The sequence below is a fragment of the Streptococcus parasuis genome, from assembly GCF_021654455.1.
In the GTDB taxonomy this organism is placed as follows: Bacteria; Bacillota; Bacilli; order Lactobacillales; family Streptococcaceae; genus Streptococcus; species Streptococcus parasuis.
On the sequence record NZ_AP024276.1, the window covers coordinates 1268774 to 1730146 of the forward strand.

Annotated in this window: 454 protein-coding genes, 1 tRNA gene, 8 pseudogenes and 1 riboswitch (2 of these 464 only partly in view); of the genes and pseudogenes, 69 read left to right on the plus strand and 394 right to left on the minus strand. The window is 39.7% G+C overall.

The features are described 5' to 3' along the window. The 6 genes from L6410_RS06385 to acnA all read right to left on the minus strand — a co-directional run. Positions 1 to 530, minus strand: partial view of an NADP-dependent glyceraldehyde-3-phosphate dehydrogenase gene (locus L6410_RS06385; protein WP_172024893.1) — the 5' end (the start) only. The gene continues 895 nt to the left of window position 1, outside the view; the window shows 530 of its 1425 coding nt (coding positions 1–530); it begins with the start codon at positions 528 to 530; its stop codon lies beyond the left edge, outside the window. Between the two features lie 175 nt (positions 531 to 705). Further along, complete coding sequence (gene ptsP, locus L6410_RS06390) at positions 706 to 2439, minus strand: phosphoenolpyruvate--protein phosphotransferase (RefSeq protein ID WP_024397329.1); 1734 nt, start codon at positions 2437 to 2439, stop codon at positions 706 to 708. 3 nt (positions 2440 to 2442) lie between these two features. After that, a complete protein-coding gene (locus L6410_RS06395) occupies positions 2443 to 2706 on the minus strand; it encodes a phosphocarrier protein HPr (RefSeq protein WP_024378446.1) in 264 nt (87 codons plus the stop codon). Between the two features lie 156 nt (positions 2707 to 2862). Further along, complete coding sequence (icd, locus tag L6410_RS06400; protein ID WP_172006113.1) at positions 2863 to 4044, minus strand: NADP-dependent isocitrate dehydrogenase; 1182 nt, start codon at positions 4042 to 4044, stop codon at positions 2863 to 2865. Positions 4045 to 4046: 2 nt separating this feature from the next. Beyond that, the gene (locus L6410_RS06405; protein ID WP_024397331.1) at positions 4047 to 5165 is read right to left on the minus strand and encodes a citrate synthase; all 1119 of its coding nucleotides are present in this window, start codon (positions 5163 to 5165) and stop codon (positions 4047 to 4049) included. Then, positions 5162 to 7831, minus strand: a complete 2670-nt coding sequence (gene acnA / locus L6410_RS06410) for an aconitate hydratase AcnA (protein WP_237395130.1) — start codon at positions 7829 to 7831, stop codon at positions 5162 to 5164. Before acnA ends, L6410_RS06405 begins: the two co-directional genes overlap by 4 nt. 393 nt (positions 7832 to 8224) lie before the next feature. On the opposite strand from acnA, the gene nrdH reads away from it, so the two are divergent. From nrdH to nrdF, 3 genes are all read left to right on the plus strand, one after another. Continuing rightward, positions 8225 to 8443 (plus strand): glutaredoxin-like protein NrdH, encoded by a 219-nt coding sequence (gene nrdH, locus L6410_RS06415; RefSeq protein ID WP_237395131.1) that lies wholly within the window; start codon positions 8225 to 8227, stop codon positions 8441 to 8443. Positions 8444 to 8485: 42 nt separating this feature from the next. Next, positions 8486 to 10645 (plus strand): class 1b ribonucleoside-diphosphate reductase subunit alpha, encoded by a 2160-nt coding sequence (nrdE, locus tag L6410_RS06420; RefSeq protein ID WP_237395132.1) that lies wholly within the window; start codon positions 8486 to 8488, stop codon positions 10643 to 10645. Between the two features lie 719 nt (positions 10646 to 11364). After that, positions 11365 to 12324: a class 1b ribonucleoside-diphosphate reductase subunit beta gene (nrdF, locus tag L6410_RS06425; protein ID WP_024405195.1), complete on the plus strand. Its 960-nt coding sequence runs from the start codon at positions 11365 to 11367 to the stop codon at positions 12322 to 12324. A gap of 40 nt (positions 12325 to 12364) precedes the next feature. Here nrdF and L6410_RS06430 read toward each other — a convergent pair whose 3' ends face one another. The 23 genes from L6410_RS06430 to metG all read right to left on the minus strand — a co-directional run bounded on the left by L6410_RS06430 (position 12365) and on the right by metG (position 33891). Next, complete coding sequence (locus L6410_RS06430) at positions 12365 to 13039, minus strand: CPBP family intramembrane glutamic endopeptidase (protein WP_237395133.1); 675 nt, start codon at positions 13037 to 13039, stop codon at positions 12365 to 12367. A 187-nt stretch (positions 13040 to 13226) separates the two neighbouring features. After that, entirely contained in the window at positions 13227 to 13898 is a 672-nt protein-coding gene (locus L6410_RS06435; RefSeq protein ID WP_237395134.1) for a CPBP family intramembrane glutamic endopeptidase, read from the minus strand. A gap of 25 nt (positions 13899 to 13923) precedes the next feature. Beyond that, complete coding sequence (locus L6410_RS06440; protein ID WP_237395135.1) at positions 13924 to 14097, minus strand: hypothetical protein; 174 nt, start codon at positions 14095 to 14097, stop codon at positions 13924 to 13926. A gap of 31 nt (positions 14098 to 14128) precedes the next feature. After that, positions 14129 to 14638 (minus strand): DUF3278 domain-containing protein, encoded by a 510-nt coding sequence (locus L6410_RS06445; protein ID WP_237395136.1) that lies wholly within the window; start codon positions 14636 to 14638, stop codon positions 14129 to 14131. A gap of 31 nt (positions 14639 to 14669) precedes the next feature. Continuing rightward, on the minus strand, positions 14670 to 15428 hold the full coding sequence (locus tag L6410_RS06450; RefSeq protein WP_237395137.1) for a DUF3169 family protein: 759 nt from the start codon (positions 15426 to 15428) through the stop codon (positions 14670 to 14672). Further along, complete coding sequence (locus L6410_RS06455) at positions 15425 to 15640, minus strand: helix-turn-helix transcriptional regulator (protein WP_004299042.1); 216 nt, start codon at positions 15638 to 15640, stop codon at positions 15425 to 15427. Before L6410_RS06455 ends, L6410_RS06450 begins: the two co-directional genes overlap by 4 nt. A 12-nt stretch (positions 15641 to 15652) precedes the next feature. Next, entirely contained in the window at positions 15653 to 16219 is a 567-nt protein-coding gene (locus tag L6410_RS06460; RefSeq protein WP_237395138.1) for a DUF3267 domain-containing protein, read from the minus strand. Next, positions 16194 to 16421: a hypothetical protein gene (locus L6410_RS06465; RefSeq protein ID WP_237395139.1), complete on the minus strand. Its 228-nt coding sequence runs from the start codon at positions 16419 to 16421 to the stop codon at positions 16194 to 16196. Before L6410_RS06465 ends, L6410_RS06460 begins: the two co-directional genes overlap by 26 nt. A gap of 225 nt (positions 16422 to 16646) precedes the next feature. Next, positions 16647 to 16862, minus strand: a complete 216-nt coding sequence (locus L6410_RS06470; RefSeq protein ID WP_237395140.1) for a hypothetical protein — start codon at positions 16860 to 16862, stop codon at positions 16647 to 16649. Positions 16863 to 16885: 23 nt separating this feature from the next. Further along, complete coding sequence (locus tag L6410_RS06475) at positions 16886 to 17068, minus strand: hypothetical protein (protein ID WP_237395141.1); 183 nt, start codon at positions 17066 to 17068, stop codon at positions 16886 to 16888. A gap of 428 nt (positions 17069 to 17496) precedes the next feature. Next, positions 17497 to 18669, minus strand: coding sequence for an IS110 family RNA-guided transposase (locus tag L6410_RS06480; RefSeq protein ID WP_237395142.1), 1173 nt, complete (start codon positions 18667 to 18669; stop codon positions 17497 to 17499). Positions 18670 to 18896: 227 nt separating this feature from the next. After that, positions 18897 to 19826 (minus strand): carbohydrate kinase family protein, encoded by a 930-nt coding sequence (locus L6410_RS06485; RefSeq protein ID WP_237396728.1) that lies wholly within the window; start codon positions 19824 to 19826, stop codon positions 18897 to 18899. A 243-nt stretch (positions 19827 to 20069) separates the two neighbouring features. Next, a complete protein-coding gene (locus L6410_RS06490) occupies positions 20070 to 20900 on the minus strand; it encodes a glycosyltransferase family 8 protein (RefSeq protein WP_237395143.1) in 831 nt (276 codons plus the stop codon). Between the two features lie 87 nt (positions 20901 to 20987). Continuing rightward, positions 20988 to 23606 (minus strand): alanine--tRNA ligase, encoded by a 2619-nt coding sequence (alaS, locus tag L6410_RS06495; protein ID WP_172041041.1) that lies wholly within the window; start codon positions 23604 to 23606, stop codon positions 20988 to 20990. Between the two features lie 300 nt (positions 23607 to 23906). Further along, complete coding sequence (locus L6410_RS06500; RefSeq protein WP_105126200.1) at positions 23907 to 24395, minus strand: LURP-one-related/scramblase family protein; 489 nt, start codon at positions 24393 to 24395, stop codon at positions 23907 to 23909. A 265-nt stretch (positions 24396 to 24660) separates the two neighbouring features. Next, entirely contained in the window at positions 24661 to 25647 is a 987-nt protein-coding gene (gene prsA, locus L6410_RS06505; RefSeq protein ID WP_237395144.1) for a peptidylprolyl isomerase PrsA, read from the minus strand. A gap of 117 nt (positions 25648 to 25764) precedes the next feature. Beyond that, entirely contained in the window at positions 25765 to 27120 is a 1356-nt protein-coding gene (locus tag L6410_RS06510; protein ID WP_237395145.1) for an ISLre2 family transposase, read from the minus strand. A 98-nt stretch (positions 27121 to 27218) separates the two neighbouring features. Then, positions 27219 to 27935, minus strand: coding sequence for an O-methyltransferase (locus tag L6410_RS06515; protein ID WP_237395146.1), 717 nt, complete (start codon positions 27933 to 27935; stop codon positions 27219 to 27221). Positions 27936 to 28004: 69 nt separating this feature from the next. After that, positions 28005 to 28556, minus strand: coding sequence for a DUF6630 family protein (locus L6410_RS06520; protein ID WP_237395147.1), 552 nt, complete (start codon positions 28554 to 28556; stop codon positions 28005 to 28007). Positions 28557 to 28568: 12 nt separating this feature from the next. Further along, positions 28569 to 29012, minus strand: a complete 444-nt coding sequence (locus L6410_RS06525; protein ID WP_237395148.1) for a hypothetical protein — start codon at positions 29010 to 29012, stop codon at positions 28569 to 28571. 1 nt (position 29013) lies between these two features. Next, positions 29014 to 30816: an oligoendopeptidase F gene (gene pepF / locus L6410_RS06530; protein WP_237395149.1), complete on the minus strand. Its 1803-nt coding sequence runs from the start codon at positions 30814 to 30816 to the stop codon at positions 29014 to 29016. Between the two features lie 72 nt (positions 30817 to 30888). Beyond that, a complete protein-coding gene (locus L6410_RS06535; RefSeq protein ID WP_237395150.1) occupies positions 30889 to 31827 on the minus strand; it encodes a competence protein CoiA in 939 nt (312 codons plus the stop codon). A gap of 60 nt (positions 31828 to 31887) precedes the next feature. Further along, positions 31888 to 33891 (minus strand): methionine--tRNA ligase, encoded by a 2004-nt coding sequence (metG, locus tag L6410_RS06540; protein WP_237395151.1) that lies wholly within the window; start codon positions 33889 to 33891, stop codon positions 31888 to 31890. Positions 33892 to 34047: 156 nt separating this feature from the next. On the opposite strand from metG, the gene L6410_RS06545 reads away from it, so the two are divergent. Further along, on the plus strand, positions 34048 to 34641 hold the full coding sequence (locus tag L6410_RS06545) for a DUF1361 domain-containing protein (RefSeq protein ID WP_237395152.1): 594 nt from the start codon (positions 34048 to 34050) through the stop codon (positions 34639 to 34641). A gap of 43 nt (positions 34642 to 34684) precedes the next feature. Here the strand turns inward: L6410_RS06545 and L6410_RS06550 are convergent, their stop codons facing one another. The 7 genes from L6410_RS06550 to L6410_RS06575 all read right to left on the minus strand — a co-directional run bounded on the left by L6410_RS06550 (position 34685) and on the right by L6410_RS06575 (position 42969). Further along, positions 34685 to 35434: a hypothetical protein gene (locus L6410_RS06550; RefSeq protein WP_237395153.1), complete on the minus strand. Its 750-nt coding sequence runs from the start codon at positions 35432 to 35434 to the stop codon at positions 34685 to 34687. Positions 35435 to 35547: 113 nt separating this feature from the next. Further along, positions 35548 to 36759, minus strand: coding sequence for a hypothetical protein (locus L6410_RS06555; protein ID WP_172075235.1), 1212 nt, complete (start codon positions 36757 to 36759; stop codon positions 35548 to 35550). After that, entirely contained in the window at positions 36752 to 39856 is a 3105-nt protein-coding gene (locus L6410_RS06560) for a restriction endonuclease (protein ID WP_237395154.1), read from the minus strand. Before L6410_RS06560 ends, L6410_RS06555 begins: the two co-directional genes overlap by 8 nt. Beyond that, on the minus strand, positions 39853 to 40296 hold the full coding sequence (locus L6410_RS06565; RefSeq protein ID WP_237395155.1) for a hypothetical protein: 444 nt from the start codon (positions 40294 to 40296) through the stop codon (positions 39853 to 39855). The genes L6410_RS06560 and L6410_RS06565 overlap by 4 nt, the downstream gene beginning before the upstream one ends. A 3-nt stretch (positions 40297 to 40299) precedes the next feature. Further along, positions 40300 to 42276, minus strand: coding sequence for a site-specific DNA-methyltransferase (locus tag L6410_RS06570; RefSeq protein WP_237395156.1), 1977 nt, complete (start codon positions 42274 to 42276; stop codon positions 40300 to 40302). Positions 42277 to 42484: 208 nt separating this feature from the next. Further along, a complete protein-coding gene (locus L6410_RS11105; RefSeq protein WP_221622108.1) occupies positions 42485 to 42577 on the minus strand; it encodes a putative holin-like toxin in 93 nt (30 codons plus the stop codon). A 293-nt stretch (positions 42578 to 42870) separates the two neighbouring features. Continuing rightward, positions 42871 to 42969 (minus strand): putative holin-like toxin, encoded by a 99-nt coding sequence (locus tag L6410_RS06575; RefSeq protein ID WP_419579991.1) that lies wholly within the window; start codon positions 42967 to 42969, stop codon positions 42871 to 42873. A gap of 377 nt (positions 42970 to 43346) precedes the next feature. Between L6410_RS06575 and L6410_RS06580 the strand changes: the two genes are divergently transcribed. After that, the gene (locus tag L6410_RS06580) at positions 43347 to 44225 is read left to right on the plus strand and encodes a CPBP family intramembrane glutamic endopeptidase (RefSeq protein WP_237395157.1); all 879 of its coding nucleotides are present in this window, start codon (positions 43347 to 43349) and stop codon (positions 44223 to 44225) included. A 24-nt stretch (positions 44226 to 44249) separates the two neighbouring features. Here L6410_RS06580 and L6410_RS06585 read toward each other — a convergent pair whose 3' ends face one another. From L6410_RS06585 to L6410_RS06600, 4 genes are all read right to left on the minus strand, one after another. After that, positions 44250 to 45086: a DUF975 family protein gene (locus L6410_RS06585; protein WP_237395158.1), complete on the minus strand. Its 837-nt coding sequence runs from the start codon at positions 45084 to 45086 to the stop codon at positions 44250 to 44252. Between the two features lie 221 nt (positions 45087 to 45307). Beyond that, positions 45308 to 46177, minus strand: coding sequence for a DUF975 family protein (locus L6410_RS06590; RefSeq protein WP_172103641.1), 870 nt, complete (start codon positions 46175 to 46177; stop codon positions 45308 to 45310). Between the two features lie 127 nt (positions 46178 to 46304). Continuing rightward, positions 46305 to 47693: an amino acid permease gene (locus tag L6410_RS06595; RefSeq protein WP_160864630.1), complete on the minus strand. Its 1389-nt coding sequence runs from the start codon at positions 47691 to 47693 to the stop codon at positions 46305 to 46307. 180 nt (positions 47694 to 47873) lie between these two features. Next, positions 47874 to 49535: a hypothetical protein gene (locus L6410_RS06600; RefSeq protein ID WP_237395159.1), complete on the minus strand. Its 1662-nt coding sequence runs from the start codon at positions 49533 to 49535 to the stop codon at positions 47874 to 47876. Between the two features lie 154 nt (positions 49536 to 49689). Here L6410_RS06600 and L6410_RS06605 point away from each other — a divergent pair, with 154 nt between their 5' ends. Together L6410_RS06605 and L6410_RS06610 are read left to right on the plus strand one after the other, a co-directional pair. Then, on the plus strand, positions 49690 to 50517 hold the full coding sequence (locus L6410_RS06605) for an exodeoxyribonuclease III (protein WP_172006080.1): 828 nt from the start codon (positions 49690 to 49692) through the stop codon (positions 50515 to 50517). A gap of 103 nt (positions 50518 to 50620) precedes the next feature. Beyond that, entirely contained in the window at positions 50621 to 51520 is a 900-nt protein-coding gene (locus tag L6410_RS06610; protein ID WP_237395160.1) for a cation transporter, read from the plus strand. A 16-nt stretch (positions 51521 to 51536) separates the two neighbouring features. Here L6410_RS06610 and L6410_RS06615 read toward each other — a convergent pair whose 3' ends face one another. The 10 genes from L6410_RS06615 to L6410_RS06660 all read right to left on the minus strand — a co-directional run bounded on the left by L6410_RS06615 (position 51537) and on the right by L6410_RS06660 (position 59661). After that, positions 51537 to 51890: an arsenate reductase family protein gene (locus L6410_RS06615; protein ID WP_172006078.1), complete on the minus strand. Its 354-nt coding sequence runs from the start codon at positions 51888 to 51890 to the stop codon at positions 51537 to 51539. Beyond that, positions 51887 to 52384: a methylated-DNA--[protein]-cysteine S-methyltransferase gene (locus tag L6410_RS06620; protein ID WP_419580016.1), complete on the minus strand. Its 498-nt coding sequence runs from the start codon at positions 52382 to 52384 to the stop codon at positions 51887 to 51889. Before L6410_RS06620 ends, L6410_RS06615 begins: the two co-directional genes overlap by 4 nt. Continuing rightward, positions 52381 to 53559 carry a 3-phosphoglycerate dehydrogenase family protein gene (locus tag L6410_RS06625; RefSeq protein ID WP_024404903.1) on the minus strand — a complete coding sequence of 393 codons (1179 nt, stop codon included), beginning with the start codon at positions 53557 to 53559 and terminating at the stop codon, positions 52381 to 52383. Before L6410_RS06625 ends, L6410_RS06620 begins: the two co-directional genes overlap by 4 nt. A 53-nt stretch (positions 53560 to 53612) precedes the next feature. Continuing rightward, on the minus strand, positions 53613 to 54170 hold the full coding sequence (locus L6410_RS06630; RefSeq protein ID WP_237395162.1) for a GNAT family N-acetyltransferase: 558 nt from the start codon (positions 54168 to 54170) through the stop codon (positions 53613 to 53615). Continuing rightward, complete coding sequence (gene serC / locus L6410_RS06635; RefSeq protein WP_237395163.1) at positions 54170 to 55261, minus strand: 3-phosphoserine/phosphohydroxythreonine transaminase; 1092 nt, start codon at positions 55259 to 55261, stop codon at positions 54170 to 54172. The genes L6410_RS06630 and serC overlap by 1 nt, the downstream gene beginning before the upstream one ends. A gap of 262 nt (positions 55262 to 55523) precedes the next feature. Continuing rightward, positions 55524 to 56282 carry an amino acid ABC transporter ATP-binding protein gene (locus L6410_RS06640; protein ID WP_172024925.1) on the minus strand — a complete coding sequence of 253 codons (759 nt, stop codon included), beginning with the start codon at positions 56280 to 56282 and terminating at the stop codon, positions 55524 to 55526. A gap of 8 nt (positions 56283 to 56290) precedes the next feature. Then, positions 56291 to 56971 (minus strand): amino acid ABC transporter permease, encoded by a 681-nt coding sequence (locus L6410_RS06645; protein ID WP_237395164.1) that lies wholly within the window; start codon positions 56969 to 56971, stop codon positions 56291 to 56293. Between the two features lie 12 nt (positions 56972 to 56983). Next, complete coding sequence (locus L6410_RS06650) at positions 56984 to 57673, minus strand: amino acid ABC transporter permease (RefSeq protein WP_172103649.1); 690 nt, start codon at positions 57671 to 57673, stop codon at positions 56984 to 56986. 72 nt (positions 57674 to 57745) lie between these two features. Beyond that, positions 57746 to 58627, minus strand: a complete 882-nt coding sequence (locus L6410_RS06655) for a transporter substrate-binding domain-containing protein (RefSeq protein ID WP_237395165.1) — start codon at positions 58625 to 58627, stop codon at positions 57746 to 57748. Between the two features lie 26 nt (positions 58628 to 58653). After that, complete coding sequence (locus L6410_RS06660; protein ID WP_237395166.1) at positions 58654 to 59661, minus strand: uroporphyrinogen decarboxylase family protein; 1008 nt, start codon at positions 59659 to 59661, stop codon at positions 58654 to 58656. A 371-nt stretch (positions 59662 to 60032) separates the two neighbouring features. Between L6410_RS06660 and L6410_RS06665 the strand changes: the two genes are divergently transcribed. Next, positions 60033 to 60935 (plus strand): LysR family transcriptional regulator, encoded by a 903-nt coding sequence (locus L6410_RS06665; protein WP_172129801.1) that lies wholly within the window; start codon positions 60033 to 60035, stop codon positions 60933 to 60935. 197 nt (positions 60936 to 61132) lie between these two features. Here the strand turns inward: L6410_RS06665 and rsmI are convergent, their stop codons facing one another. The 4 genes from rsmI to tmk are packed head-to-tail and all read right to left on the minus strand — an operon-like array spanning position 61133 to position 63855. Continuing rightward, on the minus strand, positions 61133 to 61996 hold the full coding sequence (gene rsmI, locus L6410_RS06670; RefSeq protein WP_160863842.1) for a 16S rRNA (cytidine(1402)-2'-O)-methyltransferase: 864 nt from the start codon (positions 61994 to 61996) through the stop codon (positions 61133 to 61135). A gap of 1 nt (position 61997) precedes the next feature. Then, the gene (gene yabA / locus L6410_RS06675; RefSeq protein ID WP_024391897.1) at positions 61998 to 62315 is read right to left on the minus strand and encodes a DNA replication initiation control protein YabA; all 318 of its coding nucleotides are present in this window, start codon (positions 62313 to 62315) and stop codon (positions 61998 to 62000) included. A 23-nt stretch (positions 62316 to 62338) separates the two neighbouring features. Then, positions 62339 to 63220, minus strand: a complete 882-nt coding sequence (locus L6410_RS06680; protein ID WP_024404894.1) for a DNA polymerase III subunit delta' — start codon at positions 63218 to 63220, stop codon at positions 62339 to 62341. After that, the gene (gene tmk / locus L6410_RS06685) at positions 63217 to 63855 is read right to left on the minus strand and encodes a dTMP kinase (protein ID WP_160863841.1); all 639 of its coding nucleotides are present in this window, start codon (positions 63853 to 63855) and stop codon (positions 63217 to 63219) included. The genes L6410_RS06680 and tmk overlap by 4 nt, the downstream gene beginning before the upstream one ends. A gap of 142 nt (positions 63856 to 63997) precedes the next feature. Between tmk and L6410_RS06690 the strand changes: the two genes are divergently transcribed. Then, positions 63998 to 64864, plus strand: a complete 867-nt coding sequence (locus L6410_RS06690) for a YitT family protein (RefSeq protein WP_024391900.1) — start codon at positions 63998 to 64000, stop codon at positions 64862 to 64864. A 661-nt stretch (positions 64865 to 65525) separates the two neighbouring features. Here the strand turns inward: L6410_RS06690 and L6410_RS06695 are convergent. From L6410_RS06695 to L6410_RS06725, 7 genes are all read right to left on the minus strand, one after another. Next, on the minus strand, positions 65526 to 66797 hold the full coding sequence (locus L6410_RS06695; protein ID WP_237395167.1) for a toxic anion resistance protein: 1272 nt from the start codon (positions 66795 to 66797) through the stop codon (positions 65526 to 65528). A gap of 5 nt (positions 66798 to 66802) precedes the next feature. Then, the gene (locus L6410_RS06700; protein WP_237395168.1) at positions 66803 to 67630 is read right to left on the minus strand and encodes a hypothetical protein; all 828 of its coding nucleotides are present in this window, start codon (positions 67628 to 67630) and stop codon (positions 66803 to 66805) included. 220 nt (positions 67631 to 67850) lie between these two features. Then, complete coding sequence (locus L6410_RS06705) at positions 67851 to 70073, minus strand: glycoside hydrolase family 31 protein (RefSeq protein WP_237395169.1); 2223 nt, start codon at positions 70071 to 70073, stop codon at positions 67851 to 67853. 8 nt (positions 70074 to 70081) lie between these two features. Then, entirely contained in the window at positions 70082 to 70702 is a 621-nt protein-coding gene (locus L6410_RS06710) for a DUF624 domain-containing protein (protein ID WP_237395170.1), read from the minus strand. Positions 70703 to 70767: 65 nt separating this feature from the next. Continuing rightward, positions 70768 to 72330 carry a type 2 periplasmic-binding domain-containing protein gene (locus L6410_RS06715; protein ID WP_172025188.1) on the minus strand — a complete coding sequence of 521 codons (1563 nt, stop codon included), beginning with the start codon at positions 72328 to 72330 and terminating at the stop codon, positions 70768 to 70770. A 17-nt stretch (positions 72331 to 72347) separates the two neighbouring features. Continuing rightward, positions 72348 to 73232 carry a carbohydrate ABC transporter permease gene (locus L6410_RS06720; protein WP_172025189.1) on the minus strand — a complete coding sequence of 295 codons (885 nt, stop codon included), beginning with the start codon at positions 73230 to 73232 and terminating at the stop codon, positions 72348 to 72350. Positions 73233 to 73241: 9 nt separating this feature from the next. Then, positions 73242 to 74165 carry an ABC transporter permease gene (locus L6410_RS06725; protein WP_172025190.1) on the minus strand — a complete coding sequence of 308 codons (924 nt, stop codon included), beginning with the start codon at positions 74163 to 74165 and terminating at the stop codon, positions 73242 to 73244. Positions 74166 to 74487: 322 nt separating this feature from the next. On the opposite strand from L6410_RS06725, the gene L6410_RS06730 reads away from it, so the two are divergent. Both L6410_RS06730 and L6410_RS06735 read left to right on the plus strand, forming a co-directional pair. Further along, positions 74488 to 76050, plus strand: coding sequence for a sensor histidine kinase (locus L6410_RS06730; RefSeq protein ID WP_237395171.1), 1563 nt, complete (start codon positions 74488 to 74490; stop codon positions 76048 to 76050). Then, entirely contained in the window at positions 76031 to 77572 is a 1542-nt protein-coding gene (locus tag L6410_RS06735; RefSeq protein ID WP_172025192.1) for a response regulator transcription factor, read from the plus strand. Before L6410_RS06730 ends, L6410_RS06735 begins: the two co-directional genes overlap by 20 nt. A gap of 225 nt (positions 77573 to 77797) precedes the next feature. On the opposite strand, the gene L6410_RS06740 is transcribed toward L6410_RS06735, so the two are convergent. The 19 genes and pseudogenes from L6410_RS06740 to trpX form a co-directional block, all read right to left on the minus strand. Next, the gene (locus L6410_RS06740) at positions 77798 to 78454 is read right to left on the minus strand and encodes a CBS domain-containing protein (protein ID WP_024391904.1); all 657 of its coding nucleotides are present in this window, start codon (positions 78452 to 78454) and stop codon (positions 77798 to 77800) included. A 120-nt stretch (positions 78455 to 78574) separates the two neighbouring features. Then, complete coding sequence (locus L6410_RS06745) at positions 78575 to 79702, minus strand: acetylornithine transaminase (protein ID WP_237395172.1); 1128 nt, start codon at positions 79700 to 79702, stop codon at positions 78575 to 78577. An 8-nt stretch (positions 79703 to 79710) separates the two neighbouring features. Beyond that, entirely contained in the window at positions 79711 to 80445 is a 735-nt protein-coding gene (gene argB, locus L6410_RS06750; protein WP_024397390.1) for an acetylglutamate kinase, read from the minus strand. A gap of 15 nt (positions 80446 to 80460) precedes the next feature. Continuing rightward, positions 80461 to 81654, minus strand: a complete 1194-nt coding sequence (argJ, locus tag L6410_RS06755) for a bifunctional glutamate N-acetyltransferase/amino-acid acetyltransferase ArgJ (RefSeq protein ID WP_237396730.1) — start codon at positions 81652 to 81654, stop codon at positions 80461 to 80463. Positions 81655 to 81666: 12 nt separating this feature from the next. Beyond that, complete coding sequence (gene argC, locus L6410_RS06760; protein WP_237395173.1) at positions 81667 to 82689, minus strand: N-acetyl-gamma-glutamyl-phosphate reductase; 1023 nt, start codon at positions 82687 to 82689, stop codon at positions 81667 to 81669. A gap of 260 nt (positions 82690 to 82949) precedes the next feature. Next, on the minus strand, positions 82950 to 83315 hold the full coding sequence (locus tag L6410_RS06765) for a VOC family protein (RefSeq protein WP_172038554.1): 366 nt from the start codon (positions 83313 to 83315) through the stop codon (positions 82950 to 82952). 59 nt (positions 83316 to 83374) lie between these two features. Next, positions 83375 to 83662: a LapA family protein gene (locus L6410_RS06770; RefSeq protein WP_237395174.1), complete on the minus strand. Its 288-nt coding sequence runs from the start codon at positions 83660 to 83662 to the stop codon at positions 83375 to 83377. A 272-nt stretch (positions 83663 to 83934) separates the two neighbouring features. After that, entirely contained in the window at positions 83935 to 84690 is a 756-nt protein-coding gene (locus L6410_RS06775) for an epoxyqueuosine reductase QueH (RefSeq protein ID WP_172017702.1), read from the minus strand. A gap of 24 nt (positions 84691 to 84714) precedes the next feature. Beyond that, positions 84715 to 85542, minus strand: a complete 828-nt coding sequence (locus L6410_RS06780; protein ID WP_172025195.1) for a putative RNA methyltransferase — start codon at positions 85540 to 85542, stop codon at positions 84715 to 84717. Position 85543: 1 nt separating this feature from the next. Next, a pseudogene (locus L6410_RS06785) lies at positions 85544 to 86020 on the minus strand (DUF3955 domain-containing protein). Positions 86021 to 86216: 196 nt separating this feature from the next. Continuing rightward, entirely contained in the window at positions 86217 to 88115 is a 1899-nt protein-coding gene (locus L6410_RS06790) for an ABC-F family ATP-binding cassette domain-containing protein (RefSeq protein WP_237395175.1), read from the minus strand. Between the two features lie 107 nt (positions 88116 to 88222). Then, complete coding sequence (locus tag L6410_RS06795) at positions 88223 to 88579, minus strand: hypothetical protein (protein ID WP_024391915.1); 357 nt, start codon at positions 88577 to 88579, stop codon at positions 88223 to 88225. 43 nt (positions 88580 to 88622) lie between these two features. Beyond that, on the minus strand, positions 88623 to 89321 hold the full coding sequence (locus L6410_RS06800; RefSeq protein WP_237395176.1) for a M57 family metalloprotease: 699 nt from the start codon (positions 89319 to 89321) through the stop codon (positions 88623 to 88625). Between the two features lie 65 nt (positions 89322 to 89386). Beyond that, positions 89387 to 90163, minus strand: coding sequence for an alpha/beta hydrolase (locus L6410_RS06805; RefSeq protein ID WP_237395177.1), 777 nt, complete (start codon positions 90161 to 90163; stop codon positions 89387 to 89389). A 60-nt stretch (positions 90164 to 90223) separates the two neighbouring features. Continuing rightward, positions 90224 to 91885 (minus strand): ribonuclease J, encoded by a 1662-nt coding sequence (locus L6410_RS06810; protein WP_237395178.1) that lies wholly within the window; start codon positions 91883 to 91885, stop codon positions 90224 to 90226. A 350-nt stretch (positions 91886 to 92235) separates the two neighbouring features. After that, positions 92236 to 92718, minus strand: coding sequence for a prolyl-tRNA synthetase associated domain-containing protein (locus tag L6410_RS06815; RefSeq protein ID WP_237395179.1), 483 nt, complete (start codon positions 92716 to 92718; stop codon positions 92236 to 92238). Positions 92719 to 93067: 349 nt separating this feature from the next. After that, positions 93068 to 93826 (minus strand): ABC transporter ATP-binding protein, encoded by a 759-nt coding sequence (locus L6410_RS06820; RefSeq protein WP_237395180.1) that lies wholly within the window; start codon positions 93824 to 93826, stop codon positions 93068 to 93070. Continuing rightward, complete coding sequence (locus tag L6410_RS06825) at positions 93823 to 94689, minus strand: ABC transporter permease (protein WP_024391921.1); 867 nt, start codon at positions 94687 to 94689, stop codon at positions 93823 to 93825. Before L6410_RS06825 ends, L6410_RS06820 begins: the two co-directional genes overlap by 4 nt. A gap of 14 nt (positions 94690 to 94703) precedes the next feature. Continuing rightward, on the minus strand, positions 94704 to 95702 hold the full coding sequence (trpX, locus tag L6410_RS06830) for a tryptophan ABC transporter substrate-binding protein (RefSeq protein ID WP_272877468.1): 999 nt from the start codon (positions 95700 to 95702) through the stop codon (positions 94704 to 94706). Positions 95703 to 96460: 758 nt separating this feature from the next. Between trpX and L6410_RS06835 the strand changes: the two genes are divergently transcribed. Together L6410_RS06835 and L6410_RS06840 are read left to right on the plus strand one after the other, a co-directional pair. Next, positions 96461 to 98122, plus strand: a complete 1662-nt coding sequence (locus tag L6410_RS06835) for an Rqc2 family fibronectin-binding protein (RefSeq protein WP_237395182.1) — start codon at positions 96461 to 96463, stop codon at positions 98120 to 98122. Positions 98123 to 98266: 144 nt separating this feature from the next. Continuing rightward, positions 98267 to 99523, plus strand: a complete 1257-nt coding sequence (locus tag L6410_RS06840) for an ISL3 family transposase (protein ID WP_237395183.1) — start codon at positions 98267 to 98269, stop codon at positions 99521 to 99523. An 8-nt stretch (positions 99524 to 99531) separates the two neighbouring features. Here L6410_RS06840 and L6410_RS06845 read toward each other — a convergent pair whose 3' ends face one another. The 10 genes from L6410_RS06845 to L6410_RS06890 form a co-directional block, all read right to left on the minus strand. After that, on the minus strand, positions 99532 to 101223 hold the full coding sequence (locus L6410_RS06845) for a sensor histidine kinase (RefSeq protein WP_237395184.1): 1692 nt from the start codon (positions 101221 to 101223) through the stop codon (positions 99532 to 99534). Beyond that, positions 101216 to 101893, minus strand: a complete 678-nt coding sequence (locus L6410_RS06850) for a winged helix-turn-helix domain-containing protein (RefSeq protein WP_024391925.1) — start codon at positions 101891 to 101893, stop codon at positions 101216 to 101218. The genes L6410_RS06845 and L6410_RS06850 overlap by 8 nt, the downstream gene beginning before the upstream one ends. 5 nt (positions 101894 to 101898) lie before the next feature. Beyond that, the gene (gene phoU, locus L6410_RS06855; RefSeq protein WP_024397407.1) at positions 101899 to 102540 is read right to left on the minus strand and encodes a phosphate signaling complex protein PhoU; all 642 of its coding nucleotides are present in this window, start codon (positions 102538 to 102540) and stop codon (positions 101899 to 101901) included. Beyond that, on the minus strand, positions 102540 to 103289 hold the full coding sequence (gene pstB / locus L6410_RS06860) for a phosphate ABC transporter ATP-binding protein PstB (protein WP_023370886.1): 750 nt from the start codon (positions 103287 to 103289) through the stop codon (positions 102540 to 102542). Before pstB ends, phoU begins: the two co-directional genes overlap by 1 nt. Further along, positions 103282 to 104133, minus strand: coding sequence for a phosphate ABC transporter permease PstA (gene pstA, locus L6410_RS06865; protein ID WP_023370888.1), 852 nt, complete (start codon positions 104131 to 104133; stop codon positions 103282 to 103284). Before pstA ends, pstB begins: the two co-directional genes overlap by 8 nt. A 3-nt stretch (positions 104134 to 104136) precedes the next feature. Further along, the gene (gene pstC, locus L6410_RS06870) at positions 104137 to 104985 is read right to left on the minus strand and encodes a phosphate ABC transporter permease subunit PstC (protein ID WP_160863816.1); all 849 of its coding nucleotides are present in this window, start codon (positions 104983 to 104985) and stop codon (positions 104137 to 104139) included. Positions 104986 to 104995: 10 nt separating this feature from the next. After that, positions 104996 to 105877 carry a substrate-binding domain-containing protein gene (locus L6410_RS06875; protein WP_237395185.1) on the minus strand — a complete coding sequence of 294 codons (882 nt, stop codon included), beginning with the start codon at positions 105875 to 105877 and terminating at the stop codon, positions 104996 to 104998. Positions 105878 to 106030: 153 nt separating this feature from the next. Then, positions 106031 to 106747, minus strand: a complete 717-nt coding sequence (gene budA / locus L6410_RS06880) for an acetolactate decarboxylase (RefSeq protein ID WP_024391929.1) — start codon at positions 106745 to 106747, stop codon at positions 106031 to 106033. 3 nt (positions 106748 to 106750) lie between these two features. Further along, a complete protein-coding gene (locus tag L6410_RS06885) occupies positions 106751 to 107980 on the minus strand; it encodes a tetratricopeptide repeat protein (protein ID WP_024391930.1) in 1230 nt (409 codons plus the stop codon). Further along, positions 107970 to 109136, minus strand: coding sequence for an AI-2E family transporter (locus L6410_RS06890; protein WP_024397410.1), 1167 nt, complete (start codon positions 109134 to 109136; stop codon positions 107970 to 107972). The genes L6410_RS06885 and L6410_RS06890 overlap by 11 nt, the downstream gene beginning before the upstream one ends. 134 nt (positions 109137 to 109270) lie before the next feature. Here L6410_RS06890 and L6410_RS06895 point away from each other — a divergent pair, with 134 nt between their 5' ends. Together L6410_RS06895 and L6410_RS06900 are read left to right on the plus strand one after the other, a co-directional pair. Further along, on the plus strand, positions 109271 to 110272 hold the full coding sequence (locus tag L6410_RS06895; protein ID WP_237395186.1) for a lactonase family protein: 1002 nt from the start codon (positions 109271 to 109273) through the stop codon (positions 110270 to 110272). A gap of 66 nt (positions 110273 to 110338) precedes the next feature. Continuing rightward, entirely contained in the window at positions 110339 to 110524 is a 186-nt protein-coding gene (locus tag L6410_RS06900; RefSeq protein WP_237395187.1) for a hypothetical protein, read from the plus strand. 28 nt (positions 110525 to 110552) lie between these two features. On the opposite strand, the gene L6410_RS06905 is transcribed toward L6410_RS06900, so the two are convergent. From L6410_RS06905 to eno, 4 genes are all read right to left on the minus strand, one after another. Then, on the minus strand, positions 110553 to 111200 hold the full coding sequence (locus tag L6410_RS06905; RefSeq protein WP_237395188.1) for an HAD family hydrolase: 648 nt from the start codon (positions 111198 to 111200) through the stop codon (positions 110553 to 110555). A 166-nt stretch (positions 111201 to 111366) separates the two neighbouring features. Then, entirely contained in the window at positions 111367 to 111627 is a 261-nt protein-coding gene (locus L6410_RS06910) for a type II toxin-antitoxin system RelE family toxin (RefSeq protein ID WP_172016284.1), read from the minus strand. Between the two features lies 1 nt (position 111628). After that, on the minus strand, positions 111629 to 111850 hold the full coding sequence (relB, locus tag L6410_RS06915; protein WP_024404858.1) for a type II toxin-antitoxin system RelB family antitoxin: 222 nt from the start codon (positions 111848 to 111850) through the stop codon (positions 111629 to 111631). A gap of 519 nt (positions 111851 to 112369) precedes the next feature. Then, positions 112370 to 113677: a surface-displayed alpha-enolase gene (gene eno / locus L6410_RS06920; protein ID WP_024391935.1), complete on the minus strand. Its 1308-nt coding sequence runs from the start codon at positions 113675 to 113677 to the stop codon at positions 112370 to 112372. 149 nt (positions 113678 to 113826) lie between these two features. On the opposite strand from eno, the gene L6410_RS06925 reads away from it, so the two are divergent. Next, on the plus strand, positions 113827 to 114291 hold the full coding sequence (locus L6410_RS06925; RefSeq protein WP_237395189.1) for a DUF1694 domain-containing protein: 465 nt from the start codon (positions 113827 to 113829) through the stop codon (positions 114289 to 114291). A gap of 32 nt (positions 114292 to 114323) precedes the next feature. On the opposite strand, the gene L6410_RS06930 is transcribed toward L6410_RS06925, so the two are convergent. Then, entirely contained in the window at positions 114324 to 116075 is a 1752-nt protein-coding gene (locus L6410_RS06930) for an IS1634 family transposase (RefSeq protein ID WP_237395190.1), read from the minus strand. Between the two features lie 450 nt (positions 116076 to 116525). Next, a complete protein-coding gene (locus L6410_RS06935) occupies positions 116526 to 117656 on the minus strand; it encodes a glycerate kinase family protein (protein WP_237395191.1) in 1131 nt (376 codons plus the stop codon). Positions 117657 to 117765: 109 nt separating this feature from the next. Here L6410_RS06935 and L6410_RS06940 point away from each other — a divergent pair, with 109 nt between their 5' ends. From L6410_RS06940 to L6410_RS06950, 3 genes are all read left to right on the plus strand, one after another. Then, a complete protein-coding gene (locus L6410_RS06940; RefSeq protein WP_237395192.1) occupies positions 117766 to 118410 on the plus strand; it encodes an HAD family hydrolase in 645 nt (214 codons plus the stop codon). A gap of 417 nt (positions 118411 to 118827) precedes the next feature. Further along, positions 118828 to 120000, plus strand: a complete 1173-nt coding sequence (locus tag L6410_RS06945; protein ID WP_237395142.1) for an IS110 family RNA-guided transposase — start codon at positions 118828 to 118830, stop codon at positions 119998 to 120000. Between the two features lie 709 nt (positions 120001 to 120709). Then, entirely contained in the window at positions 120710 to 121966 is a 1257-nt protein-coding gene (locus L6410_RS06950; protein WP_237395183.1) for an ISL3 family transposase, read from the plus strand. Positions 121967 to 122162: 196 nt separating this feature from the next. Here L6410_RS06950 and L6410_RS06955 read toward each other — a convergent pair whose 3' ends face one another. From L6410_RS06955 to L6410_RS06985, 7 genes are all read right to left on the minus strand, one after another. Continuing rightward, on the minus strand, positions 122163 to 122873 hold the full coding sequence (locus L6410_RS06955; protein WP_024404853.1) for an ABC transporter ATP-binding protein: 711 nt from the start codon (positions 122871 to 122873) through the stop codon (positions 122163 to 122165). Beyond that, positions 122873 to 123637, minus strand: a complete 765-nt coding sequence (locus tag L6410_RS06960) for an ABC transporter ATP-binding protein (protein WP_237395193.1) — start codon at positions 123635 to 123637, stop codon at positions 122873 to 122875. Before L6410_RS06960 ends, L6410_RS06955 begins: the two co-directional genes overlap by 1 nt. Continuing rightward, positions 123637 to 124584, minus strand: a complete 948-nt coding sequence (locus tag L6410_RS06965) for a branched-chain amino acid ABC transporter permease (protein ID WP_237395194.1) — start codon at positions 124582 to 124584, stop codon at positions 123637 to 123639. Before L6410_RS06965 ends, L6410_RS06960 begins: the two co-directional genes overlap by 1 nt. 2 nt (positions 124585 to 124586) lie before the next feature. Continuing rightward, a complete protein-coding gene (locus tag L6410_RS06970; protein WP_024391943.1) occupies positions 124587 to 125474 on the minus strand; it encodes a branched-chain amino acid ABC transporter permease in 888 nt (295 codons plus the stop codon). Between the two features lie 389 nt (positions 125475 to 125863). Beyond that, the gene (locus L6410_RS06975; protein ID WP_237395195.1) at positions 125864 to 127033 is read right to left on the minus strand and encodes an ABC transporter substrate-binding protein; all 1170 of its coding nucleotides are present in this window, start codon (positions 127031 to 127033) and stop codon (positions 125864 to 125866) included. Positions 127034 to 127198: 165 nt separating this feature from the next. Next, the gene (locus tag L6410_RS06980) at positions 127199 to 127486 is read right to left on the minus strand and encodes a DUF2129 domain-containing protein (RefSeq protein ID WP_172040175.1); all 288 of its coding nucleotides are present in this window, start codon (positions 127484 to 127486) and stop codon (positions 127199 to 127201) included. Positions 127487 to 127602: 116 nt separating this feature from the next. Then, positions 127603 to 128214 (minus strand): ATP-dependent Clp protease proteolytic subunit, encoded by a 612-nt coding sequence (locus L6410_RS06985; RefSeq protein ID WP_228380341.1) that lies wholly within the window; start codon positions 128212 to 128214, stop codon positions 127603 to 127605. Between the two features lie 318 nt (positions 128215 to 128532). On the opposite strand from L6410_RS06985, the pseudogene L6410_RS06990 reads away from it, so the two are divergent. Continuing rightward, a pseudogene (locus tag L6410_RS06990) lies at positions 128533 to 129039 on the plus strand (IS110 family transposase); the annotation flags it as partial. On the opposite strand, the gene L6410_RS06995 reads toward L6410_RS06990, so the two are convergent. Then, positions 129038 to 129885, minus strand: a protein-coding gene (locus L6410_RS06995) for an IS630 family transposase (protein ID WP_172016537.1) whose coding sequence is annotated in 2 segments (ribosomal slippage) — positions 129038 to 129582 and positions 129582 to 129885 — 849 coding nt in all. Because the reading frame shifts where the segments join, the coding sequence is not laid out codon by codon here. The pseudogene L6410_RS06990 and the gene L6410_RS06995 overlap by 2 nt on opposite strands. A 46-nt stretch (positions 129886 to 129931) precedes the next feature. Between L6410_RS06995 and L6410_RS07000 the strand changes: the two are divergent. Further along, positions 129932 to 130595 (plus strand): annotated as a pseudogene (locus tag L6410_RS07000) (transposase); the annotation flags it as partial. A 244-nt stretch (positions 130596 to 130839) separates the two neighbouring features. On the opposite strand, the gene upp reads toward L6410_RS07000, so the two are convergent. The 7 genes from upp to L6410_RS07035 all read right to left on the minus strand — a co-directional run bounded on the left by upp (position 130840) and on the right by L6410_RS07035 (position 140130). Beyond that, positions 130840 to 131469, minus strand: a complete 630-nt coding sequence (gene upp, locus L6410_RS07005; protein WP_024391947.1) for a uracil phosphoribosyltransferase — start codon at positions 131467 to 131469, stop codon at positions 130840 to 130842. Between the two features lie 183 nt (positions 131470 to 131652). Continuing rightward, positions 131653 to 133269 carry a glycoside hydrolase family 13 protein gene (locus L6410_RS07010; RefSeq protein WP_237395196.1) on the minus strand — a complete coding sequence of 539 codons (1617 nt, stop codon included), beginning with the start codon at positions 133267 to 133269 and terminating at the stop codon, positions 131653 to 131655. A gap of 72 nt (positions 133270 to 133341) precedes the next feature. Continuing rightward, positions 133342 to 134790, minus strand: a complete 1449-nt coding sequence (gene gtfA / locus L6410_RS07015; protein ID WP_237395197.1) for a sucrose phosphorylase — start codon at positions 134788 to 134790, stop codon at positions 133342 to 133344. Positions 134791 to 134859: 69 nt separating this feature from the next. After that, positions 134860 to 135690: a carbohydrate ABC transporter permease gene (locus L6410_RS07020; RefSeq protein ID WP_002937312.1), complete on the minus strand. Its 831-nt coding sequence runs from the start codon at positions 135688 to 135690 to the stop codon at positions 134860 to 134862. A 10-nt stretch (positions 135691 to 135700) separates the two neighbouring features. Next, positions 135701 to 136573: a carbohydrate ABC transporter permease gene (locus L6410_RS07025; protein WP_237396740.1), complete on the minus strand. Its 873-nt coding sequence runs from the start codon at positions 136571 to 136573 to the stop codon at positions 135701 to 135703. 134 nt (positions 136574 to 136707) lie between these two features. After that, positions 136708 to 137943, minus strand: a complete 1236-nt coding sequence (locus tag L6410_RS07030; protein WP_172025221.1) for an extracellular solute-binding protein — start codon at positions 137941 to 137943, stop codon at positions 136708 to 136710. A 12-nt stretch (positions 137944 to 137955) separates the two neighbouring features. Continuing rightward, the gene (locus L6410_RS07035; protein WP_336512761.1) at positions 137956 to 140130 is read right to left on the minus strand and encodes an alpha-galactosidase; all 2175 of its coding nucleotides are present in this window, start codon (positions 140128 to 140130) and stop codon (positions 137956 to 137958) included. 105 nt (positions 140131 to 140235) lie between these two features. Between L6410_RS07035 and L6410_RS07040 the strand changes: the two genes are divergently transcribed. Then, positions 140236 to 141075 (plus strand): AraC family transcriptional regulator, encoded by an 840-nt coding sequence (locus L6410_RS07040; RefSeq protein ID WP_024397423.1) that lies wholly within the window; start codon positions 140236 to 140238, stop codon positions 141073 to 141075. A gap of 31 nt (positions 141076 to 141106) precedes the next feature. Here L6410_RS07040 and L6410_RS07045 read toward each other — a convergent pair whose 3' ends face one another. Both L6410_RS07045 and L6410_RS07050 read right to left on the minus strand, forming a co-directional pair. Then, positions 141107 to 142267, minus strand: coding sequence for a MalY/PatB family protein (locus L6410_RS07045; protein WP_237395199.1), 1161 nt, complete (start codon positions 142265 to 142267; stop codon positions 141107 to 141109). Position 142268: 1 nt separating this feature from the next. Then, positions 142269 to 143360: a cystathionine gamma-synthase gene (locus tag L6410_RS07050; RefSeq protein ID WP_237395200.1), complete on the minus strand. Its 1092-nt coding sequence runs from the start codon at positions 143358 to 143360 to the stop codon at positions 142269 to 142271. A 198-nt stretch (positions 143361 to 143558) separates the two neighbouring features. Between L6410_RS07050 and L6410_RS07055 the strand changes: the two genes are divergently transcribed. The 6 genes from L6410_RS07055 to L6410_RS07080 all read left to right on the plus strand — a co-directional run bounded on the left by L6410_RS07055 (position 143559) and on the right by L6410_RS07080 (position 149269). Then, positions 143559 to 143801: a hypothetical protein gene (locus tag L6410_RS07055; protein WP_024397426.1), complete on the plus strand. Its 243-nt coding sequence runs from the start codon at positions 143559 to 143561 to the stop codon at positions 143799 to 143801. A 106-nt stretch (positions 143802 to 143907) separates the two neighbouring features. Then, positions 143908 to 145338 carry a UDP-N-acetylmuramoyl-L-alanyl-D-glutamate--L-lysine ligase gene (locus tag L6410_RS07060; protein WP_237395201.1) on the plus strand — a complete coding sequence of 477 codons (1431 nt, stop codon included), beginning with the start codon at positions 143908 to 143910 and terminating at the stop codon, positions 145336 to 145338. Positions 145339 to 145493: 155 nt separating this feature from the next. Further along, positions 145494 to 146282, plus strand: a complete 789-nt coding sequence (locus tag L6410_RS07065) for an ABC transporter ATP-binding protein (protein WP_237395202.1) — start codon at positions 145494 to 145496, stop codon at positions 146280 to 146282. A gap of 12 nt (positions 146283 to 146294) precedes the next feature. Further along, the gene (locus L6410_RS07070; RefSeq protein WP_237395203.1) at positions 146295 to 147224 is read left to right on the plus strand and encodes an ABC transporter substrate-binding protein; all 930 of its coding nucleotides are present in this window, start codon (positions 146295 to 146297) and stop codon (positions 147222 to 147224) included. 12 nt (positions 147225 to 147236) lie between these two features. Beyond that, positions 147237 to 148271, plus strand: coding sequence for a FecCD family ABC transporter permease (locus tag L6410_RS07075; RefSeq protein WP_237395204.1), 1035 nt, complete (start codon positions 147237 to 147239; stop codon positions 148269 to 148271). After that, entirely contained in the window at positions 148268 to 149269 is a 1002-nt protein-coding gene (locus L6410_RS07080; RefSeq protein WP_172075281.1) for a FecCD family ABC transporter permease, read from the plus strand. Before L6410_RS07075 ends, L6410_RS07080 begins: the two co-directional genes overlap by 4 nt. A gap of 18 nt (positions 149270 to 149287) precedes the next feature. Here the strand turns inward: L6410_RS07080 and L6410_RS07085 are convergent, their stop codons facing one another. Next, entirely contained in the window at positions 149288 to 149767 is a 480-nt protein-coding gene (locus L6410_RS07085; protein ID WP_237395205.1) for a glutathione peroxidase, read from the minus strand. Positions 149768 to 149781: 14 nt separating this feature from the next. After that, the gene (locus L6410_RS07090; protein WP_237395206.1) at positions 149782 to 150498 is read right to left on the minus strand and encodes a pseudouridine synthase; all 717 of its coding nucleotides are present in this window, start codon (positions 150496 to 150498) and stop codon (positions 149782 to 149784) included. Positions 150499 to 150634: 136 nt separating this feature from the next. Between L6410_RS07090 and L6410_RS07095 the strand changes: the two genes are divergently transcribed. Next, positions 150635 to 151597, plus strand: coding sequence for a glutathione S-transferase family protein (locus L6410_RS07095; RefSeq protein WP_237395207.1), 963 nt, complete (start codon positions 150635 to 150637; stop codon positions 151595 to 151597). A gap of 372 nt (positions 151598 to 151969) precedes the next feature. On the opposite strand, the gene L6410_RS07100 is transcribed toward L6410_RS07095, so the two are convergent. Further along, positions 151970 to 152674, minus strand: coding sequence for a glucosamine-6-phosphate deaminase (locus L6410_RS07100; RefSeq protein ID WP_237395208.1), 705 nt, complete (start codon positions 152672 to 152674; stop codon positions 151970 to 151972). A gap of 124 nt (positions 152675 to 152798) precedes the next feature. On the opposite strand from L6410_RS07100, the gene L6410_RS07105 reads away from it, so the two are divergent. The 3 genes from L6410_RS07105 to L6410_RS07115 are packed head-to-tail and all read left to right on the plus strand — an operon-like array spanning position 152799 to position 154507. Continuing rightward, positions 152799 to 152966, plus strand: a complete 168-nt coding sequence (locus L6410_RS07105; protein WP_172040159.1) for a hypothetical protein — start codon at positions 152799 to 152801, stop codon at positions 152964 to 152966. 14 nt (positions 152967 to 152980) lie between these two features. Next, a complete protein-coding gene (gene queA / locus L6410_RS07110; protein ID WP_172040158.1) occupies positions 152981 to 154009 on the plus strand; it encodes a tRNA preQ1(34) S-adenosylmethionine ribosyltransferase-isomerase QueA in 1029 nt (342 codons plus the stop codon). Positions 154010 to 154033: 24 nt separating this feature from the next. Then, positions 154034 to 154507 (plus strand): arginine repressor, encoded by a 474-nt coding sequence (locus tag L6410_RS07115; protein WP_172040157.1) that lies wholly within the window; start codon positions 154034 to 154036, stop codon positions 154505 to 154507. Positions 154508 to 154549: 42 nt separating this feature from the next. Here the strand turns inward: L6410_RS07115 and L6410_RS07120 are convergent, their stop codons facing one another. The 11 genes from L6410_RS07120 to arcA all read right to left on the minus strand — a co-directional run bounded on the left by L6410_RS07120 (position 154550) and on the right by arcA (position 167234). Further along, positions 154550 to 155770, minus strand: a complete 1221-nt coding sequence (locus L6410_RS07120) for an MFS transporter (RefSeq protein ID WP_237395209.1) — start codon at positions 155768 to 155770, stop codon at positions 154550 to 154552. A gap of 312 nt (positions 155771 to 156082) precedes the next feature. Continuing rightward, entirely contained in the window at positions 156083 to 156916 is an 834-nt protein-coding gene (locus L6410_RS07125) for a MetQ/NlpA family ABC transporter substrate-binding protein (protein ID WP_172103783.1), read from the minus strand. A 12-nt stretch (positions 156917 to 156928) separates the two neighbouring features. Then, positions 156929 to 157576 (minus strand): methionine ABC transporter permease, encoded by a 648-nt coding sequence (locus L6410_RS07130; RefSeq protein WP_237395210.1) that lies wholly within the window; start codon positions 157574 to 157576, stop codon positions 156929 to 156931. Positions 157577 to 157588: 12 nt separating this feature from the next. After that, positions 157589 to 158605, minus strand: a complete 1017-nt coding sequence (locus L6410_RS07135) for a methionine ABC transporter ATP-binding protein (RefSeq protein ID WP_172103784.1) — start codon at positions 158603 to 158605, stop codon at positions 157589 to 157591. Further along, complete coding sequence (locus L6410_RS07140) at positions 158598 to 159746, minus strand: amidohydrolase (protein WP_237395211.1); 1149 nt, start codon at positions 159744 to 159746, stop codon at positions 158598 to 158600. Before L6410_RS07140 ends, L6410_RS07135 begins: the two co-directional genes overlap by 8 nt. Positions 159747 to 159983: 237 nt before the next feature. Then, on the minus strand, positions 159984 to 161333 hold the full coding sequence (locus L6410_RS07145; RefSeq protein WP_237395212.1) for a dipeptidase: 1350 nt from the start codon (positions 161331 to 161333) through the stop codon (positions 159984 to 159986). A 51-nt stretch (positions 161334 to 161384) separates the two neighbouring features. Further along, positions 161385 to 162887 (minus strand): YfcC family protein, encoded by a 1503-nt coding sequence (locus L6410_RS07150; RefSeq protein WP_237395213.1) that lies wholly within the window; start codon positions 162885 to 162887, stop codon positions 161385 to 161387. A 570-nt stretch (positions 162888 to 163457) separates the two neighbouring features. Next, positions 163458 to 164405: a carbamate kinase gene (gene arcC / locus L6410_RS07155; RefSeq protein ID WP_024391972.1), complete on the minus strand. Its 948-nt coding sequence runs from the start codon at positions 164403 to 164405 to the stop codon at positions 163458 to 163460. Between the two features lie 118 nt (positions 164406 to 164523). Further along, positions 164524 to 165537 (minus strand): ornithine carbamoyltransferase, encoded by a 1014-nt coding sequence (gene argF / locus L6410_RS07160; protein WP_024391973.1) that lies wholly within the window; start codon positions 165535 to 165537, stop codon positions 164524 to 164526. Between the two features lie 17 nt (positions 165538 to 165554). Then, positions 165555 to 166001 carry a GNAT family N-acetyltransferase gene (locus tag L6410_RS07165; protein ID WP_237395214.1) on the minus strand — a complete coding sequence of 149 codons (447 nt, stop codon included), beginning with the start codon at positions 165999 to 166001 and terminating at the stop codon, positions 165555 to 165557. After that, positions 166002 to 167234 carry an arginine deiminase gene (arcA, locus tag L6410_RS07170; protein ID WP_161942967.1) on the minus strand — a complete coding sequence of 411 codons (1233 nt, stop codon included), beginning with the start codon at positions 167232 to 167234 and terminating at the stop codon, positions 166002 to 166004. Between the two features lie 561 nt (positions 167235 to 167795). Here arcA and L6410_RS07175 point away from each other — a divergent pair. After that, the gene (locus L6410_RS07175; protein ID WP_419579995.1) at positions 167796 to 169274 is read left to right on the plus strand and encodes an IS1182 family transposase; all 1479 of its coding nucleotides are present in this window, start codon (positions 167796 to 167798) and stop codon (positions 169272 to 169274) included. Here the strand turns inward: L6410_RS07175 and L6410_RS07180 are convergent. The 13 genes from L6410_RS07180 to L6410_RS07240 all read right to left on the minus strand — a co-directional run bounded on the left by L6410_RS07180 (position 169248) and on the right by L6410_RS07240 (position 179391). After that, complete coding sequence (locus L6410_RS07180) at positions 169248 to 169943, minus strand: Crp/Fnr family transcriptional regulator (RefSeq protein WP_024391976.1); 696 nt, start codon at positions 169941 to 169943, stop codon at positions 169248 to 169250. The genes L6410_RS07175 and L6410_RS07180 overlap by 27 nt on opposite strands. A gap of 181 nt (positions 169944 to 170124) precedes the next feature. Next, a complete protein-coding gene (gene whiA, locus L6410_RS07185; RefSeq protein WP_237395215.1) occupies positions 170125 to 171036 on the minus strand; it encodes a DNA-binding protein WhiA in 912 nt (303 codons plus the stop codon). Continuing rightward, positions 171033 to 172007, minus strand: a complete 975-nt coding sequence (locus tag L6410_RS07190) for a gluconeogenesis factor YvcK family protein (RefSeq protein WP_105127521.1) — start codon at positions 172005 to 172007, stop codon at positions 171033 to 171035. The genes whiA and L6410_RS07190 overlap by 4 nt, the downstream gene beginning before the upstream one ends. Continuing rightward, the gene (rapZ, locus tag L6410_RS07195) at positions 172004 to 172891 is read right to left on the minus strand and encodes an RNase adapter RapZ (RefSeq protein ID WP_237395216.1); all 888 of its coding nucleotides are present in this window, start codon (positions 172889 to 172891) and stop codon (positions 172004 to 172006) included. Before rapZ ends, L6410_RS07190 begins: the two co-directional genes overlap by 4 nt. 20 nt (positions 172892 to 172911) lie before the next feature. Further along, positions 172912 to 173292, minus strand: a complete 381-nt coding sequence (locus L6410_RS07200; protein ID WP_160863787.1) for a RidA family protein — start codon at positions 173290 to 173292, stop codon at positions 172912 to 172914. Between the two features lie 50 nt (positions 173293 to 173342). After that, entirely contained in the window at positions 173343 to 174662 is a 1320-nt protein-coding gene (locus L6410_RS07205; protein ID WP_237395217.1) for an MATE family efflux transporter, read from the minus strand. A gap of 319 nt (positions 174663 to 174981) precedes the next feature. Next, positions 174982 to 175320, minus strand: a complete 339-nt coding sequence (locus L6410_RS07210; RefSeq protein ID WP_172075293.1) for a type II toxin-antitoxin system RelE/ParE family toxin — start codon at positions 175318 to 175320, stop codon at positions 174982 to 174984. Further along, positions 175320 to 175607, minus strand: coding sequence for a type II toxin-antitoxin system RelB/ParD family antitoxin (gene relB, locus L6410_RS07215; protein ID WP_024391983.1), 288 nt, complete (start codon positions 175605 to 175607; stop codon positions 175320 to 175322). Before relB (L6410_RS07215) ends, L6410_RS07210 begins: the two co-directional genes overlap by 1 nt. A gap of 146 nt (positions 175608 to 175753) precedes the next feature. Beyond that, positions 175754 to 176023, minus strand: a complete 270-nt coding sequence (locus tag L6410_RS07220; RefSeq protein ID WP_130554938.1) for a type II toxin-antitoxin system RelE family toxin — start codon at positions 176021 to 176023, stop codon at positions 175754 to 175756. Continuing rightward, positions 176013 to 176240 (minus strand): type II toxin-antitoxin system RelB family antitoxin, encoded by a 228-nt coding sequence (gene relB / locus L6410_RS07225; RefSeq protein WP_160863847.1) that lies wholly within the window; start codon positions 176238 to 176240, stop codon positions 176013 to 176015. Before relB (L6410_RS07225) ends, L6410_RS07220 begins: the two co-directional genes overlap by 11 nt. 113 nt (positions 176241 to 176353) lie before the next feature. Then, the gene (asnS, locus tag L6410_RS07230) at positions 176354 to 177700 is read right to left on the minus strand and encodes an asparagine--tRNA ligase (RefSeq protein WP_024391985.1); all 1347 of its coding nucleotides are present in this window, start codon (positions 177698 to 177700) and stop codon (positions 176354 to 176356) included. A 15-nt stretch (positions 177701 to 177715) separates the two neighbouring features. Beyond that, positions 177716 to 178897, minus strand: a complete 1182-nt coding sequence (locus L6410_RS07235) for a pyridoxal phosphate-dependent aminotransferase (RefSeq protein WP_172040148.1) — start codon at positions 178895 to 178897, stop codon at positions 177716 to 177718. After that, positions 178894 to 179391: a cell wall elongation regulator TseB-like domain-containing protein gene (locus L6410_RS07240; protein ID WP_237395218.1), complete on the minus strand. Its 498-nt coding sequence runs from the start codon at positions 179389 to 179391 to the stop codon at positions 178894 to 178896. Before L6410_RS07240 ends, L6410_RS07235 begins: the two co-directional genes overlap by 4 nt. A gap of 146 nt (positions 179392 to 179537) precedes the next feature. On the opposite strand from L6410_RS07240, the gene L6410_RS07245 reads away from it, so the two are divergent. Beyond that, entirely contained in the window at positions 179538 to 179978 is a 441-nt protein-coding gene (locus L6410_RS07245) for a MarR family winged helix-turn-helix transcriptional regulator (RefSeq protein ID WP_160863781.1), read from the plus strand. A gap of 77 nt (positions 179979 to 180055) precedes the next feature. Continuing rightward, positions 180056 to 180601 (plus strand): NADPH-dependent FMN reductase, encoded by a 546-nt coding sequence (locus L6410_RS07250; protein WP_160863780.1) that lies wholly within the window; start codon positions 180056 to 180058, stop codon positions 180599 to 180601. 163 nt (positions 180602 to 180764) lie between these two features. On the opposite strand, the gene L6410_RS07255 is transcribed toward L6410_RS07250, so the two are convergent. The 33 genes and pseudogenes from L6410_RS07255 to tehB form a co-directional block, all read right to left on the minus strand. Next, entirely contained in the window at positions 180765 to 181199 is a 435-nt protein-coding gene (locus tag L6410_RS07255) for a CoA-binding protein (RefSeq protein WP_237395219.1), read from the minus strand. Between the two features lie 47 nt (positions 181200 to 181246). Further along, complete coding sequence (locus tag L6410_RS07260; RefSeq protein WP_237395220.1) at positions 181247 to 182005, minus strand: glucose-6-phosphate isomerase; 759 nt, start codon at positions 182003 to 182005, stop codon at positions 181247 to 181249. An 18-nt stretch (positions 182006 to 182023) separates the two neighbouring features. Then, entirely contained in the window at positions 182024 to 184660 is a 2637-nt protein-coding gene (gene polA / locus L6410_RS07265; protein WP_237395221.1) for a DNA polymerase I, read from the minus strand. 207 nt (positions 184661 to 184867) lie between these two features. Further along, a pseudogene (locus tag L6410_RS07270) lies at positions 184868 to 186158 on the minus strand (IS4 family transposase). A 91-nt stretch (positions 186159 to 186249) separates the two neighbouring features. Beyond that, a complete protein-coding gene (locus L6410_RS07275) occupies positions 186250 to 187557 on the minus strand; it encodes a hypothetical protein (RefSeq protein WP_237395222.1) in 1308 nt (435 codons plus the stop codon). Between the two features lie 212 nt (positions 187558 to 187769). Further along, complete coding sequence (tnpB, locus tag L6410_RS07280) at positions 187770 to 188120, minus strand: IS66 family insertion sequence element accessory protein TnpB (protein ID WP_024407179.1); 351 nt, start codon at positions 188118 to 188120, stop codon at positions 187770 to 187772. Next, a complete protein-coding gene (locus L6410_RS07285) occupies positions 188101 to 188286 on the minus strand; it encodes a hypothetical protein (RefSeq protein ID WP_237396749.1) in 186 nt (61 codons plus the stop codon). The genes tnpB (L6410_RS07280) and L6410_RS07285 overlap by 20 nt, the downstream gene beginning before the upstream one ends. Positions 188287 to 188989: 703 nt before the next feature. After that, a complete protein-coding gene (locus L6410_RS07290) occupies positions 188990 to 190018 on the minus strand; it encodes an acyltransferase family protein (RefSeq protein WP_237395223.1) in 1029 nt (342 codons plus the stop codon). A 15-nt stretch (positions 190019 to 190033) separates the two neighbouring features. Further along, positions 190034 to 191575 (minus strand): lipopolysaccharide biosynthesis protein, encoded by a 1542-nt coding sequence (locus L6410_RS07295; protein ID WP_237395224.1) that lies wholly within the window; start codon positions 191573 to 191575, stop codon positions 190034 to 190036. Next, positions 191568 to 192422, minus strand: a complete 855-nt coding sequence (locus L6410_RS07300; protein ID WP_237395225.1) for a family 6 glucosyltransferase — start codon at positions 192420 to 192422, stop codon at positions 191568 to 191570. Before L6410_RS07300 ends, L6410_RS07295 begins: the two co-directional genes overlap by 8 nt. Before the next feature lie 18 nt (positions 192423 to 192440). After that, positions 192441 to 193364: an alpha-1,2-fucosyltransferase gene (locus L6410_RS07305; RefSeq protein WP_237395226.1), complete on the minus strand. Its 924-nt coding sequence runs from the start codon at positions 193362 to 193364 to the stop codon at positions 192441 to 192443. Further along, positions 193351 to 193983 carry an acyltransferase gene (locus L6410_RS07310; RefSeq protein ID WP_237395227.1) on the minus strand — a complete coding sequence of 211 codons (633 nt, stop codon included), beginning with the start codon at positions 193981 to 193983 and terminating at the stop codon, positions 193351 to 193353. The genes L6410_RS07305 and L6410_RS07310 overlap by 14 nt, the downstream gene beginning before the upstream one ends. An 11-nt stretch (positions 193984 to 193994) precedes the next feature. Continuing rightward, a complete protein-coding gene (locus tag L6410_RS07315; protein WP_237395228.1) occupies positions 193995 to 194834 on the minus strand; it encodes an NAD-dependent epimerase/dehydratase family protein in 840 nt (279 codons plus the stop codon). 46 nt (positions 194835 to 194880) lie between these two features. Continuing rightward, on the minus strand, positions 194881 to 195774 hold the full coding sequence (locus L6410_RS07320; protein ID WP_237395229.1) for a glycosyltransferase: 894 nt from the start codon (positions 195772 to 195774) through the stop codon (positions 194881 to 194883). Next, positions 195734 to 196900 (minus strand): hypothetical protein, encoded by a 1167-nt coding sequence (locus tag L6410_RS07325; protein ID WP_237395230.1) that lies wholly within the window; start codon positions 196898 to 196900, stop codon positions 195734 to 195736. Before L6410_RS07325 ends, L6410_RS07320 begins: the two co-directional genes overlap by 41 nt. Further along, complete coding sequence (locus L6410_RS07330) at positions 196897 to 197940, minus strand: glycosyltransferase family 2 protein (protein ID WP_237395231.1); 1044 nt, start codon at positions 197938 to 197940, stop codon at positions 196897 to 196899. The genes L6410_RS07325 and L6410_RS07330 overlap by 4 nt, the downstream gene beginning before the upstream one ends. 20 nt (positions 197941 to 197960) lie before the next feature. After that, on the minus strand, positions 197961 to 198932 hold the full coding sequence (locus L6410_RS07335) for an O-fucosyltransferase family protein (protein WP_237395232.1): 972 nt from the start codon (positions 198930 to 198932) through the stop codon (positions 197961 to 197963). Positions 198933 to 198976: 44 nt separating this feature from the next. After that, complete coding sequence (locus tag L6410_RS11015) at positions 198977 to 199558, minus strand: beta-1,6-N-acetylglucosaminyltransferase (protein WP_336512762.1); 582 nt, start codon at positions 199556 to 199558, stop codon at positions 198977 to 198979. Further along, complete coding sequence (locus L6410_RS11020; RefSeq protein WP_272877291.1) at positions 199495 to 199803, minus strand: beta-1,6-N-acetylglucosaminyltransferase; 309 nt, start codon at positions 199801 to 199803, stop codon at positions 199495 to 199497. Before L6410_RS11020 ends, L6410_RS11015 begins: the two co-directional genes overlap by 64 nt. Before the next feature lie 90 nt (positions 199804 to 199893). Next, positions 199894 to 200391 (minus strand): glycosyltransferase, encoded by a 498-nt coding sequence (locus tag L6410_RS07345; protein ID WP_237395233.1) that lies wholly within the window; start codon positions 200389 to 200391, stop codon positions 199894 to 199896. Positions 200392 to 200401: 10 nt separating this feature from the next. Further along, entirely contained in the window at positions 200402 to 200878 is a 477-nt protein-coding gene (gene pssD, locus L6410_RS07350) for a PssD/Cps14F family polysaccharide biosynthesis glycosyltransferase (protein WP_237395234.1), read from the minus strand. Positions 200879 to 201169: 291 nt separating this feature from the next. Further along, positions 201170 to 201595 (minus strand): annotated as a pseudogene (locus L6410_RS07355) (DUF1972 domain-containing protein); the annotation flags it as partial. Positions 201596 to 201633: 38 nt separating this feature from the next. Beyond that, complete coding sequence (locus L6410_RS07360; protein WP_237395235.1) at positions 201634 to 203010, minus strand: sugar transferase; 1377 nt, start codon at positions 203008 to 203010, stop codon at positions 201634 to 201636. A gap of 105 nt (positions 203011 to 203115) precedes the next feature. Further along, entirely contained in the window at positions 203116 to 203838 is a 723-nt protein-coding gene (locus L6410_RS07365) for a CpsB/CapC family capsule biosynthesis tyrosine phosphatase (protein ID WP_237395236.1), read from the minus strand. A 39-nt stretch (positions 203839 to 203877) separates the two neighbouring features. Next, positions 203878 to 204573, minus strand: a complete 696-nt coding sequence (locus L6410_RS07370; protein WP_237395237.1) for a tyrosine-protein kinase — start codon at positions 204571 to 204573, stop codon at positions 203878 to 203880. Between the two features lie 9 nt (positions 204574 to 204582). After that, positions 204583 to 205272, minus strand: a complete 690-nt coding sequence (locus tag L6410_RS07375; RefSeq protein WP_237396761.1) for a YveK family protein — start codon at positions 205270 to 205272, stop codon at positions 204583 to 204585. A 32-nt stretch (positions 205273 to 205304) separates the two neighbouring features. Next, positions 205305 to 206762, minus strand: a complete 1458-nt coding sequence (cpsA, locus tag L6410_RS07380; protein WP_237395238.1) for an LCP family glycopolymer transferase CpsA — start codon at positions 206760 to 206762, stop codon at positions 205305 to 205307. A 263-nt stretch (positions 206763 to 207025) separates the two neighbouring features. Continuing rightward, complete coding sequence (locus L6410_RS07385) at positions 207026 to 210391, minus strand: FtsX-like permease family protein (RefSeq protein WP_237395239.1); 3366 nt, start codon at positions 210389 to 210391, stop codon at positions 207026 to 207028. 8 nt (positions 210392 to 210399) lie between these two features. Continuing rightward, positions 210400 to 211101 carry an ABC transporter ATP-binding protein gene (locus tag L6410_RS07390; protein ID WP_237395240.1) on the minus strand — a complete coding sequence of 234 codons (702 nt, stop codon included), beginning with the start codon at positions 211099 to 211101 and terminating at the stop codon, positions 210400 to 210402. A gap of 94 nt (positions 211102 to 211195) precedes the next feature. Beyond that, positions 211196 to 211522 carry a helicase BlpT gene (locus L6410_RS07395; RefSeq protein ID WP_237395241.1) on the minus strand — a complete coding sequence of 109 codons (327 nt, stop codon included), beginning with the start codon at positions 211520 to 211522 and terminating at the stop codon, positions 211196 to 211198. Between the two features lie 271 nt (positions 211523 to 211793). Next, positions 211794 to 212288, minus strand: a complete 495-nt coding sequence (tpx, locus tag L6410_RS07400; protein ID WP_237395242.1) for a thiol peroxidase — start codon at positions 212286 to 212288, stop codon at positions 211794 to 211796. A 220-nt stretch (positions 212289 to 212508) separates the two neighbouring features. Further along, a complete protein-coding gene (locus L6410_RS07405) occupies positions 212509 to 214971 on the minus strand; it encodes a heavy metal translocating P-type ATPase (RefSeq protein ID WP_237395243.1) in 2463 nt (820 codons plus the stop codon). 94 nt (positions 214972 to 215065) lie between these two features. After that, positions 215066 to 215923 carry an SAM-dependent methyltransferase TehB gene (tehB, locus tag L6410_RS07410; protein ID WP_237395244.1) on the minus strand — a complete coding sequence of 286 codons (858 nt, stop codon included), beginning with the start codon at positions 215921 to 215923 and terminating at the stop codon, positions 215066 to 215068. 153 nt (positions 215924 to 216076) lie between these two features. On the opposite strand from tehB, the gene L6410_RS07415 reads away from it, so the two are divergent. Further along, positions 216077 to 217120 (plus strand): zinc-binding dehydrogenase, encoded by a 1044-nt coding sequence (locus tag L6410_RS07415; protein ID WP_172090247.1) that lies wholly within the window; start codon positions 216077 to 216079, stop codon positions 217118 to 217120. Positions 217121 to 217278: 158 nt separating this feature from the next. On the opposite strand, the gene L6410_RS07420 is transcribed toward L6410_RS07415, so the two are convergent. The 14 genes from L6410_RS07420 to ybeY all read right to left on the minus strand — a co-directional run bounded on the left by L6410_RS07420 (position 217279) and on the right by ybeY (position 228236). Continuing rightward, on the minus strand, positions 217279 to 217728 hold the full coding sequence (locus tag L6410_RS07420; protein WP_160863757.1) for a type II toxin-antitoxin system HicB family antitoxin: 450 nt from the start codon (positions 217726 to 217728) through the stop codon (positions 217279 to 217281). Between the two features lie 37 nt (positions 217729 to 217765). Continuing rightward, the gene (locus tag L6410_RS07425; RefSeq protein WP_014637653.1) at positions 217766 to 217948 is read right to left on the minus strand and encodes a type II toxin-antitoxin system HicA family toxin; all 183 of its coding nucleotides are present in this window, start codon (positions 217946 to 217948) and stop codon (positions 217766 to 217768) included. A gap of 375 nt (positions 217949 to 218323) precedes the next feature. Beyond that, on the minus strand, positions 218324 to 218791 hold the full coding sequence (gene smpB / locus L6410_RS07430; protein ID WP_237395245.1) for an SsrA-binding protein SmpB: 468 nt from the start codon (positions 218789 to 218791) through the stop codon (positions 218324 to 218326). Between the two features lie 2 nt (positions 218792 to 218793). After that, positions 218794 to 221163 (minus strand): ribonuclease R, encoded by a 2370-nt coding sequence (gene rnr / locus L6410_RS07435; RefSeq protein WP_237395246.1) that lies wholly within the window; start codon positions 221161 to 221163, stop codon positions 218794 to 218796. A gap of 49 nt (positions 221164 to 221212) precedes the next feature. Continuing rightward, positions 221213 to 221446: a preprotein translocase subunit SecG gene (gene secG, locus L6410_RS07440; RefSeq protein WP_024396799.1), complete on the minus strand. Its 234-nt coding sequence runs from the start codon at positions 221444 to 221446 to the stop codon at positions 221213 to 221215. 46 nt (positions 221447 to 221492) lie between these two features. Continuing rightward, positions 221493 to 221642 carry a 50S ribosomal protein L33 gene (gene rpmG, locus L6410_RS07445; RefSeq protein WP_012775228.1) on the minus strand — a complete coding sequence of 50 codons (150 nt, stop codon included), beginning with the start codon at positions 221640 to 221642 and terminating at the stop codon, positions 221493 to 221495. After that, positions 221642 to 222847: a multidrug efflux MFS transporter gene (locus tag L6410_RS07450; RefSeq protein ID WP_237395247.1), complete on the minus strand. Its 1206-nt coding sequence runs from the start codon at positions 222845 to 222847 to the stop codon at positions 221642 to 221644. The genes rpmG and L6410_RS07450 overlap by 1 nt, the downstream gene beginning before the upstream one ends. Then, positions 222834 to 223436 (minus strand): dephospho-CoA kinase, encoded by a 603-nt coding sequence (gene coaE, locus L6410_RS07455; RefSeq protein ID WP_024392022.1) that lies wholly within the window; start codon positions 223434 to 223436, stop codon positions 222834 to 222836. Before coaE ends, L6410_RS07450 begins: the two co-directional genes overlap by 14 nt. Then, entirely contained in the window at positions 223429 to 224256 is an 828-nt protein-coding gene (mutM, locus tag L6410_RS07460; protein WP_172055779.1) for a DNA-formamidopyrimidine glycosylase, read from the minus strand. The genes coaE and mutM overlap by 8 nt, the downstream gene beginning before the upstream one ends. Positions 224257 to 224479: 223 nt before the next feature. Next, the gene (locus tag L6410_RS07465) at positions 224480 to 224989 is read right to left on the minus strand and encodes a hypothetical protein (RefSeq protein WP_237395248.1); all 510 of its coding nucleotides are present in this window, start codon (positions 224987 to 224989) and stop codon (positions 224480 to 224482) included. Next, on the minus strand, positions 224979 to 226346 hold the full coding sequence (locus L6410_RS07470; RefSeq protein WP_237395249.1) for an AAA family ATPase: 1368 nt from the start codon (positions 226344 to 226346) through the stop codon (positions 224979 to 224981). The genes L6410_RS07465 and L6410_RS07470 overlap by 11 nt, the downstream gene beginning before the upstream one ends. A gap of 94 nt (positions 226347 to 226440) precedes the next feature. After that, positions 226441 to 227340 carry a GTPase Era gene (gene era, locus L6410_RS07475; protein WP_024396802.1) on the minus strand — a complete coding sequence of 300 codons (900 nt, stop codon included), beginning with the start codon at positions 227338 to 227340 and terminating at the stop codon, positions 226441 to 226443. 16 nt (positions 227341 to 227356) lie between these two features. Then, on the minus strand, positions 227357 to 227758 hold the full coding sequence (locus L6410_RS07480) for a diacylglycerol kinase family protein (RefSeq protein WP_024396803.1): 402 nt from the start codon (positions 227756 to 227758) through the stop codon (positions 227357 to 227359). Continuing rightward, positions 227739 to 228236 (minus strand): rRNA maturation RNase YbeY, encoded by a 498-nt coding sequence (gene ybeY, locus L6410_RS07485; RefSeq protein ID WP_024392026.1) that lies wholly within the window; start codon positions 228234 to 228236, stop codon positions 227739 to 227741. The genes L6410_RS07480 and ybeY overlap by 20 nt, the downstream gene beginning before the upstream one ends. Before the next feature lie 104 nt (positions 228237 to 228340). Here ybeY and L6410_RS07490 point away from each other — a divergent pair, with 104 nt between their 5' ends. Then, the gene (locus L6410_RS07490) at positions 228341 to 229150 is read left to right on the plus strand and encodes a MurR/RpiR family transcriptional regulator (RefSeq protein ID WP_160863748.1); all 810 of its coding nucleotides are present in this window, start codon (positions 228341 to 228343) and stop codon (positions 229148 to 229150) included. 144 nt (positions 229151 to 229294) lie between these two features. On the opposite strand, the gene L6410_RS07495 is transcribed toward L6410_RS07490, so the two are convergent. The 20 genes from L6410_RS07495 to L6410_RS07590 form a co-directional block, all read right to left on the minus strand. Further along, a complete protein-coding gene (locus L6410_RS07495) occupies positions 229295 to 230257 on the minus strand; it encodes an acetylxylan esterase (protein WP_237395250.1) in 963 nt (320 codons plus the stop codon). Further along, on the minus strand, positions 230250 to 231158 hold the full coding sequence (locus L6410_RS07500) for an ROK family protein (protein WP_024404718.1): 909 nt from the start codon (positions 231156 to 231158) through the stop codon (positions 230250 to 230252). Before L6410_RS07500 ends, L6410_RS07495 begins: the two co-directional genes overlap by 8 nt. Positions 231159 to 231170: 12 nt before the next feature. After that, positions 231171 to 232088, minus strand: a complete 918-nt coding sequence (locus L6410_RS07505; RefSeq protein WP_172040120.1) for a dihydrodipicolinate synthase family protein — start codon at positions 232086 to 232088, stop codon at positions 231171 to 231173. 103 nt (positions 232089 to 232191) lie between these two features. Beyond that, positions 232192 to 232818, minus strand: a complete 627-nt coding sequence (locus L6410_RS07510) for a DUF624 domain-containing protein (protein WP_237395251.1) — start codon at positions 232816 to 232818, stop codon at positions 232192 to 232194. A 14-nt stretch (positions 232819 to 232832) separates the two neighbouring features. Next, positions 232833 to 233285, minus strand: a complete 453-nt coding sequence (locus L6410_RS07515) for a NanQ anomerase/TabA/YiaL family protein (RefSeq protein ID WP_024392032.1) — start codon at positions 233283 to 233285, stop codon at positions 232833 to 232835. A gap of 46 nt (positions 233286 to 233331) precedes the next feature. Next, positions 233332 to 234162 carry a carbohydrate ABC transporter permease gene (locus L6410_RS07520; RefSeq protein ID WP_172007165.1) on the minus strand — a complete coding sequence of 277 codons (831 nt, stop codon included), beginning with the start codon at positions 234160 to 234162 and terminating at the stop codon, positions 233332 to 233334. Positions 234163 to 234175: 13 nt separating this feature from the next. Then, a complete protein-coding gene (locus L6410_RS07525; protein WP_032538172.1) occupies positions 234176 to 235042 on the minus strand; it encodes a carbohydrate ABC transporter permease in 867 nt (288 codons plus the stop codon). 142 nt (positions 235043 to 235184) lie between these two features. Beyond that, a complete protein-coding gene (locus tag L6410_RS07530; RefSeq protein WP_024396813.1) occupies positions 235185 to 236498 on the minus strand; it encodes an ABC transporter substrate-binding protein in 1314 nt (437 codons plus the stop codon). Positions 236499 to 236553: 55 nt separating this feature from the next. After that, complete coding sequence (locus L6410_RS07535; protein ID WP_172040117.1) at positions 236554 to 237255, minus strand: N-acetylmannosamine-6-phosphate 2-epimerase; 702 nt, start codon at positions 237253 to 237255, stop codon at positions 236554 to 236556. A gap of 205 nt (positions 237256 to 237460) precedes the next feature. Then, the gene (locus L6410_RS07540) at positions 237461 to 238165 is read right to left on the minus strand and encodes an HAD family hydrolase (protein WP_172090168.1); all 705 of its coding nucleotides are present in this window, start codon (positions 238163 to 238165) and stop codon (positions 237461 to 237463) included. Between the two features lie 15 nt (positions 238166 to 238180). Further along, positions 238181 to 238828: a GntR family transcriptional regulator gene (locus tag L6410_RS07545; RefSeq protein ID WP_237395252.1), complete on the minus strand. Its 648-nt coding sequence runs from the start codon at positions 238826 to 238828 to the stop codon at positions 238181 to 238183. Between the two features lie 141 nt (positions 238829 to 238969). Then, positions 238970 to 239482 (minus strand): Asp23/Gls24 family envelope stress response protein, encoded by a 513-nt coding sequence (locus L6410_RS07550; RefSeq protein ID WP_024396815.1) that lies wholly within the window; start codon positions 239480 to 239482, stop codon positions 238970 to 238972. Positions 239483 to 239529: 47 nt separating this feature from the next. Further along, positions 239530 to 239727: a CsbD family protein gene (locus L6410_RS07555; protein WP_237395253.1), complete on the minus strand. Its 198-nt coding sequence runs from the start codon at positions 239725 to 239727 to the stop codon at positions 239530 to 239532. 22 nt (positions 239728 to 239749) lie between these two features. Next, positions 239750 to 240253: an Asp23/Gls24 family envelope stress response protein gene (locus tag L6410_RS07560; RefSeq protein WP_160864605.1), complete on the minus strand. Its 504-nt coding sequence runs from the start codon at positions 240251 to 240253 to the stop codon at positions 239750 to 239752. Positions 240254 to 240274: 21 nt separating this feature from the next. Next, the gene (locus tag L6410_RS07565) at positions 240275 to 240460 is read right to left on the minus strand and encodes a DUF2273 domain-containing protein (RefSeq protein WP_024392042.1); all 186 of its coding nucleotides are present in this window, start codon (positions 240458 to 240460) and stop codon (positions 240275 to 240277) included. 8 nt (positions 240461 to 240468) lie between these two features. After that, a complete protein-coding gene (amaP, locus tag L6410_RS07570; RefSeq protein ID WP_172025239.1) occupies positions 240469 to 241044 on the minus strand; it encodes an alkaline shock response membrane anchor protein AmaP in 576 nt (191 codons plus the stop codon). 19 nt (positions 241045 to 241063) lie between these two features. Next, a complete protein-coding gene (locus tag L6410_RS07575) occupies positions 241064 to 241309 on the minus strand; it encodes a GlsB/YeaQ/YmgE family stress response membrane protein (protein ID WP_024392044.1) in 246 nt (81 codons plus the stop codon). 48 nt (positions 241310 to 241357) lie between these two features. Further along, entirely contained in the window at positions 241358 to 241603 is a 246-nt protein-coding gene (locus L6410_RS07580) for a GlsB/YeaQ/YmgE family stress response membrane protein (RefSeq protein WP_024392045.1), read from the minus strand. Positions 241604 to 242146: 543 nt separating this feature from the next. Then, on the minus strand, positions 242147 to 243886 hold the full coding sequence (locus L6410_RS07585) for an ABC transporter ATP-binding protein (RefSeq protein WP_172025238.1): 1740 nt from the start codon (positions 243884 to 243886) through the stop codon (positions 242147 to 242149). Continuing rightward, on the minus strand, positions 243886 to 245613 hold the full coding sequence (locus L6410_RS07590; RefSeq protein ID WP_237395254.1) for an ABC transporter ATP-binding protein: 1728 nt from the start codon (positions 245611 to 245613) through the stop codon (positions 243886 to 243888). Before L6410_RS07590 ends, L6410_RS07585 begins: the two co-directional genes overlap by 1 nt. A gap of 436 nt (positions 245614 to 246049) precedes the next feature. Here L6410_RS07590 and L6410_RS07595 point away from each other — a divergent pair. Together L6410_RS07595 and L6410_RS07600 are read left to right on the plus strand one after the other, a co-directional pair. Continuing rightward, positions 246050 to 246277: pseudogene (locus L6410_RS07595) on the plus strand (tyrosine-type recombinase/integrase); the annotation flags it as partial. 135 nt (positions 246278 to 246412) lie between these two features. Continuing rightward, positions 246413 to 247751: pseudogene (locus L6410_RS07600) on the plus strand (IS1182 family transposase); the annotation flags it as partial. 144 nt (positions 247752 to 247895) lie between these two features. Here the strand turns inward: L6410_RS07600 and L6410_RS07605 are convergent. Further along, a tRNA-Thr gene (locus L6410_RS07605) sits at positions 247896 to 247968 on the minus strand. Positions 247969 to 248164: 196 nt separating this feature from the next. Here L6410_RS07605 and L6410_RS07610 point away from each other — a divergent pair. Next, positions 248165 to 248626: a FeoA family protein gene (locus L6410_RS07610; protein ID WP_160864609.1), complete on the plus strand. Its 462-nt coding sequence runs from the start codon at positions 248165 to 248167 to the stop codon at positions 248624 to 248626. A gap of 8 nt (positions 248627 to 248634) precedes the next feature. Further along, on the plus strand, positions 248635 to 250785 hold the full coding sequence (gene feoB, locus L6410_RS07615) for a ferrous iron transport protein B (RefSeq protein WP_237395255.1): 2151 nt from the start codon (positions 248635 to 248637) through the stop codon (positions 250783 to 250785). A 241-nt stretch (positions 250786 to 251026) separates the two neighbouring features. Here the strand turns inward: feoB and L6410_RS07620 are convergent, their stop codons facing one another. From L6410_RS07620 to rplK, 13 genes are all read right to left on the minus strand, one after another. Next, a complete protein-coding gene (locus tag L6410_RS07620; RefSeq protein ID WP_237395256.1) occupies positions 251027 to 251464 on the minus strand; it encodes a GNAT family N-acetyltransferase in 438 nt (145 codons plus the stop codon). A 58-nt stretch (positions 251465 to 251522) separates the two neighbouring features. Next, positions 251523 to 252545 (minus strand): PhoH family protein, encoded by a 1023-nt coding sequence (locus L6410_RS07625; protein WP_237395257.1) that lies wholly within the window; start codon positions 252543 to 252545, stop codon positions 251523 to 251525. A gap of 78 nt (positions 252546 to 252623) precedes the next feature. Next, positions 252624 to 252839, minus strand: a complete 216-nt coding sequence (locus tag L6410_RS07630) for a YozE family protein (RefSeq protein ID WP_009910192.1) — start codon at positions 252837 to 252839, stop codon at positions 252624 to 252626. 5 nt (positions 252840 to 252844) lie between these two features. Beyond that, complete coding sequence (locus L6410_RS07635) at positions 252845 to 253300, minus strand: DUF1801 domain-containing protein (RefSeq protein ID WP_023369741.1); 456 nt, start codon at positions 253298 to 253300, stop codon at positions 252845 to 252847. Positions 253301 to 253309: 9 nt separating this feature from the next. Beyond that, positions 253310 to 254230 (minus strand): 2-dehydropantoate 2-reductase, encoded by a 921-nt coding sequence (locus tag L6410_RS07640; RefSeq protein ID WP_237395258.1) that lies wholly within the window; start codon positions 254228 to 254230, stop codon positions 253310 to 253312. 9 nt (positions 254231 to 254239) lie between these two features. Beyond that, positions 254240 to 255094, minus strand: coding sequence for an RNA-binding virulence regulatory protein CvfB (gene cvfB, locus L6410_RS07645; RefSeq protein WP_172040100.1), 855 nt, complete (start codon positions 255092 to 255094; stop codon positions 254240 to 254242). Positions 255095 to 255223: 129 nt separating this feature from the next. Continuing rightward, complete coding sequence (gene frr / locus L6410_RS07650; protein WP_024391695.1) at positions 255224 to 255781, minus strand: ribosome recycling factor; 558 nt, start codon at positions 255779 to 255781, stop codon at positions 255224 to 255226. A gap of 63 nt (positions 255782 to 255844) precedes the next feature. Beyond that, on the minus strand, positions 255845 to 256576 hold the full coding sequence (pyrH, locus tag L6410_RS07655) for a UMP kinase (RefSeq protein ID WP_172019247.1): 732 nt from the start codon (positions 256574 to 256576) through the stop codon (positions 255845 to 255847). A 189-nt stretch (positions 256577 to 256765) separates the two neighbouring features. Next, positions 256766 to 258406, minus strand: coding sequence for a putative polysaccharide biosynthesis protein (locus L6410_RS07660; RefSeq protein ID WP_237396763.1), 1641 nt, complete (start codon positions 258404 to 258406; stop codon positions 256766 to 256768). Positions 258407 to 258560: 154 nt separating this feature from the next. Next, positions 258561 to 259349: a glutathione-dependent disulfide-bond oxidoreductase gene (gene yghU, locus L6410_RS07665; protein ID WP_237395259.1), complete on the minus strand. Its 789-nt coding sequence runs from the start codon at positions 259347 to 259349 to the stop codon at positions 258561 to 258563. An 8-nt stretch (positions 259350 to 259357) separates the two neighbouring features. Beyond that, entirely contained in the window at positions 259358 to 259648 is a 291-nt protein-coding gene (locus L6410_RS07670; protein ID WP_237395260.1) for a hypothetical protein, read from the minus strand. A 105-nt stretch (positions 259649 to 259753) separates the two neighbouring features. Further along, a complete protein-coding gene (gene rplA / locus L6410_RS07675) occupies positions 259754 to 260443 on the minus strand; it encodes a 50S ribosomal protein L1 (RefSeq protein ID WP_004194879.1) in 690 nt (229 codons plus the stop codon). A gap of 40 nt (positions 260444 to 260483) precedes the next feature. After that, positions 260484 to 260909, minus strand: a complete 426-nt coding sequence (gene rplK / locus L6410_RS07680) for a 50S ribosomal protein L11 (RefSeq protein WP_024382554.1) — start codon at positions 260907 to 260909, stop codon at positions 260484 to 260486. Between the two features lie 154 nt (positions 260910 to 261063). Here rplK and L6410_RS07685 point away from each other — a divergent pair, with 154 nt between their 5' ends. Next, a complete protein-coding gene (locus L6410_RS07685) occupies positions 261064 to 261432 on the plus strand; it encodes a DUF3397 domain-containing protein (protein WP_024403648.1) in 369 nt (122 codons plus the stop codon). Between the two features lie 188 nt (positions 261433 to 261620). Beyond that, complete coding sequence (locus L6410_RS07690; protein ID WP_237395183.1) at positions 261621 to 262877, plus strand: ISL3 family transposase; 1257 nt, start codon at positions 261621 to 261623, stop codon at positions 262875 to 262877. Positions 262878 to 262915: 38 nt separating this feature from the next. Here L6410_RS07690 and L6410_RS07695 read toward each other — a convergent pair whose 3' ends face one another. The 14 genes from L6410_RS07695 to L6410_RS07760 all read right to left on the minus strand — a co-directional run bounded on the left by L6410_RS07695 (position 262916) and on the right by L6410_RS07760 (position 278947). Then, positions 262916 to 263851, minus strand: coding sequence for an ABC transporter ATP-binding protein (locus L6410_RS07695; RefSeq protein ID WP_237395261.1), 936 nt, complete (start codon positions 263849 to 263851; stop codon positions 262916 to 262918). Continuing rightward, complete coding sequence (locus tag L6410_RS07700) at positions 263848 to 264891, minus strand: ABC transporter ATP-binding protein (protein WP_160864617.1); 1044 nt, start codon at positions 264889 to 264891, stop codon at positions 263848 to 263850. Before L6410_RS07700 ends, L6410_RS07695 begins: the two co-directional genes overlap by 4 nt. Positions 264892 to 264905: 14 nt before the next feature. After that, positions 264906 to 265937 (minus strand): ABC transporter permease, encoded by a 1032-nt coding sequence (locus L6410_RS07705; RefSeq protein WP_237395262.1) that lies wholly within the window; start codon positions 265935 to 265937, stop codon positions 264906 to 264908. A 10-nt stretch (positions 265938 to 265947) separates the two neighbouring features. Further along, on the minus strand, positions 265948 to 266862 hold the full coding sequence (locus tag L6410_RS07710) for an ABC transporter permease (RefSeq protein ID WP_237395263.1): 915 nt from the start codon (positions 266860 to 266862) through the stop codon (positions 265948 to 265950). A gap of 63 nt (positions 266863 to 266925) precedes the next feature. Further along, the gene (locus L6410_RS07715; protein ID WP_237395264.1) at positions 266926 to 268572 is read right to left on the minus strand and encodes a peptide ABC transporter substrate-binding protein; all 1647 of its coding nucleotides are present in this window, start codon (positions 268570 to 268572) and stop codon (positions 266926 to 266928) included. 430 nt (positions 268573 to 269002) lie between these two features. Beyond that, positions 269003 to 269389 (minus strand): SMU1112c/YaeR family gloxylase I-like metalloprotein, encoded by a 387-nt coding sequence (gloA2, locus tag L6410_RS07720; protein ID WP_160863635.1) that lies wholly within the window; start codon positions 269387 to 269389, stop codon positions 269003 to 269005. Beyond that, a complete protein-coding gene (locus L6410_RS07725) occupies positions 269389 to 271764 on the minus strand; it encodes a DNA translocase FtsK (protein WP_237395265.1) in 2376 nt (791 codons plus the stop codon). Before L6410_RS07725 ends, gloA2 begins: the two co-directional genes overlap by 1 nt. A gap of 120 nt (positions 271765 to 271884) precedes the next feature. Continuing rightward, entirely contained in the window at positions 271885 to 273243 is a 1359-nt protein-coding gene (locus tag L6410_RS07730) for a glycoside hydrolase family 32 protein (protein ID WP_172055616.1), read from the minus strand. Between the two features lie 18 nt (positions 273244 to 273261). Next, positions 273262 to 274872: an ABC transporter substrate-binding protein gene (locus L6410_RS07735; protein WP_237395266.1), complete on the minus strand. Its 1611-nt coding sequence runs from the start codon at positions 274870 to 274872 to the stop codon at positions 273262 to 273264. 42 nt (positions 274873 to 274914) lie between these two features. Then, the gene (locus tag L6410_RS07740; RefSeq protein WP_160863638.1) at positions 274915 to 275802 is read right to left on the minus strand and encodes a carbohydrate ABC transporter permease; all 888 of its coding nucleotides are present in this window, start codon (positions 275800 to 275802) and stop codon (positions 274915 to 274917) included. 9 nt (positions 275803 to 275811) lie between these two features. Then, positions 275812 to 276732, minus strand: coding sequence for an ABC transporter permease (locus tag L6410_RS07745; RefSeq protein WP_024403655.1), 921 nt, complete (start codon positions 276730 to 276732; stop codon positions 275812 to 275814). Positions 276733 to 276841: 109 nt separating this feature from the next. Beyond that, positions 276842 to 277882, minus strand: coding sequence for a LacI family DNA-binding transcriptional regulator (locus L6410_RS07750; protein WP_160863639.1), 1041 nt, complete (start codon positions 277880 to 277882; stop codon positions 276842 to 276844). Positions 277883 to 277987: 105 nt separating this feature from the next. After that, positions 277988 to 278527, minus strand: coding sequence for a hypothetical protein (locus tag L6410_RS07755; RefSeq protein WP_024403657.1), 540 nt, complete (start codon positions 278525 to 278527; stop codon positions 277988 to 277990). A 63-nt stretch (positions 278528 to 278590) separates the two neighbouring features. Next, the gene (locus tag L6410_RS07760; protein ID WP_024391713.1) at positions 278591 to 278947 is read right to left on the minus strand and encodes a DUF2500 domain-containing protein; all 357 of its coding nucleotides are present in this window, start codon (positions 278945 to 278947) and stop codon (positions 278591 to 278593) included. Positions 278948 to 279094: 147 nt separating this feature from the next. Here L6410_RS07760 and L6410_RS07765 point away from each other — a divergent pair, with 147 nt between their 5' ends. After that, the gene (locus tag L6410_RS07765; protein ID WP_237395267.1) at positions 279095 to 279895 is read left to right on the plus strand and encodes a peptidylprolyl isomerase; all 801 of its coding nucleotides are present in this window, start codon (positions 279095 to 279097) and stop codon (positions 279893 to 279895) included. 53 nt (positions 279896 to 279948) lie between these two features. On the opposite strand, the gene L6410_RS07770 is transcribed toward L6410_RS07765, so the two are convergent. The 19 genes from L6410_RS07770 to L6410_RS07860 all read right to left on the minus strand — a co-directional run bounded on the left by L6410_RS07770 (position 279949) and on the right by L6410_RS07860 (position 294902). Then, complete coding sequence (locus L6410_RS07770) at positions 279949 to 280494, minus strand: ECF transporter S component (protein ID WP_172019261.1); 546 nt, start codon at positions 280492 to 280494, stop codon at positions 279949 to 279951. Further along, positions 280491 to 281336 carry a pyridoxamine kinase gene (locus L6410_RS07775; protein WP_172075875.1) on the minus strand — a complete coding sequence of 282 codons (846 nt, stop codon included), beginning with the start codon at positions 281334 to 281336 and terminating at the stop codon, positions 280491 to 280493. Before L6410_RS07775 ends, L6410_RS07770 begins: the two co-directional genes overlap by 4 nt. Before the next feature lie 198 nt (positions 281337 to 281534). After that, positions 281535 to 282224 (minus strand): 5'-methylthioadenosine/adenosylhomocysteine nucleosidase, encoded by a 690-nt coding sequence (locus L6410_RS07780; protein WP_172040089.1) that lies wholly within the window; start codon positions 282222 to 282224, stop codon positions 281535 to 281537. Positions 282225 to 282232: 8 nt separating this feature from the next. Beyond that, on the minus strand, positions 282233 to 282553 hold the full coding sequence (gene macP / locus L6410_RS07785; protein ID WP_024403663.1) for a cell wall synthase accessory phosphoprotein MacP: 321 nt from the start codon (positions 282551 to 282553) through the stop codon (positions 282233 to 282235). A gap of 8 nt (positions 282554 to 282561) precedes the next feature. Beyond that, complete coding sequence (locus tag L6410_RS07790; RefSeq protein ID WP_172071550.1) at positions 282562 to 283107, minus strand: NUDIX hydrolase; 546 nt, start codon at positions 283105 to 283107, stop codon at positions 282562 to 282564. 8 nt (positions 283108 to 283115) lie between these two features. Further along, complete coding sequence (gene glmU, locus L6410_RS07795) at positions 283116 to 284498, minus strand: bifunctional UDP-N-acetylglucosamine diphosphorylase/glucosamine-1-phosphate N-acetyltransferase GlmU (RefSeq protein WP_237395268.1); 1383 nt, start codon at positions 284496 to 284498, stop codon at positions 283116 to 283118. Positions 284499 to 284675: 177 nt separating this feature from the next. Continuing rightward, positions 284676 to 285146, minus strand: a complete 471-nt coding sequence (locus tag L6410_RS07800) for an ASCH domain-containing protein (RefSeq protein WP_024396844.1) — start codon at positions 285144 to 285146, stop codon at positions 284676 to 284678. Beyond that, on the minus strand, positions 285143 to 285694 hold the full coding sequence (locus L6410_RS07805) for a GNAT family N-acetyltransferase (RefSeq protein WP_024391722.1): 552 nt from the start codon (positions 285692 to 285694) through the stop codon (positions 285143 to 285145). The genes L6410_RS07800 and L6410_RS07805 overlap by 4 nt, the downstream gene beginning before the upstream one ends. Before the next feature lie 11 nt (positions 285695 to 285705). Then, complete coding sequence (locus L6410_RS07810; protein WP_160863645.1) at positions 285706 to 286404, minus strand: 3-oxoacyl-ACP reductase; 699 nt, start codon at positions 286402 to 286404, stop codon at positions 285706 to 285708. Further along, entirely contained in the window at positions 286397 to 286633 is a 237-nt protein-coding gene (locus L6410_RS07815; protein ID WP_004194840.1) for a DUF2829 domain-containing protein, read from the minus strand. The genes L6410_RS07810 and L6410_RS07815 overlap by 8 nt, the downstream gene beginning before the upstream one ends. A gap of 48 nt (positions 286634 to 286681) precedes the next feature. Then, positions 286682 to 287476 carry a DUF1129 domain-containing protein gene (locus L6410_RS07820; protein WP_237395269.1) on the minus strand — a complete coding sequence of 265 codons (795 nt, stop codon included), beginning with the start codon at positions 287474 to 287476 and terminating at the stop codon, positions 286682 to 286684. Position 287477: 1 nt separating this feature from the next. Then, positions 287478 to 287795 carry a PadR family transcriptional regulator gene (locus tag L6410_RS07825; RefSeq protein WP_024391725.1) on the minus strand — a complete coding sequence of 106 codons (318 nt, stop codon included), beginning with the start codon at positions 287793 to 287795 and terminating at the stop codon, positions 287478 to 287480. Then, a complete protein-coding gene (locus tag L6410_RS07830) occupies positions 287792 to 287956 on the minus strand; it encodes a hypothetical protein (RefSeq protein WP_024391726.1) in 165 nt (54 codons plus the stop codon). The genes L6410_RS07825 and L6410_RS07830 overlap by 4 nt, the downstream gene beginning before the upstream one ends. Before the next feature lie 595 nt (positions 287957 to 288551). Then, on the minus strand, positions 288552 to 288893 hold the full coding sequence (locus L6410_RS07835) for a P-II family nitrogen regulator (RefSeq protein ID WP_024391727.1): 342 nt from the start codon (positions 288891 to 288893) through the stop codon (positions 288552 to 288554). 14 nt (positions 288894 to 288907) lie between these two features. Further along, on the minus strand, positions 288908 to 290143 hold the full coding sequence (locus L6410_RS07840) for an ammonium transporter (RefSeq protein WP_024391728.1): 1236 nt from the start codon (positions 290141 to 290143) through the stop codon (positions 288908 to 288910). A gap of 234 nt (positions 290144 to 290377) precedes the next feature. Then, positions 290378 to 292378, minus strand: a complete 2001-nt coding sequence (locus tag L6410_RS07845) for an FtsX-like permease family protein (RefSeq protein WP_237395270.1) — start codon at positions 292376 to 292378, stop codon at positions 290378 to 290380. A 1-nt stretch (position 292379) separates the two neighbouring features. Further along, on the minus strand, positions 292380 to 293138 hold the full coding sequence (locus tag L6410_RS07850; protein ID WP_160863647.1) for an ABC transporter ATP-binding protein: 759 nt from the start codon (positions 293136 to 293138) through the stop codon (positions 292380 to 292382). A gap of 95 nt (positions 293139 to 293233) precedes the next feature. Then, complete coding sequence (locus L6410_RS07855) at positions 293234 to 294226, minus strand: sensor histidine kinase (RefSeq protein ID WP_237395271.1); 993 nt, start codon at positions 294224 to 294226, stop codon at positions 293234 to 293236. Next, positions 294219 to 294902, minus strand: coding sequence for a response regulator transcription factor (locus L6410_RS07860; protein WP_024392531.1), 684 nt, complete (start codon positions 294900 to 294902; stop codon positions 294219 to 294221). Before L6410_RS07860 ends, L6410_RS07855 begins: the two co-directional genes overlap by 8 nt. 181 nt (positions 294903 to 295083) lie before the next feature. Between L6410_RS07860 and L6410_RS07865 the strand changes: the two genes are divergently transcribed. Next, positions 295084 to 296265 carry a DUF2974 domain-containing protein gene (locus L6410_RS07865; RefSeq protein ID WP_237395272.1) on the plus strand — a complete coding sequence of 394 codons (1182 nt, stop codon included), beginning with the start codon at positions 295084 to 295086 and terminating at the stop codon, positions 296263 to 296265. A 334-nt stretch (positions 296266 to 296599) separates the two neighbouring features. Here the strand turns inward: L6410_RS07865 and L6410_RS07870 are convergent, their stop codons facing one another. The 16 genes from L6410_RS07870 to L6410_RS07945 form a co-directional block, all read right to left on the minus strand. Next, positions 296600 to 297724 (minus strand): aminotransferase, encoded by a 1125-nt coding sequence (locus L6410_RS07870; protein ID WP_172024710.1) that lies wholly within the window; start codon positions 297722 to 297724, stop codon positions 296600 to 296602. Positions 297725 to 297909: 185 nt separating this feature from the next. Continuing rightward, positions 297910 to 298446, minus strand: a complete 537-nt coding sequence (locus L6410_RS07875) for a YtxH domain-containing protein (RefSeq protein WP_172075901.1) — start codon at positions 298444 to 298446, stop codon at positions 297910 to 297912. Then, positions 298430 to 298840 carry a DUF948 domain-containing protein gene (locus tag L6410_RS07880; protein ID WP_024392527.1) on the minus strand — a complete coding sequence of 137 codons (411 nt, stop codon included), beginning with the start codon at positions 298838 to 298840 and terminating at the stop codon, positions 298430 to 298432. The genes L6410_RS07875 and L6410_RS07880 overlap by 17 nt, the downstream gene beginning before the upstream one ends. A 13-nt stretch (positions 298841 to 298853) precedes the next feature. After that, positions 298854 to 299630, minus strand: a complete 777-nt coding sequence (gene lgt / locus L6410_RS07885; protein ID WP_172024711.1) for a prolipoprotein diacylglyceryl transferase — start codon at positions 299628 to 299630, stop codon at positions 298854 to 298856. A 1-nt stretch (position 299631) separates the two neighbouring features. Continuing rightward, the gene (gene hprK / locus L6410_RS07890; RefSeq protein ID WP_024392525.1) at positions 299632 to 300564 is read right to left on the minus strand and encodes an HPr(Ser) kinase/phosphatase; all 933 of its coding nucleotides are present in this window, start codon (positions 300562 to 300564) and stop codon (positions 299632 to 299634) included. Between the two features lie 122 nt (positions 300565 to 300686). After that, complete coding sequence (locus L6410_RS07895) at positions 300687 to 303800, minus strand: glycosyl hydrolase (protein ID WP_237395273.1); 3114 nt, start codon at positions 303798 to 303800, stop codon at positions 300687 to 300689. A gap of 182 nt (positions 303801 to 303982) precedes the next feature. Next, positions 303983 to 305374 carry a glycoside hydrolase family 1 protein gene (locus tag L6410_RS07900; RefSeq protein ID WP_237396766.1) on the minus strand — a complete coding sequence of 464 codons (1392 nt, stop codon included), beginning with the start codon at positions 305372 to 305374 and terminating at the stop codon, positions 303983 to 303985. Beyond that, the gene (locus L6410_RS07905; RefSeq protein WP_024396860.1) at positions 305355 to 306338 is read right to left on the minus strand and encodes an acetylxylan esterase; all 984 of its coding nucleotides are present in this window, start codon (positions 306336 to 306338) and stop codon (positions 305355 to 305357) included. The genes L6410_RS07900 and L6410_RS07905 overlap by 20 nt, the downstream gene beginning before the upstream one ends. Before the next feature lies 1 nt (position 306339). Next, entirely contained in the window at positions 306340 to 306978 is a 639-nt protein-coding gene (locus L6410_RS07910) for an SGNH/GDSL hydrolase family protein (RefSeq protein WP_024396861.1), read from the minus strand. Beyond that, positions 306975 to 307853, minus strand: a complete 879-nt coding sequence (locus tag L6410_RS07915; RefSeq protein ID WP_024396862.1) for an ROK family protein — start codon at positions 307851 to 307853, stop codon at positions 306975 to 306977. Before L6410_RS07915 ends, L6410_RS07910 begins: the two co-directional genes overlap by 4 nt. Before the next feature lie 8 nt (positions 307854 to 307861). Continuing rightward, positions 307862 to 308575 (minus strand): GntR family transcriptional regulator, encoded by a 714-nt coding sequence (locus tag L6410_RS07920; protein ID WP_024396863.1) that lies wholly within the window; start codon positions 308573 to 308575, stop codon positions 307862 to 307864. Positions 308576 to 308704: 129 nt separating this feature from the next. Further along, positions 308705 to 310930 carry an alpha-galactosidase gene (locus L6410_RS07925; protein ID WP_024396864.1) on the minus strand — a complete coding sequence of 742 codons (2226 nt, stop codon included), beginning with the start codon at positions 310928 to 310930 and terminating at the stop codon, positions 308705 to 308707. Beyond that, on the minus strand, positions 310914 to 311507 hold the full coding sequence (locus L6410_RS07930) for a hypothetical protein (RefSeq protein ID WP_024396865.1): 594 nt from the start codon (positions 311505 to 311507) through the stop codon (positions 310914 to 310916). The genes L6410_RS07925 and L6410_RS07930 overlap by 17 nt, the downstream gene beginning before the upstream one ends. A 27-nt stretch (positions 311508 to 311534) precedes the next feature. Next, complete coding sequence (locus L6410_RS07935; protein ID WP_024392515.1) at positions 311535 to 312362, minus strand: carbohydrate ABC transporter permease; 828 nt, start codon at positions 312360 to 312362, stop codon at positions 311535 to 311537. 3 nt (positions 312363 to 312365) lie between these two features. After that, positions 312366 to 313244, minus strand: a complete 879-nt coding sequence (locus L6410_RS07940) for a carbohydrate ABC transporter permease (RefSeq protein WP_024392514.1) — start codon at positions 313242 to 313244, stop codon at positions 312366 to 312368. Between the two features lie 222 nt (positions 313245 to 313466). Then, the gene (locus tag L6410_RS07945; protein WP_237395274.1) at positions 313467 to 314774 is read right to left on the minus strand and encodes an ABC transporter substrate-binding protein; all 1308 of its coding nucleotides are present in this window, start codon (positions 314772 to 314774) and stop codon (positions 313467 to 313469) included. 174 nt (positions 314775 to 314948) lie between these two features. Here L6410_RS07945 and manA point away from each other — a divergent pair, with 174 nt between their 5' ends. Further along, positions 314949 to 315893, plus strand: coding sequence for a mannose-6-phosphate isomerase, class I (gene manA / locus L6410_RS07950; RefSeq protein ID WP_237396768.1), 945 nt, complete (start codon positions 314949 to 314951; stop codon positions 315891 to 315893). Between the two features lie 47 nt (positions 315894 to 315940). On the opposite strand, the gene L6410_RS07955 is transcribed toward manA, so the two are convergent. The 8 genes from L6410_RS07955 to L6410_RS07990 form a co-directional block, all read right to left on the minus strand. Further along, positions 315941 to 317332, minus strand: coding sequence for a glycoside hydrolase family 1 protein (locus L6410_RS07955; RefSeq protein WP_237395275.1), 1392 nt, complete (start codon positions 317330 to 317332; stop codon positions 315941 to 315943). 13 nt (positions 317333 to 317345) lie between these two features. After that, entirely contained in the window at positions 317346 to 318218 is an 873-nt protein-coding gene (locus L6410_RS07960; RefSeq protein WP_024392510.1) for an ROK family protein, read from the minus strand. A gap of 104 nt (positions 318219 to 318322) precedes the next feature. Then, positions 318323 to 319069 carry a helix-turn-helix domain-containing protein gene (locus L6410_RS07965; RefSeq protein ID WP_237395276.1) on the minus strand — a complete coding sequence of 249 codons (747 nt, stop codon included), beginning with the start codon at positions 319067 to 319069 and terminating at the stop codon, positions 318323 to 318325. Between the two features lie 96 nt (positions 319070 to 319165). After that, positions 319166 to 319831 (minus strand): beta-glucanase, encoded by a 666-nt coding sequence (bglS, locus tag L6410_RS07970; RefSeq protein WP_237395277.1) that lies wholly within the window; start codon positions 319829 to 319831, stop codon positions 319166 to 319168. 17 nt (positions 319832 to 319848) lie between these two features. Continuing rightward, positions 319849 to 321198 carry a beta-glucanase gene (gene bglS / locus L6410_RS11025; protein WP_272877306.1) on the minus strand — a complete coding sequence of 450 codons (1350 nt, stop codon included), beginning with the start codon at positions 321196 to 321198 and terminating at the stop codon, positions 319849 to 319851. Between the two features lie 22 nt (positions 321199 to 321220). Then, a complete protein-coding gene (locus L6410_RS07980; RefSeq protein ID WP_044668013.1) occupies positions 321221 to 322066 on the minus strand; it encodes a carbohydrate ABC transporter permease in 846 nt (281 codons plus the stop codon). Positions 322067 to 322077: 11 nt separating this feature from the next. Beyond that, entirely contained in the window at positions 322078 to 323019 is a 942-nt protein-coding gene (locus L6410_RS07985) for a carbohydrate ABC transporter permease (RefSeq protein ID WP_044668011.1), read from the minus strand. Between the two features lie 50 nt (positions 323020 to 323069). Beyond that, positions 323070 to 324443 (minus strand): ABC transporter substrate-binding protein, encoded by a 1374-nt coding sequence (locus L6410_RS07990; RefSeq protein WP_024392504.1) that lies wholly within the window; start codon positions 324441 to 324443, stop codon positions 323070 to 323072. A 317-nt stretch (positions 324444 to 324760) separates the two neighbouring features. On the opposite strand from L6410_RS07990, the gene L6410_RS07995 reads away from it, so the two are divergent. After that, positions 324761 to 327454: a GH36-type glycosyl hydrolase domain-containing protein gene (locus L6410_RS07995; RefSeq protein ID WP_237395278.1), complete on the plus strand. Its 2694-nt coding sequence runs from the start codon at positions 324761 to 324763 to the stop codon at positions 327452 to 327454. 19 nt (positions 327455 to 327473) lie between these two features. Beyond that, a complete protein-coding gene (locus L6410_RS08000) occupies positions 327474 to 329885 on the plus strand; it encodes a glycoside hydrolase family 94 protein (protein WP_237395279.1) in 2412 nt (803 codons plus the stop codon). 105 nt (positions 329886 to 329990) lie between these two features. On the opposite strand, the gene L6410_RS08005 is transcribed toward L6410_RS08000, so the two are convergent. From L6410_RS08005 to L6410_RS08020, 4 genes are all read right to left on the minus strand, one after another. Then, positions 329991 to 330251 carry a PspC domain-containing protein gene (locus L6410_RS08005; protein WP_024392501.1) on the minus strand — a complete coding sequence of 87 codons (261 nt, stop codon included), beginning with the start codon at positions 330249 to 330251 and terminating at the stop codon, positions 329991 to 329993. Next, positions 330241 to 331002: a hypothetical protein gene (locus tag L6410_RS08010; protein ID WP_024392500.1), complete on the minus strand. Its 762-nt coding sequence runs from the start codon at positions 331000 to 331002 to the stop codon at positions 330241 to 330243. Before L6410_RS08010 ends, L6410_RS08005 begins: the two co-directional genes overlap by 11 nt. Before the next feature lie 69 nt (positions 331003 to 331071). Then, entirely contained in the window at positions 331072 to 331506 is a 435-nt protein-coding gene (locus tag L6410_RS08015; protein ID WP_237395280.1) for a SprT family protein, read from the minus strand. Next, positions 331493 to 333622 carry a Tex family protein gene (locus tag L6410_RS08020; RefSeq protein WP_172039070.1) on the minus strand — a complete coding sequence of 710 codons (2130 nt, stop codon included), beginning with the start codon at positions 333620 to 333622 and terminating at the stop codon, positions 331493 to 331495. The genes L6410_RS08015 and L6410_RS08020 overlap by 14 nt, the downstream gene beginning before the upstream one ends. Before the next feature lie 194 nt (positions 333623 to 333816). Between L6410_RS08020 and L6410_RS08025 the strand changes: the two genes are divergently transcribed. Then, on the plus strand, positions 333817 to 334464 hold the full coding sequence (locus L6410_RS08025; protein WP_237395281.1) for a deoxynucleoside kinase: 648 nt from the start codon (positions 333817 to 333819) through the stop codon (positions 334462 to 334464). 50 nt (positions 334465 to 334514) lie between these two features. On the opposite strand, the gene L6410_RS08030 is transcribed toward L6410_RS08025, so the two are convergent. After that, the gene (locus L6410_RS08030; protein ID WP_024392496.1) at positions 334515 to 335036 is read right to left on the minus strand and encodes a QueT transporter family protein; all 522 of its coding nucleotides are present in this window, start codon (positions 335034 to 335036) and stop codon (positions 334515 to 334517) included. Continuing rightward, positions 335034 to 335140, minus strand: a riboswitch (PreQ1 riboswitch). Its footprint overlaps the gene before it by 3 nt. A 28-nt stretch (positions 335141 to 335168) precedes the next feature. On the opposite strand from L6410_RS08030, the gene L6410_RS08035 reads away from it, so the two are divergent. After that, positions 335169 to 335606 carry a GtrA family protein gene (locus L6410_RS08035; protein ID WP_237395282.1) on the plus strand — a complete coding sequence of 146 codons (438 nt, stop codon included), beginning with the start codon at positions 335169 to 335171 and terminating at the stop codon, positions 335604 to 335606. Positions 335607 to 335665: 59 nt separating this feature from the next. Here the strand turns inward: L6410_RS08035 and L6410_RS08040 are convergent, their stop codons facing one another. From L6410_RS08040 to L6410_RS08080, 9 genes are all read right to left on the minus strand, one after another. After that, positions 335666 to 336583 (minus strand): YihY/virulence factor BrkB family protein, encoded by a 918-nt coding sequence (locus tag L6410_RS08040; RefSeq protein ID WP_237395283.1) that lies wholly within the window; start codon positions 336581 to 336583, stop codon positions 335666 to 335668. 242 nt (positions 336584 to 336825) lie between these two features. Then, complete coding sequence (locus L6410_RS08045; protein WP_024392493.1) at positions 336826 to 337686, minus strand: methionyl aminopeptidase; 861 nt, start codon at positions 337684 to 337686, stop codon at positions 336826 to 336828. Then, a complete protein-coding gene (locus L6410_RS08050; RefSeq protein WP_172024723.1) occupies positions 337683 to 338255 on the minus strand; it encodes a GNAT family N-acetyltransferase in 573 nt (190 codons plus the stop codon). Before L6410_RS08050 ends, L6410_RS08045 begins: the two co-directional genes overlap by 4 nt. Before the next feature lie 94 nt (positions 338256 to 338349). After that, a complete protein-coding gene (locus L6410_RS08055; RefSeq protein ID WP_105126176.1) occupies positions 338350 to 339609 on the minus strand; it encodes a UDP-N-acetylglucosamine 1-carboxyvinyltransferase in 1260 nt (419 codons plus the stop codon). Between the two features lie 188 nt (positions 339610 to 339797). Continuing rightward, positions 339798 to 340409: an NAD(P)H-dependent oxidoreductase gene (locus L6410_RS08060; protein ID WP_237395284.1), complete on the minus strand. Its 612-nt coding sequence runs from the start codon at positions 340407 to 340409 to the stop codon at positions 339798 to 339800. Positions 340410 to 340440: 31 nt separating this feature from the next. Then, positions 340441 to 341631, minus strand: a complete 1191-nt coding sequence (metK, locus tag L6410_RS08065; protein ID WP_237395285.1) for a methionine adenosyltransferase — start codon at positions 341629 to 341631, stop codon at positions 340441 to 340443. A 524-nt stretch (positions 341632 to 342155) separates the two neighbouring features. After that, on the minus strand, positions 342156 to 342623 hold the full coding sequence (locus tag L6410_RS08070) for a deoxycytidylate deaminase (protein ID WP_024403694.1): 468 nt from the start codon (positions 342621 to 342623) through the stop codon (positions 342156 to 342158). An 8-nt stretch (positions 342624 to 342631) separates the two neighbouring features. Then, positions 342632 to 343369 carry a hypothetical protein gene (locus L6410_RS08075; RefSeq protein ID WP_172041185.1) on the minus strand — a complete coding sequence of 246 codons (738 nt, stop codon included), beginning with the start codon at positions 343367 to 343369 and terminating at the stop codon, positions 342632 to 342634. Between the two features lies 1 nt (position 343370). Then, on the minus strand, positions 343371 to 344405 hold the full coding sequence (locus L6410_RS08080; protein ID WP_024396888.1) for a M42 family metallopeptidase: 1035 nt from the start codon (positions 344403 to 344405) through the stop codon (positions 343371 to 343373). 65 nt (positions 344406 to 344470) lie between these two features. Here L6410_RS08080 and birA point away from each other — a divergent pair, with 65 nt between their 5' ends. Next, positions 344471 to 345427, plus strand: a complete 957-nt coding sequence (gene birA, locus L6410_RS08085; protein ID WP_172041186.1) for a bifunctional biotin--[acetyl-CoA-carboxylase] ligase/biotin operon repressor BirA — start codon at positions 344471 to 344473, stop codon at positions 345425 to 345427. On the opposite strand, the gene L6410_RS08090 is transcribed toward birA, so the two are convergent. The 6 genes from L6410_RS08090 to udk all read right to left on the minus strand — a co-directional run bounded on the left by L6410_RS08090 (position 345393) and on the right by udk (position 349559). Beyond that, positions 345393 to 345581, minus strand: a complete 189-nt coding sequence (locus L6410_RS08090; RefSeq protein WP_024392484.1) for a DUF3272 family protein — start codon at positions 345579 to 345581, stop codon at positions 345393 to 345395. The genes birA and L6410_RS08090 overlap by 35 nt on opposite strands. Before the next feature lie 217 nt (positions 345582 to 345798). Further along, positions 345799 to 347466, minus strand: a complete 1668-nt coding sequence (dnaX, locus tag L6410_RS08095; RefSeq protein WP_237395286.1) for a DNA polymerase III subunit gamma/tau — start codon at positions 347464 to 347466, stop codon at positions 345799 to 345801. After that, positions 347466 to 347963, minus strand: coding sequence for a GAF domain-containing protein (locus L6410_RS08100; RefSeq protein ID WP_024396891.1), 498 nt, complete (start codon positions 347961 to 347963; stop codon positions 347466 to 347468). The genes dnaX and L6410_RS08100 overlap by 1 nt, the downstream gene beginning before the upstream one ends. Before the next feature lie 64 nt (positions 347964 to 348027). After that, on the minus strand, positions 348028 to 348297 hold the full coding sequence (locus L6410_RS08105) for a DUF1294 domain-containing protein (protein WP_024403699.1): 270 nt from the start codon (positions 348295 to 348297) through the stop codon (positions 348028 to 348030). 91 nt (positions 348298 to 348388) lie between these two features. Further along, on the minus strand, positions 348389 to 348928 hold the full coding sequence (locus tag L6410_RS08110; RefSeq protein ID WP_024392480.1) for a PadR family transcriptional regulator: 540 nt from the start codon (positions 348926 to 348928) through the stop codon (positions 348389 to 348391). Between the two features lies 1 nt (position 348929). Next, complete coding sequence (gene udk / locus L6410_RS08115) at positions 348930 to 349559, minus strand: uridine kinase (RefSeq protein ID WP_024392479.1); 630 nt, start codon at positions 349557 to 349559, stop codon at positions 348930 to 348932. A gap of 101 nt (positions 349560 to 349660) precedes the next feature. Here udk and L6410_RS08120 point away from each other — a divergent pair, with 101 nt between their 5' ends. Next, the gene (locus tag L6410_RS08120) at positions 349661 to 350647 is read left to right on the plus strand and encodes a Gfo/Idh/MocA family protein (protein ID WP_172041187.1); all 987 of its coding nucleotides are present in this window, start codon (positions 349661 to 349663) and stop codon (positions 350645 to 350647) included. After that, a complete protein-coding gene (locus tag L6410_RS08125; protein ID WP_237395287.1) occupies positions 350637 to 351719 on the plus strand; it encodes a DEAD/DEAH box helicase in 1083 nt (360 codons plus the stop codon). The genes L6410_RS08120 and L6410_RS08125 overlap by 11 nt, the downstream gene beginning before the upstream one ends. A 330-nt stretch (positions 351720 to 352049) precedes the next feature. On the opposite strand, the gene L6410_RS08130 is transcribed toward L6410_RS08125, so the two are convergent. The 3 genes from L6410_RS08130 to L6410_RS08140 all read right to left on the minus strand — a co-directional run bounded on the left by L6410_RS08130 (position 352050) and on the right by L6410_RS08140 (position 354784). Beyond that, positions 352050 to 353453: a polysaccharide deacetylase family protein gene (locus L6410_RS08130; RefSeq protein WP_237395288.1), complete on the minus strand. Its 1404-nt coding sequence runs from the start codon at positions 353451 to 353453 to the stop codon at positions 352050 to 352052. A gap of 148 nt (positions 353454 to 353601) precedes the next feature. After that, positions 353602 to 353985 (minus strand): lactoylglutathione lyase, encoded by a 384-nt coding sequence (gene gloA, locus L6410_RS08135; protein ID WP_024382852.1) that lies wholly within the window; start codon positions 353983 to 353985, stop codon positions 353602 to 353604. Positions 353986 to 354091: 106 nt separating this feature from the next. After that, entirely contained in the window at positions 354092 to 354784 is a 693-nt protein-coding gene (locus tag L6410_RS08140; RefSeq protein ID WP_237395289.1) for a phosphoglycerate mutase, read from the minus strand. A gap of 223 nt (positions 354785 to 355007) precedes the next feature. Between L6410_RS08140 and L6410_RS08145 the strand changes: the two genes are divergently transcribed. From L6410_RS08145 to L6410_RS08155, 3 genes are all read left to right on the plus strand, one after another. Continuing rightward, positions 355008 to 356192 (plus strand): acetyl-CoA C-acetyltransferase, encoded by a 1185-nt coding sequence (locus L6410_RS08145; RefSeq protein WP_172041190.1) that lies wholly within the window; start codon positions 355008 to 355010, stop codon positions 356190 to 356192. Between the two features lie 25 nt (positions 356193 to 356217). Next, on the plus strand, positions 356218 to 357387 hold the full coding sequence (locus L6410_RS08150) for a hydroxymethylglutaryl-CoA synthase (protein WP_237395290.1): 1170 nt from the start codon (positions 356218 to 356220) through the stop codon (positions 357385 to 357387). 208 nt (positions 357388 to 357595) lie between these two features. Beyond that, complete coding sequence (locus L6410_RS08155; RefSeq protein WP_237395291.1) at positions 357596 to 358855, plus strand: hydroxymethylglutaryl-CoA reductase, degradative; 1260 nt, start codon at positions 357596 to 357598, stop codon at positions 358853 to 358855. 20 nt (positions 358856 to 358875) lie between these two features. On the opposite strand, the gene L6410_RS08160 is transcribed toward L6410_RS08155, so the two are convergent. The 45 genes from L6410_RS08160 to L6410_RS08380 form a co-directional block, all read right to left on the minus strand. After that, complete coding sequence (locus L6410_RS08160; protein ID WP_172024730.1) at positions 358876 to 359343, minus strand: GNAT family N-acetyltransferase; 468 nt, start codon at positions 359341 to 359343, stop codon at positions 358876 to 358878. A gap of 719 nt (positions 359344 to 360062) precedes the next feature. Then, positions 360063 to 360800, minus strand: coding sequence for a PlySs2 family phage lysin (locus L6410_RS08165; protein ID WP_237395292.1), 738 nt, complete (start codon positions 360798 to 360800; stop codon positions 360063 to 360065). Continuing rightward, a complete protein-coding gene (locus tag L6410_RS08170; protein ID WP_237395293.1) occupies positions 360784 to 361134 on the minus strand; it encodes a phage holin in 351 nt (116 codons plus the stop codon). The genes L6410_RS08165 and L6410_RS08170 overlap by 17 nt, the downstream gene beginning before the upstream one ends. A 2-nt stretch (positions 361135 to 361136) precedes the next feature. After that, positions 361137 to 361436: a hypothetical protein gene (locus tag L6410_RS08175; protein WP_029188584.1), complete on the minus strand. Its 300-nt coding sequence runs from the start codon at positions 361434 to 361436 to the stop codon at positions 361137 to 361139. A 3-nt stretch (positions 361437 to 361439) separates the two neighbouring features. After that, positions 361440 to 361595 (minus strand): CD1375 family protein, encoded by a 156-nt coding sequence (locus tag L6410_RS08180; protein WP_153308832.1) that lies wholly within the window; start codon positions 361593 to 361595, stop codon positions 361440 to 361442. A gap of 19 nt (positions 361596 to 361614) precedes the next feature. Next, positions 361615 to 362049, minus strand: coding sequence for a DUF1366 domain-containing protein (locus L6410_RS08185; RefSeq protein ID WP_208583946.1), 435 nt, complete (start codon positions 362047 to 362049; stop codon positions 361615 to 361617). A 12-nt stretch (positions 362050 to 362061) separates the two neighbouring features. Then, on the minus strand, positions 362062 to 364131 hold the full coding sequence (locus L6410_RS08190; protein ID WP_237395294.1) for a DUF859 family phage minor structural protein: 2070 nt from the start codon (positions 364129 to 364131) through the stop codon (positions 362062 to 362064). Between the two features lies 1 nt (position 364132). Then, complete coding sequence (locus tag L6410_RS08195) at positions 364133 to 367627, minus strand: phage tail spike protein (protein WP_237395295.1); 3495 nt, start codon at positions 367625 to 367627, stop codon at positions 364133 to 364135. Between the two features lie 3 nt (positions 367628 to 367630). Further along, entirely contained in the window at positions 367631 to 369115 is a 1485-nt protein-coding gene (locus L6410_RS08200; RefSeq protein ID WP_024395586.1) for a distal tail protein Dit, read from the minus strand. Continuing rightward, on the minus strand, positions 369115 to 372489 hold the full coding sequence (locus L6410_RS08205; RefSeq protein ID WP_237395296.1) for a tape measure protein: 3375 nt from the start codon (positions 372487 to 372489) through the stop codon (positions 369115 to 369117). The genes L6410_RS08200 and L6410_RS08205 overlap by 1 nt, the downstream gene beginning before the upstream one ends. A gap of 14 nt (positions 372490 to 372503) precedes the next feature. Then, a complete protein-coding gene (locus tag L6410_RS08210) occupies positions 372504 to 373094 on the minus strand; it encodes a bacteriophage Gp15 family protein (RefSeq protein WP_024395588.1) in 591 nt (196 codons plus the stop codon). A 9-nt stretch (positions 373095 to 373103) separates the two neighbouring features. Further along, positions 373104 to 373469, minus strand: coding sequence for a hypothetical protein (locus L6410_RS08215; RefSeq protein WP_024395589.1), 366 nt, complete (start codon positions 373467 to 373469; stop codon positions 373104 to 373106). A 57-nt stretch (positions 373470 to 373526) separates the two neighbouring features. Next, positions 373527 to 373982 (minus strand): phage tail tube protein, encoded by a 456-nt coding sequence (locus L6410_RS08220; RefSeq protein WP_237395297.1) that lies wholly within the window; start codon positions 373980 to 373982, stop codon positions 373527 to 373529. A 3-nt stretch (positions 373983 to 373985) separates the two neighbouring features. Further along, entirely contained in the window at positions 373986 to 374396 is a 411-nt protein-coding gene (locus L6410_RS08225; protein WP_237395298.1) for a minor capsid protein, read from the minus strand. Next, positions 374396 to 374737 (minus strand): minor capsid protein, encoded by a 342-nt coding sequence (locus L6410_RS08230; protein ID WP_237395299.1) that lies wholly within the window; start codon positions 374735 to 374737, stop codon positions 374396 to 374398. The genes L6410_RS08225 and L6410_RS08230 overlap by 1 nt, the downstream gene beginning before the upstream one ends. Beyond that, on the minus strand, positions 374737 to 375075 hold the full coding sequence (locus tag L6410_RS08235) for a putative minor capsid protein (RefSeq protein ID WP_161943510.1): 339 nt from the start codon (positions 375073 to 375075) through the stop codon (positions 374737 to 374739). Before L6410_RS08235 ends, L6410_RS08230 begins: the two co-directional genes overlap by 1 nt. Then, positions 375068 to 375448: a head-tail connector protein gene (locus L6410_RS08240; RefSeq protein ID WP_237395300.1), complete on the minus strand. Its 381-nt coding sequence runs from the start codon at positions 375446 to 375448 to the stop codon at positions 375068 to 375070. The genes L6410_RS08235 and L6410_RS08240 overlap by 8 nt, the downstream gene beginning before the upstream one ends. Before the next feature lie 27 nt (positions 375449 to 375475). Beyond that, on the minus strand, positions 375476 to 375694 hold the full coding sequence (locus tag L6410_RS08245; RefSeq protein ID WP_172010653.1) for a hypothetical protein: 219 nt from the start codon (positions 375692 to 375694) through the stop codon (positions 375476 to 375478). A gap of 9 nt (positions 375695 to 375703) precedes the next feature. Continuing rightward, positions 375704 to 376576 (minus strand): capsid protein, encoded by an 873-nt coding sequence (locus L6410_RS08250; protein ID WP_105140128.1) that lies wholly within the window; start codon positions 376574 to 376576, stop codon positions 375704 to 375706. A gap of 13 nt (positions 376577 to 376589) precedes the next feature. Continuing rightward, positions 376590 to 377141: a phage scaffolding protein gene (locus L6410_RS08255; RefSeq protein ID WP_237395301.1), complete on the minus strand. Its 552-nt coding sequence runs from the start codon at positions 377139 to 377141 to the stop codon at positions 376590 to 376592. 181 nt (positions 377142 to 377322) lie between these two features. After that, complete coding sequence (locus L6410_RS08260) at positions 377323 to 377523, minus strand: hypothetical protein (RefSeq protein WP_237395302.1); 201 nt, start codon at positions 377521 to 377523, stop codon at positions 377323 to 377325. A gap of 85 nt (positions 377524 to 377608) precedes the next feature. Continuing rightward, the gene (locus L6410_RS08265) at positions 377609 to 377896 is read right to left on the minus strand and encodes a hypothetical protein (RefSeq protein WP_237395303.1); all 288 of its coding nucleotides are present in this window, start codon (positions 377894 to 377896) and stop codon (positions 377609 to 377611) included. After that, positions 377883 to 379553 (minus strand): phage minor capsid protein, encoded by a 1671-nt coding sequence (locus L6410_RS08270; RefSeq protein WP_237395304.1) that lies wholly within the window; start codon positions 379551 to 379553, stop codon positions 377883 to 377885. The genes L6410_RS08265 and L6410_RS08270 overlap by 14 nt, the downstream gene beginning before the upstream one ends. Further along, on the minus strand, positions 379553 to 381043 hold the full coding sequence (locus L6410_RS08275) for a phage portal protein (protein WP_237396770.1): 1491 nt from the start codon (positions 381041 to 381043) through the stop codon (positions 379553 to 379555). Before L6410_RS08275 ends, L6410_RS08270 begins: the two co-directional genes overlap by 1 nt. Before the next feature lie 71 nt (positions 381044 to 381114). Beyond that, positions 381115 to 382455, minus strand: a complete 1341-nt coding sequence (locus L6410_RS08280) for a PBSX family phage terminase large subunit (protein ID WP_237395305.1) — start codon at positions 382453 to 382455, stop codon at positions 381115 to 381117. After that, complete coding sequence (gene terS, locus L6410_RS08285) at positions 382415 to 383065, minus strand: phage terminase small subunit (protein WP_237395306.1); 651 nt, start codon at positions 383063 to 383065, stop codon at positions 382415 to 382417. Before terS ends, L6410_RS08280 begins: the two co-directional genes overlap by 41 nt. Before the next feature lie 149 nt (positions 383066 to 383214). Next, positions 383215 to 383637: a DUF1492 domain-containing protein gene (locus L6410_RS08290; protein ID WP_105140119.1), complete on the minus strand. Its 423-nt coding sequence runs from the start codon at positions 383635 to 383637 to the stop codon at positions 383215 to 383217. Between the two features lie 75 nt (positions 383638 to 383712). After that, positions 383713 to 384561 carry a prohibitin family protein gene (locus tag L6410_RS08295; protein ID WP_105140118.1) on the minus strand — a complete coding sequence of 283 codons (849 nt, stop codon included), beginning with the start codon at positions 384559 to 384561 and terminating at the stop codon, positions 383713 to 383715. A 223-nt stretch (positions 384562 to 384784) separates the two neighbouring features. Continuing rightward, the gene (locus tag L6410_RS08300; RefSeq protein WP_237395307.1) at positions 384785 to 385093 is read right to left on the minus strand and encodes a DUF1372 family protein; all 309 of its coding nucleotides are present in this window, start codon (positions 385091 to 385093) and stop codon (positions 384785 to 384787) included. After that, a complete protein-coding gene (locus tag L6410_RS08305) occupies positions 385090 to 385245 on the minus strand; it encodes a DUF7204 family protein (protein ID WP_237395308.1) in 156 nt (51 codons plus the stop codon). The genes L6410_RS08300 and L6410_RS08305 overlap by 4 nt, the downstream gene beginning before the upstream one ends. 377 nt (positions 385246 to 385622) lie before the next feature. After that, positions 385623 to 387002, minus strand: a complete 1380-nt coding sequence (locus L6410_RS08310) for a virulence-associated E family protein (protein WP_237395309.1) — start codon at positions 387000 to 387002, stop codon at positions 385623 to 385625. Further along, positions 386986 to 387813, minus strand: a complete 828-nt coding sequence (locus tag L6410_RS08315; RefSeq protein WP_105140116.1) for a bifunctional DNA primase/polymerase — start codon at positions 387811 to 387813, stop codon at positions 386986 to 386988. The genes L6410_RS08310 and L6410_RS08315 overlap by 17 nt, the downstream gene beginning before the upstream one ends. A 10-nt stretch (positions 387814 to 387823) precedes the next feature. After that, positions 387824 to 388222 (minus strand): single-stranded DNA-binding protein, encoded by a 399-nt coding sequence (gene ssb, locus L6410_RS08320; protein ID WP_105140115.1) that lies wholly within the window; start codon positions 388220 to 388222, stop codon positions 387824 to 387826. After that, on the minus strand, positions 388219 to 388515 hold the full coding sequence (locus L6410_RS08325; RefSeq protein ID WP_105140114.1) for a hypothetical protein: 297 nt from the start codon (positions 388513 to 388515) through the stop codon (positions 388219 to 388221). The genes ssb and L6410_RS08325 overlap by 4 nt, the downstream gene beginning before the upstream one ends. Before the next feature lie 94 nt (positions 388516 to 388609). Then, complete coding sequence (locus tag L6410_RS08330; RefSeq protein ID WP_237395310.1) at positions 388610 to 389308, minus strand: ERF family protein; 699 nt, start codon at positions 389306 to 389308, stop codon at positions 388610 to 388612. 9 nt (positions 389309 to 389317) lie between these two features. Next, on the minus strand, positions 389318 to 389638 hold the full coding sequence (locus L6410_RS08335; RefSeq protein WP_237395311.1) for a hypothetical protein: 321 nt from the start codon (positions 389636 to 389638) through the stop codon (positions 389318 to 389320). 18 nt (positions 389639 to 389656) lie between these two features. Further along, positions 389657 to 390829 (minus strand): DEAD/DEAH box helicase family protein, encoded by a 1173-nt coding sequence (locus tag L6410_RS08340; protein ID WP_237395312.1) that lies wholly within the window; start codon positions 390827 to 390829, stop codon positions 389657 to 389659. Continuing rightward, a complete protein-coding gene (locus L6410_RS08345) occupies positions 390798 to 391262 on the minus strand; it encodes a hypothetical protein (protein WP_336381748.1) in 465 nt (154 codons plus the stop codon). The genes L6410_RS08340 and L6410_RS08345 overlap by 32 nt, the downstream gene beginning before the upstream one ends. Next, positions 391262 to 391741, minus strand: coding sequence for a siphovirus Gp157 family protein (locus L6410_RS08350; RefSeq protein WP_237395314.1), 480 nt, complete (start codon positions 391739 to 391741; stop codon positions 391262 to 391264). The genes L6410_RS08345 and L6410_RS08350 overlap by 1 nt, the downstream gene beginning before the upstream one ends. Then, on the minus strand, positions 391725 to 392321 hold the full coding sequence (locus L6410_RS08355) for an HNH endonuclease signature motif containing protein (protein WP_237395315.1): 597 nt from the start codon (positions 392319 to 392321) through the stop codon (positions 391725 to 391727). The genes L6410_RS08350 and L6410_RS08355 overlap by 17 nt, the downstream gene beginning before the upstream one ends. A 3-nt stretch (positions 392322 to 392324) precedes the next feature. Continuing rightward, positions 392325 to 392549: a hypothetical protein gene (locus L6410_RS08360; RefSeq protein WP_237395316.1), complete on the minus strand. Its 225-nt coding sequence runs from the start codon at positions 392547 to 392549 to the stop codon at positions 392325 to 392327. Then, entirely contained in the window at positions 392542 to 392772 is a 231-nt protein-coding gene (locus L6410_RS08365; RefSeq protein WP_044768155.1) for a hypothetical protein, read from the minus strand. Before L6410_RS08365 ends, L6410_RS08360 begins: the two co-directional genes overlap by 8 nt. After that, positions 392765 to 393049, minus strand: a complete 285-nt coding sequence (locus L6410_RS08370) for a hypothetical protein (protein WP_105136782.1) — start codon at positions 393047 to 393049, stop codon at positions 392765 to 392767. Before L6410_RS08370 ends, L6410_RS08365 begins: the two co-directional genes overlap by 8 nt. Position 393050: 1 nt before the next feature. After that, positions 393051 to 393362, minus strand: a complete 312-nt coding sequence (locus L6410_RS08375; RefSeq protein ID WP_044770788.1) for a hypothetical protein — start codon at positions 393360 to 393362, stop codon at positions 393051 to 393053. A gap of 79 nt (positions 393363 to 393441) precedes the next feature. Next, the gene (locus L6410_RS08380; protein WP_105136755.1) at positions 393442 to 393636 is read right to left on the minus strand and encodes a helix-turn-helix domain-containing protein; all 195 of its coding nucleotides are present in this window, start codon (positions 393634 to 393636) and stop codon (positions 393442 to 393444) included. Between the two features lie 223 nt (positions 393637 to 393859). On the opposite strand from L6410_RS08380, the gene L6410_RS08385 reads away from it, so the two are divergent. After that, a complete protein-coding gene (locus L6410_RS08385) occupies positions 393860 to 394027 on the plus strand; it encodes a YjzC family protein (protein ID WP_105128986.1) in 168 nt (55 codons plus the stop codon). Positions 394028 to 394224: 197 nt separating this feature from the next. After that, positions 394225 to 394944 carry a hypothetical protein gene (locus L6410_RS08390; RefSeq protein WP_105140106.1) on the plus strand — a complete coding sequence of 240 codons (720 nt, stop codon included), beginning with the start codon at positions 394225 to 394227 and terminating at the stop codon, positions 394942 to 394944. On the opposite strand, the gene L6410_RS08395 is transcribed toward L6410_RS08390, so the two are convergent. Beyond that, positions 394937 to 395173 carry a hypothetical protein gene (locus tag L6410_RS08395; protein ID WP_237396800.1) on the minus strand — a complete coding sequence of 79 codons (237 nt, stop codon included), beginning with the start codon at positions 395171 to 395173 and terminating at the stop codon, positions 394937 to 394939. The genes L6410_RS08390 and L6410_RS08395 overlap by 8 nt on opposite strands. Before the next feature lie 53 nt (positions 395174 to 395226). Continuing rightward, positions 395227 to 395433, minus strand: coding sequence for a hypothetical protein (locus tag L6410_RS08400; protein WP_023371190.1), 207 nt, complete (start codon positions 395431 to 395433; stop codon positions 395227 to 395229). Between the two features lie 187 nt (positions 395434 to 395620). On the opposite strand from L6410_RS08400, the gene L6410_RS08405 reads away from it, so the two are divergent. The 3 genes from L6410_RS08405 (at position 395621) to L6410_RS08415 (ending at position 398540) form a co-directional block, all read left to right on the plus strand. Beyond that, positions 395621 to 396343 (plus strand): XRE family transcriptional regulator, encoded by a 723-nt coding sequence (locus tag L6410_RS08405; protein WP_237395317.1) that lies wholly within the window; start codon positions 395621 to 395623, stop codon positions 396341 to 396343. A 7-nt stretch (positions 396344 to 396350) separates the two neighbouring features. Continuing rightward, positions 396351 to 397160 carry a MazF family toxin-antitoxin system gene (locus tag L6410_RS08410; protein ID WP_044669109.1) on the plus strand — a complete coding sequence of 270 codons (810 nt, stop codon included), beginning with the start codon at positions 396351 to 396353 and terminating at the stop codon, positions 397158 to 397160. A 237-nt stretch (positions 397161 to 397397) separates the two neighbouring features. Continuing rightward, positions 397398 to 398540 carry a tyrosine-type recombinase/integrase gene (locus tag L6410_RS08415; protein WP_237395318.1) on the plus strand — a complete coding sequence of 381 codons (1143 nt, stop codon included), beginning with the start codon at positions 397398 to 397400 and terminating at the stop codon, positions 398538 to 398540. A gap of 89 nt (positions 398541 to 398629) precedes the next feature. Here the strand turns inward: L6410_RS08415 and L6410_RS08420 are convergent, their stop codons facing one another. From L6410_RS08420 to xseA, 12 genes are all read right to left on the minus strand, one after another. Further along, the gene (locus L6410_RS08420; protein WP_024385016.1) at positions 398630 to 398905 is read right to left on the minus strand and encodes an HU family DNA-binding protein; all 276 of its coding nucleotides are present in this window, start codon (positions 398903 to 398905) and stop codon (positions 398630 to 398632) included. An 83-nt stretch (positions 398906 to 398988) separates the two neighbouring features. Continuing rightward, the gene (locus tag L6410_RS08425; protein ID WP_024392463.1) at positions 398989 to 399588 is read right to left on the minus strand and encodes a YpmS family protein; all 600 of its coding nucleotides are present in this window, start codon (positions 399586 to 399588) and stop codon (positions 398989 to 398991) included. Next, on the minus strand, positions 399557 to 400393 hold the full coding sequence (locus L6410_RS08430) for an SGNH/GDSL hydrolase family protein (RefSeq protein ID WP_024392462.1): 837 nt from the start codon (positions 400391 to 400393) through the stop codon (positions 399557 to 399559). Before L6410_RS08430 ends, L6410_RS08425 begins: the two co-directional genes overlap by 32 nt. Continuing rightward, on the minus strand, positions 400386 to 401219 hold the full coding sequence (locus L6410_RS08435) for a DegV family protein (RefSeq protein WP_024392461.1): 834 nt from the start codon (positions 401217 to 401219) through the stop codon (positions 400386 to 400388). Before L6410_RS08435 ends, L6410_RS08430 begins: the two co-directional genes overlap by 8 nt. A 147-nt stretch (positions 401220 to 401366) precedes the next feature. Continuing rightward, positions 401367 to 401747: a hypothetical protein gene (locus L6410_RS08440; RefSeq protein WP_024392460.1), complete on the minus strand. Its 381-nt coding sequence runs from the start codon at positions 401745 to 401747 to the stop codon at positions 401367 to 401369. 243 nt (positions 401748 to 401990) lie between these two features. Next, on the minus strand, positions 401991 to 402641 hold the full coding sequence (locus L6410_RS08445) for an HD domain-containing protein (RefSeq protein ID WP_237395319.1): 651 nt from the start codon (positions 402639 to 402641) through the stop codon (positions 401991 to 401993). 130 nt (positions 402642 to 402771) lie between these two features. Continuing rightward, on the minus strand, positions 402772 to 404430 hold the full coding sequence (recN, locus tag L6410_RS08450) for a DNA repair protein RecN (RefSeq protein ID WP_172016429.1): 1659 nt from the start codon (positions 404428 to 404430) through the stop codon (positions 402772 to 402774). 3 nt (positions 404431 to 404433) lie between these two features. Then, positions 404434 to 404859: an arginine repressor gene (locus L6410_RS08455; protein ID WP_024392457.1), complete on the minus strand. Its 426-nt coding sequence runs from the start codon at positions 404857 to 404859 to the stop codon at positions 404434 to 404436. Continuing rightward, positions 404852 to 405673, minus strand: coding sequence for a TlyA family RNA methyltransferase (locus L6410_RS08460; protein ID WP_237395320.1), 822 nt, complete (start codon positions 405671 to 405673; stop codon positions 404852 to 404854). Before L6410_RS08460 ends, L6410_RS08455 begins: the two co-directional genes overlap by 8 nt. Further along, positions 405666 to 406535: a polyprenyl synthetase family protein gene (locus tag L6410_RS08465; protein ID WP_237395321.1), complete on the minus strand. Its 870-nt coding sequence runs from the start codon at positions 406533 to 406535 to the stop codon at positions 405666 to 405668. The genes L6410_RS08460 and L6410_RS08465 overlap by 8 nt, the downstream gene beginning before the upstream one ends. Further along, the gene (locus L6410_RS08470; protein WP_024392454.1) at positions 406535 to 406750 is read right to left on the minus strand and encodes an exodeoxyribonuclease VII small subunit; all 216 of its coding nucleotides are present in this window, start codon (positions 406748 to 406750) and stop codon (positions 406535 to 406537) included. The genes L6410_RS08465 and L6410_RS08470 overlap by 1 nt, the downstream gene beginning before the upstream one ends. Next, positions 406725 to 408068 carry an exodeoxyribonuclease VII large subunit gene (gene xseA, locus L6410_RS08475; RefSeq protein ID WP_237395322.1) on the minus strand — a complete coding sequence of 448 codons (1344 nt, stop codon included), beginning with the start codon at positions 408066 to 408068 and terminating at the stop codon, positions 406725 to 406727. Before xseA ends, L6410_RS08470 begins: the two co-directional genes overlap by 26 nt. 167 nt (positions 408069 to 408235) lie before the next feature. On the opposite strand from xseA, the gene ypfJ reads away from it, so the two are divergent. Beyond that, positions 408236 to 409144, plus strand: a complete 909-nt coding sequence (gene ypfJ / locus L6410_RS08480) for a KPN_02809 family neutral zinc metallopeptidase (protein WP_024392452.1) — start codon at positions 408236 to 408238, stop codon at positions 409142 to 409144. A gap of 80 nt (positions 409145 to 409224) precedes the next feature. Here ypfJ and L6410_RS08485 read toward each other — a convergent pair whose 3' ends face one another. The 4 genes from L6410_RS08485 to L6410_RS08500 form a co-directional block, all read right to left on the minus strand. Next, positions 409225 to 410076, minus strand: coding sequence for a bifunctional methylenetetrahydrofolate dehydrogenase/methenyltetrahydrofolate cyclohydrolase (locus L6410_RS08485; protein WP_172055259.1), 852 nt, complete (start codon positions 410074 to 410076; stop codon positions 409225 to 409227). Between the two features lie 128 nt (positions 410077 to 410204). Then, the gene (locus tag L6410_RS08490; RefSeq protein ID WP_172016423.1) at positions 410205 to 410939 is read right to left on the minus strand and encodes an amino acid ABC transporter ATP-binding protein; all 735 of its coding nucleotides are present in this window, start codon (positions 410937 to 410939) and stop codon (positions 410205 to 410207) included. A gap of 1 nt (position 410940) precedes the next feature. Then, positions 410941 to 411621 (minus strand): amino acid ABC transporter permease, encoded by a 681-nt coding sequence (locus tag L6410_RS08495; protein WP_024392449.1) that lies wholly within the window; start codon positions 411619 to 411621, stop codon positions 410941 to 410943. A gap of 118 nt (positions 411622 to 411739) precedes the next feature. Next, entirely contained in the window at positions 411740 to 411970 is a 231-nt protein-coding gene (locus L6410_RS08500; protein WP_024392448.1) for a DUF1797 family protein, read from the minus strand. Between the two features lie 329 nt (positions 411971 to 412299). Between L6410_RS08500 and L6410_RS08505 the strand changes: the two genes are divergently transcribed. The 3 genes from L6410_RS08505 to L6410_RS08515 all read left to right on the plus strand — a co-directional run bounded on the left by L6410_RS08505 (position 412300) and on the right by L6410_RS08515 (position 415509). Next, positions 412300 to 414543 (plus strand): ATP-dependent Clp protease ATP-binding subunit, encoded by a 2244-nt coding sequence (locus L6410_RS08505; RefSeq protein ID WP_237395323.1) that lies wholly within the window; start codon positions 412300 to 412302, stop codon positions 414541 to 414543. A gap of 143 nt (positions 414544 to 414686) precedes the next feature. Then, on the plus strand, positions 414687 to 415154 hold the full coding sequence (locus tag L6410_RS08510) for an NUDIX hydrolase (RefSeq protein WP_172090000.1): 468 nt from the start codon (positions 414687 to 414689) through the stop codon (positions 415152 to 415154). 46 nt (positions 415155 to 415200) lie between these two features. After that, positions 415201 to 415509, plus strand: coding sequence for a DUF1827 family protein (locus L6410_RS08515; protein ID WP_024396912.1), 309 nt, complete (start codon positions 415201 to 415203; stop codon positions 415507 to 415509). A 321-nt stretch (positions 415510 to 415830) separates the two neighbouring features. On the opposite strand, the gene ileS is transcribed toward L6410_RS08515, so the two are convergent. The 12 genes from ileS to murD all read right to left on the minus strand — a co-directional run bounded on the left by ileS (position 415831) and on the right by murD (position 428550). Beyond that, positions 415831 to 418620 (minus strand): isoleucine--tRNA ligase, encoded by a 2790-nt coding sequence (gene ileS, locus L6410_RS08520; RefSeq protein ID WP_237396771.1) that lies wholly within the window; start codon positions 418618 to 418620, stop codon positions 415831 to 415833. Between the two features lie 10 nt (positions 418621 to 418630). Beyond that, on the minus strand, positions 418631 to 419074 hold the full coding sequence (locus L6410_RS08525) for a GNAT family N-acetyltransferase (protein ID WP_024391033.1): 444 nt from the start codon (positions 419072 to 419074) through the stop codon (positions 418631 to 418633). 222 nt (positions 419075 to 419296) lie between these two features. Next, positions 419297 to 419992, minus strand: coding sequence for a DivIVA domain-containing protein (locus tag L6410_RS08530; protein ID WP_172055255.1), 696 nt, complete (start codon positions 419990 to 419992; stop codon positions 419297 to 419299). An 8-nt stretch (positions 419993 to 420000) separates the two neighbouring features. Further along, complete coding sequence (locus L6410_RS08535) at positions 420001 to 420792, minus strand: YlmH family RNA-binding protein (RefSeq protein WP_024396916.1); 792 nt, start codon at positions 420790 to 420792, stop codon at positions 420001 to 420003. Positions 420793 to 420794: 2 nt separating this feature from the next. Next, positions 420795 to 421058, minus strand: a complete 264-nt coding sequence (locus L6410_RS08540; protein ID WP_172055253.1) for a YggT family protein — start codon at positions 421056 to 421058, stop codon at positions 420795 to 420797. Positions 421059 to 421063: 5 nt separating this feature from the next. Next, positions 421064 to 421630, minus strand: a complete 567-nt coding sequence (locus L6410_RS08545) for a cell division protein SepF (RefSeq protein WP_024396918.1) — start codon at positions 421628 to 421630, stop codon at positions 421064 to 421066. Positions 421631 to 421644: 14 nt separating this feature from the next. Continuing rightward, entirely contained in the window at positions 421645 to 422319 is a 675-nt protein-coding gene (locus L6410_RS08550) for a YggS family pyridoxal phosphate-dependent enzyme (protein ID WP_024396919.1), read from the minus strand. A 1-nt stretch (position 422320) separates the two neighbouring features. Continuing rightward, complete coding sequence (gene ftsZ / locus L6410_RS08555; protein WP_024396920.1) at positions 422321 to 423556, minus strand: cell division protein FtsZ; 1236 nt, start codon at positions 423554 to 423556, stop codon at positions 422321 to 422323. Between the two features lie 23 nt (positions 423557 to 423579). Beyond that, entirely contained in the window at positions 423580 to 424956 is a 1377-nt protein-coding gene (gene ftsA, locus L6410_RS08560; protein ID WP_024391040.1) for a cell division protein FtsA, read from the minus strand. Between the two features lie 143 nt (positions 424957 to 425099). Then, positions 425100 to 426122, minus strand: coding sequence for a cell division protein FtsQ/DivIB (locus tag L6410_RS08565; RefSeq protein WP_237395324.1), 1023 nt, complete (start codon positions 426120 to 426122; stop codon positions 425100 to 425102). 7 nt (positions 426123 to 426129) lie between these two features. After that, positions 426130 to 427194, minus strand: a complete 1065-nt coding sequence (locus L6410_RS08570) for a UDP-N-acetylglucosamine--N-acetylmuramyl-(pentapeptide) pyrophosphoryl-undecaprenol N-acetylglucosamine transferase (protein WP_237395325.1) — start codon at positions 427192 to 427194, stop codon at positions 426130 to 426132. 3 nt (positions 427195 to 427197) lie between these two features. Further along, entirely contained in the window at positions 427198 to 428550 is a 1353-nt protein-coding gene (gene murD / locus L6410_RS08575; RefSeq protein WP_237395326.1) for a UDP-N-acetylmuramoyl-L-alanine--D-glutamate ligase, read from the minus strand. A 199-nt stretch (positions 428551 to 428749) separates the two neighbouring features. Between murD and L6410_RS08580 the strand changes: the two genes are divergently transcribed. The 4 genes from L6410_RS08580 to L6410_RS08595 are packed head-to-tail and all read left to right on the plus strand — an operon-like array spanning position 428750 to position 430830. Beyond that, complete coding sequence (locus tag L6410_RS08580; protein WP_024392629.1) at positions 428750 to 428935, plus strand: hypothetical protein; 186 nt, start codon at positions 428750 to 428752, stop codon at positions 428933 to 428935. After that, positions 428916 to 429266 carry an IS66 family insertion sequence element accessory protein TnpB gene (gene tnpB / locus L6410_RS08585; RefSeq protein WP_172017332.1) on the plus strand — a complete coding sequence of 117 codons (351 nt, stop codon included), beginning with the start codon at positions 428916 to 428918 and terminating at the stop codon, positions 429264 to 429266. The genes L6410_RS08580 and tnpB (L6410_RS08585) overlap by 20 nt, the downstream gene beginning before the upstream one ends. A gap of 51 nt (positions 429267 to 429317) precedes the next feature. Beyond that, positions 429318 to 429524 (plus strand): IS66 family transposase, encoded by a 207-nt coding sequence (locus tag L6410_RS08590; RefSeq protein WP_002939754.1) that lies wholly within the window; start codon positions 429318 to 429320, stop codon positions 429522 to 429524. After that, on the plus strand, positions 429478 to 430830 hold the full coding sequence (locus tag L6410_RS08595) for an IS66-like element short variant transposase (RefSeq protein WP_237395327.1): 1353 nt from the start codon (positions 429478 to 429480) through the stop codon (positions 430828 to 430830). Before L6410_RS08590 ends, L6410_RS08595 begins: the two co-directional genes overlap by 47 nt. A 136-nt stretch (positions 430831 to 430966) precedes the next feature. Here the strand turns inward: L6410_RS08595 and L6410_RS08600 are convergent, their stop codons facing one another. The 18 genes and pseudogenes from L6410_RS08600 to L6410_RS08685 form a co-directional block, all read right to left on the minus strand. Beyond that, a complete protein-coding gene (locus L6410_RS08600; protein WP_237395328.1) occupies positions 430967 to 435424 on the minus strand; it encodes a starch-binding protein in 4458 nt (1485 codons plus the stop codon). Between the two features lie 270 nt (positions 435425 to 435694). After that, entirely contained in the window at positions 435695 to 436561 is an 867-nt protein-coding gene (locus L6410_RS08605) for a class C sortase (protein WP_237395329.1), read from the minus strand. Positions 436562 to 436591: 30 nt separating this feature from the next. After that, positions 436592 to 438154 (minus strand): SpaH/EbpB family LPXTG-anchored major pilin, encoded by a 1563-nt coding sequence (locus tag L6410_RS08610; protein WP_237395330.1) that lies wholly within the window; start codon positions 438152 to 438154, stop codon positions 436592 to 436594. A 16-nt stretch (positions 438155 to 438170) separates the two neighbouring features. Further along, positions 438171 to 442394: a SpaH/EbpB family LPXTG-anchored major pilin gene (locus L6410_RS08615; RefSeq protein WP_237395331.1), complete on the minus strand. Its 4224-nt coding sequence runs from the start codon at positions 442392 to 442394 to the stop codon at positions 438171 to 438173. A 384-nt stretch (positions 442395 to 442778) separates the two neighbouring features. Beyond that, positions 442779 to 443057: a DUF3165 family protein gene (locus tag L6410_RS08620; protein ID WP_172103825.1), complete on the minus strand. Its 279-nt coding sequence runs from the start codon at positions 443055 to 443057 to the stop codon at positions 442779 to 442781. A 14-nt stretch (positions 443058 to 443071) separates the two neighbouring features. Then, entirely contained in the window at positions 443072 to 444922 is a 1851-nt protein-coding gene (gene typA / locus L6410_RS08625) for a translational GTPase TypA (protein WP_024403480.1), read from the minus strand. A 217-nt stretch (positions 444923 to 445139) separates the two neighbouring features. Beyond that, positions 445140 to 446132, minus strand: coding sequence for an aspartate--ammonia ligase (gene asnA, locus L6410_RS08630; protein ID WP_160863694.1), 993 nt, complete (start codon positions 446130 to 446132; stop codon positions 445140 to 445142). An 83-nt stretch (positions 446133 to 446215) separates the two neighbouring features. Next, a complete protein-coding gene (locus L6410_RS08635) occupies positions 446216 to 447274 on the minus strand; it encodes an MmcQ/YjbR family DNA-binding protein (protein ID WP_237395332.1) in 1059 nt (352 codons plus the stop codon). A 14-nt stretch (positions 447275 to 447288) separates the two neighbouring features. Continuing rightward, entirely contained in the window at positions 447289 to 448443 is a 1155-nt protein-coding gene (locus tag L6410_RS08640; protein ID WP_024391051.1) for a spr1629 family repressor/antitoxin, read from the minus strand. Between the two features lie 12 nt (positions 448444 to 448455). Then, positions 448456 to 449178: a spr1630 family ClpXP-sensitive toxin gene (locus L6410_RS08645; protein ID WP_024391052.1), complete on the minus strand. Its 723-nt coding sequence runs from the start codon at positions 449176 to 449178 to the stop codon at positions 448456 to 448458. A 115-nt stretch (positions 449179 to 449293) separates the two neighbouring features. After that, a pseudogene (locus L6410_RS08650) lies at positions 449294 to 452001 on the minus strand (TOTE conflict system archaeo-eukaryotic primase domain-containing protein). 69 nt (positions 452002 to 452070) lie between these two features. Continuing rightward, positions 452071 to 453645: a hypothetical protein gene (locus L6410_RS08655; RefSeq protein ID WP_237395333.1), complete on the minus strand. Its 1575-nt coding sequence runs from the start codon at positions 453643 to 453645 to the stop codon at positions 452071 to 452073. Between the two features lie 66 nt (positions 453646 to 453711). Beyond that, the gene (locus L6410_RS08660) at positions 453712 to 454944 is read right to left on the minus strand and encodes a DNA cytosine methyltransferase (protein WP_237395334.1); all 1233 of its coding nucleotides are present in this window, start codon (positions 454942 to 454944) and stop codon (positions 453712 to 453714) included. Positions 454945 to 454959: 15 nt separating this feature from the next. After that, complete coding sequence (locus tag L6410_RS08665) at positions 454960 to 456024, minus strand: hypothetical protein (protein WP_222381557.1); 1065 nt, start codon at positions 456022 to 456024, stop codon at positions 454960 to 454962. Beyond that, positions 456017 to 456607: a hypothetical protein gene (locus L6410_RS08670; protein WP_222381558.1), complete on the minus strand. Its 591-nt coding sequence runs from the start codon at positions 456605 to 456607 to the stop codon at positions 456017 to 456019. The genes L6410_RS08665 and L6410_RS08670 overlap by 8 nt, the downstream gene beginning before the upstream one ends. Continuing rightward, entirely contained in the window at positions 456607 to 458484 is a 1878-nt protein-coding gene (locus L6410_RS08675; protein ID WP_237395335.1) for an AAA family ATPase, read from the minus strand. Before L6410_RS08675 ends, L6410_RS08670 begins: the two co-directional genes overlap by 1 nt. Positions 458485 to 458497: 13 nt before the next feature. Next, complete coding sequence (locus L6410_RS08680) at positions 458498 to 459778, minus strand: hypothetical protein (RefSeq protein WP_024418618.1); 1281 nt, start codon at positions 459776 to 459778, stop codon at positions 458498 to 458500. Positions 459779 to 459922: 144 nt separating this feature from the next. After that, positions 459923 to 461373, minus strand: the 3' portion of a protein-coding gene (locus tag L6410_RS08685) for a valine--tRNA ligase (protein WP_237395336.1). Its footprint extends 1201 nt past the window's final position; only the last 1451 of its 2652 coding nucleotides appear in the window; the start codon falls outside the window, past its right edge; it ends in the stop codon at positions 459923 to 459925.

Sequence of the window (461373 nt, forward strand, 5' to 3'; positions counted from 1 at the left end):
GGTTTAAACATCACTACGTTCCCACCGATAAGCGCCGGAGCAATTTTAGAGGCTGACAAGTTGACAGGATAATTATATGGTGCAATAGCTAGGACAACACCAACAGGCTCACGACGAATCAAGGATATTTTTGATTTTGCAGCAGGTTCATACGTTCCCCCTTCTAAAGAGGCACCATAAACACGCAGACCTTCTTCAGCAGCGAAATGAATTAAATGCGCGGAGCGATCGACTTCACCAATCGAAGCTTTTATTCCTTTTGCTACCTCTTTTGCAAGAATTTCACCAATACTTTCTTTGCGTTCTTCTAAAATATCCGCAGCTCGGTGCAAATATTGGGCACGTTCGTATGCAGATAAAGCACGCCAAGCTGGCAAAGCCTTTCTTGCTGCTTCCATAGCTTTGTCGACTTCTTCCTGTGACATGGCAGGAACATTCCCCAACTCTTCTTGATTAATGGGCGAATAAATGGTTATTTTCTTTTCGGAATCAACCCATTTCCCATCAATATAATTCTGATACTGCTTCATTTCTTCCCTCCTTCTGGATAATGTGAACATTGTAACATAGCCAGAAATTATTTACAAGAATTTTTTGAAAATTTCCAATATTCTTTCGGATTTTGGTGCAAAAACATAGAAAAAAAGAGCCAATAACCATCTGACAACTCCAACAATGTCAGATGATTATTTACTCTTTTAATGATTATTCGAAATCAACATACTCTTTTTGAAGTTCAAGAACTTCTTCTGCCGTTGCACATTCTGTCAAAGCACGGTGAGCATATTCTTCCATTTTAGCTGTGTCAAGTTTCTTCATAAGGCTACGTGTACGAAGTACAGAAGTTGCGCTCATAGAGAATTCATCCAAGCCCATACCTACAAGAAGCGGAACAGCTTGTTGGTCACCAGCCATCTCACCACACATACCAGCCCATTTACCTTCTGCATGAGCAGCTTTGATAACATTATTAATCAAACGAAGGATTGAAGGGTTATATGGTTGATAGAGGTATGAAACTTGCTCGTTCATACGGTCTGCAGCCATAGTGTATTGGATCAAGTCATTTGTACCAATTGAGAAGAAATCAACTTCTTTAGCAAATTGATCTGCAAGCATTGCAGCAGCAGGGATTTCAATCATGATACCCACTTGGATATCATCTGCAACTGCTACACCTTCTGCCAACAAGTTTGCTTTTTCTTCTTCAAGAATTGCTTTTGCTGCACGGAATTCTGTTAACAAAGCAACCATCGGGAACATGATACGAAGTTTACCATGAACTGATGAACGAAGAAGGGCACGCAACTGAGTACGGAACATTTGGTTACCAGTCTCAGAGATTGAGATACGAAGAGCACGGAAACCAAGGAATGGGTTCATTTCATGTGGAAGGTCGAAGTAAGGAAGTTCCTTATCACCACCAATATCCATTGTGCGAACCACAACTGGCTTACCATTCATACCTTCAAGTACTGCTTTGTAAGCTTCGTATTGCTCATCTTCAGTTGGGAAGTCTTGAGAATCCATGTACAAGAATTCTGTACGGTAAAGACCAACTGCCTCAGCACCATTATCGTTTACACCTTCTACATCTTTTGGCGTACCGATGTTAGCTGCCAACTCGAAGTGTTTACCATCTGCTGTCACTGTTTGAGCGTCTTTTAATAAAGCCCATTCAGCTTTTTGCTTAGCATACGCTTCACCAGCTGCTTTGAATTCTGCAATGACATCTTCTGTAGGGTTGATAACAACATCGCCTGTGATACCGTTAACAGCGAGGACATCGCCATCTTTAACAATTTCTGTAATGTTGTTAGTACCTAATACAGCAGCAATTTCAAGTGTACGAGCCATGATAGCTGAGTGACTTGTACGACCACCAATGTTTGTTACAAAGGCTTTTACAAATTGTTTGTTCAATTGTGCTGTATCTGAAGGTGTCAAGTCATGTGCAATCACAATCGATTCTTCATCAATCGCTGCAGGGTTAGGTAAACGAACACCAAGCAAATGCGCCAAGACACGTTTTGCTACGTCACGGATATCTGCTGCACGTTCTTGCATGTATGGGTTGTCTTCCATACCTTCAAAAATCGCGATGAACATATCTGTAACTTCTTTCAAACCAGTTTCAGCATTTGTTTTCTTAGCACGAATCGTTTCTTTGATTTGACCAATCATTTCAGGATCAGAAAGAACCATCAAGTGAGCGTCAAATACTGCTGCGGCTTCTTCACCAAGGCTAGCTACTGCATTCTCACGAATAACAGAAAGCTCGTTTTGAGATGCTTCTAGAGCAGCATCCAAACGAGCTTCCTCTGCATTTGTATCTTCAACTGTAACAGTTTCAAAGGACAAATCTGGTTGAACGAGTAGATATGCCTTAGCAACGGCAACACCATCTGATGCTGCAATTCCTTTAAGCATTTCTGTCATGTTTTACGCCAATCCTTCTTTTTCCATTGTTTCAGTGATAGCTGCAATTGCATCGTCAGCATCTGCACCTTCAGCTGAAATAGTTACATCAGCGCCTTGACCAACACCAAGACTCATTACACCCATGATTGATTTAAGGTTTACAGATTTGTCTTTGTAGTTCAAAGTGATGTCTGAAGCGAATTTGCTAGCTGTTTGCACAAGCAAAGTAGCTGGACGTGCGTGGATACCTGTTTCTGCCACAATGTGGAAGTCTTTTGAAGCCATAGTTGGTTTCTCCTTTATTTTTACAATTATTTCGAGTCAATGTGATAACCCTTACAAAGAGCATTATATCATTTTTTGAAATCATTTTCAAGATTTTTTTATCGTTCTTTCAGTTTTTCAAGCCGAAAAACCCACCGAATGGTGAGTTCCTTTCTATTAAATACGAGCGATAAGTGCTTCAGCAAATTGGCTAGTTGACAGGCTTTCAACACCTAATGCACTGGCAAAATCAATCGTCACTTGTTGATGGAAAATAGCCTGTTCTAGAGCAACAATAATTCTCTCAGCAGCTTCATTCCATCCCATATACTCTAACATCATACAAGCAGACAGGAGAACTGAACTAGGATTTGCCTTATTCTGACCTGCAATATCTGGAGCAGTTCCATGTGTCGCTTCAAAAATTGCATGACCTGTCTGATAATTAATGTTGGCTCCAGGAGAAATGCCGATCCCTCCAACCTGAGCAGCTAAAGCATCTGATGCATAGTCTCCATTCAGGTTGGTCAAGGCCACAACATCAAATTTTTCAGGTGCCAATAAAATCTGTTGTAAGAAGTTATCCGCAATAATATCATTGATAACCAATGAACCATTTTCTAGCTCATTCGAAAATTCCTCTTGAGCTAATTCATAACCCCATTTTCGGAATCCACCTTCTGTAAATTTTTGAATATTCCCTTTGTGTACTAAGGTTACTGTTTTTAATTGGTGTTTTAGTGCATATTCAATAGCAGAACGAATGAGGCGTTTACTTCCCTCTTCAGAAATGGGCTTTATACCGATACTTGATGACTCTGGGAAACGGATTTTAGCCACTCCCATCTTCTCCTGAAGAAATGAAATGACAGTTGCAACCTCTTCTGTACCAGCATCCCATTCGATTCCTGCATAGATATCCTCTGTGTTTTCACGAAAAATTGTAATATCGGTTTTTTCTGGATGTTTTAATGGACTTGGAACCCCTTGAAAATACCGAACTGGACGAACACAAGCAAACAAATCTAGTTCCTGACGCAATGCGACGTTCAGTGACCGGTGACCTTTTCCAACAGGTGTACCCAAAGGTCCCTTGATGGCCAACAAATGCTCACGAATCGTTTTCAAAGTCTCATCAGGTAAAGACGTCCCGGTTAAAGCGTGAGCTTTCTCACCCGCCAAAACTTCTTTCCACTGAATAGAACGCTGACCATTGTATGCTTTTTCAATTGCTGCATCAATAACTTTTTGAGCCGCTGGCCAGATATCTTGACCAACTCCATCTCCTTCGATATAAGGAATAATCGGTTGATCAGGAACGATGAGTTGACCATTCTCAAGTGTAATCTTCTCTGCCATACTTACCTCTTTCCAATAGGGATATATTTTAGATTTCTGCTACCAATATAGGAAGAACGCGGACGGATTAACTTATTATTCTTCCGTTGCTCTTGAACATGAGCAATCCAACCTGCCATCCTACTCATTGCAAAAATGAGAGTGAAAATGTCGCTATCAATTCCCAATACATGGTAGACAGTCGCGGAGTAAAAGTCGACATTGGGAATCAACCCTTTTTTGTGTTTAATAAAATTCTCTACTTCCTCTGACAACTGATAAAATGCCTCATCATCAGTTCCAAGTGTCAAATCACGCGCCATTTCTTTCAAATATTGTTGACGAGGGTCCACAGTTTTATAAACACGGTGACCAAATCCCATGATTTTCTCTTTTGAATCCAACTTTTTCTGCAAGTATCCTTCCGTATCTCCGCTTTCACGAATCGCTAAGAGCATGTCAAATACACGCTCGTTTGCACCACCATGCAAAGACCCTTTTAAAGTCCCTATCGCAGTTGTGACACAAGAATACAAATCCGTTAAAGTTGATGCAGTGACACGCGCAGCAAAGGTTGATGCATTCAATTCATGATCAGCATGCAAAACAAGTGCTTTACTAAATGCTTTCACTTGCAATTCAGAAGGTTCTTCACCATTTAACATATAAAGGAAATTGGCAGCAAATCCCAAGTCTGAACGCGGTTCAATTGGAACCAATCCTCTTCTCAAACGAGCAAATGTTGCAATGATAGTTGGAACCTTTGCCATAATTTGAATAGATTGATCATACAAAGCCTCTAAGGAATTTTCTTCAGCATGTACATTATAAACTCCTAAGAGGGACACAGTTGAACGTAGCACACTCATCGGATGCAAGTGCCGACGAGATTGAATCAAAATACATTGTTCAACAGCGTCAGAAATTGCATACTCCTCACGCAACTTTTTCTCAAAATAATTCAATTCAATTTGAGTTGGTAAATGCAAATTCCACAGTAGATAAATGACCTCTTCAAAGGAAACATTATTATCCATTAACTCTGCGATATCGTATCCTGCATAAGACAAGCGATCATCTTCAATTGCGCTGATTCGCGTATCGCAGGCAATCGCATCTTTTAACCCATTTGTTTCTGTCATACGTTTCCCCCCAGTTTTTTTCTTACCACCATTGGTAAAATACCACCATGGCGGTAATAACGAATATCCGCTTCTGCGTCGAAACGCACAAGAGCTTGAAATTCTTTTGAACCTTTTTCAGAATTTGCATGGACGGTAACAACTTGTCCAACTTGTACATCTTCTGGTAAATCAATCGTATAGTGTTCATGTCCAGTTAAACCAAGACTTTCCGCTGTTTCACCATCCAAAAATTGAAGAGGTAGAACGCCCATCATGACCAAGTTTGAACGGTGAATTCGCTCAAATGATTCAGCAAGAACAGCTTTCACACCAAGCAAGTTTGAACCTTTCGCTGCCCAGTCACGGCTAGAACCCATACCATAATCTTTACCAGCAATGACGATACTACCGATACCAGCAGCCTTATATTTCATGGCTGCATCATAGATAGGAAGAATTTCTCCCTCATATGTGGTCCATCCACCAATTTTCCCATCTGCGAGTTCATTTTTTATACGAATATTTGCAAACGTACCACGCATCATGACCTCATGGTTACCACGTCGACTTCCGTAAGAGTTGAAATCCGCGTAAGAAATTCCATTTTCCTCTAGGTATCGTGCAGCAGGACTTAGACGGGCAATATTCCCAGCTGGCGAAATATGGTCTGTTGTCACTGTATCTCCAAATTTAGCCAAAACAGATAAGTTTTCCAGTGGTTTTATCGATAAATCTTCCTTCATGTTGTCAAAATATGGCGGATTTTGAATGTAGGTAGAAGATGGATTCCAAGCATAATTCTTATCTGTCTTTGTTTCAATTGCATTCCATGCTTGACTATCTGTAAAAACTTGCTGGTATTCTTGTTTAAAGAGATCACGCGTAACGTATTGGTCAATGTATGCGTCAACTTCTTCACGACTTGGCATAATATCTGCTAGATAGACTGGCTGATCATCCTTATCATATCCAAGTGGGTCTCTTGTCAAATCAACATTCATATTACCCGCAATAGCATAGGCAACAACAAGTGGTGGACTCGCTAAGAAATTGGCTTTCACAAGTGGGTTGATCCGTCCTTCAAAGTTACGGTTCCCAGATAATACTGCTGAAACTAATAAATCTTCATCTTTAATGGCTTCTGCTACTTCAGGTCGTAAATCACCTGAGTTACCAATACAAGTTGTACAGCCATAACCAACCAAATTGAACCCTAAAGCATCCAAATAGGTCTGTAAACCTGAATTTTTCAAATAGCCTGTTACAACTTTTGAACCTGGCGCCAAGGACGTTTTGACAGTCTTCGCAACAGTCAAACCTTTTTCAACTGCATTTTTAGCTAATAAACCAGCCGCCAATAGAACATATGGGTTCGAAGTATTGGTACAAGAGGTAATCGCTGCAATCGCAACATGTCCTGTTTGAATCAGTTCGTCGCCATCTGCATATTTAACCGTGGCTATCTTATCTAATTCTTCTTTCTCCAAACCAAATCCACGAACACCAACTTCACGTGTTACACTTGCTTGGAACTCATTTTTAGCATTAGACAATTCAATCAAATCTTGTGGTCTTTTCGGACCAGAAATGGATGGAACAATCGTAGACAAATCTAATTCAAGTACCTTGGTATAGGTTGGAATAGCTGTGCTATCATAGAATAAGTGATTTGCTTTTGCATATGCTTCTGTTAATTCAATTTGCTCCTCTGTGCGGTTGGTCAATCGCATGTAATTGAGGGTTTCAGAATCAATTGGGAAATATCCACAGGTTGCACCATATTCAGGAGCCATATTTGAGACTGTTGCACGATCTGCAAGAGCAAGGGAGGACAAGCCAGGTCCAAAAAATTCAACAAATTTTCCAACAACATTTTCTTGACGAAGCAACTGTGTCACTTTCAAAGCCAAGTCCGTTGCAGTAGCTACTTTCGGTAACTGTCCAGTCAAGTGAACTCCAATCACCTCTGGAATTGGAAAATAAGATGCTTCACCCAACATTGCTGCTTCCGCCTCAATACCACCGACACCCCAACCAAGTACACCAATACCATTGATCATAGTTGTGTGGCTGTCAGTACCAAACATAGAGTCTGGATAAAGTAAACCATCCTTATTAATGATAACGTCACTTAGAAATTCAATATTTACCTGATGAATAATCCCTGTTGCAGGCGGTACAGCACGGTAGTTTTCAAATGAATTTTCAGCCCACTTGAGAAACTCATAGCGCTCATTATTTCGTTCAAATTCTAAGGCGATATTTTGCTCAAGCGCCTGATCTGTCCCGAAAAAGTCAACTTGAACAGAATGGTCAATGACCAAATCGACAGGAATTTCTGGATTTATCAAGTCTGGGCTTCCACCAGCCTTGACAACAGCGTCTCGCATGGATGCAAGGTCAACCACTACAGGTACACCAGTGAAGTCTTGTAAAATGACACGACTAGGTTTAAAAGGGACTTCTCCAGATGGTGAAGAAGCCTGATAATGTAATAAATCTAAAATGTGATTTTTAGTAACATCAACTCCGTCTTCCTTACGAAGAAGACTTTCCAATAAAATTCGGATGGTATATGGAAGTGTATGAATATCCACACCATTTTCGGTTGCAACCGAATTCAATGCATAGTAAGAGTATTCTTTCTCATTATGAAGTAAGCGTTTTTTATACGATAGACTCATCGGCTCTGCCCTCTTTCAACATTATTATTTAGTATAGTATAGATTGTAATATTTATTCAATCAATACCTAACCAAACGTGTTACATCATGTGACATATTGCCTACTATTTAATAATCATATCAACCGTATCTGATTCTAATATACTCTTTATTTTTTGTCCTGCACCTACTATTATACATCAAGCGCAACCATTGAAAACCCTACCAAAAATCAATATTAGAAAGAGGTTTTGGCTTGTACACATACTATATTTGGTGTTGTCGATAAATATATTGCACAATATTTAGTGATTTATTCAGACAAGCTCCTTGACTTTAACTTCAAAATTTTGTATCCTAGATTGGTAACAAAAATGGGATATTTTTATCCTTGAGAGACAAAGGAGAAACTGAATGGTAACTATCTATTCAAAAAATGATTGTGTTCAATGTAAAATGACCAAAAAATTCTTGGACCAACACCAGGTGAAATATAATGAAATCAATCTAGATGAACAGCCTGAATTTATCGATCACGTAAAAGGTCTCGGTTTCTCAGCAGCACCTGTTATTGAAACGGATAATGATGTCTTTTCTGGTTTCCAACCAGGTAAATTAAAAGCCTTGGTTTAATTCCTAATCTACCCTACTATAATTAAGAAAGAGATTGCGACTATGAGTTTAAAAGAGCTAGGCGATGTGTCCTACTTCCGTTTAAATAACGAAATCAACCGTCCTGTCAATGGGCAAATCCCACTCCACAAGGACCAAGAAGCGGTTAAGGCCTTCTTTAAAGAAAACGTCCTCCCAAATACCAAGCAATTTGATAGTATTTTAGACAAGATTGCTTATCTATTAGAAGAAAATTACCTTGAAAAAGAGTTTTTGGACCAATACAGTCCAGAATTTATCATCAAAATTGATCAATTCTTGAAAGACCAAGATTTCCGCTTCAAGTCTTTCATGGCAGCCTACAAGTTCTATAACCAGTATGCCCTTAAAACCAACGACGGTGCCTACTACTTGGAGAGCATGGAAGATCGCGTTCTCTTCAACGCCTTGTATTTTGCTGAGGGCAACGAAGAATTAGCACTAAACCTGGCCAACGAAATGATTCATCTTCGTTACCAGCCGGCAACACCGTCTTTCCTCAACGCAGGTCGTGCTCGCCGTGGTGAGTTAGTATCTTGTTTCTTGATTCAAGTCACAGACGATATGAACTCGATCGGACGTTCTATCAACTCTGCTCTGCAATTGTCCCGTATCGGTGGAGGTGTCGGTATCTCTCTTAGTAACTTGCGTGAGGCTGGTGCTCCAATCAAGGGCTATGAGGGGGCAGCTTCTGGGGTTGTACCTGTTATGAAACTCTTCGAAGACAGCTTCTCCTATTCTAACCAGCTTGGACAACGCCAAGGGGCTGGTGTCGTTTATCTTGATGTTTTCCACCCAGATATTATTTCCTTCCTTTCGACTAAGAAAGAAAATGCCGACGAGAAAGTTCGCGTGAAGACCTTATCACTGGGTATCACAGTTCCTGATAAATTCTACGAATTGGCACGTAAAAACGAAGACATGTACCTCTTCAGCCCATACTCAGTTGAGTTGGAATACGGTGTCCCTTACAGCTACCTAGATATTACTGAGAAATACGATGAATTGGTGGCGAACCCTCGTATTCGTAAGACAAAAATCAAGGCACGTGACTTGGAAACAGAAATTTCCAAACTCCAACAAGAGTCTGGCTATCCATACGTTATCAACATCGATACAGCTAACCGTAGCAACCCTGTTGACGGCAAGATTATCATGTCCAACCTTTGTTCGGAAATCCTTCAGGTCCAAACACCAAGTGTTCTAAACGATTCTCAAGAATACTTGACCATGGGTACTGACGTTTCATGTAACCTTGGTTCAACTAATATCGTTAACTTGATGAAGTCACCTGATTTTGGACGTTCTGTTCGTACAATGACACGCGCTTTGACTTATGTCACAGATCATTCACACATCTCAGCTGTACCATCTATTGAAGCAGGAAACAGTCAGGCGCATTCAATCGGTCTTGGAGCTATGGGACTTCATTCTTACTTGGCTCAGAACTTGATTGATTACGGTTCAAAAACTGCCGTAGAATTTACCAACATCTACTTCATGCTCCTCAACTACTGGACTTTGGTAGAATCAAATAACATCGCTCGGGAACGAAAAGAAACCTTCCATAACTTTGAAAAATCAAAATACGCAGACAGCACTTATTTCGATAAATATGTAACTGGAGACTACCAACCACAATCCGAGCGTGTTAAAGAACTTTTTGAAGGCATCTTTATTCCAAGCGGACAAGATTGGGCTGACCTCCGTGAGAAAGTCATGGCAGATGGTCTTTACCATCAAAACCGCCTAGCTGTTGCACCAAACGGATCTATTTCCTATATCAATGACGTCTCTGCTTCTATTCACCCAATCACACAACGGATTGAAGAACGTCAAGAAAAGAAAATCGGTAAAATCTACTATCCAGCAGCTGGCTTGGCAACAGAAACCATTCCATTCTACAAGTCTGCCTACGATATGGATATGCGTAAGGTCATTGATGTCTACGCTGCTGCAACAGAGCACGTTGACCAAGGTTTATCCCTCACTCTTTTCCTACGCAGCGAGCTACCTAAAGCTCTTTATGAATGGAAGAAAGAAAACAAGCAAACCACACGTGACCTCTCTATCCTTCGTAACTACGCCTTCAACAAAGGTATCAAGTCTATCTACTACATCCGTACCTTTACCGATGACGGCGAAGAAGTCGGCGCAAACCAATGTGAAAGTTGTGTGATTTAAGACACTAACATTCGTTGATGCTAAAGCATCTAACGAATGAACGGTACTGACTATATGGTCAGTACCTAAGTGGCTTACTACCTCGAAAAGTCGTTAAGTTCGAACGACTTTTCTCAGGTCGTAACTTTCACAAGTCTAGCTGTTAGCAAGCCAACTAGCTAATCTACGCCAACCGCTATGAGCGGATTGGCTAGCTACCTTACTAACTTCGAAACTGAAGAAATATCGTCTTCAGTTTCTACGTGTCGTAAGACGTGAGTGCGTTTCAACAGTCTGGGGGACTGTTGAAAGTTGGAAATGAGAAAATAGGAAAGATCACAGAGATGGCTTACATCTCAAAGGGATTTATCTTTTTTGCCAAGTCTTTAGCCCGAACTCGATTTCAAGACACTAACATTCATTGATGCTAAAGCATCTAATGAATGAACGGTACTGACCATATAGTCAGTACCTAAGTGGCTTACTACCTCGAAAAGTCGTTAAGTTCGAACGACTTTTCTCAGGTCGTAACTTTCACAAGTCTAGCTGTTGGCAAGCCAACTAGCTAATCTACGCCAACCGCTATGAGCGGATTGGCTAGTTACCTTACGACACTGTCGTTCATGATGTGAAGCAACTATTGAGCGCTCAATTAAAAATCCCTTATGGGGGATTTTTTTACAGGCTACTATCTACTTGTGATATACTATTAGAAATACAAGAAAAAGAAAGAGAACATGATGGAAACCTATTACAAAGCCATAAACTGGAACGCCATTGAGGACGTAATCGACAAGTCTACATGGGAGAAATTGACTGAGCAATTCTGGCTCGATACGCGGATTCCCTTGTCAAATGACTTGGATGATTGGCGTAAACTCACAGCGGAAGAAAAAGACTTGGTTGGTAAAGTCTTCGGTGGATTGACCCTCTTGGATACCCTTCAATCTGAAACAGGTGTTCAAGCTCTCCGCAACGATATTCGCACACCGCACGAGGAAGCTGTCTACAACAACATCCAATTCATGGAGTCTGTTCATGCGAAATCCTACTCTTCTATCTTCTCAACCTTGAACACCAAGTCTGAAATTGAGGAAATTTTTGAATGGACAGATAGCAACGAATTCTTACAGCGCAAGGCAAAAATCATTAACGAAATTTATGAAAATGGTACGGCGCTTGAAAAGAAAGTTGCCAGCGTATTTCTAGAAACCTTCCTATTCTACTCTGGTTTCTTTACACCGCTCTACTATCTTGGTAACAACAAACTGGCCAACGTTGCAGAAATTATCAAACTAATCATTCGTGATGAGTCTGTTCATGGAACTTATATTGGGTACAAATTCCAACTTGGTTTCAATGAATTGTCCGAGGAAGAACAAGACAAACTTCGCGACTGGATGTATGACCTTCTTTACCAACTTTATGAAAATGAAGAGGGCTATACTCGTTCACTCTATGATGCAGTTGGGTGGACTGAGGAAGTCTTAACCTTCCTTCGTTATAATGCCAATAAAGCCCTCATGAATTTGGGACAAGATCCACTCTTCCCTGATTCAGCAGATGATGTAAACCCAATCATCATGAACGGTATCTCAACCGGTACATCTAACCACGACTTCTTCTCACAAGTCGGTAATGGCTACTTGCTCGGCGAAGTGGAAGCCATGACAGATGATGATTATCTATATGGATTATAAAAAGATCCATAAAAAAAAGCAGTTCATCTGAGCTGCTTTTTTATACCAAAAATAGTATCATCAAATAGGAAATCCCATTATTTAACATATGTAACGCCATTGGATAACGAATATCTCGTCTAATTAGATAAAGCCAACCAAGATTAAGACCCATAGTGAAATAAATCAAAAACTGTGGAATGGTTGCTGGAACATGGACTAAACTAAACAAACATCCTGTTACAATCAGATACAAGCTCACAGTTTTCATATCAGCCATTTTGGGGAAGAAATAGGTTGCCAACAAACCTCTAAAAATCAACTCCTCTAAGATTGGTGCAAAGACTACGACTGCTAAAAACGCAACCAAAGGGTAGGCAGATACAAATTGGATGACCAAAGTTTGATTTTGACTTTCAGATACTGGCACCAAAAGTTGGACGATGAAGAATACAATATAAAGTAAAATTGGCCAATAAATCTTATGAAACCATGATGAAGATACACTATAGTCAATGGTCTGCCGAGAATACACAAATTTCCATAATACAATTGTAAATGCAATTCCGAGTACGATACCAATAATCGCACAAACCCAAATCATATTCTCAATCAATTGAGCTGGAAATTCTGGAATAGCTTGTAATGTCGGTCCTACCATCAAAAATCCAGTAATAATTTGATAAGCAACAAAAAATAAAAACAATAATGCAGTGTGTTTGATAAATTTTAACATGATACCATCCCTTCCTTTTCTTTCAATAAAACTGACATCTGATTTTCTCCCTTAGTATTTTTCTGCAACTTTTCACCTTAGTTTGCAACTGCTTCACTTTTTTAACTGACAAGTAACTGAATAATAAATAAGCAAAGATTATCCATTGAAACATCTCCATATTTCCCTCCTAAATTAAGCCAACTCTTTACTCCAGTAGAATCAACAAAAATCCGAAAAAATTGTTGAAACTATGTAGGATGAGTGCATTGGTATATTTGCCAGAAATTTGATAGGCGAGCCCTAGTACTAGGCCCATGCCACTATAAATAATCCAAGATCCGATATTGGTCGGTACATGAATAAGACCAAATAGAAAACTTGATAGCAACAGACCAACAATAGAATCTTTACCAAAAACTTTCCCCATGAGAACCCCTCTGAAAAGCAGCTCCTCCAAAACAGGAGCAAATAATACTGTAAAGATAAATAAAAGTAAGGTCGGCAAACCTGAATGATTGAGGACTTCCTGATTGGCAGTCGTTTGACCATAACCCTCTTCTAGCATTATCAATTGCCCACCAATTATTTTCAGACCAAGCATAACGATAAAAGCAAGTACCATAAAACCAATATTCGCAACTATCCCCCACTTCTGCTCACCTTTCCATAGACCTAATTTTCCCGTTAAGATAAGACCAAGAACAATAGCGACCAACAAGAAGGTTGCTGCAATCAGTAAATTATTCCCATCAAAATTCGGTAAGGCAAACATCGCCATCTGGCTCAATACATTTAGTACAACGACTGCCAATCCCACTAAGAGAAACTTCCAATTTTTAACCACATTCCAGTTTCTCACATTTCCAAGTCTATTCATAGCAATCTCCTTCACATACACTAAATCAGTTTTCATTACTTTCTTTTTTGATCAATAGCAGAGCAGGCAAGCCCAAAACCAATGGCAAGAGGATATTCAGGGTTGATAAATCAATCTGCCCAGTCGCCAGCAATTCTCCGAAAATATAGCCAACTGCGTACATACCAAAGCCTATTAATAGGACAAGATAAATTTTCATAAACACTTTCATGTGCTAACCGCCATTTAAACTAAATAAGTTTGATTTTCTTACGATTGGCGAAAAAGAAGCTAACAAATCCTATAAAGGTCAACAGGACAACTGTCATAGGAGTGACAAACTGGAAATACTCTGTTGCACTTGTACCACTTTCCTGTGGGATTTGTAACTGCCAGAGGCCGTTACTGACTAGCAAACTCAAAACGGCAATCTGTAAGGTTTGATACAGAGTTCGTCTCATCATTTTCTTCCGAGCCAATTTCACATCACCCTTTGCAACAATCAATTTATCCAGACCCAACTGTTTGATAATGGCGTCCTGTTTGAATTGAGAATAAACCAATGTCAAGAAGAGGCAAATTCCCATGACATCTTCTCCCAGCGCAAAGCTAACTAGGAAGCCCCCCAGTGTCACTATCAGAAAGAGCATATACATATTGTTGCCGAAATTGGTCAAGGTCGCATAAGAGACCTCGTCTAACTCACCAACAATATCATAGAAATAACGAATTGCTTTGATGTGTACATTTTCCTTTTTCATAACTATTACCTAAAAACCTTTCACAACATTCTTATTTAAAGTAACGACGGACCATGCGAACCTGCATGACATTGATGTAAATGTGAAGAAAGGCAACAACTAGAAATGCTGTAATTTGTCGTTCCTGCAATAGCATGCTAAGTACAAATAGGAATAGATACAAACCTGGTAACACAATTTGATTAAGAGTAAAAACAATCTGGAAACTCATTTCGTAGTTGGCTTGCTTCTCACCTTCGTCCATTGCCTCAGCAAAGTCTTTCATCTCTTTTACCGTAGCAAAAGCCGACAACTTATAATCACGAATTTTCTGAGTAAGTTTCACAATAAAAATCTGAGAGATGAGAAGGATAACATAGAAAACTACGTCAAGAATGGACCCATACATAACCGCACTCTCTTCTAAGAAAGTGACTCCGAATCCTAAAACCAAATTTAACAATGTCAATGATACAGCTACATTGAATGAAATGGTCGCGTACTCTAGGTTACGATACATTTTTTTATATAGTTTGTCAACATGTTCTTCATCCTCATCTGAAATGGAATGATAAAGTTTATAATTTTGATTAGCTTTAAGACCAAAGTATACAGTTCCAACGAAAATTACAAAAGTAACGAATCGTAAAAAAATCATAACATTATCAAAGTTTAGAAATGACGGTAGGCCAAATTTTTCATTTAGCACTCCAAAGAAGCCCACAAAACCACCACAAATGGCTGAAATAAGCAAATAAGAAATATTCCTTATCCATCTTTGTTTTGTTGTAATCTGTTTCCCCTGTTTCATTCTTCTACCTCCACTAATTGAAAGACATTTTCCACATTTTCATTAAAAATTTGTGCTATGCGCATGGCAATGACCACCGAGGGCGTATATTCGCCCCGTTCAATCAAGCTAATGGTCTGCCGTGATACTTCTGCTAACTTTGCTAGCTCTGTCTGATTGAGACTATCTCTGGCTCGCAATTCCTTGAGCCGATTTTTTAAGACATATTCCATGACGTTTCCTTTCTAAGCTTGGTAGATAATCAAGCCTGTTTCTGTGTCTTCGACAGCTATATTTTCCTTGGCAAACTTGACCAATAAAAGATAAGTATAGTAGAAATCGCCTGCACAAGAGGCCGCATGCATGGTTGCTACCATGAAGTAAAGAGTGGTATTCATCATCCCAAATCCTGCTAACATGGTCAAGCCCAAACTAATCACAACAAAGGGAGCCAAGCTGATTACTAGCATTTGCATCCGATTGTAGAGCGAACCTGGACTGGTCGCATAGGCCATGCCCGATTTCCATTTAAACCCGTATTTGACAGGATTTTCAGGGCAAAAAATTTTAAAAAAGATGCCGTGGATAGCCTCATGTACAACTATTAAAAGAATATAGAGAGGGAAAAGCAACCATACCTCTGATACGGCCAGTTCCGAGTATTGTGAACCTTTAGCTATCAACCAACTACCTATCATTCCAAATACGAAGGCAAATGGAAAGATGAGTGCCACAGCAAGAATATTCAATCCCCAAACAAACTTCTTATTTTCCATGATATTGACTTCAAATAATTTCTTTTTTGCTTCCATTTTTCTTCCCCTTTGATTTCATTTTGTAAAATAGCAGAGCTGTCACAAATGTCGCCAGCAATGGAGGAAATAGATAACTCCTCTCAGTCAAACTCATCTCAAAGCCTAGCAGAGATAAAACTTTAAACACCAAAATATTTATCAAGAAGAGCACGAGAAACAATAGCACTACTTTCATACCATTTTTTACTGTCTTGTTCATTTTTCTTCTCCCTTTCTTAGCCGATAGCCAAATCCATAATCAACAAAGGCCTCGTCAATATCAAAAGAAGTATCATACTCTATTCATAACCGAATATGAGATTCCGAACGAAAGAATAGAGTATAGAGAATAAGAAGGCAAACTGGACTCACCCTGCAACACTTGTACCTGTGTTAAGAGTTTTTTCTTATTATTGATATTCATATCTGCCCTCCCATACATCATCTAGTTGTTTTGGAATTTTTTCTCTAAATCAAAACCAACCTTTATAAAAAATGGAATAATAACTGATCCAACAGCGATAGAAAGGTATCGTTTGAAGTCAACTAGATAAGACGGCTCCTTCATCAACCAATAGAAGTCATTCAGTAGGAAGATAAACAACCCAATTACTAATAAACCAAAATAGACACCCTTACAAAATTCTTTCCATTTCTCCATATTACTGTTCTCCTGCTACACTTCTATTTCTTTTGCTTTTTTTCAAAAATATCAGTTGTCATTACAATAAGACAAATGGCAAGGGTCACTTGAGTATGATCCAGTTGTTGCCATTTAAAAATATCTGATAGTAGGACAAAAACTAGATAAGCAATTGCAGATACATGTACAAATTGAGCCATGGGAATAGTATTGATCTTTTTCATAATATTTTCCTTCTTTATTTTTTTGATTGATGAATTCGTTTCCATCACTTTATCTTGATATCATTGTAACACTTCTTTTTCTTTTTGACAAGTATCTTTGTCAAAAAAATAATAATTTTCGTCAAAAAGTTTATGATGATAGTCAGAATGTAATAAAACCTTGTCATCGTTCTATCTAGTTATTCGTAAAAAATAAAAAAAAGCTAGGCAAAAAGCCCAGGACCACTACTCAGAGTTCGTGTCAACATCTCAGCGCAGTGGTTGATTGGCAGATTTGTTCGTGTTTTGCACTCCAAATCTGGCCTAATCAACTGTGCGGGGGTGGGAAGACGAACTCTTTTTATCTTGGTCGAGTTCTTATACGAAAACTCAAAAGAATGCAAAAACTCCCTCCCTATGATATAATCAAAGCGAAAAAATTTTTTATGTTAGGCTACTAGCTCGTCCCTAGTAGTCTTTTTCTGTGCTAAAAATTCAGGATACGTTATCTGCTCTTTTAAGAGAATATAAGCTATTTTTAATAATTGATGTGCGAGGGCGATTGTTGCTTTTTGTGAACCACGTCGACTTTGAATCTGATAAAATCGTTCAGCTAGAGGACTTCCTTTTTGTCTTTTGATAGCGAAAGCGGCCTGGCATAAACATTTCTTTAGATATGAATTACCATGTCGAATCTTGGTACTTCGTTTCTTACCAGCACTCTCATTGTTACCTGGACAGAGTCCTGCCCAAGAGGCTAGATGTCCAGCAGTTGGAAATTGACTCATGTCAGCTCCAACTTCAGAGATAATGACAGAGGCTGTAATGACATCAATACCTGGGATAGAATCCAGAATTTCTACCTGCTTCTCGTATTGTGATAGATAGTCATTAATTCGGTCCTCCAATATTTCAATCTGCTTCTGATAAAAATCATGAAGCTCTAAGGATTGCTTTAACATGAAGCCATGATGGTCAGAGAAATAACCATCCATAGCATTAAGAAGTTGAGGTACCTCCTTCTTCAAGCTTGTATAAACTGATTGATGAACAATGCGAGGCGTGATAGGCGTCTTGTCAATCAGTAGTTGAAGGAGATTACGACCTGAAGCACCCATAATATCTTCGATATAGGTCGTTAGCTTGATACCACCTGACTGAAGAATTTTATGGATACGATTGGTCTCCTTATTACGACTTTCCACATAATGTTTTCGTTGTCTGGTCAACTCCCTCAATTCTTGAATGGTTTCATCGGGAACGAAACTCCGAGGTAGTAGACCAATCCGTGTTAATTTGGCAATCCAGAGAGCATCTTTCTTGTCAGTTTTCTGACCTGGAATTGCCTTCATGTGGGCTGGTTGTGCGAGTATCAACTCGAAGTCATCACAGAGAGCATGCCAGACAGGTCGCCAATAGACACCTGTGCTTTCCATACCAACAGCTTCCACATGAAATTGACTGAGAAAATCGTGGCAAGTACGTAGGCCTTTAGTCGTTGTATCAAATGTAGCCATCTCACGCTTTGGACGAGTTGAGGTGAGAGATCCGTGTAGGATACAAACGACAATATTGGCTTGATGGACATCAATACCTGCACAAGATTGATAGAGAACATCCATGATAATTCCCTCCTTCTAAAAATTAGAGAGCTTATCTACCGAATTTTAGTCGTATTTTTATACTCATGCCTATCGCATATTTTGGGGTGCTCGTCAGTAGAGTGGATCAGTTTTTCCCTCGATGTTTAACATCATTAACTCGTCAACCACAAAGCCCTCACTATGATTATACACCTAGTGAGGGCTTTATGTTCGTTTTCATTATTCTGTGGGTGAGGGCGGAGCCATCATGGATGTCTTTCCCACTCCCATTCTCCTATATTCGTCAAACGCTCTTTTAATTCTTTATACTGTATCTCTTCAAGATGGACTCCCTCCTGAGAAACGATATAGCTAGAGACAAGATTGGCAAATTTCAAGCCTTGTTTTAGGTTTTTTCCGATTGCCAGTGCAGCCATCAAAGCTCCAACATGACTATCACCTGCTCCAATCGTATCTTTTACAGTTGCTGGAAAACTAGCCACTTTATGCCAACCCCCATCAAAAGCAATCGCCCCATTTTTTCCTCTGGTCACAATCACTGCTCGGCCAGTCCGATTAAAAAGCTGTATTGTAGCCTTCTCAACATCTACATCTTGAGTTAAATCAATTGATTCCTGCTCATTGACATGCAAGATTGGAGATAAATCCAGTAACTGTTGCATTCTTTCAGAAGGAATTTTATTTCCCCGCGGTCCAGGCGCAAAGATAATGGGAGTCGGGCAATCTGTCAAACTATCGACCAATAGCTGGCCCGTTTCCTCTTCCAATTCTAATCCACAGACATAGATATATTCATAAGAGGATAAATCAAGTCCTTCCAACCAAGAGGGATCAAAACGATATTCTACTCCATGATGCGATAAAAATGTTCGTTCACCATCTGACTCTACAAAACAATAGCAACAGCCATTTTCTCCATCTAAAGCAATTGACGTTTCAATACCCAGTTTCTTTAATTCACTTTTAACGAATGTTCCATAAAGACCTGAGCCAACTGGTGAAATAAAATCATAATCTACCCCGAGCTGGTGGAGAATAGTAACAACATTAAATGCACAACCACCAAGAGACATAACTTGTTTTCTTATGTGTGCATCTCCTTGACGACCCGGTAATTGATCCAAATATATCATTACATCACAGACTGTTGATCCTATGACCAAACATTTTCCCATCATTCTCTCCCGTATCTAAAATCATTCATCCAGAATGAAGTCATTTTAACTATATTTATTTACTTCGACGTATGAGGCTGGTCTCAAGACCAAGGCCACTTCTCAGAGTTCATGTCAATACTTCAGCGCAGTGGGTTGATTGGCTTTTACAGTCAGGGTTCAGTGAACTATTTCTGCCTGACGTGTGGCTTGCTACTCCCGCTTGTCTAATTCAACAAATTTCTAGGTTTAACCAATTCACATTTAGGAGAGAGTCTCTTCAAACTTACGTGTCAAACTGGACATAAATTTGTAAAGACCAGAGTAACGTCCTAAATAATTTCGCTTCCATGGCTTATCTCGACCAGCAAAATGTAAGAAAACTGTCTGGTCAATCACCCAATTCAAGTCCCACTTTCCCTGACTTTTTGTTTGATAAATCAAACTGTAGCGTGCATCATAGTTGTAAACTTCATCTGGAATCGCGATCACCTTGTCCGCATAAAGACCATTCAGTACATCCTGATCAGGTAAAATCAATCGATTACGATTATTTTTGATAAAGTTTAAAATATCCTCTCGTTTCACATGGGAACGAATAACTTTTAAGTTCATCAATAGAACACCTGTATTGAAGTAAGAAGAATCCATTTCAAAATTATTCAGTCGAAGCTTATTAACATAATCTAGAAGCTTACCATCTTCATTATGACTAGCCGCCACATAGTACTGCTCCCCCATCTCCATCTCATAAAGCTCCCTAAAACTATTTAGGCAAATCAAATCCGCATCTAAATAAAGGACTTTATCCACTTCTTCTGGTAAAAATTCATGTGCAAGAAGACGGTAATAAATGGTTTGAGGATACCGGTCTGTTGTAGGAGCACTTGCAAAAGCATCCTCTCCGACCACGATTGGATGATAAGTCATTCCCAGCTTCTCCACAAAACGCTTGATTTCAGAGTGCTTTTTCAAAAGAACCTGCTGCATTAAGAACACCTGAAACGCCTGTTTTGGCATCTGTTGAACGATGGAGTATAAGACTACTTTAAGCTGTTCAACATAAGCATCATCGATTACAAATAATAAATTCATATCTTTTCCCTTTTGTTGATGGATTTCCTCCATTGTATCACAAGCCATTGAAAAAACCAAACTCCCAATGGAGCTTGGCATAAGACATTATAGGTTTTCAGCTACACTGTTTAAGAGTGTTTGGATTGCAGAAGCATCACTACCACCTGCCATGGCCATGTCTGGCTTACCACCACCACGACCTGCTACGATAGGCGCAAGAACTTTGATAAGATTACCAGCATGTACATTACTTGATTTGCTAGCTACAAGGACATTGACCTTGTCACCGATAGAAGCGACCAGCACCAATACATCTGAGTAGTCTTTTTGTTTCCAGTTGTCCGCAAATGTACGGAGAGCACCCGCATCCGAAACTTGCACTTGGCTGGCAATAAAGCGCACTCCGTTAGCTTCTTTCACATCTTTGAATACATCACCAGCTGCAGCTGCGGCTGCTTTTTCTTTCAGAGAAGCATTTTCTTTTTGCAATTCACGAACTTGTTCTTGAAGACTTGCAACCTTGTTTGGTACTTCCTTGATTTGTGGGGATTTGATAGTCACCGCTACTTCTTTCAAAGCATCTTCTTGGTCACGATAGGCAAAGAAGGCTTCACGGCCAGTTACTGCGATGATACGGCGAGTACCTGATCCAATACCCTCTTCTTTTAAAATCTTGAAGATACCGATTTCAGACGTATTGCTAACATGTGTACCACCACAAAGTTCGATAGAATAATCACCAATTGTAACAACTCGAACTTCTTTACCATATTTTTCTCCAAAGAGTGCCATAGCTCCCATTTCTTTAGCAGTATCAATATCAGTCTCTACTGTCACAACAGGAATAGCATTCCAGATTTGTTCATTGACTTCTTCTTCAATGCGACGAAGTTCTTCTGCCGTAACTGCTTCAAAGTGAGTGAAGTCAAAGCGTAGGAAGTCTTGCTCATTCAAGGAACCAGCCTGTGTTGCGTGTTCACCAATGATATTGTGAAGAGCTGCATGGAGCAAGTGAGTTGCGGTATGGTTCTTCTCTACACCATTGCGACGATTTGTATCAAGCTCAAGTGTATACACCTGACCAAGTGAAATGCTAGCATGAAGCTCAACCTTATGCAATGGTTGCCCGTTTGGTGCTTTTTGAACATCAAGGACAGTCGCAACAATATCGCCAGTGGCATTTTTAACAACACCATGATCGGCTACCTGACCACCCATCTCTGCATAAAACGGCGTTTGATTGAATACTAATAATGCTTGACCTTCTGAAACTGCTTCTGTACGCTCATTTTCTGCAATGATCACAGATAATGTCGCGTCAAGCTTGGTTTGCCCGTATACAAAAGTTGAAGATTCTGTAATTCCAGCCAATGTTTCATTTTGCATTCCCATTGAACCACCTTTGACAACTGCTGCACGCGCACGATCTTGTTGCTCTTTCATCGCAGCTTTAAAACCTTCGTGGTCAATTTTATATCCTGCATCTTCAGCCAATTCTTCAGTTAACTCCACTGGGAAACCATATGTATCATACAGTTTAAAGATATCCTTACCTTCAAGTGTATCCTTCCCTGCCTCTTTTAACTGAGCCAATAATTGATCTAAGTGACCACTACCAGCATCAATGGTACGGGCAAAAGTCTCTTCCTCGCGTTTCACAATCTTTTCAATAAAGTCACGTTTTTCAAGTACTTCAGGATAGTAGCTCTCCATAATGTGACCCACAATTTCAACTAACTTATATAAAAATGGTCCAGAAATCCCCAAACGTTGACCATGCATTGAAGCACGACGGAGAAGACGACGGAGAACGTAGCCACGTCCCTCATTACCAGGGAGAGCACCATCTCCAATGGCAAATGAAAGAGCACGAATATGGTCCGCAATTACTTTGAAACTCATGTTATCACCATCTGGATCGTATGTTTTACCAGATAGTTTTTCAACTTCACGAATAATAGGCAAGAAGAGGTCAGTCTCAAAGTTTGTTTTAGCTCCTTGGAAAATAGCTGCTAAACGTTCTAAACCTGCACCCGTATCAATATTTTTATTAGGTAATTCTTTATATTCTGAACGAGGAACTGCTGGATCAGCGTTAAATTGTGACAGTACAATATTCCAAATCTCGATGTAACGGTCATTTTCAATATCTTCTTCCAAAAGACGAACACCGATATTCTCAGGGTCAAATTCAGTACCACGGTCAAAGAAGATTTCTGTATCTGGACCAGAAGGGCCAGCACCAATTTCCCAGAAATTGTCTTCCAGTGGAATCAAGTGACTTGGTTCCACACCAAGTGCAATCCAACGATTATATGAATCTTTATCATCTGGATAATATGTCATGTACAATTTTTCTTTGGGAAAACCAAACCATTCCGGGCTAGTTAGCAATTCAAAACCCCATTCAATTGCTTCATCACGGAAATAATCTCCAATAGAGAAATTCCCAAGCATTTCAAACATAGTATGGTGACGAGCAGTTTTACCAACATTTTCGATATCGTTGGTACGAATTGATTTTTGAGCGTTAGTGATACGTGGGTTATCGGGAATCACAGAACCATCAAAATACTTTTTAAGAGTTGCCACACCAGAGTTAATCCAAAGCAAAGTCGGATCATTCACCGGAACAAGATTTGCAGAAGGCTCAACCGCGTGCCCCTTAGATTTCCAGAAATCCAACCACATTTGACGGATTTGAGCAGAAGATAATTGATGCATAATTAAGATACCAAGAGCGTTAAGAAAGCGAGAAGAAAATAGAAGACCAACGCTGTGCGCCAGCGCACTAAGCTGTCTATGATTTCTCGACGCTTTTAGCTCGCGTTCAATTCAGAAAATTATCTAAATTGAACGTTTCCTTTCATTTGTTTTTAGCTTGGCTTTTATTCGAAAATAACCTAACCAAACCATTCCTTTGTTAAAAATTTCAATTTGTTTTCAAAACACATATGGTTCCAGGGAACAGGAACCGACACCAATAGATTGCTTGTTTTTAGAAAAACTTTCAGTGATAAACTATTAAGAACTAGATGCAGCTTCCATCATTTCCACATAGTCAATGGCAACTACTAAAGAAATAACTAAATCAGCATAATCATTATCTACAACCGTTACAGAATAATGGGAAGTTAAATGAAAAAGTTCTTTGGAAATTTCAGCAACTAGTTGACCATCCGGAGTCCTCAAACGAAAATCAAGGTCCCAAATATTGCCTTCTAAAAGCAAACCTAAATTTTCGACCGTATACCGGTCTTTAAAAAATGTCAATTTCTTTTGTAAATAGAAAGAATGACCATCAGCCATGTCAATAGTAAATTGAGGCAGGAAAGAAAATACTTTTTTCGTAATCTGACAAATTTCAATACCTTGGTCATTGGTGACAGTAAATCGTTTCGGAATTTCTAAAAAACTTCCTTTAACTTGATAGGACAATTGTCCAAAATTATCTTGGATATCAAATTTTTCACCGCCAAACGTAAACCGTTGTTTCACTAGAAATTGTTTCATAATCACCTCAAAAAAATAACAAGAAATCAAACGAAGGGCGAAGAACCGCGGTACCACCTTCATTCAATGACTTGTCATTCTCATTTAAGAACCAGTATTCAGCAGTAAAGCATTTCTCATGAGAAAGATTGGCTAAACTGTGAGTCCAGGTTCCACTATTCAATTGTAGTATTAAGTAGCAAAATACTTGGCTTAGATGGCTCGCAACAACCGCCAATTTTCTGAACTAAGGTGTCAAGTATTTAATCTTAATATATGTTGTTCATTATTCACCAGATGAACTAGATTCAGTCGTTGATGATGACGATTCTGTTGAAGATTCAGTAGATGAACTACTTACTTCAGTTGTGATGTATTGTGACAACAAGTTTTGGAATGCTGAGTCTTTTACTTTCACATTCGCGTCTTGGAGCGCAGTCTTAATGACGTTAGAAATAAAAGTAGAATCTGCTTGTTTTTCAGCAAGAATGATTTCTTTCAATTTGTCTTTGTAATCTTCCCAGTTATCAGATTTCTCAGTCTTAGACTCTAATTTTACAACATAGTAGCTTGTAGTATATGTTGATGTATCCAAAACGGATACAACTGATGCACCGACTTGACCAGCATCCAATGCAAAGATTGCAGTTTGAACTTCAGTTGGAACAGTCGTTGAAGCTGAGTCAAATGTAATTTTTCCACCATCATCTTTTGTATCAGTATCCGTAGAATTGTCTTTCGCTAATTGAGCAAAATCTGCGCCCTCTGCTTGTGCAGATGCAAGTACTTCTTTTGCTTTAGTCTCATCATCTAACTTGATAATACGAGCAGTTACTTCTGGTGTATAAGCTTCATAAGCAGTCTTATATGCATCATCTGTTAACTCTTTTTCTGCAGCTTTCTTAACTGCGTATTCAACCAATTTGTTTGTACGGATTTGATCTTTATATGTCTCCTCAGTCAAACCAGCTGATGCAAGTGCAGAGGCAAAAGAGTCACCATACTGCTCTGCCATATCGTTATATGCATCATCTACTTCTTGAGCAGAAACTTTATCACCGTATTCTTTTTCAAAAACATCACTAATAATCATGGAAAGCAATATTTGTTGTGCTTGAGAATTGTATTTCACTTGGTCATAAAATTCTGAAACAGAAATAGTATTACCTTTCATAGTAATGATATCTTTATCGGCACTTGATGAACATGCTGCTAAAGTTGCAGCAGCCAATAAAGTTACCGCTCCTGCAAGAAATTTTTTAGTTTTCTTCATTGAAAAACTGTCTCCTTTAATTCAATAACCTCTATATTATAACACAAAAGCTTTAAAATTTCTTAAATTTCTTCTATTTGTTTGTGTCAAGTTTCTCTCGGAAAGTTTCTCAAAGTCCTAGATCCATTTCTTGAGTTGACCAATTGGAGTGCTGGTGGCACCGTTCAAAGTAATACTTGCCCGAGGTACTCTATGTGGCTCGTGCTGTAGCTTTTTGAGCACTTGTCGCATACTGATGACAAGGTCATCACTAAAGGCTTGATGTGGGCTAGAGCTACGATACAATGCTTCAAAAGTCCCATTCTTCTGGGCTGTCATAATGGCAACCAAATGACTCGCTCCTTGTTTTCGCCAGTTTTGTCCTTGTTTCTTAATGCGATAGCTGTAATAGCGGTGTCCGCCTTCACAGGTTCCAACACCGTCGCTAATGCCCAAATTACGCAATTTTAGGGGCTTAATTGCCTTCCAATTGTTGGTCAAATAAGACTTGACAGCTAAGAGCTTTTCAAGCTGTTTTTCATCTTCTAAAACAGATTCTGCCGTGTCAAAAATCAAGGTCAATTGCTCACAATCATAAGCCTTCACACTCATCCGAACCGCTTCTAACAAGCCCTTATCAAAACCTAGCTTGCCTGTAACGTGCTTCATGACGTGGTAGGAATCAAGACAGTAATCAAAGCTCTTGTAACGCCCAAGTATGCCTTCAAACTTACTGGCTTCATAGCCGGAACCACCGTCACTATTGGCAATAATCACCGTATGTCTCAGGTCATAATGCGTCTGCAGATAGTCGCTCATTTGGGTAAACAAATCCTTACTACTCCCAAAACAGCCGAAATAAACCGGGTTAATCAGCTCCCCACGCTTACCAGTTCGGCTCACACCTTCATGAATGTAGCCTCGTTTCAACTCCAAGTGTTTGCCTTTGTCTTGACTGCCAATCCAGACGCCATCACCTTCTATAAAGAGAAATTCCGGGCGTCTCAACTCAGTCTCTTCAGGCTCAACTTGACTGGCTAATAGCTTCTCACCAACCCGTTGAACCAGATTGTGAATCCCTTGATGACTCATTTTAATGTCCGTCAATAGCTCCAAGCTCGTAGAGGCCTGACGGAAGGTCATCCCTGTTGTTAAAAGGCTGAGTTTCTCGTTAAAATTAGGGCTATACCGTTCCCTGGGATTCAAACCAATTGCCTTATCCAAAGGGAGAAAACTCTTCTGCCCTGCTTTTCGCAATCGACGACGATGAAAACTCACCTTACCAAACAGAAAGGTAAACTGTCGCTCTTCTAAGCGATCTATCTCCCAACCATCCACCAAATAAGGCTGAATGATGTCCCTATCCAAACGCTCCAAGGCTTCTGTCACTGAGTCCGTCATCACTTGGCTCATCAACTGCATGACACCCTTGTCAAAATCAGCCAAATGAACACTCCTCTTTAAAATTTCACAAATCTCTGTTACAATAGTCATAGGTTCTATATCCTTCTAGGTTATTTACGCATTTCCTAGGATATAGGACTTTTTTTGTTTTGAAAACCTGTAAACGTTTTTCCGAGAATTATTTTACACTAACCTTCTATTTCAAGGGTAATATTAGCACTATTCTTACGAATCATCAGTAATCCATCGCTCATTGAAACCAAACTAGCAGTCAAATCTGGATGATTTAAGGTTGCCTGAAACAAGCGTTGTAGACCCCTGTAGATGGTTCGTTGTCCTCTACGAACTTCCTTAATGTCCTTTGCGATATCACCACCCTGAAAAATATCATCAAGAACAATCAAACCACCAACTTTTACCTTTTTCAATACTTCAGGTAAAAAGACAATGTATTTAGACTTAGCAGAGTCCATGAAGACAAAGTCATAGGTATCATCAGGGAGAGTTGGTAACAAATCCATTGCTTCCCCTTCAAGTAAATCAATCTGCTGACGGTAGTCGTATTTTGCAAAGTTCTCCTTAGCAAAACCAATCATTTCTTCATTTCGATCGATGGTTGTAACGTGTGATTTTGGACTGTTCTCAGCCATTAATAGTGCTGAAAAACCAATAGCTGTCCCAATTTCTAATATTTCTTGAGGCTGCAAGGTTTGCATCAAAATCCGAAAGAAAGCAACTGTTTCATGTGGAATAATTGGAATATTTTCTTGACGAGCAAACTCTTCCAGTTCTTTCAAAAACCCTGTATTTTGCGCCTGACGTGTTCGCATAAAGTCCACAATTTCTTCCTTAACGACAGGACGGCGCATATTGTGGTTTGCATTTTTTGAGTAAGATTCAACCATAAAGTCAATTATATCATAGACTAGGACAATTTTGTTCTCAAATCAATCAAAAAGCAGGTTTCCCTGCTTTCATGACAATTGTTCGGCCAATTTAATAGTGTATCCCACATTTTGCGCTAACTCTTGAATGCGTTCAAATTGAGTTCTTTGATTGAAGAATAAAACATACGAATCCGAATTTATATCCACAGCGCCAAGACAATAACCTTCATTACCATATTTACGATCAATCACTGCTGCCCACTCTGGAATAGTTGCTGTTGGTACAAGCCCATCAGAATCTAAAGCTAGGGATATACCTGCTGATCGAACATGTTGAAGTCGATCGAAGTGATGGATAAAATCAGTCAGTTGTTCGTTATGATTTCTTACACAAATATACTCCCCATTTTCCAACAAGGTCATCAAAATTAACCAAAGATTTTCTTTTTCCGACTCACCGACCTTAGCAATAAATTGATCAAAGGTTATCGGATCCAAAATGCGTTCCATATCATCGAGAATTTTATTTGGATCAGTCGCAAAAACAACTTCCCTTAATGTAATAAACAGTTCTCGATCTCCATTTGACATGAGGTCCGCCAGTTCAAAAATATCCTGTAGCAGTTCTTCCGTTAACATAGTACCTCCACTTTATGAATTTGAAAAGTCCCATTTTATATACGGTGCTACTTGCTCTACAAAATGGTATATATCATTAAAATCTGCACCATCAAGCTTATTCAAATTGACGACTGCAAGTAGTGCTCCCTTATTTCCTATAATTCGCAGACGTTTCGACTGATAGCCACGATAGACAAGAGAAACTATGTATCGAATCTCCGCAATCTCTTCTAACGAATGGCGCTTGCGTTCACTCCAAAAGTGTTCTTGAAATTCTAGGTACTGATTTGTCAAGATAAAAACAGCTTTTTGCTTTCTCAATATATATAAATAAACCAGCAAAGGTTGTAAGAATATCAAATAGACGACACTTCCCATAGATGGCTCAGGTCTGGTCAAACCACCAAGACCCAGCAAGATTAGAACAAGGCTAATCACACTGGGAATGACAATCGAACGTTTATAGGAAATCATATTAGAGGTGCACACCTTTCTCAACGAGAGCTTCTAATTCTTCCAAACGAACTTCAAAAACTTTGAAAGCATCATTAAGATAGTCTTCCTTGGTCATATCTACACCTGCTTTTGCAATGACGTTGAGGGAATAATCTGAGCTACCAGCCTTTAAGTAGTTGAGATAGTTTTCTTTGTCTTCTGGACTACCATTGACAATCTTGTTTGCAAGAGCTGATGCTGCCGCAAAACCTGTCGCATATTGATAGACATAGAAATTGTAATAGAAGTGTGGAATGCGAGCCCACTCAAACTGGATTTCTGGATTTTCTTCTGCAGAAAGTCCGTAGTATTTCTCGTTTGTCTGACCGTACAATTCATTTAGGAAATCAGCCGTCAAGACTTGACCTTCCTGGTCTGCCTTATAGATAGCTTGTTCAAACTCGGCAAATTGTGTCTGACGGAAGACTGTGCCACGGAAACCATCTAGGTAATGGTTAAGAATAGCAAAGCGTTCCTTGTCATCTTCTACTTCTGCCAAGAGTTTTTCTGTCAAAAGATTTTCATTGGTTGTTGACGCAATTTCAGCTAAGAAAAGTGAATAATGACCATAGACATAGGGTTGAGTCTTACGAGTCAACATAGAGTGAAGAGAATGCCCTGTTTCATGGATAAGGGTGTACATATTATCCAAATTATCCTGCCAGTTGAGAAGCATGAAGGCGTTGGTGTCGTAGGCACCACCTGAATATGCTCCTGAGCGTTTTCCTTCATTGACATGGACGTCAATCCAACGATTTTCGAAGGCTTCCTTCACAATAGCCGAATAATCCTCACCAAAAATTTCCAAGGTTTCTTGGCATTTCTTGAGTGCATCTTCATAGGAAATCTTGGTGCTAAAATCTGACAATGGTGTGTACATATCGTACATCTTCAAGTCATCAATACCCAAGAGTTTCTTACGCAAATTGATATAACGGTGCAAGAGCGGGAGGTGCTTGTTGACTGCCTCCACTAATATATCGTAAACAGATTCTGGAATAAAATTGGCTGCAAGTGATGCGTGACGGGCTGAGTCGTACTTCCGTAAACGTGCTTTCAGGTTATTGACCTTAACATTAGACTGCAGAGTCTTAGCGTAGGTATGCTGGAACTGCTCATAGGTTCCGTACATGGCCTCATATGCTTCTTGACGGACGTCGCGGTTTTTAGACTCCATAAAGTGGATATAGTTACCGTGAGAAAGTGGTACCAAATGTCCCTCTTCATCCGCAATTTCAGGGAATAGGATACTTGCATTATCCAAAACAGAGAAGGTTTCAGCTGGAGATTCGAAAATCTCACTCGTAGCTGCCAATACTTCTTCAATTTCTTGTGACAAAACGTGGTCCTTAGCTGCTAAGAGTTTTTCAAATTGATGGCTGTACTGCACCAAGGTTGGCTCTTCATCCATGAATGCTTTCAACTGCTCCTCAGTAATGGCCATAAATTCAGGCTCATAGAAGGCAAAAGCCTGTGAAAAGACCGAATACAAGCCCATGGCTTTAGCCTGAAATTCCTGGTATTTGCCTTCACGCGTATCTTGGTCGTTCTTCATAGACGCATAGACATAGAGTTTTTCAATGCGACGCATGAGACCGAGTTGTGTTTCACTAATATCTAAGAGACTTTTAGCCGAATCAAGCAAGTGGCCAGCAAAATCCTTTGTCGCTTCTGTTTCTGCTTGTAATGAAGCTAATTCTTCTTCCCAAGCTTCATCGGTTGGAAAAATAGTGGTCAAATCCCACTGGTATTTTTCTTCAATTTCTTGACGTTGTTTAGACATAATAAATCCTCCGTATTTCATATTTTAACATAAAAATGCCCCACTTTCCAACGGGAAGTGAGAACGGTTGCATTATTTTTTAAGGTAAATAACCGGTGGATAAAGGACTTGATTTCTCTTGTCTTTAACCCTAATATAATAGCTATCAAAGTCCTGGTAAACCGAGTTCAAATTTACTTGTATCTGGGCAAAGCCAATGGCAGAGCGGGGCAGTCGGATGTGGGGAAACCAGTCTAATGCTGTCTTGGTCAGTAGATTTTCTCCACGTCCATAAGCCTCTGCTTGCAGGGCGAGCCATTTGGGAGATTTGAAATAAAGCTGTTGTGCAATGTAGTGAGGCAAATCTTCATCCATTGGACAAGTCATGCTAGATAGAATTTGCTTTGCAAAGGGCAGACGCAAGATGTCTAATAAATTTCCCTCGCCAAATGGAAAAACCTTTGTCAGACAGTGGACCTTACCTCGTAAGTCTTCATGAATAAGGTAACGGAGCCGCAATTCTTTTTTCTCGTCATCCAATTCCCAGAGGTGAAACCCCATATTCATACTAAAAGAGAGAAATTGCTTGTGCAAATTAGTCAGTCGTTCCTTGAGCCACAAATCCTTACCAAGCAACCAAAGAACCTGATAACCAGCCTCACGATAGGCTTGCGTCCTCAGCTGCAAACGAGAAATCGGCAGACTAGAACATTGGACTTCCAAGACTAAACGATCATTGACAAATAAGTCCGCTATCTGACCTATACTAGGCAGGCATTTTTCAAGTTCAACTCGTTCAGCATTGACTAACCACCTGTACAGACAAGACTTGAGGGACAGATGCTGTGCAGACTCATTCTCGGAAAAATAGTGGCAGTCCCGCAGGGTGACATGGGCAAAGTGCGAACGCAGAACTTTTCCGGATTTGTATCGAACCAGGCCTCCACAACCTGGACAAGAATAGCGACCTTGCGGCGCAGGATTTTCCAAGACATTAAAAACTTGTCCATCTTCATCAAGTGCAACTAACATAAAACCTCCTTTCTTTATTAGTTCGCAAAAAAACACCCAGCTGTGCTGAGTGTTGTGAATTTACCCAATCTGACTGCCGTTTGGCACAGATGGGTCGACTGTTAAGAGGGTTAAGTTGCCGTCGTGTTCGGCTGATAGGATCATGCCCTGGCTGAGCAAGCCCATCATCTTACGTGGCTTGAGGTTGGCAACGATTTGGACTTTCTTGCCGACCAACTCTTGCTCATTTGGATAGTACTTGGCGATACCAGACAAGATTTGGCGGTCTTCGCCATCACCTGCGTCCAGGCGGAATTTGAGCAGCTTGTCAGAACCCTCCACTTTGGCTACTTCCTTGACTTCGGCCACGCGGATTTCCACCTTGTCGAAGTCCTCGAACTTGATCGCAGCTTTTTCGTTTTTGAGTTCCACGTCAGCTGGGTTCCACTCTTTTTCTTCCTCTTGGGAAATAGCAGAGCTGCCACCCATTTGGGCTTGGATATAGGCGATTTCCTCTTCCATATCCAGACGTGGGAAGATAGGCGTGCCTTTTGCGACTACGGTCAAACCTGCTGGAAGACCTGCAAAGTCGAGATTTTCAAGGTCAAATTCTGTTCCCAAACCAAGTTGTTCCATAATAGCATTTGAAGTGGTCATCATAAATGGCTGAATGAGGTGAGCCACCACACGAAGACCTGCTGTTAAGTGAGCCATGACTGCTGCCAACTTGTCACGGTCCGCTTCGTCCTTAGCCAAGACCCAAGGTGCAGTTTCATCGATGTACTTGTTGGTACGGGAGATGATATTCCAAACAGCTTCCAAAGCGCGTGGATAGTCAACAGCTTCCATATACTTGTGGTAGCTTGCCAAGTTGTCAGCTACTACTGCCGCCAAGTCCGCATCAAAATCAGTCACGTTAGCAACAAAGGTTGGTACCTGACCGCCGAAATACTTGTTAATCATAGCAACCGTACGGTTGAGCAAGTTTCCAAGGTCGTTGGCCAGTTCGTAGTTAATACGACCAACGTAATCTTCTGGTGTGAAGGTGCCGTCAGAGCCAACTGGCAGACTACGCATGAGGTAGTAACGAAGTGGATCCAAGCCGAAACGTTCGACCAGCATTTCTGGATAGACCACATTGCCCTTAGACTTGGACATCTTGCCATCTTTCATGACAAACCAGCCATGAGCAACCAAGCGGTCTGGCAACTTCATATCCAACATCATGAGCATGATTGGCCAGTAAATGGAATGGAAGCGAAGAATGTCTTTTCCAACCATGTGGTAAACAGTTCCATTCCAGAACTTGTCATAGTTGGCTGTTTCTTCCTGACCATAGCCCAAGGCTGTCGCATAGTTAAGCAGAGCATCTATCCATACGTAAACAACGTGTTTTGGATTAGACGGAACAGGTACTCCCCATGTAAAGGATGTACGGGATACTGCCAAATCTTCCAAGCCTGGCTCGATGAAGTTTTTCATGATTTCATTCATTCGACCATCAGGTTGGATAAAGTCTGGGTGAGCATTGAAGAATTCAACCAATTTATCTTGATATTTGCTGAGGCGGAGGAAGTAGGACTCTTCTGATACCCAAGCAACCTCATGTCCACTTGGAGCAATCCCACCTGTTACCTTACCATTTTCATCACGGAATACCTCTGCCAATTGGCTTTCAGTGAAGAATTCCTCGTCTGATACAGAGTACCAACCGGAATATTCACCCAAGTAAATATCATCTTGCGCTAGCAATTTTTCAAAAACATCTGCCACCACTTGTTCATGGTAATCGTCTGTTGTGCGAATAAACTTATCATATGAAATATCAAGAAGTTTCCAAAGTTCTTTCACTCCGACCGCCATGCCATCTACATAAGCTTGTGGAGTTAATCCAGCCTCTTTTGCCTTCTCCTCAATCTTTTGACCGTGCTCATCAAGACCTGTTAAATAATAGACATCATGCCCCATAAGGCGTTTGTAACGAGCCAATACATCACAGGCAATGGTCGTGTAAGCTGAACCGATATGAAGTTTTCCAGACGGATAATAAATCGGTGTAGTGATATAAAACGGTGTTTTTGTCATGCTTTTTTTCCTTTCAAATTCAGAGCAAATGAAACCCTGTTATTGACAATACTTCATTTTATCATATTTTCAGCTAAATCACAAAATGGTTCTCATTGTTATTCTTCTTCCATCTATGCTATACTATACTGTAATCCGAATAGAAAGAGGTATGCTATGTTTACTAAGAAAAATTGTCTTATCCACCTATTCTTCCTTGTTATTGCTACTGGACTCTATCGTTACGGTATCAAGGCACCTGATTTAACTTGGAATATGTTTTTGGCCTTGGTTTCATTAGATTTTGCTATTCTGACCCATTTTTCTAAAAATGGATTCATCAAATTCATCACCGCTGTCCTTTGGCTTTTCTTTTATCCAAACACATTTTACATGGTGACAGATATTGTTCATATGCACTTTGCCAACACAGTTCTATGGCAACGAGAAAGTATGATTCTATTTATGCTTTATGTCCCAAGTATTTTCTTTGGGGTCATGAGCGGTGTGGAAAGTTTAAGACTTATCTTCTCCGCTTTTGCCATCAAATCCTATTGGCTCCGCCTAGTCCTAATTGGCGGCCTGTCCTTTCTCTCTAGTTTTGCAATCCATATTGGTCGCTATGCTCGACTGAATTCCTGGGACATTTTTACTCGACCAACAGTCGTTGTCAATGAAATGATCGATGTTATTTCATGGGCAGCACTGCCATTTATTTTAGGATTTACATTTATCCAAATTATGGTCCTGGTCTTCGCGATTGATGAATAAAGAAAAAACGGAAACAGTTTTGAACAGCTGCTTCCGTTTTACTTTATTCGATATGAAGTTGTGGAAAAATGTCCTCCAAATCAGAAATTATTTCTTGATGAAAATCCAAATAATAGTTTTTCTGATCCGAATCTGGAAGCTTTTCAATATCTGATAACATATTTCGATAACGGTTAAGAATCTTTCTACCAGCTTCTTTATCGATTTCACTGATTTGTCTCAGACCTGACGCAACCTCATCCAAGTCTCCATACCTTGAAAGTATGTCTTCAATCCAATCGCGCTTGTCCTTGTTAAGCTCCACTATTCTTTTTGTTAGCCAGTCTTCATAAGTTTCCTCATCTGTCATTTCCGATTGAACTTTGACAGTTTGATATAACCGACACTTTCTTTTGGGGCTAAAATAATTGCGATAGAACCAGAAAGCAAAGAGAATGAAAATCAAAATATTTACAGGAAATAGAAAACTAACTGTGACCAACAAAACAAGCCACAAGATAAACTTCACATTTCTAGTTACTTTTTCTGCTCTGCAATTCTCATCTTCCCAATTATCTAAGATAGTCTGGGCTTGAGCAGTATATTTTTCAACTAATTTAGCCAAACGAAGCTTTTTTTCTGGGTCATCTTCAAGTTCCATAGCCAAATAGGCCTCGTTCATTCTCGATTTAGCTGCTTCGTATGCTTGGACAGTCCCCAAGTATTCAGCATTTTTATTCATTTGATTTATCAAACGGTTCGTTTGTCCATAAATGAAGGACCGATCACTTGATTTTAAATTTCGATAGCTCATTGACTTGCCTCCAATACACTTTGGGTTTGTCTAGTTTGATAAGATAAAAAAATTTGCCACACCACTCAAAATTATCTGAAGATAATCTGTGAACTTCTTTCTGAACACTTTTCTTACAGAAGATTTTTATAGTCATATTGAGCCATCTTATTATCTAGTAATCTCCTTGAAATCATATATTCTCTGACTTCATCTCGATTCAAATGTTGGATAGCTTGCTTTTGGAATGACAAATAGTCTGTCATAAACTCAATAACATCTTCCAATTGAACTGGTTTTCCTTCAAATAAATCTGGCGAAAGATACATTCTAACCAGTCTCTCAATGACTTCTTCATATAATTGATAATGTGCAGTGTGCTCAGCCAATAATTCTTGATGAATATCTCTAGTCATAATATTATCAAAAATCAAATTTGTATACTTAATAACTTGAAGATGTAAAGCCAAGAGTTCTTTATCATTATCCAAAAGTCGAATCAATTGGTGTTTATCAGGATCACGGAACTCAACTTCATGTGAAAAAGAATCTATCATTTTTTCTAATCGTGTAATCAAATTGAGTCTTTGTAAATCTGAAAACCCTTGGATAATCCCCGAATGAAGGTCTTCTTTTAAAGCCTTCATTTTTGAAATAATTGTATATCCATAATTTAGTCGATCTCTTGAAAGTATCTCATTCGATGAAGAATCATCTAGCATTTCAATCCAACTGGTTGCATTTTCAGCTACCTCATTCAATTCCAAACGGACAGTCTCCAAATTTTTTGCACCGTAAGTAATATGAATTCTATCAATACTTTCCTTGATAAAATCTCTCCTCGTCCCATCTTCATTAAACTCATAGGAATCAGAAAGCATCCCTTTTTTCTCCGGATCTCGCTTTTCAACCTGATATCTAAATTCATCCACGAACAGTACGACGCCTATTTGAACATCTAGTATTCCCATTCCTAAATCTTCAAGAGTAATGGCATTAACTTCAGCAGCCAAGTGCTCTAGTTTTTCCACAATAGCATAACCCTCATTTAGCTTGTCCCTAGTTTGATAATTGGTATGATAAGGTTCATCAAGACCAATTACCCAATCCCTTGCCAAGGAAATGAGTTGATTACCTTCTGAAATATAGGCTGTCAAACTGCGAATTGGAAAAGATTCCTTTCGGCTGACTTTACTAATATTCTCACGGTCTGCTGGAGAGCTAGACTGTGGCTGTTTTGATTTTTCCTTTTCTTTATTATCATCCTGTTGCAGCACTCCAATAATAACCAAAACTGGTAAAGTAATATACCAATATTTAATGAGTAGTATAAAAAAATCAATCATATCCCCTCACAATTTCAAGGAGTTTCTCATAAGAATCAACCACATCGTAAATCCGATCGTCCGCAATCAATCCTTTTTCCTTCAAGGCTTTGAAGTGGGCCTTAGCACACTCAATCTTAGCCAACTCTGCCCCCTTCAATTGCAAGGTTGACATTGAACCTTTGGTTTCAGCTACAAAGTAAACATGCTTGACCGAACCATCTCGGAAGGCAATGGCCCAGTCAGGGTTGTAATCACCCAATGGTGTTGAAATCTTGAATCTGCTTGGCAACTTAGTATAGACCATGACATCTTCAAATTGATCCAACTCTTCTTTAAATTTCTTTTCCGTATCCGAATCAACCTTCACATAGTTATAGACTCCTTTTTGCGATTCCAGTATTCGTTTGTCCGACAATTTCCCGCTTTCTGGATTGTCTGTAAAGACAGAGCTATCAAAGGTTTCCTCCAAGATATTGTAACGTATATGCTCAATCACCTGACTGGCCTTTTGCTCATTGATCAGGCGGCTTGTTCGTTGGATAAATGCCTCAGGGTTAAAGGCAAACATATCAAACTTGCTTGGTGAAATCTGTTTCAGGATATTGGCAACTGTTTTCCGTTTCAACTCCGTGCGACTGGCAATTTCACCTAGTAAATCATAGCGGAGTTGAATAGAAGACTTGTCTAGCTCAGCCTGACGTTTTCCGTCCTTATTGACCTTGAAATCTAAACCTTGTTCAGCCTTCATTTCCCTAGCCTCAGCCTCTGTAATCATATAGCTAGGCTTTTTGACAAAGAGAGCCTCATTGATAACCTTGACCGATTTTTCAATCAATTCCTCATCGTCAAACTCCACATAATAGGTGGACTTGTGATGAATGCTTTCCCACAGACGTTTAAACTCTTGACGATTGTAGTTATCATGATTGATTTCTCTAGCAAAGACAACTTCCGAATCATTTTCACGCTCAATCTGGTAACAATTGGCATCGTAAATAGACTCCAAGATATCTTTTACAGCCACTTCATAGCCAGCCAGATTTTCAGATAGAACAAACTGACTTGTTTCCTTTTGCTCAAAGTAAGTCGCTGTTAAATTATCCTCGCCGTCAATGTATTTTTGTTGAATAAGCTGATGTACAATCTTTTTAGCTACTTCCTTAGTGACAGTCAGTTTTTGACCTGCTTCATTTTCCAAGACCTTATTGACAAAAAGATCCACTTCCACCTTGCTTGGTCGATCAGCCAAGATCTCCTTGAGTTCTCTTTGCAAGTTCTTAGCAAAATCTTCATAGCTTTCATTGGCAATGACGGTCAATTTGTTAATGTTATGAACATCAGCTCCTAAGAGTTCCTCATCCTGTCGAACCCCTTTTTGGTCAACAGCAAGACGCATCCCACGACCAATCTTTTGCCGTTTTTCTGTCTCCGTACCCGTATTTTTCAGAGTACAAATCTGGAAGACATTAGGATTGTCCCAGCCTTCTTTAAGGGCTGAGTGGGAGAAGATAAAGCGTACTGGCTCATCAAAGGACAGCAGACGCTCCTTGTCCTTCATAATCAAATCAAAAGCATCCTTATCGTTGGATTGGTTGTTTCTCTTCTCAGTTGCCGATTTGTAGTCCACAAACTTGACCTTGTCCGATTTTTTCACCTTATCAACGGAGAAATAACCTGCGTGAACAGGATTGCCTTCCTGATGATTATTTAGGTAGTGCCAAAAGTTGCTGCCATGGAGGTTGGGATCTGCCAACAAGGCCTTGACCTGGGCTTCATACTCTTCTTCAAACATCTGGGCATAGGTGCCATTGTAGGCATCATTTTGCTCGTCGTAGCACTTGTACTTGGCAACTTCATCGATGAAGAAGAGGGACAGCACCTTGATACCTCGTTTATATAGGCCTTCTTCTTTTTGCAGGTGACTGGCAATGGTTTCCCGAATCTGGATACGACGAATGTCATCTTCGTTGGTTTCCCCAATCACTTCGCCCACATGGAGTTTGCGATTGGCACCGATTTGAATGGAATTTTCACCCTCACGCGCATCAAAATGACTCAAGGTCCAACCATCTTGATAGGCTGGTAGGTTGCCTGACTCTTCAAAGAGGGCAAAATTTTGCTCAACCAATTTGGTTACACGCTTGACATCACCTGACTTGGTTCGCATCTCAAACTCGATCCGAGCCTTGGGTGCTCCTGATTTTTGCGGAACTAGTTCTTGCAGATAAAGGTAGCCTTGTGTACCTGTGGTAGAAGTCTGCTCCACGGTCTTAACGGCAATCTTCTTGACCAACTTTTTATTGTAGGCGTCCAAGGCATCCAGACGATAAATCATATCGTGCTTGTCCTTATGGGTCGCTGAGTAGCGGAGGGTAAATAGGGGCTTGAAGTCCTCCAAGCGTTCTTTAGTCTTTTTCCCCTCAACCGACTGAGGCTCATCGATGATCAAAATCGGATTAGTTGCCGCGATGACATCGATGGGCTTTCTCCAGCGGAAACTTTCCTGCTCGGTGTGAATACGACGGGCATCTGCTCCAGTGGCATTAAAGGCTTGTGAGTTGATAATCATCACCTGAATGTCAGAGGAGTTAGCAAACTTGTCCAGCTCTCCCAAACGGCTAGAGTCATAGACAAAGTAGCGAGGTTTCTTGCCGTACTCCATCTGGAAATGGTCCGCCATGATTTCAAAGGACTTGAGCACCCCCTCACGAATGGCAATGCTCGGCACCACAATGATAAACTTGAGCCAGCCATACTGCTTGTTGAGCTCCATCAGGGTGCGGATATAAGTATAGGTCTTCCCTGTCCCTGTCTCCATCTCAATGGTCAAATTGTAAGACGGACGACCTTCGACTTTTTGGATAGATAGTTTTTCGGATGGTTTTAGTCCATAGCGGAGCTGCTGACTTCGTACCTGCTGGCTGATAGTATCCTGTGAAAGTTGGATGGGAGCATTGCGGAAACCGATAAAATTCATGTCCAGTTCCGCACCCATTCCCTGACCTTTATCCATGTGGTAATCAAAACCGCTATGTTTACCCTGACCAGCAAAAACATCCACAACCGAGGCCACCGCATCCAACTGAAATTGCTGCTGCTTAAATTGAAGTTTCATTGGTTGCCTCCTTCTTTTTGAAATCTATCCTTCAATCGTAATACTTTACATCTAGTTAAGACTCTAAAAATTTTACCATCGATTTTAAGCACTTCAACAAGTGTCTTTGTCTCGTATAAAACTCTCTTAGTTCCAATGGATTTATTGTTTTGATATTCTTCAAAACTTTTAATAAAGTCCAATAATTGCTGATAGACTATTTTATTTGTAAAGAAGTATGATTTAGCAATCAATTTATTCAATTCGTTGTAAATCTTTATTACATCTTCTTTAGATAACTTTCCAATATTCAAAATATCTTCAAGTAGATACATTAACTCCGAGTAAATGGTTATCTTTTCTTCATAAAGCCTTGTCTGCTTTCCCAATACGAAAGCAAGAAATGCAGTGATAAGCCCAAAAAGTATTGACAGCCCTTCAAAAAGATTTCCTATTTCCATCCCCTACACCACCTTCACTTTGGTATTTGGTGCTTCTTCTTTGAAGATTTGGCCTAGGTTGATTTTTGCTGCGGAGTTGGCGAAAGATTCGTCCTTGAAGACTGCTCGGAGTGGTTCTTCTTTGGCAATTTGACGGAGGACGCTTTCTGAAATTTCATCCGCAAAGCAGGCAACCAAGACACCATCTGCTACATTATAAATAGCTGTACCGTCAATCTGAGTTTTCGCAATCGGAAGAGATAATTCCATACCCCATGTCAACATAATCTGGAAGAGCAAGTCAAGGTCTGTTCGACCGTCTTTGATGTTGGAAATACTGTCAAATAGACTTTCTTGGCTAAAGCTATCTGGTGTTTGGCTGACATCCTTGAAGTTTGACGTGTCCAGCTTATAAGCCCTGAAGCCAAAATCTTGCTTGCCGACTGTTTCTGGATGCTCTTCCTGAATCTTTTTAGCAGCCCGACGGATTCGCTCACGAGAAATCTGGTCGATGGTTTCATAGCCAGCTTCCTTGGCAGCTGACTTGTCTGCCACTTGCTCGTCCAACGTACAGAGAATATACTTACGATTGCCACCGTCTTCAGCATTCAACTGCATGACTGCGTGTGCAGTAGTTGCAGAACCGGCGAAAAAGTCGAGGATAAGGCCATCTTCTGGTAATCCTAAATTTGTAATATTTTTCAACATCTTTGTAGGTTTTGAAAAATCAAAAATTCGTGTTGAAAATAATGCCTTAATTTCTGTATTTGCTCTCTGATTTGTACCAAAATCTACACCCCAAAAGTCATTTGCTAACTGGCCATTTTTCATAGCATCTTTCAAGTATATTTTAGTTCTAGGTACACCACCATTTTCTGGCCAATGCACTTTATCTTGTCTTACCAATTCATAAAAGTCATCTTGAGAAATCATCCAAGGACCTTTTAATTTTTTTCCCTTCGGACTAACTATTTCGTAATCAAATCGTCCACGTACTTCATCTCTTAGAATTCCTCGGCCATACTTTCCAAACTTATCCTCATAATTATATTCTTTTTTTGCGACTTCTGAGAGTGGTAGTCTACCATATTTCACATTTCGATAACTTTTAGAATATACATAAATATATTCTTTTACCCGAGCGCTTATTCCAATATTCGGCTGATTGTCACTTCGTCTCCACGCAATTGTCTGAACTATATTCTCCTCCCCAAATATCTCATCACAGATAGCTTTGAGGTTAGCTTGTTCGTTGTCGTCAATGGAGATAAAGATAACACCACTGTCTTTGAGGAGGTTACGGGCAAGAACTAGGCGAGGGTACATCATATTGAGCCAGTCAGAGTGATAGCGGGCGGAGGATTTTTCATTCTTGGTCAAGCCCACTCGTTGCAAACCATCCTCATCTCGTAGATTCATTTCATCTGCCAGTTCTTCCTCACTCATCTGGAATTTATCCGAGTAGACAAAATCCTTACCTGTATTGTAAGGCGGGTCAATGTAAATCATATCAATCTTACCCAGATAGGACTCCTGCAAGACCTTGAGGACTTCAAGATTGTCCCCTGTTATAAAGACATTCTCAGACTTTTCAAAATCAACACTTTCCTCAAGATCTGGTCGGAGGGTCTGGGTCGTCGGTTTACCTGCCTCCGCAATCGCTCCGCGTTTGCCGACCCAGGTAAACTCATAGGACTCCCGCCCCTCTACAATCTCTCTTGAAAGGAATTGTCGTAGCTTGTCAAAGTCAATGGCTGGACGCAACCTGCCATTTTCATCACTACTTTCTGTCAGAACCTCAGGAAAAAGCTGACCAATTTTTGCAATGTTATCTGATAAAACATCTTTTGAAGTGAGGTCTAGCTTTTCAACTTGAGTGTAGTCTCCAAGCTTGTGCTGTGCTGTGCTGTGCTGTGCTGTGCTGTGCTGTGCTGTGCTGTGCTGTGCTGTGCTGTGCTGTGCTGTGCTGTGCTGTGCTGTGCTGTGCTGTGCTGTGCTCATGGTAATCTCCTTTTCATAGGCTGTCAAGCCTTTTTTGATAATGTAGTTAAAAAATTGTCAAACGATTTTAGTTTGTGATATAATAGTTTTGAAAAAGGGATTGAGTTAGCGCTCAATCCCAGTAGAACCGTTTTAAAGACGGGACGAATATGAATAACAGTCAACTGCTAATCTACTCGGTCAAAGTTTCATAGCGGTTGACTGTCTTTTATTTTTTACGATTGTTAAAAATAAATGTCAGTAGCACAATTAGTAACGTGCCAAACTGAAACATCAGCCCGAGGGCCTCTGCGACAGACATTGCGGCAAACCTTTCTAGATTGGTACTGCATAGGCACCACCTCCCAAAATAGATTTCCGCCCCGCTTTTGGAACTTTTCTACTGTACTATTATACCATATTTTTCACAGATTTTACATAGATTTCAAAGCTCGCTCAAATTTCATATAGCATTTGTCAAACGAATTTAGTTTGTGATATAATAGTTTTGAAAAAGGGATTGAGCGCCAACTCAATCCTAGTAGGACCGCTTTAAGACGGTGGTTCGTGTCATACTAATTTAGAAATAGCCGTCACTCCCCAAAGTTTTGACGGCTATTTCTTTTTATCATCTTTGAAGATTGTATAGCACAAACTTGTCAAGGCGATTGTGAAACCACCAAAACTCAATAAAGTTTGTACCACTTCAAACACTGATCCCCCGCCTCCGACGTTCAATTTTTGAAACGATATTTTTCAAAAATTGAACTAGTGCGAACCTTAGACAAATCGCTTAGGATTTGTCGTTACTTGATGAGCAAGTTTACTTGCCATCAAGTTTAGGTTAGCCTCTCACTTAGAAAGTAACCACCGTCTTTCTCCTACATCTATTCATGGATATAGGAGCACTTTTCTACTGTTCAATTATACCATATTTTTCACAGGTTTTTCTGTGGATTTTTTTTGAATTTTACCATTCTCCGTGTATTATTTTGAAACTTTCAATCTTTTACATAAAAATAAACCTAGAATTTTCTAAATTAATATGGTAAAATAGTAAACTAGTAAAGCATTTGCGAGGTGGACCGTATATGAAAACAGAATTTATCAAAGAAAAAGCTAAATCAGCGTTTAACCTTAATGCGCTTACTTCCCCATTAATGGGGATAGTTTTGTTAATTGTAGGGGAAATGCTAGGATTGATTGTATATGCTCCGATAATTTCATTTATTCCGTATGATAACAATCCATTTCTCTCGCTTAGCTTAGATTTATTTGCTTTTATATTTATTAGTTTAGTTGTGATTCTTTGGTCTCGCTGTGTTGAAAAAAGCCCGTGGTTAGGACTTGGGTTTACTAAAAAAGGGGCTGGAAAAGATTTTCTACTCGGTTGGGGTATCGGAGCGACAATGCTAACCACTTGTGCACTCATCATGTGGGGATTGGGGGCGATTGAATTTACTAGCATCCAGTTCTCTATAAAATTACTCGGAGAATTCTTTGTACTAATCCTAGCTTGGTCAATCCAAGGTACAACAGAAGAGATATTATCAAGAGGATGGATGTTTTCATCACTTTCAGCCAAACACACTATTCCTGTTGGTATCCTTATTTCCTCGCTCTTTTTCACATTTCTTCATTTAGGAAATCATGCTATCTCACTCATACCGCTTTTGGATCTCACATTGTTTGGTATTTTAGCCTGTTTGTTGATGCTCAAAACAGGTAATATTTGGACAATTGGTGGCTTGCATGCTGCCTGGAATTGTTTCCAAGGAAATGTCTTTGCATTTCCAGTTAGCGGTACACAAGCTGGCCAGGCCTTTATACAAGTTGGTATCACAGGACCTGAATGGCTATCTGGCGGTGATTTTGGGGTCGAAGGTTCTGTAATTAGCCTGTTTGTTCAAAGTGGAATGATCGCTTGGCTTGTCTATGACCTCTATTTTAATCATAAAAGAAAATCCTAATAAACAACAAAAGACTGTTGACGATCACTCGCTAACAGTCTTTATTTTTGCTTTTATGGCTTCGTAAAAAATTGTCCTAGCTATATGGTAATATGGTTGAACAAAAATAGACAACAAATGTAAAGTTACCAATTCACCGACAAACCAGCCTAGAAATGATAGATCTAGACGAATTCGTTGCCAATAGTTTCCTTTCATTAAGAGGCGACTCTCTCTTAATACATTCAGCGGGTTGGTGTAACTTGCATTATCTAAATGATCAAACAGGACAAAAACAGTCTGAGAATAGGCGTAGTAAACAAGAAAATACAAGACGATGCCAACTATAAAAAGAATCACTCCTCTAGCCATCATTTGATCAGGCTGATGAGAAGCCAGCTCTGCCATTGCCCCAGGAGAAAGCACCATCAAGCTCCTCATAGTAAGACCGATAAGCCATAAGGCGGAACCTATCGTGGCGGGTAAACCTGCTACCATGAGAATCAAATACTGAAAGAGTAAGGTCACGCAAATAGGTTTTGCCCAATCCGTTTTGAGTAGTGAAAAGCAATCTTTCAGAGTGACTTCCTGTCTATCACCTCTGACTAATTCCAGCAGATGAAAACAAGCAAGCCCAATCAAAAGCTGTAATAAAAGCTGGATTCCTTCACGAGCAAAGTAAGCTAATGTAACAGATGAAACTAAGCGACTCTCTACCAATGAACTATCTTGTCGTAGACTCAGAAAAGTAAATAGACGAAAAATAGTCGTTGATAAGGCATAGCAAATAGCTAGCAAAATGGATGGCAAGAACAGGATCGTTGTCCCCTTGGTTCGCTCACGAATAGCCATCGCTCTAGATACGATATTGTTCGTCGTCATTTCCATCTCCCTTCCATTTTCATTCCTTATGCATCTGTTTTCATATTGGAAATCATCGTTCTATACACTACTACGGTATTTGATAAACACTCACTTTTAACTATAGTATATAACTTTTTTCATCTGTTTTCCATTAATTTCTATCGAAACATGCTAAAATCCCTTCGATTTGAAGGGATTCGCTACGATTTATCGATTAATGTGCTTGTGACACTCACAACTTAAGCAGGGGTTGAAGTGACGATTGTTTTTTCATTGGAAAAAGCCAAAGGATTCTTAGCTATTAAATCTTCATAAAACAGCGCTTGACAGGTCCAATAATAAGGGAACACATAGAGTCCTAGGAGTCCCAACGTTAAGATGACGCCAATAAACCAGCCAATAAAAGAAAGATCTAACAAGAATCGACGCCATTTATTCCCACTCATCAATTGCCAACTTTGTTTAAATATCTTGAAGGGTGATGTGTATAAATCCTTGTCCAAATAGTCATATAGCAAAAAGGTGACCTGACTGAGCCCATAATTAATATATAAATTCAAAACAATCCCAACTAGCATAAGTATGAGACCTAAATACAAATTTGTCGAATTGAAAAGGTTCGAAAAATTCGGAGAATATCCAACAGGCGCTTCAACAATAACAATTGAATTATAAAAGGAAAGTAATATCAATGCAACTCCCACTGTAGTTGGAAATGCAGCAACATAGAGAAAAATTTGTTTCAATAAAATGGTCACTACAATCGGTAAAAAATTTTTACCATCAAGCAGAGAAAAGCAATCTTTGAACGAAACGATACTTTTCTCTTTACGGACCACTCTAATCAATTGAAAACAAGCTGTTACAAGCAAGCATTGTACTAAGAAATCAAAGAGGGAAGACGGACCAAGTGAAATATAATGAATAGTGCGCGTCACACCATTTTTCACAAAAGTATTTCCCCATAAAACAATACCTGCCTGTCCCCACATCCTATCTAAAACATCTGATAGGACCATAATGAGAACAGGGGCTAAAAATAAGGTCATCATCCCATCCGTACTTTCACGAATGGCTGTTGCTTTAGCACGAATATCTCGATTTGACATCGCACTTCTCCTTTCATATTTGTGTCTCTCATTAAATATATTATACTATCTTATTTTTTAATTTTCCAGCATTTCTATAAAAAAATTGTAGAAAAAATCCCTTCAAATAAAGAAGAGATAAGCATTATTATTTTGCTTCAGAATGACCATACCCATAGAAGAAATAAATGAACATGCCAATTACTAAGGCAATTCCAAAAGCTAACCAAGTATCAAGACTATATTGGAACATAAAGGAAAGACAAATCAGAATTGATAAAATAGGCAATAAGGGTACCAGCGGTGTTTTAAACTGACCTTCTTTTGGCAACCCATCTATTTGTCTAAGACGAATGATACCGACTGCTAACATCATCAAATAGGCTAAGGTACAAATATTCAGAAAGGAAGCAATGGTTGCTAAGGGGAAAATACCCGCACAGATCGCCGCAAATATTCCAACCAGTATCGTCGCATTCTTTGGAACCTTACTGGTTTTGGTCAATTGACTCAAGGATTTCGGCAATAAACCATCGCGACTAATCGAATACACCATCCGTGAGAGTGCATAAGTCATCGAGATACATACTGTAATCAAGGTCAGAATGGCCACAACAGAAATATAGCTTGCTGCCCAACCTAAACCAACCTCTCGCAAAGCAAAAGCAACTGCATCTGCCACATTCAACTTAGAATAATGCACCATCCCTGTTAAGACTAATGTCACTATAATGTACAATATTGTGACAATGAAGAGGGATAAGACGATTCCCTTTGGCACATTCTTTTCAGGTGTTTTTACCTCATCTATAGCTAGCGAAATGGATTCAAAACCAAGAAAGGCAAAGAACATGAGAGAAGCTCCTGCCATTATACCTGCTTGACCACCGTAAATCGCTCCAAACCCAAAGGGCGCAAAATCAGCCCAATTGGACGGTTTGATAAAGAACATACCAGCAATTACAAACAAGGCCAAGGCAGAGAATTTTAAGATAACTAAGGCTGAATTAAAACGAAGGGCCGCCTTAGAATTTAGTAAAACAACCCCTATTACGAAAAACAAGACCAGAACTGGTAAGAGGTCCACATAAGTACCCGCAGCAGGGTTGAAGGTCCCATTCAATGCAGTTGGCATTGAAATACCAAAATGAGCTAAGAGACCTTTCAAATAAGCACCCCATCCCGATGCAACACTTGAAACAGCTGTCAAGAACTCCATAATGGTCAGCCAACCAGCAATCCAAGCAGGAAATTCCCCGAAAACCGTGTAGAGATACCCATAAGCTCCGCCGTTCGTAGGTATTCGTGAGGCAAATTCAGCATAGAATAATGCTGTCAAACCAACTGAAATTGCTGCTATTACGATAGAAATAACTAAGGCAGGACCAGCATATTGGGCAGCAGCCAATCCCGTCACTGTAAAAATACCTGTTCCCACCATTGAACCAATCCCTAAAAAGATCAAATCAACCAAACCCAAGTGACGCCGCATTTGACTACTACGCTCCCCTACCTGTTTTTTCCTCAACAGATTCATAAACAACTCCTAAACCATAGATTGTTGATAAGATATCATCCTAGATAAACGTTCTCATATTCTTTGAAAATCACTAGAAAAAATCACAACGCTCCATTATACAATAAAAACCAGCATTTCGCACGAAAATAAAAAAAGCGAAAAATCGTCTGACATCATCAGACAATCTTCCACTTCTTCTTATTCAGGATTGATGACAACCTGTTGCAAGTAATTCTTTTTATCCAATTGACCAGTAAATTGATCGCCTACCTTGATAAATGGCAGCTGGTCTGTACTGTCTTCAGTAGCCTTAACCTTATAAATCTTGCCTTCCGATTGGATATAATATACCGTTGACCCACCAATCATTTGGCTGGCAACTGCTTCCACCTTGCCCGTTACCACTTCAGTAGGTTGACTCGAATCTCCATTTGTCGTAGTCGCAAGTCCAGCTAGACTAGAAGCATCCCTACCAGTAACTTGTGAAATTAAGCTGGCCACATCATTGTTCACTGTGACTTGTTGGTAATCTTCTGCATCTACTAATGCATAAGATTTAACCAAACCTGCATCATCTTTTAGGGATACCAAATAGTATGCTGTATCCGCTAATTTGACTAAACTTGGAGCAGTTGCTTTGTAGCCTTTCTCCTGCACTTCCCCTTCTGCTGACTCTTGAGCAGCTGACTCTGTTGCCGAAGCCAATTTGTAGTTAGTAATTTCGCGAGTACGCATATTGACTAGGATAAAACCAAGGTTTGATGAATCCGCTGTCGCTGAGGTAATACCGGTATAGAGATAAATATCTGAACCGATGGAAATATAATTATAACTATCCGTAGTATTTTTCACACCTGTTTGGCTGAAAATGGTATTCCAAAAACCATTCTGGTAAGTGTAATGATCATCAACACGACTGATGACATTTTCAGCAGAATAAACTCGGTCCACCCACTCAGGAATCTCTTCAAGACGATACTCCTTGCTTTCTCCTGTAACCGCATCTAACACAATAGCACCAATTGGATCATGTGAGGACAGTCCAAATTTTGGCTCGTATATCGTTGCAATATAATAGGGATTCCCTTTGTCATCCACTTCAAACGAAGGCTTACCAAAAATAGTTGTTGGGTACTGGAGACGAAGATGCCGCAGAGTATCATTAAGTAAAAACTCAGAATCAGAGTAATGCATGGCTTCGTTCAACTTGGCAAGTTCTGCCTTACCTGTCGTCTGATTTACTTTTACATAGTAACCAATACCATCTTGGTGATTGCTCAGCCATTTCCAAAAACTCTTATACTCCAATGGAGACACACGAAACGGTTGCTGTCCGATTGTAATTTGGCGGTAGTCATTCGAAATACCAAACTGTGAAACCTTATCGATGGTACCCAGATAGGTATCACCAATCTTCTCAGCTGACGCACGATCTAAAAGTGCCAATTTTGAAATATCGGTCTCAGGAAAATCTGTTTTAAAATCCGCTTCTTCCACAGTCACTACTGAAGAATAATCTTTCGCACGAAAAATATGAGAATTGATGACCCCTAGAACGATAATCAGCAAAACAACTACAACCCAAACACGGCCCAACCAACTGAGATAAGTCGGTAATTTCCCCGACGAAAATTGGTAAGACTCCACTTGACGATTACGACCTGAAATCTTGGAAACTTTCCGAATCGGACTAGCTTTGCTAGTGATTGCGAGTACAATCCACAGCAAGCCAAAAGACTGAAGAATGAAAAACCAAAATTCTAGACTCAAAAAATTGAAAGCTGGTAGCTGAAACCAATAGTAAACTAGGATTTCCAAAATGAGAGCAAGCCAGAGAAAACCACTCAATATTCTTTTCATATATACCTCCACAAGCATTAATTTATTAGTTATATTATAACATAGTTTTGGTATTTTCATACAAGTAACTAAAACATATTTCCAAACTCCCTATTCGCTCGGAATCAGTATTTTTGATATAATATTAGTCAGAACAAACTAGAAAAGGAACCATATGAAACTTATTTCTTGGAACATTGATTCCCTAAATGCCGCTCTTACAGCTGAATCTCCTCGTGCATTGCTGTCACGCGCCGTCATTGAAACTCTTGTAGCAGAGGACGCTGACATCATTGCCATTCAGGAAACCAAGCTATCTGATAAGGGACCTACTAAGAAGCATCTCGAAATATTAGAATCCTATTTTCCTGATTATTTCAATACTTGGCGCTCATCAGTGGAGCCCGCTCGTAAAGGTTATGCAGGAACACTCTTTCTCTATAAGAACCACCTCACTCCTACGATAACATTCCCTGAGATTGGGGCACCAACCACCATGGATGCCGAGGGTCGTATCATCACGCTTGAGTTTGATGACTTTTTTGTTACACAGGTCTATACACCAAATGCAGGCGATGGTTTGAAGAGATTGGCTGACCGCCAAATCTGGGACCTCCAATATGCTGCCTACCTTTCACAACTAGATCGCCAAAAACCGGTTCTCGCAACAGGCGATTACAACGTTGCGCATAAGGAAATCGACCTTGCAAATCCAGCAAGCAATCGCCAGTCCCCAGGTTTTACAGATGAAGAACGTCAGGGCTTTACAAATCTATTAGCCCATGGTTTTACAGATACCTTCCGTCATTTACATGGTGATGTTCTTAACGCCTATACTTGGTGGGCACAACGTAGCCGCACCAGTAAAATCAACAATACTGGCTGGAGAATTGACTACTGGCTAGTTAGTGACAGAGTGGCTGATAAGGTTACCAAATCGGATATGATTGATTCTGGTGCTCGTCAAGACCATACACCAATTGTGATGGAAATTAACGTCTAATCCCCTTACAAACCTAGCAAAAGCTAGGTTTGTAAAATCAACAGATTTGTAAACGGTTGCAAAATATGGTATAATATATATATAAACTAGCAAAGGAGGAGTCATGAATCATAAAAAAATCGAAAGAAAATCTCTTATCGTGTCCTCAATCGTAAATGGATTGAGCGGAACAGCGGGTCTGGCTGTGTACATTATAACAGGATTAAACGCACTACTCTTAGATGGTGTCTTTTCACTGATTGCTTTTGTTTCCTCCATGGTAGCCTTTTATATTTCAAAAAATAGCCATCGGAAAACAACCACTTTTCCACAGGGACTCTATTTTTTAGAACCTCTATATGCCATCATGAAATCACTCGCAACCCTGCTATTATTACTATTTGCAGTATTAGAAACAAGTGCTACTGCTTTTGCCTATTTCGTCAACGGGATTGGTCATACAATGACAACTGGCCCAGTTGTTCCCTACACAATAACCATGTTCCTTGTTTGTATGGGACTCTATTTCTATAATCGCCACATGAGTGCAAGATTAAACCACATGTCCATTATTATCCAAGCAGAGTCTAAGGGAAATTTAGTTGATGGACTTATTTCAGGAGCCATCGGTTTGGCTGTCATTCTCCTTCACTTCATCCCAATCAGCAGTCCATTCGGTTTTTTACATTACACAGGGGACTTTTTCCTAACTGTGGTTCTAGCTCTCATTTCCTTTAAAGAACCATGGGATGGGCTGGTTGTTTCCTTTAGAGAATTGGCAAACGGGACCATACAAGCTCCCGAAATTCACGATTCCATTTATCAAATTGTAGAAACCTATTTAGATGACCATGCGGGCAATATTGAAATACATATTTTCAAGCAGGGAATGAATATACGAGTAAAGATCAACCTGCACAATGTTCAACATGAAATTGTTAGAAAACTGCTGGAAGATAAGCAGCAAATGCTCTATCTACTAAAGAAGAAACACGAATACATTTCCGTCGAATACGCATTATGAAAAAAATCTCGATCTTTCAAAGGTCGAGATTTTCATATTTGGTTCGGTAACCAATCTGTAGAATTTTACCGTCTTTGATCAACAAAGGGCGTTTGATAAGCATACCATCATTTGCGAGTAAACCAAGTGCATCTTCTAAAGTCAGACTGTCAAATTTATCCTTCAAACCTAACTCGCGATAGCTATTTCCGGAGGTATTGAAGTATTTTTTCAATTCAAATCCTGTCGCCTCCATCCAGTCTTTTAATTGACTTGCACTTGGTGGGGTCGTTTTGATATCAATCGCTTCAAATTCCACACCTAATTTGATTAACTCAGACTTAGCTGCACGACAAGTAGAACATTTTGGATATTCATAAAATAAAATCATTTCTTTACCTCAAATCCTGGAATTTCATGTTGCAAGAGCCAGATTTTCTTGTCTAGACCGCCAGCATAACCTGTCAATTTTCTATCCCCACTTAATACTCTATGGCATGGAATAATAATGGATAGGGGGTTACGACCTACCGCGCCACCAATAGCCTGACCTGATTGAATACCAAGTTCTTTGGCAATTTGCCCATAAGTAGTCGTTTGACCCGCAGGAATTTCTTGCAATATCTTCCAAACTTTTAACTGAAATGCTGTCCCTCTTAGATCAAGTGGCAGGGGACTAAAATCTGGATTTTCCCCAGAAAAATAGCTTATTAACAAGTCACATGCTTGCTCTAAGACATGATGAGAAGTGACAGATACCTCTTCCGTCACTCCTTTTTCATAATACTTCTGTCCCTCAAACCAAGCGCCCATCAAGCCTTTATCACTAGTTATAAGGGAGATTGAGCCTAAGGGACTCTTATAGATTTGTTTATATAGCATTATTTATGTTTAATTACTCGCACTTTTGTAATCGCATCTGCCGCCTTGAATTTTTCGACCAAATTCGCGATTTTGGTTTCATCAGATTCATCTAAATCCAACAATGTATAGGCGTAATCACCTTTAGATCGGTTAATGATGTTATCGATGTTAATCCCTAATTCAGATACAGCCGTTGTAATACTTGCAACAATATTTGGCACATTTTTATTGATCAAGGTAATACGGTACGGTGCATCCAAGAACTGTTTCACATTCGGGAAGTTAACTGAATTAATGATTTCACCAGTTTCCATAAAACGACGAATGGTCTGACCAGCAGCAATAGCACAATTCAGTTCAGCCTCTTCTGTTGATCCACCAACGTGTGGAAAGACGATAATATTTTCTTTGTTGAGAACTTCCTCGGTACCGAAGTCGGTAATATAGTTCTTAATCACTCCCGCTTCAATTGCCTCGAAAAGGTCTGCATTGACAACCAATTCGCCACGAGCAAAATTAATGAGGGTTGTTCCTTTTTTCATCTGTCCAAAACTATCTGAATTGAAAAGTCCACGAGTCTTATCTGTCAATGGTACATGAACAGTAATGTAATCGGCGTTGGTGAAAATTTCCTTTAAATCATCCACACGTTTGACGTGGCTTGAAATCGTCCAAGCTGTTTCAACAGACACATAGGGATCATAACCAAGAACATTCATTCCCAAACGACGTGCATCATTCGCAATACGGGCACCAATTGCACCCAAGCCGATGACACCCAAGGTTTTTCCTGAAATCTCTGTTCCTGCAAATTGTTTCTTACCTGCTTCAACTTGCTTTGGCACATCGTCTCCTGAAAGGGTGTTGGCCCATGCAGTCGCACCGATATAGTCACGAGCTGACAAGAGGATGGAAGCAATAACTGCTTCTTTTACCGCATTGGCATTGGCACCAGGAGTGTTGAAAACTACAATTCCCTTCTCAGTTGCTTCTTCAATTGGAATATTGTTGGTTCCAGCACCTGCACGAGCAATCGCTTTTAGATTTTCAGGAAAATCAAATCCATGCAAGTTTTCAGAACGAATAATAAAGGCATCAGGATTATTTGCATGATCGCCATCAATCTGGAATTTATTGCCCAATTCTTTCAGGCCAACTTGGTTGATATTATTAAAAGTACGTACGCTAAAAACCATTTATTTTTACCTAAAAAGGCGGAATAGCTACCGCCTTTTCTTTCTATATTTCATTAATTATTTCCGAGTAACCAACGGTCGTCTTCATCAATCTCTTGATAAAGACTACGTTCGTTCTTGTGTTTGATTTTTTTATAAGCTAACCGTTCTCCATCTATTGGAACCTTTCCACAGTAGACATAGCCCAGTTTTTGTAATATATGTTGCATTGCTTTATTTTGCTCATGAGTATCACAGCGGAAATCTGATCCTTTTTGCCCTTCAATTAAGCCTTGCAAAAAGGTTTGAATAACTCCCTGACCACGAAACTCATTCGAAGTTGCTACTCTATGGAAAGTGGTATAGACAGGATTGTTATGGTGCCATTTTCCATCATAAATTGCCTCATACTCTTCTTCCTGACCACGGTTAACCGCTGCATACGCAGCCACTTTTCCGTCCACTAAGCCAACATACCCACGTCCAGAAAGGATATCATCAAAGATATTGTCTTTATTGGGATACTCTCCCTGCCATTGATGAATATCAGAAGATGCTAGAAAAGCCCTAGCTTCTTCAAGAATATTGACAATAGCCTCTATCTCGTTTGGATGCGCTAATCTAATTTCCATTAAGCATTCTCCGCAGCAAATTTCTTCATGAATTCGATCAAATCAACCACACCTTGACGTGGAAAGGCATTGTATAATGATGCCCGCATTCCACCAACTGAACGGTGACCTTTGATATTCTTAAATCCAGCTGCAGTTGCTTCTTTGACAAATTTTGCATCCAATTCTTCACTTGGTGAAACAAAAGGAATATTAGCTACTGAACGCTCCTCTTTTTTGCGAACAGGATTTGTGTAGAAATCAGACTGGTCGATATAGTCATAAAGCAAACCAGATTTTTCGCGGTTGATTTTTTCCATCTCATCAACACCACCAATTTCTTTCACCCAATCAAAGACAAGTTTAGAAATATAGATAGAGTATGCTGGCGGAGTATTATATAGAGACTCATTTTCAGCTTGAATACGGTAGTCCAACATGCTTGAAAGCATAGGTTGATCATTGAGGAAGTCCTCACGAACAATCACCACTGTCACACCAGCAGGACCAATGTTCTTCTGTGCACCAGCATAAATCATGGCAAAATCTTCAACATTATAGCGAGCTGCTAAGATGTTTGAAGACATGTCAGCAATCACTGGCACACCATTGGTGTCAGGAATATCATATACTGCTGTACCTTCAATAGTGTTATTTGTTGTCAAATGCACATAGGCTGCACTTGGATCAATCTCATTTTTATCGAAAGTTGGCAATTCTGCATAGGTAATATCTTCAGTTGAACCAAGCAAAATTGGTTCGAAGGCAATCGTTTTAGACAACTTCACTGCCTCTGTATAGGCTTTTTTGCCCCATGAACCACCTACAAGATAGTAAGCTTTTTTGCCTTGAGCAAAGTTGAGCGGAATCATTGTGAATTCTAATGATGCTCCCCCTTGCAAGAAAATAACTTTATAGTTATCAGGAATCGCCATCAATTCACGAAGTGTTGCCTCAGCACTCTTTATAATATCATCAAAGTCCTTGGAGCGATGCGACATCTCCAAAACACTCATTCCCGAACCATTGTAGTCCAAGAATTCAGCTTGGGCGCGTTCAAGTACTGGTTTTGGCAATACTGCAGGACCTGCAGAAAAGTTGTAGATTGTCATAAAATCCCTCCAATATGTTAGTCTGTTCATTATATCACAAATATTCAGACAATTCCATAAAATGTTTAAATTTCGTAAAAATATTCGGTTTTAGGTCTAATATTCTTACAAAACTAGACTTTTTATCCCGATTTCGATGTTTTTTCTTTTATATTCTCTCACATAGTTCATAATAATTGCAAATTTATACACCATACATTAACAAATAATGAGAAAACACCACTTTTCAGGATGAAAAAAATGACTAGCACTGCTAATCATTTTAGATGACTGGGTCAATATTTAATTCTGGTATGATCCTTGTTAAAAATTGCTTGGTTCGTTCTTCTTTCGGTCGAGCGAAAAATTGTTTGGGCTCGCCCTCTTCGATAATATGGCCACCTTCCATAAAGATGACATGATTGGCGACATCTCTAGCAAAACTCATTTCATGCGTAACCACTACCATCGTAATACCCTCCTGGGCCAATTCCTTCATGACCGACAAGACGTCACCAATTAACTCTGGGTCTAAAGCAGAAGTTGGCTCATCAAACAGGATAACATCTGGTTTTACCGCAATAGCACGCGCAATACCTATTCGTTGCTGCTGCCCACCTGAAAGCTGACTCGGATAGGCATCTCGTTTGTCCGATAAACCAACCTTCGCTAGGGCTTTTTCCGCAATTTCTAAGGCTTCAGCTTTTGGAATTTTCCTTGCAATCACTAATCCTTCTAAGATATTTTCAATAGCTGTTTTATTGGCAAATAGATTATAATTTTGAAAAACAAAGGCTGTTTTTTGACGAATTTCTAATACTTCTTTTCGGCTGATTTTGGCCAAATCATAGTCTTTTCCATCCAGAGTCAATTGCCCTGCGTCAGCCTTCTCCAAATAATTAAGGGTCCTCAAGAAAGTTGTCTTTCCAGAACCAGATGGACCGAGAATGACAACGACATCTCCCTGATCAACCCTTAAACTAACACCGTCCAAAACCTTTTTTTCACCAAAGGATTTCTCAATATTTTTAACTTCTAACATAAATTCTCCTATACAAGTTTTACATAATTTTCAAGTTTGTTAAATAGAAATTGAATGAGGCCACAAATGAGAATATACATTAAGAAAATGACAAGATACGATTCAAAATATTGATAACCATAAGCTGCCTCTACTTTTGCGATAGCTGTAATATCTTTTACCGTCATGACAAAAACCAATGACGTTCCTTTCACAAGATTGATGACTAAATTACATAAATTTGGAAGGGCTGAGCGTAAAGCTTGAGGAAAAATAATTCGAATGAAGGCTTGAGTGTTTGTTAATCCAATGGCTTGAGCAGCCTCTAATTGACCTTTATCAACTGTTAGAATGGCTGAGCGAATTATTTCTGATAGGCTTCCAATGGTAATCAGACTAAATATGACAAACGCATATGCTATAGGAGGAATATTAAATACATTAATCCCAGTTTCCTTGAAAAGATTGTTCAATAAACTTGGAAAAAGACTGTAAAAAAATAATATCAATAATATTTGTGGTGTTGAGCGAATAAATGCAAGATAAATAATTGAAAAACTAGTTACCCCTTTAACCTTATAGTGACGTCCCAAAGCTAAAAGAAGAGCCGGAAAGAAACTAAGTATAATGGAAACAAGCATGATTCCCAGAGTGACTGGAACACCTGCAAGCGTCTTCAAAAATGTAGAAATGATGTATTGAATATCCATATTTAACTCCTTCTATCTACTTGTTTCCAAAGCATTTTCAAAGAATTGATTACCAAGTGCTAAAAGTAATGCTAAACTCCAATATACCACGGCTACTGCTGTATAGGTTTCTAGTGAATAGTTTCCTAAATTTCGTCCAATCAAGAGATTTCCTGCCCCCATGATATCTGCCAATCCAATTGTGTAGGCTAAAGCTGTATCTTTTAATAAATTCAAAATCGCATTACTGATATTGGGAAGAGCAAAACGAAAAGCTTGTGGCAGTAAAATTCTCTGAAAAGTTTGAAATTCTGTCAGACCGATACTTAAACCTGCTTCCATTTGTCCATTCGGTACAGCTAGGTATGCTGATTTAAATACCTCCGAGATCGTGGCAGCATATAAGAGTGTCATGGCAGTTATGACAAAAACTGTACGTGACCATCCGTTCACATCTAAACCTAACCACCATTCTAAGAACTCTGGTAAACCATAAAATACCATGAATAGTAATACAATGGGTGGTGTACATCTCAATACAAAAACATAGCCTTTGGAGATGGAGACAATCACCTCATCTCCATATAACTGTCCCCATGCTAAAAGTGCACCCAATAAACTTCCAATCACAATTGTTACGATTAATATCCATAGTGTTAATGGAAGTGCATAAAGAATTTCAGGCAGAAATTTAAAAACATAAGATAAGTCATACGAAACCATAAACACCTCCAAAATTGTAACAAAAAGGAAAGATCTCAGTATACCATCTGAGCTTTCCCTCAGTTATTTATTTTATTTCGTTACGTATGAGAAGACATCCTCTCCAAAATACTCAGTTGACAATTTCGAAATTGTTCCATCTTCTTTCAATTCTTGAATTGCCTCATCATACGCTTTAGCGAATTCCTCGTTTGCAGACGACTTGTGAATGAGTGGGTAGGTTTCAATTCCCTTATACGGGAACCATGTAAGCTTGTCTGCATATTGATGGTAAGCCCCATCTTCATTTGTCACTGCCTTTTCAAACGAAAGTTTGATATCAAAAAATGCATCATAGCGTCCTTCCAATACCCAGGCATATGCATCCGCAACTGTGAAACTTTCAGATTCTTCCAACTCGATTGGAGTTGATGAATCCTTATTATATTCTTGAATAACATTGTATTGAGCATTCTGCGGTGAAATTGGCACTAATTTTCCACCTGCTGCTGCAAAAGAGTCAATATCTGTGTACTTAGAACTATCTTCTTTACGAATTGTGAATCCAATAATACTTGCTCCAATAGCATTTTCAGGAATGATGAATTTTTCAGCACGTTCAGCAGTATACCACGCCCCCTTTGTACCAATATCATACTTACCTGATTCAAGACCAATTAACAGATTTTCATCACTCGTTCCAACGTACTCAAATTGATAGGCATCCAGTTTCTCATCTATTGCTTTTAGTACTGCAACTTCAAATCCATCACTTTCACCTTTTTCATTAATAAAATCATATGGAGCATAACTCTGTGTATGTGCTACTTTTAATGTAATGACTTCATTACTTGTGCTACTAGCTGTTGTATTCGATGCACTTTCGGACTTACCTGTTAATTGTCTACCTATGATTGTTGCTGCAATTACTGCAATAGCCACACCACCTGTAATTGCCCATTTTTTCTTTGTCATATTCTTCTCTCCTTCATACTGTATCGTTATGCTTGAGCTACCGCTTCACGCACCCATTCAATTCTCTCTGAACTAATATCACTTGGGATAGTACAATCTGCTCCAATTATGATACCCTGTTTCCCATTCTCCGCTATTAATCGCTTGGCTTCTGCCTGAATTTCCTCTTTACTTCCTGTATAGAGTAAGCTATTTTTGGTATTTTCAAATCCACCTAAAACGGTTTTTCCACTGAATAATCGTTGCCCATCTTTCAGTGAAATTCCTTCTGGTTTTACCGCCCAGTTCACCACCTGTACTGGATAATCAGTAAAGACCGTCACATCATTTCTTGCCCCCTCATACCCACAAATATGAAGAATATTATTTCCACCTACACTATCTGCCGCCTCAAGTACAATTAAGTCACTTTCAGAAATATAGCTGATGTAATCTTGACTTTCAATAGTCTCTGATTGAATATTTTGTGCACTATAGTAAATACCATCTGCACCCGCTTCCGTAATAACTTTTTTCGCCAGAGTTGCAATGTCATGTGCAATCACTTTCAATACTTCTCGTAATGTCTCAGGATCCTCTTTCAAGAAACTTGCGACCTGCTCGTCTCCCCCAGCAATCTTGTTAGAAACTTGCCACTTCAAATGGGTCAATGGTGCAAAAATATTATAAACAGCAACAATATCCTCAGTAAAATTTGAACGTACCTGTTTCACCAATTCCACTTGCTGATCGAACCACGGATGATTCTCTCCAATCGATTCAATCTTCGCTAATTCTTTGATGGAAGAAATTCCTTCTTTTATTAATGGATTTGGATAAGAAAAGAAACCATCACTCATAATTTTTACAAAATCAGGATTAACTTCCTCCACAAATTTTTTATGACCAGCAACATTTTTTGAAAAAATTTCTGGTTGATTAAAACCTTTAAAAAATTCATTTTCACTGGCAAAGTGGTACCAAAATCCAACAGGTACACGGTCAACCTCTTCACCTTTAAAAGCTTTTAAAACTAATTCTCGCTTATTTGTCATGTATATTCTCCTTTCGATTTGACATGTTCTTATCTTACCATCACAATTTATACTTGCAAAATCTATATTTTTTATTGTTAGCTATAAGAAAAATTTATTATAAAAGCTAACTATCCATTGCTATAGTTTTTAATAATGGTGTTTAGCATAACACCATCATTTTTGATGAATTTTATCTATTTTAGAACGATTTATATGAGCATTATTCGAGAAAATGCATTTTTGAGATAAAAAATGTAGTATTTTTATAGATTTTCTTTTTCCCCATAGATAAAGACTATCGCGTCATAGTTTATTTGTATTGGAGTTTTACCGAAAATATAGGGTTGGTTTTGCTATAATAACACTAGAAATGGTAAAGGAGGTGCTACATGAATTTACAACAATGTCGGTATGTTGAAGCTGTTGCACGAGCAGGTTCTTTTAGCCAAGCAGCAAAAGAACTGTTTGTGACTCAACCAAATCTGTCAAGCTCTATCAAAGATTTGGAGAATCAACTTGGCGTTAAATTATTTTTGAGATCCAATAAAGGCGTCCGTCTCACTGAAGAGGGACACGATTTTCTTAAGTATGCCAAACGAATCCTGGGCGAGCTCAACCTACTTGAACATCGCTATAGCAGCACCTTCAAGAAAAGTTTTACAGTTGCCTCCCACCATTATGATTTTTTATCCATCCCTCTCGCCAGAATGGCAGAGCTGTATAAAGAGGAATACCAAGATTTTCAATTAATAGAAACTACAACGAAACGGATTCTTGAAAGTGTCGCAAATTTTGAGTCTGATGTTGGTATTATCTATCTAAATCATGACAACAAAGACATACTTGAGCGCTCCTTACACAATCAAGATTTAGAATTTACGTCATTAGGAGATTTTCCAACTCGAGTCTTTTTAGGGAAGCAGCATCCACTTGCTCATTTATCAGAAATATCCGAGGCAGACTTAGTCGGTTACCATCAAGTTCGTTTTCGACAAGATAAATCTGGTATTATTTTTGATGAAGACCTACTTGAAATCCAACAAAGTCAAAATATTATCTATAGCAATGATAGAGGTACTGTGATGAATCTGCTGTGTGCAAGTAATGCTTATGCTTCAGGACTTGGTATCGTGAATAGTTTTATCAAGGAACAAATTGTCCTCATTCCTTTAAAGGATAGTCCAACACATACATTGGGATACGTGACAAATAAAAAAAAGAATATCACAGATATTACTTCCTCTTTTATCAATGAAATTAAGCTGAGTTTGACACCACATACAACTGCATAAACAGCCTAGAATTCATTTTAAAAATGGTTTCTAGGCTGTTTTTTATGCTTAAAAAACAAATTGTTGAATAAAGAGCTTTCAGACAAGGAAATGAAATACAGGTTACTAGAATGTTCTAGGTTGGAAATATGACAAGCTGAGAGTGACGATGTATCAAAGCGAATTCAAATGTCTATACAATATAAAAAAACTAGGCATCAGCCTAGTCCATGATAGATATCGTATACTTCTTGTTTTTTTAGTTGGTAACGTTTGGCTATTTCTTTGATGGCCTGATTGGGTTTCCGACCACCTGCAATTTCCTTTTCTACCTCAGCTTTTAGATCCACTTCTTCAGCTGATGGGCGGTCTTCTTCACCAGCTCCTGCAACAATTATCAGGCATTCTCCCTTAAGCGGGTTTTCTTCAAGATAGGCGAGGAGTTCTGAGATTGAACCTCTTTGGTATTCTTCAAACAGCTTGGTTAACTCCCGAACAATCGTAGCCTGGCGATCACCATAAACCGATAACATATTTTCCAAGGTATCAGCCACACGGTAAGGCGATTCATAAAAAATCTGAGTTTCCGGATAGGCTCTTTTTTCTTGAAAAAATTCCTTTTGTTGTCCTGCTTTCCTCGGTAAAAAACCATAGAAAATATGCGGTTGTGGGGCTAATCCGGATGCGATGAGAGCTGTAATCCCTGCTGAAGCACCAGGTAGGGCAATTACAGGAATATTTTCTTCAATTGCTGCACGCACTAAATCGTGACCAGGATCTGATATGGAAGGCAAACCAGCGTCAGATACTTGAGCAATTGATTGACCAGATTTGAGCCAATCGAGCAAGACAGGAATTTTATCGTGAGCATTGTGTTCATGAAAGGAAGTCTGCTTGGTATCAATCTCAAAATGTTTGAGAAGCAAACCTGTGTTCCTGGTATCTTCCGACGCAATGACATCAACTTCTTTTAAGGTCTGAATGGCTCTAAAGGTCATATCCTGCAAGTTTCCAATCGGGGTGGGGACCAGATAGAGGCTCCCGAAGGGCGACTGACCCTTAAATGATTTTTGTAGTTTCATTCTAATCTCGATTCAATAATTCAATACAGAACATACACGGTTCATCATTATCTCTACGTTTGCCGTATTCATAGGTACAGATATGGAAACCATCCTCATAGATATTCTCCAAATTCTCCTTACCAAAGTTTGAAGGCTTGTGTCCTATCTTATCTTCTTTCTCCAAACGCTCACGCAACTTAGAATTTTCCAAGCGTAATCGTGTATTTTCATCAATAACACTTTGAAGATGTTTTTTAATGGCGTCCACATCAGCCAAGGTTGTCAATAAATTTTGTGAAAAATCATCAAGTGCATCAAATAGTTCTTTTTTATCCATTCCTGTCCTTTCAATGATTCGCTTTACATGGTAAGGTATTCTAAACAATTTTGCAGACTGACATTTGCCTGCCACATTTTCTTGGCTTTCAGGACTGCGTCCATTTTTTCACGAGCTATCATCTCTGTTAATCTTTCTGCAAGTAACAAGCTCAACACATCAAACAAGCGCCCCTGCTCTGCTTTTTCCACCGCTAAAGAAACCAGCATCCCTACTTGTAAATAAGCGCGGTTAGAATCAGTTAAAAGCAATTCTGTAAACTTTTTCGCCTGACCCAGCAAGTCAATAAACGATTTGTTTGTAGCCAGCCTTTTCGCTTCCTCTTGACTAGAAACTAGTCGTGCGATAAGACTTGCTTGAGTTTTCAATAAGCCTTCTTCCTCTAGAATTCTCTCTAAATATGGAAGATTTTGGGGAAATGAGATAATTTGGGTACGACTCTTTATGGTTGGTAAAACAGCTTCTTCTTGATTGGTCAAAAGAAAAATATGGATCGTCGACTGAGGCTCTTCAATAACTTTGAGCAAAGAATTTGCGGCATTCACATGCATTTTCTCAGCATCACGTATGATAAATACTTGCTGGCTAGATTCAAAACCAGACTGTGAGAAGTTCTTGACCAACTCCCGTATCGTATCTGTTTTAATGAAATTACCTTGAGGCGCCACAATGGTCACATCCGAAAAGTCATTTGATTCAATCAACCGGCAAGAGCGACACTTTCCACATGGAAGGACACCAACTTTTTCTTGGCAAAACAAAGCTTGACTTAGAAAAAGGGCCATTTCAAAGCTCGCAAAATCACCTGAAAATAAATAAGCATGTGCCAAACGACCTTGTTCTAGAATCGTGACAAATTGCTGATAGACCAGTGGTTGAAGATCTTTTAGTTCCTGAATATTCATACTCTTTCCGAAAACCGTTTCTTAATAACCGCCAGAGCATCCGCAACGACTGATTCCAACGGTTGACTGGCATCAATTTTAACAAATCGCTCAGGTTCTTGTTCCAATAAGCTGAGATAACCTTGACGTACCCGACGGTGCATATCTGCCTTTTCCATATCTAAGCGGTCCACATCACGATCCGCATTACGGGCAATTCGTGCCAATCCTTCTTCGGTATCAATATCAAAATAAAGGGTCAAATCAGGTTTTAATCCATCCGTCGCAAACTGATTGAGCCAGTTGATATCAGCCACATTGAGACCACGACCAAAACCTTGATAAGCAATTGAGGAATCGATAAAACGGTCAATCAATAGTAATTTTCCTTGAGCCAATGGTGGCAATATCTTCTCTTTTAAATGCTGACGTCGAGCCGCAATAAACAATAACAGCTCCGTTTTGTCATCCATTTCGGTATTTGCAGGATTGAGAATTATATTACGAATCTCTTCTGCAATGGCTACACCACCTGGCTCTCTCGTTGTCACCACTTCAGGTCCCAACTCTTGTAAAGCTGGTAATAATTCCCGTAATACTGTAGTCTTACCAGCTCCATCCGGACCTTCAAATGTAATAAACATTCCTTGTTTCACTGTCTCTACCTTTCGATTTGCTCATTCATAGTTCTTTTTATTTTACCAAAATCTAGCCAAAAAAGCACTTGAAAATTGACTTGTATTTCTTGACCAAATACCGTACAATGTCAATATAGATTTCTAAGGAGAGTGAAAAAGTATGCTACGTTTCAGAAATATTCTGTTGATTGTATTCGGGGCTGGTTTATTTGCCTTTGGTTTGAACTATCTGATCATGCCGAACCATTTATTTGAAGGTGGTGCGACAGGATTAAGTTTGATTGTTTACTATCTTTTTAAGGTGCAACCTTGGGTAATGAACATTGTCATCAATATTCCCTTATTCATCATTGGTTGGAAAATTCTGGGACGAAAAACACTCTATCTGAGCATTCTTGGAACCCTTAGTGTAACCGTTTGGTTAGCCTTATTTGAAAAGGTTCCATTTGCCATTGATTTACACGAAGACCTAATCCTTGTAAGCATCCTTGGGGGGTTGCTCATTGGACTCGGTCTGGGCATTATTTTCCGCTCCGGTGGGACAACTGGTGGTAGTGATATTGTTGCCCGTATCGGTCACAAATACCTCCCCTATTCTATTGGCCAAATTATTTTCGCAATTGATACCATTGTGTTAACACTGATCGTCCTTGTTTTCCAAGATATTCGTCTGGTATTGTATACACTGATGATGGTTGGGATCGCTTCTAAAATAATAGACTTGGTAGCAGATGGTGGATATGGTAGCAAGGGTGTGATGATTGTTTCTGAGAAATCAGAAGAGCTTGCGCAAGCGATTGACCAAAAAATCGAACGTGGTATCACCTTCATAAAGGCGCAAGGCTTTTATAGCAAAACCAATATCAATATGATTTATTCTGTAATCTATAAAAGTCAGTTACAAGAAATGAAAGAGCTGATTCATCAAATAGATCCGCATGCCTTTATCACCATTACAGACGCACATGAGGTACTTGGCGAAGGGTTTACTTTAGATAAGAATAAACAACCTTTGCAACGTGATTAATAAAGCAAATTTAGTTAATAATTGGTAATATAAAAAACACATGAAATCAATGCTTGTAGCAACAAAGATTTTATGTGTTTTTTACTAGCTTTATGCTAAGACTTTTTTATAAAATAAATATACTGTGGCTCTTCTTAACCACCGAGCGATTGGGCAATATGTGCAATATCCATTTTAATCTATCCTTACTTACTTCTCTTTTCAGATATTTTAGTGAGGATTAAGAAAATGATATAAGATACGATTACAATGTAAGACAGAGGTCTCAAATATTCTTTGTCGTAAGTGAGACATGAGTCAATGAACAAGATAATCGCTAACGAAGAGCAACTGATAGCCAGACAAATATTAAAGAAATCAGATTTCATAGGATAACCTCCTTGTTATAAAACAATTATAAATAATTGATGGATTAATAAATGTATTGTAAGTCAATACTGAATGAATCTTTATAAGTTTATAATAGCAAGTATGTATATCTAAGTCAATCAAAAAGAGGTAACTTTTGTCAACATTTGGACACAACATCATTCTTTCCAGTCGTTTTACTACAAATAAAAACACACGGCACTACTATATCATGCTATGTGTTTAATAGTATCTAGAGAATCTACATATTGGTGAATAACAGTTGAGCAATCACACAAACGATATTTAATTCTTATTGTGGATTTTCCAACGGTTGTTCTGCCTCAGTTTGTGCTTCTTTACCTTGGTCTAACAAGGCTGCAATAATTTTTTGGTCTCGTAATTTCACTGAGTCATTGATGGTCTCAGCAGAACGTACGATAGCTGCCTCCAACTCACGACGTTTCTGACGTCCTTCATCTATTGCTGCAATGATGCCATTATTTTGGGCAACCAAACTTTCTGCCAACTTTGTAACCGATGCTACTGAAAGGGTCGGATTTTGGGCTGTACGTTCCATCATTGGAATAGCTTCTTTTGATGTATCCGCTAGCATTTGAAGTGCCGCATTATTAGCATTGACAATCGCATCTGCCGTCTGACTTGACTTGATAGATTGTTGCAAGATACCCAACTGTGCGATGGACAGTTTCATTGTAGGAATGGTATTGCGACGCAACATTCCCAAGCGCTGTTTCATATCCGACGATACTTTTACTAGGTTACGCATTTGGGGAGTTGTTGTCCAAGCAACATACAAACGGCTCATATATTCAGAATGCTGCTGTTCAAGGATATTTGCCACTTCGGTCACGCGCGCCAATTTCTCAGAAGCAATTTGATACTCAACAGTAGTCGGTGCCAAGTTCGCAATCTGTTCTTGTGCTTGTCTCGCGCGCTCAGCCGCTTCCTGACCAGTCGCTTCAATAAAGGCGATAACTCCGACTAAATTCTCAATCGATTTGGTATTATTTTCAATCAAAAGCTCAGCAGAGACAATATTACGTGCCAACACTTCTTCCTGCTTGACCACACTGGCTGCCATACTATCCATTTTCTTTTCAATGGTCTGAGAATCAAAGTAGAATTCCTGTAAATCATTCTTGGCTTGTTTGAACAAGCGTTGGAAGAAACCAGGTTTCTTTTCCAATTCCACCGATGTGGAAATATCTTTATATTTCGCTACAAATCCATTCAATTCACGATTGGTATTGGCCAACAGTTCATCTACCTGTGGAATTTCAATCTTCTTCTGTTCTGACAAAATGTGATTGACCGTCGCGTTGACTTCTTCTACTGCTTCCTTACCAAAATCCAAGAGCGCATTTTGATTAGCCAAGAAATTGTCAACCAACTGAGGTGCTTTTGCACGAATACCAGTTTGCTGCTCTGGCGTTAATTGAGCCAAAAACGATACTTTTTGACTATCTCCTGCAGGCGTAGCTTGGATGATTTCTGTCGTCTTGTCTTTTACATTCAAACTATTGCTTGCAATCTGATCAATATCAAAATTAAATCCTGACATCTTCTTTACTCCTCTTCCCTTTTCATCATACGTAGACTGACTTCAAAGTCTTTCATATCAGCTTCATTAAATTGCTTAATGGTATCGTCCAAATCCTTATCGAAACTTTCCATGGCCAATTTTGCCTGTGCCAAGCGTTCTTCAGCGTTGAAAAAATCCTTTGGAGATCGTTTTATTTTCACATATCCTTGTAGAATATCGTTAAACCGTTGCATATTGGCCTCATGAATAGCTGTCAACTCTTCCTTTTTATCGCTTGTATTTTCTAGCTTTTCAAGAATAATAAGATTGTCTCTTTGGATATTGCAATAAGTTTCTAAAATCTCTGGCGCAATTTCTGCAATCATTGCTTGTTCATCCATTACCTTACCACCACTAGGTGAAACCTGTTCACTCGTTTCTTTTTCTACCTTAGTTTCTGGTAATTTCAATTGGTATTTCAGCTGCAACGTATCAACAGCTTCTTTGCTTGCATAAGCGTCAAGGTATTTTCCAACCTTTTGATACAGTTGATCCAGTTCGAACAATTGACCTAACAAGCGTTTACGCAACTGCAGGACTGACTGATTCTCTCCCTTTTCTGCTAGCAACTCTTGGTGTTTTTCATAGCCAGAACGAATGGAAAAAATCAAGGTTTGGATTCGTTTTATTTGGTCACTATTCAAGAATCGGTGAATGGCATCTCGTTTATATACATAGCCAATCAAGAGTCCAAGTGGCAGTAATATATACCAAAAACTCATGATAAAACTGATAGCAAGTAAGACCAATAATATCGTAATGCCCGAATTCTTCTTCCCATGTCTATGGTAATTTCTATATTTGTGCCCCATAGAGCCTCCTCATACATGATATACATTATTATATCACATTCCTCTAAAATACTTGAAATATACCAAAAGAAAAAGCCAAGAAAAATCTTGACCTTTAAATAATCTTCACTACGTTTATCCTTATCGGAAAACCGAGTCTTCCATAAACAAAACTTATTGAAATTCATCAATCCGTGAATTATTTTTACATTTAATTTTTTTATTCTTGGAGGAGAAAAAATCAGCTAATAAATAATAATTCCGTCAGTTGTTCACGAAGTCTAGGTTCTAACCGATTTAATGAAGCTATCTTATGCAATATATTTTGACTATTTTCCAATTCTCGAACTACAATATGCTTTGTATCATAATCAATTTCCAAATCTTGTAAACAAGAGTAAACTCTGTCAATAAATGTACTATTTTTTTCAAGTTGTGTAGCATCAAATGGTACCATAGTATCCCCATTCTCCACTATCACGTCTTCCTGTCTTATTACATGAAAAATGAGACGATGTTTCCGGTTGGCCGGAATGATCGTAGCATCACCTGAATAAGAAAATTGAACCACTCTTTCATCCCATCGTAATTCACATTTAGTAACGAACCGCTTCCCATTGAGGTCTTCAACTAAGTCAAATGAATTCGAGGCTCCTGGGAAAATATGCCATTCAATTAATTCCGGCAATTCCACACCTGTCTTAGCTGGTTTTGCATCCAAGGGGATTATTGCCCCTTCTTTAGCAAACACTGGAATCTCTTCTTTTTTTCTATAAATAGGAAGTTTGATTGGTCCAGCATATTCGTCATCCGTGAAAAAATTATACCATTTACCTTCAGGAAACCAGACTTCAACACGTCCTTTTTTATCTGAAGGGTTTGATTTTTCAGTGATTGGAGCCACCATTAATTCTGAACCAAAAAAATACTGATTCGGAACTGAATAACTTTCATCGCTATAAGGATAATTATAGTACATTGGGGTAATTAGTGGCATACCATTTTCATGGGTCCGCACATTCATTGTATAAAGGTATGGAATAAATTTATGTCGAAGTCGAAGATATTCTTTCATACTCTCAGCAATTTCTAAGCTGTAGCCCCAAGGCTCCTTACTCTGAAACGGACTATTTGAACTATGGAGGCGATTTATCGGACTAAAGACCCCAAATTGTAACCAGCGCAAGGCAAGTTCTTCATCATGATAACCGAGCATATGGCCTCCAATATCATGACTCCACCAAGAATAGCCAATATTTGAAGCTGTACTAGTAAAGTAAGGTTGAAAAGCTAAAGAAGCCCATGTTGTCACTGTATCTCCTGAAAAACCAATGGGAAATCTATGACTTCCAGGACCTGCATACCGAGATAAAATGATATTGTTATCACCCTCTCGCGTAATATCTTTAAAATGATAATAATTCAATAACCAAAGGGGATCTATCTGTCCCTCAGTCCCTTGTTGCCAGTCAATCCACCAAAAATCAACACCTTGTTTTTCTAATGGATGATGGACATCTTCAAAATAAGCTTTTCTAAAATCCTCGTTTGACATATCAAATAGCGCAGGTTCTTCAATTGTAGTATTGAGTGAAAGTCGTTTCGCTACCGCCGGATATGCATCCTCAAAGGCACGTATTCCATCAGCTGGATGTACATTTAAAGTTGTCTTCAACCCACGATGATGCAACTCATTCAAAAATCTCTCTGGATCAGGGAATAATTTTTTATTCCAAGAATAACCTGTCCATCCGCTACCAAATCTTTCTGGTACATCATTTGTTAAATGCCAATCCATATCGATGACACTTACCGAAAGAGGCACATTCTCAGCTTCAAACTTATCCATAAGACCAAGGTATCCTTCTTCTGAATAAGCCCAATATCTACTCCACCAATTTCCAAGTGCAAAACGAGGTAGCAAAGGTGTCGAACCTGTTAAGTGATAAAAATCTTTTAAGGCCGTAAAGTAATCTCGTCCATAACCGAAAAAGTAAATGTCAATGACCTTTTCTGGTCTTTCTACAGGATTGTTCTTATTATCAAAAACAAAGCTATCTGAGTCATCTAAAATTGCAAAACCATTTTTGCTCATTATTCCATCTTCTAGTTCTATCGAACCATCAACGAAATCTAATGTTCGCGTAGTCCCGCCCAAATTTGAATATTGGTTCCCAAAATACCAACGATTCCCATATGCGGACAGATTGTTTTTTACATCAATGAATAATCCACTATTACTAAAAAGACTTTTATCATAGTGTAGGTGTAAAGAATCCGTAATAATTTCCAATTGATTTTCATCTTCTATTACATTAAGAGATAACTCTGACGTAAATTCTCTATTTTGTACGACTCTGGTCAACCTATCTTCAAAAAAGCCATTCTCTGAATACTCCAATCGAATTAACTGATTTGTTAGTATTGAAATTCTGTATTTTTTTCCTTCAAAAACTGTTTGCATAACTTCTCCTATTCTGTAATACTCAAAATATGTTTCGTTAACCAAGCATTTAATCCTGCAAGAGCAGATATTCCGCCAAATGTAAACACATATAGAGCTGTAAAAAGACCAACAATATTACTAATTGAAAAATATACAACTAAGATATTTATCCAGATTAAAACGAGACTATAAAATGGTTTCTTTACTATCAGCAAAAAGCTATTTTTTATTGCTCGTACTATCCTATCCTCATATAGACAAATATATGTTAGACTCACTAATACTATTATAAACCACATGATTGAAATCACAATCAAGGAAGTCAAACCAACCCATCTAATTGGTCCTATTTGATTGAGAAAAAAAATCAATTCGACCAATATCAACCAAGCAGTTGAGAGTAGCCCAACCCAAATAATCGTAGACTGACGAAAATTTGATATAAAATAATGAAAATAGGATTTTATAATTTCATTCTCTTCTCCTCTTAATATACGCTGCCAACTGCCATTCAATGCAGCCATCGATGCACCAATGGTTACGATTGGCAAACTGGTTAAAATAAATAATAAATTCAACATAAATATATCTGTTATTCTTGAAAAAATACGAAAATACCTAGATTCAATTGAAAAAATTTTTCTCATTTTACAGTCCTATTTTAAAGTAAGGGGAGAATTTCTCCCCTTATGGCATTTACAGTAATTACTCTTTATTGAGCTACGGACTGATAACGTTCAAAGGCAGCTTCTTGAATTTGCATAAATTCATCTAGTCCCATAGCTTTTAATTGTTTAATATAGTCATCCCACTCTTTGTCAATTCCGCCTTCGACAACCCACTTAGAGGCCATTTGAGTCGCATAAGAATTAATATCAACATAGATAGCAGAAAGTCTTGTTAATTCTTCTTGTGAATAAGAAACATTTGGGAATGCTGGTAGTGCATACTGATTGATTTCTGAATCAAGTTTCAATTTAAGACCATCTCCCTGACTTTCATCAATTTCAACTTTATCATTAAAACCATCTGCTACATACTTAGGACCAAAGTCTCTAAGTGAATTGACCCATGCCCACTCATCCGCAGATTTTCCATCTTGAGGTGGAAGTACTGCAAAACCAGTTTCAGTTTTCTCAGTACCAATACCGAAAGAACCATAAAATGTTTGAATACTTGCATCATCAGTATAGAATTGGTCAGCCCATTCTAACAATTTCTCTGGATTTTTTGCACTAGTTGTGATCAGCAACTCATTGCGAGCATAATTATAATGGTCTGGATCTGAAAATACGTATCGATTACCATCAGGTCCTGCTAATGGTGTTAAGGCAACATATTCGTCTGCGTGAAGACCAAATGTAGCATCAGCAGTCCATCCACCTGAAACTCCTACACGTGCAACTTCTTTATCCATCCGCTTTGCAGAAGCCATCGACTCATCCTGAGTAAATAGTTCAGAGTCAATTAAGCCAGCTTGATAAGCTTCGCTCATAGCTTTAATACCTGCTTTATAATTTTCAGTTGCGCGAAGGTAAACAGGTTTTCCATCTTTCAAACTCATTTCATAAGTATTATCAGCTCCCAATCTGTTATCAAAAGGTAGAATATAGGCAAATGTTGCATTTACATTACCTGTTCCATAAGGAATTTCATCATTCTTGTCGCCATTCCCATTTGCATCCTCGTTTTTAAACGCTTCTAATACCTTTACAAATTCATCATAGGTTTCAGGCATTTCAAGATTCAAATTATCTAGCCACTTTTTATTAATAAATAATTGGTTGCTGATAATAGGACGCATAGGGGCCTTTTTCGGCAAACTATAAATATGACCATCAGGTGAAGTAATCATCGCTTTCAATTTTGGATCATTTTCCAAAATCTTAGAAAGATTTGGCATATGCTCCTTAATTAAATCTTCAAGTGGAATAAACAACGATTGATTTTGTGCAATCTCTGAATCGTTCAAAACATTGGATCCTAAGAAAGCATCTGGCAAATCCCCACCTGCGAGAAGCACTGCTTTTTTATCGGTCCAATCAGCTGCAACGTACACATCCCAGTCTACATCAATTCCAGCATTTTTTTCAGCTTCCTCAAGAAATCCTTTTGTAAAATCATCTCCCCAATCAGACCAGCGTACTGTAGTGATTGTGAATTCATTAGATTCATCACTAGTTGTGCTAGAACTACTTTCACTTGTTCCACATGCTGTTAATGCACTGAGGACCAATCCAGACAATAACATTGATTTAAAAATTCTCTTTTTCATAAGAATGAACTCCTTTTTTATTCCTTAATAGCGCCAATCATGACACCTTTATTAAAATACTTTTGTAAAAATGGATACAACATCATAATTGGTGCTGTAGATACAACAATTGCTGCATATTTCATCATATCAGCAGTTGCTCGCAACTCAGATGCAAGTTCCCCTGTTGCTTGCGATTGAAGCATTTGGTTACTAATCAACAATCGTCTCAAAATCAATTGCAAGGGTTGTAAGTTTTCATTTGTTATATATATAAGGGAATTAAACCATGAATTCCAAATCCCCACTGCCGTCCACAAACCGATAACTGCTAAAATGGCTTTAGATAAGGGAATGACAATATAAAAGAAGTACCGAATTGTACTACAACCATCAATTTGGGCTGCTTCCCAAAGACCATCCGGAATACTATTGTTAAAAAACGTCCGAGCAACAATAATATTATAACTTGAAACTGCAAATGGAATAACCATTACCCAAAATGTATCTAAGAGGCCGACATTCTTAACAACTAAATAGGTTGGAATCAACCCCCCAGAAACAAACATGGGAATAATAAACAATGTGGAAACCCACTTTCTACCAAATAAATCTTTCCTAGATAAGGCATAACCTGCTGGAATATTAACAAATAGAGCAACTAATGTTCCAACTAAAGTATATAAAACGGTATTTAAGTAACCTCTCCAAAACAAGGGTTGTTCAAAAAGTTTTTTGTAACCATCTAATCTCCATTCAGTTGGAAAGAACCAAACATTACCATTGGCTACATCAGAAGGGTTACTAAATGAAGCTATGATTACAAACCATAATGGATATAGAATAACAAGTATCAACAAAATAGCAATACCGTAGACGAATATGTCAAAAACTCGTTCACTTGTTGATTTTCTCTTTTTCATAACTTCCTCCTAAAACAATCCTGTTTTGGTTGTTTTTCTTGATAACCAGTTAACTAGGAACAGTATTACGATATTGACCACAGTATTAAATAAACCTATAGCTGTTGAGTAACTGTATTGAAAGTTTACCATCCCCACTTTATAGACATATGTTGAAATAATTTCACTACCTGATAAGTTTAGTGAATTTTGTAAAAGTAATACTTTTTCAAAACCTACACTAAGAAGACTTCCGCATCGTAAAATTAAAAGAATCATAGTTGTCGGTAACAACATCGGTAAATCAATATGGATAATTTTTTGAAGTCTGGTTGCACCGTCCATAGTAGCTGCTTCGTAATATGTCGGATCAATCGCAGACAGTGCTGCTAGATAGATAATACTATCCCAACCGACATGTTGCCAAACATCACTCCATACATAGATTCCCGCAAAGTACTTAGGGATTGATAACAATGCTGGTAACTTAATACCAACTATTTTCAATAAATTTGCAACCATTCCACTGCTTGGTGATAGGAAAAGAATAAGCATTCCGCACATGACCATTGTTGAAATAAAATGTGGAAGATAGGTTGTAACTTGGAAAAATTTTTTAAATTTTTCAACTCTGATTTGATTACAGATGATAGCCAAAACAATTGGCAACGGAAAGCCAATTAGAATACTGTAAATTGAAACTTTCAATGTATTTTTTATCGTTGTCCCGAATTGAAAAGATTGAAAAAACTGATTAAAATATTTGAATCCAGCCCAAGGACTTCTCAGAATACCTAATGCAGGTGAATAATCTTTAAAGGCAATAACTAACCCAGCCATTGGAACATACGCAAACATAATTAATAAAACAATTGCAGGAAAAAGTAATAAATAGAGAGAAAGAGTATCGTTTCTACTTTTTCGAATGTTAGCATTACTGACTTTTATTTTCATCTAACTTTCCTCCTTGATTGTTATTATAGAGGAAACATCTAAACTTAAATAGAAAAAATGATATCGTTTTCATGAATAATACCGACATTGTTCGTTCCGAATATGTAAAATTCCGATATCCAAAAATATAATCTCGGAAACTTGCTAACAACTGCCTCAAAAAAAGGATATAATAAGATGAGGTATTATTATGAAATTGTTCCATTATCTAAAAAAATTAAATGAAAACCAATCTCTAGATTATCTTTCTAAGTTGCTTCTAACTATTTTTGGCATCGTTTTCATATTAAATTGTATTCTTAGTTCTTTATATTTGAGTAGCATGAAGAAACAGAACCTTTCACAGATTGAGAGCACCTTAAATATTTTTACTCGCGCATTAAAACAAGATTTAACTTCCGAAGAACGGTTTCTATACTGGACTGTGATAAATGATGAATCGTTAGATGATTTCCTGTTGAATGCTGAACAGGATCAATACATAAAAAATTTACAAAAAATACGATCACATGTTCAAGAATTTGAAACATACAATAAGGTTGATTTTTCACTATTTATACAAGAGAAACAATCATCAGATTTGATAAACATTTCCCCTCTACATATCTCTTATTCAGAATTTTTAAAGATTGAAGAATTTTTTAAATCAACAAAACAAGAGGATTACTCCAACTACAATTCTTGGAATATCACCACAATTGATCAACAACATTATATTTACAAAGTCGTTTCCTATAAAGAAAAAAAGTTGTATTCTATCACACCTATTGATGCGATACTTAAACCTTTAAATGAAATTGAAATTGGTGATAATGGAAGTATCTCAGTTGATGCTCCACAAAACACGTCCTTATTAGACAATACAAGTTTTTCCAAATATGAAACAGTCATTGCAAATAAAAAAGCAACAAAATTGCCGTTTAATATATATGTAAATATTGATTACCAAGATGCCTTTCGGAATGTCCTCATGCTTCAATTCTCAATCCTATTACTTCCTCTAATCATTTCGATAGTAGCATTCTGGAGCTTATTCTATACTCAAAAAAGAGTCATTTCCCCTATGAAGAGGTTACTCCAACATTTACAAGGAACAAATCCTGAAGATTTCGAATTTGATAAGGAGGGTATCATAGAAATTGATGATGCTAACAATCAAATTAACTTTCTTTTCAACGAGATTCAGATGCTCAAACATGACATTTTCAATTCAAAATTAAAACAAAAAGGTATTGAATTGAACTATTTAAAAAATCAAATTCATCCCCATTTTTATTTAAATATCCTAAGTATGATTCACGGAATGATTCAAACGGAACATTATGAAGAGATTGAACAATTAACACTTTCAACATCACGATATTTTCGTTACCTTTTTCAAACCGATCAAGATTTTGTTTTATTAAAAGATGAAATCCAACATATCCAAGATTACTTACAAGTTCAAAGACTACGTTACGGAAATAGTTTTTCATTTCAAGTGGAAATAGCAGAAAGAGTATATAACAATTCTATTCCCCCGCTTATTCTTCAAACATTTGTAGAAAATATTTTTAAACATTGCTTCTCAATGGACACAAAACTTTCAGTACGGTTGAATATTGATTCAGTCACCGAAGAAAATGATTATTACCGAATCGTGTTAGAAGATAATGGACCAGGATTCCCAGACAATATTTTGTCAAAATTAAAATCTCGAACATCCTTAATTACTAAAGATGGGAAGCATATCGGTTTAACAAACACATATGAACGATTGGATAGTCTCTATCAACAGGATTATTACATTCATTTTATGAATAAACCTGAAGGTGGGGCTATGATAAAATTGATACTACCAAATCAAAATAAGAAAGGAGCTACGAATGAAAATCTTACTCGTTGACGACGACTCCTACATTATCCAAGCCCTTAATGAAAAAATAGATTGGAAAGGTTTTGGTGTTAATCAGGTATTTTCAGCATATAGCATGAGACAAGCCCAAAGAATTTTCAAAGAAACGGAAATAGACTTACTTATCAGCGATATTGAAATGCCACAAGGATCTGGTTTAGAGCTTTTAGCTTGGATTCGGCAAGAAAACTATTCAACGCAAGCTATTTTTCTAACCAATTATGCCGATTTTAATTATGCTCAAAAAGCTATTGAATTACAAAGTTTTGAATATTATCTTAAGCCAATTGATTATGAAAAATTTGGACTTATTATCCAAAAAGCAATCGCTAAAATAAGAAAAAAGAAACAAGAGTCGAAAACCTTACCTGTAAACGAAGAAATATTTTGGTTTGAATATCTAAGAAAACCTGCATCTCATGATGATAAATTGTTTTTAGAGGATGCCATTTCTAAAAATATTTCAAATAATAGCTTACAACCAATCATCCTTACCTTACAATTATCTTATGAAAATAATCAGGAAATAACATTGTCTTGGACTCGACAATTAACCCAGGCTATTCACTCATTTACTAAAACACACACTCAATATCAGCTGGCTACGTCCATAAAAATACCACAATATGCTGAAAGGTATTTATTCCTTTTCAAATCATTCACTCATCTTCAGAAAAGTGAATTTTTCTCAGAGCTTCAAGTTTATTTAACTGAAAAATTCAATCATCCAATTCAAATTCTTCTGGGTAATCTTTCAAATCTCGAATCAATTCTATCAAATACGCAATCTCTCTATAACTTTAGTTATGAATACATTGGGCATCAGAACGCCATATATACAGTTGATAATAAGACTGAAACCATTCATTCAGATATTAGTATATTACCTGCGGATTCTACATTATTATCTTACAGTAAATTATCATCGTTTTTATTTGAACAATACCCTAGTTTAAAAAACAATCGATTGTTTCCGACTTCATGGTTAAAGAGAATGCAATTAGATATCTTACAAAAAATCAGTGTCATATTAGATCAAAAAGGAATCTCAGCACATAAACTATTTCAGACTAAAATGCATGATTATTATCAAGAACGGTGTTTTAACAGCATTGAAGATTGGCTGAAATACATTGAGTTTTATAGTAATACAGCTGGTGATTATATTAAACTACTTGAATCACAACAAACATTTTCACAAATTATTATCGACTATATAGACCATCACTATTCCGAAGAATTAAATCGTAAAGTGCTTGCCGATTTAGTTTTTATTAGCCCAGATCATCTTGCAAGATTATTTAAACATGAAACAGGTAAAACTCTCATTAATTATATTACAGATAAGCGAATTGAAGAAGCTAAAAAACTTTTATTAAATAGCACTGCAACAGTATATATTATTGCAGATCAAGTAGGATATGATAATTATTCATATTTTTCTAAAACATTTAAAAAAAATACCGGTTTTTCACCGATTGAATTCCGACAACACCATTCTATACATATCTAGCAAGACATTCAATATTGACTACTCCTACCATCTTAAATTGTGAATCATTGAATGGAGATGAATTCTATTAAATTAGTACTCATCTCCATTCTTTTTTAGCTATCTATCTCAGCAATCAATCTCATAATATAGTGCCTCAAAGCTACTGATCATTCGGATATCAATAATTAATCCATTGATTTTATATCGTTGACCAAAAGAAAAAGCCAAGAAAAATCTTGACCTTTAGATATTTTTTGCGACTGTTGGAACGAGGCTGTCAACTTCAATTCCTGCATCTTCAAAGAGTGACCGAACTTCTTCTAGATCAACCTTCCCTTCAATTTGTACTTCAATGACTACTTTTCCTGATTTAGTAGCAATTTGTACAGTTGAGACGATATTATATTCTTTGTCCGAAACCAGACGAATAATTTTTTCCAATTCCCCAGCTTTATTGTCGACGATGAAACGAGCACGAACTCCTTCTTCACCGTAACCAGAGACTTGTAAAAATGCAGCAAATATATCGCGATCGGTAATCACACCATATAATTGGTCATTGTCAACGACAGGAAGAATACCCACTTTATTTTTGTACATCAAATAGGTAGCATCTTCAAGACTGGCATAACCTGAAACAGTGATCACATCCTTGATCATGACATCCTTGACTTTGGTTTTATTGAGTAGATAGTTCATCTCATAGATAGATAAACTAGTAGCTTTAGAAGGACTTGCCTCTGCAATAGTTCCCTCAGTCACCAAGCCGACCAATTTATCATTTTCAATGACAGGCAGACGGTGCAAATCCTGTTCACGCATGAGATCAGCAGCATGAGCAATCGTTGTATCTGGAGAAATGTAAACAACCTTTCGAGTCATAAAATCTTTAACAGACATGAGATACCTCCTTAGTTTCTTATGGATTCATTATAACACAAAAGCGAAAACGATTTCAATGTTTTGTAAAAATAATTGAAAATACTTCGTGTTTTCTTTTCTCAACCTTCCAGACGATTTTCAGGATAAACACTCGGCTAAAATAGAAACGGCCTTATCTATCTCCTCTTCTGTAATGGTTAATGGGGGTAAGAGACGAATCACATCACTTCCAGCCGTCAAGACGATTAGACCATTCTTTCGTGCCTGTGTGACTATTGTGCCCAAATCACCAGTAACTTGGATTCCCAGCATCAAACCAAGCCCACGGATGGCTACTACTGTTGGTAAGTTACCAAGCTGGTTTGCCAATTGATCTTGTAAGTAGCTTGCCTTGACACGAACTTTGGCTAGAAAATCTTCGGTCAGGATTTCCAATACTGCCTTACTACTGGATAATACTAGTTTATTACCCCCAAAAGTCGTACCATGACTACCATAGGTAAAGGCCGTTCCTAGAGCTGACTTTCCAAGCATGGCTCCAATGGGTAGACCATTGGCCAAGCCTTTGGCTAAAGTAATAATATCTGGTGAAATACCGTATTGCTGATATGCAAAAAGCGTTCCAGTCCGCCCAATTCCTGTTTGTACTTCATCGACAATAAGGAGGAGGCCTTGCTCTTTACAATAGTGGGCTAATTCCGCAACAAAATCCTTGTCAGCTGGAATGACACCTCCCTCACCTTGAACCAATTCCAACATAACAGCTGCAGTGTTTTCGGTGACCAATTGTTTTACAGACTCTAGATCATTGTAAATCGCATAGTGAAATCCTTCAACAAGTGGTCCAAAACCTAGTTGTATTTTTTCTTGCCCTGTAGCTGACATCGCACCAAAGGTTCTTCCATGGAAGGATTGTTTAAAAGTAATGATGTCCGATTTACCAGAGAATTTTCGAGCTAATTTTATGGCAGCTTCATTGCTTTCTGCTCCACTATTGCAGAAAAATGCCAAATAATCTTCATCCCCAATCAATAAGCCTGCAACTTGTTCTTGGAGACTATTTTGATAGAGATTTGGACTATGCCAAATGGCTTCCAATTGCTCCGAAACTGCTTGCTTGACTTGCTTATGGAAACCTAAATTTGTGACACCAATTCCAGAAGAGAAGTCTAGATAGAAATTTCCTTCCTGATCCACCAAGTAAGTGCCAGCAGCTTTGATAAATTCAATGGATTCACGTTTGTAATTTTGAAATAGTTTTGTCATAGGACCTCCTAGGCTAGACAAATCAAGGTGCCCCTGCTCAGATTGTCACTGATGAGTACCGTTTCAACTCCCGCTTGAACCGTTTGACTGGCTCCTTTTATTTTTGGAATCATTCCACCAGTAATAATCCCCGATTGGATTTTTTCTTCAATTTGAGTAGTATTTAAAGTTGGTAGGATTGCACCATCTTCTTTCACACCAGGTACGTCTGTCATTAATATCAAACGTTCTGCTTTTAAGGCAACCGCTATTGCTGTGGCTACGTAGTCTGCATTGATATTTAACAATTGTTCATCACAAACACCCATTGAGCCAATCACTGGTATCATACCTTCTGCCATAATTGCTTCTAATGGCTGTGTATGGACCTTTTTAATCTGACCCACAAGGCCATACTTTTCTTGATTCAAATAATCAGCCTCGATTATTTTTCCAAGACTTGATTTGATTTGAATACTATCGCATCCTGCATTGTTCAAGCTACTGGTGATGCTTGGACCAACGATTTGAAATAGGCTATATTCCACTAATTTCATGACATCTTTGCTCGTCACACGTAGACCATCAATCTTCTCAACTGAGAGATGTTGCTCTGCCATTAATTTATCGATTGCAAAGCCACCACCGTGAACAACAACAATCTGTTTGCCTTCTTTGTGCCATTGTTTGATTTGCTTCACGCAACTCTGAGATAATTGTTGGCTCGCCAATCCACCAATTTTTATAACGATACTGTTTTTCATATTACACCTCACTAATTAGGTCCGATACAAAGCATTAATTTTAACATAGTCATAGGATAAATCGCATCCCCAGGCACGTCCGCTGGCCGAGCCCATCTTTAGATGAACTTGGATGTCAATGGTGCTTCCTTTGAGAACCTCTTGCATTTGTTGGCTATCAAACGACAAAGGACTTGAGTCAGCCATGACTGGAATACCACATAGCTCAATATCAATTGCGGTAGGATCAATCTCAACACCTGCATAGCCAATTGCAGCAATAATTCTGCCCCAGTTAGCATCCTCACCAAATATGGCTGTTTTGACTAAACTTGAGCCAACTATACTTTTAGCCACCATCCGTGCAGCAAGTGGGGTCGTGGCTCCAGTCACATCTACTTGAATTAATTTGGTTGCTCCCTCGCCATCTTTGGCAATCATTTTAGCTAATTCTGTCATCACAAGATGCAACATAGAAACAAACTGTGCATACTCTTGTGAGCCTTCCTGAATTTCTGCGGACGTAGCACAACCATTCGAAAGGACCAAGACCATGTCATTGGTAGAAGTATCCCCGTCCACTGTAATCTGGTTAAAACTCGTTTCGACCTCTTCACTCAGAGCTTTTTGCAGAAGCGAACTTGAAATAGTTGCATCACAAGTAATAAAGGCTAACATGGTTGCCATATTGGGGTGAATCATACCTGATCCCTTGGCAACACCAGACATGGTCACTGTAGAACCAAAAATCTCTTCTTGAACGGTGATGGTTTTGGTTCCAGTATCTGTCGTTAAAATAGCTTGAGCAAACTGTTCCGCATGACCATCTAGGTCTAGTTGCTTTAAACCTGATGCAACAGTCTGGAGGGGTAAAAATTCCCCAATCACACCAGTTGAAGCAATCCCAACTAAATCTTTCTCAATCCCCAGTTGGTTTGCACTTGCTTCTTGCATAAACAAGGCATCTTCATATCCTTTTTGACCTGTACAGGAATTTGCAACCCCAGAGTTTACTACAATTGCTTGCATCTGTTGCTTTGTCGCTATTGATTGTTTGGTAACAAGTAGCGGGGCTGCTATAACTTGATTGGTTGTATAAACACCTGCAACGCTGGCAGGAACTTTGGAAACAATCCAGCCAAAATCTAGTTTTTCTTTCTTAAAACCTGCGTGGACTCCATCAGCTGTAAAACCTTTGGGACTCGCAATCGTGCCATCAATAATCTTCATTTTCAAACCTTTCTAGATAAACGTTGGTAAATTGAGCAAACCGGCTGTTTCTTCAAAGCCAAATAATTGATTCATATTTTGAACAGCTTGTCCAGCTGCACCTTTTATCAAATTATCCAAGACTGCTACAACCGTTAAAATTCCTGTTGTGGGGTTGTAAGCAAAACCAATGTCTGTATAATTGGATCCTATCACATGATGTAAATCAGGTAAGTGTCGTCGGACACGTACAAAGGGTTTATCATGATATGCCTCTTGATAGATCTCAAACAATTCTTCCTCACTCAACTCATTTTCCAATTTCAAATATGCAGTAACAACAATTCCACGAGAAAGAGGCAAAAGTGACGTTGAAAATTGAATATGCTCCACTCGCTCATCGAATTGTTGAAGCATTTGAACAATTTCAGGAATATGCTGGTGCTTATTGAGTTTATATGTCACATAATTCCCCTGAATATGAACAAAATGACTTGCTGAGGTTGGAACTTTACCAGCACCGCTCAAACCGCTCTTAGCATCAACAATTAAACTACTTGGGTCCACCATTTTCTTCTGTAATAAAGGAATCAATGCCAACTCCGTGGCAGTCGCATAACAACCTGGATTTGCCACAAATTTTTGAGAGGTCAAATTAGAAAATTCTGTCAGTCCGTAAGAAAACTGTGCAATCACATCTTCACTAGCTGGTTCCTTTCCATACCATTGTTTATAGGTTTCCGCAGGTAAACGATGATCACCTGATAAATCAATGACTGGAAATTGATTTTGGACGAAGACAGCAGCTAAATCTTTGGCAATTCCACTGGGAGTTGCAAAAAATACTAAATCAGCAATTTCCATGATACGTTCTGCATTAAACTCCTCAATATGGTGATCGAAACCATCCGTTACATGTGGATAAATATACGATATTCTTTGGCCAACTTCTTTACTGGCATGGACAGAAACAACATCGACATGCGGATGATTTTTCAATATTCTAAGCAATTCCAGTCCACTATATCCAGTAACACCAACAATCGAAACTTTCATTCCATACCTCCAATAGTAATTATGCTGACTAGTTTATCGCATTTTTATACACTTGTCAACATATTGTTGCATAAAAATACAAAAAAATATTTAAGGATGAACATTCGGAGTTTCAGATTAACTTTAATTGAATGATGATTCTGATATTTTCAGGAAATTTTCAAACTTCTATGCAAACAAAAAAATACTCCTAGAAATGCGAGTGGATAGGATCCACCTTCTCCTCTAGAAGTATTTTTACACAAATCATATGAACACGATTAGCCTTTTACAGCAAAATAGTGTCCGCTTGGGCTAGCAAAATTAAAGTTAGGGAATGGCTCAGCATTCACTGGGCTACATGTATCCGTCAAAGCAGCTATGCGCTCTTGCAATGCTTGAATGTCATCTGACTCAAATAACACACTTGGTGTCATGTCAATGACTTCAGGCGATACTTGACGAATAAACTCTTTTGCATAGACTGTAATGGTTGTAGATGCTTCAGCATGGGGTTTCATGTCGAATGTTTCAAAGCCCATCATTTCAGCTTCATTCAAAATCGTAAAACCAGCTGCTTTCCAAAAAGCCTTCTCAGCAGCAACGTCTTCTACGTACAACATCAAACCAAATTCTTTTGTAAACATGAATTCTCCTTAAACTATGTTCAAATGCAAGCTGATAAACTGGCCACATTTGATTCACTCTATTTATATGAGTCTGTTTTTTCTTTGTTTTGTAGAGCAAGTAATTCTGATAACTCTTTTTTCAAATTCTTGATTTCACTCTTTAATGAAAGATTTTTGGTCAAGCCTATTAAGTATTGGATGACTATTCCAATGAGAAGCGAACCAATTATAACCAAAATCAAAGGCATACGAAATTGACCGAACAAATAATTGACAATAACCTCTTGACGATTGGCTAATGAAAGAACAACTGTCAAAATAATCACGAGCAATAAACCAATAAGTGATAATCTCTGTTTCATCATAACTCCTTTTCTACTATGACAGTCTAGCATAAGAATCAAAACATAGCAAGAAAGACTTCTTTGAATTTACCTCAAATTGAATTGAAGAAAAATTTATCGATTACTATTTAAAACCACTATTTCCATTTTTCAAGAAAAGCTGTCAGCTCTTCCTGTGCTTCTGGTGTGGTGCCGACTAGCTATCTTTGGATTAAACTGAAAAAATCATATTAACAATGCATTAAATACACTGTTAATGTGCACTTTTTAACCATTAAAAAAATGGTGTATTTTCACTCCTTCTCCAACACCTTAAATGGGATATGGGAGTAGTCTCTATGCTCTTTTAAAAATTCCAAGGCTTCTTTTTTTACCTGTACGAGATTGACACCTTGGGCATGTGCCCCATAAACACAGCCACAGTAACACTGGCGATAAATATCATATTCTTCACACATCTGAACCGATCGCTGGTAACCACCATTTTTCTTGAAATCACTCGGAAGATATTGGGTATCGTACAGCTTCTGCACCTCAATTCCAACAGCATTGATGGTTTGCGCATTCTTATGTGGACTAATTGTCAATGCCGAACCAAAGTAGTCAAAACCAAGTTCAACCGCCTTTTCAGCGGTCTTGTCCAAACGATAATCATAACATACCTTGCAACGGTCTCCACCCTCTGGCTCATTAGCCAGATGCTGGGTTTTTTTGAAAAATTCCTGAGGGCTATAGTCAGCTTCCAAATAACCCACAGTTTGACCCGTTTTCTGGTTGAAATCACTGACAAACTGTGCAGTCACAGCTGCTCGCCGTTGGTATTCCGCCTTTGGATGAATATTGGAATTGGCAAAATAGATAGTAACATCCGCATATTGTGTCAAATATTCCAGTGTATAGGTAGAACATGGTGCACAACAAACATGCATGAGAATCTTGGGACGAATTCCAGATGACTGCCATGAAGCTGCCATTTTCTGAAAAACCTTGTCATAATTGACCTTTTGATTTGGCGATAATTGAGTTAAAATCTCTTCAACTGTTATCATATAACCTCACAATCATCCTTTCTTTCACTTCCAGCCAACCAAGAGCACACCTTCAATGGTAATTTCAGTCAACTGCTTTAAGTCCAGCCTAGACTGGTCCACTTGGAAAAAGAGGGGGGTCATATCTGCCAATACTTGAGCATGATCGACAGAAATCGACAGGGTACGACTGACAAAGACCTCTTCAACCTGTCCCACATAAGCCTTAAAATGCTCCACTATATCACGGTTATCATAGGACTCCTTGCGGAGTTGGTCTTTGGCTAAATGGCGGAGCTCCTTGAGGTGATTGGGGCCTGGGACCAGTTTGAGAATAGCCCCACCAACTTTCAATACTCTGGCAAACTCCTGATAATTGGCTGGGGAAAAGATGTCCAAGATGCCGTCAATGGTCTTGTCTTGAATCGGTAACTTGGTCAAGTCTCCGACAAACCATTTGACTGACTTGGTACTGTCAGATCTGGCTGCTAGGAGTATGGAATCCTTAGAAATATCAAAAGCAAGAATGTCCAAGTCCATTTTCTCGGCTAATTTGCGGGAATAAAAGCCCTCTCCACAGCCGATGTCCAAGACTGACTGCAAACCCAGCTCTGCTATTTTCCCCTCCAAAGCCTCGTAGAGATGATCGTAATAGCCTGCCTCTAAAAAGGCCTGGCGATTTTCAAAGCTAGACTTGTGGTAGTTGGCAGACTGCTTGACCTGGGGTGCCAGATTGACGTAGCCCTGCTTGGCGATGTCGAAGGTATGGCGGTTGGGGCAGCGGAGGCTGTTGAGGTCAAGACCAAGAGCCTGCCCACAATGTGGACAGGCGAAAAATTGGTCGCTATTGCTAAAACGTGGATGTTTGGTCATGTTAGGTATTTTCTTTTCTAAAGCGGTGCAGGGCTAGTCCTGATAGGAGCGTGGCAATGGCTCCTGTAAAAACTAGCAAGTAGCCAATTGGGAGCAGGTAGAAGTTTTCATGCAGGATGCCGTTGGCATCGACATATTCGACGGAATTGGCCTTGATGAGAAAGCAGACTAGGCCTAAAACCATGAGAAAGCTTCCGATAATGGTAATGGTCAGGTGCATCTGGGTACGACGGCCTTCGCGACCGTCCTTGACTAGTTTTTCTGTCATGTTGTTCATGTCAGTTCCTCCTAAGATAAGTTGATCTAGGGAGATTGAAAAGACAGAGGACATGAGAATCAAGAGTTCCAAATCGGGTAGGTTTTTGTCATTTTCCCAGTTGGAAACAGCCTACCACGTCACATTGAGTTTGAGGGCAAACTGTTCCTGAGTCAAACCATTTTTCTTGCGTAAGTCTTTGATTTGTTGTCCAAAGTTCACTTCCTTCTCCTTTCAGGACCTGGCTTGCAGGCCCTGACTTTATCTTAGCTTGTCGGTCGATCTTTGCCAAGAAAGGCTGGCTTGCAAATAACATTTTTGACCGCAAGGTCATATTGCGGCAGACTTTTTCCAGCGCAAGTCCTGCTTGCAAGCCTGTCCTATCAAGGTATTAGGTTAGTATCAACTTCCTGTCAACCTAGCCAAGCTGTTCCGATAAGTCTTCCCATTCTTCCATGAGGCTATCTTGTTGGTTTGTCAGTTGGTCAATTTCTTTTTGATAATCGGTCAACGAACCAATGTCATTGGTTTCTAGCATGGCTTGGTTGAGCTCACTCAAGCGGTTCTCAATAGTCTCGATTTCTACCTCGATTTGCTCGATGCGGCGGGCCAATTTGCGTTGCTCTTTTAGATTTTCCTTTTGGGCTTGGTAATCCATGGCTCCGGTTGATTGGTTAGCCGTTTCTATCTGTTCAGGCAGGGCTTCTGCTTCCAGCTCTGCCTTTTTCTCCAAATAATAATCATAGTCGCCCAAATAGAGCGTGGAGCCAGTTTCCGAGATTTCCAGTACCTTGGTGGCGACGCGGTTGATGAAATAGCGGTCGTGGCTGACAAAAAGCAGGGTGCCATCAAAGTCGATGAGGGCATTTTCCAAGACCTCTTTGCTGTCGATATCCAAGTGGTTGGTCGGCTCATCAAGGATGAGGAAGTTGTTGTTTTCCATGGACAGCTTGGCGAGGAGCAGGCGGGCTTTTTCCCCACCAGACAGCATGGAGACGGACTTTTTGACATCATCACCTGAGAAGAGAAAGGCTCCAAGGCGGTTGCGGATTTCCACTTCAGGTGTGGTCGGAAAGGCTGACCAGAGCTCCTCCAAGACCGTGTTGGAGGGCGTCAGTGCCGACTGGGTCTGGTCATAGTAGCCCACTTCCACATTGGCACCTAGCTTGGCTTCCCCTTTGATAAATGGCAGAGCTCCGATGATGGATTTGAGCAGGGTTGTTTTTCCGATTCCATTGGGACCAACTATAGCAATGGCATCCAGCTTTCGTTGGTCAATGGAAATAGGCTGAGAGAGAATGTCTCCATCGTAACCCACCGCAGCATTTTCCACTGTCAAGACGATATTGCCAGAAGTCTTGTCCGACTGGAAAGTCATGTTGGCAGACTTCTGACCAGTTGTTGGCTTGTCCAGTCGCTCTATCTTCTCCAACTGCTTGCGTCTAGCTTGGGCACGCTTGGTGGTCGAAGCACGGACAATATTTTTTTGGACAAAGTCTTCTAACTTGGCAATTTCCTTTTGTTGTTTCTCATAGTTTTGCAACTCGGTCTGCAGCTTCTGTTCTTTGAGCTCAACAAACTGAGAATAATTGCCCACATAGCGATCCAAGGAATGCTTGGTCAAATCCAGAGTGACCGTTGCTACCTTATCTAAGAAATAGCGGTCATGGCTGACAATGATCAAGGCTCCTTTGTAATGTACTAGGTAGTTTTCCAGCCAGGCAATCGTGTCAATGTCCAGATGGTTGGTTGGCTCATCCAGCACCAATAATTCCGGGTTTTCAAGCAACATTTTTGCCAGTGCAAGACGAGTATTCTGCCCACCAGAGAGCTCAGAGATTTTCATATCCCACATGGTCTGGTCAAACTTAAAACCATTCAAAATAGCACGGATGTCTGCCTCATAGTTAAAGCCACCAGCCAGACGAAATTCTTCCGACAGACTATCATAGGTCTTCATCAGCTGGTCGAGTTCATTGCCAGACAGACTGCCCATTTGCTCTTCCATACCACGTAGACGTTTTTCTGTCGTCCGCAAGTCGTCAAAGACATGGAGCATTTCATCGTAAATGGTATTTTCCGACTGGAATCGACTGTCCTGCGCCAGATAAGAAAGGGATAAATCCCGTTTGGTAGAAATCTCACCGCTAGTCGCTGCTTCTTCTCCGACAAGGATTTTTAGCAAGGTGGACTTGCCTGCGCCATTTTTTCCGACAAGGGCAATCCGATCCCGTTCATCTACTTGAATGTTGATATTGTTAAATAAAACTTCGCCCGCAAAAGAGCGCTCAATCTTGTTTCCGCTTAGAATAATCATAGCAATATTGTACCATAATTTAGGGTAACAGTGCGGAATCCTTTTTCTGATTTCAACAAAAAACAGCGACTTTTCAGTTGCTGTTTTTCATGTGATTTTCACATTTTCTAACCTAAGCCATTCAGTAGTTCCTTATTCTGCCAAAGCAGGTAAAGTCCACCAACAATAATGATGACCATGATCATAAACTTAATCAAGCCTTTCACAAATCGAATGATGACTAGCAGTATCATCGAGACAATCAACCATCCCCATGCAGAGGAATTCAATAATGATTCCATTCCAGCAAGGCTGTTCCCCGCCAAATCACGCACCGGGGCAGGAATTTTTTCCACCCAGTCCGATGATACACCCAATTGATTCATAATTGACTGCCCACTTGTCTTCAGCCATGCAAAAATGCCGGCATTATAGAGAAATAGTAGAGCTTGCTCAGGATATCGCTTTAATAAATTGCGAAACATGTTAAGATAGACTCCTTTATTTATTTTATGATTCAATTATCAGTCAATACGTAGTATAAAGCTGGACAACTGCATCAATATCTGCCTGCTGAATACCATGATTGGAACCCGCTGACTCCATGACAGATGTCTGATTATCTTCATGGTCTAGACCAATCGCGTGTCCTAATTCGTGTTCAGCTGTGTGAACAATCCGATCCATATCATAACCATATTGTTCATTTAACAAATAATAACTATTTAAGCGAACCGTTACTGAACTATAATAATTCGTAAGTAAGTTCGTTGTTGAATTGGCTTCGCCTGCTGCCTGCGTATTTCCATCATTCATCTCAGTTGCGATAATATCGGCCTGACTCGGATCAGTCGTCACAACAAATGTGAAGGTACCCGTGGCATTCCAATTTGCAATAGCCGTCTGATAGGCAGCAACAAATGTTGGATTCTGGGTTTCGATATAAATGGTCGCAGTATTACTTTCCCAACGGCCATGATCGGCTGTATTCACCGTATCAGTTGTGAGGTGTTTAATGGTATCAACACCTTCTTCTAAAGATACCTCTGATTGTCCATTGACCATCAATTGAACTTCTTGTGCCAATGTTTGAAGCATTTGAGGGGCCGCATCTTTTTGAAAATAGAACAGCAATCCCAAACCACAGGTGATGACCACCATTGATAACCAAACTAAGCCCCAAAACGTTCGCCAAATCCACCAAATAATACTTTTAATAATATTCATAAACTATACCTCTACCTGGAAATAGGCTTCAGTATAGCTAAATTTTCTAAATCTTTTCTTAAAACTTAAGATAATCTTTCTTCTAATTCAAAATCAATTGGTAACCAGGATAAAACCTTTTCAATCTGCTGGTTCCAATAATACCATTCGTGTTTGCCAGGACCAACACTTGCTTCAATATCCAAACCCGCATTTTTTAAAGCATCAACCGCCTTTTGATGGCCATCAAAGAGAAAATCTTCTTCCCCACACCAGACATAGAACTTTGTTTTTTTATCCGATTGTTTGACCATTTCTAGCAAGCTATTTGGATTTTTTGTGTCAGAAATATCCCCAAAGACTCCCTGCCAGTAGGCCATATTTCCCAAGGACGCTGAGGCGGGATTGTCAAAATCAAACTGGAGAGCTCCTGACAAGGATGCTGCGTAAGAAAAACGATTTGTCCCCAGTGCCAATTTAAAAGCACCATAACCACCCATTGACAAACCAGCTATAAAGTTCTTTTCGCGCTGATTAGACATATTTGGGAAGAAGCGTTTCAAAATCTGAGGCAATTCAATCGCAAAGGCGTCATAGTAATTCATACCATAAGTAGTATTGGTATACCAGCCCTTATCTGTATTGACCATAACAACAATGAGATTGGTATAGCGAACCAGTCGTTCAATTGTCGACCGATTGAGCCAAGAGTCGTGGTTCCCTCCCATTCCATGTAGGAGATACAAAACAGGAATGTCTTTATCATCTGGATTTTCAACCCGATTCCGGTCTGGATAAAGGACATTGACCTGCCTAGACATATCCAATACTTCCGAGTGATATTCTATTTTCATAATAGCCATATATTTCTCCTTATTGGAAAGAGCCTGAGTTATCCTCGGCTCTTCACAAATTTATTAATCTCATTTAACTTCCATAATCACTGGCAAAATAGCTGGGCGACGTTTAGTCTGTTCAAATAGGAATTTAGCGAGGTCATCGCGAACAGCAGTTTTCAACTCTGTCCAGTCAAAACTATCTTTTGTAAAGTAATTTTCAACTGTTGCATTCACTAACTCTGAGGACTCACGCAAGATATCCTTACTCTTCTTGACATAGACAAATCCTCGGGTATTGACTTTAGCCTTAGAAATAATTTTCTTTTCACGACGATTGACTGTGATAGCTACAATAAAGATGCCATCTTCAGAGAGAATTTTACGATCACGCAGAACAATATTTCCAACATCACCGATTGCATTACCATCAATCATCACATCACCAGAAGGTACGGCACCATTGTGAACAAAGTCTCCATCTTCGAAGGACATCACATCACCGCGTTTGACGATAATAATATTCTCTGGGTACATACCGATTTCAAGAGCAGCTTTTGCATGAGCCTCCAATTGACGGTATTCCCCTTGGATTGGGAAAAGATATTTAGGCTTCATGATATTCATCATCAATTGAAGATCTCTAGAATTCCCATGACCTGACACGCGCAATTTCTTCGCAATGGATTGTACAACACCACCAGCTTTGTACACTAAGTTTTCAACACGGGCTACCACCGCTTCTTTTGAAATACTTGGAGTCGTAACAATATACACTAGATCTCCATCCTTGATTTCAACATACCTGTGTCTACCGATAGCCATTTTTCTCAAGCCATTCAAAGGCTCACCCATACGACCTGTTTCAAGAATAATGAGCTCATGGTCCTCATACTTCGCAATGTCTTTCGGCTTCACAAGTAGTTTTTCACTGACAAGATGCAACTTCTTCAGTTGAATAGCTGTACGGACAATGTTCTCTACGTCATGACCCGTTAAGACAATACGGCGACCTGTTTTTTCCGCAGCATCAAAAATTTGTTGGATACGGACAATATTGCTGGCAACTGCTGCAACAATGATACGACCATCCCAATCGGCAATTGTATTGAGAATTTCTTCCCTTGCTTCATGCATACTTGCACCCTGTTCACTGCTGTCTGCATTGGCAGAATCAGACAAGAGCGCTAAAACTCCCTCATTACCAATCTCAGCTAAGCGACTAAAATCAGTCTTGTAGAATTTATCTGCCGCCTGGTCAAATTTAAAATCACCAGTATAGACAATATTGCCTTGATCCGTTTTAATCACCACTCCCAAGCTTTCAGGAATGGAGTGAGTTGTTTGGAAGAAAGAAACAACCGAATCCCCAAAATCTATTTCAGTCTTCTCATTGATTACATGAAAATCATTGAATTTTTTCGTTGCATTATTATTTTTAACAATCAATTTTGCTAATTCAATCGTCAAATGCGAACCAAATACCGGCACCTTCACTTTTTCCAGAAGGTATGGAAGCGCCCCGATAGCATCCGCATGACCATGCGATAAAAAGACTCCTGCTACTCGGTGCTTATTTTCTTCCAAATATTCAAAGTTCGGAACGACAACATCCACACCAAGTTGTTCATTTTCTGGATACTTTGCACCCGCATCCAAAACAAATATATGCTCATTTACTTCGGCAATATAGAGGTTTTTCCCATTTTCCCGAACACCACCAAGAGCCATAATTTTAATTGTGCTCATCTTTACTCCTTTTGGACATCCCACAGGTGTCCATTTTATTTTTCTTACCAACGGTCCTTGGGAGTTCCAAGTCGAATTACAGTCTGCTATATCCGAATTTCCATTTTTTATGAAATGAGTTTGAAAAATCCATCATCATCAAAACTATTTCTAAATCCATATTTCTATATAGCTATCGTTTCTATTATACATTTTTTCAAGAAAATTTACAAAAACTCCGCTGAAAATCAACGAAGTTCCTATAAATAAATTTGTAACAAAATCACTTTTGTCTCCATTTGATGACGTCCATGCGAACCAAGTCCATAAACATTCTTACAAAATTGAAAAACTAACTATTTCATACTTCATCACAATTCAACGATATGGACTGAAAAACCAATTTCCTCAACAAAACGTAAAACATCCTTAGTCTTGACAAAAATTGTTTTGGTATTCACATTTGGATGAAAAGTTAGTATGGGTTGAGCTAAAATTTCTTTGTCAAAATAGACTTGAATATCCTTTTCAATATTATGCAACAAACCAAAAATAGAGACCACTCCAGCTGGCAAATGCATCTTTTCCATCAAACTATCACTAGAAGCCATCCGAATACGATTGGCTCCAACCAAATCACGAAAGTGCTTCATATCTAACTGTTTCTGGTCATCCATGATCAACAAATAGAAAGCTGTTTTCTTTTTGTTTGTCAGAAACATAGACTTGGTGCGAACTCCTTCTAATCCTTCAATAAAGCGATCCGCATCTTCTGTGGTCAAAGCAGCTGGGTGCTCAATAAACTCGTAATCAATTCCTAATTCTGCCAGTTTATTAAAAACAAGGTTTTCCATGACGCCACCTCTCTATGTATAATCGAATGAATTAGCTTTCAGACAAGGTACTAAGATGCAGGTAGCTAGAACAGCCTAGTGGGCTGTTCTAGGTTAGAAGTAAGACTTGCGAAACAAGTCACTTTAGTAGAGTACAGCAAGCCGAAAGTGACGACGTATCAAAGCTAATTCAAATGACTGATATTATTATAAGTATAGTATACTTCATTTTTTACATCACTCAAAGGAAAAGAAAAGCCTGGATTGCTCCAGACTTTAGGACCTGTATTCACAAGTGAAATGCTTTGAGTTAAGTCTAGTTTTTTTGCTAAAACTAGACTTAGAAGTACTGAACTATGACTACAGGTTCTTAATCAAACAACTTATAATAATCTTCCAGTTTCATCTTAGATTTTTCTTCAGCAGTCTGATCCTGAATAATCTGACCATTTTTCATGACAATCAATCGATTGCCGTGACGCAAAGCATCTTCCATCTGATGAGTTACCATAAGCGCAGTCATTCCCTTAGTCGCAATCAATTCATCTGTTAACTGCATCAAGGATTGACTGGTTTTGGGGTCAAGTGCAGCAGTATGCTCATCCAATAACAATAATTCTGGTTGTTTCAAACTCGCCATCAAAAGACTCAATGCCTGACGTTGACCACCTGATAAAAGCCCCGCTGGCGTTTCCAAATGTTTTTCCAAACCATTTCCAACTCGCGGTAAGAGTTGAGCAAATTCCTCTATCTGTTGAGATAATTTACGTGGTACCAAACCCCGTCCCTCGCCACGGTATTTTGCGATGAGCAGGTTTTCAGCCACCGTCATACGAGGAGCTGTTCCCATTTTCGGATCTTGAAAGACACGAGCCAAGTATTTTGCCCGCTTCTCTGCAGGCCAATTGCTCACATCCTCACCAAGAATATGAACTGAACCACTGGTCAAGGGCAAGGTTCCTGCAATGACATTAAAAAGTGTTGACTTTCCAGCTCCATTACCACCTAAAATTGTAATAAAATCCCCTTGGTAGATGGTCAGATTTACCTTATCTAAGATGACACGCTCTTCATTAAATCCATTGGTCACTACTTTAGTAGCATTTTTTAATTCTACAATTGCTTTCATCTTGACAAACTAGCTCCTTTCAACACTTTATTTTTCAACTCGGGAACCATGAGACAGATTGCCAAAATCATAGCAGAGAAGATACGAAGGTAGCTAGTATTGATTCCTAGTGAAATAACACCGAGAATTAAGAATTGATAAAAGATAGCTCCTACAGCAATGGCCAATAATCGCTCCAGCATGGTCAGATTTCCATATAGAACTTCACCTATGATGAGACTAGCCATTCCGACCACAATGACACCAATACCGCGAGAAACATCCGCATAGCCTTCCTGTTGTGCAATTAAGGCTCCAGCAAGAGCAATAATCCCGTTTGAAAGTACTAAACCGAGCAATTCCATTCTGCTGGTGTGGATACCAAAACTACGCGCCATATCTGGATTGTCCCCTGTCGCGATAAAAGCTTGTCCAAGTTTTGTATATAGGAAGAACATCAAAGCTGCAATCACTAAGGCAACACTTCCCAAACCTAACAACAAGCTATTGACCTGATCAGAAAAAGGAAGTAAATCTTGTAAACGATTCGTATTCAACAAGCCCAAATTAGCACGACCCATGATAAATAATATAACAGAATGGCAGGAGGACATCACTAATATACCAGCCAAAAGCGTGGGGATTTTCCCCTTGGTATATAGCAAGCCCGTAACTAATCCTGCCATGCACCCTGCCAAAACAGCTGCCAAAGTTGCCAAAACAGGATGAACTCCCTGAGTGAGCAAGGTAACAGCAACTGCTCCTCCTAGAGGAAAAGAGCCTTCGGTCGTCATATCTGGAAAATTCAATATTCTAAACGTGACGAATATTCCTAAACCAAGTACAGCCCATAAAAGAGCTTGTGAAACTGTTGATACAATCATAACTATCCTTTGTTTTATTCAATAACTTTACTTGCCTGATTGATCACATCATCTGACAAGGTAATTCCTAATTCTTTAGCAACTTTTTGGTTAACGACAACGGTTCCTTCATTAAAAATTTGTACAGGTGTATCCGCTGGATTCGCACCATCAAGAATTTTTGCAGCCATTTTACCAGTTGCAACACCCAAATCATATTGACTGAGGGTAACAGATGCGATACCACCGCCTTCGACCATGTCTGCTACGCTTGTGAAAATCGGCGTTTTGCTTTTATTCGCCACAGAAACAACTGTTGAAAATGCAGATGCAACCGTATTATCTACTGGGGTAAAGAGGGCGTCTACCTTGCTGCTTGCCACCTCCACAGTAGAAGCCAATTCATTGCTTGATGCAACTGCATATTCAAGAACTGTATAGCCAGCCTCTTCTGCTGCTGCCTTAAATTCAGCAACTTGAATTTTTGAATTGTCTTCGTTTGAGGAGTAAAGAACACCGATTGTTTTTGCATCTGGTGTAATTTCTTTAATCAGAGAAACAGTATCTGCTACTGGTGTTTGGTCAGATACCCCTGTAATATTTCCATCAGGATTTTTCAAGTCAGTTACCAAGTTAGCCCCAACAGGATCTGTTACAGCCCCCATGATGATAGGTAATTCTGTCGTAGCGTTTGCTAATCCCTGTGCAGCAGGTGTCGCAATACCAATCAATAGCTCATTGCCATTGTCCACCAATTTTTTACTCATGGTTTGAACCTGTGACTGATCACCTTCTGCATTCATAAAATCAATAGAGAGATTCTCAGTTGTTGTATAGCCACCTTCTTCAAGTCCTGCTTTGATTCCCTTGTAAATTTCGTCTAGTGAATCATGCGTCACAAATTGGAGGACCCCAATTTTAACTTTTTCTGTGCTATTCGTTGAATTGTTCTGTTCTTTTTGCGTCAAAAACAAGGCAGCAACCACCATCACAGTAAGGGCAATAATTGTAGCAAGTAAATTCTTATTTTTCATCATATCTAATTCTCCTTTTTAATAAACAAATCCTACATCATCAGTATACTATTCCACCATCGCCATCGTTTCATCATGATTACCTCGTTTTGTTAATAATTGTCAAAGTAGATTGCTTTTAGATAAGGAACGGAGGCGCAGACATAACTCAAGTTAGGCAAGCCGAACGTGACACAATATAAAAGCACTCTACGAAGACAATGGAAAAGCCCCCGCAGGAAAAACCAACCTGCGAGGGCGTCAATGACACGGTGCCACCTCACTTATGGGAATTGTATAGAATCCTCCCATATCTCATCTCCTCTAACAAGGAGTTGCACTGTAAGGTGTGCGGACCGAACTATCATTGTTTTAAGTTCATTTGCGTGACTGTTTTGGCTGAGTACTTTGTTAGCTCTCCTTGCTATACCGCCAGTATAAGCTGCGTCGACCTGCCTCGTACTCAGCCAAAACAGTCTACGCAAAGTATGCTATGCCAAACAATCATTTGTGCACCCAAGTCTGAATACAGACAATTCTGCACATCAGCCCATTTCATAAAACTCCGCCACCCGTTCTCAGTACCACAGGCTCCCTGAAGACTTCTGCTTTACTACTTCTTCTGATTAAAAAAATTATACGGCATCAAAAAGTCTTTGTCAAGGCTTTTGATTAAATTTTCTGAAAATTTTTCTTCCGGCTACGTGCTGAGTCTCATCAAAATATCTATAAAATATGATATACTAGACTGAGTTATAGCGATTAGAAAGAGGAAAACCATGTCTTTTGACGGATTTTTTTTACATCACATGACGGCTGAGTTAAGGGCCAATTTAGAAGGTGGGCGGATTCAGAAAATCAACCAGCCCTTTGAACAGGAAATTGTTCTGAACATCCGAAGCAACCGCCAGAGCCATAAATTGCTCTTGTCTGCACATTCCGTTTTTGGCCGTGTCCAGCTCACTCAAACAGAATTTACAAATCCTAAGGTGCCTAATACCTTTACCATGATTCTGAGGAAGTATTTACAAGGTGCGGTTATCGAGGAAATTAAACAGTTAGAAAACGATCGCATCTTAGAGTTTTCGGTGTCCAACAAAGATGAGATTGGAGACCATATCCAAGCTACCTTGATCGTAGAAATTATGGGGAAACATAGCAATATTATCTTGGTAGATAAGTCTGAACAGAAGATTATCGAGGCTATCAAGCATGTCGGTTTCTCGCAAAATTCCTACCGAACTATCTTGCCTGGTTCCACCTACATTCGACCACCGAAGACGCATTCTCTCAATCCTTACACGGTATCTGACGAGAAATTATTTGAAATCTTATCGACTCAGGAACTGAGTCCAAAAAATCTCCAACAGGCCTTTCAAGGTTTGGGTCGGGACACGGCTTCTGAACTGGCCAGTCATTTGCAGACAGACCGCCTGAAGAACTTCCGTGCCTTTTTTGACCAGGCTGCACAGCCTAGCCTGACAGACAAGTCCTATGCTGCTCTGCCATTTGCCAATAGCCCTGAAAACCAGCCACACTTTGAGAGCCTGAGCAGTCTGCTGGACTTCTACTATCAGGACAAGGCGGAGCGGGATCGGGTGGCCCAACAGGCCAATGAGCTGATCAAGCGGGTGGCCAGTGAGTTAGAGAAGAATCGCAAGAAGCTGGTCAAGCAGGAGCAGGAATTGGCGGATACGGAGACGGCGGAGTTGGTGCGGCAAAAGGGTGAGCTCCTGACCACCTATCTGCATCAGGTGCCCAACGACCAGCCGAGTGTGTGCTTAGACAACTACTATACGGGCCAGGAGCTGGAAATTGAGTTGGACGTGGCTCTCACTCCTAGCCAAAATGCCCAGCGGTATTTCAAGAAATACCAGAAACTCAAGGAGGCAGTCAAGCACCTGACCAACTTAATTGAGGAAACAAAGGCGACTATTGTCTACCTGGAGTCCGTTGATACCATGCTGGGACAGGCTAGTTTGGCAGAAATCGACGAAATCCGTGAGGAGTTGATTGAAACAGGCTACCTCAAACGCCGTCATCGTGAGAAAATCCATAAGCGTCAGAAACCGGAACGTTACTTGGCAACGGACGGGAAGACCATTATTCTGGTCGGGAAAAATAACCTGCAAAATGATGAATTGACCTTCAAAATGGCTAAAAAGGGCGAACTCTGGTTCCACGCCAAAGACATTCCAGGTAGCCACGTGGTCATCACAGACAACTTGGACCCAAGTGACGAAGTCAAGACAGATGCGGCTGAACTGGCTGCCTACTTCTCCAAGGCTAGACATTCCAACTTGGTTCAAGTCGATATGATTGAAGCCAAGAAACTGCATAAGCCAACAGGTGGCAAGCCAGGTTTTGTGACCTACCGCGGTCAGAAAACCCTCCGAGTCACCCCAACAGAAGAAAAAATAAAGACCATGAAAATCAATTGATTTTCATGGTTCTTTTCTAGGCTCTATAATTTCTGTAGTGGGTAAAACCACCGTGGAGATTATGGAGCCTTTTTGAGTATAGAAAAAAAGTCCCATATGACCTATAATGAAAAGTGCTCAAACTATCATTTTAGAAAGACTCATATGGAACAACTAAATCTTATCACAAATTTTCTCAGAATTAAAGACAAAAATATCACTATCACTGATGAATATGATATGGGAACTCACTTAGAACTCCACGGTTACTTGGATTACATGGCTCCTAAATGCCCAAAATGCAAGGGACAAATGGCTAAGTACGACTACCAGAAAGCATCAAAAATTCCCTACCTAGAAACCGCTGGTTATCCACTCCTTATCCGCCTTAAAAAGCGTCGTTTCAAGTGTAAAGAATGTGGGAAAATGGCGGTCGCTGAAACTCCTCTTGTTAAGAAAAACCATCAAATATCTGTCGCTGTTAACCAGAAAATTGCCCAATTACTCATCGAAAATCAAGCAATGACACATATCGCACACAGGCTAGCTATCTCAACATCATCAGTTATGAGAAAGCTCAATGAGTTCAAGTTTGAAACGGATTGGAATACCCTACCTGAGGTGATGAGTTGGGACGAGTATGCCTTCAAGAAGGGGAAAATGAGCTTCATCGCTCAAGATTTCAACTCCCTAAATGTCATCGCCATTCTCGACGGAAGAACTCAAGCAACCATCCGAAACCACTTTCTACGCTATCCTAGAAAGGTTAGAAATCAGGTCAAAGTGATTACCATGGATATGTTTAGTCCCTATTATCAACTTGCTAAACAGCTTTTTCCGAATGCAAAAATCGTACTAGACCGCTTTCATATTGTTCAACACCTTAGCCGGGCTATGAACCGTGTCCGTATTCAAATTATGAATCAATTCGACAGAACATCGCAGGAATACCGAGTCTTGAAACGCTACTGGAAATTGATACAACAAGATAGCCGTAAACTCAGCGATAAACGATTTTATCGCCCTATGTTTCGAATGCATTTGACTAACAAGGAAATCCTAGAAAAACTCCTGTCTTTCTCCAAGGAACTACGACAGCACTATGAACTCTATCAATTGCTCTTATTCCATTTCCAAGAGAAGAACTCAGACCATTTCTTTGACCTCATCGAACAGGAAGTAGCCACTGTTAATCTTATTTTTCAGACGGTATTTAAGACATTTCTAAAGGATAAAGACAAGGTTTTAAACGCCATGGAATTGCCTTATTCCAACGCCAAACTGGAAGCTACCAATAATCTCATCAAAGTCATTAAAAGAAATGCCTTTGGTTTCAGGAACTTTGAAAATTTTAAAAAACGGATTTTGATTGCTTTGAACATAAAGAAAGAGAGAACGAAGTTCGTCCTCTCTAGGTGTTAGCTTTTCATCTACCCACTACAGTTGACAAAGAGCCCTTTTCTATACCCATTTTTTGGAAAGTGAACAGTCATTGTGGTGCCTTGACCTAGTTGACTAGATACTTGGACACTTGCACCATGAACCTGTAAGGCATGTTTCACTATTGAAAGTCCGAGGCCTGTCCCCCCCACTTGTTTTGAACGACTTTTATCCACACGATAAAAACGTTCAAAAATACGTTCCTGATCAGCTTGCGAAATACCAATGCCGGTATCTCGAACCTCTAGATTAATGTGTTCTTGATCTTGATATAGATCAATTGTGACCTGACCACCATCTCTATTATATTTGATGGCATTGTCACACAAATTATACACAATGGATTGTATGAGAGCGGGATTGCCGGTAAAATCAACCTCATCCCCATCAAATTGAATTGAGATCCCTCGCTGATCTGCTTTTTCTTGTAGACTAGCAACCACCTGTTGGATCACTCCTTTGAAGTGGATCGGTTCTTTACTGATTGTCCGCCCCTCGTCTAGTTGCGTCAATTGAAGAATATCTTCAACCAATTGGATCATCCGCTGTGACTCTTGATAAATTTTTTCAGAAAATAATTGTACATTTTCAGGAGAAACCACATTAGCCCTGAGAATTTCAGAATAGCCTGATAAAATATGCAAAGGCGTCCGCAATTCGTGTGATACCGTTGCTGTGAATTCTCTCCGTAACTTATCAAGATAATATTGTTCAGTCACATCAAAAAATAGAAAAACTGCTCCGGATTGGAGTTTGTCTGTCAAAATAGGTCTGGCAATAACCTTGTACTGACTATCTTTTATTTCACAAATGGACTCCACTTTTTGCCCATTCAAAACGGTATCCATCAGACTTTTCAGGCCAAGATTCCGTTGAAAGAAAGGCAAGGATTGGCCAAAATCATCAGATTGAAAATCAAGTAGTTGGCTGGCTGCTCCATTGTAACTAACCAAATGCCCCTTGGCATCCACAATAACCATTCCTTCTCTTATCTTGGAGATAATGGTGTCAAACTCATCTTGCTTTTGTTGCAATAAGGTTTCTTTTTCAGCAAGTTGTGATTGATGGTAATCCAGACGTTTCAGCAAAGGGTGGAGTTCCGCGTAGACTTCATTGTCTAATGGTTTATCCAAATCAATTGCTTCTAAAGGTGCAAGTAGTTTTTTTGAGGTTAGTCTTGCTAGGAGGATTGCTGCAAAAACAGAAATCAAAAATAGTAGACTAACCCATGGTGCTAGATTCCATAATAAAACAACAATCGTTTTCTGTGCGATAGCTAAGCGAATCACTGTACCATCATTTAAGCGTTGAGAAGTATAGAGCAATCGCTGGGTTAAAGTGGCTGATTGTCGAATACTCTCACCATAACCAGTTTCGAGTGCTTCCACCACTTCTTCACGATTGCTGTGGTTGTCTAATTGTTTGACATCTTTTTCAGAATCATAAAGCACTTGACCGTCATGTGCAATCCAGGTAACACGCAAATCTTGCAAATCAATTTGATCCAGATAGGTCTGTCCATCCTCCTCAACTGCTTGTGTAATGAGACTGGTTTGGAGCCTTAATTGATCTAACTGTGAATTTGTAAAGTAGTGATATAAATACCCTAAGATAAGGATAATGGTACCTAAGAAGATGGACATCGAAGACAGCAAAACTGTTCGAAAAATTTTCTTAGTCATCTTCTTCCTCCAGTTGGTAACCAACACCTCTAACAGTCTTTATGTACCCACCTGCACTCCCCAGTTTCTGACGTAAGGTTCCAACATGCACATCAACTGTACGGGTTTCTCCGAGAAAGTCCTGTCCCCAAACCCTGTCCAATAATTCTTGACGACTAAATACTTTCTGAGGTGCTTTTAGGAGCAAATGGAGCAATTCAAACTCCTTCAATGTCAGTTCAACTTTCCGATTTCTAACCGATACTTTATGTCGCTCTACATCCATCTGTATATCGCCAAAGCAACAAAGATCCGATGGTTGATTTCGCTGACTTCGCCGTAAAACAGCCTTAATACGTGAAATCATTTCCATCATTCCAAAGGGTTTGACCAGGTAATCATCAGCACCAAGATCCAGGCTTTGAACCTTATCGATTTCCGTTCCTCTAGCCGTTGCCATCACAACAGGGAGATCGCGTGTGTAGGACTGACTTCTTAGTTCCTGTAAAATGGAAATTCCATCCTGCCCTGGCATCATTACATCTAATAAAACCAAGTCTGGTAATTCTTGTTCAATGACTGGCCAAAAAGCTTCAGCATCAGCAAAACCTCTAGCCTCAAAACCAGCGGTCTTGAGGCTATAGATCATTAATTCACGAATGGCATCATCATCTTCAACACAGTAGATCATTTATTTTACCCTTCTAATTGACCTGTGATAGCGTAATGAACCCATTTAGCGATATTTACAGCGTGATCCCCAATGCGTTCTAAATACTTAGCAATCATCAACAAGTCAATGGCCTGGTCCCCATTTGCAGAATGGTTCCCTAAATAATTGGCTAGTTTTTCTTTTATTGTACCAAAATATTGGTCAACTGTATCGTCTTTTTCAATCACTTCATGTGCTAATCGATCGCTTTCCTTTACAAAGGCATCCAAACTACCAACAACCATCTGGGTAACCTGCTCTGCCATTTTTTTAACCAAAGGAATTTCATCCACCAAATCAATTGTGTTACGGCTGATTAGATCCGCAATTTCAGAGGATTGGGCTCCGATTCGTTTCATATCATACACCATTTTTAGGGCTGAGGAAACAGTTCGTAGGTCTCTAGCAACTGGCTGTTGGCGCAAGAGCAATTTGATACAGCGTGCTTCGATATCTCGCTCTAACTCCTCAATTTGCAGGTAGGTTTGTTGAATACGCTCTTGATCAAGACTTTCAGGACCATTGAGCCCATCGAGTGAACGGTTGATAATCTCTTCGCAGAGGGCACCCATAAAGACCATATCTTTTTGCAAATCTTCTAACTGACTTTCGAATCGTGACCGCATTAGCCAAACCTCCCTGTAATGTAGTCTTCTGTACGTGGATCTTCAGGCATACTGAAGAGAGCGCTGGTTTTATTGCATTCCACAACTTCTCCCAACAAGAAGAAAGCTGTTTGGTCTGAAACCCTCAAAGCCTGCTGCATGTTGTGCGTCACCATGATAATGGTATAATCTTTTTTCAATTCCAGCACCAATTCTTCAATTTTAGCTGTGGAAATTGGGTCAAGAGCACTTGTTGGTTCATCCATCAACAAAACTTCTGGCTCAATAGCAAGTGCACGCGCAATGCAGAGACGTTGCTGCTGGCCACCAGACAAACCTAAAGCCGACTTGTTAAGACGATCTTTTACCTCATCCCAGATAGCTGCTTGACGCAATGATTTTTCAACAATTTTATCCAACTCTAATTTATTGTGAATTCCGTGAGTTCGAGGACCGTAAGCCACGTTATCATAAATGCTCATCGGGAAAGGATTTGGTTTCTGGAAAACCATTCCCACTTTTTTACGAAGTACTGTTGTTTTCATGTCCGTATAAATATCTTCCTGGTCCAATAATACTTTACCAGTGATACGGCAATTTTTCACTAAATCGTTCATCCGGTTCAGGCTTTTCAAGAGGGTTGACTTACCACAACCAGATGGGCCAATGAAGGCAGTGATTTGATTACTTGGAATATCCAAGTTGATATTTTTTAAGGCTTGAAATTCTCCATAGTACAGATCCAAGTCCTGAATGCTAAATTTACTCATGCTTATTTCTTCCTAATTTATTTGCAATCCATTCGGATAAAAGGTTCATCACGATAACGAGAATCAAGAGAATAACTGCTGTAGCGTAGGTTTGATTGACATAGATACCTTCGCCAGAAATCAAGTACATATGTACAGCCAATGTTCGTCCTGAACTCGTTAAACTCTTAGCAACTTCCGCCACTGTACCTGCAGTGAAGATAAGAGCTGCAGACTCACCAATCACACGCCCCAAGGCCAAAACAACACCTGAAAAGATACCAGGCAAGGCTGATGGTAGAACAACTTGAAAAATTGTACGTAACTTTCCAGCCCCGAGCGCGAAACTACCTTCACGATACCCATCTTCAACTGATAATAAAGCTTCTTCTGTTGTACGCATTATCAAAGGTAAAATCATAATACTTAACGTCGCCGCACCAGCAATAATCGATAAGCCTAGATTTAAAAATTTTACAAAGAAGAGCGCTCCAAATAATCCATAAATAATAGAGGGGATTCCGGATAAGGTTTCTGTTGCCAGCCGAACAACTGTGACAAGTGGATTACCTGACTTAGCATATTCCGTTAGGTAAACAGAAGCACCGATACCAATGGGTAGGGCAATCAACAAGGCTAAAATAGCCATTAAAATCGTATTTAGTAAGGCTGGTAACATTGAAACATTTTCACTATTATAGGTCCAGGAAAATAATTCTGGTCTAAGAAAAGGAATCCCTTTCAGTAAAATATAGCCCACAATAAATACGGTTGCTAATCCAGCAAGGCTAGCAGATAGATAGACTACCAGTCTCAAAAAGAGGGACAAGCGGTCATCACTATCTTGTTTCTTAAAAAATGACACTACTTAGTCCTCCTTTTTATATAAGAGATAGAAAGCCAAATTGATGATTAAAATAAATACAAACAAGATGACTGCCGTACCAATCAAGGCTTCACGATGTAAATCAGTTGAATATCCCATTTCCATTACGATGTTTGTTGTCAATGTCCGTACACCTGATGTAATGGAAGTTGGAATCAACGCTTGGTTACCGGCTACCATAATGACAGCCATTGTTTCCCCCATAGCACGACCCAAACCTAAAATGACGCTGGCTAAAATACCTCTACGTGCTGCAGGTAGAACGACGAAAAAAATACTCCGTTCATGCGATGCACCTAAAGCAAGCCCACCTTGATAATAAGATTCTGGAACAGCACGTAGCGATGCTTCGGATATACTGATAATGGTTGGCAAAATCATGATGCCCAAGAGTATTGATGCCGTCAACACTCCCATACCGTGCCCACCAACATAATTCCGAACAAATGGCACTAAAACTACCAAACCGAAGAATCCATATACAACTGAGGGAATTCCTGCCATCAAACTAACTGCTCGTTTAAAAATGGGGTACCATTTTTCCTTACAAAAGAAAGCAAGAAAGAGTGCTGTTAAGATACCAATTGGAACCCCAATCAGTAAGGCACCAAAAGTAACATAAACAGACCCAATAATCATTGGCAAAATACCAAAAATTTGATTAGAAGGTCTCCACTCTAGACCAAATAGAAAATTGCCCCAGCCAATTTCTTGAATAGCTGGTAAACCTGCCGAAAATAGAAAGGCACAAATAAAAATAACTGATAAAACGGAAATGCAGGCAGCCAGAAAAAAGACTGCTTGCATACCGGTTTCTCTGAATTGACGCATGAAACTCCCCTTAGTTTGAAGTAAAGGCTGACCACTTAGTTTCTTTACCAGTAAAGATGTCCTGTACTTCTTGACTTGTTAATCCATTAATTGGATTATCCTTGTTCACAATCACTGCAATACCATCGATAGCAATAGCTGTTGCTGATACACCAGCTGACGTTTCAGAATCTTTTAATTCACGTGAAGCCATACCGATGTCTGCACTACCTTCAATAGCGTTTGTAACACCTGTCGATGAATCACTTTGCTGAACTTCAACAGTTACACCAGCATTCACTTTTTGATATGCTTCTTTCAGTTTTTCCATTACTGGGTTGACTGAACTAGAACCTGAAACAGTTACCTTTCCTGAAGTAACACTAGCCTTGTATTCACCTTGAGCATCGACAGGAATATAGCCAGCTTTCTCAACTACTGCTTGACCTTCTGTACTTAAAATGAAATTGATAAAGTCTTGAGCTGTTTCTGAGACACTTGCCTGTGTAACAATATTGAAAGGGCGGGCAATTTTGTATTCACCAGATTTGATGGTATCAACACTTGCAGCAACGCCATCAATCTCAAGTGTTTTACTATTTCCATCCAAGGCACCGAGTGAAGCATAACCGATTGCAGTATTGTCCCCCGCTACAGTTTGTAACATAACAGCTGTTGAATTTGTTACAATAGCTTGATTTGTTGTGTTATCAACTTTTTCACCATTTGCATCTTTGGTTTCTACTCCAAACAATTCAATAAAGGCACCGCGAGTTCCTGAACCTTCTTCACGCGAAACTACCGTGATTGGTTGATCAGCTGTATCAGTTGAAGATTGTCCACAAGCAGCAAGAAGACCCAAACTAGCCAAACCTACTGCAGCAATTTTTGCAAAACGAAATGTGTGTTTCATAGATAACTCCTTTTCTTTATGAACACATTTTACAAATTCTTTATCAAATATATTGCCTATTTTTTGTAAAGTTTTTGTAAAATTGCAAGAAAACATAAAAAAGAGAGTAGTTCCAATAAGAAACTTCTCTCTTTTTAAGCTCAATTGCTAAATCTATTCTGCCTTATCAATATCTTCTCTAACTTCCTTAGCATTGAACTTAGCGAAAAGATACTGGCGGTCTTGGATTGGAAAACGCTGGTCTAGTTGATCTACTGGTCCCACTTCAACCATTCCTTCTGAAATAACATAATCCATAACATGACCACCGAAGGCCAAATCATCCGAAATAAAATGCAAATGATAGCCAGCCACACTGACACCATGGAAAATCTCTGGCGTCCAAATACCAACAATGGTACCTGAAATATTCTCAGCGGTATACTCAGGCTGGCGACTTGCCACCTCCGCAAACCGGACATCAGAAGCCGACTTTGGAATCATACGCACATGCATATGCGAAAACGTTCCTTTTATTTTGATGGAACGAAAGAGATTTTCACCATCATAATATGACTCAATCCGCTGATGCAATTCATCGCTAGTCATTTCAAAGCGTTGCTTGAAAATGACTTCTGCTTCGTGAAAAATAACCGCTGCATAGGGAACTTTCATATCAGCAGGAACTTCAACCACTTCTGGTTTTTCCCCTGCTCCCTTGGCCTGATAGGCCTTTCCATCTAAAACAATCAGCTCTCCATCAATGGAATCCAGGGTTCCCAATCCCAAATCACCATGTTCCAACAATTCACCAACTGTTAAAGAACCGCCATACAGCCCCGCCATCAAGGCACCTAAGGTATTGTATTGAAATAATCGATTTACTTGCATAACCTACTCTTCATTCAAAAATTCTTGCATGGCCAAATCGTCCGGCACCAATTGGATATACCGACTAGCTTGCTCTTTTGCCTCATCCAAACGACCAAGTTGGCGCAACACTTCTATATAATCAGCCAAAAATTCTGGGTTCTCAACTAGATCAAGGGCCAATTCATCATACAATTGAATAGCCGCATCATCCTGCTCCAGTGCTTGGTAGGCTTTTGCAATATTCCATCGGGCTAAGACATTCTCAACCTCTTCATCGAATAAAGCCACAACCTCTTCAAATCGTTCCTGCTCAAGATACAAATTAGACAAGCGCAAAGCGAGCTCATTCCCATCATCAGCCACCTCTTTTGCTCGGAGCAGATAGTCTTCTGCTCTCGCCTCATCATGTAATTCATAGGCATACTGAGAAGCTTGAAGTAAGAGATTGGCATCAAAATCATTTTTCGCCAGCCCTTTTTCCGTCATAGCCAAGGCTTCATCAATCTTATGCTCGGCATGAAGCGACTGAGCATAGGCATACTCGTAGCCATCAAAATCAGGATTAATCGTATCCAGTTGCTTAAAGTAGAGATTTGCCTTCTGGTATTCTTCACTTTCAAATAGCAGAGCAGCCAATTCAAAAACAGTTTGGTCATCGTACTCCAACTCAACAGCTTTTTCCAAAAATTCAATGGCCGCTTCAAATTTGCCTAAACTGGCATAGGCAATACCAATTCTCTGATAGGTAGAAACTCCAGTTAGTTCATAGATGTCACGATTGTCTAGTTGTGCATAATAAGAAATGGCCTCGTCAAACAATTCCAATTCCATATCCAATTCAGCCAATCCAAAAAGAATAATCGGCTCATCGGACAAGTAACTTGCTTCCAACATTTTTTCACGCGCAACATCAGATAATCCCTCAGCCTGATACAAATCAGCCTTGACCAACAAAGCCTCCACATAAACAGGACTATCCTCTGGAATTTCCTCCAAATAGGCAAATGCTTCTTCAACCAAACCATCTTCAAAGGCAATTTGAGCCAAATTCAGGCCTACTTCAGGAAAATCATCTTTCACTTGTGCATAGATTTGACTAGCCTGTGGGAAAAAACCAATTCCCTCCAAATATTCCGCTAGAGACAACAAAGTCTCAACATCATCTTCAGCCAATGCTCGTTTAAAATACTTATTGGCTTTCTCTAAATCCTGCTGACTGATACAAGCCACCATTTTTTCACTATTGTTCATTCTTTACCTCATTAGATTCCTCATTATATAAAGCACTATGTTCTTTGTACCATTCAAAGATTGCTTTCACCAAAACCTTGATAGAAGCATAAATTGGAATCCCTAATAGCACCCCAAGCACACCGTACATTTGACCAGCAGTTAGGAGTACAAACAAAATAGTTATCGGGTGAATACTGAGTGAGCTACCAATAATAAGTGGAGTCACAAAACGACCCTCTATGGTCTGTTCAATCATAAAGACAACCAAGACCTTAATCAACATGATTGGACCTGCAATCAAACCTAAAATAATCGCTGGAATCATGGCTAAGAATGATCCCAAATACGGAATTAAATTAAGGAATCCAGCCATCACCCCTAAGGTTATAGGGTAACTAAGCCCAATAATGGAAAACATGACAGAGAACATAATCGCAACGATGATCGCAACCGTAACCTGACCTCGAACATAATTTGATAACTGACTATTTACATCGGATAAAACTGTTCCAATTGGGTCCCTCCACTTAGTCGGTAAATATTGAGTGATATGTTTATTCAAATATTGCCCGTCTCGTAAAAGATAGAAGAGAATAAATGGCATAATCAGTACAGCTACAACAATCTGCGAAGCTGTCGAGATTAAGTTACTTGCCCAGTTAACAGCACTTGAAGAAAATTTCTGCGCAAAAGTCACTATTTGATCATTCACTTTATTTAAGACTTCCAATGCAGTTGGTCTGAATTGTTCAAATCGCTGATCTTGTAATAAGCCCGTGATTCGACTCTCAATTTTCTGAATATTAGTTGGCAAGTTTTGAGCAAAAGAGGTTGCCTGCTCCTGAATACTTGGAATAGCAACTGCTAGGCCCCAAACGATGAGCAACACAATCAATACAAAAAGGATTGAAATTCCAATTGTACGAGAAATCTTGTGCTTTTCCATCCAGTCAACCATTGGATTTAATAAATAATATAAGAGTCCTGTCAGGATCATCGGTAAAAGTAATATTTGTAAAAAACTACCAATTGGCGTGAATAAAAAGCTAATCTTACTAAACACGAAAATAGTTAAAAAAGTCAATAGGGTCACTAACAAAATGGTGACACCCTGATTATTTAAAAACCAACGAAAAAACCAGCTTAGAGTAAATTTTTGATCTTTGTCGTCCACAATGCTCACTCCCTTCTTTTTTATCTATTGTAACATTTCAATAGGAATTTTGTAATAATCAACTACAGAATTTATGCGACTTTATCAGAAAAAAGTGGTATAATTTTATCAATCATTTCCAAAAGGAGAAGCTCATGACGATCTATTTCGGTACGTATACCAAACGCGAATCAAAAGGTATCTATAAAGCACAATTTGACGCAACCTCAGGTCAACTTAGCAATTTAGAATTGGTTGCAGAAGAACCAAATCCTACCTATCTAGCTTTTGACCAAGCTGGTCATCTCTACTCAGTTGGGTCTGAAAATGGCCAAGGTGGTGTCGCTGCCTTTTCTGCTGACTTTACTCCACTAAATCACGTGGTAGCTGAAGGTGCACCACTTTGCTATGTTTCCGTTGATGAAGAAAAAGACTTGGTCTTTGGTTCAAATTACCACAAAGGGCAATTGCTGGTCTACAAGCGTTTGACTGATGGTTCTCTTGAACTTGCGGATGTTGCTCAGCACGAGGGCTCTGGTCCACATGAAAACCAAGCTTCTGCTCACGTTCATTTCTCTGATTTAACACCAGATAAATTTCTAGTGGCCTGTGATTTGGGATGTGACCAAGTGGTTACATATAAAGTGGACAATCAGGGAAAATTAGAAAAAGTAGCAACTTATCAAGCTACACCGGGTAGCGGACCACGCCATATCGTTTTCCATCCAACTACAAAAATTGCCTATCTCATCTGTGAGCTGAACTCTACTATTGAAGTACTCATCTATGATGGCTGGGGTCAATTTGAACTGATGCAAACCATCTCAACCCTTCCAGAGGACCACACTGGTTTCAATGGTACTGCTGCTATTCGTATCACGAAAGATGGTCAATTTGTCTATGGTTCAAACCGTGGGAACGATTCTATCGCAGTATACAAAACCCTCGGCGACGCTAGCTTAGAGTTAGTTGAAATCGTCCCAACTAATGGTAAAACTCCTCGTGATTTCATTCTTAGTCCTGAAGAAAATCACTTAATTGTCGTTCATCAAGACTCTGACAATGCGACAGTCTTTGCGAGAGATACAGAGAGCGGTCGTTTAACAGAACTATATCATGATTTCTACGTTCCTGAAGCTGTTTGCGTCACGTTTTAATTAGACATATTAATTGTGAAATTGAGACCATTTTGGTTTAATAGTTCCATAGGAGGTGAATTCAACATGAATCCAGTTGATCTTTTCAATGAAGTAAAAGACTTAATCGCAAACAAAGATTTTGAAGGTGCAAAACAATTTATCGAAGAAAACAAGGACCAATTCGGTGAATACTTGGAACAAGCAAAAGGCTTGTTATCAGGTTCTGAAGGTGTTAACGGTCTTTTAGATAAAGTTAAAGGCTTGTTCTAATACATGTAAAAACTAGGCTGAGAAATGTTCAGTCTAGTTTTCTTTTTTCTTTGAAAATAGTCGTAAGTTCTTGGATTGAATGCAGTTGCCAGTCACTCTTCCACTCCATATCCTCAACAGCAAATCTTCCAATTCCTGTCAATAAGCGAACAGCCCTCATACCTAGCGATTTAGCTGGTACAATGTCATTATCGTACCTATCTCCAACATAGACAACTCTATTTGCTGTGGTGTTTGCTTTTTGCAAGGCAAGTTTGAAAATAGTCGAATCTGGCTTAGATAGTCCAACTTCCTCAGAGAGGATAATAAGTTGAAAGTAAGACTCAATTCCCCATTCCTCCAACAAAGCCCTTACCGTAGCAGATTGATTTGCAATTATCCCTAATTGATAGTGTTTTGATAAAGTTTCAAGAACTAGCTTTGCTCCCGGATAAAGTTTTACCCCTTTATTTGTCCATAAAGGACGTGACTCGGTCGGTGAAAAATATTGCCAGGTCGCACGAATTGGGTCCAGCGACTTATGAGCATACTCCACCATTTTCTTTTTATAAGAATCTGATGAAACCTCTATATCCAGAGACTCTAACTTCTTCACACACTTGTCTATATAATAACCATAAGCAGCCTCTTCATCTAAAAGCGTCGAACCCAAATCAAAAAATATCCACTCTATCATCCCATTCTCCATCACTTTTCAACATGAGAATACTTAAGTTGATCAGTCTTTTTAGAATATCATTTTATCAATTTCAAGGCAAAGAAAACTCCCTAGGAATTTCAGTCTAGTATTCTATTCATTCTTAAAAATAGTTAGGACCTGTCTTGTCATAGATTTTCACAAATCAATAGATATCTTTACGATGTCCAAACTCAAGTGCTAAAATAACCAACTTATCATCTTGAATATCGCAAATCAGTCGGTAATCTCCGATACGATAACGCCACTCGTGAGCATGATTACCTGTCAAACCTTTACCATTGGCGCGTGGATTTTCAGTCCCTTCTAAGTGCTTATCAATCCAAGCAAATAGCAACCTCTGAATTTGCCTATCTAATTTCTTAATTTGCTTTTGAGCCTTTTTAGAATACTCTAAACGATACATGCTATAATCCTAGCTCTTTCTTAAAATCAGCATGACTAATTGTTTCTGGATTTGCTTTGTACTCATCATAAGCTTGATGATAGATTTTTAAATCATACTCATCTTCAATATCACGCTCCAAAGCTTTCTTAAAAAGGCTAGAAAGACTTTGACCTGTTAATTGTGCATAGCTTTTAAAGAATACCTCTTCTTCTTGATTTAATCTGATAGTTACTGTACTCATGGTGTTTACCTCGTTTCTTTGTGTTACATTGTAACACATTTTGGAGTATTTGTCAATCTATCAAAAAGCACCTTGTTTCCTAGGTGCTAGTACAATAGTCACGATTTAAACGTGAGATTCCTATATCAAGGCTACTCCATCTTTACTACTCCTTGCGCTTGAGAATATTATACCCCACACTTCGATAGATACCTACTATATCATTATAAACCTCCATTTTAGGTAAAGGAACTACAATAAAATACAAATCTGAATAGGTTTCAAACCATTTGTTCAACTTGTCATAAGGCGGTGACTGATACTCAATGAAAATGCAAAAAAGCTGTCTCAAATTATGAAACAGCCATCAATAGTTTATAAAGGAGGTCACACTTTGTGACTGCCCTCTTACTATACCAAAAATACAGCATTTCAAACATGGGGTGGTACAAAGGGTAGTAAATTCTAAAAAAGCACCTTGGGATGATGCCCCAAAGTGCCTAATATCAAGGCTTTACAGCCCTTAACCCCATAAAGAGATTATTTTCTAAGGTTGTAGAATGAGTTCAATCCTTTGTAGACTGCAACTTCACCCAATTGATCTTCGATACGAAGCAATTGGTTGTATTTAGCAATACGGTCTGTACGTGACAATGAACCTGTTTTGATTTGGCCAGCGTTAGTTGCAACTGCGATGTCAGCGATTGTTGAATCTTCAGTTTCACCTGAACGGTGTGATACAACGGCAGTGTAACCAGCTTCTTTAGCCATTTCGATAGCTTCAAATGTTTCAGTAAGAGTACCGATTTGGTTAACTTTGATAAGGATTGAGTTAGCAGCACCTTCTTTGATACCACGTGCAAGGTAGTCAGTGTTTGTTACGAAGAAGTCGTCACCAACCAATTGAACGCGTTTGCCAAGACGCTCAGTAAGAGCTTTCCAGCCATCCCAGTCGTTTTCATCCATACCATCTTCGATAGTGATGATTGGGTATTTGTTAACCAATTCTTCAAGGTAGTCGATTTGTTCAGCAGATGTACGAACAGCAGCGCCTTCACCTTCGAATTTAGTGTAATCGTAAACTTTACGTTCTTTGTCGAAGAATTCAGATGATGCACAGTCGAAACCGATCATGATGCCGTTTTCGCCAGCTTCGTATCCAGCAGCTTCGATAGCTTCGATGATTGTTTCAACGCCATCTTCAGTACCTTCAAATTTAGGAGCGAAACCACCTTCGTCACCAACAGCTGTTACCAAACCACGAGCTTTCAAGATTTTTTTCAAAGCGTGGAATACTTCAGCACCCCAACGAAGACCTTCTTTGAATGATGGAGCACCAACTGGTACGATCATGAATTCTTGGAAAGCGATTGGAGCGTCAGAGTGAGAACCACCGTTGATGATGTTCATCATTGGAGTTGGCAATACTTTAGTATTGAATCCGCCAAGGTAAGTGTAAAGTGGTACTTCAAGGTAGTCAGCAGCAGCACGAGCTACAGCGATAGAAACACCAAGAATTGCGTTTGCACCCAATTTACCTTTGTTAGGAGTACCGTCAAGAGCGATCATAGCGCGGTCGATAGCTTGTTGATCACGAACGTCGAAACCGATGATAGCGTCAGCAATCACGTTGTTCACGTTGTCAACAGCTTTTTGAGTACCAAGACCAAGGTAACGAGATTTGTCACCGTCGCGAAGCTCAACTGCTTCGTGCTCACCAGTAGAAGCTCCTGAAGGAACCATACCACGTCCGAAAGCACCTGATTCAGTATAAACTTCAACTTCAAGTGTAGGGTTACCGCGTGAGTCAAGGACTTCGCGAGCGTAAACATCAGTAATAATTGACATTATATTACTCTCCTTTGAGTTTAAAATTGTTACATTGCTATCATACCCTAAAATACGTTATTTTTCAAGAAAAAGTCGGTATTTTTACAGAAAGAAGTAATGTAAACGTCTTCCTTTTTTCTTACATAGTTTTATGTTATACTAATACTATGAATAACGATATAAATACAAGCATTTTAAGAAAGGCTTCCGGGGAAACTCGTCTAAATCCGGATGAACAACGTCTGTACATGGGAACCTACCGGGAGCGGGTTGTTCTCCTACTTTCTTTTGACGAATTGGCAAAGGAACAGGTCTCTCAAGACTTCAATCAGATTTGCCAAAAATTAGTTAGTAACTACCAACCGCTCTTTCTTAAACTATCCCCCTCCCTATCGGATAAGCAACAGATTTCGCTGATGAAAATGGCACAAACACACAGCATTACTACAGCTATTATCGACGAGAAAGTTGGTCAATCACCATATGCTTTGATTTTTCATACTGACCATGCTGTAGATAATGAAGATGTTACCTTAAAATCAGTATTTCCAAATATTTTCTTAATAGAAGAAAAAAAGGAAGATACAAAACCTTCCTTCTGGAAAAAATTATTTCTCGAGTTTATCAGTTAAAAAATGAAAAAAGCTCCCTAAACGCTGTCAAATCAACGTTTAGGGAGCTTTTTTGAGTCATAAATTGTGTTGTGTATGCAGTTTTTCCCTAACTTTTGAATATCTTCATGTCTGACAGTTCCACGATCCCAAGTGATTCCTAATAAATGAAGTAACTCACTTGCTTCATGGTTCTGCTTGACTCTATATATCCCTTGTCCCATATCTGCAGCTAACATACTGTTTAAGCCCTCTATCATTCGAGCAGGACTCATTTTCTTATCGGTAATGTAATACAATAAGCGTATCATCACTAAACTGATAAAGCAGGTTAGGAAATGGCCTTCAATATGTTCATTTTTTCGTACATAAACAGGTCTCGTTTCAAACTCTGTTTTTGTAATTCGGAAACAATTCTCAATCGCAGATAATTCTTGATAGGCCTCTAATATGGCATCATCTTCCATCTCAATCTCACTGGTCACAAGGACATGAACCCCATCAAATTGAGCATCAAATTCGACCTGTTCTTGGTCAATTCGGATAAGTGGCGAAAATGGTTTAACCTCTCCGGTTTCCTTATCCAAATAGCTCAACTCAAGGTATTTCTTTCCACCCTTCTTGCTCGTTTGTCGAAACAATTCCGCATCAGTTAGCTTATTGGCATAGTCAAGAGCCCCTTCACGTCGAATCCGTTCTCTATCTTCATATTTCTTTGACCAGGTCAGTAGTACTTTTTCTTTAACGGTTGGAGAATCCTTCTTGGTCCCAAGTTTTCTCTCTCGAATGTAAGACTTTTTAGCGAAAGTGATATCTTGATTAAACTGCCAACCAGATTCTTCCAATATTTTTTCTTGAATATCCTTCGGAGCACCTCGTTTCCCACGGTGCTTTTGCGAGAAGATCCAGCCGTCATTGTTCTTTATAGTGGCATTCAGGTTATTTGTGCTGTTCATCGCTTTGTCTGCGACCACTACCAACCGTTCAATCCCAAACTGTTTCTTTACTTGCTCAATTGCTGGAATATAAGTGATAGGGTCTGTAAGGTTTCCTCGAAATAGTTTATAAGCGATAGGAATACCGTTCATATCCATGAATAATCCCATTTGGATAATGGGGTCTTTCCTATATTCTTTACTAGCTCCTCTTCGACGAAGCCCCTCGACAAGAAGGTCTCCATTTTCATCACGGATATCTTCATCAGGAACATCAATTTCAAAAAAATAGTTGGTAACATCATAAAACACTAAGGTTCCAGTTCGATTCGTTAATTGGCTAACTTCTTGATGTAAGTGCTGTTGAATTTCTGATTGAAAGGTATTTAAGATATCTAGTGACCGATAAACTGAATTATATGGAACATTCCAATCTCCGAATAGGGAAGCTTGGTGGTAGAAAGTTTTATATTTACTTCCCGGATTAAGAATTCGTTGAAAAATCAGTAGTTTAACTGTTTCATCTAAGTCCATCGTCATTTTTGACGGCTTATTCTTTTTAAAGAATTGATGTAACTTAAGTGTAGTATAAAGATCTTCTAAAATCTTCCAACCAATGTTTTCGTCAGGTTTGTTCATTGGATCTTTCAAAGAAAGTTTTATCAGAAATTCCTCAGACTTAGCTTGTGAGTTTTCCTTTGCTTCACGTTTTAATCGCTCAAGAATGCCTGGTTCTTTCGCTTCCAATTCGTCCAACAAACCATATTTATAAAGAATCCGTTGTTTTGACTTTCCGTTCTCACGATATCCTTCAACAAGATAAACATGTTTACGGCCTTCTCTGTTTTTTGTAATTCGAATAAATGCCATAAATATATTATAACATACACCGCCGTTCACAACAACAAAAATATCAATAAAATGTTAAAAAAATACCGCTGTTATCGCAAAAACAGCGGTTGTGAAATGAATTAACTGATAAACTCGAGTAGATAATGAAGATGTTACCTTAAAATCAGTATTTCCAAATATTTTCTTAATAGAAGAAAAAAAGGAAGATACAAAACCTTCCTTCTGGAAAAAATTATTTGGGTAGACTGATTTACCAATGAACTAAAATAAGTACAAGACAAATAATCATACTTAATAAACACAGAATTCCCAGCAATCTGCCTATATCATTTTTTCATTGAAAAAGAAAATAGATTCATTTCCTTTCAATACATTCGATTCTGTCCCTCTTTCATTCTTAGAAAGTCTTACAAGGGTTTGCAGCTTTGCCAGACAAATTAAGAATAAATAAGATAGTTGCCATTGATTTCATCCATTCCATCTTACAGTTCCTCCTAATTGAATTACTCTTGCTACCTGTTCTGCTGTACGGATCAGGTTTTTTTCTGCATTTTTGAGCGTGTGTTCTAAACTGTCAACACTTGCAATGATAGGAAATGCGGCGCAGATATTTTCAAAAGGAAAATCAGGTAGGTCATCTTTGAGACTGCCACATATCGCAATGATAGGAACTCCAACTGGTGTTCGTCGAGCCACTCCTATAGGAGTTTTCCCTGCTAGACTCTGGACATCCATCCGACCCTCACCTATAATGACAAGATCAGCCTCAGCAACTCGGTGATCAAAATTCAATTGATTCATAACAAAATCTACACCCTTTTGGATATGTGCACCAGCAAATTGGACCAATCCTGCAGCCATACCACCACCAGCACCTGCTCCACTTACAGCAAGTATTTCGGGATTCACATTATTATAAAACCCAGCCATTTCTTCATCAATACGTTCAAACTCTTCAGCCACCAGACCTTTCTGACCAGCAAAAACATAAGTTGCACCCAAAGGCCCACAAAGTGGATTATTCACATCCGTAACCAAGTCAATCCTAACTTGGGATAAGTCCACCAACATTTCGTCTGTTGAATAGCGTACTATCTTTCCCAAATGAGCCCCAATAGCCTCAACCTCATCTCCATCACAGTCATAAAATCTAACACCAAGACCTGATGCCATACCAATACCACCATCATGACTAGCAGATCCGCCAACACCAATCAAAATTCTCTGAGCTCCATTTTGCACAAGTTCAACGATTAACTCTCCAATTCCTTCTGTTTTGAGCAAAAGCGGATTTCTTTTTTCGTGTGGAATACTGCCAAGGCCAACTATTGCAGCCATTTCAAACACTGCAAGGTCATCTTTCATCGCATAGGTAACCTTGACTTTGTCTCCAAATGGACCAGTAACATAGGTGTGTTTCACATCCAGCGATAAGGCATCTGTCAGACTCTCAACAGTACCTTCCCCACCATCACCCAAGGGAAGTAAGTCATAGCTTGCATGAGGATAAACCTTTGAAAATCCAAGTTTAATCGCTTCAGCGACCTGTGCTGCTGAAAGAGATTCTTTAAACGAATCTGGCGCTATGAGAATATGCATAGTGGACCAACCTCCTTTATATTATTAGTATACCATTCCCAAAAGAAGCTTTCAATAAGTCTTATCAGATTTTAAAAGAGTATGATATACTGAAAGAAAGGAGGCAGCTATGTATCAAACTATATTATTTGATTTAGATGGAACATTAACAGATTCTGGTCAAGGCATTTTAAATTCCGTTGCCTTTGCACTCGAAAAAATGGGGATTGAAGAAACAAAGCCAGATCATTTGAGAAGGTTCATCGGACCGCCACTCTATGAATCTTTTTCACAGTTCTATCAACTGAACCCCGAAGAAACACAGGCTGCAGTCGATGCTTTTCGCATTTATTTTAAAGAAAAGGGAATGTTTGAAAACCAACTTTATCCTGGAATTGTTCCACTTCTTGAAAAGTTAAAGTCTGCCGGCAAAACCCTTGTGATTGCTACTTCGAAACCCGAATTATTCGCAAAACAAATCCTTAAACATTTTGAAATTGATCATTTTTTTGATGTGATTGCGGGAGCAAGTCTGGACAATAGTCGTATCAGTAAGGCAGATGTGATTGCTTATGCGCTGAAACAATTAGGCAATTTTCCTCAACCTGCAGTCATGGTCGGTGACAGAGAGCATGATATAGAAGGTGCTCACATGAACCAACTTCCTGCCATCGGAGTTCTTTATGGCTATGGAAGTACCGAAGAGTTTGAAAAAGCAGGTGCTACTTGTATTGTAAAGAATGTAGCTGAACTGAGTGATTTTCTTCTAAGTTAATACACTTACCAATATTTTTATATTTTTCCAAGCACAGTTGTCGTAAAAATTCAGTATTTATTTTTTTTCAATAGATATTGTTTAAAGGAATTGGTATCAAGTACATAAATCATATCATTAAATATTCTTACAATGGAGAATTACCAAACACTCTCAAAAACAACGATGGGTGTGGGAAAGACATCCATGATGGCTCCGCCCTCACCCACAGAATAATGAAAACGAACATAAAGCCCTCACTAGGTGTATAATCATAGTGAGGGCTTTGTGGTTGACGAGTTAATGATGTTAAACATCGAGGGAAAAACTGATCCACTCTACTGACGAGCACCCCAAAATATGCGATAGGCATGAGTATAAAAATACGACTAAAATTCGGTAGATAAGCTCTCTAATTTTTAGAAGGAGGGAATTATCATGGATGTTCTCTATCAATCTTGTGCAGGTATTGATGTCCATCAAGCCAATATTGTCGTTTGTATCCTACACGGATCTCTCACCTCAACTCGTCCAAAGCGTGAGATGGCTACATTTGATACAACGACTAAAGGCCTACGTACTTGCCACGATTTTCTCAGTCAATTTCATGTGGAAGCTGTTGGTATGGAAAGCACAGGTGTCTATTGGCGACCTGTCTGGCATGCTCTCTGTGATGACTTCGAGTTGATACTCGCACAACCAGCCCACATGAAGGCAATTCCAGGTCAGAAAACTGACAAGAAAGATGCTCTCTGGATTGCCAAATTAACACGGATTGGTCTACTACCTCGGAGTTTCGTTCCCGATGAAACCATTCAAGAATTGAGGGAGTTGACCAGACAACGAAAACATTATGTGGAAAGTCGTAATAAGGAGACCAATCGTATCCATAAAATTCTTCAGTCAGGTGGTATCAAGCTAACGACCTATATCGAAGATATTATGGGTGCTTCAGGTCGTAATCTCCTTCAACTACTGATTGACAAGACGCCTATCACGCCTCGCATTGTTCATCAATCAGTTTATACAAGCTTGAAGAAGGAGGTACCTCAACTTCTTAATGCTATGGATGGTTATTTCTCTGACCATCATGGCTTCATGTTAAAGCAATCCTTAGAGCTTCATGATTTTTATCAGAAGCAGATTGAAATATTGGAGGACCGAATTAATGACTATCTATCACAATACGAGAAGCAGGTAGAAATTCTGGATTCTATCCCAGGTATTGATGTCATTACAGCCTCTGTCATTATCTCTGAAGTTGGAGCTGACATGAGTCAATTTCCAACTGCTGGACATCTAGCCTCTTGGGCAGGACTCTGTCCAGGTAACAATGAGAGTGCTGGTAAGAAACGAAGTACCAAGATTCGACATGGTAATTCATATCTAAAGAAATGTTTATGCCAGGCCGCTTTCGCTATCAAAAGACAAAAAGGAAGTCCTCTAGCTGAACGATTTTATCAGATTCAAAGTCGACGTGGTTCACAAAAAGCAACAATCGCCCTCGCACATCAATTATTAAAAATAGCTTATATTCTCTTAAAAGAGCAGATAACGTATCCTGAATTTTTAGCACAGAAAAAGACTACTAGGGACGAGCTAGTAGCCTAACATAAAAAATTTTTTCGCTTTGATTATATCATAGGGAGGGAGTTTTTGCATTCTTTTGAGTTTTCGTATAAGAACTCGACCAGTCTAAAAAGAGTTCGTCAACAATTTTTCGTTTCGAGTTGTTGAGCTGAAACAGTCTATCCCCAGACTGTTTCACTCCCACCACCGCACAGCTCCAACAGTCAGAGTAGTGACTGTTGGAGGTTGGAAATGGAGCGAACTTTGTTCGCAACAGTCGTAATGGTCAGATTTGGAGTGTGAAACACGAACAAATCTGCCAATCAACCACTGCGCTGAGATGTTGGCACAAACTCTGAGAAGCGAGGCTGGACTTTCTGCCCAGCCTCAAGCAATACTTATCCAAAAAGCATTCTACTACATAATGTTAAACAACCACTCAAAAAACTATTTTATATATGTTTTCGAGTGGTTGTTTCTTTATGATAAAAGAAGAATAAAAACATACTCTCCTTTGAATCGCGACAACTTCCTATTATTTCGTTGTTTATTTTTAAAACATGATACTTGACTGTGTTGAGAGCGAAATTGTTCACTGATCACAGCTTCGAAAGACTTTTTCTTTTGGCTCTATAATTTCTGTAGTGGGTAAAACCACCGTGGAGATTATGGAGCCTTTTTGAGTATAGAAAAAAAGTCCCATATGACCTATAATGAAAAGTGCTCAAACTATCATTTTAGAAAGACTCATATGGAACAACTAAATCTTATCACAAATTTTCTCAGAATTAAAGACAAAAATATCACTATCACTGATGAATATGATATGGGAACTCACTTAGAACTCCACGGTTACTTGGATTACATGGCTCCTAAATGCCCAAAATGCAAGGGACAAATGGCTAAGTACGACTACCAGAAAGCATCAAAAATTCCCTACCTAGAAACCGCTGGTTATCCACTCCTTATCCGCCTTAAAAAGCGTCGTTTCAAGTGTAAAGAATGTGGGAAAATGGCGGTCGCTGAAACTCCTCTTGTTAAGAAAAACCATCAAATATCTGTCGCTGTTAACCAGAAAATTGCCCAATTACTCATCGAAAATCAAGCAATGACACATATCGCACACAGGCTAGCTATCTCAACATCATCAGTTATGAGAAAGCTCAATGAGTTCAAGTTTGAAACGGATTGGAATACCCTACCTGAGGTGATGAGTTGGGACGAGTATGCCTTCAAGAAGGGGAAAATGAGCTTCATCGCTCAAGATTTCAACTCCCTAAATGTCATCGCCATTCTCGACGGAAGAACTCAAGCAACCATCCGAAACCACTTTCTACGCTATCCTAGAAAGGTTAGAAATCAGGTCAAAGTGATTACCATGGATATGTTTAGTCCCTATTATCAACTTGCTAAACAGCTTTTTCCGAATGCAAAAATCGTACTAGACCGCTTTCATATTGTTCAACACCTTAGCCGGGCTATGAACCGTGTCCGTATTCAAATTATGAATCAATTCGACAGAACATCGCAGGAATACCGAGTCTTGAAACGCTACTGGAAATTGATACAACAAGATAGCCGTAAACTCAGCGATAAACGATTTTATCGCCCTATGTTTCGAATGCATTTGACTAACAAGGAAATCCTAGAAAAACTCCTGTCTTTCTCCAAGGAACTACGACAGCACTATGAACTCTATCAATTGCTCTTATTCCATTTCCAAGAGAAGAACTCAGACCATTTCTTTGACCTCATCGAACAGGAAGTAGCCACTGTTAATCTTATTTTTCAGACGGTATTTAAGACATTTCTAAAGGATAAAGACAAGGTTTTAAACGCCATGGAATTGCCTTATTCCAACGCCAAACTGGAAGCTACCAATAATCTCATCAAAGTCATTAAAAGAAATGCCTTTGGTTTCAGGAACTTTGAAAATTTTAAAAAACGGATTTTGATTGCTTTGAACATAAAGAAAGAGAGAACGAAGTTCGTCCTCTCTAGGTGTTAGCTTTTCATCTACCCACTACAGTTGACAAAGAGCCTTTCTTTTCCTATCTCCAACCTAAAAAGGTCCCCCGGACCTTGATATAAAGAAAAACGCCTGCCGGCGTTTCCTATTTCCAGCTTAAAACAACGGGGACAAACCAGCAATGCATTACTGGTTTTCCTATCTCCCGATTAAAACAGCCTATCCGTAGGCTGTTTTAACCACCCAGATATGCTTTTTTGACTTCTTCTGAGGCGAGGAGTTCTTTTCCTGTTCCTGAGAGGACGACTTTTCCTGTTTCGAGGACGTAGCCGCGGTCAGCGATGGCGAGGGCTTTGTTGGCATTTTGTTCAATCAAGAGAACGGTTGTGCCTTGTTTTTGAATATCTTGGATAATATCAAAAATTTCTTGGATGAAGATTGGTGCTAGTCCCATTGAAGGTTCATCAAGGAGCAAGAGTTTTGGTTGGCTCATGAGAGCACGTCCCATTGCTAACATCTGTTGTTCACCACCTGAAAGGGTAGCGGCATCTTGATTTTTTCTTTCTTCCAAGCGTGGGAAACGAGCAAATATTTTCTTCAAGTTTGCTTGGTTCTCTTCACGATTATTGCGTAGGAAGGCACCCATCTCCAAGTTTTCCATAACGGTCAAACCTGCAAAAACATGACGACCTTCTGGAACTTGTGATAAACCATCTGCTACAATTTTACGGGCCGGAACTTTTTGAATCTCATTTCCAAGGAAAGAAATCGTTCCTGAAGATGGACGAACAAGTCCAGAAATCGTACGAAGGATAGAGGTTTTACCTGCACCATTGGCACCAATCAAGGTAACGACCTCTCCTTCGTTTACTTCAAATGATACATTTTTTACCGCCTCAATGACGCCATAATGTACCGATAAATTTTCAACTTTTAACATTGACATTAGGCTTCACCTCCGAGGTATGCTTCAATAACACGTTTGTTGCTACGGATTTCTGCAGGAGTTCCATGCGCAATTAAACGGCCATATTCCAATACATAAATTCGCTCTGTAACTTCCATAACCAGACTCATATCATGTTCAATCAACATGATCGTGATGTTAAATTCTTCCTTGATTTTACGGATGAGTTGGGTCAATTCTGCTGTTTCTTGTGGGTTCATACCAGCTGCAGGTTCATCCAAGAAAAGAATTTTTGGTTCAGTCGCAAGAGCACGAACGATTTCCAAACGACGTTGTTGACCGTATGGAAGGTTTTTAGCTAGAGTATCTGCATCGCCATCCAAATCAAAAATTTTCAAAAGTTCAATCGCTTTTGTTTTCAAGGTTTCTTCATTCTTATAGAATGCTGGAAGACGGAAAAAACTTGCAAAAAATTCTGCTTTCCCATGGTTACCAAGACCAATCAAAACATTTTCTAAAACGGTCATGTTTTTGAAGAGTCGGATATTTTGGAATGTCCGACCAAGACCAAGTGAGGCGATCTTTGATGGCGCTTTACCATTTAAAAGTGTACCAGCAAGAGTGATTGTACCTTCGCTCGGTTCATAAACTCCAGTTAAAAGGTTAAAAAGCGTTGTTTTACCTGCACCGTTAGGACCGATAAGCCCAACCAATTCTCCTTCATGGAGCTCCATGGTTACATCACCAACAGCAGTTAGTCCACCGAAGTTCTTGGTTAAATCTTTTACTTCAAGTAATACCATTACTTAACCTCCTTCTTCTTGAGTAGAGCTGCTACGCTAAATTCTTTGGTTCCTAAAAGACCACCAGGACGGAAGATCATCAAAAGAATCAATGCTAATGAGTAAATGATCATTGAAATATCTGAATAACTCTTCAAGAAGACATTCAAGATACCAAGTACAATAGCTGCCACAAAGGTACCAGTGATTGAACCCAAACCACCTAATACAATGACAATCAAAATATTCACTGAAGTCATGAAGGCAAAATCTTTAGGAACAATTGTTCCAACATAACCTGCGTGGAGACCACCTGCAATGGCTGCTGTCATGGCACCGAAGACAAAGGCTGAAACCTTAACAAATGTCGGATTAACACCGACAGACTCAGCCGCAATTTCGTCCTCACGAACTGAAATCGTAGCTCTTCCCATTGGGCTACGTAAGAAGTTTACTGTTACCAAGGTTGTGATAATAACAAAAATATAAACTAAAGGCCAGCTTGTAACGAGTGGAATAGACATGATACCAGCTGCACCGTTGGTAAGACTTCCACCGTTGATAATCAAAATACGAATGATTTCAGCAACACCAAGAGTCGCAATTGCAAGATAGTCACCCTTTAAGCGCAAGGTTGGGATACCAACCAACAAAGCAACTGCACCTGAAATCAACATTCCAACAACCAACGCAACAGCAAATCCACCGTAGGATGGCATCATTTTACCAATAATCCCGACAGAATATGCTCCAATAGCCATAAAACCAGCATGACCTAGAGAAAATTGACCAGAGAAACCAACAATCAAGTTTAAACCGACTGCCAAGATAATTTGAATACCGATTTGTTGAACAATTTGGATATAGTAGAAGTTTAAAATCCCTGCTGCAACAAGACCTTGAATCAGACCAAAACCAGCTAATAAGATAGCCAACCAAATCGCATTAACTTTTAAATTTTGCTTCATGGTTACACCTTCTCTTTCACATTCTTACCAAGGATACCACTCGGACGGACCAAGAGGATGATAATAAGCACAGCGTACACGATTGCATCACGGAAGGTATCTAAACTGATCACATAGGTGAAGGTTTCAATAATACCGATAACAAATCCACCAAGAGCCGCACCTGGAATAATACCAATACCACCTAATACCGCAGCAACAAAGGCTTTCAAACCTGGTGTCATCCCCATCAAAGGCTCGATTTGGTTGTAATAAAGGCCTAAAAGAACACCGGCCGCACCCGCAAGGGCTGATCCAAGAGCAAAAGTAAAGCTGATCGTACGGTTTACGTTAATCCCCATCAACTGCGCTGCATCACTATCAACTGAAACCGCACGCATGGCTTTCCCCATTTTTGTACGCTTCACGATTAATTGCAGAGCGATCATCAAGAACAATGAGACACCCAGAATAATCAACTGAATATTGGTTACAGAAACTGGACCCAAGTGGAAGGTTACTGCCTCAATTGCTTGTGGGAATGCTTTTACATCAGCCGAAAAGAACTTAATCATAGTGTATTCCAAGAAGAAAGAAACTCCAATAGCTGTAATCAAGGCTGCAATACGTGTTGAATTTCGCAAAGGACGATAGGCCAAAAACTCTATTACAACACCGAGAATAGCTGTTCCTACCATTGCCAGAATAAGTGCAATAAAGAAACGAGTTCCTCCATCCCCAATAAACGTTAAATTATTTAATAGAAAATACCCCATAAACGCACCCATCATGTATAGGTCACCGTGGGCAAAGTTAATGAGTTTGATGATTCCGTACACCATGGTATACCCAAGGGCTAATAGTGCGTAAACAGAACCAAGAATCAAACCATTGACAAGTTGTTGAAGCATAGGTTCACCAATCTTTCTAAATATTTTTCAAGCTCAGTAAGCATTATTACATTATACAAAATTTTCTGAAAATAAGCAAGTTCGATTGCCATTCATCAGCCACATAAAGGGTAAAATCAATCTGAGCTAATCAAACAGTTATGTCCACTCAAAAGTCTGCATTGATTCCTTAAAATTCGTATGATCAATTTGTACAAACAGAAGAATAATACTCAATGAAAATCAAAAGTAGCCTAGGAAACGAAGTCGAAGATAGAACTGGAGTTCATCAAGGCAAGTTGACAACGGATAATTTTGATTTTCGAAGAGTATAAACACTTTCTAAGCGATGTAGCAAAGATAACGTAATTTGAAAAAAGAGGGAAATCCCTCTTTCTTCTATCTTTTTATTAGTCAACTGAAATTGTATCCACTGAAGATTGCTCACCATTTGTCAAACCAACAACATAAACTGATTTCACAACGTTATGGTTTTCATCAATAGACATGGTACCAGTAACACCTTCGAAGTCTTTCAAAGCTGCAAGGTTATCTTTCACAGCTGCTGAATCTTTTGCACCTTTCGCTGCTTCTGCTGCCATATAAACTGAGTCATATGCAAGAGCTGAGAACATTGATGGCTCTTCGTTGTATTCCTTCACATATGCATCGTAGAATGCTTGTGCTTTTTCACTTGCTGATGTTACAAATGCTGAAAGGTAGTAAACGTTTGAAGCTGCTGAAGCAGTTGCCAATTCAGTAAATTGTGGAGAGTCGAAACCGTCTGAACCAAGGATTGGCTGTTCGATACCAAGACCACGCGCTTGTTTCACAATTGTACCAGTTTCATTGTAATAACCAGGCATAATGATAGCATCGAATTCTTTATCTTTCAATTTTGTCAATGCAGCTTGGAAGTCTTTATCACCAGAAGCAAATGTAATTTCTGAAACAATTTCTCCTGTGAAAGCTTTCTTGAAGGCCTCAGCTACACCTTTACCGTAATCAGATGAGTTGTCAAAGTAAAGAACAACTTTCTTAGCTGACAAGTTTTCAGTAGCGTACTTAGCCATGATTTCACCTTGGTATCCATCTGTAAAGGTTGTACGGAAGAAGTATTCTTGTACCTCACCTTTATCATTTTCAACCAAGTTTGTTTGTGTACCTGAAGGAGTAATCATAGGAACACCAGCAGATGTCAATGCTGGAATAGAGGCTGCTGAAGCTCCTGATGTAGCAGGACCGATCACGACGTTTGCACCCTCACTTGCCAAGCTTGTTGCAACAGTAGCTGCCTCTGCTGTTTCAGACTTGTTGTCTTTTGTAATCACTTCGATTTTTTTGCCGTCAATACCACCCGCAGCATTGATTTCTTTCACGGCAAGGTTGGCACCATTTTCTTCTGTTTGACCATAAGATGAAACAGCACCAGATAACTCCAAGTTATAACCGATTTTAAATGTTTCCCCAACAGTTGAACCAGCTGCGGATGTATTGGTTGTCGAAACATTACCACAGGCAGCAAGTAGAGCTGCAGAGGCAAATGTAGCAAGCGCTACTGCAAATTTTCTTGTTTTCATGAAAATACCTTAAAACTTTCTTAAATTTAACATGTATCTAATATACAGAATTATCTGAAAATTGTCAATACAAATGATCAAAATTTTAAAAAAAAATTAAAATTTTAATAATTCCCCAAATAATTCACAAAAAAAAGCCATCATTACTGATGACTCCATATTACATTATGACGATATGTGGGCAGGCTCTGGCTTTTCAAACGATTCACGCCATAGACTCCCTACAAAGTTTTGATCCAATTCTTTCATATATGAAGGAACTAATTTTTTAACAAACTTCTCCTTCTTTAGTTTTGTAATGGCCACATCTACTTTATCTTGATCCATATAGACAAGAACATACCGTAAGCGTTTGGAGTGATATACGATATCTCCGTATTGGTTTAATTTACGGGCATCACGGTTATAATGTAAATATACTGTTAAACTAATCCGATCTTTCTTCTCAAACATGTCAACTCCTCTAAAATTGATTCTTCCTATATTATACCGCTTTCAATTAAAAATGAAAAGCTCCAACAATCAAGTCGATCATCGGAGCATGTGAGAATAATCTTATAGAAACAACATTACTTAGTCTTTGTATTATCCATAATTTGGTCGATAAAGCCGTATGCCAAGGTTTCTTCAGCAGACATCCAATAGTCACGTTCTGCATCCTTATGGATTTGTTTGACTGTCTTACCAGAATTGTCCGCCAAAATTTTTTCTAACTTGTTACGAGTTTTTAAGAGGTGTTCTGCTGCAATTGCCATGTCAGTTTGCTGAGTACCACCACCAGTGCCTCCCATTGGTTGATGAATCATGTATTCTGCATTAGGAAGCATGAAACGTTTGCCTTTTGTACCACTTGAAGCAATGATTGTTCCCATACTTGCTGCAGTTCCCATTACAATTGTCTGTACGTCTGCTTTAATGAAGTTCATTGTATCCACGATGGCAAGACCTGCGGAAACAGAACCCCCTGGTGTATTTACATAGAGATAAATATCTTTTGTTGGATCTTGTGCATCTAAGAAAAGCAATTGGGCAATAATCGAATTGGCCATATTGTCCTCAACCTGACCTGTCAACATAATGATGCGGTCTTTCAGCAAACGTGAATAAATATCATACGAGCGCTCACCGCGACTAGTTTGTTCAATAACTACTGGAATCATAAATTTACTCCTTTTCGAGATTTTCTTTTCCCATTATATAGGAATAGTCAAAATTGGTCAAATAAAAAACACGATTTAAAACCAGAAAAGGGAGTGGGAAAGACATCCATGATGGCTCCGCCCTCACCCACAGAATAATGAAAACGAACATAAAGCCCTCACTAGGTGTATAATCATAGTGAGGGCTTTGTGGTTGACGAGTTAATGATGTTAAACATCGAGGGAAAAACTGATCCACTCTACTGACGAGCACCCCAAAATATGCGATAGGCATGAGTATAAAAATACGACTAAAATTCGGTAGATAAGCTCTCTAATTTTTAGAAGGAGGGAATTATCATGGATGTTCTCTATCAATCTTGTGCAGGTATTGATGTCCATCAAGCCAATATTGTCGTTTGTATCCTACACGGATCTCTCACCTCAACTCGTCCAAAGCGTGAGATGGCTACATTTGATACAACGACTAAAGGCCTACGTACTTGCCACGATTTTCTCAGTCAATTTCATGTGGAAGCTGTTGGTATGGAAAGCACAGGTGTCTATTGGCGACCTGTCTGGCATGCTCTCTGTGATGACTTCGAGTTGATACTCGCACAACCAGCCCACATGAAGGCAATTCCAGGTCAGAAAACTGACAAGAAAGATGCTCTCTGGATTGCCAAATTAACACGGATTGGTCTACTACCTCGGAGTTTCGTTCCCGATGAAACCATTCAAGAATTGAGGGAGTTGACCAGACAACGAAAACATTATGTGGAAAGTCGTAATAAGGAGACCAATCGTATCCATAAAATTCTTCAGTCAGGTGGTATCAAGCTAACGACCTATATCGAAGATATAGTTAATTGAAACAAGAACAGGACAAAAGTGCCTCAAGAAAAGTATCGCAATTTGGCAATACTTTTCTGAGGTGTTTTTTAATTTGAGCCCATGTTTTCTCAATGGGATTATACTCAGGTGAGTAAGGAGGAAGTGGTAAAAGTCTATGACCCTGCTCCTTGCATAACTCTTTTAGCTTACTCATCCGATGAAACCTTGCATTGTCCATAATGATAACAGATGGTCTATCTAAAGTGGGTAGTAAGAATGTTTTAAACCAAGCTTCGAAAAAGTCACTAGTCATGGTTTCTTTGTAGGTCATTGGGGCTATAATCTCACCGTTTATAAGACCTGCGACTAAAGATAGCCGCTGGAATCTTCTTCCAGAGACCTGACCAGTGATCAACTGACCTTTCAAAGATCGACCATATTCTCGATGAAAATATGTCTCAAACCCTGTCTCGTCAATATAAACAGGTGTCAAGTGACTTAAGTTATTAAATTCTTTAAGGAACTGATTTACTTTCTCAGGGTCTTGTTCATAGTAGGTACAGCTCTTTTTTTTCGAGTATACCCCATAGCTTTGAGAGCGTAATGAATAGCTGTTGGATGACAGCCAAATTCAGAAGCTATTTCAGTCAAAAAAGCATCTGGATGAGCTTCAAGATAGTTCTTTAATTTTTCTCTATCAACTTTTCTTGGTTTGGTTCCCTTAACTTGGTGATGAAGCTCGCCTGTACTCTCCATTAATTTTAGCCATTGATAGATGGTGTTGCGGGAAATATCGAAAACAACAGATGCTTCAGTAATACTGCCGGTTTTCTCACAGTATGCGAGAACTTTTTTACGAAAATCTAATGAATATGCCATAAGTACATTATACCATAAATGTACTATTTTTGTTTCATTTTACTATATTATGGGTGCTTCAGGTCGTAATCTCCTTCAACTACTGATTGACAAGACGCCTATCACGCCTCGCATTGTTCATCAATCAGTTTATACAAGCTTGAAGAAGGAGGTACCTCAACTTCTTAATGCTATGGATGGTTATTTCTCTGACCATCATGGCTTCATGTTAAAGCAATCCTTAGAGCTTCATGATTTTTATCAGAAGCAGATTGAAATATTGGAGGACCGAATTAATGACTATCTATCACAATACGAGAAGCAGGTAGAAATTCTGGATTCTATCCCAGGTATTGATGTCATTACAGCCTCTGTCATTATCTCTGAAGTTGGAGCTGACATGAGTCAATTTCCAACTGCTGGACATCTAGCCTCTTGGGCAGGACTCTGTCCAGGTAACAATGAGAGTGCTGGTAAGAAACGAAGTACCAAGATTCGACATGGTAATTCATATCTAAAGAAATGTTTATGCCAGGCCGCTTTCGCTATCAAAAGACAAAAAGGAAGTCCTCTAGCTGAACGATTTTATCAGATTCAAAGTCGACGTGGTTCACAAAAAGCAACAATCGCCCTCGCACATCAATTATTAAAAATAGCTTATATTCTCTTAAAAGAGCAGATAACGTATCCTGAATTTTTAGCACAGAAAAAGACTACTAGGGACGAGCTAGTAGCCTAACATAAAAAATTTTTTCGCTTTGATTATATCATAGGGAGGGAGTTTTTGCATTCTTTTGAGTTTTCGTATAAGAACTCGACCAAATTAAAAAGAGTTCGTCTTCCCACCCCCGCACAGTTGATTAGGTCAGATTTGGAGTGCAAAACACGAACAAATCTGCCAATCAACCACTGCGCTGAGATGTTGACACGAACTTTGAGTAGTGGTCCTGGGCATTTTGCCCAGCCATACGGAGATTATTTAGTACCGAAAAGGCGATCACCAGCATCTCCAAGACCTGGAACGATATAGCCTTTATCATTGAGTTTTTCATCCAAGGCTGCTGTAAAGATATCGATATCTGGATGTGCATCTTGAAGTGCTTTCACACCTTCTGGAGCGGATACCAAGGCAACAAATTTAATATTTGAAGCTCCACGTTTTTTCAATGAATCAACAGCAAGAATTGCTGAACCACCAGTTGCTAACATTGGGTCTACTACCAAGATATGGCGTTGATCAATATCTTCTGGCAATTTCACAAGGTATTCAACTGGTTGTAAGGTTTCTTCATCTCGGTACATACCAATATGACCAACTTTAGCTGCCGGAACCAAGCTAAGCAAACCATCGACCATACCAATACCAGCACGAAGAATTGGCACAATAGCTAATTTCTTACCTGCAATTTGTTTTTGAACTGTTTTTGTAATCGGTGTTTCAATTTCTACATCTTCAAGTGGCAAGTCACGCAACACTTCGTAGCCCATTAACATGGCAATTTCATTGACCAACTCACGGAAATCTTTTGTAGAAGTTGTAGTTCTACGAAGGATAGATAATTTATGCTGAATGAGTGGGTGTGAAATGACTTGGAATTTACCCATGATGATAAAACCTCTCTTTTTTGTTTTTTCTATTTTACCAAAAATTCATGAAAAAAGCTCGTGAATATTGAAAATTGTTGTCGATTGAATTAGCTTTCAGACAAGGAACTGAGGCGTAGGCTGTACTAGAGTACGGCAAGCCGAAAGTGACGATGTATCAAAGTTAATTCAAATGACTATATCTTATTTTTTGAGAACGATTGCCTCATACGGTCTCAATAATTGTCCAGCCAAAAATGCAGCCTCTTCGTAATTATGCATAAACAGGGAATATCCCTCGCTCGATACTTCGAAGGCTTGCTCATCACTTGTGAAATTTACCAGAATGATGAAATCATCCTGTTCATCATATTTACGGTAGGCCATTACCGAGCTATTTCCAGTCTCCATCACTTCATATTTTCCTTCAGACATACAAGGGTACTCTTTCCGAAGAGCAATTAATTTTTGATAAGTATAGAAAAGCGATTGTTTGTCTGCAAGTGCTTTTTCAACGTTGATGTCTTTGACAGTATCTCCCAAAGCCAGCCAGGCTTGACCTGTACTGAAGCCCGCTCCTTCTGCTCCTGTCCATTGCATTGGACGGCGAGCATTGTCACGACCTTTGGCATTTATAGAAGTAATCAATTCCTCCTTGGTAAAGCCATTTTCAATCCGTTCTGCATACATGCGACGTGTTTCGATATCGTCTGCTTGGTTAATATCTGTAATTGGTGTATTAATCATACCAATTTCCTCACCTTGGTAGATATAAGGTGTCCCTGACATAAAATGAAGATAAATAGCCAACATTTTACCACTTAGCTCACGAAATGCAGGTCGATCATCACCGAAGCGAGAAATGGCACGAGGTAAATCATGATTATTCCAGAAAAGAGAGTTCCAGCCTTTACCAACCAGTTCAGTCTGCCATTTGGATAGAACCTTATGCAAACGAGCTGGATCAAGCGGTGCCAAATCCCACTTTTCTTTCCCTTCCTGCTGATCAAGTCCTACATGTTCAAATTGGAAAATCATCGAAAATTCTTTACGATCAGGATGCGAATATAACTGAGCATTTTCTGGATTGGCACTCCAGGTTTCCCCAACAGTCACTAAATCGTAAGCACCAAAGGTTTTCTCATTTAATTCCTGAATAAGAGGGTGGAGAGTCGGTCCATCAGCTGTAATTAATTTTTCCGGTTCTTTTCCAATCAAATCAATCACATCTAGCCTGAAACCGCCGACACCTTTTTCAATCCAAAAATTGATCATGTCCCAGATTTCTTGTTTCAGAGCAGGATTTTTCCAGTTCAAATCCGGTTGCTTAACAGAGAATTGGTGGAGATAGTATTTGTTCAGATGTGGAACGTATTCCCAAGCAGAGCCTGAGAAGGTCGAGTGTAATTCATTCGGTTCATCAGCCCAAACATAATAGTCATAATAGGGATTATCTGGTCCTTTGAGGGCTTCTTGAAACCAGAAATGTTCATCCGAGGTATGATTGAGCACCAAATCCATGATTATTTTGATATTGCGCTTATGGCCTTCTGCAATCAGCTCTTCCATATCTTCCATGGTCCCAAATTCTGGAGCAATTCCTTGGTAGTCACTGATGTCGTAACCATTGTCATCCATGGGTGACTGATAAACAGGACTGAGCCAAATAGCATCAATTCCAAGCTCGTGAAGATAATCTAATCGGCTGATAATCCCTCGAATATCCCCTACTCCATCTCCATTTGAATCTTGAAAACTACGAGGGTAAATTTGGTAAATGACGGACTTCTTCCACCAATCTGTCTTTTGTATTTCTGACATTTGATTGATCCTTTCTGTACAATCTTATTTACGCAAGAAAAAGGGGAATCCCCCTATTTCTATATAATCATATTATAACTCAATTGTGGTAATTTTTCCCTCTTCTATTTCAACAATTTCAAAGGTTTTTTCTTTTAGGTTTGCTGTTAGGCGGGCAGATACCCCTGCATCTTGATTATTCCAGAAAATTTCCATACTTGTTTCATCCAGCATCTTAACAGAGAACTCTCCGTCGAAAGCTGGACTTGTATTGCGGAATTTAAGGAGTTTGAACAAGGATTGTACCACAGGACGTTGCACTTCCTGCTCAATTTCTTCCAAATCATAGTAATGGCGATTGATATTGCGACCTTCCTTACTTGATTCTAAAAGTTCAATATCATTTTCGCCTGCAAGTAAACCAACATAGTAAATCTGTGGAATACCTGGTGCAAAACATTGGAGAACACGCGCTAATAGGTAAGCTTGATCGTTATTGCCAAGGGCAGAATAATATGTACAGTTAATCTGATAAATATCCAAATTATTATAGGCTTCTGTACTATAAATTTTCTTCACATTAGCACCTTGTGCATATAAGGCTTCACGCGTTTCCTCTGTCTCCTCATCCGTCAGCAAATCCTTAACGTCCACAACCCCTATTCCATCATGTGTATCAAGAGTTGTAAATTGCTTACGAGGGCAAATCTCCATCCAGTGAACCAGACGATTGACATGACCAGAATACAAAGCGTGGAGAACCAGCATTGGCAAGGCAAAGTCATAAACATAATAATCCTGTTCCGCAATTTTTTGCTGAATGGTGTAGTGTTCATGAATTTCTGGTAAGATTTCTACATCTTTTGGTGCCAATAACTGACGTGGAAAATGGAGCATTTCCCAAATATCAGGCTCCACAAAGAAACAGTTGGTTCCTATTTTTTTATTGGCATAAGCAAAGGCGTCCAAACGAATGATCGAAGCACCATGTTCTGCCAACTGTTCCAGATTTTCTTGGATGAACCGGCGTGTTGTCTCTGTAGTCACATCCAAGTCAATCTGTTGCTCATCAAAGGTACACCATACCTTCTCCTCGCTACCATCAGCAAATGTTGCAATTCGATATGGAGCACGAGGTTTACGCTTATAGATCAAATCAACATCTTCTTGCGCTGGCTCACCATTTGGCCAAAAGTTTTTATAGCGAATAAACAAATCCGCATAAGCTGATTCATCCTTCTTTTCAAGAAAATCAAGGAAATAAGGAGATTTTGCAGAAATATGATTGATCATAAAATCGAACATCAGATAGTAGTCTTTGCTTAGTGCTTCAATATCTGACCAATCTCCAAATGCAGGATCTACCTTTGTATAGTCCATTGGCGCAAACCCACGGTCACCTGATGATGGGAAAAACGGCAGAATATGGATACCTCCCACAACATCCTTTAATGGTCCCTCTAGAACTTTTTTCAAATCCTTAAGATTCTTGCCTAAACTATCCGAATAAGTAATCAACATAGCTTGATTTTTAATTTTCATAGATTTTCTCCTTTGTAAGCCTTTTCTTTTTTCATTGTTAGAAAAGGTTGAACAAGTCAACCTTTGTAATTATTTGACAGAACCACTTGTCATACCTGAAATAATATGTTTTTGGAAGATGAGATAAACAAGTAAGATTGGGATAATTCCTACAACGTAAGATGCAAATGATGGACCGTAGTCACTGAAATACATACCTTGATAGTTGTATTGGAAAAGAGGTAAAGTCCACATGCTTTGATCACGGTTCAATACTAATAAAGGCAAGAGGAAATCATTCCAGACCCAGAGGGCATTGATAATCAAAACAGTTGCATGCATGGGTTTCATCAGAGGGAAAATAATTTTCCAGTACATGGTAAATTTATCACAGCCATCAATAGCTGCTGCTTCATCCATTTCCTCAGGTACAATGGTCTTTATATAGCCGACATAGAGGAAGAGGGCCTGAGGAACTGCATATGTCAAATATAGAATAATCAAACCGACAATATTGTTCAACCCAAGGCTTGACATTAATTTGGTCATTGGGAGCATAATCACTTGGAAGGGTACAAAAATCCCAATAATCAAGAAAAAGTAGATAAAGTTAAACACTGTCTGACGTTTCATTTGACGGGCTACTGCGAAAGCTGCCATTGGAATAACCAGTAAAATCAAGCCAACAGCTACAATCGTAATCAAGGCAGAATTGCCAAAATATTGTACAATCCCATCATTAAACAAGCGTTCGTAGTTATTTAAGGTGAAATTTTCAGGAAGTCCAAAGAAATTGCTCGTGATTTCCTTGGTTGGTTTGAACGAACTTATAATCGTCACAAGTAGCGGAATAAACATGAAGAGAATACCGCTGAAGAGTACGAGATAGACCCACCAATTTTTCTGTTTTTGAGTATTCATGACAGTCCTCCTAAATTTCAAATTTCTTCGAAATTCTCATCTGAATCAATGAGATGACAATAATGAAGATGAAGAGTACTACAGCCAAAGCATTAGCATAAGAGAATTTATTGTCTACAAAGGCATAGTTGTAAACGAGTAAACCCAAGGATTCTGTTTTGCCATCTGGACCACCACTTGTCAATGCAAAGATAAGATCAAATGCTGTCAAACCTGACTTCATTGCCAAGATGAACACCATACTGATAGATGGTAATAAGAATGGAAGCTCAATGTTGAAGAACTGTTGAGAACGACTTGCACCATCAATAGCTGCTGCTTCCTTCACATCTTCTGGAATACTTTGTAAACCAGACAAGAAGATGATGACTGGCATCGCCAACCCTTGCCAAAGAGCCACAAAAAGTACAGCTGGAATAACAGTATTTTCTTGGACCAATAAGTTTTCCATCAACCAATCAATATGCAAAATCTCACCAATTTGTGTGAAACCATAGTTGAACAATTGGACAAAAATCAATCCTAACGTGACTGTGGATAGCACTGCCGGGAAGAAATACCAGGTTCTAAAGAAACCAACTGCTTTAATCTTACGATTGAGCAGGGTCGCTAACCAAATACCGATGACAATTTCACCAATGACTAAACCGATGGTGAAGATAATGGTAAAAGTCATGGAAGTATAAAAATCAGGATTTTTTAAAATATCTAAGTAATTCTGAATACCGATTAGTTTGAAATCAGATGTTAATCCATTCCAATTCGTCAAACTATAATAGATACCTGTAAATAGGGGATAGAAGAAAAAGATTAACTGTAAGCCAATTGGTATGGCAACAAATAGATAGGGCCAATATTTAGCAATAAATCCTTTTTGATTCATCATGGTACTCCTTTTTGATAAAGTTATAGTTGCTTAGTCTCAGTTCAAGGAATCCCATAGGGTTACTAAAACTGACACTAGGCAACTATAAGGAGGCTAGGCTGCAACTAGCCTCTGCTTATAGTTTTTCTGAATTATTTTTTCATTGGGTCAAAGAATGCATTCAGTTTTTTCACTAATTCTGCTGAGTTTGGATTTTTAACCATTTCAACAGTGATATTCCAGAACTCTTCTTCTGATTCCCATTCAGATTGCAACCAAACTACGTGTTTGTCAGTGAAGGCATATTGTGTCACTCCAGCAGTTTCTTCAAACTTGCCTTCAGTGTCTACTCCTTCAACTGAAGTTGGTGAGCCATCTACATCATAGTATTTCTGGATAACTTCTGGACGAGAGAGGTATTCTAGGAATTTTTTAGCTTCTTCTGGGTGCTCTGTATCTGCGGAAATAGATAGAGCAAGGTCAGCTGCACCGATGGTATAGTCGCCACCTTCTTTATCACCAGGGAAGGTAAACATGCCGTATTCAAATTCTGGTTCTTGTTGGTTAACAGCTGTAGCTGCCCATGTACCTTGTGGAAGCATGAGGGCATCTCCTGCCGCAAAAGCTGCCACTGCATCTGCATAGAGCGCGCCTGTCGCACCTTTTTGTCCATTATCAGTCAGTAGTTGCAAGCGTTCTAAGACAGCTTTCGTTGTAGCATCATCTTGAATCGCACCCTTTGCACTGCGAATCAGAATATCTTCTGCACCATCAAATCCACCTGCAACAGTTACCCAAGCCAACTGATGGTAACCGTTCAATGACCATGCATCATTCAAGGAAAGAGCAAACGGTGCTGCACTGCCATCAGCCTTGATTTTGTCTACCAGAGCCACAAATTCTGCATAGGTAGTAGGAACTTCCAGACCCAACTCTTTGAACTTATCTTTATTATAGTAAATACCATAAGCATTAGCTGTCAAAGGAAGGGTGTAATTTTTTTCATTAACAAGATAAGGTGTTACAGCACCATCTTTCAAGTGGTTTAAACCTGCATCATCACCAATTTCTAGGAAACGACCATCCGCTGCATATGCTTTGAAGTCCGCATTTTGTGGATAAATGTTGATAACATCTGGCGCTTCGTTATTTGCCATACGGGTTTTCAGAACAGTTCCTGCATCTGGTACATTTGAAAATTTAACATCAATCGTAGGATTTTCTTTTTCAAAATCATCAATAATTTCCTGCAGAGTCGCTTGCATTTCAGGTTTTTGTGAGAAATATTCAATTTCTACCTTATCGCTACTACTTGCATTCCCACAAGCAACCAAGAAGCTAGCAAAAGCACACACTGACGCACATTTTAAAAATGTTTTCATTTTCATTATAAAATCCTCCTAGATTTTGTTAAAAATATATTGTACACTAAAATAATCTTTTTGAACATGTGGCATTGTAAGACCAATGTTCATCAATTCATCCCCGTAGAATGTTTCTCCCAATTGAGGGCATTCATACAAGGCATCCGGGTCTAGCCCCTTCAACCGAACATGAAGCAAAGGCGCTTCTGGCTTGGCAAGAATTTTTACAAATGTAAAGACCGCTTGATTCTTATCTTGACTAACATAATTGGCAGCCCAGGTATTGGTCGTCTTTTTCAGACGGTAGAGCTGACCGAATTGTATAGTTTCACGAATGGAGTGATAGGTTTCGATTTGCTGACTGATTTCATCCAATTCCTTTTCCGAAAGTTTCGTTAAATCCAGCTCGTAACCAAATGCTCCTCCCATCATAGCCACATTGCCTCGTGTAGCAAGAGGTGTGATACGACCAACCTGATGGTTTGGAACGGCAGAGACGTGTGCGCCAATTGAGGAAGGGGGATAAATCAAACTAGTACCTTCTTGAATAGATAAGCGCTCAATCGCATCTGTATCATCACTTGCCCAAGCCTGTGGCATGTAATACATGATTCCCAAATCATTACGACCTCCACCGCCTGCACAGGATTCAAAAAGAATATCTGGGAACCGCTTGGTAAGGTGGTCTAATACACGGTAGAGACCTAGCATGTAACGATGGTGGAACTCAAAGCGCTGGTCATTTGCTAAACCTTCAGGGATATTGGTGATATTACGGTTCATATCCCATTTTACATAAGAAATATTGGCTGATTCTAATATGGAAGAGACGCTATCAATGATGTAGTCACAGACTTCTTGCTTGGTCAAATCCAAAACTAATTGTTCTCGGCTGTAGATTGGTAAGCGTCCTTCTGTGCGAATTGCCCAATCAGGATGTTCACGATAAAGATCGCTATCAATAGAAATCATCTCCGGTTCAAACCACAGACCGAATTTCATGCCAAGCTCATTTATTCGCTCTGCTAAGCCATTCAAACCATTTGGCAACTTATCCAAATTGACTTTCCAATCGCCCAATGAACTTTCATCATTGTTTCGTTTACCAAACCAACCATCATCCAGAACAAATAATTCAATACCAGCTCGACTTGCGACTTGAGCTAACTGTAAAATCTTTTCTTCTGTAAATTCAAAATAGGTCGCTTCCCAGTTGTTGATTAAAATGGGCCTTGGTTTGTTTACAAACGATGATCGAATGAGGTGTTTTGTAATAAAGTGATGACTATTTTGTGTCATGCCAGTAAATCCTTTATCAGTATATGATAAGAGAACTTCTGGGGTTTGAAAACGATCATCCTTATCCAATTGCCATGAGAAATAGTGACTTTCCAATCCTAATCCCAATCGACTGGTTTCCATGGCTGTCGTTTCGACAAATGCTGTAAAGTTGCCACTATAGACAAGTTGGGCCACATAAACATCGCCCTTGTCCTCACTTGCATCGGGTGAGGCTAGTGCTAAGAAGGGTGTTCTTGTGTGACTTGAAGCACCTCGAATGCTACCAATCGAATACTGACCTTTTGTCAATGGGGTCTGTGTCCACTCTTTTTCATAAGCATAGCGTCCTGTCAAGCTGTGAACAATGAAATCTTGATGTGGAAAGTCAAGCGTTGCAGACAAGACTTTCTCTAGTTTGCATGGATATTTGCCAGTTTGAATTGTAGCTGATCGTGCGAGATAAGAAGCTTCTTCAAAAACAGAATACTGAAGTGTTACGGTAACATCTGTCAACTGATCATAAAGATCAATTTCAAGACTCTCTACTTCTTCTTGATTTCCAAAACTTGCTGGTAAACCATTTAACTCATTCTTTCCTTTATAGGTTCTATACGATTTAAATTTTAAATCTAGGGTCGTTCCAAATTCATTTCGAACATCTAATGCAGAAGTCCTAAAATCTCCCAGACCACTGCTAGAGTATTCGAGTGGGAGGACATCCAATGAGTATGTCCTATCTCCAGTAATTGGACTAGGAGAAAACGCTCGATCTAAATATGTTATTTTGTTTCCATCACTAAATTTTTCGATTTTTTTCCCAAAATAACGATGAACCAAATCACCAGTTTTTAATACTTGAATGATATAAGAAAATTCTCTTGTTTTTAGGTGAAAAATCTGTTTTGTTTCATGAATCTCAATCACTTTCATCTCCCCCATCTCTTCTTTATGGTCTTATTGTACAAAATGAAAACGCTTTATTTAATAGCCTTTTGTATTTAAAACATGTTATAATGTTTCCTAAGGAGGATTGAAATGAATATTCTAAATATCTATAATGAATTGGATAGTCATAATTTTGACCTAAATGTAGACCATTACGGTGCCGAACAATGTGACAAGGGCTACTCCTTCGGTCCTACTATCCGTGATAATTTTGTCCTGCATTTTATTACAAAAGGAAAAGGGAAAATTCTTGTTGACGGAAAAACAAGTTATCTATCAGCAGGTGATTTGTTTATTCTGCCAAAGGATGTTTCCATTTTCTATCAAGCTGATGATTTAGATCCTTGGACCTATATATGGGTTGGCTTTAGTGGATCACGAGCAAAAGACCTACTGAATCAAAGTCAACTGCTAGAAAACTACTACCTCCACTCCAGTCTAGAGTCCCCAATTCTAGGCTACATGCATCAGATTAACCATGTTCAGATGCATCCCATCCCCTCTATCACAGAATTGGTCCTAATTGGCTATCTCAATCAACTCTTAGCAGCACTCATCGAGGAATTTCCAAGTGAAACACTGATGAAACCCGAAACACAAACCAAATATTATGTTCAGCAGGCCATCAAAATGATACATAGCCACTATGCTCATCCGATTAAGGTCTCTGAAATAGCGGATTATTTGGCCTTGAGCCGAAGCTATCTCTATAAGATTTTTAAGCAGGAAACAGGCTATTCTATCAAAGATTATATTTTACAAGTAAAAATGAATCGTTCTTGTCAACTATTAGAAGATGCTTCTCGGAGTATCACTGAAATCGCCTATTCTGTCGGCTACCAAGATCCTCTCACCTTCAGCGCGGCCTTTAAAAATTATTTTCATATGAGCCCGACAGAATTTCGAAAAACGCAAAAAAATAAGGATTAGGTGATTTTACTCACACCTAGTCCTTATTTCTTTATCCAAAAACGTTTCTAAGTCGTTGACAGGCTTCTTCAATGACATCAAATGGAGCTGCCGCATTTAGACGCGCATGGTATTTTCCCTCTTTACCAAAGCTTAAACCATCGTTCAAAATCAATTTTGCCTGATCTTGCAACAATTCGAACAATTGGTCATGTTCCAGCTGATAGTCAGAAAAATCAAGCCAGATAAGGTAGGTTCCCTGGGGCTTCATAACCTTGATCCTTGTATGGGTAGTCAAATACTCTTCAACATAGTCAATATTTTTTTCTAAAACATTTTTTAACTCTGTCAACCACTCATCTCCATAAGTGAAGGCAGCTTCTGTGGTTAACAAACCAATTGTTGGAACTTCATGCTGATTGTTTGCCAATTGACGCTTAGCAAAAGTCTTGCGAATGCTTGGATTTTCAATAATAGCGAAGCTATTTTTCGTTCCAGCAATGTTAAATGTTTTAGTTGCAGATGATAAGATAATTGAAAAATCTTTGAAATTTTCATCTACCGTATTAAAGGTATCATGTTTGTGACCATATAAGGCCAAATCTTGATGAATTTCATCTGAGACAAAAACGACGCCATGTTTCTGACAGAGACGTCCAATAGCTAAGAGTTCTTCCTTGCTCCAAACCCTACCTCCTGGATTGTGTGGACTACAGAAAATATAGAGTTTCACTTGATTCTCTACAATGTCCTTTTCAAGCTGGTCAAAATCAATTCTAAAAACGCCATCCACATCTACAAGTGAATTGGTAACAAGCTGACGATTGTTTAATTTGACAGTCCGTGCAAAGGGTGGGTAAACTGGTGTGTTAATTAAGACAGCATCCCCTTCTTCTGTCAAAGATTGAATAGCCACAGTTAAGGCAGGAACAACACCTTCGATGAGCAGGATGGACTCTCTATCAATCTTGTAGCCATGCTGTCTATCTTCCCAGTCAATAATAGACTGATAAAGACTGTCACTAGCATAGGGATAACCAAAGACGTGATGATCTGCGTAGTCACGGATTACTTGGCGAATTTCTGGAAGTGGCTCAAAGTCCATATCTGCAATCCATAAAGGTAAGAGTTCAGTATCAGCTTCTACTTTTTTCCATTTTTCAGCATGGTGCGTTAGGCGATTTGGCTTACTAGTAAAATCATATCTGGTCATCTTATCCCTCCAAGGCTACTTCCAAGTCGGCAATCAAATCATCCGCATCCTCAATACCGATAGACAAGCGAAGCAGATCATCTGTCAAACCGTATGAATGACGGGTATCAGCTGGAATGTCTGCGTGAGTCTGGGTAGCTGGATAAGTAATCAAACTTTCTACCCCACCCAAGCTCTCCGCAAAAGTAAAGATTTTCAAGGTATTTAGAATGTGTGGAATCTTGCTCTCATCAACCACCTTCAATGAAATCATCCCACCTTTTCCTGTGTAATATACTTGCTTCACTGCAGGACTCTTCTCCAAATAGGCAACGATTTTCTGAGCATTTTGTGTCGCCCGCTCCATTCGAAGCGAAAGAGTTTTCAAACCACGCATGAGTAAATAAGCATCCAGTGGCGATAGGGTTGGGCCTGTTGTATTTTGGTCATAAAATAGCTTATCGTACAAGACTTTATCATTGGTCATCAAAGCCCCAGCCAAGACATCATTATGACCTGACAAATATTTTGTCGCTGAGTGTAGGACGACATCTGCTCCTAGAACAAGAGGATTTTGATAAATAGGGCTGTAAAAAGTGTTATCGACAATCACCTTGGCACCTTTGGCATGGGCGATATCCGAAACCTTAGCGATGTCAAACTCCACCATCAAGGGATTGGTTGGGGTCTCCAAGTAAACATAGTCCGTCTGGTCTGTGATTGCTGCAATCAGATCCTCTTCACTATTCGCATAGGTAAACTGAAATCTGCCTAGACTTTCCTGCTCGTTGAACCAGCGGAATGAGCCACCGTACAAATCACGCGCTGCCACTACCTTGCTTCCAACCGGAAAACCATTAAAGAGCAAGACAAGAGCAGCCATGCCTGAACTCGTCGCAAGGGCATAATCTGCTTTTTCAATCGCTGCCAAGGTTGCTTCCAAACTGGCGCGTGTCGGGTTCTTGGTTCTCGTATAGTCAAAACCGGTCGAGTGACCAAACTCAGGGTGCTGATAAGTGGTCGAAAGGTGAATAGGAGAAATCAAGGCACCTGTTTTCTCGTCATTGTTAATACCTGCATGGGCTAAAATCGTATCTATCTTATAATTTGTCATAACGAAATCTCCAATCTAACTTATTAAATAGTCTAGCATGAATAGACTACTTTTGTTAATAAAATATCCAAAATGACTTATATATATTTTTTAACAAATGGTATAAGTAAAAACTATATCAACCTATTTATTATTGCTTTCTGGTTATAAATAATTTACAATAATAGTAAGATTCGACTATCAGAAGGAGGGTTTACAATGTTTAAGTCATTCAATCAACAGTATTATAGAAACTTTTATTTTTATCATGCACTTGTTTGGTCAATATTGACAGTAAAGCAATTTGACCGTAGTCAAATCGGTGTACTATTCCTCCTATTACTACCAATTCAATTTTATTATGCTTTTTTCCGCCCCAACTATAATATCGTTAAAAATTGGCAATTAGCAATCTGGATCATTTTTTCAACCATTATGGGTTATATCTTCATTTTTATGTAGTAAACGAATGAATCCGCAATCACTAGCAAAAGCAGATTCCTAATTGTTAGATGAGTTGTTTCCCCCCGCACTTGTCAAATTCCTTTCATAAGTTTACAATAGAAGCATGATAACATTTGACCGTATAATTGAAATTTTAAAGACAGATGCAAATTTTCGTTTGATTACAGGGAATGAGCCTACAGCTATTGAATTCGACGCTTTGAGCTATGACAGTCGAACCGTAAGTCCAACAACCCTTTTCTTCGCCAAGGGCTTGGCCTTTAAAAAGGAATTTTTAGAAAAAGCAATTGAAAACGGCTTGGCCTACTATGTATCAGAAATAGACTACGAAGTCAGCATTCCAGCCATTCTTGTTAATGACATCAAACAAGCCATGAGTCTGATTGCGATGGAATTTCACGGTAACCCACAGAACCAGCTCAAACTCTTGGCATTCACAGGCACCAAAGGCAAGACAACCGCAGCTTATTTTGCCTATCATATTCTCAAACAGAATCATAAACCTGCCATGCTTTCGACCATGAACACCACGCTGGATGGCGAGACCTTTTTCAAATCAACATTGACTACCCCTGAAAGTCTGGACCTCTTTGCCATGATGGCAGAGGCAGTCAAAAATGGGATGACTCACCTTGTAATGGAAGTCTCTAGCCAAGCCTACCTTGTCAAGCGTGTCTATGGCCTGACTTTTGATGTTGGTGTCTTCCTCAACATCAGCCCCGACCACATTGGTCCCATTGAGCATCCGACATTTGAAGACTATTTCTACCATAAGCGTCTTTTGATGGACAATAGCAGAGCAGTTGTTGTCAACGCTGGAATGGATCATTTTGAAGTCGTGAGAGACCAAGTGATGTTCAAAGACCATGACTTCTATGGCCCTTCTTCTGAAAATGAAATAACCCAGTCAGCAGGATTCGACTTCACAGCGACTGGGAAATTAGCTGGGCACTACGCTATTCAGCTCATCGGTCATTTCAACCAAGAAAATGCCATAGCTGCTGGACTAGCTTGTCTTCGCCTAGGTGCAAGCCTAGAAGATATTCATGCTGGGATTGCCCAGACTAGCGTACCGGGTCGAATGGAAGTTCTAACCCAGCAAAATGGGGCAAAAGTCTTCGTTGACTACGCTCACAATGGCGATAGCGTAAAAAAACTGCTTGATGTCGTCCTCACACATCAATCAGGAAAGGTCATCCTGATTTTAGGCGCCCCAGGTAATAAGGGAGAAAGCCGCCGTAAAGACTTTGGACTTCTACTTAATGACTATCCACAAGTTGATGTTTTACTAACAGCTGATGATCCCAATCATGAAGATCCAGCTACTATTGCTGAGCAAATTCGTTCCTATATGAACCGCCCGAGCACCTTTATCTTGGACCGAGAAGAAGCAATCCGAACCGCTATGGGACAAACAACTTCAGCCCAAGATGCTGTTATCATAGCCGGTAAAGGAGCCGATGCCTATCAGATTGTGAACGGTGAAAAAACAACTTATGATGGTGATTTAGAAATCGCCAAAAAATACTTATAAAGTCTACCCTTGTCGCTCGAAGCTGACAAGGGCTTTTTATAACAATTCTTATTAAATTAAAATTTTCAGAAAACTCTTTGTTTTGAAGCGTTTTTTTGGTATAATACTGGTCGTAATATTTTTTACGAGAATCTTTTTATGAAATGGAGAAACTTGTGTCTTCGATTCAAGCAGAACATATCCAGGTAGCCTATGACCATCGGGTGATAATTGAAGAATTATCTACCAGCATTCCAAAGGAGAAAATAACCACTATTATCGGTGCCAACGGGTGCGGTAAATCTACCTTACTCAAGGCATTGACCAGGATTCTACCCATTCAAAAAGGAGCTATCTATCTAGATGGCCAGGCCATTGCCCAACTACCAACCAAAGAAGTCGCCAAAAACTTGGCCCTCCTTCCACAGGTATTGGAAGCGACAGAAGGGTTTTCTGTCTATGAATTGGTCTCTTATGGTCGCTACCCCCATCAAAATGGACTCGGCTATCTCACCGATCAGGATAGGGAGAAGATCAACTGGGCTCTAGAAGTGACCCAAACCGCTCCTTTCGCCAGGTTTCCCGTTGATGATCTATCTGGTGGTCAGAGACAACGAGTTTGGATTGCCATGGCTCTTGCCCAAGATACCGATACCATTTTCTTAGATGAGCCAACGACCTATCTTGACCTCAATCATCAATTGGAAGTTTTAGAGCTCTTAAAAGAACTCAACCTGAGCCAACAGAAAACCATTGTGATGGTTCTCCATGATGTTAATTTATCCGCTCGTTTTTCTGACCATATGATTGCGATGAAAGATGGAGATATTCGCTACCATGGATCTGTGTCCAGTATCATGACTACTGAAATTCTGAGCGACATTTTCAACATCGAACCCCAATTGATACAGGCACCTGATCAAGAGTACCCCATTTTATTGACCTATGATTTAAAAAAACACTAAGGAGAAAAAATAATGAAAAATTTTTTAGCAGTATGTAGTTTAGTTGTTGGGCTGTTTTTCTTAACAGCTTGCTCTAGCGCATCTACCCCATCAGATGTAGAATTGTCAAAGATGCCTGAAATTGAAGGCATTACCTACTATGGAGATATTCCGAAAAATCCTAAAAAAGTTGTCAACTTTGCCTATTCTTACACAGGCTATCTCCTGCAATTAGGGATCAATGTTTCCAGTTATAGTCTGGACCTAGAAAAAGACAGCCCTGCATTTGGTGACCAATTAAAAGACCTACCATTATTAACAACAGCAGATACAGAAGCTATCGCTGCTCAAAATCCAGACCTTATCCTTGTTTTTGCTGGTGATGACAACATAGAAACACTAAAAGAAATCGCGCCAGTTATTGAAATCACCTATGGAAAAAGTGACTACCTGAAAATGCTGACGGATGTTGGTCAGATTTTTGGAAAAGAAAAGGAAGCACAAGCCTGGCTTGACCAGTGGGATAAAAAAGTTGCAGCTACCAAAGAAGAACTCAGTGGAGTTGTAGATACAAGTGCGACCTTTACAGTGATGGACTTCTTTGATAAAAACATCTTCCTCTACGGAAACAACTTTGGCCGTGGTGGTGAATTGGCTTACAGAGCGCTTGGTTTCGCTGCTCCTGCTAAAGTCCAAGAAGATGTCATCAATAAAGATGGCTGGTTTGGCATTTCGCAAGAAGCCCTACCAGACTATGTTGGTGACTACCTTCTTGTAAATGTTAATGAAACAACCAAAGACGCCGCATCATCACTAAAAGAAAGCGACATTTGGAAAAATTTACCTGCTGTAAAAAATGGACATATCATTGAAGTTGATTATAACCTCTTCTACTTCTCAGATCCTATGTCACTTGATTTGCAAATAGACGCCTTTGTCTCTGCATTAAAAGAGATTCAGTAAAAGGAATGAACTATGAATAGAGTAATACGTTCTCATTCTTCAAGGAGAGGAGCTGGACATCTAGTCCAGCCTCTTCTTGTTTTTTTCATCATTAGCCTGCTTTTCGTAATCGGTGCCTATTTGAGTTTGCGATTTGGTGCTATTTCTTACAGTCATCAGCAACTCGTAGAAACACTGCGCCATCCGATGACAGATTCATCAGTACAGGATGTCATCATTGATTTACGATTGCCTCGAATGGTGGCTGCCATCTTGGTTGGAGCTGCTATGGCTCAAGCAGGAGCGATGATGCAGGGAATAACGCGCAATGCAATCGCAGATCCTGGCTTATTAGGAATCAATGCTGGAGCAGGACTCGCCCTCATCCTTGGCTATGCCATTTTTGGTAGCTTGCATTACAGTCAAATTTTAGTGATCTGTTTGCTCGGTTCTTGCCTAGCAGCTGGTCTGGTCTTTGGTCTCTCTTACCAAGTGCAAAAAGGCTATCATCAACTCCGTTTGATTTTGTCGGGTGCAATGGTAGCCAGCTTATTTTCCGCAATAGGGCAGGCCATTACCATCTATTTCGATCTATCAACAACTGTGATTGGTTGGCAAGCAGGGGGATTGGTACAGGTAAACTGGAAAATGCTGGCCATCATAGCTCCTCTTATCATCATGGGCCTCATCCTTGCCCAACTCTTTTCACATCAGCTGACCATCCTGAGTCTGAACGAGACTGTTGCTAAAAATCTTGGTCAACAAACTGTACTGATGACCTTGGTATTGTTGGGTATCGTCCTTTTGCTCTCAGCTGCTGCAGTGGCACTGGTGGGTTCCCTCTCATTTGTTGGGCTCATCATTCCACATTTTATCCGTATGTTTACAGGAAAAAATTACAAACTGCTCTTACCTTTAACAGCTTTTGCTGGAGCTAGTTTCCTAATCTGGGTAGACTTGGTTTGTCGTTCAATCAACCCACCTGCTGAAACACCTATTAGTGCAGTGATCAGTATCATAGGCTTACCTTGTTTCCTATGGTTGATTCGAAAGGAGAAACACCTTTGATAAGACGTCATAACTATCTCAAGATTTTTTCATTCCTCCTCATCCTCTTATCTGCTGGTTTTCTCATCGCCTTATCAGTTGGATACGCCAACTCGTCCTTTTCAGATGTGATGGATGTCATCAGTGGACGAGCCAGCTCCTCAACTCTCCTTATCATTGGTCGAATTCGTTTACCGAGAATAATCGCCTCAATGATTGGAGGGGCTTCCCTCGCTTTAGCTGGACTCTTATTACAAACATTAACGCGAAATCCTCTGGCTGATTCTGGCATATTGGGAATTAATGCTGGAGCTGGTCTTGTTGTAGCACTCTTTGTTGGACTTTCATCAACAATTAGCCCAACCTTCGTACATACGTTGCCACTATTTGCCATGATAGGAGGCGGATTAACTATTTTTCTGGTTTACTGGATTGCTCGCAAGAAATTATATGGTATCCATCCAACCCGCTTGATTATCACTGGGGTCGGTATCTCGAGCATGTTATCAGGCATCATGGTCAGCCTAATTAGTCGCTTGGATGATTTCAAAATGGAATACATCGTCCAGTGGCTCAGCGGACGAGTAAATGGTGGAGATTGGAAGACTATCGCAATCTATACGCCACTTCTTCTCATAGTTTGGCTAGCAACATATAGTCGCAGTCGTTCCCTCAATATTATGAATCTCAATGACCAGACAGCCATGGCATTGGGACTCCACTTACAACGCGAAAGACGGATTACCTTGGTATTGGCAACCGCCTTAGCCTCTCTCAGTGTCATTTTAGTTGGTAATATCACCTTCGTCGGCCTCATTGCTGGTCACATTGTTCGCAAGTGGTTAGGAAATGACCATCGTGTCATTATTCCAGCCAGTATGCTGGTGGGAAGTTTTATCCTCCTTTCAGCTGATACAATTGGACGTGTGCTACTTGTCGGAACAGGCATCCCAACCGGTATTATCGTCTCCCTTATCGGCGCTCCCTATTTTCTGTGGTTACTAAAACAAGAAGGCTAGATGATTCCAGCCTTCTTGTTATTTTTCTAAGTAAAGTTCAATATCCTCTTTCAGTTTTAATGGACTAGTCGTTGGTAAATACCGCTTAACCACGCGCCCTTGTCTATCGACCAAAAACTTGGTAAAATTCCACTCGATTCGACCGCCTAGTAAGGTCGATTTTTCTTTCTTGAGATAGCGATATAGTGGACTGGCTTCAGCTCCATTTACGGCAATTTTGGCAAAACGAGGAAAAGTTGTGCCGTAAGTCAAACTGCAGGTCTGATTGATTTCTTCATCAGAACCGGGAGCCTGATTTAAAAATTGATTGCAAGGAAAATCGAGCACGACAAAACCTTTGTCTTTATAAGTATCATAGAGTTCTTGCAATTCCTTGTATTGAGGTGCCAACCCACAACCTGGCGCCGTATTGACAACTAAAAGAACCTGACCCTGAAAATCACACATGGGCTGATCTGTTCCATCTTGTTTTTGAACTGTAATATCGTAAATGCTCATTCTCATTTCCTACATTAATCAAAATAAGTTAACAAATGTTCCATTTCATTTGGACTGAGTTGTCTGTATGCACCTCGTTCCAAATCTCCGAGCTCAAACCCACCAAAAGCGATGCGTTTGAGATAGGTGACCTTGAGACCATAGGCCAAAAACATCTTCTTAACCTGATGAAATTTGCCTTCAGCCAGCTTGATGGTCGCTCTGCTATGGTCCAAAGTAGCTTCCAAAATAATTAAGTCTGCAGGCTGACACCGTGTTCCATCCAAGAATGCAATGCCTGAGGCAAAAAATGCTGGTGCATCCTCTCCCAACCGTCCATTCACCTCTACATAATAGACCTTTTCCACATGATGGCTGGGATGGAGCATCCGATAGCCGAGCGGACCGTTGTTGGTGATAAGGACTAGACCTTCGGTGTCCCTGTCTAAACGACCGACGGGGTAGAGACCTTCCCTACTGTCTTGTGGGGAAATCAAGTCGATGACAGTTTGGTGGTCTTTATCCCTCACAGCTGAAACGACTCCAGCTGGTTTGTAAAGTAAATAATAGACAGAGCCTTCTAATGCAACTTTTTTACCCGATACTTGGATCGTTTGCAACTCTGGGTCAACAATTTGGCTTAGGCTTTGAGCGGGTTGCCCATCAATGACAATCTGTTGGGACTTAAATAATTTCTTTACCTGCTTGCGGGAGCCAATCCGAGCCTCCTCCATACACTTGTCCAATCTCATGAGACTATTTTACCACAAATCGTTTCACTTGACTTTGAAAGAGAATAGCCTATAATACTAATTAGTGATATATGTTTACAAAGGAAATCCAATCTTCCTAGAGGATTTCCTATTTTTTCAGTAAGGGAGAAAATTCATGGGACTTTTACAAGATGGTAAATGGGTGGATCAATGGTATGACACCAAGTCAACAGGCGGTAAGTTTGTTCGTACTGTCACACAATTTCGCAACTGGATTACTCCTGATGGGCAAGCAGGTCCAACAGGAAAAGGTGGTTTCAAAGCGGAATCAGGTCGCTACCACCTTTACATTTCACTAGCTTGTCCTTGGGCAAGTCGGACCTTAATCATGCGAAAATTGAAAGGCCTAGAAGACCACATTTCCCTGTCAATCGTCCATCCGCTCATGTTGGAAAATGGTTGGACTTTTGCGGACGGACCTGGTGTCATCAAGGATTCCCTCTTTAACAGCGACTATTTGTATCAGGTATATTTAAAAGCTGATCCAAATTACACTGGTCGTGTCACTGTTCCAGTTCTTTGGGATAAGCAAACCAACACGATTGTCAATAACGAATCCGCTGAAATCATGCGCATGTTCAACACTGCTTTCAACGACATTACAGGTAACTATGAGGACTTCTATCCGGAACACCTGCAAACTGAAATCGATGCTATGAATGATTTTGTCTATCCAAACATCAATAACGGAGTCTACAAGGCAGGTTTTTCAACGAATCAGGCAGTTTATGAAAAAGAAGTAAAAAACCTTTTTGCCGCCTTGGATAAATTGGAAGAGCATCTGGCAGACAAGGACTATCTAGTGGGGAATCAATTGACAGAAGCAGATATTCGTCTCTTCACGACCTTGCTTCGTTTTGATGCTGTCTATTTTGGGCACTTCAAATGTAATATAAAAGCCTTGGTCAACTATCCAAATCTGTGGCATTACACCAAGCGACTTTACAACCATGCTGGTATTGCAGAAACGGTGAATTTCGACCATATCAAGCAGCATTACTATGGTAGCCATAAAACCATTAACCCAACAGGTATTGTCCCAGTCGGCCCTGACTTGGACTGGACAATTGAAAACTAGGGACATGTTTGTTGCACTAAGGGTGCTTAAAAGTTCAGGAAATAAGCATAAGTAAAACGGATCTGGAAAAAACTCGAAATCCTACTAATATTTTTTTAATTATGATAAATAAGGAACCGCATGAAATCAACGTTTTTTGACGAAAGGATTTCATGCGGTTTTGCTATTTTTAGACTTTTTGCTTAGTTCCGTTTTTTTGTGATTGCTCAAGGTAAGAAAAGTTATTGACTGTCAATTTTCTAACCTAGATTTCTATACCACAACTTAATGGTTTATAGTGATAAATATTGCTTATATTTTTCACTGGAAAAAGACAAAGAGAGCACAATTTTTATTTCTAATAAAAGGTATAATCCATTGTGCGTTTTTCAACTATCCTAATTTACTCGCAGCTGCTTGGTCGATAATCAATACTACATCCTTATGTTTTTGGAGGATACTTGCTGGAACTTCTTCCGTAACTTCTCCTTCGACCATAGCTTTAATCGCATCTGCCTTTTCTTCCCCATAAGCCATGAGGACAATGGTCTTGGCTGCCATAATATTGGCAATCCCCATTGAAATCGCTTGTTTTGGAACATCCTCTGAATGAGCAAAGAAACGAGCATTGGCTTCAATGGTTGATGGTGCCAAATCAACCACACGAGCAACAGTATCAAATGACGCTCCTGGTTCATTAAAACCGATATGACCGTTGCGACCAATTCCTAAAATTTGGAAATCTACCGGATGGTCTGCCAAAATCTGATTGTAACGGGCAATTTCCTCGGTCAAGTCGTTTGCCAAGCCATTTGGTAAAAATGATTGTTTGAAGGGTTTAGCATTGAAAAGATTCTCTTTCATAAAGTGAACATAAGACTGGTCACTGTCTTCACCCAATCCCACGTACTCATCCAGATTGACAGAAGTCACATCAGAAAAGTCCAAATCTGATTCGCGAAGGACCGAATAAAATTCCAATGGGCTAGAACCCGTAGCTAAACCAAGCACTTTTGCACCATTAGCCAACTTTTCTCTCAACAAATCTACAGCTAGTACTGCACCTTCAACTTGATTGTTTACAATATGAATTTTCATATGATTCACCTCTTACCTATTTCTTACGTATATTATATGGTATATACCAATTTTTGTCAATTGATATATACCAATTTTCATCGATCCACACCACGTTTGATTGAAATTATGATATAATGGAGGCATGACACAAGAATTATTGATCCTATTTTTTACAGGAATTGCTCTCTGTTTAATCAGTTATTTTATTCCAAAGCCAAAAAGTATAAAAATCATCCTATCGGTGCTTGGTGTAATACTCATTCTATTCCCGTTTGCCCTATTGATGTATTTGATGGCTGTATTATTTTAGATTAAGGAGAGTATATGAATACTGCAGATTTTGATTTTGATTTACCAGAAGAACTGATTGCCCAAGTTCCGCTTGAGAAACGTGACAGCTCCAAACTTCTCATCCTCGACCGCGAGAAGCACAGCATGGTTGATAGCCATTTTGACCATATTATTGACCAGCTTCACCCAGGTGACGCCCTTGTGATGAACAACACTCGCGTTCTGCCTGCCCGCCTCTACGGCTACAAGCCCGAAACAAATGGTCATGTAGAACTTTTACTTTTGAAAAATACCCAAGGTGATCAGTGGGAGGTTCTTGCAAAACCAGCGAAGCGCTTGAAAGTCGGTACGACAGTTGCCTTTGGAGATGGACGTTTGACAGCTACCATTGTAGAGGAATTGGAACACGGAGGCCGAATCGTTGAGTTCACTTACGATGGAATCTTCTTAGAAGTCTTAGAAAGCCTCGGTGAAATGCCACTCCCTCCATATATTCATGAAAAATTGGAAGACCGGGAGCGATACCAGACTGTTTATGCCAAAGAAAATGGTTCTGCCGCAGCTCCAACTGCCGGCCTCCATTTTACCCAGGAACTACTTAAAAAAATTGAAGCCAAAGGTGTGAAATTAGTCTATTTGACACTTCATGTTGGTCTTGGAACCTTTCGCCCAGTCTCTGTCGAAAACGTTGATGAGCATGAGATGCATTCAGAATTTTACAACCTAACCGCTGAAGCCGCTCAAACACTCAATCAAATCAAAGAAAATGGTGGACGTATCGTTGCAGTTGGAACCACTTCTATTCGCACGCTGGAAACCATTGGAAACAAATTTGATGGGCGTTTAGAAGCAGATTCTGGTTGGACAAATATTTTCATCAAACCAGGATATACCTTCCGAATTGTCGATGCATTTTCAACTAATTTCCATCTTCCAAAATCCACTTTGGTCATGCTTGTTTCAGCTTTTGCAGGTAGAGAATTTACCTTAGAAGCTTATAAACATGCTGTTGAAGAACGTTACCGCTTCTTTAGCTTTGGAGATGCCATGTTTATCCAATAAAACTTTTTAATTGAGGTTACTTCCATGAATAAGATTGAAAGTCGTCATAAATTAATTCTGTCATTAGTAAAAGAGAAAAAACTCCGGACTCAACAAGAACTGCAAGAATTACTGGAATTGAACGGTGTATCCGTTACCCAATCTACACTATCGCGTGACATTAAATTACTTAATTTAGTAAAAGTCAATGAAGATACATCTTCTCACTACATTGTCAATCCGATTATGCCAACACGATGGGAAAAACGACTTCGTCTATATATGGAAGATGCTTTGATTATGCTAAAACCAGTACAGCACCAAGTTGTATTAAAAACACTTCCAGGACTTGCTAGTTCTTTTGGCTCAATACTTGATGCCATGGAAATTCCAGAGATTGTCGCTACGCTTTGTGGCGATGATGTCTGTCTCATTATTTGTCAGGATAATCAGGCGGCTCAAACTTGTTATGACTACCTCACCCAATTTACCCCACCATTCTTTTTATCAAAGGAATAAGAAAAAAATATCCTAGGTTACATTGCCTAGGATATTTTGTTTTTATCGAAATTGATTGTATGCTTCTTTCTTTAAATTACTGATGGAGAGCATGGCTGCAAAGCTAATTAGATACAGACTTGAGAGAAAAATCATCACAACAGCTGTGCTGGATGCATCTAATATCATCCCAATGATGACAGAAGAAAATCCGCCAATGGCACGTCCAACATTTAAGATCACATTATTGGCTGTTGAACGAATATGATGCGGATAGAGCCGTGTAATCATTGCTCCGTAACCAGCAAACATTCCATTTACAAAGAAACCAACAATCATACCGCCCAGAATCATCGTGATTTGAGAATTAGCAAACTGGAATAAGAAGACACAAACTGCTGATGACAGCAAAAAGGCGCTGTAAACAGGACGAGGACCAAATTTGTCAAGAATTTGTCCAAATACTAACATTCCTATGCACATCCCTAAAATGGTGGTCACCATCCACAGTGATGAATCTTTCACGCTAATCTTTAAACTAGTTTGAATAATAGTCGGTAACCAGTTCATCATCCCAAAATAACCAGCAATCTGCACAGTTGTCATCACCATTAGAGCCAGGGTTTGTCTAGCTAGAGCAGGTGTCTTGAAGAGTTGACCAACATGGGCAACTTCAGAATCTACTGGATCCTCTCCCTCAGTATGGTCCTTAATGTTTTCATCATCAATTGCAAACTGCATCCAAAGAACCAACAAAAGTGGTGCTAATCCAAAGAGAAATAAACCTTTCCAACCCAATGTTGGGGCTAACCAACCTGCTAGTAGGGCCGATGTGATGGAACCAACTTGACCAGCAATCCCATTTAGCGAAGAGATTCGTCCCATTTTTTCCTTGGGTACAATACCTGCCATGATGGCTATCGCGACCCCATATTCACCACCAACACCTATACCAGCAATAAAGCGCATAATATAAAGATAAGGCAAGCTAGTTGTGAAATATATGAGTCCAGTTGCAATAGCAAAGATTACAATGGTCCACTTAAAGATATTAAACTTATTATAACGGTCAGCTAGGACACCAAAGACGAGTCCACCTAGAAGCATTCCTAAATTCGTAATGGTGGCTATCCATCCTGCTTGAGCGCTCGAAATAGAAAGCTCTTTGATAATACTAGCCATGGAAAACGAGAGGAACATGACATTTAAATCATCCGTTCCGGAGGCAACAATGGCAGAAGCAAGGGCACGTCGATTATTTTTATCGAGTGAAAGATGTAACATAAGAATCTCCTTTTAATGACAGCTCTCAGACTGTCTTTATTAAATTGAGAAAAACTTCAAACAAATAAGGATTGGAAAAATATCCAATCCCGCCTGTTATCGATAGTAGTTAATAGATCATCTCTAACAAATTTCTAGGAAGAGAGGTTTCTGTGTAAACTGCTAACTTTCTTGTCTCACGGGACACGTTTAAAGTTATCAACAATTTCTACTAGTGTAGCTCACTTCTAGCAATTTGTCAAGAAGAGTATGGTAAAGGTAAAAGATTAGCCAACTTGGAAAACAACAATTTAAAGTCTTTTGATTTAATAGTTAGTTGTTCGATGGAATACTCCATAAACCATCATTATTTTCTTCTAAATACGCTGCAAATTCATCAGATTGATATGCTTCAACAATATCTTTCGCCCACTGACTATTTTTATTTTCTTCTTTTACAACAACTTGTAGCCATAAATGGTCTGCGATATCTTCCTTCAACAAAGCTGTTGATGGATCAATTTTTGCTGAATATACAATTGCACCGACAATGACAGCATAATCAAAGTCATCTAATGCTGGAGGAATTTGTGCTGACTCAACAAGAATAAATTCAATATTATATTTATTATCGACAATATCATCAACTGTCAACGCCGTTCTATCTGCAGTTTTATCCAGAGTAATCCAATTGGCTTTCTCTATAATTGCTAAGGCACGAGATGTATTGGATGGATCGGAAGGTATAGCAATTTTTGCACCATTTTTTATTTCATTTAGACTTTTATGGTTTGATGAGTATAGAGCCGCTGCAACAGTAGGAATTGGAGTCAAAGCAACTAGATTGGCATTATTACTACTATTGAAGTTATTCATATATGCAGTATGTTGCTCTACATTAACGTCAATATCACCCTCTGCAAGCGCCGTATCATTCTGTACCAAATCAGAAAACTCAGTAACCTCAAACGAATATCCTTTTTTTTCAAGTATAGGTATGATTGCATCTTCAAATAAAACGGTATAGGGCCCTGCTGCTTTTCCATAATGAATGATTTTATTTTCAGAAATATTTTCCGCACTTTTTTCAGTGTTGCATGCCCCCAATATAAATGTCAACGCAGCCAATCCTAAAACAAATAAGCATTTTTGTAAATTCCTAAACATTTTTATTCCCCTTTAATTTCTAAAATGATTTGCTAAATAATTTCCAATTCCTTGTAATGATTGTACAAAAACAATTAATATTAGTACTGTCGTAACCATCAAAACAGTATTAAAACGTTGATAACCATATGTTAACGCTAAATCACCTATGCCTCCTCCTCCAATAATTCCAGCCATCGCTGTTGCCCCCAACAGACCAATACTTCCAGTTGTAATAGTTAAAATGAGTGAGGACTTTGCCTCTGGTAAAAGAAAATAATAAATAATCTGCCACCAACTTGCTCCCATGCTTTGGGCAGCTTCAAGTATCCCTTTTTTTACTTCCAGCAATGAATTTTCAATTAACCGTGCTAAATAGGGAGCGATATAAACTACTAACGGAACAATTGCTGCTCTCGTTCCAATTCTTGTCCCAACAATCAATTTTGTGACTGGTGAGATAAAAATTAGCAAGATTACAAATGGTAGAGAGCGAAAAATATTTACTAAATTACTAACTATAGTGAATACTATTCGATTTTCTTTTAGACCTCCTGGTCTAGTAGTAACTAAAAGCAATGCAATGGGGATTCCTATTATTAAACCAAATAAAAGTGATAGGCTTAGCATATATATCGTTTGAACACCTGATTCTGCTAATCTTTCTAACTTAATTCCCAATAGTTTCTCCACCTATAATTCACCCAACCTTTCTATTGATACATTTTGTTCTATTAGGTATTCTTCAATTGCTGAGAAGTTGAAGTAATCTCCCTCTATTTTAACGATTAATATCCCTAATAAATCGTTTCTTAATTCACTAATGGATGCCGCTAGAATGCTAATTTTGATATTAAAGACTAGTGCTAATGAATGTAGAATTCCATCTCCAGCATGTCTTCCTACGAATATGAGTTTAGCAACGGTATCAGTAGGTAATAATTGCTCACTAATTATTCTCGGAACTCTGTTGCTCACAACAGTTTCTACAAATCGTTTCGTTATTTCTTGTTGCGGGTTTTTAAAAATTTCCAGAGTATCTCCTTGTTCAACAATTTTTCCAGCTTCCATTATTGTAATTTGATCACAAATTTTTCTAATCACATCCATTTCATGAGTAATTAATAATATTGTAACCCCGAATTGTTCATTTACTTTCACTAATAAGTCTAATATTGCATCTGTTGTATGTGGATCTAAAGCGCTAGTTGCCTCATCACACAAAAGGATTTCTGGATTTGTAGCTAGTGCTCGCGCAATACCAATTCGCTGTTTTTGACCTCCTGAGAGCTGAGAGACTTTCACATTCGCCTTTTCTCTCAAACCAACGAAATCAAGTAGGGTGTTGACCCGATCTTCTTGATCTTTTTTAGAAACTTTAGTAAGAATAAGTGGTAAAGCAATATTTTGAAACACAGTTTGACTTTCCAATAAATTAAACTGCTGAAATACCATACCAATATTTTTTCGAAGAGCATTTAATTCATTCTCAGGTAACTGTGTTAGGATTTTTCCTTGAACTTCAACTTCTCCCTTATCAGGTTTTTCCAAACCATTTACTAATCGTAATAAGGTTGATTTCCCGGCACCAGAATAGCCAATTACACCATAAATGCTCCCTTTTTTCACATGTAATGAGACATCTTGTAAAGCTGAAATCACTCTTCCGTTAACAAAATATGATTTTGAGACCTGTTCAATCTTAATCATCCTTTTCTCCTCTCAAAATCTTTAATGTTTGTAAAGCAAGTTGAGTGTAAATCTCTGAGGCTTTTGAGAGCGGTTCAGGTGAAACTTGAAACTTTGGATGATGATTTGGGTAGGTTATCCCTGTTCCAATCTGCCAATAAACACCTGGAATTTTCTCTTGATAAAAAGCAAAGTCCTCACCTCCAAGATTCTGCTTTGGCACTTCTACATTCAATCCTGCTTGTTTAGCAATTTCACTGATTACTTCAACCCATTTAGGATGATTTCGTGTGGCAGGTGGACCTTTTATCCAATCAATCGAATAGTCAACATTGTATGCCATAGCAATATGGCTAACAATATCATAAAACCGTTGTTTAAAAAGTTTTCGTTCGCTTGCTTTAAGAGTACGAATTGTTCCCTCAACTGTGGCGCGTTCAGGTATAACATTCCAAGTACTTCCAGCTTGAACATGAGTAAGACTCAATAAACTAGATTGAAAAGGATCACTATTTCGACTAACAATTGTTTGTAGTGACTGAATTAATGCACCTACAGCTACAATTGGGTCCTTACTAAGTTCTGGTTTTGCAGCATGTGATCCTATCCCTTTCAGATGTATTTTAAAACGATCTACTGCACCTGTCATTTCACCTTCTCGGACCGACACTGTACCAATTGGAAATTCTCCTGTTACATGGATACCATGAATCACTTCCACATCGTCTAGTACACCGGTCTCAATGATTTTAAGTGCCCCAATAGATGACTCTTCTGCAGGTTGAAAAACCAACTTAACAGTTCCTGAAAAAGTTGAACGATTTTGATGTAATAAAATCGCTACTCCAATTAAGGTAGTTGTGTGAAAATCATGTCCACAAGCATGCATCACACCTTCTCTTTCTGATTTCCATTCTAATTCAGTTTCTTCATGGACAGGTAATGCATCAATATCCGCTCGTAAAGCTATAGTAGGTCCTGCTCCTTTAGACCCCTGAATTGATGCAACCAATCCTGTTTCTAATGGAAGGTTTATAATGTCTATTCCGTATTTTTCTAATAATTCACGAATCCTTTCAGTGGTTTCAAATTCCTGATATGATAATTCTGGATGTTGATGAAACCATTTAAACAATTGTTCAAGTTCCTTTTGAATTTCCATGCATAATCCTCCTAGTTCCAACTATTTACACTAAAATAGTGCCTGTTAGTTGGTACAAATATTATCACATATTTGTATCTAGAACCAATACATATTATTTATTACGGCGATAGAATATTTTTATAGCAAATACTTTAATGTGCTCTAAAATAGATATAAATATACTCAAATAGATGAAACGTCTAATCTTTCTATGAAAAAACACCTCGTATTTTTCAACACGAGATGTTTTACAGTTTATTGCATTTCTCCAGCTAAGCGATAGACTGCTTCTGCGTAGATATCCATCGTTTTTTCTAAATCCTTCAACGGCATCCTTTCATTTTCCTGATGCTCGGTTTGCTCCGTATCTGGGAAACAGGCTCCGAAGGCCACACAGTTTTTCATGGTTCGAGCAAAGGTTGCACCACCTGATGAGATAGGCTGACTAAGAGTATCACCCGTTTTTTCTTGGTAGACTGCCATTAAGGTCTGAACCAATTCACTGTCCAAAGGGACATATAAAGCTGGTAAGTAGTCAAATTCTTGATAGTCTAAACCAAAAGTTGCTGCCTTTTCACTCAAGATATGCACCAAATGTTCCTTATTCGCAAGTACAGGAATCCGCATATCAATCCGAATTTCAGATTTTTTAGGCTGAATCGTGAGACCCGCAATATTGAAACTAAGGGTTCCAGAAGGTTCATCCGTGACATCGTCAAATAATCTGAAACCTGTTGCATCTTCCCCTACTGCATTGGCAATGAAATCAATAGCAGGATGGCCAACAAATTTTTGGAGCGCAATGGCCAATCGAACGATCGCATTGATTCCCTCTGCAGCATCCTTGGCATGTTTTGAAATGCCTAAAACAATCACTCGATCATCATCTATTTCATAATCGAATCCTAATTGATCCAATTCAGCAACCAAACTGGCCAACAAATGCCCTGAATAACTAGCCTTTGCAGGCACAACATTATAAGCTGTTCCAGCCTCCATCGTTAAAATACGGTCTCCAGGACCAACAAGTTTTGCTTGTAACAGACCTTTTTCTGCATAGGTCAAGGGGAAAGAAGAATCTGGTGCAAATCCCATCGTCGCAACTTCTTCTAGTTGATTGTACCGATTCATACACCGCCATAAGGTTTCTTCGTCTGTTCCAAAGATAAACCGAATACGTTTGGTAAACGTAACACCAGCATCCATTAAGGCCTTGACCGCAAATAAAGCTGCCATGGAAGGACCCTTATCATCTTGAACCCCTCGGCCAACCAAATGGTCATTTTTTATGGTTGCTTCAAAAGGGGGAGTTTCCCAATTCGAGAGGTCCCCAGCTGGAACGACATCTAAATGACATAGAATTGCCAACAATTCATCCCCTTGACCGATTTGGGCATAACCATAATACCCTTCCGGATCGAGATAAGTTGAAAAACCCAGTTTTTCAGCCATGGACAGCGTGTATTCTAAGACATCTTGAATAGCTTGTCCAAAAGGAGTACTGGTCTGATGTTCTTGCAACACAGAGGGAAAGGCGACTAATGCTTGAATAGCCGACACACAAGCCTGCTTGTGCTCCTCAGTAATAAATGAATGTTCCTTCATTGTCTCTCCTTTCATACACAATTTATGGATCGGAGTAAGACCTACCATTTTTTAAAAGAATGTTGCAATCACAAGAATGATGATGGATGCAACAATAATGGCTGCAATCAATTTTCCAACGAATTTATACCAAGTAGCAATATCCACGCGACCAAGTGCCAATGCTCCCATAACAATACCAGAGGTTGGAGCAACTAAATTCAATACACCAGAAGCTGCTTGGAAAGCAGTGATAATCAAATGTGCAGGTACATTTACAAACTCACCCAATGGAGCCATGATACCCATAGAAGCACCTGCCAAGCCAGATGTGGATGGAATTAAGAAGGACATTGGAAGGTAGAATAGATAGGTCAAGACGATAAAGACTTGAGAAGAGAGTCCTTGGAGTCCCACTTCGCCCCAGTGTAGAATAGTTGCAGTAATCATACCATCATTCATAATCACTTGGATTCCACGCGCAACAGCACAAATCAAGGCAACACTGAGAAGATCCGCAGCCCCATTCATAAAGGCCTTCACCAATCGTTCTTCACCCATACCATAAACGACACCTATCAATACACCTGAAGTAGCAAAGAGCATAGCACCTTCAGGGAAATACCACAAACCAAATGGATAGGTTGTAATACCAACAATTTGCCCTAGAACTGGGATTGAAATCAACCATTCTTTAATATCTGTAAAGAGTGTTACCCCTAAATCTTCCCATGGAATGAAACTCAAAATCATAAAGACAAAAGTAAGGAAGAAGAGAATCAAAACACGTTTTTGTGCAGGAGTTAAGGTATCATTAACAGCCCGATCAGCAGTCACGTTGAAATGTTCCATATCTTCTGCCCTTTGTTTATAAACCAAGGATTTAGTTGGATCTTTCTTCACTTTTTCAGCATAATTGGCAACAAAGGCCATTCCCAAACCAAGGATAACAATAAAGAAAACAATCCGCCAAATCATACCATCGGCAATGGATACCCCAGCTGTTGCGGAAGCCACACCAGTCGCAAATGGATTGACAGTTGAGGCTAAACAACCAATTTGAGAACCTAGCAGGATAATGGCAACCCCAGTAATACTATCGTACCCAACTGCCATCATGACAGGAATAATCAGCGGGAAGAAAGCCATTGTTTCTTCACCCATGCCATAGGTGGAACCACCTAAGCCAAAGAGAAACATAAGGACATAAATCAACCATTTTTCACGGCCCTTGAAGCGTTTCACGATGGATGCAATCCCAACGTCTAATGCACCTGTCTCATTCACAACTCCAAGAAAGGCACCAACCATCAAGATAAAGAAGGAAACATCAATGGCTGCAGATGTTGCACCGTGCCCTAGCATTGCCCGCACAGGAGCCATCAATACGTCCCAAATCCCTTGGGGATTTTGATCCACTGCTTCATAGGTTCCTGTAATAAAATTACCGCCATCATCCACTTGATATTGGCCGGCAGGAATAATCCAAGTCATCACAGCCATAATGGCAATGATGATCATGAGGACAGTATATGAAGAAGGCATCTTAAAGCCTTTTTTTACTTTTTCACTCATTGTAAAAACCTCCCATAATATTTTTCAATGTATGGATACATAAAATGAATGTCAAACGGATACAAAACTCTACTAGATACCATACGAACAGCTCTGGAAAAAATTATGAAACTATTCATACATGTTTCAAAAACACACTCCAGAATAACCAGTCTTCAATCTTGTCTTCTAGTTTGCATTTCGTACTCACTCAAAAAAATTAGGAAATCTTTTAATACCCAAAATCGTAGGGATAAGATTGGTTTTAGTAGTTACAGTTCCCTTCACCAGTCTGTTTCTAGTGACGGTCAAAAGTTGGGAAACTACTGACCAATGCAAGTAAATTCATGAAGTACAGTTAAAGCAAGTTTAAGATAGATAACATGTCGGTATTTCCAGTAGAATCATCAACTCAAGTATCCACCTACACACAATTGAAAGGTCCTTATGATTGGAAGGCAGGCTGGATGAGTGTTCGTCATCCTCAGTTACTCATAGGTAGATACTGATGAGGAATAAGCTAAAATGGAAGGAGAGTAAGAACTGAAAGAAATACTCTCCTGTCCTTGAATAGCAATCTGTTTGCTATTATCAATGTTTTGTAATGGTTGTGCCACTATGCGACTCAATCAATGCTCCTAAATTTTCTAACGAGGTAATCACAGCCTTGGAGTTTGGCTTATGATTGACAAAAGCAATAGCTGCTTCTACTTTTGGTAACATGGAGCCAGGCGCAAATTCATTTTGACGAATATACTCTTCAAGCTCCGCAACAGTTACCTTTTCCAATTTCCTTTGATCTGGCTTGTTAAAACGAACATAGACATAATCCACACCCGTTAAGATAATAAAGACATCTGCATCGACTAATTCAGCAAGACATTGAGATGCAAAATCCTTATCAATGACAGCCTCGACGCCCACAAGGGTTCCATCTTCTTCTTGGATAACAGGTACACCACCTCCACCTGCTGCGACAACAATCTCCCCTGCATTTAGTAGAGTACGGATTGTGCCAATCTCTTTAATACCAATTGGCTTTGGAGAAGCCACTACTTTGCGCCAGCCCCGTCCAGCATCTTCTTTGAAAGTTGCACCAGTCTTTTGACTTTCCAACTCTGCTTCTTCTTTGGTATAGAATGGACCAATGGGTTTTGATAAGTTTTCAAATGCAGGATCATTTTTATCTACAATTACTTGTGTGACAACAGAGACAACACCTTTATCAATACCTTCTTTGGCTAATTCATTTTCAAGAGCATTTTGTAACCAGAAACCGATTGATCCTTCGGTCATAGCGACCAAACTGTCTAATGGGAAGGCTGGATTTTTTTCAGAGTTAGCTGCTAAGTTTTGCAATAATAAATTCCCAACTTGCGGACCATTACCATGAGTGATAATCAAATCATCCCCATTTTTGATCAGTTTGACAAGGTGCTTAGCAGTCTGTACCAGAGCAGCTTTTTGGGCTTTGGCTGATGGATCTGACGTTAAGATGGCATTTCCTCCCAAAGCAACAACAATTTTACGATGAGTCATATTGATTCTCTTCCCTCCTTTCTATAAAGAAATCGCTTACATTTCTGATTTTCAAACTGGGGACAGGGTCAAAATTGAATCCGGTCCCCAAACATGATGACTTCACTGACCATTTAAGCTACACACGTGGTACAAATGGATCCCCTAAAGTAGCTGCCATCACTGCTTTAATGGTATGCATGCGATTTTCAGCTTGGTCAAAATGGCGAGCATATTTGCTACGGAATACTTCATCCGTTACTTCCATTTCTTCTACACCAAATTTTTCAGCAACATCTTTACCATATACAGTATTAGTATCATGGAAGGCTGGCAAGCAGTGCAAGAAAATCAGATTCTCATTTTCTGCTTTTTTCACCAAATCCATGTTTACTTGATATGGTTTTAATAATTTCACACGTTCTTCAAATTTAGATTCTTCACCCATTGATACCCAAACGTCTGTATAGAGGACATCTGCGCCTTTAACAGCCTCGTCAGCATTGTCCGTAATCAACACACGCGCACCAGATTCTTTAGCAAATCCTTCTGCAAGGGCTACCACTGTTTCGTCTGGGAAGAGTTCTTTTGGTGAGAAGATGTGCACATTGACACCAAGAATAGCCCCTGTTACCAAGAGGGAATTCGCCACATTGTTGCGTCCGTCACCACAATAAACCAAGGTCAATCCTTCTAACTTGCCAAAGTTTTCTTTCACAGTCAGATAATCAGCCAACATTTGAGTCGGGTGCCATGCATCTGTCAGACCATTCCATACAGGAACACCTGAAAATTCGGCCAATTCTTCCACCATCTTTTGACTGAAACCACGAAATTCAATCCCATCGAACATGCGTCCCAAAACTTTAGCAGTATCTTCTGTGGATTCTTTTTTACCAAGCTGGATATCATTTGCACCTAGATATTCAGGGTGTGCACCCAAGTCAATCGCCGCAACAGTAAATGCAGCACGCGTACGAGTGGATGTTTTTTCAAATAAAAGGGCAATATTTTTACCTTCTAAATAGCGATGAGGGATATTGCGCTTTTTCAAATCCTTTAAGTGAGCTGCAAAATCAATCAACCATTCTAATTCAGCGCGAGTGAAATCTTTTTCCGCTAAAAAATGTCTGCCTTTAAAAATGTTTGTCATTATCCTTCTCCTCTTTTTTAAATTAAATTTTTGGTCAGAGTCTGACACCATTCACCATCTTCTAAATAGATTTCGGAAGTTGGCTGATACCCCAGCATCTCATAAAATGTTTTAGCTGTCAACTCAGAATGTATATTTATACATAAAACATTCGTGTTTTTAGCATATTCTTCCAATTTTTGGATAATTTCCCGAGCATATCCCTTCCCACGGTGTGGGGCCAGGGTAGCAATCCGAGTCAATCTTGCAGTTCCAAATTCTGTTGGTAAGAAACGGCCGGTAGAAACTGGCTCGCCATGAACGAGTAGATTGGCATAGACGCGTCCAACTTCGTCATATTGATCAAACTCATCTTCCCGTGCAATGGATTTTTCCATTACAAAGACACGATATCTTACGTACATAGAACATGCACGATGCCAAGGCTCACTTCCGATAACCAGTTCAACATCTGGTTCATTCATTTAGATATCCTCTCTGACAAAAGGCATAGACATACAACGCGGTCCACCACGACCCCGAACTAACTCACTACCGCTAATCTTGATTAAGCGAAGACCTTTTGATTCTAGGATGGCATTGGTAATGGTATTCCGTTTATACACCACAACAACCCCAGGTGCGATGGTCAAGGTATTGGAACCATCGTTCCATTGTTCCCGACCAGCAGCTACAATATTTTCACCACCACAACGAATCAAGTCAACTTTTTCAACGCCCAAGTTTGCAGCTAATAATTCAGCCAAATCACCATGTTCTTCTTCAATATGAAGCTCTTCATTTTCATAAGTAACAGAGAAGACACGCAAGCTACCTTCAATTTCTGGGTGAATAGTAAATTTATCATAATCTACCATAGTGAAAACAGTATCCAAATGCATGAATTTCCGACTATTGGCAAATTCAAATGCAAGGACCTTCTTAAAGCCAACGCCTCTTTCAAATATGTTAATGAGGAGTTTTTCAATGGAAGCTGCGTCTGTCCGTTGAGAGATCCCAACCGCAAGCACATCCTTGGATAAAATCAGCTCATCACCACCCTCAATACGTGTGGTTTCATTTCTGTTATATACCAGCGGAACCTTGCCACCATAGACTGGGTGGTAAGTAAAAATATACTTACCATAAATGGTTTCACGGTTGCGGGTTTCTGAATACATGTGGTTAAGCGATACCGCATTCCCTATTGTTGCAAAAGGATCCCGTGTAAAGTACAGGTTTGGCATCGGATCGATTGCAAATGGGTAAGATGATTCAACAAGGTCTGTTAACCCTTTTTCTTCAATGTCATCTGACGGCAATTCAGCTTTTTGAATACCAGCCATGGTCTTTTCAATTAGCTCTTTATTGTCCTCAATTGCAAGTAAGAGTTTCCGAATGGCTTTTCTACACATCCGACCACGAATGTTGGCCTCTTCTAGGTATTCATCAATAAATTGTTCACGAATTTCTGGACTAGTCAGTGATTCCGCCGCCAACTGTTCCAAATATAACACTTCTACGCCTTCATCTCGCAGAGCTTGCGCAAAGGCATCATGTTCTTTTTGTGCATCTTCTAAGAAAGGAATATCATCAAATAACAACCGTTCAAGGTGATCAGGCATCAAATTTTCAATTTCTTTACCTGGTCGATGGAGCATAACCGTTTTTAGTTTCCCGATTTCTGAAAATACATGAATTGGACTTTGTGACATCAGAGCCCCCTCCTTTGATATTTTTTCTTGACTGGGAAAGGTGGAGGACCGTACGCTTTCCTTCATTCCCTTTCCACTTTATATCTGTAGTGTACCAAAGGTTCTTAGTTCGGAAGCGAAATTTTTGGCATCAAAAATGCGAAATCCACCACATTCTATTCATATTTTTGGGTATTTTCCAATTTTTGGCTGACTTTATCCGCATATTTATCTTATATATATGGATATATGCATTTTTATTTTTTTGATATCCGTTAGTTGAATTAGCTTTGATACATCGTCACTTTCGGCTTGCCCTGCTCTATGAAAGTGACTTACTGCGCATGTCTTATTTCCAACTTAGAATAGACTCACCTGTACCTCAGTTCCTTATCTGAAAGCTAATTCATTCAACAATAGAATGTGATTTCCAAGCTATTCTCTACACAAAAAAACAGAAACATCAATGTGTTTCTGTCAGATTGAAGACAAAGTCGTTAGAATTGTATTTCTAACGGCTTTTTCATATGTAAAGTAGTATAATAGAGATAGGAATACTAGCTAATAAACAGCGGGAGAATCGCTATGTTACACAAAGAAAACCCAGACTACAATCGCGGTCAATTTGGTTTCTACAGTTTAAATGACCTTGTTCCTCAAGATCATCTCCTTCGTCAAATAGAGGAAGCTATTGACTTCTCCTTTATCTATGACATAGTCGCAGACAGCTATAGCGATGATACAGGGCGCCCTAGTCTTGACCCTGTTCTGCTCATTAAAATTCCTATCCTTCAATGCCTCTTCGGTATTCGCTCCATGCGTCAAACCATTAAGGAAATTGAAGTCAACACTGCCTATCGTTGGTTTCTTGGTCTTCGACTGGATGATAAGGTGCCTCATTTCACTACCTACGGAAAGAATTATGTCCGTCGTTTCCAAGATAGACAGGTCATTGAAGGCATTTTCACCCATATCTTAGGTCTCTGTGTCAATGCAGGATTCATAGATCCGACAGAAATTTTCATTGACGGTACCCATATCAAAGCTGCGGCGAATAATCGCAAATTCATCAATCGTGAAGTTGAAAAGCAAGCCAAGTTTATGAGTGAGCAGTTAGAGATTGAAATCAATAGAGATAGAGAAAAGCATGCAAAAAAGCCGCTAGGGCCCGCAAAAGAGGAGGGGCCCGTCGCTAAGAAAATTTCTACAACCGACCCAGAAAGTGGTTGGTTTCATAAAGGGGACCATAAGGAAGTATTTGCCTACACAGCTCAGGTGGCTTGTGACAAGTATGGTTGGGCTCTGGCTTATAGCGTTGAGGCTGGCAATGTCCATGACAGTCAGGCCTTTCCTGCACTCTTCGCCAAGCTCCAGCCCTTTCAACCTAGCTTTCTCATTGCCGATTCTGGCTATAAGACCCCTAGTATCGCTCACTTCCTTCTGGAACAAGAGATTACTCCTGTTTTTCCTTACACTCGTCCGAAAGGGAAGAAGGGAAAACTGCGCTCGAAGGATTTTGTTTACGATGAATACTATGACTGTTATATCTGTCCTGAGAATCAAGTCTTAACCTATCGCACTACAATCAGGGAAGGTTATCGGGAATATAAGAGTGATCCAGCTATCTGTGCTAGTTGTCCACTTCTATCAATTTGTACAGAAAGCAAGAACAAGCAGAAAGTGGTAACTCGACACATTTGGAAAGAGGCTTTAGAAACCTGTGAAGAGATTCGGCACAGGAAAGGTATGAAGGAGCTCTACCAGAAGCGCAAAGAAACCATTGAACGCCTCTTTGGGACAGCCAAAGAGTACCACAATCTTCGTTATACAAGAGAGAAAGGCAAGTCCAAAATGGAAGATAAGGTTGGACTGACTTTGGCGTGTTTAAATCTCAAGAAATTGGTAAAAATGAGGGCAGGGAAGCCTTTTTATATTGTACAAATAGTCACGATTCTGGCAAAAAGACTGACTATCAGACCAATAAACAGAAAAAGACAAACATCAGTCGAGATGTTTGTCTTCATTCTGACAGAAACATCAATGTGTTTCTGTCAGATTTTCTAAGAAAAAGGTGGTATCTAAATAGGTTAATTTTTTATGGCAATAAGTAATTTTTTCTTCGCTAATCAGCTGTTTTAGCACATGACTAACTGTTTCTCGTGTCGTTGCTGCCAATTGAGATAGCTCCAAGATATGGATTTCAAATGGCAAGGATGATAGGTGATTCCGTTGACACATATCCCAATAAAGCAAGGCAAGCACTTGAATCACCCGCTCAGTTGCCTTGGATTGGAGGGCATTTCGCAAGCGTAACTCCTGAAAGTGTAAAACACGGGATAGTTTTTTACAAATATAGACAAGCTGCCTTGGATTGACCATCGAGAGAGATTCAAATAAGTCCATGGGAATGATAAAACATTCTACATCTGTAATCGCAATTGCTGTGTAAAAATAGTCCTTGTCTTGAAACATCCCGCCAAATGGAAATGCACTGTCTTCCCGAATGTAGTCAAGATAGGTAAAGGTGTCCGTCTCATCGTACTGTTCAATACGGGCATAACCACGAGACAAGACAAAAAAGTAATCTCTTGGGTCCTGTGCATAAAAAATGACCTGTCCCTTAGCAATCTTTCTAAAACGGATATGCCTCGCTAACTGATCAAAAGCCTCTCTGGTAAGTTGTGCAAATGTCTGATGTGTTTTGAGATAATCATACTGTTCATTACTAATCATTCAGAAACCTCCAATCACGACAATCTTCTATGTATATTTTACCATACTGAATCGATAAAATCTAACATTTTATGGAAGCGGATACAAAATCGCTACACACAAAAAAATAATCACCTACTGCCACAGCTCCTTCCTCGATGAGAACTGAAACAGGGCAGGAAGTGATTATTCACAATAACACCTATAATTCTTCTGCAATTTTATTTAACTTACGTAAACGATGGTTAACACCACTCTTGGTAATGGGCTGTGACAGGCTTTCAGCTAACTGCTGGATCGAATAATCAGGATGTTGAATGCGCAATTGAGCAATTTCTTGTAAATCACCCGACAACTGGTCTATACCGATTGTATCCATTATTTTAATAATATTATTAATGGTTTTCATGCTAGCAGTGACTGTCTTGGCAATATTGGCCGCTTCAGCATTAGTAGCACGATTCAAATCATTCCGAGCTTCCCGTAACAATTTCACATTTTCAAACTCAGTCTTTGCTTCTTCTGCCCCAATCACCAAAAGGAAGTCCATAATATCTTCTGCCCGTTGTAGGTAGGTAATGGTTCCCTTCGACCGTTCGATAACCTTAGCATCCAATAAAAATTTCTGCATCAAATTAGCCAAGTCATAGGCATGATCACTATAGACAGAGGCAATTTCCAATTGGTATTTGCCTTTTTCAGGATCCTTTACAGAACCACTTGCTAAAAAAGCACCACGTAAATAAGCCTGACTCCACGAATCATTTTCCAAAACTCTTGGTGAAATCCCTGTATCCAAACCAAAAAAACTGTCAGCCAGATGGAGATCATTGAGAATCTCGTTGACCCCATCTTGCACAAAAACCGAATAAACACGATTTTTCTTTAAATTTGACTTTTGATGATGCCGAATTTCTGCTTTTATCTGATAAAGGTGAAAGAACAGTTCATAGATATGACGCGCAATCTTAGCGTTTTCAGTGCTAATCGAAAGAGTCAGCCCTGAAGAAGCAAGACCAAGACTACCAGCCAACTTGATAATGGCTGACAATTCACTTTTATTTTGATTGGATTGAAGCAGTAATTCTTCTTTGACCTGCACAGTGAAACTCATGTTCGCACCTGCAAAATGTTAAATAGCTCTTCCACGACTAAATCCCCATCGTGGAAGGCACCACCATTTTCTAGTTTCAAAAAGTTGGAAGAAATGATGCGACAGCCCTGGTCCTGTAAGCCTCGAAAATCATGCTTGACCTGCACCAAATACTCATCAAAGGCATGGGTATTCATGTATTCTTGAGGAACGGGCTCAATATTCACAAGAACAGTATCGACAAATTGACTGGCCAGATGTGCATTCAACACACTGACGTGATTGGCATCTGTAAATGATTCTGTTTCGCCCCGTTGGGTCATGATGTTACAAATATAGACGACTTGTGCTTCTGTCTCACAAAGTGCCTTACCAATATCTGGAATCATGATATTAGGTAAGATAGAGGTATACAGAGAGCCTGGTCCTAAAACAACCAAGTCGCTGTCCATAATCGATTGTACTACTTGACGGCTGGCTTTCGGTTCCTCATCATTATACGTATTTGTCACATAAACATGACCAATCATCCCCTTGTAGTTGGCAATGTTACTTTCACCAACCACTTCTGTCCCATCTGTAAAAACAGCATGTAGGGTTAAAGGCGTTTCACTAGACGGATAGATCCGACCAGTCGTATGAAAGAAGCGTGTCAATAAGCGCATGGCATCATAAGTGGATCCCTGCATCTCAGAAATACCCGCAATAATCAAGTTTCCCAGAGGATGACCCGCCAAGGGGCCGTCCGATTCAGCAAATCGATATTGAAAAATCTTTTCATAAAGCTTTGGCATATCTGACATAGCCAAAAGGACATTGCGCAAGTCACCCGGAGGCGTCACCTGTAAGGCCTGACGAATCTCGCCTGACGAACCTCCATCATCAGCAACAGTCACAATCGCTGTGATATCGGCATCCTTGGCACGAAGGCTCTTCAAAATCACAGGAATCCCCGTACCGCCTCCAATCACTGTAATCTTTGGTTTTCTCATGAGCGGTTGACCGTTTCCTTCCGTCTATCCTTGTCGCGATGACTACGGTTGACAATCCAGTTTTTTTCTAAATCGTCGGCAAGGCGTTTGGCAAAAGCTACGCTTCTATGTTGACCACCAGTACATCCAATGGCGATAGTCAAAATAGATTTTCCTTCCTTCTGATAGCCTGGCAGAATTGGTTCGATCAAACCAAGCAAATGCTTGTAAAATTCTTCTGATTCCTCATGATCCATCACGTAGTCATAAACAGGTTGATCTAATCCGGTCATTTGCCTTAATTCCAATTTATAATAAGGATTTGGCAAGAAACGGACATCAAAAACCAAGTCCGCATCTAGTGGCAAGCCATATTTAAAGCCAAAGGACATCACTTCAATACGAAAAGATGGCTGATTATCTTGACTAGCAAATTGATCGGAAATCTCCTTCCGTAAATTACGTGGAGTCAGTTCCGATGTATCAATCACATTTTGGCTCATATTTTTCAATGGAGCCAAGAGTTCACGCTCAAGCTGAATACCATCCAATACACGGCCTGTTGCTGCCAAGGGGTGTGACCGGCGTGTTTCTTTGTATCGTGCAACCAACTCACTATCGGTCGCATCCAAGAAAAGGATTTTAAAGTCAAGATCTTCTGCGTTTTCAATTTCGTCCAGCACTTCCCGAATCTCAGAGAAGAATGATCGGCTCCGCATATCCACCACTAGAGCAATCTTGTTGTTATCTTGACTATGACGAATCAACTCTAAAAATTTTGGCAAAAGTGTCGGAGGCATATTATCAATGGTAAAATAACCCAAATCCTCAAAGGATTGGATGGCTACAGTTTTACCCGCACCCGACATCCCTGTCACAATGACCAAATGGAGTTTATCTGACATGGCAGTCCCTCCTATTCTCTCTATTCTCCAATGACTGCAATCACTTCTATCTCAACCTTTACATCACGTGGCAAACGAGCCACCTCAACTGCAGAACGAGCTGGAAATTCCGCTGAAAAAGCAGTCTTGTACACTTCATTAAAGGCAAGAAAATCATTCATATCTTTTAAGAAGCAGGTTGTTTTCACCACATGGTCAAAATCTGTCCCAGCTTCTGCCAAAATCGCCCCAATATTTTTTAAAACTTGTTCCGTCTGTTCTTGAATGGTTTCCCCAACAACTTCACCAGTTTCTGGTGAAAGAGGCACTTGACCTGAAGCAAATAGGAAGTTTCCTACCACTTTTCCTTGTACATATGGTCCAATCGCCGCTGGCGCTTTATCTGTATGAATCGTTTTCATCTGTCAATCTCCTTTTTATTTACTCATTTCTATTATACCAAAAAACCAGCCTATTCAGCTAGTTTTCGTGTCTTTACCATAAATCTCCATGTGAGGAAGATAGCTCTCAAGAAAAGGTCAATCAAAATCGACAGCCATACCCCTGCGATTCCTAATCCCAAGATCTGGCCGAGGACAATTACCCCAACCACGCGCAGCCCCCACATCCCAATAGCTGTGGAATAAAGAGGTGACTTTGTATCTCCTAACCCTTGCAGTGCGCCAGCCATTATCAATGAAACCGCAAGCCCTGGTTGGTTAAACGCATCGATTTTCAGGGCGATAACGACTTGATGGATAGCTTCAAGGTCTTTGGTAAATAGCTGAGCAAATATTGGAGCGCCAACAAATAAGACAATGCCGAGTAGGGACATAATGACTAAACCATAGGCTGAGCTTAGAAAGGCAAGACGTCTGATCATCGGAATATCACCCCTACCCAAGGCTTGCCCAATCAAAACCGCTGCTGCAGTCGCAAGGCCATAAGCAGGCATATAGGTGAAACTTTCGATATTACCAGCAATCATATGAGAGGCATAGACAGTTGTCCCAAGAGCCACAATCAAACTAAAATAGACAACCTGCCCCAAACGCATCACCAAGCGTTCCAAGGCAGCAGGAATGGTCAAGGAAATCAACTCCCGATAGTCACTCAAAACTCCATTACTAGTGAGTTCAAGCGCTAAGTCCGTTTTTTGAACCTCGCGACTGAGCAGATAACATCCAAGAAGACGAGCAAAGATGGTACCGAGTGCGGTCCCAAAAATACCCAAACCATTCCAAGACCCGATGCCGAAAATCAAGAAATAATCCAACACTAGATTGGTCACATTTGTGGTAATTCCCACCTTCATGGGTGTGACCGTATCGCCTGTAGCCCTCAAAATCGTACCCAAACCAGTCATACTGGCATGGAGAAGGGAAAAACCACCAACCCAGAAAAAGAATACCTGAGCATCTTCCAAGGCCTTACCACTTGCCCCCATGGCTTGTAACATCCACCGACCAAAGACGATTGAAACTAAGCCAAACAAAATCCCAAACGCAATAGAGGTTGCCTGTGTCTGGCGGGAATATTGACGAGCCTTTTTTTGGTGACCAGCTCCCAAACTACGAGCAATGAGGGCTGTTCCACCAACACCAATAGCCATAAAGACTGCTAAATAGACATTCAAAATCGTATTGGCCAAACCAACTGCCGTCACCGCGACCAATCCCAACTGTGCAATCAATAAAGTATCCACAAACCCTACCAAGGTCTGAAAAATATTTTCAACTGTTGCTGGAAAGGCCAGACGAATAATTTCAATTCCTAAGTGCTTTTCTTTCATACAGACTCCAATTGTTTATTTAGAATAATTATAATTAAAAGCCTCAAAATTTGCAAGAAAAAACAGACCACATTTGTAGTCTGTCCATCCCCATTATATTAAAGGATTCTATAAAGGAAATGTAAGCAAATTACAAAATTTCCATAATCAATCGACTCTTTCTTTACCTCGCTGACGAGTAGCATAAGCAAAGCTTGTCGCTAATACCGTTAATCCAATGAGACTCATGAAATTCGTTTCTTTCTCACCAGGTGTAGGATAGCTACATTGCACAGATTCTTTTGAAGCAACCACATTGTCAATGGATTTATATGTATTCCTATCGAAAAAGTTTAGCATAATCAGTCTTGGATAAGAATAGGAAAGCAACTTCAACGGAATGCGCTTCCTGGTTTACAGTATAGATGACAATATATTTTACATTTTGAATGGTTATTCCTCGGCTACTACGTCCATTCTTATCAATCTTAACTCCAATTTTTTCATCAGCATCGAATCCACGCTCCGGAAAGAGTTCTAGACTCTCTATCTCATCAAAAATGGCCGTTACTAAACGCTCTGCAGTTTCTGGACTCAGTTTCACATTAGCAACATAATCCCTAATGCTTTTGATTTGCTCAATAAGCCTTGGCGAAATAATGACTCTATATTTCTCCATTATCCTAGTACTGCCTTTCTTGCTTCCTCAACCGACAACCCCTTACCTGCTTTTAGCTCTTCATAGCTAGTGGAAACTTCTTCTTGAAGTCGAGCAATTAACTTCTCTCTCTCTTTTTCCTCTACTGTCTTAAAAGGTAATGTTTTGGAAATTGCGACCTCTTGGACAAATTCATTGAATGCTGATGTAATATCCAGTCCGTTTTCCTGAAAGACCTCTTTCGCTAATTCAAAGTATTCTGAGTTTACTTTGAAGTTGATTTGTTTATCCCTTATTACTGTTGGCATAACTAAGCCCTCTCATTTGTATAGATGATAACTATATTTTATCATTTCAAATAAATATATACAAACTATATTCGTTCTCTATGTTTTCTTTTCAAAATAAATAAAAATGAAAAAGAACCGTGCCAGTTGACACGGATAATAAGCAATCATTTTCGATAAATATCTTTCCGATGCCCGATTTCAAGAGCTAAGATGACCATTTTGTTATCAATAATATCGCAAATCACACGGTAATTCCCCACTCTATACCGCCACAGGCCCTTATAGTCTCCTACCAAGGCCTTACCAAACTGTCTTGGATTTTCCAAACCGTCCAATCTTTTTTTCAAATCCTTAGCAAGCATCATCCCTACATGCCGGTCCATTTTTTTCAACTGCTTCAAAGCATCATCGCTGAGAACAAGTTTATAAGCCATCTTCTAACTCCGCAAGAACATCATCAATCGAGTGTGTAACAGGATTTTCTTGGAATTTCTTCAAAGCCTTGATACCAATTTCATAGTCCAACTGGTCTTCTATCTGTTCAACAAGTGCAGTTTTGAATAACTCAGACAGGCTTTTTCCTGTATGAATGGCATAGCTTCTGAAGATTTCTTCTTCTGTTTCATTTAATCGCAAGGATACAATTCCCATCATTCCACCTACTTTCTTCTTGTAATACATTGTAAAACAATTCGTTCAAAATGTCAATTGACACCAGAAAAACAGACCACATTTGTAGTCTGTCTGTATATCTATTAAATTACTTACGGATGCAAGCGATGCAACATTCTCGGGAACGGAATCGCTTCACGGATATGTTTTGTACCTGCTACGAATGTAACCATGCGTTCGATACCGATACCGAAACCACCGTGTGGCACAGAACCGTATTTACGAAGATCAAGGTAGAAGTCATATTCTGACTTGTCCATACCAAGTTCATCCATTTTCGCTACCAAGGCATCATAGTTGTCCTCACGCATTGAACCGCCGATGATTTCACCATAGCCTTCTGGAGCAAGCAAGTCTGCACAGAGTACACGTTCTGGGTTACCAGGCACTGGTTTCATATAGAAAGCTTTAAAGCTAGCTGGATAGTTCACAACAAAGGTTGGCACGCCAAAGTAGTTTGAAATCCATGTTTCATGAGGTGAACCAAAGTCATCCCCATGCTCGATGTGTTCATAGTCTGTATCTTCGTCCGCTTCATGCTCTTGCAGAAGAGTAATGGCATCATCATAAGCTACACGTTTGAAAGGCTCAGCGATGTAGCGTTTCAAAGCATCCACATCACGCTCAAGAGTCTCCAAGGCTTGAGGAGCTCGGTCAATAACGCCCTGAATCAAAGCTTTAACATAAGCTTCTTGCAAATCAAGTGACTCTTCATGGCTGAGGAATGAGTATTCCGCATCCATCATCCAAAATTCTGTCAAGTGACGACGGGTTTTTGATTTTTCCGCACGGAAAACAGGACCAAAGTCGAAGACACGACCAAGTGCCATGGCACCAGCTTCAAGGTAAAGCTGACCTGATTGGCTCAAGTAAGCAGGCTGACCAAAATAGTCTGTTTCAAACAATTCTGTTGAATCTTCTGCCGCATTTCCTGACAAGATTGGGCTATCAAATTTGATAAAGCCATTTTTTTCAAAGAATTCATAGGTTGCATAGATGATGGCATTACGAATTTGTTGGATGGCAACTTGTTTACGAGAACGCAACCAAAGGTGACGGTTATCCATAAGGAAGTCTGTACCATGTTCTTTAGGCGTAATTGGATAATCTTGTGACTCACCGATCACTTCAAGGTCTGTCACATCCAACTCATAACCAAACTTAGAACGTTCGTCTTCCTTCACAATCCCTGTCACATATACAGAAGTTTCTTGGCTCAACCGTTTCGCCACATCAAACTTCTCTGTACCAGCTTCTTCACCGAATTTTTCAATGAAGTTTGGCTTGAAAGCAACTGCTTGGAAGAAAGCTGTTCCATCACGTAATTGTAAGAAGGCCAATTTCCCTTTACCTGACTTGTTGGCAACCCAGGCACCGATGGTCACTTCCTGACCCACGTAATCTTTCACTTGGTTAATCGTAATCAATTTTCTAGACATTCTATTTCCTCTTTATTATTTTTTCATAAATGTATGTAAACGAGCGACCGCTTCCTTCAGCGTGTCCATATCTGTCGCATAGCTGAGACGAATATTCTCAGGAGCACCAAATCCTGCACCAGTTACCAAAGCCACACCGACTTCTTCCAAAATGGCTGTCGTAAACTCCGTTACGTCTGTAAAGCCTTTCATTTCCATGGCTTTTTTCACATTTGGGAAGAGATAAAAGGCTCCTTCAGGTTTGACTACTTCAAATCCAGGTACCTCTGCAAGCAAAGGATAGATGGTATTGAGTCGTTCTTCAAAAGCTTGACGCATGGTTTCTACCGTATCTTGGGGGCCTGTAAAGGCTTCAATGGCCGCATATTGGGCAACTGTGGTCAGGTTTGAAGTCGTTTGACCGATAATTTTACCCATGGCTGCGATAATTTCTGGATTACCTACTGCATAACCAACCCGCCAACCAGTCATGGCATAGGCTTTTGCAACACCATTGATAACAATGGTCTGTTGACGAATGCTCTCTGAAATACTAGAAATCGGTGTAAAGGTATTACCGTTGTATACCAAACGACCGTAAATATCATCCGCCAAGATCAACAAATCATGTTTTACAGCCCAATTACCAATAGCTTCCAATTCTTCACGACTATAAATCATACCCGTAGGATTGGATGGACTATTGAGCAAGAGGACCTTGGTCTTGTCAGTCCGAGCTGCTTCTAACTGATCAACTGTAACCTTGAAATGATGCTCTTCCGTCGCAGTCACAAAGACTGGCACCCCTTCATTCATCTTGATTTGGTCTGCATATGAAACCCAGTAAGGTGTTGGAATGAGAACCTCGTCACCTGGATTGATGACCGCCGCAAAGAAAGCATAGAGAATAAACTTGGCACCCGTACCCACTACTACTTGATTGCGTTGAATAGAGTAACCATAGAACTTCTCAAAGTAAGTATTTACCGCATCTTTCAACTCTGGAAGACCAGAAGCTACTGTATAAAAACTAGCCTTGCCATTTTCGATGGCTTGAATAGCTGCTTCTTGAATATTTTTAGGAGTAACAAAATCTGGTTCCCCCAGCGTTAGTTCTAAAATATCGCGGCCCTCAGCCTTGAGTGCTTTCGCACGCGCACCAGCAGCCAAGGTCACACTTTCTTCCATCTCTAAGACACGTCGTGATAACTTGCTCATAATCCCTCCATCTTGACAAAGTCACCTGTTTCAAAATCCACCAAATAATAGGCTGTCCCCGATTTGACTTCCCAAATCAGTTTACCATCCCTATAGCCTAGAATGGTTCGATCAGCCGTCTTTGCACCATTCTCCTGAGCAATTGCTTGCGCTTCTTCCTTTGTAATCCCTGCCCCAACTGGATAGACGTAAATAGTGGACGAAGAACTTGGTATCAACACGTATACCTCATCTCCGTTCTTATCCTTACCTTTCAAGCTATAATACGTTTCCGTACCATTATAGATTGCAAAGTCATCCACCTGATTCACATCTGCATATTGCTGCGCAATCTGTTGCGCCCCAACTCTAGCCTCCTCAAAAGGACGAGAAGACTGCTCCCAAACGTAGAGGATTAAAAAGATAACACTGAATGCAAGAACAAAAAAACCAATAAGACATTGACCCAAACGGCCACTAGCAAATGCCAAGAGACGGCTGAATTTTTTTTCCATAGTATCCCTATTATACTACAAATCCCCCTGCAATGCTATTTTTTCTAGAAATTCAAATGGAAATTTTACAAAAAATATTCAAGTATACCTTTCTATTTTTTAGGAAATCACTTGCCAATCAATGTAAATATTGCTAAAATATTCGTATGAATAGCGTAGAAAAATCATTAAACGAAAACAAACATGCCTTACACAGCCTTGTCGTTTTTCGAAGAGCAGCAAATACTATTTCAAAAAAAGAAATGGAAACCATCAGAAAATATGGACTGACCGTTGCCCAATTTGGAGTATTGGAGGCACTCTACAACAAGGGCGACTTGAGAATTCAGGACCTAATCGATAAATTGCTGAGCACATCAGGAAACATGACAGTGGTCATCAAAAATATGATTCGAGAAGGCTACATTTCCAAAACCATCGACTGCAAGGATAGAAGAGCATTTCGAATCGGTCTAACACCATATGGCCGAGAAATCATTGAAAAAATCTTACCTGATCATTATGCACATGTCGGCGAACTCTTTTCCGTCCTCAGTCAAGAAGAGCAAGATCAACTAGCTGAGATTTTGAAAAAATTTAAAAACTAACTAAACTTACTATTGCTAACTAGTGATAAAAAAGTTATACTAAATCTATCAAATTATTTTAAGGAGCTATTTACTTTATGGCAAATGTTCTATTTTTAGTTGGTTCTCTTCGTAAAGGTTCATTCAACCATCAAATGGCTAAAAAGGCCGAAGCATTCTTAGCAGAGAAAGCCCAAGTCTCTTATGTTGATCTTGCAAAAATTCCTTTGTTCAACGAAGATATTGAAACTCCTATCCTTCCTGAAATTGCAGAGTTACGAGCACAAGTAGCTGAGGCGGATGCTATCTGGATTTTCTCACCAGTCTATAATTATGCAATCCCTGGTGTCGTAAAAAATACTCTTGACTGGCTCAGCCGTTCACTTGACTTATCCAATCCAAAAGGAGCTTCTATCCTCCAAGATAAAATCACAACTGTCTCAGCAGTCGCAAATGGTGGACACGAACATTTGTTTAAGGATTTCCAACACCTACTTCCATTTATCCGTACTCACATTGCTGGCGAATTCACAGGCTCTACTGTTAATCCAGAAGCGTGGGGAACAGGTGTATTGGAATTGTCTGAAGAAACTCTTACAAAACTCGAACAACAAGCAGATGCGCTTCTTGCAGCAATCAACTAAAACCATCTGACGATCGTTAACCACTAACCGAGCCAACCGTGCTCGGTTTTTTGCAATGAAAAAGTGAAAAAGCTATAGAACCGGCCTCTTCCCCTTAAAAGGAATCCACCAAGATTCTATAGCTTTTATTTTTTATCACCGAAACTGGTACTCAATGATAAATTTATTCTCCAATCATCTTTTGGTATTCTATCTTAATGCATCGGTTCATGACAATTTGGTCTCGACCTGCCTGACGAAGGATTTCCTCAGCTTCCTCACTTTCCAAACCGAGTTGAGCCCAGAAAATTCGAGCATCTGTTTCAATGAATTCACGAGCAACGTCTGGGAGAAATTCACTCCGTCTAAAGACATTCACAATATCGATGGAAAGAGGAATATCTTTGAGACTTGCATAAACAGTCTCACCAAGAATTGTTTCTCCAGCAGACCGTGGATTTACTGGAATAATCCGATAACCAGCGTCCTGCATGATCCTAGAAACCCGATAGGCTGCTGTTTCTTCCCGATTGGATAAACCAACAACCGCGATAGTTTTAGCTTCTTTAAGATAGTCGAAAATAGTATCCTGACTAGGATTTTGAAATGCGTACGTCATGTAATTCTCCTTTAATGGAATGTCCTTGGGTATTGGAACAATGAATGCTACTTTTTAGATATTTGGTAAACAACATCCTTCAATTGGCCTATGGTTGTTTTTAAAAGGGTGCGATCCTTGTCCAGTCCTGCATCTAAAGAATAGTAGACTGCCCCTACGACGACAGAATCATCATAAGAACCAGTAGATTCCATACGGTAGAAGGTTAAACGAGCCAATTTTTGGTCACTGAGAATCTGGCGTCCAACCTGCCACTCTTGACCAGCAATTGTCACAACCGTTTCTTCTGAAAAATCGTGATTGGTCTCTTTCATGCGTTCGGCCAGCTCGTCCATGGTCATATTGCGACCATCCTCTAGTGGAGATTGATTGAAGGCATTGATCGTATAGAGCTGAACCATAAAGGTACTGGCACCTTCTTTCACATCATAGACAGCCATCAGAGTCTCATCTTCGGTGTTTTCCACATTCATCGTCCATGTTGATGGAACATCGTAATAACGAAAATACTCTTTAATATTTCCATTTTCATCTTGTTCCGCTACACCATTGTTGGCCGCATGAACCTTGTGGCCTTTTTGCGTCTCATCCACTGGAGGATTTGGGTTGACGACAATGGTTTCTGCATTGGCCAAGACATCTAACTTTTCGTTACTTGTATCTTCTTTCTCCTGTAAAATAGGCAAGGTGGCTGAGAATTCTTCTCCTGATGAACTCGACTGTTGACTCGAACTCGTTTGTTCCTTACCACCACATGCAGTGAGAAACAAACTCAGTAATCCCATCAGTACAAGTGATTTCTTCATCGATTTACTTCCTTTTGCTTATTTGGCTTCGTACCAAGTCTCACCTTCATTTTCATCCGCAATCAATGGGACTGACAACTGAATGGCCGACTCCATGGTCTCCTTAACCATAGCTTTTACTGTTTCCAGCTCTGCCATTGGCACCTCTAAGACAATCTCATCGTGTACCTGCAAGAGCATACGGGTCGAAAGACCAGCTTCTGTCAGTGCCTTATCAAGATTGATCATGGCTACTTTGAGAATGTCTGCGGCCGAACCCTGAATCGGTGAGTTGATAGCTGTCCGCTCCGCAAAATTACGGACATTGAAATTCCGAGAGTTGATTTCTGGTAATTCCCGACGACGCTTGTAGAGCGTTTCTACGTAGCCCTTATCACGTGCCTCTCGCACAATGGTTTCCATGTAGTTTTTGATACCAGGGAAACGTTCAAAATAGGTATCGATATAGTTTTTGGCTTCTTTACGGGAAATGCCAAGGTTGTTGGAAAGACCGAAATCAGAAATTCCATAGACCACACCAAAGTTAACGGCCTTGGCATTCCGACGGTCATTTGGTGTCACATCCTCTGCCTTTTCAATCCCAAAAACACGCATGGCTGTTGACGTGTGAATGTCAGCACCCTGTTGGAAGGCTTCAATCAAGTGTTGGTCTTGGGAAATATGGGCCAATACACGCAATTCAATCTGTGAATAGTCCGACGCCAAGAGGACACTATTTTCAAGCGAAGGAACAAAAGCCTTACGAATCAAACGACCTTGTTCCAGACGAACAGGAATATTTTGCAGGTTGGGATCCGTCGAAGAAAGACGACCTGTCTGCGTCAAATCCTGCACATAGCGAGTATGGATCTTACCATCTTCTAAAATGGCATCCTGTAAGCCGATAACATAAGTAGACTGAAGCTTGGTAATCTGACGGTAGTCCAAAATTTTTGAAACAACTGGGGCAATTGGGGCCAACCGTTCCAAGACATCCACCGCTGTAGAATAGCCTGTCTTGGTTTTCTTGGTGTATTCCAAGGGCAAGCCCATATCCTCAAAGAGAATAGTCCCTAATTGCTTAGGTGAATTGATATTAAATTCTTGACCAGCCAACTCATAGATTTCCTTGGTCAACTGCTCAATCAAGACTTCATTTTCAGCCTGCATGGCTTTTAGGGTCTCAACTTTTACCTTGATTCCAGCAATTTCCATCTTGGCTAAGACATTGGCAAGTGGCAACTCCATCTCAAAGAGAAGATCGGACTGCTGGTTTTCCTCTAACTTGGCCAACATCGGTGCTTCTGTCTCCATCAAGACCTGCACCTTGCGGGCCAAATGTGGGAAGAACACATCACGCTCAGGCAGAGCCAACTTCGCACCTTTGCCATAAATAGCCTCGTCAGGAATCAAGCTGGTCTGTCCATAAAGATGGGCGATGGTTGTCAGCGCATTGTCGTCAACTGTCGAAAGCAAATACTTAGCGAGTCGGCTATCAAAGGTTGCAGGTGGCAAATCAATCCCTTTACGAGCAAGCAAAACCTTACCACGCTTGAAATCATAGGTTTTGATAGGCTGGTGTTCCAGAAAATCCTTCAAGGCTGGACTATCCAAGAGCTCAGGACCACCAACATAGATACCATCCTTGTCCCCCCAAGCCAGACCAACTACCTCTTCTCGGTGGTAATTCTCCCCCAAGATTTCAAAGTAAAAGAATTGGTCTTTTTTGAACATAGCAGAGCTGACTTCGGATACGATTTGAAAATCCAGTACTTCTTCCTCTTGCGTGTTCGTCGTGCCTAACTGAGCCCTTAATTGCTTGAAGCCCATGTCATCATAAAATTGTCCCAGTTCATCCACCTTAGGGCCTTGATAAACAATGTCATCCAGACCAATTTCAATCGGTGCCTGCGTATCGATGGTCGCAAGGGTTCGAGAAAGAAAGGCCTGTTCCTTATCCGCAATCAGATTTTCTTTCATTTTTGAAGCCTTCATGCTATCGATATGTTCATAAATTCCTTCCAAGGAACCAAACTCGGTTAGAAGCTTCAAACCTGTCTTTTCACCGATTTTCGTCACACCAGGAATGTTATCGGACTTATCTCCCATGAGGGCTTTGAGGTCAATAAACTGTGTTGGCGTGATTCCCATTTTTTCCATGAGGTAGGCAGGGGTAAATTCTTCGAACTCGGCAACCCCTTTCTTGGAAATTTCCACAACAGTGTTTTCATCCGTCAGCTGAATCAAGTCTTTATCACCGCTGACAATGGTCACATCGAAAGGAATGTCTGTCCGCTCTGCCATTTTATCCAAAGTACCGATAATATCGTCGGCTTCGTACTGGTTCAGCTCATAGTGCTTAATCCCCATGGCATCTAGCATCTGACGGATAAAGGGAAATTGCTCACGGAACTCATCTGGTGTTTTGGCACGACCTGCCTTATAGTCCGCAAACATCTCTGTTCGGAAAGTTGTCTTCCCTGCATCAAATGCCACCAAAATGTGAGTCGGCTCAATCCGCTTCATCATGTGATCCAACATCAGGTTGAAACCATAAATGGCGTTGGTATGAAGACCAGTCGGACTCTTAAACCGATCGATTTGATGATAGAGTGCAAAGAAAGCACGAAAGGCTACAGAAGAGCCATCAATTAATAATAATTTGTTTTTATCCATAGAACTATTATAGCATGAAATCAGGGATTTTGCGGTATGAGGATGCCTGATCAAATAGAAAAACCTAGCAAATACTCAATGTCATTAAGTTAAGCATTTAAGCAGCTAAAGAAACTATTCCCGTCTGAGCAGTTGATGACAAGACGGGAATAGTTTTTGTATTTAGGGCGCACAAAAAGGAAGGTTTTTAACCCAATTTTTTAACTATTATGTTACTCTATAAGTGAAGCTTACGGGAGCCTGGCTTTTTATCTTTCTTTGGAAGGTTCGATTGGGTCGAATAATGGATAAATGCTTAGCAATGTAGGTTTCTAATTGGAAGGAAGTTGGTTCTTCTCTAAGAAATTTTCGACAGGCATAAACAGAGTCTGAAAAACAAATTTTATAAGTCTGTTTTAACTTTGATGTTTTAATGGTAACGTGTGAGGTTAGCCATTTACAAACATTAAAATTGATAAAGCGAGCGTAGATTTCTTGGAGAATTCCTTCCTTCTTTTTCGCATGAAAATGAGTCAACCCAATACTGTATTTTAGGTCACGAAAACTGGTATCTATGCCCCATCTGTAGGCATAGAGATTTTTTAATTTTTCTGGTGAATAATCCGTATTTGTCACCAAAGTTTCAAAGAAACCTGGCTTGATTTCGAGGCGCACCATCCGAAAATGAAGGTCATAAAAACTGATTGGATCACTTTTTCGACTAGAGTTTGGTAAAAAGTCAAAGGAAGCATTATGAGGTAAAAAATGATACTGATTAGGGAAGTCTCGATACAGTTCTTTCATGTCATTGGTTTGTTTGCGACAGATGTTTAGGTCAAATGCCTCATCAAAACAAGGAGTATCAGGGAGACGAAAACTCTTTTTCATCGAATTATTTCCCTCGCGAATACGAATAATATACGACCAATTTTTCTCCTGGCAATGCGCCATGACATCGTAGGATTCATACCCCCTATCCATTATCACCAGAGCTTGTTCAAAAGGGACAACTCTCCATCATGTCGATGAAAGCCGCACGCTCATCAACCTCCCGATTATCCTGAATTCGTAGGTCATGATAAATCTCTTGTTCAAGATTGTAGAGAGCATTGATATGAATGAGATTGTAAGGAGTGTGGTGTGGTCCAGTTTGGAACGAGGTTGTTTTATCAGAACGATTTCTTGGTAGAACCACATCACTACCATCAACAGCTAGGATAGGGAGATCTTTAGAAGTTGGAATTTTAGAAGTAATATTGGCAAACAGGGTTTTAAAAGCTTGATGTTTGATCCGATATCGTCGTTGGACAAAGGCAGATTGAGTGACTGGCAAATCTAAATCAAGTAGCTCTTTGGCTAAGGCATTACCACCCATGGTCAGTATAGCTTGAATCATGGTTTTCATCGTTAGCTGACTTTTCCGACTAAAATCTTTTTCAGGATGAAGTACAAACTGGTCGGCAGAGGAAACGATGTCATTGATACTTTCAAATAAATGAGATTTAATCTGGTCTAGCATGATTTTTCCCCCTTTATTTTTAGTGTAACATAAAAAACTAATCTACCACAAAATGTGATAGATTAGTTAACTTAATGACATTGAGCAAATACTAGGATTTTTCTTTGCGATAATAAATGTTCTTTGCAACAACCATACTATGTGGTTTTTCATATTCTTGATCCAGATAGGTTTGATAGGTGCCAGGGGCGATAAATCCACGAATACCAAGGATATCCGTTCCCGCTTGTCCAATGACGGAATCTGCCAAAAGGACACAATTGGTGGAAAGGAAGAAATAGGTTTTAAATTTCGATTTTTTAAATTTGAACAATTGAGCGCCAATGATTTTTTTGATACGGTAGGCGTACATTTCAGTTGGTTGACCATCTGCAGTTGTTGCTACCTTCTCTGCACTAGGATTCCAAGGAATCAATAATTTATCAATCTCAGCCAACCTTTCTTCAACCGCTTTTTCTTGTTCAGTATTCAAGGTCAATTGGTAACCAAGCATGGTCATTCCTTCTTGAGTACAAAAACGGATATAAGCATTGCGCTCTGCTTTAAACAAAACACCATCGCCAATTGCACCTCCCAAGCGCTCTGAAAGGACATCATAGGAACCGTAGCCATAAACACGACCCTTATAGCTCAAATCAATATGTCCTACTGCTCCAAATCCTTCCTCACCGACATGTACAAATACTTCTAGGGAGGGATTACCCACCCACTCTTTATGGGTGTTGTAGATAGACTGAGGAGTCTCTCCTTTGTTATCTGCCAAAAAGTCATTAACTCTTTGCAGGGTCAACCTTGGGACTAGGGCAGCGATAAATAAGGGAAGGGTCACACGAAGATGACGCTTGGGACGTTGCTGCTCTACTGCTTCTTCAAACAATAAACCATCCCGCAAATTAGTCATACCATAGAGGATCAAATAAACACCAATGACCAAGGTCTGTACAACCAATTGTGTACCAGATACAAAAAGGGAAGCTATCCCCAAGACAGATAACCAAATCCCATCCATCAAAAAACGAAGCCGTGGTTCAACCCGATCTTTTCGATACAAATAATAGGTAATAAAATTAATCACTGCTGTAAACAACTGGTATATACCAATAAATATCGCCGCAAAATACAGGGGAATCTGAACGGCCAAGTCAATGCTAGCCAGAATACCAAACAAAACAGCCTTGCCCACCAAAGCTAAAATACTTTCATTTGACTTCTTCTTTCTGAAGAAAATCATGCTCAATTCATAAAGGGCTAAGAAGAATAACCCAGCGTGAATAAAACGCAAAATCAACCCAGGAAATTGCCAACCAGCAATCAGAAAACCAATACCTATGATGACTAGAATCAGCGCCTCACCAACCAGCTTTCGACCCGTTAAACCTAAATCACTTATCTTTTTCATATGAAGATTATACCATAGTGAGGACTGTAGACAAAAAATACAACATTTAACTTCTCTAACCTACAAATGCAGAACTATTCGTCAACAAGCTACCTCACACATAAAAAACTTGTATAAAATAAAATTGTCCTTCGAATAGGTATAAGCCATAAAAATGAATCCTAATCATAATGACTAGAATTCTAGTTTTTACACAAAGAAAAGCCATGATTTCAATAGAAATCACGACTTTTTGAAACATTTATTTTTGGACTGATAGAAAATCCTTTCATGAGCCAGTCCACCTGCTCGGAAGTTAGCGCCTTAACCTCCTCTTCATTGTTTGGCCAGGTCAATTTCCCATTTTCAAAACGTTTATACAATAACCAAAATCCCTGTCCATCCCAATAAAGAGCTTTGAATCGATCTTTTCGACCTCCGCAAAAGAGATAGACCTGACCGGAGAAGGGATCCAGATTGAACTGACTTTTGACAAGGTAGGCGAGAGAATCAATCCCTTGACGCATATCTGTTTTCCCGCAAACCAAGTAGACTTGACCTAAATCACTGAGCCGGATTGTCATAGAACAGTACCTTATCCAGGATTGTTTCCAACACCTCTTGGTTGATAGAGTGAAAGAAAGTGAGTTCTACTTTTTCGTGACAAATCTTCATCAGGATCTCATTTCTGCTTTTCTTTTCAGAGCGTCGTGATTTGGGAACAGTCAATGGGACGATGGGTTGTGACATAAAAAAATCCTCCAGTTTGTTTTTTATTACAGTATACTGGAGGAGTGACTGATTGGATAGGTGCCTTGTTATGGGGCGCTTACGATACAAATGCATACCCCCCCAAGAAAACAGCGTTTTTCTTGACACATGTAACAGTTTGTCATCATATTTTTTCAGATAAAGCGTAGAATAATAAATCATCACAAAAAAGAAAAGTTCACTTTTTATTCCAGCATTATAATCTATAAAAGAACCAATAATCCAACTCACAATTTCAAGCGAAAACAAAAGAAAAATGAGGTTTCCAAGAAAGTGTTCATTCATTTTTTCTTGCAAGATTTTTATAAAAGGCAAAAAGGCTAAAAACCATAAATATGCTACTGCATATCCATGAGAAGCACCAAGCATAGGAAGGATTGATCCGACAATCATTTTTATGGATAGTAAACCATTCCATCCACTTCCTACAAGAGTTGCTAACATCATTACAATATTATAAAATAAAACCTCCATCCAAACTTTCCAGAATCTCTTGCTTTTTACATTTGCATTGGTTAAAAAATAACTGCTAATAACCATAAAGACTACATAGCACATTTTTCCTAATGGAGCAAAAATCAGAGAAAAACGTTGCACAAATATATTTTCATTTAGGTATAGATTCCCATGAATCGTAAAGTGATGAGCAACCAAGCACATCATACATAAAATTCTTAATAATTCAATATTGCTTTTTCTCTTTGTTGTGATGTTCATTTCTTCCCCCGGTAAATATGATATTAACTACTGTAGGCAGTCTTCTAATAATCAAATTCAAGCAAAACCCTATTGTAACAATCAGCACTGTTTCGAGAAGTATCATGAAAATCAAGCTACTGTATTTTCCAAAATGAACATTTTCCTTATTAAGCACAGCAAGCATTACTATAATTATTCCCTCATGTATTGAATATACTATAAACATATCATTTTTAATTATCGAATCAGCCTTCAATGTAAAATTAGGAAGAACATTCCATAATGACAATGTGCATAAATATAATAGTAGTGTTGTAATAACATTATCGCCTAAAATCGTGGAACTTAATAAACATATCATCGATATAATTCCTGGTATAACTGTACTATGCCTACCAAGCTCAATTGATTTATGCTTTGAACAATATACACCATATAAGAATGGCGGTGCCATTCTTAATGTTCTTTCAACCCACCAGTCATACGGAAAGCTGATCAATGAATAAATCACAGCATGGTGATACACTGCTGCAACAAATGTCAATATAATAATTAGCCATTCAAGTTTTGTTGATAGCCGAGGCCACAGACTCATACAAATTGAGGAAATTGCCAAAAACATATATAAAACAAAAATATACCATAACGGTCCATCAAAAGGTGTCAATGTATATCCTAAAATAATCGTTCTAATATTGGGCAATCCATTTTGGAAAATATAAAGGCCGATATAAATCGTATTCCAAGCAATATAAGGAACAATAAGTGTCATTAATCGTTTTTTTAATTTATCTCTACAAGATTTTTCAGACACATAAAACTTATATGCAGAAACAGCAAAAAAATAATTTAACGCAATTGACCCAAATGTTTCAAAAAACGGTCTTATGTACCCCCCCCTATTAAAATCTGACAATTCAATTAAATGAGGAGCCAAGTGGTAGACAACTATTAGAATAGTCATCCAAAAAGAATAAAAAATCATTTTGTCTTTATTTTTATTTTTTAACAAAAGTTTTTTCTCCCCCTACTTTCTTATCAATTTGAGTTTTATAATGCTGATTATCTCTTGTTTCTCCTGCTTGCTAAAAACGAGAATAAATTCCAATATATACCCAATCAAACCTGCTATCATTATATTGATGAAAAAGCTGATCCAATTTTGGAAATCCATAAAATTTTTCATTACAGAGAAAACAACACATACAACGACTAAAGATACCCAGGATTTAAATTCTGTTTTCCAAAACGTCCATATAGGTCGATGCAGTAATTTTGCTGCACACGCCGGAACAACAACTCCATGCGTAAACCCTAAAATTACCGTGCTCGTTCCTGCTATAGCATAAACACCTAATCCAGTATATTTCAGAAGTATTAAGGTAGTTGCAATACTGATTATACTTGAAACGAGCAGTACAACTGAATATATCCTAACTTTATCAATAGCAATAAATATAGAATGAATGCTGTACATATATGTGCTGATAATAATATCCAAAAGTACTAAGATCATAAGGATATATATTTCTACGAACTGTGTTTCTGTATAACTCGTGTCACTCAACCATAGCTTCAAAAAAACATATCCAAACACAATAATACCAGCATATGGAACGGTGAAAAACATCGTCAATATTTTCAGCTGACTATTGGCTTCATCAATAAGTTTGTTGTTGCCTTCTGACGCAAAAACTTTCGTTAGGGCTGAAGAGAAAATATTTGAAAACACTCCTAAGGCATTACTTAACGCCAAAGGGATTTGCTTAGCCAAAGAAAGACGCCCCATTATAGCACTACTAATGAACCAGTTGCTAAACAAAAGATCCAATCCGTTTAGTAACAAATTGCTTGTATTAGATATCAATACCCAAAAACCCGACTTCAACAATACTTTTAGTTTACTGAAATCAAAATAACTTTTATCTATATCAAAATCTACGAACAATTTTTTTGTAACTTTATAATTTCCCCAAAGAGTCACAAGACCTGCAATAAGCGTTGCCAAACTCAAGTAATAAACCTTTGCCGGAAAAAAAGAGAAAAGGCTAAATATTAGTATGCATTTAATTACATTCGATATTATTTGCACAATCGAATTATAGTGCATTTCTCCCGTTGTAAATGCTGCAGCCGTATACACCGTGCCTATTAGAGATGTTCCCATATTTACAAAACTTAATAAAAATGTCAGTTTAACTTGAAACACCAATGCTGCTGTGATATTCACAATATATTTCAATTTCCAAACAAATAAAATCGAAACAATCAATATTAGCCCATACAAAAAGCAATTTGCAATAAAGACAGAGCAAAAATATGATTTTGCCTTTTCTTTGTTGCCGGAATTATATTCTACCGATATATATCTACTAGCCATTGAATTAATTGCGACGGAAACAAGACTGGCATACGAAACGAAATTATTAGCTAGATTTATAAATCCGTATGCCTCTTCTCCTAATTTTCCTACGACAAAAGGGGACAGCCAAAAGCTAATAAACATCTGAACCCCTAATGTAATAAGTGCAGCAAATATATTTATTAACGTCGTTCTTTTATTATTCATCACTTATTTCCTCAATATGAGTTCCTGAGATAGTATCTATCAAATACATAAATCTTTCTTTCAATAACAGTTTTCTTTTTAAAATACCTAAAGATTTTCTTACAACATTTTGTCTCTTGGAATACTGGCCTTTAAAGGATTTAACATCAAATTTTGCCTGTTTACTTACAGCATATATTTTCTTCGGATATGAAACTTCCATGCCACAGGGATAGCAATACATTGGCTCTAATATACGAACACCCGATTTATTAACAATATATCTATTTAACTGTGATTCATCATGCCATTTTGCAATAATGTTCTTTTTTAAATCTTCCTCAATATTATGTTTGAGCGTTTTTGACATCTTAATAAAAGCATCACTCGTACCACAGAACAACGCACCAATTACATAATTTTTTCCACAATTCCACGGTATATATGCCGTAGAACTTTTTCTTCTTTCAAAAGGAAATTCTATTACACTTTTTCCATAATATCCCGGATGTGAAGTCACCGATAACACTTCATTTTTTCTTGGTAAAAATTCTTCCGGTGTGATAATCTCATTACAAATCATGTTTGCATTCGAAAACATGAGATAATCACATTTTTTCAGTTCATCTTCTATCTTCAAAAATGTTGAAAATCTAAAAAGCGTAATAAGCGGCCAAGGCATTGGCTCAATCTCAATTTTTTTTACATTTAGATTGTTCTCGACAAAGATTTCCTCGGCATCCGTAAAGACATAATATCTTTTCTCATAGCCGGGTAAAAAATTCTTTTCAAATGACTCATAGAAGTCCTTCCAAAATAAGACATATGGTCCTGTACATATATATAATATTCCAATGCTTTTTGTCATAAACATTCCTCACATTCTCTATACTTCAATTAAATGCCAGCTATCCTCATATAAGTCAAGTGGCATATCAACCGACATCCATTTGGAAGGAGCAACAACAATTTTTTTATCTGCTTTAGATAAATACTGTGCCCACCAACCAAATGTAGTATTCCCTATAATAAAATTCTTACACTCACTCATTGCTGCAAGCGACACATAGACCGGTTTGCTTTTATCCTGAACTACATAGTCATATTTTGAAGCGTCAATTAAATGCTCCAATACATAATCTACATTATCCGAGCAAATAAAGAACAGCGGATTATCAACATTTTTTATTACATATTGAATGGCTTCTTCCCAATATTTCATTGAACACACGTCGTACATAGAACTTCCAACATTATGCTCAACCTTTACGCTTATACAAACACTGTTTCGTTCACGCAATTTGTAAAGACCCGGATATTTATCATAATCAGGAAATTGTGTCCCATCAAACAAAGTCAGTAAATCTGCTTTAATTTCATTAAAATATTTTTGTGACTGGAAATATCCCTCAATATAAATTGGCTTTTTTATATTTAAATGCTGTTCCATATACCCATTTTCACAAAAGAAAAGTCCTGATTTATTAAAGAATGGATTTAATTTGCTTTCCATCTTGAACTTATCCATATAATTTTTTTTTCGTGTTAAAACTCGGTATATTTTTCTAAGAAAGTATTGTTTTGACATCACAAAACGATTTTCAAGAATGCTTTCATGTATATATTCCACATTCGGCAAATCATAATACATTAAGGAATTTTCCCAATTGCATCGGATAATATCAGAATCATCCATTATAATTGTGGGATTATTAGGCATTTCTAATTGTAGCTTTCTTGCAAATGCGTATTGAAAAAGCTGATTTCCAATTCTTCCTTGCAATGGCAAATAAATTTTATTTTTCTCCATTTTTTTCATTATATTTTTCCCATCTTTTCGATTCGAAATTATATACTTTTAATACTTTTGCAGGATTACCTGCTGCTATAGAATAACTTGGTATAGATTTTGTAACCACTGATCCTGCTCCGATTATGCATTTCTTTCCAATAGAAACACCGGACACGATACAAACCTTTTCCCCTATCCAGGAACCCTCACCAATAGACACATCCTTTGCTGTTAATTCTTGATCCATGTATGGCACTGAGCTCTCAGGATTCATTCCGTGATTTTCGTTTGTTACAATAACATTTGAGGCAAATAATACATTATCTTCTATAGTTATATTAGCTTTGGATGAAGCTAATGCTGAAAATCCAAAGCCAATATAACAATTGTTTCCAATTGTTATATTGGCTTTAATGCTATCATTGCCATAAACCGAAAGACGACTATTATTTAGTATGGTAGTACCATTCCCAATTTCAATATTTCGGCATCCTGACAACTGTAAATAAGGCCTAGCAATTATAGAATTTTCCCCAAATTTTCTAAACCTCTTTTTGGAACCATAACCGATCTCTTGCTTACAAATAATGACACATTTTATATAATGCCAAATTTTCTGCAATTTTTTATATAACATATCCAATCCCTTTATTTTGATTTTCTGTTTTCCATGATAATTTTTATTTTTGCATCGTCCCCCCAAACAGCCTTACTATCATAAGGACGATCCGGGAATTTACCATAATCAAGTTTAATATTATAATTATTTTCTCTGATAAATCTTTCTACTCGGTCAGCCAACTTCTCAGGTCTTCCATGACATATATTTATAATGCCAACAACTTCATTTTGTACAATTGCCGCCGATACTTGTTGCGAAAATTCATTATAGTCAATAAAATCCCATTGATTTTGTCCTGATGTAAATGGAAACAGTTTTTTCCCTTCTTTTTCAGCTGCCGTTATCTTTGAAAAAATTGAGCATCCATGCTCTGTATTACCGACAATATAATATCCCCTGAGCCACTGAAAAATAACCTTATGATTTTTACAGATTAACTTTGTCATGTTGCGTAACGCATCTTTTGATATACCATATAAGCTTTCGGGATTAGTAGGTGTATCTTCCTTTATACTTCCCTCAAAAAAACCTACTTCATGCATAGATCCTAACACTGCAATTTTTTTCACACCGTTTGCTGCCATTTTTTCTAAAAAATTATAATGCTTTGGCAAATCCATAACATGTGAAGTATCATTATGTACAAAACCATTTCTCCATGCCAGGTGCAACAAAATGTCCGGACTTTCAAATTCACAAAATGGATCATCTACTGAAAAAATATCACACTTAACAACCTTGGCACGTTTATCAATTTCTTCTGAATCATGATGACAAACAGCAATCACTTCATTCCCGTCATCACACAACTGTTTTACAATTCCAGTCCCCAAATAGCCATTGGCTCCTGTAACTACTATTTTCATATCTATGTCCTCCACATTCACCAGTCTCATCTATTTTGAAATTAAGTTATACAAAATTTCTTATCTTTAAACATACTTTTTCAATTCCCAAATAGTATGTATTGATATTCCCACACAATTTAACGAAATCAACAATGTTTGGAGAAGTTTTAATTCTTTTTTTTATTTTCTGAAATTTTTCATACTCTGCAATTTCACGATAATATAAATCAGAATTTAAATAATCCCGTATTTCTTGTTCTGTAACCCCTGTTTTTCTATTTTCGGATATAAATCTTCTTAAAATATACTGTTCAACCTTGTTACTATTTGAAACACTATCTGATCTGATTCTGTATTTCAAAATAAAATCATTAACATTTCCCAATTTAAAATGATTTTGCACAGATCGGCAAACAAAATCATAATCCTCACATCTGGGGACATCACGATATCCATTTAATTTAGTATATACTTCTTTTCTTACCAACCAAGTTGGGTGAGGAATACAGTTTCCCCATTTCAAAAAATGTTTAATTAAATACTGCTTGTATGGAAAATGCAATTTAGAAATATAATTTCCATTCTCATCAATTAAGCATACGCTTCCACCGACTAAATCAAGATTATTTTTATCCAAATATTCTTTTTGTAATTTCAATCTATTTACTTCACAAATATCATCCGCATCCATTCTTGCTAAATATTCTCCTTTGGATTGGCAGATGGCTTTATTTAAACTATTAACAAGACCAATATTCCTGTCATTTTTTATAACACGAATGCGGGGGTCATCAAATGAATAAATAAACGCACTTAATTCTTCATTATTTGGATTATCAATCACAATTACAAATTCAATATTGGAATATGTTTGTTTTAAAACCGATTCTATACTTTCTCTTAGTTCGGAAACGGATTCATTGTAAGTACTCATTATTACACTTATGAGATCTTCCATATGCACTTCTCCTTCTAAGTCCTTCTATTAAACATTTTTCAGAAATTATTAAGTATGGCAAGACACTATAGTCAATCAAATCATTATCTATCAGATTACTGCATGCAACTACGATTATTAAAAAAAGAACAAATGTGTTATTTTTATATTTTTTTGCTACACAATAGATAAGAATACTTAGGAATATTATCATCAATACTCCATACCTTATGATCAAGAATGCATATCCATTATCTATTACAATTTCATTCTCAAAATATGCTTTATTTGTCATTTTAGGGATTAAACTGATCCCCAAATTTTGAATCATACGCGCAATATACGTAAATCTATAAGAAAGCATATAATCGAGCATTCTAAAAAAAGCAACTTTATCCAACATTAATGGTATAAAAACGGAAAATGAAGTCAAAAGAGGAACTATAAGCTTAGCCCCAAAACCAAATATTCTATTAATTATTTTCTTAAATCTGCCAGTTTCTATTACTGAATCAATAAACCATTTTCCTAATACTAACAAGAATGTCGTAAATAATGAGTTCCTTGAACCGCAGAAGTAATAAATTACCAAATCTACAGTTAAAAGTATAAAATAGTGTTTCTTTCTGAATATACCGGTTAACAACCCATATCCAACCAAATAGCTATATATTAATGGTAATACGTTGCTATGATAAAAGCCTAAAGAATGTCGAGCTACACTGCCAACCCACCTTTTAGTGATTTCGTCATTGTAAATTCCAAAGATTGAAAATGTAAAAACACATAAAGTGAAAAATAACAATGTAAAATATGCCACTTTTAATATATCTTTGTCTTCTAATTTATTTGCAAGAAAAGCAAATAAACTGATTAGAATAAATATTAATACTCCGGATTTCATTAATACCAAGAGGTCTGCACATAATAAAATTATCACTACTCGGATCTGCTTTTTAGAATATGCTCTAAACATTATTCCAACTGTCAATATAACAAGTGCTATATACTTTGCCGGTATCGTCAACGGATACAGAACATCAGTATTTGATACATCACTATTGAATAGCGAAAAGACAAATAATACATATGAAATTGAAAAAAGGAGATTGTTTTTGTTTATTTTAGAGCTAATTTTGATTTTCATTTACACTTTCCTCTTCCAATTTTGCCCAAAATATTTTTTATGTGCAAAAGCATACATATGGAAAAATATAATCTGAATTTTAATAGTGTTAATAAATAATAGTGATCCGTTTGCAAATATCCTTTTATAGATTTTAAGTAGCTTAATGCGTTATCAACCATCTCATCCTTGCGAATATTGGTAAAATACTCTCTTTGTTGAGTATAGGACTTCCAAACCCCATATCGTGATTGCGTGATGGCACGTCCCACTGTCTGCATAACTTTTACTGCAAACAATTTTTCAAAATCACATATCTTCCATCTGTTCTTTTGGTTTCTTATTTGCTCAAGAACTGCCTTAAAGCCAATATAATAATTTTTATCAAATCTGCGGGTCATTCCGCTTCCTATGCGATAATCATAAAGTGCATCGTTCATATAAATAAACGATTCTGCTTTATTATATAGTTCAATGCTCTGTAATGAATCCTCACCATTTGAAACTTTATAAAACGATGAATAATCCTTATCAACATCAATGCAACTTCTTTTATATATTTTTGTACACAAACTTACAACACTATGGTCTTTCAAGAACGTCTCTAAAACACTTTCCTTATCTACTCTTATTTCTGGTTCTACAGAAAAAATATTTTTATAAGCAATTTTCTTAGAGTCACCCACCATATAATTGTAATTAAATAAAATAACGTCCGGCTCAGTATATTTATTTATTACATTCTTTAATTTCAGTAACATACCTGGTTCTAATAAATCATCAGAATCACAATTCACAATATATTCTCCACTGGCCTTCTTAAAACCATATCGCCTAGTCGCTAATAATCCTTGATTTTCTTTATGAAAAACTCGAATTAAATCTGGATATTTGTTTTCATAACTATCACAAATACTGCCACTGTTATCTATAGAGCCATCATCGATCAGAAGAACTTCAAGATCATTATCAATTGCTTTTGACTGTTCTATTATAGAGTTTATACACTCATCTAAATATTTTTCTACGTTGTATACAGGGACAACAATACTGAATAGCATAAAATTCACCACAATCTTTCTTAATCATATAGACCTAAATCAAAAACATATTCATCAACGTATTTTCCACCATTGAGGGCATAGCTGAATTTAGATCCTTGTGTTATGGAACTAATTAGATATTTACATCTGGAAAGCAGAATCATTTTTACTAAGTATTTCTGTCCACGAAGTTTTTTGTTGTCTTCCAAGACATTCGATCTGCTTAGAACATCTTTACCATCATAATCATAGATAAATGAATCATATGAAACGATTTTGATGTACTCTCCAAACTTATTTCTTAAATCATCATAAACATTTCCATCTTCTGTAACTAAAAAAACAGAAGCATGATATTGTTCAATAAACTTTTCAATTTGCTGTTCCACTTGCTTCACATTTGGCTGCACATATTCACCGGAAGGACGCAATTTTATATAATCCGTTCCCCTTACATAAACGCCAATACAATTATCTATATCGAGAGCCTTTGCTTCTTTTTCTACAAGAGTTAAAACCTCATCACTAAAACATAAATTCTTGTTTAAAAGCTCATAGCTCATTTTTTCAAGTTTTTTATTAAAAAAAATCTCCGATTCAAACAGTCCCAGTGGATTAACATCTTTTAACGTCCAACCGGACAGATAGACATTTTTACTATTGTAAACTTCCTCTTCTTTAATATCAGAAGGCTGTTCGAAAAAATAATTCCAAACATTATTTTTTCCATCATAATACTGCGTCTTATAATTTTTCCAATCTACAAATGGAATGTATCCATTTTTCTTTGCGTATTCTATGTATACGACCTGTTTATGAATTAATGATAGTAGCCCTTCCACTCCATCCTGATAATCCGGCTTTATAATATAAATTACTTTATCAGCATTACATTTCCCATAGCTTTTCTTTTTTTGAAGAATATTCCTTCTTGCTATGAAATAATAAATATATTTTAATTTATATCCTAAAAATCTATGCTTTCTTTGAAATTTCAACCCTACAGGCATATATTAATTCCTTCCGTTTTTTAACCTCACCAAAATTTCATTGATTAACCTCTTATCAATAGTTTCCGAAAATTTCCCAGCAAATAAATTGAGGTTTTCTCTGCCCCTCCCCCACCAATTTTCGTAATCAACATATCTATGTCCTTCAATCTGTATGTATATGGATTTCCGTTTTTCCCTCTGCTCCAATCAATGCAGCGAAGATTTGCCGACTGTTTTTCAGCCGGTTGAAAAATATAATCCTTAAAACCACAATTATATGCTATTGTTTGGATAAATAACTCATCCGCACAATTTGTATATGAAAATACACTCGTAATTTTATCTTTATTTTCAAGAATAACCTTCACAAGCTCATCTGTAATACTTACCCATTGCGAACCATATTTAATCTGCCAATCCAAATTTCTGACTCTATTTACGCCAAAAACAATTTGTAAAACCAAAGAAATTCTCTCGCAAAACGTGAAAAAAATGTTCTTCCATTTTTCTGCATACCTTCGTCTATAGTTCTGAAGAAAATGATAGTATTTAGATCTTCTGGATATTTCAGGATTTCCTTTTAATGCATCCTCATCATAAAGAATAAATTCCTTACCCTTGTTTTTCTCAAAAAAAGAATCAATTTCTTCATTGCTTTTAGTGGTAAATCAGCTCCGGAAATAATATGATAATAATCATAACCGTTAGTATATGCTTGTTTGAGAAGAAACATTTCTACTTGTACCTGTGAAAATCCTCCCCCATACACTTCAAATTCACGATAAAATTTTAATGATGATTTCGTTACTGAATTTCTAAAGTAGGATTCATCGAAATCCTTACTTTTCTTATCGATGTGTACATAAATATCGTGTGCATCGCTATCCAAACAATCTATTAACTTTTTCAGCTACCACCAATTATTATGTGCAATAATTAAAAAAGCATGTTTCATCATAATCCACCGTTTTCTTTTACCTTATTTCACCAAATCGTCTACTATCTCGTCTAATTCACTACAAAACTTTTCATTATTGCTTCTCATACCATGACCCATCTTAGCAACAATCTCATCGTATTTTTTGATCACATCACCAAGTGTACTTATATCCTCAACCGGGATAATGGTTCCCATTCTCTCTGCAACATTTCTTGCAAATTCCACCTGGTGGTCATTCACATGCTCATCAAACCGGTGTTGACGAGGTACAACGATAGGTGTTTTACCGATTTGCAGAGACATGATAAAACTTGCCGGTCCACCGTGTGTAATCACGATTCGTGCATCTTCAACATTTTTTATCATCTGCTGATAAGGAATCAGTTTACTCCACTGACAATATTTCGGTTCGTATGTACTGAACCCGGTTTGCATAATGACGTCTTCGGTAATGATTCCGTCTCTTTTTAATTCATCTACTGTTTTCACAAGCCTGTTAAACGGCTGCTCGTGTGTTCCAACTGTTACAAATATCATCTTTTCCCCTTTAAAAGATACTACCTAAATTGATAGCCTTCGGATAAACTTTCTTTTGTTCTTCCCACTGCACAATAAACTTATCTACAATCGGATATACCAACCTGCCGGTTACAGTAGGCTTGTCAATGCGGTCAAATACTTCTATGTAAATAAGTTTTGCTCCCATCAATTTACCAAGGTAAAAGAATGGAACCGCAACCGCCGCACCGGAAGAAATGATTAAATCCGGTTTTTCTTTACGCAGCACTTTCCAAGCAATAGCAGTATTCTTTATCAATGCTTTCAGGCTGCGATTGGTAGGATAATAGCAAGGATACATTTTTTCACCCTCTAGAAGGCTTCTTGCGTCCTCTTTGTCGAATGTAACCCAAAAGCGATTCTTATCCTTCCAGAAAGGCTTCAACATATATAAATGAGTCAAGTGGCCGCCTGATGAGCCAACTAAACAGATTTTTAAATTTTCTTTATTTGCTACCTGCTGCATAAATTTTTTTCCTCACACTAAATAAACTTTCTTTTCACCCGCGAGAAATAGCCCGAATGAAACTCTCGTTTCACTCAGGCTTGACTACCTCCTATTCTCATTTCTATTTCCACATATGGATTGTAATTAAGGAATCAACATCATTGGATGTGTATGTTTAATTCACTAAATATAGAAACCATCAAGCCGTCAAACGCGGTAGATTTCAACGGGAGTACTCTCTCGACCATGTGCGAAATAGACTTTTCAAGAAGATGGTCAAGCCGTCAAAACGCTGTATTTATGCGGTGTTTTCTGGTTTAACCATATAATATCTTTCCAGCCATCTGGATTAACAAATAATTGACCTCCTAATTGATGAATTTCTTTACGATATTTTGAAATAAATGGTCCGATTCGACAAGCTAGAATATAAAAAATAGGTTCTTTATCACTATTTTCTTTTGCAATCTCAATTGCTTTTTTTAATGCAGCAATATCATATGCAATTGCTTTAGCTGGACCAATGTTTGGAACATCTATGCTAAAACATGTTGCACCATTATATTCAAAAAAATCTTCACTAATATTAGATTTCTTTGAATTTTCCCTTGTACATGCCACGAAATACTTAATATTTTCATTTTTTTGATTTTCCGTTAATTTTTCTACAAAGGTTTCAAATCCGCCATATTTGGCAGGAATCCCTTTTGATACAATAATATAAACTGTTTTCATATAACCAAATTTTCCTAACATGTACAAATAATAAAAAACTACTTACTTCCCTCTTTTTTAAAAACCACGACGATAGTCTTCAACAATATCTTGATATCCGACCAAATCGACCAGTTATCGATATATTCAACATCGAGTTTTACCACCTCGTCAAAGTTGGTAATATTGCTACGACCACTTACCTGCCATAGACCTGTAATTCCTGGCTTGAAGCTGAGGCGACGTTTTTGACTTGGTGTATATTTTTCAAATTCATCCACTGTCGGTGGACGTGTACCAACCAAACTCATATCACCAACTAGCACATTATAAAACTGTGGCAATTCATCTAGACTTGTTTTTCGGATAAACTGACCAATTGGAGTAATCCGTGGGTCATTATCCATTTTAAACATACCACCCTGCATCTGGTTTTGAGACATAAGTTCTTTTTTCCGTTCCTCTGCATCAATATACATAGAACGGAATTTATAAAATTTAAAGATCCGTCCGTTTTTTCCTACTCGTTTCTGAACGAAAATGGCCGGTCCTCCATCTTTCCGAATAATAGGGGCTAAGACAATCCCGACCAGACCACAAATAAGAAGACCAATCACAGCCCCAAAGATATCCAACATGCGCTTTAGAAAGATATGGCTATGTTTGTAGTAATTGGAGTTAAAAGTCACGATGCTATGGTCTCCAACTTGTTTGATTTTTTTATTTTTTAAAGCCCTGAAATCAAATGAGTTAATATCTACACTCACATCAATACCCATGACTTCAAAATCAGAAACAAGATGTTTGAGATTGTAATGTTCACTCGGTAAGTTGATAAACACATGATCGACAACTTCGTGAGTCGCAAAGTCAATCGCATCATCAAAAGGAATTATTGGGACTCCCTCTGGAAACGCCACTTCACCATCTCCGATGACTACTATACCTGCCAAATATTTGGTAGGAAGTTGATCTGACTCAAAGAGCCCCTCCATTAATCGCAATCTCTCAGTTGTAGTAATGACTAATGTATTCTTTTGTTGCTCGGCAGTCATAAGGAAGAGGTATTTGTATCTACGCACAGTGCAGTTGATAATGTAAACGATGATAAAGGTAAGAATGGTAAATAAAGCCAACCCACGTCTCGTAATGATAAAACTATCTCCCAACAAAAAAGAAAAAGAAATAAGGAGTATGTCGAAAATCAAAACGTACCTAGCGACCCGTTCAAACTCTATTAAGTAGCCTCTACTCTCAAATTCTGTTGACATTCGAGAGAAATAAAAAGCCACAAAATGCAGGGCCAAAATCAATAGAATCCCTATCTGGTTCATCTTTGAGGTGGGCAATTGGGTGGTAATGGCAACAGCCACTACTACCCCAATTATTTCTAAAAGCGCCAGTCTAAACTGTCGGTATTCATTAATATTTACCATTTCATCTCCTACAGTCAATGGATATCTTTCTATACCATTGACTACTTTTTCATCTCCACTAAATTATTGAAAGGCAACATTTCGCGTTTATTTCAAATTTGTATCCTAATTTTTGAGTAGCATCAAGGGATTTTTCGTAAACAATGCCTGTGCACGGTCTCTTCCATATTCTTTTTCAATGTGTGTGAAGGCCTCCTGCATATAAGGCTTTCGTTTGGAGAGATTGTGCATATCGCTTGCCACACAAGTGACCAGATCATTTTCTAAAAAATATTGCACCCGTTTTTTAAAGGATTTGGCAACATCTCCAATCAAGCTTGGTTTTAAGACATGATTGCTATTCACCTGAGTAAGGCACCCCTTATCGATGAGTTCGGCTACCCGTTCTCCCTTAAATGCCAAAGCGTCGTAACGCTCGATATGGGCAATCACAGGAGTTAATCCTAACAATATGATTTCATTGACTGCCTCTTGGATCTCTTTCCAAGGGGTATTCATACTAAATTCTACCAATACTTGTTTCGTACCATTAAGGGTTGGTAGTTTCTTGGCATCCAATTTGCCTATAATATCCTTCGTGTAGTAGAGTTCACCACCATAACAAAGGGTCAATTCTGGAAACCGTTCGGCTACTACTTTTTTTAGCTCTAGATAATTGGCCATGATGATTTTCTCAGGCGTTTCAAACATCCCTTTTCGTCGATGAGACGTTGCTACAATCATCCGAACGCCCTGCCGCCATGCCTCATCAATTAATGCAAGGCTCTCCTCAAGTGTTTTCGGCCCATCATCCACACCAAATATGATATGAGAATGAATGTCTATCATTTCGTTACTCCTACATTTGAGAATTGATCATGATGACTACTAGGCTTTTTTACCGTAGTTCCCATAGTTGCCGTAATTGCCGTAAGCTCCATATTTTTCCGTAGCCACATCATATTTATTCAAGATAACACCTAAGAATGGCGTACCAGTTTGCTCTAGTTGTTCTGCTACTTTTTTAACCCCTGACCGTTTGACACGACCAGCCTCTGCGACAACGGCCATACCATCACACTTCTGTGCAATGATGGCTGCATCAATGACCAATCCCAAAGGTGGGCAGTCGACAATGACATAATCATAGTAGCGACGGAGCGTTGTGATGAGATTATCGAAATTTTTGCTTTGCAACAAGGCTGTTGGGTTCGGTGAAGCCTTACCAGATTCGATGACTGTTAAGTTTGGAACATCTGTATCACATAAGCCTTGTGACAGGTCGGTTGTTCCTGCCAGATAGTCTGTCAGACCCGTAATTTTTGTTGCGGGCTTGAAGAAACCAGACATGACTGAATTTCGAATATCAGCGTCCAACAAAATGGTTTTATAGCCTGAACGAGCATAGGCTATCGCTAGGCTGGCTGCAATCGTACTCTTTCCTTCATTTGACTCGACTGAAGTTATCCCGATGACCTTTAATTCTGAGCCACTCAACTGGATATTGGTCCGGATGGCGTTAAAGTATTCCTCGGTCTTTGTGACTAATCCACGTTTATTACTTGCTAATTCTAAAGTAGCCATGTTTCTCTCCTATTTCAATTTCTCTGCCTGTGGAACCACACCCAGCAGGGTCATTCCTAAGCCTTCTTCGATATCTTGTGGTCGTTTCACACGATCATCCAGCACTTCGAGGAAAAACACCAAGGCAGTTGCTAGAAAGGCACCTGAAATAAAGCCTAAGGCAAGGTTACGTTTCGTTTGCGGTGTCGATGGGTTTTCTGCTGGCAGGGCTGCTTCCAAAGTAGTCACATCACTTACCTTGGTCACCTCAATAATCTTTTTAGCAGCTTCATCACGAAGTGTATTAGCGATCGTTGCTGCTTGATTCGGATCACTATCGCGGACGGTGATAGACAAAATACGTGTATCAACAGGGATCTCCACTGTAATTTTCTCTTCAATATCATCCGTAATTCCTAGGATAGTTGTCACATTTTTCAAAACATCTTGAGATAGGATAATTTCCTTATAGTCTTTTACCAAGAAACTACCTGCTTGTAAGTCTTGGTTGGTGATTCCAGCTCCATTTTCGCTATTTTGGTTGACTACATAGAGACGTGTGGTTGAATCATACTGAGGAGTCACTAAAAAAGCACTGTATGCAAATGCTAGGCCAGTTGTCAATATAGCTGTGAAGAGAATCAGGAATTTCTTTCTCCAAATCGTTCTCAATAGTGATAAGACATCAATTTCAATTGTATTTGCTTCTTGGTTATTCATCATTGCTCCAAAATTATTCCATTTCTATCGTTTTATTGACCTGCTAAGGTCGCATTGATTGCTGCTTTTGCTTGTTCCAGACTATCTGGACTGAGCTCCATCATGTAGAGGGCATATCCAGGCATGGCATAGGATGGAAGAACTCCTGTACTTCCTGTTCCACTAACAGCTTGTGAAGTTACAGTAAAGTTTCCACCAGTTTCCAACTGTTGGTTGACCAACTCCATCATGGTTTCTAACTGCATATCAGTCTGGATAGAGTCAGAAAGTGACTGCATAATTTCCTGATAATGAATCAGGTTTTCAGGCTGGGTCAGCTTGTTAATCAAGGCTGCAATCACTTTTTCTTGGTTTTTACCACGGTCATTATCCCCATTGGCAAGTGAGTACCGTTCTCGAACAAAGCCTAAAGCTTGATCAGAGTCTAAATGTACCTGTCCTACTGGGAAATAATAATTTCCATGCAAACTTGTAAATTCTTGTGTATTTTCTACATCAACCCCACCCACAACGTCGATAAGCTTCAAGAAAGAAGTAAAGTTGAGACGGGCATAGTAATGAATATCAATACCATAGAGTTGCTCCAAGGTTTGGACGGAAGTATCGACACCATAGATCCCTGCGTGCGTAAGCTTATCTTTTTGGTTTTGACCAGCTCCTGGAATGGTAACATAGGCATCCCGAGGTGTTGTTGTTAGCAATATCTTTTTGGTATCCCGATTAATGGTCATAATGATATTGACATCAGACCGAGATACGGATGAGATTGATCCGTAAGTATCAATACCGCTGATGTAGATATTGATGGCATTACCCGTTTCTTGATTTGTACTTGAAGATTCGTTTTTAATTTCATTGGTCACAGAGTACAAGACCTTGATTTTCGAATCAACCTCTGGATCTTCTGCACGAAGCATTTCTAAGAAGACACTGTTCAAGACCATTGCATCTCCTTGGCCAGCCATCATGGCTTGGTAGGCATCCATATAAGAGGCTGTAGGAGTCGGTGTCAAGGTAACGTTTTTTTCTGACTGTAAGCTATCTAAAAGCTTGGTGATATTGTCTCCGTCATTGTCAACGGGAGCAAGCAAGCTCGTTACTTGGCTCACATCACTAATCGTGCTGTCTGCTGGTACAATGATTTCCATATCATAGCTAGAGTAACTAGCATTTTTATTGACTGTAGAGCCCAATTGTACCAAGCTTTGTACTCCCCAGATACCAAATCCAGAAAGGGCGATACCAATAATGAGGAGGACGGTTGTCCATTTTTTTGCCTTTTTCCTAAGAAGCAGGATAACCCCAACCACTCCTAGGACAGCCATTGCCCCTACTAAAAAGTGATTGAGGTTACGAAAGTTAAAAATCTGGTACCGATAAATACTGTAGGCTAAAAAAACAGCGGAAACGCTGTACACTACAAAAAGACCCCAATTTAATAGGGTCAAAACTGGTTTTTTCTTACTACGTTTAGTTCTTCTTGAATCCATAAATACTCCTAAATTCACCAGCTCAATTGAATACGATTATAAAAAGTCTACTAGAATAATGGTACACTAATTTCGCCTATTATTCAAGTAAAACAAAGTTTTTTTGGTGATGAATACGTCTACATTTTTATTTTCCCGAACGGGAACAACTAGCCTCTTAAAACGTTTGCGTATTTCTGTAAAAAACGGCAGGAACTCGACATATTTAAACAAGTAAGTACCCACCATTTGAAGCGAATGGAAATGTACTTATCTGTATATCATTAATCAATGGATTTCAGTGCTTCTAGCATATCAACCTTTCTCAGTTGGTGGTTGACATACCAACCAAGGAAGGCTAGAATGCCCACAATCGCTAAGATAGGTATGAGATAGACTTCTACTCCTACTTCTGGATTGAAGCGGATGCTATCAGAGCCAATCATGTAAAGTAAGAGGCGGTGGAGATAGAAGCCACCAATTAGCCCAGCCACAATCCCGATAATGGACAAGGCTATGGTTTCCCGATAAATGTAGAGGGTTACTTCTTTATTATGAAATCCAAGTACGCGAATGGTGGATAATTCTCGGATTCGTTCTGACATATTGATAATGGTCAGATTGTAGAGAATTACTAGTCCTAGTAAGATGGACAGTACCACCAAAATGGTCATGACGCTCTGAAGAGAGGCTGCCATTGTCGTTAGCATAGCCATGAGAGAGGTATTCTGTACCAGACTTTTGACAGCAGTCATATCCAATAATTGGCTGGATACTTCTTGGACATGTTGGGCACTATCCTTTTTGAGTTCGACTAGGTAGGCATTTGCTAATTTTCTGCTACCCGTCACCTCCTGATAGTATTCATCCGTCATAAAAATAAAGTGTCCAGCATACATGTCAGCAATACCATCTACTCGAACTTCAACTTCTTTGTCATTGAGGGTCAACTTAAGCTTATCACCAACGGCAACATCATATAATTGTGCGAGTTTCTCAGTCAGAATCACGCCTCGTCCTGTTAGAGTGAGTTCTTTTCCTTTACTGGTTTCAAGCTCTATCAAACGTCCCATATCTGGTCTATCCGTGATATAGAGGCTGATGGACGCTGTTTTTTCTTGGTCATTTGAGGTGATTTTTTCTGTTATTTGTTCAAATGCCACAGGCAAGGACTGTCGAACTTGGTTAGACTGTAGAAAATCAGACAATCCATCTAGTTCTTCCTCAGAAGCTTTGCTATTTTCCACCACCAACATATCATAATGGATCAGGTCGCCAAACTGCCGGTCGACGACACCAGAGATTGAGGAACGGATGCCTAAGCCGCCAAATAGGAGTGCAACTGTCCCCGCCACGCCAAAGATCGTCATCAGCATCCGCAGTTTGTAGCGGAAGATGTTGCGAGCTGTCACCTTGTGGGTGAAACTGAGGCGAGACCAGACAAAGCGCCAGCGCTCCAGAAGGATTTTTGAGCCTGATACTGGTGGTTTGGGTAAGAGGAGACTGGCTGGTTTTTCAAAGAGTTCGCGTTGCGCGACCAGATAGGCAGGCAGCACCGCGGATAAGAGCGTTAAGCCGATGGCTAGACTGGTCCACAGTGGATAGAAATACAAGGTGTATGCGCCAATAACCGTTGTCTCAGTGATGATAGAAGAGATAAGTGGAGATAGGACTGTATTTCCCAAGATGATGCCAGCGATAGTCCCTGCAAGCCCAGCGCATAGTCCGTACAAGACAAACTTAGCCATGATTTGTTTATTGGTGTAACCCAAGGCTTTAAACAATCCAGACTGGGTGCGTTCTTCATCTACAAATCGTGCCATTGTGGTAAAGGTCACCAAGGCAGCAACCAGATATAAGACGACAGGGAAGACATTCCCAACCGCTGCGATGGATTTGGTGGCATTTTGATAGGTTACATAGCCATCACTACCGGGCAAGGTCGAGCGTGTATAGACTTGATAACTGGATTTTTCAATCATACTCAACTCTGTCTTAGCGTCTTCAATTTCGCTCTGAGCTGCAGTGATTTCTTTTTCAGCTTGTGCTTTTTGAGTGGAGAATTCCTGACTTGCCTTGCTTAGTGCTTCGTCCGCCTGATTGAGTCTGAGTTCCTCTTGGTTGAGGGTCAGGCTGGAGGATTGCAATTGTTGGACACCCCATTCATAATCAGCAACACCTTTTTGATAGGCCGCGTAGCCATTTTCGTATTCAGTCAAGCCAGCATTATACTGTGCAAGGCCTGATTGGTATTCCACATTCCACGCTTCATATTGCTTTTGTCCCGCTTGATATTCGGCTTTTTTCGATTGTAATAAGTCAAAACCAGCTTGATAGCCTGCATGAGCTTGCTCAAATTCGGTTTCCAATTGATCCAAACGTGCCTTTTCAGCATCTAAGGCTTCTTGACGCGCCAGCAATTCAGGATAGTCAGATAAACTTTCACCTTCCTGCACTTGACTTTCTACTTGGGTATTGAGTTTATTTTGCTCTTGAAACCATGCACTTCTACCTGAGGAAATGGTGGCACCAAGATCATTTAATTGGGCATTTTGTTTGTCTAATTCTTGTTGGGCTGTTTCCAATTGCTGAGCGGATTGTGAGAGTTCTGCTGCGCTTGCATCCAAGAAAGATTTGGTTTGATCTAATTTTTTCTTGGACTCATCCAATTGCTGTTTGCTGGCCTCCAAGCGTGATTTTGTGTCAAGTAAGGTAGCATATGCTAGTCTCAGCTCGGATTCAGACTGTATGATTTTAGCCCTTCCACGCGCAAATTCTTCCCGACCTGTTGCTAGCTGGGCATTGCCTTCTTGGATATCCTTCTCGGCATCTGCTAATTCCTGTTGGGCTTTGGCAATTTCTTGCTCTCCCTTTGAAATTTCCTCTTGTCCATCTGCTTGAATGCTTGCAAGACGCTGTTCATCATTATCAGCAACAAGCGATTCCAGTTGCTTTTTATGGTCCTCCAGCTTTTCAGTATAGGCTTGACTGGCATAGGAAAGCTTCGCTAAATCATCATAGGAAATCCGTGCAATCATATAGATATCTGATTGGAAGACAGATGGCAATACGACCCCATAGCCTGTCAGCTGTCCTGTACCACTACTAGCCATTCCCATGGTGACATTGTCCCAAATCTCAGAAGAAGCTACAAAACCTACAACTGTGAACCTTGTTTCTTTTAGCACAGTACCATTTTTATCAGGTTCTATGACGCTAAAGGTATCTCCAATCTGATAGCTTGCTTGAAGAGAGGGTGATAAGGCTATCTGATTTTCAGAGGTTGGAAAATTTCCCTCCACTAAGGTGTACTGCGATAACTCTTCTGGTTTTGAAAACACCCGAACAGCCTGATGGTCTTCTTCCAGAACTACATCTTTGAAATACCCTGCCTCAACTGTTGCATTGTCAACCGTTTGAAGCTCTTTCACATCGTCTTGGGTGATGCCAAGTTCGGACATGACAGCCAAATCCATGGTTCGATTGGCTTCAATATATGCCTGTGCAGTTCGCTCCATGTTTGGAGCAGTTACCTTCAATCCTGTCAGTGCCAGCGAGCCCAACATCATCAAGCTAAAAATAGATAAAAATCGCCCTTTGGAGGACAACATGGATTGTCGAATGTCCTTCCAATAGATGGTCTTTTTCATAGTTTCTCCTAATACTCTAGACTGCTAATGTCCTGTGGTCTCGGGTTTATTTCAATTGAATGGATTCGTGCATCCCGCATACGAATCACTCGATCTGCAATTGGAGCGAGTGCCGCATTGTGCGTCACAATGATGACTGTCGCGCCTTCTTTTCGAGACATATCTTGAAGGATTTGCAAGACCTGTTTTCCTGTCTGATAATCCAAGGCTCCTGTTGGCTCATCACAGAGTAGTAATTTGGGCTTCTTTGCCACGGCACGCGCAATGGCCACACGTTGCTGCTCCCCTCCTGACAATTGAGCGGGGAAATTGTCCTTCCGATGTCCTAAACCAACCCGTTCCAAGACTTCTTCAGCATCAAGAGCATCTTTCACAATCTCTGCAGCCAATTCTACATTTTCCTTGGCAGTTAAATTGGCTACTAGGTTATAAAATTGGAAGACAAAGCCCACATCATCTCTCCGATAATTGGTCAATTCATGGCTTGATAATTTGGCAATATCTACCCCATCTATCAGCACTTCCCCTTCATCTGCTTGATCCATTCCGCCTAGAATATTCAGCAAGGTTGATTTACCAGCGCCTGATGAGCCTAGAATCATCACCAGCTCACCTTGCTCAATGTCAAAGGTTACATCTTTGTTCGCAATAATCAGGGCTTCCCCCATTTGATAGAATTTGCCTTCATTTTTCACTTGGATATAGGTCATATGACACCTCTTTCTACCTATAATTATAGCATAAAAAAGACAACCCTTTGATTTCCAAGGGTTGTGAGTTTTCTATTAACTGAATAGTTAGCAATTACCCTAATCTCGTATTTCCGTGAAGGAGTAGTTTGGGTTTTACTTGGTCGTAGTGAAATTGGTCATAGGCACGCCACGCTCGCTTAGTCGCTTCGCTTAATTGAACGTCCCCCAATCCGATCAGAAAACTTGCATTTTGATAAAATTTTTCCAATCGAATAGTGAGCCGATTGATATCTGTTGACTCATTCAACACCTGCAAAATTTCTTGTAAATGCTTTTCCAATCGAAACTCATCCATGGTCCCTCTCTTGTCAAGTTGGAAAGCTTTCAAAACGTCTTCAATCAAGCGATTAGCACGAGCTTGAAACAATACTGTATTCATCTCAATATCCTTATTTCATAAAATCGTCATCATTATAACAAGTAGCTATCTTTTTGTCAAAAAATGAAGCCACTACTTAATCAGTGTCAGTGCAGAACTGCTTAAGTAGCGGCTTTTTCATATCTGGCAAAACAAAGGCTACAAGGAATTGAGCCTGAGTGCCTTGAGCAAGCACATTTAGTGTAGCACATTGAGATTATTTTGTCATGTCTAACAGTTATTCCTTTAATTGGTACGGTCACAAAACAAGAGTTATTCTTGGTTTAACCATTTACCCCAATCCCTTCACCACTTCAATGACAGATTCATAATCAGGGTGCGTATTGACATTGTCCACGTACTCAACATACAGAATGGTATTGTCACTATCTAGGACAAATACGGCCCTTGCAAGCAAATGCCATTCTTCCATCAACACCCCATAGGCTTTTCCAAATGCATGGTCATAATAATCCGATAAGGTCACAGCATTTTCTAGGCCAGCTACCCCACACCAGCGTTTTTGAGCAAATGGTAGGTCTGCGGAGATAGTCACGACAACCGTATTATCACGATCAGCCAGTTCCTGATTGAAGCGACGAGTCTGGGTATCGCAAATCCCAGTGTCAATAGAAGGTACCACACTGATGATCTTATTCTTCTTACCAAAGTCCTTCAAACTTTTCAGGCTTAAATCATTGTCCATCAGCACAAAATCAGGCGCTTTATCCCCTACGGTCAAACGGGGGCCAATCAAGGTTACAGTTTGTCCAATAAATGTTGTCATATGCTTTCTCCCTTCCTTTTGTTATCATTGTAAGCGTTTAAGGAATTTTTAGCCACTAATTTGATTGGGAATATTATAAGCATAGAAAGAACTGAGGATTCGTAACGGAATTTAAATCCCAACAAATCCCTATAAAACCCATCCTAAATCAAACACCCCACAGACGAAAAAATCATCTACGGGGTATTTTCATATGTATAACATCATTACTGTCAATCCATTAGAGGCTATCAATTCGGGTGTTTTTCAATCGCAGAGCATTCAAGACGACTGACACTGAGCTGAGAGCCATGGCTGCTCCTGCCAACATGGGGTTGAGCAAGGGACCACCAAATAGGTGAAGAACACCCATTGCAACAGGAATTCCTATGACGTTATAGGCAAACGCCCAGAATAGGTTTTCCTTAATATTTCGAATCGTTAATTGACTGAGTCGAACTGCTCTTGGTACATCTAATAGATCTCCATGCATCAATACGAGGTCAGCAGACTCAATCGCGACATCTGTTCCTGTTCCGATAGCAATACCAACTTCAGCTTGGGCCAGGGCAGGGGCATCATTGATTCCGTCACCAACCATGGCAACTTGTTTTCCTGATTCTTGGATGCGTTTGACCTGTTCTGCCTTATCCTCTGGCAGAACTTGACTAATCACTCGGTCAATGCCGACTTGCTCTGCAATGGCTTGAGCTGTTTTGGCATTGTCCCCTGTCAGCATAACAACTTCCAATCCCATTTGGTGCAAAGCCTGGATAGCGGTCTGACTAGAGGGTTTTACTTGGTCAGCAATGGCAATCACGGCAACTAGTTCCCCATCTGCTGCCAAATAAACAGGCGTTTTAGCTTCGGAGGCGAATTTTTCCGCGACAGCTACAGCTTGGTCAATCTCAATAGCAGATTCTGTCATCAAGCTGGCATTACCTAACAAGATGTGTTGCTCTGCTATTGTCACCGATAAGCCTCGACCTGAAAGTGCTTGGAAGTCTTTGCTGGAAAGTAATGGTATGGAGGTTTCCTCTGCGGAACGCAAAAGGGCTTGTGCCAGTGGGTGCTCTGAGTATTGTTCACTGCTTGCTGCTAGCTGTAGGGCTTGTTCATTTGTGAAATGGCCGAAAACCTGAATGTCGGTTACAACTGGCTTTCCTTGAGTGATGGTTCCCGTCTTGTCAAAGACAATGGTATCGATTTTTTCAAGTACTTCAATCGCTTGTCCAGACTTGAAGAGAACTCCATTTTCTGCTCCTTTACCTGTTCCGACCATGATAGCGGTTGGTGTGGCAAGGCCCAAGGCACACGGGCAGGCAATGACAAGGACGGAGATGGTAATGGAAAGGGAGAACATCCAGGGCTCTTGTCCCAAGAAGTACCAAGCAAGGCCAGAAAGGACGGCTAATCCCATTACAATTGGAACAAAGACTGCTGAGACGCGGTCAGCCAACTGCGCAATCGGAGCTTTTGAACCTTGTGCCTCTTCCACCAAGCGAATAATTTGAGATAGGGTTGTATCTGCACCGACTTTTGTAGCTTGCATCTGAAATGCCCCATGTTGATTGAGAGTCGCTCCAACAACTATGTCTCCAACTGTTTTTTTAACAGGCAAACTTTCCCCTGTCAGCATGGATTCATCAACAGTCGATTGGCCTTCTACTATTTTCCCATCAACTGGAATCTGTTCACCTGGGCGGACTTGCAGTACATCTCCTACTTTGACTTGATCCAAAGGAATGGTCACTTCTTGACCAGCACGGAGGACATGCGCAGTTTTAGGGGCGAGGTTCATCAGTTTACTGATGGCTTCTGAAGTACGCCCTTTTGATAATGCCTCCATGTATTTTCCAAGAGTGATAAGAGTTAAAATAACAGCCGCTGACTCAAAATAGAGTTCTGGATGACCATGTTGGGTAGCTACTTGGTTGGTAGCAATCAAAATCGTCATAATAATCCCTTGAACCAGGGCTGCACTTGTCCCAACTGCAATCAAACTATCCATATTGGGATGACCTGCAAACAAGGTTTTAAATCCTTTTTGATAAAAAGCCCGTCCGACATATAAAACTGGCAAGACAAGTAGGAGCTGCACAAAGGCAAAAACAAGTGGTTGATGTAAACTAGCTGGCAAGGGTAATCCACCACCTGGCACCATTGGTCCCATTGCAATGTAGAGTAATGGGAGCGTGAAAATGGTTGACCAGATAAATCTGCGCCACAAATCATTTTTGTGTTGTTCTTTTCCGCTCGGTTGAGCTTCTGACTCTTGTGTTTTTGGCAGTACCGCTTTATAACCTGCTTTTTCAACAGCTGTCTCGATATCTGATAAGCTCAGATGGGCTGGATCATACTGAATGGTTGCTTTTTCCGTTGCTAGATTCACACTGGCGTTTTGTATTCCATCTAGCTTATTCAAGGCTTTCTCGACTGTCAGAGCACAGGTTGCACAGGTCATCCCTTCAATAGCAAGCGTTTGGCTCTGGTAAGGATTTTCCAATTCATATCCAGCTTTTTCTACAGCCATCTGCAAGTCTTTCATTTCAACTTCCTGCTCATCATATTCAACAGTTACTTTTTCAGTCGCAAGATTGACTGTAGCCTTGGAAACTCCTGCTACTTTTCCAACAGCCTTTTCAACAGTTAACGCACAGGTGGCGCAAGTCATCCCGTTAACATTATAGATGGATGTTTTCATAATACTGCTCTCCTTTTGACTACGTTTGTAATCAAATTATATACTTTTTGATTACATTTGTAAACGATTTTGATTAAAAAAATAGAGATCATCCCTATTTCTTTCGTGCTAACATGGTCGCAAACCGCATCTTAAGGAAATTGCCATTTTCATCCCGCTTATGGAGTTGACCAAAATCTTCATTGTATTTGACCAGTTCCCAGTCACGGTAGTATTCTTTCAACTCACCTGCTCCAAAAGTAAAGGAGAAATTCATAGGACATGGCGCATCTTCTGTATCCATGGCCGCCACAATTAAGTTATAACCTCCAGTGCGTGTTCTCTCCTGCATATTGTGGATAATGTCCGGTACTCGATCTCGCTCTAAGAACATAAAGACGACTGTTGAGATAATCCAGTCATAGTCCTGCTCCAGACTGGCTGAATTGATGTCATAGGTCCCAGCCTGCAAGTCCAAGTCTTCCACTTCCTTGACCTGCAAGAGTGTCCGAATACTTGGCACATCTTTATCTACAGCTGTTACCTCAAACCCCTGCTGAGCCAAGTAGAGACTGTTCCTGCCATGACCACAGCCCAAGTCCAAGACCTTACAAGGCTCAATTATCTTCAAAGCCTCTAAGACCTCCGAATGGGTTCGCGTATAGTCATACTTTTTAGCAAAATAGTCTTCTGGTTGACAGAAAAATTCCAAGAAAAACTCCGTTTCCTCAGTCAATAGGGTCACACGATGCCAGGCCTGCGGTTCCACAAAGGGAATATCATCGGTTGGACCATAGACATATTCTCCCAAAATCTCATTGTCATCTGAAATCGGCTCAAATTTGAGCTGCCCCTTCAAAACCTTGATCTTCGCCCAGGTACCCACCTTGGTATTGTGCTTGGTCAAAAAATGCTGGGGAACCGTATCCTGATTCCAAATGGGCATGCGTTTGTAAGGAACTAAAACTGTCATTATCTCTCCTTTTCTTTCCGATACACTTAGTCTATCACAAAGGAAATATGAATTCAAACCCATTTTTTTCTTGACTTGGAGTGAACTCCAAGGTGTATAATATTCCATATCAATCAGAAAGGATATTTACTGACAAGTAAATGTGTGATGAATATGAAAGCAGCTATTTATGAAAAAGCCGGTAAGATGACCGTTGCAGAAATCGAAAAACCAAGCCTTCAAGCCAAAGATGATGTCATTATCAAGGTCGTTAGGGCCTGTGTCTGTGGGTCTGACCTTTGGGGATACGGAGAAGACATTCACCATGACCACGGTGACACAAACTCTGGTCATGAAGCCATCGGTATCGTTGAAGAGGTAGGCGAAGACATTACAACACTTGTTCCTGGTGACTTCGTTATCGTTCCATTTACACATGGTTGCGGACACTGTGATGCCTGTCGTGCTGGCTTTGACGGTACTTGTGACAACCATCCAGGCTACACCAACTGGGGCAACAACTACCAGTCTCAATACATTCGTTTCCACTACGGGAATTGGGCCTTGATTAAGGTGCCTGGTCAGCCGAGCGACTACTCAGAAGGCATGATCAAATCTCTCTTGACTCTGGCAGATGTTATGCCAACAGGCTACCATGCTGCGCGTGTTGCAGATGTCAAACCTGGTGACAAGGTTGTTGTCATCGGTGATGGTGCAGTGGGTCAATGTGCCGTCATTGCTGCAAAAATGCGCGGAGCTTCTCAGATTATCATGATGAGCCGTTACGCAGACCGCCAGCAAATGGCTTTGGAATCAGGGGCTACTGCCATCGTAGCAGAACGAGGTGAGGAAGGTATTGCCAAAGTCCGTGAAATTCTTGGCGGTGGAGCTGATGCGGCCCTTGAATGTGTCGGAACAGAAGCCTCAATTGACCAAGCCCTCGGCGTGCTTCACAATGGTGGTCGTATCGGTTTTGTCGGTGTGCCACACTACAACAACCACGCCCTTGGCTCAACTTTTGCTCAAAATATCATTATCGGTGGTGGCTCTGCTTCCGTCACAACCTATGACAAAGAAATCCTGCTCGATGCAGTTCTCAAAGGCGACATTAACCCAGGCCGTGTCTTTACTCAGACTTACAGCCTAGACAATATCGACCAAGCCTACAAAGATATGGCAAATCGCAAAACTATTAAAGCCATGGTGACGGTGGAGTAAGATGAAAGAACAAAACCCCTGAAGTTTACATAAACTTTTGGGGTTTTCGTATAATTAGTAGAAAGATAAAAACGGAACCATCCCACTCATTAGAACTACTAATACTCAATGGGAGTTGAAAGGTCCAGTTTCAACACTTGCAATAACAGAATCAAATGTTAAGCATGAATTTTTTTATCTGCAATTGCATCTGTGAGGGTCTGTGAGAAATTCAATCCTAGTTCACGTCCTAGTGTGTCTGCCCAGCGTGGGATAGTGAGTGTTTTCTTTACTGGCTCTTGACTGCCCAAATACTTTGCAACATCCACCATCACCATGGAGATAAAAGACTTGCTAGAATCGTAAACCATCTCAAAATCCTCATCACGGAAAGGGTTATTATCTACTAATGACAAAGTATTTATAGAAGACGGGGTAGGAATGTCTCGTCCATTCTCGATATAATCAGCTAAGTTCATGCCTAACCAATCGCTAGCCATTGCCATAGCGTCCGCCATATCCTCGCCTTGAGTTGCTGAATGCTCAAAATCAGGGAATGTTACAAAGTAGGGTGCGTTAGCTCCGTCTGTATCATCAAAATAAAATAAAGCTGGATAAGTGACAAGCATAGTTTACCTCCAAATGAAAACAAGCGGTAGGCTGTTGTTATAACAGCCCTGCTTGCTTTTTGATACCCCTTTCGGTATATTTGTTTATTTCACCGTGGGGAATGGTTATGGGTCGCTCGCCTGCTTTTTCAAGTTTCACGTGTGACCCCTTACCGCCTTTGGTTTTTGTCCAACCATGGGCGGTAAGTAGCTTAACCATTTCTTTTTGTGTCATAGGCATAGCGCTTTTACCTCCTGACAAGATTATTATACCATACGTATTACACGTATTCAACCACAAAGATTCAGAAAATGTCTGAAATTTGTGACTGATAATCAATGTAAATAGCCTCCAAACTCTGGCTCTGATACTCAATGGAAATCAAAATCTGACTTGCTCTAAAGTTCGGGGAACCTTTAGAGGTTGGAAATAGGCGAACGTAGTTCGTTTCGCTTTGACGCAAATAGAACTCTGTCCCTTTTATATTTCAAGGGAACAGGCTCTCAAGCTCTACTGGAGCTTGACACTCATCTAATCAAGTCAACAACGTCTGACTTTGATTTTCGAAGAGTTTGAGGGTTCATTCGCAGAAAAAACCAGGATTTCTCCCAGTTCTTATCGATTATTGATCGCCTTCATGGTCCGCTTAATATCACGGTCTTGCTCACGGCGTTTGATGGACTCCCGCTTGTCGTAGTCATGTTTCCCTTTAGCAAGCCCAATCAAGACCTTGGCAAAGCCGTCCTTGATATAGACCTTGAGAGGAACAAGGGTCATCCCAGTTCCCTTGACTTCATTCCCCAAATCTGCAATCTGCTTCTTTCGCAAGAGAAGCTTGCGAGTTCGTGTTGGCTCCTGATTCCAGATATTGCCCTCATCGTAGGGAGCGATATGGACATTGACCAACCAAGCCTCCCCCTGCTTGATCTGGGCAAAGCCGTCCTTAAGGTTGATCCGCCCCGCACGAATAGACTTAATCTCCGTCCCCGTCAGGACCATCCCCGCCTCCACTGTATCGACAATGGTATAGTCGTGGCGGGCTTTTTTATTCTGTGCAATCACATTGCCCTCACCCTTGGCCATGCCTATCTCCTTTTCTTCTTGTTCTTTTTAGCCACTTCTTTATAAAATGGTTTCTTTTTCTTGTCAGTTGCTCCAGACATAGATTTGCGGTCTTTTCCAGACTTGTGACGTCCGCTGTCGCGACCAACAGCTTCTTTTTTACGGTTTTTGCCCCGTCCTCGCCCTGACCGATCATCACGATCGCGGTTTGAATGACTCACTGTTTTCCGTTTCGCCTTTAGATTCTTCTCGACAAGATCCAGCTCGGACGGCACGTGGGCAAAATCGATTTCCCCTGTCATCTTGTCCGCCCGCGTTAGCTTAATTCGGATTGGCTGGCCGACACGGAAGATACGACCAGATTTCTCACCCTGCAAGGTCAGCGTTCGCTCGTGGAACTGGTAGTACTCGTTGAGATTGGTAACATGAATCAGGCCTTCAACGGTATTTGGCAACTCTACAAAGAGACCGAACTTGACCACGCTAGACACGACACCATCAAACTCTTGCCCGACAAATTCTTGCATGAATTCTGCCTTCTTCATAGCTTCGACTTCCCGCTCTGCCTCAATGGCACGGCGTTCTAAACTGGACGAAGACTTGGCAAGCTCAGGAATGACCTGCTCAAAATGCTCTGCTTTTTCCGCAGGATTGTGACCATATTCCCGCACCATACGGTGAACCAGCAAGTCAGGATAGCGGCGGATAGGACTGGTGAAGTGGGTGTAAAACTCCGCACCCAGTCCGTAATGGCCGTGGTTGTGCTCTGAGTAACGCGCCTGCTGCATGGAACGTAGCAACATCATGTTGAGGACATCCGCATAGGGTTCATCCTTGACCCGCTCCATGAGATCCTGAAGGGCAGCCTGGCTGATAGAGCTGACCGTACCGTAAACCATCAGACCGAAGCTGGTCGCATAGTCGATGAACTTCTGCAACTTGTCTGACTTAGGCTCCTCGTGGATCCGATAAATAAAAGGCAGGTCAAGCTTGGCAAAATGCTCGGCAACGCACTCGTTGGCTGCTAACATGAAGGACTCAATCATCCGCTCAGCAATACCCCGCTGACGCAATTGGATATCGACTGGCAGACCATCTTTGTTGACGATGATTTTGGCTTCAGCTGTATCAAAGTTGAGAGCCCCACGCTTGTAGCGCATAGCTTCCAGCGTCTCATGGAGTTTGACCATGAGCTCTACACTTGGCACGATCGCCTTGTATGTAGCCAGCTTTTCCTGATTGCCCGCAATCATGTCATTGACATCGGAATAGGTCATGCGGAAGGTCGTTTTGATGACCGTCTGACCAATCCAGTGCTTGACCACCTTGCCCTTACGGTCAATTTCCATAATAGCCGACTGGGTCAGGCGATCCACATTTGGATTAAGGGAACAAATGCCATTTGACAAACGTTCTGGCAGCATTGGCACCACACGGTCGGTCACATAGACAGAAGTCCCACGCTTGATGGCCTCTTGATCCAAGGCTGAGCCTTCCGTCACATAGTAGCTGACATCAGCAATATGGACACCCAGCTCCAGATTGCCGTTCTTGAGTTGCTTGATATGGACCGCATCGTCCAAGTCTTTGGCATCCGCACCATCGATAGTGAAGATGATTTCATCTCGCAGATCCAAGCGGCCTTCAAAGTCCTTCTCAGATGGACTTTCTGGTACTCGATTGGCCTCTGCCAAGACTTCATCCGGAAACTCCGACACGATGTCCATGGATTCCAAAACTTCCAAGACATCAATCCCCACATCGTCCTTGTGGCCCACCACGTCCCGAATGGTCGCAACAAAGTGGTCCCGTTTCTTGTTTGGATAGGCTTCAATGTCAACTTTGAGAATTTCCGTTCCGGTCAATACCAAAGGTGACTTCTTGATGTAGATTTTCTGAGCGATTTTCTGATTTTTTGACTTGATGTAGCCTGCATATTCTGGCTTATCTTCGTCAAAAACAATCAAGCCCACCGCAGTTTTCAGGCTATGTTCTAAAATATCAATGACTTCCGCTTCTGCGGCAGTTCCCTTGAGACGATCTGCAACCTTTTTAATTGCAATCTCAACTCTGTCACCCTCGATAGCAAAGTTAACATCGTCACGACTGACAAAGAGATCATCTTCCTCCTCATCAATGGTCACAAATCCAAAGCCTGACTTGTGGGCACGGAAAATGCCCTGCAAGGTTACTCTATTTCTAGTAACCTTGGGCGCTGGAAGAGCAATTCTTCCATCTTGGTCGAAAACCAGTTTCCGCTGTCCTTCCATGCTAGAAACCAGCTTGACCAAATCGGTAAAGCTTTTAGCAGAACCTGCCCCAAACTGATCTGCTAATTGGTCCATGGTCACAGGACCAACTTCTTTAATATAGTTTATTATTTCGTTTTTCATTTTACCTTTACTAAAAAAATAGACCAAGAACAAGTCCCAGTCTGTCTATCTACTTACTAGAAATGATTACTAGCGCGACAGCATCTAACAACCACAAAAAGATTAGGAAGGCTGTAATACGCTGCATAACGGCTTCAAAACCACGCGCTTTTGTACGCTCAAAGAGGGCTCCGCTTGAAGCATCAAAAACGTTACTTGATTGGTTTTTTGCTGGTTGGATAAAAATCACGGCTATAAGAATAACAGATAAAATCAACAGAATGGTTAATAATGCTTGATACATATTTTTTTCTCTTTCTACAATAACTCCATTCATTATAGCATAAAATTTATTTGGTTTCAAGATGGAGTGTAACTTTTCTCTCTTTTGGGCAGTATTTTAGGACCTCAATCTTATCAGGATGGGTCTTGGCATTTTTACTTGTCAGATAGTTTTTACTACCACACTCTGAACATTGTAAATTGATTTTAACTCTCACTAAATATCCCTTACTTTCAAGTAATTTCTAAAATTGGTTAAGGACCAGATTAGATTAAAGAGGACCAGTCCACTCGATAGGTAAAACACCCAATCATAGCCCATATGGACAGCAACTGCTGAACCCATCATCGGGCCAACTACAGTTCCCAAATTATTAAAGAGCTGATTATAAGAAAATATTCTTGAAATCCCTTCTTTCGGCGTCAACTTGGTCAGTAATGAATTGACAGAAGGCAAGAGCGCCCCTGTCCCAAATCCATAGAGAAAACGAAGCAATCCTAATTGAAAAGGATTTTGCGCAAACACAAAGAAGACGTTTATCAATAAACTATAGGTCAAGGCCATTAACAAGAGACGATGATTGCCTATACGATCCCCCAACTTTCCTAGATAACCAGAAGTCACCAAGGACGCCATCCCTGGCAAAGAAATGATAAAACCAGCAACAAAGAGTAAGTTCTCCTTTTGCCCCAAATGTCGTACATAGAGGGTCAGTATTGGCACAACAGCTTGAGCTGCAGCAATGATAATCATGGAGGTTACAAAAAGCCCAACCAACATTTGACGATCTTTTACCTGAGCAAACACTTCCTTAACTGGAAGCGCCTCACTCTTCTTGATAGGAACAAAATCTTCACGGATGTAGAACACAGTCAGCAACACCACTATAGCGTAAAGAAGCCCAACCAACAAGAATACAGTATGGACACCGAACATTTCGGCTAAAACACCACCCAGTGTCGGCCCAATCAAGTTTCCTGCCACAGCCCCAGTTGACAAGGTACCTAGAGCATAACCTGTTTTATCTTTCGGAACTTGGCTAGCAATCAGAGCCGTTGCATTGGGAATATACCCAGTGAAAACACCATTTAAAACACGCAAAACGATTAGCCAGAAAACATTCGGAACAAAAGCCATCCCACCCATGGTAAAGATCATAGCAAAAGCCGCCCGAACCATCATAGGTTTGCGCCCATAGCGGTCAGCCAAACTCCCCCAAATCGGTGCCATCAAGGCCGCTGCTAGAGCATTCGTTGACACAGCAAGTCCCGCATAATATTCCACCAAACCAGGCCCTACACCCAATTCTTCCACGAACACTGATATAAACGGCATGACCAAGGTAAAACTCGTTCCCGTCAAGAAATTCCCCAACCACGCCACCTTCAAATTCTGTTTCCAATAACTACTACTGTCGTCCATTCTTCAAATCCTCCAAAAGTAGTGCGACCCTTGCAAACGTCTCCTCGACCGCACCACTATTATCAATCAATACCTGAGCCTTCGCTCGTTTTTCTTCTAAAGAAAGCTGCGCATTCAGTCGATTTTCAGCATCTTGAACAGAAAAACCATTGCGCTTGATTAGCCGTTCCAACTGCTGCGCCTTATCGACATAAACAAGCCAGACTTCATCCACTTCCCCGCTATAATCCGCCTCGTACAGCAAAGGGATATCCATGAAAACCACTGGCTCGGTCTGCTTGAGCGCATCCCTTCTAGCCAGTAATTCCTCCCTGATAATCTGGTCCTGCAAAAGCGACAAATGTGCTCTTAGTCCAGCATTCTCAAAAACTGCTTGACCTAATTTTTTCCGATCCAAATCCCCTTCTGCCGTTAGAATTGCATTACCAAACTCTGCGACAAGAACCTGATAGAGTTTACCACCCTTTGCTTGCAATTCATGAACCACTTGATCCGCATCAATGACCGGATAGCCCTGTCGGCGTAGGAAATCCGTTACAGTTGATTTTCCCGACGCAATTCCACCTGTTAATCCAATTACCTTAGTCATTGTTCACCTGACACTTGGGACAAAAATGTGTCCCACGACCGCCTAACTGGATTTTCACAATCTCTGTCTGGCAGCGAGGACAAGCCTGTCCTGACTTTCCATAAACTTGTAAATATTCTTGCATGGTTCCATCCATCCCCAAGGCATTCTTGTATGTCCGAATCGTAGAGCCACCTTTTTCAATCCCTAATTGCAACACTGCGATTACAGCTTGACGCAGGTCTTCTGCCTGTTTCACCGTAAGTCGACAACTAGCTTGAGCTGGATGAATCTTAGCTCTAAACAAAACCTCGTCTACATAGATATTGCCCAAACCAGCCACTAAAGACTGATCCAAGAGATGGGCTTTAATAGATTTTTTGGAACGTGCCAGTTTGGTCTTGAATACCTTCAAGTCAAAATCTTCCTCTGTCGGTTCAGGACCAAGATTTCGATTGAGAAAATAGGCCTCAACATCCGCTTTCCCAAGCAATTCCATGGTCCCAAACTTACGAACATCTTGATAAACCAGCGTCGACCCATCTGAAAATGTAAAAAAGGCATGAAAATGCTTATTTTTCGGAACATTTTCTGAAAAATAGTTGTATTTCCCTTCCATACGCAAGTGAGAAATCAACACAAAATCCGTCAGATAGATCAACAGATACTTGCCACGACGATCCATATGCTGGATTTCTTGACCAATCAAATCCTGACAGAATACGTCAACACCAGTCTTAACCATCGGAGCATAGGTCACCTCCACCTTGGTGATGACCTTCCCCTTAACCAACCGATTCAAACCACGACGAACCGTCTCCACCTCAGGCAATTCGGGCATACTAAGATACTAAGCCGTTAAGCGACTCAAAGAAAAATAGAAACCTGACCGACGGTGCTTCGGCACCTAGGTCACGGTTGTCTTTTTTCAAAGAGTCGTAGGCGGGTTCAATTACAACACCTAATCGGCTTTCCTTTCTAAATTAAGATAAAAAATAAAATTCCTAGGAATAATTATTTTTCGTCTAGGAATATATTTTTTTGTTAAAATGTGAACTCACAATCTATTTTACAAAATTATTAAGATTGGAATCAAATTGTTTTCCAGAGCAATATTCGATTCCACCATCATAGAGTCTACTTATTACTAGATTTTGTTTCAGGCGATTTATCATATTTCTAGCTCTTACCGTATTATTCTGTACGCTATTTCCAGTAACTAAAATAAAACGTCTCTTAGATGAAATATCATCGAATGTCTCCAAATTTTTCCAATAACAATAAACTAACAATGATTCCAATGCCTTGCGTCTTATATTTTGAAATTCAATCGCCCCAGCCTTGAATTCAATGAAATTTAGATATTCACAAGTTGATATTATAGAATCGTCAATCAGAGCATCTGCAGTCGAATGCATATCTCCGGTTAAAAAATTCAAACCAGAATTATTTTTGGCATTTTCTTGCGAAAAATCGTCTAAACTATAAGCTACTTGATTACTATTTACACACCATCTACATGGTAAGTGACCATTATGATCAACGGAAAGATTATGTAAAGTATCAATGTTCACCACATCTCTCCTTCTTTTCTAGAATATTTCTCGCGACTTCATCTAAAATGTCCAGCGAACCGTTTAATTGGTCATATGCTGGTTGCAAATTTTGAGTGACATTTTCAAGAGATTGAGTCTCTGAGTTTATGAGATAGAAACGAATAAACTTCTCAGTTTCATGTAATTCGCTATACAGTTTAATCCCCTCAATAAAGTTAGAACTATGTGAATTAATCAGAAATTGAATGCCTAGAAGCTTGTTAAGCTTAACTATTAGCTCAGATAATTTAACCTGCCAAACAGGATGAAGATTTGTCTCTGGTTCATCAATAATTATGAACAAATCTGGAGTCATTGCATAATTTTGAAGTATCAATTGTAATGCGCCAAATATTTTGACACCAGTTGCAGTATTTTTTATGCTAAATCTATCATTATTCTTATTGAAATAGATTTCTCTTGCATCCTTTTCAACACTACCACCAATAATTGTACTTATTTCTTCCAGGACAACTTTCTGAATATCTAAATCTTTTCTTAATGGATTCAAATCTTCATTCAGAGCAATTAAAGATTTAAATACTTCATCTGATTTCTTTCTAATATTGGTTGATCGTCGCATAAAAAAGGGGGAAGAAGCAAACGGATAGTCTTCCAAGTTTACAAATGAATCCAAATATAAAACTTTTGAGTATTCATTTAGATTATTTTGAAACTCCAAAGTATCAATAACATCATTTGAAAAATCTGTTTGTACAATACTTCGATGGTTTTCTGATTTAGAATCAATCAATTGTACCCTAGCCATATCTCGAGAATCATGTGAAACCAAATCACCATCAAAATATGATTTAATTTTCGATTTCAATACTAAATTAAATTTTTCAATATCTGAATAAGAAAAATAATTAATTATATTGTCAAAAATTTTTATTATGTTGTCATTTTCATCTTCAACTATTTCATTATAAATATCTTTGAATACTTGGAATTCTTTTTCAATTCCATCATCATTTCTATAATATTTATATAGTGAAATATTAAAATCTAAACTATCCGTTTCGTCGTCAAATTCAACTTCTAAAAAAGTATTTTCATCAGATAAATTACCAAGTTTAAGGAAAAGATCCTTCATCTCATTTTTTGACAAAGTTCTGTTTAGCCATATAAACAACTGTCGTACATCATCCCTAATTGAATCACTTCTAAAGCTAGTATATTCTTCAGAAAAATTTGCAATAGTTTCTAAAAACATATATAGCGTTTTTGAAATTGTACTTTTTCCAGAATCATTTGGAGCCGCTACTATAGTTATGCCGTCTAAATCAATTTCTGCATTTTTTATTAAGCCAATTTTTTTAAATATCGCTCTCATTTTTCATCTTTCTATATTAAATTCAACAAATAGTTTAATATTCTTATATTGTTAATTAATTTTTTTGCTATTCTATAATAATTCAAGCATAAATTCAATACTCTTTCTCATTATACCCAAAGTCCGCGAGGTCGAGTTTTTTGTCTCGCCAATTTTTCTTGACTTTAACCCAAGTTTCGAGGAAGACTTTGTCACCAAGCATCAATTCAATGTCGCGACGGGCCATGGAGCCAATTTTCTTGAGCATAGCTCCTTGCTTGCCGATGATGATTCCTTTTTGGCTATCACGCTCTACCATGATCGTCGCGCGGATGTGGACCTTATCGGTAAATTCATCACGTTTCATGGACTCAATGACAACGGCAACTGAGTGCGGAATTTCCTCACGAGTCAGATGTAAGACCTTCTCACGAATCATCTCAGACACCAAAAAACGTTCGGGATGGTCAGTGATTTGGTCCGCAGGGAAATATTGGAATCCTTCATCCAGATTTTCCTTAAGAATTTCCATAAGTCGGTTGACATTATTACCCTGAGTTGCCGAAATTGGTACAATTTCTTCGAAGTCCATTTGATGGCGGAAATCGTCAATCTGCTCTAATAGTTGATCTGGATGAACTTTGTCAATCTTATTAACCACTAAGATTACTGGAACATTTGCCTGTTTCAGCCGTTCCATTATCATATCATCACCCTTGCCACGCTTTTCATCCGCGGGTACCATAAACAGAACTGTATCCACCTCTCGAAGAGTGCTATAGGCTGATTCCACCATAAAATCACCCAGGGCTGTCTTTGGTTTATGAATACCTGGTGTGTCAATAAAAACAATTTGTTCTTCATCCGTGGTATAAATCCCCATAATCTTATTACGGGTGGTTTGAGCCTTGTCGCTCATGATGGCAATTTTTTGCCCCATTACATAGTTGAGGAAAGTGGATTTTCCTACATTTGGACGACCTAAAATCGCCACAAATCCTGACTTAAATGTCATGAATTCTCCTTCATTCTTAAAATATAAAATTCCAAATTTTAGGCACAAAAATAATGAGCCCTGTTAGTAATGCAAATCCTGATACAAATAAGACTGCCCCTGCCGCCATATCTTTTGAATTTTTGGCCAGCATGGAAAAATGATAATCAGAAGCTAAGTCCACCACATTTTCAATGGCAGAATTAACAATCTCAAATGCGATAACTAAGCTGATACTCAACAAAAGAAATAGCCACTCTGTCACCGATACTTGGAAAACCAAGCCTGCCAAAATGACTAATATAGCCGATACAGCATGCTTACGCATATTGCGCTCTTCTTTAAAAGCGGTTATGAGTCCTGATACAGCAAAATCCAGACTCGACATCAATTCTCGGTTTTTCCACCGATTTTTTGAATTATTCTCGTGTAAGTCCATAAGCAGTTAAAATTTCTTCTTGTAAACCAAACATCTCAGCTTCTTCTTCTGGCGTATAATGATCGTAACCATTGATGTGTAAGAAACCATGTACGGCTAAAAATCCCATTTCACGCTCAAAGCTATGTCCATAATCCTCAGCCTGTTCACGCGCCTTATCAATTGAAATATATAATTCACCAATATAGGCATCAAAATCTTCCATCATTTCAGCCAATTCAGGATTATCCACCAAATCTTCTTCATCAAAGACAATTTCTGATTCGGGTTTGTACTCTAAACTAACCACATCTGTGGGGCGATCAATGCCTCGATATTCCAAATTTACTTCATGCACACGAGCATTATCTACAAATGTCACAGCCATTTCTTTATTTTGTTTACCGATTTTTTCAGCTGCAAATTGGAGCAATTCTGTGATTTGTTCTTGCATTTTTACAGGAACTTTTCCTGTTTCGTCTACCATTTCAATATACATCTTATTACATTCCTTCTATACAAGTCCATTATACCACAAAAGGGAAGAAAGCGGATTTTTATGGTATAATGATTACAAACCATCGTACTAAAGGGTAAGTCACTATGATAGCAACAGGAAAAAATATCATTGCCATTATTGAATCCAATATGGACGAAATGACTGAGTTGGAACAAGAAATTGCCCGCTATTTCACGCAATTGGATCCTGTTGATGCAGATTTAACATTGGAGTTCACTACAGCCACTCTTCACGTTTCACCATCTGCACTCACACGATTCGCTAAAAAATGCGGTTTCTCAGGTTATAGAGAATTTGTTTTCACCTATCAAAAAGATCACCAGCATTTGTTAAAACATTTCGACCATATTCAGCGTAGCCTAACTAAAAAAGTGTTGATTGATTATGATCAAATATTGGCAGCTACCAATAACCTAGTGGATGAAGAAAAGCTAGAAGAAATTGCAACATTAATTGACAACAGCAAGCGCGTCTACTTCTATGGAATCGGTAGTTCAGGTTTAGTTGCAATGGAAATCAAATCACGCTTTATGAGACTTGGAGTGGTATGTGATGCGATTACGGATAAAAATAATTTAATCTGGACAACCACTATTCTTGATTCTTCTTGTTTGGTCATTGGTTTATCATTATCTGGCCAAACAGAGGAGGTTATGGAACATTTGGATTTGGCAGCTCAAAAAGGAGCCGCTACCGCTCTTCTCACAACTAAAACATTTTCAACCACTCAGACCCATAAAATTATCCCGGTCGCTTCCGTACGGAATTTAAATTATGGCAATCGGATTTCACCTCAAATACCACTACTCATCATGCTGGATATTATCTACGCCTACTTCCAAGCCATTGACCGAGAAAAGAAAGAAACGATTTTTAAACAAACAATCATATAAAAAATGAACAGTTCCATTTGGCTGTTCATTTTTTGTATAGAGTCGAATGAATTAGTATTCACTAAAGGAACTGAGGTGCTAGCAATACTAGTGTAAGCCAAGCCGAAAACATCGATGTATCAAAGTTCATTCAACTGATTTTACTTACGAAAAGTTTGTACCCAGAAGGTAATCGAATACATAATCATTTACTTGAACATTGAGTGCATCATGACCATAATCCGGTAAAATTCTCATTTCCTTTGTCGTCTCAAGACGATTGAAAATAGCAAATTGAGTAGATGGAGGACAGACTGCATCTTCTAAACCAGTGACCATCGCAACTGGACACTGAATCCGGTGGGCTAGGTTTTTGACGTCTATATAATCTAGGACTGATAAAATCTTAGCCTCGGTTCGATGAAATGGGTCGGAATATTTAAAATAACGAAAGAGTTCATCATAGGCCTCACTATTGTTGCCCAATTCTAAAACACGCTTAAAATCTGATAAAAATGGATAGACTGCCACTGTCTTAGATAGGGTTGGATATAAAGCCGCTGCCACCAAAGCCAGTGCTCCACCTTGAGAAGCACCATAACTCATTAGCCGTGTCTCATCCACAAAATCAAAGCGAGCCACAAGTTGAATCATTTGGTACACATCTAGGTACACATCCTTGTAGAAAAGATGTTTTGGTCCCTGCAACATACCACGGATTACTTGTCCTTTGACTGTTAGCCCTTCAAATTGCCCCAAGTCCTGAGAACGACCTGCTTGCCCTCGGACATCCATCGCCACTACTCCGAGACCTCCAGCAGTAAATTTCAATAATTCTGTCCAGTCTGGACCTTGACCCTGGTAGCCATGGAAATAAAACAAAATAGGGAGGGGTCTAGGCTCTTTCGGAAACAGACATTTTGCAAAGATTGTTGATCCGTTGGTTCCTGTAAACCATAATTCCGAACAATTCATACCAGCTAGACCAACTGGCTTTTCAATCAATTGATAATCTGGTAGATCAGGCAAAGAGTTTAGTTGCTCTTGCCAAAAACTGTCAAAATCAGCTGGTACTTCGTGACGCCCCCTGTATGCTTGCATCGTCTCCAAGGTCATTGTTTCAATCATGGTTGCCCCCTTCTTTCAATCCTTGTTTTTGGGCAAAATGATAGAAAGCTCCCAACATTCCAGCTGCATTTTCATGCTCAGCGAATGCAATACGTGTTTTTTCCATCAAACTTGGTAAGAGATGGCGTCGAAGTGCTTCATTCAAAATGGGTTCCAAATACCCTTTTTGAGCCATGATACCTCCACCTAATATGACGACCTCAGGATTGACAACATAGGTTATGGTTGCAATTCCCTTACCCAAATAATCAACTAATTGATGAATGGCTGCCTGACACTTGGTATTTCCTGTCTTTGCTTCTTCAAAAATCCGATAACCATCCCATTCAGAACTGTCATCTCCATGTAGTTCGGCAACATGTTTTATCAAGGCTGTGGTAGAGGCAATATCTTGAAAAGCCCCTTCAGCTAATGGCAAATAACCGACTTCGCAGGCTGCATTGCTAGAACCATGGTAGATTTGTTTATCAATTAAAAGACATCCTCCAATACCTGTTCCAATCGTCAAACAGAGACTAATCTGACTATCTTTACCAGCTCCCGAGATCCCTTCTGCCAGACCCGCACAATTCACATCATTCTCTATTTCACATGGTATCCCAAAATCTGCCTCGATTTCTTTTTTAAACTGGGTACCTGCATAGTTTGGAATCTGTGGTCCCGAATAGAAAATTTCACCCTTGTCAGGATCGACCATCCCAGCCGAAGAAATGGCAACTCCTTCTAAAGGAACATTTTTTTGGTAGGCTTTCACCAAATCTTTCACAGTCTGTAAAATATGTGGACCACCTAAATAGGCATGACTATCGATTTTATGCTGTTCAACAATAACGCCATCTTGATTGATGAGACCATACTTGATTTGAGTCCCTCCAATATCTATCGCCAAATAAAATGTCATATAGGACCTCCATTATAGGAACTCTTCCTTGGTCTGTCTAATTAGTGCTGCAGCATCCTTTGCGATATCTTTGTCTTCTTCCGTCAATGCAGATAAAGGTGCACGAACAGAACCGATATTCAGATTTTCGTTGATCCTAAGCACCTCCTTAATGACCGCATACATGTGCCCATGTCCAGAAACTAATTTCCCAATGATGATATTAATCCGTGCTTGTAAGGCCCGCGCCTTGTCAAAGTCATTTTGCGCAATGAATTCATTCAAGGCTAAGAATAATTCTGGCATAGCACCATAAGTACCACCGATACCTCCACCAGCACCCATCATTCGGCCACCAAGAAATTGTTCATCTGGACCATTAAAAACAATATAGTCTGGACCAGCAATACTGATAAAGGTATCAATATCTTGTACAGGCATTGATGAATTTTTCACCCCTATCACGCGAGGGTTCTTTAACATTTCCTTATAGAGACTAGGTGTCAATGTCACTCCAGCCAATTGCGGAATATTATAAATCATGAAATCCGTCTGTGGTGCAGCCTCACTGATGCCATTCCAATAATCAGCAATACTATATTCAGGAAGTCGGAAATAAATCGGTGGAATCGCCGCAATGGCATCAACTCCCCATTCTTCAGAGTGGCGAGCTAATTCCTGGCTGTCTTTCAGATTATTACATGCAACGTGGTTGATAATGGTCAGTTTTCCTTTAGCCTCCGACATGACTGCCTCGAGAATCTGTTTCCGATCCGCCACACTCTGATAAATACATTCCCCAGATGAACCATTTACATAAAGCCCCTTCACCCCTTTGTCTATAAAGTAACGAGTCAAGGCCTTTACACGGTCAGAATCAATTTCACCATCCTCACCATAACAGGCATAAAAGGCAGGGATTATCCCCTTATATTTTTCTAAATTACGCATATCTTTCCTTTCTTTTCATTGAAACCATCCTTCATTGATCCTGTTGGTTTGAGCTAGACTATCAAACTCAATCATCTAAATATGAGTTTCAACAAATTTTCAATTAGTATTTACATTTTAAGATGAATACATATGCCAAGGTTGCAAAACCAAAGACCACAAAAACTGTCACGGTTAATAAAAAACTCAAGGCATTGATAAACAGAACAAAGGCAACACTAAGCACCAATACTAAGATAAATAATGTCAAATAAATGTTCTTACTGGCAAGCAAAATAGATATTTTGACAAGATCTGCAAATGACCAAATTTGTCCACTAGCCAAGTAATAGACATAGGGAAAAATCATCTGGCTGAATAAAAGAATCGCAAAGCAAACTACTCGCAAAAGCTGAATAGGGAAACTAGCTACACCAGAAGTTATCCATAAATCAACGATACAAGTTCCCACTATCAATCCCTCTATTAAGCCTAGCTTAAGTCCAACTGTCCAGTACCGTTTGACCATTCCAAAATAGGTTGACAGAACTGGTATTTTCCCATATTTTTGAAGCTCCATTAAGCTCGCATTCAAGGCTAAGCGAGCCATTCCAATCGTTACCAACGGTAGACAAGTCACCACAAAACAAATGTTCAATAGGAAAATAGTAAAACACTTTTCTACTATCAACCAAAAAGGATGATGGACATCAAAAATGGATTGTAAGAATTGACTACTGTTTTTTCTCATGGAATGACCTCCTCTCAGTCCTCTATCCATATCTTATAAACACATTTTCTAACCTGGCGCCCTAATCCAGACACTTGATTTGGTAAATGGGCTTCTCCAGGAAAGAAGAATGCAAAAAATCGGTTATTAATGACTAAGTCTAATTGCTTTGATGCAGCCAGGAAACCAATGTCGGACGTGATAGAAAATGGTTCTAATTCAGCATTTGTATCATAAGCGTAGGAAATGACTTCCTCTCCCGACACAAGAAAATGCAAATCTGCATATCGGCGATGGTATTCAAAGCGGTTAACTGGTTCTACCAGTTCATTCTCTTGAACCATATAGAAGACGCGGTCTCCATCCACCTGGTAGCCACCAATATCTTGATGCAAGTAATCAGCAGACTGAATACTTGCAATTGCCTTGTCAAAATAAGGATCCAACCCCTTATAATGACCAATATTCTCAATTAAATCGTAAATCATGATTGCCTCATAAACAATAGTGTATACTGCCGTCTCACACGCTCTTTTATCCCTTGACAGCTCCCATCGTAATCCCTTGTGTGAATGATTTTTGGAAGACTAAGAAGACGGTTACAATTGGTACCGCAGCAAGGGCAGCGCCAGCCATAATCAAGCCATAGTTGGTTGCCATTTCAGCCTGCATGGTTGCAACACCTAATGAAATGGTTAAATTCTGCCGTGAAGTTAACATCACTAATTGCATGAAGTAGTCATTCCAAGAATTGATAAAGGTAAAGATGGCAAGTGCTGCAAAACCGGGTTTTACGATTGGAAAAGCAACGTTCCAAAAAGTAGAAATTTCACCGCAACCATCAATTTTTGCTGATTCCAAAAGTTCTGTTGGGATATTCTCTGAAAATTGCTTCATGAGGAAAACACCAAACGGCCAGCCAACAAGTGGTAAAATAACAGCCGCTAAGGTGTCATGGATTCCCATAAAATTGACAATCCGTACCAATGGTACGAGGACAACTTGTTTTGGCAAAGCCATCGCAGCGATAAATATGGAAAAGAGAATCTTTTGTCCATAGAACCGCTTCTTCGCCAACACGTAGCCCGCTAAAGACGATGTCAAGCAGACCAAAATCATAGTTGTCAACGAGATGAATACAGAGTTCCACAGCCATTGCAAGGCTGGGTTTTGGACGGTCAACTTGGTGAAATTATCCAAGGTTGGATTAGTCGGCCACCACTGAGGTGGAATCACGATGGTATCTGGTTGAGATTTGAAGGCACCTGTCATTATCCAATAAAATGGAAAGATAAAGAGAATGGTCAAAAGCAACAAAATAACGGAAGTAAAAATTGAAAATGGTGTAATCGAGTTCTTTTTCATCCCAGTCTCCTTTCTAATATTCTACGTCATTGCCAAAGATTTTAAATTGTGCAAATGAAATAATGGCGATTAAGACTGCCAAGAAGACACCCATTGTATTGGCATATCCGTATTCAGACAACTTAAATGCTTTTTCATATAAATAATACATGAGTGTTGATGTGGAATAGTTTGGTCCTCCAGATGTTAACAGTTGAATCAAAGCGAAACATTGGAAGGAATTGATTGTTGTAATAACTGCAATATAAAGTGTTGTCGGTAAAAGACTTGGCCACTTAATATTCCAAAAGACCTGATGCTCTGTTGCACCATCTACACGGGCTGCCTCAACTAAAGAATTATCAATATTTCCCAATGCTGCAATATAAAGGATTATCGGTTGCCCAACCGATGTTGTTAGCAAAATAACAATAATAGCTAACAAAGCCCACTGTTTATCTCCAAGCCAAGAGATGTTTTGTTCAATAACACCACCTGACTTCAAAACAAAGTTAAGAATCCCTGAAAGGGGGTCATAAATCCATTTCCATACAACTGTCACAGCCACCGAACCAGTTACAACTGGTAGAAAGAACACTGCACGATAAAACGAACGAGCAATCACATTTTTTTCATATGTCTGCGAAGCTACAAACAGTGAAAAGAAAATAACTACTGGAACGGACCCAATGACAATAATCAACGTATTAATCAATGATTTGACAAAAATTGGGTCATTGAACATACGTACATAGTTGTCCAAACCAATAAATGTAAAATCAGTCATGGTGTAGTTAAAAAAACTAGTTACAAAGCCCATGACCATTGGAGCTAGGACAAACACAGTAAAGAAGATTAGTACAGGAGCCAAGAAGGCATAGGACACTATGGTCTCCCTCATTCTTATTTTATTGATTTGCACCTCGAACACCTCAATTTCTAATAGGATATAGGTGAAACTAGCTGACTAACTCACCTGTAAGATAAAATGCTCCTTCTCTACATCATAAAATTGAACTTTGAAAAGGAGCACAGTTGTTATATTATTTGATTGTTGCGTTAGCTTTTTCAGTAAAGTCTTTCAATGCTGTTGTTGCATCGGTTTCACCATTCGACACTGATTGAAGCATTGGGAACCATAGAGTTCTCATTTCAGCAAAGCCATCAATTGTATTGTAGTATGGAGAATAGTATTCAGTCCATTTACTAATCATAGCCATGCGCTCATCACTGTACAATTCACCAAATGAGGTACGAACTGGGAAGGCACCTGTACGAACTACGTTTTTAGGACCCCATTCTGCATCATCAGCGATAAATTGAATAAATTTCTTAGCAGCCGCTACTCGAGCTTCATCACCATTATTAAATACTGCAAAACCATTGACAAGGTATTCAAGATCTGCTTTTCCATCTTCAGAAGGGAATGGCACTTCTAACACTTCTACTTTTGAAGCTTCTAACAATTGTTGTTGGATACCATTTTGAGATGGTGCCCAAAGAATAGTGTATGATGTTTGCCCATTTGCAAAGTTTTGAATATCATCACCACCAGCATATTGTGAACCATTCATCATGTAGCCATCTTTGATCCAACCTGCAACTTTATCTAGAGCCTTAATCATTTGTTCAGAATCAGTTGTGTATTTGGTCACAGCTTCATCTGTAATACTACCACTGTATAAGTTTGCAAGGAAGGCACGGGTACCTTGGTCGCCACCTTGTCCATTTGAGAAAAGAGAGCCTGGGTTGTAGCCCTTATCTTTCAGAGCCTTGATTACTTTTTCAAAATCATCTGTAGTCCAACCATCTTTTACAAGCTCAAGTACACCTGCATCTTCAAGCATTGCTTTGTTTAATGCCATATAGAACGGTGCAGAACTGATGGGATACATATAAGCAGTATCTCCTGCCTTAGATGCTTGAATAATATTATCATTATTGACATCTTTAACATATTCGTCGGTGAAGAGATCGTTCAAATCTGCAAGTTTACCATTTTTTCCATAGGTAATGATCCTACCAGGAGCATCAAAAAGCACATCTGGAGCTGTACCAGCTTCAATAGCTGTTGTAATTTTTTCAGGTCCTGAAGTAAAATCGATGGTTTCCAATTTTACAGTAATGTCTGGGTTTGCTTCTTGGAAAGCATCTATGATTTTCTGTTCATATGTCCCCACACCATCATCAGTATTTTCCTGTGTAAATACTGGGAAGGCCCACCAAGTAATCTCTGTTTTTCCAGCAGTATCACCAGATTCCGATGAACTAGCTGTCGATTCACTTGAACTTGAACCACAAGCTGCAAGTGATAGAACTGCAGCACCTGCCAACAATGAATGGATGATTTTTTTCATCATTCTTCTCCTTTATTATTATTTTTCCCCTCAGGGAGCATTTGATAACCGTTGATTACTTCCGCAAAACGTTAATAAATCGTTCTGCAATTTCTTTTGGACGTGTAATGGCACCCCCTACAACAATACCAGCAACACCTAAATCGTGTATTTGTTTTACTTCATGTGGATAGTGGATTTTTCCTTCTGCAATCACGTCCATACCTGCTTGACAAAGCTGATCTACCAACTCAATGTCAGGGCCATCATCCTGTCTACTGTATGAAGTATAACCAGATAAGGTTGTTCCCACGAAATCAATCCCAGCTTGATAAGCAACAAGACCTTCTTCAAACGTTGAAATATCAGCCATGAATAATTGGTTGGGATACTTTTCTTTGATTTGATGAATGAATTCTTCAATCGTCAGTCCATCAAAGCGTTCTCTCTTGGTACAATCGAGAGCGATGACCTCGATATCAAGAGCTGCCAACTCGTCTACTTCTCGCATTGTAGCAGTGATAAATGGCTCTTGTGGAGGATAATCTCGCTTGATAATTCCGATAATTGGTAAAGTTGTTACCTCTTTTATTTCTTTGATATCTCGAACGCTATTGGCCCGAATACCTACAGCTCCAGCCTCCTGGGCTGCTTTAACCAACAGAGGCATCACACCGCCTTCCTCCGTATATAGAGGTTCCCCTGGTAGGGCTTGGCAAGAGACAATAATTCCATCTTTTATCTGCTCTTTTAATTCTTCCTTGCTGATGCTAGCCATTATGTCACTCCTTTCTGTTCCGGATCCGAGATAGCGCTTACATGATTTATTATATAATATTATATTTAATTTTCAATATCCTTCATTCACTTAGAATCTAATTTCAATTTTTGTCAAAATGGACAAGTTCCTGAAAGTAGTTTCAGACAGGTCTTTTTTCAGATGCTGGAGGTTTTTCAAATTTGGCAAATAAAAAAACCAGCTTTTACTGGTTTAACAATTGTTTAATCGTGGGTACAAGTTCTTCCCATTCGGAGATTATGAAATCTGCTGAAACAGAGCTGGATGGAAGTGGGCGTTTGCGATGATTGAACCAAATTGCCTTCCAGTTCGCAGCTTTTGCGCCCACCACATCATTTTCAAACGAATCTCCTAGGTAATACACATCTTCTACTGACATTCCCAACCGCTCTTCCATCAAGTGAAAAATAGCGGGGTTGGGTTTGGTTATCCCGATTTGTCCAGAAATAAGAATGTTTTCCGGTTCAAACCAATCAAATAGGCCCAGCGTACGAATTTTTCTTAACTGATGCCTATAGGGGCCATTTGTAATGATGCCCATTGTAATTCCATGTTCTTTACACCATGAAAATATTTCTGGAAAAATCGGACTGAGTTCCAATTGTCCTTGAAAATAATCATAATCAATCTGAATGGTCAAAGCCAGCGCATCAGACACCTGATAACCATTGTCCGCCAAGGCTTGTTTCATCCGGTAAATATGGCTATCCTGCAAACTCATTTTACCAGTTGCAGTAGCCTCAAAAACCTCATCCGCCCGCTTGCGAAAATCCAGATAAAGCTGGTCCAATCGGTCAGCTGGCACGGACAAATGACGCTCCAAGGCCCGCTGAAAGGGCTGAATTTGATCATATAGAGTATCGTCTAGGTCAAAAATTAAGGCTTTCATCCGCTGCTTCACCTGTTATTGTTCAGGATTTTCTGGATGCAAGTCAAATAAATTCTTCATCCGGGTGTAACTCTCTTCCTCACCGACAAAGTAGACTAAATCATCCTTTTCAAGCGTCTGATAAGGACTAGGGGAAATTAACAATTCATCGTTACGTTCAATACCAACAACGACTGCACCAGTGTGATGCCAAACTCGGATTTCAGTCAATTGTTTCCCAAACAAATCAGAATCCGAGGTCAACTTTAAACCGTAAGGTTCCAAAGGATACTTTTTCTGCACCCGCTTGGTCTGGTCCAAATAAACAGACACCATTCCCCGCAATTCTTTCAACATGAGCTCCTGCTGGTCCATCTTTTCCAGAATGCGATCCTTTTGTGACACCAAGGAACTGGTCATTTCGAAATTATCCAAGAAATCATGAGCCTTTTCTTTAGACAGGACAATGGCACCGCTCCCATGTTTAACCGACACAATGTGCAAATCCGCCAAGATATTCAAGGCTTTTCGAGTCGTTTCAGGCGAAACACCAAACATACTAGCTAAGGTTGAACGAGACTTAATCCGCTCTCCAACCTTGTACTCTCCACTGACAATCCGCTGGGCGACACCCACTGCAATTTGCTGATATTTTGATGCTTTTACCATCTTACGATTTGGCATTTTTTGTTCTCCTTTCACAAACTGAAAAGGAGCGAGATGATATCATCTCACTGAAATGATTATCTCACTCCTATCGACTAGCTGGATAACACATCTTTTACCTAGCTAGTTGTCTCTTATCGCACCAAACTGCGAACGTGATTATTGGACACGTGATGATTCAAGTTTGTCTTTTACCAAATCTGTTTGAGTGGTGACGAAATCACCAGCTTTACTAGCTTGATTACCTATCACCTCACCTGTAGCTTGAGTAGCACTAGCTACACGATCTTGTAAGGTCACAGATTCTGCCTCAAACTCTTCACGTGTCTTTATATCCACGACTTCAACATTGACTTCAACCACTTCTAAGTGGGTCATTTTCTTCACTTCTGCACCGATAACAGACCTCATTGTTTCGACGATTTCAGGAATATCTTTTCCATATTCTACCACAATTTTCAAATCCGTTGCAACTTGTTTGCTACCAACTTCGACATTAATGCCATCTCGAACATCTGAACTGTTGATCAACTTATTTTTAAAATCTGTGAAAAATCCACCGCTAACAGCCAAGAGTCCAGGTACATCTTGCAAAGTGTGACCAATCATCTTTTCAATCACTTGATCCGCATACGTCACTGTTCCCTTCATTTCAGTTGCCTGTGTTTCTATTTGTTTGTGTCATATTTTTTTACTCTACTTTTTTGTCTATTTTATCCTTATTTTGGATTGTTGATACCGTTCAAGGCACCTTTAACAGCGTCTTTTGCATCTGCTAAAATGGATTCTGCTTTACCTTTTAATTCTTCAACCTTACCTTCGGTTTCCAATTCTTTATCACCAGTCACTTTACCAGTCACTTTTTTTGCAGTACCAACCAATTCATCTTTTTTTGCATCAAATTTTTCTTCAGACATTCATTTTTCCTCCTTTGTCTACTTAAATAACACGTGGCTCATTTCTACTTGCAAGATTCTCTACACCTTTTGAAGCTTTGTCAACTTGAGCTGATGTAAATCCTGCTGCGGAACTGGCTGCATCAGCAACCTTATCTTGTAAACTGACTGATTCAGCTTCATATTGCTCACGAGTTTTGATATCAACAACTTCTACATTCACTTCAACAACTTCCAAGTCTGTCATTGCTTTTACTTCAGACTCAATAATGGCTTTCATTTCCTTATAAATCGTTGGTAAATGTTTTTTATACTCAGCAATAATAGCTAGGTCAACCGCAACCTGCTTTTTCCCAACTTCAACATGTACACCTGTTGTTGGCTCGTCGCTATTGACTATTTTATCTTTCAGGTTTGCAAAGAACCCACCACTAACTGCTAGCAAGCCATCAACTGACTCTAAAGCAAGCCCAATCATTTTCTCAATGACCTTATCAGAATAAGTCAATTCTCCTCTAATTCCCGAAAATTCTTTCATTTCTGTCATTTATATCCTCCAATGCCATGATTACTTCCTTATCAGGTATTCAACAATTCCTGCTTTTTGAACAAAATATCCTATAAAAGCTCCCAAACCAACCAATACAAGTACGAGCAAAGTTTTGAAGAAACCAAGTGTTAGAAATAAGATGGCCAAAAGTAATCCTGTACCTGCTCCAATGATTGGATACATCCATTGATTATCTTCTTTCATAGGCACCTCTATTCTACTCTTGAAACTAGTCTCTGACTTGAATCTACAATTTCCTTCGCAATCACTGTAAATTGTAGTGGACGGGGTAGACCAAAAAATGCTTCCAATCCTTCACGAATTTCCTGTTCCAAGTTAGATAATTGTTGCGGTGCTGCTGCCCGAGAATTCAAACAGCCTGTAACTTTCACCTTTAATTGTTTCCCATAAATCGAAGTCTTAACAACAGGTTCTGTCATCACACCTTGGGCGTCAACTACTGATCTAACAAAGCCTTCTAAGGCCGTTTTTCTCAATAATAGTTTTCCGCTCCCATCCTCATATAAATTGATTTTTGAATAACGACTTGGCCACAATAAAACGATCAAACTAAATGTTATCAAAATAAGAATAAATACAATCGAACCCCAGAAGAGAAATTGTGAGACTACCTGATTTGTTTGCGTATGGAGATGCCATTGAGGTAAAGCTCGCTCGACCTCCATTGGCATAGTGATAACCTCTGAATAGCGAATGGCTATCAATCCGAGCAGGACAATCAGAGGCAAAGTCACCAGTCCATAAGTCCATTTTAATCCTTTATTCATAGGTTGCTCTCTTCATAGCTTATGCTTTACGACCAAGGAAGAAAGATACGACTGCTACTACGATTACCGCACCTAGAATCGATGGGAAGAGTGCCATTCCTGCAAATGATGGACCCCATGATCCAAAAATTGCTTGACCAATGGATGAACCAACCAGTCCTGCTATAATATTGGCAATCCAACCCATTGAACCACCTCTATTGGTGATTGCCCCTGCAATTGCACCAATGACTCCACCTACGATAAGTGTCCAAATCAATCCCATAATGTATACCTCTTTCTTATTTTTCCAATATTAGCTTCTTTCTAATCCCTATGCCTTACGACCAAGGAAGAAAGATACAACTGCTACTACGATAACCGCACCTAAAATCGATGGGAAGAGTGCCATTCCTGCAAAAGATGGTCCCCATGATCCAAAAATTGCTTGACCAATGGATGAACCAACCAGTCCTGCTACAATATTGGCAATCCAACCCATTGAACCACCTCTATTGGTGATTGCTCCTGCAATTGCACCAATGACTCCACCTACGATAAGTGTCCAAATCAATCCCATAATGTATTCTCCTTTAATTAAAAATAGTAGAAAAACCAATTTATCACTTCTAAGAGTAACCAACACTTGTTTTATAGTTCAAGTAGCTTTATAATTCAAAGTGACAACTTTTGTTTAACTTTATGTTGTTAGTTTATCATTTAAGTTGGAACTATGCAAGTTTTCTGCCTACTATTTTAATATTTTTTTACAAAAACAGTATAAAACCCTTGTTTTAAAAGCCTTTTTCCATATAATTTTTTTCATTAAGCAATGTAATTTTATCGGATTGTCTAATAATTCAAATCATAATATTGATAAAAAATTATTAAACCATTTATCATTCCAATCTGTTTTTCATTTTAGGTTGTCACTTTTATAAAAAAATGATTCAAAAAAAATCCAGTTGTTCCGAACTGGATTTCATAATGTAGACACACTTTGATATTTCGAGTTGTATGACAATTCTTTCATAGTTGAATGAATAAACATATTTGGGTTACCGATAAGAATCTAAATGTCCCCCTCGACTGGTTGTCTTTGCCAACTAAAGATTTTTAGTCCTTACACCCTTGCTTGAATCTCATGCATTTGAGCATAGGTACCACCAAACGCAATCAAATCTTCGTGTTTGCCATGCTCAATGATTCGACCTTGATCCAAGACAAGGATTTGATCTGCATTTTGAATGGTAGAGAGTCGGTGCGCAATGATAAAGGTTGTTCGGCCTTCTTTCACCACTTCCATGGCATGTTGGATAATTTCTTCTGTCTCCGTATCAATATGAGAAGTTGCTTCATCTAATATCAGAATTTTAGGATCAGAGTAGAGTGTCCGAGCAAAGGCAATCAGCTGGCGCTCTCCACTTGAAAAGGCCGCTCCCTTCTCAACTACAGGTTCATCAATCCCTTTCTCTAAACGAGATAGCATCGGCCCTGCTCCAACTTTTTCCAAGGCTTGCAAAATTCGTTTTTTGTCTGCTGTTTCCTCATTCATGGAAACATTACTTGCAATGGTTCCTGTAAAGAGATAGGGATCTTGTAAAACAATCCCCATGTGACTACGCAGGCTTTCACGAGAATAGTCACGAATATTTTTTCCATCAATCAATACGCGACCCGCCTGTGGATCATAGAAACGATAGAGGAGGTTCATAATCGATGACTTTCCAGAACCCGTATGTCCCACCAAAGCAACTGTTTCACCTTTTTCAGCCCGAATGGAAATATCTCTCAAAACTGGTTTATTTTCTTCATAACTAAAATTCACATTTTCAAACACGACTTGACCTTGATCTACTTCCAAATCATGCTCGCTATCAGGTTCCGCCTCTTCTTCTAAAAGAGCCATTAAACGCTTACCAGTTTCAAAAGAACGAAGCATATTTGGAAATTGCTGAACCAAGGCACCTAATGCGATGAAGACGCCCTCAATATAGTTTACATAAACAAAGAGTCTCCCGGCTGTAACTCCAGGATGGCCCTTGAGAAATTGATAACCAACTACTGTCAAAATCCCTGTAATCACTAAATTTTGTAAGAAGCCACTCAAATTCCAAGTTGCAAGAGACTGAGCCCATATCATCTTGTTGTCTGCACGACGCATCTTGTCAGCAGTCGCTTCAAACTCTTGCATACTTCTTTCTTCTTGTCCAAAGAGTTGAATCAAACTAGCACCGTTCATGGTTTCATTTACCTGAGTATTCACATCACTCCTGGCATCATAGAAGTCCTTCATGGGCTTGTCAGTCATTTTTTTATAAGCAAATTGAATCCCAATATATAGAGGAATCAGCAGCAACATCAGCCAGCCCAAACTACGATTCATGTAGAAAAGAACAGCATATGTAAATACCAGTCGAACGATATTGTTAAAGGCATAAACTAAGGTACCATAAAATTGAGTTCGCAGTGTCTCAGTATCATTGACAATTCTAGTTGCAATCTTCCCTGCTGGTTTATCATCAAAATATGAAATAGGCAACCGCTGCATCACATCATAGGCTTGATTTCTCAGATTCTCTGCAATCCGATTGGCACAATGCATGAGCAAGCGCATGGACAGGTAAAAACCAATGGCTCCTAGGACTGTCATCCCCATATATTGAGCTGACTGAGTCAAAAAAACAGTTTCATTAAATGGAAAACCCTTGCTCAAATCTGTAATCGGCCCATCGATAGCCTGCTGAATCAACAGAGGAGCCAATCGAACCAGGGTTGAAGCTAGTAAATAGAAAGCTACTGCTACAATAAATAGCCATTTGACGCGTTTGATTTGTTTTAATAAAAATCCTAAAATAGTCATTACTCTCCTCCTTCCTGGCTTTGTTGTCGCTGGTATTGTTCATAATACCAACCTTTTTGGGCAAGCAAATCAGCGGGACGCCCTTCTTCAACGATACGGCCCTCATCCAGAACCAACACCCAATCAGCATGGTTGACAGCAGATAGACGATGGGTCACGATGACATTAGTTTTGCCTGCACGTTCTTTTTGAATATTTTGGATAATCTGGCGTTCTGTCCGAGCATCCACTGCCGACAAAGAATCATCTAGGATTAGCAAATCTGGTTTCCGTAAGAATGCACGCGCAATAGAAATCCGTTGCTTTTGACCACCCGAAATAGATACCCCACGCTCACCTATCATGGTGTTTAGACCATCACTCATCCGTTTTAAATCTTGATCAAATGCAGCCGTAACAATGGCTTGTTCAATCTCTTCAGAACTACTATCTACTTTGCCGAGCGCAATATTTTCTCCGACTGATTTAGAAAAGAGAATGTGTTCTTGCGGGACATAACCAATTTTTTCTTCAAGGCTAGCACGTTTATAGTCCAATACTGTTTGATCATTAATGGTGAAATCACCCTGACCAACAGGATATTGACGCAGGAATTGGCGGACTAAGGTCGTCTTTCCAGAACCTGTTTTTCCGACGATTCCAACGGTCTGTCCAGCTAGTAGGGTCCAATTAATGTCCTGAAGGCTGGCTCTTTCCGACTGTGGATATTGGAAGCTGTAATCCTTGAAAGCAATACTCGCCAGCTCTCCTATTTCCTTAGACCCATCCACCTCCAAATCATCACCTGTCTCTATTAGCTCTTGCAATTTTTCGAAAGACGTCTTGCCAGTTTGATAAACAAGGATAAAATCTGCCAGTGTCCAGAAGGGCTCTAAGAGCGAACTGACATAGAGTTGCAGTGCAATGACTTGTCCGAGTGTTAATTGACCTGTCTTCACGGCCTGTGCTCCCATTACAAGTACTAGAATCGTAGATAAACCTAAACAGACAGTCGCTAGAGGATTATATAAAGATTGAAGTGAGGTGATACGATCACCACCTTGTGCTAATTGTTTGGTGCGTGCTTGGAATTGAGCTTTTTGAGTCGCTTTCTTACTATAAGCCCTCGTCACTCGAATCCCTTCAATGACTTCCAAAACTTCATTATTGAGTTGAGCTACAGCGTCCCTATTCGCGTCAATCGCCTTATCTTGTTTTCTTCCGATAAAAAATATACAAAGCGTCATGAACAGCATCGGAAGCAAAGCAACCGTAGAAATCTTCCAGTCAATGAAGAACATGGTTGGAATGATAAAAGCTAGCATGCCACCTGCATAGACGACAATCATGAGACCGTAACCGACCATCTCCATCAAGCCATCCACATCCGTTGAAAAACGGGTCATTACATCTCCTGAGCGAAATTTCTCATAGAATGGTGTTCGCATAGTGACCAACTTTTTGAATGCCCGTTGTTGCATATCAAACTTGAAGTTAACGGAAGCCTGAAATAGTTTAAGGTGCCAAATAAATGCCATAGCATAGTTCAGCAAGGTCACGAGCAACAAGAGCGTCATATCCTGAACTAAAATTGCTTGCGTTAATTCATTTTTGGTCAGTATATCAACCATCCGTTGAATCATTTGCGTCGGTACCAAAAGCGTGGCATCATAAATAATCAAGGTCACGGCAACCAATAAATAGAGCCACTTATGACGCTTGATATAATCAAAAATTAATCGAAACATATATCTCCTTTACAAATCTCCAGCCTGTCATTTGTCACCACATCAAGGGATGGTAAACGAACAGACTTCACCTTTCTAAGCGCACAAAAAAGCCCAGGGAAGCATTTTACTCCTCCTAGGCTTGCTTTAGTCCACAAAAATAGACCCGTTGTTTTTCAAAAATCACTCAATAAGTCCATAAACCTATCTAGCTGAACCACCGTTCAACCTCTACTCTTCATTGAGACCACACTCATGAATGATTTCTAAAATCTGTTTTCCCGCTTAGAAAGGAGTATATGATAAAAAATAGCTTGTTTGACGACAAGGTTCTTGTTCATTTGTTTTACTCCTTTCAGCTTTCTATCCACTATTTTAACACAATAAACATATATGTCAAGGGATTTTGTGATAAAATATACCCTATTTATCCCCTATTTAAAAAAATTGCTTTTAGAAAATTGTTGGGCAAAATGTCCATATACACTCATTAAGACATACTTATGCTTCATACTTGATTACCAAAGGTGTTGAGTTGATTTCCATTTCCCAGTTGTTAGGGTATGAGAATTTAAACATCACACTCAAAGTCTACGCTCACCAACTTGAATCATTAAAAGAGAAGAGTAATGAAAAAATCAAAAAGATATTTGAAAAATTTGGGGCAGATTTGGGGCAGACATAACAAAAACCCTTGTGTTTCAAGGGTTTTTCAGAATGAAGACAAAGTCGTTAGAATTATATTTCTAACGGCTTTTTCATATGTAAAGTAGTATAATAGAGATAGGAATACTAGCTAATAAGCAGAGGGAGAATCGCTATGTTACACAAAGAAAATCCAGACTACAATCGCGGTCAATTTGGTTTCTACAGTTTAGATGACCTTGTTCCTCAAGATCATCTCCTTCGTCAAATAGAGGAAGCTATTGACTTCTCCTTTATCTATGACTTAGTCGCAGATAGCTATAGCGATGATACAGGGCGTCCTAGTCTTGACCCTATTCTGCTCATTAAAATTCCAATCCTTCAATGCCTCTTCGGTATTCGCTCCATGCGTCAAACCATTAAGGAAATTGAAGTCAACACTGCCTATCGTTGGTTTCTTGGTCTTCGACTGGATGATAAGGTGCCTCATTTCACTACCTACGGAAAGAATTATGTCCGTCGTTTCCAAGATAGACAGGTCATTGAAGGCATTTTCACCCATATCTTAGGTCTCTGTGTCAATGCAGGATTCATAGATCCGACAGAAATTTTCATTGACGGTACCCATATCAAAGCTGCGGCGAATAATCGCAAATTCATCAATCGTGAAGTTGAAAAGCAAGCCAAGTTTATGAGTGAGCAGTTAGAGATTGAAATCAATAGAGATAGAGAAAAGCATGCAAAAAAGCCGCTAGGGCCCGCAAAAGAGGAGGGGCCCGTCGCTAAGAAAATTTCTACAACCGACCCAGAAAGTGGTTGGTTTCATAAAGGGGACCATAAGGAAGTATTTGCCTACACAGCTCAGGTGGCTTGTGACAAGTATGGTTGGGCTCTGGCTTATAGCGTTGAGGCTGGCAATGTCCATGACAGTCAGGCCTTTCCTGCACTCTTCGCCAAGCTCCAGCCCTTTCAACCTAGCTTTCTCATTGCCGATTCTGGCTATAAGACCCCTAGTATCGCTCACTTCCTTCTGGAACAAGAGATTACTCCTGTTTTTCCTTACACTCGTCCGAAAGGGAAGAAGGGAAAACTGCGCTCGAAGGATTTTGTTTACGATGAATACTATGACTGTTATATCTGTCCTGAGAATCAAGTCTTAACCTATCGCACTACAATCAGGGAAGGTTATCGGGAATATAAGAGTGATCCAGCTATCTGTGCTAGTTGTCCACTTCTATCAATTTGTACAGAAAGCAAGAACAAGCAGAAAGTGGTAACTCGACACATTTGGAAAGAGGCTTTAGAAACCTGTGAAGAGATTCGGCACAGGAAAGGTATGAAGGAGCTCTACCAGAAGCGCAAAGAAACCATTGAACGCCTCTTTGGGACAGCCAAAGAGTACCACAATCTTCGTTATACAAGAGAGAAAGGCAAGTCCAAAATGGAAGATAAGGTTGGACTGACTTTGGCGTGTTTAAATCTCAAGAAATTGGTAAAAATGAGGGCAGGGAAGCCTTTTTATATTGTACAAATAGTCACGATTCTGGCAAAAAGACTGACTATCAGACCAATAAACAGAAAAAGACAAACATCAGTCGAGATGTTTGTCTTCATTCTGCAAAAACCCTTGTGTTTCAAGGGTTTTTCAGGTTATTTTATGCTAGTTGCCGGGATTGAACCGGCGACCTCATCCTTACCATGGATGCGCTCTACCGACTGAGCTAAACCAGCGTACTTGATTAGTATATCATACCTCCAAAAAATGTCAATGGATTTTTATAAAAATAATTAAGAACTAACTTCTCAAAATAAGCCCGTGAACAAAATATTTTCAAGTATCATTAAAACTAACATATATCTAAAAATTATCTGACATTTTTAAGTATTTGTGTTATACTATTGTTATAAAAATCACAAAGGATGCTTAATGAACATGCAAACACTGCAAATTGGACAAATTTATCTTGTAAAGGACATTCAATTACAAGAAGATGTTCGCAAACATTTGAACCATCTTGGGTTAAAGATAGGACAAGAAATTCGAATCATTTCAAAAACAAAGGACAATGCAATCATCCTGGTCAAAGCCAGTCGTTTAGCCTTGGATCAATCTGTTCTCAATAGCTTGGTTTTAGAAGAAAAATCAGAACAAGAGCAATCCTTGGCCCTATCAGATCTTCCAATTGGTAGCAGTGCTAAAGTTATTGAAATCTGTGCGACAGGCGCCCTACGCCGTCGCCTCATGGATATGGGTATAACGAAACATACACAACTTCTTCTAAAAAATGTTGCTCCATTAGGCGACCCATTAGAAATAACACTTCGTGGCTACCAATTAACTCTCCGGAAATCGGAAGCACAAATGATTCTCGTTCAAGTTGAAAGCTAGGTGAATACATGAATAAACAGATAGCCTTAGTGGGTAATCCAAACAGTGGAAAGACCACCCTTTTCAACCTCCTGACAGGAACCAACCAACGAGTTGGAAATTGGCCAGGAGTAACGGTTGAAAGAAAATCAGGAAACATAAAAAAACGATCACACTTGGATCTGCAAGATCTTCCCGGAATTTATTCCCTCTCACCCTACACTTCCGAAGAGATGGTTGCTAGAGACTACCTCCTAACTGCTCAACCAGCAGCCATTTTAAATGTTGTAGATGCAACGAATCTGGAACGGAATCTATATCTAACTCTCCAATTACTCGAGATGGGGATCCCAACCGTTATTGCACTGAATATGACCGATACTTTGAAACAACAGGGACGGAGTATTAAAGTAGATCAGTTATCTCACCAGCTAGGTTGCCCCATTCAATCAATTAGTGCATTAAAAAAGATGGGTATCCCTCAACTGCTCAGCGAAGTTGAAAGAACGAGCACCCAATCTAGCACACCTTATTTTCCGCAATATGAGAAACAATTTGAGGCAGCTATCGCTCAAGTGATTGAATTGTTACCTCAAACAATCCCTACTACACAACAACGCTTTTATGCTATCAAGGCTTTAGAACAAGATTCAGACATTTTACATCAACTCAATTTCGGAGAAACTGAAAAAGCAGATTTATCTGAAATTATCATGATTTTGGAGAAAATCTATTCGGATGATATCGAAGCCATAATTGTCAACCAGCGATACCAATTCATTGAAACCATTTCGAGCTCCGTCCAAGAAGAAATTAGAAACGGCCTTAATATTTCTGATAAAGTGGACCAAATTGTAACCAACCGCTTTCTCGCACTTCCTATTTTTGCACTCGTTATGTGGCTAACCTACTTTCTTGCTATCCAAACCGTAGGAACTATTGGGACTGACTGGGTCAACGATGTATTGTTTGGCCAATTTGTTCCAGATATTATTCAAAATCTTCTTGATACCTTTGAAATTGCTGGCTGGTTACAATCTTTAGTACTTGATGGAATTGTAGCTGGTTGTGGGGCTATACTCGGCTTTGTGCCACAGATTTTTGTACTCTTCTTCTGTCTAGGAATCTTAGAAGATATTGGATACATGAGTCGCATTGCCTTTGTCATGGACCGAATTTTTAGACGTTTTGGCCTATCAGGTAAATCCTTTATCCCGATGCTGATTGCTACAGGATGTGGTGTTCCTGGAGTAATGGCTAGTCGGACAATTGAGAATGAACAAGATAGAAAAATCACTATTATGACAGCTACTTTTATGCCTTGTTCAGCCAAACTTCCGATTATTTCACTCGTTGCAGGTGCTTTTTTCCCTGGCAACCCTTGGATTGCACCCAGCGCATATTTCATCGGTATGGGAGCCATTATTCTTTCTGGTTTGGCATTGAAAAAAACAAAGCAACTCGGTGGCTTGGCGAGTCCATTTATCATGGAATTGCCCTCCTACCATCTTCCGCAAATTCAAACTGTTCTTCGTTATTCTTCCGATAAGGCAATAAGCTTTATCAAACGTGCGGGAACCATTATCTTCGTAACCAATATCATCATTTGGTTTGCTAGTTCATACAGCTGGGCTTTGGCACCAGTCGAGACAAATCAAAGTATCCTGGCTTCAATCGGCCATGGTTTTGCCTTTTTCTTCCAACCACTTGGTTTTGGGAACTGGAAAGCTACAATCGCAGCGATTACTGGCCTCCTAGCTAAAGAGACAGTCATTGCTAGTTTTGGTATTCTCTACAAACTGGGAGAAACTTCCGAGAGCAGTCGTGAATTGTGGACATTGCTCCAGCAAGATTATTCCGCTTTATCCGCCTACTCATTTCTCATTTTTAACTTGCTCTGTGCACCATGCTTTGCTGCTATTGGAGCCATACACCGTGAGATGGGAAATGCAAAATGGACCTGGATTGCTGTAGGTTTCCAAACAGGACTAGCCTATGCTGTCAGCCTCATCATTTATCAATTAGGAGCTGTTTTTCTCTACCATCATCAACCAACTATTTGGACCGGTATTGCACTGATTTTACTATCTGCAATGGTGTATAGTATCGTTCGAAAACCTGCTTCCGCCTTACCTATCGTCACTCTAAAAAACCTTCAAAAGGAGCAAATGAATGGCTAACTTCATCCTGATATCACTCATTGTTGTATTGTTCATCCTAGCTATCCGTAGCTTGGTCAAAAGTAAAGGTGCCTGCAATGATTGTTCTTGTGACTGTGCTATCAAACAAGAAATTTCTCATCAACATGATCCACAACATTCTAAAATCTCATAAGCTTTACCTTTAAAAAAATTTCCATTTTTAACTGTCAGACAGATAAAAACTGCCTTATTTTCTTTATGTGAAATAGGCAGTTTTTTATTAGTATTCATCTAAAGCATATTCTGCTAAGACGATTGTTTTTCCAGCCAACTCTTTGACCTCACCAGTTGGACAAAATCCAACTTTGGACCAAAAATGACTGGCCTGAGGATTGCTTTCTACATAACCTAGACGCACCTTTTTGAAGTGAGTTGCTAACCGAGGCAGGAGCTCCGCTATGACCTTTGAGCCAAGACCCTGACCAGCCAACCTTGAATCCACCATAAAAAGTCCGATATAGGCAAGCTCTGCAGTCGGATAACCGTCTATTAGGTCCAGCACAGCAAGGAGCTGGTCCTTATCCCAAAATCCTAGAAAATATTTATCTGATAACTCCTTACCTGGCGGACACTCAACAAGGTCATTTGCTAAACTTTCCATACTAGGTAAAGGTGGAAAATGCTCAAAATAGAGGGTCTTGGCCTGGTAGAGTGCCAAGACCTACTCCAAGTCGGCGTCTGCTAACTTTCGTACTTGATAATGATTTGAAAATTGACTAATCTTCATCCTCTTCGCTCCGACTAGGCTCCCCAATCGTTTCAAAACTTGCTCGACTAGCAGCTGCCCGAGCCTCCTCTTCATAGGCATTGATAATCTGGGCAACAACTGGATGGCGAACCACATCCTTGGCTGAAAAATGTACGAAATCAATCTGCGGAATTTTGCTCAGTTTCTCTGTCGCATCAATTAAACCTGACTTAACCTTGCGTGGCAGGTCAATCTGACTAATATCCCCATTGACAATCATCTTGGAATTAAAGCCCAGACGGGTCAGGAACATCTTCATCTGCATAATGGTCGTATTTTGCGCCTCATCCAAGATGACAAAGGCATCTTCCAAGGTCCGCCCCCGCATATAGGCCAACGGTGCAATCTCGATGATTTCCCGCTCCATTAGGCGCGTGGTCTGCTCCTTGCCCAAAATCTGGTAGAGGGCATCATAGACAGGACGCAAATAGGGGTCTACTTTTTCTTTTAAGTCCCCTGGCAAAAAGCCTAAACTTTCGCCTGCTTCTACCGCAGGACGTGTCAGAACAATCCGCTTGACCTGTCCCCGCTTGAGGGCTGTTACAGCTAGAGTAACCGCCAAGAAGGTCTTACCTGTACCAGCAGGACCGATTCCAAACACGATGTCATGACGCTTTACGCTGTCCACGTAGAGTTTTTGTCCAAGGGTCTTCACGCGAATGGGTTTTCCGTAGTTGTCCTTGATAATCTCTTCTTCATAGAGGGCAACGAATTTCTCAATCTCATCATTTTTTGCCATGGAAATAGCTGTGACCACATCTGGCGTATTGATAACCAAACCACGACTCACCAAGACAAGGAGAGACTGGATAACAAGACGCGCCTGTTCTACATGTTCTTCCTGTCCAATCACCTGCACTTTTTCCGTACGGGCATGAATAACCACACCTAGTTCCTGTTCCATCAATCTCAGATGGCGTTCATTCGAACCAAATAGGCTAAACGAATCATCTGGATGCTTGAGTTGAATATCAATTGAATGTTCTAGCAAGAGTTGCTCCTTTTCCTGTGCTTTTCTCTATTATAACAAAAATAGCCCAAACAGGGCTATTTTGTACTATTTTATCCATCAATGTCCCAAATAATCTTCCCAAATCGCATCAAAATCAGACATGGAAAAGGCAAAACTGGCCGATTCCTCCAAAAAACGACTGACTTCATCGAAATTATCTGATTGCTTAGGAAAATCAGATTCATCAAAGGCATAATCTGCCAAGATAGCTACTGGTTCATTACTTTTCGGGTTGCGCTGGGTCATCAACCAAGAATAAAAACTTCTTCTCACTACATCTACTTTCTATGATTTTTTTCGTAGAGCTCTATATAGCGCTCCATAGACATCTTACTAACTAATTCCCCTATCAATTCATAAGGAATATTCTTGGGATTTTTCATACGAACACAGGACTTGCCCATATCCAGTTTGGTAGGCACCTGTGCTTGATAAGCAGCAACGAACCAATCATTCAATTCTTGGTCCATATAGATTCCCATGTGGTAGAGGGCGATGTGTGCCTTTTGTGATGCCAAGGCAAGGAAAGGCAGGGGCTCTCCTGGTGTGCAATGATAACCATCAGGGTAGGCAGTAAGCGGCACATAATAGTTAATCATACCTCCCAAGATGCCTACTTCAAAACCAGCTGGTAACTGTTCCACAATCACTTGATGGAGCCGTTCAACCGCTTCCTTCCGATTCTCAGGCAAGGCAGCCATATATTCTTCAATCGTTTCCACTTCAATCAGCATGACTTTCTCCTATCTCAACCCCAGCATACTTTCCTTGGCGTGAACCATGTCTGTTATCATCTGACAGTATGGCGTAGTGATGCCTGCTCGCTTGCCTTTGAATACAACTGCTCCATTCAGATAATCAATTTCTGTCTTTCGACCATGTTGGACCAAATCCTGATGCATAGATGGATAGTGATTAGAAGCCTTCTTCGAAGCATCAATAACATATTTCCAAATAGCTTCTTCGTCAATTCCATCTGCCTCAGATTTAGCAACAGCTATAAATTCTTTGAAAATCCCCTGTACTAGATTCAGTCCAGCCTCCGTACCAAATAATTCACCAATTGTACAGTCTAAAATGGTACAAGTTGGATTCATCACACCATTGACACAGGCTTTCTGCCAAATAGCACTGACAACATGATTGTCATAGGTCACATTTAGCCCAGCTTCATTCAGCATTTCAATAATATCCGCAACTGATTGCTCATCACCAAGAATATGCTGAACAGACATAGAACCCGGACCTTCTAAGTGTGCATGTCCAGGACCCTTTAGACCCGCCAACCACATGGTCACCCCAACCATGATACTTTCATCTGGCACGTACCGACGCATGGTCGTCGCATGCCCCAAACCATTCAAGAGACTCAAAACCTTGGTAGTTGGACCGATAATCGGCTTAATATCCCGCAACATCTTTGGCAACTGATCAGCCTTTGTCAATAGAATGATAAAATCTGCTTCTCTCGTTGCTTCGGTCGGTTTCATGATAGGTAAGTGTACAGTTTCCTCTACATCTCCAGTCACTTTCAAGCCGTTTTCTCGAATCGCTTCGATATGCTCTTCCCAATTATCCAACAAAATCACTTCATGTTTTGTCTTAGACAATTGATAACCAAAACGACACCCCATTGCCCCACTACCAGCAATATAAACTAGCATAGACGCCCCCTACACCAACTCTGTTCCCAAAGAATCCTGTTTAATTTTTCCAGCCTTCATCAGACCTCCAAGAGCTTTTTTGAATTGCCCTTTGGAAATACCAAAGGTGGCCTTGATGTCTTCCGGAGCAGACTTATCGTTCAAGGTCATGAAGCCTCCATTGCTTTCCAGATAAGTCAATATCATCTGGGCATCATTTTCCAGCATCTCAAATGAACGTGGCTTGAGAGACAGGTTCAAGGTTCGATCAACTGCACGGTAGCCGATGACACGAGCCTCCAAAACCTGACCCAGACGTGGTTCCGCAAATCGTTCACTTGGGTGGATAAAACCAAGCATGTTGTTGTCTGGCAAATAAACAAAAGTACCATTCATTTTCAAACGGTAGACAATCGCTCGCAGAGTTTGGTTTTGCATATTGTCATAAGCAGGTCCAGCCATTTTCTGAAAATCTTCCTGAAAAGCTGGTAAAGCCCAAATGCGGTCCTTCTTATCGACGTCTAATTTAACGTACAACTGATCCCCTTTTTTCGGCCAGAGTTCCTTGATTTCAGGCAAAATGTCTAAGGAAACAACCACTTGCTTGTCTGGCAGACCTGTATCCACAAAGACACCCAAATCCTTACGTACCTCTGTGACAGTTCCCCAACCAAAGCTGGTACGAGTCGCCCCAACATCCTTTGTTGTCAAACGGAGTTTTTGTTTCATATCGGTATAGGCAAATCCCTTAAGAGATTGACCTAGACTATGTTCTCCTTCATCCTTAGAAAGAGCAAAGGTTCTACCCTCTTTTTGGACAAAGTAAAACTGATCGTTTTCGTCAGTCACTAAACCAACGATATACTGTGCTAATAAATCATTCATGATTTTCTTCTTTCTGATTAAAAAAGGGGGAGTCTGTCTAACTCCCCTCCATTAGATTTCTTATTGATACATCACTGGAAGTTAGACAGCCCAGTGATAATCTGTTTTTGAAGCCTAAAAACGTGTCGATTAAACTTCCAACAATTCTTTTTCTTTGTCGGCAGTCATTTTATCAATTGTTTTGATAGCATCATCTGTTACTTTTTGAATATCTTTTTCAAGTGACTTCAATTCGTCTTCAGTGATTTCTTTTGCTTTTTCAGCTTTTTTAGCATCATCCATAGCATCACGACGGATATTGCGGATAGCAACTTTAGAGTTCTCACCCACTTTTTTCACATCCTTCGCTAAATTCTTACGAGTTTCCTCAGTAAGGGCAGGAATAACCAAACGGATAACAGTACCGTCAGACTGTGGTGTCAAACCAAGGTCAGATGCGTTCAAAGCACGCTCAATATCTTTTAATATTGACTTGTCGAATGGTGTAATCAATAGAACACGCGCTTCTGGCACTGTAATACCAGCCAACTGGTTCAATGGTGTTGGAGAACCGTAGTACTCAACTGAAATACGGTCCAACAAGCTAGCATTTGCACGACCAGCACGAATGTGGCTAAATTCACGCGCCAAACTCTGATGAGATTGGTTCATGCGCTCTTGCGCTTTAGCAATAATTTCTTTAGACATAAAACTTCCTTCTTTTTTTATTTTCCTATTGAATAGATGAAAGTTGAACTCAATTTCAATCTATTATTTTTCTGCAGTATAATTTGAAACAGTTGTCCCAATCGGTTCACCAAAGACAACGCGCTTGATGTTCCCTGGTTCATTCATATTAAAGACAACCAAATCAATGTCATTGTCCATTGAAAGTGTTGAAGCAGTCGCATCCATAATTTTAAGACCACGACTAATCACTTCACGGTGGGTTAATTCATTAAATTTAACAGCATTGGCATCTTTCTTCGGATCAGCGTTATACACACCATCCACACCATTTTTAGCCATCAAAATTGCATCTGCTTCAATTTCAGCAGCTCGAAGGGCAGCTGTTGTATCGGTTGAGAAGTATGGAGAACCAATACCTGCACCAAAGATAACAATACGACCTTTTTCCAAATGACGGAGCGCACGACCACGAATATACGGCTCAGCAACCGACTGCATGGCAATGGCGGTTTGTACACGTGTATCTACACCAAGTTGTTTAAGGGAATCCGCCATTACAAGGGCGTTCATAACAGTTCCAAGCATTCCAGTATAGTCAGCCTGAACTCGATCCATGCCCGCCTCAGCAGCAGGTTCTCCACGCCATAAGTTACCGCCACCAATTACAAGGGCAATTTGAATACCTGATTCTGCAACTTCCTGGATTTCCTTTGCCATTTCTTGAACAGTTTTCAAGTCAATGCCGACACCACGTTCCCCGGCCAAGGCCTCTCCAGACAGTTTTATTAGAATGCGTTCGTATTTAGGTTTCATTCTCTTACTCCTCTTTTTTATCCCTACTATTCTACCATAAATTCAATTTTTTTAATACTGAAATCTCCAAGAAAAAAGAAAATCCATCATGAATTTTCTTTCCTTTTATTACGTACTAGCCTATCTTTACTGTAAACTATCAGAATCAATGATTCCGCAATACCAGCCAGATTAACCCTCTCGAAGACCCTATCCCAGCCGTAACTTTCTACGTAAAGATTGTGCTCTACCACCGATTAGGCGGTCTAACTGACGCGTCTTTAATGTCAATAGACCGAAAACAATAATACCAGCACCACCAGCAATCACTAGATGGATAAAGCTAGAAACATATCCATTTGCTGGAAGAACGATATCTAGAAGGAACTCGATAACCCAGACAACCAAGCCCATCACCGCGGAAATCCAACTAATTGTCACAATATCCTTCACTACTATTTGTTCATCAATATCTAGTATCTTATCAATTCGTTTATAAAAGAGATACAGCATAATGCCTAAACCAAAAATTGTTGAAATAAAGCTGCCATAAACTTTGAAAAGATACATCATTGGTACTTGTAAAACAATTTTCACAAGCATACCAATCAAGAAATAATAAATTCCATGTCTGTTTTCAAAGATTGATTGAATAACAACGCTAATGACTGAATACATGCCCAAAGGAAGAATCATAAAAAGATTCCAAATAAACAAGGTAATCGCAATGTCCTCCGACGGGCCATAGAAAACAGAATATAGAGGACGAGCCAGCAACACAGTTCCCACAATAGCTGGAATTGTAAAAATGAAAAGAAGTTGTAAATTATCAGCTACTAGATGCGAAGCGGCTTTCAAATCCTTTTGAACAAATTTTTCAGTTATCAAAGGAATGGCCACGCTTCCTAAACTCTGGGAAATACCAATAATCATCATAGTAATTTTGTTCGGATTTGCGGCCAAATATGAATACAGTTCCAATAATTCTGAATTGGAATAGGTTGTAATCCGCTCCATCACATTAATAAAGGTAACCTGATCAATAAATTGCAACAATTGAATGGTTAAACCTAAAATAATAATCGGAATAGCATCCTTTACAGTTTCTCTGATTAACTGACCAGTATGGATAGATATTTTCTGCTTTTTCGCATGAATCAATCTTCCTAAGTAACCTTGTTTCCATAAAGCATAGACTAATATTGCAACACTGGCAATCATACCAACAAAGGCAGCAAAAGTAGATTGGACAACCGCATCAAGGTAATTCCCATTACCTAGTTTCATGATAATAAAGGTCGCTGCTAAAATCCAAATAACACGGACCAACTGTTCTGCGAGCTGACTAATCGCATAGGGCTTCATATCATGACGACCTTGGAAAAAACCACGAAGAATGCTCATAGCCGGGAAAATAAATAAGGGCGGTACGAGACTATACATGACCGGAATCAATTTTTCCCTTGAGCCAGATGCTTCTGCTAACCACGGTGAGCTGATATACATGATCCCAGCAAATACCGCTCCAAAGATCAGCATAATTTTGAAGAACTCTCTTACCAGATAGAGAGAAACATCTTCCTTACCAAGAACATTATATTTTGCAACTTGCTTAGCAATCGCTACAGGTAAACCTACTGTTGAAATCAATAAAAAATTTGCATAAATTTGATAGCCCATACTAAAAAGAGCATTCGCTTCTGCTCGGTATTCTCCTAGCCAAATATACCAAGGGATTACATAAGCTACCCCCAGTAAACGACTTAGAATATTACCTGCAGTCAACCAAGCTAATCCTTTAGCCATTGTAGCCTGTTCTTTTGACTGCTGTATTTCAACTTTTTCAGACATATTCACTAATCTTTCCATATAAGTATCAATTTTATTCCCTCAAAAATCCACATTAGCCACTGCTTTTCTTTAAAATTCAAGAGAGTCTAACCCTTTCATTATAAACTTTTATGATACCAAAGTAAAAGAAAAACCCACCCAATGGGTGAGTGGTTTAATGATCAATGGACTGATACTGCACTGTCAACCCTCGTTGTACAGCTGGACGCTGAGCTATTTTCTCTACCCAGGTCTTTAGATGCTTGTAAGAATCAACATCTAAAAATTCTGCTGAACCTGGATATAGTTCTCCTTGCACCAAGCGACCATACCAAGACCAAATAGCGATATCAGCAATTGTATAAGTGTTACCTGCTACATATTCTCTAGTCGCTAATAACTGATTCAAGAGATCCAGCTGACGCTTAGTTTCCATTGTATAGCGATTAATCGGGTATTCTTGCGCTGTCGGAGCGTAATGGAAGAAATGTCCAAATCCTCCACCAACAAATGGAGCTGCGCCAGTTTGCCAGAAGAGCCAGTTAAGAACTTCAGTCCGTTCAGCCCATTCTTTCGGTAAGAGAACATCAAATTTTTCTGCTAAATAGAGAAGAATATTTGCTGATTCAAAGACGCGAACGGGTTCTTTTTCAGAATAATCTACCATGGCTGGAATTTTGGAATTGGGGTTGATAGCAACAAAATCGGAGCCGAATTGGTCTCCTTGACCGATATTGATGAGAAAGAGATCATAATCAGCTTCCGAAATACCTAACTCTTTCAACTCCTCCAACATAATAGCAACCTTAATGCCATTCGGCGTCCCCAATGAATAGACTTGGAAAGACTTCTCTTCCTTCGGTAGATCCTGCTCAAAGCGACTGCCTGCTGTTGGACGATTGCCAGATTGGTTGTCGTTTTCATCTTCCCACTTCCATACGAGTGGTTTTGTATATTCTGTCATGTTTTCTCCTATTCTATCTTACCTGGAATAATGCTTGCATAACGATAGTGATTTTGAAGTTCTTGAAGATAGCGGGCTAACTGAACCAATTCCTTGGGTGCTCGACAAGTCAGAGCTGTTAGCTCTGCATTGATAAAGCGACTTAAGTATCCAGCCAGTATATAGAGATTTTCCTCCTTGTCCAACTGACCTGCCACCTCCAACATTTTTTCACGCAGGGCTTCTGAAAATGCTTCCTGCGAAAGGTTGTAGGCCGCAGAAAGGTGGTCATAAAACTCATCTTTTTCCGCTATTTTCATTGGATGACTCCTTTATGTAAATTGAGTATAGTATAAATCGAAATCAAGTGCTTGTCAAGAAAATCTCAAGAAAAAAAGATTGCCCTAAGACAATCTTCTTATTGATTAAAGTGAGTTAGGATCAACTTTGATACCAACACCTTGTGTTGTTGTAATTGATACTGAAGTCATGTAAGTACCTTTAGCTGTAGCTGGTTTAGCTTTAGCCATTACATCGTGGAAAGCTTTGAAGTTTTCAACGAGTTTGTCAGCGTCAAATGATACTTTACCGATAAGAGCTTGTACGATACCTGCCTTGTCAGCACGGTAAGTGATTTTACCACCTTTAGACTCTTCAACTGCTTTAGCAACATCCATTGTTACTGTACCAGTTTTAGGGTTTGGCATCAAGTTACGTGGACCAAGTACGCGACCAAGACGTCCAACAACAGCCATCATATCTGGAGTTGCGATAACAACGTCGAAGTCCAACCAACCACCGTTGATTTTAGCAACGAGGTCATCTTCACCAACAAAGTCTGCACCAGCAGCTTTTGCTTCTTCTGCTTTTGCACCACGTGCGAAAACAAGAACACGTGAAGTTTTACCAGTACCATTTGGCAATACCATTGCACCACGGATTTGTTGATCAGCTTTACGAACGTCGATGTTCAAGTTGTAAGCAACCTCAACAGACGCATCAAATTTAGCGAAGTTAGTTTCTTTTGCAAGAGCAACAGCTTCTTCTACGCTGTACAATTTTGTGCTGTCGATTTTCTCAAGAGCAGCACGCAAGTTTTTGCTTTTTTTAGCCATATTATATGTCTCCTTGTAATCAGATAAACTTGGGTGCTACTTAGTCAGTAACAGTGAATCCCATAGAACGAGCAGTACCTTCGATCATACGCATTGCAGCTTCTACAGATGCAGCGTTCAAGTCAGGCATTTTAGTTTCAGCAATTTCTTGTACTTGTGCACGAGTAACTGTTGCAACTTTAGTTTTGTTTGGTGTACCTGAACCTTTTTCAACACCTGCAGCTTTTTTCAAAAGAACAGCAGCTGGTGGTGTTTTAGTGATGAAAGTGAATGATTTATCTTCATACACAGAGATAACAACTGGGATGATCATACCAGCTTGGTCAGCTGTACGAGCGTTGAACTCTTTAGTGAATCCCATGATATTGATACCTGCTTGACCAAGTGCTGGTCCGACTGGTGGAGCTGGAGTAGCTTTACCTGCAGGAATTTGAAGTTTTACGAGTTTTTCGACTTTTTTAGCCATGATATAAAATCCTCCTATTGTGGTTTTGGCGGTAATTACAGATTTTTACCTCCCACAAATATGTGTTTTACACATACCTTTTCATTATACACGATTTTCAAAGAAATGCAAGCTTTAGGTTTACTTTTGTTCACATTTTTTATAGAATAGACTTATGTTTGAATCAATGATTTTTTTAAAGATTGCGGCAATATTATTTCTATTTCTGACTTTGGCACTTTCCATTATAGTTGTCAATTTTTTTAAATTGCAAAAAAGAGGATGGAATTTTGCGGATATTGCCTTTCCATTATTTGCCTTTGAGTTTTATCTTATTTCTGACAAGGCTTACTATAGTAGCTTAATACCTTATCTGACCTTCTCACTGTCAGTACTTGCCATCGGTCTTTGTCTCTTCTTCTTGCTTCAAAAAAGACAGTTTAACTACAAACGATTTTTCAAAGTATTTTGGAGAGCTGGCTTTATCTTGACATTCCTGATGTATTTGGCCTTGGTGATTGCTGTCTTAACTTTAAAAAACTAAGTTCGAAACCTATCACATGCAAAAAAACCTGAAATTTTCAGGTTTTTTTATTTTATTTCTTATGGCTCTATAATTTCTGTAGTGGGTAAAACCACCGTGGAGATTATGGAGCCTTTTTGAGTATAGAAAAAAAGTCCCATATGACCTATAATGAAAAGTGCTCAAACTATCATTTTAGAAAGACTCATATGGAACAACTAAATCTTATCACAAATTTTCTCAGAATTAAAGACAAAAATATCACTATCACTGATGAATATGATATGGGAACTCACTTAGAACTCCACGGTTACTTGGATTACATGGCTCCTAAATGCCCAAAATGCAAGGGACAAATGGCTAAGTACGACTACCAGAAAGCATCAAAAATTCCCTACCTAGAAACCGCTGGTTATCCACTCCTTATCCGCCTTAAAAAGCGTCGTTTCAAGTGTAAAGAATGTGGGAAAATGGCGGTCGCTGAAACTCCTCTTGTTAAGAAAAACCATCAAATATCTGTCGCTGTTAACCAGAAAATTGCCCAATTACTCATCGAAAATCAAGCAATGACACATATCGCACACAGGCTAGCTATCTCAACATCATCAGTTATGAGAAAGCTCAATGAGTTCAAGTTTGAAACGGATTGGAATACCCTACCTGAGGTGATGAGTTGGGACGAGTATGCCTTCAAGAAGGGGAAAATGAGCTTCATCGCTCAAGATTTCAACTCCCTAAATGTCATCGCCATTCTCGACGGAAGAACTCAAGCAACCATCCGAAACCACTTTCTACGCTATCCTAGAAAGGTTAGAAATCAGGTCAAAGTGATTACCATGGATATGTTTAGTCCCTATTATCAACTTGCTAAACAGCTTTTTCCGAATGCAAAAATCGTACTAGACCGCTTTCATATTGTTCAACACCTTAGCCGGGCTATGAACCGTGTCCGTATTCAAATTATGAATCAATTCGACAGAACATCGCAGGAATACCGAGTCTTGAAACGCTACTGGAAATTGATACAACAAGATAGCCGTAAACTCAGCGATAAACGATTTTATCGCCCTATGTTTCGAATGCATTTGACTAACAAGGAAATCCTAGAAAAACTCCTGTCTTTCTCCAAGGAACTACGACAGCACTATGAACTCTATCAATTGCTCTTATTCCATTTCCAAGAGAAGAACTCAGACCATTTCTTTGACCTCATCGAACAGGAAGTAGCCACTGTTAATCTTATTTTTCAGACGGTATTTAAGACATTTCTAAAGGATAAAGACAAGGTTTTAAACGCCATGGAATTGCCTTATTCCAACGCCAAACTGGAAGCTACCAATAATCTCATCAAAGTCATTAAAAGAAATGCCTTTGGTTTCAGGAACTTTGAAAATTTTAAAAAACGGATTTTGATTGCTTTGAACATAAAGAAAGAGAGAACGAAGTTCGTCCTCTCTAGGTGTTAGCTTTTCATCTACCCACTACAGTTGACAAAGAGCCTTTCTTATTTGTTTCGTTCAGCGCGGTATGCCGCAGCCTCTTCTTCTGTAGCCAATACAAAGTGACCAGGCGTAATCTCATGCATCTGACGTTCTTGACCATCTAATTCAGCACTTGGATCGTATTCCACATGGATACGATTTTTTTCAAATTCTGGATCCGGTTCAGGGATAGCAGAAAGCAAACTCTTCGTGTAGGGATGAATTGGGTCATTGTAAACAGCATCCGACGTTCCAATTTCCAACATTTTACCCCAGTGCATAACACCAATACGGTCAGAGATGTACTTAACCATTGATAAATCGTGTGCAACAAAAAGATAGGTTAGACCTTGTTCTCTCTGCAATTTTTGCATCAAATTAACAACTTGTGCTTGGATGGATACATCTAAGGCTGAGATTGGTTCGTCAGCAATAATGAATTTTGGACGAACTGCTAAGGCACGAGCAATACCAATCCGTTGTCGTTGTCCACCTGAAAACTCATGCGGATAACGCGTTAAATGATCCTTATTTAAACCGACTAAATCCAATAAATGTTGAACACGCTCATCCCGTTCTTCTTTTGAAGAAGTCAAGCCGTGAATATCCAAACCTTCTGCAACGATATCTCTGATTTTCATACGACCATTCAAACTAGCTTGAGGATCTTGGAAAATCATTTGTGCATCTTTTCGAAATTCTTTCAAATCTTTTCCAGAAAGCTTTGAAATAGACTGGCCATCAAAGAGAATATCACCAGCATTATAGTCATACAACTTTAAAATTGTACGGCCAACCGTTGTCTTCCCTGACCCAGATTCACCAACGAGACCAAAGACCTCTCCTTCATAAATGTCAAAGGAAACATTGTCAATGGCTTTAACTTCGTTTTTCTTACCTGCATTAAAAGTCAATGAAACATTTTTTAGTTCAACGAGTTTTTTTCTATTTTCGCTCATTGTTTCTCCTTCTTACTATTCCATTTTTCCCAACGTTTCAAGATTGCTAACGGTGGGGTAATTTCAGGAGCTCGCTCATCTAACAACCATGTTGCTGCATAATGGCTATCTGAAATTTGGAACATTGGCGGTTGCTCTTCAAAATCAATATCGAGAGCATATGCATTTCTGGCTGCAAAAGCATCTCCAACAGGAGGGTTCAACAAATCTGGCGGAGTTCCAGGAATGGATTCCAAACTTCCAGAAGTAGTCTCTGTTGTCGGCATAGAGTTTAATAACCCCCATGTGTAAGGATGTTGCGGATTATAAAATACTTCCTCAACCGTTCCAACTTCCACAATCTTCCCTGCGTACATAACAGCCACACGGTCCGCCATACCAGCTACCACACCCAAATCATGGGTAATAAAGATAATAGAAGACTGTGTTTGAGACTGAATTTCTTTCATCAAATTCAAAATTTGCGCTTGAATCGTCACGTCTAAGGCAGTTGTTGGTTCATCTGCAATTAGAATTTCTGGATTCGCTGCAAGTGCAATCGCGATGACTGCACGTTGACGCATCCCACCTGACCATTGATGTGGATAATCTTTAATGTGCTCTTCAGCATTTGGAATACCAACCTTTTTCATGAGTTCCAAGGCACGTTTCAAGGCCTCTGATTTGGATACCTTTTCATGTAAAATGATTGGCTCAGCAATTTGCATACCGATTGTCATTGTTGGATCCAAACTTGTCATTGGATCTTGGAAAATCATGGCAATTTCATTTCCACGAACTTTTACCCACTCACTCTCTGACAACTCGCTCAAGTCTTTATCTTTAAAATGAATCTTACCTGACAAATGTGCATTTTTTGCATTTAAGCCCATTAGCGTACGTGTTGTTACTGATTTACCTGAACCTGACTCTCCAACAATAGCCAGAGTTTCACCCTTGTTCAATGTAAAATTCACATCACGAATGGCCTGAACTTCACCGGCATAGGTATGAAAGGTAACATTTAAGTTTTCAACCTGTAAAATCGTTTCTTTATTCATCACAGCCTCCATTCCTAGTCTGCACTTGATTTCGGATCAAAAGCATCACGTAAGCCATCACCTAACAAAATAAAGGCAAGCGAAATCAATACTAATGCTGCTGCAGGAATCATTACTTGATATGGATAATATTGTAAGTTTTCTTGAGCGTCTGTAATCAACGAGCCAAGAGATGCTGTAGGTGGTTTTACACCGAGGTTGATGGCTGACAATACAGACTCATACATGATTGCACTAGGGACAGTCATCATAATTTGGACAATAATAATACCTGAAATATTTGGCAAAACATGTTTAAAAGCAATTTTCAGGTTGCTCTCACCTAACGCACGAGAGGCAAGTACAAAGTCACGCTCCTTGTAGGATAGGGTTAGGTTCCGAACCTGACGAGCCATCGAGGTCCATCCAACAATTGCGATTGAAATAATAATAGAAGTCACACCATTTCCTAAGAGCAAACCAAGCATGGTTACAATAACCAAGTTCGGAATGGAAGAGATAACTTCGATCACCCGTTGCATAACCGTGTCCACTTTTCCACCAGAGAAACCTGAAATCAGACCATAGGTCACACCAATAACCAAGTCAATCAAAGTAGCAACAACTGCAATTAAAAGGGAGATACGAATACCTACAGTCACTCGTTTGGCGATGCTACGTCCAAGGTTGTCCGTACCTAAAACAAACTTAACCCCTTCAGGAACACTCTGATCTGCATAGGCATCATTTGCTTCAGTATTTCCTGAATAAACAATTGATCCATTCCAGAATGGTAAGTTATCACTAATTTTTGGTGGCAAGTTTCGATATGTAGAGACTTCTTCACTATTAAAACTATTGGCAGAATTTGTAGAAACCACAAAAGTTGAACCAATTGCAAATACTAGCAAAAATCCAATAAACCATAATGAAATAACTGCTAATTTATTTTGCTTTAATCGTCGCCAAGCATCTTGCATAAACGACAAGGCTGGCTTTTCAATTTTTTCCTGGGAGTCTGAGCTACCCGCACCAACCAAAGTAAATGTTTTTCTTTGTTCTGTCATTATTCACTCCTTATCCCAGTCTGACACGTGGATCCACAATGCTAATGATAATGTCCGTAATCAAAATAGCAACCATGAGCATCATTGCATAGACAATTGTAGTCCCCATAATCACTGGATAGTCTTTTGTAGGAATTGACGTTACAAACTGTTGACCTATCCCTGGAATGGAAAAAATCTGTTCAATCAAAGCTGAACCCGTCAAAATATTAGCCGCCATTGGTCCAACCAAGGTCAGAACAGGAATCATTGAATTACGGTAAGCGTGATGATTGGTTACTTGACGATTTGTCATACCCTTTGCACGCGCCAACTGAATATAGTCAGTGTTCAAGGTTTCAATCATTTCACTTCTGAAGAAACGTGTAACCTGTGCAAAGACTGGGATTGCAAGGGCGAAAGTTGGCAAGATAGTTTGTTCAAAAGTCCCCCATCCTGAAAGAGGTAATAACGCCCATTTGAAACCTAGATAGTCCAACAAAAGTAGACCAATAATAAATGCTGGAACTGAAATCCCTAAAGTTGATAAAATACTCAAAACACCATCAATTTTATTGTTTTTATTTCTAGCTGAGACAGCACCAACAATGAGACCGCCACTAATTCCGACAATCAGGGCTTGAATTCCAAGATGAACTGACACACCGAGACGTTGTACAATTAATTTAGTCACAGATTGGTTAATGGACTGATAGCTTGTCCCAAAATCACCATGTAAGATATCAGTTATATATTTTAAATACTGTTGCCACAATGGTTTATCCAAACCATATTGTTTATTCATCATGGCAATCATTTCATCCGTTAATTTCGGACTATTATATGGTGTTCCGGGCATAATTTGCATTAAAAAGAAGGACAGAGTAATAACTACCCACAACGTCGCCACCAGAATGGCGATCCTTTTCAATAAATATTTAGTCATATTATTCCTCAAATCAAAAGCAAGAATTGGCATATCCAATCCTTGCGCGTATTAATTCAATAACTACTCTTCTATGTAAGCGTAGGTAAAGTCTTCTTGAAGACCTGTTGAGTTACGAACAAATCCTTTAATAGATGGATTTTGAAGAGCTGCTTGGCTACGGAAGTATAGTGGGTTGTAGTAAGCATTGTCAAACAAAACTTTCTCTGCTGCTTTATAGTCAGCCGCTGCTGCATCAACATCAAGAGCATCTACTGTCAAAGCTTTATTATAGGCAGCGTCATACTCAGCGCTTGAGAATTTACCATAGTTGTAAGCAGAATCAGATGTCATCAAACCATAGAATGTAGATCCTTCTGGATAGTCACCACCCCAAAGAACAAGAGCAACTTCGAAGTTTTGGTTCTTAGTATCTTCCAAACGTTGTTTAAAGGTTACAAATTTTTCTTCGACTGTCAATCCAGGAAGAGCTTTCTCCCACGTTTCTTTCAAGTAATCAACTGCTGCTTTAGCTGCTGGACGATCAGCATCCGCAGTAATGGTTAACGTTACTTCAGAAAGTCCAGCTTCTGCCAAACCTTCTTTGAATAGCTTAGCTGCTTCAGTTTCGTCATAAGTATAACCAGGTGCAATAAATTCAGCCAAGTCTGTGCCATCCGACAAAGCAGCCAAACCTGTTGGCGCAAAACCTGTTGCTGCTACTGAACCTGTATTAATAGCTGCTTCAACAACACCTTCACGATTTGTAGCCAAATTCAGTGCTTGACGAATTTTTGTATTGCTCAAAGCTGGAACTGAACCAGTTTGGTTGTATACCATGTAAGCTGTAGTTGCTTCTTTAACTGGTACCACATCTTCGTTGTTTTTATTTGCGTTATAGATAGCTGATGTATCAGAAATTAACGCATAATCTAACTCACCTTGTTTGTACATTTGAACTGCTGTATCTGGTTTCTTAACAGTTTGGAAATTAACTGTTTCAATCTTTACATTTTCAGCATTCCAATAATTTTCATTCTTAACAAGTTTATATGTTCCACTTGTACCATTCCAATCTTCAACAGTAAATGGACCAGAGTAGATTTGGTTATCTGATGAAGTACCGTAGTCATCACCTACTTTTTCAACAAAGGCTTTACTTTGTGGAACAAAGTTAGAGAATGATAAGAGACTCTTGAATTGAGGTGACGGAGTTGCTAAAGTAAAGATAACTTTATTACCCTCTGCTTTTACACCCAATTCCGTTACAGGTTTTTCACCTGCAATAACAGCTTCACCATTTAAGATACCTGATTCAGCAACTAGGTAAGCATATTCTGATGCTGTCGCTGGATCAGCAATACGTTGCCAAGAGTAAACAAAATCTTCAGCAGTCAAATCGCTTCCGTCTGACCATTTTAAACCGTCACGAAGTGTAGCTGTATAAGTTAACCCGTCTTCTGAAATTTCCAACTTCTCAGCTAAATCTTCGTTCAATTCGCCGTTTTCACCGGCACGTAATAAGTTACTTCCAGAGTTACCAATTGCAGTGGCTGAATAGCGGTCGGTATTTTTTGAAATGTCGAGCGTAATGATCTCAGTTGGTGTATACCAATTAATAGTAGTAGTGTCTGCTGATGAAGATTTTGAACCTCCATTACCGCAGGCAGCTAGGACAGAAAGTGTAGCTACAGCTAAACCTGCTGTAGCGAGTTTTTTCCATTTATTCATAAGAAAATCTCCCTGATTTATGAACTTTTTATCAACTTTTTAAGTTATGCTTAAGATTATATACTAATCTTTATTCACTAGCAAGTGTTTTTGATAAAATTTTCTGACTTTTCTTTCAGTTTTTAATATACGTAATATATATTAGTATCTATTGCGACATACTTATTTTTTATACTAATCGCGAATTATGTTTTCGTAAACACTTGACAACATTCGTTTTTACCCTTATTTTTCAAAAGTCTAATCTGTGAAATTATACAGTAAATGACATGCTTTGTATCCTTTACACATAATGTTAGTTTTTGTTACATTGAAGCATAAAATTATTTGATAAAAAAAAAGTAATTAGCTGTTTACTAACTACTTTTATTCCAATCAATGGTTCAAATTTTATTAGAGTTTGCTCAAATTCCTTCAAGTAATGACGAAATTATTCATGGATTTCTAATGGAAGACCATCTGGATCAAAGAAAAATGCCATCTTTTTTCCGTCAAAATCATCCCACCGTACGCTTTCATGCCGAATCCCAAGCATATCAAACTCGCTTAAACACTCTTCTACATTCTCAACCTTAAATGCTAGATGACGGAGTCCAGTATGCTCTGGATTTGGCATAGCAGGTCGCTTTGGGGCATCTGGTTTAATGAAAATTTCCAAAACCAGATTACTTTTTCTTACATTAAAAAGAATATCCTTTTTTTCTGGACGGATATGCTCATCAAGTTGTTCAAACCCTAACTTTTCGACATAAAATTCCCTTGTATTTTCATAATTGCTACCAATGATAGCAATATGATGTACAGTATCAAGTTTCATTATTGCGTTTCTAACACCTTTCTTGGTTTTGTGCCTTCTGCAGGGCCGATGACACCTGCAGCCTCTAATTCTTCCATTAGTCGTGTTGCTCGGTTAAATCCGACAGATAAGCGACGTTGAATCATCGATGCACTGGCTTTTTGTGTCTCAATCACTAAAGCACGTGCCTCATTAAAGAGAGGATCCCCTTCGTTTGTTCCTCCATTTCCTCCGAAATCAGAATCACCATCAGACACTTCCCCAGGATCAAAGGTATCATCATATTCTGCGTCAGCCTGCTCTTTTACAAATTGAACAATACGTTCTACATCATCGTCTGAAATAAAGGAACCTTGTAAACGCATTGGCGCAGATTCTCCAATCGGGTGAAACAGCATGTCCCCCCGTCCAAGCAGTTTTTCTGCTCCATTCTCACCCAAAATAGTCCGCGAATCCGTGCCTGATGCCACAGCAAAAGCGACACGGGACGGTACATTGGCCTTGATAAGACCAGAAATAACATCCACTGATGGCCTTTGAGTTGCAAGTATCATATGAATCCCAGCCGCGCGCGCCTTTTGTCCAAGTCGAATAATAGCATCTTCGACTTCTTTACTAGCTACCATCATCAAGTCAGCAAGTTCATCCACAATGACAACAATGAGTGGTAATGGGATTTGTTTTTCAATCGAGCGGCTATTGAATTCTTCCACTTTGGCATTATAACCTTCTAAATTTCTAACCCCCACTTGACTGAACAGCTCATACCGTTTTTCCATCTCGTCAACGACTTTTTGAAGGGCACGCGCTGCTTTTCGTGGATTGGTTACAACAGGAATTAATAAGTGAGGAATATCATTATAAACGGATAGTTCCACCATTTTGGGGTCAATCATCATGAACTTCACTTGATCTGGGCTTGCTTTCATCAAAATTGAAGAAATAATCCCATTGACAGCCACTGATTTCCCTGAACCAGTCGAACCAGCCACCAATAAATGAGGCATCCGTGTCAAGTCAAACGAGCGAACCGTTCCATTGACAGCTTTGCCAAGTGGAATTTCCAACAATTTAGCCGGGTCCGTCTTGGATTGTTCCCATAACTCTCGAAAAGGCACCATTGCTACTTCTGTGTTCGGCACCTCAATACCAACGAGTGATTTTCCTGGAATAGGGGCTTCAATTCGTACATCTTTGGCTGCTAAGGCCAGTGCTAAATCATCTGCCAAATTTGAAATACGATTGACGCGAACCCCAACTGCTGGTTTTAGCTCATACCGAGTCACTGATGGCCCAATTTCTGCTCGTTCAACTACTACTTTGATACCAAAACTTGCAAAGGTGTCTTCTAACACTTTTATATTCTGACGAACGATTCGCTTCTCATTGGTTTGTCCTTTTACTTTTATAGGGGCAAATAAATCAATGGTTGGCAATTTGTAAGCCAATCGTTGCTTGGGTTTAAAATCTATTTGAATGTCAGTATCTTCAACTTCTTCGTCTGCGAGTTCCTGCTGGGCCTCCATAACTGGAAGATCATCTTGTGCAAGCATGACTGGAAACTCATCTTCGGGTTCCAAATGATCGTATTCAGAAAAAATTGGTACTTGAACGGGTTCTTCTATCTCTTTTTCCTCTATGATTTCCCCTGTTTCAAGATCAATTTTTCGTTGAGGAGAGGTGCTTTCATCGGTAACCTCAACTTCATTTTCAATTCGGAGGCGCTCCTCCTCAAGACGAGCTAATTCTTGCTGGCGTTTTTCTTCTCGTTCAACCCGCTTCTGTGCACGAAGCTCTGCTCTTTTTTCTTGTCTTTCAGAAAGTCTATCTCTGAAAACTGCCATTCCATCCGCCACATCGTATACAGACCATGGGCTCATAAAGAAAATCCCAAAGGCTATAAATAAGAAGCCGATGAAAAAGGTGCCTACATTTGAAAACAGGAATGACACTGGCAAATAGAGTAGATTTCCAACTAAACCTCCTCCAAAGAACTCTGACACTTTGAATGAGGATAAATCTCGAAGAGCCAACTTGAGTGTCTGATGAAATAAATCATTTCCCTTAAAATTCCAGTCAAAATAGGCATGAAATTCAAGCAAGAGTCCTGCAACGATTAGCCAAAAACCGGAAATAGTTCCTTCACGATTCCGAATTTGATTTGGAAACAAGAAATAAACAAATGCACCCACAATCAAAAGGTAGGCCAAACTACCAAAAAGCAATCGGAAAATGTTGTAACTGGTTACCCCAAACACTCCCAATCGACTTGCTGTAAATGCTAAAAAAAGGAGACCGATGATGCGTAAAACCATCTTTTTAACACGCTCTTGTTGAGCCAGTTCCGCCTTTGTCGGCCGTCTTGTCGCCTTTCCTTTCTTACCTGTCTTTCTCATATATACCTCAACTTTCTCAATCTCTTTATTTTATCATAATTGAGAAGAATTTTCACATCAGAAAAAGCCCTGCCACGCAGGACCTTCCTTGGAGTGAAAAATAATTTAGGGGGAACGAATTTATAAAGTATTTAAACTTCTATTACCTTCTACATAGAAAGTTGATGTCAACGTTTCTTGACCGTTATTGACAAAGATTTCCAAACAGTTGGTGTCAACCAAAACCAATAAGTCCGTTGCTTGAACCGCCACAGCTCGGCGAACGGTTGACCATTCCTCTTCACCAGCTTGCTGGATCTTGAGAGAGCTGCGATCTATATAGACTTCCTGCTTGGCTGAATCATAACCAAATTGAAGATAATCTTGGTCATTTCCAAGTTTCAAGTCCAACCTGTCATCCAGTTTGAGGGAGAATTTGCTTGGTCCTTGAATAACTTGACCAATTTCAATTTCGGCAAAGCTATTCAAGATACTTGCTGGCAAGACCTGTTGGAGTCCATTCTCACCATGCTTGAGTAGACGAGGCAGGGTCATTTGTCCATACCATTTATGACCAAGGTCATTGGGTACAAGCGGACGTCCCCAAGTGTGCATCCAAGCTATCATGACACGCTCTCCTTCTGGACCTTGGGTTGTTTGAGCCGCATAGAAATCATGACCATGGTCAATTTCTTTGAAGGAATCTGCCACAAAGACTTTCTTGTCCCAGTCCACATGACCTGTCACAAAGATATTGGAATTGATATTGACAAAGTCGTTGTCTTCTTTTTGATACCGCATCGGCGAAACAATCAGGTACTCCTGACCATCTACTTCAAAGTAATCCGGACATTCCCAAACGTGACCTTGGTGGGCTTCCCCTTTTAAGAAGATAGACTCAAATTGCCAGTCCAGCAAATCGTCAGATCCTAGTAGGACAATACAGCCGCCCCCGTCTTTGTGCTTAGTTGCCACAACAGAATAGTAGCGACCATCTTTCTCGAAAATCTTTGGATCACGGAAGTCATTGGCGATGACTTCTTCCGGTAGAAATTCCTCCGTCGCAACAGGGTTCTGTGCGATTTTTTCAAAATGTATACCATCTGTCGAATAGGCCATGTTCTGCACCTGTCTGACAGAGCCATCTTCATTGACGATGTTGCCTGTATACATGAGCCATAGGGTATCATCTTTAACAATAGCTGAGCCCGAGAAACAGCCATCCTTATCGTAGTCCTTATCTGGGGCGAGGGCAACTGGAAGATGTTCCCAGTTGACCAAGTCCTTACTTTTGGCATGACCCCAATGCATTGGCCCCCAGACACTTTCATAGGGATTGAATTGATAAAAGAGGTGGTATTCTCCTTTGAAATAGACAAACCCATTCGGGTCATTGATCCAGCCAATTTCTGGAACAAAATGACGCTCTGGTATAAAAGTCGTATCAACGGTTACTTTTTCTGCTTGAATGTATGCATTGGCTTTTTCAACTGTTTTCACAGGTAGCCTCCTTTTTGATTACTGATTTTCTTTGTATTGATCGTAGTATTTTTGTTTGATAGCTAACCAGTCAGACAGACCGTAGCTTTCCAATTCTTTCAAATAGCCATCCCATTCTTCTTCGACACCGCCGTTCACAATCCATTCTGCACGTTTGCGGTAGATGAAGTCGTTCATATCTGCTTCAACCTGGGCAATCTTGTCCAAATCCTCTTGTTCCATGAAGACACGTGGGTAGATTTCATCATTTGTTACATAGTCCATATAAGTAGCGTGCATCAAGTCCAAACGCCATTTGGCATCATCTGGCATGGTGGTTACTGTTCCATAGTATTCATCAAGAATTGCCAAAGGTCCACCCACTTCTGTCTTCTGACGTAATTCGCCTGGTGCAGTACCGTCCAATGGCAAGTGTTTCAAGCTCTTAGTTGCTTCATCAAACTCAAAGATGTTTTGTTGGCTTTCATCTCCGTATGTACCCCAGTTGTTTTGAACAGATTGGAGTGGAGCGTATTGGGCATCAATCCATTTGGCTGTTAACTCCAAGTTTTTATTTGCTGATGTAATGACCATGCGATCACGCTGGAAACCCATACCGTTTGTACGGGTGATGTGTTTGGTTCCGTCAGGACCTGCCAAGACTGGTAAGATATCATAGGTATCATTCATACCAGTCACGTTTGCTTTATCCCAAGTAAAGTAAACACCGTAAAGATTTTCACTTCCTTTAGAAATATAGGTATTCCAATCTTGTTCGAACGCCTCAGGATCAAGAAGACCTTTTTCTTGAAGGGTACGTATAAATTGAACACCCTCCTTATAATCTTCATTATCTGCAGTGAAGTCAACTGTTCCATCATTGTTGACAACCAAATGGTCATCATTATCCCCAACACCAAAGGCACCGAACAAAATTTTGAAATCCTCGTTACCGCCACCATTGATAAAGGACATTGGAATTTCGTCAGCTTGGCCATTACCATTTGGGTCTTGTGTTTTAAAGGCTTCAAGAACCTTAATCAAGTCATCAGTAGTTTTTGGCATTTCAAGACCAAGTTTGTCCAACCACTCTTTGTTAATCCAAGCAATGTCGCTAACAGTGTGGATTGATTCCTTACCTTCACCCAACTCTTCAATCCATGGGAATGAGTAGATATGGCCATCAGGAGCCGTAATCATAGAACGGTATTCTGGATTTTCATCAAGAATTTTCTTCAGGTTTGGCATATGCTCATCAATCAAGTCTTCGACTGGTACAATGACCCCTTGCTTCGCCCAGTTCATCAATTCTACATCAGAAGCACCGTCGTTATGAATGGCATCTGGTAAATCACCTGAAGCAATGTCCAAGTTCCGTTTTTCACCAAAATCTGACGGATAATTTGTCCAGTCAATATGCACACCTGTTTCCTCTTCTAAGCGCTTGAAAATTAATTTTTCATTTGGATCTGCTGGAGCTAAAGGCGAACTAGCAGTCATAAACTTAAGTGTGACTGATTTTTCCAACGGAAACTGAACATCTTTTAACTCATAATCCGGGCTAGAAGCCGAATTTTTTGAACCACAAGCAGCTAAAAGAACTGTACTTGCAAGAAGCGTAACAACTGTTTTTCCAAATTTGTGTTTCATCAGAAACAACCTCCTATTATATTACTATTTTACTGGATAAGATTAACCTTTTAATGAACCAGCCATAATACCCTTATCAAAGTATTTTTGGAAGAATGGATACATGACAATCAACGGTAGACTTGAGATAATAATTGTTGCATACTTGATCATTTCAGCAATTCGCTTCATTTCATTCATGGCAGCCTGTGCCCCAATCATATCCTTCGCAGGTTCGCTTTGGATAAGAATTTTTCGAAGAACAAGTTGAAGTGGTTCTAAATTAGGATCTTTTATATAGATCATTGCATCAAAGTATGAATTCCACTGCCCAACAAAAGCATATAGGAATAACACAAACATAATTGGTTTTGCAAGAGGCAACATAATTTTTAAGAAAATTTGAAATTCGTTAGCACCATCCATAACTGCTGCTTCAACCAACTCATCTGGCAAGCCTTGGAAATAAGTTCGCGCTAAGATGATATTCCACACATTGACTGCACCAGGGATGATAATAGCCCAAACAGTATTTAGCATCCCTAAATCTTTAACTAGGAGATATGTAGGAACCAAGCCTCCGCCGAAGAACATTGTAAAGACAAGGAAGGTATTGATCCATTTTTTTCCAACCAAATCTTTTTTTGACAAGGGATAGGCAGTCATAACTGAAATGGCTACTGTGATAAAGGCGAAGGAAAATGAGTAGAATAATGAATTCAGAAACCCTCGTACTATTGATTTATCCGAGAAAACCCTCTGATAACCTTCAACTGTCCAATCCTTGGGATCAAAGCTGATGCCTTTACTGATTAAGGCTTGCGGATCCATAAAGGATGCAACAAGGATATAGACCATTGGAACAACTGTTATTAAAACAAGAAATCCTAATAATATTTTATTGACAACGAGCATTCGCTTGTCAAATTTTGTATACATTTGCGAATTCATATGAACCTCCTATAAACCTTGTCCATCGTTAATGCGTTGGACAAATTTATTCACTGCAATGAGCAAGATGATATTAATCAATGCATTGAACAAACCAACGGCCGTTGAGTATGAGTAATCACCTGATACCAAACCTATTTTATAAACATAAGTGGAAATAATCTCCGAACTTGTCAAGTTCAATGAAGTTTGCATCAAGAAGGCTTTTTCATACCCGACATTCATAATTCCACCAGCCGCTAAAATAAATTGGATCACCATAACCGGTTTGAGTGCTGGCAAGTCAATATGCCAGATCCGCTGAAGGATATTTGCCCCATCCAATTTTGCTGCTTCAATTAATGCTGGATCAACATTTACTAAGGTGGCCGTGTAAAGAGTTGATGCCCAACCCATTCCTTGCCAGATACCACTTAAGATATACAGAGGTCTGAAAAAGTCTGGATCTGTTAAGAAATTGGCCTCAATTCCAAAAATTCTAAGAATGGAATTGACTGGGCCTCCTACTGAGAAGAAGAGGAAAATCATACCGACAATAACAACGACCGAGATAAAGTTTGGGGCATAAAGCACCAATTGAATCCGTTTTTTTGCTTTATCACTCAAGAGCTGATTGAGCATGATTGCTAATATAATTGGCGGAAGAAATCCTAATAGAAGGCCATAGACACTCAATTTTAAAGTGTTGGCAAGTAGATTGCCGAAGTTTGGAGAAGAGAGAAACTTCGTAAACTCTTCAAATCCAATCCACTCACTTCCGAGTACTCCTCGTAGTGGATTGTAATCCTTGAAAGCAATCAGAACACCATACATCGGAATATACCGAAAAACGAATGTCAAGATTAATCCAGGGAGCAACATGAGCAATAAAATCTTCTGTTGCTTTATTCTTTCCCAAATTGTCACTTGCTGAAGTTTAGATGTTTTCATATGAACTCCTTTTGAAACGTTTCAAAATATTTTGTTTTAGAAAGAGGAAAAGTTATTCCTCTTCTATTATTTTTGAAACGTTTCATTTTTTATTTAAAAATAAAATCAACTAACTTGATGATTTTATTTTATCATTGTAACCGTTTTCTGTCAACTGCTTTTTGAAATTTTTTGTAGTTTTTCCTTCAATATAGGAAATTGGTAGGGTTATTTGAAGTGGCCGCTCTTTCTTATCAATGATATCTAAGAGACACGCTACCGCTTCCTTGGCCATCTCACCAATTGGTTGGCGAATAGTTGATAAATACTGCGAACGTTCTTCTGCTTGTAGAATGCCATCGTAACCAACTATTTGCACATCTTCTGGTACACGTTTGCCAATTTTTTCTAAGATTTCAATAGTATCCAGAGCTGCAAAATCATTTATCGTAAAGATGGCATCAATTTGTGGATGCTTGCGTAGAAATACTTCAACTTGCTCTAAAAAATCATCGTATGGCTCCTCTAAATCAAGAACCTCACATGGGAAACCAGCCTCTATTATTGTTTTTTCAAAGTAAAGTCGACGTTTCTTAGTCTCATTAATTGTTTTATTATGGCCACCAATGAAACCAAAATGTGTACCACCCTTTGAAATTAGTACCTGAGCAGCAAGTTCAGCCCCCTTTCTGTTGTCTGAACTAACACAGGCAATCGCTTTGTCTTCATAAGTTCGATCGATACTGACAAATGGAATATTAGACGATAGATAATTTTCAATAGGACTGTAAGTAATGGCAATTATTCCATCAACCTTATTTTGCTGAAGCATGGTGATGCAATCTAGTTCTCTTTTTGGACCAGAAATATTACAGAGCAACAATTTATATCCCTTTTTACTTAGTTCCACTTCAATGTGGTATGCAAATTCTCCAAAAAACGGGTGCCATACCGTTGGAATAATTAAAGCAATTGTCTCTGTTTTATTTTTCTTCATACCACGAGCATAGACATCTGGTATGTAGCCCAATTCATCAATCGCTTGGTGAACTTTTTGCAATGTAATTTCCTTGATTCCTTGCTCTTGGTTGATTACACGAGACACTGTTCCAACACTGACTCCTGCTAATTTGGCAACATCTTTCATGGTAATCGATTTAGTTGGTTCCATGGCTCGTCCTTCCTAGTTACAAAAAAATGAAACGTTTCAATGTTTATAACAGAATACCACTGTTAGCGTTTTCTGTCAAGAAGAAAAAAGGACCAGCCTTGCTGATCACATTTTCTTCTTCGGGTGTTTGTCTATTACTTCAGGGTGATTGTCTAGGGCTGCCTTTCCCTTTTCCGTCAAGGCGTAGCCGCGAACTGAAAAATACGGTGCCAATTTTTCTTCAGTCAAATACTCCTTAAGAGCTGCATCAAGGTCAGCAGCTTTTAATTTGGATAATCCTGTAACTCCTTCTGCTTTCAGAATACTTTTCTTTGCAGTTGAAGTGATATGATCCAACGAGTCAAAAGCCGTCTCGACATATGCAAATCCATTTTCAATCAATTGGTTCATATGTTCTGGACCATTGATACCATAGATATACTCAAAATACTTTGAATAAGGGGTCGTTGTTTCAAACGTTCCAAAGTTGATGCGCCATAATAAAATGATATCCCCTGGTAACAGACCTTCTTCTAGACGAACCATATTACGCTTTGGCACCGGTTTAGCTTCTAATAGCCAGGTCGCAAGATCACGTTCTGGGGAAATATAGGGTTTGACCTCATGGTCTTTATACATTTCTGCGATGCGTTGTTCAACAGACATAATTACCTCACATTATTATCTCTAAATAGTAAACTATTCCACAGGAAAAACCTAGATTGGTGACTAGGATTTGCGTTCAAAAGAGAGCATGCGAGTTCCTTGAAAGGTCAATGTTCCTTTATCTCCTTCCGTTAACAATCCGTATTCATGATCCTTGACGCGAAACTCCCTTCTTTGTCCATTCCATTCAAATGTCAGATAATAATTGGTCCGGGCTGTTTCATTTCCAAAGACATCGGTTCGCTTTGTGACCAGGAAGGCTTGACAAGTCTCAATTGGTGATTGGTTATTACGATGCCACTCCATAAAATTTCGAAGGATTTGAAAACATATTAGCCCAATTATGAAAATAAAAACGAAATAAAAAAGAGCCATTTCCCACATAATTCCTCCATGTGGACCAAATAAATTTCCAAACATATGGTAACCTCCTGTTGCATTTATAACAATAGTATATCATATTTAGTTCATTTAGAAACGATTGATTTCATCTAGGAGAAAAATTGAAAAAATTAGAAAAACATGGTAGAATGTGCATAATTTATAAGAACCAGAAAGGTATTTTCTATGAAGAAAACAATACTGTTTTTACTGACTTCCAGTTTATTTCTAACTGCCTGCGGAAATAGCTCATCAACTTCAGATTCCTCTAGCTCCACAAGTTCAACATCTGAAGCATCTACAACTACGGATACGACAGCATCAGGTCAATATGCAAAGGATTTGGCTTATGCGATCAACAATCCTTCAGCTACTTTTCCACAATTGTCAACTGATATAGCTGAAAATGAGGCTGCCGTTAAAATCAAGACAACTGAAGGGGATATTACTATCAAACTCTTCCCTGAGCAAGCACCTTTGACCGTTGAAAATTTCTTAACCCATGCAAAGGAAGGATACTACGACGGTACAATCTTCCATCGTGTCATTAAAGACTTTATGATTCAAGGCGGAGATCCACTTGGAAATGGTACTGGTGGTGAATCTATCTGGGCAGGAAAAGATACGACCATCGATGCTGGAAATGGTTTCAAAGATGAGTTTTCAGCCTTCCTTTACAATATTCGTGGCTCGCTTTCAATGGCCAATGCTGGTACCGGTACGAATGGTAGCCAATTCTTTATCAACCAAAATACCACAGACATGTCAAGCCAACTTTCTAGTTCAAGCTATCCTGGTAAGATTATTGAAGCCTATAAAAACGGCGGAAATCCAAACTTAGATGGCAAACATACTGTATTTGGTCAAGTGATTGATGGAATGGATGTCGTCGACAAGATTGCTTCTGTTGAGACGGATGACAATGATAAACCAAAAACAGATGTAAAGATTGAGTCAATTGAGATCATTAAAGACTACACTAACTAGTCAGACCAATAAAAAATGAAAACTTGAGAATTTCCTCAAGTTTTCATTTTTTATTACGATTGCTTTCCTTGTTTTCCATTATATAGACCCTTGAATACTTGATAGAGGATTGGTACAGCAATGATGGTCGTAATTGCAGTGCCATAGGTTCCTAAGATTCTACCCAAAGCTGCGAGGAAGGAAGCTGAGAAGGTTAACCCCCCGACAAAACTTCCCGTTAATGTATACTTCAATAGGTTCAAGATAATTTTTGTAATTGCCGCAACAATTCCAACCAAAATAATATTGGTTAAGCGATCATTTTCCTTGAGGAATTTCTCGTAAAACAAATGCAAAATGAAGCAGACAATGAGCGATTCTAAAATGGTAATCCAAGCGACTGAAGCATAACCAGATAGTAAATCAAAGATGCCTAGACCAAGTGACGCCGCCACAGCTCCTTTTTTGGCTCCAAATAGTAGAACACCCACAACCACTAGAGCATTGCCTAGATGGACAAATTGACTTCCGAAAGGAATGCGAATAAAGAAGACAACCACACAAATAAGGGCTGCAAATAAACTAACTTCGGTTAATTGACGTAATTGATTCTGTTTCATAATTTCTCCTTTACTGTTTGAAATGCCTGTTGTAATTCTGCTAAAAATGGTTCAAAATAAATCCCTAACTTTAGGTCTCGATTCAAAGAAAGGGTTTGTCTTAAGCTCTTGTCAATAAATTCTAATGCAAGAGGGATAGCTTGATGAAGATTGATTTGTTCAATGGTTGCTACTGCTAACAAGGTAGATAGAATGTCACCTGTTCCAAAGAAATTTGCTGGATATTTTTTAGACATATAGGTAGTTATTTCCCCAGTTTCCTGCTGAAAATAGGCTACACCTATTTGGCTATCATCAAAGGAAATTCCTGTCAGTACAATATCTGCAGACACCTGCTCTGCCAAAGATTTTACTAAATCCTCAATATCATGAATATCGTAGGAATCTCCCAAATAGTTTCTCCCAGTTAATAGAGAAGCTTCTGTTATATTCGGAAGAATGAGCTTGGCCGACTGAGTCAATTCTTTCATGGCCTCTACATAGGATGATGTAAAACCTGTATACAGTCTTCCACTGTCACCCATAATCGGATCTACAATCAATGGTGTCTCTGTTTGCTTGGCGTACATTGCCAATTGTCTAAGTTGCTGGGGACTTCTACAATAACCTGACAGAATTCCCGCTACTTTTACATCCAATTTCTTCCACTGTCTAAAATAGGCTCGATTCAAGTCAGTCATATCTTCAATGACAACATCTGGGAAACCACCTGTGTGTGAGGATAAAAGAACTGTAGGTAAAAGCATTGTTTCTACCTGACAAGCAGCCGCAATTGGAATACTAGTTGCTAGTGCAACCTTACCAACACCAGGTAAGTCGTTCGCAAGCAATAATCGCTGCATGATAACTACCTCCTAAATTATTTTTCATAAACAAAATTGTAAAGGATTATCATACATTTTTCAATCTTACATATCCATAACTGTATGGGGACAGATAGCTGAAACCTTGCAACACCAGTCTCAAATTATTACATAAGAAAAACAGCAACAACTCTTTGCTACTGTCGTCCTTTTCAATGTATTGTTGTCAAAATCTGCTTAATATTTCTCCAGAAAGGCAATCAAAATCTGGGCAGAACGTTCTCCTGCTTGAATGATAAATTCATCAAAGGTGATATTGGCATCTCCCTGAGCTGTATCACTCATGGCACGGATAACCAAGAATGGCTTGCCTGTATTGACAGCTGCTTGAGCAATAGCTGCTCCCTCCATCTCTACGGCAAGGACTTCTGGGAAATGAGTTTTGATCGTAGCGATTCTCTCCTGACCTGCGATAAAACTGTCACCTGTCACAATCAGACCCACGTGGCTAATCATTTCCTGCTCTGCTAAAACGGTTCTGAGCTGTTCTAACAAGGCTTGGTCGGCTGGATAATACAATTCCTGCCCTGCCATTTGCCCGTAAGCATATCCAAAAGCTGTCACATCCACATCGTGGTATGCCAATTGATTTGCTACAACCACATCACCGATGGCAATACCGTCAGCAACAGCACCAGCTGAGCCTGTATTAACAATGACATCAACTGCAAAATGGTCTGCCAAAATCGCTACAGACATAGCTGACATGACTTTTCCAATCCCTGATTGAACGAGTACTACATCATGCTGACCTATTCGTCCCTGATAGTAAGTTCGACCCAAGACATTGGTTTCTGCTTTATCTTGTAGATGCTCAACTAAAATCTTTAGTTCTTGAGGCATGGCTGCGATAATTCCAAATTTCATCTCTTCTCCTAAATAAATAATACTGCAATGATAAAGATAATCAGCAAGATGATGACCCACAAGAGGATTTTATTCACTTTACTACGGAATTCTTCTCTCTTGATGGTTTCAATACGACGACTTTTTACCACACTGGGTTTGACTGGAATTCGGATGGTTTGGCCTTCCTCATACCCTTGATACTCTTCTTCTAGATAAGGCTCAAATACATTGTCATCCATCGAAACATCTTGATTTGGACTATAATGTCCAAATTGATTTGATTGACCTGAATACTGATTCTTTTTCACTTTCTCTAAAATATCATCCGTTAACAAGGGCTTCCTCATGCCTTAACCTACTTTCTCATGAGTTGTAAATATTGCACAGCCATAATCGTCTTAGCATCACAAATCTCGCCTGCTGCAATCAGTTTCATTGCTTCTTCCAAAGTCACTTCAGAAAGTTCAATAACCTCGTCCTCATCCATTGGACGTGGATTTTCAACTTTGACCAGATGGTCAGCTAAATACAGACGAATTCGCTCATTACAAAAACCGATGGCTGAATAGAAATCTGCTAGCAATGTCAGTTTGTCACTGGTATAACCTGTCTCTTCTTCTAATTCTCGCAAGGCAGCATCTTCTAGCGTATCTTCTTCTCCTAATTCCAACTTTCCTGCCGGAATCTCATAAATGGCGCGTTCAATCGCTTTCCGATACTGTTTGACCAAAATCATTTTACCTTCTGGGGTAACGGCTAAAACGCAAACTGCTCCCTTGTGGAAAATGAGTTCACGCTTACCAGTTCCACCATTTGGCAAGGCAACATCATCTACTACTACATCAAAAATGTGTCCTTTAAAAATTTCTGTCCGCTCAATGGTTTTTTCTTCAAAATTCATACGATTACCTATTTTTGACTTGGATGGAAGGGGAAACGTGTCGCATAACCTTCTTTATTTTCTTGGCGACCACGACCAATACCGATAGCATCTTTTGGAATATCTTTTGTAATCACTGATCCAGCAGCCAACAAGGCGTTGTCCCCAATAGTTACTGGGGCAATAATCGTAGAATTAGAACCAACAAAAGCATTATCACCGACAGTTGTTTTATATTTATTTTTACCGTCGTAATTGACAGTGATGGTGCCAGCACCAACGTTAACATTATTGCCAATCGTTGCATTTCCTAGGTAGGTCAAATGACCAGATTTTGTTCCTTCTCCTAAAGTTGAAGCCTTAACCTCAACAAAGTTTCCAACGTGTACATCTTTTTTCAAAAGACTACCTGGACGAATATGGGCGTATGGTCCTACCGTCACACCTTCTTCAATGACAGATTCTTCAATGTCTGAGTTGCTGATGACGACATCTGTTGCAATTTTCGCATCACGTACACGTGTACCATTGGTTAAAACTGCACGTTCTCCAATGACCGTCTGCCCTTTCAAGACAACATTAGCTTCAATAACAGCTTCTGCACCGATTTCCACATCAATATCAATATAGGTAGCATCTGGGTTGATAAATGTCACACCATTGACCATGTGTTTTTCATTGATTCGTTTGCGCATCACAGCTTCTGCAGTCGCAAGAGCGACGCGATCATTGACACCCAAACTTTCATCAAAATCACGCAATACATAGGCACCAACCTTTTCGCCTGCCTTACGGAAAATCGAAATAACATCTGTCAGATAGTACTCTCCTTGGGCATTGTCCGTATTAATATCTTTAAGCGCTTCAAAAAGACGTTTATTATCAAACAAATAGGTTCCTGTATTGATTTCTTTCACTTGTTTTTCAAAATCACTGGCATCTTTTTGTTCAACAATTTTTTGCACTTCCCCATCAGCATTACGGATAATGCGTCCATAACCAAATGGATTATCAGCTTGAGCTGTCAAGATAGTCGCAACATTCTTGTGGCTGACATGGAAGTTGATGAGGCTCTTCAAACTTTCTCCTGTAATCAGCGGTGTATCTCCTGCAATAACAAGGGTCTGACCTTCCAAACCTGCAAGAGCTGGCTCAGCCATCATAACGGCGTGCCCAGTACCCAACTGTTCTGACTGGAGGGCAAACTCGGACTGTCCTTCCAAGACCTGCTGCACCAGCTCTGCCTTGTGCCCCACAATCGTCACCGTCTTAGCCGGCTCCATGGCATCCACAGCTCGCTTGACGTGCTCCAACATGGAAATCCCCGCCACCTTGTGCAAGACCTTTGGCAAGTCCGACTTCATGCGGGTCCCCTTGCCCGCCGCTAGAATAATTGCATAGTTATTGCTCATAAATAATTCTCTTTTCTTCGTAATACCACTATTATAGCAAATTTTGAATTTTTTGGAAAATGGCAGTATTATAAGGATTTTTCGTAAATAAAAAAAGAAACTGAAATGAAGTCAGCTTCTCAAGAATTTCTAATATTAGAAAACAAACTACAGGTTGATTGCATCCAATAGAATTTTCTATTTAGGGTAAACCAATTCAAATTCTTCACAGACGACTAGCATATCTTCTGAGAAGGACAAACCTGCTTCTGCCAGCCAGATAGTGAAAAGCTCTTCATGGACCAGTCGCCAGTGGATTAGACTTTTCGCTTTTATGTCAGACAAGTCCCCTCCCTGACGGAACTCTCCCTCCTTATAGGCATGATCTTCCGTCACTTGGGAAAAGGGCGTCACATAGACCTTGGTGGTCTGAATAATGCACACAGCCTGACCTTGTCCGTCCAGAATGATGTCATAGCCACCAGCTCTTGGGATTTCTTCTCCCTCCACTGCGTAGAGGGCATAGGCAGAGCTGGTCGAAGTTTTAATGCCCTTAGCTACCAAATCAGCCAGTCGATCAGCTTCCGCCCCAAAGGCCCAGGCCTCTGGCTCAGGACCTGCTTGGGGATTGATTGCAAGAAAGTTTTGCCAGAGTTGTGTAGGTGTCATGGGTGCTCCTTCCTAGACTGCCATTCCTCTCTTGTCAGCAGATTCACTCGTTCGCTACGGACCTCATCAATGAGTGGGAAATGCACATCTTCCATGAGGTATTGGTATACAAAGCCCAGTTTTTCTTGGACACGTAATGATTTGGTATTTTCTACAAAGGCACGACACCATATTTTCTCTAAATTCAATTGGGAAAAGCCGTAATCCAGTAAAACTTGACTAGCCTCTGGCACCAATCCCTGTCCCCAAAATGAATGACCAATCCAATAACCAATCTCGGCCTCTGAATCAGGCAAATCAAGACCACCTTGCTTGCCAATCATCAGTCCGATACTTCCAATCACCTGTCCTGTTTCTTTGTGAACAAGGGCATAGGTTTCTGGTTGGCTGAGAACAGTATTGATAATCTCTCGACTTTCTTCTACACTCTGATGAGCAGGCCATCCTGCTGCTGGGCCAACATCTGGGTGGCTGGCATAAACAAATAAATCTGCTGCATCTGCTTCACACCACGGGCGGATCAACAGACGATTGGTTTCTAGAATCATAATTTTCCTCCCTACTTCAAACTCCAGCCACCGTCAATGGTGATAATTTGGCCTTGCATGGAAGCCAGTTTGCCAGTAGCCAGCATAAAGGTCAGCTCTGCGATTTCGCTGGGTTGGGACCAGCGTCCGATAGGGGTCTGGTCTGCCACCCAATCCGCCAGACCACCAGGCTCAAAGTCCTTCTGGGTCATGCCTGTTTGGACGGCACCTGGGGCGATACCGAAGACCTGGACCTTGTCCTTGGCATAGTCCAAAGCCAACTGCTTGGTAAAGCCTGCTAAAGCGTGCTTGGAAGCAGTATAGGCTGAGCCCCCTCCTCCTGCTAGACTGGAGGCAATGGAGCACATATTGATAATGATGCCCGACTGTCTGTCCACCATTTGCTGTAGATAGGGGCGGGTCAGTCTGGTCACCGCGAAAAAATTAACCGCGAAGATGCGAGCTAATTCATCCTCCTCAATATCAAGGTGGGGTCGGTAATCATCTAGAATGCCTGCGGTGTTACAGAGGACATCAACTGTCTGGCACCAGGAAAAGACTGGGCTTAAATCGCCTGTCAGGTCCAACTGTAGAAAGTGGAAATCTCCTGCCAAATCAGGCTTGCTGGCCTGATCAATCCCGTAGACACGCCAGCCATTTTCCAAAAAAATCTCCGCCTGCGCTAGTCCAATGCCGCTGGAAACGCCTGTGATGAGGGCTGTCTTAGTCATGAACTTCTACCCAGTCGGTCGCAAGGACGTCACAAGGTGTCGGGCTCCACATGGAGAAGCCTTCGCCCTCGCCTGTCACGTTGATGAGGAAATAGGGCGTCGCCTCCAGCTTTTGCCCGTGAACTTCAATGGTGTCAAAGAGCTGGACGTAGTTCTCCGCCCCGCCCCAGCCTGTGCGAACATACTTTTTCTTGGCCTTCAAGCCTGGTAAAATCTCTTCAAATGTCATGGTTTTGCTCCCTATATTTTTCTTTATTATACCAAAAATATCAACTCTTTACTTACCCTTTCTCACCAACAAAACCGCAGTTCCAATCCAAAAGGCCATAGCTGGAAGAATGACCAACATCAGATTGAGCCAAACTGGGACGGTCATGACCATATTTACCACACCGCCAACAATCATGAAGAGATAGGTCGGTAAAAAGACATAGCGGACTAATTTTTCCTTTTGGAAAAATAGCAGAGCGAGACCGAGCAAGGTGAGTGGCACTAGAAGCCCCCAGCCAGTCAAGACTATGTCAGGTTCCTTGGGGATTGCCCAGAGACGAAGTCCACAAATCAGGAGAAAAAGAAGGGGGATGCAGAGAAAGCTTGCCCAAACCTTGATTTTGCTGGTCTGGTAAATGAGATCGCGAATAATGAGGAAAATCCCAGCGGGGAGGAGGAGGCTAAGTAGCGCGTCGCATATCAGGTCCAGCCAGTTGAGAGAGATGGTTCCTGTCCCTGCAAAATCCATGAGCCATTGGCTACCAAGGTAAATGATGAGCATGAGGCCACTCAGGTTTGCGACTTCCACAAAACCAATCGGAGGGAGGTAGCTGAGTAGGTCATCCGCCATCTGCTTGCTGTCTTTGCCCAGAAAATCCTCCGCTGAAAGCCCGTCTTTTTGAGCTTCCAGAACATCTTGGTAAATGGATAGGAGCTGGGCAGTCACTGCTTCTTCCTGCCTGTGAAAGACAGAGGCAATCATCATGTAGCCATTGATACGGCCCATATACTCCTTGTTTTCCTTGGTCAGCTGGTTTTCAATCACTTCAATCTGCTTGCGGTATTCCATTTGTTTGCTCATCCTACTCTCCTTTCAATCGCTGAACCTTTTGGACCAATTCCGTCCACTGGCTCCAAAAACTCTCTAGATAAGCCTTTCCCTGGTCTGTCAGATAAAAATACTTTCTATCTGGCCCGTCTGGCGAGGGCTTATTCTGACTAAAAATCAGGCTATTTTTTTCTAACTTCTGAAGGAGGGGATAGACTGTCCCTCCGACCATGTTTTCAAAGCCCTGATTTCTCAACTCTTGGACCAGCTCATAACCATAAATCTCCTTCTGGCTGATAATTTGTAAGACACAGCCATCCAGGACCCCCTTGAGCATCTGGGTTTCTTTCATAAGTCCTCCTCTTCCTCTGCAAAAAATCCAAACAGCAAGCCTGACGCCAACATGATGCCTAAGATCAAAATAGAATCCAAGGCCCAGCCAGTTATAATGGCCGTCACAAGCGTGATGGCTACCACTTCCCAGTTTTCACGTTTCTTCCTGTCCAATTTCATGTTATACTCCTATCTAGTTTGTAATGCCTACTAGTCTGATAAAAATAAAAGTGATTTTATTTGTCTTTTATCACTAGTTTGTTTTACCTATTAGTTTTGTATCTATAGTCTAACACAAGATAACTAGTTTGTAAAGCAATATAGTGAAAAATATTCAAAAAAACATCACTTCTACAAGTTTTCTACAAGTTTGCGTTAACATCTCAGCACAATGATAGATTGCTTCAACAGTCTGGGGAGAGACTGTTGAAGGGGGGAAATTAAACAAACGCAGTTTGTGTACAAACAATCTGGGAGATTGTTGGAGGGGGGAAATTAAACAAACGCTGTTTGTGTACAAACAGTCTGGGGAGAGACTGTTGAAGGGGGAAGATAAAAAGTTGCGGTAGCAACCTATCTTAGAACCTGTAAAAAAAGAACTTGGGTTGCACCAAGTTCATCATATCTATTTCTAAAAACCAATATTCACCAATGACAAACTTTTAGATAAGAAAGCAATTTACACTGGTCTTTGAGAGAACACTAACTGTATTTTGAAAAGAACTAGTGTTGAAAAGCTTACTTAAATGAAAGTGCTGAGCAGTGAATCCAAGTTCTAAATTGCATCACGACCACGTTCCCCTGTACGGATGCGAACAACATCATCGATTGGCTGAATAAATATTTTACCGTCACCGACTTCCCCTGTTCGGACTACAGTAGTGATGACATCAACAACTTCTTCGACTGCGGCATCTTCAACAACAATCTCTGCTTTGACCTTAGCAAGCATGGTTGGAGTCACCTTTTGGCCACGAACGAATTCCGCAAAGCCTTTTTGATTACCAAAACCCAGAACTTGTGAAATCGTCATTCCCTTAGCAACTCCTGCACTAGTTATGGCAACCTTAAGATCTTCTAATTTCTCTGTACGAATAATTGCTTCTATTTTTTTCATCAAAAACACCTCTCTTATGAATCTAAGCCCATAAATGTTGGATAAGCTGTCTCACCATGTTCTGTATCATCCAAACCAATTGCTTCTTCTCTATCTGAAACGCGGAGTGGCATGAAGAATGAGATTCCCTTGATGAGAACAAATGTCATGCCTGCAGACCAAACAATTGTAAAGACAATCGCTGCGATAGTTACCAAGAACAGGCGTGGATTACCATAAATCAAGCCAATATTTTCAGGGTCGAGAGCCAATTCAGGAGTAGTGAACAGTCCTGTTACGATACCGCCAAAAATACCACCGACACCATGACAGCCAAAAGCATCTAAGGCATCATCGTAACCAAGTTTATGTTTCACAATAGCAATTGCATAGAAACAAACTGGACTAACCAATAATCCGATAATCACTGCACTCCACGTTGATACAAAACCAGCCCCGGGCGTAATAGCAACCAATCCAGCTACTAATCCTGTTGAAGCACCGACAAGTGATGGTTTTCCATTCTTTATATATTCTAACAAAATCCATGAGAACATGGCCGCTGCAGCTGACAAATGTGTCGTTACCAAGGCATGAACAGCCAAACCATCGGCTGCTAAGGCAGAACCTGCGTTGAAACCAAACCAACCGAACCAAAGCAAACCAGCCCCCAATAGGACAAATGGTACATTATGTGGACGGTATTCAAGGCGATTAAAGTCCCTGCGCTTGCCAACTACCAAAGCCAAAACCAAGCCACTTACCCCTGATGTAATATGGACAACATCACCACCAGCAAAGTCAATTGTACCCCACTGAGCAAGTAACCCTTCATCCCAAACCATATGGGCAAATGGATAGTAAACTAAAAGAAGCCAACCAATTATGAAGATTAAGAGAGGTTTAAATCGCATCCGTCCCGCAACAGAACCGGTTAAAATACCAACAGTAATGATAGAAAACATCATCTGAAAAACTGCGAAAAGTGAATCCGGAATCGTCAAGCCCCTTGTACTCTCTGAGTCACTGACGCCTTGGAAAAACGCATGTCCAAGATCACCAATAAGATTTCCATCACCTGAAAATGATAGAGAGTAACCAACAGCGAACCACATCACCGTTGCAAGGGCTAGCGAGACAACAGACATCATCATCGTTGAGATGACATTTTTCCGTCTCTCGAGACCACCATAGAAGAAAGCAAGGGCTGGCGTCATTAAAAATACCAAACCTGTACAAATCACTATAAAGGCAATACTTGATCCTTCAATTTTCATAAGCACATCTCCTTTTCTATCCTATAATTGTTAGTACTTATCTTACTGTCTTCATTTTTTATCAAGGGCAAGAACGATGACACTAAGCAACTATAGAATGAACTTTTTTGTTATGCTACATACAATATCACTATCCTCTTAATCTGTAAATATTAAATTGACAGAAAATTCTAAAAATGTTCCACGTTATGTTAGAAATATCAAAAAACTTGGGAAAACCCCAAGTTTTTAGGAAACAATTTGTTTATAAGTTCGTGTTGTTATTGCAAAAACCATCAAGTAGAGCAAGAAATAGACCACACAAATTCCTATCGTTACGTGTAACATTAATTCCATATTTACAACACCGATTGAGACAAGGATGGCGGATAACATCTTATAGGCAAAACCAAGATGAACGATAGCCAGGAAGATTGGAAGGAAAAATACCATCAACAACTGCTTACGGATAGACTGTCTCGTCTGATCCTCATCCAGACCAACCTTGGTCATGATGATAAAGCGATCTCTGTCTTCATAGCCTTCTGAAATCTGTTTGAAATAGATGACCAATACCACCGCCATCAGGAAGGTGAGCGATAGCAAGAGCCCAATGAAGAAAAGTGAACCAGCAAAACTGAAAAAGTTCCTTGTTGCATAGGCGCGGTAAGCCAGACTGACCGTGTTTGTTCCATCAGGAAGGATATTGGAAGTCCAAAGTTCGCTTTCAAAAGTTCCGGATAAGAAAACCTCTTGGCCAATAACCTGTTCTTCTTCTGACAAACTGCTTTCAAAGCCCATATAATAGTGATTCTCAGCTTGATTTTCAAATATCATCAAATCTTGAACCACAACGATCAAATACTGACTGACATTGAAAGTCACATAGTCTGGCAGATGTCCCAAGGTCACATTTTTAGACAAGACTTGGGCAACTTCCATCTCCTTTTCATCAAAGGTGAGGGTTTGACCAGCTTGAAACTGGACTCCCTTACTATAAATGGCCACTTGGTCAGCTGCTAACTCCAGTTTTTGACCAGTCATCTTTTCATAGCTGGCTTGATCAAGGATAAACCCAATACCAAGGTCAGAGAAATCTATACTAGCTGCTTTTTCATCCGTCAAAAATCTTACTTGCTGATGGGTCACTTCAGAAAAATAGGCTTGCTGATAGGGATAGACTACCTTACTTTCCACAGGAATCCCCGCCTCTTCCAAGATAGTATCCGCCCACTCCTCCACTTGTGTCTTTGAAGTGGTAGGTTCCATGACAACATCAATCGAATAATCATTTGGATTCTGGTTGGCGATATAATCCTTACCACCGATGTAAATATTAAGTCCTCCAACCATGGTCACTAAAAACATAGTGGATAAAATGGTGATCGTAGCAAGACCCAGAGCATTTTTCCGCATACGGAAAATCAAGTTAGATACAGAAATAAAATTGTCTGGCTTATAATAATAGGTCTGACGGCGCTTGAGCCAGTTTAATAGACTGATAACACCTGCTTGGAAGAGCAAATAAGTTCCAAGGATAACCAGAAGAGTTGCTCCGAAGAAGCTTGGAATAGCCTGTATAGGACTCGTCACTAGTTGGGCAATAACATAGCCTGCCCCCAGTAAAATAAGAGCTAAAAGAGTTTGCAACCAGAGGAATCCTGTTTTCTTATCCCCACGCTTCTTGCCCTGAACCAGCTTGAGAGAGTCAGTCAAGCCTAGCTTTCCGATATTAACTAGGCTGACTAAAATGAAAATTCCATAGAGATAGGCAAGTACAATTGCCACATTTTTCAATTGAAAGACGGATGTCAAAACAACTGGCATTTGCATGGTCTTAAGCAAGAGCGCATAGAAAAGTTTGTCCAGGGCCAGTCCTAAAAGGAGGCCGGTCAAAATAGTGCTAGTTGAGTAGACCACATTTTCTAGGAAAGTCATCAAAAGAAGGTGTTTTTTCTCCAAACCCAGAATACTATAGACGCCGAACTCTTTTGACCGTTGCTTCATGACAAAACTATTAGCATAAAAAACCATAATAGCAACTGCTAACATGACCACAATCATACCAAACCCCAACACTTGGGTCACTCCATTTGCCCCCTTGACTTGACCTAAATCAGGATGAAAAGCTAATGATGCAAATATATAAGAAATGGCTGTGGAAACAATGGTCATTATTGCGTATGGGTAGTAGAGACGACGGTTCTTTTTTAGATTGGTTAGCGCCAATCGAAAGCATAGTCCAAACATACTACTCACCTCGATTCGCCATAAGAGTCAGAGTATCTGATATCAACTGAAACATCTCTTGACTGGTCCGTTCACCTCGGTAGATTTGGTTATAGAGAATACCATCTTTGATAAATAAAACCCGTTTTGCCCGACTTGCTGCAGCTGTCGAATGGGTTACCATCAGAATCGTTTGCCCCTGCTGATTAATTTGTTCAAAAATATCCAGTAAGGTTGCTGACGATTTGGAATCTAAGGCACCAGTCGGCTCATCTGCTAGAAGAATTTCTGGTCGTGTGATAATAGCACGCGCTACCGCAACTCGTTGTTGCTGACCTCCTGAGATTTCGTATGGCATTTTCTCCTGCAAGGTCCCAATTTCAAGACTATTGAGTGTACGTACCAAACGCTTGTTCATCTCATCTATCGGAAAGCGAGAAAGAACTAATGGCAGGAGAACATTGTCCTTGACGGATAAGGTATCCAAGAGGTTAAAGTCCTGGAATACAAAGCCCAATCTCTCCCGACGAAAGGCTGCTGCTTCCTTGCTCTTGATAGACTGTGTATCCAAACCGTTCAGCAAAACCTTGCCTCGCGTTGGCTTATCGAGGGTGGCCAAAATATTGAGCAAGGTCGACTTCCCTGAGCCAGACTCACCCATGATAGCGACATATTCTCCCTCTTCTACAGTAAAATGAATATCTTTTAAGGCCTCTACTTGCCCTGCCTTAAAGCGTGAACTATAAATCTTTTGCACATGCTGAACATCTAAGACGGTCATAACATCACTCCCTTTCTTTTTCTACCTCCATTCTAGCTTATGCCAATATAAGCTGCCATAGCTCAAGCTTTCATTAAAGTGACAAATTTGTAAGACTAGTCTATGACAAGTTCAACCTCCTTGATCCCGATTCGAACTTCGGTTCCCTGACCCACTTTGGAGCTTAGTTTTAGGGAATAGCCCAGCTCCGCTGCGATTTTACGTGAAAGATAAAGCCCAAGTCCCGAAGATTGCTGTGTTCTACGACCATTGAATCCTGAAAAACCACGTTCAAAGACCCGTTCCAAATCACTCTCTGCAATCCCGATTCCTGTATCACCAATGACCAAATCATCTCCGTCCAAAACAATCGAAATGGTCCCTTCCTGACAATACTTGAGGGCATTGGATAAAATTTGCTCAATCAGAAGTCCTAGCCACCGTTTATCAGTCCTTAAAATCCGATCCAGTTGTCCTAAGTCCAAACGATTGTTAGACTGTATAAAAAAGAGAGAATATTTCTTCACCAGAGTCCTGATGAGCTCATCTAAATGAACAGGTTCAATGACTAAATCATCATGAAAAGACTGGAGTCGCAAGTAATTCAAGACCAAACCAGTATACTGCTCTATCTTGAACAACTCAGATTCTAGTTGGTGACGAATTTGACTGGTCTCAATTTCATTGATTAAGAGGTGGCTGGCTGCTATAGGTGTTTTCATTTGATGGACCCAGAGGGTATAGTAATCATCTAATTCAGCCTGGTCCTTTCGCTGCTTTTCAAAGAGTGATTTATTTTCGACCTCCAGTCTTTCCAACTTCTCATGTAAGCAACGCTCACTAACTGTCATTGATGCGACCTTCTGACCACGCCAGATTTTTCTAAAACGAGAAAACTCGACAAGAAGGTCGAACAAAAGAGCAAGAAACCAGCAGAGACTGAGAAGGGTAAGGGCATAAATGATTAAATTGATGTCTATTTCAAAAAGAGAGCCGAATCCTAGAATAATCCCCGAAAAAACGATAAAGGCAAGGAGAAAAATCCAACGATGGCCAAGCCAAGAACCTAGAAATTGATAAAAAACGCTACGAAAATCATCTTTATTCATGGATCCACACTAGGCCGTAGCCGACTCCTTTCTTGGTCGCAATGAGGTCTGGCAAGCCCAGTTCTGTCAATTTTTTGCGCAATCGGGCAATATTTACTGATAAGGTATTATCATCGACAAAGATATCACTGTTCCATAACTCACGCATCAGTTCCTCGCGACTAACGACTTCTTTGCCATGCTCAAAAAGTACTCGTAAAATCTGAAATTCATTACGAGTCAATTCTTCAACAGCTTCTGTATAGGAGATCTGCATAGTTTTTAAATCAAGTGCAACCTCTTCAAACCAGAGTAAACTCTGCTCACCAACAAAATCATAGGTTCTTCTCAAAAGTCCTTGTATTTTTGCCAAAAGTACTGTCATTTCAAAGGGTTTGGTCACAAAGTCATCCGCTCCCATATTAATCGCCATGACAATATCCATCGGCTGATCATGCGAAGACAAAAACATGATGGGGACACGAGAGGTCTTACGGATTTCCTGACACCAATAATAGCCGTTAAAGAAAGGAAGACTGATATCAAGTATAATCAAGTGAGGTTGAAAATCGTCGATTTGCTTCAAAATCGTCTGAAAATCCTTTACTTCTTGAACCTGATACCCCCAGTTCGTCAAGTTTTTAGCGACCAATTGGCTAATGGTTTTATCATCTTCGACTAGAAAAATCTTCTGCATCTGTGTCTCCTTTCACTCTTCTATTATTATAGCCTATTCCATAAAATTTATGCAAATTTATTCGGTGGAAATGAATGTGAATGTGAAATTTTTATGAAAATGGCCAAATAACTATACGAATAGTTGTCATCTATGCATGATTAGGTTATACTATTTATCTATAAGAAAACTTGAGGTTTTTATGCCAAATTTACTAGATTACATTAAAAATATCCAATATGATAGTTTCTATGATCAAGCCATTAATAAATTAGATATTCTAGCCTTAACAGAATTATCTTATCTCCCCTTTGACGATCTTGTTCCGACAGAATTCGACAGTTCTGGTATTCGTATTGATAAATTATTTGATGCTTTCAATGAAAAATACAATCAAAAATTTCCTCCTTTTACCATGGTCACAAAGAGCCGCTTAACTCTTTTTGAATTAATGGCTAGCTCAAAACGCTATAAATACTTGAAAGCATTTGCCTATGTTAATGATTATCAGATTGATTTACAACAACAATTTGCAGCAGTTAGCTATCACTTGGATAGGGATACAGTGTTGACCTGTTTCCGTGGCACCGACGATACCATCATTGGGTGGAAGGAAGATTTCCATATGACCTATATGAAGGAAATTCCTGCACAACAAGCTGCCAGTCGCTATTTGCAGGATATCATGGCTGCTCAACATTCTGATTTTTATGTTTCAGGCCACTCGAAGGGTGGTAATTTAGCAATTTATGCTACTTCTCAACTTCCACCAGCCCTTCAACAATATATTTTGATTGTTTACGCTTTTGATGCTCCAGGACTTCATAAACAGTATTTGACGTCGGATGGGTATTTGGGGATCGAACCAAAAATTGTACCAATTATTCCTCAAAATTCCATTGTAGGTATGATGTTGGAAACACCAGAAAAAGCGCAAATAGTGAGCAGTCGCACAATCGGTTTATTACAACACATCAGCTTTTCTTGGGAGGTAGATGGGTGCGATTTCCGGACCGCCCCAGCACTTACTGAAGAAAGTTTGCAAATTGACCGTACCTTAAAAGCATGGACTGCTAGTTTAACAGAGGAAGAATTACAGGCCTTTTTCGATCTATTTTTTGGCATTTTCATTCAAGCTGGCATCGAACGCTTTAGTGACTTTGTCATCAATCCCTTGCAAAAATTACAGGAGATTGATCGATTAAGAAAAGAATTTTCCCCTCAAGAAGCCGAGATGATGGATAAACTCATTCGCATGCTCTTTGATACCCGTTATCAAATCTGGCTAGAAAGATGGAATAATCGCCTCCCAAAACCCGACCTAAATTTCCCTGATTGGAATGAACTCTTTACTCTCCCAACTATCAATAAAAATAAAAGCTAGTTTAGGTTCTCTAAGCTAGCTTTGTTTATATAGTTTGAGATTTATACTCTTTGAAAATCAACATACCCTCTCGTCAAGATCCTCGATGAGTGAAAAGTTCTAGTGCTATAGTTCTGCCTATTATAGTCGAATGAATTAGCTTTCAGACAAGGAACTGAGACGCAGGCTGTACTGAAGTACGGCAAGGCGAAAGTGACGATGTATCAAAGCTAATTCAAATGACTATACCTTAAAAAGAATGCCAGAAGGTGCTATCTTTAGCCTAAAGATAGACTGGGAAGAACTCATATCATTTGTGATGAGTTGTCAATAGATCTTCGATTCTAGTTGATTTTCAATGACTTTTGTCGTATGCTGCTAAAGCATTTCCTAATAGCTCCAATCCTTTTTTCAGTGTCTCTTGGTCACAGGCATAACCAATGCGAACATACCCCTCTTTTTCAAATCGACTTCCAGGTACAACCAATACCCCATATTTTTCTAATAGGTTCAAAGAAAATTCTTCAATCGGAATAGGAACATCCAATTTGACAAAGGAGGTTGAGACAAAAGCAGGTTTTATGTAGGATGCCCTAGGTTGCATAGATACCCAATGGTCCAAAATGGATAGATTTTCGTGGATAATGCGGTGGTTTCTTTTCAAAATTGCCTGGCGATTGTCCAAAGCAAGCTGAGCCACCATATCATCGAATACACCTGCGCAAATCAAGGTGTAATCCCTATAATCACGTAAAATGGAAATGACCTTCTCATTTGCAGCAACCCAGCCAATACGAATACCTGCTAAGGAGTAGGTTTTGGACAAACTGTTGACTGCTATGCCATTTTCATACAGGTCTACAATTGAAGAATTGTTGTTTTCCGAAAACGATGTGTAAATTTCATCAACTAGTACATAGGCACCAACACTTGCCGCAATTGTAGCCACTTCTTTTAGGAAAACATCATCCATTACCGCACCCGTAGGGTTATTGGCATTATTTAAACAAATCATCTTTGTCTGAGGGCGAATTAATTGACGTAAATCATCTAAATCTGGTAACCAATTCAATTCTTCTTTAATCTGCCAGTATTCAAGCTCTGCACCTAGTGATTTTGGAATATCATAGAGCTGTTGGTAAGTGGGATAGAGCGAAATAATATGATCACCTGGTTCAATTAGACTAAAGAGGGCTAGAAAATTTGCTCCAGTAGCACCATTTGTCTGCAAGATATGTTCTGGTCCGATTGTACGATAGAGTTGACTGACTGATTTCTTAAACCCTGGAGACCCCTCAATCCAGCCATAATCCAATTTTGTCTTTCCCAGTTCCTTGTAAAATGTCGCTGCAGAAGTATTGGTCAACTCAAAAAGTTCATCTAAGGTTAATGATTTGATGGAAACCCCTGCGATATCATATTTTGCATTTTTTTCATGGACATTCAGCCATTCTTCAACCCCAAAACGTGGTAATTTCATCTTAATCTTCTTTCTAATATTCTCTATCAATCATTGTAACATGAAATGATTATTTCAATACTGGAAATAATAGTATTTTGGAAGGGTTTTGTGTCAAAATTACTCCTTCCCCCACAAATGAATCAATTTCTTGTCAAAAGAAAAAACCAATTTAGCAATGCTAAATTGATTCTTTGACTATTATTTTAGAGGTTGTGAGACTCTTCGCTATCATTTGTTGGTGCTTCAGTTACTTCCTCCACAGTAGGTTCAACAACAACAGAATCAATATCAATTTCAATATCCTCTGAAACTACCACAGCATCTTCAATATCATCAGCCGTTACATCAACTGTTGGTGCTTTAGCGGTTTTAGCTTTAATTGCATCCAGAATATCCGCTGTAGAAAGATTTTGTTCTGCAATTTTTTCTTTGATTTGTTCAAAGGTTTCCAAAGATTTTTCCTTGCCAGATTTGACCAAGTCTTCAACTGTCAGTTCTCCAGTTTCAAGTTGTGTTTTCACTTCAGTGAACCGTTCAGATGCTTGTTTTCCTAGATCTTGGGCTTTGTTCACGAAATCAGCATTGATTTCATCATGATTTTCCTTGTAATCATTTGCAAAATTGACTACCTTTTCTTTGACTACTTTACCAGTTTTGCTTGCTAGAAATACAGCAGCTGCTGCACCTCCTGCTGCTCCCAATAAGAGACTGGTTAGTACGCTACTAGATTTTCTTACCATTTTTTTCTCCTTTCTTACCTAAGAGAGATGAGATAGCTGACAGAGCAGAGAGCGCTCCACCTGCCTTCACTGTATTTGCTCCAGCAGACTTAGCCTTGACTGTCAAATTTCTTGCTGATGTATTCAGGTCAGAAACTGAAGTTGACAAGTCTGCCACTGCTACAAATAGCGGATCAAGAGTAGCAACTTTTCCATTGACATCTTCTACCAAGACATTGGTCTTGGCTAATAGCTCATTGGTCTGGTAGAGTGTCACATTCACATCGCTAGTCAAGACCTTTAGGGTCTGTTGCGCTTCATCCGTTACTGTATTCAATTTTTTTAAAAACAAAATAATGTATACTGCCACCGCCGCGATGGACAAGGCAATAATCAACACTGAAATTTCAATAATCATATTCTCTCCTTTATGGTTGATAGAACGGAATAGTTGCCTTTCTCCTCCGAAGCACAACCATGATAATACCAACGAAGATTAGGATTCCAGACAACCATTGTGAGACGCGTACGCCCAAGAACATGAGACTATCCGTCCGCAATCCTTCAATTAAGAGGCGACCAACGCCATACCATATGAGGTAGAAAGCTGTGATTTCTCCCTGTTTGAGAAGTTTAGGACGTCTGCGTAATATACAAATCACTACAAATCCCAAAAAGTTCCACAACGATTCAAATAGGAAGGTTGGTTGACGATAAGCACCGTCAATATACATCTGATCACGTATGAATCTTGGTAAATAATTTAGGCTATCAACAGCTTTACCATAAGCTTCTTGGTTAAAGAAATTTCCCCAACGACCAATCGCTTGAGCCAACATGACCGAAGGCGCAACGACATCTAGAAAATCTAGAGTTTTGATAAAGCGGTACTGTGTAAAGAAATACAAGATGATGGCTCCCGTAATCAAACCACCATAGATAGCAATTCCGCCATTCCAAATTGCAAAAACGGATAAGATATTGTCTTTATAGTCGCTCCAAGAAAAGGCAACGTAATATATTCTCGCTCCAACAATGGAAAGTGGAAAGGCAATCAAGATAAAATCCAAAATATCATCTTGAAGGATTTTCTTGCGTGGAGCCTCTTTTACTGCTAAGTAAACTCCGAGCATTAAACCAAGTAAAATACAGATGGCATACCAACGAATCTCTAGGGGGCCTAATGTAATTGCAACTGGATCCATCTTAGTTTTCACTCCTATTGTGTTCAATTAAATTAGAAAGACGCTCCTCAAATAATTTTGTCGCATCAAATCCCATTTGTTTTGCTCGGTAATTCATTGCTGCTGCTTCAATCACTACAGAAATATTACGTCCTGTTTTTACAGGTATACGGATTTGAGGAATCGCTATCCCAGCAATCTCAATCGTATCACCAGAATTTCCCAATCGGTCAAACACCTTGCCTGTTTCAAAATTTTCAAGGTAGACAGCTAATTGCACTTCTGATGAATCTTTAACGGCACTTGCACCATATAGACTCATCACATCAATAATCCCAACTCCTCTAATTTCCAATAAATGACGAAGTATTTCTGCAGGCTCACCCCAAAGGGTAACATCATCTTTGGCAAAGACATCAACTCGGTCATCAGCCACCAATCGGTGTCCTCGTTTAACCAACTCTAGGCCTGTCTCACTCTTACCAATACCAGAATCCCCTTGAATAAGAACCCCCATCCCATAGATATCCATCAGGACACCATGAACACTGGTACGTTGTGCTAAACGACTATCCAAATAAGAAGAGAGTTCCCCTGACAATCGACTAGTTGCAGTTTTACTTCTACAAATTGCAATCTGTTTTTCCTTAGCAGCCCTATACATCTCTTCAGGAATTTCTAGACCACGGGCAACAATAACAACAGGCGTTTCTGGCTGGAACATTTGAGAAAGGACCTGGTAACGGTTATGAGCAGTCATTGCTGTCAAATAGGACCATTCCTTCATACCAATCAGTTGAATCCGTTCTGGGGCGTAATAATCAAAGTAGCCAGTCATTTCCAATCCTGGACGGGTAATGTCTGCCGTTGTGATAGGCTTTTTCAGGAGCTCTTCCGTACTGTAAGCACATTCAATCCGCAGATTATCGACCAGATCTTTTACATAAACGGTCATTTGTTCCCTCACTTTCAGTTTTATTATATTATACCATAAGCTAGGGGTTGGGGGAAAATACAGACTTTTTTTTAGTGAAAAAACCCTCATTTCTGAGGGCATTAGGAGGTAAATAATGAGGATCACATTTTTTTATGCTTGAAGATTTGAACTGCAGACAGGAGCCCTAAACCTAAAAGCATAAAGGATAAGCTGCTACCATCACCTGTTTGTGGTAAGGTTTTAGAAGACTTTGAAGAAGTTTGTGCTGTCAAAGCGGTCGGTTGGCCTGGTTTCTTTCCAGTTTCTACAACGTGACCACTAGGATTCGGCAACACATGTTCAGTTGCAGATTTTATAGGTTTTACATACTCAATTGGGTCTGTATCTTGATTCTTATCATGTCCCTCGTTTTCAACAGATGAACTTGGTTCATTTTCTGTAGATGGGGCTTCTTCTGAACTATCCTTGCTTCCCTTTTCCTCTAATTCAGCAAGATCTTTCACAAGTGATATCTGTTCAATCTGTATTTGAACCTGATCTTCACTGCCTTGCACCAAGAATTCAATACCAATTTCACGTGTATTGGAACGCTCCGCAATCTGTGACAAATCAAATCGTAAATCCGTCCACTGGTCATTAACAGTTGCCATTTCATTGTTAATCCATTGCCAACTATCACCAACTTTAATATAGAGTTTGGCTTGAACTGGGGAACTTGTTTTTAGTTTAACGACATACCAATTATAGTTGGATAAGTCTTGATTGGCTTGGAGATTGATTTCTGTTTTCTGATCTTTTTCACCAGAAATAGAGGCAACAAGCTGTCCATCTACTGTCTTCAAATCAGGACCGTTCCATTTTCCAACTTCCTCATCAAAATGATAGATTGTCGGTTGATAAGTTTCTACTTCTGGCTCATATTTGTCCACAATTGCAGGTAAATCTTCTCTAGTGACTGCTTGAATATCATCGAAGTAAAGAGTACCAGTCCCTTTTTCGCCTCCCAAATAAAAGGCAAATTGACTTACTTTCCCTAATCCAACTTGATCAATACGTGCACTTTGATTGCCTTCCCAAGCAGCTGGTAGAAATTCAGCAAGCGGCAAGCTGACGAGACCTTCGAATGCTTCAGTCAAAGCAATATTTTTCTCATAGCTGACATTGCCAATGCGTATTTGGACAGTCAAATGTTGAGGATAGCCACTGTGTTTGAGCCAGAAACTTAGAGCATTGGCTCCTTGCCAATTTTTCTCAAAGGAGATTTGACGTCCAGCATAACCCTTATCTCCAACTTCATAGTCATAGACCATGCCATATTTGCCTTCTTGCTTTTGGTTTTCAGATAAGCTAATTTGGATCTTATCCCCGTTTGATGAGTAAGCTTGGTGCAGTAAACTGTTGTCTCCAAAATATTGCTCAAAAGTATCAACTACTAGGGGGGATTCTGTGTTCTGCGTGAAACGAGTAAATAGTTTTACTTGCTCCTGCTTGGTTTCCTGTCCTTTACTAGTGTATTGGATGGTTGCAATCAAGACTTGATTGTCTAACTCAGCTGGAAGTGTTATATTTGCTGTAAAATACTGACCTTCCTTGGAAAGCTGATAGATTTGGTCGCCAATTGTCATAGATACTGCATCATCCTCCTGACTTGGCTTGACAACAATGGTTACCTCTTGCTGACCAATAATGTCCCCATTTGCAGGACGGATTAGGTAGACTGAATCAGTTACGGGACTTGTTTGGATATTCTTACCCTTCCCATAAATTTGACCCACTTCCTTGGCAAATACAGTATTGGTGTGCTGATAAAATCTTTCAAAGTCTGGCAATAATTCATGGTCTCCACCGAGGCTACCATTGACATCACGATAAGGAACGTAGATGTTATTAGGCATGCCAAAATTTGCCCAAGTCAGCATGTAGGCAATTTTAGAAGCCTTTTGGTCAGATTGAATGGTGTTAAAGATGCGACTATACCAATCTAAGGTATTGCCTGTTTTATTGAGACCTTGGGCGCTGTAGCCAAATTCTGTCAAGGCTGCTACTTTCCCTTTTTGTTCTGCTAAGTCTACTATCATGGAGAGGTCTTTCACTAAGCCTGAAAGGAATTGTTCTGACCCTGCATTGTCTTTTGAATCATAGGAATCTATTCCCAAAATGTCCACATAAGCATCACCAGGATAGGTCTCTAAATAGCGTTCTTGGTCCCCAGGTGTAGCTGTATTTGGGGAATATACATAGAGGATATTATGAATATTTTTCTGGTCACGAAGGTATTCGACAGTGTAGCGATAAAGAGCCTTGTATTGGTCGGGTTTGGTTGTGCTGGCACCCCACCAGAACCAAGAACCATTCTGCTCGTGGAAGGGTCGAAAAATAAGTGGAATATCCTTACCTTCATCATCCTTTAATCCCTCAGCCAGACTGGCAATTCGATCCAACCATTGATTAAACTCTGTGTTTTTCGTACCACCTGGTAGAATTTCAGACACGACATTGCCAGAGCTATCATTGAAATTTCCACCCGTCACAAAATTATAGGGGTGCATACTGAGAACGACTGCCCCTCCTAGTTGGTGAGCAGTTTTCATGGATTCAATGACATTGTTCAAGCTTTGTTCAGGATCCCCTGCCACGCCAGGCTTTTCATGACCGTCTAGAGATAGCGTATCCCAACCAAAAATTGCAGGATAATCCCCAACAGCATTTTTCACCTCAGAATCAGTCGAGCCTGCTCGACTGCCTTCACTGGTCAAGCTCACTCCTTCATCAAGGGCATGCTGCTGTCCAAACAAGATGTCTGGACTGGCCGCCTTTTCCTTGAGATAGTCCAGTAATTCCTTGGTCTCCTGACTGGCTTTCGCATCAACCATATTTAGAACCACACTATCTCTTGCGCTTTCAGTCTCCACCCCTGCAGTAGCTACAACCTCCTCTAATGTCTCTGACTGAATCTCTGTTACAACTCCTGTTTCTTCACTACTAGGCTCATCAGTCTTTACTTCAACAATTTGTGGAGCAAATGTAGCTTGTGTTTCCGTATTTTCATCTGAGACTTTCGTTTCAGAGTTTGCATCAGGAACCGCTTCCATTTCTGTTTCAACAGAAGTTTCCCCTACTGGTGAAGGAAGAACTTCTGTTGAAAGAATAGGGTCCGAACTTGTTTCTTCCGCCAAAACAGCATGCCCTCCCAACAAACAACTAGCCACCAAAACACCTGCTAAAACACTTGATTTCGTTAATCTGTTTCCCATTTTAGACTCCTTTTTATCTATTTTTTCCAAAAATTGACCGCAAAAAAGAGCGATTATTGTAAAACCGCTCTCCATCAAAAAATGAACCAATGTCATCGGGAGGTTTGACCTCCCGTGACATAGCACTACCACTCACAGTCAAAGGACCTGATGCCCTTTGTACAAGGAATTCCAGTAGCTTCTTAGTCCAATCCATTTTGACCAACAACAGTTTTAAACCACTCACCTGATTTTTTAATGGTTTTCACCTGCGTATGGATATAATTTGAGATAAATCCATAGCGGTTGCGATAAGCATTGGTCCATGACCAGCAATCAATCGGCGTCCAGAGGTGATAACCAAAGCAATTAGAACCTTCTTGGATTCCCTTATGAAGAAATTCCAGATGCTCACGGATAAAATCAATCCGATAGTCATCTTGAATCTGACCAGTCTCATCCAAGAACCGTTCTTCTCGTGAAACTCCCATACCATTTTCAGAAACAAACCATGGAATATTCTTGTAATTGTCGCGAATATTGATGGCAATATCGTACATGGCTTCTGGGTAGATTTCCCAGCCCTTATCAATATTCATCCGACGTCCAGGCATGTCATAATGGTCATAATAGCGGGTAGGCATCCAGTCACCAACAGAATTTGGAGCGATGTCTGGCGCTTTCACACGGTTTGGATGGTAGAAGTTGACTCCAAGGAAATCCACTGTATTGTTCTTGAAAATGTCTGCATCTTCTGGTTCTGTTTGCCAGATAACCTTATCACGACTCAAGACCTCTTCAAGTTCTGCTGGAAAATGTCCGTAAATAGCTGGTTCCAAGAACATCTTGTTGTTCCAGAGTTCAGCAAATTTAGCTGCTTCTTGGTCAGCTGGCGCTTCTGAGGCTGCATAGGTTGGCGTCAAATTCAAGACTGTACCAATGCGTCCGCCCTCCTTATCCAATCCTAGCTCACGGAATTTGGCAATAGCTTTGGCAGAGGCAAGGTTGAGATGATAGGCCACTTGCACAGCTTTTTTCCCATCCACTACTTTAGGATAATGGAATTGATAGAGGTATTGCCCATCCACAACGACCATTGGCTCATTGTGGGTTGTCCATTCTTTGACACGGTCACCAAAGTGTTTGAAGGCCTGCTCTGCGAAGCCAACATAGAGATCCACTACATGACGAGACTCCCAGCCACCATACTTGTGATAAAGCTCCACTGGTAAGTCAAAATGGTGCAAATTCATAATCGGACGAATGCCATTTTCAATGAAACAATCAATCACCTGATTGTAGAAATCAACTGCATCCTGATTGACCGTATTGGTTTCCAAATCATCAATCAAACGCGTCCATTGAATAGAAGTCCGCACACTGTTGAGACCAACCTCTTTCATGAGAGCTATATCTTCACGAAAACTATTATAAAAGTTGGAAGCCGTATCAGGACCAACCTGATCATAGAAGGCTTCTGGTTCTATCTCATACCAGTAGTCAAACATATTGGCGTGTTTTTTAGCAAAACGCCCTTCGCTTTGGGGACCTGAGGTCGCTGCTCCCCACCAAAAATTAGCTGGAAATTCTTTCATCATCTTCTCCTACTGCACTTAATCGTTGGTGCATGATATCGTTAAATTTCGGTAAATACTCATGTCCAAATTCTGGATAAAAGAGTAATTCTTTTTCTGATTGTAATTGATTATAGACCGCAAATTGCATTTTGGGATGGCAGATGCGATCTTCTAGAGCCATGGCCCACAAGACTTTGGCCTGAATCCGTGGCACCAAGTATTGGATGTCAATGTAATCCAGGGCTCCAAACACAGCTTCTTCCGTTTCATGCAAAGGATCTCGAAAGCGGAAATAATAAGGGATTTCTTCATAGGCTGATTGTTCTGCTTGTAATCCATAAGCTTCTCTAAAGTCACTGAGAAATGGATATTGGACAAAGCTGGCCTTTACCTGCGAACAAAGACTGGCACAAACCAAGGCTAATGCCCCTCCTTGCGAAACGCCATAACTATACATGCGTTGACTGTCAACCTCAGGCATCGATTTCACAATCTGGCTAAGCTGATAAATGGCTTGGTAGACTCGTTTATAAAATAAATTTTCCGGACCTTCCTCCACTCCTCTGAGTAAATGTCCTTTGAGGGTTCCTCCCTTTGTCTGGCTAGAATCTTGAGAAGCGCCACCCTGTCCAGGAACATCCATTGCCACCACCATATAGCCCAAGGAAACCAGAGTCAATTTGTCCGACCAATCTCCGACATTTGTGTGATAGCCGTGAAATTGAAACAGGACAGGGCATTTCCCAATATCCCCTTTGGGCTTCAAGAACTGACAGACAATCCTAGATCCGTCCACAGCCGAAAAAATGAGTTCAAAACAATCTGCAAGCGGACTTTTAAAAGGGACTGGTTTCAACTGATAGTCTAGACTTTTTTCATCAACTTCTTTCAAAGCCTTGTCCCAAAATGCATCAAAATCTTTTGGCTTGGATTGACTACCACCATAGTCACCCCAAAGCGCTAGAGCATCCTTTGTCCTCATCCTATACCTCCACCTGCAACCGTTTGAGAACCTCATTCCCAATAAATGCCGCACCTGCTAGCGTCGGATGAACACCATCTTCACCTGTCAAATATTGTGCAGAGTGGAGAATGGCTTGCTCATTCAGAAGTCCATCTAAGGGAACTAATTCCAAATCAAATTCCTGAACCAAGCGTCGCACAATCTGAATTTTGGGATCCAAGTCCACTCGCCACTCCTGTCTATCCAAGGGATAAGGCAGAACAAATGGCTCCATAACCAATATTCGTTCTACTCCTGCCATTTTCAAACTCGTCAGCAGTTGGCGGTACTCCTGTTCAAACCGTTCCTGCTCAGCTTGACTACCGAAGGATTCTTGGCCAACAGCATGCCAAACGTCATTGATGCCCACCATGAGTATGATGGCTGTCGGGTTAAGCTCTAGACATTCATGGATACGGGCATTCAAATCTGCAACCTTGTTTCCACCAATGCCCCTGTTATAGAAAGAAAAACGGGCTTGTGGATACCGAGCAGCTAACTGGCCAGCAACATGATTAACATAACCATGTCCCAAGCTTCCTGCATCCTCCTTATCTCGCCCCCACTCTGTGATGGAGTCTCCGAAAAAGACGATGGTATCATCCTTGTATAGCTTCATATTTTTTCTCCATATTGGCTCACAAAATGAGCAGCTGCGCCAAGTAAGTTGGCATCATTTCGGTATTGGCAAGCTTCCAGTTTGAATGTCAAATCTGTAGCATCCGCCTCTAAAATAATCTGGCCTAAGCGCTTTCTGACTTCTTCTACCAATTCTTCCCGAATGGAAATGCCTCCACCGATTGCAACGAATTCTGGATTTACAGTCATCAACACATTGTAAATGCCGATAGCTAGACTCTGATAAATGCCTTCCACTGCCTGTCTGGCCTTTTCATGTCCTTGGTCTGCCAGAGCAAACAAGTCTTTTCCTGAGAAGGATTCAGCTAAGCCTTCAGCCTGCGCAAAACGGTTTGCCACGTGAACAGGACTGACTAGGTGACTCAAGGTCATGCCATCCTGAAGGATCATATAACCAAATTCCCCTCCAAAGAGATTTTCTCCTTTTAGTAAGGAATTTCCTTGAGCAACAGCTCCACCTACTCCAGAACCGATGATGAAGAAAACAGAGGATGCGCTATCCTTGGCTACCCCAAGATGTAATTCTGCTAAAGCAGCACAGTTGGCATCATTTTCTATCGAAACTGGTAGACCAAATAAGTCACTTAGCTCCTTTTGAATGGGAAAACGGTGAATATAAGGAATGGCACTTTTTCCATAAATGATCCCCTCTTCCGTATTGACAGAACCAGGACTGGAAAAAGCTACTCCAGTCAGCTGAATTGTTGAAAATGATTCTTGCAATTTTTTCAATTCATTTTTCATTTCTTCCCAACTGTCTGGAGTTGGAAAAGAAGATTGATGGGAGAGTTGCCCCTGATTGTAGAGGGCAAATTTCACAGCAGTTCCTCCCATATCACAAACAAGTAAAGCCATATGTTCTCCTAATCTTGTCGAATCATCATTTCAATACTGAAGGTATCGTAACGATGGGTACTGATTGAATACTCAAAGGTTGTCCCGTTAGATAAAAATCCAATTTGTTCCACTATACCCACAGGATCTCCTTGCTCTAACTCCAAGTGTTGTACTTCTGCATCAGATGCCTTGCGAACCGTAATATTGCGGTGGGCGCTTTGGATTTTCATACCCAGACTATCCTGAATATACTCATAGATAGATTCTTCTACATTTTTCAACCTTAAATCAGGTATGACTGATACGGGCATAAAGGTATTTTCCATAACAAGTGGACTTCCATCTAATATCCGGACACGTTCAATGTCATAAACAAAACTACCAATTGGAATATTGAGCTTATTGGCTACTTTTTCTGATGCAGCAATTATTTCAAAATGCAAAACCTTACTGGTCACTGCACGAGTTGGATAATAGGCCGAAGTACCTAACATCTGGCTACCCACGATCATTTTTTCCATTTCTTCTACAGAAAGGTCTTTGACAAAGGTTCCAGCACCTCTCCGTTTGATAATCAACCCTTCAGATACCAGAATATCCAAGGCTTTTTTCACCGTCATCTTACTGACTTCATAGACCTCGCACAAATCCTTTTCAAAAGGGAGCTGGTCATTAGCCTTGTATTCTCCATTTAAAATCTTTTTTCTAACATCATTTGCAATCACATTGTATTTTTGCATGATTGCCTCCTTCTAATCATTATCAGTTTGACAAACCAAGACTGCAGTTCATGTACTGTATTGATTGTCAAATAGAAAACACGGAAACGCTTTACTCTATTATATACCGACTCGAGACCGAATGCTTGTCTAGACCATTTTTAAATAAAATAATTTAGTCGAAAAGTCACCAAGCATCTCTCTCGACCAGTACTCCGCTTCACGGCCTAAATAATTTTCGTTCAATAATAGGCCAACTGTTTCCAAATCTCTCCCAAAACGAAGTATCTCAGACTGTTTTTCGTGTACTTTATAAGAAACATCAGCTTTCAAACCTCTTAATTTCAAGCGTTGATAGGTCGGATTCGGCTGGGCTAAAAGTTGAAAATGCCCAACTAAAGCCTCAGATTGATCTTGGCTCACAACCATCCATGCGACGCGGTTACTATCATTTGTTTCCAAGCGATAAAAATTTCCCTGCATCATCAATCCTTGATAGGATTTATACTCTTTAATTTGCTGCTTGATTCCTTCTTTTTCCTCTTCGGTCAATGCCAGAGGGTTTAATTCATAACCAAACATTCCAAAGAAGGCTACATTCTTTCTCATATCGAGAGATGTGACACGAGAGACTTGATGGTTGGGAACTGCTGAAACATGACTGCCCATACTAGACAGTGGGTAAAGCATAGATGTTCCGCTCTGAATAGCCAATCGTTCTACTGCGTCTGTATCATCACTGGTCCAAATTTGCGGACTGTAATAGAGCATACCAGCATCAAATCGTGCTCCTCCACCCGCACAGGATTCAATCAAGATATGTGGATAATTCTTGCTTAGGCGATTATACAAATCATAGACACCCAAAATATAGCGATGAGCCAGCTCTCCCTGCTGGTCTGGCAAATAGTCAGAAGAATAGGCCTCTGATATATAGCGATTCATATCGATTTTCAGATAATCAACCCTAACTTCTTTCAAAATCGCATCCATCTGCCTATAAACCTCATCAACCACTTTGGGATTACCAAAATTGAGGACATATTGGTTTCTACCTTGTGAAATATTTTTCTGCGGATGACCAATGACCCAATCAGCATGCTCATGATATATAGGAGTATCTTCTGAAACCATCTCTGGCTCAAACCATAAACCAAATTGAAGTCCCATTGCATGAATCTTTTGACCAAGACTGGCTAAACCATTTGGTAATTTTTCACGGCTTTCAACCCAGTTCCCCAAGGAACCCTTATCACTATTTCGATTGCCAAACCACCCATCATCTAGGACAAATAAATCTACTCCTAGTTCCTTAGCTGCCTCTGCAATATCAAGAATCTTTTTCTCATCAAAATCAAAATAGGTTGCCTCCCAGCTATTTAAAAGAACTGGACGAGGTTTATTTTTCCAAGAACTCCGAATGAGATGCTCTCGAAAAAGATGATGAAAGGCCTGACTCATGCCTGTCAATCCATTTTCGCTATAAACCATGACGGCTTCTGGACTAACAAACATTTCATTTGGTTTCAATTGCCACTGAAACTGAAAAGGATTGATGCCTAATTGGACTCGTAGTCGGTCATAATTATCCAATTCTATTTGGGCACGAAAATTTCCACTATAGATCAAACCAAAGCCGTAGACCTGCCCCTGACTCTCTGTCGTTTGCGGTTGGCAAATAGCAAGGAAAGGATTGTGAACATGGCTACTAGCTCCACGCGTGGAGGAAACATGTTGCACTCCCCGATGAATTTTTTCACGCGATAGGTGATTTTCACGCGCCCAAGCTCCATCTAGGTGAAGCCACTCATACTGCTCATTGGGGATGTCTAAGTTCAGACTAGCCAGTTGTTTTACAGAATACTCCTGCTGACCACCATTTCGTAAAATAGCCTGCCGTGATATAACAGGAAAATCTCTGTAAATGGCATAGCGCAAGGTCAGATAAACATCCGAATAATCATCCTTCAGATAAACTTCCAAAACCTGAACCTGCTCTGCTTCCCCAAAAGTTCCTGGCAGGGGCTCAAGGGCTACCTTTCCATCAAAAATCTTAAATCCTTGATAACGAAAATGACTGATAGAGTCTCCGTCTGGATAGGTCATTTCAAGAGCTGGGTAACGAAAATCTGTCGTTCCAAAAACGGGCATCTCTTGCTTGATATGTTCTAGGGAAGTCAATAATTTCCCAGCCACCAGATTGTTTCCAGGCCGAATCTCCCGTTCTAAGAGCCAGTCGAACTGATCATAATCAGCAATCGAACCGCCATAGTATAAATGTTCCAATATTCCTGTATCTTCCATCACCCGAAAAACATAGGAAATGTGGTCATTTTTTAAATGAAAATATAAGTCTTGTTCATGAACCCGTATCATTCTTTTTTTCCTTTCTTAATTGACTGATTTTTGTAAGGACCAGACAATAAATACCCGGCATGAAAAACCAGACAAGGAGATGTTTTGTAAGGGCAAGATAGAATAAAAGAGCTAAAATGGTGCCTAGCACAGCCACATCATTGAGATTGCGAGAAATCAAGTGCAAACTCATTGCCAAACTCTTTTTAAAATGAGGGCCAGCTACTCTTTGATAATAGGGAAGCCAAACCATCAATACTAGCCAAAACATACTTCCCACAAGAAAGCCTAGCAAGAGCTGGTCTGAATAGTTTTGGAGCAAACCAAGCCAGCTGACCAGGGATAATAGAAAAGAGAAAGTCATGAAGGAAGAAATGAGCATCTCTGAAACTTTGGATTCTTTAGAAAGATAATCCACTTCTTCCAAACTCACATAATAGGGCTGTGAACTTTCGTATAGTGCCAAACAAGTTGCCAAGGCACCGTACCAACCGTAAACGAAACCTCTTCTCACCAAGCCCCACCAAAAATAGGTTGAGGCCTTAGCCAAGACATAGACGCCATTGATGGTTGCAATTAAACGAGATTGTTTCTCCATGAGTCCTCCTTTCTATCACATGATTGACTACTTAACAGAACCAGCCACCCCATTGTAAATGTATTTTTGGAGGGACAAGAATACAATTAAAATTGGCAAGATAACAATAATAACACCCGCTAGAATAACCGGCCAGTTAGTACCATATGGCCCTTTAAAGGCGAAGAGGGCTGTTGAAATCACCTTTAAATTCCGATCTGGCATATACAAGAATGGGCTATAGAAGTCATTATAGACACCTACACCACTGATAATCAACATGGTCACAATTGGAGCCTTTAAGTTTGGCAGAATAATTCTCCAGAAAATCCCAAAGTGATTTGCTCCATCAAGGTAGGCTGATTCATCCAATGAAATTGAAATTTCGTCTAAATACTGCATAAAGACATAAACTGAAATCACATCCGTTCCCAAATTCAACAAGATAACAGCCCAGATAGTGTTAAACAAGCCAAGGGAATTAATGATTTGGAAGGTTGCTACTTGACTGGTAATACCTGGAATCAGCATGGCAATCATGAAAAGACCGAGAATTACTTTCTTCAATTTAAAATCAAAGCGACTCATTGCATAGGCAAACATGGACGCCAAGGTCAACTTCCCAATCATACTAGCTACAAAAATGATCAGCGTATTTTTAAAACCTAGAAGCATCTGTCCATTGACAAAGGCTGTTTTATAGTTTGAAAAATCCCAGGTTTTTGGAAGAGCGAGGACATTGCTGCTCAGAAATTCATTGTTTGATTTAAAAGAACCAATAAACACAACCAAGATGGGCAACAGTGCAACGACTGCTCCTAGAATGAGGACAAGGTATTGGAAGACCTTGCCAATTGTCAATTTCTCTTTTCTCATCGTTTATTTCCTTTCCTGCGTAGCATAGCGTTGCACTAAGGTCACTACTACGACAATGACCAAAAGAATAATGGCCATAGCAGAAGCCAAACCAACCTTGTTATACTTAAAGGCTGTATCGATTGTTTGAATCACGAAGGTTGTAGTGCCGTTTGAACCACCAGTCATAATGTATGGAATGTCAAATACACTCAGTGAGCCACTAACGCCAAGAATAATATTCAAAAAGATGATATTTCGGATACTTGGAAAAATAATATAGATAAACTGGTCCCAACGATTGGCACCGTCAATTTCTGCCGCTTCATAAATCTCTGGATTGATGGATTGAATGGCACCAAGGAAGACAAGGAAATTAAAGCCTGTATAGCGCCAAACAGAGGTAAAGGCAAGAGAAATATTATTAATTTCTCGATTTCCCAACCAGAGTTGAATCTGATCCCCCAAGCCTAACATCTCAAGAACCGTATCTAAGGTTCCTCCGCCTTTGTAGAAATACAAGAAGATGAAACCAATCGCAACACCATTTAAAAGATAAGGGAAAAAGAGAATCCCCTTCCAAAAATTAGCGAATTTTACCTTGAAAGATAAGATTGTCGCAAACAAAAGTGCAATTCCCAACTGGAAGAAAGTTGCAATAAAGTAATACAAACTAGTCTTAAAAACCGTAAAATAAGTAGGTTTTGTTAAAATGGTCTTGTAATTGTCCAAACCGACAAAATCCGGATTGGGAGAGTACCCATTCCAATTGGTTAAACTATATTGAAACATTTTCACCAAGGGATAATAAGAAAATGTTAACAATAATAGCACAGGAATAATTGTAAACGTGAAAATCAATAAACGCTTTTCAGCCGCTTGACTCATTTTCATCTTAAGCATAAGATCCTCCTAAAATAAGAACTTGTATTCACAAGTAAAGTGCTTGTATATAAGAGACAGCTTTTCGCTAATCAAGGTAATTTTTTGAGGGAATACTGACTGTATTTTGAAAAAACGAATGATAAGCAGCTGAAAAACTAGACTAAGATGGAGCGCTGAACTGTGAATACAGGTTCTAAATAATGGGCCAGTTAGAGAATTCCAACCAGCCCACCACTATTCTTAGTTGCCAGCAACTGCTTTAATGGCATCTGCCCAACGAGTGTTGAAATCCTTCATAATATCTTGGTAAGTCTCAGAAGAGTTCCCTACTGCAGCATCAATGATGCGTTGTTTTTCAAGGTCAGTTGTACCAATACCCAATTCAGATTGGTTATTAATATCGCTGAAGAGTGATTCTTTTCCTTCTGGTGCTGGATTTTCTTCAAACAATTCTACTCCAGCTTCTTTACTTGCCTGCAATGCTTCTGGATAATCTGCACCTTTTACAGTTGGGAGGCCGCCATTATCTTTGGCATAATCAGATTCGTTGACCATCCAGTCTACGAATTTGCGAGCTGCTTCTTTGTGCTCTGAATGAACGCTAATACCATAGTTATAGTCTCCACCAACTGGCATATATTGTTTGCCATCAGATGCAGTCATTGGAAAGGCTTGGAAAGTAATGTTTGATGCATTATCTGGATTTGCTTCTTGAATTTGAGGAACTGCCCAGCTACCCAAGACCATGACTGCAATCTTACCATTTGCTAAATCAACTTTTGATTGCTCCCAGTCAGTTGTTGTTGGATCTGCTTCAATCAAACCTTCTTTGGCTACATCATACAAAAGCTTATAAATAGTTCCCATTGTATCTTCTTGGTCAAATGGCGAAGTATCAGACGTCATTTTGTTGGTAAAATCTACATCTCCTGTAGCTCCAGCACGAGTAAAGTCCCAGTTTGATAGCGTCCAACCAGCTGCGTAGTTGGTATAAAGAGGAACTACATCATTGTTCTTTTCCTTGATGGTTTTCAAAGCTGCTAGGAAGCTTTCCGGAGTTTTAGGAAATTCTTTGATTCCAGCATCTTCAAATACCTTCATATTCACCACCATACCCGTAGCATTCATCTGACTCGGAATACCGTATGAAACTCCTTCAAATGAACGATCGTTCAAGCCGAGATAGGTCTTTTCTAACTCCGCCTTGTCTCCCATCGGTTCAAAGAAGGTTGCGTAATCTTGCGGTTGAATATCACCTGGAATCATTAGAACATCGCCATACTCTTTGGAATTCATACGGGTCTTCATCTGACCAGCATAGTCCGTGATGGTTTGAACTTCTACAGTGATGTCAGGATATTTCTCATTGAACTTAGCAATGTATTCATCCCATTTACCATTTCCCTCCCAGTCTGTCTTGTGGTTAATAAAAGTGATGGTTTCTTTTCCATCCTCACTTTGGCTACCTCCGCCTCCACTAGCACATCCCGCTAAAACAAGTGCAGCTGCTACTGCGGTGATACCAAATTTAAACAATGCTTTTTTCATAGATTTCTCCTCCATTATTTTTTCTTTGCATTTGTTTACGCTTTCATTATAACACAAGATTTTTTAAAAGTATATACTTTTATTTAAAAATATATACTTTTGTTAAAATTTTTTAACTTTTTGTGAAAAATCTGTTATACTTTATATAGTAGAATTCTTATTATGAAGGAGAAAATCATGGAACCCTTGTTTCTCACACCTGTAATGCACGAAAAAATTTGGGGTGGTCAACGCCTGAAAACCAACTACCACTACGATATTCCTAGTGAAAAGACTGGTGAATGTTGGGCTATATCTGCCCACCCAAACGGCGTAACAGCTGTCTCAAATGGTCAATATAAAGGAAGAGGACTGGATGACCTCTATCAGAATGAAAAACATTTATTTGGCAATCCCACAGATAATGTCTTTCCATTATTAACCAAAATCCTTGATGCAGACGATTGGCTTAGCGTCCAAGTCCATCCCGATGATAGCTATGGCTTGGCTCACGAAGGTGAACTTGGCAAAACAGAATGTTGGTACATTTTAGAAGCCGAGGACGGGGCTGAAATCATTTATGGCCACAATGCCCAATCCAAAGAAGAACTCCGCCAGCAAATCGAAGCTGGAGATTGGGACAAGCTGTTGACCCATGTACCCGTCAAAAAGGGTGATTTCTTCTTTGTACCAAGCGGCACCATGCACGCCATCGGTAAAGGTATCATGATACTAGAAACCCAACAATCTAGCGATACAACCTACCGTGTCTATGACTTTGATCGCCGTGATGATACAGGAAATCTACGTGAACTACACATTGAAAAATCGATTGATGTGCTGACAATTGGTCCAGTTGCCAATTCAACACCTGCCAAGCTTAAAATCGATCATCTTGATTCGACCGTCTTAGTAGCAAATCCGTTTTTTACAGTCTATAAATGGGATATTCATCAAGAAATCAAAATGGAACAGACCGTTCCTTACCTGCTTGTCAGTGTCATCGATGGGGAAGGTGCCATCCAAGTCGGTGAAACCATCTACCCACTTCAAAAAGGAATCCACTTTATCTTACCAGCCAATGTGACAGACTGGACCTTTACAGGACAAATGGAATTAATCGCCAGTCACGCGAACTAAAAATAAATGAAAACCGTTAGTATACTGCCCTAACGGTTTTCATTTATTTATGATAATCCATTCTGGTTCGCAATCATTTTAAACCATTGTCCGGAATTTTTAATTGTTTTTACCTGAGTATGAATATCTGTTGCAATTAAACCATATCGATTTCGATATGCATTTGACCAGGACCAACAATCAATGGGCGTCCACATATGATAGCCAAAACAATTACTTCCTTCTTCAATACCACGGTGTAAGCATTCTAGATGATCTCGGATAAAGTCTATCCGATAGTCATCTTGTACTTGACCCTTCTCATCTAAAAAACGTTCTTCATGAGAAATACCCATACCATTCTCTGAGACAAACCATGGAATATTATTATAATGGTCACGAATAGTGATTGCAATATCATACAGTGCTTCTGGATAAATTTCCCAACCACGATCCAAATTCATTCTACGCCCAGGTAATGCATAACTATCAAAGTATCGTTCAGGTTTCCAGTCGCCTACTGAACTTGGAGAAATAGCTGGAGCTTGAACCCGATTTGGGTGATAGAAGTTTACCCCCAAAAAATCGATAGTATTGTCCATTAGTATTTGGTCATCACCTGGCTCCGTCTTCCAAATGACTTTATCTCTTGATAATATGTCAACTAATTCCTCTGGAAAATGCCCATGGATGGCAGGATCAAGGAATAATTTATTATTCCACAATTCAGCAATCCGTGCTGCTTCCAAATCTGCTGGTTCTTGTGAGGCTGGATAAGTCGGAGTCAAGTTTAGAACAATTCCAATACGACCTCCTTCTTCATCAAGACCTAATTCACGATATTTTGCGATTGCAAGAGCGGACGCGAGGTTCAAGTGATATGCAACCTGAACCGCTTTCCTACCATCCACCAGCTTTGGATAGTGAAATTGTTGTAAATACTGACCTAACACAACAACAATTGGCTCATTATGAGTTGTCCAATCCTTTACTCGATCACCATAGAGTTTGAATGCTTGTTCAGCAAAACCAACAAACAGGTCCACAACACGTCGAGATTCCCAACCTCCATATTTATGATACAACTCTGCTGGTAGATCAAAGTGATGCAATGTTACAATTGGTTTAATCCCATTTTCAATAAAACAGTCAAACACCTGATTATAAAACTCAACAGCATCCTGATTGACAGTATTGGTTTCCAAATCATCAATCAGACGAGTCCACTGAATAGACGTTCGAACACTATTAAGTCCAATTTCTCTCATCATTGCAATATCTTCACGGAAACTGTTGTAGAAATTTGAGGTTACATCTGGTCCAACACCTTCGTAAAAGGCTTCTGGCTCAATATCATACCAATAATCAAAAACATTCTTGTGTTTCTTATAAAAACGTCCCTCACTTTGCGGACCTGAAGTTGCAGCCCCCCACCAAAAATTAGTTGGAAATTTTTTCATTATTTACTCCTTTTTACATACCATATCTTTCAACAAAATGCGATGCTGCTCCAAGCAAATTGGCATCATTTCTAAATTCACAAGCCTCAATACGATAGGTTAAATCCTCCATCTTCGTTTTCACTAGTAAGGCATCCAATCGTTGCTGGATTTGTTCAATCAGGTCTGCTCTAGCTGAAATTCCACCTCCAATCACTACTAATTCTGGATTAGTAGCCACCAACACATTGTAGATGCCTATTGCCAGGTAATCATACATTTCTGTTATTACCTCTAGAGCCCTCTTGTCACCAAATTCAGCAAGAGTAAATAACTCTTTTCCTGAAAAGGAATCTGGGTAACCATACTGTTGAGCAAATAGTCTTGCTCGACGAACTGGACTCACTAACTTGCTCATACTTAACCCATCTTTTAAAATCATACAACCAAATTCTCCACCGAATTGGCCTTCTCCTCTTAGAAGCTGCCGTCCTTGTGCTATAGCACCTCCGACACCCGTACCGATGATAAAAAAGATAGATGAGGTTGCATTTTGTGCTACCCCCAGATTTAATTCAGCTAAGGCAGCACAGTTTGCATCATTTTCAATTGTCACAGGTAGTTCCAACAATGTACTCAACTCATCCTGAATCGAAAAACGATGAATATAGGGAATGGCACTTCTGCCGTAAATAATCCCCTTTTTAGTATCAACTGCTCCCGGACAAGATAATGCAACTCCTTTCAGATCTCTATAGGAAAAATGGTCCTTTAGATTTAGTATGGTTGACTTCATTTCTTCCCAAGTGGTTGGTGTCCGAAATGAAGATTTGTTAAAAAGTCTTCCTTTATCATAAAGACCAAATTTGACTGTTGTTCCTCCCAAATCACATACTAATATTGTCATATTCTTCTTCTTTCTATTTCTCATTGAAGAATATCCACAAAATCCATTCAATACATGATAGAAAAAAGCCTGAGATACTTTCAAGCTTTTATCCTATTGACAACCTATCTATCCCACTTCAACTTTGCATTTTCATCTCTATACTTCTTAGGTGTCACTCCAGTTACATCTCTAAATTGTTGGATGAAATGACTTTGTGATGAAAAAGAAAGGTGGTTTGCAATTTCAATCATGGACATTTCTCCATATTTCAGCAATTCCTTTGCAGATTCAATTTTTAAATCTCGAATATATGTACTAATTGAGACACCCACCTCTTTTTTAAAAAGTCGAGATAAATAACTCGATGATACTCCTAGTTCATCTGCAACGGCATCAACTGTAATCCGTTCTGTTAGATTTTTATAAATATGCTCCTTACATGCATTGACATGTTTTGAATTGGTATCATTTTGATGGTATCGTCGCATCTTTTCTGTATAGTGCAACACCATTTCATCATGCAAACTTTGCACTTCTTGTACGGTGTGAATTGTATCTAATTTCTGAATATAAAAGTCACTCATGCGATACGCTTGTTCTAACTCCAATCCATTTTGTCCGCAAAAACGGGTAATCATAGCTGTTGTAATCACAAAATGATACTTAATATTCGTAACAGGGTTCTTAGATAATACACCTACACCATCCGTCTCTAAAAAACGTTGTTGTTCACAATTCATTCGAACCGCATCAAGATCTCCTTTTGCAACTGCACGATAGAAATAGAATTCTTCCGTCGGCTCTCGGTGATTGATTTCATTCAAATCATCATCCATAGAAACCTGTAAAAATACCTTGTGTTTTTCCATTCTCGTTCTCCATCTGATTACCCATATGATTTTTCGTCACACTTCCATTATATCAAGTTTTCCCTTGGAGGAACAAGTTGAAATTTACATACATATTTACGGTAAATAGGAAATTTGCTGATATTCAGCTACAATAGGTATTGTTCCATCGTAAGGACCTAACCATTCATCTACACCCGTTCCTGGCCATACATTCATCATAATTTTGCTTGGTGTACTTGGAATATCTTCAGTTACTGTATGAACAGGCTCTCCATCTACAAACCAGGTGATAAAATCATTACGCCATTCAAATCCATAGGTGTGAAACGCCTCACTAGCATCAAAACCAAGATCATATAGATATTCATGATTTCCTACACCATTGATGAAGTAATTAAATTGAACCTTTGTTGTATCATACCCTAAAAATTCAATATCAATTTCATCCCATTGTGTTCCATCGCTTGGACCAGTGTAAGTAAAAAATGAAGAAACGACACCAGTATTTTTGATAGGCTTCATTGAAACTTCATATTTACCAAATCCGAAAGATTCACGAGTACGCCATTCTCCACCCGTAAACTCTCCTTTCTCGTCTTGAGCAATGGTGAGACGTAGACCTTCAAAACTAAATGAGACATTTTCGGGAGACCAACGACAGCCAAACATTTCACCATTTGCCCAATCTGCTAACTCCATCGTATCTGAATCATATTCTTGAAACGTCTCCATGTAAGACTCTTTATTATTTTCATGTGTGTTTTCTATCGAATGTGTCATCTTTCACCTTCTCTTTTCTATAAGCGTTTTCGACTAGTGAATGAGTATACTAACGTAGCTACAATAAATAATACACTCCCTACGAACATAGATAACTGTCCCGTTTGGCTTGAGGTATTTGGAAGTTTATGTTGGTTACTTAGATTAGTCTGATTGACATTGTTATTCGGTAATGGGAGAGGTTGAGTTTTTTTCACCTCCTGCTTGCCTTCCAACGTTTCATTGGATTGGTGCTGACCTGAAGGAACACTATTCTCATCTTGGTGGTTTGAATCATTATTTAAAGTTGATGAACTGTTTGAGTCGGATATTTTATCGGAAAGTGACGAACCTTCATTTGAATCTGACTTGTTTTCTGAAGTCTCTTCAGGTGTCGTATTTGTCATCTGTTCATCATTCTCTATTTTAGATTCCGGTAATTCAACTGTATTCGGTGTATACTTCATCCAATCATAAGAAGCAACCAAAGGCACGTTTCCATCAAATGGTTTTAGCCATTCATCCACACCAATACCAGGCCAGGCATTCATCATAATTTTTCCAGGTGTAGTTGGAATATCTGTGGTTGCTGTATGAACTGCCACACCATCTACAAACCATGTAATAGAATCCTTTTTCCATTCAAACGCATAGGTATGAAATTCTTCAGAGGCGTCAAATCCTAAATTGTAATAATGTTCATGACCACCTACACCATTGGTAAAGTAGTTGAACTGAACTTTTGTTGTATCATATCCAACAAACTCAATATCAATTTCATCCCATTGTGTGCCATCACTTGGACCTGTATAGGTAAAGAAGGAAGAAACTGTCCCGGGATTACTGATTGGTTTCATGCGTACTTCATATTTTCCATAATGGTAATATTGTTGGGTACGCCATTCACCACTATTGTAACCACCTTTTCCATCATTATCTATCGTAAGTGTCATAATACCATCTGAAAATGCCACATTTGAAGGTGTCCATCGTGCATTGAACATTGCACCATTAGACCAATCTGCCAACTGAGCCGTATTCTCATCGAAAGTATCAAAATCAGTCGAAAATGCTTCTTGCTTAGGAGTTTCAACTTCTGGTGATGGCTCCGCGGTCTCCTCTACTACTTCTGAAGCCATTTCATTCTCTTGGTTGGCTGTTGTAGCAGGTGATGTTTCATCTAATTGACTTGTTACAGCTACTTCAGTTTCGGCTACTTCAGTTTCCGTACTCAATGATGTAGTTTCAGAAGAATCCGATATAATTTGTTCTGAAGTTGGTAACCGTTGACTAGCCACATCTTCAGCTAAAATCTGTTTCCCATTAACTGCTAAGCTACAGATAGTTGATGCAACACACAACCAAGATAGAACTATTTTCTTTGACATAAACTGTCTCCTTAAAATTGTTTTATTCTTTGACACCGCCAAGAGTCACTCCAGCGATGATAAATTTAGAAAGGAAGAGATAAACCAGTACAATCGGTACGATAGCAACTAAAATCATAGTATAAATTTTTCCCATATCAAAATTCATATAGTCTGCACCACGAAGGGACGCAATTAATATCGGAACGGTCATTTTATCCTTAGATTGAAGCACAAGGGCTGGGATGAAGTAATTATTCCATGATCCTACAAATGTAAAGATTGCTTGAACTGCGATAGCTGGTTTCATCAGAGGTAGCACAATGGTGTTAAAAGTACGGAATTCCCCAGAGCCATCAATTCGCGCCGCATCCACCATGGAAAGTGGTAAAGAGGCCTGCATATAGCTATACATAAAGTAGAAGACCGCCGGCGAGGCAATAGCAGGAATAATTAATGGAAGAAAACTATCATACATACCCATTTGGGTAATCAATCTCAGGAAACCCATTGAAGTTACTTGAGTCGGCATAACTAGAATAGCCATGATAAAAGTAAAGGCTATTTTTTTAAATCTAAAGTCATACACATAAAGCCCATAGGCTGTTAAGGCTGAGAAATAAGTACAAACCGCTGCAGTAGTACCAGAAACAATCAAACTATTGATAATCCCTCTAAACATTGGGAAAGTCCCATCATTAGCAACTTTCATCAGATTATCCCAAAGATGTCCCCCAGGGAGGGCAGAAAATCCTCTTTGCAACTCTGAATGAGAATGTGTGGCACTAACAATCAGAATATAAAAGAAGAAAAGGCACATAAATGATAGGCTAATCAATACAAAATGTGCCACAATACGCCGCAAGTGATTCTGAGCATTTGTTGACATATTCTAACCTCCTATACTTTTTTTACTTTTTGTTTCATCTTTGTACGCCCAAGCTTTAATTCATTATTTGTCATCTTATAGACAAACCAACACAAGAACGCACTAACGACGAACAGATAAACAGATAGTGCACCAGCCATGCCATAGTTCTTACTCTTCAAGTGATTATTTAAGAACATAATGAGAGTTGTAGAAGTTCGGTCAGGAGCTCCTTGTCCATTAGTCAAAATTTGTGGAACATCAAACATTTGAAGACCACCAATAATGGATGTAATCAACGTATATGCTAGAATCGGACGAATCATTGGTAACGTAATGTAAAAGAAACGTTGTCGGCTATTACAACCATCAATCTCTGCTGCTTCAAAAATATCTGGATTAATCCCCATTATTGCTGCCATTAGCATGATTGTTGAATTACCGAACCACATCAGAAAATTCATCACCGCAACTAAAGTACGGGTGCCAAGAGAGGTACCCATAAAATCAACTGGTTCCTTAAATATACCTAATGAAGTCATTATCGAATTAATGGGACCGTTTGTTGAAAAGAGGGTAAAGAAAAGCATGGCAAATGCAGAGGCCATAATTAAATTTGGCAAGTATATAATTACCTTATAAATTCCTTGACCCCGTAATTTAAGTCTTGCATCAACAAACCAGTTTGCTAAAAGCAGAGCAATTCCAATCTGAGGAATAAAGCCCATAAGCCACATTAACATGGTATTACCAGCATATTTTAGAATATCGGACTGTAATAAACTAATATAATTATCAACACCAATAAAGGTCGGCCCAATTTCTCTAATTCCTGATCGATAGTATTCATAAAAACTATATCGCACAGTTTCAACTAATGGAATGAAGGAAAAAATAAAGAAGGTGACAAAAAACGGTAAGATAAACAGATAACCCCATTTCCCGTAATTTATACGTTTACGTTTTTGTTTCATTCTGTTACTCCTTTTAGAGTAAGGCGGTGCAACATGCACCGCTACTCTCTTTAATCAGGCCATTTAATCTCTGTGATTTCTGGATAACGTTCCTTAATGGCAATTTCAAAGTTTTCTTTTGCTTTTTCAAAGCTAACCTTATCTTGTAGATAATCATTAAAGTTATTTTGAATCAATTCTACGCTACCTTGGTCGTAGGCAGATAACGGAGCAATCTTAATATTTTCAGCAACTGGAGCAAAATATTCAAAGGCATTTTGTCCACCAAGGAAGTCAGATTTGAAATTATCATCTTTCGCTGCTTCTTGCATACCAGATTGAGTATTTGTAAAGTCAAGATAATCTTTTGAAATTTTCAAGAGATTTTCTTTATTTCCTGTCAAAGCTAAAATAATATCTTTTACATGTTTAGGATTGTCTGTACCAACTGCTCCATGGATATAAGAACCACCCCAGTTGTATTCTTGTGGTGGTGTCGTCACTGCCCAAGAACCTTCAGCACCATCCCAGTTCGGTTTCAAGACAAAATCAATACCCCATGCTGGGAATAGGAACGCAAAGTTCTTTGCTTGGGAGCTCATTTCCTTGTTCCATTCATCGGTCCACTGACCTTTAACTGTCTTGGTAAAGTAGCCGGCATCTAACCATTCTTTAGAGTCTTTAACCCATTGCATAACCTCTGGTGCAACATTAATAGTGGTTTCTCCAGCTTTTACCCAAGGTTCTTTGATACTATTTCCATATAGACGGAAAGTATCGGCTGGAGAAGCAAATATTGTATAGCCTTTATCTTTCAATATTTTTGCTGTCTCTTTAGCAGTTGCCCAATCCCCTACCTTCTTACCAATTTCAGAAGGATCATCTGTACCAAAAACAGCTTTTGCTATATCACGGCGGTACACGATTACCCCTGGTGTAGTTTGCCATGTCGAACCACGTTGAACCCCGTCTTCATCAGAGGCTGTTACTTTAGTAAAACTATATTGGTCAGATAAGTCTTTTTCTGGATCAATTCCAAGTTCCTTCAAAGGAAGAGCTGCATCAGCCTCTTTTGATGAGTATTTGTTAACATAGTCAGTCTCAGAGAGAAAAATATCAACTTTTTCATCTGCAGCAGCTGATTCTTGATTTAGTAATGCTTCATCCAATTTTTGTTGATAAACACCATCTTGGTTCGGATTGACAATCCAATGAATCTCTGTCCCATCCTTTAAGGTTGTAATGGTTCCATCTGCAGATGTTTCCTTCACTTCAGGATATACTGCCTCTACACGTTGACGAAATTCGTCATTCCAAGAATAGATATTGATTACTTTACCTTCTTCTGCTTGGCTTGTACCAGCTGATTCGGACTTGGATCCACAGGCAACAAGTGCAGTTGATGCGAACGCAGTCAATAATAAAGCGCTTACTTTTTTGTTCATGTTTCTTCTCCTTTTAGAAGTTTTCTTTGTTTTTATGAATTCATTATAGCTAGAAAGAGTGGGGTATTATATTAAATATTTTTACAAAATATCAGATTTTTGAACTAAGTTCATATTCTTTTTTTTCATTGTGTACTTCATTTTGACTTATTTAATGTAGAAAAAAAGTTGATGGAAAACATTTTTTTTAAAGAATCATTAAACTTTTTCACTTCATGTCATCATTCTGATATTTTCTTCCTAATTCTTATTTTTTCTAGTTACTGTTTACCTTACAATTAAACTATCTTAACAACCTATATTCAGAAAGGATTCTTATGAATAAAGTAGAATTTATTGATCAAAATGGTAGCTTTACATTGAAACAGGCTCAAAAAAATCACACACTCTATTTTCCTCTTGCATCCGAAAAAGGATTAAAAAGTTCCATCACACCATTATTGGGTGGAGATTCAAAAATTAGCCAAAATAGCTTTATTTTAGAACCGGTTAGTATTGAAAATCTCCATAATAATCGCTCCACCCGTAATGTATGGACCTGCATTGATGGAAAAGAAACGATTTCCTTAACTGGACAATCTTCTGATTACGATAGAGACATTGCTAAAGAAAAGCAACACGACCAAGTGACGGCTGGATTTATGTGGCATCAATTAGAACGTACGGATGAGATTGCTAATATATCAACTAGTATTACAAATTTCATACCAGTTTCAGCCAATATTGAAGTCATGCATATTCGATTGAAAAATCTTTCCAATCATCCGAGACGATTCTCTACTTATGTGGCAGTTCCTATTTTTGGAAGGAGTGCTGACAATCTTCGTGATCACCGCCATGTAACTTCATTATTGCATCGTATTCACACAACAAAAAATGGGGTTGTTGTCAATCCGACCATGACCTTTGACGAACGGGGACATCACCCTAATCATTTGCTCTATTATGTAGCTGGTTATACAGGTGAAGGGCACACCCCAGTAGCATTTTACCCAACTGTAGAGGAATTTATTGGAGAAAGTGGTAACTTTACCCATCCCGAAGCTGTTTTTCAACACTATCCCGGATATTCTGATTATAAAATAGATGGAAGAGAAGCAATGGGAGCCTTTCGCTTTGAAGAGGTTACTCTCCAATCTGGGCAAGAAACTTCCTATATTGTTTTGTTAGGAATTACAGAGGAAGATACAAATATTGAAGAGGCTTTAGCTGATTACTCTACTGATACACAAATTCAACAACATTTAGAACAAACTAAGCAGTATTGGAACAACAAAGTCAATGTGCGATTTGAAACAGGCCAAGCAGATTTTGATCAATGGATGAAATGGATTTGTTTCCAACCATACTTGAGAAAAATTTTTGGATGTTCATTCCTCCCTCACCATGACTATGGAAGAGGAGGTCGAGGTTGGAGAGACCTCTGGCAAGATTGTCTCTCACTGTTACTATTAGAACCTACGCAAGTTCGACGTATGATTGTCAATAACTTCAAAGGTGTTCGGATAGATGGAACAAATGCGACGATAATAGGCTCGGGAGAAGGAGAATTTATTGCGGACCGAAATGGTATTACCCGTGTTTGGATGGATCATGCTTTTTGGCCACTGCTTACTACAAAACTCTATATTGATCAAACAGGAGATACATCTATTCTGACTGAAAAAGTTTCCTATTTCAAAGACAGACAAGTAAAACGTGGCACAGCCATTGACAAAGAATGGAAGGAAGAAAATGGTTCACAGTTGCTTACTCTAGGTGGAAATATTTACTTAGGGAGCATTCTGGAACATTTACTGATTGAACAATTGGCTGCGTTTTATGATGTTGGTGAACACAATTTTTATCGATTACGTGATGCAGATTGGAATGATGCTTTGGATATGGCTAGCGAAAGAGGGGAAAGTGTGGCATTTACCTGTGCCTACGTTGGTAGTATGATGGATTTAGCTCATCTTATTCGAATTTATGCAAGTCAGCTGGATGATCAAACAATACAATTACCAGAAGAGTTTGAAACACTGCTTTCTCATGACCTGGAAGTTTACGATAATTATTCAAAAAAACAAGCTGTACTACAAGAATTCTCTGAAGCCTGCAAACACAAATTAAGCGGGAAAACCATCCGTGTTACATTTGCCGAACTCGCAGTTAATCTGATTGAAAAAGCAAATTGGTTGCGAGAACAAATTCAAAAAACCGAATGGTTAAGTGAAGATGAGAATGGATGGTTTAACAGTTATTATGATAATAATGGCCATCAAGTAGAGACTTGCCACACCAATCATCCAAAAATGATGTTGACTGGACAGGTTTTCTCTATCATGAGCTACGTAGCAAATGACCAACAGATTCAGTCTATCATCCGTAGCGCAGATCGCCACTTGTATGCTCCTGAATGCGGTGGTTACAGACTGAACACAAACTTTAATGAAATAAAAATGGATATGGGCCGGATGTTCGGTTTTGCATATGGAGAAAAGGAAAACGGAGCTGTTTTTTCTCACATGACGACTATGTATGCAAATGCCTTATACCGTCGTGGCTATGCAAAAGCTGGCTGGAAAGCATTAAAATCCTTAGCAAATACAGCCTTAGACTACGATATCAGTCGAATCTATCCGGGAATACCTGAATATTTCCGTTCAGATGGTAGAGGTCTATACCACTATCTAACAGGTGCAGCAAGCTGGTATATGTACACTATGTTGACAGAAGTATTCGGTTTTCAAGGAAATCTAGGAAATCTCATCCTGTATCCAAAACTGGTTGTTGAACAATTTGATCAACAAAATCAAGCAAAATTGACAACAACTTTTGCCGGAAAAACCTTTACCTTGACCTATCATAATCTCTCAAGAAAAGAATTCGGCGACTACGTTATCAGTCAAGCACGTTTCAATGGACGAGATCTCCCAATAACTGATGATGCATATGCTACATTATCAAAAACAGAAATAGATCAGTTAGATCCAAATGAGAATCACCATATCTCTATTACACTCTCTTAGACACTTGAAAGGAAAAATTATGCAATACGGGTATTTTGACGATAAGAAAAAAGAATATATAATTACTAACCCTGCCACTCCAACTCCTTGGGTGAATTATCTAGGCTCACCTGAATACGGTGCAATTATTTCAAACAATGCAGGTGGATACAGTTTTGCTACTTCAGGAGCAAATGGAAGAATTCTCCGTTATATCTTCAACCATTTGGACCAGCCAGGACGTTATATTTACATTAGAGACAATGATAATCTGGATTATTGGTCTGCTTCTTGGCAACCTGTCGGAAAAGATTTACAAGATTACTCTATTGATTGCCACCATGGTTTAGGATACACGACGATGAACACTTCCTATAGTAATATAGCATCGAGTACTACCTACTATGTCCCTAAGCAACAAACCTATGAAGTATGGGCAATAACACTTACCAATCATTCTGAACAAACAAGAAATCTCACAGTTAGTGGGTATGCCGAATTCACCAATCATGGGAATTACGAACAGGACCAAGTAAACTTACAATACTCACTTTTTATTAGTCGAACAAAATTTGCTACAAATAAAATAATCCAACAACTTCATGGAAATCTTGATACTTTGGAAGCTGATGATCAAGTTGACGAAAAAAATGTTACCGAACGATTCTTTGGTTTAGCTGGAGCTCAAGTTTCTTCCTACTGTGGTGACAAACAAGAGTTCTTAGGCCTGTATAATGGCTATCATAATCCCAAAGGAATTGTATCAGGACATTTAGGTAACGTACTAAATAATAGCGAAAATGCTTGTGGAGCTTTATCAACTCAGATCCGTTTGGAGCCAGGACAATCCAAAACATTGACATATATACTTGGAGAAAAAAAGCAGGCAGATGCGGATAAGATTCTCCATCAATATGCCAATCCTGATGAGAAAATAAAAAAAGATCTCCATGCATTGGAAGAACTTTGGGATAGCAGATTGGAAAAATTACATGTTCAAACACCCAGCTCAGAATTCAACTCAATGCTTAACATTTGGAATGCCTATAACTGTTACATGACCTTTATCTGGTCACGCGCAGCTTCCTATATCTACTGTGGATTGCGTAATGGCTACGGCTATCGAGATACTGTTCAAGATATACAAGGTATAATCCACCTACACCCTGAAATGGCCGTTGATAAAATAAGGTTTATGCTATCCGCCCAAGTAAACAATGGAGCCGGCCTTCCACTTGTAAAATTTACCCATAATGCTGGACACGAAGATACTCCAGATGACCCTTCATATGTTCAAGAAACGGGACACCCTGCATACCGAGCTGATGATGCTCTTTGGCTCTTCCCGACCATTTATAAATACATAACTGAGACAGGGAATATTGACTTTCTGGATGAAGTTATCCCATACGCAAATCATGGAAAAGCTACAGTATACCAACATCTTCAAACAGCTATTGATTTTTCAATAAATCATTTGGGTCCACATGGATTACCAGCTGGACTTCACGCTGACTGGAACGATTGTTTACGTCTAGGGGCAAACGGGGAATCTTCATTTGTTGCCCTTCAATTCTACTACGCCCTCTCTATCATGAGAGAATTTGCAGTGAAAAAAAATGATACCACATACATAGAACAAATTGAACACCTCCAAGTAGAGTATCATCAGAAAATTCAAGATCTTTGCTGGGATCAAGATCGATTTATACGTGGTTTTACAGAGAACGGTGAAAAAATTGGAACTCCTGCTGCAAAGGAAGCTAATCTTTGGTTAAATCCCCAAAGTTGGGCAGTAATTAGTGGATTAGCTAAACCAGATCAAGCACAGCAAGCTATGAATCAGGTCCTAAATCGCCTCAACACTCCATTTGGTGCCGTTTTGATGGACCCTCCCTATCATAAGGAAGCATTTGATGGTGCACTAGCAGTCATTTACAATCAGGGGACAAAAGAAAATGCTGGCATCTTTTCTCAATCACAAGGTTGGCTCATCCTAGCGGAAGCCTTATTGGGAAACGGCAATCGTGCATTTAACTATTATTTAGAAAACTCTCCAGCGGCCCAGAATACTAAAGCAAACATACGGAAATTAGAGCCTTATTGTTTTGGACAGTTTACAGAAGGAAAAGATAGCCCTCACTTTGGTAGATCACACGTTCACTGGCTAACAGGTACTGCTTCAACCATGATGGTTGCAAGTGTAGAGGGAATTCTAGGAATTCGACCAACACTTGACGGTATACGCTTATCACCTGCCATACCAAAAGAATGGCCTGAAGTACAAATTACTAAACAGTTTCGAGGAAAAACTTTGTACATCACCATCTCTAATCCAAATCATAAAGAAACTGGATGTAGCTCTCTAATCTTAAATGGAGTAGAAATTGATGGAAACTACATTGACCAATCACTACTGAAACAGGAAAATTCAATTTTGTTAACCCTCTAATTCAAACTTCCTCCCTCCCCACTCTTTAAGAGAATGGGGAGTTTTATTATCCAGATTGCAAAAAAGAAAAAGACCATCAAACGATAATCTTTCACAAATGCAATGTTACTTATGTATTTTCTCTGCATCTTTTATCTTACGCGGGCCAGTTCCATATTTCTCGGCATCCTTATCTTCCTTATATGGTAAGAAGTAAACTGCGGCTGCGTAAAGGGCGATTAACAAGATAAAAGATTTTCCAAATAGAAGACCTGCTATAAAGAGGGCTCGCACAAGCCACGCCTCCCATCCTAATTTATGAGCTATGCCAGCAAGAACGCCAGACACAACTTTTCCCTTTCTTACTCTATACAAATCAATTGACATCTTTTATTCCTTTCACATAAAAAGCACCTTGACCAGTCTGTGCTTTTATAAAGAGTAAATCATTTCCTGATTTTTCAAATTGATAAGGACTATTTTTCTTTTTCCGATTGACTAAAACCTGACCTGATTGAGACTCAATCTGTCCTTGAATTCCCTGCCCCTTCCCTGTTTGTAAGGTGAAGGGCGCGTGTGCCAATTGCACATACAAATGCTGTGGGTAGCCACCGCAGGTTGTCAAGCGAATATCCTGTTGTTTTTTATCTCTTGAACTGCGGATAGAAATATCTTCAAACGGCAAGTAGTCTAACCGGGCATCTGCTTGACCAAGTTCTACATCTAGTACTGACATCCATTCCTGGGGCAAGCTAATGGTCAAGCGACAGGCCAAACTACTGTTGAAATATAGTCCTTTCTTTTCAACATAAAGACGAGGGAGCTTGTCTTCTGGCGCATCTTGATTATAAACAATTTCTACGGTGATCTGTTCATTCTTAGACTTGGTCAGAGTCAGCCGCCCCTCGGATAATTTTAGAAAGAGTGATTCAATTCCATCAAATGAATAAGCCTGTTTCAGCTTTGAGGAAGCAAAGACCTTAAAACTTGGTAAGGTAAAATTCAATTTTGCTTTTTCTTCCACAAAAAGAAAGTCTGGTTCTTGATTCATTTCCTTAAAACAGGCGCGAGCCTCTTCCTTGGTCAAGACACCTTTTTCATATAACTCAATTAAGCGTTCTTCTCTCTTTTGCGTCATAGACTCACCTCAATTCCATACTAGTATACCATATTTCCCAACAAAAAAATCAGCCCAAGGACTGATTCTCTATTGTTTCAAAACGAGCTTTCCGTGACACTTTCCACACCGGTATTTCTTTAGATCAAGGCGGCGCTTGCGCTGGTAGGTTTGGGCACAGGACTGACAGATATAAAGCAGACCAGGCTTGGTAGCTTGTTCCAGTTTAGGGGCATAGCGCAGGCCGTCCACCGTAGCCAGCAGTTTCTTGAAATCCCAGTCTCCGTGCCGATAGCCCTTCTTCTCATAGTAAAGATGGTAATGACAGAGCTCATGGCGGACAATCTTTCTAAAAACTTCCAACCCTTGCTCCTCCAGATGTTTGGGATTAAAATCCAAGTGGCCATCCTTTGGGAAGAAACGACCACCTGTCGACTGCAATCGGCTATTCCAAAGAGCAACATGCCGAAATTCCTTACCGAAGTCCTCTACAGATACCTGCTGAACATACTCAGTGAGATTCACGGGGAGCCACCAAGGTCAAATTAACCTTCTCACGTTGCTGATCAAGTTTATGAACCCAAACTGTCACCAAGTCACCAACAGATACAACTTGACTTGGATGCTTGATGAAATTCTTACTCATGTTTGATATATGAATCAGCCCATCTTCGTGAATACCAATGTCCACAAAAGCACCAAAGTCTACCACATTCCGGACCACACCTTCCAACTTCTGACCAATTTGCAAATCCTTAAAATCGAGAACATCTTGACGAAGAACTGGCGCTGCAAATTCATCACGCAAATCACGCCCTGGCTTAAGCAAGTCAGCGATAATATCTTTCAACGTTTCCTGACCGACACCAATTTCCCCTGCCATCTCTGCTATAGAAATTTGTTTTAATTTTTCCTGCGCAGCAACATCTAAGTGGTCAATTTCTAGCAGTTTCAACAAGGTCTCTACAGCCTTATATGACTCTGGATGCACACCAGTATTGTCCAAAAAGTTTGTTCCATCAGGAATACGCAAGAAACCAGCCGCCTGTTCAAAAGCCTTTTCTCCCAAGCGAGGAACTTTTTTAAGCTGTTGACGAGAAGTCAGAGCACCATTTTCTTCACGATACTTGACAATGTTTTCTGAAATAGTTTTATTGAGGCCAGCCACATGCGAAAGGAGGGCAGGACTTGCAGTATTGACATTGACCCCGACCTGGTTAACAACTGTATCAACGACAAAATCTAGACTGTCAGACAAAAGTTTTTGATTGACATCATGTTGATACTGTCCAACACCAATCGATTTTGGATCAATTTTAACCAACTCAGCCAACGGGTCTTGCAGACGGCGTGCGATGGAAATAGCAGAGCGTTTTTCTACCGTTAGGTCTGGAAATTCAGTTCGAGCCAGTTCAGATGCGGAGTAGACAGAAGCTCCACTCTCATTTACAATCACGTAAGAAACCGTCGGAAAATCTTTCAACAAATCAGCAACGAAGGCTTCCGATTCTCGGCTAGCCGTCCCATTCCCGATAGCAATAATTTCCACCTGGTATTGACCAATTAAGTTGGCCAACTCTTCCTTTGCCTGAGCAATCTGGGCCTGAGAAGCTGGCTTGACTGGATGAATCACTTGTGTCGTCAGTAGCTTACCAGTCTGATCTACGACAGCTAACTTAGCACCAGTACGAAAGGCAGGGTCGAAACCCAAGACCATTTTTCCTTTTAATGGTGGAACGAGAAGCAAGTTCCGAAGATTGTCTGAAAAGAGAGCAATCGCCCCTTCTTCTGCACTTTCTGTCAACTCTGTCCGAACGCGACGCTCCATTGCTGGGATAATTTTTTTCTTAACTGCCTGATTGATTGCATCTGCTATATAAGCATTTTTCTGCGGAAAACGAACTTCAAAGAAACGAATTATCTTATCCAAATTGTGTTCAAAATGAACTTTAAGAACGCCCACTTTTTCTCCACGATTCAAAGCTAAGGTACGATAACCCTGCATTTTCGCAACTTTTTCAGAAAAATCGTAATACATTTGGAACACAAACTTTTCATCAGCAGCTTGGTCTTTTAATTCAGAATAGAGACTCGAATTTGTTTGAATTTCATGATAGGTCCATGCACGGAGCTTTGGATCTTCCGAAATGGCTTCTACAAGAATATCAACCGCACCTACAAGACAAGCTTCAGCCGTATCAAAACCTTCACAAACAAAATGAGCTGCTTGATTTTCCAGATCTGCTACGTTCTGTAAAATAAGACGTGCTAGTGGGAATAATCCAGCTTCACGAGCTATTGTAGCCTTTGTGCGACGTTTTTCTTTATAAGGTAAATACAGTTCTTCCACATCCGCTAACTTTTCTGCTTCTTCAATCGCTTGACGGAGCTGATCGGTTAATTTCCCTTGTTCTTCAATCTTTGCTAGAACTGTTGCTTTACGTTCTGCCAGAGCTGTTAATGCCTTGTCACGATCAATAATCGATTTGATGACCACTTCGTCGAGGTTTCCTGTTGCTTCCTTACGATAGCGGGCAATAAAAGGAATGGTATTTCCCTCTGCAGTGAGCGTCAAGACTGTATCAATTTGTTTTAAACTAACACCCAATTCTTGGGCAATTTTCAAATATTTTTCTTCCATAAACACTATTATAGCACGAAATCGGCCTTGGTTGACAACAGAAAAAAGGAGCTTTAAAATTCTCTTTTACCTCAGGTTTATGACACCTACTAGAAATTTTGGGGGGAATTTTTTTTGAATGGATTCGTGTCTAATTCTTGAAAACCATACCATATTTTTATACAATGAGAACGTTAGAAAAAGAGAGGAGCATTATGTTGATTGTATTAGCCGGAACGATTGGAGCAGGAAAAAGCTCATTAGCTACAGCTCTCGGAGAACATCTTGGAACCGATGTTTTTTATGAAGCCGTTGATCAAAATCCTGTTTTGGACTTGTACTACCAAGATCCTGAGAAGTACGCATTTTTATTACAGATATATTTTTTAAACAAACGATTCCAATCCATTAAAGAGGCCTACCGAGCAGATAATAATATTCTAGATCGTTCTATTTTTGAGGATGAGTTGTTTCTAACTCTTAATTATCAAAATGGTAATGTCACAAAAATGGAGCTAGAAATCTATAAAGAATTATTAGCAAATATGCTAGAGGAACTAGAAGGGATGCCTAAGAAATCTCCAGATTTATTGGTTTACATCGATGTATCTCTTGAAACCATGTTGAGTCGAATCCAGCTGCGTGGTCGCTCCTATGAACAGGTAACGGCAAATCCTGAACTTCTTGAGTATTATAAACAGGTCCATTCTGCCTATCCAAGTTGGTATCAAGATTATAAATCTTCTCCTAAAATCCGAATTGATGGAAATCAGTTCGATTTTGTAAACAATCCAGAAGATTTAGAAACTGTGCTTATGACTATTGATCATGAATTAAACCGATTGGGGCTTTTAGAAAAATAATTCTCTAAATAGAAAACAATCCAAGCAATCATAGCTCGGATTGTTTTTTATTATAAGCGTGTGTATCCTGGAATACGTTTCATCACTGATTCAATAACAACTGCCCCAATTAACAGGGATAACAATTCACCTAAACCTGTTGTTAGCCAAGTCAAGAAGAACGGTGCTTGATACATGATGTTTAGTTCTAATGCAATAGTAAACATCGTTGCAGCAAAGAAAAATGAAAAATAGAAAAATGCTTTGTTCATCCAGCCATTAAAAAGATATTCTTTTTTATAGCGTTCAAACAAAAGGACACCGATACTTACAAAGAGTAAGGTAGAGAGTCCACCAACCAGTAGATCTACAACCCCATATACCATCAGATTGGAAATCATACATCCAATCGTCACAGCAAGAATATATTTTTTATGATAAAAACCTAAAAAATTCAACATTTCTGAAATTCGGAACTGTACAGCACCAAACGAAATGGCATTTAAAGGTGGGGTAACAGTTAGTGCAATATAAATTGCAGCAACAAGAGCAACTTCCGCCAAATCACGGGCGGACCATTTAGATGTATTCATCCTGATTCTCCTTTAGCAAAATGCTTGTAATATGCTTGGGTAAAGTGAGTAAGCCCCAAGGGTTGTTGCACATAACTGTCAACAACGTTGATAAGTATAGCATATTTTATTAAAAAATGATAGACTTGACGTATGAAAAATATTATGAAAAAAACATTCCAGAACGAAGTTATCCTTTATTTAATATTTGGTGTTGCTACAACCTTAGTGTATATGGTCGCCCGAATCCTATTATTTGCCTTTCTCAATCAAGTGGTCGTCGTTGCTTTTCTTGCCAATGTTATCGCCATATTGTTTGCATTTATTACAAATGACCAAATCGTCTTTCGGCAAGAATCTAGAGGATGGGAGAAAAGACTTCTTAAGTTTGTATCTGCCAGACTTGTTACTATGGGACTAGATATGCTTCTGGCATTTCTCTTAGTACAGGCTTTCCCAGGTATTATCGGTCAATTTGTAAACAATGACCTTTCCCTTGTCAATGCCATCGCAACACTCTTCTCACAAGTCTTAGTGATTGTACTCAATTATATTTTGAGTAAACTGTTTGTATTTAATAGTAAGAAATGAAGAAAAGAATATGCGACTGTCAAACTCCCTATAAAAAACGAGTACCCTCCAACTAGGGGTTACTCGTTTTTTTTATATTTTGCTTTAGCTCGCTTAAAGATTGAAACAATATCTCCGTCTCTTGACTGGATATCACCTAATTTTAATTTATGAACACTTGCATTAACGACTGCACCTATGATTAGAATCTGAGCCATAAAAATAAACCAGACCATAAATACAAGAAATATTACTGCTGTTGCCGAACGAAAATCTAATAATTTATTTGCATAGTTATCCAAATATAGCGAAAACAACTTCCCAGTTGTTGCCATAATAAATAGAACAAAACCAGCCCCAGGGAAAACATACCAAATTTTAGGTATTCGAACATTTGGCAAAAAATAATAGAACATAATCAGTGCCGCAAACAGTGCTAGGTAGGCAATCGGTTGTGTTTGTCCTAAAAAAATATCCAACCAACCATTTTCAAGATTAAAATATTTATCTAAATAAGAAAAAATGGCTTGACCAAATGTCACACTCGCTATGCTCAATCCTATGATTATTTGCAAACCAATCCCCAAAAAGATACCTACTAGCCGACCAACAATGACATCACGATGATTTTCCATACCATATGCCTTGTTAACAGCCTTTTGTAAAATCATCATACTATTTGAAAGGGTCCATAAAGTCGTAAGAATAGCAATACCTAACCAAGAACTTGAGGGTTTAGTTAGAATATTGGTCACAAAATTTGAAACAGTCGGATAGATTTTTTCAGGAATAAATTCTGCTAATACTGATAGAATCGCATCAACATCAAAAGGAAAATAAGGCAATAAATTGGCTAAGGTTAACAGAATCGGAAAAATGGAAATCAGAAGATAATAAGCTACCGCCACACTCGTTATCTCAATTTCCGCCGATTTATAATAGGAAAAAAAGGTTGAAAAGAATGTTTTCAGTCCTTCTAGTTTTTTGACTTTCCTCATTCATTCAACCTCATACTTCCTTCTATAATTGATTTATACTCAATGAAAATCAAAATAAGACTTGCTCCAAAGGTTCCCTGAACCTTTGGAGGTTGGAAATAGGCGAACGTAGTTCGTTTCGCTCTGATGCAGACAGAACCCTGTTACTATTGAATTTCAAGGTAACAGGCTGAAAGGCTACACTGGAGACTTTCACTCATCACATCAAGTCAACAACGTCGGCTTTTGATTTTCAAAGAGTATTAATAAGTTCCTTCTTCACCTTGACTAGTCAAGATAAGTGGACCATCTTTTGTAATCACAAATTGGTGCTCATATTGACAAGACAAACCACCATCAAGTGTTTTATGAGCCCAGCCAGTCTTCATATCTGTATCAATTTCCCAAGTTCCGGTATTAATCATGGGCTCGATTGTCAAGACCATGCCCTCACGCAAACGGAGTCCACGCCCTTTGGTCCCATAATGAGGAACCATTGGCTCTTCATGGAAGGTTGGTCCAACGCCGTGACCCACTAAGTCACGAACAACACCATATCCAAGACTTTCAGCATATTCTTGAATAGCGGCACCAATATCCCCGATACGATTACCAACAACTGCTTGCTCCATCCCACGATACAAACACTCCTTGGTCACGTCCATCAAGTTTTGAACTTCTTCTGAGACTTGACCAACAGCGTACGCCCAGCAGGAATCTGCACATCCACCACGGTAGGTCTGAGTGATTTTCTTCATGGCCTTAACATCATTAAAATTGAGTTTAGACACATCTATAACAGACTTGTCTAGAGGCTCACTAAGAACCATGTCAACTTTCAATAAGTCACCTTCTCTAAGCTTATAGTGACGTGGGAAAGCATGAGCCACCTCATCATTCAATCCACAACAAGTTGCGTATGGATAATCCATCAATTCTCCGTCCACACCAATTTGAAGCGGCAACACATTTTTTTCTTTACACGTTTTACGGACATATTCTTCGACTTCCCACATGTCCACGCCTGGCTTGATTATCTCACGCAAACCGATATGAATACCAGACAGAACTTCCCCGGCTCGGCTCATCGCATCAATTTCACGTTGTGATTTAATTGTAATCATTGATTGTCCTCATACATTTCTAAATTAAAATCTGCCTTCTTCAAGCTAAATTTCAAGTAATTTCTCATTTTATGACTATAACGGTCACTTCCACGATAGTGGTTAATTTGCACAAAGCCAGCTTTTCTAGCCACCCTTTGACTGGCCACATTTTCCTCATGGGTGACAATCGTCAATTCTCTCATGCCAAACTCGTAAAAAGCTAGATAGACTAAAGTCCGCACCGCTTCCGTCATGAGTCCTTGACCCCAGTAGTCTTTTTTTAGGAAATAGCTGAGCTCCGCAGAAAGTTGACGTTCCTCCAACTTCTCAAGACAAAGCGCACCAATCATTCGACCAGAAATTTTATCCACTATTGCCCAATTTCCTAATGGCGAACGGATAAATTTTTCAACCATTGTCGCAACAGCAATCTCTTTGTCCTTTAAAACTGGAAAAATAAATGGAAGATTCTCAGCATGCGAGACTATTGTATAAAAATCCTCACCATCCTCGAAAGAAAATGGTCGCAAAACGAAATGATCCGTTTCAAAACATGCAAATTTAGCTAACTGTATCCAAAGTGTCATAGTGTATCCAAGGGACTGAGAATTGCTACCAGCCCCAAAATATTTCATTTATAAATTCATTACATTCTAAAGATGCAATTCTCTGCTAAATCAACTAGTCCTCAATCAACTGAATGTCTGCACCAAGCTCCGTTAACTTTTCAATAATATTTGAGTACCCACGCAGAATAAACTCAATATTTGTAATTTCTGTTCGACCTTGAGCCATTAGACCAGCAATAACCATCGCCGCACCAGCCCGTAAATCCGTGGCTTTGACTGAGGTACCTGTCAATTGGTTTGGTCCTTCAAAGGCGATGTGATTACTACGTGTTGAAATTTTTGCTCCAAGATTAGCCAATTCCTGCACGTGTCCAACACGTTTTTCATAAATTGTGTCCACGATAGTTCCGGTACCTGTCGCTTTAAGGAGTAAGGGTGTAATAGGTTGTTGCAAGTCTGTCGCAAAACCTGGATAAGGGGAGGTTTTGATATTCACAGCCTTTAATGCTTCTTGTTTTTCAACAAAAATACTGTCTTCAGAGATTGTCATTCGCACACCCATTTCTTGCAGTTTAGCGATGTAACTCTCCAAGTGTTCGTATAGAACATTATCTACAGTAATTCCTTCACCAACTGCAGCAGCTAAGGCGATATAAGTCCCTGCTTCGATACGATCAGGAATAACTTGATGGCGAGTTCCTTTAAGGTGATCTACACCATCTATTGTAATAATATCTGTACCTGCCCCGCGAATACGAGCCCCCATATTATTTAGCAGAGTTGCAACATCAATGATCTCAGGTTCACGTGCTGCATTTTCAATAACAGTACGACCTTTCGCTTTAACAGCAGCTAAAATCGTATTAATCGTCGCACCAACACTGACAACATCCATGAATATATGAGCCCCTTGAATGCGTTGTCCATTGGTTGCTAGGCGCATATATTCACCTTCATAGGTTGTCTCAGCACCCATAGCAGCGAAAGCTTTAAGGTGCAAATCAATCGGACGTGGACCTAGATCGCATCCACCAGGTAAACCAACGACTGCTTTCCCATAACGGCCTAAAAGAGATCCGTAAAAATAATAGGATGCACGCAGACTATTGATTTTCCCAAATGGCATTGGCATATCTTGAACGCCACGTGGATCAATTTCCAAAGTCTCTCCATCTCGCTTGACGGTTGCCCCCATCGTCTCCATGATATCAACTAAGCTATCAACATCCGAAATAGCAGGTACTCCATCCAACACGACAACATCCTCTGCAAGAATAATGGCAGGAATTAAGGCAACGACAGAATTTTTGGCACCACTAACCGTAACAGTCCCTTTCAAGGCCTTCCCACCATTAATTACAATTTTTCTCATACTAACATTCACTTTCTTAGATTGCCCTTTGACCCAACACATCAATAGGTTGATGGTTTTTATCAGAATACGTATAAAAAGGCATACGTTTCATTCTAACACAAAGTCAGTGAAAAAGCTAGTTTTACAGTATTTGAAAACGGACCAGGCATTGGAGCCTGGTCCGATCAACTATTGGATAATTGTTATCATTCATTAAAAAGTTGTTGAATCCTAAATTCAGCATCAAGCAGATAGTTCTCTAATTCCTCACTCGTCAAATAAGGTACTCGACCATAAAAAACATGATCAATGACTTGTGCATCATTACTGTTGAAGAGCCAATCTGAAGTTAGAAATTTCATTGCCTGATCTATCGGTGTCAGACTTCCATCTGCATTTTGTGGTTGCCCTGTAGGAGTAAAGAAAATAGCTTTCTTTGTTGAGAAGAGCTTGCGAGGCTCATCGGATTCAAAACTATAAGCAAATCCGTGCTGAAATACACGGTCTACATAACCCTTCATTATCGCAGGCATACCATTCCACCAACTTGGAAAAATATAAACAAGCAAATCACTCTCTGCGATCAGATCCATTTCTGTTTGGGCATCTGGCGGAAAACTAGTTGCTTCTCGTACAAATTTTCCATTTTCAATGTGAATAGTATCTTCTCCTCGAAGAACTGGATTAAAACCCAATTCATACAAATCTCGGACAATTACTTCTGCTCCATTTGCTAACAAAGCCTCTGTTACTCTATGAACGAGGGCGTGGGTAAAACTTTCTTTTCTCGGATGTGCAAAAACAAGTAATGCTTTCATAAATTTCCTTATTCAAACAATAAATATGTACCTACAAAACAGCTGCTTTCAACTCTTCTACCTTATCCAATTTCTCCCATGGAACATCAATATCCGTACGTCCCATGTGACCATAGGCTGCAGTTTGTTTATAAATTGGACGTTTTAGGTCAAGCATTTGAATAATACCAGCTGGGCGCAAGTCGAAAATCTGACGAACAGCTGCTTCTAATTTACTCTCAGCTACTGTACCAGTACCAAATGTATCGATGCGAACTGAAACTGGGTGAGCAACACCGATAGCGTAGGCCAATTGAACCTCAGCCTTTTTAGCCAAACCAGCTGCTACGATATTTTTAGCGATGTAACGCGCTGCATAAGATGCAGAACGGTCCACTTTGGTCGCATCCTTACCAGAGAAGGCGCCACCTCCGTGGCGAGAGTAACCACCATAGGTATCAACGATAATCTTACGACCTGTCAGACCAGAGTCACCTTGAGGTCCACCAATAACAAAGCGACCGGTTGGATTGATAAAGTATTGTGTTTGGTCATCCAAATATTGAGCTGGAATGATTTCCTTGATCACACGTTCAATGACATCCTGACGAATTTGCTCCTGGCTAACTTCTGGATCATGCTGGGTCGAAATAACGACTGTATCCACACGAACAGGTTGATTGTCTTCATCGTATTCAACTGTTACCTGTGACTTAGCATCTGGACGGAGATAAGCAATTTCACCAGATTTTCTCAACTCGGCCAAACGACGCACCAATTTGTGACTAAGTGAAATTGGCAATGGCATAAGTTCAGGAGTTTCATCAACCGCAAAACCAAACATGAGCCCCTGGTCACCTGCACCAATTAAATCTAATGGATCTAGACTAGCATCTTGACGAGCCTCCAAGGCTTCATTAACACCTTGCGCAATATCTGGAGACTGCTCTACAAGTGAAGGATGAACTCCTACTGATTCTGCAGCGAAACCGTATTCCCCTTTGGTGTAGCCAATCTCCGCAATCGTATCACGTACTACACGATTAATATCTACATAGGCAGTGGTAGAAATTTCTCCAAACACATGAACACTACCAGTGTAAACAGCCGTCTCAGCCGCCACGTGCGCCTCAGGATCTTGTGCTAAAATAGCATCCAAAATCGCATCTGAAATCTGGTCTGCAATCTTATCCGGATGACCCTCCGAAACAGATTCAGACGTAAACAATTTACGTTCTGACATAAAAATGTCCCCCTTAAAATAAATTGTTATCAAGGTTACAAAGAACTAGTCTCCGACTAGTTCTTTGCGAAAGACTTTTGTCTTGAGCAAAGGAAAATTTCCAGATACATAACGAGAAAGCAATAATTTCCAATTATGTCTGCGAAAATTAACTAGTCTGATAACTACCTTTTCGGGACTTAATAACGTTTCTAGTATATCATAGTTCTTCCAGTATGTGCAGTTCTTTATTGAAAAATAAAAAAGAAGTTACCATACTCTGATAACTTCCTCCTTTTTTAAAATAGCAAGTAATAACTAGTCTCCGACTAGTTCTTTGCGAAAGACTTTTGTCTTGAGCAAAGGAAAATTTCCAGATACATAACGAGAAAGCAATAACTTACAAGTATATATACGAAAATTAACTAGTCTGATAACTACCTTTTCGGAACTTAATAACGTTTCTAGTATAGCATATATTCAGTATCTATCCTAGCATTTTCTAAAAAATAAAGAGGTGATTGTACAAACAACCACCATAAAGTCTAAATAAACTCTGCATCAGCAATCGCCTGTTTCACCACCTCTAACGGTAGATGAACAAGCTCACACCCTTTTTCATTATATAAATACCGCGCATAGTCATCCATACGGTATTCATTAATGTAGACCACCCGCTTGCAACCTACTTGAAGCAATTGTTTGGAACAGTTGAGACATGGAAAATGAGTCACATAGGCAGTAAAACCTTTTGGAATCCCCCGCTCCGCTCCTTGTAAAATAGCATTAACTTCCGCATGCAAGGTCCTAGCACAATGACCATCAATCATGAGACATTCCTGATCCAAACAATGTTCAGTTCCTGAAACAGACCCATTATAGCCTGTTGCGATAACCTTATTGTCCTTAACCAAAACTGCACCGACCTTGGCTCTCTTACAGGTCGCCCGATTTGCAATCAAAAGTGCTTGTGCCGCAAAATACTCATCCCAAGCTAAACGATTTGTTGACATAAGACCTCCTAATCCACCATTCCATAAATTTCAGCTAAATCTTGGGCTGTAATGATACCAATGACATCCTCAGGAGAATCTATTTTCCCACTCTTTTGACGACTCACAAGAATGGTCGTACGCTTACGGCCCTCAAAATAATTAATCACTCGATAAAGTGTTTCTGAGGAAGGGAGAACGATAACCTGAATGCTATCTTCTTCAAAAACAAGAACATCTGCTAAACTAGCTTCCACCAATTTCTCACGAATAGAACCAGCCTCTTTACTGGCTTTGGCTAACCAATTGGTCAGGCCCTTGTCAGAAACCAAACCTTGATAGGCTCTTCCCGAAAAAATCGGAAACTTAGAAAAATGCTGACGATCTACAATTTCTAAAGCCTTTATTAATTTATCCTGACCATCAAAAACAATTGGTTTGATTTTTTGTGTCCTTTGTAGATAACGAGCAATGGTAACTGGCTCTTGGTATTGGGAAATAACTTTTTCCAACACATCAATCAATTCTTGTGACGGCTGAGCCACCTCTTTCAGTCCTGTTCGTTTTTCATGAACCATTAAATTCCGTAACTGACGGGCAACATACAGTTTGTCCCAGTTTGCCTCAATGGGATTATGGAGGCTTAGTTCTTTAGCTTTTGTTAACATCGAACCAACGTCCGCATAGTCTCCATCTGCTACACCACAGACCTTCCTTAAAACCTTATCCAGGTCATTAAATAACTCTAAAAAACGGGTTTCATTCATATTAGTCTACCATTGACGATTTCAAATAAGCATCCACCATCCGCTCAGTCGCATCAACTGAATCCAAATGAGTTCGTTCATAAGAGTGACTAGACTCAATGCCTGCTCCCAGTAAGGCATGCTTAACATCTGCACCCGCACGCATAGCAGCCGATGCATCCGAACCATAGTAAGGATAGATATCCAGCTTATATGGAATTGCCTCTCTCTCAGCAAGAGAAACTAAATGCTGACGAAGTTCATAGTGATAAGGACCTGAAGCATCTTTTACACAAATCGAAACCGTGTACTCGTCCGTCTGCTGGTCATCACCCATCGCTCCCATATCCACAGCCAGATACTCCACAACCCGATCTGGTAAACTTGAATTAGCACCATAACCAATCTCTTCGTTATTTGAAAAATAAAAATGAGTGGTATAAGGTAAAACAATCCCATCTTCTTTATAAACCTTCAACAAATGAATCAAAATAGCTGCAGAAACCTTATCATCCAAATGGCGGCTCTTAATAAAACCAGTTTCTGTCACAATTGTTCTTGGATCGAAGGAAATAAAATCACCAACTTCAATCCCCAAGGCACGCACTTCATCAGCAGTGGTCACTTTTTCGTCCAACCGTATTTCCATATTGGTCTGGTTGCGCTCTGCTGTACTAGCATCACGATAGACATGGACAGACGTTTGATGCATAAGGATGGTACCTGTGAAGGTCTTACCATTTTTAGCACAATGTATCAAGCAGTTTTCACCTTCAATGGAAGGATAACCAAAACCACCCACCAAATCCATTTTTAGACGACCATCCGGTTTGATTGCCCGAACCATAGCACCCAATGTATCCAGGTGAGCTGTCAAAATACGGTGCTCCTCATCATTTTTCCCCTGTACCGTTACCAAAACACCACCTTTTGGTGTTTTAGTCGCCTCATAACCGAAACCTTCAACCTCTGATTTGATGTAGTTCATAATATCCGTCGTATAGCCAGTTGGTGACGGAGTTTGAGTCAATGTCACGATGTAATCAAGTGTCTTCATGAAAACCTCCTTATTTGTAATCTATTATATCACGTTTTAAGCGATTTTTTTGCTATAATGAAGTTATGAAAACCTATCAAAAAATCTATCTTCTTTTGAAAGAAAAAGAGGACTACATCAGCGGTGAAGACATGGCTCAGGAGCTAGGCATTTCACGAACATCCATATGGAAGGCTATTCGCCAATTAGAAACCCTCGGTTTAACCATTGAAGCAGCCCGAAACCGTGGCTATAAACTGGCTGAAGGTGACTTACTCTTACCTGAATTGATTGCACAGGAACTTAACCTACCAGTCCATCTCAGTAGAAGCAGTGACTCCACCCAACTGGATGCCAAGCAAGGGATTGAACTAGGACATAGTAGCCCAGCCCTCTACCTTGCACCACACCAAAACAAAGCCAAAGGACGATTCGGTCGACCATTTTACGCCTCAAAATCTGGTGGTATTTATATGTCACTTCGTCTATCGCCCAATGTCCCATTTCTTGCCTTCAAACCCTACACTATATTAGCTGCGGCTGCTGTTGTAAAAGCCATCCAGTCCCTCTGCGACTTGGATGTTCAAATCAAATGGGTCAACGACATCTATCTTGGACGCAAAAAAGTGGCTGGAATATTAACCGAAGCAATCTCTTCGATGGAAAGTCAAACAGTAACTGACGTCATTATCGGTGTCGGCATTAATGTTCATATTGACGATTTCCCAAAAGAACTACACCATACTGCAGGTAACCTTTTTGAGGAACAACCACCCTTTACCCGCAATCAACTCATCATAGCCATCTGGAAAGCTTTTCTTGAAACAGATGAACATGAATTAATCACACTTTACAAAGAAAAATCACTTGTTGTCGGTCAACAAGTGAGCTTTGTAGAAAATCAAATTGAATTTAAAGGTAGAGCAATCGCCGTTACCGATACAGGAAATTTAGTGATTCAACTAGAGAATGGAAAAGCAAAGACAATCTCCAGCGGGGAAATCAGTCTTACTTCCTGGACTGCTTCTCAACCAGTTGAATAAATTTCGTTACTTTATAAGCAAAATGGAGGTTTCGATAGCCAATATAAGCATAAATTCCAGCTATTAAATAATCGCCTGTCAAAATAGAGGCATTCATAAAGTATACTGCTAATATTGTCGTAATGGCTAAAAAAAGAAATTGAGAAAGTTTCATAAGATAGATTATACCAAAAAATCAGTCCTTCGGCTGATTTTTTATATGCTTTCTATGTAAAATTATGGCTCTGCAAAAACAAAAACACCAGAATGTCTGGTGCTTTTGTAAGGAGATTATGAAAAATATTTAGGATTAATCATAGTATAAATCATCCAAACAGATTGCGCATCCGTCCAGAGACCGATATTGCTGTAGAAGTGGTCAAACCAAGCGCTCAATCATTTCGAATTTCAACTGCGTCGGCCAGAAATCCAAATTCTTCTGGAACTGGGCTGTTTTCTGTTTCGATTTCTTGTGTTTTTTGCCCTTTTGCCTTAGCCGAAAATTCTGCTCGAATGCTAATCCAATCCTCTTGAGCAATGGCTAAAATCTGTGGTGAAAAACCAGCTGCCTTGCTGAGAATATTTCCAAACATGGTATTGAGATTGTCACGCTTCATGGTCTGTTCAGCATTCAGCGGGGAATCAAAAGCTAATATGGCATGGTTTTCATTGGCAGCTACAGGTTGTGAACCGACTAGCAAAGCCTGATCTGCTCCAGATAAGCTCTCGATGATTTCCCCCCATGCATTTTGTAAACGCGTCAAATTTTCACGCGCCAAGGCTGGATTTTCCATAGCCTCTTGTAAAATAGCATGAACCTTGCTGGTATCCAATCGGTACTTCTTCGGAGCCTGTGGCTTGCGTGAAACTGGCTTAACAGCACTTGATTGACTAGATAATTGACCTAGTTGTTTCTGCAAATCCGCAACTTGTTCTTGGAGATGAGTAAGTTGGCTGACCAAATCAGCTGGCAGCTCTGCCATTGCCCCAGAAGACGATCCTTCTTCTGCCAGACGAATGGTCATCATCTCCGCATAAATTTTCGGTTGTGGACTAGACTTAATATCTGACAAACCTTTTGTCACCATCTCAATCATCGTAAAAATACGATCCTGAGCCAGAGCTAGATTTTCCGTAAAACCAGCGGTCAAATGGGTATTTTCACCACCCGTCTGCACAATGAGTAGATCCCTCAAATAATGCAAGAGGTCTGTGGCAAAACGACTCATACTCTTTCCTTGATCAAACAAGGTTTGTAGATGTCCAAGTGCTGAGACGCTATCTGCCTGACGGAGACTAGCTACATATTCATCCAAGGCACGTAAGCTGATGGAACCTGTAATTTCCTCCGCAATCTCCACTGTTACCTGCTGATGCTGACTAAGACTCAAAGCCTGGTCCAATATGGACAAGGCATCCCGCATCCCACCTTCTGCCCGACGTGCAATGATGGTCAATGCTTGCTCATCAAAGGCGAGGCCTTCCTTGGTCAATATTTTTGCCAAATGCTCTTGAATATCCGTCACCTTGATGGACTTAAATTCAAATCGCTGCACCCTTGACAGAATAGTAGCAGGAATCTTGTGCAATTCCGTCGTTGCTAGAATAAAGACCACATTCTCCGTCGGTTCTTCTAGGGTTTTCAATAGTGCATTGAAGGCCCCTGTAGACAACATATGAACCTCGTCGATGATATAAACCTTATAGGTTGCAAGACTAGGCGCATAGGTCGATTTATCACGAATATCACGAATCTCATCTACACCATTATTGGAAGCCGCATCAATCTCAATGACATCTTCCAAACTACCTTCCGTAATCGCTTGACAAATATAACAGTCGTTACAAGGTTCACCATCAACCTGATTGGGGCAATTCATAGCCTTGGCAAAAATTTTCGCAGCCGATGTCTTACCCGTTCCACGAGGACCAGAAAAGAGATAGGCATGGCTAATTTTCCCCTGCTCAATAGCTTGCTTGAGCGTGGTTGCAACCACCTCCTGCCCCACCATCTCCCCAAAGGTCTGGCTTCGGTACTTCCTATATAAAGCTTGGTACATTAGCGTTTTTCTCCAAACATAGCAAAATTCCAGTCCGTCTTCTCCACTAAGAGCGCGACGAACTGCTCAAGGTATTCCTGGTCAATGGTATCGTAATCAGCGGCCAACCTAGAATCCAAGTCCAAAACGCCCAATAATTGGTCGTTTTTCACCATTGGCACCACAATTTCCGAAAGAGCTGTCGCATCGCAGGAAATATAATTGTCATGCAAACGAACATCCTCTACGATAATCGTCTGGCGCTTAGAAGCTGACTCACCGCAGACTCCTTTTCCAAGTGCAATATGAACACAGGAAACGCCACCCTGAAAAGGCCCCAAAATCAATTCACTACCATCATACAAGTAAAATCCTGTAAAGACAGAGTTTGGTAGAGCTTGATTAAGTAAGGCAGAAGCATTTGATAAATTGGCTAAAGCATTGGTTTCTCCCTCTAAAAGAGCCTCCAATTGGGCCAACAATAATTGATAGTTTGAAATTTTTTCTTGTTTTGTCATAACATCATTATAGCATAGATAGAGGAACTTTTATAGTTCGAGCAATAAAGAAAAAGGCTTTCGCCTATTTCCACATCCAGTATATCAACAAGGCGTCAATCAAGACACCTACGGCCCAAGCTAGTTGAAAATACTTTTTCTGAGTTTTATGACGAAAATGTGTACCGCCAGCCCAAGCACCTAGACCACCACCAACATAGGTCATCAACAACAAGGTCTTTTCTGAAATTCGGTAAGAACCCTTTCTAGCTTTTCCCTTGTCAAGTCCATAGACCAAAAAAACGACCAGGTTCCAAATCATTAAGAACAATGCAAATCCCTGCTTTACAGACATAATCCCTCCATATCAGTAACATTTATTCCTAACTTTATCACATTTAAAATCGAAGAGCAAGAAAAAAACGACTCAAAAAATGAATCGCTTTTTATAAATTTTGAATCGTGTTTTGTAGCCATTGTAGCTGTGATTGATTGCGTTCAATGGCCCGTGACAGAATTAAATATTGCCCATAAGGAACACATTCACCATCAGTTCCCGAAAAAAGTTCCTCTTTACGTTTTTCAAGATGACGCAAATGCTTTTCAATAACCTGAATCTGATAGGTTAATAATTCGGAAACTCTAGGATCTGAGCGATCTTCAATAAAATACATTTTTAAAGAAAAGATATCTTTTTGGTGAGGTGTAGATTCATTTGGAATGGCAAGCCATTGTTCCAAAACTTCTCGTCCTATTGCAGTCAATTCATACTGCTTTTCTTTTTCGTTTCCTGGAACTGCATGGCAAGTTATCCAACCATCTTGAGTCATCCGTTTAAGTTCAGGGTATACTTGACTGTGAGCTACTTGCCAAAATTCTCCTAAATCTCGTTGAACAAAGTCAGTAATCTCTTTTCCAGTGACCCTACGGTTGCAAGTTGCTACTATTCCTAAAATGATATGGGGTAAAATTCTGTCTTTCGGCATTCTAACCACGCTCTCTTAAAATACTCTCCACCTTTGTATTGATTAAGTCAATGGCAACTACATTTGAAACACCCTCTGGTATCACGATATCCGCATAGCGCTTAGTCGGCTCAATAAACTGGTGGTACATCGGTTTTACAACAGATGTATATTGCTCTATGATACTATCTAAGCTACGGCCACGCTCCTCCATATCACGTTTGATACGGCGGATAATACGAATGTCATCATCAGTATCCACAAATACTTTGATGTCCATTAAATCCCGAAGACGTTTGTCTTCCAGTACTAAAATTCCCTCTACAATAAATACATCCTGAGGTTCTTGACGATAAGTCCTTTCTGACCGTGTATGCTGAGTATAATCATATATCGGAATATCCACTGAACGCCCAGCCAGTAATTCACTCAAATGATAGATCATCAAGTCTGTATCAAAGGCTAGTGGATGGTCATAATTGGTCAATATCCGTTCTTCAAAGGTTAAGTGGGACTGATTTTTATAGTAAGAGTCATGCTCAATCATTGAAATCCGTGCATTTGGAAAGTTATCTAAAATAGCACGAGAGACACTTGTTTTACCTCCACCTGAACCTCCGGTAACGCCAATTATTATTGGTTTTTGAGTCATTATCATCTCCTTCTATCTCAAGTTTGACACCTTTTTTTCATTACTATTTTATCACGAAACATGCTATAATGGAAAAAATAACACAATAGAAATGAGACTTTATGATAGATTTTGGCATAATTGGCACTTCTCCTATCACTCACCAGTTTATCAAAGCAGCTCTTCAAACGAATAAATATCAATTTAGAGCTGTTTTTTCTCGAAACTATGATACAGCTGAATCCTTTGCAAAACCATATGAAAAGGTAGACTTGTTTACTGATTTTTCATCATTTTTATCTTCTGAAATTGACCTTGTTTACATTGCTAGCCCAAATTCCTTGCATTACCAGCAGGCAAAGGCCGTACTCTTGGCTGGGAAACACGCTATCGTTGAAAAGCCAATGGTATCAACTCCAGCAGAATTTGAAGATTTACGCCAAATTGCCTCTGAAAAAGGGCTATTCTTGTTTGAAGCAGCTCGAAACTTTCAAGAAGAATCCTTTCAGACGATTCGACAATTCTTGGCAGATAAATCCATTATCGGTGGGCATTTTTCTTATGCCAAATATTCTTCAAAAATGCCTGAATTGCTAGCTGGAAATACTCCGAATATCTTTTCAGCTGATTTTTCAGGTGGCGCACTCATGGATCTTGGCGTCTATGCTGTTTATGCCGCTATCGGTCTTATCGGTGCCCCACATACAGCTCGTTACGTAGCCCAACAATTACCATCTAGTGTTGATTTAAATGGGGTTGGGCAACTAATCTATGAAAACTTTACTGTGGGTATTCAAGCAGGAAAAAATATGACCAGTCATCTACCTAGCGAAATCTATACTAGCGAGGGTACTTTGACCTTAAACGCTTGTCAGCATATCAGCTCTGCTATTTTTACAAAAAATAATGGGGAGCAATACCAACTCCCCCTTGCTTCAAAGGACCAATCCATGATTGAAGAAGCCATACATTTTGCACAAGTCATCGAAGAGGCAAATCACCCATTGGCAGAGCAGTGGTTAGATGTTGCTTCAGATGTTCACCGGACCCTCTATCTGATGCGTCAAGACGCAGGAATTACATTTAAGGCGGATACTCATGAAAACTAATTTCCCTTCTGTTTGGCAAGAAATGCTGGAAAAAGCTGGCTTTGATAGCTTGACTGATATTCAACAACAAGCATTTGAGCCGATTTTTACAGGAAAAGACTTACTTGCAATCAGTCCAACTGGAACAGGAAAGACCCTAGCCTACCTCTGGCCAAGCCTACTTGCTCTTACCCCAAAGAAATCCCAACAATTATTGATTCTGGCTCCAAATACAGAATTAGCTGGGCAGATTTTTGAAGTGTGTAAAGGCTGGTCCGAAGCAATCGGATTACAAGCACAGTTATTCTTATCAGGATCCAGTCAAAAACGACAAATTGAACGATTAAAAAAAGGACCAGAGATCTTAATTGGTACACCTGGTCGCGTGTTTGAATTGATTAAATTAAAAAAAATAAAGATGATGAATATCAATACCATCATCTTAGATGAATTTGATCAGCTATTCTCTGATTCTCAATATCATTTTGTAGAAAAAATTATCAACTATGTTCCTCGCAATCATCAATTGATCTATATGAGTGCAACTGCTAAATTTGATCGGCAAAAGATTTCACCTACTGTTGAAACAATCGATTTATCGGAGCAAAAATTAGACAATATTCAGCACTACTATCTGATGGTTGAAAAACGTGATCGACAAAACTTGTTGAGAAAATTTGCAAATGTGCCAGATTTTCGAGCATTGGTCTTCTTTAATAGCTTATCTGATCTTGGTGCAACTGAAGAACGACTAAACTACAACGGAGCCAATGCAATTTCTCTCGCTTCTGATGTCAATGTCAAGTTTAGAAAGGTCATTATTGATCGATTTAAAGACCACCAGATCCAGCTCTTACTAGCCACAGATTTAGTAGCTCGTGGGATTGATATCGATAATTTAGAATGCGTCCTCAATTTTGAGGTTCCTTTTGACCAAGAAGCCTATACACATCGGGCTGGTCGAACTGGTCGAATGGGTAAGGATGGAGTGGTTATTACCCTTGTTTCAAATCCAAATGAACTCAAACAACTAAAAAAATATGCTACTGTCCAAGAAGTTATCTTAAAAAATCAAGAGCTATATAAAGTATAATCTTTTCACTTTCTATTAGTGCGACGCTATTTATCAACTGGATAACCATCAAAGTAATACACAATGAAAACCATAGGAAATAAAGCAAATGAAGTTTGTGTCTAAACAGTCCAGTGGAGTGAAACCGTTTGGGAAACTGTTTCAGCTGGTCACCGTAAAATTAGAAGGTGACCATAGAAGCCCGAACCTACATACTTGGAAGTGAGGGGAACTCTTATTAACCTAGTCGGGTTCTTTCCCATTTCCATCTCACCGTTACTCTTACCCAAACTGATAAAATTCCAAAAAAGAACAGAAGTTCAATCAAGCTTCTGTTCTTTTGTTTAGTTATTATTGCGTTGGCATAGTTGCCGATTGTTGATTATAATAAACAAACTGTGTATTTAGATTCGTACCTAAACTTTCTGAAACGGTAACCATACTGTATCCTTGAGAAGTTAAAAATTGCAATACCGAATCCAAGCTCTTAACAGTTTCCTTATGAATATCATGCATCAAAATAAAGCAACCAGGACAAGCATTTGACTTGACTTGATTTAAAATCGCCTGCGGATTGTGTGAAGACCAGTCTAGTGTATCTACATTCCAACAGATGGATGGAAGATTCATAGCGTTTGCGACTTGCTTATTTACTGCACCATATGGAGGACGTACCAGACGTGATCGCTGACCAACTGCTTTTTCTATGGCAACTTGCGTTTTTTCAATCTCTTGACGAATGGCATCCGGAGAAAGTTTGGTTAAATTTGGATGACTCCATGTATGGTTTGCAATCTCGTGTCCTTCAGCTTTCATCCGTTGTAAAATCCACTCATTTCCTTCAATATTTTGCCCGATAACAAAGAAGGTGGCCTTCGCATTGTATTTCTTCAACAAATCCAATACAATTGGTGTCGTGGACGGATTCGGACCATCATCAAATGTTAGAGAAATGTTTCTTGCAGTCTTTCTTCGTTCTAATTCTTCTAACTCTTGCAAATATTCTTTATAACCAGCCACATCTGCTTCAGATAGATAGTCACTGTTTAGAACAGGGTATAACTCCGATATGGGAATTGAAAGCGTGGTTTCTTGACTACCTTGTATGATTTTTACCTTTAGTTGGCTATCTTCATATGAGAATGGCAAACGGTCCAAATCAATATCACCAATCAAGTTTAGTAGTTGTGTTTTTTCGCTGTCTGACAAAGAGCTTTGATCTAGCTTTTCTTTTAATTTATTGGATAAAATCTCTCGCGCGGCTTCAGAATCTGTAAAAAAGCGTTTCAACGTGAAGAGTTGCTGATCTTCAGTAAGCAAGAGCTCACCGATGGATTCTTCGCCATCCTTCTCAATTTCAAGTGTCGAAAGATGATATTCCTCGCTTTTGATTACCAGAGCCCGAACCTTTCTAAAGTTAGTTTTCCCAAGCCGGCTACTGACCAAAAATATTCGATTAATATTGCCCGTAGGCTTGGCTTCCCCTAATTTTTGATGAACATATTCTACCATTCTATTCTCAACTAAACCAATTTTCTTGCCAGCATCATCAGTTGGAATGGAAGCAACAACATGAGTGGAGCCCACATTTCCTGTTCTTAAGTTTGATTGCCCACTATTTAAAAAGACACGTTCTTGACTTTCGATGAACTGAGTTATTTGATTTTCTTGAACACGATGGTAAATCATTAGACTAAAAAAACAAATCATACCAACCAACAGTAGATTGATTAGTATCAGTAATATTTTCTTCATACGAGATTCCTCTTTCATATACACCTAAATCTATACTATAATATAATTTGTTTATTGTCAACTTGTAACCCCAATCAAAGCAAAAAAAATCAGCCCCTTTCTCATCAAAATGTTAACAATCGGTGCTGATTCTTTAGGTATTTCTTGATTAATCCGCTCGAATAACCTCTACTCGGTATCCATCTGGATCTGTTACAAAATAATAACGACCTGGACTTCCTGGCAAGCCCTTGATGTCTGTCGTTGGATAGCCCAGCTCCTTATGTTTAGCATTATCACCTTCTAAATCATCTGAAGAAAGAGCTAGATGTGAGAAGCCATCCCCTACGATATAGGGACCATGATCATAATTGTAGGTCAATTCAATCTCAAAGTCATCCCCTTCAAGTGCTAAGTAAACCAAGGTAAACTTATGCTCTGGATAGTCCTTGCGACGGGTTTCCTTAAATCCAAATGCTTCTTCATAAAATTTTTGAGATGCTTCTAAGTCCTCAACACGCAAACATGCATGTAGCATTTTTTTACTTGCCATAATAAATTCCTCCTACCATCTAATACCACCAGTATACCATACTCTCTATGAAAAATCCGATATTCAAAACTAAAAAAAACCTGAGCGAACTCAGGCTTTAGATGAATTATGCTTCCAAGTAGTACTCTTTCACAATGTTCAAGTTTTCATCCAATTCGAATACAAGTGGTGGGAAGTTTGGAATTTCCACATCCATGATTTCATCATCAGACAATTGTTTGATGTGTTTTACAAGGGCACGGATTGAGTTACCATGTGCACCTACGAACACATTTTTACCGTCTTTCAATGCTGGAGCAATTTTATCTTCCCAGAATGGAAGGGCACGCTCAAGCGTAACTTTCAAGTTTTCTGCATCTGGAATAACTGAGTCATCAAGATGTGCATAGCGACGGTCAGTGTGTGCTGAATGCTCATGATCTTTAGCCATTTCTGGTGGTAAAGTATCATAAGAACGACGCCAGATGTGCACTTGCTCATCACCAAATTCAGCAGCTGCTTCAGCTTTGTTCAAGCCAGTCAAACCACCGTAGTGACGTTCGTTCAAACGCCAAGTTTTTTCAACTGGTACCCATAATTGATCTGCAGCTTCAAGAGCCAAGTTTGTAGTCTTGATAGCACGTTTCAAAACAGATGTATAAGCAAGGTCAAATTCGATACCTGCTTCTTTGATTAATTTACCAGCATCAATTGCTTGTTGTCTACCTTTTTCAGACAAATCAACATCAGCCCAACCAGTGAAAAGGTTAGCTTTGTTCCATTCAGACTCACCATGGCGAGCAAAAACCAATTTTACCATTATATGGATTCTCCTTTAAATTTTGAGGTTTCCCTCTTGTACTTCTCTATTTTACACGAATTGGTCAGAAAATGCTAGTTTTTCCACAATCTGTTTACGCTTACATTTTTCTTTCTTGAAAATTCAGTCTGTAGACCTAGCTTTCTTCTTAGGATTTACGAAAAAAAGTGATATAATAGTTAGGCTGAGCACGACTGTTCTGATTAGATTTCAAGGAGAATTCATGAAGAAAGTAGCTATCGTGTCTGCATTTCGATCTGCTATCGGCAGTTTTGGAGGCAGTCTAAAAGATATAAACATTGCTGAACTTGGCGCACAGGTTCTCGAAGCAACTTTACAAAACAAACAAATACCAGCTGACGTTGTAGATGAAGTTATTTTTGGCAACGTCCTTTCTGCTGGTCACGGACAAAATATTGCCCGCCAAATTGCTTTACGCGCGGGTATTCCAGAGACCACTTCTGCTTATGTGGTCAATAAGGTTTGTGGCTCTGGACTCAAATCAGTCCTTCTTGCTGCTCAATCCATCCTTCTTGGCGATAACGACGTCGTTGTTGCTGGTGGTATCGAAATCATGAGTCAGGCGGCCTACTTATCCAAATCAAGCCGCTTTGGGAGTAAGTTTGGTCATATTACCTTGGAAGATTCCATGTTAACGGATGGTTTGACAGATGCCTTCAATGACTATCACATGGGTATTACCGCTGAAAATGTTGCCGAACGCTATCATGTCAGTCGCGAAGAGCAAGATGCATTTGCCCGCACCAGCCAAGAAAAGGCTGCAAAAGCTATCGCTGAAGGGCGTTTCACTGAAGAAATTGTTCCAATTAGGCTGAGCAGTCGAAAAGGCGAAACTATTTTTGCCACAGATGAGTATCCTCGTCTGACGCCAATTGAAAAATTGGCAACACTCCGTCCATCTTTCAAAAAGGATGGAACTGTCACCGCAGCTAATGCATCAGGTATCAACGACGGCTGTGCTGTCTTGGTACTCATGTCTGATGAGAAAGCAAGAGAGCTAAATATTCAGCCACTTGCTTATATCGAAGCATACGCAACTAGCGGTTTAGATCCCGCATTGATGGGGCTTGGACCTATTACTGCTAGCCAAAAAGCGCTACAAAAACTGAATAAAACAGTCGAGGATATCGATCTATTCGAACTCAACGAGGCATTTGCAGCCCAATCAATTCCAGTTGTCAAACAACTCGGCATTGATCCTGCAAAAGTCAATGTCAATGGTGGAGCAATCGCACTAGGTCATCCAATTGGAGCAAGTGGTAGCCGGATTTTGGTCACCCTAATCCATGAATTAATCAAGCAAAATAAAGAGCTCGGACTCTGTTCACTCTGCATTGGAGGGGGACAAGGAATTTCCCTCATCATTTCCAATGCTCAAACAAACTAACCTAACCATTAACAAAGGATAAATTATGAACATCGGTATTGATAAAATCGGTTTTGCGGCACCCGATTATGTTTTAGATTTGGCAGATTTGGCCCAAGCCCGCAATGTTGACCCCAATAAATTTAAAATTGGCCTTCTTCAATCAGAAATGGCTGTAGCTCCAGTCACTCAAGACATTATCAGTCTTGGTGCAAAGGCTGCCGAAGCCATTCTAACAGAAGAAGATAAACAAACCATTGATATGGTTATTGTCGGTACAGAATCTAGCGTAGATCAAAGTAAGGCAGCAGCTGTTACCATTCATGGGTTACTCGGCATCCAACCTTTTGCTCGTTCTATCGAGATGAAAGAGGCTTGTTACGGTGCAACTGCTGGCCTGAGCCTCGCTAAAAGCCATATCTCTCAATTTCCAAATTCAAAAGTCTTGGTTATTGCCAGTGATATTGCCAAATACGGAGTTGCATCAGGTGGCGAACCAACCCAAGGTGCCGGAGCCGTTGCCATGTTGGTAACAGCAAACCCACGAATTTTGGTCCTCAACAATGATAATGTCTGCCAGACACGCGATATCTATGACTTTTGGCGTCCAAACTATGACAAATACCCACGTGTTGATGGTAAATTTTCAACTGAACAATATACCGATTGCTTGACAACAACTTTCGACTATTATCAACAAAAAACAGGCAAAACACTTAAAGACTTTGCTGCCATGTGCTTACATATTCCATTCTCCAAGCAAGGCCTTAAAGGATTGCAAGCTATTGCTCAGGATGAAGAAACTCTTAGTCGCTTGACAGAACGTTTCCAGGAAGCTATCGTCTATAATAAAGTCGTCGGCAACATCTACACTGGCTCTATTTTCCTCTCTCTTCTTTCCCTTTTGGAAAATAGCAGAGCGTTAGAGGCAGGGGATCAAATCCTCTTTTATAGTTATGGTAGCGGTGCTGTCTGTGAGATTTTTAGCGGATCCCTTGTTGAGGGTTATCAGAACTACTTAGAAGAGAATCGTTTAGAACAACTCAATCAGCGTACAAAACTCAGCGTTAAGGAATACGAACAAGTCTTCTTTGAAGAAGTGTCTCTTGATGAAAACGGAACATCTCTAGACCTACCAGCAGACCAAAGTCCCTTTGCCCTTATCAAAGTGGAAAACCACAAACGTATCTATCGTAAATATAGTCGAATGAATTAGCTTTCAGACAAGGAACTGAGGTGCAGGTAGCTAGAACAGCCTAAAGGCTGTTCTAGGTTGGAAATAAGACTTGAGAAACAAGTCACTTTCGTAGAGTACGGCAAGCCGAAAGTGACGATGTATCAAAGCTAATTCAAATGACTATAGAAGCCAAAATGGCGCCCTTTGGCTCTCACCAAGGGGTGCTTTCTTGTAGAAAGAGGAACCTATGTCAATTTTTTCCGGATTTTATAAAAAATCACGCCAAGAGCGCATTGATATTCTCCGTCAGAATCGTTCCCTATCCGAAGATAGCTTGGACATTCTTTACAAAGACGAAAACTTGCCAGAAGCAATTGCGGGAAAGATGGCAGAAAATCATCTAGGAACATTTTCCTTACCTTTTTCTGTACTTCCTGAACTGCTCGTGGATGGACAGACTCATTCAGTACCCATGGTCACTGAGGAACCTTCTGTGGTTGCAGCTGCATCATTCGGAGCCAATATCATCGCTAAATCAGGCGGTATTACAACGACTATTCACAACCGTATCATGATTGGACAAGTTGCTCTCTACGCTATTTCGGACCATAGCAGAGCGACACAGGCGATTCTTGACCATAAGGAGAGTATTTTAGAAACTGCCAATCAAGCACACCCTTCCATTGTTAAACGAGGGGGCGGTGCAAGAGAATTGACTGTTGAGAGTAAGGATGAGTTTTTGATTGTCTATCTTCAGGTTGATGTACAAGAAGCCATGGGAGCCAATATCCTCAATAACATGTTAGAAGCGATTAAGGATGATTTAGAAGAGCTCAGCAAGGGACAGGCTTTGATGGGAATCCTCTCCAACTATGCAACGGAGTCACTGGTCACCGCCCAATGTCATATATCCATCTCTAGCCTTGCTACCAGCTCTGCCATTGCCCAAGAAACTGCGCAAAAAATAGCCCTGGCAAGCAAACTGGCGCAAGTGGACCCTTATCGTGCTGCGACACATAACAAAGGGATTTTTAATGGTATAGATGCTGTCGTTATCGCTACAGGAAATGACTGGCGGGCAGTCGAAGCCGGGGCCCATGCTTATGCCAGCCGTGATGGACAATACAAGGGGCTTTCTACTTGGTCCATTGATGGCGAGCACTTGGTCGGCTCAATCACTTTACCCCTCCCAATTGCTTCTGTCGGTGGCTCGATTGGGCTCAATCCAAAGGTAACAGTTGCTTTTGACCTTCTCCAACAACCAAAGGCACGCCAATTAACTTCTATCATCGCTTCTGTCGGTCTCTGTCAGAACTTTGCTGCTCTACGTGCTCTTGTTACTTCAGGGATTCAGGCTGGTCACATGAAGCTTCAGGCAAAATCCCTAGCGCTACTTGCTGGTGCCGAAGAGCATGAAGTAGATCAACTAGCCCAACTCCTGCGGAAAGAAAAGCACAGCAACCTAGAAACTGCTCAAAAACTTTTGGAAAAAATGAGAGATAATTAAAAGAGGGACCTCCCTCTTTTTTAATCAATTATTTTCTCCATACGAACCACTTGTGGTTTCATACCTAAACGCTCATAGAATCGAACAGCTCCTGTATTATCTGCCCAAACATTCAAGGTAAGGTTGTGGCAACCATGCTCCTTAGCGTAAGAAAGAGCAAATTCATACAGTTGCTCACCAATTTTTTGACCACGGACAGAGCTGGCTACACACAAATCATCAATGAATAAGGTCTTGATTGTTTCTAAAACATCACCGCTTGTAGTCCTAAACTCACAAAATAGATGCCCTACAACTTGTCCCTCTAGCTCAAAGACAAAAATAGACTTATCTGGATTTTCCAAAAGTGCTACTAATTCATCCTCAGAAAATTTTTGACCTGCACTTTTAAAAATATCTGGTCGCGCCTGGTGATGCACCTGTAAAATATCTTGTAATAATTCATTTAAAACTGGAATATCAGATGGTCTAGCTTTACGGATTGTCATAAAAAAACTCCCCTTTTTATTTTTTCTATTATAGCACATGTTTCTTTTTTAACAAAATAGGTCTGCAGACCGATGAAGAATCTGAAAATTCGTATATACTATAAGTGTATCCTAAAATTTTTCATAAATCTCCAAAAAGAATCAGCCCGCCAAGGCTGGTTTTTTGTTGTCTTAAAACGAGAATGTGTAATATAGAAAACCACCAAAATTTAGCCCTTCTTTGACGCAAAAGGCTTTTGCTTCATCTCCAACCTCCCAGAGTCACTCCCCTGACTCTGGGAGTCCCAAAACACAGAAAAAAGCCTATTGCACAACGTAGAAACGTTGATACAATAGACTTTTTCACGTTACTCCTCGCTCTTTTATTTCTAGGCGAGGGATAAAACAGTCTATCCCCAGACTGTTTTATTTTACAGCGTCTTTTTAATAGATAATAATTTCATAAGTATTATATAGTAGAAAATCTTACTTTAATAGTGTTCATAGGTAGTAAAAATAAACAATTTCCATGGGTTAGTATTAGTAAGTTTTAAACTTATGCCCCAATTTTGCCCCAACAATACCATTAGTATCCTTTGGGGCATACCTGCTACACAATGACGCTTCTTACTAGCATTGTACCACTTTCATTTCTCGAAAGCTACTGTATCTTGAGCTAACTTGAGATTATCTTGAGCACGAAAAAAAGCCCCTAGGATTTTTCCTAAGGGCTAAAATTATTATTTAAAAGTACCCCAGGCATCGCCAAAGCGTTTGCCGTCTTTGGTGGCTCCTGTGGCTACATAATTGCGGATGCCACTGCTGCCGATATACGACACCCACACATAGCCGTTGACATCGATGATAACCGTGTCATAGTCAAATGACTCACCACTCTTATAGACCGCGACAATCTGACCGGATGTATTAGGTGCACGACGGACATTAATTGCATCAACTGTGACGGTCATGGTACCTGTCTCGCGGTATGTGCGGGCACCTGCCATATTTGGAGCTGTCTGCGCGACAGTGCCTGGCGGTGTGATGTAGTGTACGACCTGTTGACGATAGCTGGCAGCACTGTAGTAGTTGCGAGTCGGGTACCGCTTGCCGTACATATTTTGCTCCAAGATAGTCAGTTGGTCGCCATTGACCGCCTCAACAATCACGACGTGCCCGTATTGATTAGTCGCCGTTGCCCCTAATGTCAAAATCTGACCGGGCACAAACGCCCCAGATGTGGATACGGTCCAGCCGTTAGCTTGCCAGTTATATGACGAGCCAATATTTTTGGCTGAAATGGTGTCACCGATTGCTCCGCTGACCCAACCGACACCAGCTCCAAGACCAACTGTGGCATCTGGACTAATCATACGCTCGTACCAGCTGGCTAATGCATAGCATTCGCCGTTACCAACAGATACACCAGACCCAACCTGAGCTCTTACATTATTTAATGCTTCATTTACTGTTGTCATAGGCTTCTCCTTTCCACGCATCATTCATCTGCTTGACTGCTGATTCAATAAACGTTTCTAGCTGCGTATCTGTCATATAGATATTGTACTTGGCCAACTGACCTGTCACACGTCGCTTGGCCATGTCTAGCTTATCAACATGATTGTCTTGGTCGAGCTTAGTAATCTGCTCAACGGCATTGACGGCGTTACGAGCCAAAATCTCTGTGATTTCGACCGCTCGCTTGCCGCCTTTTGCAATCAAATACTTTTTGACCTCGTGAACAATCATGCCTGCTACGATAGCTAAAATTCCTGTTGCTGATCCAATAATAATTTCAGTAAGTTGATTCATGGTTATTCTCCTTTCTCAATTTCATCCATACGGTTATTCATCCGAACCATTTCCTTTTGGATATCACCAACCGTGTAAGTGATTGTGCTTAATTCCTCAGTCGTTCTTTCCAAATGAGTCATTAAGCGGTCTTCGCGTCTGTTCGAGTCAGCCTTGGACTGTTCGTGAAAATCCATCAACTTTTTTTCTCGTTTATCAGATGTGCGGACCAAGAAGCCCACGACAACAATAAAGAGGATAATGAATAGGATTTCCCAGGTCAATTGACTCTCTGCAATTCGTTGGGCTTCGTCAAAAGGCATAGACTACTCCTCCTTGGTCAATTCGTTAAAGATTTCATCATCTTCAACTAGCTTGCGAATGTAGGATTTGATTCGGTCCTTAATAATTGGACTAAATTTAATATCCTTCCACTTCATGTTGCCTTCCATAACTTCTAGAGCATATAATTTAATCATCATGTCAATTCTCCTATCTTTATTAAATATCAGTTTCAGGACTATCTTCAGATTCATCATCAAAGATACCTGTCGCAAAAAGTTCTTCATCGGTAAGGATTCCTTTCTCATAGAGCAGAGCGGTAATTTTCAAGAATGATGAACGGGAAGCTGCGGACAATTTTACTTGCTCTTTAACCTTTTCAAGATTCTTTGTAGCTTCTTCGGTAATATCATCCACCTTGGCAAGACGTTTGCCAATTTCATTGAATTTTTCATCCTCTGCTCTATTCGGAAAATTATCCTGATAGATTTTCTCGAGTGCCAACTCAAATAGTTCTGCATCCGACTTATCAATAGCTTCCTTATCAAAATAGATGGGATACATAGCTCCCTCATCATTGATAAGTAATACTCTAGTTTTCGGACGTTCCCCTTGCGTATATTCCAACGATTTGTTTCCAAATTTTAACCTCATAGCTATTCCTTTCTATGCTGGATATGGGTCATTAGTGATATATGTAATCGTGCCAGTCATTACATGTCCACCGACCGTATTGCTCGTCATCCTAATGGTTCCGTCTGGTGCGAAATGCAAGATATTTGGACTTTTTGTGAACTGAGATACATTTGTATTTACGGTCATATGGACATCGACAACAGGTCTATATCCAGCTGGTATCTTTTCCTGCATGACTGCATGTTCGAAAGAATCCACGGAATATATATTCCGAATTAGACTGATTGTTACTACATCTCCCTTTCGGACAAGATTGGCTTTCATGCTATACGGAAATCCCATCGTCAATGTCTTTAGTGGTTTCTCTTGTAGCATTGGGTGGTTGGTTTGGGGAGTTATCTCGACCCAAGGATACCATGTGGCAGAACCATTTGAGGACTTGTAACCGATAGCATGCCGCCTATACACCTTCCACCCGCCATACCAAGATTTTGCAACCTGAAATATATCGGTTGTAGCTCTGCACGTTTCGATCCAGCCATAATTTGACGGAAAGGGACTGTTTGCACATCCTGGATTTATCCAGCGTGTGCCATTGTTAACATGAGTATTGACATCTGTATTGTATGCGTAGATAGTATTTCCTTCGACATTTGTCAATTGATGTTGCTGGATTGGCTTACCGTTCAAGTAATATCCACCAGTTGACTCTACAGACCCCTCGGGGAGGTTAGTATCTACGATTTTACCGACCGCAAAGCGGTTGCCTTTCTCATAGCTGAATACTACCGCTTCGGTCGAAACTTTAATTTTAAACTCCGAACGAGTGAACTTGTCTTCAAGTATTCCTATGACATCCCACGACTTATCCGAAGAATAAGTACCTGATAGATTGGCCAGTGAATTTGTTAGGCTCGACAAGGTCGTAAAAGTACCAGATGCTGGACCGTTGTCTGTCGTGTAATTATTGCTATCAGCTGGAGCTACACGAAAAGTCAAAGTCATTGTGTTCCGTTGACTGCCGCCTACCGTCAGCGGAGCTATACGAGCGTTTCTGAGAATAGAGAATGTACTCGATGTCGCTCCCGAACGTTCCACACCAAAATTGAAAGCTGGTGCAAAATATTCCAATACTGTCACAGTTCGCTCTATCGTGTTACTCGTTCGCCCACGACTATCTGTCACCCTTGCTCGTATAGTAACCTGACCATGATAGTTCATGATTCCTAAGCTACCACCATTTTGACTAGTAGACTGGTTCTTGCCGACTATCTCTGCGTGATAACTTGTGATGGTTGAACCATATGCACCTGTAGCCTGCCCAAAGTGAACGGCTATGTTCGAAATAATCTGCACGAACTGTTGTTCTCCCGGAATCAGTGCCCTAGCGGCAGTATTTCCGTCTATCAGTATGAAACCGGTCAAACTGGGATTGATACTATCTGGAACGCTTGCTGTAAAGGCAGTTGATTGCGTACCTGTTTTTGTCGAACCTGAGTAGGTATCAACGTAGATTGTACCAGTCCCGCTTGTTGAGTTCGGAATATCATTGGCGAAATCAAGAGGAATAGTCCAAGTTGTAGACGTATCTACATTGCTTGCGATTGTTCCTTGTTTATTGCCCCACGCATATCTAACAGTATGTTTAAAACTGGAGCTTTGACGGTTGATGTTGATAGTAAGTGCACTACCAATAACACCAGAACCGACGCTTACAGAGCTGGAACGTGGGATTGTTGTCAGTCCCAAACTTCCGCTAGTGATTATTCTCCCGTGTATGCCGTTATTTGGATTGAAATCAGCTGAAATAGAAACCTTTTTCGAGCCATCGGCATTGTGACTAATTGTACGACTGCCACTGGCTAACTGTACTTCTTCTCCACTTGTAGCCCAGCGCGGATTCGAAGAATGAACTTGCACTCCATCTATCGTTACAACAAGTGTTGAGTCGCCTGATTGGTTATATGTGTAGTAATTGCCAGTTCTAGAGACCGTTACACTCCAGTTAACCGTTGAGCTATTAGACGGAATGCTCTGCTTAGCTTGGTCAATATACACATTCAAATGTAAGCTGTTGCTTGTGTTGGAATATCTAGCCATCCTATCCTCCTACGTATCGTTTAACATTGATGTCGGGATTGTTGTGGTACTGTTCTTCTCTAAATCGTCCGATTTGAACCGTCTTTGAAAAGATACCGTTGTCAATGTGGATAACCCCTTTATCCACATACATGACTGGAGTACCACTTGAAAACATCGTGATACGTCCATCTGGGCTGAACAACATGCTGGAGCTACCGTCTGCCTTGCCTAGTGACAAACCCTCGTTCGAGACCTGCATAAAGGTATCTACCGCATTCCAGCGCTGTGCTTGGTCTCCTAGGTTTGTCTCAATTTTTATGAAACGCTGTAAGTGAGTTATCAGGTCCTTTTCAACTTTGGCCCATGTAGCTTCGTCGGCTGCTTTCATATCTTTGATTTGTTTCAAGATGTTGTTTACAGTATCGAGACTTGCTTTTGCTTCCAACTCTGCCTGCATGATACCTGCCCGCTCGTTTAGTGCATTGAGTTGCTCTTGGGTAAGCGCTTGGTCAGCTTTGGAGTCGAGTTCTTTTTCTATGTCTTCGGGAGCCCATTCATGTCCAGTAGCAACCGTCCCAAATTGTATCATTATACCAGTCACCCAAGCGGTACCACTGATAACACTCTCAAGGTTAAAGTAAATGGGAGTTTTAAGTTGGTCGTATGACTTATTTGCTGAGTAGTCGTAGGTATACGTTATATACTTCCAGTCCGATGTTCCTGTAAACCCTGCTAAAGTTAGATAATCTGTAGATGTAGTTGCACCAGTCGAGCTGTTTTTACGAACAATTGAATGTTTAAAGCAGTTAAACATATTCCAGTTATTAGTTCCTTTAACGACATTATCATATTTTACCCAAGCACTAAAAGTAACTTTTTGATACAATCTAGGGCTGAAATTCGGCTCTATATTAAAATATAAGCTAGTATTATTGGTGAGCTTATAACATTTCTTTTGACCAGTGATATGATTGTCCGGTAGGCTTTCTTCTACGAATCCACCATTTGCTTTTGATTGAATCCATAAATTCCGTCCACCAACCTCAATCCTCGCCCATCTATCAGCCCATTTATATTTGGTTTTATCCGTACTATCGGCTTGCGTATAGTCCGAGTAATGACCGATATACCGCTGACCATTATCAGATGCTGTCAGACCTGTACCATCTGCATTGTCTGAGTAAGCCCAGTGGATGTATGGAGTCCGTCCATCCGCACCTTTAGGTCCAGGCACACCTTGTGCACCCGTATCTCCCTTGTCTCCCTTCCACTTACTCCATCGGTAACTAGCAGGATTAGTGCTATTAGTGGCAATAAAATCTTGATACATACCAATATAGGCTTTAGTTTGGTCTGTCTGACTAAATCCTCCGCCAGTTGCGTTATCAGCATAGGCAATGTGTGTGTATTGAGTACGACCGTCTGCTCCCTTAGCTCCAGGGATACCTTGGTCGCCTTTGGGACCTTGCAAGCCTTGGAGTCCCTGTGCCCCTTGCGGACCTGTAGGCCCCTGTGGTCCTTGTGGACCTGTAGCTCCTCGGTCACCCTTTGCTCCTGTAGGACCAGTTTCGCCCATCTTCGCGACAGAGTACCCTGTTTCACTTGTATTGTCTGTGTAAGTCCAGACAGTCCTTGTCCACAAATACTGGCCACTTGGTACGCTCGGCACCTGGGTTGTCCATGTTGTCGGCTGTACCGTACCAGATGCACTCTGACCGTATGTGATAGCCGTAGAACGAATACCTACTCCGTCCTTACCTGCGATACCATCTCGACCAGTATTACCATCACGACCAATACGAGAGACATTGTAGCCAGTCTCCGTGTTGCCGTCTGTATAAGTCCATACCGTCTTGGTCCAAAGATAATTGCCAGGGGCAACAGTCGGAACTTCCGCAGTCCAACCAGTCGTCGGTGCCGTAGCACCATTGGTTGAACTAGCATAAGTGACGGTCGTTGAACGAATACCTACTCCGTCACGACCTGGAAGTCCATCAGCCCCTCTTTGACCAGGTTCTCCTTTTTCGCCTTTTGGTCCATCTCGACCATCCAATACGTTTACAAACGTCAGCTCATCAACAGCTACCTCATCGTTACCTATGTATGCTGCCACCGTTAAAGTAGATGTATCTGTAACATCTGCACCACGGACAGTGTAGGTCATCCCCGTTTTAACAGCGCCATCCAAAGACCAGCGCCAAGTCACGTTGGCAGTCAGAGGCTTGCCGCCCTTGTAAAGAGTGGGTGTCACAATGGATTGACCAGTTCCATTCTTGAAAATAACACCATTATCAGTAGCCAGTTTGATAAGGTAGGGTTTAGAGGCTTCAATCATCTGGTTCAGTCGTTCTTGAATACCATTTGAAAGACGATTTTCCAGCGCCTTAGCGTTGGAAAAGGTTGTCTTGTTGTTCTTAGGGTTGGTAAAGCTAATGGTTTGCTCAGACACCCTCATTTCAAGCAATAGAACAGGACTAAAGCCGTCATCATAAACTTGGACAGTGTCCCCTATTTCAAGGTCAGCAAACCCCTCCACCTCGTAAGTAACAGCTGGATAGCAGTTCTTTTTAAGTTCACGGTAAGCAGTTGATCGGATAACCTCAGGATTTGAACTCTCTACAGTCATATCCTTTCTTATCCACTGGTCACCCGTTGTGCCACTTGTAAAGGCTGCTGGATACATCTGCATAGAAAGAGGGGCATATAGCCCCTCTCCTGCCTGATAAAATTCGCGTTCCCCTTTAGAGTTATTGACAGACCATGCACTAAGACCTGAAATGGTGACAGTTTTACCGTCCTCAGTTCTCCCAGTTGGACGAACCATGTTGTAGACATTAGTTTTGTCAACCGTCCTAGTAAGCGCCTTGAGGTTTTTGCCATACTTCAAAATAGTAGGGCTGACACGCCCTACTCCTTGATGATCGTCATCATTCTCATGATAGACGTTTACGATAAACGATTTGATAGAGCTATCAGCGTTGAGGTGGGTGTCAAATTCAATTTCTGCACCAAATTTCTTAGCTAGACTAAGTAGACGGTTGAGTTTGGTGTCTGTCCCCTCCCACTCAGCAGAGATTTTCTGAGTAGAAATCTCATTTACACCAATTTTCAAGAATGTAAAGTTTAGCAAGTCCATTGCGTCACAGTATTCTTTGAAAGTCATAGCCTTAGGTGCTTTATATGGATTTGCATACTCATTGATAAGTTCAAGGTTCAGATTGATACCATAGCACTTGATAACTTGCTCATTTTCCTCAATTTTGCGGATTGTGTGCAGATAAGTCTTGCCTTTGTACTGAAATGAAACAAAGGCTTTCTCATTCAGATAGTTGTAGGCACGCTTACGCCCCACATCTGAAATGATAGCTTTTTTGAATACTGTGAAATCAAATGTACTAGAACCTGTTTCAAGGTACCTAATCCAGGTATCGTTGAAATAATTCAGCGTAGCCTGTTTATCATTATCAATAAAAGCAACCTTTCTCAAACTTGCGTCATGGATTGTCAATAACATAAGCTATAAGTACCTTTCTTCAAATGCTATCTTGACTGTGGGCTTTGTCCTGACCCAACTTGAGGAATAGACCTCAAGAGTAGACCTACCAGGTGGAATAGTAAGAAACGTAGAACCGTGGACAATATCCACAATACGCTCTAGACCATCTACTGTTACCGTGTCATCCTCGCTATTTAAAACGATGTTGGAGCCAATTGGGTAGCGGTTAGGAATATCTTTAGCGACGTTAACATGATCCTTACGGTAGTAGAAACTATCCAAATACATGTGTGATACAATCGGATGGTTTCCAATTGATGAGAAAGCAATATGGATTTTCTTAGACTTTTTCCCTTTAATCTCAGGAATGTAAAACTCGTTATAGGTACCAAACCAATAGACCGTTACCTTGTCATCGTTTCTCTTTAAATCAGACCAGCCGCGAGGCTCATTAAAAGGATTATGATAATCCCAATGAGTACCTGTAAAACGCCACTGCTTAATCATGTTGTAGCCACCTTTTCCATCAGTAGTCATAAAATTATATTCACAATCAAGCCCTTTACTTCTCTTAAACGTTTCTACACCGTATAAAAATTGACCGTTGGTATCCGATACCGTAATTTTCATAGCTCCGTACTGATTTGTAGCGCCAAGCCAAAAGATTTGTCTCCACCACAAGTAATCATTGAGAGACCCAACGCCACCAGCACTATCGTTTGGAATATCCCAGGTAAGAGAACTAAAACCACGACCGTTTAGTTCCAGATGGTCACGCCCCCAAACGTTAACCTTTCGGATACTACCACTAAAAACAGGATTTGCATTTTGGTCATTCATAATTCCGATGTTAGGAGTACCAGAAGTTAAAGCATTGCCAATTTTTGAATCTCTAAAGTCCAGTAGCATCTCAGACTGCTTAACAGATACAGTGTCAGCTTCCTCACGGTCACCAACCTCAAGAGCACCGCTGGTATTGACCAAACCAATGTAGCCATTTTCAGCGTTATGCTTGATAGTAACCACAGGGAAAGCTGGCACGTTGCCATCATTGATCAGATTGAAAACAATCTTGTCAGATGATACTGTGCCATTATCGAAAACACGGTAAGTGATGCTGTGAGCTACTCCATCTGGAATAAGCAGCTCAAACTCACCCTTTTGGAACCATCTTGTCACATTATCCATGTCCACAGAGCCTGTAACAAGTCCTATATAATACTTATCAGGCTCATCAGAGATAACAATCTTGACAGCCTCAGAGGTATTGAATACCCCTGCCAAAGTGTGTTTAGCTTGTTCAAGTGTCATGCCATCTCTTTCTTGCATGGCAAACTTGACCTTGATAAACTTAGCCCCTGTTCTTACTTCTTGCAAGTTCACTCCCAAGAGTGGAGCGTCATTAGTTTCAATGCTACGCTCATTGCCAACAGGGCGGATAATTTCAATAATTCGGATAACCTCAGAGAGGTCAAATCCGTTGATAGTGATTGTGTCATTGTTCATCAGACAATCCCCCTCATCATGTTATCTATTTTTAGTTTGTCGTTTTGGTAATTGGTCATTGGTCCACCAATCTTGGCAACAAGAGTACCATCATCAAGAACCATGTTAATAGGACGCTTGACGGCTTGCTCAGCAACTTCAAGAGCTTTGGTGAGTGCTTGGTCTGCTTGGTCTCTGATAATCTTAATTTGACTCATTTCCGCACGTTCCGTGATGTATTTGAGCCTGAATTGGCTAGACAAAGAGCCGTTTCCTAGACCTAGCAACTCCTCAGCGCCAAACTTAAAGGCTGACATCTCTTGCTGGACATAAGCAAGGCTGTCAATCACATCAGAGGTATTATTTTCAATGCCTACAGCGATACCTTGGGCAATATATCGACCTACATTATCCCTAAACAGTCGCGATGGTGAGTGAATTTTAGCCTTAGCTTGTGCCGCTCTTTCTGCTTGTGCTACCAGAGCATTTGCAGCAGCTGTCACAGAGCCAAGGGCTGAATAAATGCCTTGAGCTAGACCTTGAGCAATATAAGCCCCAATCGACCGCATAGCACCGACGCCCTGCATACCAGTATCACGAATTGCGGTCATCATAGCATGCATAGCACCACCAGCTTGTCCAATTCCGGACCTAATACCTACGACAATGCCTTTTGTTGTCCCTTCTCCTGCTTGCTTACCAGCTTGCGTCATCTGATTGGCAGATAAACGTATCACATTCACTATCTGTAACATTCCACTCATAGTAGCAGATGCTGCCTGCTGAACGCCTTGAGAAATCATAGACATGGAACGACTTGCTACTGGGCCAATCATACCCAAAGCGTTTTGAGCGTTTATACTTTCAGACTGTAATCTTGCCAAACCTTGGATAATGTTAGTCAGAGCAGAGCTTGCACTAGCTAGTCCACCAGATGTTGCTCCGATAGCCCCTAATCCAGCAACAACCGCGGCTAGACTTGCTCCCATATCAAGCAAATTAAGCTTGGTTATACGTTCTATCCCCTGCGCCAACTGATTGAAACCTTTACCTGCGTTTAAAGCAGCATTACCAATTGAATCAAACATACCAGCGACAGAATCTAAAATGCTAGACACTGCATTCCCGAATGATTCAATAACACCTTTAGCACCATCTAAAACATTACGAATGCTATCTCCAAGACCAGTCACAAGATTTGTCAAACTATCAATAATCGGACTTAGATTGGTAATCAAAGTTGTAAATGCTTCAACCATCGACTGCAACACTGGAGCTACTGCGACAACCATCTCTGTAATTGCAGGGATAATCGGTGCAAGCGCTTGGACAATTTGAACAATAGCTGTAGAAACGATTTGAACAGTCGTAGTAAACACTGACCCTAGCACTGCTACCAGCGGTGTTGCTGCGACAATGATTTGAGATACCGCTCCACCAACAGCTGATACAACCATCGAAAATGCCGTCCCAAAAGCAAGCACAACGGGCGATAAGCTAGAAAATGCTGAAATAATACTTGCTATCGCAGTTCCTGTAGCAGTTATTAACGGACTCAGCTGTGCAAATGCCGTTGCAACAATCGGCAGATATGGAGCAATCGTGACAAACGCCTGCGCCAAAGCACCAATTATCGTACTAGCCAGACTCCCTAAACTCGTTGAAATTGTAGTGATGATCTGACTAATTCCAGCAGATTGGGTAGCAAGCAAAGCGAATGATGCCACAATGACCCCAATACCTGCACCAATGCCAACTGCAGCAACCCCAATAGCCCCACCAAAGGCAAGGATATTAGCTACACCAGCAGTCCTCAACATAGCACCAAACGCTCTTAATACTGGACCAACTCCAGACAAGGCAGTTTTGATACCAGCCCCAATTCCCATCGCAGCAGTTTTGATCGCTGTTCCTGATGACTTAATGACATTAGAAAGGCTAGAAAATACTTGACTAATGGTACTTTTGGACTTCTTAACCGCCTCTCCAGCTCCACCAACTCCATCAGCAACATTTTTCTTAAAGAAACTAAATGGATTAAAGGATTTTAGGAAGTTGAACGCTTTGAAACCAGCGATTGCGGCAGGAATGCCAATCAGCAAACCTCTGAATATATTTCCGTCAATTTTTTGGCTAAATTGAGCAATAGCCGAGATGATTTCGGCAATAAATTTAACAACCTGCCCAGCAGCATTCCCGATAGTTTCCCAAGGGATAGCACCAGATAGTTTTTCGCTCAAGTCCAAACCAGCCTCACTTAGATCAAAAAAAGCCAGTGCCAATGCACGGACCGCCCCTGAATTTGTGAACCCTTCGAAAAATGACGAGATTCCAGCCGAAATATCCTGGATAACATACATCAATCCATTTAAGATATTAGAGACTGTTACTACACCAGTATTTAATATTCCTGGATCGATTTTAAAGACCGACTGAAACATATCGCCAATGCTATATAGAGTAGCTTTGAAGTTATCGAAAACACCAAGGTCTGAAAAACCTTTCATCATTCCTTGGAACGATTGGGCCCATTTGTCTATTTGACTGGCGAATCCATCTCCGTCAAATTTATCAACGATGCTAATTACTCCCTCAACAGCCTTAATGCCGTGTTTGGATAGTACCTCAAAAGCTGGAAGAAGTTTGTTGGATACACCTTCCGTCAATCCATCGATAGCTTGGTCTACAGTTTTGTATTCTGTAGCCATCTTTCTAAAGGTGTCATTATTGCCGACGGCGTTGATTGCATCGAAGAAATCTTGTGTAGCAATTTTCCCGTCTTGAACAGCAGAAACCATCTCAGCAGTTGACATGCCCATGTGTTTTGCGACCGCTGAGATACCCGCTGGCGTTTGTTCCAACATCAATTTAAAATCAGCCCAAGCTACATTTGGTTTGGTAGCCATCTGGACAGCTTGAGTTGACAACGTCTTCATGGCTTGAGCAGGATTTTCAGCAGCTGCTGCAAGTCCACCAAAGCCTGTAACTAGTTCTTTGGTACTCTTGATTCCGACCGCGGCTAGCTGGCTATACGTGGATGCCATATCGGATGCTGAGTAAATAGTTTCAGTTGCGAAGGACTGTAATTCCTTCTTTACTCCAGCAATTTCTTGTTTGGGTAGACCCAAGTTTTCCATATTGCCCTGGAATGTTTGCCATGCTTTTGATGACGCATTGATGTCACCGACTAAGCCACTAATCTGGCCAGTTAGAGAACTAATACCTGCAGTTACTGCACCACCAATAATATTGGCACCAAGCATCGACTTAAACACTGACCCAGCTTTCTCGCCGGCAGATGTCAGCCCATTCAATAAACCTTTGACTTTGCCAGCTCCACTAAGGGCTTTTCCGTCATTTAAATCGACATCAATCGTAACCTTACCATCTGCCATTTTACCCCTCCTTTCTAACTTTTATTTGGTAGGGCGAAAAGTTTTTTCAACTTTTTCATACGACTCTTTTCAGCCTCACTGTCATACTTAGTAGGCTTCCAAGCACGTATTCGCATAATTTCAGACATTTTTGTAGTATCTGGCAATCCAGACAAGAGAGCATTGAACTTCTTCCAATGCAATTCCCCTTGGACCTCAATTAAATCAATCTTATATACCTGCATAAAGGCTGCGTAGATATACTCTGCATCATGTTCGATTGAGTATAAGGGTTCCTCATCATCCTCATCAGGTTCAACCTCAGGTAACGGATTACCTAACAAGTCATACTCTTGCTCTTTTGCTCTATTTTCGATTTTGATACAGCTTTCGAAGACCGACTTGAATGTTTCAAAAGCAGATTCTGGACTAAACATCTTCAACAATTCCTCTAATGCCAAACCAGTCAATCTATTTAAACAAATATAAGTCTTTTCTAAATCGTCAACTGAATCGTCGTTTAGCACATCGAAAATAACAAGCACGTTGTCAAAAGATAAATCTAGCGGATAGACTTTGCCGTTGAAGACTAATTCATCGTTCAGTTGTTGGGAGAGTCGAAACACATCACTCACCTACTTTAAATATTTGGTAAATGAATCATTCGACGCTTCAACTCGCTTACGATATTCGATAATAACTCCGTTCAAAGCCTGCAAGAGCATTGACGCAGTTTCCATTGCAGAGTTCCCTGATAATGCATATACCTTCTCAAATGCCTCCGGACCAAATAAGTCATCAAATGCTTTTTGACAAACTTCTTTAACCAGCGGAAGGCTTTCGCTATCCTTTAACTCTTTAGCTTTGTCGCCAACATCCATCACAGCATTTAAGTGTTCCTCACGTTTGACCAAGTTGTCATCACTAATTTGGAATTGCAATTCAAATTGACCAAAGTCGATTGGAATAATATTGTTACTTTGAATAACGACTACTGACATTTTTATTTACTCCTTTTAAAATCAAAAAAGAGAGGGTTCACTCCCTCTCAAAAAAAGTTATGCACCTGGAACAGCCGATTCCTTAGGCAATCCATTGTAAGTCAACTTACAACCAAATTTTTCATGTTCGGTAGCCTCACCGCCACCGCCCTTGATTTCTGTAGCAGTTGCCACGCCGACATATTGTTTTTTGCCATTTGATTCGACAATCTTATGCCATAGTTTTCGGCCGTCTCCAGTTTTACGTTTCTTGCTGACAATAAGCGCCTGTGCAGGATCTTCGTCATCATAAGTTCCTTCGACAGTCCATGATTCAGAAACAGATACAACTTCGGTCTCTTTGTTACCATCTCCATCATAATATCCTGTTTCATCAGTTTCTTCATCGGTATCATCCTCGATGTTACTAATCCATTTTGCTAATTCCAACCATTCAGTAGGTTCTTGCTTTGCATTCTTCGGGTCAAAATCAGCAACGAAATGCCCGCGTTTGGCGTTCTTATTACGTACCATTACTTAATTTCCTTTCTTTGGGTAAATAGTTAAGTCGACCTGGAAGGTCAATCTGAAATAAAAATATCCCGACGTATCACTAGCTTGATAGTAGGGCTCTGATGAAATAGACAGAGAGGAGAATTCAAACGAACCGTCTGAACTCTCAACGTCTGTCAGTTCTTCTAAAACTTTTGATAGTTTGTCAACGATCGATAAAATGCGCTCCCTGTCCTTAGACTTACCTTGGATTTCAAAGTTTAATCGTTTCTCCTTGATTCCATCATAATAGGCTCGAAAAACTTTTCCGCCCGGAAGGGAGTACAAGGATATACTTTCTTCTTCGTTGTTTAAATCATTGAACAAGGGGATATCTAACTCATTTTCTTGGATGACATTGTCAATGACGTCCCCCAATCTTTCCTGAAAATCCATTATTGAAGACCAGCTCCTTCCACAAATTTATCCGGCCAAGTATTACCATACATGCCCTGTGCTGCTAAATCCCAACGACTCGTTGCTTGAGGGTGGAAAGTTGTTTGAAAGTTTGCATGATTGAAAAACCAACGTTTGGCATACGGAGTATCCCAGGATAAGATTTCTCCATTGCTCTCAACCATACCGCTACCAGATAATGCCCCTTCCTCAAATGGAACGAAAGGTGTCATATCTGCAAGCATCTGGTTTGCCATTACGAATTGCCCTTTTTGGAAATTGGCTTTGCTCAATTTTTTATCGTAGCCTTTCAAATCAACCGTCACTTTGACATCTGCCATCACAAACACTCCAGTTCATAGCTAAACAGTTTCTTAGAATATGGCTCATAAATTGGAACAACCTTTTTAATTGTCATCTCACGATTACCAACCACAATTTTTGACATCTCCTTAAACGCCAAAAAAGGGCTTGTTTGAGCGTTATAACAAAAGATAAGGCAATCAGCCACAATCTTTTTTTCAGAGCTGTCACGGCTATAAATAGTGGCGAAATCAATGCGACAATCTTTCACTGTCACTGGGCTAGCATATTCAGGTTTATGATTACGGTCTTCTCGAAGATATTCATGATACTCAAACTCATGAATCAGCATTCGTTTTGGAACTCTTCTAACCATAGCCAGCACCTCGATAAAGCAAACCAGTACCGGACAGGTAGAGATAGAATTCATCGCACAACAGATTACTAGTATTCGTGTTTTGGGAAGATTTAGACTTGCCGATGGAAGTCCTTCCCAGACTTACTGTCTCTGGCTCAGAATTAAGCTCCTGTGCTGTTAAAGCCCCCTGGTCGATAAAATACCTAACCTGGGCTTTCAGAGCATCCCTTACGGCTTTTTTCCGCCACTCTACATCTGTCTCAAAATCAACACGAGAATAAAATCGTCGAGTTACAACTTCAAAAAGTTGCTCTGCTTTATTGATAGCCTGCTCTACAAAAGCTGTATCAGTTTCTTCGATTTCTAAATCTTCAATTTTGATATAAGGCATAGTACCTCCTTTCAAAAAGAAAGAGGGCTACTCACCCTCCTCTTCGACAGTTTCTTTTTTGGATTTTTTAGGTGCTTTTGTTTTTTCAAGGATTAGAATATCCTCCACACCTTTTTCAGCTGCGTACCATTTCAAGTTGTCATTGATTTCTTGTGCTCGCTCCGGAGCATATTCAATCTGGCCAACATCAATGTATTTCTTTTCGACCTTGTCCCAAAAAGGAGCAGTAACCTTGTACTTATTCATCTAGCCCTCCTATCCTGCTGGAGTTAACTTAGCTTTCAAGATAGCTTTAGCGTTCTTCTCAGGGATATATTTAGCAGTCTTGCCTGCTGCTTGCATTACGATACCTACAAAGTCAGTTGCATCGAGTGCGCGAGAAGTCTGTACACCAAGTCCAAGTTGACCAACACCGTCAGCAGCAAAGACAATATGTTCGCCTGTTTGGAAGTATGCATCTGGGTATTCTTCCAAGATAAAGCCCTTGAACTTGTAAATTTCATTATCATCAATATTTGCAGATGATTTCTTAGCTGTAGTAGCCAATTTTGAGTCAACAAGCAAATTGTAGACATCAGCTGTCACATAAGCACGCCAAACAATATCCTTGGATACGTTATTGTTGATAAGCTTCTTGCGTGCATCGTTGAAGATTTTGGTCACACCGTCCTCGGTCATTGGGCCAGTAAATGTTTCAGATGCGATGTCAGACAAAGCCTTGCTTGCAATTTGTGAGAATTTCTCAGTCCATGCTTCTGCGTGCTTAGCTTGACGCTCAGCAATCACTTGATCTGGTACGTCATTGACAGTGAAGTTATCAACCCCTTCATGGATTGCAAGAGGTGAATCAAAATCAACCTGCTTGTTAACTGATTTGATTTCCTTACGTTCTCCGAATCGGCTGGTTGATCCAGTACCAGTTCCAAAGGCTACATTTTCGCCGGTTTGGTACTCCTGTAGGACCGCATCGACATCGTTTGAGATTTTAAGGTCCATGAATTTTGTTGAATCGGTCACTCCGTCAACAACTTGGATTGTACCACCGAAAGCAGCCAAAAAACGTGCTTTCTTTGAGAAGATATTCGGAAACATTCCGACATACTGTTTTGTGTATTCTTTAATAGCCATTTGCTATTCCTTTCTAGTTATATCGTGCAGCTACTTCTGCCCACGCATCTTTTGGAGCTGGGTCCGAGCTGTCAGGGTTACCAGGCATTGTAATGACTGGCGTTGGTTGCGGTTTTGGATCTTCGGCGACATTAAAAAGATATGCATCGCTTTCTTTCAATGCCTCTAGCTGTTCGTCAAGTCCTGTCCAGCCTTTATCGCCTTCTGAGATTTTATCCAAATCTAATAGGGCGGTCACGGCCTTGCTATTCTTGACACCAGCTTTCGTCAATCCAAGTTCGATAAATGCATTTTTACGATCAGCAATTCTTTGAGTCTCAGATTCGGTTAGCTTTGTTTGATAATCCTCAATCTGCTTTTGTAAATCGGCATTATCTTTGTTTGATTTTTGCAGGTCTTCAATAGTCTGATTAGCTGTTGTAAGGTCCTTTACTTTAGCATTAAGTTCATTCTCGGTTTCAGTCAATTTCGACTTAGTTTCATTGACTGTCTTCCCATGTTCGGCCATGACCTTGTCGATAACTTCATCAGACAATCCAAGCGTTGCTAAAAAATCACGTTTCATACGTTCTCCTTCTACGTCTAGTTAACGTGTGACGACCACGAGAATTTGAAATATGTTGGACAGTTTAACGACGTGCCGGTCGATTTTTACAAAAAGAAAACTGGTCAATTTCGACCAGTTTTAAGTATTTGAGATTAATTTCAAGTAGTCTTTTCTGCTGTCAAGATGTGGGACCACCTCCTCACCGTTTCCAGAACGGTTTCTTAGAATTACCATTGGCTACTTGCTTCTCGATTTTGTCAAATCTAGCATTAGTAGCCTGAGCATTGCGTTCGACAATATTCCATAGCTGATTATTTTGGTCAATCAAAAAATCAATATGAGTTTCCAATGTACGAATGCGATTTTCAAGCTCATATTTCTTCTTGATACGCTTATTCATAGCAATCTCCTTTCTTTTTTTGCAACAAAAAAACACTCGATTTCTCGAATGCTTATCTAAATAATTGGTCTGCTTTCTGAAAATGCTATTTTGGAAGTAAATGTGATTCTTTTTCGGTAACTATCCTTTTCGCTTGCCTGTAGTATTTAAGCAATTTAGATTTATTGGTTTCTAGATTATAATCGGATAATAACTCCATTTCTTCTAGCACCTCTTCATTGAAAAAATCAAATAACTCTTCATTTTCATCAATCAATCGGTCACCGGACTCACTAGTTAGCCACTCTCCAAAAATAAAAGAAAAATCCCAAACGCTGATTTTACCTGTTAGCACATCATCAAACATTTTAAAAACTTCATCAGTTGCTGTCACCAGAAATCACCGTCCAATCTTTATGTGGAATATCTTTTCCTTTTTTCTTGCTACTTCTCAAAACCATTGAAACAACTTCTTTTTTACCTTGTTCAGAATAAACAATTACATTGTCGTTAAATCTAACGTCTCTAACATTCGCACCGCGAGACGATGTATATAAGGGTTCTTGCTCAAAAATATTCAATATGGCCTGATAGTTGTACTTGAGTGTCCCATTTTTCCTGCGCATTCTCTCGACATATCGAGCAATCCCGTGGTCACCGAACAGAATACCATCATTTTTAAAATTAAAATAGGCCTCTACAGCTTGTTTCTTTTGAGACTCACTTAGTGGCTCCTTAATATCGCCACTGAAATAGCTAACAACCCTCGCATCGTGTTTTAATGTTTTGTACTTCTCACCACCATTATACTTGATATTGATGTAGTCATCAAGTGTTTTGGGAGCTTTATTTCCTAAAATTGACTTGTATTTTTCATACTGGGCAGTAGCTCGTACTTTATCAGCTTTTGTTAGGATTGCTTTATAGCCGCCATCGACAACATTCTGTCTCGGTATATAGACTTTCTCTAATCGGTAATTCCTTCTTAGATTGTGCCTTTGAACGTATTCACGCATTTGAGCTTGCTGTTCGAGCAATTGACGCTTGTATTTTCCTGCGTTGGCAGCTCCAAGTTCTTCTGCAATCATCAGCTTTTTCTTCGTATTGCGGATTCGACCCGCTAATTGTTGACGACCTGCTTCAATCCTGCCATTTTCAATCGCATCTTCTGGATCATATTGAGGCTGGTTATTAGTGCTAACACCAGGAACAAATGGAAACCATGGATGCCGGCAATTAACCCCTCGGTGCCCTCCGGGACTACCATATCCAAAATTATATACACTAGGATATCCACTGTCAGCTTGTTCTTGAGGACGAACATCTAAGACTTGTCCTTGACAGTAGGCACAATCCGGACGGGCAGAAGCTAAGGAACCAACTAGGACTGTATGACAACCATATTCAGCCATCCTGCTTGTTCTGACCTCGTTATATGTCCGTTGCATGGTAGATCTAAGGACCGTAGCAACATAACGCTCCATCGACCAGGTATGGCCGCCTTTGTCAACGAAAGAAGATTGAATCCCTTTATCTACCCACTGGTTGATTGTCCGTTGAATGGCTTTGTCGAGAGTCAACATGCCAGAATTGAATAGTGTTGCGGATTTGTTAATAATATCCGTGTACATCTCAGCTACTTTGCCAGTGCCATAGTTTGTACTAATCAAGGTCTGATTGACGAAATTATTAACATCACGAAATACTTGATTTTTGTACCCTTCCATCATTAAGTCAATGCGACTGGAATAGGGTAGAGGTTTTTCGAAGTAATTATCCGTATCATCAACGATTGCATAACCAGCAGAACGAATGAATCGCTCAATCTCATCCGACGCACGTCCGCTAACCTTGGCCAATTCGTGAATGACATCAGCATTCAGCAGATGTAACTGTTGGAGTTTTTCCATTTGCCATGCTGTAATATCGACTTCTCCTTCCGTTCGAAGTCTTTGGGCAACTAAACGGAAGATTTCGCTTTCTAACTCACGGTACAAATCTACAGTACCATCAGTCATTAGGTTAAGTTGGTGTGGCGTGACTTTTGGCACTACTCATCACCACCTAATAGGCTCTGTTCAGCAGAAATTTGTTTTAGCAACGGATTGGCTGAGTTGTTCTCAGCGACCATTAATTCTAACCACTCTTTAGCGGTAGAATCATCCACATCAAATAATCGTTGAATCACAATTGTTTTAGGAATCAATCCTGCTGATTGTGCTTGAGCATAATAATCAAGCTGAGATTTTTTATCGGTGAAGATCCCGTCGTCAAAGTCAATGCCAATGTCACTCTTAGTAGGAATTTCACCAGTATAGAGCAACTTTCCGTCTGGCCCAATCGTTCGACTAGCCAATTCGAAAACAGAAATCAGTACATCTTTGATAAACTCCGACACAGCATTGACATTACCACTACGTGTCCGAAACGTTAAACTATCCTCACTGATCACTTCAGTCGCTGTTTTGACACCAGCACCATCAAAGTAGAAAGTGCCTGGACTGACTTTAATCTGCATTTCCAGAGTTGCTAGGAAGTTATTGAGACTGGCGATGTATTGTTGACTTCTGATTTCTGGGGTAATATCTTTCCACTGCATATCGTCAATCGCTGACGGCAATGCAAGAAACATATCCTCATCTTCATCAAAGTATTGAATAGGTCTTCCAGATACTGGATCAATCGACGTATTCACAAAATGATCCGAAGCAATAATTCGACGCTTGCCTTTTTTTATCTCCCAAAAGAATTGGTCCGAAACCTCATCAATACGCTTTATTGTTGACTTTGCATTATCAACCAAACTCAATCCGAGGGGACTGCGAGGAGAGATATTGTTAAATCCAACCGGTTTCAGATATGAAAACAGCGGTTGATTCAAAGGTGCGACAGCAGCATTGAAAACAACTCGCTCTGGCAAGTCAGCATAAAGCATACTAACAGACACACGACGACCAACCACTTCTTTCCGTTCGCTGCGATATAGCTCGTTCGTAATCACATAATCATTTCCCTGCCACTCATGAAACTCTAAAAGTGTATAGAAAATCTCTTTGTCATTCTCAACATTAATCGAGCGAGAAGCAATCACACATTCGGTAATATCATTTGTGTTTGATTTCAGCGGATAGAATGTATCTGCTAAACACCAACTGAACTCAATCCTACCGTTATCTACATAAGGACGAACAGCTAAGCCACCAGTCGCAAACATAGGCTCCAAGTAAGTGGATAAGTTCTTGATAAACTTATTGTCCTCAAGGACTTTATTTATGAATTCTTTGGCTTCAGCGTGCTCTTCAGAAATATTGATTTCACACTGCTCGTTGAAGACAATGTTCGCTATATATTCGCTGGCTACTTTTGTCATATTAAGCCCTTGGAAATCACGCTTTTTCTTTTTTCGCATTGAGTTGAGATATTCAACTTGTGGATGTTTGCCAGCATAGATTGTGAAATCCTCTCTAATCCGTTCAACCTCATCCTTACTCAAAGAGATTTTCGGGTGATCAAGAATTGTCTGAAGCTCCTTATCTGTCATTTGTGCCAATTTATCTCCTCCTCTCCTAAAAAGATTTTTTATATTGTTCCATAAACTCAAAGTATCACCTCCTAAGCAATCAAGCCAAGGTCTCTCAAATTATCCATTACGAAATACTGAAACGCATCGCAGGTATGGTCGTCAGTTTTCACAACAGCTGGATTATCCGACATGACTGTTTTCTCGTCCCACATATATCGCTTATGCTCTTCCAGGAAGTATTTCATATTGTTCTCGCTTCGAACCACGTAAACACGATCAAGTGCAAGCAGTGACTGCACATACTCAGTCATGATGATTTTTGTCTTTTTCTTGACCGGATTCAACCTGACCTTAAATCTTTCGTAATATTCATTTCGTAATGCACCTTCGGCACTATCTATCGTCTGATTTCGCAGGACAGCACCAGGAACACGTTTGATAGATTTTTCCATGATAAACTCATGCAGGTCTTTTGATAACTGGCTTGGTGATTTTTTATTTACTTTGCCAGCTGGACTGTAATAGTAATTATCAATAACAAAGACCTTTCGACTAGATGTCAAAACAATATGCAAACAGGTTGTTGCTGATTGCTGGTGTCCACCGTCAATAGAGAAATACTGATAAACTACTCGCTCGTCTTGTGGAATACCATCTACGACGTGGAACAAGTCTAAATTATAGACATTGGTACCTAGCCCAACTGGCTCACCAAGATACAAGTATCTGTAATAATCAAAGTCATTCTGTTTGATACGCTCTATTTCATCAAGCATTTGTTCGGTCACAAATTCTAACTCATCATTAAGATAGCTCGACTCGTGGATCAGGTATTTGTCATGCCCCCTCAAACTGTCCAACCATTCGTTTATCCAGGCATAGGGATTTCGAGGTGGGTTATATGACCAAAAGAATTGCACATAAGGATAATCTGGATGTTTCTGACGCATAAACGTACTGTTTGACTGGTCAAATTCCTCTGCGCTGTTAAACTCAGCAGCTTCCTCGTACCAGACAGCAATGACTGCACCAACCTCGTTTGATTTCAGTTTTTGAAAGTCATCCTGACCATAAAAGTGGAAAGTAGAACCGGTCTTTTCATGAGTGATTTTAAACGGACTCTTATACATTCTGAATTGATTGTGCACACCGAATTTTCGCAATGCCCATTCAATTTTTTTATACACTGAATCATAGATTGTATTTGCAACCTTTCGAACGATGATGATTTCGACAGTCTGTTTTTTTAAGATTGCAAGCAACATCTTGTAAACCAGCAACAAAGCAATAACCGATGACTTAAACGAGTTCCGACCACCCTTGAGGATATTGTAGGGTTTCTTTGAAGTCCAGACTGGTTTGAAATGCGGATTAACGTTTCTCTGGATATCAATCGTCGGACCAGCTGTCGACAATGATGATTTCGCCATCTGAATCCCCCTCCGTTTGCAATTTAGCTTTGAGAGTATCAATTCTCAATCGCTGCTCTTCAGTGACAAGCGGTGAGCGTGTTAGCTCATCATAAGCCTTAATCATCTGTCGCAGTTCTCCTTGTGTTTTTGCGATAGCTGCCAGAGCTTTACCTTGCTTATCCCATGCTGTATGATGTTCGTAGGTTGTTCCTTTCAGACCATCTCCAGAAATAAATTCTGTATTATCCTCTATATCTTGAACAAATAAAATACGCTGAGCATGCAGTAGATTAGCATAGGTTAGCGTGATGTTTTCCCAAAGGATGTCAATTGGGTGTTTATCAGAAATATCTTGAGCTATCTCGAGAACATCTCGAGGTATGTACTTAGCAAACAATCCATGTTTGAGGGCGTTAGTGTTTCCCTTAGGGGCTCCGTGTCCGTCTGCATTCTTATTCCCTTTGGGTGCACCTCTTGGAGTTTTGGGTGCACCCTTTTTGTCACGGCTCCATTTGTGTCTACGTTGCCATGATTTGACTGTGTTGATTGAGACATCATGCTTAGTAGCAATATCTTTGTACTTCATGCCTGCCTCATAGTCTTTGCGTGCTAGTTCACTTTTCTCCATGCCCCTCCTCCCTGCTTTGTTTGTTTTGAAAAAAGAAAAGGGCAGACACTTCATAGGTGCCTTACCCTTAATTCTTTATACTACCATTCTAGCAGATTTTTAGAACTGTGCTGACAAGTATTGATTTGTTCAGTACGGTTTTGTAAAGTTCAATTTAGTTCCATTTTTTCCAAAACATCATTCAACTCACAGATAGCCGTATTCCTCCAAGTATAGAAAGTGGTTCTACTGATACCCATTTTGTCGCAAACATCATCAACATACATTTTAGTAATGTAAGTCATTCTGAGAACTGACCTGCTTTTTGGATTTTTCAGCTTGTTAATCAATCTACCTAATTCAAGTTTCCTGTTAATAACTTCATTGGTATCTTGTTCAATAGCTTCTTTCATGATTACAAGCTGGGAATAGACATCATCAACTTTCTTAGCTTTCCCACCCTGAACCTTATCAGTTTTCCATTTTGGGCTTGAGAGCAAACCTGCCTCAAGTTCATTGATTTCATCTATCCGGCTTTGAATGTCTAAATCTAGGTTTTGTAGTTCATCAAGCAACTCTTTAGCCTTGTTCACTCTCTGTCTCCTTTTTGTGGTATAATATTGATAGCGAAACCACAGTCAGGGCAGAGAGTGCCTTGGCTTTTTTTGTTACTCTTGATTCGTAATCACATCCCCTTGAGTGATAACTTCAACCCAACCATGTTCCAAACGTGCTTCAGCTTCTTTCATTCGGATGAGGTTGTCAGAGATAGAGTTGTTTAATTCAGCGTTGGCTTTTGCTTGCCCTTGAGCCTTAATGACTTCAGCATCCGCATCAGCCTGAGCTTGGATTTTTTTAGTTTCCGCTTCGATTTTAACTTTTTCTTGATCCTGCTTAGCAGAATCAACCTGCTTCTGCTTAACCGATTCGTCTTTTATCGCCTTCTCTATCTCGTCACCAGCGTCTTGGTCAGTGATAGTGAAAGACACAAACTCCAAGTTGTCAGCTGCGAACCGTTCTTTTAGCTTCTGGTCAATCTTGCCATAAACTTCTGTACGTTTAGACCCTAGTACTTCGTAAATATCATACTCACCTGTCACGGATTCAATGGCCCGTTGAACCGCTGGAGCGACAACGCTGTTACTCACGTTTTCTAGGTCTGTGTAGTTGGTAAATACAGTCATAGCCTCTGCCTTATTGACCTTGTATTTAACATCAATATTGGTATTCAACCACTGACCATCCTTGGTCTGTGTCGTGATAGCTTCCATGGTCTTGGTCTGAACTGATGTCGGTAATTTATACACCTTGTCAGCAAATGGGAGTTTCAGATGGTACCCTGTCTGTAAAGTCTTTTCTTGTACACCATTAAAAGCAGAGACTTTAACACCGACTGTATTAGCTGGAATTTTTACAACCGCGGTCAATCTAAAAAATACTGCAAAAATAATAAGTCCAATAATTGTAGCGCCTGCTACTACCTGACGTTTTGTTACTTGATATTCATTTTCGTACATTGTTTTATTCCTCCAATTTTGTAATATTCGTCCCCCACCCGTACCACAATAGGGAGTTGGACTCTGATACCATTTGCAATTACTTTCTATTTAATTTATTTGTGGCTGACCGTACTGCCATTGGCCCAATAATGTAACTTTAATCTACAAAAGAGTCCTCCTTTTTAATTTATTTTTAGCAGAATGACCCACCGACCTGCAACAGTCGGAAAGCCTTAAGTCATCAACTACCCCTTCCTTGTAGGTAATCCGGAATATCATCACCGATTTTGATTGTTTCAAACTGACCCTTTGTGACCAGGAATTTGCCGTAGGCACCGATTTCTACATAGTACCTACCGTCAACAATGTCCTTCCCTGTGACTTTTCCAACCATAGTCACGCCCGCATTGTCAACCTTGTGAATAATAACCGTTTCACGTTCTTCCAGCCTTTTCACTTGTCCACGCAATACTTTTACTTCTGTTACTGCTGCAAACAAAGCGATGACTAGACACAGAGTCACTAAAACCAATGGATCATTTTCTTTCACTCGACTTCCTCCATCTTCACACTATACAACCGCTGACCTCGATACCTAGCTTCCAGGCCTGCTTTGCATTTCAAGGCATCAGCTTCATTTTCGAAGCAATGCGTTTCGTCAACTAGCACGTGATCAAATAATACTGTTACTGTATATGTCATTTTTACTCCTTTTTATTCATTCTTTTGCATAAAATTTCACGGTTACAAGGTTACATCACTTTTCTAAAAACTTTTTTTATAAAAATCAAAAATCCTATTATACCGGGCTTTATAGCACTTGCTAATTTTATTAACTTAAATATTTATATAAATGATGTAACTAACAGTAGAGATGACTTATAAACCCAATATTACCAAGGGTTTAGGGCGGTTACACCACTTTTTTATTTTTTTCTAAAAAAACACCTTTAAACCCTTGATACGATTGAGTTTTTCAACGGTTACATCATTGGTGTAACCTTGATGTAACTTGATGTAACCTTTTGACTAAAAGTTACATCAAAACACGTTTTCGGTTACATCACTTTTTCTGCATATTATTTCCGGAAATATCCTCGAATTGCTTTGCCATTTACCTTCTTAACTTTGTACTCCCAATCCTGGTTGTTGTCCATGATCAGCTTAATCTTCCGAGCTAATTTATCTCCTTTGGCAACATCGATGTCAAAAACATTCTTCAGGATCTGCTTCGATGACACACTTTCTTGCGGTTTGACACCTTCGTAAATAAAACCGGCATCATTCCGATACACACCATTGTTGAAATAAGCCCATGTGTACTGATGCTGTTGAACTACGGACATGCTTTCCCATTCTTCCGGAACCAGCATATCCAAATAATCATAGATTTGGTTTTCTGCCTCATCTCGATAAGTGAAGCGTTCTTTATAGACTGCCAGCTCATCCTCGAAGTCTTCGTCAAAGGTCAACGTGAAGCCTTTTTTGTAAATTGCAACTGCCTCACCCCACAACTGCAGGACATCATTGTCCGTCATGTCGAATGGCTTGACGAATTGTTTAGCTGCATCCACCAAGATCGGTAGGAAACGACGCTCACCAGTTTTATCACCAAGATACTCGACCTTGTTGCTGGTCCGAGCAATCACGAAGTTTTTGGGAAACTTTTCAGCACGACGACCATAGGACCTACGGAATGTCAAATCGGTCTTGGTCACAAAAGCCTTGAGCTCATCAAACGTCGTCTTCCTACTAGCCACCATCTCGTCGTCATTGACAATCAGGGATTTTAGCATGATCTCGTAGTTGTCCTTGTCCATGAAATCCTTAGCAGAATCCGTGTACCAGTCAACTGCGATCTTTTGCAGGAATGTTGTCTTACCAGCACCCTGCCCACCGACCAGGTCTAGAGTGTAGTCAAACTTTACCCATGGATTGAAGACCTTGGACACAGCCCCGACGAAAAACATCTCCGCTATTTTCTGGACATAGATGCTGTCCTCAGCACCTAGCCAGGTCTGGAAGACTTGATTCAGACGTTCCTTGTGGTCCCAACTGTCATAGGCATGTTCCATGTATTCCTGAACAGGATTATAGGTTTTTTCTGCAAAGAATGCCTCAATACCATCTTGCAAAGCCCTGGTCTTGAACACAACCTTGAAATGATTTTCCAGGTAAACACTGAGATAAGATTCAAATGCAGATGGCAGCTGACCTTTCCTCATGCTGATAGCATCCAATTTGACATCGGCCACAATCTCATGCTCACCAGTAAATTCGTTGTGCCGAAGGAAGTCATTGAGCTTGTTATCACTCTTCATGGCCAACAGCACATTTCGAGGGCTGTCTGCGACAATGGCATCAATCTCAACCTTTTCTCCGTTTTCATCCAGTACCTTTTTTTTCGTCCTGGTAAACTGCTTGACAGAGATATTTACAACATCACCAATCACTGCCACCTCCCCTCATGTGTTTTTGTATCATACTATCTACCGTCCGACTTAACTCTCTATCGCTTAGTGGATCAGCAGAATTATTATTCGCAATCCGTGCCAATTCCAAAACACAGTTTGGGTCAACACTTCTGGCCAATAATGTCCCAGCAAATTTGGCTGCCGTATCGTTTCGACTACCTTCCTCACCAAAGCCTTTGACAATCATTTCAAAGACCTCCGTGGTCCGATTTCGTTTGCCAGCACCATTCCGAATTTGATAATAAATGTCATCAAGTTCGCTCCGGTTGTTCTTTTTCAGATACTCTTGCTTAATTGCCATGACTAGCGCTCGACTAGCAGTGACCATGGTCCCGCCTTCTTTCGACTTTTCCAAGTCCCAGGCATACTCCCCTTTAGGTGTTTTTGAGGGAGCGACCAGAACATAATTATTTGGATGAGCTTTGACATCCACTCCAGGAAGAAAACCAATCATCTGTGTCATGGACACATCCGGATGCTTAAAGTAAAAGATATGCTTGCCACCGCTGGCAGTCTTCGCCTGCAGCGTCGGGGTAAGTAAGTTAAGATGTTCCCAATTGGCCAGACTCTCATATCCATTATGTTTGCCGTGCAAGTCGATGTCGATTACGAAGAATTTATCAGTCCGGACAGCGATATTACTATCCGGATACTGATTCCAAAAATCTTCAATCTCTTGCGCGGTCATAGCCGGTTTATCAGCAAATTTTATCATCGGTTGCTTATTAGAAGGGCTTATAGGAATTACAGAAAAGCCCTTTTTCTGATAAGCCAAAGCCGCTTTCTTCATTCCCATCTAGCACCTCCTAGAACGGCAAATCTTCGTCTTGGATATCCATAGGACTTGAATTTCCAAATGAGCCGTCTTGATAATTCGACTGTTGTCCACGGCTTTCCAAGAGTTGGAAACTTTCTGCAACTACCTCAGTAACGTAGACACGTTGCCCTTGTTGGTTGTCATAGCTACGAGTCTGAATGCGACCTGTAATTCCAATCAAAGCACCCTTTTTAGCCCAGTTAGCCAAGTTTTCGGCTTGCTGACGCCAAATGACACAGTTGATGAAATCTGCTTCACGCTCCCCATCTTGGTTTTTGAAGTTGCGATTGACAGCCAAGGTAAAAGTCGCAACAGCCTGGTTTGACGGAGTGTAACGAAGTTCTGCATCACGAGTCATGCGTCCTACCAATACTACGTTGTTAATCATAATTTATCCACCTTCAATGCCTTTCTTACCAAATGTTCATCAATCATTGAGTAATCTCCTGGAAAAGATCTTTTTAATGGTTGAATGACTTTCTTAACAATTTCTTTCAATGTCATTCCAAAGATTCTCGACCAATAGAAATCTTTTTTTGTGTAATTATAAACGCCATCAATCTCGCAGCCTTTATAACACACGCCCCAAACTTCGCCTTTATATTTGTAAATCAAGATTTCGTCATAGGTATCACCTTGAATTTTGATTGGACGTTTTCGCCCAAGTTCCGTATAACCCATTACTCGCTTCCTTTCTTGTTACGCTCACCGAGCAGATAGCCAAGGAATAACCAAAGTACAGCCATTCCAAATTCTTTCAAAGTTTCAATTATCATCATTCAATCCCTTTCGCTTTCTTAGTTTTTACAATCAGATCCTGTGCTTCTTTCAAACGGTCAGCTGGAATACTTTCGATTTTATCCACGCCCAGCTGGCCAATGAACCACACTCCAACGGTATTAACCGGACCGCCTGAAGCCTCCGCAATATTCTTGATGTCTTCACGTAGCTTCTTCGCTTGGGCTCCCGTGATGTACTTAACACTGCCAGATGCGTTCTGGTTCTGTTTCGGATTTGATGTAGGCTTACTTTGCGCTGGTTTCTGAGCTTGTGCTTGCTTACCAGTCTGGTTCGCATATTCGCCAGTATCAGGATCCTTGTTATCATCAATGGCAAACAACCCGTTAAGAGCATATTTTCGAGCGTAACTGGATGCAGTTCCGGTGATCTGGCTGCCATCCATACCTTTCTTTGTATCTTCTTCCCTTGCTGACGCTTGGGCACTGATTGAACTGCCACATGCAAATAATGTTACTGTAGCACGAACATAGTAGCGGTCCCCAATCTGTTCGATATCGTCATTTAATACCAGGGATGCATCATGCTTTTTGAGTAAAGGCTTTAGTGCCTCCAAAATATCCTCTGCACTACGATAGTTGTATTTTCCGAAAGAATTGTACTGTCCTTTCGGTGCAACCAGCTCTGTCTGAATACTGCACAGGGTTGCAAATATTGGCGATTCTTTTACTGTCATGTATTCTCCTTAAAATTGTTTGAATGCTTCCATCAATTCTTCAAATAAATTTTCTTCTTTAGAAATAATATTAGAAACCTCTTCTCCATTGGGATAAGTAAGTGTGTACTCAGCATCTACCAAGATGATTTCACAATCGTGAATTTTCGCAAGAGCTTTAATTTCGGATTTTTGTTTCAAATAATACTCATATGGAAGTGATAGGGCACCACGGATTTCTTCTACAAAACCTGCTTTCGTTGCAAGTGAATGGGGATTATTTTTGATTTCTGACATAAAATAGCCCTTTTCTTTCTCACGCAATACGATTAACTTGTTTGAAATTTTCATTTTTTTACTCCTTTTGTTTTAAAAATAAAATTCTACGACCCTAACGTCGTGCTGCTGACGGCTACCAGTAATCCGCCAAAGAAGTTGCCGATAGTCATCGTAATCTCCGTCACTAGGCTGGGACGGATCCAGAACTACAATTGTTTTAAAACGGTGCTGGAGCCCATCGACCCCAACTCCTAATACTTGGCTAGTAGCGACCATGTTGATCCTATCATGCCCTTCTTTCTTATCGCCAGTCCAAATACCGATTTCAGGATGCCGTTCATAGATAACCTCAACGATCTGCTTGGACTTGCTGACAATTAACATTTCCGATTGCTTGGCCAAGAGAAGATCTAACTGCAATAGCATTGGTGTATCTGCATTGACTGCTTTAATCTTTGGAAAATCCACATCAAAACCTGTCTGGGTCAGATACCTCTCGAAAGTCTTTCGACCAAATGACTGCTTGGCCATAGCATACTTACCATTCTTTCCGACGATGTTCAGCCGTCGCAGTTGGTTTAATTCATCAGGATTGGCAGGTAGGCACCACATTGGCTCAAAGATAACTTCAAAACCGTTGTTCTCCTCTGCTCCTTCGATTTCCTCAATCTCTTCCCAACGGAAGAAATTTGGCAATCCTGATACATAACTTTCATAGTCACGGAAGTCTTCCCACTTCTCCTTCGAGTAGCTGAAACGGTCGTATTTCATCTTGCCATGCTGCTTCTGCCAATCAAATTTGTTGTTTGGCTCTGCCTGACCAAAGATTGTCTTTTCCAGCGGATAGAAGTTTTGACCCTTCTTTCTGATTGGAGTTGCGGACAGCCCTATTGAGTATCCACGTCGGATTTTTTTGTAAGCTTTATAGTTAGCCTCGCTGGACATATTCTGCCACTCGTCGACGATTAAAACATCAAACTCTAGGACCACACCGCTTGCTACGATATTCTGCATTCGCTTATCTGTCATAGCTTCCAGCTGGAAGTCTTGTGAGTAGAGCTTGTTGTGAGTGTCAATCCAGCCATTCAGTATAGATAGCCGATTGTTCAGGACCAAGACCTTCTTGGCACCCTTATGCTTGGCGATCTCAAAGGCACAAATAGTCTTCCCGCGACCGCCTAATCCCTCTAAAAAGATACCTAGGCAATCGCGATCGCTCCGTTTTACGGCCTCAGCTTGCCATTTGCGTAATTCGATTTCCAATGTCTTGAATAACCTCCTCGATGTCTTTTCTCTGTGCCCAGAATAGTGCCAATCGAGCCGCCGCCCTCACATCCTGATGATGTGATTTGTCAAAAGTCCAAAGACCAAGCTCCCTAAGCAACTGATCAGGAATGTCTGACACATAGCCAGCGTTGCGAACAAGTTCCACGTTTGGAAAGCACGCTTGAACAGCTTCCACGGTTTCAGCGACTGAGTTGTCTCGAGAATAATCATTGTCACGTACCTGGTATTCTTCCACGATGGCAACATCGTATTCCAGGTCACGACCTACTTCACGGAACCATTTACTGAAATTTCTAGCACCGAACGGAACTATCCAATAGCTCACTAGACCTGCATTATCCAGCAAGACTATTCCTGTTGTAGATGTTTCAATTCGGTTACTTGATGGATCGATTGAAAGTATCTTCATCATCTAATCCTCAAACTTCTACTTTCTTGCAACACTGCACCCTTGACCTTCTTACCAGCTTTCAGCAACTCTTTGATAGCTGTCTTGTCTGGTTTCAATGTTTGAATAAAATATTTCTTAGGCAGCAGATCTTCATCTACAACCACAGATGGTTGATTGTTGGCCAAGCTCACGGTAAATAGCAAAGTCTTAACTTTTTCATGTCCAGTGATTTCAAATGCACCTTGTAGACCTGTTTTGAGTCGTGTGATGTCATTTTCAATAGATTTTTTTCGTTTGGTTAAGCGGTCGATTTCTTCTTTGAGTTGATCCACATCAGCTTCTTTGTTCTTGATGACCTTGACGGTGTTTTCAACCTTTTCTTCAAATTGTTCCGTCCAGTCAATAGACTCAAGCGTATCCAGCTTGGTTTCTTCATCAATACCTTCCATTTCTGCAATTTGCTTAAAGATTCCGGTTAGTTCATATAGTGTTGCCATTTGTAATTTCCTTTACCTTTCTTTGTAGTTGTACCATCCCAATTGCAGCTTTAGTAGTGTCTGCATCGTTATCAAAATACCTATTCTTATTCATTTGAGCAAGGTCAGCTCGGGTAACGCAAACTAGGTTTGAGATATCAACATTGGTTTTGTCGCCATCCAAAAAAACGATGATACATCCCTTTGGGACTGGACCATGATGTTCTCTCCAAACCTGCAGGTGTACCCTTTCCCAGACATTCGGATCAGCAATTTTAACCTTCAAATAGCCATCTGTGGTCATGTTGATTGTCCCTACAGGTTGATAACCATGCGGCCTGTTACCTTTTTTAAATTGACCACTATTTGGTGGCATATTCGGAAATTTTTTTCCTTTGTTGTACGGTTCATTCCCTTTCGGAAAGTGACCTGTTAGTCCCGAATTTAATTTGTGGTTTCCGCGGAAACGTTTTATCTGAAGTGCTGTAAAAGATGTTCCGAAATGTCCATTCACTAAATTTGCAACCTCTTGAGATGTCTTGCCCTTGTAATTTTTAAAAATAAAGGCCTTAATTTCGTCTGTATAGATTTTCCTTCCCATAAGCTACTCCAACAGAGCAATACCAGGATTAAGACCTGTTTCTGACTCTAATTTTTTCGCATCAATGGCTAACTTGCCAACCGAAACAATTTGACCAGCCACTGAAACCATGGCTTTTGACCGTTCAATTTCGATCTGCAGTTCATTTTCCGAGAGTTCCCTATCATCCAAATATTCCAATTGAGCGAATAAGGTATCGGCTAGGTTTGACATTTTATTTCTAACCATAGGCACCTCCTAAAATTTCTTCTTTTTCTGCAATACGTTGTAGTCGTGCATTTTCATCAACCAATTGTTGATTGACTCGTCTGTATTCACAATTTTCTTTATCAAGATCATTTACCATGCCACGAAGAATGGCATTTTCACGTTCAAGTCGATCAATTGTTTTAGCTGGTAGGTCAATGCCATAGCTGTCGACTTGATTTGTTCTAAAAAACTTACTAAGCATGTCTACCCCACTTTCTAACCTTCCTAGTTGGTACCTCATCAGCAAACTTGATTGGTTCCCAGCTTGCAAGTGACTGTCTAACTCTGTTCTTCCAGGCTAAGCGATCAGCTTCAACTGCACGTTCACATGCCAACGCTGTCAGCTGTTCTCTTAGTAGTCTAGCTTCACGTTCCTTGCGTTGCTTTTCCGCATTCCTGTAATCAATCGCTGCAACCACTACGCACGGAATGGCAAATACTGCACATGCTCCTATGGCTGTAAAAATATTTTCTGTCATTCTAAGCTCCTAACTGTTTTTCTCGTTTGATATTTTCAAGCATTTCTGCCAATGTTTCTTTCTTCGGTCTGTATCGATTGCGACTTTTCCACTTGATAAACAATCGGAAACCTTCGTAGTTAATAAAGACAATTCTGTGAGTTGGATTTTCAATGTATTGTCTGAAGTCCGGATGCTCACGCATTTCTGCCGCCCAAACTTTAGCCGTTCCGACTGTTAAACCTTCCCAAATTTGACAAAGGTGCTCATAGTCACCAGCTTCTGCCTTTTCAGACTGTTTAGCCGGTCTGTAGACTAATTCTGCTTTTGGCATAGCAATTCATTCCTTTCTGTGATATAATTTAAGTGAAATTTTTGGTAAGCTCCTGACCTTTGTCATGGGGCTATTTTTATTAGCTTTTTGCTAATTCGTCCAGGCTCACATCAAGAGCCTTGGCGATTTTTTTTACTGTTTCAAAATGCAAATCTTTGACCCTGCCATCACGCAGATTGTAGATCTGAGCTGTGCCGACTCCAGCAAGCAGACAAAGCTTATAGACTGTTAAATTTTTTTCAGCCAAAATTCGTTCGATATTTTTCCACAACATATTGTTTTACTCCTTACCAATATTTATAAAATTAGTTTTAACGCTTATAAAGACTTATACACTACATATAGTGTATATTTATGTCTTTCCACACTATATATTGACAAAAGCATGTTTTTGATATATAATTTACCCATGACAATCAGGAAAATAAATCCAACTTTAACTACCAAATCAAGTGATTTTCTCCTGTGCGTTAAATATTAATGAAAGGAGAAACGATATGAGTAAAAACCTAATCAAACCAGGAACTGACAATCAACCTGCTGGGACATATCAAGAAGTTGGTCCTCGTGGTGGACAAGTTTCTGGCGGACGTGTGGTACACATCGACAAAGGTGATCGCTTACCACCTACTCAAGAACCTGGTCGAAACTGGGTCAAACAATAACCTATAGAGCGTGTCAAATTTTGATACGCTTTTTCCATAGACAGAAACACTTGCCGAAAATATTGATTTGTATCCAGCTCTCAGAATACCTCTGATTGTTCTCTGTGTACTTTGTTATGTAGTGATGTAACATCCCTTCTCCTTTCTAGTTCTTTAAAATTTGCTATAATTAAAATAAAAACGATTGGAGAACTAGCGTGAAAAAGTATATTGTGCCTGAAACAAATTGGAAAATGTTTTTTCAATCAATCAATGAATTACCAGAGCCGTTTAGCTCCGCTCTGCACTCAGCTGTATTTGATTATCTAGCAAATACTGCTCAAGACATTTTCCCCAATTTTAAAGATGAAAACTTAGCAATTATCTTCGCTCCATTTATTGACTGCCCTGTATCCTTTCCAGATGACAACTTGATTTTCTTGCACATGCAAGAAATCAATGAGCATTCTCAAGTCATTTACCAGTTGGGGCATGAACTATTACACGCTTACTATAAATCGCCGTATAATACGCCGATGTTTTGGCTTGAAGAAGTGTTGGCCGAAGTGTCTTCTCACCTCTTTCTTCAAGGCTTTGCCCAAGAGTGGTCTAGATCAACAAATCCTCTCATTCAAGGTTTTTCTGAATTCACGCTTGAGTACAGCGAATTGCAATTTCAAGAAAGCGAACCTGTAAATCTAAAACAATTACCTTTAGACTACTTAAAAGTTAATCCAACAAATCGCAAGATAAACACTTACATAGCTGCAATGATACTGCCAGTATTTCAAGAAAGACCCAGTTTTCTAGCAGAGTGTCGCAAACTGTCAGAACTCTATGTAGTCTCTGACTTAAATACCTTTTTCGACAAGGCTTATAGCCATATTTCTCCCGAATATCATCTAGAGCTAAAGAAATTAGAAAATTTGTTTATCTAACACCTTCTATCCCCTGATGAATCTTTGGCCTATTTTTGAGACCGTCAAGATTACTGTCAGAGACGCCTCTTCCTTTCGAAAGTGCATCACTAATCAATGCCATAACCTCTTTTTTATCCGTTTCTGTAAGATGTGGAGATAACTGTTCTTCAAGTCTATCCACCCTCTCAGCTATATGAGTCACAGTCCTCAGTATTTCATTGAGGGCTGTTCTTTCTAGCTCATTCATCCCCTTCTCCTTTCTATATTTTGAACGAATTTTCGTTCATGTAATTAAAAATATTAAGCAGTTGAGACTGCTTCGCTAAACAAATACCCTAATTCATACTCAGGGAAAAAATGTCGCTGAATTTCCAATGCTTCGTTAAAAGTAAATGGATAACGTCCCTTAATCTTATCACTAACAGTTTGTGCACGAACTTCTAAAAAGTCAGCGATATCGACGATTGCGATATTTTTTTCTCTGCGTACGCTATCAATATTCAGCATATGCACTCCTTTCTAAAATAATGAACGAAAATTCGTTTAAAGTTTTATTTTTTTAAGCTCTTTCGTGAGCTTGATTAGAGTATAAACTATTTTTCGTTCATTGTCAATAATAAATTAAATATTTTTTCGTTTATTTTTGTTAGACAAACGAAAAATCGTGTGTTACAATGTAGAAAAGGAGTCAATTATGGATGAACAAAATTTACGTGAACTTATAGAAAGAAGATACGGTAGCGTTCGTCAATTTTCACTAAAAATTGATATGCCCGCATCCACTATAAATTCAATTTTAAACAGAGGGATTCTTAATTCAAACGTTGATAATGTTTTAAGAATTTGTACAGCACTTGGAATAAAACCTGATATTTTTTCGGTATTGCTAGATAACAACATCGAACAATCTGAAATTCTCGAGATTTACAACAAGCTCGAACCAACTAGACAAGAAAAAGTCCTCGACTATGCCGAGGTACAGTTGGAAGAACAGAATAAGGTTACATCAATCTTTGAAGTTCGTGAGGATTCCGAAGATTACATCACTGACTATGTCGAAGGATTGGTTGCAGCAGGTCATGGCACATTCCAAGAGGACAATCTCCACATGGAAGTAAGACTTCGAGCAAGCGATGTCCCAGAAAAATACGATACAATCGCAAAAGTGGCAGGCGACTCCATGGAGCCAATGATAAAAGATAATGATTTACTCTTTATCAATGTGACAAGTAAGGTGGAAATCAACGACATCGGCATTTTTCAAATCAACGGTAAGAACTTTGTTAAGAAACTTAAACGTGACTATGACGGACGCTGGTACCTACAGAGCCTAAACAATAGCTATGAAGAAATCTACTTGAACGAAGACGACGATATCAGAACCATTGGTGAAGTGGTGGATATTTATAGGGGATAGGAGGAAAATGGATAACAAACGACAACTGACAGCAGCAAGAGATATACTGCTAAAAATTGCAAATCACCCACATAATCCGAAATTCAATTATCTGGCAAAATCAGAGATAACGAGAGCTAAGATTTTTCGGACTGAAAACCTCAACAGACCTCAGAAATATAATCGATACAAAAGAGGAACTATCGTCTTTATCCATTTTGGGACAAATACAGGAACAGAATTTTCAAATTCTCACTTTGGAATAGTCCTAGATAAGAAAGATCACCCAAACAATGGAAAATTAACAGTACTACCCTTAACTTCTAAAAACGGAAAAAATAATATCTCAATCGGGAAAGCTGTCTTTTCGGGGATAATGAACGAAAATGAGACGGCCGTTAATAAAATCAAAGAACTCTTTAAGTTGACAGATGCTATTGAACTATCAAGTTTCAATTTGCCAGAAGGAGGCTATATTTATCGACCAAATGAAGATACTGAACAAACTAGACTATGGTTAGACTACTATAATCGTCATGACCCAGAAGGGAAATTCATCCCAGTAGAAATTGATACCATTAGAAAATGGCTTCAGGCTGATACTGATAAGATTACTTCACTAAAAACTCGCTATGCTAACTATGATAAAGTATCGTATGCTAAAGTAGATTCTATTACATCAGTTAGCAAACTTAAAATAGCTAAGCCAATCAATGACCTCGACCCCATCGGTAGAATCACTTTATCCAAAGAAGTTATGGACGATATTGATAGAGCACTTGCTAAGCAACTTCTTTCTGGCAAGTGGATAAAATTTGACAAAGAAAACAAAGAGTGATATAATACAGGTAAATCTTGGTAGTACCTACTACCATTGAAACATTATTTTGGAGCATTTAACTCCACTGTAAGCACCTGTACTTTGTATAGGTGCTTTTTATGATTTGAACACAAAAAATCCCCACGCTCAACTTTGGACGGTCCGAGCGTAGGGCGAATACGATATAGTAAAAAACCTGCTTTACAGTAGGCCTCTTTACTATACCCATTTTAACACAGAAATGAGGTAAAATCAATGTGGCCAGAAGCACATGAATCCGGAAAAGTGAATTTTGTTGAAAGATACCGTGACCCTTATACGCAAAAATGGAAAAGGAAATCCGTCCTCATGGAGAAAGATACTCCACGGATCAGAAAAGAGGCCCAGAAAATACTGGATGCAAAGATAGCAGATACCCTAAGCAAGCTGAAAAGCTCTGAAATGCTATTTACAGACCTTTTCGACCAATGGTGGACTTTCTACCAGCAAGAAATCAAACGCACTTCAATCGCTTCTCTGAAGGGCAATATTAAGGAAATCAGAGACAGTTTTGGTCTGGATATCAAAGTAGTCAATATTGACCCAAAATACGTCCAAAATTACCTAGACAACCTGGATTGCTCCAGGAACAAGAAAGAGCGTACCAAATCCATGTTGAACCTTGCTTTTGATTATGCAGTTGACTTGGACATCATCAAAGACAATCCTTCTAGACGGGCCAAACTTCCACGGATTAAAAAGACCTTGGAAGACTGGAAAAAAATTGAAGAAAAATATCTTGAGGAAGATGAAATCAAGCCCCTGCTGAAAGAATTGTTCAGGCGACCTAGCACATACCGAGCTGCATTACTAGCAGAATTTATGAGCCTAAATGGCTGCCGTATTGGTGAAGCGGTCAGTCTTGAGCCAGAAAACCGTGATTTTGAGACCAAGATTTTACAATTACACGGTACCTACGACCATACTGAAGGCTATCGTAACGGTGAGAAAACGACCCCAAAAACCAACGCTTCCTATCGTGAAACATTTATGACCAAACGGGAAATGGAAATTATAGAGGAATTGGAGTTCATGAATGAGCTAGAAAAAAATACCAACCCACGTTATCGGGATATGGGCTACATCTTTACAACCAAGAATGGCGTACCTATACAAACCAACTCTTTCAACCTAGCCTTGAAGAAGGCAAATCAGCGACTTGAAAAACCTATACAGAAAAACTTGACCAGCCACATCTTTCGCCATACCCTTGTCAGCCGTCTAGCAGAAAATAGAGTTCCCTTGAAAGCCATCATGGACCGTGTGGGACATGCAGATGCTAAGACTACAACCCAAATTTACACCCATGTCACAAAGAAACTCAAGGCAAATGTCGCTGAAATCATGGAAAAATACTGATTTTATGCCCCAAAAATGCCCCAAAACACAGAAAACAGCCCGTCGAACAAGCTAGAAAAGCTTGATATGACGGGCTTTTTCACGTTAAATTATTTTACAGCGTCTTTAAGAGCTTTACCAGCTTTGAATGCTGGAACTTTTGAAGCTGCGATTTCGATTTCTTTACCTGTTTGTGGGTTGCGACCTTTACGTGCTGAACGCTCACGAACTTCAAAGTTACCGAAACCGATTAATTGTACTTTTTCACCAGCTGCGAGGTAGTCAGCTACTGCTCCAAATACAGCATCAACAGCTGCTGCTGAATCTTTTTTAGTCAATGAAGTTGCTTCTGCAACTTTTGCAATCAAATCTTGTTTATTAGCCATTTGCTAAGTCCTCCAATTGTTTTCGAGTTTTTACTCACCTTAATATAGTACCTAATTTTGGGCATTTGGTCAAGTTTTTTCTATCATCTTTGCACTTTTCTATAGATATCAATAACGATCTGGTCATTGTATAAATCAATCGTATTCACTTTTCCATAAAGTCCAAATTTATTCTCAATAGCAGGTAGTTGAATCTGAATCGTCGCGTTTTCAGCATCTATTTTTACAATATCAGGTAGTTTATAGTTTTTTTGAAGATAGGTTAACACTTCTCCTTTTGGTAATGAAAGGGTCCCTGCTGATATTTCTTGTACTGCTAAAGAAATACTACCGTCTTCTAAACGACTGGGAAAAAAGTAGATATACAAGGGAATATCCATCCCCAGAAGCTGATAATCGCCTTCAAAAATCGCTAACTGACTTGTCAAATAAACCTTGTATTGAAAAGTGTCTGTTTGATACTCTTTCAAATACTCAGCAATGGTAGCATTTAGCTGGTCCTTATTGGTCTCAAAACGACCAACCTTTGCATCTTCACTATTTGTTGGAACTAACTTTGTTAAATCCTCACGCTTACTCTCCAAACGACTGATTACAACAATACTTGTTCCTAAAACCATAGCAAGTAGGATTAAAAAAAGCCATTTCCAACTATTTATTTTTCCATTCTTCTTTTGTGGCACGAATTTTCTCCATTACTGCTTGCTTTATAATTTCATATCCCGTGTTATTAGGGTGAAAACTGTCTTCCCCATATAGTAAATTATTTGCTATCTTAGAAGTATTCACACTAATACCTTGTTCTCCTTCTAAGCCCTTATACAATAAATCATTGATAGGCACAAAGTAAACCCCTGAGAATTTCCGAGTTCGTGATTCTGTTTCTTGATTCCATTTATCCACAACCAATTGCATATCTGTCAGTTCCGGAAAATTCAAATAGAAGGGATTATAAATTCCGATAACATAAATAGGAAGGTTGGGATTGTTTTCACGAGCACGGCGAATAATCTGTTCAAGCCGTTTACCATACTCTGTTGCTGGTTTATCAAAAGTTGAGACATCCAAATTGGTAATATTTTTTAATATAACCTTCCGCAAATCATTGCCACCAACAGTAAGGGTCATCACATCTGCGTCTTTTAATGCTTCTGCTAAATCTGAGTCCTCTTTCATTCGCTTGTAAATCTGGCTACTAGTATTGCCTGAAATACCAAAATTTTGGTAGGTCACCTGATAACCAAACTCATTTGTAAATGAGTTTGCTAGTAAAGTAGCAAAACCTCCCTGACCAGTTGTATCACCAACTCCTTCTGTCAACGAATCACCTAAGGCAAGATAGTAAAGGGATGGTTGTTCAACTATTGTACTATCTTCTGCAGTCAACTTTGAACTAGCCTTTGGAATTACCAAATTTGCGAGAAAAATAGAAAGCAATAAACTCAGAAAAAAGAAAACAAGGGCCTGAATAATTTTTCGATTATTCATAGTGCACTAGAATGGCCCAAGCATCTTCCCCTGTATGGGTCTGAATGATAGAACCTGTTTCTAAAACTGAAATGGGAGCTTGAACATAGGGCTGTAATTTTTCTTTCATTTCATTAGCAAACTCTGGGCCACCTGCATAGGAAATACCAATTTCAGCAATTTTCTGATCCGCAATCTTATTGATAAATTCATCGAGCCATTTTTTAAACGTTTTTGCTCCACGTCCCTTAACAACAGGCTCTAGCTGATGGTTTTTCATTTCCATAATCACACGAATGTTAAGCAATGAACTGATTAGTCCTGTAACACGACCAATTCTACCACCTTTTACCAAGTTTTCAAGAGTGGAGACACCAATATAGAGCTCAGTTTTTGTCCGCACTCTTTCAACAGCTGCAAGAATTTCTTCTTTACTGGCTCCCTCTTTTGCAAGACGAGCTGCTTCAACAACTTGGAACTTAGCGGCTTGGTCAGTAAACGTTGAGTCGACAACTGTCACATCTACTCCTGAAAGGACTCCTCCTTGACGAGCTGCTTCAACAGTACCGGATAATGCATGTGACAAAACAATTGCAATAATCTGACTACCATCTTTTGCCAAGTCTGAAAACGTCTCTGCAAATAAACCAACCGGTGGCTGACTAGTCTTGGGCAAATTTTTTGAATTTCTCATCAAGTTAAGAAATTCGCCTTCTTTCAAATTGCTATCTGAGTACAAAACTCCGTCTATCATGACAGATAATGGCACTACCGTAATCCCTAATTCTTCCACCAGTTGCGGTTCAATAGTGGTGCTCGAATCCGTTACAATCTTGACTGTTGACATAATCTTTTCCTACATTTCTCATCAAATTATTGTTTCTATTATATCAAATCTTGTAGTAAAAATGAACTAGGAGGAAACGAAAATGACGACTAAATACTCGAATAAAGAGTGTTTTTAGTCGTCATATCATGAAAAATCACAAGATATCTAGCGGAAAAATGTTTTATGAATCGTTAATGCTCCCATCACAAATACCAGCAAAGCACTTGCATAATAACCAACTGGCAATTGTTGTAACAACTCTTTTGACAACTGAGCAAACTCTCCTAAAGGAATACTGTAAAGATAGATAACAAGAATTCCAAGAAAGAGAGTCAACAAAGAATTGACTATTTTGGAATGGATAAGCTGGAAGGTTAGAAGCAAAAATAGAATGACCGTAAGAATTGTCACAATTGGATATTGGCTAAAAAACTTCCAACCAGTTATTTGAACTACTGTTAAATTGGCTGTGTCCACAGCACTAGCGAACGGTAAAAACAAACTTACACTGAGTAAGAGTACAAAGAAAAGTTCCAATCGTTTCATCCAGCTCACCTTCTATCTGTTTTATATTCATGGCATAATTGCCTTTTGCACGCTCAGTTTTAAGAGGAAGAAACTCCATTTTGTTAAGATTCCTCTAATGAAACTCCATCTCATTTTAGATAAAAATTGACTCAAGTATCTTTTACACATATTTTATTACATTTTTATATCTTTGTAAAGCGTTTTTATTCATTTTTTTTGTATTTTATAACGCCAAAATGTCATTCTCAACCTATCAACAAGTTAACGTTTTCCATCCCACTCCTGATAAAATTGTTGCAAATACAGTTCCAGAAAATCATGGCGGCCTCGAGCTAGTTTTTTCCCCGTCTCTGTATTCATCAAGTCTTTTAACTTCAGTAGTTTTTCATAAAAATGGGTAATAGCAGAGCCATTAGTAGAACGATATTCTTCTACCGTCATATCCTCACGCACCTTCAAATTTGGATTATGAATCACCCGATTCTTATTGCCAGAGTAAGCCATTGTCCGAGCAATTCCTATTGCACCTATCGCATCCAAGCGGTCAGCATCTTGTACAATCTTACCTTCTAAACTAAGGGGCCTCTGATGAGCTTTGCCACCTTTAAAGGACATATTTTGAATAATATCCATAATCGCTTCAATATCAGACTCGGAACAACCTTGATGAGCTAGTAGCTGACGAATGTCTTCCAATGCTTGTTTCTCATCATCAACTAATTTATCATCAGCTAAGTCATGTACCAAGGCCGCTATCTGACAGATAAATAGATTTCCACCTTCCGCTTCTGCTATTCGCTCAGCCATATTTCGAACTCGGACAATGTGCCACCAATCATGGCCACTACCTTCCCCGGTCATTTTTTCTTCAACATATTTTGCGACGTTTTGTACAATTTGTGTCTGATCCATAACTTCCTTCTCCAAAAAGAGACTGGAATTCCCATCCAGCCCCTATTATGTTAATGAAAACATAAATGAAAATATAGTCATTTGAATTGCTCTGAAAGCGAATACATTCAGATATATTTTTTTCCATCCATTACTTATTTAGTAGTTGCTTTGCCTGCTCTCTTGCAGCATCTGTTACCCTATCTCCTGCCAACATCTTCGCAATTTCTTCAATTCGTTCTTCAGGACTGAGCAAACGAACCCTTGAGACCGTAGAATGGTCATCCGATACTTTTTCAATGTAGAATTGGTAATCAGCAATAGCAATAACTTGTGGTAAATGTGAAATAGCCAACACTTGGCCAAATTGCCCAATTTTATGGATTTTTTGGGCAATAGCCTGTGCCACACGACCGGATACCCCTGTATCAACCTCATCAAAAACAATGGAGGTTTTGCCTTCTTTGCGAGCAAAGGCAGATTTGATAGCCAACATCAATCGAGACAGCTCTCCACCTGATGCCACTCTCACCAGTGGTTTAAAATCTTCACCAGGGTTTGTAGAAATATAAAATTCTATAGCTTCATTTCCTTCGCTATTAAACTTCCCTTTCGTAAATCGAACCTGAAATTGGGCTTTATCCATATAAAGATCCTGCAATTCTTGACGAATAACAGACTCTAATTGTTGAGCCAAATCATGTCTGGCTGAGCTTAATTGGTTGGCCAAGGAAATCACATCTTTTTCCAATAACTTGACGTGATTTTCAAGATCTTCATCAGAAACAGTATTTCCCGTCAAGAGATTGTATTCTTCAGTAATTTTTTCAAAATAGGCTAAAACATCATCAACTGTTCCACCATATTTTTTGGTAATCGTGTTGAGCAAGTCCAGACGGCTCTCCAGTTGTAGGAGTCGGTTGCCATCAAAATCCAAAGCATCAACAATATCACTTAACCGTTTTGCCACATCTTCCACAACATAATAGGCTTCCGTCAAACTTGTAGAGAGCAATTTATATTCCGGATCAAATTCTTCCAAACTTTGTAAATCGCTCATAGCCGAACGTAGATTATTTAAGCTAGAAAATTCTTCATTATCCAAAAGAGCATAGGAATTAGCCAAGGTATCCGCAATCTGTTTGTGGTTCAATAGCTTATCCCGCTCCTGTTGAAGTTGTCTATCTTCACCCACCGCTAAATTAGCCACCTCGATTTCGGCAATTTGGTACTCCAGCATTTCGATCCGAGCCTTATGCTCTTCCTCGTTCTTACGCTTCTCAGCAACTCTCTTTCTCAGTTGACGATAGGCCTCAAATTGTGTTTGATAGTCTTCTTTTAAATTCCAAAACTCATCATCCCCGAAACTATCCAGCAGTTGAATATGGTATTGGGCTTTCATGAGTTCTTCTTGGTCGTGCTGACCATGGATATCTACTAAATGTTGGCCAATTTGCTTCAAAACAGATAGGTTTACCATTTGCCCATTTACACGGCTAACGGAACGCCCATTTTGAAGGATTTCGCGGCGAATAATCAACTCATCTGCCACTTCAATCCCTTGGTCAGTCAAAATCTGCTTCACTGCTCTGCTATTTTCAAACGAAAACAACCCTTCAATTTCAGCCTTTGGAGCTCCATGTCGAATCACATCAGTCGTTGCACGCGCACCCAGCATCAAATTCATCGCATCAATAATAATGGACTTCCCAGCACCAGTTTCACCAGACAAGATGGTCATGCCTGTTTCAAAATTCAATGAAACATGCTCAATAATCGCGAAATTTTTTATCGAAACCTCTAGTAACATGGTCTACCAACTTCTAATGGATTGAACTATTTGAGGCATCATATCACTGTCCTTCAAAATGATTAAAATGCTATCATCATCTGCAATGATACTAAAAATATATTCTTCAAACTGCTCCAAAATTTGGCGCTTGAACACTGCAGTACTACCAGGAACCAAGACCAAATTTAGCATCTGCCCCATGGAATCATACTTTAATAGGTTTGATGTCTTATTCTTTTGCCCACTACCCTTTGATAAGCCATAAATATAGCCCTTATCCTTAGCAGGTACCTTAATAATGCCCAATTCCTTAATATCACGAGAGACCGTTGCCTGTGTGGCATGAACACCCATAGCTTCAAGTCGGTCAACAATTTCTTCCTGTGTATCAATCGGAAATCGAACTACCAAATCTTTAATGACTTCTAATCGTTCTCGTTTATTCATCCTTTTTAAATTCCTCGTGTGCTTGATAAACTACTTTTGTTAATTCCTCTTTGGCAATCGTACTTGGTTGAATGGATTTCTCTAGGTGAGCCAGAAATTCGATATTCCCATGCCCTCCTTGAACTGGAGAGAAACTAAGTGCCTTAACTGAATAGCCATTTTCGACAGCCATTTCTGTAACATCTTCCAACACTTTCAGGTGAACTGATTTGTCCTTGACAATCCCATTCTTCCCAATCTGCTCACGCCCCGCCTCAAATTGTGGTTTGACCAAAGCTACAACCTGGCCGCCCTCCGCTAAAATACGATGGAGTGCTGGTAAAATCAGACTCAATGAGATAAAGCTGACGTCAATGGACGCAAAACTTGGTTGACCAAGTTCGAAATCTCCCAACTCAGCATAGCGGAAATTGTACTGTTCCATACTAATCACGCGCTCATCCTGACGCAATTTCCAAGCGAGTTGATTGGTACCAACATCTACTGCATAGACCTGCTTAGCACCAGCCTGCAACATAACATCCGTAAATCCACCTGTTGATGCCCCAATATCAATTGTTGTTTGCCCCTCAACCGATAATTGGAAAACCTGCAAGGCTTTCTCCAATTTGAGACCACCGCGGCTGACATACTTGAGTTTTTCCCCCTTTAGCTTGAGTTCGATTCCCTCATCAATCTTCTCACCGGGTTTATCGTAACGTTCACCATTGATGACCGATACGACCAGTCCAGCCATAACACCACGTTTGGCCTGCTCTCTCGTCTCGAAAAGCCCCTGTTTATAAGCTAATACATCTACTCTTTCCTTAGCCATTAATTCGTAAACTTTCTATGATTTCTTTAATTTCTTTTGTTGAAAATGGGACTAGTTTAGTCACTTGATCTAGCTCGCTGATTGCTTGATTCAGGGTGTCCTCTAGAAAAACTTTTGAGGCTTCCAAGCCCATTAGGGCAGGGTAGGTAGATTTCTCAGCTAATAAATCTTTTTGGGGTGTTTTTCCGATTTCCTCAAAAGTGGCTGTCACATCCAAAATATCATCCCTGACTTGAAAGGCTAGACCGACAAGCTGACCAGCATTTTGCAAATGGTGGATAACTGTGTCTGTCTGACCAGCAATCAAACCAGCTGCTACAAAAGGAAAGGTCAATAATTTCCCAGTTTTATTGGCATGAATGGTTTGTAATTGCTCCAAGGACAGAGACTGGCCTTCACCAGCCATATCCAAGACTTGGCCAGCAACCATTCCAAAGGTCCCAGATGCCTTAGAAAGCTCTCTCACGAGAGCAACGATTGTCTCAGCAGGTAAATGAACTTGAGCCAAAAATCCAAAAGGATCTAAAAAGAGACTATCACCAGCTAAAATTGCAGTTGCTTCATCATAAGCCTTGTGATTGGTCAAACGTCCACGACGGAAATCATCATCGTCCATAGAAGGCAAGTCGTCATGAATTAAACTCCCAGTATGAATCAACTCTACACATGCTGCCACTTGATAATGAGCAGGCTGCAACTCTATCCCAAAAGACTCCAACATAGTCAACAAGAGCAGGGGGCGAATCCGTTTGCCACCAGCTTGTAGTGAGTAAAGAACCGATTTGTTGAGTCGTTCAGCCACTTGAGGCTGGTAAAAGTCAGCCATGGTTTTCTCTAGGATATTCAATTTGTTAGCTACCATCAACCAAGCTCCGCTTCACTACCATCCGCCTGCATGACCTTAACCAAGGTCTTTTCCGCTTCTGCTAACGTCTTTTGTAGGTCTTTCGATAGGACCATCCCTTTTTGAAATTCAGCAAGTGCTTCTTCCAAAGCCACATCTCCTCGTTCCAATTTGGTTACGATTCCTTCTAGTTCAGCTAAATTTTCTTCAAATGTTTTCGTCTGTTTGGACATGCTTTACCTCCACATCAAGTTGACCATTCTTCATTTGAATGGTTAGATTCTCACCCATTTGTACATTTTCTACACTATCTATGACTCGCCCATCTTGTAAAACCATCGCATAGCCTCGAGCCACAATACGGCTAGTATCTAGCATGGTCAAGGCCTCAATCAATTTATCTGCCTTAGCCTGTTTATGGTTATAGATGTTCGTCATATTGTTTTTCAAGAGTCGCTCCTGCTGGATAATTCTCTCTTTGAAGCTCTCTACTTTACGACCAAGCTGCATCCCTAATAGTCGCTGATCTAGCAAGAGACTTGCCTGCTTCTGCTGGCTATATACTTCTTTCATACGCGTTTGCAATTGATTGGTCAAGCGGTCTAATTTTTGTAAATAACCATCATACAGGCGTTCAGGCTGGCGGAACATGACTGACTGACTAATTTTTTCAAGCTGACCTCTCAGGAATTTCAAACGATTTGTCATGGCCTGATAGGCTCTATTTTCCTGCTGATTGAGGTAGCCCAGTAAGTCTGCCTTGGTCACAGGTGTTGCTAATTCTGCGGCAGCTGTTGGGGTAGCAGCTCGTTTATCTGCTACAAAATCAGCCAAGGTTGTATCGGTTTCATGACCGACACTAGAAATAATAGGAATACGGGATTCAAAAATTGCCCGAACCACAATTTCTTCATTGAAAGCCCAAAGGTCTTCGATAGAACCACCGCCACGACCAACAATCAGAACATCCAAATCATCCCGTTCATTGGCTCTTTGTATATTGGCAACAACCTCCTGAGCAGCTCCTTCTCCTTGAACCTTTGTAGGATAGAGAAGTATTTCCACTCCAGGAAATCGCCTGCTGACTGTCGTAATAATATCCTGAATAACAGCTCCGCTCGGACTAGTAATGACCCCAATTTTCTTGGTAAACCGAGGCAACTCCTGCTTAAACTCTTGCTTGAACAATCCTTCCTGTGTCAGAGCTTGTTTGAGTTGTTCAAACTTTATTGCTAGAGCACCAATACCATCTGGCTCAGCTTTCTCAATGACAATGGAATAAGAACCACTCGGTTCATAAAGCTGGACACGTCCGACAGCGTTGATTTTCATTCCCTCTTCAAGTTCAAAGCCCAACTGTTTATAAACACCAGCCCACATGGTCGCTTGAATGACCGCCTTATCATCCTTGAGCGAAAAATATTGATGGGAAGGTCGTTTGCGGAAGTTAGACACCTGACCTGTCAAATAGACCCTCTCCAAGTACGGATCTCGGTCAAATTTTAATTTCAAATACTTCGTTAGATGACTAACCGATAAATATTCAACCATGCCCACTCCTTCTGTCAGTATCATACTATTATACCAAATTTTGCACTATTATACAGAACCTAACCCATAAATTCCAAACGCTTTCACGTGTTATTTTCGGTATTTTACTATATAATAGTTTATGAAAGATTAGAAGAAACGATGTGGAGAGTTTCTAGGGAGAATATATGAAATTAGATAATTTACGAAAAAGTTCCAATGTTGAGGACCGACGAGGCCAATCTAGTTCTGGCTCGTCCTATTCGTCAGGTTCATCGGGAGGTAACGTCTTATTGGGCTTATTGTTTTCACGTCTCGGGTGGAAAGGAAAATTGCTGGTCCTCATCCTACTATTAGCATTCGGTGGAATGTCTAATTTAGGTGGATTGCTCTCTACTTCTACTGGAACGAATTCATATCAGTCCAGTCAAGTCACCACCACAGGTACAAATGTGTCTGATGCCGATGCTGAATTTATGAGTAAGGTGTTAGGCTCAACAGAAGATTTTTGGACCCAAGAATTTGAAGCCAATGATTTAACCTACTCAGCACCTACCATGGTTTTCTATACCGATCAGACCCAAACGGGCTGCGGTATCGGATCTGCTCAAGCTGGGCCATTTTACTGCTCAGCTGACCGCAAAATTTATATCGATACATCATTTTACCAAGAATTATCTAGCAAATACAAGGCGTCTGGGGACTTTGCAATGGCCTATGTCATTGCCCACGAAGTTGGACACCATGTCCAAAATGAATTGGAAGTTCTTGGGGCATACCATCAAAAACGAGCACAATTATCAGATAAAGAAGGCAATGCCCTGAACGTTCGTCTCGAACTGCAGGCTGATTACTATGCTGGGGCATGGGCTAAATATGTAGATGGTCAAGGTATACTAGATGCAGGGGACATCGACGAAGCCATGAATGCAGCTCATGCTGTCGGCGATGATACCCTACAGCAAGAAGCCTATGGCCGCACCGTTCCAGATAGTTTCACCCATGGAACCTCTGAACAACGAAAAAAATGGTTTAACCTTGGGTACACCTATGGTGATCTTGCCCATGCAGATACATTTTCAGTAGAAAATCCGTAGAAAAAATCCCCAATCATCCGTGTATGATTGGGGATTTTTGATCTATTCGTGTATCTCTATCTCATCTATAAAAGTTGAAACTAGTTCTTTTCACTTCTGACGCAAGCTTCATATGTCTGTTCCATCAGCATGGTAATGGTCATTGGTCCAACTCCTCCTGGGACTGGTGTGATGTAGCTTGCAACTTCTGCTACTTCATCATACTGAACATCACCAATCAGTTTACCATTTGCATCTCGGTTCATACCAACGTCAATCACCACTGCACCTGGTTTGACAAAGTCTTTGGTGACAAAATGACCACGCCCAATGGCAACGACAAGAATATCAGCTTGTCTAGCTAATTCTGGCAGATTTTTTGTCCGAGAATGAGCAATCGTTACAGTCGCATTTGCATCTAAAAGTAACTGCGCCATCGGCTTCCCAACAATGTTTGAACGACCGATAACCACAGCCGTTTTTCCTTCTAGCTCGATCTGATATTCTTTGAACATCTCCATAATCCCTGCTGGTGTTGAAGGAATCATAACTGGATGTCCTGACCAGAATTTACCCATATTAGTCGGATGGAAACCATCTACATCCTTATCTGGATCAATTGCCAATAAAACCTTTTCCTCACTGATATGGGCAGGTAACGGCAACTGGACTAAAATACCATGCCATTCGGAATCTTGATTATAGCGTTCGATTAATGCCAAGAGCTCCTTTTCAGAAATCGTATCTGGTACTCGTACAACTTCGCTCTTAAACCCTGCTGCTAAGGCTGAACGTTCTTTATTCCGCACATAAACCTGACTAGCTGGATTTTCACCCACTAAAATCACCACAAGTCCTGGTGTCAATCCTTTTTCTACCTTCAATTGAGCTGTTTTCTCTGCTAAAGCTGCTTGCATTTTTGCTGCTAATGCCTTACCATCAATGACTGTCATTTCACTATCTCCTCTAGTTTTTTTCTATTATATCGTAAAACCATTCGTGTGACTACGGACGATTCCTTGAAAATCCAACATATAGAAAAACTCCGAACGTTTTCGGAGTTATCCTGTTGTATCTATCGTTATAGGACTTTCGATAAGAAATCTTTCGTCCGTTCTTCTCTCGTGTGTTCGAACACATCTTCAGGAGTTCCATCTTCAACGATTACTCCTCCATCCATAAAGATGACTCTATCAGCAACTTCTCTTGCAAAACCCATTTCGTGGGTTACGATCACCATGGTCATTCCCGATTTTGCCAAATCCTGCATAACCGATAAGACCTCACCGACCATCTCAGGGTCCAAGGCAGACGTAGGCTCATCAAAAAGCAAGACATCTGGATCCATTGCCAATCCGCGAGCAATTGCAATACGTTGCTGTTGCCCACCTGATAAACTCTGTGGATAAGCAGTCGCTTTATCTGGTAGCCCAACCTTAGCCAGTAGGTCCATTGCTTTCTTCTCAGCATCAGCCTTCGTCATTCCCTTTGTCTTAATTGGTGATAAGGTAATATTTTCCAAGACTGTCATATTAGGGAAGAGATTAAATTGTTGAAATACCATCCCCATTTTTTCACGCATCTTAAAGATATCATTTGACTTATCAGTGATATCGACACCTTCAAATGTAACATTTCCCTTAGTAGGCACCTCTAAAAGGTTCATTGTCCGTAGAAATGTTGATTTCCCAGAACCTGATGGACCGATAATTACAACAACTTCTCCCTGTTGGATATCCAAATCAATACCCTTTAACACTTCATTATCTCCGAAGTATTTGTGCAAATCCTTAATAGAAATAATAACCTCTGCCATATCAATGTCCCCCCTTATTCAATTTTTTCTCAAAGTATTGGATGCCCAACGTTAACACACTTGTCACAATCAAATAATAGAAGGCCGCAAATAACAAAGGCTCCGTTGTAATGTAAGTTGACGCAGAGACCGTAGTCGCTCCATTCCACAATTCAACAACGCCGATTGTTGATAAAAGGGAACTATCTTTTACGATTGTTACAAATTCATTCCCCAAGGCAGGTAGGATATTCTTGATAGCTTGAGGCATGATGACATAGCGCATCGCTTGACGAGGACGGATACCGAGTGAGTAGGCTGCCTCCAATTGTCCCTTCGGAACTGCATTAATCCCCGCACGTACTGTTTCAGATACATAAGCCCCTGAGTTCATTGATAGAATAACCATCCCCGGAATCAGACGAGACAAATCAACAGATAAAATACCTAACTGAAAAGTTGGAGCAACTAAATGAGTCATGGTAAAACCAATCATAATCTGTACAACCATTGGAGTCCCACGGAAAATCCACACATAAATATTGGCAAACCAGACAAGTAATTTATATTTACTCCGTTGTGCAAAAGCCAATAAAACACCCAAAATACTACCAAAAGCAACAACAAATACAGCGATAATAAGAGTAACTAATACACCATAATTAAAATAAGCCCAATAATCAGGCAAAAAAGAAAAATTCATATCTCCACTCCTCAAAAGACGTATACTACATTATAACATTTTCGAATAAATATGCAACTACCTAGACTAATTATTCACAAAAGAAAAAGCACCCTTGGCGCTTTTAACTATCCTGTGTTTAGTACAACAGTTCGTAAATTTCCATTGCAATCAAGTCAATGCTGTCAAACGTATACGTCTCACGAGCAGCAACATCACGTAGGGTAAATACTGAACCATTTTCTTCGTCATAGCTGTAGGCAACTTCTGCAACGACAACACCATCACGTTCAAAATTACGTTTCAAGGTACCACCATCACTGGCCATGGCTTCAAGACGATTGATAATTCTCACCAAATGTGATTCCATATTCATTCTCCTCTTCTTAATATAGGAATATTCTACCATAATTTTGTGAAAAAGTCTTATTTTTACGTAATTTTCTTCCCCCAATTTTTCGTAAAAAGAAATACTAGAATGCATATCAGTTTCTTGCATTTTCTCCAAAACTTGATATAATTAAAACAGAACTGACCTTTATTGACTATTCGATAAAGACCTTACTTCGTGGAAATTCATCTGAATGCGCAATTGTATGTGATTTAATTTATACACAATATTCTAGCATTCGAGTAGGAAAAAATGAGATTAATTTTCACAGAGTTTTGTAATGTTACTATTAGAAAAGAGGTAATTGAATGCTCTGTACAAACTGTAAAATAAATGATGCTACCATTCATCTCTATACAAATATGAATGGCAAACAACAGCAAGTTGACCTTTGCCATAATTGTTATCAAATTATGAAAACAGATCCAAATAATGCTATTTTACGTGGCTTAGGGGACTTAACGAATCCAAACAATATGGATCCATTTAGTGAATTTTTCAATCATTTAGGTGGTTACCCTGGAAATACCCCAGCTGGTAAGAATCGTGATCAAACACCTCCTACTCAAGCAGGCGGTGGCAACGGTGGTGGTCGATTCAATCAACCCAATACTGGTCGAACCCAAACAGTCCCGCAACCAAATGGATTGCTGGAAGAATTTGGGATTAATGTTACTGAGATTGCACGACGTGGAGATATTGACCCCGTTATCGGACGCGATCAAGAAATCACTCGGGTGATTGAAATTTTGAACCGCCGCACTAAAAACAACCCCGTTCTTATCGGTGAGCCCGGTGTTGGTAAAACTGCAGTCGTTGAAGGACTAGCACAAAAAATTGTAGACGGGGACGTTCCACATAAACTTCAAAACAAAGAAGTCATTCGATTAGATGTTGTCAGCCTTGTTCAAGGAACAGGAATCCGAGGTCAATTTGAAGAACGCATGCAAAAACTCATGGAAGAAATTCGAAACCGACGTGAAGTTATTCTCTTCATTGATGAAATTCATGAGATTGTCGGAGCTGGTTCTGCAGGAGATGGAAACATGGATGCGGGCAATATTCTAAAACCCGCCCTCGCTCGTGGTGAAATGCAACTGGTCGGTGCTACTACTTTAAATGAATACCGCATTATTGAAAAAGATGCAGCTCTTGAACGTCGGATGCAACCTGTAAAAGTTGACGAACCTAGTGTTGAAGAAACAATCACTATCTTAAAAGGTATTCAGAATAAATACCAAGACTACCACCATGTAAAATATTCCCCTGAGGCCATTGAAGCTGCGGCCGTATTATCCAACCGCTATATTCAAGACCGATTCTTACCTGACAAAGCGATTGATTTGCTAGACGAAGCTGGGTCAAAAATGAACTTAACCTTGAACTTCGTGGATCCTAAAGAAATTGACCAACGGTTAATTGATGCCGAAAATCGTAAAGAACAAGCAACTCGTGATGAAGATTACGAAAAAGCTGCCTATTATCGTGACCAAATTGCTAAATATAAAGAAATGCAAAAGGCAACGATTAGTGAAGAGGATATTCCTCTCATTACCGAAAAAGAAATCGAAGCCATCATTGAACAAAAAACAAATATCCCCGTTGGCGAACTGAAAGAAAAAGAACAGTCTCAATTGATACATTTGGCAAGTGATCTCAAAGCGCATGTCATTGGACAAGACGACGCTGTTGATAAGATTGCAAAAGCAATCCGTCGCAATCGTGTAGGACTTGGAGCACCAAATCGTCCAATTGGTTCCTTCTTATTCGTAGGACCTACTGGCGTCGGTAAAACAGAATTATCAAAACAATTAGCCATTGAGCTCTTCGGTTCAGCGGACAGCATGATTCGATTTGATATGTCTGAATATATGGAAAAACACGCAGTTGCAAAACTAGTCGGTGCCCCTCCTGGATATGTGGGGTATGAAGAAGCTGGCCAACTAACAGAAAAAGTCCGTCGCAATCCATATTCACTCATTCTCCTTGATGAAGTTGAAAAGGCGCATCCAGATGTGATGCACATGTTCCTACAAGTTCTTGATGACGGTCGACTGACAGATGGACAAGGGCGAACAGTTAGCTTCAAAGATACCATTATCATTATGACTTCAAATGCTGGTACAGGAAAGGTAGAAGCCAGTGTGGGATTTGGAGCCGCTATGGAAGGCCGTACACAATCTGTTCTTGGTCAACTCGGTAATTTCTTCACTCCTGAATTTATGAACCGCTTCGATGGAATTATTGAATTCCAACCACTCACAAAAGAAAATCTGCTCCAAATTGTCAGTCTCATGCTGGAAGACGTCAACCGTCGCTTATCTACAAACGGTATTCGACTACATGTGACCGATAAAGTAAAGGAAAAATTAGTTGATCTTGGTTACGATCCTAAAATGGGTGCACGTCCCCTTCGCAGGACCATTCAAGACCAAATTGAAGATGCCATTACCGATTTCTATTTAGAGAATCCTAATGAGAAAGATTTACGAGCTGTCATGACCAATAAAGGCACCATCCAAATCAAAGCTCAAACGCCAAAAGAAAAATAAAACATGTTAGCGGAGGCATCCGGCTAGGTTGCCCCGCTCTTTTTCACTCATACATAAAATTCAAAAAATTCCAACTATTATATAAGAAAAATTTAGGCTAAAATGGTATAATACTAAAAAGCCCCTATTAAAAGGAGAATACCATGTCAAATGCAATTTTCGGTGAAAAAAAGAATGGTGTACACTACACCAATCGTTATGGAGTCTATGCTGTTATTCCTGATGAGAAATTAGAGAAAATTGTATTGGTTCAAGCTCCTAATGGAGCCTGGTTCCTCCCAGGTGGTGAGATTGAGGAAGGGGAAAATCACCTATCAGCCCTAGAAAGAGAATTAATTGAAGAATTAGGCTTTACCGCTGAAATTGGACAATATTTTGGTCAAGCCGATGAGTATTTTTATTCCAGCCATCGTGATACTCATTTTTACAACCCAGCTTATATCTATCAAGTTACGAGTTACAAACAAGTTGGGGCACCATTAGAAGACTTTAATCATATTGCTTGGTTTCCTATTGAAGAGGCTATTAACAAACTGAAACGTGGTAGCCACAAATGGGGAATTGAACAATGGCAAAAGCTAGAATTTGCTCAAAAAAGACTAGATAAATAAACCCAAGAGTGCTATAATGTAGCCAAAGAGACGGAGGAAGTTTCGCATGAAGATTATCAATACGACGAATAGTCATTCTCAATTAGTGCAAAATCAACTAGCCAATACCGATGCCTTCCTAGTAGAAACCTATTCTGCAGGAAACACCGATGTCCTTTTTACACAAGCTCCACGACATTACGAGCTCCTTATTAGAAATAAATATCGTGCCATTCAACCAGCAGAAGTCAATAAAATTCGCGATTATTTTCTACGTCGGAAAGTTGATGAACGGATAATAAATAAGGCAGCCATTCAAACGATTCATACTGACCGCCTAATTGAAATGTCAATCCCTATTATTACTGAAGATTAGGGAGTGGGAAAGAACTCGACTGGTCTAAAAAAGAGTTCGTCTTCCCACCCCCGCACAGTTGATTAGGTCAGATTTGGAGTGTAAAACACGAACGAATCTGCCAATCAACCACTGCGCTGAGATGTTGACACGAACTCTGAGTAGTGGAGCTGGGCTTTTTGCCCAGCTTCTTTTTTTTGAAAAAAAAGCCTATCCAGAAATAGATAGACTTTTATACTTATATAGTCATTTGAATTAGATTTGATACATCGTCACTTTCGCCTTTCCGTACTCTAGTACAGCCTGCGCCTCAGTTCCTTGTCTGAAAGCTAATTCATTCGACTATGCTTCAAAACCTTGAGCTACTGCTTCCGCAAAGTTTTCTTCTACTACGCTTGCACAGTGGTCACAGATTGTTGCACCATAGCTACGCTCTACAACACTAGTATCAATGCGACGGCAACGATCACAAACTTCACCAGTTGCACGAGCAACAGTAAAGGAAAGTTCATCAACTTCTACCGCTGATGCAGGAGCAGCTTCGGTGGTAACTGTCAAATCAGATACAATCAAAAGTTGAGCAAGGTCAGCATTTAAGCCTTCCAAGAATGACTTGGTTTCAGCTGAGACATAGGCTGTCAAATGCGCTTCAAGTGACTTACCAATCACTTTTACATTACGCGCTTCTTCCAAGGCTTTTTGTGCCTGAGTACGGAAGACCATAACCTTCTCCCAGTCAGCCAACAACTGCGCATCATTCGCAAAGGTTTCCACCTCTGGCATTTCCGCCAATTGTACAAACTCTTCTGGTTCGTGTTCCAAATATGACCAGATTTCTTCTGCGGTATGTGGCAAGATTGGAGTCAAGAGCTTGGTAATTTTCACCAAGATGTCATAGAAAACAGTTTGCATCTGACGGCGAGACAAGGATTTGGCACCATCAATGTAGACCACGTCCTTGGCAAAATCCAAGTAGAAGGCTGACAAATCAAGCGTGACAAAGTTTACCACAGACTTGTAGATGGCCATGAAATCAAAGCTATCGTAGGCATCACGAATTTGTGCTACCAGTTTGTTGAATTTCACCAAGAGGTATTGGTCAACTGAACGAAGCTCGTCATAAGCTACCGCATCGCTTGCTGGATTGAAATCAGAGGTATTAGCAATCAAGAAACGGAGGGTGTTGCGAATTTTCCTGTAAGTTTCAGAAACTTGTCCAAGAATTTCCATTGATACACGGACATCGTTTGACGTATCAACTGAAGTCACCCACAAACGCAAAATTTCTGCACCAAATTGTTTTTCAACATCACTAGGTAAAATCGTATTACCAAGAGATTTAGACATCTTCAAGCCTTTACCATCTAGGACAAATCCTTGTGATAATACTGCTTTATATGGTGCATGACCATTGACTGCTACAGAGGTGATTAAGGAAGAGTTAAACCAGCCACGGTATTGGTCAGATCCTTCAAGATAAAGGTCTGCTGGATAGGCAAGGTTTTCACGAGCGTTCATGACACCATTCCAAGATGAACCAGAATCAAACCATACGTCCATGATATCTGTTTCTTTGGTAAATTCGCCATTTGGTGAACCTGAATGAGTAAATCCAGCTGGAAGAAGGTCTTTAGCTTCTGATTTCCACCAGATGATTGAACCATGCTCTTCAAAGAGAGCTGCAACGTGGTCCGTCACTTCCTTAGACATAATTGCTGTACCATCTTCTGCATAGAAGATAGGAAGTGGCACACCCCAAGCCCGCTGACGTGAGATGACCCAGTCACCACGGTCACGGATCATATTGTAGAGACGTGTTTTACCCCAACCTGGAATGAAGTTTGTTGCTTCGATTTGATCTAAAATTTCTTGACGGAATTTAGAAACAGAAGCAAACCATTGTGGCACTGCACGCCAGATAATTGGTTTCTTGGTCCGCCAGTCAAATGGATAAGAGTGACTAATCACTTCACTAGCAAGAAGCAAGTCTCCTAGTTTTTCTTTTACAGTTGGAACAACCTTGTCATAGAATTGCCCTTCAAAATCAGGACCAGCATTTTCCATCATCAAGCCACGTTCGTTGACAGTTACAGCCACCTCTAAATTGTATTTGATTCCGACATTATAGTCATCTTCACCAAAACCAGGAGCCGTATGGACAATACCAGTACCTGAATCTGTCGTTACATGATCACCCAAGATGACCAATTCATCCACTTCAGTATCCCATGGGTGTTCTGTGACAATATATTCAAACTCAGCACCCTTGTGTTTTGAAATCACTTCGAAAGATGCCCAACCAAATTTGGCTGCCAAACTGTCAACCAAGGCTTCTGCCAATACATACTTACGGTCAGAACCTTCTGGCTGAACAAGTACATAATCAATATCTGCACCCATTGTCAATCCACGTGAAGCTGTAACAGTAAATGGTGTAGTTGTCCAAACAACGATATAGCTATCTGAATCCAGCACCCCCTTGCCATCTTTGACCTTGTTAGCATAGTAAAGGGATGTTGAATCAATGTCATGGTATTCGATTTCAGCTTCTGCAAGGGCAGATTCAGATGACCATGACCAGTAGACAGGCTTAGCACCGCGGTAGATATAGCCCTTGTCTGCCATAGCACCGAAGACACGGATTTGAGCTGCTTCGTAGTCTTTCGTCAAGGTGATGTATGGATTTTCCCAATCAGCAGAGACACCAAGACGCTTGAAGTCATCACGTTGCTTATCTACCTGACTTAAGGCATAATCACGACACATTTCAAGGTATTCAACCAAGTCCATCTCTTTCCGTTTAACACCTTGTTTTGCCAAGACTTGCTCAATCGGAAGACCATGAGTATCCCAACCTGGTACGTAAGGAGCTCGGAAACCAGACATCGATTTAGAACGAACAATGATATCTTTAGAAATTTTATTTAAGGCATGCCCAACGTGGATATTTCCGTTTGCGTATGGAGGCCCATCGTGGAGGTGGAAGGACGGTTTTCCTTCGTTCAGTTCTTGACGTCGCGCATACAAGTTTGCTTCATCCCAAGCTTTTTGCCATTCAGGTTCGCGTGTTGGCAAACCTGCACGCATTGGGAAGGCTGTCTTACCTAAATTGAGGGTTTCTTTTAGTTTCATCATAACTCCTTTATTTAACAATTAATTCCATTTTCATTTCTTGACCATCTAAACCGACTGGCTGAAAGCCAAATTTTTCTAAGATGTACCGCATTTTATGATTACCGATCACATAATTTACGGTAAGCTTATGGCACTGCTGATCATCCCTAGCTCGTCGTAACACTTGCCGAATGACCTCCTTACCAAAGCCCTGATTTTGATACTTCTGATCAATGAGCAAGCGCCAGATATAATAACTGTTTTCCATGGGTTGATAGGACAACAAGAGAAATCCCACTGTTAGCTGTCCAGATTTAACAGCATATGGAAATAGGACTTCACTATCTCGATACAGCCATGCCTGAGCTAATGAATATTCAACTGACGCCACTCGGCGCTGATCTTTAGGTGCCACTTCAAGATCTAGCACCTGATCAAAATTATCTTTGTTTACCAGTTCTAATCGTATCATAAAAAATAAAAAAACTCCCGCCAAATAAGGACGAAAGTTCGTGGTACCACCTTAGTTCAGATAGAGTTTCCCCTATCCCTCAAGCGTTCGTAACGTGAACCGACGTCTTTCCCTACTTCTTTCAGGAAAAATCATGCAAAGGGATTATCGCAAGAAAGGGATTGTAGGGCTTCCACCGTCTCCTACTCGCTAAAAATATTTCTATTGATAGTGTCTTTGCTCTCAGTTATTTTCATCAATTGACAAGGCAATTGTTTCATTTTCTTCAAATGCTGTTGCTTGACGTGTCAACTCTGCAATTTCTTCTTCAGAAAGTTGTAAGGTATAATCCAAGTGGTTCTCTTCCACAGGTGCTTCTTCATCAAGCACTTTTACCAATACTTCTCTAAAGGCTTCATCGCTTGTTTGGATGTAAGATGCAGTTGGTCGTAAAATATCCTCCCACTCAGGTGAGTTTACCAATGACAACTGACTTTCGATAGTCGATTTCAAGCGCTGATGGAACACACGTGTTTTATTTTTCAACTCTTCTGTTTCAACCGCTACTTTTTTAGCATTATCAGTCGAAATACGAAGAATTTCATTTGCCTTATCTTTCGCTTCATGCAATAAGGTTGCCACATCATAATCTGCTTGTTTAATGATATTTGCTGCTTGCTCATCCGCAGCTTTTTTCACTTTTTCAGCAGTATCTTGAGCCAATAGAACGGATTTGCTTAGCGATTCTTTCATTTCATCAAAATAAGCCAATCGCTCACGCAAACTCTTCAATTCCAGCTCTTGTTCGTGATTTTTACGAATTAACTCTTCATAATCACGCGTTACAATATCTAAAAAGTCATCAACTTCATCTGCATCATAACCTCGGAATTTTGTTCCGAAGGTTTTATCTTTTAATTCTAGTGCTGTTAGTACCATAGTTCCTCCTAAGTTTTTACTATGTCTATCTTTAATTTTATCTTTCCTTGCTTAGAAAAACCTAAAAACTCGTTTAAACGAATTCTACCGTATTTCCTCACACTAATCAATTGCCCAATTTCAACTGTCCGACTTGGTTGATCGGATTGGAGATAATCCAACTTTACATGCCCTGCTTCTATCAACTTATTCGCAGTAGAGCGTGAAAGATTAAAAGCAACCGCAACCAACTTATCCAGTCTCAAACTGGAAACAAGAACATCTTTTGAACGCCAGTCCTGTTGGTTCAATAATTGAACTGACAGCCACGAAATTTCTCGTACCTTGACAGGAACACGAGCAATTTTGGTGATAGACTGTTGAGCAATCTGTCCAAACTTTTCATCTAAAAACACCAAAAGCTGTTCTTCATTGACGATGATATCACCCAAGTATTCTCTTTTAATCCCCAATTGATTTAGAAAAGTTCCTAATACTTGAGAATGAGAAAGAGTATGAAATTTTCTTGAAAAAGATAAATCAAGAGCTGTTAGCCTAAAATCCTGAGTATCTAATTCATAGTAACTTGGAGCAATAATGACTCTCGAATGTTCAGTTGGCAAGAAGTCACGACTTGAAAAAGTTTGTAATTGATAGTAATGCGCAATTTTAGATACAATATCATCTTGTCGGGGATGTAGAAAGTGCGTTAATCTATAGGAATATGTATCTTCAACTTGCTGACACATATCCATTATTTTCTCAACGAATTCCCTTTCTTCCTTGGCAAAATGTTGCATTATTTGTTTATCATTTTTCATGATTAAGCTAGCAAAAGCAGGATGCGAATCAGTATCCGTGTCCCAATGTTGAGTGCAATCATTGCAACCATAACTGTCCAATCCAAGCCCAGGAACTGTAGATTGAGCCGTCTAAAGGGCTTTAACATAGGTGCCACAGCCCACTGAATCAAACGCCCCAATGGAGTTGCATAGAGATTGGGAAACCAGCTCAATAATGCATATGCCAACAAAAGATACGAATAAATTTCTACAATTTTTAAAATAAGAAAAATCAAAAATTGCATAAAATTTACCGCTTCATATCAAAATCAAATTGAGAATCTTGATTCGCACCGACATTCGTGTTACGGAGTTCCTCAATATGCACCGTTACATTTACAGGGGTTAACAGCCACATTGTATTTGAAACTTTCTTTAAATTTCCAGAAAGAACTGATCGTGCCCCATCCAAATAATCCAAACAACGGCGTGCCTGTTGTTCAGACATGTATTGAAAATCAATTAAAATACTTGCATTATCTAACAAGAGATTAACCATTTCTGGTGCATCTTCATAACGTTTTGGAAACTTAATATCAATTGTTGATTTCAAATTACCTTGTTCGCTATGAGACATTAATTCTTGCTGACGATCATGTAAGCGTTGCAACCGCGACTCCGATCCACTGTTTGCATCCCCTCGTGATTCGACACGACTTGGTCTTTCAACAGGTCTGCTGACCGGTTTTGTTGTAGCAACATGCATTGCTGGTCGTTCGTTACCAGTAGAATTTGCTTGGTACTGTTCATCAACCTCGTTTGCATCTTCTACTTCAAAATAGTTAACTAAATTTTTAAATGTATCTTTAATTCCCATACCTACTTCATCCCCTATTCAGTAAAAAATGCAGAGCCTACACGGACAAAGGTTGCCCCATTTTGTATTGCCTGTACATAGTCACCGCTCATTCCCATACTTAATTCAGTAAATGGCATATGCGGTATGTTTCTCGCTGATAGTGTTTTATGTATCTCATTCATTTTTGAGAAAATTTCGTTTAATTCTTCTGAATCAGCATCAAAAGGTGCCATTGTCATCAAACCAACAACTTCCACTTTCTCAAAAGGGATCAATTGAGGAATAATCTCCTCTAATTCATCAACAGAGAAGCCATGCTTACTTTGCTCACCTGAAATATTCAATTGTAAGAAGCATTTAATCGGTTTCTCTGCACGTTTATTGATTTCCTCAGCTAATTTGACTGAATCCAAAGCATGAAAGTAATCGACATAATTGATCACATCTTTCACTTTTCTTCTTTGAAGTGTACCAATCAGATGCCAAGTCAATTCTTGATCAGATAAGGCATGATACTTGTCTAAAAATTTATCAACACGATTTTCACCAATATGATGAATCCCTGTTTTAATCAATTCTCTAACAATAGAGCTGTCAACATATTTTGTGACAGCTATGACATTCACTGATTGACTAGGCCGATGTGCATTTTTCTCTGCTTGTTCAACAGTAGCAAACACATCATCTCTATTTTTTTGTAAATTCATTTTAACGATTTCTGAAAAATGGCGGTGTATCTAATTCGTCCTCATCCGCATCCATTGTAAATTTTTCAACGGAAACACCAGATTGTGGTTCTGCTTCTGTAGAACGGATTAAGTTTTCACGACGTAAATCCCATTCACCAAATGCTGATGCTTTTGGTGACTCAGGTTGAGTCACACCACGGCTAGCAGATGGCGTAGGATTAGTTGGTAAATCAAAATGCTGTGAGCGACGAGGTGCTACATGCTCTGATACACGTGAACGACTAGCACGCTCTGATGGTTCTTGACGAACACCAGTTGCAACCACAGTTACTCGGATTTCATCTTTCATTGACTCATCGATTGATGTTCCCAACCAAATATTGACACCTTGTCCAGCCGCTTGATTTACAATCTCTGAAGCATCTTCGGCTTCTGTCAACGTCATATCGTAACCACCAGTTACGTTGACAATGACATCTTCAGCACCATCAATTGTTGTTTCAAGAAGTGGTGAATAAATCGCTTTACGAGCTGCTTCAACAACACGATCTTCACCTGTACCGATACCAATACCCATAAGAGCATTTCCTTTGTTTTCCATCACTGTCTTCACATCAGCGAAGTCCAAGTTGATCAAACCAGGATTCGTAATCAAATCGGTAATCCCTTGTACACCTTGACGGAGTACGTTGTCAGCCTCACTCAAGGCTTCCAACAATGGAGTTTTCTTATCAACAATTTCAAGCAAGTTGTTGTTTGAAATAATCAAGAGTGTATCTACTTGTTCACGAAGACCTTCAATTCCTTCAATCGCAAAGTTGCCACGCTTGTTTCCTTCAAATCCAAATGGACGTGTTACAACTGCAACTGTTAAAGCACCCAAATTTTTTGCAATGCGTGCAATCACTGGAGCTGCACCTGTACCAGATCCACCGCCCATACCAGCAGTAATGAAGACCATATCAGCTCCTGAAAGAACATTGGTCAAAGCTTCTTCACTCTCTTCAGCTGCTTTGCGACCAACTTCAGGCTGACCTCCAGCACCCAAACCACGAGTCAATTTAGGACCCAATTGGATAACTGTTTCTGCCTTTGAGCTACTCAATGCTTGTACGTCTGTGTTGGCTGCGATAAATTCAACACCAGCCACACCTTCCTCAATCATACGGTTGATGGCGTTACCACCGCCACCACCGACACCAATTACTTTAATGACAGCACCATGACTTGCTGCTGCTTCAAATGAAAATGCCATAGTTTTTATCACCTTTTCTATACTTATTCAAACATGCTACCAAACAAACCACGAAGACGATCTGTGAAATTGCTTCTTGTCGCTGATTGTGTTTCATCATGCTCATCTTCAAAATCATGAAGAGATCTGTCATTATCCTCGTTGGTCTCAACAGGAATAGTCACCTCAGGTTGAATAGTTGGAACAACTCGAGGACGAGAAACAGTAAAATCAACAGGTTTTTGACGCAAATCAGCTTCACCATTTACTGCGCGCTGTGCAATCTTTTCAACTTCTTCTAAACCACCAACATATTCAACTAAACTAATCACGCTAGCAAAAGCTGGATTGCGGATACCAATTTGATTTGGAACAAAAAGTTTTGTATTAGCTCCCAATACTTCTTGGGCCAATTCTGCGATACCTGGTAAAATGGCACCGCCACCAACCAAGACAACACCGCCTGGCAAATCAAGAGCACGAGTACGTTCCAAATCCTGTCTTACTCGGTCAAAAATTTGACGAAGACGGGCTGAAATAACTTCTGATAAATAACGTTCTGTTACTTCAACAGGTGTGCTTTCTCCAATCACCTCAACAGTGAATTTTTCCTTATCACTTGCATCCTGCGGATAGGCAATTCCGTAGTTGAATTTAAGGTTTTCTGCAATGCTTTGTGACGTTGTCAATACCTTAGAAATATCCTTAGTGATGTAGTCTCCACCTTCTTGGTAAATATTCGTATATTGCAACTCTTGGTTTCTCATAACTGCTACAGTCGTTTGACCTCCACCAAGGTCAATCACTGTTGCACCAAATTCACGTTCTCCTTCATTTAAAACAGAGCGTGTAAGAGCAAGTGGTGAAATCACAATGTTCTCAACCTGAACACCTGCACGTTCAACAGTTTTTCGTAAGTTATGAAGAATGGTACGTGGTCCAGTATAAAGCATGCCACGCATTTCCAAACGAATCCCCATCATCCCACGAGGATCTTTAATCCCTTGGAATCCATCTACAACGAACTCTTCTGGAATGAAGGAAATAACTTCGCGCTCAGGTGTCATACTCTTTGTTAAAGCAGACTTCACTACATTCTCAACATCTAAATCTGTAATTTCTTGAGAATCTGTAGTTACAGGAATCATCCCTTGCGTTGGTTCAATTTGCAATAGATTTGCTGGTAAACCAACATTTACTCTATCAATACGAATTCCTGATTTTTCTTCTGCTTGTTCTAGTGCTTTTTTAATCGCACCTGCCGCTACATCAATATTTACAATAATGCCATCCTTAACGCCAGCGCTTTTTACGCTACTAACTCCGATCACATTCATTTCATTATCTGCATATTCAGCTACCAAGACTTTAACGGAGCTTGTACCAATATCTAAACCCGTAAAAAAGCCGCTTTTTACCATTCTATCCGTCCTCTCTTACTTTCAACTTTAACAAACATAATTCCAATTTTTAAAAAATAGTGCAATTAGTCATCTTTTATTATATCATATCTTCTAGAAAAAAAGTGTCTCGAATGGCTTTTTCTAAGAAAATTTCTAGATTTTTATTGACTAGTTTTGACATATCGATAGATTCCTACTTCCATATCTATGACAGACGGTTCAACAATATCCAACGCAATTTTTGAATAGTATGGTAACTTGGTATCGATTTCACTTAAAGGAACCAAAATCGTATTGCCATCTGTCATGGTCAAAGTCAATAAATCCGCTGTAACTTTGCTTGGTGTTAAAGTGATTTCTTGAATCTTGGAAGTGATAGTTTCATCCACCTTGGCCAGTTGCTCCGCAAGCGATTTGATTGATGCCTTATCTGTCAATTTTACTAAAAGATAGGTTTCAGGAAGTTGATCTGCTGGGATTGCTTCGCTAGCTATTTCTCCACTGGAAAGAATCCGATAATATTGGCTATTTTCTTCCAGATAACCTATCAACTTATACTCTTTAACGTGAATAGTAAAGGCATTTGGAAAACGATAGGCTATGGTTGCTTCAGAAATCTCAGGACTTGCTTTTTTGATGTTCTCAGCATAATTTTTTGCATTCAATGCTATCGTAACTATATAATCCTGATTCGAAATCAAACTGAGCTGTTCCACTTCTTGGGCAGTTAACCGCTCATTTCCTTGTACGGAGATGATCTTGTCCTTACTAAATGGTGTGATAAAATACAGCGAGAGCAAGAACAGAACCAAACTACCCAGCAAAACTGGGATTGCTTTTAAAAGGGCCCTTCTAGGAAGCGGTTCCTTTTTCTTTAAAGCAACTGGTTCTTGTTCTAATGCATCATCCGTTATTTCAGTTGGTGTTTCATTCGTTTTCTTGTTTTTTTCCCAGCGTTTTAGGAAGCCGTTTTTTTTCTTTTCCGGTTCATCTACAGGAACAAAAACTTCTTCATCTTGCTGATTTTGTTGTTCCAAATAAGCTTGATGCCGTGCTTTCCATTGTTCAAAGAAGGCACTTTTCTCATCGTCTGAGGCATCCATGGTTGGAACAGAGGATTCTAAATCAGGAGATGGCTCTGAATTCTTATTTTCTACCAACTCTTTCGGGTCTTTTTCATCCATACCTCATCTACCTTCCTATATCTTCCATCAACAAGTGATAAAAACTATCAACTGATTGTATTTCAGTAGATTGTTCCATATTTTGGATATAAAAGTCTTTGTTTTCTAGCAAAGCTTCCACCTCAGACAACAAGGTATCAACTGTAAAATGCTCCTCACTAATTTGTCGAGAGTAACCTTTTTTCTCCGCATACAGAGCATTTTCAATCTGATCTCCACGACTTGCTTGACGGCCGAGTGGAACGATGAGATGCAATTTTTTCATTGCAATCAATTCAAATAAGGTATTAGAACCACCACGTGTCACCACGACATCCGCAAAATCCATCAAGGGTTGATAAAGCTCCGTAATATAATCTACACGATAGATATGTTTATCCAGTTGGTTGAGTCGTGCATCGCCAGTCAGGTTAATAATATTGAAACCTTCTGTCAATGTCTTAGCATGCTGGCTGATTAAATTATTAAATACCTTAGCTCCACCAGAACCACCAACAAATAATAAAGTCGGCAATTGTTTGTCAAAATGGCTTAGGATTTCAGGTAATTGGATTGGAGTAACCTTGTCTGTATGCTGTCCGACCTTGGTCACTGCCCCAACGTGTTTTACTTTTGCCAGTTCTGTTGGTTGCTCAAAGGTACTATACATTGTCGTCGCAAACTTATAGGCAATTTTATTGGCTAGTCCCGTCGACAAATCAGATTCGTGGATAAAGACCGGTACTCTTAACAAGTTTGCAGCGATGACAGGTGGTACAGAAACAAAACCACCTTTTGAAAATAGGGCTTGAGGACGAATTTTGGCAATAATCGCAATGGATTGAAGAATGCCAAACCCAACCTTGAATACATCCAACATATTTTGGAAAGAGAAATAGCGACGCAGTTTCCCAGTAGCGATGGAATGAAATTGGACATCTAAGCCAGAATTTTTAATTTGCTCATACTCAATCCCATTTCGATCCCCAATATAATGCACTTCCCAACCATCTTTGATGAAACGAGGCATTAAAAGGAGATTGAGCGTCACGTGTCCGACTGTTCCTCCACCTGTAAAAACAATTTTTTTCATATTTTATTTACTTAACTCCTCATAGGTTTGTAGGAATACATCGCCACGAACCTCAAAATTAGGATACATATCCCAACTTGCATTTGCGGGGCTCAAAAGGACAACATCCCCTGGTTCAGCAATTTCAAAGGCCTTACGAGTAGCATCCGCAATCTCATCAGCCGAAATATAGTCAACACCAGCTTTTTCAGCAGCCCGTTGCACACGTGGTGCTGACTGACCTAAGATAACCATCTTCTTCAAGCCTACAAGATCTGATACTAAATCATCAAATTCATTGCCACGATCCAAACCGCCCGCAATCAATACTACCTTTTGATTATCAAAGCCTGAAAGAGCTTTTTGAGTTGCTAATATATTGGTAGACTTGCTATCGTTATAGAATGACACATCGTTTATTTTACCAACAAACTGTAGGCGGTGTTTCACACCACCAAATGCAGACAAACTCTCTTGAATCGCCTGATTGGTTACTCCCAAAATCTTGGCAACTGCAATGGTAGCCAAGGCATTTTCGATATTATGAGCTCCTGGGACACCCAGCTGATCTGCATCCATGACATATTCACCCTTGAAGTACAATTTTCCATCAGCTAAATAGGCACCATCCACCTCTTCCAAGGTTGAAAATGGCACAACATTAGCTTTTGTATGTAGAGCCAATTCTTTGATTTCAGCTTGATTGACGTTCAAGACAATGAAATCCTCTTCTGTCATTTGACGTTGAATCATCCATTTCGCAGCCACGTAGTCTTCAAAAGTCCCATGATAATCAATATGGCTTGCAATCAAATTTGTCAGTACTGCAATATGAGGTCTGAACGATTCTGTTCCCATTAGTTGGAAAGAAGACAACTCCATAACCAAAGTATCGTCCTTTGTTGCTGTCTGTGCCACAGATGAAGCGGGATAGCCAATATTCCCACATAATTTAGCAGGTTTGTGTCCAGCATTTAAGACTTCAGCAATCATAGTGGTTGTAGTTGTTTTACCATTAGAGCCAGTAATGCCGACAATTGGAGCCTCTGAAATCAAATAAGCCAATTCAACCTCAGTCCACACAGGAATTTCTTTTTGCAAAGCCTTTTCAACCATCGGATTATCATAGCGAATACCTGGATTTTTCACAACAAGCGCAAAATCTTCATCCAGTAAATCCAAGGGATGACTTCCACAAATGACACGAATCCCTTCTTCCAACAATGATTGTGCCGTCGGATTTTCATCAAATGGTTTTCCATCATTCACTGTCACAATCGCCCCCAATTTATCCAATAAACGAGCAGCTGATTCCCCAGATTTTGCCAATCCCAAAACTAATACTTTTTTATTTTTAAACTGTTCAATCATTTTCATATACTTTACCTTTGACTTTCTAACACTTTATTTTACCTTGAAATAGCACCATTTTCAAGACATAGGGGTAGAAAGTCTATGTCAATTAGGTAACAACCCGTCATCAAATAGTAACCTTTGTAAGCGCCCCATAACAAGGTACCTATCCAATCATTCACTCCTCCAGTATACTGTAATTAAAAAACTGGAGGATTTTTTTATGTCACAACCCATCGTCCCATTGACTGTTCCCAAATCGCGACGCTCTGAAAAGAAAAGCAGAAATGAGATCCTGATGAAGATTCGTCTCGAAAAAGTAGAACTCACTTTCTTTCACTCTATCAACCAAGAGATATTGGAAACAATCTTGGATAAGGTACTGTTCTATGACCATCCGACTCAGTGATTTAGGTCAAGTCTACTTGGTTTGCGGGAAAACGGATATGCGTCAAGGGATTGATTCTCTCGCCTACCTTGTCAAAAGTCATTTCAATCTGGATCCCTTCTCCGGTCAGGTCTATCTCTTCTGCGGAGGTCGAAAAGATCGATTCAAAGCTCTTTATTGGGATGGACAGGGATTTTGGTTATTGTATAAACGTTTTGAAAATGGGAAATTGACCTGGCCAAACAATGAAGAGGAGGTTAAGGCGCTAACTTCCGAGCAGGTGGACTGGCTCATGAAAGGATTTTCTATCAGTCCAAAAATAAATGTTTCAAAAAGTCGTGATTTCTATTGAAATCATGGCTTTTCTTTGTGTATAATGAGATAAAAAGAAGGAGGTAAGTGCATGGAGTCACAAGATAAAGTGATTGAAAGTCTAACAAAAACCATTGAAATCATGACCAACGAATTGACCCTCCTTCGTGAACAGGTTGAGTATCTGAGACAGAAACTCTACGGAAAATCATCAGAGAAGGTTGTGTATCAACCCGGTCAGCTGAGCTTGTTTGGGGAGGAAAGCCTCCCTGAAGAAGAAGCTGACTTACCCAGTTGAAACAGAAACAATTACCTATAAACGTAAGAAAGCTAAGGGAGTTCGTCAGGCTATTTTTAGTCAGTTCACTCCAGAGATTATTCATCATGAATTGCAGGGCGAAGACTGCACTTGTCCAGACTGTCATGGACAGTTGAAAGAGATTGGTTCTACTGTTCAACGGCAAGAGTTGGTCTTCATTCCCGCACAATTAAAGCGGATTGACCATGTTCAACACGCATACAAGTGTCAGGCTTGTAGTCAGAAGAATCTGAGCGATAAGATTATCAAGGCTCCAGTTCCTAAGGCACCTTTGGCACACAGCTTGGGTTCAGCTTCTATCATCGCCCATACTATTCATCAGAAGTTCAATCTTAAGGTGCCCAATTACCGCCAGGAAGAGGACTGGCATAAGCTTGGTCTGCCAATCAGTCGGAAGGAAATAGCCAACTGGCACATCAAGTCTAGTCAGTATTATTTCGAACCGATTTATGACCTGTTGCACGAGAAATTGTTGGAGCAGCCTATTCTCCATGCGGATGAGACCTCCTACAAGGTCTTAGAAAATGATAGCCAGTTAACCTTCTACTGGACCTTCTTGTCTGGGAAACATGAGAAAAAGGGCATCACCCTCTATCATCATGACAAACGACGGAGCAGCTTAGTTGTGGAGAAATTTCTTGGAAATTATGCGGGCTACGTTCATTGTGACATGTGGAGTGCTTATCGTCAGTTAGACAAGGCACAGCTGGTTGGCTGTTGGGCTCATGTTAGACGAAAGTTCTTTGAAGCGACTCCTAAGAAGACAAACAAGACTTCTTTAGGAGCCAAGGGTTTAGCCTACTGCGACCGCCTGTTTGCCTTAGAGAATGACTGGGCAGACTTGTCTACTGAGGAACGGCTACATAAACGTCAGACAGAGTTGGCTCCTTTGATGGACGAATTCTTTGACTGGTGTCGCAATCAGGCCGTTTTGCCAGGCTCCAAATTGGGCACTGCAATAGAATATAGCCTCAACTACGAAACCACTTTCCGAACCGTTCTCTCGGACGGTGACTTAGTCCTGTCTAACAATATGGCTGAGAGAGCAATGAAGACCTTAGTGATGGGCAGAAAAAATTGGCTTTTTTCTCAGAGCTTTGAGGGAGCCAAGTCGACAGCTGTCATTCTGAGTCTTTTGGAAACTGCTAAACGACACGGCCTTGATGCAGAAAAATATATGACCTATCTTCTAGAACACTTACCTAACGAGGAGACGCTCGCAAAAAAAGAGGTGCTAGAGGCTTATTTGCCATGGAAGGAAAAAATTAAAAGAGCTTGTAAATAGAAAAAAGGCTCCAGGGTCGACATGACTTTGGAGCTTTTTTCAATATACTTTATTATTGGGCGCTTACTAACCTTTACGAAATTTGATGAAATCAAAAAAGAGGGAGTGACCTTCCCCCTCTTTACATAGATGATCTTTATTTCAATCCATCCTTCGTATATTGAGCATCCAATTTGAAATCAAAACCAACTGCAGATGGAAATTGTACATTGCTATTTGGTTTATTGAAAAGAATTTTCACATTCTTTTCTGCATATTCTTCTGGTAAGTCAATAAAGAAATGACCATCATTTCCTTTTATCATTGGTTTTCCAGGCCATGCTCCAAGGGGACTTTGAATCGGATTTCCATAATATGCATAGACATTGGCAGCATCCCAGCCACCAGGATTTTCAAACTGAATCCGGGTATATCCGTCCTCTGGTAGGACAGGATAATGGTTCCCAGTCTGATCATACAAATGTCCTAACTCAATCGTAAAGCCAGCTTGATTTTGCGCAGGATATTGTACCTTAGTCTCAGGATTATTGAAAATAATTCTTCCCCCCACCAAATCAGCAGACAATTCAATATAGTAGCCATGCTCATCTTTGGTCATCTCTTTCCCTGGCCAAGTGCCAACAACAGGTTGACCTTTTTGGTCATAAACATAGGCATAGACCTTGTTCCATTTCTGAGGATTGCTGAAATACACACGAGTAGCGATTTTTTCCTCATCTGCACTCACTTTGGTTCCAACTTCGACAACTTTTGGAGTTGGTTCCGTTACAACCACTTCCTTCACTTTTTCACGACTAGCTTCAACCCCATTTTTATAGGTCACTTTATAGGTAATCTCTTTGCTACCAGCTTTTCCTTCAGAAAGGGTATTGGTCACACCCTTGTCCACTTCAGGGTTTTCCACCGTTTTCGTTTCAAATGGAATGGATTCTGTAACAACCTCCTCTTTAACCGTAACTTCTTCTGCCACTTTCAAACCAGTCTTAGAATAGGTTCCTTTTGCAACAAAATCAAAACCAACAGACTGAGGGTATTGGGCTCCCTTGTTATTGCTGAATAAAACTTTCACACCCAATGTGCTGTATGTTGAAGGTACATTTAGAGCATATGCACCTGATGCCTCTTTCGTCATCTTAGTGCCCGGCCATGCTCCAAGAAGGTGGTTGCCTTTAGCATCATACATATAGGCATAGACATCTGTCCAATTGTCTGGATTATCGAAATAGATTGTCGTTTGAGTAATTGGCTCCTCTTTCGGCTCTTCTGGAAGCTCCACCGCTTTTTTCGTGATGGTATAGGTTTTTGTAACGGACTGGTTATCCAATGATGTCGCAGTCAATGTCAATGTTACACTACTACCTGCTGCCAAATTTTGACCAACTGTAATGGTTTGTCCGTTGCTGAATGTGACAGCAGAACCATTTCCTAGCTTGTAAGAAGCCGTCTTCGCATTGGCTACTTCCAATGTCAATGTTGTAGTATCAGAGATGTCAATTGTATCCGTAGATTGATCTTTCACTCCAAGAACAACAGGTTTCACCGGCACTTCCTTCACCGTCACTTGACAAGTCGCCACATGTGAACCATCAACTGTTGTAACAGTTATTTCCGTTTTTCCAGCCTTGATTGCTTTTACAAGACCATCCGGTGACACAGTCGCAATATCTGACTGACTAGAAGTCCATGTCAATCGTTTATTGGTCGCATCACTTGGTGTAACTGTTGCTGTTAGTTGTTCCGATTGATCAATATCAAGCTCTAAACTTGCTTGATTCAAGGTCACACCCTCTACCGCCTTCACGTCAGCAGACTCATAGTTTGACCATGAAGATGAACCAAAATTATAGAGAGTTTTTGCCACATCAATTGTCAAATCTTTGGTTTGTTGGCTACCGTTATTAAAGATAATCTTGTCGTAATTAGTCTCAGGAGACAATTCAATACTATAGATTCCATCTCCTAAAGCAACCATGGATTCACCTGGCCAAGCAGCATTTTTCTGAATTGGATTGCTGGTTGAATCCCATGCATAGGCATTTACTGTCGACCAATTAGCCGTATTTTTGAAGTAAATGGTTGTTGCATTCGTATTCTTCTCAACGGTTACTTCACATTGAGCCTTATGATTGCCATACCGACTTGTCACCGTAATCGTTGCTGTACCAGGTTTCAGAGCAGTCACTTTTCCAGACTCATCCACCTTAGCCACTGTTGGATCCGAGCTTTCCCAAACCACCTCAGGATAAGTGGTATTTTCTGGTTCAACCCTAGCCTGTAATTGTTCCGATTCCTTGGTCAATAGAGTCAGACTCTTCTTATTTAATGTGATAGAGGTTGGCTTGATAATGTCTGGATTTTCTTCAACCGTCACTTGAATCGTTTTCTCAATGCCATTTGTGGTTTTTACAGTTACTGTCGTTTTCCCTACAGATACACCGGTAATTTCACCATTTGAAACCGTCGCAATATCTGGATTTTTTGAAGTCCATTTTACAATAGGAGAGGCACCCACAGGACTTACTTTAGCCGTTACTTTTGCAGAAGTTGCTTCCTTGATGGTAACGGATGACGTGCTCACTTCCAAGTTTGTAGGTTCTACAACTGAAATTTGGCCATTATCAATCGGTGCAACTGCGCCACCATCAGTCAAATATTGACCATTCGGAATGACACGGCCTGGGGCAGGTGTCTTGCTTGTATTCAACACATAGACCTTCATGTTTCCTTTACCAGAAACTTGAGCTGTCAAAGTGCCATTTGACACTACTTTTGTATCGCCTGTCACAGCATCTACATAGGTACCATTTGGGATTCCTGAGAAGGTTGCATTGCCTGAAATAGCCACCAAGGCAAAACTATCTGTCTTATCGTCTGTATACCGTCTCTTGAAAGCCATATTTCCTGAGATACCATCAGTAGAATATTGCCCTTTTCTAAGAGCAGGAATGGCTTGGCGGAGACGATTGAGACGAATGATATGTTGAGAAAGAGGAGCCTGTAAAGTCTCAGCAACTTTTCCACTCAGATTTCCAAATTCTGTAAAGTCTGTCGTATCGACAGTCCCTTCAAGGTAATCCCCGTAATAAGCACGACCTGTTGCACTTAAAGGTGCATTTGGCCCAACATCTATTGGTTTTCCAGCTTGAAACTCTACTTCACTACCATAGTAAAGCGTCGGAATCCCACGGAATGTAAACATCAATGAGAGATTTTCTGCCCAAGCATCTGTACCACCATTGTAACGAACTGTTTGAGAATTATCTGGTCCATAATCGTGTGAATCAACGTAAACCACATTCCAGGTCGCATCGTTGAAATAACGATCCTGCGATTTTGCCGTATTGAAGGCTTGGTTGGCATTGTTAAAGGACCAGTGCATTTGGAAATCAATCGCACCAAGATCTGATTTTTGAGAATAATCTGTTGCATGGTAATCATTGCCATTCAAAAACGCATTGGAAGAAGTCGGTTGATTCCCTGTATTCATATGGTCAAGATAGTGAGATTCGACAAGCTTTTCATTGGTCGCCAAATCGGTATCGCTCCATCTTGCCTTATAACTTGCATCCGTATCCCAAGTGTAGAAAGAGGTTGAAATCGGCGGAGCATCACGGTACCAGACATCGTGACCTTTTGTACAAATCTCCCCGAACATATAAAAATCATTGTTCCCATTCGCTTCAGCTGCCCCTTGTAACTGAGGAAGGAAAGTCGTATTTAAGGTCAAACGAGATAAATGCTTCACCGTATCTACACGGAAGCCATCCACACCCATATTGATGTATTTCTTATAAGCATCAATGAGGTAATTGTAAACCAGCGGATTTTCCGTTTCCAAATCAAAACAGTCATCCGCAATCGTTTTCCGCTGGGCTTCATAGTTATCCCAGTCACCGCCTCCCGCAAACCCATTATGGTGGTAAATATTGAGCGGATCTCCTGTACCATTCATAACTACCTTGTTGCGAGTTGGATAATCATTGCTAGAAATTTGGGTTTTCAGACTTTCTCCACCCAGTTCGTTCAGGCCTTCTTCACCAAAATTGGAAGTATGGTTGAAAACTACGTCCTGTATAATTTTCATCCCCTTGGCATGCACGGCATCAATCAGAGTTTGATAATCAACCCCATTGGATTCGTACCGATAGTCCACCGCATTAAAATTAGAAGCATGGTAACCATGATAGTCATAGCCAGAATTGTTTTGGACAACAGGGGTAATCCAAATAGCCGTGAATCCCAATGCTTTAATGTAGTCTAACTGTTCAATTAAGCCAGCAAAGTCACCACGCCAGGATGGATCACTTTCAGGATTACTGGCCTTCTTGTCTTCAGACGTGCGGGCATTATTGCTTGAGTCACCATCATAAAAACGAGTTGTAATCAAAAAATAAATGGTTTCATCCCGAAAATCCGTCCGTGAATTGGCATAGAGAATCCCCCGATCTTTCGCTGACAAAATACCTGTATTTTGAGTATTTGCAGAGACGGTCTGTGAATACAGGGGAAGCATGTTTAGAACGATAGTACTCGCCCCAAGCACCATTGACATGGTTAGCCTTGTTACTTTACTAGCAAACTGTTTCTTTTTCATTCGTCACCTTTTTAAACATTCTTTTATCTCCAACAATTAGGAAGCACTTTACAGTCTTCCTAAAACCAAACAAAATCGTGCAACCGTTTTCATTTTAGCTCAAAAAATAAAGTGGACCGATTTATCATTATCGGAACAGCCACTTTATTTTATGGATTTTCTTAGAATAAATTAAGTTATACCGAGACAAGCAATCAAAATGAATTCCTATCTCAAAGTGAAGTCATCATCCATTTTCGTCATTAAAAATTTTGAGTCCGCCGTCTTGGGCTATGAACGTGTAGGAGAAGATTTACGGCTTCTTCTAAATTTTCTAAATATGACTATCAGGATAAGGAACAATACTAATCCTATTATCACTATCGGCATAAAGGTGTAGTAGTCTACCTTGGCTTCTTTCTCTTCGCTTTCCATTAACTCAGCGACGTAAGGAACCCGGTGACCACGAACGAGCAGGCGATGACTGTTAATCATGTAAGGTGTACAGGTGACAAGGGTAATGTAATCTTGCCCTTGTTCAATCTGCAAACTACTAACATCTGTCGGCTCTACAACTTTGATATCGTCCACTTGGTAGGCATGTATCTCAGCTTCCCCAAGCTCAATATAAAAGTGATCCCCCTTTACCAAATCTGGTAAATCTGTAAAGAGTTTTGCCTCCGTCAGACCACGGTGACCAGAAATCACAGAGTGAGTAGACTCCCCTCCTATGGGAAATGAAGTCCCTTCCAGATAGCTAGCCCCTTTAGCCAGAAACGCTTCTGTTGTCTGATCAAAAATAGGCAAGCGCACCGCTATCTTAGGAATAGAAATTACTCCGATGATATGATCTTCGTAGATAACCTTTGTCTGCTCAATTTCTTTGGCTTCTTCCGAAAATGGATCAAAGCCTGGAGAGATATTTTGATAGGCAAACTGCCTATTCATCTCCTCCATTTTTTCAAGTTGTTGTTGGTACTCTTCTTTACTTTTTTGATTGGCTTCTGCCTGATAATGACGAATCAACTGTTGATTGATCAGGTCATTTAAAGAGTTCCGAACAAATGGGTAGGAGAGAACGCCTAGACCAGCAACCAAAATCAATACCATGATTGTATCAATTATTTTTCGCTTGACGTTTTTTCTGGTGCGAGCCATGTTCTCACCTCCCTTTTCATTTAATTATTATTAGGCATCTTTACGACGAGATGTAAAGTAAACACCAGCAAGACCAACCATAGTAGCACCAAGAGCTACAAAGAGGATGATACCTGTACCACCAGTTGAAGGAAGGAATCCTTTAGGTGTGTTGACAATCTTCTCCAGTGCACCAGCAGTTGTTGTGTAAGAATTTGCTGTTACTTCAAACGGAGTATAAGCAACATCACCTGTTGGTAATGCATAGCCTTCTGGAGCTTTTGTTTCTTGAAGCTGATAAGTACCATATTCAAGACCTTTTACATCTACAATTCCATCTGTTTCAGTTGTGTATTTAGTTGCGTCTTCATAAGTATCAACCCATTGACCACCTTCAGCAGTAGCTTTAAAGTATTTTGCAGTATCAGTAGTATCTTTACGAACAACGAACTCAGCACCTTTAAGTTTTTTGTTATTATTATTCACATCAACTTTGACAAACTTGTAACCACCTGTTTTTACTGTTTCTTTATCTTTAGGTGTTTCTTTATCCCATTTGTTGACTCCAGTTTTTCCATCGTTACCAAAAATTGCATTCGCAGTATTGACGATACCAGTATCAATGTATTGCAAAGAGTTAATCTTCATTTGATAGTCAAATGAAATTTCTTTATTAGCAAGAGTTGCTAATTTTTCAATACCAGCTTCTGTCAAAGCTGTTGTTACAGTTGTTGTGCCTGCATCTGTCGCTACTGTGACCTTATAATCATCAACGTTAGTAAGAGTGTCACCACCAGCAACAGCTACTGAGAAATGTGCAGCGTCATTGATGAAGGTCAATTGGTCAGATTGGAAAGTATCCACAAATTGGAAAACATTATACAATTTTTTAGCTTGAACTTGACCCTCAACCTCAACCAATTTTGTTGCTGCGATATCCGCTGGAATTGTTGTTTTCAATTGATAGTTGATAGTTTGACCGATTGAGAAATCAGTTTGTTTCTTACTATTCTTTTGACTTGTAATTTCTTTGTCAAATGGAGTTTCTTTAGTAATATTTTTTGGATAAAGGTGGATATCTGTAAGAACAGTATCATTTGTTCCTTGTTTGTAGATTGGAAGGCTTACTACCAAGTTATCTGCAATAGTTTTAACACCATCACTTGCTTGTTCTACAAAAAGGTATACTGCATCGCGCGTACCAGATTTAGCATTTAAGCTAAAGGTTGCACTACCATCAGCGGCGGTAGTCTGAGTACCTACCACATCCTTACCTGATGGAGCAACACCTGCTTCACCTTTTACTGCAGCAACCGCATCACTAATAGCATCTGAAACAGTTTTCGTTGCGACAGATGCATCATAAGCTGCATAATATTCTTTTGTGACATCATATGCTTTAAATGTGATGCCTGGTAGGAAATTAAAATTTTGTTTTAAAATTTCACCAGTGTTTGTAATTTCACCACCTGTATAGTCTTTTACTTTATGTAAGGTAATGTTCACTTTTGGAACAGTAGTCTCTCCTTCAGCCGATACGACTGGGGTAAATAAATTGCTAAAGATACCGACAAAAAGTGTCGCTAGTAAAGCAAAAACTTTAATCTTCTTCATTTTTATTCTCCTTGAATTAGTTATCTTTTCTTCTCCTAATCATCACAAGTGATGAAGCCATTATCAACAATCCCACAAATGCGGTTGATGTTACAACGGTACCCGTTTCTGGCAATCGAATTTTCGGTTTTTTGACGTTAAATATCGATAAGACCGGACCTTGGGAATAAGTTGAAACCCCAACAGTAAATGTGGTTGGTTTGTCATTTAAGACATAACCAGAAGGTGCTCGTACCTCACTGACAAGATACTCGCCATATCTCAATCCTTTTATCTCAAAGTAGCCATCATCATCCGAAGTTAAACGAACAACCCCAGATGCATTTGTAGCTACCTTTTCGAATTGATACTTTCCTTCCTTGTAGGTGAGGACCGTATCGTCAGTAGGATTTTTGATAACAAAAGTTGCCATGGCTAAGGGATTTTGTTTCCCCTCAGCTGCACGTTTGATGAATCGAAAACCTCCTGTTCGGACATTTTCTCTATCGACCAATGGGGTCAAATCTCCTGGATAAAGGGTTGCCGTATTGACCAAATCTTGGTCAATTGCAGCCTCATCCTTAATAACCATTTGATAGGTTACTTCAAGTTTTTTCCCACCAAAGTCTGCCAATTTGGCTACATCAAACACTACTCTAAATTGATTTTCTGACAGATTTACAGCTTTGATACTATCTGACTGTTTTTCTCCGTCAATAAAAATCTCCAAACTATCAGAAATAAATCGCAAGCCCTGATCGTAGATATCTTCTATCTCATAGGACGATAAATTCGTCATGTCTTGCGGAATGATTGTTGATAAGCGATAGGATATCGGCTCACCAAAGCTATAACTAGACTGTTTCTCGTCAATTGTTTTATCAAAACTAAAGGTTCCGTGCGATTTTGGAAACAAAGATATGAGTGACTTTTCATTACCACTTTCATCCAATATAGGTAGAACAACCACCATATTTTCCATCTTCGTCACTGCTACAGGTGTAACCAATTCCCGTATGAGATAGACCGCGGGGCGCTGTTGACTGGTTTTCGAAACCGTGAAGCGAACCAAACCAGATTGATCCGTAGTTGCTACAGCAAGCGATTGTCCATCAATCTTGTTGCTTTTACTAACTGCCTCCTGCGCCTCTTTCAGACTTAATTTCTGACGATCGACGAGTTCATAGAAGCTCTTGGTCACATCCACAACCTCAAGTTTAGCACCAGCAACTGGTACTCCAGACTTGTACTGCGTATCACTCGGCTGATAAACTAAACGATTTACTTCCAGTTGTACCTGCTCCTGTTCCTGAGCAGACACTACTTGCGTGCCCCCTGCCAAACCAGCCAGGCCAGAGGTCGCCACCAGAAGGATGACCAACCATTTGACGATACGTTTTCTAGCTATGAAAAATAGCAGAGCTAAGATGGTCATCGTCAAGCCAATACCAACATAGCCTAAAATACCATTTCCACCAGTTATTGGTAGGATTGATTTCCGCTTATTATAAACTTTTAAATTTCCTTTATAGATATTGCCATCCGCAGTTGAAAATTCAAATGGACTTGCATCGGTTTCAGTATCAGCCTTCGTATAGGTGACTTTGAAACCTTTCAATTTATCGGTTGTGATGGTAAAGTAACCTTTTAATTGAATGAAACCATCTACTGTCTGACTTTCAACTAGATAATAGGTCTTATCTGCTTGAATCTGTTCCTTATTCAAAACAATTTTTCCGTCAGCATTTGTTGTTACGGTAGCTTCCGGGGTCAGAGTTGAAAAGTCAGTCCCACCTGCACTATCATATAGCTTAAATTCCACACCTTGTAGCGGTTTTTGGAAGGTAGACGACAACTTTTCAAGCGTTAATTCAAAATCACGAGGGAGATTTGTCACACTTGTAGTATTAAAGATATAGTTATTTGTGTCTGAGTCTATTGCTAAAGTACTATTGTATGCCACCACAAATCCATTTTGGTTTGGATAATATGGTTGAGAAATTTGATACCCGTCAGGCGCGGTAACTTCCTTCCAACGATAGGTACCAGCCTTTAAATTTGAAATGGTGATTTTACCATCTACACCTGTGGTTTTGTAATCACCTACCGCCTTCCATTCTGAACCGTCTTGTTGTTCCAAGGAGAAGACTGCACCAGGCAATGCCGCCTTGGTATCGCTTGCTTTTTTCTCTAGACTCACTTGATAGAGTCGTGAGTTGGTTTGAGTTGCTTGATACAGATACTTATTATCTGCTGACGTACTAAAGGATCCTTCCAACGTACCTGACGAATCATATCCCTTAGGTACTTCCACTTCTTTCCATCTGAGATCTACACCACTTTCAATATAGCCGATACGAATATATCCATCTTCTTTAGCCTCTTCCACTATTTTGCCTTTTCTTACAAAATAGGATTTGCCCGTTTCAAATTGTTTTGCTTCGCTTTCAGTCGTTGTCCACTCAAAATCTGAATTATCTGATTTAGCTTTCAGGTATGACGTTACGCCATTCAGCACTTTAGAAATTGTGAACTTGACGCCATTCAACAATTCATCAGTGTCCTTATCTTTCTTGTGGAGTTCTATTTGACTGAGTTTTGTATTACTGACATTAAAATCAATTGATGATTCGTTGTCGCTTCCAATAATATATTTAAGTACAAATCCTTGTGAGGGCGTAATAGGGTAGTCAATCTTATACCCCTCTGGAGCCTCAATTTCAACCCACCGATAGGTTCCTGCAAGTAACTGTGTAGCAGTTACCTTTCCATAAGTGGGTGATGTTTCCTCTAAATCAGTAGTGACTCCTATTAGACCATTATCAACACCTGTTAAGACATAGTCCTGAGTTTCTGATCCAACTGCCTTTTGGAATACGACTGGTTGCCAAGTCTCTCCATTTTGAACTTGAAGTTGGAATTTAGCGTTTTTGACAAGATTACCGTCTTGATCCACTTTCCGAATCCCTGATTTATAATATGGAACAGGCAATTGAACCATCTGAACAGCTTGGTTATTCAATTGTCCTCCTGTCGAGCCAGAGAATCCCCAATAGACAGTGTTATTGAGATTTGAGATGCCAAATACTTTTTCAAGAGAATAATCACCTGTTCCTATTGGTACGTCATATGAGATTTTTCCTTTACCATCTTTTGATCTATCATCACTATACGCAATATTACGTGACCCCTCGTGTCCTTGTTTATAAATTGTATAGTTCAGATTACCTGTATTAGTATCAATATTAGGTGTCCATGTCACTTCCAACCGATGCCATAAACCATCTGCTAGGTTAGTATTTGGCCAGTTAGATATTTTCCAAGTATACGGATTAGTCTTTTCTGACACCTCCCCATTCCATCCTAGACTGAGTTTGATCTTGTGCTTATTTGTTGTTTTATCTGGCTCCACATTTCGGTTTGCTCGGTTATCTTTAAAATCATTTAAGATGTTAATTGCAATATGACCATACTGCGTATTATCATGATTTTCATTGTAAATAATGGAGGTCAAGTCATTATCCGAGTGTTGTGAGGTATCGTTATCGTTATAAAAAGTATCAAACTCTAATGCAATACCATTCTCCACACCACGCCAGAAGTCAACCATATTATTATCAGCACTAGTAACATTTGCACTGAAGTTTGAGCCATACACTCCTAGACCGTTCCCTAAGGCACCATAGGCATTAATACCTGTATTTCCTAAACTTCCCGACGCCAACTTATTACCAGCCAGCATATCAGCTGCAGTTTTCTTGTCATTATGCATCGTAAAGGTAATACCATCTGCGCCACCAAGTCCATTAAAGTTTTTGTTATATTGTGTTCTGTTTCCAAGATAAACATAAGCAACCATATGGAAGGGCTCATTGAGCTTAACTTTATTCTTTTCCAAGCTCCACATTACCCCAGATTGCCACCTAGCATCCCGTGTGATAACAGCTACAGATGTATCGTTTTTAGTAACGTAGGAACGATTTTTTGCTAACTTAGCAGTCTGTTCAGGAAACCAAGACTCTGAACCAGTATATATTAACTCTGGATAATGAAACATATCCGCCATATTTACCGTATTAGGAATCGCTGGAGGTTCTGGCAATGTCGTTGCTACATTATTGTAATCCTTAGTAGGCCACTCACGCAAGGTCTGATTAGGAAAATCATTAAACGGGTCGTATGCGAAAACCTCCAAAGGGCTACTCCCAAGAGCTACAAGAAGAATCATCAGCCCCGTCACTAATTTCTTTATTAATTTCAAAAGTCCATTTCTCCTTTTCATGAATAAAGCAAGTTAGTATCCAATTGAAATCATTCTGCACACAATATGCAAACGTTTGCTTCATTGTATCACGCCAAAAATAAAAAAGCAAATCGCTAAAATATTATGGTTTTTCATAAATATGGTTTTTGCCTACATGTTTTCTTAGTGTTTTTCATTTATTTGCATTTATTTTCAAAATAAATTGTTACCGGTAACAATTTTGCAAATTACCCGTTTTCCGTGTCATTATTGACAAATAATATTATGTATACGTTTGCATAAAATTTGTAATAAGTAGTCTCATTAACTTTTTAAACATGCAAAAAACCACCAGCAAATTAAGCTGGTGGCCGAAAGGAGGCATTCACGTTTTCATAAAATTTAGTAGGTTTCTCTCTTCGTTCTTGATGAACGTTTGGTATTTGGTTTATCTAAATGATGAATATCCCACATAGCCCAGAATGCAATCATGAGCATGATAATGGCAACCCAGACATGAGAAGAGAATTCTAAAACCTTTAAAAAAGCTAATAAGAGGGCTATAAAAAGTGCTACCAAAACAAATACCGCAACCATGAGATTAATGGTTCCTCGAATATTGTTTGGTGCTGCAAAGATATAAAATAGCACCAGCAACATGGCTAAGATTAGATAAAACATGCCTCTCCTTTTTCTTATCCTTCTTCAGTCGCTAATTTTTTCTTTTTAGCAGCCTTATCACGCTCTGCCTTGTTCAAGACTTGCTTACGAAGACGAATGGATTCTGGTGTGACTTCCATGTACTCGTCATCATTCAAGAATTCAAGTGATTCTTCAAGAGTCAAGATACGTGGTGTCTTAATAACCGCTGTCTGGTCTTTCGTCGCTGAACGAACGTTGGTCATTTGTTTAGCAGTCGTGATATTCACAGTCAAATCATTTTCACGAGAGTTTTCACCGATGATCATTCCCTCGTATACTTCAGTACCTGGGTTGACAAAGATGGTACCACGTTCTTCGATACGCATGATAGAGTAAGTCGTTGCCTTACCTTGGTCGATAGAGACAAGGGCGCCACGGTGACGACCACCAATTTCACCAGGAACAACTGGTAGATACTGATCGAAAGTATGGTTCATGATACCATAACCACGAGTCATTGAAAGGAATTCTGTAGAATAACCAATCAAACCACGCGCAGGTACGAGGAAGACAAGACGAGTTTGGCCGTTACCAGTTGAAACCATATCCAACATATCACCCTTACGCTCAGAAAGGGATTGGATAACAGAACCTTGGTATTCTTCAGGAGTATCGATTTGCACGCGCTCAAATGGCTCCATTTTCACGCCGTCGATTTCTTTGATGATAACTTCTGGACGTGATACTTGAAGCTCATAGCCTTCACGACGCATGGTTTCAATCAAGATAGACAAGTGCAATTCACCACGACCTGAAACAGTCCATTTATCTGGTGAATTTGTTGGGTCAACACGAAGAGATACGTCTGTCTGCAATTCAGCCAAGAGACGTTCTTCAATCTTACGTGAAGTTACCCATTTCCCTTCACGACCTGCAAATGGTGAGTTGTTCACCAAGAAAGTCATTTGAAGAGTAGGCTCATCGATACGAAGAACTGGAAGAGCTTCAACAGCATCTGTCGGAGTCACAGTTTCACCAACGAAGATGTCTTCCATACCAGAAACGGCAATCAAGTCACCCGCTTTAGCTTCTTGGATTTCTTTACGCTCAAGCCCGAAGAAACCAAAGAGTTTTGTAACGCGGAAGTTTTTCGTTGTGCCATCTAGTTTAGAAAGTGTAACTTGGTCACCAACTTTAACAGTACCACGGAAGACACGACCGATACCGATACGACCTACGAATTCATTGTAGTCCAAAAGTGAAACTTGGAACTGCAATGGCTCATCTGAGTTGTCCACTGGAGCTGGGATATGCTCAATGATTGTATCAAAGATCGGTGCCATTGTTTCTTCTTGGTCATCTGGATTGTCAGACAATGAAGAAGTACCATTAATCGCTGACGCATAGACAACTGGGAATTCCAATTGATCGTCGTCTGCCCCAAGTTCGATGAAGAGTTCAAGCACTTCATCCACTACTTCTTCAGGTCGAGCAGATGGTTTGTCAATCTTATTCACAACCACGATAGGTGTCAAGTTTTGTTCCAATGCTTTTTTCAACACGAAACGAGTCTGTGGCATGGTTCCTTCATAAGCATCCACGACAAGGACTACACCGTCAACCATTTTCATGATCCGCTCAACCTCACCACCAAAGTCCGCGTGTCCTGGTGTGTCCATGATGTTGATACGTGTACCGTTATATGCTACGGCTGTATTTTTTGCAAGGATGGTGATACCACGCTCTTTCTCAATATCATTTGAGTCCATAGCACGCTCATCCAATTGCGTACGCTCATCCAATGTTTGGGATTGTTTTAATAGTTCATCAACGAGGGTTGTTTTTCCGTGGTCAACGTGGGCAATAATAGCAACGTTACGGATGTCTTCTCTAAGTTTTGTCATAATATCCTCTGTATATTTTAATTTAACTAAAAAAGTATATCATAGATTGGCGTAAAAATCACAGATAATCATGTTGTAAATGTTTTCAACAATGAATTGCAAGTATTCAAAAAGAGAATGAAAACAAAAAAGTTTGGAACTTCTAAAATAAGTCCAAACATTTTTATCATTTTCCTATCGCTGGCAAGGCCATTTTGCATGATTCTTTATCCTGTTATTAAAGAATATTTTCAAAGGTGTCACGAACATCTTGTGGCCAAACGCTAGACTGCACTTCACCGATATGTTTCTTACGAAGCAAGAACATAGCCAGACGTGATTGACCGATCCCTCCACCAATTGTCAATGGGAACAAGCCATTCAAGAGTGCACGGTGCCAGTCATATTCTAAACGGTCCTCATCGCCTGTAATGGCAACTTGGCGTTTGAGTGCTTCTTCGTCAACACGAATCCCCATTGATGAGATTTCAAAAGCTGACCCAAGTACTTCGTTCCATACCAAAATATCTCCGTTAAGGCCTTTATAGCCTGCTTCAGATGGGCTTGTCCAGTCATCATAGTCAGGTGCACGGCCATCATGTGGTTTACCATCTGCCAATTCACCACCGATACCGATTAGGAAGACCGCACCGTATTCCTTGGCAACCACATTTTCACGCTCTTTTGGTGTCAAGTCTGGGAAATTTTTCACCAAGTCTTCTGTGTGAATAAAGGTAATCTTCTTCGGTAAGACAGATTCGATATCGTAGCGTGCTTCAACTGCAAGCTCAGTCAATCGAATGGCCTTATAAATTTGTTCGACCGTTTCCTTCAAATAAGCCAAATTGCGACGGCCATCAGGGATGACCTTTTCCCAGTCCCACTGATCCACATACACCGAGTGAATCGGATCCAAGGAATCCTCATCTGGACGCAAGGCTTTCATATGTACAAAAAGACCTTCTCCTTCGTGAAATCCAAAGCGAGCCAAGGTATGACGCTTCCATTTTGCAAGCGAATGAACCACTTCATAAGTAGCATCTGGTATCAGCTTCACATTAACGGTAACGGCATTCTCCACACCGGACAAATTATCCTGCATACCATCCCCGACACGACTCAAGATCGGTCCTTGCACTTCTACGATTTCTAACTTATCTTTTAAATACTGCGTAAATGTATTTTTGACAAAAGAAATCTCCTCTTGCTGATGAATGAAGCTTTTCTTCATACCTACTCCTCCTTAAATTTTAATAGTCTTATTATACCGCTTTTTTTGCAGATGTAAAGATTTTTATTAAATATTCTGATAATTTAATAAATATTTATCACTTCCGATGTCAGAACGTCTATCAACTCCTTTGTGAGACGTCTAGGACCACGTACCGCCTTGACACCTAAGTCCAACATACGCTCCCTCGGCAAGACTGCATCAGATAGCTGGGCAATCAATTCCACTTGCATGACTTTCTTCTCTGTAGGAATGTCAGATTCCCCTCGATTTTCTAAGTTCGCCCCCAAGACACGGCAGACATAGCGAATAGCCTGTACAGGCGCCGTCACATAGATAGCTACAATATCTCCAGCTTGAATGGTTGATTTTTGTGGCCAATAGACTATCTTATTTTCCGCAAACTCGGTATCAATATCATAGACCTTTGGATTGGCAGGAATGACCCAGTAATCAGGCCCTTGCTCCGCCTTGTAGGATTTGGGACCAACCTGATAGCGACTTTTCTCAAGGAGGGCCAAAATCGCCTGGTCCTCCACAGTATCATTCAGCAAGACCGACACCCAAGACTTCTTAGACATGTGATAGGCTGGAAAAATGCCCGACTGACTTAGCAGCTCTGCTATTTCCCGACCATCGACCTTGAGATTGACAATCTCCACCAACTCTTGGTCAGCGCTCCCATCCAGCTGTCCCCGCTTGACCTGAGTCACCAAAGCGTACCACTTGCTATTGGCAGGATGGCGAAAAGCCCCCGTCTCTGGTGACTTGGCAAAGGGATAATCAGGAAGTTCCCCCCACTTCTCCTTGATGAGCTGGGCTATGCGGTTGCTTTGATTTTTGGAAAATGGCAGAGCAACACAACAAGCCTCCTCTACCCGAGCCAAAATGGACTGATAGCTTTCTCTCACCTGCCCCACAAAAGCCCCTGCTGGCGCAGTCACCAGATGGGCGGTATAGACCTCCTCCATCTCACAATCCCAGACAAAGGACGACAGCTGACCAGCCTCATCAACCTCCACCACCGCCTCAAACTGCCCCTCCATGAACACCTCACGGTAGGTGTAACGATTGTCGGCGAAATAAAACCCGAAAGGGAGGAGGGAGGGGAGGTTGATTTGGTAAGAATTGGTTTTGTTCATTACTCTACTCCCCATCATTGTTTTCTAGAAAACAATGGAATTACATTATCAAACGTATCTAATTGAAGCAAATACTTATCAAAAAATTTCACATCAAATGAAAATAATTGACTGATGAAATTCTTTGATACCCTCTGATTTCGTTCAATATCTGACAGAGTTAAAAGATTGTTTGAAAGGATGACATCTAAGATACTTCTGATTTTACTTGGTTTCTTTAAGGGAATTTCCAAATCTAGCGGCTCAACTGCTTTATATCCTTTTTTTGAAATCTGCCTATAGAAATAAGAATTTTGCTGTGGAGTCAGTAAGCCAAGCTTGTAGGCTCTATATTCAAGCGCTTGAATTGAGACACCAAAACGTTTTTTTAACAAGATATATTGATCAGGATTGCTGACACGCTTACCTACAATATTCACAAAATCCATTAAAAATTGTTTCCTAGGTAACAGGAAATAGGAGGCGAATTGATTGGCTTCTTTCTCTTTTTCCTCTAATTCTTCTTTTGACAGTTCCTCAAAATCTACTTGGTTGTGCAAGAGTAGATGCCCTAGTTCATGTGCTAAATCAAAATTACGTCGTACCGCTGATTTTCCCAGTCCCAAAACGATAAAAGGTCGACCATTACGTGACCAAGCACTATAGGCATCCGCATTTCCATTGATTAATCTCTCTGAAATGTATATCCCAGATTTTTCCAAACTATAGAGGAGATTGGCATTATCAACTGATACTGCCAATACCTCTCTAGCATAATCAGCAATAAACTCAAGTGATTCATGTTGATGAAGTTTTTGCTCAATACTATCAACTAACTGGTAAATTATTTGATTAGGAATGGATACAAAGTTCTCCAAATAATCTATCATCTGATTCATTTTTTCCAAATATACCATTTGGATATGGATGGTTTTTTTGGCCTCAAGGTCTGCATTCCGAAAGGCAATGCGACTTAGTGAGAATGAACCATTCTTATCAACAGCATCAAAATAGTCAACTTCAACCTGAAAAAAACGAGCCATTGTTATCTTATTTTTCATTTTTGGAAGTGTAACTCCAGTTTCAAATTGCCATATAGCCTGTTCGGTCACTTCAAGCTCTCTTGCCAAATCTGCACGTGTAAGGCCATTCAGAAGTCGTAATTCTTCCAGTCTTGAACCATTGAACATTTTTTTGCCTTTCTAAGCTTCTTTTTCTGAAGCAAGACGTGGTATAATCTCAAAATCAGCTACATCATCAATCTCTGATAAGCCTTGTAACTCTTGATATTTTTCATCGTTAAAATCGACATTACTTGTAGAAATAAATGTTGATAAATTTTGAATTTCAATCAATTTCCCAGTTCTTGAATCAGGCATGATAACTTGAATATTGGTCAAGTGATGTAATTCATCAGCCTGATATGTGATAAAGAAAAAGTTATTGATAGATTGTTCAGACCGATTCAAAAGTTCAAATAAATTGTCATCAAACAATTCCATCTGAACAGGGAAAAGCGTACTTTCATCTGTATTCCTTGAAAGATTTTCTAGGTAACTTGTATTAATTTGAGCATAGTCAAATAAATAGCCCTTTCCACTTTTTACTGCTGTTGGAAAAACCTGCCGCAAGCGAGTAAGACCTTTTAAAACAAAACATACACGTCCTAATAGTTGATTTTCTGAGTTAAATTCTAAAAATTCCCAAGATTGACCCGCATGTTTCAACTCAAATTTATCAATAAAATTTAGGTTTGCAGTCGCAAGAGCATCATCTATATGATTAGCTTTAGTCCAAGCATAACCAGCAGAAACATGCATTGTTCTTCTCTTTTCAATTCGCTCATCAAGATAGGACTTGTATCCCTTCAATATAGCATCTACAATAGATTGACTTTGATCGGGAGTAAACACTTCTTTTTCCATATGCACCTCCATTTTTCATTATTTTATCATATTTTTATACAAAATATTAAATTTTAATACAAATATGGTTCTTTTTTTAAAGAAACGTCCGAACAGAACAGTATTCGGATTTTTTTTATTTAATATTTGAATTCTCAAATTTTTCAAGCAACTCAGTTGCAATAGATTGACTTTCCAATCTCAACAAACTAGCTTGGTCATCCGACTGATAAGTAAAGGGGGATAAATTGCCATACCAAACGAGATTACTATCTATGATGACTGTGGCCGTATCTATCCTTTCTGATACAAGCTTCACTTTTACATTGTTACTATTTATCCCCGTTAGCCACTCACTTAACTTATGGCTTTTGGAAATATGAATAACGACTTGTTTTCCAGAAGCAGTCCCAATAATTCCTGAATCTTACTAGACGAAAACGAATGCAATTGTAAATGGACTGTTGAACGTGTGTTCCGCAAATCCTCTCTAAATTTCTCCTCGTAGTCCCTACCACTGAATAATACTTGGGTTTGCTCCTTTTCACCAACTTGGTATGCCATTTTTCGATAGGCTATCTGACGTTTCTGGTACATTTTTTCAAGATAAGGAACGTGTATATCTAGATAATCAACTATTCTCACCTCAGTTTTGCCTTGATAGGGACGGTGAAGTCGCCCTGCATACTGTATGAGGTTATTTTTCCAAGACAAAGGAGCTGCCAAAATTAGTGTATCCAACTTTGGCATATCGAAGCCCTCTCCAATAAATTTTCCTGTTGAAATGAGGACAAATGGACTATTCTCATCTAGCTCACTGATTCTTTTCAGGAGTTCTTTCGTATCTCTTCTTTTACTCGCTCCACTCAGACAAAAAATATTGGTCATTTCTTTTTCAATAAGTAGCTTTTCCAATAGTTCTATATGTTCTCGTCGATTGACTAAGACAAGGATATTTCGCTTTTCTTGATATAGTTTGAAAATATCTTGCACAATCAAAGTATTGCGATGTAAATCTTTGGCAAGCCAATCATTAAGGGATGCAAAGTTCGTACTATTCGACTGTTCCAAGTCCAATTTCCCAAAAGATGTTAGACGAAGTAGTAACTTCTTTTTAAAATCGTATTGACCTGATTGAGCAGTATGTAAAATTGGACCAATACGTTGAAAGACAATCGGTTGGTGCCCGTTTTTGCGTTCTGGCGTTGCTGTTAAGCCATATAGATATTGACCAGCAAATTGAGCAACTACTTTTTCAAACTGCAAGGCTGTCACATGATGGCATTCATCTACAATCATCATATCGTAGTCCGACAAAAAGGCGGAAATAGCGTCCAATTGGAAGAGGGATTGAATCATAACCACATCCACCAATTTACTCCTCCATTTTTTAGAAGCCCCATATTGCCCAATATGCCCTATTACTTTTACACGCCCTGAAGGAGTATAGCGAACTGCATCTTCCTCTTCAATCTCTAAAAATTCACCCAACCTTTCCAACCACTGCTCCAACAGTTGACGATTGTGAACTAAGATAATCGTTCTACATTTCCTCTTGGCAATCAAGGCTGCCCCTAAAACTGTCTTCCCGAAACCTGTTTCAGCACATAGCAAGCCATTCTCACTAGCTAATAAATCTGCCAAAGCAAGTTCCTGCTCAAAACGCAACCTCCCTTTGAAAGAAATCTGAATCGGAGACAAACTGTTGCGATTGTCCCTAATAGTTACCGTTTCAAAGATTTCCTGTAGCTTAGCAAGTATTCCTCTTGGAAGATGCAAGGCTTCGTTTGTTTCTTCAAATAAATAGATGCGTTTTGGAGTCTGATAGGTTGGTTGTCTGGTCGCTTGTTTTAGATAAAATTCAGGGTTAAGAAAAGATGCCAGCTTTCTCAATAAGTAATTTGTTTTTGAAGAAATAGCCCTCTTCTCAACTTGAATAACGTTTGATAAGCTACAATCTAATACTGTATCATCTACAGAATCCGAAAACTCCTGTCCTAAGAAATCTAGAATTTTCTTCTGTCCAATCTTTTGAACCTGTTGAAGATAGGTCCATTGTTCAGAAAAGGGCTGAAAATGTTTATCAACAAAAACGGTTCTTCCCTTCTTGAAAGCTTCCCCTTGTAAGGGCAGTGCGATAAGATTGCCAAATCCTCCCTTGGGCAGAATATCTTGATTTGGAAACATACGGTCAAATGAAGAAAAGCGAATATCTTTTGACTCCTGCATAGCCAATTCCAGCAATCGTTTCCCAACATTTCTTGCTTGCTGACAAGCAATTTCTTCCTCGAAGAAAAACCAGAGGTGGGCACCGTTGCCCGAACGAGAGATTTCAATATGCCCCTCAAAACCATATTGTTCTGCTGTATCTCTTAGAATGGAGACCTCTTCTCTCCAATTATTTTTATCAAAATCAATTGCCAAAAAGGAACACGTGTCTGATAGACTCATTGGAAAAATTCCAATACTGATTTCGCCACGTAGGTGAGTCAACAATACCTGTTTGGTCAAGGGTTGACAAGTTCTCTTTTCAACAGGAAGTTTTTTCCAACCATAGTTGTAAGAAGGAAAATAGTTGATTTTTCCATTTTCATCAATATAAGATTTCGCATAAACATCTACACGTCCCTTAAATAGGCTGAACAGAATGGAGAGTTTTTCATCGCTACTTAGTTGATGTTTTTGTTCTTCAAAGTAATCATACAAATGCTTGTCACTAATCAGAAATTGCTGTTTGTCATCTTGAAATTGCATTAAATTCAGAATCTTATCGGTAGTATAATAGGGAAAACGAGCAAGATGCTTTGCAACCTTACCCGTTGATTTTTCATAATAATAAGACATGTGAGTTCCTCCAAATTGCCTATCGAGACTATCAATCAAGATGATATTTTTACATCGTATACGCTAATACTATTTCCTAGTTACCCAACCAATCGCATCTGCTGGTGGATTCTCAGTATCAATCCAGATAAACTCAATCCCAATTTCGCCATTTTTGAATTTGGATAATCGAATACCATTTATTTCGAGAGACTCCAATTTTTTCCCAGTCAGTACTTCACGCTCAGCCAATTGGAATACACCTCTTAACAACCACTCTCCAAGAATATCTTGTTTGTCAACCGACTGAATAGCCTTACCTGATTCTTGGTTGATATAGGCTTGGATGGCATCTCCTGATGATAGAAAACGAAGTGTGAATGTTCGTTCTTCTTTTGTCAAGGCGAGCTTCTTCCCCGTTTCATCAAATGTTCCTACATTGTGACCGAAAAAGTCTGGTCGAGCATCATGAAACTTTTTAGAATCCGGAAGTGGAATATAAACTTCACTAACAGGACGGTAAACCAATTTCTCCAGTTTTTCAGATAACTTTTCAACTCCCGATTCATTAACAAAATTCATCAAGTCCGAGCGAATTTTCTTCATCTCAGCTTTCTCTTCTTTAGTGGACCACTTTTTCAATAAAATTTCTTCCAATGAATAAGTCACAAATGCCAGTTCTTCCGAAGTGAGCTGACCCGAAAATTCCTCTTGGATTCTCTGAATGCGTGATAGTCTATCTTTTTTAGCTAACTTAGCTCCACCATTAAAGGCGTTAAAGCCTGAATTTTCTTCAACATGGCCATGCTTGTCTGTAATGACCCATGAAACTGTATCAATAACTTGGTCTTCTTTCTCGCCTGTTGATAAAGTGTGTAGATTTTCAAAAATATAAAATGGATCTTCCACATAGTCCACATCCCAGGTATCTACCACTATTTCTTTGTTATGGAAGGTCATGTGAAGTTGGCTATCTGCTGCAGTATATTTGTAATCATGTTGACCATCTGTAAAGACAAAATTTGTAGGAGTTTTTAGACTGGTCGCTCCCTTAATCTGCAAATTTTCCACATCAATCGGAAGGTAACTGGTTTCCCCTACAAATATTTGTGGCTTGGTTCCTTTTGCTGTTGGCATTAAGACATGGTAAACAGACTCAACCGTTGAATCCGAAGCAAAACCACGAATTTGTGCTTTTGAAGATTCTATTCGTTGATTTCGAAGTCTTGAAATTTCCACGGCTAAACTTTCATAAAGTGGATAATTATTTTTATCAGCAGTTGCTTTATCTAGCGCAATTGATGCATTAAACTTAATCTTTTGTAGCGTTTCTGTCCATCCTTGAGAATCTTTTTTAAATTGGGCGACTTTTTGATCCCCTGATTGAATACCAAATGACTTTATTCCAACTAAATACTTATGGTGATTGTCAACTACAACAGATGCATCAAAAGAAGTATTTGCAATATCCTCACCAACTGCATGAAATGCCCGTTGAAAAACCGTTTCTTGAAACTTTGAATTAATAATTGGTGCGACATATTGAAATGTATCATCTTCCTCAGCTGTTTCTGATTTTTGAGAAAATGCCTCACTAAGACTTGCAAAATTCGTAATCAATGTTCGATACTTTTCTTTATGCTCTGATTTTAACTTTTCCCACATAGACTGTACCTCTTTGTTCTTAATTATAGTATAGCAAAAGAAGACTAGTTTCTACTAGCCCTCTATTTAATTATTCGTAACGGCAATGCTATAAAATTCCAAGTGACCGCCTTTTTTGACCAAGCGTAAATAGTCTTCATCTGACAAAATTCCTAAACCGTCATTGTACCCATCTAACTTAGCTATTGCTTCGTCATAGTTCTCAACAAAATCTTTCACATAGGACTGTCCTTCAAACTGACCATTCATCTTGGTATAGATAATCGCAACATTTCCTGTTCGCTCCAACTGTGATATACCTTTGGTAGTTTTCATTGCTTCAGCAATTTTATCTGCAATCCGCTTGATAACTGGTACAACAACGCTGTTTCCAGCCTGTTTATAGAGCTGGCCGTTGGATACACCTTCTGGAATTTTAAAGGTCTTGGGATAACCTTGAACGTTAAAGGTTTCTTTTGGTGTCAGCTTGCGAATTTCCCCAGTATCTGTCAAAATGAGGGGAACATTGTGTCCACCTGTTCCCATATTTGCTGTTAAAGTTGGTACAACACCATTTTTGTTTTCCCTGACATATTGGCGTCGCCATTGGTAAACCGTATCTTGACTGGTCACAGCGTGCTTCAACTCTTCAAAGAAGGGCTGTTTCCCTTGACGATAATAGTAATTTTCCTCTGGTTTTGCCCCAAAATCAATAACATCTTGAAGCCCAGTGGTCAACTTAATCTCCTCTGGAAACTCGAATTTTTCGTAGGCTTCCTTATTATCAAAACCAACAATATAGATCCTTTCGCGATTTTGCGGAATATTGCCATAATCCTTGCCGTTCAACACTTTCCACTTGATGAAATAATTGTTCTCGGTCAAGGCTTCACGGATAACCTTGAAGGTATTCCCGTGGTCATGTGAAACCATGTTCTTCACATTCTCGACAAAAATCGCCTTGGGTTTCTTGGCTTCAATCATACGAAGCAACTCAAAGAAAAGGTCGCCTCGGTCATCTTCAAACCCCTTGCGGTACCCTGCAATACTAAAGGCCTGACAAGGAAAACCTCCAACAATCACATCGACTGTTTCCGAAGGAATTTCCTCTGGCAATACTGCGTGAATATCACGCCCATCCAGATAAGTATCTGGGTAATTCAACTGATAAGTCTGTCTGGCATACTTATCAAATTCGTTGGCATACACCACTCTGAACTCGTTGGTCTGCTCAAAGCCCAACTCAATTCCACCAACACCAGAAAAGAATGCTGCAATAGCAAACTTCTCCTGCTGGCGTGAACTTACAGAATTTGTCATGTAAGCACCTGCTTTCTAATTAGATCCATTAACAATTAGATAGTCAAACCTTTCTAAAAGATTATCTAAAAATGTCCCCCGATAAGAGTTTCTGAAGCCATTACAAAAATTAGGAAATTTCTTATAAATCTGCTTGCTATCCTTATATTCTCCTTTACTAACTTTTTCGTAATATTCATTACATTTCTCTTTAATTTTTTCTGGATTATCATGAGCATAAAACATGTAAAGATACGTTTGATAAATTTCTTGCTCGTCAGCTTCAAGATGATCGCAATATTTATTTAATTGTAAATATCCGTCTCCAAATCGATAATGTGAATACCCATCTTTAGAATCAATATCAAAATATTTTCTTTGAATAATAAACTTTACCTCTATGATGGTCATCTGGTTATCTTTATTTCTAATTGCCAAATCCACAGACTCTTCATCATCCTTAGAGTAAGTATTCTCTTCCTTTGTGACAACACCTTTCATATGTTCTCTAAGAAATTCCCATAAATCATTTCGAAAATCCTGCTCAGATAATGAACTATTAATTTTATCAGTACCTTCTTTCAAAAAAACATCCGGTTTCTCAATTTTTCGTAAGGCTTGATATTTTTGGAACACCATCGGTAAGTTACATAGATCATATTTATTTAAATTTTCTTCATGGGATTTCTTTTTTTCTTCAAAGAAATATTGAAAATTTGGATCAGTATTCCCATTTATAAAATATTCTACTCCATTATTAGTTTGACAATAAACTCCTGCACAACCTTCATTACTCTTTTCTAGAGCTTGGTTCTTAAGATGAGAACTGTTACTATCAACAATCAACGGAGTTTTTTCGTTAGTTATCTTTTGACTCTTAAGAGAAAAGATATTTAAAGAATCATTGGAAAAATTTGAAGATATTTCTTTATGTATTTGATTTTTTAATGATAGTAAGCCGTCTAATTTATCAATTACTAATATAAAAGACTTTTTCTGTAGTTGCTCATCAAAATATAGACTCGTAAGAATCGTAAACTCAGCTTCATTTGGTAAAATAGTTGACTTGCTATTTAAAAAACTATTATTGATGTCAATCAACAGTTTCACCTCGCTTATCATTTTGGATATGCTGTATAATGAAATTTAACCAATGACTTAAAACATCATACTTTTCAATAGTCTGTTCTGTTATACTATCATAAAATGTATTTAATAGTTCTGATAATTCGCTATTGGAGACCGAAACTTCTATGTTTCTATTCTTAGCACTTTTAACACTTGGTTCTTCAAAAAGTAATGAAAAAACAGTATCATCGTCATACGAAGTCAATAAATTTACAAAGGATTGAATCTCTTTTAATTTTTCAGCAGATAAACCATCTGGCGACAATGAGTTTCCCCAGTTCACTAATTTAGCATTTGGGCATACAGTAGTAGTTTCTCTTGATAAAAAATCTGTAGCTACTAATCGATCGATTTCCTCTGAAAAGCCTGAAATTTTAATCCCAAAGTGTCTATCTGTATATACAGTAACTTCACTTTTCACCTCTTCCTGTAAAAATTGCCCTGTTATATAGTATAAATACAAATATCTTTGTAAGGTATTTATATTTATTTTCTTTCTAATTTGGCTAATAGAAAAAACGAATAATAAAATTGTTTCACGAAATGAATCACTCACTATACTGTCTCCTTAATTCTATATCTTGAAAGTTTCGTTAAATCAATTATATTAACAACATCTCCATACTCATCCATCAGTCCATCAATAAGATAACTTGATCGCTCATTTGAAGTGATAAAAAGGGAATTACCTTTATTTATGTAATATTTAAGAGTGGCAACAGCATTTTTCTCATGATATAAATCAAGAGAACTATCGGGAGTCTCACATAAAAATAAAGAATTTTTATGGAAATGACATAATATAGAAAAACGATAAGATAAATCAACAAATATCCGCTGTGATTCCGATAGAGTCATCTTATCATCTCTTAGGACATCATCCAAAATAAGTTGGATCAATCCCTCTTCATAATCATCCATAGATTTTTTGGGTAGCCTCAATTCTATCTCACGATTAGAACCAAAAAAACCTTTTGCGAATTTTATAAACTGATCAGAAAAATCAACAAATTTCTCAGACAGAGACTGCTCAATAATTATTTTCAACTCCCGTTCTTTTTGTTGAGCACTCTTCAACTCCATTAGCGCGTCTTCTTTTTGGTTTTCTAAAATAGCTAATCTATTTTTGTCTTCCCCCAAGTAATCTTTAGAGACTAAATTTATTTTATTAAATTTTTGTTGTGTTTCAATCAACTGGCTTTTTAAAATTCTTAGTCTCGTTTCGTCTGTCTCAATTTGGTTATTTAATTTTTCTATCTCTAATTTTATTTGCTTTATGCTATCAGAAATTTTCTTCCGTTCAATATCTAAATCAGATAAATTTCCCTTTTCCAAGGATTTTAATTTCTCATCACACATAATACAATTTTGACTGTCCAACTCAAACTCATGTTTACTATTACAAAAAGGACATCTGTTGGATTTCATTGCATTAATATACTTACTGTATATTTTTTTATAATCAGGCTCAAATAAAATAGAATAGTATTTTTCTTCTACTCTCTTCTGCTCATCATAAAATTTCTCATACTTTTTTTTCAAACCAATCAGATTCGTCTGATTTTTGCTAATGCTTATATTAATACTTCTCTGCTCGCTATCAAGTCGACTTAGTTTGTTTTCCAATTCATCCTTCGTTTCTTGAATGTTCTCGATTTCTGAATTACCTTGCTGCTCAGCATTTAAAAATTTATTAGCATAATTCAAAGCCTCACTACGTTGTTTATATTTACTTTGTCTGTACTGAGTTTCTGAAACCGCTTCTCTATATCGTATATAATCATCTGAACTCAATATATACGAACCGATTATTTTTTGTTGCTTATCCGAATTCCAAAACGAATAATGTCTATCTTCACTGAAGAAAATGGTGTCCGTAAACATATCAACTAACGTATTAAAACCATCAGGAACATTAGTTGCTTCTGCTATTTTTTGATTATAAACACCTATCAAATAGCTTTCAATCTCACTTAGTTCCTCATTATCTTCTTCAGAGTATTTCTTTTCATAACGTTGATAAGTAATTGTTTTATAGTCTTTTTTATCGTATACTTCATTATCTACCGAAAATTCTAGTAACTCAGTATTATAAAGGCTACGCTTAACTTTAAACAATTTTCCAGCAATATCAAACTCAACTATGACTTCTGCATCTTCTTGCTTTTGAATCATTCTATCTCTAAAAAAATTCTCCTTGAGCATTGGACGATTCGCTTTTTTACGATTTTTATAATTTTTAAATTTAATACCATAAGTATAGGGACCAATTATGGAATATAAAATTATATGTAACAATGTACTTTTTCCTGTCCCGTTAGTTCCTCTAATTAAATTTAATGTTTCTGAAAATTCGAGTTCTAACGGACAAGTATACAAGTCATAATTATTAATTATCATTTTTTTTAGAACGGGTAAATTAAATGTTTCCATCTGTAAGTACCTCCTATTTTTCTAGAACTAAAACTCCTTCAAGTAATTTCCCGATTTTTTCTTTTTGTTGTGGACTAGGGTTGATATACCTCGCCTTTCGGATTTCAATAACTTTAAATCCTATGTTTTCAGCTATTTCAGCACAAATTTCCAATGTATTGATTAAAACTCCAAAATAGGCAGAATTAGAAACATTAAAATAAACCCTACGACTATTTTTCAATTTTTGATACATGCCTTCAAAAATAATCTGCATATCCTCAAAGTAAGCCAGAATCATATTTAAAATTTCTTCGTTCCAAGATGAAATAGTTTTACTCGCAACTTCAAGTTTATCAAGGGTGATTTTTAAAAGAGGACTATTTACATTGTCTAGATTACTTATCTTTAATTGTACATGCGAACGAATCGTCTGAGCCCTAAGCTCCTTAATATCATTATAGTTTTTAAAAAAATCAAGGGCTTTTAACTCCAGCATATAAGAATCTGTATAATCTCTTGAGTTCAAATATGGGGGAGAGGTTATAATAAGATCTACTGAATTATTCGCAACTTTTTCAAAAATAAGTTTTCTAGAATCGCCCCTGTATAATAGTGGATTGTTTGAGAATGTATTACTTGGTTGCTCTTTTATATCGTCAACGATAATCTCTTTGATAAATCTAAAAAAACTATTGATAACATCTTCTTGAGAATATCTCTTCTCTTGCCAATTTTTTTTATAAGATAGACATTTCCCATTTCTGTATAAATTACTATAATCCAGTAAGATTTTGGATAGACAAATTATATATAGTTCTTTATAAAGCTTTGTATTCAATGAGTCTATCGCCAATTTCAATTTTTCAAGGGCAATAAAAACCTCTTTATCAAGATTCCATTTTTTCTTATCTTGACTTTCAACTAAAGTAGGAAATTCACTTTTTAAATCAATTTCACTATCATCTAAATTTGCTAAAAAATCTGTCATTACAGAGACATGATTTCTAATTGTTCTAATTTTATATTGATTCACTTTCAATTTAGCTTTAGATAGAACAAACATAAACGGATTGACTTCAAAAGATATACAACTAACGCTTCTTCTAGATAATTCTAGAGCAGTGGTTCCACTACCTGAAAAAGGCTCTAGGCATAACTTGACATCGTATCCTTGTTCATCGACTACAGAATTGATAAATTCTTTTGAGTATCCCTCAACAAAAGGATACCATCGATGTACACTAACTTCTTTGTTTTTATTAAATTGCATTATTCTATCATATTGCTCTAAATAGTCTGTATATTTATACATCTTTTATCCTTTTATTTAATTGACTAATCTATTCTAAGTATCAGCTATAGTGTATCATAAAACACGGAAAATATCCGTGTTTTAATCAAATTATCCAGCATTTCCCTAGCTGACAAAAATTCAAATGTCATCGTATTTTATCAGTTACCCCACCAACTTTTTCATCTCTTCAATCCGTCCTACTGTCGCATCATATTTTGCTTGGTAGTCGGCTTGTTTTTCTTTTTCTTTTTCAACGACTTCTGGTTTGGCGTTGGCGATGAAGCGTTCATTGCTGAGTTTTTTGCCGACCAAGTCTAGTTCTTTTTGCCATTTGGCAAGCTCTTTGTCCAGACGAGCCAACTCTTCTTCTACGTTGAGGAGGTCGGCGAGTGGCAAGAAGATTTCAGCACCAGTGATAACGGCTGACATGGCTAATTCTGGCGCAGCAATGCTTGAGCTGATTTCCAGATGCTCTGGATTTGTAAAGCGTCGGATGTAGTTTTCATTTGCCTTGAAGAAGGTTTCAAGCTCGCTATCTGCCGTCTTAATCAAGATAGTAATCGGTTTAGATGGCGCAACATTCACTTCTGCTCTGCTATTTCGCACCGAACGAATCAAGTCCTTAAGGCTCTCCACTCCTTTGTGGGCTTCCGTATTTTCAAAGGCTGGGTTGACCACAGGGTAAGCTGCCACCACGATAGAGCCCTCTGCGTACTGGGCGAAGATCTCTTCCGTCACAAACGGCATGATAGGGTGGAGGAGGCGAAGGATTTGGTCCAGCGTGTAGAGAAGGACAGAGCGAGTCATGACTTTCTCAGCCTCGTTATCGCTGTAGAGCACTTCCTTGGTCAGCTCCACATACCAGTTGGCGAACTCTTCCCAGATGAAGTTATAAAGAATATGACCAGCCACACCAAACTCGAACTTGTCGAAGTTTTCAGTGACCTTAGCAATGGTTTCGTTGAGGTTGTGGAGAATCCAGCGGTCCGTCACGTTACCAGCCTCACCAGCTGCGACTTTGACAACATTTTCACGCGCTGCATCCAAGGTCAAGCCTTCATTGTTCATGAGGATATAGCGGGAAATGTTCCAAATCTTGTTGATGAAGTTCCAAGAAGCATCCATCTTCTCATAAGAGAAACGAACATCTTGACCAGGGGCAGAGCCGTTTGACAGGAACCAACGCAAAGCGTCCGCACCGTATTTCTCGATGACATCCATTGGGTCGATCCCGTTTCCAAGCGACTTGGACATCTTGCGACCTTCTTCGTCACGGATCAAACCGTGGATCAGCACATTCTTGAATGGCTGACGGCCTGTGAACTCAAGCGATTGGAAAATCATCCGTGACACCCAGAAGAAGATGATGTCGTAGCCCGTTACCAGGGTTGAGGTTGGGAAGTAACGCTGGAAGTCAGCCGCGTTTTCGTCAGGCCAGCCCATAGTTGAGAATGGCCAAAGGGCAGAGCTGAACCAGGTGTCTAGGACATCCTCATCCTGTACCCAACCGTCACCTGTTGGAGCCTCTTCTCCGACGTACATTTCGCCAGATTCGTTATACCATGCTGGAATCTGATGCCCCCACCAAAGCTGACGCGAGATTACCCAGTCGT

What these genes read in the sequence shown, in the direction of transcription:
- L6410_RS07725 (WP_237395265.1), bottom strand. Translation starts at nt 271,764, where the DNA reads ATGAGAAAGACAGGTAAGAAAGGAAAGGCGACAAGACGGCCGACAAAG.
- L6410_RS08410 (WP_044669109.1), top strand. Translation starts at nt 396,351, where the DNA reads ATGGATAACAAACGACAACTGACAGCAGCAAGAGATATACTGCTAAAA.
- L6410_RS08035 (WP_237395282.1), top strand. Translation starts at nt 335,169, where the DNA reads ATGAAAAATATTATGAAAAAAACATTCCAGAACGAAGTTATCCTTTAT.
- L6410_RS06520 (WP_237395147.1), bottom strand. Translation starts at nt 28,556, where the DNA reads ATGTTAACGGAAGAACTGCTACAGGATATTTTTGAACTGGCGGACCTC.
- ptsP (WP_024397329.1), bottom strand. Translation starts at nt 2,439, where the DNA reads ATGACAGAAATGCTTAAAGGAATTGCAGCATCAGATGGTGTTGCCGTT.
- L6410_RS07040 (WP_024397423.1), top strand. Translation starts at nt 140,236, where the DNA reads ATGAATATTCTAAATATCTATAATGAATTGGATAGTCATAATTTTGAC.
- L6410_RS08190 (WP_237395294.1), bottom strand. Translation starts at nt 364,131, where the DNA reads ATGGCTAGATATTCCAACACAAGCAACAGCTTACATTTGAATGTGTAT.
- L6410_RS07935 (WP_024392515.1), bottom strand. Translation starts at nt 312,362, where the DNA reads ATGAGAAAAGAGAAATTGACAATTGGCAAGGTCTTCCAATACCTTGTC.
- L6410_RS08395 (WP_237396800.1), bottom strand. Translation starts at nt 395,173, where the DNA reads ATGAATGAGCTAGAAAGAACAGCCCTCAATGAAATACTGAGGACTGTG.
- L6410_RS06725 (WP_172025190.1), bottom strand. Translation starts at nt 74,165, where the DNA reads ATGAAAATAAAAGTCAGTAATGCTAACATTCGAAAAAGTAGAAACGAT.
- L6410_RS07920 (WP_024396863.1), bottom strand. Translation starts at nt 308,575, where the DNA reads ATGCAAAAATACAATGTGATTGCAAATGATGTTAGAAAAAAGATTTTA.
- secG (WP_024396799.1), bottom strand. Translation starts at nt 221,446, where the DNA reads ATGTATCAAGCATTATTAACCATTCTGTTGATTTTATCTGTTATTCTT.
- L6410_RS08490 (WP_172016423.1), bottom strand. Translation starts at nt 410,939, where the DNA reads ATGGCAGAGGTTATTATTTCTATTAAGGATTTGCACAAATACTTCGGA.
- L6410_RS07925 (WP_024396864.1), bottom strand. Translation starts at nt 310,930, where the DNA reads ATGATACGGGTTCATGAACAAGACTTATATTTTCATTTAAAAAATGAC.
- L6410_RS07060 (WP_237395201.1), top strand. Translation starts at nt 143,908, where the DNA reads ATGATAACATTTGACCGTATAATTGAAATTTTAAAGACAGATGCAAAT.
- L6410_RS08160 (WP_172024730.1), bottom strand. Translation starts at nt 359,343, where the DNA reads ATGACAATCCGTAAAGCTAGACCATCTGATATTCCAGTTTTAAATGAA.
- L6410_RS07815 (WP_004194840.1), bottom strand. Translation starts at nt 286,633, where the DNA reads ATGACATTTGAAGAGATTTTACCAGGCTTGAAGGCCAAGAAAAAGTAT.
- yabA (WP_024391897.1), bottom strand. Translation starts at nt 62,315, where the DNA reads ATGGATAAAAAAGAACTATTTGATGCACTTGATGATTTTTCACAAAAT.
- L6410_RS06395 (WP_024378446.1), bottom strand. Translation starts at nt 2,706, where the DNA reads ATGGCTTCAAAAGACTTCCACATTGTGGCAGAAACAGGTATCCACGCA.
- L6410_RS08175 (WP_029188584.1), bottom strand. Translation starts at nt 361,436, where the DNA reads ATGCCTTTTGACGAAGCCCAACGAATTGCAGAGAGTCAATTGACCTGG.
- L6410_RS08420 (WP_024385016.1), bottom strand. Translation starts at nt 398,905, where the DNA reads ATGGCTAATAAACAAGATTTGATTGCAAAAGTTGCAGAAGCAACTTCA.
- L6410_RS08640 (WP_024391051.1), bottom strand. Translation starts at nt 448,443, where the DNA reads ATGTTCAATGGTTCAAGACTGGAAGAATTACGACTTCTGAATGGCCTT.
- L6410_RS06665 (WP_172129801.1), top strand. Translation starts at nt 60,033, where the DNA reads ATGAATTTACAACAATGTCGGTATGTTGAAGCTGTTGCACGAGCAGGT.
- L6410_RS06550 (WP_237395153.1), bottom strand. Translation starts at nt 35,434, where the DNA reads ATGAGCTATCGAAATTTAAAATCAAGTGATCGGTCCTTCATTTATGGA.
- L6410_RS06735 (WP_172025192.1), top strand. Translation starts at nt 76,031, where the DNA reads ATGAAAATCTTACTCGTTGACGACGACTCCTACATTATCCAAGCCCTT.
- relB (WP_024391983.1), bottom strand. Translation starts at nt 175,607, where the DNA reads ATGCCAACAGTAATAAGGGATAAACAAATCAACTTCAAAGTAAACTCA.
- L6410_RS08100 (WP_024396891.1), bottom strand. Translation starts at nt 347,963, where the DNA reads ATGACAAAACAAGAAAAAATTTCAAACTATCAATTATTGTTGGCCCAA.
- L6410_RS06840 (WP_237395183.1), top strand. Translation starts at nt 98,267, where the DNA reads ATGGAACAACTAAATCTTATCACAAATTTTCTCAGAATTAAAGACAAA.
- L6410_RS07030 (WP_172025221.1), bottom strand. Translation starts at nt 137,943, where the DNA reads ATGAAAATGAAAACATTTTTAAAATGTGCGTCAGTGTGTGCTTTTGCT.
- L6410_RS08680 (WP_024418618.1), bottom strand. Translation starts at nt 459,778, where the DNA reads ATGTATAAATATACAGACTATTTAGAGCAATATGATAGAATAATGCAA.
- amaP (WP_172025239.1), bottom strand. Translation starts at nt 241,044, where the DNA reads ATGAATAAAGGATTAAAATGGACTTATGGACTGGTGACTTTGCCTCTG.
- L6410_RS07910 (WP_024396861.1), bottom strand. Translation starts at nt 306,978, where the DNA reads ATGAAGCTATACAAGGATGATACCATCGTCTTTTTCGGAGACTCCATC.
- L6410_RS07495 (WP_237395250.1), bottom strand. Translation starts at nt 230,257, where the DNA reads ATGATTGAAACAATGACCTTGGAGACGATGCAAGCATACAGGGGGCGT.
- L6410_RS06960 (WP_237395193.1), bottom strand. Translation starts at nt 123,637, where the DNA reads ATGGTATTACTTGAAGTAAAAGATTTAACCAAGAACTTCGGTGGACTA.
- L6410_RS08335 (WP_237395311.1), bottom strand. Translation starts at nt 389,638, where the DNA reads ATGAAAATTTCAAACAAGTTAATCGTATTGCGTGAGAAAGAAAAGGGC.
- L6410_RS07995 (WP_237395278.1), top strand. Translation starts at nt 324,761, where the DNA reads ATGAATAAAGTAGAATTTATTGATCAAAATGGTAGCTTTACATTGAAA.
- L6410_RS08365 (WP_044768155.1), bottom strand. Translation starts at nt 392,772, where the DNA reads ATGCTTAGTAAGTTTTTTAGAACAAATCAAGTCGACAGCTATGGCATT.
- L6410_RS07805 (WP_024391722.1), bottom strand. Translation starts at nt 285,694, where the DNA reads ATGATTCTAGAAACCAATCGTCTGTTGATCCGCCCGTGGTGTGAAGCA.
- birA (WP_172041186.1), top strand. Translation starts at nt 344,471, where the DNA reads ATGAAAACCTATCAAAAAATCTATCTTCTTTTGAAAGAAAAAGAGGAC.
- L6410_RS07540 (WP_172090168.1), bottom strand. Translation starts at nt 238,165, where the DNA reads ATGAAAGCCTTAATTTTTGACCTAGACGATACTCTATATGATCAAATT.
- L6410_RS06780 (WP_172025195.1), bottom strand. Translation starts at nt 85,542, where the DNA reads ATGACCAAACATCCACGTTTTAGCAATAGCGACCAATTTTTCGCCTGT.
- L6410_RS08350 (WP_237395314.1), bottom strand. Translation starts at nt 391,741, where the DNA reads ATGGCAACACTATATGAACTAACCGGAATCTTTAAGCAAATTGCAGAA.
- L6410_RS06925 (WP_237395189.1), top strand. Translation starts at nt 113,827, where the DNA reads ATGAATAACGATATAAATACAAGCATTTTAAGAAAGGCTTCCGGGGAA.
- lgt (WP_172024711.1), bottom strand. Translation starts at nt 299,630, where the DNA reads ATGGATCCAGTTGCAATTACATTAGGCCCCCTAGAGATTCGTTGGTAT.
- L6410_RS07870 (WP_172024710.1), bottom strand. Translation starts at nt 297,724, where the DNA reads ATGAAATTACCACGTTTTGGGGTTGAAGAATGGCTGAATGTCCATGAA.
- L6410_RS06745 (WP_237395172.1), bottom strand. Translation starts at nt 79,702, where the DNA reads ATGACAAAACTATTTCAAAATTACAAACGTGAATCCATTGAATTTATC.
- L6410_RS06955 (WP_024404853.1), bottom strand. Translation starts at nt 122,873, where the DNA reads ATGTCAATGTTAAAAGTTGAAAATTTATCGGTACATTATGGCGTCATT.
- L6410_RS06445 (WP_237395136.1), bottom strand. Translation starts at nt 14,638, where the DNA reads ATGAAAAAGGAAAATGTACACATCAAAGCAATTCGTTATTTCTATGAT.
- L6410_RS06650 (WP_172103649.1), bottom strand. Translation starts at nt 57,673, where the DNA reads ATGGTTTCGTATGACTTATCTTATGTTTTTAAATTTCTGCCTGAAATT.
- L6410_RS06940 (WP_237395192.1), top strand. Translation starts at nt 117,766, where the DNA reads ATGTATCAAACTATATTATTTGATTTAGATGGAACATTAACAGATTCT.
- xseA (WP_237395322.1), bottom strand. Translation starts at nt 408,068, where the DNA reads ATGGTTGAATATTTATCGGTTAGTCATCTAACGAAGTATTTGAAATTA.
- L6410_RS06895 (WP_237395186.1), top strand. Translation starts at nt 109,271, where the DNA reads ATGACGATCTATTTCGGTACGTATACCAAACGCGAATCAAAAGGTATC.
- L6410_RS08370 (WP_105136782.1), bottom strand. Translation starts at nt 393,049, where the DNA reads ATGACAGAAAATATTTTTACAGCCATAGGAGCATGTGCAGTATTTGCC.
- pyrH (WP_172019247.1), bottom strand. Translation starts at nt 256,576, where the DNA reads ATGAAACCTAAATACGAACGCATTCTAATAAAACTGTCTGGAGAGGCC.
- L6410_RS06730 (WP_237395171.1), top strand. Translation starts at nt 74,488, where the DNA reads ATGAAGAAACAGAACCTTTCACAGATTGAGAGCACCTTAAATATTTTT.
- pstC (WP_160863816.1), bottom strand. Translation starts at nt 104,985, where the DNA reads ATGCGTCAATTCAGAGAAACCGGTATGCAAGCAGTCTTTTTTCTGGCT.
- L6410_RS06885 (WP_024391930.1), bottom strand. Translation starts at nt 107,980, where the DNA reads ATGAACAATAGTGAAAAAATGGTGGCTTGTATCAGTCAGCAGGATTTA.
- L6410_RS06585 (WP_237395158.1), bottom strand. Translation starts at nt 45,086, where the DNA reads ATGACGACGAACAATATCGTATCTAGAGCGATGGCTATTCGTGAGCGA.
- L6410_RS08415 (WP_237395318.1), top strand. Translation starts at nt 397,398, where the DNA reads ATGTGGCCAGAAGCACATGAATCCGGAAAAGTGAATTTTGTTGAAAGA.
- L6410_RS08110 (WP_024392480.1), bottom strand. Translation starts at nt 348,928, where the DNA reads ATGCCGAAAGACAGAATTTTACCCCATATCATTTTAGGAATAGTAGCA.
- L6410_RS08090 (WP_024392484.1), bottom strand. Translation starts at nt 345,581, where the DNA reads ATGAAACTTTCTCAATTTCTTTTTTTAGCCATTACGACAATATTAGCA.
- L6410_RS06630 (WP_237395162.1), bottom strand. Translation starts at nt 54,170, where the DNA reads ATGGAAATTAGATTAGCGCATCCAAACGAGATAGAGGCTATTGTCAAT.
- L6410_RS08525 (WP_024391033.1), bottom strand. Translation starts at nt 419,074, where the DNA reads ATGATACGATTAGAACTGGTAAACAAAGATAATTTTGATCAGGTGCTA.
- argB (WP_024397390.1), bottom strand. Translation starts at nt 80,445, where the DNA reads ATGAAAAACAGTATCGTTATAAAAATTGGTGGATTGGCGAGCCAACAA.
- acnA (WP_237395130.1), bottom strand. Translation starts at nt 7,831, where the DNA reads ATGAGTCTATCGTATAAAAAACGCTTACTTCATAATGAGAAAGAATAC.
- polA (WP_237395221.1), bottom strand. Translation starts at nt 184,660, where the DNA reads ATGGATAAAAACAAATTATTATTAATTGATGGCTCTTCTGTAGCCTTT.
- L6410_RS06470 (WP_237395140.1), bottom strand. Translation starts at nt 16,862, where the DNA reads ATGGAGAAATGGAAAGAATTTTGTAAGGGTGTCTATTTTGGTTTATTA.
- L6410_RS08055 (WP_105126176.1), bottom strand. Translation starts at nt 339,609, where the DNA reads ATGAGAAAAATTGTAATTAATGGTGGGAAGGCCTTGAAAGGGACTGTT.
- era (WP_024396802.1), bottom strand. Translation starts at nt 227,340, where the DNA reads ATGACATTTAAGTCAGGATTTGTGGCGATTTTAGGTCGTCCAAATGTA.
- L6410_RS06835 (WP_237395182.1), top strand. Translation starts at nt 96,461, where the DNA reads ATGTCTTTTGACGGATTTTTTTTACATCACATGACGGCTGAGTTAAGG.
- whiA (WP_237395215.1), bottom strand. Translation starts at nt 171,036, where the DNA reads ATGAGTTTCACTGTGCAGGTCAAAGAAGAATTACTGCTTCAATCCAAT.
- asnA (WP_160863694.1), bottom strand. Translation starts at nt 446,132, where the DNA reads ATGAAGAAAAGCTTCATTCATCAGCAAGAGGAGATTTCTTTTGTCAAA.
- ssb (WP_105140115.1), bottom strand. Translation starts at nt 388,222, where the DNA reads ATGATTAACAACGTAGTATTGGTAGGACGCATGACTCGTGATGCAGAA.
- L6410_RS07275 (WP_237395222.1), bottom strand. Translation starts at nt 187,557, where the DNA reads ATGAAAAAGATAAGTGATTTAGGTTTAACGGGTCGAAAGCTGGTTGGT.
- L6410_RS08170 (WP_237395293.1), bottom strand. Translation starts at nt 361,134, where the DNA reads ATGAATCAACTTACTGAAATTATTATTGGATCAGCAACAGGAATTTTA.
- L6410_RS07945 (WP_237395274.1), bottom strand. Translation starts at nt 314,774, where the DNA reads ATGAAAAAAGCATTGTTTAAATTTGGTATCACCGCAGTAGCAGCTGCA.
- tnpB (WP_024407179.1), bottom strand. Translation starts at nt 188,120, where the DNA reads ATGACAATCCGGCTCAGTGATTTAGGTCAAGTCTACTTGGTTTGCGGG.
- L6410_RS08255 (WP_237395301.1), bottom strand. Translation starts at nt 377,141, where the DNA reads ATGAAACGTGATTTTTTAGCAACGCTTGGATTGTCTGATGAAGTTATC.
- L6410_RS06500 (WP_105126200.1), bottom strand. Translation starts at nt 24,395, where the DNA reads ATGAAACAATTTCTAGTGAAACAACGGTTTACGTTTGGCGGTGAAAAA.
- terS (WP_237395306.1), bottom strand. Translation starts at nt 383,065, where the DNA reads ATGGAGAAAAGTGAACTAGCACGCAAAGACTATGAGGCAGGCATGAAG.
- L6410_RS07250 (WP_160863780.1), top strand. Translation starts at nt 180,056, where the DNA reads ATGGCAAATGTTCTATTTTTAGTTGGTTCTCTTCGTAAAGGTTCATTC.
- L6410_RS07660 (WP_237396763.1), bottom strand. Translation starts at nt 258,406, where the DNA reads ATGTCTGAAAAAGTTGAAATACAGCAGTCAAAAGAACAGGCTACAATG.
- L6410_RS06770 (WP_237395174.1), bottom strand. Translation starts at nt 83,662, where the DNA reads ATGATGAAACAGAGATTATCACTTATTGGTTTATTGCTCGTGATTATT.
- L6410_RS08360 (WP_237395316.1), bottom strand. Translation starts at nt 392,549, where the DNA reads ATGGTTAGAAATAAAATGTCAAACCTAGCCGATACCTTATTCGCTCAA.
- argC (WP_237395173.1), bottom strand. Translation starts at nt 82,689, where the DNA reads ATGAAAGTTTCGATTGTTGGTGTTACTGGATATAGTGGACTGGAATTG.
- L6410_RS08025 (WP_237395281.1), top strand. Translation starts at nt 333,817, where the DNA reads ATGTTGATTGTATTAGCCGGAACGATTGGAGCAGGAAAAAGCTCATTA.
- L6410_RS07205 (WP_237395217.1), bottom strand. Translation starts at nt 174,662, where the DNA reads ATGAAAGAAAAGCACTTAGGAATTGAAATTATTCGTCTGGCCTTTCCA.
- L6410_RS06765 (WP_172038554.1), bottom strand. Translation starts at nt 83,315, where the DNA reads ATGTTTACAAAAGAATTTGGTTTGATGTTGTACGTAGAAGACGTTGCT.
- L6410_RS08535 (WP_024396916.1), bottom strand. Translation starts at nt 420,792, where the DNA reads ATGAAAAATGATAAACAAATAATGCAACATTTTGCCAAGGAAGAAAGG.
- L6410_RS07395 (WP_237395241.1), bottom strand. Translation starts at nt 211,522, where the DNA reads ATGAATACAGTATTGTTTCAAGCTCGTGCTAATCGCTTGATTGAAGAC.
- L6410_RS07845 (WP_237395270.1), bottom strand. Translation starts at nt 292,378, where the DNA reads ATGTTTGGACTATGCTTTCGATTGGCGCTAACCAATCTAAAAAAGAAC.
- tehB (WP_237395244.1), bottom strand. Translation starts at nt 215,923, where the DNA reads ATGACAGTTTTAGTTCCTTACAAACGCATGCCCATTTGGAATCAGGAT.
- bglS (WP_272877306.1), bottom strand. Translation starts at nt 321,198, where the DNA reads ATGTCAAAGAAAATAGTTCTATCTTGGTTGTGTGTTGCATCAACTATC.
- L6410_RS11105 (WP_221622108.1), bottom strand. Translation starts at nt 42,577, where the DNA reads ATGTCTGTCGCAGAGGCCCTCGGGCTGATGTTTCAGTTTGGCACGTTA.
- L6410_RS07825 (WP_024391725.1), bottom strand. Translation starts at nt 287,795, where the DNA reads ATGAAAGAAACCCAGATGCTCAAGGGGGTCCTGGATGGCTGTGTCTTA.
- L6410_RS07295 (WP_237395224.1), bottom strand. Translation starts at nt 191,575, where the DNA reads ATGAATAATAAAAGAACGACGTTAATAAATATATTTGCTGCACTTATT.
- dnaX (WP_237395286.1), bottom strand. Translation starts at nt 347,466, where the DNA reads ATGTACCAAGCTTTATATAGGAAGTACCGAAGCCAGACCTTTGGGGAG.
- L6410_RS06565 (WP_237395155.1), bottom strand. Translation starts at nt 40,296, where the DNA reads ATGGAAATAGGAAATCTTTTTGAAGGGCTGTCAATACTTTTTGGGCTT.
- L6410_RS08655 (WP_237395333.1), bottom strand. Translation starts at nt 453,645, where the DNA reads ATGTGGGAAAAGTTAAAATCAGAGCATAAAGAAAAGTATCGAACATTG.
- L6410_RS08070 (WP_024403694.1), bottom strand. Translation starts at nt 342,623, where the DNA reads ATGTCAACAAATCGTTTAGCTTGGGATGAGTATTTTGCGGCACAAGCA.
- L6410_RS08605 (WP_237395329.1), bottom strand. Translation starts at nt 436,561, where the DNA reads ATGGCTCGCACCAGAAAAAACGTCAAGCGAAAAATAATTGATACAATC.
- L6410_RS06875 (WP_237395185.1), bottom strand. Translation starts at nt 105,877, where the DNA reads ATGAAACACACATTTCGTTTTGCAAAAATTGCTGCAGTAGGTTTGGCT.
- bglS (WP_237395277.1), bottom strand. Translation starts at nt 319,831, where the DNA reads ATGACACATTCGATAGAAAACACACATGAAAATAATAAAGAGTCTTAC.
- L6410_RS08280 (WP_237395305.1), bottom strand. Translation starts at nt 382,455, where the DNA reads ATGGCGAAATCATCATTGTCGACAGCTGGTCCGACGATTGATATCCAG.
- L6410_RS07305 (WP_237395226.1), bottom strand. Translation starts at nt 193,364, where the DNA reads ATGGAGAAAAATAAAATTTATTTGCCATTGCAAGGAAGAATTGGAAAT.
- L6410_RS06560 (WP_237395154.1), bottom strand. Translation starts at nt 39,856, where the DNA reads ATGAAACTTCAATTTAAGCAGCAGCAATTTCAGTTGGATGCGGTGGCC.
- L6410_RS08075 (WP_172041185.1), bottom strand. Translation starts at nt 343,369, where the DNA reads ATGAATGAAACCCGTTTTTTAGAGTTATTTAATGACCTGGATAAGGTT.
- cpsA (WP_237395238.1), bottom strand. Translation starts at nt 206,762, where the DNA reads ATGGATTCAAGAAGAACTAAACGTAGTAAGAAAAAACCAGTTTTGACC.
- L6410_RS07800 (WP_024396844.1), bottom strand. Translation starts at nt 285,146, where the DNA reads ATGACACCTACACAACTCTGGCAAAACTTTCTTGCAATCAATCCCCAA.
- L6410_RS07700 (WP_160864617.1), bottom strand. Translation starts at nt 264,891, where the DNA reads ATGAATAAAGAAACGATTTTACAGGTTGAAAACTTAAATGTTACCTTT.
- L6410_RS06690 (WP_024391900.1), top strand. Translation starts at nt 63,998, where the DNA reads ATGCTACGTTTCAGAAATATTCTGTTGATTGTATTCGGGGCTGGTTTA.
- tnpB (WP_172017332.1), top strand. Translation starts at nt 428,916, where the DNA reads ATGACCATCCGACTCAGTGATTTAGGTCAAGTCTACTTGGTTTGCGGG.
- ftsZ (WP_024396920.1), bottom strand. Translation starts at nt 423,556, where the DNA reads ATGGCATTTTCATTTGAAGCAGCAGCAAGTCATGGTGCTGTCATTAAA.
- L6410_RS07085 (WP_237395205.1), bottom strand. Translation starts at nt 149,767, where the DNA reads ATGAGCATTTACGATATTACAGTTCAAAAACAAGATGGAACAGATCAG.
- L6410_RS07535 (WP_172040117.1), bottom strand. Translation starts at nt 237,255, where the DNA reads ATGGCTAGCATCAGCAAGGAAGAATTAAAAGAGCAGATAAAAGATGGA.
- L6410_RS08205 (WP_237395296.1), bottom strand. Translation starts at nt 372,489, where the DNA reads ATGGCAGATGGTAAGGTTACGATTGATGTCGATTTAAATGACGGAAAA.
- rnr (WP_237395246.1), bottom strand. Translation starts at nt 221,163, where the DNA reads ATGAAAAACGAAATAATAAACTATATTAAAGAAGTTGGTCCTGTGACC.
- L6410_RS07990 (WP_024392504.1), bottom strand. Translation starts at nt 324,443, where the DNA reads ATGAACAAAAAAGTAAGCGCTTTATTATTGACTGCGTTCGCATCAACT.
- L6410_RS06605 (WP_172006080.1), top strand. Translation starts at nt 49,690, where the DNA reads ATGAAACTTATTTCTTGGAACATTGATTCCCTAAATGCCGCTCTTACA.
- L6410_RS06740 (WP_024391904.1), bottom strand. Translation starts at nt 78,454, where the DNA reads ATGTCTGTTAAAGATTTTATGACTCGAAAGGTTGTTTACATTTCTCCA.
- L6410_RS07055 (WP_024397426.1), top strand. Translation starts at nt 143,559, where the DNA reads ATGTTTAAGTCATTCAATCAACAGTATTATAGAAACTTTTATTTTTAT.
- L6410_RS07220 (WP_130554938.1), bottom strand. Translation starts at nt 176,023, where the DNA reads ATGGCTTATAAACTTGTTCTCAGCGATGATGCTTTGAAGCAGTTGAAA.
- L6410_RS08295 (WP_105140118.1), bottom strand. Translation starts at nt 384,561, where the DNA reads ATGTACGAAAATGAATATCAAGTAACAAAACGTCAGGTAGTAGCAGGC.
- L6410_RS07515 (WP_024392032.1), bottom strand. Translation starts at nt 233,285, where the DNA reads ATGATTTACGATTTAATTGAGAATATTGGTCATTATAAGGGGTTGGAT.
- serC (WP_237395163.1), bottom strand. Translation starts at nt 55,261, where the DNA reads ATGACAATCTACAACTTTTCTGCAGGTCCTGCAGTATTGCCAAAACCA.
- gloA2 (WP_160863635.1), bottom strand. Translation starts at nt 269,389, where the DNA reads ATGAAACTTGATACTGTACATCATATTGCTATCATTGGTAGCAATTAT.
- L6410_RS08465 (WP_237395321.1), bottom strand. Translation starts at nt 406,535, where the DNA reads ATGGTAGCTAACAAATTGAATATCCTAGAGAAAACCATGGCTGACTTT.
- L6410_RS08580 (WP_024392629.1), top strand. Translation starts at nt 428,750, where the DNA reads ATGTCACAACCCATCGTCCCATTGACTGTTCCCAAATCGCGACGCTCT.
- rsmI (WP_160863842.1), bottom strand. Translation starts at nt 61,996, where the DNA reads ATGAAACTACAAAAATCATTTAAGGGTCAGTCGCCCTTCGGGAGCCTC.
- metK (WP_237395285.1), bottom strand. Translation starts at nt 341,631, where the DNA reads ATGTCAGAACGTAAATTGTTTACGTCTGAATCTGTTTCGGAGGGTCAT.
- L6410_RS06570 (WP_237395156.1), bottom strand. Translation starts at nt 42,276, where the DNA reads ATGAGCACAGCACAGCACAGCACAGCACAGCACAGCACAGCACAGCAC.
- cvfB (WP_172040100.1), bottom strand. Translation starts at nt 255,094, where the DNA reads ATGAATGATTTATTAGCACAGTATATCGTTGGTTTAGTGACTGACGAA.
- L6410_RS06545 (WP_237395152.1), top strand. Translation starts at nt 34,048, where the DNA reads ATGTTTACTAAGAAAAATTGTCTTATCCACCTATTCTTCCTTGTTATT.
- L6410_RS07330 (WP_237395231.1), bottom strand. Translation starts at nt 197,940, where the DNA reads ATGCTATTCAGTATTGTTGTCCCTGTATACAACGTAGAAAAATATTTA.
- L6410_RS08530 (WP_172055255.1), bottom strand. Translation starts at nt 419,992, where the DNA reads ATGGTACTAACAGCACTAGAATTAAAAGATAAAACCTTCGGAACAAAA.
- L6410_RS07255 (WP_237395219.1), bottom strand. Translation starts at nt 181,199, where the DNA reads ATGACGTACGCATTTCAAAATCCTAGTCAGGATACTATTTTCGACTAT.
- L6410_RS08645 (WP_024391052.1), bottom strand. Translation starts at nt 449,178, where the DNA reads ATGGAAAAAGAAGTGTTTACTCCCGATCAAAGTCAATCTATTGTAGAT.
- L6410_RS07335 (WP_237395232.1), bottom strand. Translation starts at nt 198,932, where the DNA reads ATGCCTGTAGGGTTGAAATTTCAAAGAAAGCATAGATTTTTAGGATAT.
- L6410_RS07575 (WP_024392044.1), bottom strand. Translation starts at nt 241,309, where the DNA reads ATGGGATTGATTTGGACACTTATCGTAGGTGGAGTCATTGGTGCAATT.
- relB (WP_024404858.1), bottom strand. Translation starts at nt 111,850, where the DNA reads ATGAGTACAGTAACTATCAGATTAAATCAAGAAGAAGAGGTATTCTTT.
- L6410_RS07150 (WP_237395213.1), bottom strand. Translation starts at nt 162,887, where the DNA reads ATGAGTGAAAAAGTAAAAAAAGGCTTTAAGATGCCTTCTTCATATACT.
- L6410_RS08010 (WP_024392500.1), bottom strand. Translation starts at nt 331,002, where the DNA reads ATGACGCAAAAGAGAGAAGAACGCTTAATTGAGTTATATGAAAAAGGT.
- L6410_RS07500 (WP_024404718.1), bottom strand. Translation starts at nt 231,158, where the DNA reads ATGACATTTTATTTGGCGATAGATATTGGAGGGACTCAAATCAAGTAT.
- L6410_RS06790 (WP_237395175.1), bottom strand. Translation starts at nt 88,115, where the DNA reads ATGATTATTCTAAGCGGAAACAAGATTGAGCGCTCTTTTGCGGGCGAA.
- L6410_RS08550 (WP_024396919.1), bottom strand. Translation starts at nt 422,319, where the DNA reads ATGAATTTACAAAAAAATAGAGATGATGTGTTTGCTACTGTTGAACAA.
- L6410_RS06935 (WP_237395191.1), bottom strand. Translation starts at nt 117,656, where the DNA reads ATGCATATTCTCATAGCGCCAGATTCGTTTAAAGAATCTCTTTCAGCA.
- L6410_RS08045 (WP_024392493.1), bottom strand. Translation starts at nt 337,686, where the DNA reads ATGATTACAATTAAATCACAACGTGAAATTGATGCGATGAGCCGAGCC.
- L6410_RS07490 (WP_160863748.1), top strand. Translation starts at nt 228,341, where the DNA reads ATGATAGCAACAGGAAAAAATATCATTGCCATTATTGAATCCAATATG.
- asnS (WP_024391985.1), bottom strand. Translation starts at nt 177,700, where the DNA reads ATGTCTAGAAAATTGATTACGATTAACCAAGTGAAAGATTACGTGGGT.
- nrdE (WP_237395132.1), top strand. Translation starts at nt 8,486, where the DNA reads ATGAGTTTAAAAGAGCTAGGCGATGTGTCCTACTTCCGTTTAAATAAC.
- L6410_RS07745 (WP_024403655.1), bottom strand. Translation starts at nt 276,732, where the DNA reads ATGAAAACATCTAAACTTCAGCAAGTGACAATTTGGGAAAGAATAAAG.
- L6410_RS07915 (WP_024396862.1), bottom strand. Translation starts at nt 307,853, where the DNA reads ATGGCTTTACTTGTTTGTGATATGGGAGGAACTGCTGTGAAATTTGCC.
- L6410_RS07525 (WP_032538172.1), bottom strand. Translation starts at nt 235,042, where the DNA reads ATGAGGGAGACCATAGTGTCCTATGCCTTCTTGGCTCCTGTACTAATC.
- L6410_RS08250 (WP_105140128.1), bottom strand. Translation starts at nt 376,576, where the DNA reads ATGGCTATTAAAGAATACACAAAACAGTATGTCGGAATGTTTCCGAAT.
- L6410_RS07175 (WP_419579995.1), top strand. Translation starts at nt 167,796, where the DNA reads ATGTTACACAAAGAAAACCCAGACTACAATCGCGGTCAATTTGGTTTC.
- L6410_RS06405 (WP_024397331.1), bottom strand. Translation starts at nt 5,165, where the DNA reads ATGACAGAAACAAATGGGTTAAAAGATGCGATTGCCTGCGATACGCGA.
- L6410_RS08435 (WP_024392461.1), bottom strand. Translation starts at nt 401,219, where the DNA reads ATGTCAACAGTCAAGATTGTAACGGATTCGAGCACCACTATTGAACCG.
- L6410_RS06595 (WP_160864630.1), bottom strand. Translation starts at nt 47,693, where the DNA reads ATGAATCTGTTGAGGAAAAAACAGGTAGGGGAGCGTAGTAGTCAAATG.
- L6410_RS07390 (WP_237395240.1), bottom strand. Translation starts at nt 211,101, where the DNA reads ATGACCTATATCCAAGTGAAAAATGAAGGCAAATTCTATCAAATGGGG.
- L6410_RS07020 (WP_002937312.1), bottom strand. Translation starts at nt 135,690, where the DNA reads ATGAATACTCAAAAACAGAAAAATTGGTGGGTCTATCTCGTACTCTTC.
- L6410_RS07715 (WP_237395264.1), bottom strand. Translation starts at nt 268,572, where the DNA reads ATGAATAAATGGAAAAAACTCGCTACAGCAGGTTTAGCTGTAGCTACA.
- L6410_RS08260 (WP_237395302.1), bottom strand. Translation starts at nt 377,523, where the DNA reads ATGAATAAGCGTATCAAGAAGAAATATGAGCTTGAAAATCGCATTCGT.
- L6410_RS07635 (WP_023369741.1), bottom strand. Translation starts at nt 253,300, where the DNA reads ATGCTGATTGAAGTGGAAACGATTGAAGAATATATGGCTGCCTTGCCT.
- gtfA (WP_237395197.1), bottom strand. Translation starts at nt 134,790, where the DNA reads ATGAAAATTAAAAATCAAGCTATGTTGATTACTTATTCGGATAGTTTA.
- L6410_RS08200 (WP_024395586.1), bottom strand. Translation starts at nt 369,115, where the DNA reads ATGAACAATGACACAATCACTATCAACGGATTTGACCTCTCTGAGGTT.
- L6410_RS06695 (WP_237395167.1), bottom strand. Translation starts at nt 66,797, where the DNA reads ATGTCAGGATTTAATTTTGATATTGATCAGATTGCAAGCAATAGTTTG.
- smpB (WP_237395245.1), bottom strand. Translation starts at nt 218,791, where the DNA reads ATGGCCAAGGGTGAGGGCAATGTGATTGCACAGAATAAAAAAGCCCGC.
- L6410_RS07470 (WP_237395249.1), bottom strand. Translation starts at nt 226,346, where the DNA reads ATGAGAGCGATATTTAAAAAAATTGGCTTAATAAAAAATGCAGAAATT.
- L6410_RS06475 (WP_237395141.1), bottom strand. Translation starts at nt 17,068, where the DNA reads ATGAAAAAGATCAATACTATTCCCATGGCTCAATTTGTACATGTATCT.
- L6410_RS07770 (WP_172019261.1), bottom strand. Translation starts at nt 280,494, where the DNA reads ATGAAACAGAATCAATTACGTCAATTAACCGAAGTTAGTTTATTTGCA.
- L6410_RS07820 (WP_237395269.1), bottom strand. Translation starts at nt 287,476, where the DNA reads ATGAGCAAACAAATGGAATACCGCAAGCAGATTGAAGTGATTGAAAAC.
- L6410_RS08635 (WP_237395332.1), bottom strand. Translation starts at nt 447,274, where the DNA reads ATGAACAAAACCAATTCTTACCAAATCAACCTCCCCTCCCTCCTCCCT.
- L6410_RS07940 (WP_024392514.1), bottom strand. Translation starts at nt 313,244, where the DNA reads ATGCTTAAGATGAAAATGAGTCAAGCGGCTGAAAAGCGTTTATTGATT.
- mutM (WP_172055779.1), bottom strand. Translation starts at nt 224,256, where the DNA reads ATGCCCGAATTGCCTGAGGTGGAGACGGTTCGTCGTGGTTTGAATCGG.
- L6410_RS07850 (WP_160863647.1), bottom strand. Translation starts at nt 293,138, where the DNA reads ATGACCGTCTTAGATGTTCAGCATGTGCAAAAGATTTATAGTTCACGC.
- L6410_RS08590 (WP_002939754.1), top strand. Translation starts at nt 429,318, where the DNA reads ATGGAGTCACAAGATAAAGTGATTGAAAGTCTAACAAAAACCATTGAA.
- icd (WP_172006113.1), bottom strand. Translation starts at nt 4,044, where the DNA reads ATGGCAGAGAAGATTACACTTGAGAATGGTCAACTCATCGTTCCTGAT.
- L6410_RS08345 (WP_336381748.1), bottom strand. Translation starts at nt 391,262, where the DNA reads ATGAAGATACTTTCAATCGATCCATCAAGTAACCGAATTGAAACATCT.
- L6410_RS08565 (WP_237395324.1), bottom strand. Translation starts at nt 426,122, where the DNA reads ATGGATGAAAAAGACCCGAAAGAGTTGGTAGAAAATAAGAATTCAGAG.
- L6410_RS07010 (WP_237395196.1), bottom strand. Translation starts at nt 133,269, where the DNA reads ATGTCAGAAATACAAAAGACAGATTGGTGGAAGAAGTCCGTCATTTAC.
- L6410_RS08400 (WP_023371190.1), bottom strand. Translation starts at nt 395,433, where the DNA reads ATGCTGAATATTGATAGCGTACGCAGAGAAAAAAATATCGCAATCGTC.
- L6410_RS07200 (WP_160863787.1), bottom strand. Translation starts at nt 173,292, where the DNA reads ATGAAAACGATTCATACAGATAAAGCGCCAGCGGCGATTGGACCATAT.
- L6410_RS07545 (WP_237395252.1), bottom strand. Translation starts at nt 238,828, where the DNA reads ATGCCAAATCGTAAGATGGTAAAAGCATCAAAATATCAGCAAATTGCA.
- L6410_RS08455 (WP_024392457.1), bottom strand. Translation starts at nt 404,859, where the DNA reads ATGAATAAACGAGAACGATTAGAAGTCATTAAAGATTTGGTAGTTCGA.
- L6410_RS08145 (WP_172041190.1), top strand. Translation starts at nt 355,008, where the DNA reads ATGAAGAAAGTAGCTATCGTGTCTGCATTTCGATCTGCTATCGGCAGT.
- L6410_RS06965 (WP_237395194.1), bottom strand. Translation starts at nt 124,584, where the DNA reads ATGAAGCAAAATTTAAAAGTTAATGCGATTTGGTTGGCTATCTTATTA.
- L6410_RS08315 (WP_105140116.1), bottom strand. Translation starts at nt 387,813, where the DNA reads ATGGGAATGAAGAAAGCGGCTTTGGCTTATCAGAAAAAGGGCTTTTCT.
- L6410_RS07115 (WP_172040157.1), top strand. Translation starts at nt 154,034, where the DNA reads ATGAATAAGATTGAAAGTCGTCATAAATTAATTCTGTCATTAGTAAAA.
- L6410_RS08030 (WP_024392496.1), bottom strand. Translation starts at nt 335,036, where the DNA reads ATGAATACATCTAAATGGTCCGCCCGTGATTTGGCGGAAGTTGCTCTT.
- L6410_RS07315 (WP_237395228.1), bottom strand. Translation starts at nt 194,834, where the DNA reads ATGAAAATAGTAGTTACAGGAGCCAATGGCTATTTGGGGACTGGAATT.
- L6410_RS08620 (WP_172103825.1), bottom strand. Translation starts at nt 443,057, where the DNA reads ATGTTTTATCTAATCTTAGCCATGTTGCTGGTGCTATTTTATATCTTT.
- L6410_RS07025 (WP_237396740.1), bottom strand. Translation starts at nt 136,573, where the DNA reads ATGAATCAAAAAGGATTTATTGCTAAATATTGGCCCTATCTATTTGTT.
- L6410_RS07640 (WP_237395258.1), bottom strand. Translation starts at nt 254,230, where the DNA reads ATGCTAGTTTATATTGCTGGTAGTGGGGCAATGGGGTGTCGTTTTGGT.
- L6410_RS06460 (WP_237395138.1), bottom strand. Translation starts at nt 16,219, where the DNA reads ATGGAAGCAAAAAAGAAATTATTTGAAGTCAATATCATGGAAAATAAG.
- tpx (WP_237395242.1), bottom strand. Translation starts at nt 212,288, where the DNA reads ATGACAACATTTATTGGACAAACTGTAACCTTGATTGGCCCCCGTTTG.
- L6410_RS08325 (WP_105140114.1), bottom strand. Translation starts at nt 388,515, where the DNA reads ATGGGTTATACGGAACTTGGGCGAAAACGTCCAATCAAAATTCAAGGT.
- L6410_RS08675 (WP_237395335.1), bottom strand. Translation starts at nt 458,484, where the DNA reads ATGGAAACATTTAATTTACCCGTTCTAAAAAAAATGATAATTAATAAT.
- L6410_RS06430 (WP_237395133.1), bottom strand. Translation starts at nt 13,039, where the DNA reads ATGTTAAAATTTATCAAACACACTGCATTATTGTTTTTATTTTTTGTT.
- argF (WP_024391973.1), bottom strand. Translation starts at nt 165,537, where the DNA reads ATGACAAACATTTTTAAAGGCAGACATTTTTTAGCGGAAAAAGATTTC.
- queA (WP_172040158.1), top strand. Translation starts at nt 152,981, where the DNA reads ATGAATACTGCAGATTTTGATTTTGATTTACCAGAAGAACTGATTGCC.
- budA (WP_024391929.1), bottom strand. Translation starts at nt 106,747, where the DNA reads ATGCAAGTAAATCGATTATTTCAATACAATACCTTAGGTGCCTTGATG.
- L6410_RS08330 (WP_237395310.1), bottom strand. Translation starts at nt 389,308, where the DNA reads ATGACAGTAAAAGAATCGCCAATATTTGCAACCCTGTGCAGTATTCAG.
- L6410_RS07050 (WP_237395200.1), bottom strand. Translation starts at nt 143,360, where the DNA reads ATGACAAATTATAAGATAGATACGATTTTAGCCCATGCAGGTATTAAC.
- L6410_RS07035 (WP_336512761.1), bottom strand. Translation starts at nt 140,130, where the DNA reads ATGAAAGTGATTGAGATTCATGAAACAAAACAGATTTTTCACCTAAAA.
- L6410_RS07980 (WP_044668013.1), bottom strand. Translation starts at nt 322,066, where the DNA reads ATGTCAACAAATGCTCAGAATCACTTGCGGCGTATTGTGGCACATTTT.
- L6410_RS08005 (WP_024392501.1), bottom strand. Translation starts at nt 330,251, where the DNA reads ATGTCAATTGATTTGTATAGAGTAAGAAAGGGAAAAGTTGTGTCTGGC.
- L6410_RS06825 (WP_024391921.1), bottom strand. Translation starts at nt 94,689, where the DNA reads ATGATTGTATCAACAGTTTCACAAGCTCTTTTATGGGCTGTACTTGGT.
- L6410_RS07835 (WP_024391727.1), bottom strand. Translation starts at nt 288,893, where the DNA reads ATGAAAAAAATAGAAGCAATTATTCGTACAGAGAAATTAGAAGATCTT.
- L6410_RS07070 (WP_237395203.1), top strand. Translation starts at nt 146,295, where the DNA reads ATGAAAAATTTTTTAGCAGTATGTAGTTTAGTTGTTGGGCTGTTTTTC.
- L6410_RS07755 (WP_024403657.1), bottom strand. Translation starts at nt 278,527, where the DNA reads ATGTCTGTTGAACAACGCATCGCAGAAATGTATAAAGACCATGAGGTC.
- coaE (WP_024392022.1), bottom strand. Translation starts at nt 223,436, where the DNA reads ATGACTAAGGTAATTGGATTAACAGGTGGAATTGCGTCGGGAAAATCA.
- L6410_RS08375 (WP_044770788.1), bottom strand. Translation starts at nt 393,362, where the DNA reads ATGCCAAAAGCAGAATTAGTCTACAGACCGGCTAAACAGTCTGAAAAG.
- L6410_RS07765 (WP_237395267.1), top strand. Translation starts at nt 279,095, where the DNA reads ATGAAGAAAACAATACTGTTTTTACTGACTTCCAGTTTATTTCTAACT.
- arcC (WP_024391972.1), bottom strand. Translation starts at nt 164,405, where the DNA reads ATGACTCATCGTAAAATTGTTGTTGCTTTGGGAGGAAATGCCATCTTA.
- L6410_RS07775 (WP_172075875.1), bottom strand. Translation starts at nt 281,336, where the DNA reads ATGCAGCGATTATTGCTTGCGAACGACTTACCTGGTGTTGGTAAGGTT.
- L6410_RS08185 (WP_208583946.1), bottom strand. Translation starts at nt 362,049, where the DNA reads ATGAGGTTAAAATTTGGAAACAAATCGTTGGAATATACGCAAGGGGAA.
- L6410_RS08275 (WP_237396770.1), bottom strand. Translation starts at nt 381,043, where the DNA reads ATGACAGATAAGGAGCTTCAGACAATTCTTGATCACCCGAAAATCTCT.
- L6410_RS06810 (WP_237395178.1), bottom strand. Translation starts at nt 91,885, where the DNA reads ATGAGCACAATTAAAATTATGGCTCTTGGTGGTGTTCGGGAAAATGGG.
- L6410_RS06645 (WP_237395164.1), bottom strand. Translation starts at nt 56,971, where the DNA reads ATGGATATTCAATACATCATTTCTACATTTTTGAAGACGCTTGCAGGT.
- ypfJ (WP_024392452.1), top strand. Translation starts at nt 408,236, where the DNA reads ATGAAATTAGATAATTTACGAAAAAGTTCCAATGTTGAGGACCGACGA.
- glmU (WP_237395268.1), bottom strand. Translation starts at nt 284,498, where the DNA reads ATGAGCAATAACTATGCAATTATTCTAGCGGCGGGCAAGGGGACCCGC.
- relB (WP_160863847.1), bottom strand. Translation starts at nt 176,240, where the DNA reads ATGGGAATTGTATCCTTGCGATTAAATGAAACAGAAGAAGAAATCTTC.
- L6410_RS06715 (WP_172025188.1), bottom strand. Translation starts at nt 72,330, where the DNA reads ATGAAAAAGAGAATTTTTAAATCAATGTTATTGTCTGGATTGGTCCTC.
- phoU (WP_024397407.1), bottom strand. Translation starts at nt 102,540, where the DNA reads ATGCGGTCACGATTCGAAAGTCAGTTAGAAGATTTGCAAAAAGATATG.
- L6410_RS08485 (WP_172055259.1), bottom strand. Translation starts at nt 410,076, where the DNA reads ATGACAGTCATTGATGGTAAGGCATTAGCAGCAAAAATGCAAGCAGCT.
- rapZ (WP_237395216.1), bottom strand. Translation starts at nt 172,891, where the DNA reads ATGTCAGATAAACTCCATTTGGTCATTGTGACAGGGATGTCGGGTGCG.
- L6410_RS06805 (WP_237395177.1), bottom strand. Translation starts at nt 90,163, where the DNA reads ATGGCTATTATGAAAATAGAATATCACTCGGAAGTATTGGATATGTCT.
- L6410_RS07565 (WP_024392042.1), bottom strand. Translation starts at nt 240,460, where the DNA reads ATGAAAGAAGATAATCAATGGATGTATCCAATCATTGGAGCAGGTACA.
- L6410_RS07610 (WP_160864609.1), top strand. Translation starts at nt 248,165, where the DNA reads ATGAACATGCAAACACTGCAAATTGGACAAATTTATCTTGTAAAGGAC.
- L6410_RS07210 (WP_172075293.1), bottom strand. Translation starts at nt 175,320, where the DNA reads ATGGAGAAATATAGAGTCATTATTTCGCCAAGGCTTATTGAGCAAATC.
- L6410_RS08460 (WP_237395320.1), bottom strand. Translation starts at nt 405,673, where the DNA reads ATGGCTAAGGAAAGAGTAGATGTATTAGCTTATAAACAGGGGCTTTTC.
- L6410_RS07140 (WP_237395211.1), bottom strand. Translation starts at nt 159,746, where the DNA reads ATGGAAATTCAAAAGGAACTTGAACAATTGTTTAAATGGTTTCATCAA.
- L6410_RS07235 (WP_172040148.1), bottom strand. Translation starts at nt 178,897, where the DNA reads ATGAGCAAGTTATCACGACGTGTCTTAGAGATGGAAGAAAGTGTGACC.
- L6410_RS06900 (WP_237395187.1), top strand. Translation starts at nt 110,339, where the DNA reads ATGAATCCAGTTGATCTTTTCAATGAAGTAAAAGACTTAATCGCAAAC.
- L6410_RS07370 (WP_237395237.1), bottom strand. Translation starts at nt 204,573, where the DNA reads ATGGCTACTTTAGAATTAGCAAGTAATAAACGTGGATTAGTCACAAAG.
- L6410_RS08385 (WP_105128986.1), top strand. Translation starts at nt 393,860, where the DNA reads ATGAGTAAAAACCTAATCAAACCAGGAACTGACAATCAACCTGCTGGG.
- L6410_RS08355 (WP_237395315.1), bottom strand. Translation starts at nt 392,321, where the DNA reads ATGGGAAGGAAAATCTATACAGACGAAATTAAGGCCTTTATTTTTAAA.
- L6410_RS06435 (WP_237395134.1), bottom strand. Translation starts at nt 13,898, where the DNA reads ATGAATAGACTTGGAAATGTGAGAAACTGGAATGTGGTTAAAAATTGG.
- L6410_RS06535 (WP_237395150.1), bottom strand. Translation starts at nt 31,827, where the DNA reads ATGTTAGTTGCACTTGATGAAGATGGACAAGTTTTTAATGTCTTGGAA.
- L6410_RS07685 (WP_024403648.1), top strand. Translation starts at nt 261,064, where the DNA reads ATGTTTGAATCAATGATTTTTTTAAAGATTGCGGCAATATTATTTCTA.
- L6410_RS07780 (WP_172040089.1), bottom strand. Translation starts at nt 282,224, where the DNA reads ATGAAATTTGGAATTATCGCAGCCATGCCTCAAGAACTAAAGATTTTA.
- L6410_RS07105 (WP_172040159.1), top strand. Translation starts at nt 152,799, where the DNA reads ATGACACAAGAATTATTGATCCTATTTTTTACAGGAATTGCTCTCTGT.
- L6410_RS06795 (WP_024391915.1), bottom strand. Translation starts at nt 88,579, where the DNA reads ATGTTTCGCAATTTATTAAAGCGATATCCTGAGCAAGCTCTACTATTT.
- L6410_RS07705 (WP_237395262.1), bottom strand. Translation starts at nt 265,937, where the DNA reads ATGACAGAACAAAGAAAAACATTTACTTTGGTTGGTGCGGGTAGCTCA.
- L6410_RS08140 (WP_237395289.1), bottom strand. Translation starts at nt 354,784, where the DNA reads ATGGTAAAATTGGTTTTTGCTCGCCATGGTGAGTCTGAATGGAACAAA.
- L6410_RS07075 (WP_237395204.1), top strand. Translation starts at nt 147,237, where the DNA reads ATGAATAGAGTAATACGTTCTCATTCTTCAAGGAGAGGAGCTGGACAT.
- L6410_RS07045 (WP_237395199.1), bottom strand. Translation starts at nt 142,267, where the DNA reads ATGACCAGATATGATTTTACTAGTAAGCCAAATCGCCTAACGCACCAT.
- L6410_RS07790 (WP_172071550.1), bottom strand. Translation starts at nt 283,107, where the DNA reads ATGAATTTTGAAGAAAAAACCATTGAGCGGACAGAAATTTTTAAAGGA.
- L6410_RS08180 (WP_153308832.1), bottom strand. Translation starts at nt 361,595, where the DNA reads ATGATGATTAAATTATATGCTCTAGAAGTTATGGAAGGCAACATGAAG.
- L6410_RS06510 (WP_237395145.1), bottom strand. Translation starts at nt 27,120, where the DNA reads ATGACTATTGTAACAGAGATTTGTGAAATTTTAAAGAGGAGTGTTCAT.
- L6410_RS08500 (WP_024392448.1), bottom strand. Translation starts at nt 411,970, where the DNA reads ATGGAATCACATTTGGTGAGAATTATCAATCGTCTTGAAGCCATGGCC.
- L6410_RS06700 (WP_237395168.1), bottom strand. Translation starts at nt 67,630, where the DNA reads ATGGGGCACAAATATAGAAATTACCATAGACATGGGAAGAAGAATTCG.
- L6410_RS07965 (WP_237395276.1), bottom strand. Translation starts at nt 319,069, where the DNA reads ATGGAAAAACACAAGGTATTTTTACAGGTTTCTATGGATGATGATTTG.
- pstB (WP_023370886.1), bottom strand. Translation starts at nt 103,289, where the DNA reads ATGAGTAAATTTAGCATTCAGGACTTGGATCTGTACTATGGAGAATTT.
- L6410_RS06615 (WP_172006078.1), bottom strand. Translation starts at nt 51,890, where the DNA reads ATGATTTTATTTTATGAATATCCAAAATGTTCTACTTGTCGTGCAGCT.
- argJ (WP_237396730.1), bottom strand. Translation starts at nt 81,654, where the DNA reads ATGAAGATTATTGATGGCACGATTGCGAGTCCCAAAGGTTTTACAGCT.
- L6410_RS08020 (WP_172039070.1), bottom strand. Translation starts at nt 333,622, where the DNA reads ATGGAAGAAAAATATTTGAAAATTGCCCAAGAATTGGGTGTTAGTTTA.
- L6410_RS08230 (WP_237395299.1), bottom strand. Translation starts at nt 374,737, where the DNA reads ATGGCAGATGTCAAAGTGACGGTTGATTTGAAAGGCTACGATAAAAAA.
- L6410_RS07145 (WP_237395212.1), bottom strand. Translation starts at nt 161,333, where the DNA reads ATGAAGGAACATTCATTTATTACTGAGGAGCACAAGCAGGCTTGTGTG.
- hprK (WP_024392525.1), bottom strand. Translation starts at nt 300,564, where the DNA reads ATGACCGTTTATGTAAAAGATCTGGTCGATAATCTGCGGATTGAATGT.
- L6410_RS08305 (WP_237395308.1), bottom strand. Translation starts at nt 385,245, where the DNA reads ATGACATATACAGTAACAGTATTATTTGATCACGTGCTAGTTGACGAA.
- L6410_RS07450 (WP_237395247.1), bottom strand. Translation starts at nt 222,847, where the DNA reads ATGGACGACAGTAGTAGTTATTGGAAACAGAATTTGAAGGTGGCGTGG.
- feoB (WP_237395255.1), top strand. Translation starts at nt 248,635, where the DNA reads ATGAATAAACAGATAGCCTTAGTGGGTAATCCAAACAGTGGAAAGACC.
- L6410_RS07670 (WP_237395260.1), bottom strand. Translation starts at nt 259,648, where the DNA reads ATGAAAATAGCGGAAAAAGATGAGTTTTATGACCACCTTTCTGCGGCC.
- L6410_RS06800 (WP_237395176.1), bottom strand. Translation starts at nt 89,321, where the DNA reads ATGAATATTATTAAAAGTATTATTTGGTGGATTTGGCGAACGTTTTGG.
- ileS (WP_237396771.1), bottom strand. Translation starts at nt 418,620, where the DNA reads ATGAAACTAAAAGAAACCCTCAATTTAGGTAAGACAGCCTTCCCAATG.
- L6410_RS08570 (WP_237395325.1), bottom strand. Translation starts at nt 427,194, where the DNA reads ATGAAAAAAATTGTTTTTACAGGTGGAGGAACAGTCGGACACGTGACG.
- L6410_RS08105 (WP_024403699.1), bottom strand. Translation starts at nt 348,297, where the DNA reads ATGTCTGTAAAGCAGGGATTTGCATTGTTCTTAATGATTTGGAACCTG.
- recN (WP_172016429.1), bottom strand. Translation starts at nt 404,430, where the DNA reads ATGTTACTAGAGGTTTCGATAAAAAATTTCGCGATTATTGAGCATGTT.
- L6410_RS06850 (WP_024391925.1), bottom strand. Translation starts at nt 101,893, where the DNA reads ATGATCTACTGTGTTGAAGATGATGATGCCATTCGTGAATTAATGATC.
- L6410_RS07180 (WP_024391976.1), bottom strand. Translation starts at nt 169,943, where the DNA reads ATGATTAGTAATGAACAGTATGATTATCTCAAAACACATCAGACATTT.
- L6410_RS08540 (WP_172055253.1), bottom strand. Translation starts at nt 421,058, where the DNA reads ATGCAATTTTTGATTTTTCTTATTTTAAAAATTGTAGAAATTTATTCG.
- L6410_RS06815 (WP_237395179.1), bottom strand. Translation starts at nt 92,718, where the DNA reads ATGGAAAACCTTGTTTTTAATAAACTGGCAGAATTAGGAATTGATTAC.
- typA (WP_024403480.1), bottom strand. Translation starts at nt 444,922, where the DNA reads ATGACAAAACTTAGAGAAGACATCCGTAACGTTGCTATTATTGCCCAC.
- L6410_RS07135 (WP_172103784.1), bottom strand. Translation starts at nt 158,605, where the DNA reads ATGATTAAGATTGAACAGGTCTCAAAATCATATTTTGTTAACGGAAGA.
- L6410_RS08515 (WP_024396912.1), top strand. Translation starts at nt 415,201, where the DNA reads ATGAAGATTATCAATACGACGAATAGTCATTCTCAATTAGTGCAAAAT.
- L6410_RS07865 (WP_237395272.1), top strand. Translation starts at nt 295,084, where the DNA reads ATGCCAAATTTACTAGATTACATTAAAAATATCCAATATGATAGTTTC.
- L6410_RS07895 (WP_237395273.1), bottom strand. Translation starts at nt 303,800, where the DNA reads ATGGGAAACAGATTAACGAAATCAAGTGTTTTAGCAGGTGTTTTGGTG.
- L6410_RS06490 (WP_237395143.1), bottom strand. Translation starts at nt 20,900, where the DNA reads ATGAATTTATTATTTGTAATCGATGATGCTTATGTTGAACAGCTTAAA.
- L6410_RS07405 (WP_237395243.1), bottom strand. Translation starts at nt 214,971, where the DNA reads ATGAAAACATCCATCTATAATGTTAACGGGATGACTTGCGCCACCTGT.
- L6410_RS07425 (WP_014637653.1), bottom strand. Translation starts at nt 217,948, where the DNA reads ATGCCTATGACACAAAAAGAAATGGTTAAGCTACTTACCGCCCATGGT.
- L6410_RS06480 (WP_237395142.1), bottom strand. Translation starts at nt 18,669, where the DNA reads ATGGATGTTCTCTATCAATCTTGTGCAGGTATTGATGTCCATCAAGCC.
- L6410_RS06710 (WP_237395170.1), bottom strand. Translation starts at nt 70,702, where the DNA reads ATGAGAAAAATTTTTTCAATTGAATCTAGGTATTTTCGTATTTTTTCA.
- eno (WP_024391935.1), bottom strand. Translation starts at nt 113,677, where the DNA reads ATGTCAATTATTACTGATGTTTACGCTCGCGAAGTCCTTGACTCACGC.
- L6410_RS06945 (WP_237395142.1), top strand. Translation starts at nt 118,828, where the DNA reads ATGGATGTTCTCTATCAATCTTGTGCAGGTATTGATGTCCATCAAGCC.
- L6410_RS07090 (WP_237395206.1), bottom strand. Translation starts at nt 150,498, where the DNA reads ATGAGATTGGACAAGTGTATGGAGGAGGCTCGGATTGGCTCCCGCAAG.
- rplK (WP_024382554.1), bottom strand. Translation starts at nt 260,909, where the DNA reads ATGGCTAAAAAAGTCGAAAAACTCGTAAAACTTCAAATTCCTGCAGGT.
- L6410_RS08660 (WP_237395334.1), bottom strand. Translation starts at nt 454,944, where the DNA reads ATGACAAATTCTGTAAGTTCACGCCAGCAGGAGAAGTTTGCTATTGCA.
- yghU (WP_237395259.1), bottom strand. Translation starts at nt 259,349, where the DNA reads ATGACAGAATATACAAAACCACTCGTATGGAAGTGGGAAGATGAAAAC.
- L6410_RS08405 (WP_237395317.1), top strand. Translation starts at nt 395,621, where the DNA reads ATGGATGAACAAAATTTACGTGAACTTATAGAAAGAAGATACGGTAGC.
- L6410_RS06525 (WP_237395148.1), bottom strand. Translation starts at nt 29,012, where the DNA reads ATGATTTCCTATAAACGTTCGATTGTCATTCCCAGTGTGATTAGCCTT.
- trpX (WP_272877468.1), bottom strand. Translation starts at nt 95,702, where the DNA reads ATGAAAAATAAGAATTTACTTGCTACAATTATTGCCCTTACTGTGATG.
- L6410_RS08150 (WP_237395290.1), top strand. Translation starts at nt 356,218, where the DNA reads ATGAACATCGGTATTGATAAAATCGGTTTTGCGGCACCCGATTATGTT.
- L6410_RS07875 (WP_172075901.1), bottom strand. Translation starts at nt 298,446, where the DNA reads ATGGTAAGAAAATCTAGTAGCGTACTAACCAGTCTCTTATTGGGAGCA.
- L6410_RS08220 (WP_237395297.1), bottom strand. Translation starts at nt 373,982, where the DNA reads ATGGTACGTAATAAGAACGCCAAACGCGGGCATTTCGTTGCTGATTTT.
- L6410_RS07590 (WP_237395254.1), bottom strand. Translation starts at nt 245,613, where the DNA reads ATGTTTCGATTAATTTTTGATTATATCAAGCGTCATAAGTGGCTCTAT.
- L6410_RS06610 (WP_237395160.1), top strand. Translation starts at nt 50,621, where the DNA reads ATGAATCATAAAAAAATCGAAAGAAAATCTCTTATCGTGTCCTCAATC.
- L6410_RS08505 (WP_237395323.1), top strand. Translation starts at nt 412,300, where the DNA reads ATGCTCTGTACAAACTGTAAAATAAATGATGCTACCATTCATCTCTAT.
- L6410_RS06970 (WP_024391943.1), bottom strand. Translation starts at nt 125,474, where the DNA reads ATGCTTCAACAACTTGTCAATGGTTTGATTCTTGGTTCTGTTTACGCA.
- L6410_RS06910 (WP_172016284.1), bottom strand. Translation starts at nt 111,627, where the DNA reads ATGTATCGTTTAGAGTATTCTAAAAAGGCTCAAAAGCAAATTAAGAAA.
- L6410_RS08050 (WP_172024723.1), bottom strand. Translation starts at nt 338,255, where the DNA reads ATGACACTTTGGATACAGTTAGCTAAATTTGCATGTTTTGAAACGGAT.
- L6410_RS08600 (WP_237395328.1), bottom strand. Translation starts at nt 435,424, where the DNA reads ATGAAAAAGAAACAGTTTGCTAGTAAAGTAACAAGGCTAACCATGTCA.
- L6410_RS07300 (WP_237395225.1), bottom strand. Translation starts at nt 192,422, where the DNA reads ATGACAAAAAGCATTGGAATATTATATATATGTACAGGACCATATGTC.
- L6410_RS08155 (WP_237395291.1), top strand. Translation starts at nt 357,596, where the DNA reads ATGTCAATTTTTTCCGGATTTTATAAAAAATCACGCCAAGAGCGCATT.
- L6410_RS07830 (WP_024391726.1), bottom strand. Translation starts at nt 287,956, where the DNA reads ATGAAATTGGACAGGAAGAAACGTGAAAACTGGGAAGTGGTAGCCATC.
- L6410_RS07960 (WP_024392510.1), bottom strand. Translation starts at nt 318,218, where the DNA reads ATGACAATATTAGTATGTGATTTGGGAGGAACAACAGTCAAATTTGGT.
- L6410_RS08245 (WP_172010653.1), bottom strand. Translation starts at nt 375,694, where the DNA reads ATGAATAAGTACAAGGTTACTGCTCCTTTTTGGGACAAGGTCGAAAAG.
- L6410_RS07580 (WP_024392045.1), bottom strand. Translation starts at nt 241,603, where the DNA reads ATGGGATTGATTTGGACACTTATCGTAGGTGGAGTCATTGGTGCAATT.
- L6410_RS07555 (WP_237395253.1), bottom strand. Translation starts at nt 239,727, where the DNA reads ATGTCTGAAGAAAAATTTGATGCAAAAAAAGATGAATTGGTTGGTACT.
- L6410_RS07260 (WP_237395220.1), bottom strand. Translation starts at nt 182,005, where the DNA reads ATGAAGAAATCACTTGTACTGATGGGATTACTGAGTTTGTTTCTCACT.
- L6410_RS06975 (WP_237395195.1), bottom strand. Translation starts at nt 127,033, where the DNA reads ATGAAAACAAGAAAATTTGCAGTAGCGCTTGCTACATTTGCCTCTGCA.
- L6410_RS08545 (WP_024396918.1), bottom strand. Translation starts at nt 421,630, where the DNA reads ATGGGAATTAAAGATACATTTAAAAATTTAGTTAACTATTTTGAAGTA.
- L6410_RS06680 (WP_024404894.1), bottom strand. Translation starts at nt 63,220, where the DNA reads ATGAATATTCAGGAACTAAAAGATCTTCAACCACTGGTCTATCAGCAA.
- udk (WP_024392479.1), bottom strand. Translation starts at nt 349,559, where the DNA reads ATGACTCAAAAACCAATAATAATTGGCGTTACCGGAGGTTCAGGTGGA.
- pepF (WP_237395149.1), bottom strand. Translation starts at nt 30,816, where the DNA reads ATGTCTAAACAACGTCAAGAAATTGAAGAAAAATACCAGTGGGATTTG.
- L6410_RS07560 (WP_160864605.1), bottom strand. Translation starts at nt 240,253, where the DNA reads ATGACAGAAATGAAAGAATTTTCGGGAATTAGAGGAGAATTGACTTAT.
- L6410_RS06640 (WP_172024925.1), bottom strand. Translation starts at nt 56,282, where the DNA reads ATGTTAGAAGTTAAAAATATTGAGAAATCCTTTGGTGAAAAAAAGGTT.
- L6410_RS08470 (WP_024392454.1), bottom strand. Translation starts at nt 406,750, where the DNA reads ATGTCCAAACAGACGAAAACATTTGAAGAAAATTTAGCTGAACTAGAA.
- L6410_RS08215 (WP_024395589.1), bottom strand. Translation starts at nt 373,469, where the DNA reads ATGTCAGTAGTCGTTATTCAAAGTAACAATATTATTCCAATCGACTTT.
- L6410_RS07325 (WP_237395230.1), bottom strand. Translation starts at nt 196,900, where the DNA reads ATGAAAATCAAAATTAGCTCTAAAATAAACAAAAACAATCTCCTTTTT.
- L6410_RS07760 (WP_024391713.1), bottom strand. Translation starts at nt 278,947, where the DNA reads ATGTTTGGAAATTTATTTGGTCCACATGGAGGAATTATGTGGGAAATG.
- L6410_RS07585 (WP_172025238.1), bottom strand. Translation starts at nt 243,886, where the DNA reads ATGACTATTTTAGGATTTTTATTAAAACAAATCAAACGCGTCAAATGG.
- L6410_RS06950 (WP_237395183.1), top strand. Translation starts at nt 120,710, where the DNA reads ATGGAACAACTAAATCTTATCACAAATTTTCTCAGAATTAAAGACAAA.
- L6410_RS07900 (WP_237396766.1), bottom strand. Translation starts at nt 305,374, where the DNA reads ATGAAAGAATTTCCAGCTAATTTTTGGTGGGGAGCAGCGACCTCAGGT.
- L6410_RS08445 (WP_237395319.1), bottom strand. Translation starts at nt 402,641, where the DNA reads ATGGATCAGACACAAATTGTACAAAACGTCGCAAAATATGTTGAAGAA.
- L6410_RS08040 (WP_237395283.1), bottom strand. Translation starts at nt 336,583, where the DNA reads ATGAGGAAAGTCAAAAAACTAGAAGGACTGAAAACATTCTTTTCAACC.
- L6410_RS08240 (WP_237395300.1), bottom strand. Translation starts at nt 375,448, where the DNA reads ATGCCTTATATCAAAATTGAAGATTTAGAAATCGAAGAAACTGATACA.
- L6410_RS08430 (WP_024392462.1), bottom strand. Translation starts at nt 400,393, where the DNA reads ATGAATAATCGAAAAATTATTCAGGCCCTTGTTTTCTTTTTTCTGAGT.
- L6410_RS08060 (WP_237395284.1), bottom strand. Translation starts at nt 340,409, where the DNA reads ATGAAAGCATTACTTGTTTTTGCACATCCGAGAAAAGAAAGTTTTACC.
- L6410_RS06820 (WP_237395180.1), bottom strand. Translation starts at nt 93,826, where the DNA reads ATGAAAGCAATTGTAGAATTAAAAAATGCTACTAAAGTAGTGACCAAT.
- L6410_RS07125 (WP_172103783.1), bottom strand. Translation starts at nt 156,916, where the DNA reads ATGTTTAGGAATTTACAAAAATGCTTATTTGTTTTAGGATTGGCTGCG.
- L6410_RS07695 (WP_237395261.1), bottom strand. Translation starts at nt 263,851, where the DNA reads ATGAGCGAAAATAGAAAAAAACTCGTTGAACTAAAAAATGTTTCATTG.
- L6410_RS08440 (WP_024392460.1), bottom strand. Translation starts at nt 401,747, where the DNA reads ATGAAACGATTGGAACTTTTCTTTGTACTCTTACTCAGTGTAAGTTTG.
- L6410_RS06720 (WP_172025189.1), bottom strand. Translation starts at nt 73,232, where the DNA reads ATGAAAAAGAGAAAATCAACAAGTGAACGAGTTTTTGACATATTCGTC.
- L6410_RS08195 (WP_237395295.1), bottom strand. Translation starts at nt 367,627, where the DNA reads ATGTTATTGACAATCCATGACGCAAGTTTGAGAAAGGTTGCTTTTATT.
- L6410_RS07955 (WP_237395275.1), bottom strand. Translation starts at nt 317,332, where the DNA reads ATGAAAAAATTTCCAACTAATTTTTGGTGGGGGGCTGCAACTTCAGGT.
- L6410_RS07245 (WP_160863781.1), top strand. Translation starts at nt 179,538, where the DNA reads ATGAATAGCGTAGAAAAATCATTAAACGAAAACAAACATGCCTTACAC.
- L6410_RS08380 (WP_105136755.1), bottom strand. Translation starts at nt 393,636, where the DNA reads ATGTTGTGGAAAAATATCGAACGAATTTTGGCTGAAAAAAATTTAACA.
- L6410_RS06485 (WP_237396728.1), bottom strand. Translation starts at nt 19,826, where the DNA reads ATGGGAAAATGTTTGGTCATAGGATCAACAGTCTGTGATGTAATGATA.
- L6410_RS06515 (WP_237395146.1), bottom strand. Translation starts at nt 27,935, where the DNA reads ATGGTTGAATCTTACTCAAAAAATGCAAACCACAATATGCGCCGTCCT.
- L6410_RS06845 (WP_237395184.1), bottom strand. Translation starts at nt 101,223, where the DNA reads ATGACTAAGAAAATTTTTCGAACAGTTTTGCTGTCTTCGATGTCCATC.
- L6410_RS07165 (WP_237395214.1), bottom strand. Translation starts at nt 166,001, where the DNA reads ATGAATGAACCAGATGTTGAACTGGTTATCGGAAGTGAGCCTTGGCAT.
- L6410_RS07740 (WP_160863638.1), bottom strand. Translation starts at nt 275,802, where the DNA reads ATGAATTCGCAAATGTATACAAAATTTGACAAGCGAATGCTCGTTGTC.
- L6410_RS07240 (WP_237395218.1), bottom strand. Translation starts at nt 179,391, where the DNA reads ATGGAAAAAAAATTCAGCCGTCTCTTGGCATTTGCTAGTGGCCGTTTG.
- metG (WP_237395151.1), bottom strand. Translation starts at nt 33,891, where the DNA reads ATGACAAAAACACCGTTTTATATCACTACACCGATTTATTATCCGTCT.
- L6410_RS07100 (WP_237395208.1), bottom strand. Translation starts at nt 152,674, where the DNA reads ATGAAAATTCATATTGTAAACAATCAAGTTGAAGGTGCAGTACTAGCT.
- L6410_RS07320 (WP_237395229.1), bottom strand. Translation starts at nt 195,774, where the DNA reads ATGGAAGATCTCATAAGTGTAATAATGAGTACTTACAATGAATCCGTT.
- L6410_RS07360 (WP_237395235.1), bottom strand. Translation starts at nt 203,010, where the DNA reads ATGGTAAATATTAATGAATACCGACAGTTTAGACTGGCGCTTTTAGAA.
- gloA (WP_024382852.1), bottom strand. Translation starts at nt 353,985, where the DNA reads ATGGCAAGTAAAAAAATGCTACATGCATGTTTGCGTGTTGAGGACTTA.
- L6410_RS08235 (WP_161943510.1), bottom strand. Translation starts at nt 375,075, where the DNA reads ATGGTTAGAAGAGTTCCAAAACGAATGCTGATTCATGAGTTTGAGTAT.
- L6410_RS07480 (WP_024396803.1), bottom strand. Translation starts at nt 227,758, where the DNA reads ATGGACTTACACGAGAATAATTCAAAAAATCGGTGGAAAAACCGAGAA.
- L6410_RS06625 (WP_024404903.1), bottom strand. Translation starts at nt 53,559, where the DNA reads ATGGTTTTTAGCGTACGTACTTTTAATAATATCAACCAAGTTGGCCTG.
- nrdH (WP_237395131.1), top strand. Translation starts at nt 8,225, where the DNA reads ATGGTAACTATCTATTCAAAAAATGATTGTGTTCAATGTAAAATGACC.
- L6410_RS06930 (WP_237395190.1), bottom strand. Translation starts at nt 116,075, where the DNA reads ATGGCATTTATTCGAATTACAAAAAACAGAGAAGGCCGTAAACATGTT.
- L6410_RS07095 (WP_237395207.1), top strand. Translation starts at nt 150,635, where the DNA reads ATGGGACTTTTACAAGATGGTAAATGGGTGGATCAATGGTATGACACC.
- L6410_RS08495 (WP_024392449.1), bottom strand. Translation starts at nt 411,621, where the DNA reads ATGAATTTTTCTTTTTTGCCTGATTATTGGGCTTATTTTAATTATGGT.
- L6410_RS07415 (WP_172090247.1), top strand. Translation starts at nt 216,077, where the DNA reads ATGAAAGCAGCTATTTATGAAAAAGCCGGTAAGATGACCGTTGCAGAA.
- ftsA (WP_024391040.1), bottom strand. Translation starts at nt 424,956, where the DNA reads ATGGTAAAAAGCGGCTTTTTTACGGGTTTAGATATTGGTACAAGCTCC.
- macP (WP_024403663.1), bottom strand. Translation starts at nt 282,553, where the DNA reads ATGAGGAAGCCCTTGTTAACGGATGATATTTTAGAGAAAGTGAAAAAG.
- L6410_RS06555 (WP_172075235.1), bottom strand. Translation starts at nt 36,759, where the DNA reads ATGATTGATTTTTTTATACTACTCATTAAATATTGGTATATTACTTTA.
- ybeY (WP_024392026.1), bottom strand. Translation starts at nt 228,236, where the DNA reads ATGTATATTGAAATGGTAGACGAAACAGGAAAAGTTCCTGTAAAAATG.
- alaS (WP_172041041.1), bottom strand. Translation starts at nt 23,606, where the DNA reads ATGCATCAATTATCTTCTGCTCAAATCCGTCAAATGTGGTTGGATTTC.
- L6410_RS07810 (WP_160863645.1), bottom strand. Translation starts at nt 286,404, where the DNA reads ATGACTAAGACAGCCCTCATCACAGGCGTTTCCAGCGGCATTGGACTA.
- L6410_RS06450 (WP_237395137.1), bottom strand. Translation starts at nt 15,428, where the DNA reads ATGAAACAGGGGAAACAGATTACAACAAAACAAAGATGGATAAGGAAT.
- L6410_RS07710 (WP_237395263.1), bottom strand. Translation starts at nt 266,862, where the DNA reads ATGACTAAATATTTATTGAAAAGGATCGCCATTCTGGTGGCGACGTTG.
- L6410_RS08120 (WP_172041187.1), top strand. Translation starts at nt 349,661, where the DNA reads ATGATAGATTTTGGCATAATTGGCACTTCTCCTATCACTCACCAGTTT.
- L6410_RS06440 (WP_237395135.1), bottom strand. Translation starts at nt 14,097, where the DNA reads ATGAAAATTTATCTTGTCCTATTAATAGGCTTTGGTATGTACGCAGTT.
- L6410_RS07750 (WP_160863639.1), bottom strand. Translation starts at nt 277,882, where the DNA reads ATGGAACCAACTAAATCGATTACCATGAAAGATGTTGCCAAATTAGCA.
- L6410_RS06775 (WP_172017702.1), bottom strand. Translation starts at nt 84,690, where the DNA reads ATGATAACAGTTGAAGAGATTTTAACTCAATTATCGCCAAATCAAAAG.
- L6410_RS07420 (WP_160863757.1), bottom strand. Translation starts at nt 217,728, where the DNA reads ATGCTTGTCACTTATCCAGCTTTATTTTATTTTGATGATACAGACGGA.
- L6410_RS06705 (WP_237395169.1), bottom strand. Translation starts at nt 70,073, where the DNA reads ATGCAAACAGTTTTTGAAGGAAAAAAATACAGAATTTCAATACTAACA.
- L6410_RS07120 (WP_237395209.1), bottom strand. Translation starts at nt 155,770, where the DNA reads ATGTTACATCTTTCACTCGATAAAAATAATCGACGTGCCCTTGCTTCT.
- L6410_RS07930 (WP_024396865.1), bottom strand. Translation starts at nt 311,507, where the DNA reads ATGGAGAAACAATCTCGTTTAATTGCAACCATCAATGGCGTCTATGTC.
- murD (WP_237395326.1), bottom strand. Translation starts at nt 428,550, where the DNA reads ATGAAAATGATTGAACAGTTTAAAAATAAAAAAGTATTAGTTTTGGGA.
- L6410_RS06455 (WP_004299042.1), bottom strand. Translation starts at nt 15,640, where the DNA reads ATGGAATATGTCTTAAAAAATCGGCTCAAGGAATTGCGAGCCAGAGAT.
- L6410_RS07505 (WP_172040120.1), bottom strand. Translation starts at nt 232,088, where the DNA reads ATGCGTAATTTAGAAAAATATAAGGGGATAATCCCTGCCTTTTATGCC.
- L6410_RS06660 (WP_237395166.1), bottom strand. Translation starts at nt 59,661, where the DNA reads ATGACAAATAAGCGAGAATTAGTTTTAAAAGCTTTTAAAGGTGAAGAG.
- L6410_RS08225 (WP_237395298.1), bottom strand. Translation starts at nt 374,396, where the DNA reads ATGGATTTTCAGGAAAGATTGGGGGACGTCATTGACAATGTCATCCAA.
- L6410_RS07375 (WP_237396761.1), bottom strand. Translation starts at nt 205,272, where the DNA reads ATGAATAACCAAGAAGCAAATACAATTGAAATTGATGTCTTATCACTA.
- pssD (WP_237395234.1), bottom strand. Translation starts at nt 200,878, where the DNA reads ATGCAGCAGGTAGCAAATAAAGAAAATTTAAAAATCTGTTTAGTTGGC.
- L6410_RS07530 (WP_024396813.1), bottom strand. Translation starts at nt 236,498, where the DNA reads ATGAAAAAAATCATCCATTCATTGTTGGCAGGTGCTGCAGTTCTATCA.
- L6410_RS08610 (WP_237395330.1), bottom strand. Translation starts at nt 438,154, where the DNA reads ATGAAGAAGATTAAAGTTTTTGCTTTACTAGCGACACTTTTTGTCGGT.
- L6410_RS06580 (WP_237395157.1), top strand. Translation starts at nt 43,347, where the DNA reads ATGAAAACAGAATTTATCAAAGAAAAAGCTAAATCAGCGTTTAACCTT.
- nrdF (WP_024405195.1), top strand. Translation starts at nt 11,365, where the DNA reads ATGGAAACCTATTACAAAGCCATAAACTGGAACGCCATTGAGGACGTA.
- upp (WP_024391947.1), bottom strand. Translation starts at nt 131,469, where the DNA reads ATGGGTAAATTCCAAGTCATTTCACACCCACTCATTCAGCATAAATTA.
- L6410_RS07690 (WP_237395183.1), top strand. Translation starts at nt 261,621, where the DNA reads ATGGAACAACTAAATCTTATCACAAATTTTCTCAGAATTAAAGACAAA.
- L6410_RS06590 (WP_172103641.1), bottom strand. Translation starts at nt 46,177, where the DNA reads ATGTCAAATCGAGATATTCGTGCTAAAGCAACAGCCATTCGTGAAAGT.
- L6410_RS07905 (WP_024396860.1), bottom strand. Translation starts at nt 306,338, where the DNA reads ATGAGGACAAAGGATGCTCTAGCGCTTTGGGGTGACTATGGTGGTAGT.
- L6410_RS06905 (WP_237395188.1), bottom strand. Translation starts at nt 111,200, where the DNA reads ATGATAGAGTGGATATTTTTTGATTTGGGTTCGACGCTTTTAGATGAA.
- L6410_RS07860 (WP_024392531.1), bottom strand. Translation starts at nt 294,902, where the DNA reads ATGCAGAAGATTTTTCTAGTCGAAGATGATAAAACCATTAGCCAATTG.
- L6410_RS07310 (WP_237395227.1), bottom strand. Translation starts at nt 193,983, where the DNA reads ATGTTATATAAAAAATTGCAGAAAATTTGGCATTATATAAAATGTGTC.
- L6410_RS08130 (WP_237395288.1), bottom strand. Translation starts at nt 353,453, where the DNA reads ATGAAGAAAATATTACTGATACTAATCAATCTACTGTTGGTTGGTATG.
- L6410_RS07520 (WP_172007165.1), bottom strand. Translation starts at nt 234,162, where the DNA reads ATGAAAAAGAACTCGATTACACCATTTTCAATTTTTACTTCCGTTATT.
- L6410_RS06980 (WP_172040175.1), bottom strand. Translation starts at nt 127,486, where the DNA reads ATGTTTGAGAAGAAAGATCGGATTAGTTTAACAGTATATTTACATTAT.
- L6410_RS07385 (WP_237395239.1), bottom strand. Translation starts at nt 210,391, where the DNA reads ATGAAAAAGACCATCTATTGGAAGGACATTCGACAATCCATGTTGTCC.
- L6410_RS08165 (WP_237395292.1), bottom strand. Translation starts at nt 360,800, where the DNA reads ATGACAACAGTAAATGAAGCATTAAATAATGTAAGAGCTCAGGTTGGG.
- L6410_RS08510 (WP_172090000.1), top strand. Translation starts at nt 414,687, where the DNA reads ATGTCAAATGCAATTTTCGGTGAAAAAAAGAATGGTGTACACTACACC.
- prsA (WP_237395144.1), bottom strand. Translation starts at nt 25,647, where the DNA reads ATGAAGAAAACTAAAAAATTTCTTGCAGGAGCGGTAACTTTATTGGCT.
- L6410_RS07365 (WP_237395236.1), bottom strand. Translation starts at nt 203,838, where the DNA reads ATGATAGACATTCATTCTCATATCATATTTGGTGTGGATGATGGGCCG.
- L6410_RS07985 (WP_044668011.1), bottom strand. Translation starts at nt 323,019, where the DNA reads ATGAAACAAAAACGTAAACGTATAAATTACGGGAAATGGGGTTATCTG.
- L6410_RS06655 (WP_237395165.1), bottom strand. Translation starts at nt 58,627, where the DNA reads ATGACAAAGAAAAAATGGGCAATTACAGGTGGTGTGGCTATTGCAGTA.
- L6410_RS07190 (WP_105127521.1), bottom strand. Translation starts at nt 172,007, where the DNA reads ATGAGAAAACCAAAGATTACAGTGATTGGAGGCGGTACGGGGATTCCT.
- L6410_RS07345 (WP_237395233.1), bottom strand. Translation starts at nt 200,391, where the DNA reads ATGATATTTGTAACAGTTGGAACACACGAGCAGCCGTTTAACAGGCTT.
- L6410_RS07285 (WP_237396749.1), bottom strand. Translation starts at nt 188,286, where the DNA reads ATGTCACAACCCATCGTCCCATTGACTGTTCCCAAATCACGACGCTCT.
- L6410_RS07510 (WP_237395251.1), bottom strand. Translation starts at nt 232,818, where the DNA reads ATGAGAAAAAACAGTAGTCAATTCTTACAATCCATTTTTGATGTCCAT.
- L6410_RS06465 (WP_237395139.1), bottom strand. Translation starts at nt 16,421, where the DNA reads ATGAACAAGACAGTAAAAAATGGTATGAAAGTAGTGCTATTGTTTCTC.
- L6410_RS07855 (WP_237395271.1), bottom strand. Translation starts at nt 294,226, where the DNA reads ATGAATAAAGATGATTTTCGTAGCGTTTTTTATCAATTTCTAGGTTCT.
- L6410_RS08080 (WP_024396888.1), bottom strand. Translation starts at nt 344,405, where the DNA reads ATGAAGACACTTGATTACATCGTGACATTGACTCAAACTCCGTCACCA.
- L6410_RS08125 (WP_237395287.1), top strand. Translation starts at nt 350,637, where the DNA reads ATGAAAACTAATTTCCCTTCTGTTTGGCAAGAAATGCTGGAAAAAGCT.
- L6410_RS07735 (WP_237395266.1), bottom strand. Translation starts at nt 274,872, where the DNA reads ATGAAACACAAATTTGGAAAAACAGTTGTTACGCTTCTTGCAAGTACA.
- L6410_RS06600 (WP_237395159.1), bottom strand. Translation starts at nt 49,535, where the DNA reads ATGAAAAGAATATTGAGTGGTTTTCTCTGGCTTGCTCTCATTTTGGAA.
- rplA (WP_004194879.1), bottom strand. Translation starts at nt 260,443, where the DNA reads ATGGCTAAAAAAAGCAAAAACTTGCGTGCTGCTCTTGAGAAAATCGAC.
- L6410_RS08000 (WP_237395279.1), top strand. Translation starts at nt 327,474, where the DNA reads ATGCAATACGGGTATTTTGACGATAAGAAAAAAGAATATATAATTACT.
- frr (WP_024391695.1), bottom strand. Translation starts at nt 255,781, where the DNA reads ATGTCTAAAGAAATTATTGCTAAAGCGCAAGAGCGCATGAACCAATCT.